The 455,047-nt window shown below is 58.5% G+C and carries 410 protein-coding genes, 2 tRNA genes, 2 other RNA genes and 2 riboswitches; of the genes, 208 read left to right on the top strand and 206 right to left on the bottom strand.

The window, feature by feature from the left end:
- Positions 1–141 precede the first annotated feature (141 nt).
- The 9 genes from HLUCCO03_RS00005 to HLUCCO03_RS00045 all read left to right on the top strand — a co-directional run bounded on the left by HLUCCO03_RS00005 (position 142) and on the right by HLUCCO03_RS00045 (position 11,784).
- A complete protein-coding gene (locus HLUCCO03_RS00005) occupies positions 142–1,413 on the top strand; it encodes an ABC transporter substrate-binding protein (RefSeq protein ID WP_036197048.1) in 1,272 nt (423 codons plus the stop codon).
- 5 nt (positions 1,414–1,418) lie between these two features.
- A complete protein-coding gene (locus HLUCCO03_RS00010; RefSeq protein ID WP_027829963.1) occupies positions 1,419–2,411 on the top strand; it encodes a carbohydrate ABC transporter permease in 993 nt (330 codons plus the stop codon).
- Complete coding sequence (locus tag HLUCCO03_RS00015; RefSeq protein WP_027829962.1) at positions 2,408–3,250, top strand: carbohydrate ABC transporter permease; 843 nt, start codon at positions 2,408–2,410, stop codon at positions 3,248–3,250. The genes HLUCCO03_RS00010 and HLUCCO03_RS00015 overlap by 4 nt, the downstream gene beginning before the upstream one ends.
- 16 nt (positions 3,251–3,266) lie before the next feature.
- Positions 3,267–4,883, top strand: coding sequence for an alpha-amylase family glycosyl hydrolase (locus HLUCCO03_RS00020; protein ID WP_027829961.1), 1,617 nt, complete (start codon positions 3,267–3,269; stop codon positions 4,881–4,883).
- Between the two features lie 51 nt (positions 4,884–4,934).
- Positions 4,935–6,071, top strand: a complete 1,137-nt coding sequence (locus HLUCCO03_RS00025) for an ABC transporter ATP-binding protein (RefSeq protein ID WP_027829960.1) — start codon at positions 4,935–4,937, stop codon at positions 6,069–6,071.
- Between the two features lie 17 nt (positions 6,072–6,088).
- A complete protein-coding gene (locus HLUCCO03_RS00030) occupies positions 6,089–7,156 on the top strand; it encodes a LacI family DNA-binding transcriptional regulator (protein WP_027829959.1) in 1,068 nt (355 codons plus the stop codon).
- Between the two features lie 37 nt (positions 7,157–7,193).
- The gene (locus HLUCCO03_RS00035) at positions 7,194–8,156 is read left to right on the top strand and encodes a carbohydrate kinase (RefSeq protein WP_027829958.1); all 963 of its coding nucleotides are present in this window, start codon (positions 7,194–7,196) and stop codon (positions 8,154–8,156) included.
- Positions 8,157–8,288: 132 nt separating this feature from the next.
- The gene (locus HLUCCO03_RS00040; RefSeq protein WP_027829957.1) at positions 8,289–8,900 is read left to right on the top strand and encodes a Yip1 family protein; all 612 of its coding nucleotides are present in this window, start codon (positions 8,289–8,291) and stop codon (positions 8,898–8,900) included.
- A 127-nt stretch (positions 8,901–9,027) separates the two neighbouring features.
- Entirely contained in the window at positions 9,028–11,784 is a 2,757-nt protein-coding gene (locus HLUCCO03_RS00045; RefSeq protein WP_036197046.1) for an HAD-IC family P-type ATPase, read from the top strand.
- Here HLUCCO03_RS00045 and HLUCCO03_RS00050 read toward each other — a convergent pair.
- Positions 11,765–14,173 (bottom strand): xylulose 5-phosphate 3-epimerase, encoded by a 2,409-nt coding sequence (locus tag HLUCCO03_RS00050; RefSeq protein ID WP_027829955.1) that lies wholly within the window; start codon positions 14,171–14,173, stop codon positions 11,765–11,767. The genes HLUCCO03_RS00045 and HLUCCO03_RS00050 overlap by 20 nt on opposite strands.
- A gap of 125 nt (positions 14,174–14,298) precedes the next feature.
- On the bottom strand, positions 14,299–14,697 hold the full coding sequence (locus HLUCCO03_RS00055) for a glutathione S-transferase N-terminal domain-containing protein (RefSeq protein WP_027829954.1): 399 nt from the start codon (positions 14,695–14,697) through the stop codon (positions 14,299–14,301).
- Positions 14,698–14,919: 222 nt separating this feature from the next.
- On the opposite strand from HLUCCO03_RS00055, the gene ilvD reads away from it, so the two are divergent.
- From ilvD to HLUCCO03_RS00070, 3 genes are all read left to right on the top strand, one after another.
- Positions 14,920–16,596 (top strand): dihydroxy-acid dehydratase, encoded by a 1,677-nt coding sequence (gene ilvD / locus HLUCCO03_RS00060; protein WP_027829953.1) that lies wholly within the window; start codon positions 14,920–14,922, stop codon positions 16,594–16,596.
- Between the two features lie 156 nt (positions 16,597–16,752).
- The gene (gene pbpG, locus HLUCCO03_RS00065) at positions 16,753–17,697 is read left to right on the top strand and encodes a D-alanyl-D-alanine endopeptidase (RefSeq protein WP_027829952.1); all 945 of its coding nucleotides are present in this window, start codon (positions 16,753–16,755) and stop codon (positions 17,695–17,697) included.
- 29 nt (positions 17,698–17,726) lie between these two features.
- Positions 17,727–18,206: an asparaginase domain-containing protein gene (locus tag HLUCCO03_RS00070; protein WP_027829951.1), complete on the top strand. Its 480-nt coding sequence runs from the start codon at positions 17,727–17,729 to the stop codon at positions 18,204–18,206.
- On the opposite strand, the gene HLUCCO03_RS00075 is transcribed toward HLUCCO03_RS00070, so the two are convergent.
- The 3 genes from HLUCCO03_RS00075 to HLUCCO03_RS00085 form a co-directional block, all read right to left on the bottom strand.
- Complete coding sequence (locus HLUCCO03_RS00075; protein ID WP_027829950.1) at positions 18,207–18,899, bottom strand: pseudouridine synthase; 693 nt, start codon at positions 18,897–18,899, stop codon at positions 18,207–18,209.
- Positions 18,900–18,901: 2 nt separating this feature from the next.
- Entirely contained in the window at positions 18,902–19,933 is a 1,032-nt protein-coding gene (locus HLUCCO03_RS00080; protein WP_027829949.1) for a metal-dependent hydrolase, read from the bottom strand.
- A gap of 77 nt (positions 19,934–20,010) precedes the next feature.
- A complete protein-coding gene (locus HLUCCO03_RS00085; protein WP_081813454.1) occupies positions 20,011–21,171 on the bottom strand; it encodes a lytic murein transglycosylase in 1,161 nt (386 codons plus the stop codon).
- A 295-nt stretch (positions 21,172–21,466) separates the two neighbouring features.
- On the opposite strand from HLUCCO03_RS00085, the gene HLUCCO03_RS00090 reads away from it, so the two are divergent.
- Positions 21,467–22,318, top strand: coding sequence for a response regulator (locus HLUCCO03_RS00090; RefSeq protein ID WP_027829947.1), 852 nt, complete (start codon positions 21,467–21,469; stop codon positions 22,316–22,318).
- Positions 22,319–22,335: 17 nt separating this feature from the next.
- Here HLUCCO03_RS00090 and phoR read toward each other — a convergent pair whose 3' ends face one another.
- The 5 genes from phoR to HLUCCO03_RS00115 all read right to left on the bottom strand — a co-directional run bounded on the left by phoR (position 22,336) and on the right by HLUCCO03_RS00115 (position 26,568).
- Positions 22,336–23,652, bottom strand: a complete 1,317-nt coding sequence (gene phoR, locus HLUCCO03_RS00095; RefSeq protein WP_027829946.1) for a phosphate regulon sensor histidine kinase PhoR — start codon at positions 23,650–23,652, stop codon at positions 22,336–22,338.
- Between the two features lie 58 nt (positions 23,653–23,710).
- Positions 23,711–24,403 (bottom strand): phosphate regulon transcriptional regulator PhoB, encoded by a 693-nt coding sequence (phoB, locus tag HLUCCO03_RS00100; protein WP_027829945.1) that lies wholly within the window; start codon positions 24,401–24,403, stop codon positions 23,711–23,713.
- Between the two features lie 101 nt (positions 24,404–24,504).
- Entirely contained in the window at positions 24,505–25,392 is an 888-nt protein-coding gene (gene ubiA / locus HLUCCO03_RS00105) for a 4-hydroxybenzoate octaprenyltransferase (protein ID WP_027829944.1), read from the bottom strand.
- Positions 25,393–25,487: 95 nt separating this feature from the next.
- A complete protein-coding gene (locus tag HLUCCO03_RS00110; RefSeq protein WP_027829943.1) occupies positions 25,488–26,030 on the bottom strand; it encodes a chorismate lyase in 543 nt (180 codons plus the stop codon).
- The gene (locus tag HLUCCO03_RS00115; RefSeq protein ID WP_027829942.1) at positions 26,011–26,568 is read right to left on the bottom strand and encodes a hypoxanthine-guanine phosphoribosyltransferase; all 558 of its coding nucleotides are present in this window, start codon (positions 26,566–26,568) and stop codon (positions 26,011–26,013) included. Before HLUCCO03_RS00115 ends, HLUCCO03_RS00110 begins: the two co-directional genes overlap by 20 nt.
- A 261-nt stretch (positions 26,569–26,829) precedes the next feature.
- Here HLUCCO03_RS00115 and HLUCCO03_RS00120 point away from each other — a divergent pair, with 261 nt between their 5' ends.
- The 3 genes from HLUCCO03_RS00120 (at position 26,830) to tesB (ending at position 29,128) form a co-directional block, all read left to right on the top strand.
- Entirely contained in the window at positions 26,830–26,997 is a 168-nt protein-coding gene (locus HLUCCO03_RS00120) for a rubredoxin (protein WP_027829941.1), read from the top strand.
- Between the two features lie 38 nt (positions 26,998–27,035).
- On the top strand, positions 27,036–28,190 hold the full coding sequence (locus HLUCCO03_RS00125) for an FAD-dependent oxidoreductase (protein ID WP_027829940.1): 1,155 nt from the start codon (positions 27,036–27,038) through the stop codon (positions 28,188–28,190).
- An 80-nt stretch (positions 28,191–28,270) separates the two neighbouring features.
- Positions 28,271–29,128: an acyl-CoA thioesterase II gene (gene tesB / locus HLUCCO03_RS00130; RefSeq protein WP_027829939.1), complete on the top strand. Its 858-nt coding sequence runs from the start codon at positions 28,271–28,273 to the stop codon at positions 29,126–29,128.
- Here tesB and HLUCCO03_RS00135 read toward each other — a convergent pair.
- From HLUCCO03_RS00135 to HLUCCO03_RS00145, 3 genes are all read right to left on the bottom strand, one after another.
- Positions 29,125–31,698: an EAL domain-containing protein gene (locus tag HLUCCO03_RS00135; protein WP_027829938.1), complete on the bottom strand. Its 2,574-nt coding sequence runs from the start codon at positions 31,696–31,698 to the stop codon at positions 29,125–29,127. The genes tesB and HLUCCO03_RS00135 overlap by 4 nt on opposite strands.
- Before the next feature lie 103 nt (positions 31,699–31,801).
- On the bottom strand, positions 31,802–32,248 hold the full coding sequence (locus HLUCCO03_RS00140; RefSeq protein WP_027829937.1) for a flavodoxin: 447 nt from the start codon (positions 32,246–32,248) through the stop codon (positions 31,802–31,804).
- Positions 32,249–32,333: 85 nt separating this feature from the next.
- Positions 32,334–33,440: a GGDEF domain-containing protein gene (locus tag HLUCCO03_RS00145; protein WP_027829936.1), complete on the bottom strand. Its 1,107-nt coding sequence runs from the start codon at positions 33,438–33,440 to the stop codon at positions 32,334–32,336.
- A gap of 203 nt (positions 33,441–33,643) precedes the next feature.
- On the opposite strand from HLUCCO03_RS00145, the gene HLUCCO03_RS00150 reads away from it, so the two are divergent.
- Together HLUCCO03_RS00150 and HLUCCO03_RS00155 are read left to right on the top strand one after the other, a co-directional pair.
- Positions 33,644–35,203 (top strand): inorganic phosphate transporter, encoded by a 1,560-nt coding sequence (locus tag HLUCCO03_RS00150; protein ID WP_027829935.1) that lies wholly within the window; start codon positions 33,644–33,646, stop codon positions 35,201–35,203.
- Between the two features lie 104 nt (positions 35,204–35,307).
- Positions 35,308–35,574 carry a hypothetical protein gene (locus HLUCCO03_RS00155; protein WP_027829934.1) on the top strand — a complete coding sequence of 89 codons (267 nt, stop codon included), beginning with the start codon at positions 35,308–35,310 and terminating at the stop codon, positions 35,572–35,574.
- A 217-nt stretch (positions 35,575–35,791) separates the two neighbouring features.
- On the opposite strand, the gene panP is transcribed toward HLUCCO03_RS00155, so the two are convergent.
- The 4 genes from panP to HLUCCO03_RS00175 all read right to left on the bottom strand — a co-directional run bounded on the left by panP (position 35,792) and on the right by HLUCCO03_RS00175 (position 40,470).
- On the bottom strand, positions 35,792–37,468 hold the full coding sequence (gene panP / locus HLUCCO03_RS00160) for a pyridoxal-dependent aspartate 1-decarboxylase PanP (protein WP_027829933.1): 1,677 nt from the start codon (positions 37,466–37,468) through the stop codon (positions 35,792–35,794).
- 126 nt (positions 37,469–37,594) lie between these two features.
- Entirely contained in the window at positions 37,595–37,936 is a 342-nt protein-coding gene (locus tag HLUCCO03_RS00165) for a DUF503 domain-containing protein (protein ID WP_027829932.1), read from the bottom strand.
- Between the two features lie 195 nt (positions 37,937–38,131).
- Entirely contained in the window at positions 38,132–39,835 is a 1,704-nt protein-coding gene (locus HLUCCO03_RS00170; RefSeq protein ID WP_027829931.1) for an isovaleryl-CoA dehydrogenase, read from the bottom strand.
- A gap of 2 nt (positions 39,836–39,837) precedes the next feature.
- Positions 39,838–40,470, bottom strand: coding sequence for a TetR/AcrR family transcriptional regulator (locus HLUCCO03_RS00175; RefSeq protein ID WP_027829930.1), 633 nt, complete (start codon positions 40,468–40,470; stop codon positions 39,838–39,840).
- A 269-nt stretch (positions 40,471–40,739) separates the two neighbouring features.
- Between HLUCCO03_RS00175 and HLUCCO03_RS00180 the strand changes: the two genes are divergently transcribed.
- From HLUCCO03_RS00180 to HLUCCO03_RS00200, 5 genes are all read left to right on the top strand, one after another.
- Positions 40,740–40,961, top strand: coding sequence for a hypothetical protein (locus HLUCCO03_RS00180; protein ID WP_027829929.1), 222 nt, complete (start codon positions 40,740–40,742; stop codon positions 40,959–40,961).
- A 180-nt stretch (positions 40,962–41,141) separates the two neighbouring features.
- On the top strand, positions 41,142–42,170 hold the full coding sequence (locus HLUCCO03_RS00185; protein WP_027829928.1) for a lipase secretion chaperone: 1,029 nt from the start codon (positions 41,142–41,144) through the stop codon (positions 42,168–42,170).
- Positions 42,171–42,320: 150 nt separating this feature from the next.
- Entirely contained in the window at positions 42,321–43,337 is a 1,017-nt protein-coding gene (hemB, locus tag HLUCCO03_RS00190) for a porphobilinogen synthase (protein ID WP_027829927.1), read from the top strand.
- 59 nt (positions 43,338–43,396) lie between these two features.
- On the top strand, positions 43,397–45,535 hold the full coding sequence (gene ppk1 / locus HLUCCO03_RS00195) for a polyphosphate kinase 1 (RefSeq protein WP_027829926.1): 2,139 nt from the start codon (positions 43,397–43,399) through the stop codon (positions 45,533–45,535).
- Between the two features lie 59 nt (positions 45,536–45,594).
- A complete protein-coding gene (locus tag HLUCCO03_RS00200; RefSeq protein ID WP_292016579.1) occupies positions 45,595–46,887 on the top strand; it encodes a DUF945 family protein in 1,293 nt (430 codons plus the stop codon).
- 49 nt (positions 46,888–46,936) lie between these two features.
- On the opposite strand, the gene coaD is transcribed toward HLUCCO03_RS00200, so the two are convergent.
- From coaD to HLUCCO03_RS00220, 4 genes are all read right to left on the bottom strand, one after another.
- The gene (gene coaD, locus HLUCCO03_RS00205) at positions 46,937–47,419 is read right to left on the bottom strand and encodes a pantetheine-phosphate adenylyltransferase (protein ID WP_027829924.1); all 483 of its coding nucleotides are present in this window, start codon (positions 47,417–47,419) and stop codon (positions 46,937–46,939) included.
- A gap of 274 nt (positions 47,420–47,693) precedes the next feature.
- The gene (locus tag HLUCCO03_RS00210; protein WP_027829923.1) at positions 47,694–49,286 is read right to left on the bottom strand and encodes a GMC family oxidoreductase; all 1,593 of its coding nucleotides are present in this window, start codon (positions 49,284–49,286) and stop codon (positions 47,694–47,696) included.
- 29 nt (positions 49,287–49,315) lie between these two features.
- Positions 49,316–49,960, bottom strand: a complete 645-nt coding sequence (locus HLUCCO03_RS00215) for a hypothetical protein (protein ID WP_027829922.1) — start codon at positions 49,958–49,960, stop codon at positions 49,316–49,318.
- Positions 49,961–50,186: 226 nt separating this feature from the next.
- Positions 50,187–51,632, bottom strand: coding sequence for a coniferyl aldehyde dehydrogenase (locus tag HLUCCO03_RS00220; protein ID WP_027829921.1), 1,446 nt, complete (start codon positions 51,630–51,632; stop codon positions 50,187–50,189).
- A 212-nt stretch (positions 51,633–51,844) separates the two neighbouring features.
- On the opposite strand from HLUCCO03_RS00220, the gene HLUCCO03_RS00225 reads away from it, so the two are divergent.
- The gene (locus HLUCCO03_RS00225) at positions 51,845–52,534 is read left to right on the top strand and encodes a TetR/AcrR family transcriptional regulator (protein WP_027829920.1); all 690 of its coding nucleotides are present in this window, start codon (positions 51,845–51,847) and stop codon (positions 52,532–52,534) included.
- Between the two features lie 163 nt (positions 52,535–52,697).
- On the opposite strand, the gene yihA is transcribed toward HLUCCO03_RS00225, so the two are convergent.
- On the bottom strand, positions 52,698–53,336 hold the full coding sequence (yihA, locus tag HLUCCO03_RS00230; RefSeq protein ID WP_027829919.1) for a ribosome biogenesis GTP-binding protein YihA/YsxC: 639 nt from the start codon (positions 53,334–53,336) through the stop codon (positions 52,698–52,700).
- A 174-nt stretch (positions 53,337–53,510) separates the two neighbouring features.
- Here yihA and HLUCCO03_RS00235 point away from each other — a divergent pair, with 174 nt between their 5' ends.
- The 3 genes from HLUCCO03_RS00235 (at position 53,511) to HLUCCO03_RS00245 (ending at position 55,817) form a co-directional block, all read left to right on the top strand.
- Positions 53,511–54,119 (top strand): c-type cytochrome, encoded by a 609-nt coding sequence (locus tag HLUCCO03_RS00235; protein WP_027829918.1) that lies wholly within the window; start codon positions 53,511–53,513, stop codon positions 54,117–54,119.
- A 141-nt stretch (positions 54,120–54,260) separates the two neighbouring features.
- On the top strand, positions 54,261–54,899 hold the full coding sequence (locus HLUCCO03_RS00240) for a thiol:disulfide interchange protein DsbA/DsbL (protein ID WP_027829917.1): 639 nt from the start codon (positions 54,261–54,263) through the stop codon (positions 54,897–54,899).
- A 57-nt stretch (positions 54,900–54,956) separates the two neighbouring features.
- Positions 54,957–55,817, top strand: a complete 861-nt coding sequence (locus HLUCCO03_RS00245) for an endonuclease/exonuclease/phosphatase family protein (RefSeq protein ID WP_027829916.1) — start codon at positions 54,957–54,959, stop codon at positions 55,815–55,817.
- Between the two features lie 72 nt (positions 55,818–55,889).
- Here HLUCCO03_RS00245 and rpmG read toward each other — a convergent pair whose 3' ends face one another.
- The 3 genes from rpmG to radC form a co-directional block, all read right to left on the bottom strand.
- Positions 55,890–56,045 carry a 50S ribosomal protein L33 gene (rpmG, locus tag HLUCCO03_RS00250; protein ID WP_007153739.1) on the bottom strand — a complete coding sequence of 52 codons (156 nt, stop codon included), beginning with the start codon at positions 56,043–56,045 and terminating at the stop codon, positions 55,890–55,892.
- Positions 56,046–56,056: 11 nt separating this feature from the next.
- Complete coding sequence (gene rpmB, locus HLUCCO03_RS00255; protein WP_027829915.1) at positions 56,057–56,293, bottom strand: 50S ribosomal protein L28; 237 nt, start codon at positions 56,291–56,293, stop codon at positions 56,057–56,059.
- A gap of 200 nt (positions 56,294–56,493) precedes the next feature.
- Positions 56,494–57,168, bottom strand: a complete 675-nt coding sequence (gene radC, locus HLUCCO03_RS00260) for a DNA repair protein RadC (protein ID WP_027829914.1) — start codon at positions 57,166–57,168, stop codon at positions 56,494–56,496.
- Positions 57,169–57,305: 137 nt separating this feature from the next.
- Here radC and coaBC point away from each other — a divergent pair, with 137 nt between their 5' ends.
- From coaBC to argA, 7 genes are all read left to right on the top strand, one after another.
- Positions 57,306–58,508 carry a bifunctional phosphopantothenoylcysteine decarboxylase/phosphopantothenate--cysteine ligase CoaBC gene (gene coaBC / locus HLUCCO03_RS00265; RefSeq protein ID WP_027829913.1) on the top strand — a complete coding sequence of 401 codons (1,203 nt, stop codon included), beginning with the start codon at positions 57,306–57,308 and terminating at the stop codon, positions 58,506–58,508.
- Positions 58,505–58,966, top strand: coding sequence for a dUTP diphosphatase (dut, locus tag HLUCCO03_RS00270; RefSeq protein ID WP_027829912.1), 462 nt, complete (start codon positions 58,505–58,507; stop codon positions 58,964–58,966). The genes coaBC and dut overlap by 4 nt, the downstream gene beginning before the upstream one ends.
- A gap of 85 nt (positions 58,967–59,051) precedes the next feature.
- Entirely contained in the window at positions 59,052–61,682 is a 2,631-nt protein-coding gene (locus tag HLUCCO03_RS00275) for a phosphomannomutase/phosphoglucomutase (RefSeq protein WP_027829911.1), read from the top strand.
- 59 nt (positions 61,683–61,741) lie between these two features.
- Positions 61,742–62,638, top strand: a complete 897-nt coding sequence (gene argB / locus HLUCCO03_RS00280; protein WP_027829910.1) for an acetylglutamate kinase — start codon at positions 61,742–61,744, stop codon at positions 62,636–62,638.
- Positions 62,639–62,709: 71 nt separating this feature from the next.
- The gene (locus HLUCCO03_RS00285) at positions 62,710–63,957 is read left to right on the top strand and encodes an acetylornithine deacetylase (RefSeq protein ID WP_027829909.1); all 1,248 of its coding nucleotides are present in this window, start codon (positions 62,710–62,712) and stop codon (positions 63,955–63,957) included.
- 26 nt (positions 63,958–63,983) lie between these two features.
- A complete protein-coding gene (gene argE / locus HLUCCO03_RS00290; protein ID WP_027829908.1) occupies positions 63,984–65,144 on the top strand; it encodes an acetylornithine deacetylase in 1,161 nt (386 codons plus the stop codon).
- Positions 65,145–65,324: 180 nt separating this feature from the next.
- On the top strand, positions 65,325–66,635 hold the full coding sequence (gene argA / locus HLUCCO03_RS00295) for an amino-acid N-acetyltransferase (protein ID WP_027829907.1): 1,311 nt from the start codon (positions 65,325–65,327) through the stop codon (positions 66,633–66,635).
- Here the strand turns inward: argA and HLUCCO03_RS00300 are convergent.
- On the bottom strand, positions 66,606–67,676 hold the full coding sequence (locus HLUCCO03_RS00300; protein WP_027829906.1) for an aminopeptidase: 1,071 nt from the start codon (positions 67,674–67,676) through the stop codon (positions 66,606–66,608). The genes argA and HLUCCO03_RS00300 overlap by 30 nt on opposite strands.
- 161 nt (positions 67,677–67,837) lie before the next feature.
- Here HLUCCO03_RS00300 and HLUCCO03_RS00305 point away from each other — a divergent pair, with 161 nt between their 5' ends.
- Complete coding sequence (locus HLUCCO03_RS00305; RefSeq protein ID WP_027829905.1) at positions 67,838–71,599, top strand: DUF1631 family protein; 3,762 nt, start codon at positions 67,838–67,840, stop codon at positions 71,597–71,599.
- Positions 71,600–71,617: 18 nt separating this feature from the next.
- Positions 71,618–72,484 carry a phosphoribulokinase gene (locus HLUCCO03_RS00310; protein ID WP_027829904.1) on the top strand — a complete coding sequence of 289 codons (867 nt, stop codon included), beginning with the start codon at positions 71,618–71,620 and terminating at the stop codon, positions 72,482–72,484.
- Here the strand turns inward: HLUCCO03_RS00310 and HLUCCO03_RS00315 are convergent, their stop codons facing one another.
- The 3 genes from HLUCCO03_RS00315 to HLUCCO03_RS00325 form a co-directional block, all read right to left on the bottom strand.
- A complete protein-coding gene (locus tag HLUCCO03_RS00315) occupies positions 72,485–73,342 on the bottom strand; it encodes a pirin family protein (protein WP_027829903.1) in 858 nt (285 codons plus the stop codon). It abuts the gene before it with no gap.
- A gap of 138 nt (positions 73,343–73,480) precedes the next feature.
- Positions 73,481–74,272, bottom strand: a complete 792-nt coding sequence (gene speD / locus HLUCCO03_RS00320) for an adenosylmethionine decarboxylase (protein ID WP_027829902.1) — start codon at positions 74,270–74,272, stop codon at positions 73,481–73,483.
- Between the two features lie 197 nt (positions 74,273–74,469).
- Entirely contained in the window at positions 74,470–74,892 is a 423-nt protein-coding gene (locus HLUCCO03_RS00325; RefSeq protein WP_027829901.1) for an OsmC family protein, read from the bottom strand.
- 236 nt (positions 74,893–75,128) lie between these two features.
- Here HLUCCO03_RS00325 and crp point away from each other — a divergent pair, with 236 nt between their 5' ends.
- The gene (crp, locus tag HLUCCO03_RS00330; RefSeq protein ID WP_007153756.1) at positions 75,129–75,770 is read left to right on the top strand and encodes a cAMP-activated global transcriptional regulator CRP; all 642 of its coding nucleotides are present in this window, start codon (positions 75,129–75,131) and stop codon (positions 75,768–75,770) included.
- A 30-nt stretch (positions 75,771–75,800) separates the two neighbouring features.
- Here the strand turns inward: crp and modC are convergent, their stop codons facing one another.
- From modC to HLUCCO03_RS00355, 5 genes are all read right to left on the bottom strand, one after another.
- The gene (gene modC, locus HLUCCO03_RS00335) at positions 75,801–76,880 is read right to left on the bottom strand and encodes a molybdenum ABC transporter ATP-binding protein (protein ID WP_197025624.1); all 1,080 of its coding nucleotides are present in this window, start codon (positions 76,878–76,880) and stop codon (positions 75,801–75,803) included.
- Positions 76,877–77,557, bottom strand: coding sequence for a molybdate ABC transporter permease subunit (gene modB, locus HLUCCO03_RS00340; protein ID WP_027829899.1), 681 nt, complete (start codon positions 77,555–77,557; stop codon positions 76,877–76,879). Before modB ends, modC begins: the two co-directional genes overlap by 4 nt.
- Positions 77,554–78,333, bottom strand: a complete 780-nt coding sequence (modA, locus tag HLUCCO03_RS00345) for a molybdate ABC transporter substrate-binding protein (protein ID WP_051603724.1) — start codon at positions 78,331–78,333, stop codon at positions 77,554–77,556. The genes modB and modA overlap by 4 nt, the downstream gene beginning before the upstream one ends.
- 72 nt (positions 78,334–78,405) lie before the next feature.
- Positions 78,406–79,323: an alpha/beta hydrolase gene (locus tag HLUCCO03_RS00350; protein WP_027829898.1), complete on the bottom strand. Its 918-nt coding sequence runs from the start codon at positions 79,321–79,323 to the stop codon at positions 78,406–78,408.
- A 98-nt stretch (positions 79,324–79,421) separates the two neighbouring features.
- Positions 79,422–80,345 (bottom strand): sterol desaturase family protein, encoded by a 924-nt coding sequence (locus tag HLUCCO03_RS00355; protein ID WP_027829897.1) that lies wholly within the window; start codon positions 80,343–80,345, stop codon positions 79,422–79,424.
- A 131-nt stretch (positions 80,346–80,476) separates the two neighbouring features.
- Here HLUCCO03_RS00355 and HLUCCO03_RS00360 point away from each other — a divergent pair, with 131 nt between their 5' ends.
- On the top strand, positions 80,477–81,490 hold the full coding sequence (locus HLUCCO03_RS00360; protein ID WP_027829896.1) for an AraC family transcriptional regulator: 1,014 nt from the start codon (positions 80,477–80,479) through the stop codon (positions 81,488–81,490).
- Here the strand turns inward: HLUCCO03_RS00360 and HLUCCO03_RS00365 are convergent.
- Entirely contained in the window at positions 81,480–82,217 is a 738-nt protein-coding gene (locus HLUCCO03_RS00365) for a glutathione S-transferase family protein (protein WP_027829895.1), read from the bottom strand. The two genes, HLUCCO03_RS00360 and HLUCCO03_RS00365, sit on opposite strands and share 11 nt — an antisense overlap.
- Positions 82,218–82,357: 140 nt before the next feature.
- Here HLUCCO03_RS00365 and HLUCCO03_RS00370 point away from each other — a divergent pair, with 140 nt between their 5' ends.
- Positions 82,358–83,107, top strand: a complete 750-nt coding sequence (locus tag HLUCCO03_RS00370; RefSeq protein WP_027829894.1) for an META domain-containing protein — start codon at positions 82,358–82,360, stop codon at positions 83,105–83,107.
- On the opposite strand, the gene HLUCCO03_RS00375 is transcribed toward HLUCCO03_RS00370, so the two are convergent.
- Positions 83,082–83,939: an ABC transporter substrate-binding protein gene (locus HLUCCO03_RS00375; RefSeq protein ID WP_027829893.1), complete on the bottom strand. Its 858-nt coding sequence runs from the start codon at positions 83,937–83,939 to the stop codon at positions 83,082–83,084. The two genes, HLUCCO03_RS00370 and HLUCCO03_RS00375, sit on opposite strands and share 26 nt — an antisense overlap.
- A gap of 182 nt (positions 83,940–84,121) precedes the next feature.
- On the opposite strand from HLUCCO03_RS00375, the gene HLUCCO03_RS00380 reads away from it, so the two are divergent.
- From HLUCCO03_RS00380 to HLUCCO03_RS00390, 3 genes are all read left to right on the top strand, one after another.
- Positions 84,122–85,222, top strand: a complete 1,101-nt coding sequence (locus HLUCCO03_RS00380) for a M14 family zinc carboxypeptidase (protein ID WP_027829892.1) — start codon at positions 84,122–84,124, stop codon at positions 85,220–85,222.
- Between the two features lie 2 nt (positions 85,223–85,224).
- On the top strand, positions 85,225–85,959 hold the full coding sequence (locus HLUCCO03_RS00385; protein WP_027829891.1) for an alpha/beta hydrolase: 735 nt from the start codon (positions 85,225–85,227) through the stop codon (positions 85,957–85,959).
- Positions 85,960–86,049: 90 nt separating this feature from the next.
- Positions 86,050–86,667 (top strand): glutathione S-transferase family protein, encoded by a 618-nt coding sequence (locus tag HLUCCO03_RS00390; protein ID WP_027829890.1) that lies wholly within the window; start codon positions 86,050–86,052, stop codon positions 86,665–86,667.
- Between the two features lie 24 nt (positions 86,668–86,691).
- Here HLUCCO03_RS00390 and HLUCCO03_RS00395 read toward each other — a convergent pair whose 3' ends face one another.
- On the bottom strand, positions 86,692–87,798 hold the full coding sequence (locus HLUCCO03_RS00395) for a GGDEF domain-containing protein (RefSeq protein ID WP_036197039.1): 1,107 nt from the start codon (positions 87,796–87,798) through the stop codon (positions 86,692–86,694).
- A 218-nt stretch (positions 87,799–88,016) separates the two neighbouring features.
- Here HLUCCO03_RS00395 and HLUCCO03_RS00400 point away from each other — a divergent pair, with 218 nt between their 5' ends.
- Entirely contained in the window at positions 88,017–88,631 is a 615-nt protein-coding gene (locus HLUCCO03_RS00400) for a DUF4202 domain-containing protein (RefSeq protein WP_027829889.1), read from the top strand.
- A gap of 154 nt (positions 88,632–88,785) precedes the next feature.
- Here the strand turns inward: HLUCCO03_RS00400 and trpC are convergent, their stop codons facing one another.
- From trpC to rpe, 6 genes are all read right to left on the bottom strand, one after another.
- Positions 88,786–89,607: an indole-3-glycerol phosphate synthase TrpC gene (gene trpC / locus HLUCCO03_RS00405; protein ID WP_027829888.1), complete on the bottom strand. Its 822-nt coding sequence runs from the start codon at positions 89,605–89,607 to the stop codon at positions 88,786–88,788.
- A gap of 167 nt (positions 89,608–89,774) precedes the next feature.
- The gene (gene trpD, locus HLUCCO03_RS00410) at positions 89,775–90,803 is read right to left on the bottom strand and encodes an anthranilate phosphoribosyltransferase (RefSeq protein WP_027829887.1); all 1,029 of its coding nucleotides are present in this window, start codon (positions 90,801–90,803) and stop codon (positions 89,775–89,777) included.
- A gap of 464 nt (positions 90,804–91,267) precedes the next feature.
- Entirely contained in the window at positions 91,268–91,846 is a 579-nt protein-coding gene (locus tag HLUCCO03_RS00415) for an aminodeoxychorismate/anthranilate synthase component II (RefSeq protein ID WP_027829886.1), read from the bottom strand.
- Positions 91,847–91,862: 16 nt separating this feature from the next.
- Positions 91,863–93,350: an anthranilate synthase component I gene (trpE, locus tag HLUCCO03_RS00420; RefSeq protein WP_027829885.1), complete on the bottom strand. Its 1,488-nt coding sequence runs from the start codon at positions 93,348–93,350 to the stop codon at positions 91,863–91,865.
- A 178-nt stretch (positions 93,351–93,528) separates the two neighbouring features.
- On the bottom strand, positions 93,529–94,218 hold the full coding sequence (locus HLUCCO03_RS00425) for a phosphoglycolate phosphatase (protein WP_027829884.1): 690 nt from the start codon (positions 94,216–94,218) through the stop codon (positions 93,529–93,531).
- Complete coding sequence (gene rpe / locus HLUCCO03_RS00430) at positions 94,215–94,901, bottom strand: ribulose-phosphate 3-epimerase (RefSeq protein WP_027829883.1); 687 nt, start codon at positions 94,899–94,901, stop codon at positions 94,215–94,217. Before rpe ends, HLUCCO03_RS00425 begins: the two co-directional genes overlap by 4 nt.
- Positions 94,902–95,030: 129 nt before the next feature.
- Between rpe and HLUCCO03_RS00435 the strand changes: the two genes are divergently transcribed.
- Positions 95,031–96,020 (top strand): DUF3530 family protein, encoded by a 990-nt coding sequence (locus HLUCCO03_RS00435; RefSeq protein ID WP_027829882.1) that lies wholly within the window; start codon positions 95,031–95,033, stop codon positions 96,018–96,020.
- Positions 96,021–96,025: 5 nt separating this feature from the next.
- On the opposite strand, the gene HLUCCO03_RS00440 is transcribed toward HLUCCO03_RS00435, so the two are convergent.
- From HLUCCO03_RS00440 to HLUCCO03_RS00455, 4 genes are all read right to left on the bottom strand, one after another.
- Positions 96,026–96,313 carry a type VI secretion system PAAR protein gene (locus HLUCCO03_RS00440; RefSeq protein ID WP_027829881.1) on the bottom strand — a complete coding sequence of 96 codons (288 nt, stop codon included), beginning with the start codon at positions 96,311–96,313 and terminating at the stop codon, positions 96,026–96,028.
- Positions 96,314–96,420: 107 nt separating this feature from the next.
- Positions 96,421–97,176, bottom strand: a complete 756-nt coding sequence (locus HLUCCO03_RS00445) for a DnaJ domain-containing protein (protein WP_036197037.1) — start codon at positions 97,174–97,176, stop codon at positions 96,421–96,423.
- 3 nt (positions 97,177–97,179) lie between these two features.
- Positions 97,180–97,860: an N-acetylmuramate alpha-1-phosphate uridylyltransferase MurU gene (gene murU / locus HLUCCO03_RS00450; protein WP_027829879.1), complete on the bottom strand. Its 681-nt coding sequence runs from the start codon at positions 97,858–97,860 to the stop codon at positions 97,180–97,182.
- Positions 97,857–98,894, bottom strand: a complete 1,038-nt coding sequence (locus tag HLUCCO03_RS00455; protein WP_027829878.1) for a phosphotransferase — start codon at positions 98,892–98,894, stop codon at positions 97,857–97,859. Before HLUCCO03_RS00455 ends, murU begins: the two co-directional genes overlap by 4 nt.
- Positions 98,895–99,205: 311 nt before the next feature.
- Between HLUCCO03_RS00455 and HLUCCO03_RS00460 the strand changes: the two genes are divergently transcribed.
- The 9 genes from HLUCCO03_RS00460 (at position 99,206) to slmA (ending at position 107,745) form a co-directional block, all read left to right on the top strand.
- Positions 99,206–101,494 carry an LPS assembly protein LptD gene (locus HLUCCO03_RS00460; protein WP_027829877.1) on the top strand — a complete coding sequence of 763 codons (2,289 nt, stop codon included), beginning with the start codon at positions 99,206–99,208 and terminating at the stop codon, positions 101,492–101,494.
- Between the two features lie 56 nt (positions 101,495–101,550).
- Entirely contained in the window at positions 101,551–102,876 is a 1,326-nt protein-coding gene (locus tag HLUCCO03_RS00465; RefSeq protein WP_027829876.1) for a peptidylprolyl isomerase, read from the top strand.
- Positions 102,873–103,874 (top strand): 4-hydroxythreonine-4-phosphate dehydrogenase PdxA, encoded by a 1,002-nt coding sequence (gene pdxA / locus HLUCCO03_RS00470; protein WP_027829875.1) that lies wholly within the window; start codon positions 102,873–102,875, stop codon positions 103,872–103,874. The genes HLUCCO03_RS00465 and pdxA overlap by 4 nt, the downstream gene beginning before the upstream one ends.
- Positions 103,871–104,701, top strand: a complete 831-nt coding sequence (rsmA, locus tag HLUCCO03_RS00475; protein WP_027829874.1) for a 16S rRNA (adenine(1518)-N(6)/adenine(1519)-N(6))-dimethyltransferase RsmA — start codon at positions 103,871–103,873, stop codon at positions 104,699–104,701. Before pdxA ends, rsmA begins: the two co-directional genes overlap by 4 nt.
- Positions 104,694–105,497: a symmetrical bis(5'-nucleosyl)-tetraphosphatase gene (locus HLUCCO03_RS00480; protein ID WP_027829873.1), complete on the top strand. Its 804-nt coding sequence runs from the start codon at positions 104,694–104,696 to the stop codon at positions 105,495–105,497. The genes rsmA and HLUCCO03_RS00480 overlap by 8 nt, the downstream gene beginning before the upstream one ends.
- 58 nt (positions 105,498–105,555) lie before the next feature.
- Positions 105,556–105,876 (top strand): DUF423 domain-containing protein, encoded by a 321-nt coding sequence (locus HLUCCO03_RS00485; RefSeq protein WP_197025697.1) that lies wholly within the window; start codon positions 105,556–105,558, stop codon positions 105,874–105,876.
- A 24-nt stretch (positions 105,877–105,900) separates the two neighbouring features.
- Positions 105,901–106,101 (top strand): sulfur carrier protein ThiS, encoded by a 201-nt coding sequence (gene thiS, locus HLUCCO03_RS00490; protein ID WP_027829871.1) that lies wholly within the window; start codon positions 105,901–105,903, stop codon positions 106,099–106,101.
- 63 nt (positions 106,102–106,164) lie between these two features.
- The gene (locus tag HLUCCO03_RS00495; protein WP_027829870.1) at positions 106,165–106,974 is read left to right on the top strand and encodes a thiazole synthase; all 810 of its coding nucleotides are present in this window, start codon (positions 106,165–106,167) and stop codon (positions 106,972–106,974) included.
- A gap of 174 nt (positions 106,975–107,148) precedes the next feature.
- Entirely contained in the window at positions 107,149–107,745 is a 597-nt protein-coding gene (gene slmA / locus HLUCCO03_RS00500) for a nucleoid occlusion factor SlmA (protein WP_027829869.1), read from the top strand.
- A 116-nt stretch (positions 107,746–107,861) separates the two neighbouring features.
- Here the strand turns inward: slmA and HLUCCO03_RS00505 are convergent, their stop codons facing one another.
- The 3 genes from HLUCCO03_RS00505 to HLUCCO03_RS00515 form a co-directional block, all read right to left on the bottom strand.
- Entirely contained in the window at positions 107,862–108,686 is an 825-nt protein-coding gene (locus HLUCCO03_RS00505; RefSeq protein ID WP_027829868.1) for an inositol monophosphatase family protein, read from the bottom strand.
- 50 nt (positions 108,687–108,736) lie between these two features.
- Positions 108,737–110,032 carry an aminotransferase class I/II-fold pyridoxal phosphate-dependent enzyme gene (locus HLUCCO03_RS00510; protein ID WP_027829867.1) on the bottom strand — a complete coding sequence of 432 codons (1,296 nt, stop codon included), beginning with the start codon at positions 110,030–110,032 and terminating at the stop codon, positions 108,737–108,739.
- Between the two features lie 97 nt (positions 110,033–110,129).
- Complete coding sequence (locus HLUCCO03_RS00515; RefSeq protein WP_027829866.1) at positions 110,130–110,870, bottom strand: ABC transporter substrate-binding protein; 741 nt, start codon at positions 110,868–110,870, stop codon at positions 110,130–110,132.
- Positions 110,871–111,080: 210 nt separating this feature from the next.
- Between HLUCCO03_RS00515 and HLUCCO03_RS00520 the strand changes: the two genes are divergently transcribed.
- Positions 111,081–111,743 (top strand): response regulator transcription factor, encoded by a 663-nt coding sequence (locus HLUCCO03_RS00520; RefSeq protein WP_051603942.1) that lies wholly within the window; start codon positions 111,081–111,083, stop codon positions 111,741–111,743.
- 14 nt (positions 111,744–111,757) lie between these two features.
- Here HLUCCO03_RS00520 and HLUCCO03_RS00525 read toward each other — a convergent pair whose 3' ends face one another.
- The 4 genes from HLUCCO03_RS00525 to HLUCCO03_RS00540 form a co-directional block, all read right to left on the bottom strand.
- The gene (locus HLUCCO03_RS00525; protein ID WP_051603723.1) at positions 111,758–113,500 is read right to left on the bottom strand and encodes a hybrid sensor histidine kinase/response regulator; all 1,743 of its coding nucleotides are present in this window, start codon (positions 113,498–113,500) and stop codon (positions 111,758–111,760) included.
- Positions 113,501–113,578: 78 nt separating this feature from the next.
- Entirely contained in the window at positions 113,579–114,676 is a 1,098-nt protein-coding gene (locus HLUCCO03_RS00530) for a lipase secretion chaperone (protein WP_197025623.1), read from the bottom strand.
- A gap of 90 nt (positions 114,677–114,766) precedes the next feature.
- Positions 114,767–115,693 (bottom strand): triacylglycerol lipase, encoded by a 927-nt coding sequence (locus tag HLUCCO03_RS00535; protein ID WP_027829863.1) that lies wholly within the window; start codon positions 115,691–115,693, stop codon positions 114,767–114,769.
- Between the two features lie 155 nt (positions 115,694–115,848).
- Positions 115,849–116,172 carry a DUF3301 domain-containing protein gene (locus tag HLUCCO03_RS00540; RefSeq protein ID WP_027829862.1) on the bottom strand — a complete coding sequence of 108 codons (324 nt, stop codon included), beginning with the start codon at positions 116,170–116,172 and terminating at the stop codon, positions 115,849–115,851.
- Between the two features lie 285 nt (positions 116,173–116,457).
- Here HLUCCO03_RS00540 and HLUCCO03_RS00545 point away from each other — a divergent pair, with 285 nt between their 5' ends.
- Both HLUCCO03_RS00545 and HLUCCO03_RS00550 read left to right on the top strand, forming a co-directional pair.
- Positions 116,458–118,125: an EAL domain-containing protein gene (locus tag HLUCCO03_RS00545; RefSeq protein ID WP_027829861.1), complete on the top strand. Its 1,668-nt coding sequence runs from the start codon at positions 116,458–116,460 to the stop codon at positions 118,123–118,125.
- A 340-nt stretch (positions 118,126–118,465) separates the two neighbouring features.
- On the top strand, positions 118,466–119,191 hold the full coding sequence (locus HLUCCO03_RS00550; RefSeq protein ID WP_292016581.1) for a helix-turn-helix domain-containing protein: 726 nt from the start codon (positions 118,466–118,468) through the stop codon (positions 119,189–119,191).
- Positions 119,192–119,197: 6 nt separating this feature from the next.
- Here the strand turns inward: HLUCCO03_RS00550 and HLUCCO03_RS00555 are convergent, their stop codons facing one another.
- Both HLUCCO03_RS00555 and HLUCCO03_RS00560 read right to left on the bottom strand, forming a co-directional pair.
- Positions 119,198–122,281, bottom strand: a complete 3,084-nt coding sequence (locus HLUCCO03_RS00555) for an efflux RND transporter permease subunit (protein ID WP_027829859.1) — start codon at positions 122,279–122,281, stop codon at positions 119,198–119,200.
- Positions 122,281–123,399 (bottom strand): efflux RND transporter periplasmic adaptor subunit, encoded by a 1,119-nt coding sequence (locus HLUCCO03_RS00560; protein WP_027829858.1) that lies wholly within the window; start codon positions 123,397–123,399, stop codon positions 122,281–122,283. Before HLUCCO03_RS00560 ends, HLUCCO03_RS00555 begins: the two co-directional genes overlap by 1 nt.
- A gap of 311 nt (positions 123,400–123,710) precedes the next feature.
- Between HLUCCO03_RS00560 and HLUCCO03_RS00565 the strand changes: the two genes are divergently transcribed.
- The gene (locus HLUCCO03_RS00565) at positions 123,711–124,193 is read left to right on the top strand and encodes a DnaJ domain-containing protein (protein ID WP_027829857.1); all 483 of its coding nucleotides are present in this window, start codon (positions 123,711–123,713) and stop codon (positions 124,191–124,193) included.
- Positions 124,194–124,199: 6 nt separating this feature from the next.
- Here the strand turns inward: HLUCCO03_RS00565 and HLUCCO03_RS00570 are convergent, their stop codons facing one another.
- The gene (locus HLUCCO03_RS00570; protein ID WP_027829856.1) at positions 124,200–124,982 is read right to left on the bottom strand and encodes a secretin N-terminal domain-containing protein; all 783 of its coding nucleotides are present in this window, start codon (positions 124,980–124,982) and stop codon (positions 124,200–124,202) included.
- 336 nt (positions 124,983–125,318) lie between these two features.
- Here HLUCCO03_RS00570 and HLUCCO03_RS00575 point away from each other — a divergent pair, with 336 nt between their 5' ends.
- A complete protein-coding gene (locus HLUCCO03_RS00575) occupies positions 125,319–126,377 on the top strand; it encodes a 3-deoxy-7-phosphoheptulonate synthase (protein ID WP_027829855.1) in 1,059 nt (352 codons plus the stop codon).
- 148 nt (positions 126,378–126,525) lie between these two features.
- Here HLUCCO03_RS00575 and HLUCCO03_RS00580 read toward each other — a convergent pair whose 3' ends face one another.
- Positions 126,526–127,191, bottom strand: a complete 666-nt coding sequence (locus HLUCCO03_RS00580) for a LysE family transporter (protein ID WP_027829854.1) — start codon at positions 127,189–127,191, stop codon at positions 126,526–126,528.
- 146 nt (positions 127,192–127,337) lie between these two features.
- On the opposite strand from HLUCCO03_RS00580, the gene HLUCCO03_RS00585 reads away from it, so the two are divergent.
- A complete protein-coding gene (locus HLUCCO03_RS00585) occupies positions 127,338–128,780 on the top strand; it encodes a dihydrolipoyl dehydrogenase (RefSeq protein WP_027829853.1) in 1,443 nt (480 codons plus the stop codon).
- Positions 128,781–128,794: 14 nt separating this feature from the next.
- Here HLUCCO03_RS00585 and HLUCCO03_RS00590 read toward each other — a convergent pair whose 3' ends face one another.
- Positions 128,795–129,064, bottom strand: a complete 270-nt coding sequence (locus HLUCCO03_RS00590; RefSeq protein ID WP_027829852.1) for a DUF2061 domain-containing protein — start codon at positions 129,062–129,064, stop codon at positions 128,795–128,797.
- A gap of 223 nt (positions 129,065–129,287) precedes the next feature.
- Here HLUCCO03_RS00590 and HLUCCO03_RS00595 point away from each other — a divergent pair, with 223 nt between their 5' ends.
- Positions 129,288–129,761 (top strand): Dps family protein, encoded by a 474-nt coding sequence (locus HLUCCO03_RS00595; RefSeq protein ID WP_027829851.1) that lies wholly within the window; start codon positions 129,288–129,290, stop codon positions 129,759–129,761.
- Between the two features lie 15 nt (positions 129,762–129,776).
- On the opposite strand, the gene HLUCCO03_RS00600 is transcribed toward HLUCCO03_RS00595, so the two are convergent.
- The 4 genes from HLUCCO03_RS00600 to mrtJ all read right to left on the bottom strand — a co-directional run bounded on the left by HLUCCO03_RS00600 (position 129,777) and on the right by mrtJ (position 134,185).
- A complete protein-coding gene (locus HLUCCO03_RS00600) occupies positions 129,777–131,414 on the bottom strand; it encodes an iron ABC transporter permease (protein ID WP_197025622.1) in 1,638 nt (545 codons plus the stop codon).
- A gap of 53 nt (positions 131,415–131,467) precedes the next feature.
- Positions 131,468–132,454, bottom strand: coding sequence for an ABC transporter substrate-binding protein (locus tag HLUCCO03_RS00605; RefSeq protein ID WP_051603721.1), 987 nt, complete (start codon positions 132,452–132,454; stop codon positions 131,468–131,470).
- Positions 132,455–132,495: 41 nt separating this feature from the next.
- Entirely contained in the window at positions 132,496–133,638 is a 1,143-nt protein-coding gene (locus HLUCCO03_RS00610; RefSeq protein WP_036197033.1) for an ABC transporter ATP-binding protein, read from the bottom strand.
- 103 nt (positions 133,639–133,741) lie between these two features.
- Positions 133,742–134,185, bottom strand: a complete 444-nt coding sequence (gene mrtJ / locus HLUCCO03_RS00615; RefSeq protein WP_155939834.1) for a JDVT-CTERM system glutamic-type intramembrane protease — start codon at positions 134,183–134,185, stop codon at positions 133,742–133,744.
- A gap of 225 nt (positions 134,186–134,410) precedes the next feature.
- Between mrtJ and HLUCCO03_RS00620 the strand changes: the two genes are divergently transcribed.
- From HLUCCO03_RS00620 to HLUCCO03_RS00630, 3 genes are read left to right on the top strand one after another with little or no spacing between them, the layout of a single operon-like run.
- Positions 134,411–134,647 carry a hypothetical protein gene (locus tag HLUCCO03_RS00620; RefSeq protein ID WP_292016582.1) on the top strand — a complete coding sequence of 79 codons (237 nt, stop codon included), beginning with the start codon at positions 134,411–134,413 and terminating at the stop codon, positions 134,645–134,647.
- A complete protein-coding gene (locus HLUCCO03_RS00625) occupies positions 134,644–135,861 on the top strand; it encodes a porin (RefSeq protein WP_292016583.1) in 1,218 nt (405 codons plus the stop codon). Before HLUCCO03_RS00620 ends, HLUCCO03_RS00625 begins: the two co-directional genes overlap by 4 nt.
- Positions 135,862–135,897: 36 nt before the next feature.
- Entirely contained in the window at positions 135,898–137,673 is a 1,776-nt protein-coding gene (locus tag HLUCCO03_RS00630) for a chitobiase/beta-hexosaminidase C-terminal domain-containing protein (protein ID WP_027829845.1), read from the top strand.
- A gap of 65 nt (positions 137,674–137,738) precedes the next feature.
- On the opposite strand, the gene HLUCCO03_RS00635 is transcribed toward HLUCCO03_RS00630, so the two are convergent.
- From HLUCCO03_RS00635 to HLUCCO03_RS00665, 7 genes are all read right to left on the bottom strand, one after another.
- On the bottom strand, positions 137,739–138,866 hold the full coding sequence (locus HLUCCO03_RS00635) for an NAD(P)/FAD-dependent oxidoreductase (protein WP_027829844.1): 1,128 nt from the start codon (positions 138,864–138,866) through the stop codon (positions 137,739–137,741).
- A complete protein-coding gene (locus HLUCCO03_RS00640) occupies positions 138,866–140,188 on the bottom strand; it encodes a cyclopropane-fatty-acyl-phospholipid synthase family protein (protein ID WP_027829843.1) in 1,323 nt (440 codons plus the stop codon). Before HLUCCO03_RS00640 ends, HLUCCO03_RS00635 begins: the two co-directional genes overlap by 1 nt.
- A gap of 242 nt (positions 140,189–140,430) precedes the next feature.
- Positions 140,431–141,726 carry a TRAP transporter large permease subunit gene (locus tag HLUCCO03_RS00645; RefSeq protein ID WP_027829842.1) on the bottom strand — a complete coding sequence of 432 codons (1,296 nt, stop codon included), beginning with the start codon at positions 141,724–141,726 and terminating at the stop codon, positions 140,431–140,433.
- Positions 141,723–142,268 (bottom strand): TRAP transporter small permease subunit, encoded by a 546-nt coding sequence (locus HLUCCO03_RS00650; RefSeq protein WP_027829841.1) that lies wholly within the window; start codon positions 142,266–142,268, stop codon positions 141,723–141,725. Before HLUCCO03_RS00650 ends, HLUCCO03_RS00645 begins: the two co-directional genes overlap by 4 nt.
- A 100-nt stretch (positions 142,269–142,368) precedes the next feature.
- A complete protein-coding gene (locus tag HLUCCO03_RS00655; protein ID WP_027829840.1) occupies positions 142,369–143,445 on the bottom strand; it encodes a TRAP transporter substrate-binding protein in 1,077 nt (358 codons plus the stop codon).
- Positions 143,446–143,620: 175 nt separating this feature from the next.
- Positions 143,621–144,688: a PA0069 family radical SAM protein gene (locus HLUCCO03_RS00660; protein WP_027829839.1), complete on the bottom strand. Its 1,068-nt coding sequence runs from the start codon at positions 144,686–144,688 to the stop codon at positions 143,621–143,623.
- 64 nt (positions 144,689–144,752) lie between these two features.
- Positions 144,753–145,217 (bottom strand): hypothetical protein, encoded by a 465-nt coding sequence (locus tag HLUCCO03_RS00665; protein WP_027829838.1) that lies wholly within the window; start codon positions 145,215–145,217, stop codon positions 144,753–144,755.
- A 158-nt stretch (positions 145,218–145,375) separates the two neighbouring features.
- Here HLUCCO03_RS00665 and HLUCCO03_RS00670 point away from each other — a divergent pair, with 158 nt between their 5' ends.
- Positions 145,376–146,449 carry a beta-N-acetylglucosaminidase domain-containing protein gene (locus HLUCCO03_RS00670; protein WP_027829837.1) on the top strand — a complete coding sequence of 358 codons (1,074 nt, stop codon included), beginning with the start codon at positions 145,376–145,378 and terminating at the stop codon, positions 146,447–146,449.
- Positions 146,450–146,466: 17 nt separating this feature from the next.
- On the opposite strand, the gene HLUCCO03_RS00675 is transcribed toward HLUCCO03_RS00670, so the two are convergent.
- The 4 genes from HLUCCO03_RS00675 to ptsP all read right to left on the bottom strand — a co-directional run bounded on the left by HLUCCO03_RS00675 (position 146,467) and on the right by ptsP (position 152,821).
- A complete protein-coding gene (locus HLUCCO03_RS00675) occupies positions 146,467–147,174 on the bottom strand; it encodes an SIMPL domain-containing protein (protein WP_027829836.1) in 708 nt (235 codons plus the stop codon).
- Between the two features lie 81 nt (positions 147,175–147,255).
- Positions 147,256–148,992 (bottom strand): PTS fructose-like transporter subunit IIB, encoded by a 1,737-nt coding sequence (locus HLUCCO03_RS00680; RefSeq protein ID WP_027829835.1) that lies wholly within the window; start codon positions 148,990–148,992, stop codon positions 147,256–147,258.
- Positions 148,989–149,987 (bottom strand): 1-phosphofructokinase, encoded by a 999-nt coding sequence (pfkB, locus tag HLUCCO03_RS00685; RefSeq protein ID WP_027829834.1) that lies wholly within the window; start codon positions 149,985–149,987, stop codon positions 148,989–148,991. The genes HLUCCO03_RS00680 and pfkB overlap by 4 nt, the downstream gene beginning before the upstream one ends.
- Positions 149,987–152,821, bottom strand: a complete 2,835-nt coding sequence (gene ptsP, locus HLUCCO03_RS00690) for a phosphoenolpyruvate--protein phosphotransferase (protein ID WP_027829833.1) — start codon at positions 152,819–152,821, stop codon at positions 149,987–149,989. The genes pfkB and ptsP overlap by 1 nt, the downstream gene beginning before the upstream one ends.
- Positions 152,822–153,004: 183 nt before the next feature.
- On the opposite strand from ptsP, the gene cra reads away from it, so the two are divergent.
- The 3 genes from cra (at position 153,005) to HLUCCO03_RS00705 (ending at position 155,463) form a co-directional block, all read left to right on the top strand.
- Entirely contained in the window at positions 153,005–153,988 is a 984-nt protein-coding gene (gene cra / locus HLUCCO03_RS00695) for a catabolite repressor/activator (protein ID WP_027829832.1), read from the top strand.
- 21 nt (positions 153,989–154,009) lie between these two features.
- Positions 154,010–154,546, top strand: a complete 537-nt coding sequence (locus HLUCCO03_RS00700) for a macro domain-containing protein (RefSeq protein WP_027829831.1) — start codon at positions 154,010–154,012, stop codon at positions 154,544–154,546.
- 65 nt (positions 154,547–154,611) lie between these two features.
- Positions 154,612–155,463: a DMT family transporter gene (locus tag HLUCCO03_RS00705; protein WP_027829830.1), complete on the top strand. Its 852-nt coding sequence runs from the start codon at positions 154,612–154,614 to the stop codon at positions 155,461–155,463.
- Between the two features lie 20 nt (positions 155,464–155,483).
- On the opposite strand, the gene HLUCCO03_RS00710 is transcribed toward HLUCCO03_RS00705, so the two are convergent.
- A complete protein-coding gene (locus HLUCCO03_RS00710; protein ID WP_027829829.1) occupies positions 155,484–156,491 on the bottom strand; it encodes a ChaN family lipoprotein in 1,008 nt (335 codons plus the stop codon).
- A gap of 74 nt (positions 156,492–156,565) precedes the next feature.
- Here HLUCCO03_RS00710 and dauA point away from each other — a divergent pair, with 74 nt between their 5' ends.
- Entirely contained in the window at positions 156,566–158,299 is a 1,734-nt protein-coding gene (gene dauA, locus HLUCCO03_RS00715) for a C4-dicarboxylic acid transporter DauA (RefSeq protein WP_027829828.1), read from the top strand.
- On the opposite strand, the gene HLUCCO03_RS00720 is transcribed toward dauA, so the two are convergent.
- A complete protein-coding gene (locus HLUCCO03_RS00720) occupies positions 158,292–159,506 on the bottom strand; it encodes a hypothetical protein (protein WP_027829827.1) in 1,215 nt (404 codons plus the stop codon). The genes dauA and HLUCCO03_RS00720 overlap by 8 nt on opposite strands.
- 103 nt (positions 159,507–159,609) lie before the next feature.
- Between HLUCCO03_RS00720 and HLUCCO03_RS00725 the strand changes: the two genes are divergently transcribed.
- Positions 159,610–161,556, top strand: a complete 1,947-nt coding sequence (locus HLUCCO03_RS00725) for a hypothetical protein (protein WP_027829826.1) — start codon at positions 159,610–159,612, stop codon at positions 161,554–161,556.
- Positions 161,557–161,569: 13 nt separating this feature from the next.
- Here the strand turns inward: HLUCCO03_RS00725 and HLUCCO03_RS00730 are convergent, their stop codons facing one another.
- Genes HLUCCO03_RS00730 through HLUCCO03_RS00740 form a run of 3 tightly spaced genes read right to left on the bottom strand, consistent with a single transcriptional unit; the run spans position 161,570 to position 163,810 of the window.
- Positions 161,570–161,959 (bottom strand): CBS domain-containing protein, encoded by a 390-nt coding sequence (locus HLUCCO03_RS00730; RefSeq protein WP_027829825.1) that lies wholly within the window; start codon positions 161,957–161,959, stop codon positions 161,570–161,572.
- Between the two features lie 13 nt (positions 161,960–161,972).
- A complete protein-coding gene (locus HLUCCO03_RS00735) occupies positions 161,973–162,323 on the bottom strand; it encodes a hypothetical protein (protein ID WP_027829824.1) in 351 nt (116 codons plus the stop codon).
- Entirely contained in the window at positions 162,320–163,810 is a 1,491-nt protein-coding gene (locus HLUCCO03_RS00740; protein ID WP_292016584.1) for a DUF1538 domain-containing protein, read from the bottom strand. Before HLUCCO03_RS00740 ends, HLUCCO03_RS00735 begins: the two co-directional genes overlap by 4 nt.
- Before the next feature lie 328 nt (positions 163,811–164,138).
- On the opposite strand from HLUCCO03_RS00740, the gene HLUCCO03_RS00745 reads away from it, so the two are divergent.
- The 5 genes from HLUCCO03_RS00745 (at position 164,139) to HLUCCO03_RS00765 (ending at position 168,743) form a co-directional block, all read left to right on the top strand.
- Positions 164,139–165,731: an isocitrate lyase gene (locus HLUCCO03_RS00745; RefSeq protein ID WP_292016596.1), complete on the top strand. Its 1,593-nt coding sequence runs from the start codon at positions 164,139–164,141 to the stop codon at positions 165,729–165,731.
- A 378-nt stretch (positions 165,732–166,109) separates the two neighbouring features.
- Positions 166,110–167,129 carry a hypothetical protein gene (locus tag HLUCCO03_RS00750; RefSeq protein WP_027829822.1) on the top strand — a complete coding sequence of 340 codons (1,020 nt, stop codon included), beginning with the start codon at positions 166,110–166,112 and terminating at the stop codon, positions 167,127–167,129.
- Positions 167,130–167,187: 58 nt separating this feature from the next.
- Positions 167,188–167,538, top strand: coding sequence for a hypothetical protein (locus tag HLUCCO03_RS00755; protein ID WP_027829821.1), 351 nt, complete (start codon positions 167,188–167,190; stop codon positions 167,536–167,538).
- A gap of 12 nt (positions 167,539–167,550) precedes the next feature.
- Positions 167,551–168,243 (top strand): C39 family peptidase, encoded by a 693-nt coding sequence (locus tag HLUCCO03_RS00760; RefSeq protein ID WP_027829820.1) that lies wholly within the window; start codon positions 167,551–167,553, stop codon positions 168,241–168,243.
- A 32-nt stretch (positions 168,244–168,275) separates the two neighbouring features.
- Complete coding sequence (locus HLUCCO03_RS00765) at positions 168,276–168,743, top strand: hypothetical protein (protein WP_197025621.1); 468 nt, start codon at positions 168,276–168,278, stop codon at positions 168,741–168,743.
- Positions 168,744–168,761: 18 nt separating this feature from the next.
- Here the strand turns inward: HLUCCO03_RS00765 and HLUCCO03_RS00770 are convergent, their stop codons facing one another.
- The 3 genes from HLUCCO03_RS00770 to HLUCCO03_RS00780 all read right to left on the bottom strand — a co-directional run bounded on the left by HLUCCO03_RS00770 (position 168,762) and on the right by HLUCCO03_RS00780 (position 172,008).
- Positions 168,762–169,838 (bottom strand): transporter, encoded by a 1,077-nt coding sequence (locus HLUCCO03_RS00770; protein WP_027829819.1) that lies wholly within the window; start codon positions 169,836–169,838, stop codon positions 168,762–168,764.
- A gap of 12 nt (positions 169,839–169,850) precedes the next feature.
- Positions 169,851–171,227 carry a sigma-54 dependent transcriptional regulator gene (locus tag HLUCCO03_RS00775; protein WP_051603719.1) on the bottom strand — a complete coding sequence of 459 codons (1,377 nt, stop codon included), beginning with the start codon at positions 171,225–171,227 and terminating at the stop codon, positions 169,851–169,853.
- A gap of 289 nt (positions 171,228–171,516) precedes the next feature.
- Positions 171,517–172,008, bottom strand: a complete 492-nt coding sequence (locus HLUCCO03_RS00780; protein ID WP_027829818.1) for an acyl-CoA thioesterase — start codon at positions 172,006–172,008, stop codon at positions 171,517–171,519.
- A 227-nt stretch (positions 172,009–172,235) separates the two neighbouring features.
- Between HLUCCO03_RS00780 and HLUCCO03_RS00785 the strand changes: the two genes are divergently transcribed.
- Positions 172,236–174,053 (top strand): SLC13 family permease, encoded by a 1,818-nt coding sequence (locus tag HLUCCO03_RS00785; protein ID WP_027829817.1) that lies wholly within the window; start codon positions 172,236–172,238, stop codon positions 174,051–174,053.
- Between the two features lie 16 nt (positions 174,054–174,069).
- Here the strand turns inward: HLUCCO03_RS00785 and HLUCCO03_RS00790 are convergent, their stop codons facing one another.
- Positions 174,070–174,696 (bottom strand): TetR family transcriptional regulator, encoded by a 627-nt coding sequence (locus HLUCCO03_RS00790; RefSeq protein WP_036197021.1) that lies wholly within the window; start codon positions 174,694–174,696, stop codon positions 174,070–174,072.
- A gap of 157 nt (positions 174,697–174,853) precedes the next feature.
- On the opposite strand from HLUCCO03_RS00790, the gene HLUCCO03_RS00795 reads away from it, so the two are divergent.
- The 4 genes from HLUCCO03_RS00795 to HLUCCO03_RS00810 all read left to right on the top strand — a co-directional run bounded on the left by HLUCCO03_RS00795 (position 174,854) and on the right by HLUCCO03_RS00810 (position 181,435).
- On the top strand, positions 174,854–176,056 hold the full coding sequence (locus HLUCCO03_RS00795; RefSeq protein WP_027829816.1) for an efflux RND transporter periplasmic adaptor subunit: 1,203 nt from the start codon (positions 174,854–174,856) through the stop codon (positions 176,054–176,056).
- A complete protein-coding gene (locus tag HLUCCO03_RS00800; protein WP_027829815.1) occupies positions 176,056–179,193 on the top strand; it encodes an efflux RND transporter permease subunit in 3,138 nt (1,045 codons plus the stop codon). Before HLUCCO03_RS00795 ends, HLUCCO03_RS00800 begins: the two co-directional genes overlap by 1 nt.
- An 80-nt stretch (positions 179,194–179,273) precedes the next feature.
- Positions 179,274–180,398, top strand: coding sequence for a heparan-alpha-glucosaminide N-acetyltransferase domain-containing protein (locus tag HLUCCO03_RS00805; protein ID WP_027829814.1), 1,125 nt, complete (start codon positions 179,274–179,276; stop codon positions 180,396–180,398).
- The gene (locus HLUCCO03_RS00810; RefSeq protein WP_081813452.1) at positions 180,359–181,435 is read left to right on the top strand and encodes a serine hydrolase; all 1,077 of its coding nucleotides are present in this window, start codon (positions 180,359–180,361) and stop codon (positions 181,433–181,435) included. The genes HLUCCO03_RS00805 and HLUCCO03_RS00810 overlap by 40 nt, the downstream gene beginning before the upstream one ends.
- 43 nt (positions 181,436–181,478) lie before the next feature.
- On the opposite strand, the gene HLUCCO03_RS00815 is transcribed toward HLUCCO03_RS00810, so the two are convergent.
- Entirely contained in the window at positions 181,479–183,452 is a 1,974-nt protein-coding gene (locus HLUCCO03_RS00815; protein WP_027829813.1) for a hypothetical protein, read from the bottom strand.
- A 184-nt stretch (positions 183,453–183,636) separates the two neighbouring features.
- Between HLUCCO03_RS00815 and senA the strand changes: the two genes are divergently transcribed.
- A complete protein-coding gene (gene senA, locus HLUCCO03_RS00820) occupies positions 183,637–184,974 on the top strand; it encodes a selenoneine synthase SenA (protein ID WP_027829812.1) in 1,338 nt (445 codons plus the stop codon).
- A 30-nt stretch (positions 184,975–185,004) separates the two neighbouring features.
- Positions 185,005–185,748 (top strand): putative 4-mercaptohistidine N1-methyltransferase, encoded by a 744-nt coding sequence (locus tag HLUCCO03_RS00825; RefSeq protein WP_027829811.1) that lies wholly within the window; start codon positions 185,005–185,007, stop codon positions 185,746–185,748.
- Positions 185,749–185,756: 8 nt separating this feature from the next.
- Here the strand turns inward: HLUCCO03_RS00825 and HLUCCO03_RS00830 are convergent, their stop codons facing one another.
- The 14 genes from HLUCCO03_RS00830 to HLUCCO03_RS00895 form a co-directional block, all read right to left on the bottom strand.
- On the bottom strand, positions 185,757–186,398 hold the full coding sequence (locus tag HLUCCO03_RS00830; protein WP_051603717.1) for a methyltransferase domain-containing protein: 642 nt from the start codon (positions 186,396–186,398) through the stop codon (positions 185,757–185,759).
- A complete protein-coding gene (locus HLUCCO03_RS00835) occupies positions 186,398–187,969 on the bottom strand; it encodes a cation:proton antiporter family protein (protein WP_027829809.1) in 1,572 nt (523 codons plus the stop codon). The genes HLUCCO03_RS00830 and HLUCCO03_RS00835 overlap by 1 nt, the downstream gene beginning before the upstream one ends.
- A 77-nt stretch (positions 187,970–188,046) precedes the next feature.
- A complete protein-coding gene (locus tag HLUCCO03_RS00840; RefSeq protein ID WP_027829808.1) occupies positions 188,047–188,982 on the bottom strand; it encodes an alpha/beta fold hydrolase in 936 nt (311 codons plus the stop codon).
- A gap of 142 nt (positions 188,983–189,124) precedes the next feature.
- Complete coding sequence (locus tag HLUCCO03_RS00845) at positions 189,125–191,317, bottom strand: TonB-dependent receptor (protein WP_027829807.1); 2,193 nt, start codon at positions 191,315–191,317, stop codon at positions 189,125–189,127.
- A gap of 187 nt (positions 191,318–191,504) precedes the next feature.
- A complete protein-coding gene (gene purD, locus HLUCCO03_RS00850; protein ID WP_027829806.1) occupies positions 191,505–192,791 on the bottom strand; it encodes a phosphoribosylamine--glycine ligase in 1,287 nt (428 codons plus the stop codon).
- Positions 192,792–192,907: 116 nt separating this feature from the next.
- Positions 192,908–194,488, bottom strand: a complete 1,581-nt coding sequence (gene purH / locus HLUCCO03_RS00855; RefSeq protein WP_027829805.1) for a bifunctional phosphoribosylaminoimidazolecarboxamide formyltransferase/IMP cyclohydrolase — start codon at positions 194,486–194,488, stop codon at positions 192,908–192,910.
- Between the two features lie 85 nt (positions 194,489–194,573).
- Positions 194,574–194,891 (bottom strand): DNA-binding transcriptional regulator Fis, encoded by a 318-nt coding sequence (gene fis, locus HLUCCO03_RS00860; RefSeq protein WP_027829804.1) that lies wholly within the window; start codon positions 194,889–194,891, stop codon positions 194,574–194,576.
- Positions 194,888–195,886 carry a tRNA dihydrouridine synthase DusB gene (gene dusB, locus HLUCCO03_RS00865; RefSeq protein ID WP_027829803.1) on the bottom strand — a complete coding sequence of 333 codons (999 nt, stop codon included), beginning with the start codon at positions 195,884–195,886 and terminating at the stop codon, positions 194,888–194,890. The genes fis and dusB overlap by 4 nt, the downstream gene beginning before the upstream one ends.
- Before the next feature lie 215 nt (positions 195,887–196,101).
- Positions 196,102–197,343 carry a DUF3426 domain-containing protein gene (locus HLUCCO03_RS00870; protein ID WP_027829802.1) on the bottom strand — a complete coding sequence of 414 codons (1,242 nt, stop codon included), beginning with the start codon at positions 197,341–197,343 and terminating at the stop codon, positions 196,102–196,104.
- Positions 197,344–197,405: 62 nt separating this feature from the next.
- Positions 197,406–198,302, bottom strand: a complete 897-nt coding sequence (gene prmA / locus HLUCCO03_RS00875) for a 50S ribosomal protein L11 methyltransferase (RefSeq protein ID WP_027829801.1) — start codon at positions 198,300–198,302, stop codon at positions 197,406–197,408.
- 37 nt (positions 198,303–198,339) lie between these two features.
- On the bottom strand, positions 198,340–199,686 hold the full coding sequence (gene accC, locus HLUCCO03_RS00880; protein ID WP_292016585.1) for an acetyl-CoA carboxylase biotin carboxylase subunit: 1,347 nt from the start codon (positions 199,684–199,686) through the stop codon (positions 198,340–198,342).
- 16 nt (positions 199,687–199,702) lie between these two features.
- Positions 199,703–200,164, bottom strand: coding sequence for an acetyl-CoA carboxylase biotin carboxyl carrier protein (accB, locus tag HLUCCO03_RS00885; protein ID WP_027829800.1), 462 nt, complete (start codon positions 200,162–200,164; stop codon positions 199,703–199,705).
- Between the two features lie 27 nt (positions 200,165–200,191).
- Entirely contained in the window at positions 200,192–200,632 is a 441-nt protein-coding gene (gene aroQ, locus HLUCCO03_RS00890) for a type II 3-dehydroquinate dehydratase (protein WP_027829799.1), read from the bottom strand.
- 242 nt (positions 200,633–200,874) lie between these two features.
- Positions 200,875–202,488, bottom strand: coding sequence for a diguanylate cyclase (locus tag HLUCCO03_RS00895; RefSeq protein ID WP_027829798.1), 1,614 nt, complete (start codon positions 202,486–202,488; stop codon positions 200,875–200,877).
- Between the two features lie 196 nt (positions 202,489–202,684).
- Between HLUCCO03_RS00895 and HLUCCO03_RS00900 the strand changes: the two genes are divergently transcribed.
- Positions 202,685–204,673 (top strand): EAL domain-containing protein, encoded by a 1,989-nt coding sequence (locus tag HLUCCO03_RS00900; RefSeq protein ID WP_027829797.1) that lies wholly within the window; start codon positions 202,685–202,687, stop codon positions 204,671–204,673.
- 100 nt (positions 204,674–204,773) lie between these two features.
- Entirely contained in the window at positions 204,774–205,826 is a 1,053-nt protein-coding gene (locus HLUCCO03_RS00905; protein WP_027829796.1) for a DUF2333 family protein, read from the top strand.
- Positions 205,827–205,903: 77 nt separating this feature from the next.
- On the opposite strand, the gene ppa is transcribed toward HLUCCO03_RS00905, so the two are convergent.
- From ppa to rpiA, 3 genes are all read right to left on the bottom strand, one after another.
- Positions 205,904–206,431, bottom strand: coding sequence for an inorganic diphosphatase (ppa, locus tag HLUCCO03_RS00910; protein WP_027829795.1), 528 nt, complete (start codon positions 206,429–206,431; stop codon positions 205,904–205,906).
- A 94-nt stretch (positions 206,432–206,525) separates the two neighbouring features.
- A complete protein-coding gene (locus HLUCCO03_RS00915) occupies positions 206,526–207,665 on the bottom strand; it encodes an acyl-CoA dehydrogenase family protein (RefSeq protein ID WP_027829794.1) in 1,140 nt (379 codons plus the stop codon).
- Between the two features lie 236 nt (positions 207,666–207,901).
- Entirely contained in the window at positions 207,902–208,582 is a 681-nt protein-coding gene (rpiA, locus tag HLUCCO03_RS00920; protein WP_027829793.1) for a ribose-5-phosphate isomerase RpiA, read from the bottom strand.
- 141 nt (positions 208,583–208,723) lie between these two features.
- Between rpiA and ilvA the strand changes: the two genes are divergently transcribed.
- Together ilvA and HLUCCO03_RS00930 are read left to right on the top strand one after the other, a co-directional pair.
- Positions 208,724–210,259: a threonine ammonia-lyase, biosynthetic gene (gene ilvA / locus HLUCCO03_RS00925; RefSeq protein ID WP_027829792.1), complete on the top strand. Its 1,536-nt coding sequence runs from the start codon at positions 208,724–208,726 to the stop codon at positions 210,257–210,259.
- A gap of 192 nt (positions 210,260–210,451) precedes the next feature.
- The gene (locus tag HLUCCO03_RS00930) at positions 210,452–210,613 is read left to right on the top strand and encodes a hypothetical protein (RefSeq protein WP_197025620.1); all 162 of its coding nucleotides are present in this window, start codon (positions 210,452–210,454) and stop codon (positions 210,611–210,613) included.
- Positions 210,614–210,619: 6 nt separating this feature from the next.
- On the opposite strand, the gene HLUCCO03_RS00935 is transcribed toward HLUCCO03_RS00930, so the two are convergent.
- From HLUCCO03_RS00935 to HLUCCO03_RS00960, 6 genes are all read right to left on the bottom strand, one after another.
- Positions 210,620–211,267, bottom strand: coding sequence for a 5-formyltetrahydrofolate cyclo-ligase (locus HLUCCO03_RS00935; protein WP_036197016.1), 648 nt, complete (start codon positions 211,265–211,267; stop codon positions 210,620–210,622).
- Positions 211,268–211,270: 3 nt separating this feature from the next.
- Positions 211,271–211,450, bottom strand: a non-coding RNA gene (gene ssrS, locus HLUCCO03_RS00940) — 6S RNA.
- 64 nt (positions 211,451–211,514) lie between these two features.
- Positions 211,515–211,811 (bottom strand): cell division protein ZapA, encoded by a 297-nt coding sequence (locus tag HLUCCO03_RS00945; protein ID WP_027829790.1) that lies wholly within the window; start codon positions 211,809–211,811, stop codon positions 211,515–211,517.
- Positions 211,811–212,017: a TIGR02449 family protein gene (locus HLUCCO03_RS00950; RefSeq protein WP_027829789.1), complete on the bottom strand. Its 207-nt coding sequence runs from the start codon at positions 212,015–212,017 to the stop codon at positions 211,811–211,813. Before HLUCCO03_RS00950 ends, HLUCCO03_RS00945 begins: the two co-directional genes overlap by 1 nt.
- 102 nt (positions 212,018–212,119) lie before the next feature.
- A complete protein-coding gene (locus tag HLUCCO03_RS00955) occupies positions 212,120–213,394 on the bottom strand; it encodes an ABC transporter permease (RefSeq protein ID WP_027829788.1) in 1,275 nt (424 codons plus the stop codon).
- Positions 213,391–214,104 carry an ABC transporter ATP-binding protein gene (locus tag HLUCCO03_RS00960; protein WP_027829787.1) on the bottom strand — a complete coding sequence of 238 codons (714 nt, stop codon included), beginning with the start codon at positions 214,102–214,104 and terminating at the stop codon, positions 213,391–213,393. The genes HLUCCO03_RS00955 and HLUCCO03_RS00960 overlap by 4 nt, the downstream gene beginning before the upstream one ends.
- Before the next feature lie 199 nt (positions 214,105–214,303).
- On the opposite strand from HLUCCO03_RS00960, the gene HLUCCO03_RS00965 reads away from it, so the two are divergent.
- Positions 214,304–214,717: a DUF3299 domain-containing protein gene (locus HLUCCO03_RS00965; RefSeq protein ID WP_292016597.1), complete on the top strand. Its 414-nt coding sequence runs from the start codon at positions 214,304–214,306 to the stop codon at positions 214,715–214,717.
- Here the strand turns inward: HLUCCO03_RS00965 and HLUCCO03_RS00970 are convergent, their stop codons facing one another.
- Positions 214,718–215,320, bottom strand: coding sequence for a DUF2796 domain-containing protein (locus HLUCCO03_RS00970; RefSeq protein WP_027829785.1), 603 nt, complete (start codon positions 215,318–215,320; stop codon positions 214,718–214,720).
- Between the two features lie 140 nt (positions 215,321–215,460).
- On the opposite strand from HLUCCO03_RS00970, the gene HLUCCO03_RS00975 reads away from it, so the two are divergent.
- The 4 genes from HLUCCO03_RS00975 to HLUCCO03_RS00990 are packed head-to-tail and all read left to right on the top strand — an operon-like array spanning position 215,461 to position 219,903.
- Positions 215,461–216,057, top strand: a complete 597-nt coding sequence (locus HLUCCO03_RS00975) for a UPF0149 family protein (RefSeq protein WP_027829784.1) — start codon at positions 215,461–215,463, stop codon at positions 216,055–216,057.
- Positions 216,058–216,084: 27 nt separating this feature from the next.
- Entirely contained in the window at positions 216,085–217,407 is a 1,323-nt protein-coding gene (gene pepP / locus HLUCCO03_RS00980) for a Xaa-Pro aminopeptidase (RefSeq protein ID WP_027829783.1), read from the top strand.
- Between the two features lie 2 nt (positions 217,408–217,409).
- The gene (gene ubiH, locus HLUCCO03_RS00985) at positions 217,410–218,690 is read left to right on the top strand and encodes a 2-octaprenyl-6-methoxyphenyl hydroxylase (RefSeq protein WP_027829782.1); all 1,281 of its coding nucleotides are present in this window, start codon (positions 217,410–217,412) and stop codon (positions 218,688–218,690) included.
- On the top strand, positions 218,683–219,903 hold the full coding sequence (locus HLUCCO03_RS00990) for a UbiH/UbiF/VisC/COQ6 family ubiquinone biosynthesis hydroxylase (protein ID WP_027829781.1): 1,221 nt from the start codon (positions 218,683–218,685) through the stop codon (positions 219,901–219,903). Before ubiH ends, HLUCCO03_RS00990 begins: the two co-directional genes overlap by 8 nt.
- Here the strand turns inward: HLUCCO03_RS00990 and HLUCCO03_RS00995 are convergent.
- From HLUCCO03_RS00995 to ubiE, 9 genes are all read right to left on the bottom strand, one after another.
- Positions 219,900–220,619 carry a 16S rRNA (uracil(1498)-N(3))-methyltransferase gene (locus HLUCCO03_RS00995; RefSeq protein WP_027829780.1) on the bottom strand — a complete coding sequence of 240 codons (720 nt, stop codon included), beginning with the start codon at positions 220,617–220,619 and terminating at the stop codon, positions 219,900–219,902. The two genes, HLUCCO03_RS00990 and HLUCCO03_RS00995, sit on opposite strands and share 4 nt — an antisense overlap.
- Positions 220,616–221,410: a twin-arginine translocase subunit TatC gene (gene tatC, locus HLUCCO03_RS01000; RefSeq protein ID WP_027829779.1), complete on the bottom strand. Its 795-nt coding sequence runs from the start codon at positions 221,408–221,410 to the stop codon at positions 220,616–220,618. The genes HLUCCO03_RS00995 and tatC overlap by 4 nt, the downstream gene beginning before the upstream one ends.
- Positions 221,407–221,862: a Sec-independent protein translocase protein TatB gene (tatB, locus tag HLUCCO03_RS01005; protein WP_027829778.1), complete on the bottom strand. Its 456-nt coding sequence runs from the start codon at positions 221,860–221,862 to the stop codon at positions 221,407–221,409. Before tatB ends, tatC begins: the two co-directional genes overlap by 4 nt.
- A 10-nt stretch (positions 221,863–221,872) precedes the next feature.
- Positions 221,873–222,109 carry a Sec-independent protein translocase subunit TatA gene (gene tatA, locus HLUCCO03_RS01010; RefSeq protein WP_027829777.1) on the bottom strand — a complete coding sequence of 79 codons (237 nt, stop codon included), beginning with the start codon at positions 222,107–222,109 and terminating at the stop codon, positions 221,873–221,875.
- 102 nt (positions 222,110–222,211) lie between these two features.
- On the bottom strand, positions 222,212–222,541 hold the full coding sequence (locus HLUCCO03_RS01015; protein ID WP_027829776.1) for a phosphoribosyl-ATP diphosphatase: 330 nt from the start codon (positions 222,539–222,541) through the stop codon (positions 222,212–222,214).
- A complete protein-coding gene (hisI, locus tag HLUCCO03_RS01020) occupies positions 222,534–222,971 on the bottom strand; it encodes a phosphoribosyl-AMP cyclohydrolase (RefSeq protein ID WP_027829775.1) in 438 nt (145 codons plus the stop codon). Before hisI ends, HLUCCO03_RS01015 begins: the two co-directional genes overlap by 8 nt.
- A gap of 14 nt (positions 222,972–222,985) precedes the next feature.
- Positions 222,986–224,635 carry a ubiquinone biosynthesis regulatory protein kinase UbiB gene (gene ubiB / locus HLUCCO03_RS01025; protein WP_027829774.1) on the bottom strand — a complete coding sequence of 550 codons (1,650 nt, stop codon included), beginning with the start codon at positions 224,633–224,635 and terminating at the stop codon, positions 222,986–222,988.
- On the bottom strand, positions 224,632–225,270 hold the full coding sequence (locus HLUCCO03_RS01030; RefSeq protein ID WP_027829773.1) for an SCP2 sterol-binding domain-containing protein: 639 nt from the start codon (positions 225,268–225,270) through the stop codon (positions 224,632–224,634). Before HLUCCO03_RS01030 ends, ubiB begins: the two co-directional genes overlap by 4 nt.
- Positions 225,270–226,061 carry a bifunctional demethylmenaquinone methyltransferase/2-methoxy-6-polyprenyl-1,4-benzoquinol methylase UbiE gene (gene ubiE, locus HLUCCO03_RS01035; RefSeq protein ID WP_027829772.1) on the bottom strand — a complete coding sequence of 264 codons (792 nt, stop codon included), beginning with the start codon at positions 226,059–226,061 and terminating at the stop codon, positions 225,270–225,272. Before ubiE ends, HLUCCO03_RS01030 begins: the two co-directional genes overlap by 1 nt.
- 138 nt (positions 226,062–226,199) lie before the next feature.
- Here ubiE and HLUCCO03_RS01040 point away from each other — a divergent pair, with 138 nt between their 5' ends.
- A complete protein-coding gene (locus HLUCCO03_RS01040) occupies positions 226,200–226,478 on the top strand; it encodes a polyhydroxyalkanoic acid system family protein (protein WP_027829771.1) in 279 nt (92 codons plus the stop codon).
- 15 nt (positions 226,479–226,493) lie between these two features.
- Here the strand turns inward: HLUCCO03_RS01040 and HLUCCO03_RS01045 are convergent, their stop codons facing one another.
- Both HLUCCO03_RS01045 and HLUCCO03_RS01050 read right to left on the bottom strand, forming a co-directional pair.
- A complete protein-coding gene (locus HLUCCO03_RS01045; RefSeq protein ID WP_027829770.1) occupies positions 226,494–227,243 on the bottom strand; it encodes a hypothetical protein in 750 nt (249 codons plus the stop codon).
- A 73-nt stretch (positions 227,244–227,316) separates the two neighbouring features.
- Positions 227,317–228,240 (bottom strand): hypothetical protein, encoded by a 924-nt coding sequence (locus tag HLUCCO03_RS01050; RefSeq protein ID WP_027829769.1) that lies wholly within the window; start codon positions 228,238–228,240, stop codon positions 227,317–227,319.
- A gap of 343 nt (positions 228,241–228,583) precedes the next feature.
- On the opposite strand from HLUCCO03_RS01050, the gene HLUCCO03_RS01055 reads away from it, so the two are divergent.
- The 4 genes from HLUCCO03_RS01055 to HLUCCO03_RS01070 all read left to right on the top strand — a co-directional run bounded on the left by HLUCCO03_RS01055 (position 228,584) and on the right by HLUCCO03_RS01070 (position 234,917).
- On the top strand, positions 228,584–229,948 hold the full coding sequence (locus HLUCCO03_RS01055) for a WS/DGAT domain-containing protein (RefSeq protein ID WP_027829768.1): 1,365 nt from the start codon (positions 228,584–228,586) through the stop codon (positions 229,946–229,948).
- A 181-nt stretch (positions 229,949–230,129) separates the two neighbouring features.
- A complete protein-coding gene (locus HLUCCO03_RS01060; RefSeq protein ID WP_027829767.1) occupies positions 230,130–231,257 on the top strand; it encodes a porin in 1,128 nt (375 codons plus the stop codon).
- A 140-nt stretch (positions 231,258–231,397) separates the two neighbouring features.
- Positions 231,398–232,678, top strand: a complete 1,281-nt coding sequence (gene nosP / locus HLUCCO03_RS01065) for a nitric oxide-sensing protein NosP (protein ID WP_081813451.1) — start codon at positions 231,398–231,400, stop codon at positions 232,676–232,678.
- A complete protein-coding gene (locus HLUCCO03_RS01070; protein WP_292016598.1) occupies positions 232,656–234,917 on the top strand; it encodes a NahK/ErcS family hybrid sensor histidine kinase/response regulator in 2,262 nt (753 codons plus the stop codon). Before nosP ends, HLUCCO03_RS01070 begins: the two co-directional genes overlap by 23 nt.
- 179 nt (positions 234,918–235,096) lie before the next feature.
- Here HLUCCO03_RS01070 and HLUCCO03_RS01075 read toward each other — a convergent pair whose 3' ends face one another.
- On the bottom strand, positions 235,097–235,774 hold the full coding sequence (locus HLUCCO03_RS01075) for a response regulator transcription factor (RefSeq protein WP_027833293.1): 678 nt from the start codon (positions 235,772–235,774) through the stop codon (positions 235,097–235,099).
- 265 nt (positions 235,775–236,039) lie between these two features.
- On the opposite strand from HLUCCO03_RS01075, the gene HLUCCO03_RS01080 reads away from it, so the two are divergent.
- The 3 genes from HLUCCO03_RS01080 to HLUCCO03_RS01090 are packed head-to-tail and all read left to right on the top strand — an operon-like array spanning position 236,040 to position 238,505.
- On the top strand, positions 236,040–237,065 hold the full coding sequence (locus HLUCCO03_RS01080) for an ABC transporter substrate-binding protein (RefSeq protein WP_081813596.1): 1,026 nt from the start codon (positions 236,040–236,042) through the stop codon (positions 237,063–237,065).
- A gap of 59 nt (positions 237,066–237,124) precedes the next feature.
- Positions 237,125–237,838, top strand: a complete 714-nt coding sequence (locus HLUCCO03_RS01085) for an ABC transporter permease (protein WP_197025733.1) — start codon at positions 237,125–237,127, stop codon at positions 237,836–237,838.
- Positions 237,831–238,505 carry an ATP-binding cassette domain-containing protein gene (locus HLUCCO03_RS01090; protein WP_027833290.1) on the top strand — a complete coding sequence of 225 codons (675 nt, stop codon included), beginning with the start codon at positions 237,831–237,833 and terminating at the stop codon, positions 238,503–238,505. Before HLUCCO03_RS01085 ends, HLUCCO03_RS01090 begins: the two co-directional genes overlap by 8 nt.
- A gap of 227 nt (positions 238,506–238,732) precedes the next feature.
- On the opposite strand, the gene HLUCCO03_RS01095 is transcribed toward HLUCCO03_RS01090, so the two are convergent.
- Genes HLUCCO03_RS01095 through HLUCCO03_RS01110 form a run of 4 tightly spaced genes read right to left on the bottom strand, consistent with a single transcriptional unit; the run spans position 238,733 to position 242,436 of the window.
- Positions 238,733–239,536, bottom strand: coding sequence for an ABC transporter permease (locus tag HLUCCO03_RS01095; RefSeq protein ID WP_027833289.1), 804 nt, complete (start codon positions 239,534–239,536; stop codon positions 238,733–238,735).
- A gap of 2 nt (positions 239,537–239,538) precedes the next feature.
- Positions 239,539–240,261, bottom strand: a complete 723-nt coding sequence (locus HLUCCO03_RS01100; RefSeq protein WP_027833288.1) for an ABC transporter ATP-binding protein — start codon at positions 240,259–240,261, stop codon at positions 239,539–239,541.
- Complete coding sequence (locus HLUCCO03_RS01105; protein ID WP_027833287.1) at positions 240,258–241,232, bottom strand: YVTN family beta-propeller repeat protein; 975 nt, start codon at positions 241,230–241,232, stop codon at positions 240,258–240,260. Before HLUCCO03_RS01105 ends, HLUCCO03_RS01100 begins: the two co-directional genes overlap by 4 nt.
- Positions 241,233–241,263: 31 nt before the next feature.
- Positions 241,264–242,436, bottom strand: coding sequence for an ABC transporter substrate-binding protein (locus tag HLUCCO03_RS01110; RefSeq protein ID WP_036197733.1), 1,173 nt, complete (start codon positions 242,434–242,436; stop codon positions 241,264–241,266).
- Between the two features lie 190 nt (positions 242,437–242,626).
- On the opposite strand from HLUCCO03_RS01110, the gene HLUCCO03_RS01115 reads away from it, so the two are divergent.
- Entirely contained in the window at positions 242,627–243,841 is a 1,215-nt protein-coding gene (locus tag HLUCCO03_RS01115; protein ID WP_027833285.1) for an ATP-binding protein, read from the top strand.
- A gap of 25 nt (positions 243,842–243,866) precedes the next feature.
- Positions 243,867–244,523 carry a response regulator transcription factor gene (locus HLUCCO03_RS01120; RefSeq protein WP_027833284.1) on the top strand — a complete coding sequence of 219 codons (657 nt, stop codon included), beginning with the start codon at positions 243,867–243,869 and terminating at the stop codon, positions 244,521–244,523.
- Positions 244,524–244,525: 2 nt separating this feature from the next.
- Here HLUCCO03_RS01120 and HLUCCO03_RS01125 read toward each other — a convergent pair whose 3' ends face one another.
- Complete coding sequence (locus tag HLUCCO03_RS01125; RefSeq protein WP_027833283.1) at positions 244,526–245,179, bottom strand: pentapeptide repeat-containing protein; 654 nt, start codon at positions 245,177–245,179, stop codon at positions 244,526–244,528.
- A gap of 55 nt (positions 245,180–245,234) precedes the next feature.
- Positions 245,235–247,088, bottom strand: coding sequence for a methanol/ethanol family PQQ-dependent dehydrogenase (locus HLUCCO03_RS01130; RefSeq protein ID WP_027833282.1), 1,854 nt, complete (start codon positions 247,086–247,088; stop codon positions 245,235–245,237).
- Positions 247,089–247,454: 366 nt separating this feature from the next.
- Between HLUCCO03_RS01130 and pedF the strand changes: the two genes are divergently transcribed.
- The 3 genes from pedF (at position 247,455) to HLUCCO03_RS01145 (ending at position 250,828) form a co-directional block, all read left to right on the top strand.
- Positions 247,455–247,886 (top strand): cytochrome c-550 PedF, encoded by a 432-nt coding sequence (gene pedF, locus HLUCCO03_RS01135; RefSeq protein WP_027833281.1) that lies wholly within the window; start codon positions 247,455–247,457, stop codon positions 247,884–247,886.
- A 43-nt stretch (positions 247,887–247,929) separates the two neighbouring features.
- Entirely contained in the window at positions 247,930–248,862 is a 933-nt protein-coding gene (locus HLUCCO03_RS01140; protein WP_036197730.1) for an ABC transporter substrate-binding protein, read from the top strand.
- 190 nt (positions 248,863–249,052) lie between these two features.
- On the top strand, positions 249,053–250,828 hold the full coding sequence (locus HLUCCO03_RS01145; protein ID WP_027833280.1) for a PQQ-dependent methanol/ethanol family dehydrogenase: 1,776 nt from the start codon (positions 249,053–249,055) through the stop codon (positions 250,826–250,828).
- A gap of 61 nt (positions 250,829–250,889) precedes the next feature.
- Here HLUCCO03_RS01145 and HLUCCO03_RS01150 read toward each other — a convergent pair whose 3' ends face one another.
- The 3 genes from HLUCCO03_RS01150 to HLUCCO03_RS01160 form a co-directional block, all read right to left on the bottom strand.
- A complete protein-coding gene (locus tag HLUCCO03_RS01150) occupies positions 250,890–251,675 on the bottom strand; it encodes an ABC transporter ATP-binding protein (RefSeq protein WP_027833279.1) in 786 nt (261 codons plus the stop codon).
- Positions 251,675–252,490 (bottom strand): ABC transporter permease, encoded by an 816-nt coding sequence (locus tag HLUCCO03_RS01155; protein ID WP_027833278.1) that lies wholly within the window; start codon positions 252,488–252,490, stop codon positions 251,675–251,677. Before HLUCCO03_RS01155 ends, HLUCCO03_RS01150 begins: the two co-directional genes overlap by 1 nt.
- Before the next feature lie 66 nt (positions 252,491–252,556).
- Positions 252,557–252,670: riboswitch (guanidine-I (ykkC/yxkD leader) on the bottom strand.
- 184 nt (positions 252,671–252,854) lie between these two features.
- Complete coding sequence (locus tag HLUCCO03_RS01160) at positions 252,855–253,886, bottom strand: alpha/beta fold hydrolase (RefSeq protein ID WP_027833277.1); 1,032 nt, start codon at positions 253,884–253,886, stop codon at positions 252,855–252,857.
- Between the two features lie 157 nt (positions 253,887–254,043).
- Between HLUCCO03_RS01160 and glnT the strand changes: the two genes are divergently transcribed.
- A complete protein-coding gene (gene glnT, locus HLUCCO03_RS01165; protein ID WP_027833276.1) occupies positions 254,044–255,402 on the top strand; it encodes a type III glutamate--ammonia ligase in 1,359 nt (452 codons plus the stop codon).
- Positions 255,403–255,556: 154 nt separating this feature from the next.
- Positions 255,557–256,777, top strand: a complete 1,221-nt coding sequence (locus tag HLUCCO03_RS01170; protein WP_051603940.1) for a methyl-accepting chemotaxis protein — start codon at positions 255,557–255,559, stop codon at positions 256,775–256,777.
- A gap of 84 nt (positions 256,778–256,861) precedes the next feature.
- On the opposite strand, the gene HLUCCO03_RS01175 is transcribed toward HLUCCO03_RS01170, so the two are convergent.
- Entirely contained in the window at positions 256,862–258,439 is a 1,578-nt protein-coding gene (locus tag HLUCCO03_RS01175; RefSeq protein ID WP_027833275.1) for a methyl-accepting chemotaxis protein, read from the bottom strand.
- Between the two features lie 540 nt (positions 258,440–258,979).
- On the opposite strand from HLUCCO03_RS01175, the gene HLUCCO03_RS01180 reads away from it, so the two are divergent.
- From HLUCCO03_RS01180 to HLUCCO03_RS01195, 4 genes are read left to right on the top strand one after another with little or no spacing between them, the layout of a single operon-like run.
- Positions 258,980–260,578: a PAS domain-containing methyl-accepting chemotaxis protein gene (locus HLUCCO03_RS01180; RefSeq protein WP_027833274.1), complete on the top strand. Its 1,599-nt coding sequence runs from the start codon at positions 258,980–258,982 to the stop codon at positions 260,576–260,578.
- 44 nt (positions 260,579–260,622) lie between these two features.
- Positions 260,623–264,309, top strand: a complete 3,687-nt coding sequence (locus HLUCCO03_RS01185; protein ID WP_051603939.1) for a PAS domain-containing protein — start codon at positions 260,623–260,625, stop codon at positions 264,307–264,309.
- A gap of 7 nt (positions 264,310–264,316) precedes the next feature.
- Positions 264,317–265,381, top strand: coding sequence for an HD domain-containing phosphohydrolase (locus HLUCCO03_RS01190; protein ID WP_036197728.1), 1,065 nt, complete (start codon positions 264,317–264,319; stop codon positions 265,379–265,381).
- A gap of 21 nt (positions 265,382–265,402) precedes the next feature.
- On the top strand, positions 265,403–266,656 hold the full coding sequence (locus HLUCCO03_RS01195; protein WP_027833272.1) for a diguanylate cyclase: 1,254 nt from the start codon (positions 265,403–265,405) through the stop codon (positions 266,654–266,656).
- Positions 266,657–266,665: 9 nt separating this feature from the next.
- On the opposite strand, the gene HLUCCO03_RS01200 is transcribed toward HLUCCO03_RS01195, so the two are convergent.
- From HLUCCO03_RS01200 to HLUCCO03_RS01225, 6 genes are all read right to left on the bottom strand, one after another.
- Positions 266,666–267,541, bottom strand: coding sequence for a helix-turn-helix transcriptional regulator (locus HLUCCO03_RS01200; protein WP_197025696.1), 876 nt, complete (start codon positions 267,539–267,541; stop codon positions 266,666–266,668).
- Between the two features lie 435 nt (positions 267,542–267,976).
- A complete protein-coding gene (locus tag HLUCCO03_RS01205; protein WP_027833270.1) occupies positions 267,977–268,591 on the bottom strand; it encodes a TetR family transcriptional regulator in 615 nt (204 codons plus the stop codon).
- A gap of 225 nt (positions 268,592–268,816) precedes the next feature.
- Complete coding sequence (locus tag HLUCCO03_RS01210) at positions 268,817–269,884, bottom strand: putative urea ABC transporter substrate-binding protein (RefSeq protein ID WP_027833269.1); 1,068 nt, start codon at positions 269,882–269,884, stop codon at positions 268,817–268,819.
- 61 nt (positions 269,885–269,945) lie between these two features.
- Positions 269,946–273,572 (bottom strand): urea carboxylase, encoded by a 3,627-nt coding sequence (uca, locus tag HLUCCO03_RS01215; protein WP_027833268.1) that lies wholly within the window; start codon positions 273,570–273,572, stop codon positions 269,946–269,948.
- A complete protein-coding gene (locus tag HLUCCO03_RS01220) occupies positions 273,563–274,201 on the bottom strand; it encodes an urea amidolyase associated protein UAAP2 (RefSeq protein ID WP_027833267.1) in 639 nt (212 codons plus the stop codon). Before HLUCCO03_RS01220 ends, uca begins: the two co-directional genes overlap by 10 nt.
- 12 nt (positions 274,202–274,213) lie before the next feature.
- Positions 274,214–274,954, bottom strand: coding sequence for an urea amidolyase associated protein UAAP1 (locus tag HLUCCO03_RS01225; protein WP_051603938.1), 741 nt, complete (start codon positions 274,952–274,954; stop codon positions 274,214–274,216).
- A 58-nt stretch (positions 274,955–275,012) separates the two neighbouring features.
- Positions 275,013–275,119, bottom strand: a riboswitch (guanidine-I (ykkC/yxkD leader).
- Between the two features lie 376 nt (positions 275,120–275,495).
- Between HLUCCO03_RS01225 and HLUCCO03_RS01230 the strand changes: the two genes are divergently transcribed.
- The 12 genes from HLUCCO03_RS01230 (at position 275,496) to HLUCCO03_RS01285 (ending at position 287,681) form a co-directional block, all read left to right on the top strand.
- Positions 275,496–277,016 (top strand): aldehyde dehydrogenase family protein, encoded by a 1,521-nt coding sequence (locus tag HLUCCO03_RS01230; protein WP_027833265.1) that lies wholly within the window; start codon positions 275,496–275,498, stop codon positions 277,014–277,016.
- Positions 277,017–277,349: 333 nt separating this feature from the next.
- Positions 277,350–277,421, top strand: a complete 72-nt coding sequence (gene pqqA, locus HLUCCO03_RS01235) for a pyrroloquinoline quinone precursor peptide PqqA (protein ID WP_007153157.1) — start codon at positions 277,350–277,352, stop codon at positions 277,419–277,421.
- 53 nt (positions 277,422–277,474) lie between these two features.
- Positions 277,475–278,404, top strand: a complete 930-nt coding sequence (gene pqqB / locus HLUCCO03_RS01240; protein WP_027833264.1) for a pyrroloquinoline quinone biosynthesis protein PqqB — start codon at positions 277,475–277,477, stop codon at positions 278,402–278,404.
- 5 nt (positions 278,405–278,409) lie between these two features.
- Positions 278,410–279,156 carry a pyrroloquinoline-quinone synthase PqqC gene (gene pqqC / locus HLUCCO03_RS01245; protein WP_292016599.1) on the top strand — a complete coding sequence of 249 codons (747 nt, stop codon included), beginning with the start codon at positions 278,410–278,412 and terminating at the stop codon, positions 279,154–279,156.
- A complete protein-coding gene (gene pqqD / locus HLUCCO03_RS01250) occupies positions 279,156–279,431 on the top strand; it encodes a pyrroloquinoline quinone biosynthesis peptide chaperone PqqD (RefSeq protein ID WP_027833262.1) in 276 nt (91 codons plus the stop codon). The genes pqqC and pqqD overlap by 1 nt, the downstream gene beginning before the upstream one ends.
- Positions 279,428–280,582, top strand: coding sequence for a pyrroloquinoline quinone biosynthesis protein PqqE (gene pqqE / locus HLUCCO03_RS01255; RefSeq protein ID WP_197025695.1), 1,155 nt, complete (start codon positions 279,428–279,430; stop codon positions 280,580–280,582). Before pqqD ends, pqqE begins: the two co-directional genes overlap by 4 nt.
- A gap of 25 nt (positions 280,583–280,607) precedes the next feature.
- The gene (locus HLUCCO03_RS01260; RefSeq protein ID WP_036197727.1) at positions 280,608–282,431 is read left to right on the top strand and encodes a prolyl oligopeptidase family serine peptidase; all 1,824 of its coding nucleotides are present in this window, start codon (positions 280,608–280,610) and stop codon (positions 282,429–282,431) included.
- A gap of 82 nt (positions 282,432–282,513) precedes the next feature.
- Complete coding sequence (gene ercA, locus HLUCCO03_RS01265) at positions 282,514–283,677, top strand: alcohol dehydrogenase-like regulatory protein ErcA (protein ID WP_027833259.1); 1,164 nt, start codon at positions 282,514–282,516, stop codon at positions 283,675–283,677.
- Positions 283,661–285,415, top strand: coding sequence for a NahK/ErcS family hybrid sensor histidine kinase/response regulator (locus HLUCCO03_RS01270; protein ID WP_027833258.1), 1,755 nt, complete (start codon positions 283,661–283,663; stop codon positions 285,413–285,415). The genes ercA and HLUCCO03_RS01270 overlap by 17 nt, the downstream gene beginning before the upstream one ends.
- Positions 285,416–285,465: 50 nt before the next feature.
- Positions 285,466–285,750: a hypothetical protein gene (locus tag HLUCCO03_RS01275; protein ID WP_292016586.1), complete on the top strand. Its 285-nt coding sequence runs from the start codon at positions 285,466–285,468 to the stop codon at positions 285,748–285,750.
- Positions 285,751–285,777: 27 nt separating this feature from the next.
- A complete protein-coding gene (locus HLUCCO03_RS01280) occupies positions 285,778–287,154 on the top strand; it encodes a lyase family protein (protein ID WP_027833256.1) in 1,377 nt (458 codons plus the stop codon).
- A gap of 44 nt (positions 287,155–287,198) precedes the next feature.
- Complete coding sequence (locus HLUCCO03_RS01285) at positions 287,199–287,681, top strand: CDP-archaeol synthase (RefSeq protein ID WP_027833255.1); 483 nt, start codon at positions 287,199–287,201, stop codon at positions 287,679–287,681.
- Between the two features lie 10 nt (positions 287,682–287,691).
- Here the strand turns inward: HLUCCO03_RS01285 and HLUCCO03_RS01290 are convergent, their stop codons facing one another.
- Positions 287,692–288,666, bottom strand: coding sequence for a metallophosphoesterase (locus tag HLUCCO03_RS01290; protein WP_027833254.1), 975 nt, complete (start codon positions 288,664–288,666; stop codon positions 287,692–287,694).
- 145 nt (positions 288,667–288,811) lie between these two features.
- Here HLUCCO03_RS01290 and chrA point away from each other — a divergent pair, with 145 nt between their 5' ends.
- The 3 genes from chrA (at position 288,812) to msrB (ending at position 291,173) form a co-directional block, all read left to right on the top strand.
- Complete coding sequence (gene chrA, locus HLUCCO03_RS01295) at positions 288,812–289,990, top strand: chromate efflux transporter (protein ID WP_027833253.1); 1,179 nt, start codon at positions 288,812–288,814, stop codon at positions 289,988–289,990.
- A gap of 96 nt (positions 289,991–290,086) precedes the next feature.
- Positions 290,087–290,734: a peptide-methionine (S)-S-oxide reductase MsrA gene (gene msrA / locus HLUCCO03_RS01300; protein ID WP_027833252.1), complete on the top strand. Its 648-nt coding sequence runs from the start codon at positions 290,087–290,089 to the stop codon at positions 290,732–290,734.
- A 10-nt stretch (positions 290,735–290,744) separates the two neighbouring features.
- The gene (gene msrB, locus HLUCCO03_RS01305) at positions 290,745–291,173 is read left to right on the top strand and encodes a peptide-methionine (R)-S-oxide reductase MsrB (RefSeq protein WP_027833251.1); all 429 of its coding nucleotides are present in this window, start codon (positions 290,745–290,747) and stop codon (positions 291,171–291,173) included.
- 19 nt (positions 291,174–291,192) lie between these two features.
- Here msrB and HLUCCO03_RS01310 read toward each other — a convergent pair whose 3' ends face one another.
- From HLUCCO03_RS01310 to HLUCCO03_RS01320, 3 genes are all read right to left on the bottom strand, one after another.
- A complete protein-coding gene (locus HLUCCO03_RS01310; RefSeq protein ID WP_027833250.1) occupies positions 291,193–291,513 on the bottom strand; it encodes a cytochrome c in 321 nt (106 codons plus the stop codon).
- A 59-nt stretch (positions 291,514–291,572) separates the two neighbouring features.
- A complete protein-coding gene (locus HLUCCO03_RS01315) occupies positions 291,573–292,799 on the bottom strand; it encodes a sulfite oxidase (RefSeq protein WP_027833249.1) in 1,227 nt (408 codons plus the stop codon).
- Between the two features lie 178 nt (positions 292,800–292,977).
- Positions 292,978–293,949: a calcium/sodium antiporter gene (locus HLUCCO03_RS01320; protein ID WP_027833248.1), complete on the bottom strand. Its 972-nt coding sequence runs from the start codon at positions 293,947–293,949 to the stop codon at positions 292,978–292,980.
- A gap of 235 nt (positions 293,950–294,184) precedes the next feature.
- Between HLUCCO03_RS01320 and mqo the strand changes: the two genes are divergently transcribed.
- From mqo to HLUCCO03_RS01345, 5 genes are all read left to right on the top strand, one after another.
- Positions 294,185–295,666: a malate dehydrogenase (quinone) gene (gene mqo, locus HLUCCO03_RS01325; protein ID WP_027833247.1), complete on the top strand. Its 1,482-nt coding sequence runs from the start codon at positions 294,185–294,187 to the stop codon at positions 295,664–295,666.
- A gap of 152 nt (positions 295,667–295,818) precedes the next feature.
- Complete coding sequence (locus HLUCCO03_RS01330) at positions 295,819–297,051, top strand: acetyl-CoA carboxylase biotin carboxylase subunit family protein (RefSeq protein ID WP_027833246.1); 1,233 nt, start codon at positions 295,819–295,821, stop codon at positions 297,049–297,051.
- A gap of 53 nt (positions 297,052–297,104) precedes the next feature.
- Complete coding sequence (locus HLUCCO03_RS01335) at positions 297,105–299,129, top strand: hypothetical protein (RefSeq protein WP_027833245.1); 2,025 nt, start codon at positions 297,105–297,107, stop codon at positions 299,127–299,129.
- 32 nt (positions 299,130–299,161) lie between these two features.
- Complete coding sequence (locus HLUCCO03_RS01340; protein WP_027833244.1) at positions 299,162–300,832, top strand: acetolactate synthase large subunit; 1,671 nt, start codon at positions 299,162–299,164, stop codon at positions 300,830–300,832.
- Between the two features lie 51 nt (positions 300,833–300,883).
- Positions 300,884–301,756: a hypothetical protein gene (locus tag HLUCCO03_RS01345; protein WP_292016587.1), complete on the top strand. Its 873-nt coding sequence runs from the start codon at positions 300,884–300,886 to the stop codon at positions 301,754–301,756.
- Between the two features lie 9 nt (positions 301,757–301,765).
- On the opposite strand, the gene HLUCCO03_RS01350 is transcribed toward HLUCCO03_RS01345, so the two are convergent.
- Entirely contained in the window at positions 301,766–302,365 is a 600-nt protein-coding gene (locus HLUCCO03_RS01350; protein ID WP_027833242.1) for an exopolysaccharide biosynthesis protein, read from the bottom strand.
- A gap of 122 nt (positions 302,366–302,487) precedes the next feature.
- Between HLUCCO03_RS01350 and HLUCCO03_RS01355 the strand changes: the two genes are divergently transcribed.
- The 4 genes from HLUCCO03_RS01355 (at position 302,488) to HLUCCO03_RS01370 (ending at position 306,141) form a co-directional block, all read left to right on the top strand.
- Positions 302,488–303,114, top strand: coding sequence for a peroxiredoxin (locus tag HLUCCO03_RS01355; protein WP_027833241.1), 627 nt, complete (start codon positions 302,488–302,490; stop codon positions 303,112–303,114).
- A 168-nt stretch (positions 303,115–303,282) separates the two neighbouring features.
- Entirely contained in the window at positions 303,283–303,828 is a 546-nt protein-coding gene (locus HLUCCO03_RS01360) for a rhodanese-like domain-containing protein (RefSeq protein WP_027833240.1), read from the top strand.
- A gap of 97 nt (positions 303,829–303,925) precedes the next feature.
- Positions 303,926–305,542 (top strand): tetrathionate reductase family octaheme c-type cytochrome, encoded by a 1,617-nt coding sequence (locus tag HLUCCO03_RS01365; RefSeq protein WP_292016588.1) that lies wholly within the window; start codon positions 303,926–303,928, stop codon positions 305,540–305,542.
- On the top strand, positions 305,539–306,141 hold the full coding sequence (locus HLUCCO03_RS01370; protein ID WP_027833238.1) for a cytochrome b/b6 domain-containing protein: 603 nt from the start codon (positions 305,539–305,541) through the stop codon (positions 306,139–306,141). Before HLUCCO03_RS01365 ends, HLUCCO03_RS01370 begins: the two co-directional genes overlap by 4 nt.
- On the opposite strand, the gene HLUCCO03_RS01375 is transcribed toward HLUCCO03_RS01370, so the two are convergent.
- From HLUCCO03_RS01375 to HLUCCO03_RS01385, 3 genes are all read right to left on the bottom strand, one after another.
- Complete coding sequence (locus HLUCCO03_RS01375; protein ID WP_027833237.1) at positions 306,138–307,100, bottom strand: SLAC1 anion channel family protein; 963 nt, start codon at positions 307,098–307,100, stop codon at positions 306,138–306,140. The two genes, HLUCCO03_RS01370 and HLUCCO03_RS01375, sit on opposite strands and share 4 nt — an antisense overlap.
- Positions 307,101–307,172: 72 nt before the next feature.
- A complete protein-coding gene (locus tag HLUCCO03_RS01380; protein ID WP_027833236.1) occupies positions 307,173–307,616 on the bottom strand; it encodes a hypothetical protein in 444 nt (147 codons plus the stop codon).
- A gap of 170 nt (positions 307,617–307,786) precedes the next feature.
- Positions 307,787–308,695, bottom strand: a complete 909-nt coding sequence (locus HLUCCO03_RS01385; protein ID WP_027833235.1) for an MBL fold metallo-hydrolase — start codon at positions 308,693–308,695, stop codon at positions 307,787–307,789.
- Between the two features lie 277 nt (positions 308,696–308,972).
- Here HLUCCO03_RS01385 and HLUCCO03_RS01390 point away from each other — a divergent pair, with 277 nt between their 5' ends.
- From HLUCCO03_RS01390 to HLUCCO03_RS01405, 4 genes are all read left to right on the top strand, one after another.
- Positions 308,973–310,244, top strand: coding sequence for an FAD/NAD(P)-binding oxidoreductase (locus tag HLUCCO03_RS01390; protein WP_027833234.1), 1,272 nt, complete (start codon positions 308,973–308,975; stop codon positions 310,242–310,244).
- Positions 310,245–310,291: 47 nt separating this feature from the next.
- Positions 310,292–310,972: an SOS response-associated peptidase gene (locus HLUCCO03_RS01395; protein WP_027833233.1), complete on the top strand. Its 681-nt coding sequence runs from the start codon at positions 310,292–310,294 to the stop codon at positions 310,970–310,972.
- A 131-nt stretch (positions 310,973–311,103) separates the two neighbouring features.
- Entirely contained in the window at positions 311,104–311,385 is a 282-nt protein-coding gene (locus tag HLUCCO03_RS01400; protein WP_027833232.1) for an ADP-ribosyl-[dinitrogen reductase] hydrolase, read from the top strand.
- A 59-nt stretch (positions 311,386–311,444) separates the two neighbouring features.
- Complete coding sequence (locus tag HLUCCO03_RS01405; RefSeq protein ID WP_027833231.1) at positions 311,445–311,786, top strand: hypothetical protein; 342 nt, start codon at positions 311,445–311,447, stop codon at positions 311,784–311,786.
- Positions 311,787–312,760: 974 nt separating this feature from the next.
- Here the strand turns inward: HLUCCO03_RS01405 and ssrA are convergent.
- From ssrA to smpB, 3 genes are all read right to left on the bottom strand, one after another.
- Positions 312,761–313,121, bottom strand: a transfer-messenger RNA (tmRNA) gene (ssrA, locus tag HLUCCO03_RS01410).
- An 81-nt stretch (positions 313,122–313,202) separates the two neighbouring features.
- Positions 313,203–314,630 (bottom strand): wax ester/triacylglycerol synthase family O-acyltransferase, encoded by a 1,428-nt coding sequence (locus tag HLUCCO03_RS01415; protein ID WP_027833230.1) that lies wholly within the window; start codon positions 314,628–314,630, stop codon positions 313,203–313,205.
- Positions 314,631–314,770: 140 nt separating this feature from the next.
- Positions 314,771–315,250: an SsrA-binding protein SmpB gene (smpB, locus tag HLUCCO03_RS01420; RefSeq protein ID WP_027833229.1), complete on the bottom strand. Its 480-nt coding sequence runs from the start codon at positions 315,248–315,250 to the stop codon at positions 314,771–314,773.
- 179 nt (positions 315,251–315,429) lie between these two features.
- Between smpB and HLUCCO03_RS01425 the strand changes: the two genes are divergently transcribed.
- The 3 genes from HLUCCO03_RS01425 (at position 315,430) to HLUCCO03_RS01435 (ending at position 317,845) form a co-directional block, all read left to right on the top strand.
- Positions 315,430–317,046 (top strand): sodium-dependent transporter, encoded by a 1,617-nt coding sequence (locus tag HLUCCO03_RS01425; protein ID WP_027833228.1) that lies wholly within the window; start codon positions 315,430–315,432, stop codon positions 317,044–317,046.
- A gap of 74 nt (positions 317,047–317,120) precedes the next feature.
- Positions 317,121–317,567 (top strand): type II toxin-antitoxin system RatA family toxin, encoded by a 447-nt coding sequence (locus HLUCCO03_RS01430; RefSeq protein ID WP_027833227.1) that lies wholly within the window; start codon positions 317,121–317,123, stop codon positions 317,565–317,567.
- Positions 317,564–317,845, top strand: a complete 282-nt coding sequence (locus HLUCCO03_RS01435; protein WP_027833226.1) for an RnfH family protein — start codon at positions 317,564–317,566, stop codon at positions 317,843–317,845. The genes HLUCCO03_RS01430 and HLUCCO03_RS01435 overlap by 4 nt, the downstream gene beginning before the upstream one ends.
- A 7-nt stretch (positions 317,846–317,852) precedes the next feature.
- On the opposite strand, the gene HLUCCO03_RS01440 is transcribed toward HLUCCO03_RS01435, so the two are convergent.
- Complete coding sequence (locus HLUCCO03_RS01440) at positions 317,853–318,179, bottom strand: outer membrane protein assembly factor BamE (RefSeq protein WP_027833225.1); 327 nt, start codon at positions 318,177–318,179, stop codon at positions 317,853–317,855.
- 122 nt (positions 318,180–318,301) lie between these two features.
- On the opposite strand from HLUCCO03_RS01440, the gene fur reads away from it, so the two are divergent.
- Positions 318,302–318,712 carry a ferric iron uptake transcriptional regulator gene (gene fur / locus HLUCCO03_RS01445; protein ID WP_027833224.1) on the top strand — a complete coding sequence of 137 codons (411 nt, stop codon included), beginning with the start codon at positions 318,302–318,304 and terminating at the stop codon, positions 318,710–318,712.
- A 113-nt stretch (positions 318,713–318,825) separates the two neighbouring features.
- Here fur and recN read toward each other — a convergent pair whose 3' ends face one another.
- Complete coding sequence (gene recN, locus HLUCCO03_RS01450) at positions 318,826–320,505, bottom strand: DNA repair protein RecN (RefSeq protein WP_027833223.1); 1,680 nt, start codon at positions 320,503–320,505, stop codon at positions 318,826–318,828.
- Between the two features lie 243 nt (positions 320,506–320,748).
- On the opposite strand from recN, the gene grpE reads away from it, so the two are divergent.
- The 7 genes from grpE (at position 320,749) to greA (ending at position 330,645) form a co-directional block, all read left to right on the top strand.
- Positions 320,749–321,354, top strand: a complete 606-nt coding sequence (gene grpE, locus HLUCCO03_RS01455) for a nucleotide exchange factor GrpE (protein WP_027833222.1) — start codon at positions 320,749–320,751, stop codon at positions 321,352–321,354.
- A gap of 111 nt (positions 321,355–321,465) precedes the next feature.
- Positions 321,466–323,391: a molecular chaperone DnaK gene (gene dnaK, locus HLUCCO03_RS01460; RefSeq protein ID WP_027833221.1), complete on the top strand. Its 1,926-nt coding sequence runs from the start codon at positions 321,466–321,468 to the stop codon at positions 323,389–323,391.
- A gap of 78 nt (positions 323,392–323,469) precedes the next feature.
- Positions 323,470–324,594 carry a molecular chaperone DnaJ gene (gene dnaJ, locus HLUCCO03_RS01465; RefSeq protein WP_027833220.1) on the top strand — a complete coding sequence of 375 codons (1,125 nt, stop codon included), beginning with the start codon at positions 323,470–323,472 and terminating at the stop codon, positions 324,592–324,594.
- Positions 324,595–324,605: 11 nt separating this feature from the next.
- The gene (gene dapB, locus HLUCCO03_RS01470) at positions 324,606–325,415 is read left to right on the top strand and encodes a 4-hydroxy-tetrahydrodipicolinate reductase (RefSeq protein ID WP_292016589.1); all 810 of its coding nucleotides are present in this window, start codon (positions 324,606–324,608) and stop codon (positions 325,413–325,415) included.
- A gap of 406 nt (positions 325,416–325,821) precedes the next feature.
- A complete protein-coding gene (carA, locus tag HLUCCO03_RS01475; protein ID WP_027833218.1) occupies positions 325,822–326,946 on the top strand; it encodes a glutamine-hydrolyzing carbamoyl-phosphate synthase small subunit in 1,125 nt (374 codons plus the stop codon).
- Complete coding sequence (carB, locus tag HLUCCO03_RS01480; protein WP_027833217.1) at positions 326,946–330,161, top strand: carbamoyl-phosphate synthase large subunit; 3,216 nt, start codon at positions 326,946–326,948, stop codon at positions 330,159–330,161. Before carA ends, carB begins: the two co-directional genes overlap by 1 nt.
- Before the next feature lie 4 nt (positions 330,162–330,165).
- Complete coding sequence (gene greA / locus HLUCCO03_RS01485; protein ID WP_081813594.1) at positions 330,166–330,645, top strand: transcription elongation factor GreA; 480 nt, start codon at positions 330,166–330,168, stop codon at positions 330,643–330,645.
- Between the two features lie 154 nt (positions 330,646–330,799).
- On the opposite strand, the gene yhbY is transcribed toward greA, so the two are convergent.
- Positions 330,800–331,108: a ribosome assembly RNA-binding protein YhbY gene (gene yhbY, locus HLUCCO03_RS01490; protein WP_027833215.1), complete on the bottom strand. Its 309-nt coding sequence runs from the start codon at positions 331,106–331,108 to the stop codon at positions 330,800–330,802.
- 156 nt (positions 331,109–331,264) lie between these two features.
- On the opposite strand from yhbY, the gene rlmE reads away from it, so the two are divergent.
- The 14 genes from rlmE (at position 331,265) to pnp (ending at position 346,636) form a co-directional block, all read left to right on the top strand.
- Positions 331,265–331,885: a 23S rRNA (uridine(2552)-2'-O)-methyltransferase RlmE gene (gene rlmE, locus HLUCCO03_RS01495; RefSeq protein ID WP_027833214.1), complete on the top strand. Its 621-nt coding sequence runs from the start codon at positions 331,265–331,267 to the stop codon at positions 331,883–331,885.
- A 154-nt stretch (positions 331,886–332,039) separates the two neighbouring features.
- On the top strand, positions 332,040–333,983 hold the full coding sequence (gene ftsH, locus HLUCCO03_RS01500) for an ATP-dependent zinc metalloprotease FtsH (RefSeq protein ID WP_292016590.1): 1,944 nt from the start codon (positions 332,040–332,042) through the stop codon (positions 333,981–333,983).
- Between the two features lie 93 nt (positions 333,984–334,076).
- The gene (folP, locus tag HLUCCO03_RS01505; protein ID WP_027833212.1) at positions 334,077–334,910 is read left to right on the top strand and encodes a dihydropteroate synthase; all 834 of its coding nucleotides are present in this window, start codon (positions 334,077–334,079) and stop codon (positions 334,908–334,910) included.
- The gene (glmM, locus tag HLUCCO03_RS01510; RefSeq protein ID WP_027833211.1) at positions 334,907–336,250 is read left to right on the top strand and encodes a phosphoglucosamine mutase; all 1,344 of its coding nucleotides are present in this window, start codon (positions 334,907–334,909) and stop codon (positions 336,248–336,250) included. The genes folP and glmM overlap by 4 nt, the downstream gene beginning before the upstream one ends.
- A gap of 75 nt (positions 336,251–336,325) precedes the next feature.
- The gene (gene tpiA / locus HLUCCO03_RS01515) at positions 336,326–337,084 is read left to right on the top strand and encodes a triose-phosphate isomerase (protein WP_027833210.1); all 759 of its coding nucleotides are present in this window, start codon (positions 336,326–336,328) and stop codon (positions 337,082–337,084) included.
- Between the two features lie 57 nt (positions 337,085–337,141).
- The gene (secG, locus tag HLUCCO03_RS01520; RefSeq protein WP_027833209.1) at positions 337,142–337,516 is read left to right on the top strand and encodes a preprotein translocase subunit SecG; all 375 of its coding nucleotides are present in this window, start codon (positions 337,142–337,144) and stop codon (positions 337,514–337,516) included.
- Between the two features lie 7 nt (positions 337,517–337,523).
- Positions 337,524–337,608: transfer RNA gene (locus HLUCCO03_RS01525), tRNA-Leu, on the top strand.
- Positions 337,609–337,939: 331 nt separating this feature from the next.
- A complete protein-coding gene (rimP, locus tag HLUCCO03_RS01530) occupies positions 337,940–338,401 on the top strand; it encodes a ribosome maturation factor RimP (RefSeq protein WP_027833208.1) in 462 nt (153 codons plus the stop codon).
- Positions 338,402–338,442: 41 nt separating this feature from the next.
- Entirely contained in the window at positions 338,443–339,936 is a 1,494-nt protein-coding gene (gene nusA, locus HLUCCO03_RS01535) for a transcription termination factor NusA (RefSeq protein WP_027833207.1), read from the top strand.
- A gap of 17 nt (positions 339,937–339,953) precedes the next feature.
- Positions 339,954–342,518: a translation initiation factor IF-2 gene (gene infB, locus HLUCCO03_RS01540; RefSeq protein ID WP_027833206.1), complete on the top strand. Its 2,565-nt coding sequence runs from the start codon at positions 339,954–339,956 to the stop codon at positions 342,516–342,518.
- Positions 342,518–342,928 (top strand): 30S ribosome-binding factor RbfA, encoded by a 411-nt coding sequence (gene rbfA / locus HLUCCO03_RS01545; protein WP_027833205.1) that lies wholly within the window; start codon positions 342,518–342,520, stop codon positions 342,926–342,928. The genes infB and rbfA overlap by 1 nt, the downstream gene beginning before the upstream one ends.
- Positions 342,925–343,845, top strand: coding sequence for a tRNA pseudouridine(55) synthase TruB (truB, locus tag HLUCCO03_RS01550; protein ID WP_027833204.1), 921 nt, complete (start codon positions 342,925–342,927; stop codon positions 343,843–343,845). The genes rbfA and truB overlap by 4 nt, the downstream gene beginning before the upstream one ends.
- Positions 343,846–343,937: 92 nt before the next feature.
- Complete coding sequence (rpsO, locus tag HLUCCO03_RS01555) at positions 343,938–344,207, top strand: 30S ribosomal protein S15 (RefSeq protein ID WP_027833203.1); 270 nt, start codon at positions 343,938–343,940, stop codon at positions 344,205–344,207.
- Positions 344,208–344,494: 287 nt separating this feature from the next.
- Complete coding sequence (gene pnp, locus HLUCCO03_RS01560) at positions 344,495–346,636, top strand: polyribonucleotide nucleotidyltransferase (RefSeq protein WP_292016600.1); 2,142 nt, start codon at positions 344,495–344,497, stop codon at positions 346,634–346,636.
- Positions 346,637–346,935: 299 nt separating this feature from the next.
- Here the strand turns inward: pnp and HLUCCO03_RS01565 are convergent, their stop codons facing one another.
- From HLUCCO03_RS01565 to HLUCCO03_RS01610, 10 genes are all read right to left on the bottom strand, one after another.
- Positions 346,936–347,811, bottom strand: coding sequence for an alpha/beta fold hydrolase (locus HLUCCO03_RS01565; RefSeq protein WP_027833201.1), 876 nt, complete (start codon positions 347,809–347,811; stop codon positions 346,936–346,938).
- Positions 347,781–349,646, bottom strand: a complete 1,866-nt coding sequence (locus HLUCCO03_RS01570) for a DUF4105 domain-containing protein (RefSeq protein WP_027833200.1) — start codon at positions 349,644–349,646, stop codon at positions 347,781–347,783. Before HLUCCO03_RS01570 ends, HLUCCO03_RS01565 begins: the two co-directional genes overlap by 31 nt.
- A gap of 91 nt (positions 349,647–349,737) precedes the next feature.
- Entirely contained in the window at positions 349,738–350,202 is a 465-nt protein-coding gene (locus tag HLUCCO03_RS01575) for a DUF3015 domain-containing protein (protein WP_027833199.1), read from the bottom strand.
- Between the two features lie 325 nt (positions 350,203–350,527).
- Entirely contained in the window at positions 350,528–350,968 is a 441-nt protein-coding gene (locus HLUCCO03_RS01580; RefSeq protein ID WP_197025693.1) for a hypothetical protein, read from the bottom strand.
- Positions 350,969–351,226: 258 nt separating this feature from the next.
- The gene (locus HLUCCO03_RS01585) at positions 351,227–351,928 is read right to left on the bottom strand and encodes an ABC transporter ATP-binding protein (RefSeq protein WP_027833197.1); all 702 of its coding nucleotides are present in this window, start codon (positions 351,926–351,928) and stop codon (positions 351,227–351,229) included.
- Between the two features lie 9 nt (positions 351,929–351,937).
- A complete protein-coding gene (gene livG, locus HLUCCO03_RS01590) occupies positions 351,938–352,693 on the bottom strand; it encodes a high-affinity branched-chain amino acid ABC transporter ATP-binding protein LivG (protein WP_027833196.1) in 756 nt (251 codons plus the stop codon).
- 6 nt (positions 352,694–352,699) lie between these two features.
- Complete coding sequence (locus tag HLUCCO03_RS01595; RefSeq protein WP_027833195.1) at positions 352,700–353,971, bottom strand: high-affinity branched-chain amino acid ABC transporter permease LivM; 1,272 nt, start codon at positions 353,969–353,971, stop codon at positions 352,700–352,702.
- Entirely contained in the window at positions 353,968–354,891 is a 924-nt protein-coding gene (gene livH, locus HLUCCO03_RS01600) for a high-affinity branched-chain amino acid ABC transporter permease LivH (RefSeq protein WP_292016591.1), read from the bottom strand. Before livH ends, HLUCCO03_RS01595 begins: the two co-directional genes overlap by 4 nt.
- A gap of 159 nt (positions 354,892–355,050) precedes the next feature.
- Positions 355,051–356,163 (bottom strand): branched-chain amino acid ABC transporter substrate-binding protein, encoded by a 1,113-nt coding sequence (locus HLUCCO03_RS01605; RefSeq protein ID WP_027833194.1) that lies wholly within the window; start codon positions 356,161–356,163, stop codon positions 355,051–355,053.
- A gap of 160 nt (positions 356,164–356,323) precedes the next feature.
- Positions 356,324–357,262: a tetratricopeptide repeat protein gene (locus HLUCCO03_RS01610; protein ID WP_081813593.1), complete on the bottom strand. Its 939-nt coding sequence runs from the start codon at positions 357,260–357,262 to the stop codon at positions 356,324–356,326.
- Between the two features lie 221 nt (positions 357,263–357,483).
- On the opposite strand from HLUCCO03_RS01610, the gene HLUCCO03_RS01615 reads away from it, so the two are divergent.
- Positions 357,484–357,978, top strand: a complete 495-nt coding sequence (locus HLUCCO03_RS01615; RefSeq protein WP_027833192.1) for a MarR family winged helix-turn-helix transcriptional regulator — start codon at positions 357,484–357,486, stop codon at positions 357,976–357,978.
- Positions 357,979–358,223: 245 nt separating this feature from the next.
- Here HLUCCO03_RS01615 and lon read toward each other — a convergent pair whose 3' ends face one another.
- A complete protein-coding gene (lon, locus tag HLUCCO03_RS01620) occupies positions 358,224–360,674 on the bottom strand; it encodes an endopeptidase La (RefSeq protein ID WP_027833191.1) in 2,451 nt (816 codons plus the stop codon).
- 228 nt (positions 360,675–360,902) lie between these two features.
- On the opposite strand from lon, the gene HLUCCO03_RS01625 reads away from it, so the two are divergent.
- Complete coding sequence (locus HLUCCO03_RS01625; RefSeq protein WP_027833190.1) at positions 360,903–361,772, top strand: tetratricopeptide repeat protein; 870 nt, start codon at positions 360,903–360,905, stop codon at positions 361,770–361,772.
- A 69-nt stretch (positions 361,773–361,841) separates the two neighbouring features.
- Positions 361,842–362,162 (top strand): hypothetical protein, encoded by a 321-nt coding sequence (locus HLUCCO03_RS01630; RefSeq protein ID WP_027833189.1) that lies wholly within the window; start codon positions 361,842–361,844, stop codon positions 362,160–362,162.
- Positions 362,163–362,409: 247 nt separating this feature from the next.
- Here HLUCCO03_RS01630 and HLUCCO03_RS01635 read toward each other — a convergent pair whose 3' ends face one another.
- Positions 362,410–363,774: a KamA family radical SAM protein gene (locus HLUCCO03_RS01635; protein WP_027833188.1), complete on the bottom strand. Its 1,365-nt coding sequence runs from the start codon at positions 363,772–363,774 to the stop codon at positions 362,410–362,412.
- Between the two features lie 514 nt (positions 363,775–364,288).
- Between HLUCCO03_RS01635 and aceE the strand changes: the two genes are divergently transcribed.
- Positions 364,289–366,958: a pyruvate dehydrogenase (acetyl-transferring), homodimeric type gene (aceE, locus tag HLUCCO03_RS01640; protein ID WP_027833187.1), complete on the top strand. Its 2,670-nt coding sequence runs from the start codon at positions 364,289–364,291 to the stop codon at positions 366,956–366,958.
- 10 nt (positions 366,959–366,968) lie between these two features.
- Positions 366,969–368,648, top strand: coding sequence for a dihydrolipoyllysine-residue acetyltransferase (gene aceF / locus HLUCCO03_RS01645; protein ID WP_027833186.1), 1,680 nt, complete (start codon positions 366,969–366,971; stop codon positions 368,646–368,648).
- A 315-nt stretch (positions 368,649–368,963) separates the two neighbouring features.
- Here the strand turns inward: aceF and HLUCCO03_RS01650 are convergent, their stop codons facing one another.
- Entirely contained in the window at positions 368,964–370,178 is a 1,215-nt protein-coding gene (locus HLUCCO03_RS01650) for a DcaP family trimeric outer membrane transporter (protein ID WP_367142331.1), read from the bottom strand.
- 143 nt (positions 370,179–370,321) lie between these two features.
- Here HLUCCO03_RS01650 and HLUCCO03_RS01655 point away from each other — a divergent pair, with 143 nt between their 5' ends.
- From HLUCCO03_RS01655 to astB, 6 genes are read left to right on the top strand one after another with little or no spacing between them, the layout of a single operon-like run.
- On the top strand, positions 370,322–371,773 hold the full coding sequence (locus HLUCCO03_RS01655) for an exonuclease domain-containing protein (protein ID WP_027833184.1): 1,452 nt from the start codon (positions 370,322–370,324) through the stop codon (positions 371,771–371,773).
- A gap of 50 nt (positions 371,774–371,823) precedes the next feature.
- Positions 371,824–373,041, top strand: coding sequence for an aspartate aminotransferase family protein (locus tag HLUCCO03_RS01660; RefSeq protein ID WP_027833183.1), 1,218 nt, complete (start codon positions 371,824–371,826; stop codon positions 373,039–373,041).
- Between the two features lie 31 nt (positions 373,042–373,072).
- Complete coding sequence (locus HLUCCO03_RS01665) at positions 373,073–374,089, top strand: arginine N-succinyltransferase (protein WP_292016592.1); 1,017 nt, start codon at positions 373,073–373,075, stop codon at positions 374,087–374,089.
- Between the two features lie 28 nt (positions 374,090–374,117).
- Positions 374,118–375,164, top strand: coding sequence for an arginine N-succinyltransferase (astA, locus tag HLUCCO03_RS01670; protein ID WP_027833182.1), 1,047 nt, complete (start codon positions 374,118–374,120; stop codon positions 375,162–375,164).
- Between the two features lie 5 nt (positions 375,165–375,169).
- On the top strand, positions 375,170–376,645 hold the full coding sequence (gene astD, locus HLUCCO03_RS01675) for a succinylglutamate-semialdehyde dehydrogenase (RefSeq protein WP_027833181.1): 1,476 nt from the start codon (positions 375,170–375,172) through the stop codon (positions 376,643–376,645).
- Positions 376,646–376,658: 13 nt separating this feature from the next.
- Positions 376,659–377,999, top strand: a complete 1,341-nt coding sequence (gene astB / locus HLUCCO03_RS01680) for an N-succinylarginine dihydrolase (RefSeq protein ID WP_027833180.1) — start codon at positions 376,659–376,661, stop codon at positions 377,997–377,999.
- Between the two features lie 104 nt (positions 378,000–378,103).
- Here astB and HLUCCO03_RS01685 read toward each other — a convergent pair whose 3' ends face one another.
- A complete protein-coding gene (locus tag HLUCCO03_RS01685; RefSeq protein ID WP_027833179.1) occupies positions 378,104–378,745 on the bottom strand; it encodes a TetR/AcrR family transcriptional regulator in 642 nt (213 codons plus the stop codon).
- 159 nt (positions 378,746–378,904) lie between these two features.
- Here HLUCCO03_RS01685 and HLUCCO03_RS01690 point away from each other — a divergent pair, with 159 nt between their 5' ends.
- Together HLUCCO03_RS01690 and HLUCCO03_RS01695 are read left to right on the top strand one after the other, a co-directional pair.
- Positions 378,905–379,990, top strand: coding sequence for an efflux RND transporter periplasmic adaptor subunit (locus HLUCCO03_RS01690; protein WP_027833178.1), 1,086 nt, complete (start codon positions 378,905–378,907; stop codon positions 379,988–379,990).
- Positions 379,990–383,019 (top strand): efflux RND transporter permease subunit, encoded by a 3,030-nt coding sequence (locus HLUCCO03_RS01695; protein ID WP_027833177.1) that lies wholly within the window; start codon positions 379,990–379,992, stop codon positions 383,017–383,019. Before HLUCCO03_RS01690 ends, HLUCCO03_RS01695 begins: the two co-directional genes overlap by 1 nt.
- A 12-nt stretch (positions 383,020–383,031) precedes the next feature.
- Here HLUCCO03_RS01695 and astE read toward each other — a convergent pair whose 3' ends face one another.
- From astE to HLUCCO03_RS01725, 6 genes are all read right to left on the bottom strand, one after another.
- Positions 383,032–384,066: a succinylglutamate desuccinylase gene (gene astE, locus HLUCCO03_RS01700; RefSeq protein WP_027833176.1), complete on the bottom strand. Its 1,035-nt coding sequence runs from the start codon at positions 384,064–384,066 to the stop codon at positions 383,032–383,034.
- A gap of 33 nt (positions 384,067–384,099) precedes the next feature.
- A complete protein-coding gene (locus HLUCCO03_RS01705) occupies positions 384,100–384,822 on the bottom strand; it encodes an ABC transporter permease (protein WP_027833175.1) in 723 nt (240 codons plus the stop codon).
- A 3-nt stretch (positions 384,823–384,825) separates the two neighbouring features.
- A complete protein-coding gene (locus tag HLUCCO03_RS01710) occupies positions 384,826–385,530 on the bottom strand; it encodes an ABC transporter permease (RefSeq protein ID WP_027833174.1) in 705 nt (234 codons plus the stop codon).
- A 51-nt stretch (positions 385,531–385,581) separates the two neighbouring features.
- Positions 385,582–386,334, bottom strand: coding sequence for a transporter substrate-binding domain-containing protein (locus HLUCCO03_RS01715; RefSeq protein WP_027833173.1), 753 nt, complete (start codon positions 386,332–386,334; stop codon positions 385,582–385,584).
- An 87-nt stretch (positions 386,335–386,421) separates the two neighbouring features.
- Positions 386,422–387,192, bottom strand: coding sequence for an ABC transporter ATP-binding protein (locus tag HLUCCO03_RS01720; RefSeq protein WP_027833172.1), 771 nt, complete (start codon positions 387,190–387,192; stop codon positions 386,422–386,424).
- Between the two features lie 155 nt (positions 387,193–387,347).
- Positions 387,348–388,103 carry an FCD domain-containing protein gene (locus HLUCCO03_RS01725; RefSeq protein WP_036197717.1) on the bottom strand — a complete coding sequence of 252 codons (756 nt, stop codon included), beginning with the start codon at positions 388,101–388,103 and terminating at the stop codon, positions 387,348–387,350.
- A gap of 256 nt (positions 388,104–388,359) precedes the next feature.
- Here HLUCCO03_RS01725 and HLUCCO03_RS01730 point away from each other — a divergent pair, with 256 nt between their 5' ends.
- The 5 genes from HLUCCO03_RS01730 (at position 388,360) to HLUCCO03_RS01750 (ending at position 393,405) form a co-directional block, all read left to right on the top strand.
- On the top strand, positions 388,360–388,785 hold the full coding sequence (locus HLUCCO03_RS01730) for a heme-binding protein (protein WP_027833171.1): 426 nt from the start codon (positions 388,360–388,362) through the stop codon (positions 388,783–388,785).
- 40 nt (positions 388,786–388,825) lie between these two features.
- Positions 388,826–390,298, top strand: coding sequence for an FAD-linked oxidase C-terminal domain-containing protein (locus HLUCCO03_RS01735; protein WP_027833170.1), 1,473 nt, complete (start codon positions 388,826–388,828; stop codon positions 390,296–390,298).
- Positions 390,291–391,355 (top strand): glycolate oxidase subunit GlcE, encoded by a 1,065-nt coding sequence (gene glcE / locus HLUCCO03_RS01740; RefSeq protein ID WP_027833169.1) that lies wholly within the window; start codon positions 390,291–390,293, stop codon positions 391,353–391,355. The genes HLUCCO03_RS01735 and glcE overlap by 8 nt, the downstream gene beginning before the upstream one ends.
- 311 nt (positions 391,356–391,666) lie before the next feature.
- Positions 391,667–392,875 carry a glycolate oxidase subunit GlcF gene (glcF, locus tag HLUCCO03_RS01745; protein ID WP_027833168.1) on the top strand — a complete coding sequence of 403 codons (1,209 nt, stop codon included), beginning with the start codon at positions 391,667–391,669 and terminating at the stop codon, positions 392,873–392,875.
- An 83-nt stretch (positions 392,876–392,958) separates the two neighbouring features.
- Positions 392,959–393,405: a DUF4124 domain-containing protein gene (locus HLUCCO03_RS01750; RefSeq protein ID WP_027833167.1), complete on the top strand. Its 447-nt coding sequence runs from the start codon at positions 392,959–392,961 to the stop codon at positions 393,403–393,405.
- 23 nt (positions 393,406–393,428) lie between these two features.
- Here the strand turns inward: HLUCCO03_RS01750 and HLUCCO03_RS01755 are convergent, their stop codons facing one another.
- Positions 393,429–394,400, bottom strand: a complete 972-nt coding sequence (locus tag HLUCCO03_RS01755; RefSeq protein WP_027833166.1) for a calcium/sodium antiporter — start codon at positions 394,398–394,400, stop codon at positions 393,429–393,431.
- 118 nt (positions 394,401–394,518) lie between these two features.
- On the opposite strand from HLUCCO03_RS01755, the gene HLUCCO03_RS01760 reads away from it, so the two are divergent.
- The 5 genes from HLUCCO03_RS01760 (at position 394,519) to HLUCCO03_RS01780 (ending at position 399,766) form a co-directional block, all read left to right on the top strand.
- The gene (locus HLUCCO03_RS01760; RefSeq protein ID WP_027833165.1) at positions 394,519–395,964 is read left to right on the top strand and encodes a YfcC family protein; all 1,446 of its coding nucleotides are present in this window, start codon (positions 394,519–394,521) and stop codon (positions 395,962–395,964) included.
- A 35-nt stretch (positions 395,965–395,999) separates the two neighbouring features.
- Positions 396,000–397,229, top strand: a complete 1,230-nt coding sequence (locus tag HLUCCO03_RS01765) for an arginine deiminase (RefSeq protein ID WP_027833164.1) — start codon at positions 396,000–396,002, stop codon at positions 397,227–397,229.
- Positions 397,230–397,247: 18 nt separating this feature from the next.
- Positions 397,248–398,249 carry an ornithine carbamoyltransferase gene (locus HLUCCO03_RS01770; protein WP_027833163.1) on the top strand — a complete coding sequence of 334 codons (1,002 nt, stop codon included), beginning with the start codon at positions 397,248–397,250 and terminating at the stop codon, positions 398,247–398,249.
- 15 nt (positions 398,250–398,264) lie between these two features.
- Positions 398,265–399,170, top strand: coding sequence for a carbamate kinase (gene arcC, locus HLUCCO03_RS01775; protein WP_027833162.1), 906 nt, complete (start codon positions 398,265–398,267; stop codon positions 399,168–399,170).
- A gap of 155 nt (positions 399,171–399,325) precedes the next feature.
- The gene (locus tag HLUCCO03_RS01780; protein ID WP_027833161.1) at positions 399,326–399,766 is read left to right on the top strand and encodes a universal stress protein; all 441 of its coding nucleotides are present in this window, start codon (positions 399,326–399,328) and stop codon (positions 399,764–399,766) included.
- 67 nt (positions 399,767–399,833) lie between these two features.
- Here HLUCCO03_RS01780 and HLUCCO03_RS01785 read toward each other — a convergent pair.
- The 4 genes from HLUCCO03_RS01785 to HLUCCO03_RS01800 all read right to left on the bottom strand — a co-directional run bounded on the left by HLUCCO03_RS01785 (position 399,834) and on the right by HLUCCO03_RS01800 (position 403,618).
- Positions 399,834–399,909 (bottom strand) — tRNA-Phe (locus HLUCCO03_RS01785).
- A gap of 108 nt (positions 399,910–400,017) precedes the next feature.
- On the bottom strand, positions 400,018–400,290 hold the full coding sequence (locus HLUCCO03_RS01790) for an oxidative damage protection protein (RefSeq protein ID WP_027833160.1): 273 nt from the start codon (positions 400,288–400,290) through the stop codon (positions 400,018–400,020).
- An 83-nt stretch (positions 400,291–400,373) separates the two neighbouring features.
- Positions 400,374–401,438, bottom strand: coding sequence for an A/G-specific adenine glycosylase (gene mutY / locus HLUCCO03_RS01795; protein WP_027833159.1), 1,065 nt, complete (start codon positions 401,436–401,438; stop codon positions 400,374–400,376).
- The gene (locus HLUCCO03_RS01800) at positions 401,435–403,618 is read right to left on the bottom strand and encodes an AsmA family protein (protein ID WP_027833158.1); all 2,184 of its coding nucleotides are present in this window, start codon (positions 403,616–403,618) and stop codon (positions 401,435–401,437) included. Before HLUCCO03_RS01800 ends, mutY begins: the two co-directional genes overlap by 4 nt.
- A gap of 185 nt (positions 403,619–403,803) precedes the next feature.
- On the opposite strand from HLUCCO03_RS01800, the gene HLUCCO03_RS01805 reads away from it, so the two are divergent.
- From HLUCCO03_RS01805 to hisF, 5 genes are all read left to right on the top strand, one after another.
- Entirely contained in the window at positions 403,804–404,265 is a 462-nt protein-coding gene (locus HLUCCO03_RS01805; protein ID WP_027833157.1) for an SRPBCC family protein, read from the top strand.
- Between the two features lie 113 nt (positions 404,266–404,378).
- The gene (hisB, locus tag HLUCCO03_RS01810; protein WP_007153401.1) at positions 404,379–404,972 is read left to right on the top strand and encodes an imidazoleglycerol-phosphate dehydratase HisB; all 594 of its coding nucleotides are present in this window, start codon (positions 404,379–404,381) and stop codon (positions 404,970–404,972) included.
- A gap of 39 nt (positions 404,973–405,011) precedes the next feature.
- Positions 405,012–405,653 carry an imidazole glycerol phosphate synthase subunit HisH gene (gene hisH, locus HLUCCO03_RS01815; protein ID WP_027833156.1) on the top strand — a complete coding sequence of 214 codons (642 nt, stop codon included), beginning with the start codon at positions 405,012–405,014 and terminating at the stop codon, positions 405,651–405,653.
- Positions 405,647–406,384, top strand: a complete 738-nt coding sequence (gene hisA / locus HLUCCO03_RS01820; RefSeq protein ID WP_027833155.1) for a 1-(5-phosphoribosyl)-5-[(5-phosphoribosylamino)methylideneamino]imidazole-4-carboxamide isomerase — start codon at positions 405,647–405,649, stop codon at positions 406,382–406,384. The genes hisH and hisA overlap by 7 nt, the downstream gene beginning before the upstream one ends.
- A gap of 6 nt (positions 406,385–406,390) precedes the next feature.
- Entirely contained in the window at positions 406,391–407,164 is a 774-nt protein-coding gene (hisF, locus tag HLUCCO03_RS01825) for an imidazole glycerol phosphate synthase subunit HisF (protein WP_027833154.1), read from the top strand.
- A gap of 33 nt (positions 407,165–407,197) precedes the next feature.
- Here the strand turns inward: hisF and HLUCCO03_RS01830 are convergent, their stop codons facing one another.
- From HLUCCO03_RS01830 to gpmM, 4 genes are all read right to left on the bottom strand, one after another.
- Complete coding sequence (locus HLUCCO03_RS01830) at positions 407,198–407,989, bottom strand: divergent polysaccharide deacetylase family protein (RefSeq protein ID WP_292016601.1); 792 nt, start codon at positions 407,987–407,989, stop codon at positions 407,198–407,200.
- A gap of 35 nt (positions 407,990–408,024) precedes the next feature.
- The gene (locus tag HLUCCO03_RS01835) at positions 408,025–409,416 is read right to left on the bottom strand and encodes a S41 family peptidase (RefSeq protein WP_027833152.1); all 1,392 of its coding nucleotides are present in this window, start codon (positions 409,414–409,416) and stop codon (positions 408,025–408,027) included.
- A 107-nt stretch (positions 409,417–409,523) separates the two neighbouring features.
- Positions 409,524–410,660, bottom strand: coding sequence for a peptidoglycan DD-metalloendopeptidase family protein (locus tag HLUCCO03_RS01840; RefSeq protein ID WP_051603937.1), 1,137 nt, complete (start codon positions 410,658–410,660; stop codon positions 409,524–409,526).
- Complete coding sequence (gene gpmM, locus HLUCCO03_RS01845) at positions 410,657–412,204, bottom strand: 2,3-bisphosphoglycerate-independent phosphoglycerate mutase (RefSeq protein WP_027833150.1); 1,548 nt, start codon at positions 412,202–412,204, stop codon at positions 410,657–410,659. The genes HLUCCO03_RS01840 and gpmM overlap by 4 nt, the downstream gene beginning before the upstream one ends.
- Before the next feature lie 146 nt (positions 412,205–412,350).
- On the opposite strand from gpmM, the gene HLUCCO03_RS01850 reads away from it, so the two are divergent.
- Both HLUCCO03_RS01850 and secB read left to right on the top strand, forming a co-directional pair.
- Entirely contained in the window at positions 412,351–412,767 is a 417-nt protein-coding gene (locus HLUCCO03_RS01850) for a rhodanese-like domain-containing protein (protein WP_027833149.1), read from the top strand.
- Between the two features lie 142 nt (positions 412,768–412,909).
- The gene (gene secB / locus HLUCCO03_RS01855) at positions 412,910–413,410 is read left to right on the top strand and encodes a protein-export chaperone SecB (RefSeq protein WP_027833148.1); all 501 of its coding nucleotides are present in this window, start codon (positions 412,910–412,912) and stop codon (positions 413,408–413,410) included.
- A 58-nt stretch (positions 413,411–413,468) separates the two neighbouring features.
- On the opposite strand, the gene HLUCCO03_RS01860 is transcribed toward secB, so the two are convergent.
- The 6 genes from HLUCCO03_RS01860 to traF form a co-directional block, all read right to left on the bottom strand.
- A complete protein-coding gene (locus HLUCCO03_RS01860; RefSeq protein WP_027833147.1) occupies positions 413,469–414,227 on the bottom strand; it encodes a hypothetical protein in 759 nt (252 codons plus the stop codon).
- Complete coding sequence (trmL, locus tag HLUCCO03_RS01865) at positions 414,214–414,675, bottom strand: tRNA (uridine(34)/cytosine(34)/5-carboxymethylaminomethyluridine(34)-2'-O)-methyltransferase TrmL (RefSeq protein ID WP_027833146.1); 462 nt, start codon at positions 414,673–414,675, stop codon at positions 414,214–414,216. The genes HLUCCO03_RS01860 and trmL overlap by 14 nt, the downstream gene beginning before the upstream one ends.
- Before the next feature lie 7 nt (positions 414,676–414,682).
- Complete coding sequence (locus HLUCCO03_RS01870) at positions 414,683–415,861, bottom strand: acetyl-CoA C-acetyltransferase (protein WP_027833145.1); 1,179 nt, start codon at positions 415,859–415,861, stop codon at positions 414,683–414,685.
- A 90-nt stretch (positions 415,862–415,951) separates the two neighbouring features.
- Positions 415,952–416,698 (bottom strand): pteridine reductase, encoded by a 747-nt coding sequence (locus HLUCCO03_RS01875; RefSeq protein WP_027833144.1) that lies wholly within the window; start codon positions 416,696–416,698, stop codon positions 415,952–415,954.
- A 14-nt stretch (positions 416,699–416,712) separates the two neighbouring features.
- Positions 416,713–417,816, bottom strand: coding sequence for a tRNA nucleotidyltransferase (locus HLUCCO03_RS01880; protein WP_027833143.1), 1,104 nt, complete (start codon positions 417,814–417,816; stop codon positions 416,713–416,715).
- Between the two features lie 132 nt (positions 417,817–417,948).
- A complete protein-coding gene (traF, locus tag HLUCCO03_RS01885) occupies positions 417,949–419,241 on the bottom strand; it encodes a conjugal transfer protein TraF (RefSeq protein WP_027833142.1) in 1,293 nt (430 codons plus the stop codon).
- A 254-nt stretch (positions 419,242–419,495) separates the two neighbouring features.
- On the opposite strand from traF, the gene HLUCCO03_RS01890 reads away from it, so the two are divergent.
- Positions 419,496–420,038 carry an LPP20 family lipoprotein gene (locus tag HLUCCO03_RS01890; RefSeq protein WP_027833141.1) on the top strand — a complete coding sequence of 181 codons (543 nt, stop codon included), beginning with the start codon at positions 419,496–419,498 and terminating at the stop codon, positions 420,036–420,038.
- Between the two features lie 14 nt (positions 420,039–420,052).
- Positions 420,053–421,243 (top strand): flagella assembly protein FlgT, encoded by a 1,191-nt coding sequence (locus tag HLUCCO03_RS01895; protein WP_027833140.1) that lies wholly within the window; start codon positions 420,053–420,055, stop codon positions 421,241–421,243.
- An 18-nt stretch (positions 421,244–421,261) separates the two neighbouring features.
- Here the strand turns inward: HLUCCO03_RS01895 and HLUCCO03_RS01900 are convergent, their stop codons facing one another.
- The 7 genes from HLUCCO03_RS01900 to sufB form a co-directional block, all read right to left on the bottom strand.
- The gene (locus HLUCCO03_RS01900; protein WP_027833139.1) at positions 421,262–421,723 is read right to left on the bottom strand and encodes a SufE family protein; all 462 of its coding nucleotides are present in this window, start codon (positions 421,721–421,723) and stop codon (positions 421,262–421,264) included.
- Positions 421,724–422,266: a putative Fe-S cluster assembly protein SufT gene (gene sufT / locus HLUCCO03_RS01905; protein ID WP_027833138.1), complete on the bottom strand. Its 543-nt coding sequence runs from the start codon at positions 422,264–422,266 to the stop codon at positions 421,724–421,726. It lies immediately after the preceding gene.
- 255 nt (positions 422,267–422,521) lie between these two features.
- Complete coding sequence (locus tag HLUCCO03_RS01910; protein WP_027833137.1) at positions 422,522–422,875, bottom strand: iron-sulfur cluster assembly accessory protein; 354 nt, start codon at positions 422,873–422,875, stop codon at positions 422,522–422,524.
- 13 nt (positions 422,876–422,888) lie between these two features.
- Complete coding sequence (locus HLUCCO03_RS01915; RefSeq protein ID WP_027833136.1) at positions 422,889–424,142, bottom strand: aminotransferase class V-fold PLP-dependent enzyme; 1,254 nt, start codon at positions 424,140–424,142, stop codon at positions 422,889–422,891.
- A gap of 6 nt (positions 424,143–424,148) precedes the next feature.
- Complete coding sequence (gene sufD, locus HLUCCO03_RS01920; protein ID WP_027833135.1) at positions 424,149–425,435, bottom strand: Fe-S cluster assembly protein SufD; 1,287 nt, start codon at positions 425,433–425,435, stop codon at positions 424,149–424,151.
- 12 nt (positions 425,436–425,447) lie between these two features.
- Positions 425,448–426,221, bottom strand: a complete 774-nt coding sequence (gene sufC, locus HLUCCO03_RS01925; protein WP_027833134.1) for a Fe-S cluster assembly ATPase SufC — start codon at positions 426,219–426,221, stop codon at positions 425,448–425,450.
- Between the two features lie 409 nt (positions 426,222–426,630).
- The gene (gene sufB, locus HLUCCO03_RS01930; protein ID WP_027833133.1) at positions 426,631–428,079 is read right to left on the bottom strand and encodes a Fe-S cluster assembly protein SufB; all 1,449 of its coding nucleotides are present in this window, start codon (positions 428,077–428,079) and stop codon (positions 426,631–426,633) included.
- 779 nt (positions 428,080–428,858) lie between these two features.
- On the opposite strand from sufB, the gene HLUCCO03_RS01935 reads away from it, so the two are divergent.
- Positions 428,859–429,461: a PEP-CTERM sorting domain-containing protein gene (locus HLUCCO03_RS01935; RefSeq protein WP_027833132.1), complete on the top strand. Its 603-nt coding sequence runs from the start codon at positions 428,859–428,861 to the stop codon at positions 429,459–429,461.
- 68 nt (positions 429,462–429,529) lie between these two features.
- Here the strand turns inward: HLUCCO03_RS01935 and yegQ are convergent, their stop codons facing one another.
- Positions 429,530–430,849 carry a tRNA 5-hydroxyuridine modification protein YegQ gene (yegQ, locus tag HLUCCO03_RS01940; protein WP_027833131.1) on the bottom strand — a complete coding sequence of 440 codons (1,320 nt, stop codon included), beginning with the start codon at positions 430,847–430,849 and terminating at the stop codon, positions 429,530–429,532.
- A gap of 178 nt (positions 430,850–431,027) precedes the next feature.
- Here yegQ and HLUCCO03_RS01945 point away from each other — a divergent pair, with 178 nt between their 5' ends.
- Complete coding sequence (locus HLUCCO03_RS01945) at positions 431,028–431,381, top strand: helix-turn-helix transcriptional regulator (protein WP_027833130.1); 354 nt, start codon at positions 431,028–431,030, stop codon at positions 431,379–431,381.
- A gap of 55 nt (positions 431,382–431,436) precedes the next feature.
- Here HLUCCO03_RS01945 and fabB read toward each other — a convergent pair whose 3' ends face one another.
- Together fabB and fabA are read right to left on the bottom strand one after the other, a co-directional pair.
- Positions 431,437–432,648, bottom strand: coding sequence for a beta-ketoacyl-ACP synthase I (gene fabB / locus HLUCCO03_RS01950; protein WP_027833129.1), 1,212 nt, complete (start codon positions 432,646–432,648; stop codon positions 431,437–431,439).
- 10 nt (positions 432,649–432,658) lie between these two features.
- Positions 432,659–433,168, bottom strand: a complete 510-nt coding sequence (fabA, locus tag HLUCCO03_RS01955) for a bifunctional 3-hydroxydecanoyl-ACP dehydratase/trans-2-decenoyl-ACP isomerase (protein WP_027833128.1) — start codon at positions 433,166–433,168, stop codon at positions 432,659–432,661.
- Between the two features lie 182 nt (positions 433,169–433,350).
- Between fabA and HLUCCO03_RS01960 the strand changes: the two genes are divergently transcribed.
- Complete coding sequence (locus HLUCCO03_RS01960) at positions 433,351–433,863, top strand: SRPBCC domain-containing protein (RefSeq protein WP_027833127.1); 513 nt, start codon at positions 433,351–433,353, stop codon at positions 433,861–433,863.
- A gap of 33 nt (positions 433,864–433,896) precedes the next feature.
- On the opposite strand, the gene HLUCCO03_RS01965 is transcribed toward HLUCCO03_RS01960, so the two are convergent.
- Positions 433,897–435,081, bottom strand: coding sequence for an NnrS family protein (locus tag HLUCCO03_RS01965; protein ID WP_027833126.1), 1,185 nt, complete (start codon positions 435,079–435,081; stop codon positions 433,897–433,899).
- A 129-nt stretch (positions 435,082–435,210) separates the two neighbouring features.
- On the opposite strand from HLUCCO03_RS01965, the gene HLUCCO03_RS01970 reads away from it, so the two are divergent.
- The gene (locus tag HLUCCO03_RS01970; protein WP_027833125.1) at positions 435,211–435,582 is read left to right on the top strand and encodes a SirB2 family protein; all 372 of its coding nucleotides are present in this window, start codon (positions 435,211–435,213) and stop codon (positions 435,580–435,582) included.
- 17 nt (positions 435,583–435,599) lie between these two features.
- Here HLUCCO03_RS01970 and HLUCCO03_RS01975 read toward each other — a convergent pair whose 3' ends face one another.
- Together HLUCCO03_RS01975 and HLUCCO03_RS01980 are read right to left on the bottom strand one after the other, a co-directional pair.
- Positions 435,600–436,430 carry an ion transporter gene (locus tag HLUCCO03_RS01975; protein ID WP_027833124.1) on the bottom strand — a complete coding sequence of 277 codons (831 nt, stop codon included), beginning with the start codon at positions 436,428–436,430 and terminating at the stop codon, positions 435,600–435,602.
- A gap of 149 nt (positions 436,431–436,579) precedes the next feature.
- Positions 436,580–437,941 (bottom strand): nitrate/nitrite transporter, encoded by a 1,362-nt coding sequence (locus tag HLUCCO03_RS01980; RefSeq protein ID WP_027833123.1) that lies wholly within the window; start codon positions 437,939–437,941, stop codon positions 436,580–436,582.
- A gap of 315 nt (positions 437,942–438,256) precedes the next feature.
- Between HLUCCO03_RS01980 and HLUCCO03_RS01985 the strand changes: the two genes are divergently transcribed.
- The 3 genes from HLUCCO03_RS01985 to HLUCCO03_RS01995 all read left to right on the top strand — a co-directional run bounded on the left by HLUCCO03_RS01985 (position 438,257) and on the right by HLUCCO03_RS01995 (position 441,002).
- Positions 438,257–438,718 carry a universal stress protein gene (locus HLUCCO03_RS01985; RefSeq protein WP_027833122.1) on the top strand — a complete coding sequence of 154 codons (462 nt, stop codon included), beginning with the start codon at positions 438,257–438,259 and terminating at the stop codon, positions 438,716–438,718.
- 31 nt (positions 438,719–438,749) lie between these two features.
- Positions 438,750–440,255, top strand: coding sequence for an MFS transporter (locus HLUCCO03_RS01990; RefSeq protein ID WP_027833121.1), 1,506 nt, complete (start codon positions 438,750–438,752; stop codon positions 440,253–440,255).
- 105 nt (positions 440,256–440,360) lie between these two features.
- The gene (locus HLUCCO03_RS01995; protein WP_027833120.1) at positions 440,361–441,002 is read left to right on the top strand and encodes an ankyrin repeat domain-containing protein; all 642 of its coding nucleotides are present in this window, start codon (positions 440,361–440,363) and stop codon (positions 441,000–441,002) included.
- Between the two features lie 53 nt (positions 441,003–441,055).
- Here HLUCCO03_RS01995 and HLUCCO03_RS02000 read toward each other — a convergent pair whose 3' ends face one another.
- Positions 441,056–442,648, bottom strand: a complete 1,593-nt coding sequence (locus tag HLUCCO03_RS02000; protein WP_027833119.1) for an antiporter — start codon at positions 442,646–442,648, stop codon at positions 441,056–441,058.
- Between the two features lie 257 nt (positions 442,649–442,905).
- On the bottom strand, positions 442,906–444,063 hold the full coding sequence (locus HLUCCO03_RS02005) for an NnrS family protein (protein WP_051603936.1): 1,158 nt from the start codon (positions 444,061–444,063) through the stop codon (positions 442,906–442,908).
- 72 nt (positions 444,064–444,135) lie between these two features.
- Between HLUCCO03_RS02005 and HLUCCO03_RS02010 the strand changes: the two genes are divergently transcribed.
- Positions 444,136–444,699: a Yip1 family protein gene (locus tag HLUCCO03_RS02010; protein ID WP_027833117.1), complete on the top strand. Its 564-nt coding sequence runs from the start codon at positions 444,136–444,138 to the stop codon at positions 444,697–444,699.
- Here the strand turns inward: HLUCCO03_RS02010 and HLUCCO03_RS02015 are convergent, their stop codons facing one another.
- Positions 444,700–445,365, bottom strand: coding sequence for a hemolysin III family protein (locus HLUCCO03_RS02015; RefSeq protein ID WP_051603935.1), 666 nt, complete (start codon positions 445,363–445,365; stop codon positions 444,700–444,702).
- Between the two features lie 196 nt (positions 445,366–445,561).
- On the opposite strand from HLUCCO03_RS02015, the gene wrbA reads away from it, so the two are divergent.
- Entirely contained in the window at positions 445,562–446,161 is a 600-nt protein-coding gene (wrbA, locus tag HLUCCO03_RS02020; protein ID WP_027833115.1) for an NAD(P)H:quinone oxidoreductase, read from the top strand.
- A 45-nt stretch (positions 446,162–446,206) separates the two neighbouring features.
- On the opposite strand, the gene HLUCCO03_RS02025 is transcribed toward wrbA, so the two are convergent.
- Entirely contained in the window at positions 446,207–446,917 is a 711-nt protein-coding gene (locus tag HLUCCO03_RS02025; protein WP_027833114.1) for a Crp/Fnr family transcriptional regulator, read from the bottom strand.
- A 172-nt stretch (positions 446,918–447,089) separates the two neighbouring features.
- On the opposite strand from HLUCCO03_RS02025, the gene HLUCCO03_RS02030 reads away from it, so the two are divergent.
- Positions 447,090–448,010, top strand: coding sequence for an AEC family transporter (locus HLUCCO03_RS02030; RefSeq protein ID WP_027833113.1), 921 nt, complete (start codon positions 447,090–447,092; stop codon positions 448,008–448,010).
- Here the strand turns inward: HLUCCO03_RS02030 and HLUCCO03_RS02035 are convergent.
- From HLUCCO03_RS02035 to HLUCCO03_RS02050, 4 genes are all read right to left on the bottom strand, one after another.
- Complete coding sequence (locus HLUCCO03_RS02035; protein ID WP_036197710.1) at positions 447,976–448,644, bottom strand: cation diffusion facilitator family transporter; 669 nt, start codon at positions 448,642–448,644, stop codon at positions 447,976–447,978. The two genes, HLUCCO03_RS02030 and HLUCCO03_RS02035, sit on opposite strands and share 35 nt — an antisense overlap.
- A gap of 77 nt (positions 448,645–448,721) precedes the next feature.
- The gene (gene cadR, locus HLUCCO03_RS02040) at positions 448,722–449,189 is read right to left on the bottom strand and encodes a Cd(II)/Pb(II)-responsive transcriptional regulator (RefSeq protein ID WP_036197708.1); all 468 of its coding nucleotides are present in this window, start codon (positions 449,187–449,189) and stop codon (positions 448,722–448,724) included.
- Positions 449,186–450,532 carry a sensor histidine kinase gene (locus HLUCCO03_RS02045; protein ID WP_036197707.1) on the bottom strand — a complete coding sequence of 449 codons (1,347 nt, stop codon included), beginning with the start codon at positions 450,530–450,532 and terminating at the stop codon, positions 449,186–449,188. The genes cadR and HLUCCO03_RS02045 overlap by 4 nt, the downstream gene beginning before the upstream one ends.
- Positions 450,519–451,184: a response regulator transcription factor gene (locus tag HLUCCO03_RS02050; RefSeq protein WP_027833110.1), complete on the bottom strand. Its 666-nt coding sequence runs from the start codon at positions 451,182–451,184 to the stop codon at positions 450,519–450,521. Before HLUCCO03_RS02050 ends, HLUCCO03_RS02045 begins: the two co-directional genes overlap by 14 nt.
- Before the next feature lie 154 nt (positions 451,185–451,338).
- On the opposite strand from HLUCCO03_RS02050, the gene HLUCCO03_RS02055 reads away from it, so the two are divergent.
- From HLUCCO03_RS02055 to HLUCCO03_RS02070, 4 genes are all read left to right on the top strand, one after another.
- On the top strand, positions 451,339–451,875 hold the full coding sequence (locus HLUCCO03_RS02055; protein WP_036197704.1) for a plastocyanin/azurin family copper-binding protein: 537 nt from the start codon (positions 451,339–451,341) through the stop codon (positions 451,873–451,875).
- A gap of 13 nt (positions 451,876–451,888) precedes the next feature.
- Positions 451,889–453,592: a copper resistance system multicopper oxidase gene (locus HLUCCO03_RS02060; RefSeq protein WP_027833108.1), complete on the top strand. Its 1,704-nt coding sequence runs from the start codon at positions 451,889–451,891 to the stop codon at positions 453,590–453,592.
- Positions 453,593–453,690: 98 nt separating this feature from the next.
- Complete coding sequence (locus HLUCCO03_RS02065) at positions 453,691–454,353, top strand: copper resistance protein B (protein WP_036198286.1); 663 nt, start codon at positions 453,691–453,693, stop codon at positions 454,351–454,353.
- A 127-nt stretch (positions 454,354–454,480) separates the two neighbouring features.
- On the top strand, positions 454,481–454,993 hold the full coding sequence (locus tag HLUCCO03_RS02070; protein WP_027833106.1) for a hypothetical protein: 513 nt from the start codon (positions 454,481–454,483) through the stop codon (positions 454,991–454,993).
- Positions 454,994–455,047: the final 54 nt, after the last annotated feature.

The raw sequence follows: 455,047 nt of genomic DNA on the forward strand, positions 1-455,047 counted from the left end.
TCCACCTGGGACGATGAGCTCAACCAGTATGACGGTGGCGACGCCCTGGGTCAGGAAGACTTTGCCGGCAGCCAGTGGACCTTTGGTACCCAGATGGAAATCTGGTTCTGATACTGACAACAACAAGACGAGGTAAGCATCATGTTCAGATCCAACGGATTTCAGTGGATTCTAGGCGGCCTCGCCGCCAGCCTTCTGGCCGGTGGCCTGCAGGCGAAAACCATCACCATTTCCTGCGGTGCCGTTGGCGCCGAAAAGCAACTTTGTGAAGAGGGTACCAAAGCGTGGTCGGATAAAACCGGCCACGAGGTGAAAGTCGTCTCCACGCCCAACTCCGCCACTGAACGGCTGTCGCTTTACCAGCAGCTGTTCGCGGCCGAGTCCGGTGACGTGGATGTGTTCCAGATTGATGTGGTCTGGCCCGGCATGCTCGCCAAGCACCTCGTTGACCTGTCGGAATACACCGATGGCGCTCAAGGCGAGCACTTCGAGGCGCTGGTGGAGAACAATACCGTGGACGGCAGCCTGGTGGCCATGCCCTGGTTCACCGATGCCGGAGTGTTGTATTACCGCAAGGATCTGCTGGAAAAATACGACATGGAAGTGCCTGAAACCTGGGAGCAGCTGACCGATACCGCCAAGGCCATTATGGCCGAAGAGCGCGATGCCGGTAACGACCGGTTCTGGGGTTATGTGTGGCAGGGCAGGGCCTACGAGGGGCTGACCTGTAACGCCCTGGAATGGGTGGCCAGCCATCATGGCGGCACCATCGTCGATGCCGAAGGTGAAGTGACCATCAACAATGAACAGGCGGCAGAGGCCCTGGCACTGGCCAGCTCCTGGATCGGCAACATTTCTCCGCGCAGTGTTCTCAACTACACCGAGGAAGAGGCCAGGGGTGTGTTCCAGTCCGGCAATGCCCTGTTCATGCGTAACTGGCCCTACGCCTGGAGTCTGGCGCAGAGTGATGACAGCCCGGTCAGGGACAAGGTTGGCGTTTCCGCGTTGCCGAAGGGTGGCGAGGACGGCCAGCACGCCGGCACATTGGGTGGCTGGCAGCTGGCCGTATCCAGGTATTCCGAGAACGTCGACGAGGCTGCTGATCTGGTGCGGTTCCTGACCAGCTATGAGGAGCAGAAGCGCCGCGCTATCGAGGGCAGCTATAACCCGACCATTCCAGACCTTTACCGGGACGAGGAAGTGCTCTCGGCGGTGCCGTTCTTCGGTGAGCTGTTCGAGACCTTCAAGAATGGCGTGCCACGCCCGTCCTCGGCCACCGGTGACCAGTACAACCGAGTCAGCAACGCGTTCTTCAATGCCACCCACGAGGTGCTCGCCGGCAAACAGGAGCCCGGGCAGGCGCTGAACGGGCTTGAAGGACAGCTGAAGCGGCTCGGGCGTCGCGGCTGGTAATTACCATGGCAAATCCGACCGTAAACTCAGCAAGCGCGGATGCGGGCGAGCAGTCACTCGCCCGGTCCGCTCCCCCTACACGGCGGCACAACCGAGTGCATCGGCAGCGCCTGCGTGCGGCCTGGTTGTTCCTGATTCCGATGCTGGTAGTGCTGGCCGCAGTAGCCGGCTGGCCTCTGATACGTACTATCTGGTTCAGCTTTACCGACGCCAGTTTCTCGGATATCAGCAACTACAGCCTGGTCGGGATTGAGAACTACCTGGTCTATGACGACGGAGCCTGGTACGGCGTGCTGGCGGATCCGAGCTGGTGGCGTGCGGTCTGGAATACGCTGTTCTTCACGGTGGTGTCCGTGGGAGCCGAGACGGTACTGGGGCTGATTATCGCCCTGACTCTGAATGCCCAGTTCCGGGGGCGCGGCCTGATCCGCGCCGCTACCCTGATTCCCTGGGCCATTCCCACCATTGTGTCGGCAAAGATGTGGGGCTGGATGCTCCATGACCAGTTCGGGATTCTCAATGACCTGCTGATGACCCTGGGTGTGATTGCCGAGCCCCTGAACTGGACCGCCAACTCGGATCTGTCCATGTGGGCAGTGATCATGGTGGATGTCTGGAAAACCACACCTTTCATGGCGTTGTTGACGCTGGCGGCACTGCAGATGCTGCCGTCGGACTGCTACGAGGCGGCAAAAGTGGACGGCATCCATCCGGTGCGGGTGTTCTTCCGTGTCACCCTGCCACTGATCTATCCGGCGCTGATGGTGGCGATCATTTTCCGGGTGCTGGATGCGCTGCGGGTATTCGATGTGATCTACGTGCTCACCTCCAACAGTGAGGACACCATGTCGATGTCGGTCTATGCCCGTCAGCAGCTGGTGGAATTCCAGGACGTCGGTTACGGCTCCGCCGCATCCACTGTCCTGTTCCTGATTATTGCCCTGCTGACCATTACCTACCTCTACCTGGGGCGCAAACAGTTCGGAGGTGACGCATGAACCGTAAAATGCTGAAAAAGATAATGGCGAAAACCGGGTTCGGGCTTTTGCTTGCCGCGATCCTGCTGTTCACGGTGTTCCCTTTTTATTACGCCATCCTGACGTCGTTCAAGAGCGGCTCCGAGCTGTTCAATATCGACTACTGGATGACCACGTTCAATCTGGAAAACTACCAGTCGGTGCTGGGGCAGAGCTCGTTCGTGTCCAGTATCTGGAACTCCATACTGGTTTCCACGTCCGCGGTCGCCATTGCCATGATATTTGGTCTGACCGCAGCCTACGCACTGGGGCGGGTGCAATTTCGTGGCCGGGGAACCGTGCTGATGATCGTGCTGGGGGTGTCCATGTTTCCCCAGGTAGCCGTATTGTCGGGCCTTTTCGAGGTGATTAGGGCACTCGATCTCTACAACGATCCGTTGTCCCTGGTGTTTTCCTACACCATTTTCACACTCCCGTTTACGGTCTGGGTGTTGACCACATTCATGCGGCAGTTACCCAAAGAGCTGGAAGAGGCCGCCATTGTGGACGGTGCTTCACCGGTGGTCACCCTGTTCAAGGTATTCATTCCGCTGATGGGGCCCGCCATGGCCACAACGGGCCTGCTGGCATTTATTGCTGCCTGGAACGAGTTCCTGTTCGCACTGACTTTCACGCTGACGGATGACCAGCGCACGGTGCCGGTAGCGATTGCCCTGATTACCGGTGGGTCCCAGCACGAATTGCCCTGGGGGCACCTGATGGCCGCGTCGGTGATTGTCACCGTGCCGCTGGTGGTCCTGGTACTTATCTTCCAACGTCGAATCGTTTCCGGCCTGACGGCTGGCGCGGTCAAAGGTTAACTGAGGAGTTGTTTGTATGACCCAGTCACAGCCCTGGTGGAAGGGTGGCATTATTTACCAGATCTATCCCCGCAGTTTCATGGACAGCAAAGGGGATGGCATTGGCGACCTCAGGGGGGCGACCGGGAAGCTGCCCTATGTGGCATCGCTGGGGGTAGACGCGATCTGGCTGTCACCTTTCTTTCCCTCTCCCATGAAGGACTTTGGCTACGATGTCTCTGACTACCGGGGCGTGGACCCGCTTTTCGGTACCATGGAAGACTTTCGGGCCCTGGTCAGCGAGGCGCACCGGTTGAACCTGAAAGTGATTATCGACCAGGTAATCAGCCATACCTCGGATGTTCATCCCTGGTTCGAGGAAAGTCGCCGCAGCCGGGATAACCCGAAAGCAGACTGGTTTGTCTGGGCCGACCCCAAGCCGGATGGCACGCCACCCAACAACTGGCTGTCCATTTTCGGTGGCAGTGCCTGGGCCTGGGATACCCGGCGGGGCCAGTATTACCTGCACAATTTCCTGGCCAGCCAGCCGGATCTCAATTTCCACAATCCGGAGGTGCGCCAGGCCCAGTTGGATAACATGCGCTTCTGGCTGGATCTTGGCGTTGATGGTTTCCGGCTGGATACCGTCAATTTCTATTTCCATAACCAGAACCTGGCGGATAACCCGGCGGTACCGGCCGGTGAAAACAAGACCTTTGTGGCCCAGGGCATGAACCCCTACACCTACCAGCGCCATGTCAATGACCTGAGCCAGCCGGAAAACATCGGCTTCCTCAATGACCTGAGAGCGCTGATGGATGAGTACCCGGAAACCACTCTGGTGGGGGAAATCGGTGATGACAGGCCACTGGAAAGAATGGCCGAATACACCTCCGGCGATGACCGCCTGCATATGGCCTACTCTTTCGACCTGCTGTCTGACCGGCACGAGCCAGAGTACGTGAGGGATGTGGTAAAGCGGTATCAGCAAGGTCTCGGGGATGGCTGGCCCTGCTGGGCCCTGAGCAATCATGACGTGGTGCGGGTGGTTTCCCGGTGGGCGGATGGTGGTGAAGACCTGCGCCTGTATCCACGGGTACTGATGGCGTTGTTGCTGTCTTTGCGGGGTAGTGTGTCCATGTACCAGGGTGAGGAGCTCGGTCTGCCGGAGGCCTCGGTGCCCTATGAGGAACTTCAGGACCCCTATGGCATCAGCTTCTGGCCAGAATTCCGCGGCCGCGACGGGTGTCGCACACCTATTGTCTGGGAACCGTCGCCCAAAGGTGGATTTACCTCCGGAAAACCCTGGCTGCCGGTGGACCGCGATCACCTGGAATTCGCCGTCAGCAAGCAGGAGGCGGACCCGGAATCCACGCTCAATTCGGTGCGCAGGCTGATTCATTGGCGTCAGCAGCAGCCGGCTCTGGTGCAGGGTGATATAACGGTTTTTGATGATACCGGTGAGGCCCTGTGCTGGTCCCGCAAAACCACCGAACAGTTCCTGCTTGTGGCTCTGAACCTGACCGGCGAGGAGCTGCGACTACCGTTACCCTGTGCCATATCGCGGCCGCTAGAGGGTCATGGTTTTCATGGATATGTGGAAGGCAGCCAACTGGTGCTGCCGCCATACCAGGCATTTTTTGCAGAAACGTAACAACATCCGCGCCCCGGCCGGTGCGCCGGGCGCAACAGAGGAGTCTCCACCATGGCTTGTGTGGAACTGAAAAAAATCAACAAAACCTTTGGCAACATTGAAATTATCCGGAGTGTGGACCTGCGGGTTGAAGATGGAGAATTCGTGGTTTTCGTCGGCCCCTCGGGCTGCGGCAAATCCACCCTTCTGCGTCTGATCGCGGGGCTGGAAGAACCCACGGCCGGGGATATCGAAATCGACGGGGAAGTGGTGACCGATCTTTCTCCGAAAGAACGTGGCGTGGGTATGGTGTTCCAGTCCTACGCGCTTTACCCCCATATGTCGGTTTACGAAAACATCGCCTTCGGGTTGAAGCTGGACAAAGCCAACAAGGGCAAGGTCCGGGAGTGGGTGGAAAAGACCGCAGAGGTCCTTCAGCTCACCAGCCTGCTGCAACGTAAGCCCCGGGAACTGTCCGGTGGTCAGCGCCAGCGGGTCGCCATCGGCCGCGCCATGGCCCGGGAGCCGCGAATCATGCTGTTCGACGAGCCCCTGTCCAACCTGGACGCCAGTCTGCGTGTGCAAATGCGCACGGAAATTGCGAAGCTGCATGACCGGCTTCGGTCCACCATGATTTATGTGACCCATGACCAGGTGGAAGCCATGACACTGGCCGACAAGATCGTCGTGCTCAATGGTGGCCACATCGAGCAGATCGGTACGCCTTACGAGCTGTATGAAACGCCTGCAAGCCTGTTCGTGGCCGGATTCATCGGTTCGCCGAAAATGAACCTGATTCCGGCTGCCATCAAGACCACCAGCCCGGGGCGGTCTGTCAATATTGAGGTCTGCGGCATGGGAACCGTGACAGTGGAGCGGGATGCCGCCCACATGTCAGCCGATGCCGCCATGACCGTTGGTCTCAGGCCGGAGCACATCCGGCTGTCGCATTCGGGGCCGGATTCCGGGCTGGAAGTGGTGAATGTGGAGTATCTCGGCAACGAGGCATACGTGTACCTGGAAATGCCCGGCATGAATGACCTGGTGGTGGTTCGCGAATCCGTGCCCTGTCAGATCAGGGCCGGAGAGAGAGTGACCCTGGATGCCGAGCCGGAGCATCTGCATGTATTCGATGCCGATGGCCACAGCCTGCCGAGGGTGGCACCGGGAACGGAAGGCGATTCGGTCCGGCAGGCGGCAAGCAACTGATACATGGGCAGTCACTGATGGAAACAACCAATCCTGAAAATCCACGGCAGAAGCGGCTGACCGTCAAGCTGATGGCAGAGAAACTGAACGTGTCCACCGCGACCATCTCCAACGCCTTCAACCGGCCGGATCAGCTTTCGGAGGCCCGCCGCCGCTGGATACTGGACGAGTGCAAGCGCCATGGCTATCTGGGGCCCAATGCGGCCGCACGCAGTTTGCGTACCGGGCGTACCGGTAATGTTGGTGTAATGCTGGCGGACAACCTGGCGTACAGCCTGACCGACCCTGTGGCCAGCGAATTCCTCCATGGCCTGGCGGAGGTTTTCGACCAGAGGCAGATGAACATGCTGCTGTTGTCCAGCCAGGAAGATGACGAGCACCGAAGCCGGGTGCAGGAAGCCATGGTGGATGGTTTCATTGTTTATGGCTGGCTGAAAAAGGGCCGGACATACGACCGCCTGTTACAGCACGGCAAGCAGATGGTTGCGGTGGATTTTGACCTCGAGGGATGCACATGGGTCAATATCGACAACTATGAAGGGGCACGGTGCAGCGCCGAACATGCCCTGAAAACGCCGCCTACCAACGTTGCCATCATGGGCTTGCGGCTGGTGGATACCGACAGGGTCTGCCGTATTCGTGACAGGGAGCTGTTCAACGAGACCCGCGCCATTTCCGTACGCCGGCTCCGTGGTTATCTGGATGCGCTGGAGGCGGCTGGCCATCACATATCCTCGGACAGAATCTGGTCCACACCCACCAACACCCACGAGGATGCCTATCAGGCTGCCCGTGAGGCATTGACCAGTACGCCACGCCCGGACCTGATGCTGTGCATGAGTGACCGGATTGCCCTGGCCGCCATCCAGGCCGCCCTGCAAATGGGGCTGCGGGTACCGGACGATGTGCGAATCGTGGGTTTTGACGGCATTCCCGAAGGCGCCAACCTGCACCCCTCGCTCACCACGGTATACCAGCAGAGTGCGAAGAAGGGGCGTACCGCCGCACAGATATTCCTTGGCGAGAAAGAGGACCGCAACGTGTTGCTGCCAACCTGTTTGCTGGTGCGGGAGAGTTGTCCGTGACGTTCTGCCCGGGAACCGCATCCGGAGGAGGGCCGGAATGACCGATGTACTCTGTTTTGGTGAAGCGCTGGTTGATATGCGTGGTGAGTCGGTTGCCGGCCGGCAGGTGTATATCCCGCAGCCGGGTGGTGCGCCCGCCAATGTGGCGGTTGGTGTCGCAAGGCTCGGGGGGCGTGCCGGCTTTGTCGGTCAGGTGGGCGCGGATCTATTCGGCAGCGACATCGTGAAAGCGCTGGTCCGGCATGGCGTTGATGTTTCGCTTACCCGCCAGACAGACGATGCAATGACAGCCCTGGCGTTTGTGAGTCTTGACTCGCAGGGAGAGCGCAGTTTTGCCTTCTACAGGAATGAAACGGCAGACCTGCGCTTTGAGTCCCGGCATTGTCCGGATGAGGCGCTGGAGAGCGCACGTATTGTCCACTTCTGCTCGAATACCCTGACCGAGCCGGCTATTCGTGAGACAACATTCTCCCTGGTTCGTCGAGCAAGAGCCCATGGCTGCCTGGTCAGTTTCGATGTGAACTACCGGCAACCGCTCTGGCCAGAACATGAAGAGCCGGCGCCTCATATCCTCAAAGCTGCCCGCCTGGCGGATATTGTCAAATTCAGCCGAGAGGAGCTGGAGGCCCAGTTTGGCGAAGGCGCTGACCTGTCTGCTGACTTGCTGGCGGAACAGGTGCAGCTGCTGCTGGTATCCGACGGGGCAGGGCCACTGCAGGTCACTACCCGGGAGCAGGTATTTGCGCTGTTTCCGCCGACGGTAGAGGCCAGGGATACCACCGCCGCCGGTGATTCGTTTGTTGCCGGTTTACTGTTCCACCTGGTTGATCAGGGGGTCGACGCCGGGGCACTGAGCGACTGGTTGCGGGGGCCCGGTAACCTTGAGTCAGCGGTGACGTTCGCCAGTCGCTGTGGCGCATTTGCCGCCATGCATTACGGTGCATTCGATGCGTTGCCAACACTCCGTCAGTTGCAGCATCTGTTGCCGGAAACCATCTGAATTTCATGCTCCTGCGGCTTTTCCTTCTGGCATTCTTGACTATAGTTAAGAACAGGCAGGGTCTGATCTTTTGCGACCCACTGAACGTAAATAGAACAGTAAACTACAATATCAACCCAAGAGGGTCGAGCTATGCTCCTGAATCACGCGTTTGGCCTGTTTACCCATCCCGACAGTGAGTGGGCACAAATCCGCAAGGAACATGCGCCTCCAAGACGACTGTATGTGGCCTATGTATTGGTGCTGGCGGCGATTGCGCCGGTCTGTGCCTATATTTCAACGGCGCACTTTGGCTGGACCGTTGGCAGTGACCGCCTGATCAAGCTGACAGAAATCAGTGCATTTCAGATGAGTGTGCTCACCTACCTGGCCATGCTTGTGGGGGTGTTTGCGCTCGGATATGCAATTAACTGGATGGCGAAAACATACGGCGCCAACGAGGAGTTGGTGCCATCTAATGGAATCGCACTGGCGGCGTATTCCTGCACGCCACTATTCCTGGCCGGTTTCGCTCTGCTTTACCCGGTTCCCTGGTTCAACGCCATCGTCTTCCTGCTAGCAGCGGGGTACGGAGCCTGGTTAATGTATGACGGTCTTCCGATTGTGATGGGTATTCACAAGGATAGGGCAGTGATGTACGCAGGTGCACTGCTGACCGTGGCGCTGGTGATTCTGGTCTCCACCCGCGTTGGCTCCGTTATCCTCTGGAATTATGGGTTCGGCCCGGTATTTGTGCAGGGCTAGTGCCTTTGGAACGCTGGCTCGTTGGCCGGTAACGCCGGCCAATCCGGGCTGATGTTGACGTGAAGCAATCCCTGCGGAACCGTATCCGGTTCCAATAGTGACAGTTATACAGCCAGGGAGCCCGGCGATGTCATCTTCTGAATCAGTCTCATCGCATTCTGCTAAACCAGACGAGAATCAAGATGTGCGTTGGCACACCAGGACCATTGATCAGGCCCGCTCGGACCTGTCCGCTACCGGGCCATTGCCCGCTGGGGAAGCAGCCGACAGGCTGAGCAAATATGGCCACAATCGGTTGCCGGAAGCCCGCCGTCGTGGTCCGCTCGCCCGCCTTGGCAATCAGCTCAGAAACTTCCTGATTTATGTCCTGATCACGGCAGCAGTCATCACCGCACTGCTGGGCCACTGGGTGGATACCACCGTTATTCTGGCCGTGGTGGTGATTCAGACCATGGTGGGGTTCATACAGGAAGGCAAGGCCGAACAGGCACTTTCGGCGATCCGGCACATGCTGGCTCCCAAAGCCGTGGTGATCCGTGAGGGCGGTCAGCAGAAAATCGATGCGGCAGAGCTGGTGCCCGGCGACACTGTTGTTCTGGAGCCTGGTGACCGGGTACCCGCCGATCTCCGCCTTGAGCGCTGCCATAATCTGAAGATAGAGGAAGCGGTACTGACCGGAGAATCCCAGCCCGTAGACAAGACCACCGAGGTTCAGCCAGCGGATGCGGTGCTTGGTGACCAGCTCAATATGGCTTTCTCGGGTACCATGGTCGCAACGGGTACTGGCCGTGGCGTGGTGGTCAAAACGGGGAAAGACACCGAGATCGGCCGGATTTCCGGTTTGCTGCAGGATACCGCCACCCTCAAAACACCCTTGCTCGAACAGATCGACCGTTTCGCCCGCTACCTTTCGATGATTATCATTATTGCCGGTCTGGCCATTTTCGGCGGCGGGCTGGCGCTGAGCGGGCTGCCGGTTCGTGAACTGTTCATGGCGGTTGTGGGCCTGACGGTGGCGGCCATTCCCGAGGGGCTGCCTGCGATTCTCACCATCACGCTGGCTATCGGTGTACGGCGGATGGCCAACCGTCACGCCGTTGTCCGCAGAATGCCGGTGATTGAAACCCTCGGGGCGGTGTCCGTGATCTGCTCCGACAAGACCGGAACCCTGACTCGTAATGAAATGATGGTGACCGCGGCGGTCGTGGCCGGGAGACGGCTGGATATCGGCGGTGAAGGGTATGAGCTGGACGGAGATATCCGTGACGGTAACGAGGTCGCCACCGGCAGCGCGCTGCTGGATGAGCTGGCCAGGGCCGCCGCACTGTGCAATGACGCTCACCTGGAACGCTATGAGGGGGCGATCCGGGTAGCTGGTGACCCCATGGAAGGGGCGTTGAAAGTGTTTGCCCAGAAGGCCGGGTTTGACCCGGAATCCGATGGCCGTCACTGGCCGCGGGCCGACGAAGTTCCCTTCGATGCCGAGTACCGCTTCATGGCGACACTCAATCACGATCATCACCGCCATGGCGTGGTGTACGTGAAGGGAGCCCCGGAGCGGATACTGGAAATGTGCGACAGCATGGTAACCGCCAGCGGTGAAACCACGGCACTGGACCAGAAGGTCTGGACCGATGCCATTTCCGAGCTGGCCTCCGATGGCCTTCGGGTTCTGGCTCTGGCCCGCGGGCCAGCCGAAGCCTCACAGAATACACTGGCTGTGGAGGATATCGACGACGGACTGGAGTTGCTTGGGCTTGTTGGCCTTCTTGACCCGCCTCGCCAGGAAGCGATCCGAGCGATTCAGGACTGCCATGATGCCGGTATCCGGGTAAAGATGATTACCGGCGACCATGCCATGACAGCCAGCGCCATTGGTGCGCGGCTGGGGTTGAAGAATACCGGCCGGGTGATCACTGGCAAGGAACTGGACCGGCTTGATGACGATGCACTGAAGCAGGTGGCCGGTGAGGTGGACATCTTTGCCCGCACCAGCCCTGAACACAAGTTGCGCCTGGTCGAGGCGTTGCAGGCGCTTCATGGCGTGGTGGCGATGACCGGTGATGGTGTGAACGATGCACCGGCCCTGAAGCGTGCGGATGTTGGTATCGCCATGGGGGTCAAGGGGTCTGAGGCGGCCCGGGAAGCGGCGTCGATGGTTCTGCTGGATGATAATTTTGCCAGCATAGCCGCTGCCGTGCGGGAAGGGCGTACGGTTTACACCAATCTCAAGAAGGCCATCGCCTTCATGCTGCCGATTAACGGTGGCGAATCCATCAGTCTGATTACGGCTTTGCTGCTGGGGCTGTCATTACCGATTTCCGCGTTACAGATTCTCTGGGTGAACCTGGTAGGATCGGTGATCCTCGCGATGACCCTGGCTTTCGAGCCTGCTGAACCGGGTGTCATGAAGCGTCCGCCCAGGCCCAGAGATGAGTCCCTCCTGGCGGGGTTTGTGGTCTGGCGGGTTGCTTTCGTGTCCCTGCTGTTCCTGATCGGTATCTTTGCCGCCTGGTACTGGGCCATGGATCAGTTTGCAGATGAATCGGTAGCTCGCACACTGGCGGTGAATACTCTGGTTGCCATGGAGGTTTTCTACCTGTTCGCCGTGCGTTATCTCGACACGGCGTCCATTACCCTGCGTGGTGTACTGGGCACTCCCATTGTTCTGCTGGCGGTGGGTGCGGTTATCCTGTTGCAGTTGCTGTTCACTTACTTGCCGTTGTTCCACAAGACGTTTGGCACCGCGCCACTCACTCTTGGTGCGCTGGTTTTCGCAGCCAGCGCAGGCGTCATTGTACTGGTGGTACTGGAGCTGGAAACGTGGCTCAGACGTCGGCTGGGCCGTGGGCCCGGAAACGTCGTCAGCTCTGGCTCCGGGTAATGATGGCGGCATCGCCACGGCCTTCAATGGCAGCCAGTTCGGCACTGGACAGCCACTCCCCGGGCGGACGTTCCAGAACGTCTGCACACGCAGCCAGGGCATGGGCCCAGGAGCTTCGGTTGGCAAACAACATGCCTGATTCGTTCAGGGTGCCGCCGCGGTTGATGTAGCCCAGTACCCGGGATTTCGACGGCTCCGGAAACAGCGGCGCCAGGTGGCCACGGAACACTTCCGGGCGCATATGGGTCAGGGCGACCCGCCGTTTCATTCGTCTGGGGAACAGGCGCTCCTGTTCCAGGTCGCGGGCACACTGCGCTGCCTCAAAGGTATCCCGGGGCTCACGGAAACGCCCCGGCTCCTGCACATACACCAGCCTGAACGGTGTTCCCGTTTCCCGTAGTCGCTCACTGGCACGGATCAGTTCAGAGAGCTGATAGGCCCCGTTGGCAATCAGCATGACCGGATCGCCCGGGGAGGTGTCTTCATCCACCACGAGAGCGCCATTCCTGGCCAGGGCCCGGGCTTCGTTGGTGTCAAACACCACCGGTCGTTCGCGTTTCGGTATGACCATGCAGGTCAGCTGGCCCCGAGCCAGGTAGACACCGGGCAGGGCTTCCAGGGTACTGTTATAGTCCGCCGGGAAGAGAACACGGCTGACGTCGCTCATCTCCCCCAGCAGGCTCTCGCAGAAGGTGGTGTCCTGGTGGGACTGCTGGTTCTTGCCGTTCTCCCAGGTGTGGGAGGTGGCAATCACCGGGAAACCCAGCCAGCGGGCCGGTCGCCCCACTTCTTTTTGCTGGCGGGCAAAGATCAGTTCCTGGCGGATTGCCCCCAGCATTTTCACGCAGAAGGCTTCATAACTGGCTACCAGGTTCAGCCCCGCCTTGTTGGCCAGACAGGCGGATACCACGGCTTCCTCATTGAGGGCGGTAATGATCCGGCCATGAACCGATTCCTGTTCGCTTTCCGGGTCGTTTACCCGATGCTTCAGCGCATCCAGCACGCCTTCCAGGCGATTACTGGCCAGTTCATCGGGGTTGCCGACTCGTGCACGTAATGCAGGATTTTCCCTGACCAGCGCCGTAAAGAAGTCATCCACGGCAAGCATCGGTGAGCCAAAATCGTGTGATGGCGGCAGTGCCGGCATGACCGGGTCTGGCGGGTTACGCATGGCCAGCGCATGGTCTCGCTCCAGTGGTCGCGCCTGCTTCTGGTGCTGGGTGAGGTCACGAACTGATTCGGCAAGCTGTTCCGGTGGAACCCACAGCAGCCCGCAATGGTGGTGGAAGAGTTCCCGGGCCCTGGTGTCGATTTTGGGATTGCCCGGCAGTGGCAGGTTGTGAGCGGGATTGCTGCCTGCGCCGTAAAAGCCATAGCCCTTTGTGGTTTCGGCAATACCAAAGGGTATCGGGGCCGGGTATCTGAGCTGCCCTGTCAGTGCCTGCTGGCGGTAAAGGTCCAGTTTCTGTTCCATGTTGTACAGCGTGCAGACGAACGCAGCCGGGTCACGGCCATCAAACTGCAGGGGCTCGAATCCCCTATGCGCCAGGTGCTCGCCGAACCGTTCGAGGCCGGCGCGGGTTCCCAGTTCCGTGCGCTGTTCAATCCGTCGGCCATTGGCGATCATGATCGGCAGTACCGCGCCACAATCCTCGGCCCGCCACCAGCGCGGAACCCAGTCGCTGCCGCGCTGTTCTTCCGCAGCGCCGTCCGACAGAAACGCCACCAGGGATTCGCCCGGCAGCGGCATGTGGGCATATTGCAGTTCGGCAAAACCGAGGTAGCCACCCTCCATGATGCCACCGGCCGTGTAGGGGGTGACATGGCTGCCCAGGGGCGCTTCCATGCCGCCATCCGGCCGCTGGCGGTAACTGTAGAAATCGGATACCAGTTGCGACAGGCCGTTCTCACCCTGGTAACGGTTGTGTTGTTCCGGGTGCAGGTTACCGGTGAGTACATTCAGCGCATCGACGGCCGCAACGCAATGGCCCTGTCCCATGAGCCAGCTTCGGGTCTGCCCGGTGAGGTTGTTCATTGCCATATAGGCGGCATAGGCGGGCACCATGTTCAGTGCTCCACCGGTGTGGCCCTCGGGACTGGCTTTGAAGTCACGTGGCAACAGCGGGGCACCACTGGGATCCACGCGCCTGGTGTAGGTCATGTGGGCGACCAGCCAGAGGCCGGCACTGGTCAACCTGTCCAGGCTTGCAAGCTTGCGGTAGACGGTTGCTGTGTCGGGCTGGATGCCGGCAGCCACCAGTTCGTCGGCCATCTGCCTGGCCTGATCGCAGGTGGTTTCGGAATGCTGTATGACGCCATAGCCCCGCCGCCAGATCTCGTAATCCGAGACAGGCGGCTCAACGGGTTCCTGGGTTGTAGGGGATGACATGACGGGCCTCCTGGCTTCACTGTATGAAGCGATTATAGAGGTCGCAATCGGTCAAGCCGTTGATGCAGGTCAGTCGGACCTGCATCTTGTTTTACGGTGTGTTCACCCGGGTGCTGGCGAAAGAATCAACCGCTGGCCGGCTCGAATTGCTGCTGCAGCCAGGATTTGATGTCGTCGGACTCGTACAGCCACCGTTCCTGATTGTTGTCCTCGCGGATCAACAGGCAGGGCACCTTGATCTGGCCCCCTCCGGCAGCCAGCGCCTGACGGTGAGTGCCATCGTGCTGGGCATCCCGGGTTTCGATATTCAGGCCCAGGCGGGCCATTTCCTTGCGGACCTTGATGCAGAACGGGCAGGCGCTGAACTGGTACAGTGCCAGGTTTTCACAGGCACGGTCCACGCGGGCCTGCTCTTCCGGGGATCGATGGATACTCTCCGGAGTGCTGATTTTTTCGCTGATCAACATGAACGGTGTCAGGATCAGGCGGAGAGTGCGGAAAAAATAGCGAATAATAAGTCTCATGGAAAGGGTACGGCTCCGGTAAAAGGGGTGGGCCATCGATAAAAGGAGCCCACCAGGTGCTGGAACGCGTACAGTATCATTCGGCCGGGTTTCGGGCCAGACCAGGCTTCCGCGCAGGTTGTATTGCCGTATGGGAGCGTTTCTGCCAGTCTCCTCTAGACAGTACGAACAAGGTCGGATTTGCCGGCAGATAACCGGGGCAGATAACAGGAGAGCAACGCGATGACAGATGACAAACGGCGCCGATATTCATCCCCCGTGGTGGATGGTCTTGGCAAGTCGGCAAGCCGCGCCATGTTGCGGGCCGTGGGCTTCACCGATGAGGATTTCCGCAAACCGCAGATCGGTATTGCCTCCACCTGGAGCAACCTGACACCCTGCAACATGCACATCAACCAGCTTGCTGAAGAATCCGCTGCGGGTGCCGATGAGGCCGGCGGCAAGAGTCTGACCTTCAATACCATCACCGTATCGGATGGAATCGCCAATGGTACCGAGGGAATGAAGTACTCCCTGGTATCCCGGGAGGTCATTGCCGACTCCATTGAAACCGTGGCCGGATGCGAAGGGTTTGATGGCCTGGTCGCCATCGGTGGCTGCGACAAGAACATGCCCGGATGCATGATGGGCCTGGCACGGCTCAACCGCCCTTCGGTCTTTGTCTACGGTGGCACCATCATGCCCGGGAAGAATCACACGGATATCATCTCGGTGTTCGAAGCGGTCGGGGCTCATGCCCGGGGCGACCTGGACCTGATCGAGGTCAAACAGATCGAGGAGACCGCGATTCCGGGCCCCGGCTCCTGCGGGGGCATGTATACCGCCAACACCATGGCTTCAGCCATTGAGGCAATGGGCATGAGTCTGCCCGGCAGCTCTGCCCAGAACGCGATTTCCGATACCAAGGCGGCGGACTGCCGGGCAGCGGGAGCGGCAGTTCTGAACCTGCTTGAACGGGACATCAAGCCGTCTGACATCATGACCAGGGAAGCCTTTGAAAATGCCATTACGGTGGTGATTGCCCTGGGCGGCTCCACCAATGCCGTACTGCATCTGCTGGCCATGGCCAGTACGGTCGGGGTTGAGTTGTCTCTTGATGACTTCGTGGAGATCGGCAAGCGTGTACCCGTGCTGGCGGACCTTCGCCCCAGCGGCCATTACATGATGTCCGAACTGGTGGCGATTGGCGGTATTCAGCCACTGATGAAAATGCTGCTGGACAAGGGCATGCTCCATGGTGACTGCATGACCGTCACGGGGCAGAGCCTGGCGGATAATCTCAGGGATGTGGCCCCCTATCCGGAAAGTCAGGACATCATCCATGCCTTTGATAATCCCATCAAGGCGGACAGCCATCTGCGGATTCTGTATGGCAATCTCGCGCCTACCGGAGCAGTGGCCAAGATTACCGGAAAGGAAGGCACCCACTTCACCGGGCGGGCCCGGGTTTTCCATTCCGAGGAAGAGGCACAGGAACGGATCATGGACGGCACGGTTGTAGCGGGCGACGTGCTGGTTATCCGGTATGAAGGGCCGAAGGGCGGCCCGGGCATGCGGGAGATGCTGACACCTACCTCAGCCATTATGGGCAAGGGCCTGGGTAGCGATGTGGCGCTGATTACCGATGGACGTTTCTCTGGCGGCAGCCATGGTTTCGTGGTGGGTCATATCACACCGGAAGCTGCGGAAGGCGGGCCGTTGGCGCTGGTCGAGGACGGTGACACCATTACTATCGATGCGGTTGCCAACCGCATTGAACTGGATGTGCCCGATGAGGAAATGGAACGTCGCCGCAAGGCCTGGTCAGCGCCTGCGCCAAGATTTACCCGTGGGGTGCTGGCAAAGTATGCGCGAACGGTCAGTTCGGCGTCAGAGGGTGCGGTGACGGACAAGCCCTGATTGAATCGGCGCCAGACTGTCTGGCGCCGGGTTGCTGACAAACCGGTAACGCTTTTCCCTCGCCGGGCCGGAGCCAGCGGGCATTTTGACTGGTATAGTTGTACCCTTGATTGATAAGGCAAGTGTGTGCAGACAATGACAGTCAGGGTTGAAAAGATGAGCCGATCGGCCGGTTTTGTGGTTGTGGCGTTGGCGGCGCTGCTGAGCGTGTCTCTGGCCAGCCATGTGCAAGCGGCAGAGTCTGCCGGTGCCGGGCCAGACCGCGCTCAGTTGCAGTTGGCGTCGGTCAATGCGGCTGTGGCTTTTGCTGATGCCGACGAGCTGGTGTATGGCAAGAATGCCGACCGCACCGTGCCTATTGCCTCCATCACCAAACTGATGACGGCGCTGGTGGTGATGGAGTCCGGAGAGCCGCTGACGGAATGGCTCGAGTTCAAGACGCGCCATATTCCTGCTCCGGCGAATGCCTATACCCGGATTCGCGAAGGATCCGAGCTGAAGCGGGCCGATGTTCTGCGGATCGCGCTGATGTCGTCGGAGAATTTTGCAGCCTATACCCTGGCCCGTCACCATCCGGGTGGTTACGACGCCTTTGTCGAGGCCATGAATGCCAAGGCCCGTGAACTGGGCATGGTCAATACCAGTTTCGTGGATCCGACCGGCCTTTCCCTCGAGAACCGTTCCACTGCGGCGGACCTTGTGCGACTGGTGAAGGCCGTCAGCAATCATCCCCAGATTCGGGAATATTCCACGACGCGTTATTTCACGGGGCACTTCCGGCAGCCCCGTTACCGCCTTGCATTCGGAAACACCAATATTCTTGTACACCGCGAGAGCTGGGGGGTCGGGGTCAGTAAAACCGGTTATCTGTCTGATGCAGGGCGCTGTCTCGTCATGCTTTCTGAAATGGATGGCCGGCCCGTGGTAACCGTCTTACTGGATTCCCTGGGCTCCCGCTCGCCGATGGGGGATGCCGGGCGGATCAAGCGCTGGCTGACCACCGGAGCCGGTGGCAGTGTGGCCGCAGCAGCACGGGCCTATGAGCAGAAAAAGAACGCAGCCTACGCTTCCTCTGACAATACCTCCGTCAGTGCAAACTGACATTGCCTTTTAACCAGGATCCGCGGCCAATGATCGAGATTTTCACCACCGGCGGTACCATCGATAAGGTGTACTTCGATGCCAACAGTGAGTTTGAAATCGGAGACAGCCTGGTGGGTGAGCTTCTGGCAGAATCCAACATCCGCGAAGGATTCTCAGTCACTGGCCTGATGCGAAAGGACAGTCTGGAGATGACGGATGACGACCGGGGCGCAGTGAGAGAAGCGGTCGGGCGTTGTCACGCGGAGCGTGTGGTTATTACCCACGGCACCGATACCATGGCGGAAACCGCCCGGGCGCTGCTATCCGTCAAGGGCAAAACCATTGTGCTTACCGGCGCCATGCAACCGGCACGGATGCGCCGCAGCGATGCGGTTTTCAATATCGGATTTGCCTGGGCCGCGGTGAAGCTGCTGCCCCACGGTGTCTATATTGCCATGAATGGCGAGGTGTTCGAGGCCGGTTCCGTGCGCAAGAACCTTGAGGCCCAGCGGTTCGAGCGAACCTGATCAGCCGGGGCAGGCTATTTCTTCCGGCGTTAGCGCCCGGTATTGACCCGGTGCCAGTGCCGGGTCCAGGACAATGTGCCCTATCTGCCATCGATGCAGGCTTTCCACATGATTTCCGACTGCCGCCAGCATCCGTTTGACCTGGTGGTAGCGCCCTTCGGAAATGGTCATATCAATCAGCCGGTCATCCAGTTTGCAGATGCTTGCGGGCCGGGTGGGCCTGGACTCGTCTCGCAGTAAAACACCCTGTTCCAGCCGCGCAATGGCCCCGGCATCGATCGTCTCACTGAGGGTGACGCGGTAGGTTTTCGGGCAGCTCACTCTCGGAGATGTTATCCGGTGAGACCACTGGCCATCGGTTGTCAGCAATAACAGGCCCGTGGTGTCAGCATCCAGCCGGCCCGCGATGTGCAGCCCCTTGCGAACGTCCGTTGGCAGCAGGTCCAGCGCGGTCGGTTGCTGGCTATCTGTGGTGGCACTGATGACTCCGTCAGGCTTGTGCAGCATAAGGTAGCGCTCAGCCGGCAATGACAGGCGGTGTCCTTCCAGGGTTATCAGTGAATCCGGAGATACCGGTGTGCCGGCTTTGCGGCAGGCCTGTCCATCCAGCTCCACCTTCCCTGCGCTGATGGCCTTCTTCGCATCCCGTCGCGAAAGTGCTGTGGCGTTGGCGATGAAATAATCCAGTCGCATCGTCAGGTGCAGCCTTCTCCAGGCGGCGGTAACGTCAGGTTGGCAAGACACAGCACCGGCGCGGAACCGGTCATCCGGTTCCACAACACACCCAGCAATTCACCTGCAACCGCCGGACGATCGAGGCGGGAGCTGGGCTCGGGCGTAAGACTGTCGCCATTGTCCCGGGCCAGAATAAAGGTGAAGGGGTGGGCGCCGGGAATGCCAAGACGGATATCGGTGGCGGTCAGCGTGCCATTGGCTTTCTCATAATGCAGGAACCCGTCAGTGAACCACTCCAGTCGCCGGCCTTCCTCCAGTGACGCCGCCGTTTCGGCAAGTTCCGGGTCCCGGGGAAAGCGTTCCAGGGTGACGGGCCCGTCTCCGTCCAGAAATCCGGTCACGATTTCCACGCGCTGGTCCTCACCCATGACGGTCACCCGCCACAATACCGTGTTAAAGGGCATTGGCTGCACCAGTCGCGGTGCATCCTCAAGACCTTCGGCAGCCAGGGCCGGTTCGACACGGTCCGAAATGATCTGCTGGGCGGTAAAGCTCCAGCCAAGGTAAAGCGTCGACACCACCAGGCCCGCCATAACCGCCCTGGTGTGTTGGCCGCGGAACAGGAAAGCCAGTATTCCGGCCAGCAAGGGCAGGGTGTAAAGCGGGTCGATGATAAAGATGCTGCTGATGGCAACCGGCGAGCCAAAAGGCCAGAACAGCTGGGTGCCGTAAGTGGTGAAAGCATCCAGAAGGGGATGGGTCAGCAGTATCAGGGCCGTGACCGTAAACCAGTGTCGGTAACTGAGGACCGGCCGCCAGCGATGCAGGCCCCAGGCAAGCAGAAACGACAGTGGCAACAGGATGAACAGGGAATGGCTGAATCCCCGGTGCTGGGTAAAGTTTGCTACCGCCGTGCCATAGTCGATAACCACATCCAGGTCCGGCAGGGTGCCCAGGGCCGCGCCGATCAGCAGTGCCGAACGGCCGAGAGTCTTGCCGGCGACCGCGCCTGCCAGCGAGGCGCCCAATGCAGCCTGGGTTATCGAGTCCATCGGGAATAATACCTTGTCAGAGAAATCCTACAGGTATTATGCGCGGAATCGATTTTCGGATCACGGACCTGGTTGCATCAGAGTGTGACATCAAGCGCTTCCAATACCGTATCGCCGGGATAGCCATCCGCTACCAGGCCATTTTCGGACTGGTAGCTCCGGATGGCCGAGCGGGTGTTGGGGCCCATAATACCGTCCGGCTCGCCGGTGTCGAAGCCTTCATCATTCAGTGCCTGCTGGATGGCGAGTATGTTGTCACGGGATAGCGCCGGCAGGTCTTCCGGGGGCGGGTTCTGCAGTTTTCCGGCGCCGGCGATCCGGTCTGCCAGGTGGCCAACGGCGATGGCGTAGAACTCGGAACGGTTCCATCCCATGATGACGCCAAAGTTCCCGTAGGCCAGGAATGCCGGCCCGCGGTGGCCGGCCGGGACCACAAGAGAGGCTTTGATGGGCTCGTCTGCCAGGTCGTTGCCGAACGCGTCAGTGACGCCCAGCTCCCGCCACTCCTCGAGTGTCATCCTGCGACCATCCGCCAGTTCGTAATCGAATTCATCCGGCAGCAGGACTTCGCGGCCCCATCGGTAGTCACCATCCCAACCCAGATCTTCGAGGAAATTGCCGGCCGACATCATGGCGTCGGGCAGACTGTTCCACAGGTCCCGCTTGCCGTCACCATCACCGTCCACTGCGTGGCGCAGAAAAACGGTAGGCATGAACTGGACGTGGCCCATGGCGCCGGCCCAGGAGCCCTCCATCTGCTCGGGCGCAATGGAGCCTTCGTCGATGATCTGCAGAGCCGCAATCAGTTGTTCGGTGAAGAACTCACTGCGGCGCTGGTCGCAGGCCAGTGTCGCCAGGGAACTGGGTACCGGCATTTTGCCAAAGTAGGCGCCAAAATTGGTTTCCAGCCCCCAGAAAGCCACAAGGTAGGGGGCGGGAACGCCGGTTTCACGGGTAACACGGTCGAGCAATTCCCGATGTTCCTCGAGCAATTCCCGGCCTTCGGTGACCCGCTGCTCATTGACCCTGCGATTGAGGTAGTCGGCGAACGTGGTGGTGAATTCCGGCTGGCGCCGGTCAAGCTCGATGACCTGCTGCAGGTACTCGGCACTGGCCAGGACCTCTGTGGCGGTCTCCGATGACACGCCGGCACTGATGGCACGGCTTTCCAGCCGTTCAATGCACTGGGGGAAGCTTTCCGGCTCATCGCCGAAGGCGGCGCCGGGCAGGCTTGCCATCGCCAGAAGTCCTGCAAGTGAAAGGTGACTGATCGTCCGTTTGCCTGCAAAAGTCCCTGTGAATATGGTGGGCACGCTGAACCTCGGTCTGGAATGGATGTTTCAGGCTCATGGTAGCCTGTTTTGACGGCTCTTAAATACCGTTGTCGGCCGCTTTCGGTGACAATTCTTTAACCTGGTGTTTCCGGCAACCCTGCCTGTGTCGTCTTTTTGTAGCCCGGCTATTCCCGATCAGCGCGTTGTTCTATAGTTTGGGCTCGTAAACGACAAATTTCCCCTTGAAAAGGTCTGACTCATGGCAACGCTGAAGGCGCTGGTAGTGGACGATGCCAGTTTTGTCAGGGATCTGGTCAAACGGACAGTGCGCCAGCGTTTTCCGGTGATCGAAACCACCGATGCCCAGAACGGACGGCGGGCCCAGTCCTTAATGTCCCGCACGGTATTCGACCTGATTCTCTGTGACTGGGAAATGCCGGAGATGTCCGGCCTGGAATTGCTGCAGTGGATGCGTCAGCAGCCCCAGTACGAGAAGGTACCCTTCATCATGATCACCAGCCGCGGTGACAAGGATCATGTCGTGGAAGCGGTCAAGGGCGGGGTGTCCGAGTATCTTGGCAAACCCTTCAGCCCGGAAGGGTTGAGTAACAAGATCATCAAGGTGATGGGGCGGCGGCTCAAGGACGCCATGGACCGCAGTGGCAAGTCCATGGGCGGTCCTGCGGAGGCTTTCCGGGAATCCGCTACGCTGTTGACGCAGAAACGGGAACCGGCGTCTCCGGAGCCGGCCCGTCCGGGCAGACCAGCGGCTGCGCCGTCAGCTTCGGGCAGGCCGGCTATGAGTGTGGCTTCGGTACGTTTCTCGGACAGCACGCTCAGGTCGGTGGTCAAGGACATAAACCTTACCGAAGTCCGGGTGATCGCCAAGCGGGACCAGCAGTTTCCCGGCATTCTTGATCAGGCAGTGGTGGATATCGAGGTGGCCGAGGGTCAGGTGGCACGCCTGAACGGTTACGTTCACCAGCTGCAGGCCGTTGAAAAGCGGCAGGATACGGATTTTGTCAGCGTAACCATCCGCTTTGTCGACGAAGACCCGCAAAAGCTGGAAGACCTGTCCCGATTCATAGCGCGCTTCCGGAGCGGTGGTTAAGCCGGGAACCGGTGGCGTCAGGTAGCGGTCTCCGGCAGCCTTTCGGCCAGCCGCTCCCGGGGGAAGTGGCAGATAAACTCACTGCCATCGCCGATGCGGCTGCGTATCTCCAGCCGGCCGTCATGGTTAAGCAGCACATGCTTGACGATGGCCAGCCCCAGGCCGGTGCCTCCGGTTTCCTTGTGCCGGCTCGGATCGGCGCGGTAAAAGCGCTCGGTGAGACGTGGAATGTGGACCGGATCAATACCGATACCGGTATCCTTCACTGACAGGTGTGCCCCCTCGCGATCCGTGTTCCAGGTAATGGTTATCTGCCCGCCTGCCGGGGTATATTTCACCGCGTTGAAAATCAGGTTGGAAAAGGCACTGCGCAGCTGGCTTTCGTCGCCCCGGAGCAGATGGCGTTCCGCGATACTGATCCTGAACTCGTGGCCCTGTTCTCCGCTGAGGGCCCGTGCATCGTGGCAGATCTGGTTGATCAGGGCGCCGACGTCCGTTACCGCATCGCTGATGGTCTGTTCACCGGTTTCAATCTTCGACAACAGAATCAGGTCCGTAATCAGGGCTTCCATGCGGGACGACTGCTGAGCCATGGTAGTGATGGCTCTTCGCCACTTGGGGGGCAGGTCATCGGCATTGTCCACCAGGGTTTCCAGATAGCCGCTGATGACCGTCAGCGGTGTTCTCATTTCATGGGATACATTACCCACGAAGTCCCGCCTCATCTGTTCCAGCTGGTAGAGGCGGGTCACGTCCTTGGCCACGATCAGACGGTCGTCGTCGCCAAACAGGCTGATCTGGATTTGCAGACGGATATGGGGCCGTGCCGGCGAGTTGAGCTCAAGGGGCTCGCGGTAGTCCCGGGAGTCAAAGTAGGCCTTGAAGGCCGGATTACGGATCAGGTTATGGATGAACTGGCCCTGGTCCGAACTGCGGCGGAAACCCAGCAGGTGTTCCGCCGAACCATTCCACCATTCCATGGCGCCCCGGGAATCAGTCATGATAACGCCATCCCGCATGGCATTGGTGGATTCCTGAACCCGGTTGATCTGGGCGCGAAGTTTGTCCTGGGTGCGAAGGTGCGTCTGGTGAAGCTTGTGGAGGCCATCAAAAATGTCCCCCCAGAGCCCTATGCTCTGGGGAGCTTCATCATTGCCCCCGGGGTTTCCGAGCCAGTGGTAGAGCCGCTTGGCCTGAGCCAGGGTCCACCAGAGATAGGCAAGTAGGCCGGCCGTCAATCCGTAGAGCGGCTCGTCGAAAACAAGTCCGATCACTGTGCAGGCGATCAGGAATACGATGATCCATCGCACGTACTTTGACCAGTTGTGTTGCATGACTGCTACCCCTGAATCAGTCCCGGGCCATTGCGGGGATTAAAGGCGCCGGCCGTGGCTATGCCGCTCTGGTAGAAAAGCGGTAGCCGGTGCCACGCACTGTCTGGATCAGGTGGTCATAGCGGTCGCCCAGGGCTTTGCGTAAGCGACGTATGTGAACATCGACGGTTCGCTCCTCAACGTAGACATTCCCGCCCCATACCTGGTCCAGTAGTTGTGAGCGAGTATAGACCCGTTCCTGGTGTGTCATGAAGAACTGAAGTAGCCGGTACTCGGTGGGGCCGATGTTCAGGGCGCCGGTTTCGGTGGTTACCCTGTGGCCCACCGGGTCAAGGGTCAGGCCATCCACTTCAATGGGTGTTTCCACGCCCGGGGGCGTTGCACGGCGTAACACGGCCTTGAGCCGGGCCACCAGTTCCCTGGGTGAAAAGGGCTTGGTGATGTAGTCATCGGCACCGACTTCCAGGCCCTGGATCTTGTTGTCCTCCTCGACTTTTGCGGTCAGCATGATAATGGGGATTTCGGCAGTCGCCTCCTCTTTCTTGAGGCGCCTGGCCAGTTCCACGCCGCTGGTGCCGGGCAGCATCCAGTCCAGGAGTATGAGGTCAGGCTGTTTGTCTACAATAAGGGCATGCGCTTCGCGGGCATCCGCTGCCTCGAGATAGTTGTAGTCGGCCATTTCGAGGGCAACGGCAATCATTTCGCGGATTGGCGCCTCGTCATCGACGATCAGGACGGTTTTTCCAGTCATGAGCATTAACCTGTGTCAGTCCTTGTATTGTTGCTGACTCATTACATCGGGGTAGTGTTACAAGTATATGACAGGATCAGCCCGGGGCCGGAATTGTTGGATTAATGTACGATCAGGTCGGCCAGCAGGCCGGTGAATACTGCAAAGCCCGCCCAGTTGTTGTTCAGGAACGCCTTGAAGCAACCATCCCGCTCCCGGTAGCGGGCCAGGTGTTGCTGGAAGACAAACAGGCAGGCCATGGCAACAAGCCCCAGATAATAGAATACGCCAAGTTCGGCCTGATGGCCCACCAGAACCAGGATCAGCACCACCAGTGCCTGGAGTATGGCGATAACGGCACGGTCGGCCTCGCCAAACAGGATCGCCGTGGATTTGATGCCTATCTTCAAGTCGTCATCGCGGTCAACCATGGCATACAGGGTGTCGTAGGCGACCGTCCAGAGCACGTTGGCAGTGAACAGCAGCCAGGCCATCCGGGTGACTTCACCGGCCTCGGCCGCCCAGGCCATGGGGATTGCCCAGGAAAAGGCGGCGCCAAGGAACAGTTGCGGAAGGTGGGTGTAGCGCTTCATGAACGGATAGATAAAAGCCAGAATCACGCCGCCAAACGAGAGATACAGGGTCAGTGTGTTGGTAAACAGCACCACCATCAGAAAAGCGACAAGGCAGATCCCGGCAAACAGTGCCACGGCTTCCCATGCTTCAATCCGGCCGGTTGTCAGGGGCCGGTTCCGGGTGCGTTTTACATGGCGGTCTACCTTGCGGTCGGCAAAGTCGTTGATGGCACAACCGGCGGCGCGCATCAGGAAAACGCCGAGGGTGAACACGATGAAATTGCCGATACCGGGAAAACCGTCCGCTGCCAGCCACAGCGCCCAGTAGGTCGGCCACAGCAGGAGCAGGCTGCCGATCGGGCGGTCGAGGCGTAACAGGCGGGCATAATCCGCAAGGCGGGCCTGGATGTGATCGGGCACGGCGTTTGAAAGCATGGGACAGATCCGTTCGAGAGATGTTCGTTCCACTGGGCCGGGATTATAGCCAGCCGCAGGGGTGGGGTGAAAGGGAGGAATCGGAAGGCGGGGTTTCAGTCAGCCAGGGTCGGCAGGAAATACTCGCCCACCAGCAGCAGATGCTGGCCACTGTAGAACCGGGATCGCCGTGCCGCCAGGGGCTGGGCGCTGTTGCTGCGCTGGCACAGGCCGGTCTCGAACGGACCCCGCTGCCACTCGGGATTGCTGAAAAGATAAGCCCCCAGGGGGCGGCGGCCAAGGTTGCGGAGGCGGCGGCCGCGCCCGGCCAGGGTGGCCAGCGGAATGATGGTGCGGGCAAGTACCCAGGGTGTGTCGTCGCCATTGAGGCAGACTTCGCGTACCCAGGCCTTCTGGCGAATCGGGATGCCCAGGGTGCGGGCTTCTTCCAGGGTGGGGCGGGCAAAGCCTTCCCGGAGAATATCCACGCGGAAGCTCTCGCGGCACTGAAGCTGAAGTGCACGGGTCAGTGACCCCTCAAGCTTGAGCCAGTAACCGAGCGGGCCATGGACGGCAGGATTTTTCAGGCCGGCTGCAGGAAAAGATCGGTACCAGTCCGTTGGCGGGATGCAGATGGCGTTACAGTCCCTTGACGGCATAAATTCCCGGGGCATTACGCCAGTAGCCTTTATAATCCATGCCGTAGCCAAACAGGAACCGGTCCTCCACTTCAAGCCCGGTAAAGTCGGCTTTCAGGTCTGGCCGTGCCTTGCGGTCGTGCTGCTTGTCCACGAGCACGGCCGTCAGCACTTCTTTGGCTCCATGGGCAAGGCAGTAATCCGCGATGGCACAGAGGGTCGTACCTTCATCGAGTATGTCGTCGACGATCAGAACGGTTCTGCCATTCATGTCGGCTTCCGGCCGCAGTTTCCATTCCAGTATGCCGCCGGTTGTCTCCTGGCGGTATCGGGTGGCATGGAGGTATTCCGCCTGCACCGGGAACGCCAGCCTTGGCAACAGCTGGCCGGTCAGAATCAGCCCACCGTTCATCACGCAGAACAGCAGGGGGTTGGTGTCCCTGAGGCGCCCGGAAATCTCGTCCGCGAGGCTCTGGATGGCGGCCTGTACCTGCTGCTCGTTCACCAGGCAATCGGCGTCGGCCATTACCTGGTTCAGTTCGGCGACGGTATCGGTCATAGCGGTCGGGTCCTGTTGTAAAACGGCCGATTATACCGGAGGAGGGGCGCTGAAGGGAGGGGGCGATCCCTGTGCGCTGTCGGTATTTGTGGCTATTGGCAGAAATCCCGCCTGAAGTCCGTCTGCGCCGGCATTGGTCAATGTCCCGGCGATGGGTATGATGGATGGCCGGTTAAAGCAGCGCCCCCGGGCGCAAAAAGACTTGCGTGCATGATTGTAGGACAATTATCATCGCGCCCTGATGAGTTTCGGAGGAGTGGCATGAAGAAGTGGCAATGCGTTGTTTGTGGTTTTATCTACGATGAGGCCGAGGGCTGGCCGGACGACGGTATCGAACCCGGTACCGCCTGGGAAGATGTACCCGATGACTGGGAATGCCCCGACTGCGGCGTGGGCAAGGAAGACTTTGAGATGATCGAGATCGGTTGACAAGACCGTTGCAGACGAACTGAGCCGGAGAGCAGGTAATGAGTACAGAAGCACCCATCGTGATTGTCGGGACGGGGTTGTCAGGCTACACCCTGGCGAAGGAAATCCGTAAACAGGACGAAAACGCCTCCATTGTGATGGTTACCGCGGACGATGGTTTCAGTTACTCCAAGCCCATGCTCTCCACCGGTTTCACCAAGGGCAAGGAAGCTGACGAACTGGCCCAGGGCTCCGCGGAAACCATGGCGGAGCAACTGAACCTGGAATTGCGAGCCTATACCACTGTCACCGGTATTGATCCCGATGCCCACGAACTGGTACTGGGCGATGAGCGTCTGGCCTACGGCAAACTCGTGCTGGCCTGGGGCGCCGATGTGATCCGTCTGTCGATCAAGGGCGATGGTCAGGAGCACGTGTTCTCCATCAATGACCTGATGGACTATCGCGCGTTCCGCAGGGCCCTGCAGGGCCGGAAGAAGGTCGCCATCATGGGCGCCGGCCTGATCGGCTGCGAGTTTGCCAATGACCTGCGCAACGGTGACTATGAAGTCGACGTCATTGCCCCTTCTGATGCCCTGATGCCCGGACTCCTGCCCCCGCCTGCGGCGGAAGCCGTGCGCAGTGGTCTCGAAGAGCTGGGCGTCCGCTTCCATCTTGAAACCGTTGTCGATCACATCGCCACCCGGGGAGACGGTGTGAGACTGACCCTGGCCAATGGCGAAAAGCTGGATGCCGACCTGGTGATTTCCGCCGTGGGGCTGCGGTCCCGTACGGAACTGGCCGCTGCTGCCGGCCTTGAAACCAACCGGGGAATCGTGGTGAATCGGGCGCTGGAAACGTCTGTGCCGGATGTTTACGCTCTTGGCGATTGTGCGGAAGTGGATGGCCACGTTCTGCTGTATGTTATGCCATTGATGGCCTGTGCCCGGGCCCTGGCAAAAACTCTTACCGGTGAACGAACCGAAGTCCGGTACGGCACCATGCCGGTGATGGTCAAGACACCCTGTTGTCCGACGGCGGTCTGCCCGCCGCCGCCCGGGGCCTCCGGAAGCTGGCATGTGGAGGCGGATGGCCAGGATGTCCGGGCCCTGTTCAAGGCCGACTCCGGAGAAGTGCTCGGGTTTGCAGTGACCGGGCGCTTTGCCGTGGAGAAACAGGCCCTGTCAAAAGAAGTGCCGCCGATACATCCTTGATCAGCGGCAACGGGATTGCGAAAACCCCCGGCTTGCGGTAGAAACTCATTCGTGAGCTAACGAAATTGACAGGAGCGGGCATGCTTGAAGTAACCAGAAGGCTGGTGGATCTGCTGGATCTTTCCCCGATTGGCGATGACCATTTCCAGGGGGACAGTGAAGATCTCGGCTTCCCCAATGTTTTCGGCGGCCAGGTTCTGGGCCAGGCTCTGATGGCTGCCAGCCGCACGGTGGAAGGGCGCCTGCCTCATTCCCTGCATGCCTATTTCCTGCGTCCGGGCAATCACAGCATGGCCATTGATTACGAAGTGCAGAGGGTTCGCGACGGTGGCAGTTTTTCCGTGCGCCGGGTGATCGCACGCCAGGATGGCAAGGAAATCCTCACCGGCTCCATGTCATTCCAGGTGGCCGAAGAAGGCTTCGAACATCAGCTGGATATGCCTGCAGCTCCTGACCCTGAAACCCTGAAGTCGGAGCAGGAATACGGTGAACTGCTGGCGCCTCACGTACCGGAACATCTGCGCGAGACACTGACCCGGGAGCGCCCCATTGAAATCCGCCCCGTGAACCCGGTCAACCCGTTGAAGCCGGAGCCCCGCCCGCCCTACAAGCAGAGCTGGTTCCGCACCCAGGGCCACCTTCCGGATGATCCGGTACTGCACCGGTGCCTGCTGACCTACGCGTCTGACTTCTCGTTCCTGGGCACGTCCCTGAATCCCCATGGCGTCACCTTCATGAGCAAAAAGATGCAGGTAGCCAGCCTGGACCACTCCATCTGGTTTCACCGGGAATTCCGCATGGACGAATGGCTGCTCTATGACAAGGACAGCCCCAGCGCATCGGGCGGCCGTGGTTTCAATCGCGGTAACTTTTTTGATCAGCGGGGAAGACTGGTGGCATCCACCACACAGGAAGCATTGATACGCCACCGCGGTTAACCCAGCTGGCGGCCTTTCTCGTGACGGGGCTGTTGGTCCAGCCATGCGGTCAGTTCATCGAATGGCAAGGGCGGGCTGAGGAAATAGCCCTGGATCATGTCGCAGCCCATCTGCTCCAGCAGGTCCAGGGTTTCCTGTTTCTCAACGCCTTCTGCAACCACGCTGTAGCCCAGGCTGTGGCACATTTCGATCGTGGTTCTGACGATCACCCGGTCGCCGGCCTCGGTGGCCAGATCGGTTACCAGTGAACGGTCAATCTTGATTTCACTGGCGGGCAACTGCTTGATGTAGGACAGTGATGAATAGCCGGAACCGAAGTCGTCGATGGACAGCGGAATGCCGGTGGCATGCAACGATTTGAGCGCCGCCAGGGAGTTGGCCGGGTCCTGCATCATCGAGGTTTCGGTAACCTCCAGGGTAATGGCGCCATGATGGGAGCGATGGCTGCTCATCAACCGTTGCACGAACATGGAAAAGTCACGCTCTCTCAGGTTGTTGGGTGAAATGTTCACCGAAAGGTCCAGCCTGTAACCCTGTTCCAGCAACCGGCTTCTCATGGCAAGTGACTGCTCCAGTACCCAGCGGGTCAGCGGTTTGATCAGGCCGGTTTGTTCGGCCAGGGCAATAATCTCGTCGGCAGGAATCCGGTTCTTGTGTTCCGGCCATCGTATCAGGGCCTCCAGCCCTACTACTTCCCGGGTTTTCAGCGACATTTTGGGTTGCAGGTAAAGGGCAAGCCCGTTGTTCTGCAGGGCATGCCTGAGTTCCGAGACCAGTGTCAGTCGGTCGGCACTGTAGGAATCCCGAGACGGCTGGTAGAAAGCCAGCCCCCGGTCCCTTGCGTCTTCAGAGCCCTGGGCAATATAGGCCCTGCGGATCAATGTATTGGCATCGGTGGCATGATCCGGGCAGATGGCGGTACCGGTACGAGGGTCCAGAGGCAATTGCATGCCCAGATAGTCGAGGGGTTCGCGGAGTTCCTCAATGGCTTTGACAACCGCGCGCGGGACCTGGGCCAGGGTGTCGGTTTCTACCACAAAACCAAAGGTGGATGACTCCAGGGAAGCCAGATAAAACGATTGTTGTTCCGTGCTCTCTACCGGACAGATTCCGGGCAGGTCGCCGACGATGCTGTTGAACCGTCGGCCGGCCAGTTCGATCAGCCTGTCAGTATTGCGATGTCCCAGGGTTTTGGTAATGGATGGAAGATTGGTGAGATGAATCACCGATATGGAGAATCGCTTGCCCGGTTCCCGGGCGATCAGCTCGTTGATCATCATTTCCAGGCAAGTGCGATTTGGCAGGCCGGTCAACGGGTTGTGCAGCGCCTGGTCAATCAGCCGCAGTTCGGCAGAACGTCTCGCCGCCATCGCGGCAAGTTCCGCTTCCCGTGCCCGGACTTTATCTTCCCGCTCCTGGTAAAGCCTGGCGGCGAGTGCAATCGTCAGCAATATGGCCTCGAGCGCCGAGCCGATCTCCATGCCATAAACGGTCACAAAATTGGTGGGAAGAAGCCCGTACTTGTTGGCGGCGGTTGCTGCGCTGCCCAGGGTCAGAAGGCCCCAGGCAATGGTGTAGTAGCTGGCCTGGGGGTTGCCCCTGATCCATTGCAGCGGGCCGATAACCGTCAGCAGAAGGCAGCTGGGAATGGCCAGGGCAACGGTAAGCCGGCTGGCAATGCTGTAATCGGTAATAAACGTGGTAGCAGCAACCGCAAGGTTGACGAGGACCGTGTACCGGACCAGCCTGTCCATTTTGGGGCTGGTGGATCTGAGGTTCAGAAAAGCGCGGGAGAACAGCAGGGTAAAGATCAGTGCGCCCGGAACCGTCAGCATCATCGCCTGGTTGTGCAGCCAGGGCAGGCCCGGCCAGATTAGCTGATAGGTACTGCCGTTCAGGCTTCCGATCAGAAGCAGGTACCCCAGGGTGGACAGCACATACAGCAGATACATGCGCTCCCGCAGGGCCATAAAGACGAACAGGTTGAAGAAAATCACCATGATCATGATGCCGTAGTAAATGGCATGCATCTGATCTTCCACCGAGGCAGCCTCGAAAAAAGCAGCCGGAGTCCAGAGCCGGACCGGTACCTGCATTGCGCCCTGGGTCTGCACCTTGAGCAGCACCTGATAGTCACTGTCCGGGCTCACGTCGAAGGCGAACAGGAAGTTGCGGTGTTTGATCGGGCGATTATCGAACGGGAAGTGGTCACCGGTCAGCACACGCTGACGGACAACGCCGTTTTCGAGCAGGTAGAAAGTAATCTGGTCCAGCTGGGGATAGCGGACTTCAAGCAGTTGGCGGTTACCAGGCAGTGTCGACAGGGCGGATAAAGGAATACGGAGCCACACGGTATCTCGGATGTAGCCGAAGTTCGGACTTTCGCCTTCCAGTGACTGCCAACTATCAGAAGCAAGTGCTTCTCTGAGATCCAACTCTTCCGAAGGAGCCACCCGGATGTAGTCCATATCCGGCTCTGCAAACCCCGTTTCTGCGGGGCGTGCCTGGGTTCCGAAAGCCAATATGATCAATACGCCGGTCAGGGCGAAAATCTGAGCAATATGGCGCACGTATAACCAATATTGTTGTGGTTGTCCGGCCCAGTATGGCGTTAACCCCCCAGGGGCTCAAGAGAGAACTGGCGGGATTTTTCCGCGTCCGGCTGCCAGGGTTTCACAGATGCTCCAGCCACTGTCGGACCCAGGGCTCTGCTTCCAGTTCCGGTTCGGTGGTTTCCAGGGCGTCAATCCGCAGCGTATCACCGACCTTCCGCGCCGAGGTTTCGTACAATGCCTCTTCCATCAGTTCGCCGGCCCCGCAAAACGTCTCACCGTAGGAGCTGTCGCCCAGGACAATGACCCCGAAGGGGCGTCCCGGTTGCTGGGGCAGTTCCTCGCGGAGCCTCAGGTAGAAGGGCAGCAGGTTTGGGGGGACTTCGCCCTGGCCGGTCGTGGATGTGCAGACCAGAATCGGGTCGGTGTTACCGGTTATGTCTTCCAGCTCGGGATTTTCAAGGACCGTGATCTGATGACCGTCCTGTTCAAGCTGCTTTTTCAGTGAACGTGCTGTCAGCAGGGCACCGCCATACACACTGCCAACCAGAATCCGGATTGATGCCATGATTCGTCCTGTCTGTTGGTAACGGCAGTGTACAGCGTGTCACTGCCTGAATCGCGACAGATCATAGCGACAGAGACGGCTGGCCTCAAGCGCGGGCACCCGGTAATCCTCCCTCCGTCGAGGTGGTGCGTACACGTGGTGCGATGCGGTTGCGACCGTCTTCCTTGGCGCTGTAGAGGTGGATATCAGCCTGTTTGAGCAGCTCGTTGACCGAGCCGGCCTTGGCAATGGAGCAGATGCCGGCGCTGATGGTAATGGGTAGCCGCTCTCCACCAAAGGTGAACTCGGTGTTGGCTACTTCGGCACGCAGGCGCTCGGCCAGGGTCAGGGCCTGCAGTAACGAGGTATCCGGCAGCAGGATCAGGAATTCTTCGCCGCCCCAGCGGGCAGCGACATCCGTCTGGCGGATAACCCCCTGCATAAGCGCCGCAAAACGGCGAAGGACATGGTCGCCGGCGTCGTGTCCGTACTCATCGTTGATGTGCTTGAACAGGTCCAGGTCGATCAGCGCGATTGAAAAATGGTGCCCCGAACGTTGATACCGGGAGAATTCCGCGCCGAGCCGATGCTGCATATCCCGGCGGTTGGAAAGCCCCGTCAGTTCGTCGGTACGGGCGGCGTGCTCGTGGGCCCTGGCCAGGTTCATCAACTCGTTACGGGCCTTGAGCCGGCTGGCTTCCAGCACGAAACAGAAAATGGATTCAAAGGTGAGGGTGGCAAAAAAGCGAATCTTGAAGTCGGTGGTGTATTCCGCGGTGACCAGTGGCAATTCCGGGAACTGGAAAACCACAACCGCCAGCAGATAGCAGAACAGCAGAACTGCGGTTCCGGTCTTGAGGTCGGTCAGATAGAACAGCAAGGGAGGGAACACATAAAGCCAGAGTGGCCCGGTGTTGCTCTCGCCACCGGTAACGATCAGGTACCCGAACAGCAACCCGACGATGGCAATCATGCCTACCTTCTGTTGCCGTCGATTGCCATTTCGCGCAAAGAGCAGCATGTTCAGTGCCATTAGCACCGCAAAGAACCAGAGCACTGCAGCATGGGTGACATGGGTAGCAAACCACGCTTTGGCTCCGATGCCGAACAGGAACAGGATAGCCATGGCCGACAGGCCGGTAAGCAGTCGGGAAACCCGCTCTTCCTCACTCTCGTCGGCAATTTTCTGGCTGGGGTCGGGAAGTCTGGTCATGGCACTCTTGTTATTGTCTGGTGCGCCTGCTGCACATTAATGGGTCAGATTAGCCAAACATGGCAGCCTGTACAGCGACCTCGGTCAAGCAATTTCAAATATGACAGTTTTATTTCATTTTCAGGGCAAAAAATTTATAGTTGCCGCCTTAGGAATGCTTTCTTTCAGCTCCCCGTGTTCCCAGATGCGAGACCAGATGTATTATGGCCAGCAAAAACGGATACCTTGATACCATCCTGACGAGCCCTTCCACCGAACGTTACCGGGTCGGCATCAGCTTTCTTTTCCTGCTTATCATCTTCCTGGCGGTGGGTCAGATCAGCAGTGGTATGCCTAACAGCATGCTGCTGATGGCCGCGGCAGTGATTGGCGGCTATATGGCGATCAATATCGGTGCCAACGATGTGGCCAACAACGTGGGGCCTGCCGTAGGTTCGGGGGCCCTGTCCCTGGGGAGCGCGGTTATCATTGCCGCCGTGTTCGAGGCCGCGGGTGCCATCATTGCCGGTGGTGATGTGGTGTCCACCATCAAGGGCGGCATTATCGCTGCTGACCGGCTGGAGGATGTCAGCACCTTTGTCTGGCTGATGACAGCGGCATTGCTGGCCGGTGCACTGTGGCTCAACCTGGCTACATGGATGGGCGCTCCGGTATCCACCACGCACTCCATTGTCGGTGGCGTTCTGGGTGCCGGTGTCGCCGCCGGCGGCTGGGGTATTGCCGACTGGGCAGTGATGAGCAAGATTGTGGCCAGCTGGGTGATTTCTCCGGTGATGGGTGGTGTGCTGGCGGCCCTGTTCCTGTATGCCATCAAGAAAACCGTTCTCTACCGGCAGGACGTAGTCCCGGCTGCCAGAACCTTTGTCCCCTGGCTTGTGGCCATTATGGCGTGGGCCTTTGGCACCTATCTGATGGTCAAGGGGGTCAAAAAGATTGTCGATGTTGGTTTCCTGGGCGCCTCCCTGGTGGGCCTGGCCGTTGCCATTGTTGTCTTCATCGCCATGAAGACGCTGGTAAGTCGCCGTGCCGCCACCATGGAAAACAGCTCAGCAGGCGTGAATGAGCTGTTTGTCTGGCCCATGATCTTCGCTGCGGCACTGCTGAGTTTTGCCCATGGCGCCAACGACGTAGCCAATGCCATTGGCCCGCTGGCAGCAATCAATGATGCACTTTCGGCGGAAACAGTGGTGACATCGGCCGCCATACCGCTCTGGGTGATGCTGGTGGGTGCGCTTGGCCTTGCGGTAGGGCTGATGCTGTTCGGGCCGCGGCTGATCAAGACCGTCGGCAGCGAAATCACGGAGCTGGATAAAACCCGTGCGTTCTGTATTGCCCTGTCGGCGGCCCTGACGGTCATCATTGCCTCACAGCTGGGGCTGCCCGTCAGTTCAACCCACATTGCCGTGGGTGGCGTATTCGGTGTGGGTTTCCTGCGGGAGTACCTGAAATCGAACTATGCGACTCAGCTTCACAACATCATGGACAACCATGAAGGCGAAGAGCTTGAGCGCCTGCGTCCATTCCTGGACGATTTCCGCAATGCCTCTGTTGAGGAAATGGAAAGTCTGCTCCAGCAGGCCAAGCAGAAGAAACAGGTGCCCCTGTCCAAGAAAGAGCGCAAGCGCCTCAAGAAAATCTACCGCGAGGAGATGGTCAAGCGCTCCCACCTGACCCGTATCGTTGCCGCCTGGATTATCACGGTGCCTGTGTCGGCGTGCATGGCCGCCATCCTGTTCTTCACCCTGCGCGGCTTTCTGATGTAAGCAATCACCGGTGCTGGTTGTCAGGTGCCTGTTTGGCCCATACTATTCCTGATACGGGAGGTGTTGCCTCCCCCCAAATTGCCACACAATCCGGGGATTGATTCATGAGTTCAGCAGAAGAAAGCCGTCAGGCAAAAGTGATTGACGAGCTCAGGGTGTTTATCAAGAAGGTCCTCAGTGACCCCACGATTGCCGTGAAGTCGGTGGAGATCGCCCGCAAGTACCGTAACCAGCCCAATGCCAACGAGCTTATTGCCCGGGAAATCAGCGCCAACACTACCATCCGGATTCCGGAAACCTGGAGCCGGGCGGATCATATGTTTCTTGAGATTCGGGACGAAGTGCTGGATGACGAAGAGGCGCTTTACTGATTCGTCGGGGTGACTTTAGCTTGGAGTAGGTGATCGGAGCGGGACAGGCTTCCAAAACACGCTGTGAATACATCCGTGTACGCTCGGCTCCGCCCTCCATGGCTCCGCACGGTTTTGGAAGCCTGTCCCGCTCCGATCACGGAAAGTCCGTGCTAGACGCCGCGCGTGTTTTGAGCAGTGCTCCCGCCCCTCGCGGTGTTTGACCAGTTGCCGCTCCTCAGGCCTGACGAACACCGGGCTGGTGCTGTTTCAGAATGGCATCAGCCATCTGATCCAGAATGGCAATTTCATCTTCGATACCCTCATCCGCCGACAGTTCCCGCTGTTCCTTGAGTATGTCCGCCAGGATTTCTTTGGTGGTCAGCGGGTTGGCCAGTACCACCCGGAAGACGATACAGGGGAAGTGGAAGTAGCTTGCAGGCTCCAGGCGGGTCCGGGAGACGAAGGCTTTACCGCGTTCACGCTGGGTTTTCTGGATGAACTTGGTGATGCGGTTCAGGCAGGTGTTGAGCCGTTCAGCCTGCAGTGAGTCGGCTACGGCCAGTGCCTGCTGGACCTTTGCGGGGCAGTAGCGATAGGTGAGAATGTTGAGCTCGGGTCTGGTGATGAGCTCGAAATCCGCCTCGGCGTCGATCATTTCCGCAAAGGTTCTGGCCTTGTCGATGCCCTGGTCGATGAGGATTTCGTACCCTTCCCGCGCCAGTATCTTCAGCCCCGACTGGATCAGCATGGACATGCCCGGCCGTGAACCTTCCAGGGTTGTGCTGCCCAGGTCCCGGGAACCCTTACGGATGATGTACTGGGCGTGGTGTTCAACTGCACTTGCCAGGCTGGGATCGCGGAACACCACCAGCCCCGCGCCCATTGGCACATAGAGCTGTTTATGGGCGTCGAAGGTTACCGAGTCTGCCTTTTCAATGCCCCTCATCAGGTGCCGATGGGTGCGGGAGAACAGGGTTGGCCCGCCCCAGGCGGCGTCTACATGGAAGTGGGCGCCGAATTCCCGGGCGATGTCGGCCATGGCGTCGAGGGGGTCGACATTGCCGGTTTCAGTCGTGCCGGCAATCCCGCAGATGGCCATCACCCGGATTTTCTGGCGGTGCAGCTCCAGGCATTTTTCCCGCAGGGCGTCGGTGTTGATGCGGTTGTCGTCGTCGGTATCGACAGGCACCAGGAAGTCACGGCCCAGGCCGAGTACATCGGCGGCTTTGCGCAGGGAGTAGTGGCCCCGGCGGGATACCAGGATGGCGGCCCCTTCGCAGCCATAATAGCGCAGTGCCCGGAACAGGCCTTCCTGGTGGATGCCGCGGAAGCTGCCCTCCGCCGGGAAGGCGTTGTTGCGGGCCACCCAGAGTGCCGTCAGGTTGGCAACGGTGCCACCGGAGCACATGGCGCCAAGGGCGTACCGGGGGTCATGCATCCACTTGCGGTAGAAGGCGCCGTCCTGTTCGTAGACCAGGCGGTGGATCATGCCCAGTACCTGGCGCTCCATGGGGGTAAACGCCTTGGAGGTTTCGGTTTTGACCAGGTTCTGGTTGAGGGCAATCATGATTTTGGACAGCGGCAGCATGAAGTAGGGCAATGCCGATGTCATGTGGCCGATAAAGCTGGGAGAAGCGGTGTGTACGGAGTTGGCCACCAGCTTGTCCAGCAGGAACTGGGCCTGTTCGGAGACGAATATGGGTTTCTCGGGAATGGCATAGTCCGAGAAGTCTTTCTCGACGTCGGAAAGGTCTTTTTCAACCGCAACGATGTGTTCCTGGAGGAATCCTGCCAGGTTGCGGGAGATGTTCTGGTCAATCCGGCTCAGTGTGGATTCAGGTGCCTCGGGCACGGTGAATACACGGTACATGGCTTCTACCGAAGCCTGGGCGGATTTTTTCTTTCCGGTCATAGGTGCCACACACTATCAGTGGTCATTCGCAAAGCCTGTCCCGGGCGTTCCGTTCTCCCTGAGGGGGCGTAGTATACGGTGTCGTGAAACCATACGCTACAGCATGGTCTCTGCCCGGCGGGAGGGTCAAAGTATCTCCCGGTGTACCTCCAGTATGGCAGCGTCGACGCGTTCCTGTATGGCTTTTTCTATCTGGTCCAGGCGCTGGGATATCTGTTGCGATGAGCCGCCAAGGGCCGCGATGGTCCAGGTGGCGCAGTCGACGGCGTCCTGGTCGGCGGTTTCGGCCACGGCCAGGTCGGGTTCCTTGCCCCAGATGGCTTTCATGGCGGTGAAGGCCTTGCGTTTGGCTTTGAGGTCTTCGCAGGCGTAGAGCTGGAAGTGCAGGGTGAGGATGCCTACGTGCGGGGTGATGACGGGGTGCTGGGTGTTGCCTTGGTTCAGGAGCTTTCTCAGGGCTTCGGACATTTCTTTGCTTCCGGCTATGGTGCAGGAACCAGCGGGGGATGGCTTTCCAAAACACGCTCAAGCACATCCCTGTGGCGCTTGGGCTCCGCCATCCATGGCTCCGCACAGTTTTGGAAAGCCATCCCCCACTGGTTCGCGAACTTTTCAGTTAGAGTCCGCTTCGTCAGGCAATCAGTGCGGCCTGGCGAATCTCTTCTAGCCTACTACAGGCGTTGCCCGTTTGATAATGGCCGCCGGGTTGGTGCCGGAGGGCAGATTGCCGTAGTTGAGGCCGCCGTTGTGTTCCAGGCGGGAGGCGCAGAAGGCGTCGGCGACGGCGGGGTCGGAGTTTCTGATCAGCAGGGATGACTGCATCAGCAGGGCCAGGCGGTCCACCAGGTTGCGGGCGCGGTATTCGAAGTCGCTGATGTCGGCGAAGTCGTTCTGCAACTGGGCCAGGAACCGGTCGAAGCGGGTGTCGATGCCACGGGCTTCGGCGGCTTCGCTGAAGAAGGCGTCCAGGGTGTCGGGTTCTTTCTGCAGGGCGCGCAGGGTGTCCAGGCACTGGACGTTGCCGCTGCCTTCCCAGATGGCGTTGACCGGTGACTCCCGCAGCAGGCGGGGCATGATGCAGTCTTCCATCACGCCGCTGCCGCCGATGCATTCCATGGCTTCGTAGGCGTGGTTCGGTGTGCGTTTGCAGATCCAGTATTTGCCGACGGGGGTGGCCAGGCGGGCCAGCAGGCGTTCGTGTTCCAGGTGCTGGTTGTCCAGTGAGCGGGCAATGCGCATGGTGTAGGCGAGAGCCGCTTCGCTTTCCAGCGCCAGGTCGGCCAGTACGTTCTGCATCAGGGGCTGTTCGCTCAGGCGGTTGCCAAAGGCGCTGCGGTGATGGCAATGGTGGCTGGCCTGGGCCAGGGCCTGGCGCATGCCGGCGGAGCTGCCGATCATGCAGTCGAAGCGGGTCATGGCGACCATTTCGATGATAGTGGGCACGCCGCGGCCTTCCTCACCGACCATCCACGCCAGAGCACCACGCAGTTCCGCTTCGCTGGAGGCGTTGGCGATGTTGCCCATCTTGTTTTTCAGGCGCTGGACCTGCCAGGGGTTTTTGCTGCCGTCCGGGCGCCAGCGGGGCATCAGGAAGCAGGACAGGCCGCTTTTGGTCTGGGCCAGTACCAGGAAGGCATCGCACATGGGGGCGGATACAAACCATTTGTGGCCGACCAGTTCATAGGCCTGGCCCGGGCCTTCGGCACCTGTGGCATAGGCGCGGGTGGTATTGGCCCTGACATCGCTGCCGCCCTGTTTTTCGGTCATCGCCATGCCGATGGTGACTGACTGTTTCTCGCTGTCTGGCAGGTTGCGCGGGTCGTAGCTGTTGGCGAGGATCTTGTCTTCCCAGATGGCTGCCAGTTCCGGTTGCTTGCGGATGGACGGGATGGCGGCAAAGGTCATGGTAATGGGGCAGCAGTGGGCCGCTTCCACCTGGGAGTGCATGTAGTATTTGGCAGCCCTTGCAACGTGGGCGCCTGTTCCCGGGTTGGTCCAGGGGCTGCTGTGCAGGCCGTTTTCCATGGCGGTGGCCATGAGCTGGTGGTAAGCCGGGTGGAAGTCCACCTGGTCAATCCGGTGCCCGAAGCGGTCATGGGTATTGAACACCGGTTTGTTCTCGTTGGCACGGAAGCCCAGCTCAATGGTTTCGGCAGCACCGGCAAGGGTTCCGAACCGCTTCAGATCAGCGGTAGCGCCCGCCGCGCCTTCCCGCACCACCGCTTCCTGCAGGGCCCTGTCCTGTTCAAACAGGCTGTAATTCTCCAGGGCCGGGGGTTGGTTGAAAACCTCATGGGTGACGGCCAGGTAGCGGTCGTTACCGGCAGGGCGGGTGTTGTCCTCTGGCAGTGGCTGGCGGGCGTTCATCTTTACCTCCTGGTGCCAGTCAACCCCTGCATGCAAAAGCAAATGATGGAGTCGACCAGCGGATTGTGATCGTTGTTATCTGCCTGGTGCGCGCCGCTGGCATGGGCCGGTGACAACGGGCCTACCAGGCTTTCAGCAATGGCACCTACCAGGCAGGTGCTGCTTTGCCTGGCGTCCTGGCCGGGAAGGCTGCCTTCGCCGATGCCCTCCCGGATTGCCCGTTCAAACAGCTCGGCGTAAGCCCTGCGGAACTTGAGTCGCTCTTCTTCCACTTTCGGGTCCACCGGTTCGGCGATCAGTGACCAGGCCATAACCGGCCCTCTCAGGGCGCGTTCCGCGAACTGCCGCAGGGCCGCTTCCAGGCGGATGACTGCGTTGCCGTCAGTGGCCAGTGCTTCAGCAACCTTGTCCACTTCCCGCTGTGTTGCAATCCTGAAGATCTCAGCAAACAGGTGTTCCTTGGACTCAAAGTGCCTGTAGATGGTTCCTGTGGCGACCCCTGCACACGACGCGATGCGGGTTATCTGTGCGCTGCGAAAGCCGCCGGTAGAGACACATTCATAGGTACATTCAATGATACGCTTGCGGGCCTCTGCCTTGCGATTGCGCATCTTTTCCGTTTCCCGGTATGCCATGCGGGTTCCTTATAAGCAGTGAATCACTATTCATTCTTTGTGTCAATCAATCACGCCCCACAGTCTGGTTCATATTGTTCTTTAAAAACAGCGCTGTGGAATCTGTTACAAAAAATTACAAAAAAAGCATTCTGGCGAAATGGCGTTGCAACCGAAAGCAGATTATAAAGACGCCAAGACGGGCAGTAAGGTAGGCCCGCCGAGACGGAGCCGCCCGCCGGAACAGGCTTGGTGCGCTCGTTGTGCTGTTTTCGTTGATGGAGGAAATCATGAGCGAATTCGACGAAAGCAATCTGGAGCAATCCGGTAGCTGGACACAAGACAGCGACGATACACATTCCATCGCCGGCCGGGCACGTATTCGCGCCCAGCTCCAGCAGGACATTGAATCGTTTCTGAGCCAGGGCGGCAAAATTCAGGAAGTTGATACGGCATTCCGTTCGGATTCCCCCCGAAAAGTGGATGTCGGTTTCAATAATCGCTCCCTCTGAGTTTTCCGGGCGGCAGCTTTCTGGCTGTCGCCCGTCAAGTTCCGATGTTTTGTAATTGTTTTTGAAACTGGTCTCACCCCAGCACTCTTCGTTCCTTTATGCTGCCCCTGGCAGGATAGCCGTTTTTTAGCTTCATAACTGCTATTCAGGCCGCATTTCATCGGTAAACAGGCAGCATCCATGAGTCGATTTCTCCGCTTTGCCACCCTGGTACTTCTTGCCGTGGCCGCCGTATCGGCGGGTACGGTTGTTTATTTCAGTGATCAACCCGAGGCATCCGGTAATCGTGCTGCTGCCGTTGATGCCAATGCCGCGCCCGCACTTGCGGATGGCATGGGGCAGCAGAATGAGTCGCCATCAGAACTGGTTGGCAACGCAGATAACCCGGTGCCGGATGAACTGCCGGCCTCACTGGAGGGAACGAGCCTGCCAGGCGGCTGGGCGAAAACGGACAGTCATGGCTCACTGATACCCACACCGCAATTGCGGCAGTTATTTGAATACTACCTGGCAGCGCTCGGTGAGGAGACTCTGCCCCAGCTGATTGCCCGTATAGAGCAGGCGCTTGCCCGCCTTGATGAACCCGCCCGTTCCGAGGCGATGGACATTCTGGGGAACTATCTGGACTACAAGCTGGCTCTGGGTGACCTGGAAGCCAGCTACGACAATTCGGCAGCCCTGAGTGCCGAGGAAATGCAGCAGCAAATGGCCGAGATCCGGGCTTTACGGCGAAGCTGGATGGATGCCCGAACCGCCGATGCCTTTTTTGCCAGTGACGAGGCGGTGGACCAGTTTCAGGTTGAACAGTTGCGGATAAGAACCGATGAGTCGCTCTCCGATGAGCAGCGGGAGCAGGCCCTCGCGAAGGCTGAGCAGTCACTGCCTGAACCCCTGCGCGAGGCGCGCCGGGAAACCCGCAAGTTTGCGGATTACCAGCAGGCCCGCACGGAGTTTGCTGATGACCCGGAGGCCCTGCGCGCCTGGCGTGAAGAACGTTTTGGTGAAGAGGCCTCCCGGCAACTGGAAGCGGCCGAAGCAGAACAGCAGGCGTGGGAACAGAAATGGCAGGCGTACAGTGAGGAGCTTGCCGGCCTGGAAGACCTGGGGGTTTCCGGTCCGGAGCGGGAGGCCGCCATTGACTCGCTCAGGGATGAGTACTTCGAGGGCGCCGAAAAGCTGCGTGCGGAAGCCCTGGATTCCATCCGGTAATATTCCGGTCATCCGGCCATGGTAGCCTGAACCTGTGGATCAGCGGCGGGCCCTGCCACCGCCGCTTGCGGGCGTGTATGATGGGGGCATAGAGGTGTCGGTGCCCATCCGGTTCTGACAGCCGCCCCATATGTCCACAGGAGGTATTCCGTGAGCGCTTTGGCAAACCGTGTTTTCCCTGCCACCCGTCTGCGTCGCAACCGGGCAGACAGTTTTTCCCGCCGGCTGGTGCGGGAGCATCAGCTCAGTGCCGATAACCTGATTTTTCCGGTATTCGTACTGGAGGGTGACGGCCAGCGGGAAGCGGTACCTTCCATGCCCGGCGTTGAGCGGCTGAGCATTGATTTGCTGGTCGAGCAGGCCACGGAGCTGGTTGACCTGGGTATTCCGGCAGTCGCCCTGTTTCCGGTGGTGCCGGCGGAATACAAGAACCTGTCCGGCTCGGGGGCCTGGGATTCCAATGGCCTGGCCCAGCGTGCCGTGCGAGCTCTGAAAGAAAAGCACCCCGACCTGGGAATCATAACCGACGTTGCCCTGGACCCGTTCACCACCCATGGTCAGGACGGCATCATCGATAACGACGGCTATGTGCTGAATGATGTCACCGTCGAGGCACTGGTGAACCAGGCACTGTCCCATGCGGATGCCGGTGCGGACATTGTGGCGCCGTCTGACATGATGGACGGACGAGTGGCGGCTATCCGGGACGCCCTGGAGTCCGCCGGCTATGTGAATACACGGATTCTGGCCTATTCTGCAAAATATGCATCGAGCTATTACGGGCCGTTCCGGGATGCGGTCGGTTCGGCCGGAAACCTGGGCAAGGGTAACAAGGCAACGTATCAGATGGACCCGGCCAACAGTGATGAAGCGCTGCAGGAAGTGGCCATGGATATTGCCGAAGGTGCCGACATGGTGATGATCAAACCCGGCATGCCCTATCTGGATATCGTCCACCGGGTAAAGCACGAACTGCAGGTGCCTACGTTCGTTTATCAGGTCAGCGGTGAATACGCCATGCACATGGCCGCCGCGGAAAATGGCTGGCTTGATGGCGACGCGGTAATGATGGAAAGCCTGATGGCCATGCGCCGGGCCGGCGCCGACGCCATACTTACCTATTTTGCCGTCAGGGCAGCGCGGCTGATGCGCAACCGCAGCGCCTGACAGGCTACAGTCACAATCAGGGGGCCGTACCGGAACCCTGGCAATGGAAGCAGTGAACAATGAGTACTGATTCTGCAAACGATCTGAAGGCGGTTGATACCCGGAATGTGCCCGCCCCGGTGGAAGTGCCGGCACCTGGCAACGATGTTGACGTGGCCGCCCAGGAAAATTACTTCAATCGCGAGTTGAGCCAGCTTCAGTTCAATTATCGCGTGCTCAAGCAGGCTCTGGATACCACCCACCCCCTGATCAACCGGCTGATGTTCTGCTGTATTTTCAGCAGCAACATGGACGAGTTCTTCGAGATCCGCGTCGCCGGTCTGCGCCAGCAGATCAAGTATGGGCGGGAAACCCTGGGTTCCGACGGCATGATGCCGGAGCAGGTGCTGGGCGAAATCAGCCGCGTGGCGCACGAATACATCCGGGAACAGTACGACATCATCAATAACGTGCTGATCCCCGAAATGGAACAGGAGAACATCCACTTTGTGCGGCGCCGGGAGTGGACGGAGGCCCAGGCTGACTGGGTTCGTCGGTATTTCGATGAGGAAATCCTGCCGGTAGTCAGCCCGATCGGTCTTGACCCGTCACATCCGTTCCCGCGCCTGGTGAACAAGAGCCTCAACTTTATTGTCGAGCTTGATGGCAAAGACGCCTTTGGCCGGGAAACCGGCATGGCCATTGTGCCGGCACCGCGTTCGTTACCCCGCCTGGTGCGGCTTCCGGACGATGTGTGCAACGGCGGCGATAACCTGGTGTTCCTGTCGTCGATGATTCACGCCCATGCCGATGAGCTGTTCCCGGGCATGGAAGTGAAGGGATGCTACCAGTTCCGGCTGACCCGTAACGCCGACCTCGAGCTGGAAGACGACCTTGAAGACCTGGCCTCCGCCCTGCGTGGTGAGCTGCTCAGCCGGCGTTTCGGCGATGGCGTGCGGCTGGAGGTGGCAGACAACTGCCCGGAAGAGCTGGTTCACTTCCTGCTTCGTGAATTCGGTCTCACCGAGCGGGATCTTTACCAGGTTCACGGCCCGGTAAACCTTACCCGCCTGATGGCGGTTGGCGGGCTGGTGGACCGCCAGGACCTGACCTATTCCGGCTTTTCACCGTCGATTCCGCGCCAGATCCGAACCAAAGAGACCATGTTCGACGCTATCCGAAAGCGTCCTTTGCTGTTATTGCATCCCTATGAGAACTTCAGCCCGGTGATTGATCTGTTGCGACAGGCCGCCAAGGATCCCCAGGTGCTGGCCATTCGCCAGACCCTGTACCGGACCGGTGCCGACTCGGAAATCGTCGAAGCCCTGATGGATGCGGCCCGGCGCGGCAAGGAAGTGACGGCCATCATCGAGCTCAGGGCCCGGTTCAGCGAAGCAGAGAACCTGGAACTGGCAAGCCGGCTGCAGGAAGCCGGTGTGATCGTGGTCTATGGCGTGGTGGGCTACAAGACCCACGCCAAGATGATCCTGATTGTGCGCCGGGAAGAAGGTAAGCTGCGCCGTTATGTCCACCTGGGCACGGGTAACTACCATGCCGGAAATGCCCGCCTGTACACCGACTACAGTTACATGACCTGTGATGAGTCCATTGGCGATGATGTCAACAAGCTGTTCCAGCAGCTCACCGGCATGGGCAAGGCACTGAAAATCAAGAAACTGTTTCATTCCCCCTTCACCCTGCACAGCCGGTTGCTCGGGCTGGTGGACCGGGAGGCAGAGCTGGGCGAGAAAGGGCGTATCATCCTCAAGTTCAATGCCCTGACCGAGCGCGAACTGATCAAGGCATTGTACAGGGCGTCCCAGGCCGGTGTGAAAATCGACCTGATAATCCGCGGCATCTGCTGTCTTCGCCCCGAGGTGCCGGGGCTGTCGGAGAATATCCGGGTAAGATCGATCATCGGTCGTTTCCTGGAGCATACGCGGGTGTATTACTTCGGCAATAACGGCCGGCCGGAAGTCTACGGCTCCAGTGCCGATGGTATGGAGCGCAACCTGCTGAGCCGCGTGGAAACTGCCTTCCCCATCGAAGACCCGGCTCTGATCGCGAGAATGCGTGAGGACCTGGACACCTACCTGGCCGACAATTGCCAGTCATGGGTGTTGCAGCCGGATGGCAGTTACATACAGAATCAGCCGGCAGAGGGCGAGGCACGCCTGGCCTCCCAACTGGTCCTGCTTGAGCGCCTGACTGGAAACTAACATCATCTCGTGCCACCGGGTGTAGCCGGGGCACGAGCGCTGTAACGGAGAACAAGTAGTTGAAAAAACAATGGATGGTTGCTGGTGTGGCCGTGCTGGCAGTTGGTGTGGTTGCCCCCTGGGCAGTAGGCTACGTAACCGAGCAGCAGTGGCAGAGCGTTACCACGGAAGTGAACGCGGCACAGCCACTGTTTCATCTTGAAACCCGGGATTACAACCGGGGTTATCTGGGCGCTGAGTTCACCGGCACCCTGTCGGTCCAGAATCCGGATACCGGCGAGGAGCACGAGTTCGAGTACCAGGCCAGGGTCAGCCATGGCGTTACCGGCAGCCTGCTGGACTTCTCGCCCCCGGATGAGCTGGGTTCGAAGGTTGAGGAAATTTTCCCCGATGAGCCGCCGCGGCTGACTCTGGAGACGCGGCTCTGGGGTACGGCAATTGTCGAACTCACCGTGCCCGCGGTGAGCGTGATCAACGAAGAGACCGGGGAGTCTTTCGATCTGTCGGAAAGCTACGGCCGTGCGGAAATCAGCGATAACGGTTCCAGCGCTGATGTATTCATGCTCTGGCCAGGGGCGGTCATCCGCGCTCCCGATCTACGCATCAGTATCGAAGATTTCCGCCTTGAGCAGACCATGGCGCACCTGACCGGGGATGTCTGGCTGGGCGAGGGCGATATGTCATTATCCGGTTTCGAGCTGGCCGCCCGGGACGAGCCCCGGCTCAGGCTCGACGACTTTGCACTGCAAAGCGAGACCTATACTGACGATGACGGCAAGAGTATCAACTCGGAAACCCTGGTGACGCTGGAAACGATGGCGGTGGATGACGAGAGCTTTGGCCCTCATCGCATGGAATTCGTCTTCAGTGGCCTGGATGTGCAAAGCTGGGGTGACCTCACGTCGGCACTGACCGATATGCAGACAGCGGCTGTTTCCGCCTCCGGTGGTGACTCCCGTGCGGTGATGCAGCAGCAGATGGCATCCATGAACCGTATCAACCAGGCGATGCTTGGCCTTGCCGGTGAAGGGTTTTCCTTCGGTTTTCCGGAACTGACTTTCGCCACGCCTTATGGCCCGATTGAGGGGGAGATCATGGTGCAGCATCCCTCGTTGTCGGACGACGAGAAAGATCAGATGATGATGGTCATGCAGCGGCTGACGGGTAACCTGGATGTGAGCATGCCACTGGCGCTGGTGGAACAGTATCCGGACCTGGGCATGCAGGTAGCACCGCTGATCAAGGAAGGTATGGTGGAGCAGGAGGGCGACCGTTTGCGGGTTGAGGGCACCCTGGAAGACCTGGCCCTGGATATCAATGGCAACCTGATTCCGCTACCACCTCTGTTCTGATCCTCGTCTGCGTTGCTGCCCGTCTGCGGGCAGCAACGACTTCCCGCTTTTACTTCTTCCCGAACTTTTCTTTCAGTGCTGCCTCGACGGCCGGGTCGACGAACTCCGATACGTCTCCACCGAGGGAGGCGATCTCCCTTATCAGGGTGGAGGAGATGTAGGACAGGTGGTTGGCTGGTGTCAGGAACACGCTTTCCACTTCCGGCGCCAGGCGGCGGTTCATGTCGGCCAGCTGGAACTCGTATTCGAAGTCGGAGACGGCTCTCAGGCCACGGAGGATGACGGTAGCACCCTGTTCCCGTACGAAGTCTGCCAGCAGGTTGCTGAAGCCGGTAACGCTGACGTTGGGCAGGTGGGACGTGGCCTGGGCGACCAGGTCGCAGCGTTCCTGCAGGGTCAGCAGTGGTGACTTCTTGGGGTTGTAGGCGATGGCGACGACGACTTCGTCGAAGAGTCGGCCGGCGCGTTCGATGAGGTCGGTGTGGCCGTTGGTGATTGGGTCAAATGTACCCGGGTAGATGACTTTTGGCATTCGGAGCTCCTTTTCACCGCAAGCAGACAGGATAGCAGTCTTCTTCCTGAACCAAAATGTTCGGCTTTGGTGCCGGGTCTCGTGTTGGATTGCTGGCTTGGGTGTCTGTGCCGCGCGAGGAGGGCTTCCCAGGATACGCTACGAGCACATCCATGTGCGCTTGAGTAAAGCCATCCATGGCTTTACACAATCCTGGGAAGCCCTCCTCACGCGGCACTTCCAACAATGTTCCCGCCTACGAAGACTATCACTTTGGTGTCAGATGTTTTGCTTTTCAGCTCCTGAGCTTTTGCGCCAACCTCGTACTGTTCCTCGCCGCCAGGGCGTAAACCGACAACTGCGGATTCGCGCCGATGCTGGTGGGGAAGACCGAGGCGTCGTGGATGCTGAGGTTGGTGACCTGGTGGTGCTCGCCGAAGCCGTTGACCACGGATTCTTCCGGTTTGGTGCCCATGCCGCAGCCGCCCATCTGGTGGGCGGTGAACAGGCGGACGCGGTGGGGTTCCATGGGAAGTTTGTCGATGCCGGCTCTGGCGTCGGCCCAGGTGGTGTACCAGGGGGAGTCCAGGTGCATGAGACGTACGCGTTGGGCGCCGGCGGCGAACTGGATTTCGGCCATTTTGTAGAAGGCGTCCTTGAGGCCGGCCCAGAGGTAGTCGGTGACGGGGTAGTCCAGTACCGGGCTGCCGTCGTCGCGGAGGCTGACGGTGCCGCCGGGGCTGTCGGGGTGGAAGCCGTCGCGGAGCAGGGCGATGACGGAGTTCATGCGTGGCAGTTTTGACAGGTCGCTGACCTGTTGTTGGCCATGGCCGGGAACCACGCCCGCGGCCATGGCCGGGTGCAGGGGCGGGACTTCCAGTTTGAAGCCGGCCGGGCCGTCGACGCCCCGGGAGAAGTTGAATTCGTCCGAGTAGATCGACTGTGGTGCGCCGTAGTAGGGGTCGACGGTGTCCGGCATTTCCGCAATGGTGGCGTTCACCGGGTGCAGGAAGGTGCGTTTGCCGATGCGGTCGTGGGGGTCGGGTATGTCGGAGCGCAATAGCAGGCCCGGTGAGCCGATGGCGCTGGCGGCCACCACGAAATGCCGGGCTTTCAGCTCAACGGTAATGCCGGAAGGCGTTATCCCGTCGGCGGCCATGGCGGATGCCTGCAAACGGTCGATCCGGTCCTGTTTCATCACCAGCTTGTCGGCGCGCAGGCCATGGAAGAGCCGGGCGTCGTTATCCAGTGCACCGGGAATGGTGGTGGTCAGTGCTCCCTGCTTGGCATTGGTGGGGCAGCCCACGCCGCAGTAGCCCAGGTTCCAGCAGCCTTTGACATTGCGGGGGATCACCTCCCAGGACCAGCCCAGTGCCTCGCATCCCTGTCGCAGAATATCGTTGTTGACGTTGGGATCGGTCGTCCAGGGCTCGATGTTGTGGCGCTGCTCCCGGCCGTCGAACCAGGGCCTCATGGCGTCCGGGCGGAGATCATCGAGCCCGAAACGGCTGGCCCAGTGGTTCAGAGTCGGCTCCGGAGTACGGAAACTGGAGGTCCAGTTCACTGTGGTGGATCCACCCACGCAGCGGCCCTGCAGCACGGCAATCGCCCCGTCCCTGGTCACCCGGCTCATGCCCTCCTGATACAGGGACGCATAGGCATCCAGCTCGTTCATCTTGAAATCTTTCTGGTGATACAGCCGGCCCTCTTCCACCAGAATCACCGACAACCCGGCCTTCGCCAGTATCTCGGCGGTCGTGCCACCGCCGGCACCGGTGCCGATGACCACCACATCCGCTTCGTGGGTCTGGTTCTGTGTCAGGGTGGCGCCGTCAGTGACCTTCCAGCCAGCCTCAAGCCCACGGGCGATACGATCCGTTAATGACATTGATTTACTCCGATTGGCGGGTGGGTCGCTCAGGCGTTGTCTTTGAACTGGGGCAGGGCATCCATTGCCCAACGGGGCGGCCCGGGATAACCGGACAGGTGCCAGTGGTCCTCATGGCCATAGAAGGCCACGTTGCTGACCTTGGTCAGCGCAATGTAGCCGTTGTTGAACAGCCCGATACCACTGGTACGCCAGCGCTCCAGAAATGCATGGGCGGATTCGGTGCTGACGTTCTCCCAGCTGGACCAGACCCGCGCCACCGTCACTCGCGTGAGACCAAAGTTCAGCAAATCAAACAACCTCCGAAGCTCCTTCTGATTCGCCGGCCCGAACTGGTGAATACCAGCGTCGATGCGCTCAATCGTCGCCTGAATCTGCTGCCGGCGAACCACCGGCTCCTCTGTCAGCCCCGGCCCCACCATCGCGGGCAGCAGGGCCTCAAACAGCACAATGTCATCACGGGTCAGAAACCGGAATTCATAACTCTGGTCCATACCCTCCGGCATGGGGTCCAGCCGCCCAGCGGGCGCCGTCGCGCACCCGGAGAGACCAGCGGTCACGCTCACCGTGCCCAGAAACAGCGCACCACCGAGCCCCGTCCGGAGGAAGCTCCGTCGGTCCATAGCGATAGCAGGGGATTCCGTTTTCACGGAATGAGGAATCACGTCAGACATAAATCACTCTCTTGTTCTTATTGTCTTCTTTCGTGTTTTCTTTCTGCTCGCAGGCCGCGACTGAGTTCGCAGGAGCCGTTGAGGAGGGCCATCCGGGACCCTAAAAAACAGGGATGTTTTTTAGGAGCCTACATGGACGTATTAACGGCGTGTCCCGGATGGCCCTGCTCAACGGCGCCCGGCACCCAAGTCATAGGCATTAAGCCTAGCTCTGGAGCCAGATCAATCACCGAATAAACAACTTATATACCATCCGGTGGGCAGCCGTTCCGTGCGGCGCGTACACAAACTTGCCACTGTTGAACTTCTGCTTGCTGAAAATCGCCCGGTGATGGGAGAAGGTCAGGAAACCTTCCTTGCCATGGTAGTGCCCCATACCCGAGTCACCCACACCACCAAACGGCAGATCATCCTGGGCAACATGCATCAGCGCATCATTGATACACATACCCCCGGAATGGGTATTGTCCACCACATGCTCCTGCATCGACCTGTCATAGCCAAAGAAATACAGAGCCAGCGGCCGCGGGCGGTCATTGATGTAATGGATGGCCTCATCCAGATTGCCATAGCTGACCACCGGCAGAATCGGCCCGAAAATCTCATCCTGCATGATCTTCATATCCGGCGTGGTATTCAGTGCCAGCGTAATCGGCATCTTGCGAGTGCCATCCTTCATGTTCTCCCGGGCCGGATTGATCTCAATCAGCTCCGCACCCTTCTCACGGGCATCCTCAAGATACCCCTGCAGCCGGTCATACTGGCGCTCATTGATGATGGCGGTGTAATCGTCATTGTCCCGCAGGCTCGGATACATGGTCGCAAACTGGTTGCGGTACTCATCCACGAACGCCTGCACCCGGTCTGCCGGGCAGAGCACATAGTCCGGCGCCACACAGGTCTGGCCCGCATTCAGGGCCTTGCCGAAGGCAATACGCTGGGCGGCATCTTCCATGGGAACGTCCGGAGAAACGATGGCTGGTGACTTGCCGCCCAGCTCCAGGGTGACCGGTGTCAGGTTCTCGGCCGCAGCGCGCATCACCAGCTTGCCCACCGACGTGGAGCCGGTGAACAGCAGATGGTCGAAGGGCCGGCTGGAAAAGTCCGCCGCCACATCTGCCTCGCCGTTGATCACACTGACCAGATCCTCAGGAAACACCGACTCGATGATCTCCTTGAACAAAGCCGAGGTATGAGGCGTGTATTCGGACATCTTGATCATGGTGCGGTTACCGGCAGCCAGTGACGCCACCAGGGGCCCGACCGCAAGGTAAAGCGGGTAGTTCCAGGGCACGATAACACCCACGACACCCTTGGGCTGGTAGTGGACCCGGTTGCTGGCGGGCTGGAACAACACCGACACATGCCGTTTGGACGGCTTCATCCAGTCCCCGAGGTTTTTCAGGGCGTAATTGATGCCCTGGATCGACGGCATCACCTCGGCAATCAGGGACTCATCTTTCGAACGACAGCTGAAATCCCGGTCGATGGCCTCCAGCAAACGGTCCTGATTGGTCATCAGCACTCGCTTCAGGCGTTTCAGGTTCTCCTTGCGTTCTGTCTGTGAAGGCATCGGATTATTGCGGAACGCCTTTTTCTGGTCATCGAATACCCGATGGGTATGCTGGATATGTTTTTTGCTCTCGGTGAGCTGGACAACGGTGGCAACCATATCGCTCTCTCCTCGGGACGCCGGGCTGCAAGCCGGGTCGTCCTGTTCAGTGTCTGCGACCCTTGTGCAACCATGGACGGGCCGGAAATTGTGCTGGCGAAAAAGTATTCAGTTTGCGCTTGGGGCTATTATTAGAGTATATACTCTAGTGAGTCAAGGCGACCGGGTGGCGGATCGGGCCATCCTACACACAACCATGCATTGCAGAGCCTATGAAAACCCGAGACAAGATTCTTCTTTCGAGCCTGGAGCTGTTTAACGAAAGGGGTGAACGGAATATCACGACCAATCACATCGCCGGGCACCTGGCGATCTCCCCGGGTAACCTCTATTACCACTTCCGTAACAAGTCCGACATTATCTACGAGATCTTTCTCGAGTATGAAAAGCTGGTGGACTTCTATCTGGATATTCCGGAAGACCGGGCCATAACCCTGGAGGACCTGACGTTCTACCTCGAGTCGGTGTTTGACGGCCTCTGGAGCTACCGCTTCTTCCACCGGGACCTGGAATACCTGCTCGACAGCGACCGACGCCTGCGCCAGGACTATCGCGAATTCACCAACCGCTGCCTGGCGGCGATCAGCAGGATTTTCGAGAAGCTTGCGGAGGCAGGGATTATCCAGCCCCAGCCCGATGAGCTGCGTTCTGCGATGTCTCTGAATGTCTGGCTGGTGATCACCAACTGGATGGCCTTCCTGAAAACCGCCCATGCCCTGGAGGAGTCCGCCAGCCTGACCCTGAATGAACTCAAGCAGGGCATCTATCAGGTGCTGACCCTGGAAATCCCCTACCTGACACCGGAATACCGGGAGCGGGTGATGGCGTTGCGGGAAAAGTATCGCCCCCGTTTGCCCGAGGCTGCAGAGATGGAAGGTGAAGCACTCCGAAAGAAAGGGTAATTGTGGAACTTTTGATCAGTTAATGTGTCTCAATAGGTGACATCGGGAATTCGGACATTCACGGTGTCTCCTGAGTGAGTTCTCAGGTTTTAGCACGTCGCAAACCCTGACGTTTCACCGGCCTGTACATGCAGGCCGGTTTTTTTTGGCTGCAATTTGCCGGTTACAGAGTTTCCGGCACTTCCTCCTCCAGCCACTGAGTAAGGGCATCCCGCACGTCCTCAACGCCCCGTTTGGAGGTGGCAGAGAACATCACCAGGTGGTGCAGGCAATCGACACCTTCCAGCTTCTTGGCGATGTTCAGCATCGCTGTCTTGGCCTGCCCGAACTTCAGTTTGTCCGCTTTCGTGGCAAGAATCATCAGCGGCAGCTTGTTATGTTCGCACCATTCCACCATCATTTGGTCGAAATCAGTCAGCGGGTGTCGGATATCCATAACCAGAACCAGCCCGCGCAGGCAGCGACGGTCATTCAGGTAATGCCCGAGGTGCTTCTGCCAGTCATCTTTCATGTCCCGGGAAACCTTGGCATAGCCATACCCGGGCAGGTCCACCAGCCGGCAGTTTTCCCGGTTGAGGGAGAAGAAATTGATCAGGCGGGTACGCCCGGGGGTTTTACTGGTTCGCGCCAGTTTGCCGTTGGTGGTAATGCAGTTGATGGCACTGGACTTGCCGGCATTGGAGCGACCGGCAAAAGCGACTTCCGCGCCGTGGTCCGGCGGGCATTCCTCCAGGCGAGAGGCGCTGATCAGAAACCGGGCACTGTTGAAAGAGATGCTTTTTTGAGTCAGGTCAGATGACACGGGTGTTGATATTCCTATTGGATTTCAGTTATCGGGGATTAATGTATAATGCTACACCAAATCCGGGCAGCACGCTGAGCGTTGCTGCTTAACAGCCCCGGTTTGTGCCTTTCAGGCCCGTGCCTGCCGGCTGCATAACGAAGAATACTTTTGGATGAGAGAAGCGGAGCGAGCATGAAAAAACTGATCGCAGGAGTTGTTCTCGGTGTTGGCCTCATAGCGATGGCTCACGGGGCAGGAGATCCTGAAGCGGGCGAAGAGAATGCAGAGACTTGTGCCAGCTGTCACGGTAAAGGTGGTGCAAAGCCGGTGATGGGGGTTTATCCGAAGCTTTCCGGCATTGGCGAGAAGTACCTGTATCAGCAACTGGTACTGATCAAGGACAAGGACCGTGAAATTTCCGAGATGTCCGGCCTGCTGGACGATATGTCCGATCAGGATCTGCAGGATCTTGCGGCGTACTTCAACGAGCAGAAAATCAGTGTCGCCCAGGCCGACCCTGATCTGGTGGACGAAGGGAAGGCCATTTACCGGGGTGGAAATCTGGCCTCTGGCGTGCCTTCATGCGCCGGGTGTCATAGCCCCCGTGGCGCCGGTAACGAGCCTGCGGGTTATCCCAGGCTCAGTGGCCAGAGCGCCGAGTATGTCGAGAAGCAACTCAAGGCGTACCGCGACGGCGATCGCTCAGGTGGTCCGAATTCAGCCATCATGATGGATGTGGCCGCCAAGCTGACGGATGCCGAAATTGAAGCAGTGTCCAGTTATGTATCGGGTCTCAACTGACCGGTTCCGGCTGTATCGAAACCCCGCTCTGGCGGGGTTTTTTGTTGGTTGCAGCTCTTTAATCCAGCCCCGGTGGAACTTTTCAGGTCTGCTGGGTCATAATCGTCTCACATCGTCCAACCCGATAACCGGAGATAATGAATGATCGGAATAATCCGGAATGCCGCATTGTCCATTCTGGCCATGTCCTTCATGGTTCAGGCCAACGCCGCCTCCTGGGAGGAGGGTCAACACTACGAGGAGCTGGATAGCCCGGTAAGAACCGCAAGTGACAGCGGTATCGAGGTGGCAGAAGTGTTCTGGTATGGCTGCCCCCACTGCTACACGTTCAAACCGATGATCGAAAGCTGGGCCGAGGACCGTGCGGACGATGTCGACTATGTGAAGATTCCCGCCGCACTGGGCAGCTCCTGGGAGCCTCACGCCAAGGCCTTCTATGCGCTGGAAGCCATGGGTGAGCTTGATAAGGTCCACGATGAGCTTTTTGAGGCACTGGCCGGCGAGCGTCGCCCGTTGAATTCCGGTGAAGCGCTGGCAGACTTCGTATCGGATCACGGTGTGGATGCAGAAGAGTTTCTCAAGAATTACAACAGCTTTGGCGTGAACGCCAAGATGCAGCAGGCGCAGTCGAAGATTCGCGGTGCGCGGGTGACCGGTACACCGACTATGCTTGTGAATGGGAAGTACAGAATCACCGCCTCTATGGCCGGTGGCCACGAAGAGGTTCTGGAGGTTGTGGACTATCTGATCGAGCAGGAGCGTGCCGGTCAGGACGAGTAATCGCATGTGCCCGGCTAATGGTTTTTAGCCGGGCCCTGGGTCAGAGCTGCCATCACAATGTATAATCGCATCCGCAAGCAGCTTAACGGAATTCTGAAGTCCCCGAACGGTCGTCGTGGGGCCTGTTCTGGTGATGATCATGTCCCGGAATTCGAGCCTCACCGCCATATCCGGCTGCTGACGTTCAACATTCAGGTTGGCATCAACACATCCTCGTATCACCATTACCTGACCCGCAGCTGGCAGCATTTCCTTCCTCACAGCAAGCGCATCCAGAACCTGGACCGCATTGCCACGCTTCTCAGCAACTACGATGTGGTTGCGCTGCAGGAGTGTGACGGAGGCAGTCTGCGCAGTGGATACATCAATCAGGTGCAGTATCTGGCCGAGGCTTCGGGCATCCCCTACTGGTATCAGCAGCTAAACCGTAATCTCGGGCAACTGGCCCAGCACAGCAATGGCCTGCTTAGCCGCTATAGACCGCTGGAGGTGACCGAACACAAGTTGCCGGGATTGATCCCCGGGAGGGGGGCCATTGTTGCCCGCTACGGCGTTGAGGAAGATCCGCTGGTGCTGGTGATGATGCATCTGTCCCTGAGCAAGGCGGCCCAGCAGCGCCAGCTGGCCTACATCCAGGAACTGATTTCCGAATACCAGCATGTGGTTCTGATGGGCGACCTCAACAACCATGCGGAAGAATTGCTCAGTAACACTCCGCTGAAGCATTCGAACCTGGTACCCCTGCCGGATACCGCCCACAGCTTCCCCAGTTGGCGACCGGAGCGGGCGCTGGATCATATCCTGGTGAGCCCGAGCCTGGAGATCAGGCGCTCGGAGGTGGTCAGTTACCCGGTCTCCGATCACCTGCCGATTGCGATGGACATCAAGCTGCCCCAGGGCTATCTCGAGACTTTCTAGCAAATCGGTAAAACTTTTCAGCAGACATTAAAAAACCCGGCCGTGGCCGGGTTTTTCGAGGTCACGAAGATCTTACTTGATCTTGGCTTCCTTGTACGCAACGTGCTTGCGGACAACCGGATCGTACTTTTTGATCTCGATTTTTTCCGGGGTGTTACGCTTGTTCTTGTTGGTCGTGTAGAAGTGACCAGTACCTGCTGATGAAACCAGCTTGATTTTCTCGCGCATGATGCGGCTCCTTAAAATTTCTCGCCGCGGGCACGAAGATCGGCCAGCACAGCGTCAATGCCTTTTTTATCGATAACACGCATACCCTTGGTGGATACGCGCAGCTTTACGAACCGCTTCTCTGATTCAACCCAGAAGCGATGGTTCTGCAGGTTGGGCAGAAAACGACGACGTGAGTGGTTCATCGCGTGAGAAACGTTGTTACCGGTGACCGGCCGCTTACCGGTAACCTGACAGACTCTGGACATACTTGCCTCCGACCTGAGCTTTGGTCCTGAAAATGCGTATTTAATTCGTTTAATTGCGTCTCTGGTTGCTACCTGCGCCTCAAAATTGCACGCTGCTCGCCAGACGCCGCCAGAAAGGGACGCTTTTATACCAGAACTGCCGCCCCAACGCAAAAAATTGTTGGGAATTTGGCCAGTTTTCCGGTGAAACCTGGTCCGATTTACATCAGCCCCCGTTCAGCAAGGGATATTACCTCACCATGGCCGACAACCATATGGTCAAGAACCCTGATATCCACCAGACCCAGGGCCTCTTTCAGTCTCCTGGTCAGGGAAATGTCGGCCTGGCTCGGCTCCGCCACACCCGAGGGATGGTTGTGAGCGAAGATGACCGCTGCTGCATTGAACTCCAGGGCCTGCCGGACGACCTCCCGGGGGTAAACGGCAGCGCCATCAATGGTGCCCCGAAACAACTCCTGGTATCGGATAACACGGTGGCGGTTATCCAGAAACAGGCCCGAGAATACCTCGTGGGGATAGGTGCCAAGCCGGCTGCGCAGGAAGCGGCGGGTATCTCCCGGCGAACGCAGCGGGTCGCCCTGGCGCAGCGGCTCGTCCATGACCCGGCGGGCCATTTCCATGGCCGCCTGCACCTGGGCGTATTTAGCCGTACCCAGCCCTTTCACATCACAGAACTGGCGCCTGGAGGCTGTCATCAGGCCGCGCAGCCCACCGAAGACCTCCGTCAGATGGCGGGCGAGCGCCATGACAGGCATTCCGGCAGTGCCGGTGCGAAGGAATATGGCCAGTAGCTCGGCATCGGAGAGGCTGGCGGCGCCATGGGCCAGAAGGCGTTCTCTCGGGCGTTCGTCGGTGGGCCAGTCGGTATTTGCCATGATTGCGTCCTTTCGGTTGTATTTTGCGCGTCCTGCGCTACTCAAGTTCAGGATTCTACCATGGCAGACAGGCTGCCGGCAGCGCTCTGGCGTGCTATCTTATAAGCCTTTCATTTTGTGATGAATACGGAGCCAATATGGCCGCTAAACGAATCCTGCTGGGTGTGACCGGTGGCATCGCTGCCTACAAGAGCGCAGAGCTGGTTCGCCTGCTGAAAAAGTCCGGCCATGAAGTACGGGTGGTGATGACCCGGGGCGCGGAAGCCTTTGTTACACCACTGACGTTCCAGGCGCTCAGTGGCGAGCCGGTCAGGACGTCGTTGCTGGATCCGGAAGCGGAATCCGGCATGGGGCACATCGAGCTGGCGAAATGGGCGGATCAGATAGTGATTGCACCTGCCTCTGCGGATTTTATCGCCCGTCTGGCCCAGGGTATGGCGGATGATCTGCTGACTACCCTGTGTTGCGCCACGGAAGCGCCGATTGCAGTGGCACCGGCGATGAACCAGGCAATGTGGAGTAACGGGCGCACCCGGCGCAATATCAGCCTGCTGGAGTCCGACCCGCAAATCAGCCTCTGGGGCCCGGATCAGGGGGCACAGGCCTGTGGAGATGTAGGGCCGGGCAGGATGCTGGAGCCTGCCGCGCTCCATGACCTGATCGCTGGTGTGGCTGCCGGCCCGCTTACCGGCAGGCGTGTGGTCATTACCGCCGGCCCCACCCGGGAGCCCATTGATCCGGTGCGTTACATCAGCAATCACAGCTCCGGTAAAATGGGTTATGCCCTCGCTGCCGCTGCCCGGGCGGCCGGCGCGGAGGTTGTGCTGGTCAGTGGTCCCGTCTCCATCACCGCACCCGCGGGTGTCGGAGTCCGGGGCGTGATGACCGCCCGGGATATGCTGGAAGAAGCGACCAGGGCGGTCGACGAGGGCTGCGACCTGTTCATTGCGACAGCGGCAGTGGCTGACTATCGTCCAGATGCCTGTGCCGGTGACAAGATCAAGAAATCCGACGAGGATATGAGCCTTTCACTGGTGCGCAACCCTGATACCCTCGCGACCATTGCGTCCCGGGCCGACGCTCCGTTCACTGTCGGATTTGCAGCAGAAACCCGTGATGTTGAGCACTACGCACTCGACAAACTGAAACGGAAGAAGCTCAATATGATTGTGGCCAATGATGTATCCGCACCGGGCCTGGGTTTCAACAGCGACAATAATGCCGTCACCGTTTTCTGGCCCGGGGGGCGGGAGTCCATAGGGCCTGACAGCAAGGCGGTGCTTTCACAGCGGTTGATTGCGCTGATTGCGGAACAACTGAACGACAAGGAATATCAATGACCCGCAAGACATTTCAGGTACGCATTCTGGATGACCGGATCGGAAATACAGTGCCTTTCCCACACTACGCAACTGAAGGCTCGGCCGGTCTGGACCTGCGGGCCTGCCTGGACGGACCTCTGACCCTGAAGCCCGGCCAGACCGAACTGATCCGAACCGGTCTTTCCATACACATTGCCGACCCCTCCCTGGCCGCGATGATTCTGCCCCGCAGTGGGCTGGGGCACAAACATGGCATCGTCCTTGGCAACCTGGTGGGCCTTATTGATTCCGATTACCAGGGTGAACTGATGGTGTCCTGCTGGAACCGCGGGCAAACGGAATTCACTGTAGAGGTGGGTGAGCGCATTGCCCAGCTGGTACTGGTACCGGTGGTGCAGGCCGACTTTGAGGTTGTGTCTTCCTTCGACGCGAGCCAGCGCGGAGACGGTGGGTTCGGCTCAACAGGCACCCGCTGAGGCTGAAGGCGCAGAACAGCGTTCAGGGTCTATACTTCCCTGATAAATGAAGAATCCGGGCGAAACAATACCAGCAGGATGGACTATGAAGCTTGGCAAAAAGAAGAACTCTGAAGAAGCTGCACCTGACGGCAAACCAGACAGGAAGCAGGCAAAGAAACAGAGCAAAGACAGGAAGGCGGCGGGAGGCCCGCGTCACAAGCGGCTTAGCTCGGTATCAATGGCCCAGGCTCTGGTTGTTGTTGCAGCCGGAGCGGTATCTGCCATCCTGCTCTATTTCCTGCTGACGGAACCGTCCGAGGCCCGTCGCTATGAAATGCAGGCGGCTCTGGAAGCGGATACCGCAGCTGTCAGAGTAAGCCAGCAGTTCTCCTTGCTGCAGTCCGCGGTAGAAGGGATTGCCAGTCAGGATCACGTGTTGGCCGCACTTCGTGGTGAGTCCTCCACAGATGAGGTTGCTGCAGACCTGGCCGGAACCCTGCCGGGGCTGGAGGCGGTTTATCTGTTTCCCTATGGCGATATTCCCCGCAGTGCCAACGAACCGACCCTGGGTTTTGCGGGCCTGGATCTGGCCCGGCGGGCCGAAACGGGCCGGAAACTTTATCCGGATGCCTTCCCCCGTGACGGACAATGGTACCTGCAAATGGCGTCGCCCGTCCGCAATCCCCAGAGCAGGGCGGTTGCCGGCAGTGTGCTGATGGTTTTCGACACAGAGCAACTGCAACCGTTATTGTCGGGCGTCAATCAGGAACTTGGGGGGCAGTTCTCCCTCGTGCAGTCTGTTGATGGCTCAAACCGCACCATCGTCAGCCAGGGCAGTGGCAATGGTCCGGTCCAGGCACGTGACCTGACGAATCCGGACTGGGAGCTTCAGTACAGGCCAGCAGCCTCCCCGGAGCCGCTTGTGAACAGCACGCTGGCCATTATTCTTGCGCTGGTTCCTGCCATTGTTGCGGCCATTGTTGTCTGGTTGCTGCTCGGCAACGCCCAGAAAGGGCTGCGGCAGGAAGTCACCGTGATGATCCAGTGGGCTCACAAGGTATTTGGTGGCGAGCGGATAAAACCGCCGGCCCTGAAATGGGATATGGTGGCGTCCACGGCGGAAGTGCTTCACCGGCTTTCCCAGATGGTGGAAAAGCGGGTTGCCAAGGCCGGTGAATCGGCCCGTCCCAAAGCGGGTGCTGGCGGGCAGGCGCAAAAGCCCGCAGCCGATGAGCCCCTGTTCCAGGACAAGGATATGCTTGACATCGACATGCTGGACGGTGACGACGATGTGCTTGGCTTTGGAGGTTCCGGCGGGCCTGAAGATACACCGGAGGTGGAAGAGGTTTCCCTGCCGGAAGCAGACGTGTCAGATACAATATTCAGGGCCTATGATATCCGTGGCATTGTTGGCGAGACCCTGACGCCCGATATTGTCACTGTCATTGGCCGGGCCATTGGCAGTGAGGCAATCGAGCGTGGCGTGGACAGCCTCTGTATCGGCTACGATGGCCGTCATTCCAGCCCCGAATTGTCGGACGCCCTTGCCAGGGGCGTGATGGCAACCGGTTGCAATGTCATTCATGTGGGAGCGGTGCCGACACCTGTACTCTATTTCGCCACCCACGAACTGGGCACCGGTTCAGGCGTCATGGTGACGGGTAGCCATAATCCCGCCAACTATAACGGGCTGAAGATCATGCTGGGGGGGGATACCCTGTCCGGTGACGCCATCCAGAAGCTGTTACAGCGCATCCGCACCGGCGATTTTGCCAGCGGGCAGGGCAACCAGTCCTCGGAAGACGTTCGTCGTGCCTACCTGGATCGCATTGTTGGCGACATAGCCGTTGCTGCGCCGCTCAAGGTGGTGGTCGATGCCGGCAATGGCATTGCCGGCGAACTGGCGCCGTTGCTGATTGAAGAACTGGGCTGCGAAGTGATTCCACTTTACTGTGAGGTGGATGGCGACTTCCCCAATCACCATCCCGATCCCGGCAAGCCCGAGAACCTGGCGGATCTGATCGACCGGGTCAAGACCGAGGGGGCTGACATCGGCCTGGCCTTCGACGGCGATGGCGACCGCCTGGGCGTGGTCACCAATACCGGAAAGATTATCTGGCCGGACCGCCTGCTGATGCTTTTTGCACGGGATGTGGTTTCCCGTAATCCCGGTGCCGATGTCCTTTATGACGTCAAATGCAGCCGCCGCCTGGCGGGTGTCATATCCGAAGCGGGCGGCCGGCCGATCATGTGGAAAACCGGCCACTCGCTGATGAAAGCAAAAATGAAGGAAACGGGCGCCCTGCTGGCCGGCGAGATGAGCGGCCATATATTCTTCGGCGAGCGATGGCTGGGTTTTGATGATGGCCTGTATTCCGCCGCCCGTTTGCTGGAAATCCTGGGTATCGAAGACCGCCATTGCGACGAGGTCTTTGAGGACTTCCCGGAGGATATCAGCACACCGGAACTGAACGTGGAAGTGTCGGAAGAAACCAAGTTCGATCTGGTGGAACGTCTTGGCCGGGACGGCAACTTTGGTGACGCCAATATCAGCACCATTGACGGTATACGTGTGGAATACACCGACGGCTGGGGTCTGTGCCGTGCCTCCAATACGACTCCGGTGCTGGTACTTCGCTTCGAGGCGGAAACAGAGGAGGCACTGGAGCGAATCAAGGCGGTGTTCCGGGAACAGCTGCAGAAAGTGGCACCGGATCTTGTCGCGGATTTCTGATGGCTCTGGAATAATCACAGAATCAATGAACGGGTTTTTTCACTGACAAGGCAATACGAATGGCTCTGGATCGTGAAACAGCAATGCAGGTGGCAGCAGTACTGAGTAAGGGGCTGCCCTATATTCAGCGGTTTACCGGCAAGACGGTTGTAATCAAGTACGGCGGTAACGCCATGGAGAATGAGGAACTCAAGAGCAGCTTCGCCCGGGATGTGGTGTTGATGAAACTCGTGGGCATCAACCCCATTGTGGTTCACGGGGGCGGGCCGCAGATCGGTGAGTTGCTGGAGCGTCTCAATATCAAGTCCAATTTTGTCAATGGTATGCGGGTTACCGACAGCCAGACAATGGACGTGGTAGAGATGGTGCTGGGTGGCCAGGTGAACAAACAGATCGTTTCCCTGATCAACGCCCACGGAGGCACCGCCGTTGGCCTGACCGGCAAGGACGCAAACCTGATCCGTGCCAGAAAGCTTGAGGTGATGAATCGTTCTCCCGAACTTGAGCGGCCGGAAATCATTGATATCGGCCATGTGGGGGAAGTGGCCAGCGTAAATGTGGAAGTCATCGAAATGCTGACCCGCAGCAACGTGATTCCGGTGATTGCCCCCATTGGTGTTGGCCCTGATGGTGCCTCCTATAACATCAATGCCGATCTGGTGGCGGGTAAGGTGGCTGAAGCCATGAAGGCTGAAAAGCTGATCCTGCTCACCAACGTTTCCGGTCTCAAGAGCAAGGAAGGAAAGGTGCTGACGGGACTGACCGCGAAACAGGTCAACGAACTGATCGAAGACGGCACCATCCACGGGGGCATGTTGCCGAAAATCCGCTGTGCCCTGAACGCGGTGGAAAACGGCGTTCGTACCTCTCATATCATCGACGGCCGGGTGGCCCACGCAACGTTGCTGGAAATCTTTACAGACGAAGGTGTCGGTACGCTGATCTCCCGCAACTGACCATTACCGCCTGTCACCCTGATGCCTCCGGGCCAGGATGATTCCGACGTTCTACCCGAGAGGACCGATTCATGAAGCGCCTGCTGACCTTTCTGGTTGTCCTGACCCTGCTTGGCTACCTGGCCTTCAAGGGAGCGGTCTGGTGGCTGGCGGACCAGAGGCTTACCGAGGCCCGCAAGGCGGTGGAAGACATCGGCGTGATTGACCGGGGCGATATTCGTTCCGGTGTGGAGGGTCGGCTGACACTGGGTGATGGCAGTTACCAGGACTTCCGCCTGACCCAGCCCATGGAATTCGGCCGTCTGGTATTCAATGCCGGCTCACCCGTGGCATTGCTGACCGCACTGGTCAATCCCGCCGACCTGCCCCCTGGCTGGTCCCTGCAGGCGGAAAATCTGCGCCTGATGCTGGATACCAACATGTTCCGGAACTGGGTGACCGCAGGCGCTGATATGACGCCAGCCCTGTTCTCCCCGGTTTGTGGCCCGGATCATCGGCAGCATCTGGGCAGCGGTGACCTGCTTCGGCTCGGGGTTTCCGGGATATCCGGCGAGGCCCTTGTTATCCAGCGCTCTGACGGACTGTACGCGGAACTGACCACCGTCAATGCCGGAAGCATTGAAGTGGACTGGCCGGGAGCGCGGCTGGACCCGCTTCAACTGCCCGGGCTGGCAGAGTCCACATCCTCGGCAATGACGGTAACACTTCGCGACGGTGGCCTGATGCGCCGGGTGGCGGCCTATTGTTCCCGGGAATCCGGAGTGGAAACCGAAGAATGGACCGGTATTGTAATGGAAGCCTTCAGCGATGGTCTCAGGGCCCGGGGTTTCAGCGCCAGCGATCAGTTGCTGGCACTCTACCGGCAGTGGCTGACCGAAGGTGGTGAGCTGACCCTTGAACTGGATCCGTCGGCCCCGGTGTGGGGTGTGCCCGTGAGGGATGGTGAAGAGAATGCCGATGCCAACCTGAATGTCCGCTATAACCACTCGCAGGTGCCTGGCGTCTATCTGGAAAGCGTAGAACCGGAGTTTCCGGAACAGCCGGAAGCCATGCTGGAGCCGGTTGTTCCCGATGCTGGTGGCAGCGGTGGTATTGTTGCCGGCTGGAATCCTGCTGAAACAGACGATGCCGAATCATGGATCGGACGAACGGTGAGAGTCACCCTGGAGAATGGTAATGTGGTAGAGGGGCGCCTGGTCAGCGTGGACGAAAACCGGATGGAAGTCGCGCGGCTGATGGACGGCGGTGAAGTGGCGTACCCCATTGCCATACGACTGGTTGCAACTTTTGAGGTCTGGCGTCGCGGCCAGGCCCGCTAGCCCTGAGACAGGGCGGAGAGTTTTCTATGTCCGGATCCACACAACATCTTCCCGGCATCCGCGAGATGCTCACCAGGCTGATTTCCCAGCCTTCGATCAGCAGTGCCTCAGCCGAATGGGACTACAGCAACGAGCCCGTGGTTCGTACCCTGGCAGAATGGCTGGAGCCCATGGGTTTCCAGGTCGAATTGCTGGAAGTGCCGGGAATGCCCGGCAAGTACAACATGATTGCCACCCTGGGCAGCGGCCCGGGTGGGCTGGTGCTCTCGGGCCACACGGATACCGTGCCCTTTGATGACAAACGCTGGCAAAGTGACCCCTTCACCCTGACCGAGCGGGACGACCGCTGGTATGGCCTGGGCACCTGCGACATGAAAGGCTTTTTCCCCCTGGCCATTGAAGCGGCCAGAGCCTTCGTGGGCAAAGACCTCAAGCAGCCGCTGATTATCCTGGCCACCGCCGACGAGGAAAGCTCCATGAACGGCGCCCGGGCCCTGGCCGAAGCCGGCCGCCCAAAGGCCCGCTATGCAGTGATTGGTGAACCCACCGGCCTGAAACCCGTGCGCATGCACAAGGGCATCATGATGGAGCGCCTGGTCTTCGAGGGCCAGTCTGGCCACTCCTCGGACCCTTCCCTGGGCCGCAACGCCATGGAAGGAATGCACGAAGCCCTGGGCGAACTGCTGGCCCTGCGTTCCGGCTGGCAGGCAAAGTACAGCAACCCCAACTTCAAGGTGCAGGTGCCCACCCTGAACCTGGGCTGCATCCACGGCGGTGACAACCCCAACCGCATCTGTGCCCGTTGCGAACTGCACTTCGACCTGCGGCCCTTGCCGGGAATGGACATGGACGGCCTGCGCCAGGAGATACTCCACAAGCTGCAGCCACTGGCAAAAAGCCGGGAACTCAGGATGGAGTTTGAGCCCTTGTTTGATGGCGTTCCACCGTTCGAAACTCCGGCTGATGCAGAATTGGTCCGTGCCTGCGAAAAACTGACGGGCCACACGGCAGAAGCGGTCGCTTTCGCGACTGAAGCACCCTGGTTGCAGAAACTGGGACTGGAGACGTTAGTGATGGGCCCCGGCCACATCGACCAGGCCCATCAACCCGACGAGTATCTTGAACTGTCCCAGTTGGACCCGGCGGTAAGAATCCTCAAGGGGTTAATCAAAGAGTTCTGCCTTTGATCTCCAGGAAGGCAATCCCAGGTTGGGACGAGGATATTGGCGGGAGACTCCCCCAAAACCGTGGAGCGCCAAGGATGGCGCGACCGAGCCCTACAGGGACGTATTCACGGGCGTGTTTTGGGGGAGTCTCCCGCCAATATCCGGACTACTCCAGAAGCTGAAGACTCGCAGGAGACGAACTTGAAATCGAACGAATGGTTGCATGGATTCCGCCACTCATCGCCCTATATCAACGCCCACCGCGGTCGTACGGTAGTGTTGACGATTGGAGGCGATGCCATTGCCCATGACAATCTGATAAACATCATCCATGACATAGCACTGCTCAGCAGCCTGGGCATCAGGCTGGTCGTGGCCTTTGGTGCCCGGCCCCAGATCCAGGCGCGGCTGGATCATGCCGGCGAGGAATCCAGTTTTCATCGGGGATTACGAGTAACGCCGGAACATCAGTTGCAGCCCGTGCTTGAAGCCATCGGTGGATTGCGGGCGTTCCTGGAAAGCCAGTTATCCATGGGCCTTGTCAATTCACCCATGCACAACGCCCGGATTCGTGTCAGCAGCGGCAATTATGTAACCGCGCGGCCGGTAGGCGTGCTGGATGGCATCGATTTCGGCCATACCGGCCGGGTGCGCCGGGTAGACGTGGCCGGCATCGAGAAGCTGCTGGAGCTGGGCCATATCGTGCTGTTGCCGCCGCTGGGTTATTCACCCACCGGGGATGCCTTCAACCTGTCCTACGAGGATGTGGGCAGCCAGGTGGCCGCTGCGTTGCAGGCCGAGAAACTGATCATGTTCACCGAGAACCGGGGGCTGCTGGATGAAGATGGCCAGCTGATGCGGGAACTGTCCGCGCGGCAGGCATCCGACCGGCTGTCCGCGGGCATGGTTCAGGGTCATGACGGGGATCTGCTGCGGGCGGCCTGTGATGCCTGTGTCAGGGGGGTACGCCGTGCCCATATTATCAGCTACGCCGATGATGGGGCGTTGCTGGAAGAGCTCTTTACCCGTGATGGTTCCGGCACCCTGGTAAGCAGTGACAACTACGAGCAGGTTCGTCAGGCCAGGGTGGAAGATATCGGTGGCATACTGGAGCTGATTCAGCCCCTGGAGGAACAGGGCATCCTGATAAGGCGCTCGCGGGAAATGCTGGAAACCGAGATCGGGAGTTTCGTGGTGGCCGAGCGGGACGGCACGATTGTCGGATGCGCGGCTCTTTATCACTATCCCGATGAAAGTGCCGGTGAGCTGTCGTGCTTCGCGGTGGACCAGGCCTATCGCCGTGCTGGCCGCGGCGATGAGATTCTGGCGATGATTGAAAAACTGGCCAGGGGCCAGGGCATTCAGCGTCTGTTCGTCCTCACCACGCAGACCGAACACTGGTTCCGGGAGCGGGGCTTCCAGCCTTCTACCGTGCGGGAGTTACCCGGGCTCAAACTGGCGTCCTACAACACCCAGAGAAACTCAAAGGTCTTCGTCAAAGCGCTGTCCTAATTCCGCCAGGGTCCGTCGGCGGGATTCCTCCGGCTGCTCTGAAAGCGCTTCCACCGCCTTGTAGAAGGCCGAGAAATCATTGTCGCTCTCCCGGATCAACTGGCGGAAGGCCGGCACATGTTGGTTGTACTGACTGAACAGGGCCAGGTTGGCGTTGTTGAGATTCCCGGGGTCTTCGCCGAAAGGCCCCGCCTGCTCCCAGTCTTCTGACAGGGTGCGATAGTCGTCCTCAAGCTGCCGGAATACCCTGCTCTTGCGCTGCCGGAGTTCAGAGGCTGGCAGGGTGTCCTGTTGCTCGTAGAGCGCTTCCAGTTGTTTCGACGCCGTTTCCACCAGGGCCAGCGTCTGGTTGCGTTGACGCAGCCGCGCCAGGGCCCTGTGGAATCCTTCCCGGTCACCCCGCTGTTTCAGCCACAAACGCAGCCCCTCCAGTTCCACAGCGGTTGCAAAGCTCTCGTTGAAGGCCGTATCGTCGTTGATATAAACCACCCGATGCGCCAGTTCATGGAACATCAGGGCAACCATGCGGTTGTCGGAGAGTGAAGTGAAACCGGTATGCAGTGGGTCGTCGAACCAGCCCAGGGTGGAGTAGGCAGTGACGCCGCCGATGAAGGTATCGTAGCCGTTGTCGATAAATGACTGCTCTTCCTTGCGGGCTTTTTCGAGCTGGTAGTAACCCCGGTAGGACTGGCAGCCAATCACCGGGTAGCACCATCGGTGCGCCTGGAGAGAAAATTCCGGTACCGCCACCAGATTGACCACAACCCAGGGGCGGCCGAGTTCGGCATAGCTGGAAAAGGCTTCACCTACCGGCAGCGCCAGGCGGTCAGCGGCAAACTCGCGGGCATCATTCGCAACGCTGAGCTTCTGCTGGAGCCGGGAGGGGGTTGACGGGGCATTCAGCAATTCAGTGACCGGTTGGGTGGACATCATCAGCGACAGATGACCACTGACTGCCTGGCTGTAATAGCCTAATGTCGTACACCCGGAAAGTGTCGTTATCAGTAGCATAACGAGATAGATCTGACTAAGCTGTGTCATGGTTCACGCTGTTATTCTGTTGCTGACTGGCATGTCGGTCAGGGTTTATATTACAGCTATGTTCCCCCAAGTAGCAGGCAGCGGTCGCTGCCTTTCAGGGATACCGGCCGGTGACCGGAAAAGAACCGGGCCACCAGGCTTTGCCAGATATCAGGTAGTTCATGGATCCGAAAGAACGTCGTTCGAGCCCCCGCCAACCTATCAAACTTGCCGCCCAGCTGGATGTTGGCACTGGTGAAAACCTGCCATGCCAGATTGCGGATTTCTGCGCGGAAGGCCTGTTTGTCCGGTATTCCGGGGAAACCTCGAAAAAACTGGACCAGGTGCTGGCGCGGGGTACCCCGGAACTGGTGATCCGTTTCCGCAGTCCCGATGGGCGAAAACGCCATGAACTGCATGTGGATGTGATGCGCCGGATTGACGGTGCCATGGGTGTTGCCTTCACCCGATCCAATCCGGAAGCCGTCAACGCCATGCTGGAGCAGTGTGGGGCCAACCGTAACCAGGACCGGGCCTCATTACGCGCACCCAGTGACAAGGTCCAATTTGTCCTGCACCAGTCGGCAAAAGCGGTGATCCAGTACATTGAACCGCTGATGGATGCGTGCTTCGTAAAGATGATTACCGCCCTGCGTGAATCAGCCCAGAGAGCGGGCAATGATCAGCAGGCAAATGAATTCATGGATGCCTCGGGCCAGCTTCAGGCTCGCCAGAGGATTGTCTGGCACCAGATGGCCAGAAGCCTGGAGTCACCCCTGAAACCGGCCCCCAAAGGCGCACCGGGGGCGGAACTGTCGGTGGTGGACAAGGGCGAGTTTGAAGACTGGCTGACAATCCGGGTAATGGTTACCAAGGCGGATACCCAGTATCGGGGAGATCTGCTTCAGCTCAAGCTCCGCCTCGACAAACTGGGCATTGCCAACTCCACCGGTCATCACAACCCACTGGGGCCTTCGCTGATCTGTGAATCCTTCCATTCCGGCCTGAGCCTGCTCAAGGCAGACCGGGAAGTGGAGAAGGTGTGCCTGAAGGTGTTTGAAAAGTCGGTACTGATGAACCTGGGCCCGCTGTACCGGGAGTTGAACAGTATCCTGATTCGCCATGGCGTCCTGCCGGATCTGGACCTGAGCAAGTATCTGAGCGAGCAGGTGCCCGCCGACAGCGGCAAAAGGAGTAAGGAATCGCCGGTGGCACCCATCAGGCCCGAGGTAACGGCCCGGGAGGCGGACGCGCCTGCCGGCGAGGCGCCGGCTTCGGAACCCAGGACCGCCCGCTACCCGGGCTGGAAATCCGCTTCTGAGTTCCGTGGCTATGCCGCGGCTGCACAAACTGCCTTCGCCACCGTCAAGAATCTGCTGGGCACCTTGACGGCAAGCCGTCTGGCTCGCGGTGATATGGAACCGGTGGAATTTTCACCCGGTGCCAGAGAACTGTCTGCCGGGGAATTGCAGAAACAACTCCATGAACTTCAGCTACAGGCCGCGACTGCCAGCCCGGATCAGCCATCCCTTCGGGAGCGCGTGGTGGAGCGGGTGAAGGAAAGCGGCGAACACGCCCTGGGTGCAGAGGAACAAAGTACGCTGGATGTGGTGGACCGATTTTTCAGCAGCGTGGTGGAAAGCCCGAAACTCAGCGAGTATGCCCAGGCCCGGATGCGCCAGCTGGAAGTGCCGGTGCTGAAAGTGGTCATGCGGGATCCGGCGTTTTTCGACGATCAGGACAGCCCCGTGCGCGGTGTCATGAACCGGCTGGCCCAGCTGGGCGTAAAGGGTGGGCGCGTCAATCCGGTCGTGCAGCGGCGGATCGACGAGCTGGTTCAGCGAATTGCCACCGATTTCGAGCAGGATACCGGTGTATTCGAGAGCGCCGTGCAGGAACTGGATGCGCTGATTGATCGCCAGAACCTGGTGTACCGGCGTAATGTGGAACGGGTGACAGCCGCCGCCGAGGGTGCCCAGAAGGTATCGGAATCCAAGAAGGCGGTGGCGGCCGTTCTGGAGCAGAAACTGGCCGGGCGGAAAGTGCCAAAGGCGGTTGTCAGCCTGCTGGACGGTGGCTGGCGTGATTTGCTCTCGCTCACCTGGATCCGCCAGGGCGAGGACAGTCCGCTGTGGCAGGATTACCTCTCCGTCATCGATTCGCTGATGACGTTTGCAGATGATCCCCAGAATACCATCAACCTGCCGGAGTTGTTGCGGGTGATCCAGGACGGCCTGGCCTCCATTTCCAGCAACCACATGCCATCTTCCCAGATTCGTGACGAGCTGAAGCAGTTTCTGGTGCGTCGGCCCGATAGTCCTCCGGATATGGTCGAAATTCCACCGGCGAAAAGTGAGGACGACAAGAAGCAGGCCCTGTCAGAGCGGGAGCAGCGCAGCCTGCAGCGCTGGATCAACCGTGCCCAGCAGTTACGCACCGGTGACTGGCTCCGGGATCAGGAAAAACCCGACGAGCCCCAGTATATACGCCTGGTCTGGGTGGCCCGGGGCTTCAGCCGGTTTGTGTTTGTCAATCACCAGGGTATGCGGGTTGTGGAACTGGATCTGGAAGCGCTGGCCCAGCAGATGCGCAAAGGCATTATCGTGCCGGATAGCCAGTATGAGCGGCCGCTGGTGGATGAGAGCATCGACCGGATGGTGCGTAAGGTCTACGATCAGCTTTCCTGGGCCTCTACCCATGATGAGCTGACGGGGCTGCTCGGGCGCCGGGAGTTCGAGCGCATGCTGGAGCAGCAGCTGGCCCGGCGTGAGGATGAGCGCGCGCTTGTCCGGCTGGACCTGCGGCAGTTCCGGTTGCTCAATGATACGGCCGGGTATCAGGCGGGGGACGAAGCGTTGCGGATGGTGGCCGATGTACTCCGCAGCCACGTGGGTGACGGCATGCCATTGGCGCGGCTCTCGGGTAACGAATTCGCCCTGATGCTGCCGGCGGAAAGTGCACTGGCAGCGGCCCGGGAAATCGTGTCGGCGATCGAAGCCATGGAATTCAACTTTAACTCTGGGAGTTATAAGCTTTCGGCCAGTGCCGGGCTGGCACAGGAAATGCCCGCGCTGGCCAACGCCGAGCGTTGGCTGAAAGCGGCGGAAGAAGCCATGAAAGCGGCGAAGAAACGCGGCCATGGCAAGGTCATTGAATATTCCCTCGACGCCCACGACCACGCCCGCCAGGAGCAGATTGCCGCCAAGGTGGCCAATCTCGGGGATCTCAATGAAGAGCGTATGCTGCTGCGGTGCCAGAAGATTATCCCGTTGCATCCCCACACCACCATGGCGCCCCAGTACGAGATCCTCATCAGCATGTATGACGACGCCGGTAACCTGATTACCGGCAAGGATTTTGTCCGTATGGCCGAGCGCTACGACCGCATGCAGGCGGTTGATCGCTGGGTCGTGGGGCAGATGCTTGACTGGTTGCGGGACAAGGCGCCCGACCCGGAGCATATGGGGGGTATCTGTATCAACCTGTCCGGGCACTCGCTGAACGATCAGCTGTTGATGGAATTCATCTACGACAAGCTGAGCCAGAAAGACGCTCCCATAGAGAGAATCTGGTTCGAGATTACCGAGGCCTCCGCCATCAACGACATCCAGGGAATTTCAGAGTTTATCGACGAGATGAAAGAGCTGGGTTGCCGGTTCTGTCTGGGTGATTTCGGCAGTGGCCCGACATCGTTCCAGTTCATGCGTAGCCTTCCGGTGGACCTGATCAAGCTGGACAGCGCTTTCACCAATCAGCTGGACACCAGTGAAACAGACCAGGCAATGGTGAAGTCAATGGTGGACATGGCCCATTACATGAAACGGGAAGTGATTGCCTCACAGGTTGAAACCCGCGGGGTTCTCGATATGCTGACCAGTCTGGGTGTGGATTACGCTCAGGGGTTCATCATCGAAAAGCCGCGGCTGCTTACCAGCCTGGACTGACTTTCCGGATCAACAGTTATGTCAAAACGCCACCCGATCATTGCGGTTACCGGTTCATCCGGTGCCGGTACCACCACCACCGGCCGGATATTCAGCCGTCTTTTCGCCGGTGAAGGGCTCAGGGCAGCCATGGTCAGTGGCGACAGCTTTCACCGCTACAATCGCGAGCAGATGGCTCGTCTGGCCGCCAAGGGCCAGTTTGGTGAGCGCAACCATTTTGCCCTGGCGGCAAACCACATCGACAAGCTGGAGGCATTGTTCTACGACTACGGCCACACGGGAAACGGACAATTCCGCCAGTATGTGCATGATGAAGACCGGCAGTTGATAGAGGCCGGCCATAAACCCGGCACCTTTACGCCCTGGGGGCCGCTGGCCCCGGATACCGACCTGCTGTTCTACGAGGGTCTGCACGGCGGGGTCGTCAGCGACGCTTACAACATCGCCCAGTACGTCGACCTGCTGGTTGGCGTGGTGCCCATCGTCAATCTTGAGTGGATCCAGAAAATCCACCGCGACACCAACAAGCGCGGGTATTCACAGGACGCAGTGGTGCAGACCATCATCAACCGGATGGACGATTACGTGCACGATATTGTCCCGCAATTTACCCATACCCACGTGAACTTCCAGCGAATTCCGCTGGTGGATACTTCCAATCCCTTTGTCGTCCGGGATGTGCCTACGGAAGACGAGAGCCTGATTGTCATCCATTTTCGCGACCCCTCGGATGTGGACCTTCCCTACCTGCTGCAGGTGATTGCCGGCAGCAGCCTGTCCCGGCATGACACTCTGGTCATTCCCGGGACCAAGCTGTCCCTGGCCATGGATCTGATCATGCGCCCGCTGGTGCTGGAGCTGATGGCCCGCAAACCTTTCGCCTGATCAGGCGGTCAGGCGCCCGTCGCGGTAATCCCGCAGGGTCTGCTCGATTTCCTGGCGGGTGTTCATGACAAAGGGACCATACTGCACCACCGGTTCGCGAATCGGCTTGCCGGCGATCAGCAACAGGCGGGCACCGTTTTCACCGGCTCCGATCCGTACGCTGTCTCCCGGCGAGAGGATGCTGGCGGCGGAGGCCTGAAGGGCCTGGGAGCCTGCGTCCGATACCAGTGATGCCTCGCCCTCGTACAGGTAGAGCATTGCGTCAAGCTCCGTGCTGACTGGCAGCAGAGTTTCCTTGCCGGGGCCCAGGTGAATATCCGCATACAGCGGGCGGGTACTGCCTCCAGTCACCGCACCCCGGTGTTCCTGCCCTTCAACCGTGATCTCGCCGGCAATCAGTTTTACCAGGCCGCCGTCCACGGTGATGGCCGGAATCTCCTCCGGCTGGATGTCCCGGTAACCGGCAGGCTTCATCTTCTCTGCCGCGGGCAGGTTGAGCCAGAGCTGGAAGCCGCGCATCTGCCCGGATTCCTGTTGCGGCATTTCCGAATGCACGATGCCGCGACCGGCGGTCATCCACTGAACGCCTCCGTTCCTGAGGTTGCCCCGGTTGCCCAGGTGGTCCTCGTGGAGCATGTGGCCTTCGATCATGTAGGTGACCGTCTCGAAGCCCCGGTGAGGGTGGGACGGAAACCCGGCGATGTAATCCTGGGGCTGGTCGGAACCGAATTCGTCCAGCATCAGGAACGGATCAAGGCGTATGTTCTGGTGCTGGCCGATGGAGCGCTTGATGCGCACGCCGGCGCCGTCGGAGGTTTCCAGGGCAGGGATGGTCTGTTTCAGTGATCGCAGGGGCATGGCGTAGTCCTCCTCAAAGGGTCTAACGCCTATTAAACGCCTTTGAAGGCCCGGGAATAAACCGGAGAATTCTGGAGAGGGACATCAAAAAAACTGAAGAATCGGTGATGGCGGGCCACCACCGATGCCGGGAGTCAGTTATTCCACATTGCGGGAGTAGAACATTTCCAGCATTTCGCGCTTCAGACGTTCTTCAATGGAGCGGGCCTCTTCCGGGTCCAGGTCGCTGGCATTGACCCCGAACACGTAGTTGTCCAGGTTGAAGTTCTTGAGCATCATCTTGGTGTGGAACAGGTTTTCCTGGTACACGTTGACATCGATCATCTGGTAGGCGTTGCGGGTATCCTCGGTCAGATAGTTCTGGATCGAGTTGATGTCGTGGTCAATATAATGCTTGGTGCCGTCCACATCGCGGGTAAAGCCACGCACCCGGTAGTCCACGGTGACCACGTCGGAGTCGAAGCTGTGGATCAGGTAGTTCAGCACCTTCAACGGTGAGATCAGGCCGCAGGTAGACACGTCGATATCCGCCCGGAACGTACTGATACCCTCGTAGGGGTGGCTCTCGGGGTAGGTATGAACGGTGACGTGGCTTTTGTCCAGGTGGGCAACAATGGCATCCGGAAGCGGGCCGGGGGACTCTTCGTTGTCCGGTTCTCCGTCGCTGAGTTCATGCTCGGCAATCAGCATGGTGACAGAGGCGCCGTGTGGCTCGTAGTCCTGGCGGGCAATGTTCAGAACGTTGGCACCGATGATCTTGACCACGTCGGTCAGGATCTGGGTCAGGCGCTCGGCGTTGTACATCTCGTCGATGTAATCAATGTAGGCTTCACGCTGTTCTTCGGTCTGCGCATAACAGATGTCGTAGATGTTGAAGCTCAGTGATTTGGTCAGGTTATTGAAACCATGCAGCTGTAGTTTGGTTTCCATGTTCAGCCCCCCCAAGTGACTGGAGATGAGTGTCAGTGGTCATGCCTGTTTTCTGCATGCCACCAAGGCCGCCACCGATAACTGACCGGGATGTTTACCATTTGCGCAGACCGGCGGAGAGGGTGCGTATTATGCACACCGACCCATGATTTGGGTAGAGTTCACCGCAATATTGTAGCATCCGTATTTGTCCCTGCTCAGGAGGCTTCGCGGATCTCGTGGCTGTGGGTGATTTCCACGCCCGCTTTCTCCAGCATGATGGAGGCGGAACAGTATTTTTCCGCAGACAGGCTGACTGCCCTTTTTACCAGGTTTTCCTTCAGGTTGTTCCCGGTGACCACAAAGTGCAGGTGAATGCGGGTAAAGACCGCAGGCACGGCATCGGCTCTTTCCGCTTCCAGTTCGGCATGGCAGGCGGTGACGTCCTGACGGCTTTTCTGCAGGATGCTCATGACATCAAACGAAGAGCAGCCGCCCAGCCCCATCAGCATCATTTCCATGGGGCGGGGGCCCAGGTCCCTGCCACCGTGATCCGGTGGGCCGTCCATCTGCACAGCGTGGCCACTGCCACTGGTTGCCCTGAAGGCGGCGTCGCCAGTCCAGTCAATGGTTGCTTTCATCTGTTTTCGTACTCCCGATGGGATATAACGTGCAATGGGCAGGGATGCTAGCATATCCCGCAGAGCCCGGCAGCCCCGCAAAAAACAGTTCCGGGTAACTGGTCTATACTGTTTCAGGTTGCCGAAACGGGGCCTTCTTGTTATAAGTTGCGTTTATAATGAATAAACCCGCACGGAAAGCAGGGTGAATAAAAACATCAGGATCCCGCCAGTATTAAGGAGGCATGACTCGCACTATGGCCACTATCGTCAAGCCGGTTGAGCAGAAAACCAAGCATCTGGACTATTTTCTTTCGCAATGCCATCGCCGGCGTTACCCTGCCAAGAGCACCATCATCTATGCGGGGGATAAAAGCGATTCCCTGTTCTACATCGTCAAAGGGTCCGTTACCGTCATCATCGAGGATGACGACGGGCGTGAGATGATCATGGCCTACCTGAACGCCGGGGATTTTTTCGGTGAGATGGGGCTGTTCGACAACATGGATTCGCGCAGCGCCTGGGTGAAAGCCAAGACGGAATGTGAAGTTGCCGAAATCAGCTACACCAAGTTCCGGGAAATTGCCCAGCAGGATCCCAGGGTGCTGTATTTTATCGGTGAGCAGATGGCCTCCCGCCTGCGCCAGACAACCCGCAAGGTGGGGGATCTGGCCTTTCTGGATGTAACCGGGCGTGTTGCCCGCACCCTGCTTGACCTGTGCAAGGAACCGGATGCCATGACCCATCCGGACGGCATGCAGATCAAGATCACCCGCCAGGAAATCGGCCGCATTGTCGGCTGCTCCCGCGAGATGGTTGGCCGGGTTCTCAAAACCCTCGAAGACCAGGGGCTGGTTCGGGTCAAGGGCAAGACCATGGTGGTCTACGGTACCCGCTAGTGGCTTTGCCCGGTACCAGTGGTGGTCGGGCTATTCGACGATCGCCACACTCTTGATCTGCAGGCAGACATCCATGCCGCGCTCGAGGCCGAGCTGGTTCACCGCGCGGCTGGTAATCCGGGACAGGAAGGAAGTCTCCCCCGCCTGCAGGCGGACAGTGGCCATACCGGGGCGCTGCTCGGCGGCGATATCCATGACCCTGGCCGGAAGCAGGTTCTGGATGCTCTGGTCACGGTTGGCAGCCAGGGCAATGCTCACATCTCTTGCCAGTATCTGCAGTCTCACCTGGCTCCCGGGGCCGGCTGTTCCGTCGTCCCGCAGCCAAAGGCTGCCGCCATCAAATTCCGCACGACACAGATGCCACCGGGAGTCCTGTTCCCGGATGGTGGCCGTGACGATCACGGCTGCATTTTCCTCCAGTGCGAACGGCTGGTCGGGGCGGGCCAGTGTTTCCTGTAAACCGCCCTCGGCCACCACCCGGCCCTGATCCATCATGACAATGTAATCCGCCAGCCTGGCCACCTCCGCGGCGGAATGGGACACATAGACAATGGGAATGTCGAGGCTGTCCCGCAGGGTTTCCAGATATGGCAGTATGTCCCGCTTGCTGGCCTGGTCCAGTGCCGACAGGGGTTCGTCCATCAGCAACAGCCGGGGGCTGGTCAGCAGCGCCCGGGCAATGGCCACGCGCTGGCGCTCGCCACCGGACAGGCGGTCCGGCCTGCGGTTCAACAGCTGCGAGAGTCCCAGCCAGTCGATCACCTGCTGCGGATGAATCCGGCGTTGTGCTGCCGGTGTACGGCGGTAACCGTAGTTCAGGTTGCCATTGACCGTCAGGTGCGGAAACAGGCTGGTTTCCTGAAACACATAGGCCAGTGGCCGTTTATGGACCGGCAGGCTGGTGTTGGTGTCCATCCAGGTGTCGCCGTTGACGGTCAGCTGGCCAGTGCATTGCTGCAGGCCGGCAATGCAGCGCAGCAGAGTGGTTTTGCCGCAACCGGAATGGCCGAACAGTGCTGTCACACCGTGACCTGGCAGGTGCAGGTCAACATCCAGCTGGAAGCGGTCGAATCCGGTCCGGAAATGGGCGAGGATTGCTGTCGCTTTCATGATTTCAGGTTCCCGTTGTTCAGGCGCCCGTTGATCAGGTAGAGGGTCAGCAGCACCAGGAAGGAAAACACCAGCATGCCTCCGGCCAGCAGGTGGGCCTTGCCGTATTCCAGGGTTTCCACATGGTCATAGATGGCCACCGACAGCACCCGTGTTTCGCCGGGAATATTGCCGCCGATCATGAGCACCACACCAAATTCACCCAGGGTATGGGCAAAGGTCAGCACCGCTGCGGTTAGGAAACCGGGACGGGCGAGGGGAATCACCACGGAGAAAAAACGGTCCAGCGGGGAGGCCCGCAGGGTGGCGGCAACCTCCAGCATGCGTTCGTTGACGGTGGAAAATACGTTCTGCAGAGGCTGCACCGTGAATGGCAGCGAATAGATCACCGACGCAACCACCAACCCGGCAAAGGTGAAGGGCAGGGTGCCAAGCCCCAGAGTATTCGTCAGCGTACCGACAATGCCGTCCGGGCCCATCAGTAGCAGCAGGTAAAACCCCAGTACAGTGGGCGGCAGAACCAGGGGCAGGGCCACAATTGCCGCCACCGGTTGCCTGAGCCAGTGGCTGCTGCGTGCGAGCCACCAGGCGATGGGGGTTCCTATGACCATCAGCAGGGCGGTGGTAATGCCGGCGAGTTTCAGGGTCAGCCAGACGGTTTGCCATTCCGGGCTCATTGACGCTCCATGGGTTGTTCGGTCGCTTGCGGGATATCGTAGCCGTATTGGCGGATAATGTCCCTGGCTTCGCTGCTGGCGAGGAAGTCCAGCCAGGCGCCGGCAGCGTCGTTGTCCAGGCCCCGTACCAGCAGGATGGCCTGCTGTGAGATAGGATCATGAAAGCGGTCGGGTACGTCCCAGCGGGCACCACTCTCATGGTCATCACGAAGCTGTGCCTGTGCCACGAATCCCGCGTGTGCATTACCTGTGGCCACAAACTGGAACGTCTGGGCAATGGATTCTCCCCTGACCAGTTGCTTTTCCAGGCTTGCCCAGAGGCCGAGATGTTCCAGGGTTTGCCGGGCAGCCAGGCCATAGGGTGCGGTGCGCGGGTTGGCGATGGCCAGGCGCCGGAAGTCACCGGCCTTGAGGAAGGTTTCAGGGTCTTCGAACGCCTGCGTGTCGGGGCTCCATAGCACCAGCTTGCCCTCGGCATAGGTGAAGCGCGTTCCGGGTACCCCGAGACTGTTTTTCTCCATCAGCCGCGGCCGCTCCTGGTCCGCGGCGAGAAATACATCGAACGGTGCCCCATGACGAATCTGGGCGTAGAGCTTGCCAGTAGAGCCGTAGCTGATACGGGTGTTATGTCCCGTCTTGTCTTCGAACCGCGCAGCGAGGCTTTCGGCGGCATCGTGAAAATTGGCAGCAATCGCCAGCCTGACCTCCCCTGCCAGTGCAGTTCCGTTGGACATTAGCAGGCTCACGGCCAGTAATGAGCGAATGGTGACCTTCATGGACAGGGCCCGGTTCCGTTGGATGATGAATGCTCCTGATCATAGCGCCACTGACCGCCGGGCGTCATGTGCTCAGGGCCCGGAAGTGGTTTTCCCGGGGAGACAGTGCAGAATATGGTTCCATACTTCGTCGGCATTGGTTTCGTTGACAAGTTCATGACGGGCGCCGGGAAACAGCCTATCCGAGGCAACGTTCAGGCCCGCGGCTCTCAGGTCGGTGACATGCCGGCTGAAGCCGCGCCCCATTTCCCCGACCGGATCGCGGTCCCCTGCAAGCAGGTGAATGGGAAGATCCCTGCGCCAGGTTGCCGGAGAGAGTTCCAGCATGCCACTGATGAAATCGGACCAGAGGCCAACCGTGCAGGGAAAACCGCATAACGGGTCTTTCAGGTAGCGATCCACCTGCTGCGGGTCGCGGCTCAGCCAGTCGTGACTGGTGCGATTGGGGGCGAACGCCTTGTTGAATGCACCAAAGGTCATGCCATCAATCAGCCGGCTGTGATGTCGTTTGCCGCGCAGCAGTCCGATTGCCTTTACCAGTGCCAGCGAGACCCGGAGCCTGGGCCGATTGATGCGATTGGTGGCGCAGAGGATCAGGTTGTCAATCTGGTCGCCGTATTGCTGGGTAAAGCCCTGGGCAATAAACGATCCCATACTATGCCCGAACAGTGTCAGCGGAAGATCGGGAAACTGCCTCCGGGCATGAACCACCAGTTGTTGCAGGTCGTCCACTACCATTTGCCAGCCCCGGCTGTCGCCGTAGTGGCCAAGGTCGCTATCGGGGCACTGCGGCCCATGGCCCCGGTGCTGGATGGCCAGTACCGCTATCCCCTGCTGGTTGAGCCATTGGGCCAGTGGCTGGTAGCGCGCCGCATGTTCGGCCATGCCGTGGGCGATCACCATCACTGAGGTGGGGTTATGTGGCACCCACGACAGGAATGGAATCCGATGATGGGTCGGGCTGTTGATGAAGCTTTCCTGCAGTTCCATGTTTGCTTGGGTCCGGGCTTTTTGTTGGCGTAACCGGAGTCTAGCGGGAAAACGCGTCCGGGTATGAGACAGACCCTGAAAAAACCGCGTTTGTGCCCTTATTCCGGATCTCTGTCCCATTCCGGAGGCTTCCACAGGTGTTTCAATCGTGACGTCAGCCCACCGGGCCTTGCCATGGCCCGGAACAGGTCCACGTATTCGTGGGTCCACAACACCAGCAGGTTGCGGGAGTGTACCGGGCGGGTGATGCCATATTCCGGCGGAGCCTGTTCGTCTTCGGCCACGAAGGTGCTGAACAGCCGATCCCAGATAATCAGGGTTCCGCCGTAGTTGCGGTCAATATAGCCGGGGTTGCGGCCGTGGTGGACCCGGTGGTGGCTGGGGGTGTTGAATACCCCCTCCACCCAGCGCGGCAGCTTGCCGATAAGGGTGGTATGGATGAAGAACTGGTATACCAGTGACAGGGCATAGGCAATGCCTATCCACACAGGATTGAAACCGATAAGCGCCAGCGGCAGGTAGAACACCCACATGCCATTGAAAATGTTGGTGGCATTCTGGCGCATGGCAGTCGAAAAATTCATTCGCTCCGAAGAATGGTGCACCACATGGGCGGCCCAGAACCAGCGTATGCGGTGACTGGAACGATGCATCCAGTAGAAACAGAAATCGACGCCCAGGAAGGCCAGAAAACCGGTAACCCAGTTCAGTTCCAGGTTCAGAATCCGGTGGTGATGCAGAAAGGCGTAAACGGGGAAGGCGATCAAGCCGGCAAACAGCAGTTCGGTGATCTGGTAACCGGCGCCCAGGGCAAAGTTACGGAAGGCCTCGGGCACATTCATGCGGGCGGGATCATGACGAATGCGCAGGTATTCCCAGAGGGTGACGACAATGAATACCGGCGTGGCAACCAAGAAAATCAGCTGCCTTTCATCCAGCGCCAGCCAGGGGGCCACGGTTTCCCAGAGCGGCAGCAGGCCGCTGCCTTCCAGTACCGCCACCATCATGTCCGTTAACGCCATGCCGAATCCTGTACTTATTGTTGATCCGGCTTCAGTCTGCTCCATTCATTCTGATAAAAATTGACAATTCATGCCACTGAATTGATCATCGACGCCAAAAGGGCAGGGGTTTTTATGATGGAGAACAGGCTGTGGCCAGTGTCATACGGGTAACCGGCGCCTGGACCGGTCTGTTATCAGACTGGCTGGATCGCGAGGAACTGGACGCCGGCCCGTTGCGGATGTCGCTGGCGCGGTGGGCGTCCCGGGACAGTGTGCCGGTGCCGGTATGGCGGGATTTGCTGTCCCGGGGGCTGGCGCTGGTGCCCCGGCGTATTGCTCCTGAGCTGGAGGTGGGCGCCTGTGTGCTGCCAGGACATCTGGGCGTACTGGGTTACCTTGTGCTTGCCTCGGATACCCTGGGTGAGGCCATGCTTGCATACCAGCGCTATGAAACCCTGTTTTATGGCACCACCCTCGCGGAGATCGAGGTAATCGGTGACGAGGCCGAAATGCGCTGGCCACCCTCGGAAAACGAACTGGGCCAACAGGCAGATGGTGCAGCGATTTCCGCCCTGGTGACGTTCATGCGCCGCCAGATAGAGGAGCCACCCCCGCCTTCGGGGGTGAGTTTTCTTCAGAGCGTTGATGGGGAAACGGCCACGGCGTACGAAGCGTTCTTTGGTTCTCCGGTGACCTGGAACGACACTCATGTGCGGGTGCGGTTTCCATTGCATTACCTGAGCCTGCCCATGCCCCGGCGGGATCCAACCCTGAGGGAACTGCTGGATCGACAGGCCAGGGCGTTGTTGCGGGCGTTGCCGGGGCATTCCGGCGACAGTTCCGGCACCGACCGCCAGTTACAACAGGTACTGCTTAAACTGCTTTCCGACGGTGAGCCGACCCTGGCGCGAGCGGCCAATGCCATGCATATGTCACCCCGCACCCTGCAGCGGCGACTGGCACGGCACCAGTTAACCTGGCAACAGTGGCTGGACCGTGGCCGCGAGCAACTGGCCGGGCAGTACCTGTCGGATCCGTCGCTGACACTTACGGACATTGCCCTGCTGTTGGGTTTCTCCGAGCAAAGCGCCTTCACCCGTGCCTACCGCCGATGGACGGGTGATTCTCCGGGCAGGGCACGCCGCCAGCAACTCAGCGATTAGCGGTATACACCTGCTCCAGTGTCTGAATCTGTGGTTGCCACTCATCCAGCCACACCTTGATGTCGCGGGGAATTCTGGCCGCCTTGGGCCAGGGTACCGGATACTGTTCCGGCTGGAACATGGGGGCGAGGAGAGCAGCGGCAGCGAGATCGGCGCGGGAGAATCGATCGCCCACCAGGTAAGGTTTCTTGCGGTAGATATCGGCCAGTTCGGTCAGGTAGGCCTCCATGGTTTCCCGTGAGCGTTCCGAAGTCTTCTCGTTGATTTTCATCCAGTTGCGCATGATCTCATCGACACGGCTGAACGCCAGTTTCAGCAGAATCCGGTTGTAGAAGGGCGTGCCCGCCGCCAGCATGGGCACCACTACCTTGGGGCGCTGCAGGAAATGATGATAGGAGTAGCAGCGCACGGCAGGCCCCAGCTCGTCGTCCAGTCGCTGCTCCCAGGCCAGTGCAGCCTCGCGGTTTTCCGGGTCAGCTGGTGTCAGCGGGTTTTCGGGAAAGGTTTCATCCAGGTAGTCGATGATCTCCTTCGACCCCTGAACCCGGTGACCGTCATGATCCAGGACCGGCACCGAGGATGCTCCGCCGGTGAGTGTGCGGATGGTTTTGACATGCTGACCGGGCAGCAAATTGATGGTTTCGTGGTTCAGCCCTTTGTAATCGAGTGCCCAGCGAACCTTTTCGCAGTAATGTGATATCGCAAACTGGTAGAGTTTGATGGCCATGGTGCAGTCGTCTCCGGCGTAATAATGGCCCAAGCGTAATGCTTTGAGGCAGGAAATGGTAACCACTGTGCATTAAAATCGGGGCTACCCGACATTAACTGCTGTAATGGCAACAAACCTAAAGGAACAGGAAACCGACAATGAATGGATTCGCCCGCACCATTGTGCCCGCTTTGGCTATTCTCGCGCTGATAGCCGGCTGCTCGTCAACCGCCGGCAGCAAGGATAATACCGACGCAGACAGTCCGGCCCCGGGGGCCATAGACTTGCCGTTCACCGCTGCGGGAAACGAACCATTCTGGCGAGCTACGGTTGAACAGGAACAGTTGGTGCTTGAGCGCATGGGGGAAAGCCCTGTCGAGCTGCGTTATAAAACCACCCACAGCGATGCAACAGGCCGTACTTTTAGGGCCGAGGCTGATGGTCTGCAGGTGACCCTGGCGGCAGCCCATCAGCTGTGTATTGATTCGATGACCGGTATGCCCCATCCCAATCAGGTTCGTCTGAACGTCAATGGAGAAGAATTCCGGGGCTGCGGTGGAGACCCGGAGCAGCTGCTGCGGGGTTCGGAATGGACCGTCGAGTACATTGACGGGGCCGGTGTTATGGACGACTCCCGCATTACCATCGATTTCCTGGCGCAGCAGCGGGCAGCGGGGCATGCCTCCTGCAATCAGTTCAGCGGCGGCTGGAAACTCACCGGCGAAGGCCTGGGCTTTTCCCGTTTGATTACCACCAAGAAAGCCTGTGCCCCGGCATTAATGGACCAGGAAAGCCGTTTCCTGGCATTGCTCTCAGACACCGCGCGGTTCGAGATCGGCAAGCAGGGTGAGCTACGGCTGATATCCCGGGATGGCCGGGTGATTACGGCATTTCAGTCCACTGAGTGAGCCCGTAGTTATCCAGAATCTTCTGGAGCCTGCCGTCGGCAAGCCGTTGGCGTGTTCCTTCTGAAAGCAGCTCCGCCAGCTTTCCCGCATCCTCCCGGGCGGGGGAGAAAGCGACAAAGGCATCGGATTCGCTGACCAGCCCCGCCTGCCGGGGCCGGGAGGTCAGCCCCCGTTTGCTCCCCGCCCACCAGGCCATGACATAGGTATCCTCAACAAAGATGTCCGTACGATCCTGCTCCAATAGTTCGATCGCCCGGTTCAACGGTGAAGGCCCTGAAATTACCCAGATTTTCTCCTGATCGGTCAGGTTCTGCTCGATATAACGATCCAGTTCGCGGGTATACGAGTAACCGTTGATCACCAGCAGTTGCTGGCCCTGGAGTGATTCAAGGCCATCGTAGGCCCAGCTGTTGTCCGGGTGGGTATACAGCGCAATGGTCGAGTGGCCCTGGGGCACCTCCGGGAAGACGAAATCCGGGGCATCGGTTCTGAAGGCGCCGACAACCGCATCCAACTGGCCTTCACGGGTCATCTGCAGGGCTCTTGCCCAGCTGACGTTGATGTACTTCACCGCGTAACCGGCCTCGGCGAGGATTTCCCGGGCAAGGTCCACCATGTATCCCTCGTGATCAGCGCCGGCTTCACAGTTGTGCGGGCACCAGGGATCCGCGGCTATAACGATGGTATCGGGTTCGCTGTGGCTATCGATAATGCTTGCGGAGGGCTGGGTGCCGCCGGTAGTTTCCGCAACCGCGGTGGCCGTGTCGCTGTCTGGTGGGGAGCAGCTGGAAAAGACCAGTACTACAAGCAAAATGCAGATGAGTCGGGACATGATGGTTGTCCGGGGCACCGCGGGCTGCGGCTACAGCTTAATCATAGCGCCAGGGCCATGAACTTGCCATCTGCTTGTATCAGTGCGCCATCCCGTGACATGGCGGCTGATTGAGGCCTGTTGTCAACGAACTGAAGCAATTGGGCGGTAGCTTGAAGGGTTGTCTGAGCCCGGAGATTGTCATGACCGAATTGCGAGATCTAACCCGACATTCCGCTATCCCGTCGGAGCAATCCCGGCGCAATAGCCGCCAGCGGAATCTGCTGCGAACGTTTTTGCCGGAGATGGTCCGGCTGGAGCGGCTGCTGGCGGAAGCGCCCGATAGGGTGTCCGTTGACACCCTTGCGCGGGTTACCCTGAAAGAGCTGGATCTTCCGCTCTACCGGGTTGATCTTGGCAGCGATGCCCCCGACGCTCCGGTGGTTTTGCTGGTTGGTGGTGTCCACGGGCTCGAGCGGATTGGCAGCGAGGTGATCATGGCCTGGCTGAGCAACCTCCTTGCCAGGATTTCCTGGGATGTGCATCTTCAGGACCTGCTTGCGAAAGTTCATATTACCCTTCTGCCCATCGTCAATCCCGGGGGCATGTACCTGAATCAGAGAAGCAATCCCAACGGAGTGGATCTGATGCGGAATGCGCCCATAACGGCCCAGGACCGCAGCACCTTTCTGCTGGGCGGGCAGCGGTTTTCACCGCGTCTGCCATGGTTCATCGGTGATCCGGAGCAGGGGATGGAGGCGGAGAACCGGGCACTCGAGGCAGTGATTTCAGAGCTTTTGCCCGGTCGGCCTTTCAGTGTGGCCCTGGATTGCCATTCCGGTTTCGGCTGGCAGGACCAGATCTGGTTTCCCTATGCCTATCGCCGCCGGCCCATGAGGCGGATTGCGTCGGTCATGGCCCTGAAACTGATCTGGGAGCAGGCCTGGCCACACCACCAGTACCGTTTTGAGCCCCAGTCCCGTCATTACCTGACCCACGGTGACCTGTGGGACTATTTCTACAAGAAGATAAACCGGAGCGGGGGTGGCACCTTCATACCTCTTACCCTGGAGCTGGGTTCCTGGCGCTGGGTCAGGAAGCGCCCCAGGCAGTTGCTGCGCCTGGACGGCTTTTTCAATCCCCTGGTGCCTCATCGTCATCGCAGGGTGCTGAGAAGTCATATGGCTTTTATCGATTTTCTGGTCAGTGCCGCTGCCAGCCATGAAAACTGGTTGCCGGGGGGCAGCGAGGAGTCCATGCTTAAGGAAGCCGCAATTGCCCACTGGTACAGGGATCATCATTGACGATGCACTGGATTCTGTTGCGTGGACTTACCCGGGAGCAGGCACACTGGGGTGAGTTTCCACAATTGCTGGCAGATGCGTTTCCGGGGCAGAAGTTCCATCCGGTGGACCTGCCGGGTACGGGGGTACATTTCAATGACCCCTGCCCGGACAGTATTGGCGCCATCCGCGAGAAAGTCCGCCACAGCGTCCGACACATCCCCGGCCCCTACAGTCTGCTGGCGCTTTCCATGGGTGGAATGGTGGCGCTGGACTGGGCCCAGCATGCGGCGGAGGGAGAAATCCAGAACCTGGTGCTGATCAACACAAGTTCCGGCTTCAGTGCGCCCTGGCGCAGGATGAAACCGGGAGCCTGGCCCCGTATCGCTCGATTGTTGTCCCGCCGCGAACTGTTCCATCGTGAGGCCGATATCCTGCGGCTGAGTTGCAACGGGCCAGTCAGCCTGGACACCATGAAGCACTGGTACCGTATTCAGCGTCAGCGCCCGGTCAGTTTCAGGAATGCTTACGCCCAGTTGAAAGCGGCCGCCGCTTTCAGGCCGCAACCGGATCGACCAGTACCGGATGCCCTGTTGCTGGCCAGCAGGGGTGATCGCATTGTGCACTGGAAATGCAGTGAGGTGCTGGAGCAACGCTGGCAATGGACATTGAAAGTGCATCCCACAGCCGGCCATGATCTTCCCCTGGATGACCCGGAATGGATCGTTCGCCAGATGGAAAGCTGGTTGCCCCGGTGATCGCAGTTGCTTGACGCAACTGTTCTTCCGCGTCAGTCTCCTATACGCTTTATCACTGTTTACCCAGGATGATGTATGGAGCCACTGACAATGAAAATATTCGAGACCAAGACCGCCCCGAATCCTCGCCGGGTGCGCATGTTTATGTCGGAAAAGGGGCTGCTGGACAAGGCAGAGTTTATCGAGATCGACCTTCTGAAAGGCGAGAACCTGACGCCGGAATACACCGCCAAAAACCCGATGAAGAAAGTCCCGGTGATGGAGCTTGACGACGGCACCTGCATCGCTGAAACCATGGCCATCTGTCGCTATTTCGAGGAAAGCTACCCGGATACGCCGACTCTGCTCGGGGACACGCCGCTCGAGAAGGCCCTGGTAGAACAGTGGCTGCGCTGGATCGAGTTCTCCTTTTTCATGCCCACCGGCATGTGTTTCCAGCATACCAGCGGCTACTTCAAGGACCGCATGAATCCGATCAAGGAATGGGGGGAAGAGTGCCGTACCACCGTGGAAAAGTTCATGCACTTCCTCGACAAGCAGCTCGAGGGCAAGGAATACATCTGCTGTGACCGCTTTACTGCCGCTGACATCAACGCGTTTACCACCGTGGCCTTTGCCCGGGTTGTGGACATCCGCATCAAGCCTGAGCAGACCAACCTCCAGGCCTGGTATGATCGCATCAAGCAGCGCCCCTCCGCCCAGGTTTAACTGGCGGAGCGGGATCGGTCGCAGTCACTGAGCGGCCACTTCCACCCGATTACGCCCTCTGTGCTTGGCCTGGTAGAGGGCTTCATCGGAACGCTTTGTGATTGCTTCAATGGTGTCGCCCTGCTGAAAACTGGCCACACCCAGGCTGATTGTCTGATGGATGTGGTGATTTCCGGCTGCAATGGCGGAGTCAGCCATTGCAGCCCGGAGCTTTTCTGCAACCTGCAGGGCGCCCCGGCTGTCGGTGTCTGGCAGCAAAACCAGCAGTTCCTCACCGCCCCACCGGCAGAGGATATCCTGGCGCCTCAGGGCATTTCCCAGCCTCCTGGCAGTCTCCTGGAGCACCATGTCCCCGATACCATGGCCATAGGTATCGTTTACCTTCTTGAACAGGTCCAGGTCTCCGAGGATCAGGCTGAACGGTGTGCCGGCCCGCTGGGCGTGGTCCAGTTCGTGATTCAGCAAGGGCCAGATGGCCCGGCGGTTGAGCAGCCCGGTCAGCTGGTCTGTCGATGCCATTTCCCCGAGCCGCTGGCGGGCTTCAAATTCGCTGGCGAGAATCCTCCGCAGGGCTTCCATCACGATCATGCCAATCAGCATCATCATCAGTGGGTCGAAGAACAGCGGCAGGATAGCGGTAAAGGAAATGCCCAGGAAAACCACCGCCGCGGCGAATACTGACAGGGGCAAGAGAAAAAGCAGCGCCCATTCCCGGATTCCCCGCACCGCCAGTACCGAAACCCCGAAGAAACTGATCACCAGGCCATTGCTGATCTGATAGAGTCCCGAAATCGTGTTCTGCTGGTATAGCAGCAGCATGGACAGGATCATGGCCATGACTGAGAGCCCCATTAACCGCAGAAAATACCGGCTGGGCCAGCGGCAGCGACCTGAATAGTGCGTCAGCAGTGTGAGGGATGACATCAGAATGACAGGGAGTCGTAAAAGGAACTCAGTTGCGAAGAATTCGGAACTGTGGATATTACGCAACGGATGGGAGAACTGGTAGATGACCACGGTAATCAGCAACAGCCAGGCCGCCACCAAAGCAACCTTGTCTTCCAGCGCCTGCAGGTGGGCCTCATAGGCCGGAAGCCACTTTTCCGGTATCGCTGGCCCTGACAGTCGCATACTCGAACTACTCATCAGATTGTTGAATAATCTCTCATGAATCTTTACGGAACCATATGCACAAAGCAATGAATTAAAGTGCGTACCTACATGGGGGGGCAGTTGAGCAACGGGACTGCCATTGGTGGTAGAGAGACGCTCTCTGGCGCGCTAGACTGGGCGCCATCTTCCCCGATTTCCGGCGGTTTTTCATTTCAGGAACAGGCGATTGGCCCACTATGACAGAGTCCCGGCAATTACAGTGTGCCCTCGAGGCAATCGACAAGGCTAATCAGGCAGACCCCAACGTTGAGCGGTTTGGTGAGGATCTTCTGCCCAAGGAATATGCCTATAGCCTGCATATGACCCGCTGGCTGCACGAACTTGAGCCCGAACCCTCTGAACGCATGCAGATCGCCTGCCGTGCCCAGCACATCGAACGCTGGACCATGCCCCGCAGCGATTTCCCCGAAGGGCGCAAGGCCTATTACGAGTGGCGCCAGGCCTGTGGCCGCATGCATGGCCGCCGGGCGGCGGAGATCATGGCCGGATGCGGTTATCCGCAATCGGAATGCGACCGGGTGGAAACCATTCTGACCAAGCGGGAATTGCGGAAGGATGAAGATACCCAGTTGCTGGAAGATGTGGCCTGCATGGTATTCCTGGAGCGTTACTTTGCGGATTTCTATGAACAGAAGGCCGATTATGACCGGGACAAATGGCTGCGTATCGTGCGCCGGACCTGGGGCAAGATGTCGCCGCGAGGGCATCAGGCGGCTCTGAAGCTGGCAGAAGGGATGCCAGCGCATTTGCTGGCGCTGCTGCAGGAGGCCCTGGCTGAGCCTGAGGGCTAATTTGGTGCGGGCACGTCGGCAGGATCAGGGTTTCAAAATACGCTGTAAATACGTCCCTGTACGCTTGGGCTCCGCCATCCATGGCTCCGCACAATTTTGAAACCCTGATCCCGCCGCCGTGCTCGGGCCGCGGGGGAATCCTCTCACGGGTCAGTCACTGCTCGGGAAAGAACAGCTCTTGAAGTTTCTTGCCAGGTTCTTCCGCCCGCATAAACGACTCGCCCACCAGAAACCCGTAAATGCCTCGGTCAGTCATAATCTCCACATCAGCCCGGGTCATAATGCCGCTTTCGGTGATGGTCAGGCGGTCAGCAGATATCCGTTCGTGCAGATCGAAAGTGGTGTCCAGTGACACCTCGAATGTGTGCAGGTTACGGTTGTTGATGCCCACCAGGGGGGTCTTCAGCGTCAGTGCATCGGTCAGTTCCTCGCCGTCGTGTACTTCCACCAGCACGTCCAGACCTATCTCGTGGGCAATGCCTTCCAGTTCCTGCATCTGGTCTTTGGTCAGGCAGGCGGCGATCAGCAGGATGCAGTCCGCACCGATGGCCCGGCTCTCATAGACCTGATAGGGCGCAACCATGAAGTCCTTGCGGATGACCGGCAGGCTGCAGGCAGCCCGGGCGGCTTTGAGATAGTCCTCGTGGCCCTGGAAGAAGTCTCTGTCGGTGAGCACCGACAAACAGGCGGCACCGCCTTTTTCGTAACTCTCGGCAATGGCTTCGGGCACAAAAGGGTCGCGAAGGATGCCCTTGCTGGGGGAGGCTTTTTTGATCTCGGCAATGACTGCCGGTACCCGCTGTTCGATTCGGGTACGCAGGGCGTTGGCAAAGCCTCTGGCTGCGGGCTGGTCGCCCGCCATGGCTTTCAGGTCTGCAATTGAAACCTTGCGTTTGCGCTCGTCGATTTCCTCCCACTTCCGGTCAACAATCTTTCGTAGAATGGTGGGTGTCTTGTCCAAATGTCTGTCAGTCATATCTTTTGACTCTGGTGCCAGAGTGGTCGGGGCATCACCTGCCAAAACACGCCCGTAAATACGTCCCTGTAGGGCTCGGTCGCGCCATCCCTGGCGCTCCACGGTTTTGTCAGGTGATACCCCGACCACTCACCAAATTATAGAGTTGCCTTCCGGGATATCGGCGGTTAAAAACACTGTGAAAAATCGGCCAGCTCGGACATTTTGCCCGCTGCGAGACCGGAGCCCATGGCATCGAGTGCCATCTCGACGCCTTCGGTTGGAGTCCTGGCGAGCCCGGCCACATAGATTGCCGCACCGGCATTCAGTGCGATCAGATCACGGGCTTTCTCGGCCATCTCGTCGTGACCCCGGCCGAAGGCGGCACGGATCAGCTTGAGGGAATCTTCAGCAGTGTCCACGGTCAGTCCCGTGAGAGCCTGGCTCTTGATGCCCAGATCTTCCGGGGTAATGTCGTATTCGGTAACTTTTCCGTCTTTAAGCTCCGCCACGTGGGTGGGGCTGGCAAGGCTGATTTCGTCCAGGCCGTCCTTCGAGTGCACAACCATGATGTGTTCGGCGCCCAGGCGGTGAAGAACCTCTGCCATGGGGCGGCAAAGTTCCTTGGTAAATACGCCCACCAACTGCCGCTTGACGCCGGCGGGGTTGGTCATGGGGCCGAGGATATTGAAAATGGTGCGGCAACCCAGTTCCTTGCGCGGGCCGATGGCGTGTTTCATGGCGCCATGGTGGGCCGGGGCAAACATGAAGCCGACGCCAATCTGCTCCACGCAACGGGCCACTTCTTCCGGGGTCATCTGCAGGTTGATGCCGAGGTTCTCCAGCAGGTCAGCGCTGCCGCTTTTGGACGACACGGCACGGTTGCCATGCTTGGCCACGAAGCCGCCGGCTGCGGCCACTACAAACGAGGCGGCGGTGGACACGTTGAACAGGTTGGCGCCATCACCCCCGGTACCGACGATGTCCACCAGCGGGTCGGCGTTGACGGTTACCCGGGTCGCCAGCTCCCGCATGACTTCGGTAGCACCGGTAATTTCGTCGATGGTCTCACTCTTCAGCCGCAGGCCCATCAGAAAAGCCCCGATCTGCGCATCGGTGGCTTCGCCTTTCATGACGATGCGCATGACGTCCTTCATTTCCTCGGTGGACAGGTCCAGGTTGGAGGCAATGCGGTTCAGTGCTTCTTTCATGTCCATTGTCGGGCCTCTTCGGTCGATCTGTTTTTTTGCTAGCTTAGCAAGTTTCTGTCTGGTGTAGGGCCTGTTGTTGGGCTGGCCCTCTGGCTGGGAGTTTGGTCGATGGCTGGGGTGCCCCCTTCCAAAACACGCTGTGAATACGTCCCTGTACGCTCGGCTCCGCCATCCATGGCTCCGCACGGTTTTGGAAGGGGGCACCCCAGCCATCTCCCTTTGAGCCTTGGTGAGGGCTTATTCAATAATCAGTTCCCCTCAATTTTTCTTTGCCGTTCAATACTTGAGCGGAGAAGACGTTGGAACAACCTGCTCAGAGGTCAGCGAGGGGGAGGGCTTTCCCCAAACCGTGCGGAGCCATGGATGGCGGAGCCCGAGCCGCACAGGGACGTCTCGAGGCGTGTTTGGGGAAAGCTCTCCCCCTCGCTGACCGGGCTCAGAACCAAACTCCAGAGGCCACCAAAACAAAACTAGCTTCTAAGGAAGTTCCGCAAAAGCTCATGCCCCTGCTCAGTCATAATAGACTCAGGGTGAAACTGAACCCCCTCGATGGGCAAGGTCTTGTGACGAACGCCCATGATTTCCTCGACAGAGCCATCCTCATTGCGGGTCCACGCAGTCACCTCCAGGCAATCCGGCAGAGTGTCCTTGTCGATCACCAGGCTGTGGTAGCGGGTCGCCTGCAAAGGGTTGTTCAGGCCACGGAACACACCAATGTCCTTGTGGTACACCGGTGACACCTTGCCATGCATCACCCGCCCGGCGCGGATCACATCGCCGCCGTAGACCTGCCCGATGGCCTGATGGCCCAGGCACACGCCCAGGATCGGCAGCTTGCCCGCAAAGTGGCGGATGGCGGCCATGGAAATGCCGGCTTCGTTGGGTGTACACGGGCCCGGGGAGATCACCAGGCGTTCCGGCTTCAGGGCCTCGATTTCCTCCACCGTAATCTCGTCATTGCGGTAGACATGAACATCCGCACCCAGCTCCGCCAGGTATTGCACCACGTTGTAGGTGAAGGAATCGTAGTTATCGATCATCAGCAACATAATCTGTTCCTCCGCCTCAGTGGTCGAAATCGTTGTAGGTTGTGGCGACCGCGCGGAAGATGGCGCGGCCCTTGTTCATGGTTTCCTTCCACTCGAGGCGGGGCACGGAATCGGCCACCACACCGGCGCCGGCCTGGATGTGCAGGACCTTGTCCTTGATCACCGCCGTGCGGATGGCAATGGCGGTGTCCATGTTGCCGTTGAATGACAGGTAGCCCACGGCACCGCCATAGACGCCGCGTTTGACCGGCTCCAGTTCGTCGATGATTTCCATGGCGCGGATTTTTGGGGCGCCGCTGAGTGTGCCGGCGGGCAGGGTGGCGCGCAGGACGTCCAGGCAGCTGGTGTTTTCTTTCAGGCGGCCGGTGACGTTGGAGACGATGTGCATGACGTGGGAGTAGCGCTCCACGATCATTTTGTCGGTTAACCGCACAGTGCCGGTTTCCGATACCCGGCCGGCGTCATTGCGGCCCAGGTCGATCAGCATCAGGTGCTCGGCGATCTCTTTCGGGTCCGCCAGCAGTTCCGCTTCCAGGGCCTTGTCCTCTGCATCAGTGGCACCGCGCTTGCGGGTGCCGGCGATGGGCCGGACCGTCACTTCCTCATCCTCCACCCGGGCCAGGATTTCCGGTGAGGAGCCCACGATGTGGAAGTCCTCCAGGTCCAGGAAGTACATATAGGGGGAGGGATTGAGCACCCGCAGGGAGCGGTACAGGTTCAGCGGCGGGGCCTCGAACGGGATCGACATGCGCTGGGAGATCACCGTCTGCATCACGTCGCCGTCCAGCACGTATTCCTTGATCTTGCCCACGGCCGCTTCGAATTTTTCCTGGTTGAAGCCGGAAATAAAATCGCTTTCGTCCACCGTCTTGCCGCGAAGGTGTTCCGGGGTGCGGGGTGCGTCGGCGGTCTGCCGGTGCAGCCGCGATTCCAGCTCATCGATACGCTGCATGGCCTCCTCGTAGGCGCCGTCCTGGCTCGGGTCGGCATGGACGATCAGGTGCAGTTTGCCCCGCAGATTGTCGAACACCACCACTTCGTCGGATACCATCAGCAGGATGTCGGGGGTGCCGATTTTGTCAGGGGGGCAGGTGTTCCGCAGGCGTTTTTCGATGTAGCGCACGGTGTCGTAACCGAAATAGCCCACCAGGCCGCCGTTGAAGCGGGGCAGTTCGTCCAGGTCCGGCGCGTTGAAGCGGGCCTGGTAGTCTTCCACGAAGGTCAGCGGGTCGTCCGCGGTGGTTTCCTCGACGACCTTGCCGTCACGGGTAATGGTAATGCGGTGGTCATAAACCTTGAGGATTTCCCGGCTGGGCAGGCCGATGATGGAGTAGCGGCCCCATTTCTCACCACCCTGCACGGATTCAAACAGGTAGGAGTAGGGGCCACTGGCCAGCTTGAGATAGGTGCTCAGGGGCGTGTCCAGGTCGGCCAGGACTTCGCGGTAAACAGGGATACGGTTAAAGCCGGCCTCGGCGAGCTCGGCGAATTGCTCGGGTGTCATGTCAACAGTTCCTGAAATCTGATCGGTATGGTGGTTTTTCGGGCGGCCTTCAGCCGGTGCGCCATCGCCACCATCGTGTTGCGCGGGTTGTCAGTATGCCTCGCGCTGTGATCAGACTCAGTCCCTGCACGGCAGGATTCTCCCGAATAGAAGGTTTCAAATTCAATGTCCTGTGAGATTACAAAAGCTGCGCCAGGGAATCAACAACGGCGTCGGCTCCCAGTGAATCCACCGGTGCACCGTAGTTGTAGCCATAACGTACTGCGACCGAGGGTATGCCCGCCGCCAGGGCCGCGCTGATGTCGGTGACCGAGTCCCCCACCATCACCGTGGTGCCGCGGGTGCCGCCCAGTTCTGTCATGGCATGAATCAGCGGCTGCGGGTCGGGTTTGCGTACCGGCAGGGTGTCGCCACCGACACTGAGCTCGAACCAGTGCTCGATGCCCATCTGTTCCAGCAATGGTGCCACGAACTGTTCCGGCTTGTTCGTGACGATGCCCATGCGGCAGCCATAATCCGCCAGTCTGGCCAGGCATTCCTCAACACCGTCGTAAAGCACCGAATGCTGGCCGTTGAGGTTCTCGTAGGCGTGGTAGAACATGGCCAGGGCATCGTTGAACAGCGCGTCGTCCTTTTCGCTGGCTGGTTCCCAGTCGGCCTTTCCGGCCAGAGAGCGGCGAACCAGCACGCCGGCGCCATTGCCCACCCACTGGCGCACGTTGTCGAGTCCGGCTTTTCTGCGCCCCAGCTGTTCGAGCATGGCGTCGATGGCGGCTGCCAGGTCGGGGGCGCTGTCCACCAGGGTGCCGTCCAGGTCGAACAGGGCTACCCCGGGCCAGCGCTGGCTGAACAGTCCCGCCAGGCTCATTGCTCCAGGCCCTTTCTGGCCAGCTCCAGTTCGGCCCGCATCCTGTCGATGGTGGCCTTGTAGTCATCCGTGTTGAAGATCGCAGAGCCGGCCACGAAGGTGTCGGCGCCGGCCTCGGCGATTTCACGGATGTTGTCGGTTTTTACGCCACCGTCGATTTCCAGGCGGATGTTGCGGCCGCTGGCATCAATGCGCTTGCGGGCTTCCCGCAGCTTGTCGAGGGTGCCGGGGATGAACTTCTGGCCACCGAAACCGGGGTTGACCGACATCAGCAGGATCATGTCCAGCTTGTCCATCACGTGGTCGATGTAGTGCAGGGGCGTGGCCGGGTTGAACACCAGGCCGGCCTTGCAGCCACCTTCGCGGATCAGTTGCAGGGAACGGTCAATGTGGTTCGACGCTTCCGGATGGAAAGTGATGTAACTGGCACCGGCATCGATGAACATGCGGATCAGGTCGTCCACCGGTGACACCATCAGGTGGACATCGATAGGTGCGGTGACACCGTGTTTGCGCAGGGCTTCGCAGACCATGGGGCCGATGGTCAGATTGGGGACGTAGTGGTTGTCCATGACATCGAAGTGGACAATATCGGCACCGGCGGCCAGTACGTTATCGACTTCCTCGCCCAGTCGGGCAAAATCGGCAGACAGGATGGACGGGGCAATCTGGTAAGGGTTCATGACGGCTCTCTTGAACGGATTGATAATGGTATCGGTGATGGCGTGTGTACGCCTTCAGCGGTCCCTGCCGGAAAAGCTGCTAGTCTACCAGTTTGATGGTGATTTTTCGCACGGAATGAGTGACAGCCTGTGAGCAATTGGTTTGGAAGAACGGGTATCCGGTTATTGTTGATTCTCGTCGGCGGGTTTGGGGTTGGTATACCGGCTGCACTGGCTCAGGGCAACGGGGAGGCCCCGGCGGAAGAGTCGGGGGAACCCGCTGAAGATCGCAAGCGGGCCATGATTTCATCGGCACTGGATTCAGAATTGATTGCCGCCAGATGGCCGGATGCCACCGTGTGGCTGGAGCCGCCGGAAGAGGACCGGGTGCTGGCACTGTTCGAGCCGGAAGCAGGCGCCTCGGCCAAGGGTGCCCTGGTTATTCTTGCCGACGAGGGCCAGTCGGCGGCCTCAGGGCTGGCTGGTGCGTTGCGCCGGCCCATGGCGAGAGCCGGCTGGGCTGTCATGACACTGGGGCTTGAACCGCCTCCTTATGCCGTTCAGCAGTATTACAGGCAGCAGGCGGCGGCCTCGCCAGAGATGCCGGAACGGAGCGGGGGCAATACCAGTAATGAAGACACCGATGCTGGTGATTCCGTGATGATCGATGTGATGGACAGCGTCGACGTGGAGGAGCTGGAAGACCAGTACCGAAACCGCATACAGAAAACCCTGGCGGTGGCCGTGGGCAATCTATCTGACCGGGGTTACGACCGGGTTGCCGTCGCCGGTGTCGGAACGGGGGCCGGCCATGTGGCACGCATGGCCACTGGCGGCGGTGATGATGTGTCTGCGTTGATCTGGATTGCGCCGGTTTTTGCCCGTGTCGATGAGGAAAATCTGCCGGAGTGGCTTTCTGAGGCCGGACAGCTCAGGGTGCTGGAGCTTCACAGTACCCGGGTGCCGGAAACGACGGAGGGTGCCGGGCCCGGTTCACCGAAGGAGCGTGAATCTGCCCTCCGGCGAGCCGACATTACTTCCTATTCCCGGCAACCGGTGGCCATGCCAGAGCGCCCCGAGCCCCGGGACGCGCCGGCACTGGCCAGCCGGCTATCCGCCTGGCTGACATCGGACCGATAACCTGATCAGCCGCCCACGGCGCTGGCGGACCCGATCACCACACCACCGCAACTGATGGCATCGCCGGTTAGCGCTGCCGGTTTGCCTTCAATCATGACTGTTGGGCTGCCAGCTGCAATGGTGCGGGGATGCGGTGGGTGCTTGGGTTTCGAGTGCATGGCCAGCTGGTCGCCGAGGCGTGCAACGGGTTTACCGTCAATGAGTACGGTGGCACTTCCGGTAATGACCGGTGTCGGGGGGAAACCGTTGTGGTCGGTCCCTGTGTCGCCGAGGAGGACGAGATTCTTACCCATGGAATACTCCTTTTCTGCGGGTTATTCAGGCCGCCGATCCGTGGGCCTGTCTGGGGTACCTGTATTGGCGCGGGAAAGTCTAGCAAGCTTTAGTCGGGATTCAAACTTCAGACCGAAAGGCGCTTGCTGATCAGCTCCCAGGCCTGCTGGTATCTGAGCAGGCGATCCTTGGCCCTGGCTATTTCCGCGGCGCTGAGATCCTGTTGCGCGAGTTTGTCGGGATGGCACTCCGATACTTTCTTGCGATAGGCCCGTTTGATGATTTCGCGGGAATCCCGGCGGGTCACTCCCAGAAGCTGGCATGCCTGCTCAAAGGTGGAAGGGCGTGGCTGGGCTTCCGGTTCCGTGATCCACACCTTGCAGGCGTAACTTTCGAGAATGTCATCACTGACCCGGATGGGCAGCCCGATCTGGTCGATGGCATCCTCGCAGCGATAGCGCCTGGGTTTGGCCGGGCGGCCCTGCAACTGCGCTGCGTGGCACAAACAGATGGCGACGCGAAGAGCGGGAGAAGGCCAGAGGCGATGGGTCAGCCTGAGCCCCAGAGCCTTCATCGCCGGAATGTGATCGGCCGCCTTGCCCTTGCGAAAATGGCCAATGGCCTTGCGACGCTGGCGCGGGGACAGTTTCAGGGCCTTGATCAGGGATTCGGCAAAGACAACGTCTTTCTCGGTTACCCGCCCTTCCGATTTGGCGATGTAGCCCAGGAAAAAGAACAGGCTGCGTCGACACCAGTGCGGCAGCCGGGTCCTGACCAGCAATTCGTTGGCCTGGTGGCCGCAGGCTGACAGTTCCCCGAGCAGCTCACTGAATTCGGCCTCAATGCGCGCCGGCAGGTTCTTGTCCCTGGAGTCAGAGGTCATGGTTCAGCCCTCGCCTCCCTTGAGTTTGCGATCCAGTTCCCGAAGCCGGTCCGGAGTGCCAATGTCCATCCACTGCCCGGTATGATGCAGACCCATGACGCGCCCCCGGTTCATGGCTTCCCGCAGAATCGGGGCAAGCTTCACGGGCCCCGGTAACTGTCCGTCAAAAAGGCGGCGATGGAGCAGGCTGATACCCGAGAATGTAAGCATTTCCGGTCCTTCAACCGAAACAGTGCCATCCGGATTCAGGCAGAAGTCCCCGGCCGGGTTGTGGTCGGGGTTGCTGGTCATGACCAGCAGGGCATCGGCGTTGTCCGGCGGGATCAGTTGCGCCGGGTCGAAATCGCACCAGATGTCGCCGTTAATCACCACGAACCACTCATCCCCATCACTGGTAAGCAGCGGCAGGGCATGTATGATGCCTCCGGCGGTTTCCAGCGGTTCGCTTTCACGGGAGTATTCGATGGACACACCGTAAGCGGCGCCGTTTCCCAGCTCCTCTTCGATCTGGTTGCCCAGCCAGGCGTGGTTGATGACCAGTTGCCGAAAACCGGCGGCCCGCAATCGTTCCAGGTGATGTACGATCAGCGGTTTATCGCCGGCGATGAGGAGCGGCTTGGGTGTTGTCAGGGTCAGCGGCCGCATGCGCTCGCCTTTGCCGGCCGCCAGAATCATGGCTTTCACTGGCCGGAGATCTCCACTGGGCCTATCTGGTCTTCCAGGGCAGGTACAACGGTGTCGGTCAGCCATTCATGAAAGTGACGAAGGGCGGCCTGCCTGCTGCTGGCTTCAACCAGATAGCCCACGGTGCGGGGAATATCTTTCAGAAATCCGGTCTTGCCGTCACGGATCGCCAGCCTCGCAAAGATGCCCGCCGCTTTCAGGTGGCGTTGCATACCCATGAGCTCCAGCCATTGGCGGAAAGTTTCCCGGTCTGCGTTGTGCAGGCCGGCGTCCCTGCTGAGCACGCGGAACTGTTCAATCCACTGGCTGACCCGGCTCTCGGGCCAGCGGATGTAGCAATCCTTTACCAGCGATACCAGGTCGTAGGTGACCGGACCACGCACGGCATCCTGGAAGTCGATGACACCGGGGCGATTGGTATCAGGGCGTACCAGCAGGTTGCGGGAATGATAGTCGCGGTGCACCGTAACCTCTGGCTGGGCAAGGGCGCTTTCCCGCAGGAAAGCAAAAGTGGTATCCAGCAGCGCACATTCGCCGTTGCCAAGTGTCAGCCCCAGTTTTCTGGTCAGCAGCCAATCCGGGAACAATGCCATTTCACGGTCCAGCAAGGCGGTGTCGTAGGCTGGCAACGGATAATCCGGCGTGTCACCGGCGTTCTGGATGCGGACCAGTTCCTCCATGGCAGCTCCGTAGAGCCGGTCGGCATTGTCCGCGTTGAGCGCACTGAGCATCAGTTCGTCGCCGAAATCCTCCAGCAGCAGGAATCCGCGGCTCAGGTCCTCGTGAATAACGTCCGGCACGGCAATGTCCAGGCTGCGCCAGTGATGGGCAATGGCGACAAAGGGCCTGCAGTCTTCATGCTCCGGAGGCGCGTCCATGACAATGTAAGGCCCGGCGCCGGTGCCGTGGGGGTCACCGCTGACCCGGAAGTAGCGTCGGAAGCTCGCGTCTCCGGATACCGGCCGGGGCGTTGCCTGGTCAAAACCGGGGATGTCTCTGACCCACTGGGTGAGCATTGTCAGGCGGGTATCCATGGATTGGCTGGTTTCCTGGCTCAGAAGTGACGGATGTTTGAACCTTCCGGCTCATGGCCGAAAGTTAGCAGATCAGTATAGAGACGGTAAATCGGTTTTGCAGCAATGGGCGGTTTCCGTTAACAAGGCAGAGAGCGGCGTGTAAACTAGGCCGCTGTTGAAAAGTCTCCGATATCGGCAAATCCATTCAGCACAGGAACCTTCTCATCGTGCCAGCCCCACCAAGGAAGCTGCAACGAACACCGACGCACCGGTTGCGGCACTGCACGGGGTATTCGGGTGCTCTTGTGGCGGGCCTTATTGCGGTGATGATGGCGCCGGCCGTGCTGGCGCAGGCATCGCCAAGCGCAGCGGAAATCGACTGGCGGCCCAGGTCGGAATTGCCCGATGAGGTACGCAGATCGCTGCCGGATTTTTGCGAGGGAGGTTATCAGCCCTCTGTTGTTCCCGTTGGTGAAGATGCAGAACCGGTAGACGGTGAGCAGGCACCCCTGCAGGCCAGCGGTCTTGATGCCAGGTACGAGATTGACAATGAACTCTATCTCCGTGGCGATGTTCGCCTGCAACAGGCGGGTTTCCGGGTGACAGGGTCCGAAGCGCGTTATAACCAGGCAGAAGGGACTGTGGCCATCGAAGGGCCGCTGACCAGTCGTGGCGAAGGGTTCCTGCTGACTGGTGAGCGGGCAGACTACGACGTGAATAGCGGCCTGGTGAACATCAATACCGCAACGTTTCTCCTCCATGGCCCGGAAATGCGGGGCTCCGCCGGGCAGCTGTCCCGTAGTGCGCAGAATCAGGTGGATATCCGGCAGGGGTCGTTGACCACCTGCGCTCCCGACAGTAACGACTGGTCCATTGTGGCCGCTGATATCCACCTGGATCAGGGGGAAGGCGTAGGCACGGCCAAACACGTGCGTCTCGAGATCAGCGATGTTCCCGTTTTTTACTGGCCCTATGCCAGTTTCCCCATTGATGACCGCCGGAAAACCGGCTTCCTTTATCCTTCGTTCGGTACGTCCAATACCGGCAGTGGTGCCTTTCTATCCGTACCCTATTACCTGAATCTGGCGCCCCATTACGACGCCACCCTGACGCCCCAGTATATCCATGGGCGAGGCCTGTTCACCGAGGCCGAAGGCCGGTACCTGAGCAGCCTGGGGGAGTCGGTGTTGCAGTTGGGCTATGCCGGCAATGACACCGAATTTGAACAGGAATTTCCCGGTGAGGACGGCGAACGCTGGGGCGTGGATTTCAGCACCCGGGCAGCCTTCGGGGGCGGCTGGAGCGGCTATGGTGATTATCCCGCAGTCAGCGATGACGACTATCTGAGTGATCTGAACCGCAATCTTGAGATCAACCAGGCAACCCATCTTCGACGCCGGGGTGGCGTACGTTACCGGGATTCGTCCCAGTATTTCGAGACCTACCTCAGCGGTTACCAGACCATCAGCGATTTCATTGCCGACGAGAACATTCCCTATTCGCAGCTGCCGGAAGTGATATACGGCGCCACTGCAGAGGCGGGCCCGGCGGAGATGTCCCTGGAAAGCCAGTATACCAACTTCTATCGTGACAATACTGACCTGAGCGGCCTTGACCGTGCCAACGGCCAGCGTATGCGTGCCGTACCCGAGGTGGCACTTCCGATGCGGGCTCTCTGGGGTTATGCGCGGCCATCGGTGAGTGTGGATTATACCCGCTATGAACTGGAAGATTACAACCTTCGGGATCCCGGGTTCGATCGTACCGTACCGGTGGCGGAATGGGACTCCGGGCTGTATTTCGACCGCCAGTCCAGCGTGTTCGACATTCCCTACAACCAGACTCTCGAGCCCCGTCTGTATTACGCCTGGGCCGATGCCGATGCAGACCAGGAGTTTATTCCCGACTTTGACACAACCATCCGCTCGTTCAGTTTTGACCGGCTGTTCCAACGTAACCGCTTCAGTGGTGGTGACCGGGTTGGCGATACCAACCAGCTCACGGTTGCCCTGACCAGCCGGTTCAACGACCTGCTGACAGGCGCCGAGCGGGCCCGTTTGAGTTTCGGACAGGTGCATTACTATGATGACCGGGAAGTGACTCTGGCCGGCACGGGCGGAGCGGATACCAGCGATTCCCCGTTGGCCGGTGAGATGATCCTGCGGCCGGTCCAGGGCCTGGAAATCCGTACCTCGGGGCTGTGGGAGCCGGACACCCATAAAACAGAGGAGGGCCGCAGTCAGTTGGTGTTTCACTCCAGTGACTATCGCTATCTGGCCAGTGTGGGCCATAGCTATCGTCGCAACGAATTCGAACAGTCGGATATCGGGGGCGTTTTTCCTGTCACAGACCGTGTTAGTCTGATCGGTCGCTGGGTCTATGATTCGCAGCTTGATCGCACGGTCGGCTCGCTGGCGGGGCTGGAATACAACAATTGCTGCTGGAGTGTCCAGCTGGTTCACCAGAACTACCTGACGGATGACCAGGAGCTTGAGAGCCGCATGCTGTTCCAGATTCAGTTCAAGGGGCTGGGCGGCAGTGGCGGCTCGTCCGATGAAATATCCGAAGCCATATACGGCTTCGATGAAAGGGAACGTCGCCGGTTTGGCGGTCGCTGAATACCGGGTAACCTGCGTCCGGCGACGGGCATTATTTTTTCTACATAGAGGTGACTATGAAGGCGAACCTTCGCCATTGCGCACGATTACTGATGGTAGTGATGGTTGTGGCCCTGTCTGCAACGGTCCAGGCCGAACGCAAACTGCTCGATGAGGTCGTGGCGGTTGTTAACGAGGACGTTATTCTCCAGTCGGAGCTGGAAGCACGGATCAGTACCATTATTGGCCGTCTGCAGGCTCAGGGAACCAACCTGCCACCCCGTAACGTTCTGGAAGATCGGGTGCTGGAACAGTTGATTACCGAATCCATCCAGTTGCAGATGGCAGACAGGGCTGGCATGCGTATCAGCGATAACGAACTCAATGAAACCATGGCCAATATTGCCCAGCGCAATAACATGACCCCGCAGCAGTTTGAGCAGCAGCTGGGGCAGGAAGGGGTTACCTACCAGGAGGCCAGGGAGCAGATCCGTAACGAAATGATTACCAGCCGGGTTCAGCAGCGCCAGGTTGGTAACCGGGTTCGGGTTACGGATCGTGAAGTGGAGAATTACCTCGAGGCCACAGCCGGCGATGACACCAGCAATGCGGAGTACGAGCTTGCCCACATCCTCATCGAGGTGGAAGACTTCAATGATGAAGAAGAAGTCAGTGCGGCCCGCGATAAAATAGAAAGTTTGCGTAATGAAATCGCCGATGGCCGTGATTTCCGTGAGGTTGCCGTGGCCGAATCCGATGCCAGCAATGCCCTGGATGGTGGCGATATGGGCTGGCGTGCGGAGAATCAGCTGCCGTCACTGGTTGCCGACGTGGTTCCGGATCTGGAAACCGGGACCGTATCACCGGTTCTGGAAAACAGCAGCGGTTTTCACATTGTGATGGTCATGGACCGCCGTGGTGGTGAAAAGGCCCAGGTAATCGAGCAGTCAATGGTCCGGCATATCCTGGTCCGCACCTCCGAAACGGTATCCGAGAACCAGGCGGAAGAATCCATCCGGGACATCTACCAGCAACTGCAAGATGGTGGTGACTTCGCAGCACTGGCCCGGGAGTATTCCGACGACCCGGTGTCCGGTTCTGACGGCGGCAATCTTGGCTGGGTGAGCCCGGGGCAGATGGTGCCGGAATTCGAACAGGCGATGATGGCCGCCGATGTCGGGGAACTCACCGGGCCGTTCCGGTCGCAGTTTGGCTGGCATATCCTGGAAGTACAGGATCGGCGACAGCAGGATATCAGTGCTGACGTCCGGGAATCCGAGGCCCGTCAGGCTATCTACCGGCGCAAGTTTGATGGCGAGCTGCAGAACTGGCTGCGGGAGATCCGTGATGAAGCCTTTATAGAGTTCAAGGGCGACGATTCCGGAGACTCCAGCGAATCATGAAGCAACCGGTCACTCTCGCACTGACAGCGGGCGAGCCGGCTGGCATTGGCCCGGAGCTCTGCCTGCAACTGGCCCTTGAGCAACGCCAGCCGGGGATTGTGGTGGTGGCCTGCAAATACCTGCTGCAGGCCCGGGCAAAGCTGCTCGGGCTGACGGTAGAGCTGGAAGACTGGTCGCCCGGCAAGCAGGCGGCCAGAGAACCGGGCCGGCTTTCCGTCCTGCATGTTGCTGGCCTGGCCAGCACCGATGCCGGACGACTTGATCCCGCCAACAGTGCTTACGTTCTGGAAACCCTGCGCATCGCGGCACAGGGCTGCCTGGACGGTACATTTGATGGCATGGTAACGGCGCCGGTTCACAAGGGTGTTATCAACAATGCCGGTATTGCCTTCAGCGGCCACACTGAATTCTTGCAGGAACTCTGTGGTGTCGAGCGCGTTGTCATGATGCTGGCCACGGAGGAGCTTCGGGTGGCGCTGGTCACCACTCATTTGCCCCTCAAAGACGTTTCCGCAGCTATCACCGCCGAGCGCCTGATCCAGGTGACCCGTATACTCGACGCGGACTTGCGCCGGTTTTTCGCCATCAAACACCCCAGAATCCTGGTTGCCGGCCTCAATCCCCATGCCGGTGAAGGTGGCCACCTGGGTCGGGAGGAGATCGAGGTTATCGAACCCACGCTGGACAAGTTGCGCCAGGAAGGGCTCACCCTGACCGGCCCTTTGCCGGCCGATACCCTGTTTACCCCGCACTGGCTGGAAAACGCCGATGCGGTGCTTGCCATGTACCATGATCAGGGCCTGCCAGTCCTCAAATACCAGGGCTTCGGCCGGGCCGTCAACATTACCCTCGGCCTGCCCATTGTCCGCACCTCCGTGGACCACGGTACAGCCCTTGATCTGGCCGGTACCGGAAAAGCGGATGCGGGCAGCCTCCATGCAGCAATCAGGGTAGGTGAACGGATGGCACAATCAGCAAAAAGAGAACACAACGAGTGAGTAACAGGCACGGCCATCAGGCCAGGAAACGCTTTGGCCAGAACTTCCTCCACGACCCGGGTGTCATCGAGCGCATCATCCGCGCCATAAACCCCGGGCCGGACGATGCCCTCGTGGAAATAGGCCCGGGCCTGGGAGCTCTTACCGAGGAAATGCTTGCGGTCAATCCCCGGCTTCAGGTGGTGGAGCTGGACCGGGACCTGATACCGGTACTCAGAACCAAGTTCTTCAATTACCCGGACTTCCGGATCCATGAAGCGGACGCCCTGACATTCGATTTTGGCAAGCTGGTGGACGACAGACCCCTGAGAATCATCGGTAATCTGCCGTACAATATCTCCACTCCACTGATATTCCACCTGCTGGCCCATTCCGGCGTGGTGCAGGACATGCACTTCATGTTGCAGAAAGAAGTTGTGCAGCGGATGGCAGCGGTACCTGGTGATAATAACTATGGCCGGCTGGGTATCATGACCCAGTATTTCTGCCGGGTGCAGCCGCTGTTTGAAGTGGGCCCGGGGGCCTTCCGCCCGGCGCCGAAGGTAGAGTCTGCCATTGTTCGCCTGGTGCCCCACAAGACGTTGCCGTACCCGGCAAAGGACTACAAACTGTTGCAGGCCGTTGTACGCACGGCTTTCAGCGCCCGCCGCAAGACCTTGCGCAAGGCGCTGGCCGGTATGGTGTCGGTGGAACAGCTTAACAGCCTTGGCATCAATGATGGCCTGCGCCCGGAAAACCTGGGCCTGGCAGAGTACGTGGCCATTGCCGACCTGTTGGCGGACAGCAAGCCCGAAAGCCACAGTGTTGACGAGGTTAGCCATGACTGATTACGCCATTGGCGATATCCAGGGCTGCTACGAACGCCTCCTGGATGTGCTTGCCAGGGTGGATTTCTCGCCATCGCGGGACCGGCTCTGGGTTGCCGGTGACCTGATCAACCGGGGGCCGTCCTCACTGGAAACCCTGCGCTACATTGAAAGCCTGGGCGATTCCGCCGTGGTGGTGCTCGGCAATCACGATCTGCATCTGCTGGCGGTGGCTCTGGGTGGTCATGCCCTCAGGAACAAGGATACCCTCTCGGATATTCTCGAGGCACCGGATCATGCGCACCTGTTTGACTGGTTAAGGCAGCAGCACCTGTGTGTTCACGATCCGGAAAGAAACCTGGTGATGGTTCATGCCGGGTTACCGCACATCTGGACGGTCGATGAGGCGGTCCGTTACGGCCAGGAAGTTGAGCAGGTCATTCGCGGGCCCGAAGCAGAAACCTATTTTGCCGGCATGTATGGCAACCGGCCTGAACGCTGGGATCCGAACCTGACCGGAATGGATCGCTGGCGAATGATTACCAATTATTTCACCCGCATGCGATTTATTGCCGAAGACGGCACCCTGGAGCTGGCGGCCAAGGAGTCTGCTGACTCGGCACCCGCGGGCTTCGCGCCGTGGTTTCGCTTTCCACGCCAGGACGATGTGCGCGTGGTTTTTGGGCACTGGGCGGCGCTGGAAGGCCAGACTGAAAGCAACCGGTATATCGGACTGGATACCGGTTGTGTGTGGGGAGGAGCTCTCACCTTGATGAACCTGGATACCGGGGAAAAGATCCACTGTGATTGCCAGTAACGTAAAGCCCCTGAGATCCGCCCTGATCTGCGGCGCCCTGTTTGCGCTGTTGGCGGTTATGGCGGGTGCCTTTGGCGCCCACGGGTTGCGGGGTGTTCTTGGTGAGCGTGGCCTTGAAGTTTTCCAGACTGCCGTCACATACCAGATGTATCACTCACTGGCACTGATTCTCGTCGCGCTGCTTCCGGTTGCAGGGCTGTCGCGGCACCTGCTCGGTATCGCCTCCGGTTTTTTTGTTGGTGGCATTGTGCTGTTCAGTGGCAGCCTGTATCTGCTCGTGCTCACGGACATTCGCTGGGTCGGGCCGGTGACACCGGTTGGCGGTATCGCTTTCATGGTGGGCTGGATACTGGTGGCCATCTCGGGATTCAGGCGTTAAAAACAGATGTAGGCAGGTAAGGTTATGCAGGTTCAGGTAAACGGTGCCCCCATGGAGCTTCCGGATGAAGCTACGGTGGCGGTTTTGATTGATCAGCTGGCACTGGCTGGCAAGCGGCTGGCTGTGGAAGTGAACGAAGATATTGTTCCGCGCAGCCAGCACACCGAGTTCAATCTCAGCGAAGGCGACAGGGTAGAGGTGGTTCACGCCATTGGCGGTGGTTGAGGCCCGTTTTGTCAGCGCTCTTTTTTATATAACCGATTCCAAAGACAGATTCAGGTGTCAAACATGAGTGATAGTTCCGAAAGACCACTTCCCGAAGACAAGCCACTGGAAATCGCCGGCCGTGTGTACCAGTCCCGTCTGCTGGTGGGTACCGGCAAGTACCATGACATGATGGAAACGGGCCATGCCATTGAGGCAAGCGGTGCCGAGATCGTAACCTTTGCGGTACGACGCACTAACCTCGGTCAGAACCCGGATGAGCCTAACCTGCTGGATGTGGTCTCTCCGGACCGGTATACCATGCTGCCCAATACGGCCGGCTGTTATACCGCGAAAGATGCGGTAAGAACCTGCAAACTGGCCCGGGAACTTCTGGATGGCCATGACCTGGTCAAGCTGGAAGTACTGGGCGAGGAAAAGACGCTCTACCCCAACATGACCGAAACCCTGGTGGCGGCGGAAGAGCTGATCCGGGACGGTTTCAAGGTCATGGTGTATTGCTCTGATGACCCCTTGCTGGCCAAACGCCTGGAAGAGATGGGCTGCATTGCCATCATGCCCCTGGGCGCGCCCATTGGCTCCGGCCTGGGCATCCAGAACCGTTACAATATCCGCCTGATTGCCGAGAATGCCAATGTGCCGGTGCTGGTTGATGCCGGTGTGGGCACCGCCTCAGATGCAACCCTGGCCATGGAGCTGGGCTGTGACGGTGTGCTGATGAATACCGCTATTGCGCTTGCCCAAGACCCGATCCGAATGGCCAGGGCCATGCGCCTGGCCATCGAATCCGGTCGCGATGCCTACCTGGCGGGGCGCATGCCGAAGAAGCTGTATGCCAGTGCGTCTTCTCCGATTGATGGTACTTTCTTCTGATCTGGTCCAGAATTTCAGCTAATGGTGCCAGTACAGGCGGGCGCGTCCATTCGGGACACGCCGTGAATACGTCCCTGTAGGCTCGTAAAAAACATCCCTGTTTTTTACGGTCCCGAATGGACGCGCCCGCCTGTACCCAAATTCCGCAGATAAACAGAGCGCTGCAGTCCTGTTATGACAGAACAAAAAACAAGTCGTCGCGAAGCGATTCTTCATGCCCTTGTGGAGCTTCTGGAGAAAGATCCGGGAGCCCGGATAACTACCGCTGGCCTGGCGAAATCTGTTGGAGTTACCGAGGCGGCTCTATACCGCCACTTTCCCAGTAAGCGGAAAATGTTCGAGGCACTGATCGAGTTCGCCGAAGAGGCCGTCTTTTCCCGTTGCCAGGTGATCCTGCAGGAACAGGAAGACGTGCGGGTCCGCCTGCAGCAACTGGTTCACCTGGTACTGGTGTTTGCCGAACGTAATCCGGGGTTGTGCACGGTTTTGACTGGCGATGCACTGATGGGCGAGAACGACGCCCTGCGCAAGCGTGCCTCGCAGTTCTTCGAGCGACTGGAAACCCAGGTGCGGCAGGCACTGAAGGAAGGTGAAATTCGCCAGGGCCTGCGGCCAAGGACCAGCTCGGCCCGGGGTGCGGATTTTGTGTTGGTGTTTGTTGAGGGCAGGGTGCAGCGATTTATCCGGTCTTCGTTTTCGCGTTTGCCTTCCAGTGACTTTGAGGAGGCGTGGGGACTGGTGTCAGAAGCGGTCTGGGGTGCTGAAGCCTGACCCGTAGGTCGGATTAGCGAAGCGTAATCCGACAATTTTGTGCCGTCGTACAGATTGGTTTGTCGGATTACGGCTTCGCCTAATCCGACCTACGGTGCTACGGTGCCGCTGTTCAATTACTCGTAACCGGACGCCTTGCGCAGAATCTCTCGCACCGACTCCCACACCGCCGGTGCCGATATCAGAATATCCCGCCCCCACAGGTCAGCCGGGTAACCATCCGGAACTTCACCGAAATGCCCTGCCGTCGCACCTGCTTCCAGGGCAATCAGGCGCGCAGCGGCGAAATCCCATGGGCTGACATTCTCGTAGTAGATGTCCAGCCGGCCACAGGCTACCCAGCAGATATCCAGCGCGGCTGATCCGATGCGGCGCAGGTCGCGGCATTGGTGAATCATGGCGTCCAGTCGACTCAGCAGTGGTTCCAGGCTGTCCTTGGTGTAGGGGAAGCCGGTGGCAAACAGCGAATCCCTCGGCACAGTGGCCCCGCTGTGCTGTATATTGTTGCCGTTCAGCGTGGCGCCAGTGCCACGAACGGCGCGGAACGTCTCACCGGCAAACGGAGCATGGACCACCCCCGCCTGAACCCGTCCCTGATCGGCGTAGGCAATGGAAACCGCCACCTGAGGGTGCCCGTAGGCGTAGTTCACAGTGCCGTCGATGGGGTCGACGATCCACAGAGGGGTGTCCAGCTTTTCGGCCTGACTCAGGTCCGGCATGGTTTCTTCGGAAAGGATGCGGTGGTCAGGAAAACGCTCGCGGATGGCTGCGGTGATCAGTTCGTCGGCCATTACATCGGCGTGAGTGACCAGTTCTGTCTGGTGTTTGTAGTCCGTGCGCAGGGTGTTGTCGTCACGTTCCCGTTTCACCAGTCTGCCAGCCTCAAGGGCCAGCTTCTCGGCAAAATCTGCAATGGTGGCAATGGATTGGGGGTGAGACAAGGTGGCGCCCTCCGATCATCAAGTGAGGGCGCCAGTCTACCATGATCCGGTTACAGGCCGGACAGCCACTTCTCCATCTTGTCCATGGCGCTCACCAGCCGCGGGCATGCCTGGTTGACGAAAGTGTCGTCCAGGTCCTGACTGGCATAGTCTTCGCCGGCCAGTTTGAGGGCTTCGGCGCCGTCAAAATCCACGAACGCAAGGCGCGCTGCCAGATGATCCGGAACGAAGCCGAAATCACTGGCTGGCAGAATAGCCACCCCGGTATCTTCCAGCAGCGACTGGCACAGTGCCTGACTGGTCTTGATATCCCGGCGCGCCAGGGCATCGCGGAAACCGGAGAAATCCGGGAACAGGTAGAAGGCCCCTTCGGGCTTCTGTACCACGGCCCCCATCGCGGTCAGGCGGCGGTGCAGGTATTCACCCACCACTTTCAATACCCGCCGTGACTGCTTCAGGTACTCGTCAAGGTCTTCGCCGCCGCTGAACGCGGCAATCGCCGCATGCTGGATGGGTGCACTGGTGGCTGTGTAGGTTTCGCTGGCGATGATCGCCATGGCGTCCTGGAGTGGTCGCAGTTCCGGCGGAAAGATGAAGGTGCCCAGGCGCCAGCCACCGGCACCCGCCCATTTGCTCAGGCCGGTACTGATGATGGTGCCCTCCGGGTAATATCGGGCAATCGATTTGTGCCTGCCCTCAAAGTGCACTTCCCCATAGATTTCGTCCGACAACAGGATCAGCTTGTACTTGCGGGCCACATTGGCGATGGCCAGCAGCTGATCATCGGTATAGGTGCAGCCGGTGGGGTTGGACGGGTAGTTCAGGATAAGTATACGCGGCCGGGACGGGTCATCGCGGCAGATGATGTCCAGTTCTTCCGCGGTCAGCTGCCAGTTGTTTTCAGCATGAGTGGGCAGCCAGTGCACCGAACGGCCGATGATGCGGGCCTGGGGCGCATACGACACCCAGCTTGGTCTTGGAATCAGCAGGTCGCCGTAGTAGGCCAGCTGCAACATGAACAGCAGTTCCTTGGAACCGGGGCCTATCAGCACATCTTCCCAGCTGCATCTCATACGCTCGCTGCGATTGATGTATCCGGCTATCGCTTCACGCAGGGCCTTCAGGCCCTTTACGGGCAGGTAGTCTTTCTCATGAGCATGTTCCCGCAGGGCCGCCACGACCCGCTCCGGCACCGGGAACGGCGACTGGCCCAGGCCCAGCTTGACGATATCCCGGCCCTCGGAACGGAGCTGGTTGCTGAGTTCGTTGATACGCAGGGTTGCTGAGGGCTGTATGCCCCGCACATTGAGATTGATGGCGTAGCGATGGTCTGTCTGAATGTCCATGATTCCGGTCTGTTGGTTGGGTGTGATAACCCGCAGTATAGAAAACCTTTTGGAATCTGTGCGCTTTGTCTGATAGGTGATTGCCGCAGACGGGATACTAGTCCGGGTTTGTGGGCCGGAGGTCTTCCAGCACCCGGTTGAACTCGTCCCGTAACGCTTCACCCTGGGGATGCTGGCGGGAGAATGCGGCGCGGAATCCCCGTACCGTCCCTACCGTCCGCGGTATGGCAGTAACGTTGGCCAGTTCAGGGTACTCGGGAATGTTTTTTTCGATATGGTGCCTGCAAACCGATTCCTCGCAGATAAAAAGATCGATGCGCCCCCGGGCAACCATTCTGAGCCCGGTCAATTCAGGAGATTCCTGGCTGATCTGCGTGACCCTCGCGTTGCCCTGCGCCAGCCATTCCATGAACTCGGGGGCATAACTGTAGGCGGCCGACAGTCCTATCCGCAGTCCGGCCAGGTCATCAAGCTCCTGCCAATGCAGGTCGCGCCCCTTGAGTTTGAAAAACACGTCGCGGGCCTGACCGATGGGGGCTGTAAAGTAGTAGTGGCGGCCCCGGTCCGCAGAGTGGGTCAGTGAGTAGATCATATCGGATGTACCTGCCCGGGTGGTTGCCTCGGCCCGGGCCCACGGCAGTACCCGGATATCCGCCGGGTAGCCCATGTCAGAGAGCACCTGACGCACGATCTCCGTATGAGAACCAACGACCTGCCCTTCTTCCAGGTACTCATAGGGCGGGTAGTCGGAGGTCACCACTCTCAGTCTTTGCGGGTCTGCAATGGTTAATGCCGGCAGGCTCAGTGATAACAGAAAGACAGATAAACGAAATAACATCAGCGTTGTAATCCGCAATGGTGCAAGGGGGCAGGCCACCAAGTATAGCTGCCAGTGTCCTGGCCTGCACGGGCGGAAAACCCGATCCGGTGCCCGGAAATCTTCGTAAGAGTGTCGGAAACTGTTAAGCAGCAAACGGTCAGCTGTCAGTTTTCTTCGTATAGTGCTTTCAGCCGCAGTAACAAAAACAGCAATGATGCGGAGAACTCAATGGATACCCGAATGGCTGAAAAGGCCACTTGCATAGCATCTTCCTCCGGGAGTGGTCCGCTGCTTTCCCGGGTTCTGATTGTCGACGATCACCCGTTCTTCCTGTTCGGGCTTACCGCCATTCTGGAGCAGGAAAAACTGGTTGATGAGGTTGCCAGTGTGGCCTCGGTGAGCGATGCGGTCGAGGATCTGCGCCGGCACCCGGAAACGTCGCTTGTGCTCCTGGATCTGACCCTGCAGGGCGAAGCCGGGCTGTCACTGTTTGCCGGGTTGGAAAGCATGGGTGTTCCGGTGCCGGTGGTGGTGATTTCCAGCCGTGAAGACGAAACGTCGGTACGTGCTGCAAAGTCGGCGGGTGCAATCGGATTCCTTCCCAAGTCCGCTGACCGCCAGTCGTTGCTGCGAATGCTGCGCCAGGTCAGTAGTGGCCAGCTTTTCTATCCGTCGTTGCAGATGCCTGCGCATACGCCGGAGGGCCTGACGCCGAGGCAGTTGGAGGTGCTGGTGTTGCTGGCCGAAGGTCTGCCCAACAAACGAATCTGTCAGGTGCTGAACCTGACAGAACACACGGTAAAAACTCATCTCAAAGCGATCTTTGCTCATCTTGACGCCCATAACCGAACAGAATGTGTCGCCCAGGCCAGAGCCCTTGGGCTGATCTGATGGCCGTATATTGATCAGCCCCCACCCCCGGGGTGGGTCAGGTGCATGATCGCCGCGCGCAGGCGCATCGGTATCAATGGTTTGTGCAGAACCCACAGCCGTAATTGCGGATCATACCCCTGTGGGTGGGCGGTATTGGCAGTCATCAGTATGCCTCCGGTGATGGAATGCCTTTGTTGCAAACGCTCGAAAAGGCCATGTCCGGACAGGCCGGGCAAATGCACGTCACTGAGAAGAAGTGTGTCTGGGTGGTCGGGCCACTGATCGACCGCCTGTTCGGCTGACGCGAAAGCCTTTACCCGATAGCCCCAGGCCGCCAGGGTCTGGCATACCCAGTACCGTGCCTCGTGGTGGTCTTCAACCACGACCAGGCAGTGTTGCCGGCTGCTGTGACCGGGATGGGCGGGCTGCGATATGGGCGGCGTCAAGGGAGCGGTGGCTGCGGGCAGGCTGACCCGGAAGCGGGCTCCGCATCCCGGCTGCGATACCACATCACATTCTCCGTCCATCAGGCCGGTCAGCTCGCGAACAATAGCCAGGCCGAGACCGAGCCCGGGGTCATCGTGTTCGCTGTCCCGGTAGAAGGGATCAAAGATCTGGCTTAGTTTGGCCTTGTCGATGCCTTTGCCGTTATCACTCACTTCAAAGACCATTTGTTCGCCAACCTGTGCCGAGCTCAGTGATATCTGCGAGGCATTGCTGTGATCCAGCGCATTGACGACCAGGTTCTGCAGGACCCGGTGCAGCAGTTGCGGGTCAGCTATTACAGCGGCAGGTTGTGTCGGCGTTGCTGTATTGAACTGGACGCCCTGGCGCCGGGCCTGTTCGGTGCATGTGTCTGCGATGTTCCGGATCACTTCCAGGGGTGAGAGCTCCCTGGGTTGGGGTGTAATCATGCCCTCCTGAAGACGTGAAATGTCGAGCACCGATGCCAGCAGGTTATTGAAGTGGGTGACCGAGTGCTTGAGACGCGACACCAGCCTGGACTGGGATTCCGGGAGGCCATCGGCTGTCAGGTTCTCCAGGATAAGACTGATGATATTGAGGGGCTGGCGAAGGTCGTGGCTGGCAATGGTGATCAACCTTGTTTTGCGTTTGCTCTCCTGTTCAGCCTGGTGCCGGGATGCCTCCAGCATCTGTCGGTCCAGGAAATGGGCGCGTTGCCGGTGTTCACTGAGCCAGGAACCTACCATGCCGATGATATTGGCAGTCACGATGAAAAAACCGTTGGTCACTAGCTGGCGGGTGTCCATGCCGGTAACCGATTCAACAGCCAGGTAGGCGGCAATCACCGCCGTTGAAAGGATGGAAACGGAGCCGAACGGCAGGCCCATCACGAAATAGCCGAACATCAGCATCAGCAGGATGCCTTCGTAAGGCAGCGGGTGGTCGGCGACCCGCGCAATACCAATAATGGCCACCACACTCAGGCCACCCGTCAGGTAGGCGAGGCAGTAAAGCCTGACAAAGGTATGGTGGCTTATATTTCGCCATGACAGCCACCAGACACCCGCAATCACCGGGCAGGTGATCAGCAATCTGACCGCAATGGTTTCCCGGGCGACAGAGGGAGGCAGCATTAACGCATCGAGAAACGCGTAAACCAGGAACAACAGCAGCGCGGCGGCAGAGACCGGGCGGGCCCGTTCGCGGATGCCCTGGTTGCGGATTTGCCGATAGCGCTGTTCCAGTTCGGGCTCGAACCGTAATGTCCGGAACCCGGATGATCCCTGGGCCCGCAACTGAGCAGATTTCATGGTTGACTGTCCGGCAGCGTTCTTTTGAATTTCCTCAGTTTAACGCTGCCGGGGACTGCTGAACGGCAATGGTGCACATTATGGTGATCGGGATTCAAGAGCCCGAAGCCTGGCCCAGGTTCTCGACTGCTCGTCCTCGAAATGCTGCTCCAGTAACTGACTTTCCATGGCAGCGCGATCTTCCTCGGCAACGCCCGACTGGTCCAGGCTGGCAACTTCCTGGCGATACTGATCGAAGCGTTGATCAAACTGCTCCCTCTCCTTCAGGTAGCCTACAACCTCGGCACTCTGTTCCGGTTCCACGCCGAGCGCCTGAAGCTGCCTGCCGGCCTCTTCCGGGGAACTGGTGTCGGCAAGGGCTTTCTGGCGCTGCTGGATGCGTTCCCCGTCGGCTATCATTCGTGTTTCGGTCCTGCGGATCACCTCCGGGAGTTGCTGGCGATGCCACTCCTGAAGGGTAGCCTTGGACTCCGCGGAGAGATCGGTTCTTTGCTGGATGTCCAGGCTGGCCAGGGTGTAATCACCGTAGGCTTCCTCCAGGCCAAAGAAGGCTTCATGGGTGGAGGCATCGAAAGAGTTCCGGCGAAGCTGCTTCATATCCGCCAGTGCCCCCTTCAGCATTTCCAACTGGTATTGCGGGTCACTCTGCCGGGTCGGATCAAGATTCTGGCTGCCAAGTGCAAGAGCGCTGTCCTTGTAGTCCAGATACTGGTCAAGCAGGGCAAGGGCCTGTTCGGCGGCTTGCTCAGGCAGGTTGTCCCGGGCCAGGGTTTCGATCTGATCAAGGGCCTTTTCGGGGGATACCTCGCCGATGGTATTCAGGAAATAGTCGAAAAAGTCCCTGGTTTCCAGGTCGATGATCAGGTTGCCATTGTCGTCGGCCCGCAGGCTACCGTCGATCTCGGTGCCGGCAAGAGAACTGGCAAATGGTTTTTCACCGAGGCTTTGCGGTGTTCGATGGGTGGAGGGCGCTTGGTCTGCCTCGCTTCCAGTGGCTCTTGCCGGCGCGACGGATTCCGCTGCTTCCTCGCCCCGTGTCCCGGCAGTAGCCGGGTTGTTGTCAGACGCTGTACCTGCCGGCTCATCCGCCAATATCCAGATGCTGAGCACAACGACGGGGATGACCGCGATAAGGGGAATAAAGGCACGTTTGTTCATTGATGCTTTGCGGGACATATCTTTCATCCGGCTGTGGCTAATACAAGTATCACCGGAGCCGGCATGGCCGATCCGGTGACGATTCAGCTCAGGGGAAAACGCTGAGGGCTACAACCCGCGGTTTTTCAGCCGATTGGCATGGCTGCGATAGAGAGAAACCGGGTCGGTCCGCCAGGAGCGGGCCCCAAACAGGTGGTTAATGGCATCCACGTGGTTCATGTCGTAATGGGTGCCTATGACATTACCCATCTTGGTGGAGCATTCGCCGACCAGACCGTCATTGGGCTCATCACCAAAGGCCAGTGTGGTGACGCCAAGGAACGGATCGGTGATGTCTGTCCAGTTTGTCCAGACCGAGGTACCGGTCCAGGAAAAGAACTTGATCCTGTTGCCGTTAATCCAGACATCCTCATCCGTTCCGGCGCATGCCGATCGGTTGACACCTTTCCAGCCCAGCGCATCATTCAGCTCCGTGGTTCCGCGAGTGGTCAGTGTTTCCAGAGCCGCCAGGCCATCCTGAGGATTATCGGAATCCGACAGGGCATTGATCAGATCACCCAATGCATTGGCAATGGCGTCGGCGCCACCTTCAACGTAGCTGCCCGGAGGGAGGATGCCCCGAACCACGTCGGCCACCCTGGAGCCCTTGTTGACACCGTTGATGGAGGTGACAGAAGCAATTTTGTGGGGAATCAGTGAGGCAGTTACCCGGGATGTGGGGGCGCCCTGACTATGAGCCATGATATTGACCTTGGACTCGCCCAGGCCATTGATATAGTTGGCCAGTTGCTGTCCACGCTGCTCACTGCTGTTCACAAACGATACGCTGGCCGAATACACCTTTGCACCACTGCGTTCGAGGTTCCAGGGGATGTTATGGAAATAATTGATCAGGCCACCAATGGTATTGAAACCGGTGACACCGTGAACCAGAACAATGGGATGCTTTGTCTGGGTGTAGCTGGCATGACTGAGTGTTGGTGCGGCAAGCACCACACAACCCATGATCACTGCAAAAGTGATGAGTTTACGCATGGTTGACTCCTGTTGTTTTTGTGAGTTGGCTGCCGGGTATGGCTGCCTTTTGTCGCCAATGCGTCGCGGATTATTTGGGATTTCAGGGCGAGTAAGAATCGCCCATTTGGGGGAGGCGGTGTGTCGCAGAATACGGGGGAGCGCTCAGAGCACCTTTAATGGCCCGGGCCGAAGCGATGGGGTTCCAGCTCCATGTGAACAATGCGCTGACCGAGCATGATAATGCGGCCGATATAACGTTCCTCCCCCGTCGAGGTGAAGTCAAACAGGAACCGGCGCCATACCCGGATACGGCCATTACTGTCCCGCTTGAACCAGAGGCCGCGAAGGTAGACGGCATCGTCCAGCAACATGACATCCATTTTCCTGCAGTAATGTTTGGCCGCCTGGAGTACAGAATCCTTGATGGCCTTGGCCCGCCACCAGTACCAGATGGCAAAGCCGGCCAGAAACAGCCAGAAGAGCGTTCCGAGAGTCACAATAGGTTCAGCTGTTGTTTTATGAGTGACCGCTGAGCCTACACGATTGTCGGTTTCGTGGGAATCAGGCGCTGTGTGCAGCCTGATGCTCCATGGGCCGTGCCCCCGCGCGCGGCATCGGCAGAAAATGACCGCTCAGCAAGTGAGACTGGTCCACGTCAATATTACTGCTTTGGTCTACTTTTCTCCTGTTTTGCAATATCCGGCTAGGTTGGCCCGGGGATATCGCTATGCTGGGCAGATAGTGCGCTGTTGCGTAACCGCTGGCATAGGAGTGGTAATCAGATGCGGGCAACAAAGGAACAGGATTTCAAGGCCCTGGTGGACAATCATCCACAAGCAATCATGCTGGCTACCCGTGAGCCAAGAATTACCTATGTGAATCGTATGTTTCACGCAGTTACAGGCTACAGGGAGCAGGAGGTTCTCGGCGCACCGCCTTCGATTCTCAGTTCCGGCTTGCATTCTCCGGATTTCTATCAGGAGATGTGGAAATGCCTCGAGGAGAGGCGGGAGTGGGAAGGAGTGATATGGAACCGTCGAAAGAACGGTGAAACCTACCCCCAGTGGTTGAGCATCTATCCGGTAAGGCATGATGAAACCGAACTGTACGCCGGTGTTTTCATGGATATAGGGGATGTCGCGGCCGGCGATGAGAGGTTGGCGTCGCTGGCCTATTATGACCCCCTCACAGAACTTCCCAACCGGACACTCTTCCAGGAGTTTCTCCAGGCCCGGGTCGCCCAGCGGGCAACCCGCGACACCTGTCTTGCGGTTATCTTCATCGACCTGGATTTTTTCAAGGGAGTGAATGACCTTCACGGCCACGAAACCGGGGATCGGCTGTTGCAGCAGGCCGCGTTGTGCATCCAGAGCGTCCTGGGGAAAGACGATGTGGTTGCGCGCCTTTCGGGTGATGAATTTGCCGCCATTGTCGAGCTGGAGCGCAGGGAAGCGCTTGAAGATGTCTGCGAACGACTGATTGCTGCTTTCCGGTCCCCGGTGATCGTTGGCCATCGGGAGTTTTTTCTGTCTGCTTCCCTGGGCGTTGCCGTATACCCGGGCCATGGCCGCACGAGCGTGGAGCTGTTGCAGAACGCGGACCGGGCCATGCATTCCGCCAAACGGGCGGGGCGTGCCTGTTACCGCACCTACAGTGCTGTCGATTCCGAGCTCGGCATTCATGAGCAAAGAATGTCTGAGGCGCTGATAACGTCCCTGAAGACCGCTCCGGAGGAATTCAGCGTGGTGTATCAGCCCCAATATGAGCTGGGTTCGGGACAGGTCACCGGCATGGAGGTACTGTTGCGATGGCAGCACCCGGATTACGGGCCCATCTCGCCGGGGGAGTTCGTACCGATGGCGGAGCAACGGGGCTATATTCATGAACTGACCGAGCAGCTGGTGCGGTGCATACTCCAGGATCTGGCTGTGATGCCCGACAGGCTGCGGGCTGGCCTGAGGCTCGCCCTTAATATATCCGCCAGACAGATAGCGGACTTTCGGCTGGATAAACTCCTTGAGCCCCTGTTCCAGCGGCTGGATGATCTGGACTGGATGCCGGAACTTGAAATCACGGAAACCCATCTGATGAACCTGTCAAAAGGGCTTTTACAGCGCCTGGAATATTTTGGAAACCGGGGCGTTCGTATTGCCATCGATGACTTTGGCACCGGCTATTCATCCCTGGCGTATCTCCATACCTTGCCGGTACATGTACTCAAGATTGACCGCCAGTTTATCAAGAGCCTGGAGAACCGGGGCCATGATTCCAGAATCGTATCGGCGGTTCTGGGTATCGCGGAGGCCTTGCAGCTGGAAGTGGTGGCCGAGGGTATTGAAACCGGCAACCAGTGCAGTGCACTCAGGCAAATGGGATGTCACCGGGGGCAGGGCTATTGGCTGGCCAGGCCGGAGCCCTGGAGCAAGGTGATTAATCAGTTTGTTGATTGAAATCAATTCTTTGTCAGTCCGGGTGCTCATTACTCCGGATTTTGCAGGATCTGGCTTTGCCCCCCGGGAGGGGTGGCCTAAAAGGAGAAGCCACCGAAGCCAGAGAACTGACTCCATGACAACATCCTGCACCCGTGACTTTGATGCCTACCTGCGAGTGAATCGGGCCTTGCCATGGGAGTGGATAGCTGCACTTCGCCGGTTGACGGGCAATAATGATTTTCAATGCCAGGCTGAATTTCCCCAGTCGGAACTCGGCAGTCTGTCCTCCCTCTGCGTCGATGAGGGGAGGTTCATCCATTTTTGTGCCCGTCAAAGCTTCCGGCTCCAAAATGATTCAATGTCGACATTTTCCCTGATTCTGGTGACAAACAGGAAGCCTGACTCCGCCATGCCGGGTGAGGGGCGATGGGACTTGGGCAGTGTGATGACGATTGCGCCTGGAAAGAGCCTCGACCTTTTGATCGACACTGGCAGCCGGGTGATTCTGGTGCAACCGGAACTGCGGGCCCCTGAGCTTACCGCGCCTGTGGAGTGCAGCGAGGATATTTCACGGATGGTGGGGGACTACCTGTCCAGGGCACGTTTTTTCCGGAACCATGAAGATGCCGTTATCGCCACGGGCACGTTGATACGGGATTTGTGCCGTGTGATGGAAGGCGGCCAGGCTCCGGAACCGGCACCTGAAATGGATCGCAGGCTGCTGCGAGTTATCGCCAGGATCGAGGAAGAGGGGCGCTGGGATTTCAATCTCGGAGAGTTGGCAACCTACTCCGGGGTAAGTGAGCGAAACCTCTACTATCTGATGAAGCGTGAAACCGGCCTGACACCCTATCGGATGTACCAGCGTCAGCGGCTGCTCCGTGTGCGCAGGCGCCTTGTGGACTGTCAGTGCGACCTGCCTCATATCTCATGGTATGCGGCGGATGAAGGTTTTTCCCATCTGGGCCGCTTTGCCGCGCTTTACCGGCAGCACTTCGGTGAACTGCCCAGTGAGACAGTACAGTGGCGCCGCCTTCCGGGAACAAAGCCGGGAGAGGCGGCGCAGACACTGTCTGTTTACTGAGCGCGGCTATTGCGCCGGCGCTTTACTTTCATTTTCACCATTACCGTATTCCTCCGCCGCAGTGCCGTGATGGTCACGGCCCAGCAGGATGTAGAACGCCGGCAGTACGAAAACGGTGAACAGGGTGCCGATGCCAAGCCCGGTGCTGATGGTCAGGCCGATGGCAAACCGGCTTTCGGCACCTGGGCCAACAGCAATCAGCAGAGGCACCATGGCGAAAATCAGTGCCAGGGACGTCATGATGATCGGCCGCAGGCGAATGGCCGCGGCTTCTATCACCGCATCCCTCTTGTTCAGCCCCCTGTCCACCTGAAGCTGATTGGCGAATTCCACAATCAGGATGCCGTTTTTCGACACGACCCCGATCAGGGTGATCAGGCCTACCTGGGTGTAGATGTTCATGCTGGCAAAGCCGAGCACAATGAACGCCATGGCACCGGCCACCGACATGGGAACGGAGACCAGGATGATAAACGGATCGCGCCAGCTCTCGAACTGGGCCGCCAGTACCAGATAAATCACCAGCAGCGACAGGAAGAAAGTGACCATCAGTGCGCTGCCCTGGTTCGCGAACTGCCTTGATTCACCGGTGTAGTCGAACGAGAAGCCTTGCGGGAAGCTCTCGTCGGCCGTGTTTTCCATAAAGGCCATGGCATCACCCACGGTCACACCCGGTGTGATCACGCCTTCCAGGGTCAGCGAGTTCAGCTGGTTGAACTGGGTCCGCTGGGACGGTTCAACCGATTTCTCGAAGCTGATCACACTGGATAGCGGCAACAGTTCGCCACTGTCCGCGCGGATGTAGTAGTCATTCAGTGCCTGCTCATCCATGCGGAACTGCTGGTCTACCTGGGGAATCACCTGGTAGGACCGGCCCTGCATATTGAATCGGTTAATGTACCCGCCACCGAGCATGCTGGACATGGCCTGGCCGACGTCCTGCATGGACAGGCCGAGGTCCGCTACCCGATCACGATCGACTTTGACCTGCGTGATGGGGCGATCGAAATCGATGGATTTCTGCAGGAACATGAAGTTGCCGCTCTCCATGGCCTTGCCCTGGATCTCGTTGGCAATATCGTTGAGGCGCTCGTAATCTTCACCGGTTGTGATCACGAACTGGAACGGCAGGCCGCCACCGGAACCCGGCAGTGAGGGGCGTGGGAACACTGCGGTTTCCAGGCCCGTGACGTTTTTCAACTCCTTGTCCAGCAGCGGCTGGGCCTCGAACTGGCTGATATCACGGTCGCCCCAGGGCTTCATCTTGAAGCCGCCGAAGACGGCATTCGGGGCCGTGATGCCAAGGATCATGAAGTCCTCGTTATACCCCGGTACAGTGGACATGCGCTGCTGTATTTCGTCACCATGCTCCTGCAGGTACTCCAGGGTAGATGTCTGCGCCGCGGTGCCCTGATAGAAAAGGATGCCCTGGTCTTCCGTGGGCGCCAGCTCGTTCTGGCTCATGGCGACCATGAAGTAAATGGAACCCAGGACCACGATGGCGAAGAAAATGACTACCGATTTGGTGTCCATCAGGGAGCTGAGGGCACGCTTGTAACCGTTGGCCAGCCCACCGAAACTGCGCTCAACCAGTTGCTCGAACCGGCCGGGATTGCCATGGGGTTTGAGGATCTTGCCGGACAGCATGGGAGACAGGGTCAGTGCCACGATACCGGAAATGACCACGGTGCCGGCCAGGGTAAAGGCGAATTCGGTAAACAGCGAGCCCACAAGGCCGCCCATGAACCCGATAGGTGCATAGACCGCCACCAGGGTGGTGGTCATGGCAATAATGGGCGTGGCCATTTCCCGTGCACCGTTGATGGCTGCATTGAACCGGGATTCGCCCTCTTCAATGTGGCGGTGAACGTTCTCCACCATGATGATGGCGTCGTCAACCACCAGACCAATGGCAAGTACCATGGAAAGCAGGGTCAGCAGGTTGAGGGAGAAACCCATCATCAGCATGACAAAGGCGCCACCAATCAGTGAAAGCGGAACCGCCACCGAAGGCACCACGGCGGCGCGCACCGACCCGAGGCACAGGAAAACCACCACAAGAACGATGCCCATGGCTTCGAGCAGCGTCTTGATCACTTCGTTAATGGAATTGTCGATAAAGTCGGAGGCATCATAAGCGAGGCGCACGTTCATGCCCGATGGCAGCTGTCTCTCGATGCCCGGTAACTCGTCCTTGACCTTCTCCGCAACCGTCAGCGGGTTGGCTCCCGGGGACAGTTCGATGGCCACGTAGGTCGCGGGCTGACCCTTGTAGAGCGCCAACTGGTCGTAGGTTTCCGAGCCCAGCTCGACCCGGGCAATGTCGCGCAGGCGGATCAGCGAGCCGTCGGATTCCTTCACGACCAGGTCCTTGAACTGCTCCGGGTCGCCCACGTCAGTGTCACTGGTCATGCTGATCTTGGTGTACTTGCCTTCGGTGTTGCCGACAGCGGCCTGGTAGTTGTTTCTCAGCAACACATCCACCACTTCCCGGGGCGTCATGTCCACCGCCGACAGCCGCTCGGGATCAAGCCAGACCCTCAAGGCAAACTTGCGGCCCAGAAGGTCGGCCTTGCCGACCCCTGACAGTGCCTGAAGCTTGGGCTGAACCACCCGGGTGAGGTAGTCGGTGATCTGGGGCACCTCCAGCTCATCGCTGTAGAAGGCGATGTACATCAGGGCGGTGGAATCGCCGGTAGTGGAGGTGATAACCGGGTCCTGGGCGTCGGCCGGCAGCACGTTGCGCTGGCTCGCAACCTTGGCCTGGATCTCCGCCAACGCAGCGTTGGCGTCGTAGTTCAGTTCCATCTTGGCTTCGATGGTGGACTGACCCTGGGAACTGGTGGAGGTCAGGTAATCAATGCCGCTGGCCTCCGCGATGGCCTGCTGCAGGGGGGTGGTAATGAATCCTTTTACCAGGTCGGAACTCGCACCCGGATAGGAGGTGGTGATGGTAACCGTGGTGCTTTCCAGTTCCGGATACTGGCGTATCTCCATTTCCATGGCCGCCCGCGCACCCAGCAACAGGATGAGCAGGCTGACGACCGACGCAAGGACAGGGCGATGAACGAATATATCGGTAAAACGCATCACTCGGACGCCTCCGCCGACTTGTCACTTCCGTCCCGGTCACTGTCGTCCTGAACCTCGACCCGCTGTTCCGCGCGCAGTCTCAGCAGGCCCTTGGAGACAACCTGCTCACCCTCTTCCAGCCCATCCGTTACCGCGACACGGCCGTCCCGGGTGTCGCCTGTCTGCACCGTGCGGCGGTTCACAATCAGCTCACCGTCATCGTTCTCTTCCACTACAAAGACAAAGTCGCCGTATGTGTTATAGGAAATGGCGGTGCGGGGTATGGTGATCACTTCGCGGTCTTCCGGCTGGCGGGTAGCCACAGTGGCAAACATGCCCGGGCGCAGCAGGTTGTCCTTGTTTTCCAGTGTGGCACGGATACGTACCGTGCGGGTCTGGGGGTTTACCGAGGTGTTGATGGCGCTAACCTTGCCCTCGAATGTGCGGTCGGGAACCGCAGCGACCGTGGCAACCACGTCGTAATCGCGCTCAACCCGCGGCAGGTCTTTCTCCGACAGGGTGTAATCCACGTAGATCGGATCCAGCATGTTGATTTCTACAATGGGGGTGCCGGTACCGATGTATTCACCCTGGTCAATCAGACGCAGGCCAAGCTCACCGTCGAACGGCGCGCGGATGACCTTCTTGCTCAGCTGGGCTTCGGCCTCGTTGACGCGGGCACGGGCGGCATCGAAGTTGGCCTTGGCTTCATCAAACTGGGACTGGGAAACGGCCCGCCTGGGCAGCAGATCGGAAACCCGCTTGAATTCCTGCTCTGCCAGCTGGGCTTCGGCGCGGCGAGTGCGTAGTGCCGCTTCATCGATCGCGGCGTCAAGCCGGATCAGTACATCGCCCTTGGTAACGGTATCGCCGGATTCGAAACTGATGGTTTCAACCACGCCGGGCACTTCGTTGGCAACCTCAATACCGTTAATGGCCTCGATACTGCCAACGGCCTTGAGTTCAGGCCTCCAGCTTTCCGCCTTTGCCGTGGTCGCGGAAATTTTTGCCGGGGGTTCCGGCTTGGAAAACTGCTCTTCCATCTGGCCGAACTGGTAGAATTTGTAACCAAAAATGCCGCCGAGCACGACACCGAGAAAGATGATTACAATCAGGAAGCGGGAAGCAGTGCGCATAATTCAGATCCTGGGTCGTATGTCTGTTGCAGGTAATCGTGTAAGTTTCAGAGTCCGGCCTGCCAGCCGGAGTGCCCGGTGAGCGGGAGGACGGCGGTCCAATGGACAACAGGTACAAAGCGTAAAGAATAGCATCCTATACAATGGTGATAGGGGTTGTCACCGATTTGTCAGTAGTTATGCGTACAATTACTGCGCGCGTTCAATGGTATCGGGACCATTCATGACCAGGCGTGAGGATTACCTGTTCAGGATATGTTGTTATATTCCGAAACCTGAATTACGCCCCGAGTGCCATTAAGGATTAGCGAATGCACTGGATTCTTGGTATTGCCCTTACCGCCGCGGTATTTATTGTACTTAAACAATGGGGCGCGTTAACCCCCCAGAAGAAAAAGGCGGCCACCTGGAAAATTTTCCTGGTCACCGGCGGTGCCCTGCTCCTGTTTATGGTGCTGACCGGCCGGGTTCATGTGCTGACCGCAGCGGTTGCTGCCCTGCTGCCTCTGTTGAGGAAGCTGCCCGCCTTGCTGAAATTCGCGCCCCTGATCAGTCGCGTTTTCGGTCAGGGACGGAGCCAGGAAACCAGCGGTCAGGCGCCCGCCAGCGCCGGTAATATGCCGCTCAAGGAAGCCTGCGAGATTCTGGGGCTCGCTCCGGAGTGCTCCCGCGAGGAGGTCATCCAGGCACATCGGCGGCTGATACAAAAGCTCCACCCGGACCGGGGCGGCAACGATTACCTGGCGGCAAAAATCAATGAAGCCAAGGCCGTGCTGCTCAGGCATCAGGGCTGACCGGCTTCACAGCACCTCAACTCTCACTTCGAAGGTCTGGTTCTGCCGGCTGTCGCCACCGGTCTGATAGGTGATGCCTGACTTTTCACCGGCGCGCCGCTCACGGGTACTGCCGAGCTCGACCCATTCACCCGGTTCCACCCTCCGGATGGTCATCAACGCTTCGGTTTCGTAGCCGGGTATGTCCCCCTCGTCGTCCTCTTCAAAAGACACGATATTGAGCTCGACGGCCTGGTCCGAAATAACCTGCGGGCTCACCAGGAAGCCGCTACGGGTTTCCACCTGATCGAGAAAAGCTGCCGGATTGCGGCCCCCGCGAATGGCAACCGGCACAGTGCGGACCTGCCCGGAAGTGATATGGGCAGATTGGCCATCCTGAACCACAAGGGTGCGCTCCTGGTTGCGGCGAGTTGTCGTAACCTTGCGTTCAGCCTTTATGTTGGCCTGGTTGTTGTCGGCAGAAACACCCGCGCCGCCACTTTTACTGTCGGCGTTGTTACTGGAACGAACAGTGATGCGCATCTGTGCCGGTGCCACATCCATGGTTTCCACCAGCATGCCGATCTCATCCAGTACCGGGGGTTCTCCGCGCACGACCATCTGCTGACCGCGGGCGGTAATAGACACCTGACCATCCGGGTAGAGTTCCCGAATCTGCCGGGCCACATCCTCCGCAGAGCGCTGGCCCATCTGGTAGGTGCGTGCTTCTGGTTCCGCGGCAATGTTTCCGGAAAGCAGCAGAAGCATGACGGCAAGCAGTGTTGTGAGCCACAATTTGTGAGTGTTCATCGAAAACTCCGCAAAAATCGGATATACGGGTTGCAAAGCCGGAAACCGGGGATATATATTGGAAGAATGAAGACGACACACACGACCTGTCAATTGAATGTTCTGAAAGCTTTCGGTGAGAAACCGGCGGCTACGGTCGCTGCTGTGTTTTTCTGGTGGTTTGGTTATGGCTTTTATTTTAGCCAGAACCCGGGCCGCCCATAAGATCTTCATCGACCGAACAACGAGGAAGGCAGCCCGGCAGAAACCCAGGCTGCCACCGGACTCAAAAAGCCCCGACTGGTAGCCCAGCCGGGGCTTTTTTGATTCTGACACAGGGAAACGGGAACACTGACCATGAACATGTCGCTGAACATCGAGACACCGACCGAAGCAAGCCGGCAATCCCGGGAGGAGCGCACAAGCGGCGAAGTTCTGCTGCCAACGCCGGCGGAACTCCGGGCGAGCCTGCCGGTACCTGCCGCCATGCAGGCGCAGATACACCGGCATCGGGAAGCCATACGCCGGGTGCTGCACGGCGAAGACACCAGAACGCTGGTGGTGATCGGGCCTTGCTCCATACACGATGAAGTCGCCGCCCTCGAGTATGGTGAAAAACTCAGAAAGCTGGCGGATGAGGTCAGCGACCGTTTCCTGATTGTTATGCGTGCCTACCTGGAAAAGCCACGGACCACCGTCGGCTGGAAAGGCCTGCTCTATGATCCCGAACGCACCGGCACCGGTGACCTGAACGAAGGCCTGCTGCGCTCCCGTCGCTTGCTGCTGAACCTCTCCGACATGGGCCTGCCCCTGGCCACTGAAGCCCTCAGCCCCTTCGCCATGGACTACCTCGGTGATCTCGTCAGCTGGACCGCTATCGGCGCCCGCACCACCGAGTCCCAGGTGCACCGGGAAATGGTCAGCGGCCTGCCCATGCCCACGGGTTTCAAGAACGGTACCGATGGCGGTATCGGCGTGGCTATCAATGCGATGAAATCCGCAGCTCATCCCCATCATCGTTTTGGTGTGGGCAGTAGTGGTGCCCCCGCCATGATCACAACGCAGGGCAATCCCGATACCCACCTTGTGTTGCGGGGCGGGCGTGGCCTCACTAACTACGATGCTGAGAGTGTCGGCGAAGCCATTGCAGCCTTGTCCAGTTCCGGTGTTTCGTCTGCCGTGATGGTCGATTGCAGCCACGACAACGCCCAGAAGCAGGCAGCACGGCAACTGGAGATTGCCAGGGAAGTGATGAATCAAAAACGTTCGGGCAATCAGCAGATTATCGGTTTGATGCTGGAAAGTTTTCTTGAAGAGGGCCGTCAAAATGACAGTGACGATTTGATCTACGGGTGTTCGTTGACTGATCCCTGTATCAGTTGGAAGCAAACCGAAGAGTTGCTCAGGTCGCTATAACCGGAGATTTCGCCTTGGTTCCGGTGAGTCGGGCGGGGAGCACTGTTCAGGACCGTGGAGCGCCAGGGATGGCGCGACCGAGCCCCACATGGACGTGCTTGTGGGCGTGTCCTGAACAGTGCTCCCCGCCCGACTCCGGCACAAGTTGTCAGTCCTGAGAAGGGACAGACGGCCCACTCCCATCCCCGGAAACAGTAGAAAACAGCAACTGCCCGGCAAGCAACAGCAGTACCCCGCCCATCAACCGATCCAGCCAGTAACCGAAACGGTTAAACCCCTTGCGGATCTGCGGCAGCGTGAAGAACACCGCCACCGCCATGAACCACAGGCCTGTAGCCACGGCCATATAGATTCCGTAAGCGGTCTGGATAACGACCGGTGTACCCGGGTTGATGATCACCGAGAACAGGGACACGAAGAACAGCGTTGCTTTCGGGTTCAGGGTGTTGGTGAGAAACCCCAGCCGATAGGCAGCAAACCCGGACTGTTTGTCTCCGTTAGTCGTGTCCACATGCACGCCGCCGGCCTTCGAGCGCAAACATTGTATGGCAATCCAGGTGAGGTACAGGGCGCCGATAACCTTGAGGACAGTGAACAGTACCAGAGACTGCTGGATGATCAGGCCAATGCCCAGCAGTGAATAACCCACGTGGATCAGAATGCCGGTGCCTATGCCAAAAGCCGTCAGCAGGGCATTACGGCGGCTCTGGCACAGGGCCTGGCGCAGCATCACGGCGAAGTCCGGGCCGGGGCTGGCGACAGCGAGGAAGTGAACAATGGCAACGGTCAGGAACTCCGGCCAGTAGTTGTGCATGCCTGTTGGTCTCCGAAATCAGCGGGTTTTAATCCTCATGGACGCGATGTCACTATAGTCGTTGACAGGGAAGTGAACCATTCCCCGATTTCACCTCTATACTCAGGCAAGTGCAAAAACCTTCAGGCAGGCCAGGAGTTTTTAACGTGGACAAGCGCAAGGTAGATGTTGCAATCATAGGAGCTGGCACCGCAGGTATGGGGGCCTATCGTGCTGCGAGCAAGCATACAAAAAGCCTGGTAATGATTGAGGGCGGCCCCTATGGCACGACCTGTGCCAGGGTCGGCTGCATGCCAAGCAAGCTGTTGATTGCGGCGGCGGACAGTGCTCACCAGGTGCGTAAAGCACCGATGTTTGGTGTCCATCCCGGCGATGCCCGCATCGACGGTAAAGCGGTGATGAAAAGAGTCCGTGAAGAACGGGACCGGTTTGTGAGCTTCGTGCTGGAAGCGGTTGAGAGTTTCCCGGAGGAGCATCGTCTTCGTGGTCATGCCCGCTTCCTGTCACCACACCGGATCGCCGTGGGCGATGGCGTCGAGGTGGAGGCGGAAAGAGTTGTCATCGCCACAGGATCCCGGCCGAATATTCCCGAATTCCTCAAGGAAGCCAAGGATCGCCTGATCGTCAATGACGATGTCTTCGAGTGGGACGACCTGCCTGAGTCCGTGGCAGTATTCGGCCCCGGCATCATTGGTCTGGAATTGGGCCAGGCACTCAGCCGGCTGGGCGTGCGGGTGCGGATGTTTGGGGTCAGTGGTGGTGTCGGGCCACTCCAGGAGGACGCCATTCGCCAGTACGCCCTGGCGACGTTCAACGAGGAGTTTGCCCTGGATGCAGACTCCAGAGTGCGTTCCGTGGAAAGAACCGGTGACGGTGTCCGTATCCGGTTTACCGATCCTGAGCGGGGAGAAATGACAGAAACATTCGACTATCTGCTGGCGGCAACGGGCCGGCGCCCGAATGTAGACAGCCTGGATATCCAGAACGCCGATATTGCCCAGGACGACCAGGGTGCGCCGTTGTTCGATCATTACACGCTCAGGTGTGGCGACAGCCATATCTTCCTTGCCGGCGATGCCAACAATGATGCGCCTTTACTGCACGAGGCGGCCGATGAGGGGCGCATTGCCGGCGATAACGCCGGCCGGTATCCAGATGTTCGGGCGGGCCTGCGCCGGGTGCCACTGGGGATAGTGTTTACCGATCCGCAAATCGCCACGGTGGGTATGACTCTCCGGGAAGTCGACGAAAGGTGCAAAGGATGTTACGCCGTTGGCGAAGTGTCATTTGAAGGCCAGGGGCGCAGCCGGGTGATTGGCGCCAACAAAGGGTTATTGCACGTCTATGGGGAACGGGGCACCGGGTTATTTCTGGGGGCAGAGATGTTCGGGCCGGCAGCCGAGCACATTGGCCACCTGCTGGCCTGGGCCGTGCAGCAGCGGATGACCGTCAGTGAAATGCTTGAGATGCCTTTCTATCACCCGGTCATCGAGGAGGGGTTGCGTTCCGCCTTGCGGGACCTCAACCGCAACCTGAATATCGGCCCACAACCGGTTGAACGGTGCCTTGATTGTGGGCCAGGTGGTTAATACGTCGTATATTCTCAGAAGCTCCTGGCGACAGGGTGTGACGTGGTGGCGTCCCTTGCATTGCGCTCCTTGCGTGCCCATATCTTCTCGTGGAAGAAGTAGGCGACCGTGTTGATGGCAGGCTCGACCATGGCAATGAGACTGCCGATCAGTATGTCACCGGTCAGTAGGTAGGCCACGGTAAACGCAACAGTAAAGTGAGTGATGGCAAAGGTGATCGTTTTCAGCAGTGAGTTGTCACCCTTGGATCCGTGATTGTGAACAAACATCTTCAGCGTACTCATGATCGGTTCTGCCTGTTTCGTGACTATGGTTCTATTGAACAGTAACTGATAATCATTGTTAAATTAATTGTATGAAAAATTACCATAGCGCATGACTATAGTTTGTAAGTGTTTATTATTGGTCTGAGCTATTAAGCGTATTGAATAAGTAAGCTTTATCTATCGTGGCTTTCTGGTTAAGCTTTTAACCAGTTCATTCAGATAACTGTCAAGGAGACACGTTATGAGTAAGAATTTTATCGGTCTGGATACTGAGAAAACCCGGAAACTGGCGGACTCGCTGAACGATCTGCTGTCCAACTACCAGATTTTCTACATGAACGTGCGCGGGTATCACTGGAACATCAAGGGCGACAACTTTTTTGAGTTGCACGCCAAGTTCGAGGAACTGTATAACGATCTGCTACTGAAAATTGATGAGATTGCAGAGCGGGTCCTGACCCTTGGTCACCGTCCTGCACATGCCTACAGTACTTACATTGAGAAGTCTGAAGTTCCCGAACGCAAGGATGTCGCTGACGGCAAAGATGCGGTAGAGAACATCGTGGACAGTTTCGCCAGGCTGATCGGCAAGCAACGGGAGTTGCTGCACCTGGCCGGGGATGCAGACGACGAGGGTACTGTGGCACTGATGAGTGACTACATCTCCCAGCAGGAGAAAACCGTCTGGATGTACCGCAGTTACCTGGGGCAGTAAAACTTCAGGGCCAGGTTAACCCGCAACCGGCAGACGTTTGCGGGTTAACCCGGTAAGTATGACCAACAGGGCCGTGGTGGTGAAAATCGCCACCACGCTCATTGCCATTCCAATTCCTGGTGAACCTTGCTCGAATTGGCCAAAGATGAAGGTGGAAACGGTCGCGGTTCCAGCCGGCGCCACCATCAGTGACGCCACAAGTTCTCGGGAAGCAATCGCGAACACCAGCAGCATGGCGACGAGCAAGCTTGGCAAAAGCGGTGGCAACAAAACCCGTCTAAACGTACTCCCCATTCCCGCTCCACACACCCGAGAGGCATCTTCCAGGCTCATTCCCATCTGCCGGAAGGCAGCGCTGGCATAACGCACCGGGTAAGGCAACAGCAAACACACGTAGGCGAGCAACAGCATGGCACTGGTGCCATAGATATCCACAGGCCAGAAATCCCGGTTCCACGCCAGAATCAGACCTACAGCCACCACGACTGCAGGCATGGTATTGGGCAGCACTGACAGCACATCGAGCAATCGTCGCCCCCGGGCCTGGCTACGTACTACCAGATAGCCGGTCAGAGCGCCAATAATGCCGGTAATCACAGCCGCTCCGCTGGCGAGGCCAAGGCTGGTTCCCAGGGCTTCCAGAGCCCCTCCGCTGTTTTCCAGCAATGCTTCGAAATGGCGCAGGGAGAAGTTATCCGGGGCCAGGCCACCGGACAGGGTTGCCGTGAAAGCGGCCGCCATTACCGCCAGTATCGGGAAACCCACCGCCAGCAGTGCCACCAGGGTGAAAAAGCCCAGCACCGGCCATCGCCAGGCCCCCAGGTCCACCAATTCGACATCAGCAGGCTTGCCTGAAAGCGATTCATAGGAACGCCGGGTGACCAGCCAATGTTGCAGATAAAAGGCAGCCATGGCCATGAGTACCAGTAACAGCGACAGGCTGGCGGCGCCAGGAATGTCCAGCGGCCAGTCGGCAAAGCGTTCGTGGATACCGGTGACCAGCACGTCAAATCCGGCCTGGGCCCCGAGTGTGGCCGGAGTTCCGAATTCCTCGATCGTCAGCGCAAACACCAGTAGCAGGCTGGCGGCAATACCAGGAATGGAGAGAGGCAACGTCAGCCTGAAGAACGCCGTCCAGCCACCTGCACCAAATACACGGCCCACGGCGGCAAACCGGCTGCCCACTACCATCAGGGTGCGGGACACAGCAAAGTACACCACTGGAAAAACATTCAGCACCATAACGAAAACGATGCCACCGAAGGAGAACAGAAAGCCATCCCCTTCCACGCCGAACAGTTGCTCTGCATAACCCCGGGACTGCAGGCTCATCATCCAGGACAATGCAGCAATATAGGGCGGAATCATGAAAGGAATAAGGAAAATGACATCCCAGGCAGCAGCTCCCGGCAACCGGGTCAGGCCCCGCAGCGCTCCCAGAGGAATGGCCACCAGCGCAGATCCGGCCACCACCGCAGCACCCAGCATAAGAGTGTTGCCCGCAAGGCCCATCAATTCAGGATCCGACAGCGTGCTCACCAGAGTCGCGAAAGGCTCAGCCAGGCTACCTTCGCTTATATCCGGGAAAACCGCCTGGAGTACCACCCACAACAGCGGAAGACCCACCACCAGCAACAGGATCGTAACGGTCAATGACGGCAACCATTTCGACAACGTCATTGCGGAACGGAAACGGGAGTGCGGGATCACCCTTCTGTCGCCTCCCGGAAGTTTTCGATAATCTCCTTCCGGCGGATGTTCATGGCGTCGCTGTCGACCTCAAGCTGTTTCAGCTCGTCAAGCCCCGGACGCTTGCCTTCGACATCACCGCGTGCCGGTATCAGATAACGGTCAGCGACGTGTGCCTGGCCGGCTTCCGACAGCATAAAGTCCATAAAGGCTTTGGCAGCCTCCGGGTTGTCCGTGCTTTTCAGGATCATCATTGGCCTTGGCGACAGCACGGTGCCGGATTCCGGGAATATCACCTCAATGCGCTCGCCATTGGCCCGTTGCCCCAGGGCAATGTAATCCACCGCACCGAAAACCACCGATTTTGCGCCCTGCAGTACCGGATTAAGAGCCCGGGCATTGGGGCCGGGAACAAGCATGCCGTTATCGCGGAGAGATTGCATCAATGCCCAGGTTTCTTCCTCGCCATATTCTCCGAGCAGGCCAGTCAGTAACTGAAAGGCCGCGCCGGACTGGGAGGGGTCCGGCATGGTCACCTGGTCACGGTATTCGGGGTCTGCGAGGTCCCGCCAATCGGCCGGTTCCGGTACATCGCTGTCACGATTCCACACCAGTCCCAGGGCGGCTATACCCTGGGCAATGTAATGGCTGTCTCTGAGGTCATCCGGCACCTGGTCTGCACCTTTCGGGGTGTACTCAAGCAGTTCACCACCCTCTTTGAGCGCGGCCGCAGAATCCCACGAGGCAGAAATCACCACATCCGCATTGGGCCGCGAACGCTCAGACTCCAGTCTTGCCATCACCTGGCCGGTACTGCTCTGGAACACGTTGACCCGGGTACCGGTCTGTTCCCGGAAGTCCCGCACCAGGGCGTCGATGAGTGCGCGGGGACCAGCCGTGTAGACCGTCAGTTCCTCGGCGAACGCTGTTGCCGGAGAAACCAGCGGAACGGTGACCAGCAACAGAAGGAATGAAAAAAGCTTTTTGGGGTGCTGAAGTCGCATGGGAATTATCCGGTTTCGGAGATGTGTGTCGATAAGATAAATCAGACCGTGACCGTATCCAGGGCTTCCTGAAAATGATCGAACCGCAGTGGCCGGCCGTCGTCCCCCCAGCCCCGAAGCGGTTCCGGATCCACCCGAAGTCCGCACTGGTCACCGGGGGCGGGTGTCTGGTCGGTGGTCAGTTCGAGCGTGACATCATCGCTCAGGGCGACCTTCACCAGGTTGCGCTCGCCCTGGAACAGGCAGGTACGCACCCAAGCAGGCACACACTCATGCTGCATCTGGGATTCCTGTGGCGCCAGGCTCAGCGCTCTGCGCGGCAGCAGCAGCCTGGCTCGGCCCCGGTAACCACCCCGAGCCTTCAGCGGCAGCCGGTTCTGTCCATTATCCGGGATAAAACCTTGCTCGTCGCAGTGCCCGCCGAGCATGGAGCCGATATCCAGGAATTCTGCAATCTCCGGTGTGGCAGGTGACTCGAACAGGGCGCGCGGATTATCCAGTTGTTGCAGATGGCCATCCTGCAATACCGCTACCCGATCCGCGAGGGCATAGGCTTCCTGCTGGTCGTGGGTGACGAAAACGGCGGTGAGACCCAGGGCGGAGATCAGCTCCCGGATTTCCAGAGCCAACTGTTCACGCAGGGAACGATCCAGGTTGGACAGGGGTTCATCCATCAGCAAAAGGCGGGGTTCACCCACAATGGCACGGGCAAGGGCCACTCTCTGCTGCTGACCACCGGATAGCGTGCCGGGTGCCCGGTCAGCCTGGGAAAGTAGCCCGACCAGATCCAGCGCCCAGTCAACCTGGCGTTTACGCTCAGCCGGCGCCACCCCACGCATCTCCAGCGGGAACGCGACATTCTTGCGGAGGCTCATATGGGGCCAGAGGGCGTAATCCTGAAACACCATTCCCAGGTAGCGCTCTTCCGGGGCAAGGTTTTTGCCAGGGCCGCTCACCATGTCTCCGGCAATGGCAATGGAGCCACTGTCAGGGTTGAGGAGGCCTGCAATGCAACGCAGCAACGTCGTCTTGCCACACCCTGAAGGGCCCAGCAGGGCCAGCACTTCTCCGGAGTGAACTTCCAGGCTGATGCTGTTCAGCGCTACATATTCACCAAAGGATTTATGCACCTGCTGAAGAACCAGTTGTGGCACGGAAGCGGGTGACTGCAGGCTCGCGTTCATGGCCGGGACCTTGCTTGGGGAATGGCTAATCTGATCGTTTACCGTACCGACGGAATATTTCAGATTGGCGACAGTTTGATGACAGGGCGGACACCGGAAACCCTCACAGACCAGCGCCCACACCAAACCCCAGGTTCCAGAGTATGTGCAGTAGCACGCAACCCCAGAGCGTATGGTGACGATCCCGGCTCCAGCCAAAGGCGAGTGACGGCAGAAAAACCAGAAGCGCCAGAGCATTGCCGAGCACTATCCAGTGGGTAAGCGCAAAGACCAGACTGGTAAGCAGGTTTGCCAGCGACAGTTGCCCCCATTGCCGGAGGGTATGCCGGGCCAGCCAGCCCTGAATGGCGCCACGGAAGGCGAACTCTTCCAGCAGCGGGTACACCAGCACCAGCCCGAGCCAGTGTGGCAGGCTCCAGTCGCCTGAAGCACCGTTGAGGTAACCGAACATCAGGGCAACCGCAGTACCAACCAGCAATAGTATCCAGAAACGGGAGTCTCCGCGCAGGGTTACCAGGCCCGATGTCACCCGCCATTGTTGTGTCACGACACGACCCTTTTGCTGAAACAGCAAACAGTCTGACCGGTTATTGAGTTGATACAAGGTCTTGCCCGGTCTGTCATCAAACTTTTATCAGACGGTCATAAACGGGAAGTCTCACTGTCATAAAGCCTCGTCAGGGTGAAATGGCTGTAACCAAATATCCATGTTGGCGACAGGTCTATCAAAGCCGTCCCTGGATTCACGAATTAGAAAACGAGGTAATGACGAATGAACAGGATTGCGCGGACTCCGGCGATCAGCCTTCTGGCACTGGCAATTGGGGCTATCAGCCTGCCAGCGGCAGCGGATGAATCGGCACTGATCGAAAAGCTGGAACAAAAAGGGGTGCTGTCGGCGCAGGAAGCAGCTGAGCTGAGAAACGAGATGGACACGGATGGCGCAGAACAAGAGGCGGGTATGTCAAAGCCGATGAAGTTGAGGGGGAAAAAACCAAAACTCGTGTGAGACGATTTACAGTATCCGATGAAGAGGGCGAGAACATTTTCCGGGTCCGCGGGCGGGTCATGCTGGACGGTGAGATCGCTGACTTCGACGAGGAGCTCGAAGAAATCGCCAACAACGGCGAAAAAATTCCGGAATACGGCACTACTGTTCGCCGTGCCCGCCTCGGCGTGCGGGGCCGGATGTACGAGAACTTTGAATGGCAGCTGGAAACGGACTTTCGGGAATCCAATGTCCGCTTTGCCAACGTTTACCTCGCTTACCTGATGGACGAAGGACGCCTGGCGGTTGGTAACTTCAAAGAGCCCTTCAGCCTGGAAAGTGAAACCTCATCCCGTTACACCACCTTCATGGAGCGTGCCGCACCGGTCGACGCCTATCGCGCGAGCCCGAGCCGGTCGCTGGGCCTCATGTATCAGACCGTCAAACCCAGATACTACGTGGCAGCGGGCCTGTTCGGCGGCAACCTCAACGAGGAAATTGACAACGAGCGGGACAAAATAGAAAAAGGCTATGGCTTCGCGGGTCGGACATCCTTTGCGCCCTACTTTGAAAATGGCAATTTCGCACACATCGGCGCTTCCTATGCCTGGCGCCAGAACGCCACCCTCGGAGATTCCTGGCTGACGACCGACCTCCGTACCCGGGAAGGTGCACGGGGTGTTGATATACAGCTGATCGGTGAACAGCAGATTCCGGGGGTCGAGGATTATTCCCGCTATGCTCTGGAAGCAGCCTTCGGTTATGGCCCGTTCTCGGTGCAGGCAGAGTATCTGGCCGTCAACCTGACCAACGATCCCGACAATCCCGTCAGCCCCAAACCCGACGGGGGCACCGAAACCGCCGATAACCCTGATACCGACATCACCCAGGACGGTTTCTACATTCAGGGTTCGTATTTCCTGACAGGTGAATCCCGTAATTATCGGCCTTCCGCCGGCGACTTCGGGCGCATCACTCCAAATCGCAACTTCAATCCCGCCAGTGGTGACTGGGGCGCCTTCGAGGTGGCCCTGCGCTACGCCGATGCCGACTCCAGCGAGGCGACCAAGATGGATGACGGCCAGACACTCGAACACTGGACCCTTGGCCTGAACTGGTACCTCAACCCCGAAATGCTCGTCAAGTTCAATGCCATGCGCTTTGACGCGACCCGCAATGGCTTGCCGGACGGCAGCGGAACCGTTTTCGCCAGCCGCCTGCAATACGAATTCTAACGCACCTTCATAAACCGAAAGAGAACGAGGTTTACCATGAATATTCGCATTCCTTACAGCAAGCACGCGCTGGTGGCGCTGATGATGGCGGCTGCCGCCACGTCTGCCCGGGCCGATCTGGATAACGGCACTTTCGCAGACTACGACGCGATCGAAGAAGGCACCGTGAATTACCCTTCCGAAACCGGAGCGCCGGGCTGGTATGTTCAGGCCGATAGCCCCGGCGGTACGGATATCGTCACCGACGAAAGCCTGGACTCGCCTGCAGACCCCAGTGTGATGCGCTCCAATAAGCTGGAAAGCGGTTTCGGGGGCAACAAGAACGAACAGTGCGTTGCATTCGACAGCTCCGAACGCCTGGCCATCGACTTCCTGGCCTTCTCGGAAAGGGAAAGCCTGGATGGCCTGAAAGTCCGGATTAACCCCACCTTCTACGCCAACATGGACGATTGCATTGAGGACATCCACACCGATGGCGATGCCGATCTGAGACTGTCCGGCGATGACGACAACAACGACCTGGATGTGGACCTTGGTGCCGTGGTATCCAGCGGCGAATGGACCCGTATCAACGAGGACGAAGCGGCCCAGACCATGAGCTACGGCCCTGGCGGCAGCGGGGCGCAATTCAGCTATCCCGATGGTGCCAACGTGATGCTGCTGAGCGTGCGCATGCGCGATCGCAGTGACGATGGCGACCCGGATCTGTCGGCAGAACCGCTCTATCTGGATGATATCCGTGTTATTCAGGAAGGGTCACCCGCCAACCTGGTACTGAACGGCGATTTCAGCCACCGCCCGCTGGCCAAGGATGATGAGTTTGTTGCAGACGAAGGCTGGATCGTCGACCGTTTCGACGACTTCCCCGCTGCCGTCGGCCCCGCCTGGTTTGCCCTGGAGGATGCCAACGTCTACTACTCGGAAGGTCAGGGGGGTGGCTATGGCGATGCCAAAATCGACCAGTGCTTCGACCTCAATGGCGTTGACCGCATTGCACCGGAGTTTTTCGCCATGGCCATGGCACCGGATGCCGAGCTCTCGGGCCGGATCGCCGTGGACATCCACGACGATGTCGATTGTGGTGGCGACAAACTTGTCGAACTGGAATCAGACTTTGATGGCCTGAACGTGATCGGCGAAGACTCCGAGGCGGGACAGTGGTATTCCTTGCTGGCGGCCGGTGAGAACGATGGCAACGATGAGATCAATGAAGATCTGGCGGCGGATTATCCAGATGCCGAATCTGCTTTCATCAGCATTCGCTTGCGCGACAAAAGCGACGATGGTGATCCGAATCCTGACGTGCCCCGCGCCATTTTCGTAGACGACGTCAACATTACGTCCCAGGTTTCCACACCCCTGGTATCACCCTTACCAGGCGATGTCCGCTTTGCGGATGAAAGCGACGAAGTCTCGGTAACGGTTACATCGGATACCGACAATGTGGAAATCTACTACACCACCGATGGCAGCGACCCGGACCCTGATACCTCGGAAACTGTCAACAGCGGCGACAGCATCAACGTGACTGCGGAGACCGTCGTCAAGGCACTGGCTGTTGATATGAACGATGACGCGGTGCGCTCAAGCATTCGCACCGCCAATTATGGCGGGGCTTCGAGCGGAGACGATAGCGACTCCGGTGATGACAGCAGTTCCGGTGATGACAGCAACTTTGGTGGTGGCGGTGGCTCCACGCCGTCTTCGGGCTGCTCCCTGTCTGCCAACCCCGGCGCTCCTGACCCCACACTGCCAGCTCTGGTGTTACTGGCCCTGGCCGGGATCTATGCCCGCAGGTACCTGAAAAACTGATACATCACCAGTCTTTGGCAACCTATAGCCGGGCAGACTCTTTCTGCCCGGTTTTTTGGTTTCAGTCAGCCGGTGGCTGTTTCCAGCGGGGGCACCTGTTGATGCAGGAACCACTTCTCGGTAACCACCTTGCGGGTAAACCAGTGTGACCGCATCAGGGTGCTGGCCAACGGCAACTTGAGCCAGTCGGGAACCTGCCAGCCGTTATCCCGGGAAGCGGCACGGTTTCCAAAACGGCGGGCAATGGCCTCGCCGTAGGATTGCAGTGACTGGGCAGAATAGTCCTCCGTGTTACGGATAATATCTGCCGCTATCAATGCGGACTCGATGGCCGGCCGAATGCCCTCGCCACTCTGGGTATAGGCCAGCCCAGCGGCATCACCGATCAGCAACAGGCCATCATCCGCCAGTGGTCGCTCTGCATGGTCATAAAGCAGGTAGGCATGGCCCTTGAACCGGCCGGGCAGGTCCGGCGGAATGCGCCCTTCCGATTTCATCTCCTCGACAAAGGCATTCAGGTGCTCTGTGAGCTTGTGGTTGTCTTCACGCCCAAGACCAATATTCAGGTAGTTACCCTTGCGGAACACCCAGGCATAACCTTTCAGGTCGCGGCAGAACCAGAGTTCCGGCGTGTCCCCCCGGGCTTCACAGGCTTCCGCCTGCTCCGGCGTCATTTCAAATTCCACTTCCTTGGCTGCGACCACCGTCTCGTGACTTCCAGGGCCATCACCAAGCAGTTTCGCAACCGGACAGAAGTGACCTCCGGCGCCCACGATCAGGGGCGCTTCCCAGGTATCATTGACTACCCAGTTACCATCCCGGCGAATGATGGACTTGACCGGCGTTTTCAGTTGTTTTGGCGCCTGTACCCGGTCCAGCAGATAGGCGTCGAACTCGCAACGCCGGATGCCATAGCTGACCACATCACCATGGTCGTTGACCACGGCGGGCTGGCCCATCATGCCGATACGGAATTGCCGGATGGGCTGAAGGGTGCGGCTCGCTCCATAGTCGGCCGGATCGATGTCCAGGCTTTTCATGACTGCTGGTGTGACCCAGCCGGCACAGGTTTTGTCCCGGGGGAAATCCTGTTTGTCGATGATGAGGATTCGCTTGCCGCTGTCCCTGAGGGCATGGGCCAGTGTTGATCCGGCTGGCCCTGCGCCAACGATGATCAGGTCGTAGTACTCCATTACCAGGCCTCCGGAGCAGCAGGGAAGGTGTAGATATCCTGTCGGCTCTGGGGCAGCTCGTTGTTCTCGCCGTGGGTGAATACCACCTGGAACAGCTGCAGGGAGCCGGCCCGGAACGCCGCAATGGAGCCGGCCAGATACATCTCCCAGGCACGGGCGAAGTGCTCGTCGTACATGTCTGTGACCTTGTCGATGTTGTCTTTGAAGCGCTCCATCCAGTGGCTCAGTGTCTGCGCATAATGCAATCTGAGATTTTCAACATCCAGCACTGAAAAGTCTCCATGTTCACAAATGCTCATAAACTCGGAGATGCTGGGTGGATAGGCCCCGGGAAAGATGCGTTTTTCGATCCAGGCGTTCATCAACATGGGGCGGTTACGGCCAATGCTGTGCAGCAGGGCCAGGCCACCGGGCTTGAGGGAGCGCCGGATCAGCTCTGAAAGCCCATTGAAGTTTTCTTTGCCAACATGCTCCAGCATGCCAATGGAAACGAAGGCATCGTATTGCCCGCTGATATTGCGGTAATCGTCCTCGACGTAGTCAATCAGGTGGTCCAGTTGCTGGCGTCTGGCTTCTTCCCGGGCATAGGCCAGCTGCTCCTTCGATATGTTATAGGCGTGAACCTTGGCCCCATAGTTACGGGCCATATAGCGGGCAAGGCCGCCCCAGCCACAGCCGGCCTCCACCACGGTCATGCCGGGTTTCAGCCGAAGTTTGCGGCAGACATGTTCGAGTTTGGCCAGTTGGGCCTGTTCCAGGGTCAGGTCGGGCGTTTCATAGTAGGCGCAGGTGTATTGCATTTCCGCCTGGTCCAGCCACAACTGGTAAAATTCGTTGCCCAGGTCATAGTGGTGATGAATATTCTCTTTCGCCTCGGAGACTCCGGTTGACCGGGGATTGTGGTTGCGCCAGAGCGCTTCCAGCCATTTGGGCCACTGCTGCCTTGCCTTGTGGACAGCCCGGTAAAGGGCTTCCATCAGCTCCGGCAAATCGCCATCCACCTGCAGCCTTCCGGCTGCGTACAGGTCGCCAAATGCGAGGTTCGGATTGGTGACCAGCGTGAACAGAGCCTTGGGGTCGGAGAGCCTGAGAGTAAATCGCGCCTGCCCCGTCGCGGGTTCGATCAGTTCGTCATTCCATAACTGAAACCGCACCGGCGGAGAGCCTGCCATGCGCATCAGTTTTGCAACAAGCCAGCGCTCATAGCTGTGAGGCGCCCTGTCCGCCTGCTCGTCTTCCAGGGGCAGCCTGAGAACATGTGGTTTGTGTTCCTGATTGTCGTCCCTGGCGTCGGTGGACTTCCGTGCGGTGCTCTGATTCATGAATCCTTTTCTCCCTAAATCGCTGGTTAATCACGGACTGATGTCGACTTTTTCAGGCCAACAGTGATTCAGCATCAGGGCGTGTCCCGATATCACAACTGAGAATCGCCTGTCTTGGTTCAGTATAGGAAACCACTGCAGTTTGTCATGTTTCGGGAAAATTGAAGGGAGCTATGGCGCCAATAGAGGAGGGTAAAGAGAATGGGTACCGGGGCCAGGAGGCCCCGGTACAGTCACTTCCGTCAGTAGGAGGAACTCATCCCGAAAAATTCGGGGAAGATGATTATTAACGCCAGAACCAGTATCTGCATCAGGATAAACGGCATAACCCCTTTGTAGATATCCGTCGTTCGTATCTCGGGCGGTGACACGCCTTTCAGATAGAACAGACTGAACCCGAACGGGGGTGTCAGGAAGCTGGTTTGCAGGTTCATGGCGATCAGGATGGCAAACCAGAGCATGTTGATGCCCAGTGCTTCAGCCACCGGCGCCAGAATGGGCACGATAATGAAGGAAATTTCCACGAAATCGATGAAGAAACCCAGTATCAGGATGACCAGCATCGCCAGGATAATGAAGCCCCATTTCTCACCGGGAAGCTGCAGCATCCACTCTTCCAGGAGGTAGTCACCCCCGGTGTAGCTGAAGACCATCGAGAAGGCGGTTGCACCGATGAGGATGGCGAACACCATGGCGGTCACCTTGACCGTGTCCTTTGACGCATCCCAGACCATCTGGAATGAGAACTGGCGGTAGATAAGGGCCAGTACGACCGCGCCAACACCACCCAGCGCCGACGATTCTGTGGGTGTGGCAATACCGGCGAAGATGGAGCCCAGTACAATGACAATCAGTGCCAATGGCGGGATGATGGCAAGCAACGCTGCCTTGATCTCGTTGCCACGGGACAGACCGCTGTCATCGGGCATGGCCGGGGCTGTTTCGGGCTTGAAACGGGTCAGAACGAGAATGTAGACGATGTAAAGCCCGATCAGAACCACGCCGGGCAGTACGGCGGCCTTGAAAAGATCGCCCACGGGCAGCCCGAGTACATCACCGAGAATGATCAGGATGATGGACGGAGGGACAATCTGGCCCAGGGTGCCGGCGCCGCAGATGGTGCCTGTGGCAAGCCGCTTGTCGTAATTGTGGGCAAGCATGACCGGAAGCGAGATCAGGCCCATGGCCACCACGCTGGCCCCCACGACGCCGGTAGAAGCCGCAAGCAGGGCACCCACCAGGATAGTGGAGATGGCCAGGCCTCCGGGCAAACCACCAAACAGCCTGCCCATGGACGTCAGTAACTGAGCCGCCAGCTTGGTGCGCTGGAGCACAACACCCATGAAGATAAACAGGGGAACCGCCATCAGTGTGGTGTTCTGCATCACGCTCAGGATGCGATAGGGCATGAAGGCAAACAGATCCATGCCTTCAGCAAAAATGCCGAAAAACAGCGCGACGCCGCCAAAGGTAAAGGCAACCGGGAAGCCAAGCATCAGCATCAGCAGGGCAACACCGAACATAATCATGCCAATCATGCCAGCCCCTCCGCACCGTGTTTAGTATCGTAGCTTTTCTCTCCTGACATCACCCGTATGGCATGAGTCGCCATATTGAGGCCGGCGATCGCGGTGAATACCGCTGAAATGGGAATCACGCTCTTGATAACCCAGCGATGAGGCAGTCCGCCCGGGTCGCCACTGCCTTCGCCCATATTGTAGGACTCAACGGTGAAATCGTAGCCGTAGTGCCAGATCAGGTAAGAGAAGGGGATAACGAAGATAAAGGCCCCGACGAGATTGATCCAGGCCTTGGTCTTGTCGCTCCAGCGGGCGTACAGGACATCCACCCGCACGTGCCCGTCAGTCCGCAGGGCGTAGGGTATGCCCAGCATGAAGACGACCGAGTAAAGGTGCCACTCCATCTCCTGCATGGCGATCGAAACATCATTGAAAACATAGCGGGCGACCACGTCAAAAAAGACGTTGGCCGCCATCAGTATCATTGCGGCACAGGCTACCCAGCCACAAAATGTGGACAGGCGTGCCAGGCCCTCGTCCAACTTGATAATCCAACGCATTGATTGCCCTCTGCCAGCCAAACCAGCGAATTTCATTTGCTTTAAACGAGAAAGCCGGGACCACTTCAAGAGCGATCCCGGCTCCGTAACTGCCGATAGTTTACTCTACTTCTGACATCGTGTTGAGATAAGCTCGCTCTGAAATGTCCGTATAGGCGCGGCTCTGCTCCAGGTACTCTTCCTGGGACTTCACGATTCTTGCGGCCTGCTCGCCTTCATCAGCGGCCTCTTTGAGGAGCTTTTTGTTGGCGTCATACATGGCCTGGAAAATTTCCTTGGGGAACTGCTTGATCTGGACGTTGGGATATTCTTCCTTGATGGTGGCCCAGGCTTCCGCGTTCGCGTGCTGGGAGTGTACCAGCATGTCGTAGGAACCTGTGCGCATGGCGACCTTCATGATTTCCTGCAGGTCAGCAGGCAATTTGTCCCATACCTTCTTGTTGATCAGGAACTGCAACTCAGTGGCAGGCTCATGCCAGCCGGTGTAGTAGTAATCAGCAATTTGCTGGAAACCAAGGCGCAGGTCCAGTGCCGGGCCTACCCACTCCACGGCGTCAATGGTGTTGCGCTCCAGCGCAGTGTAGAGCTCACCCGGTGCGATGTTGGTGGGCCTTACGCCCACTTCCGCGAAAACCTCGCCCTGGAAGCCAGGGATACGCATTTTGAGCCCGTCGAGATCGTCGAGGGACTTGATTTCCTCGCGGAACCAGCCACCCATCTGCACGCCAGTGTTACCACCGGGGAATGACAGCATGTTGTGGGGCTCGTAAACCTCTTCCATCAGTTCCATGCCACCGCCGTGGTAGAACCAGGCATACTGTTCAATGGCGTTCATGCCAAAGGGCATGCTGGTGAAGAACAGGGTATTGGGTACCTTGCCTTTCCAGTAGTAGGAAGCGGAATGCCCCATATCGTACTGGCCGGCCTTGACCATATCAAACACACCCAGCGGGGACTTGTGCTTGTTCGCGGAGTCGATGCGGATCTTGAGCCGGCCGTCGGACATTTTCTCGACGCGCTCGGCAAAATTCTTGGTGGTGTCACCGAAGATCGGGAAGTTGGGTCCCCAGGTTTCAGCAAGCTTGAGGGTGAAGGTTTCTTGTGCAAATGCCTGTGTTGAAGCGAGGGTGGTCGCTACTGCCAGCACAGCTGCAGATAGAACAGAACGGATCTTCATTGCTCTTCTAGCCTCTTTTGTCGTTGTTTTGGTCAGAGCCTCTTCCGTTATCGGAATGAGTAACTCTTGACTCTAGTTCAAGTTAACAATAATCGACAGTCAACGGAACGGAAAACCGCTGTCTCTAATACCTAGGTCTTAGTGGACGTTATGCCCGCCGAACCCTTGATACGGGCTACAGGCCGAAAAGGGTCATTTGCTGGCCCCCGGGTCGCTGGAAAAGATCCTTGCGCAAGGGTTCCGCCTCATGACGGCCAAGCCCCAGCGCGCGGGTTGCCCGGTTAAACCGCTGTCTCACCAGATCCGCATAGGGGCCGGTGCCTGTCATGCGCTTGCCCCACCGGGAATCATAGCTTTTGCCGCCCCGGAGATCCCGGATGCGATTCATGACGTGGTCAGCACGCTGGGGAAAATGGCGCTGCAGCCAGTCCCGGAAGAGCTCGTCCAGCTCCAGGGGCAGGCGCAGCATGATCCAGCTTGCCCGCCGGGCGCCTGCGTCAGCAGCAGCCTGCAGTATGGCCTCGATTTCGTGGTCGTTGATGAAGGGTATCACCGGGCCGAGAATGATTCCTGTTGGTACGCCGGCGGCAGACAGTTCACGGATTATTTTCAGCCTTGTGGCCGGCGCGGCGGTGCGGGGCTCCATTTGCCGTTTCAGTGAACTGTCCAGGGTCGTCAGGCTGACCCGGACGGAGCAGAGGCCCTGGCCGGCCAGTTCAGACAGAAGATCCAGGTCCCTCAGAATAAGTGCACCTTTGGTGATGATTGAAACCGGGTGGCGATAGTCCGCCAGTACCCTGAGAATGTCCCGGGTGATTTCCCGTTGTTTCTCAACGGGCTGGTAGGCATCGGTATTCACCCCGAGGGCGATAGGGGATACCTGGTATCCGGGTTTGTCCAGCTCCCGGCGGAGCTGGGCTGCGGCATTGGGCTTGGCAATCAGCCGGGTCTCGAAATCCAGCCCTGGCGACATGTCCCAGTAGGCGTGTGTCGGCCTGGCAAAGCAATAAATGCAGGCATGTTCGCAACCGCGATAAGGGTTGATGGACTGGTCAAAGGGCACATCCGGTGAGCGGTTGCGGCTGATGATGGTCCGCACCTGTTCGTTCACCACTTCGGTGGCAACAGAGTCGGGGCATAGCTGGTCATCCGGGTTCTGATACCAGCCATCGTCACATTGCCGGTCGGTGACGATGGTTCTGAAGCGGTTGTGGGGATTGAGGGATGTGCCTCGGGTTTTCATGATCGGCATCCGGGTACTGTTTATCTATACAGTACTCCGGGTGCGACGTGATTTCCAGTAGTCTCTAGAGGTCGTTCATCCGGCCGATCTGGCTCGCCAGTCTCATGGCTTCGTGTTCTTCCATGGCCCGGAGCGATTCCACCAACTCCTTTGCTTCCGGAATTTCCGCCTTTCCTGCCAGGCTGTCGTACAAGTCCATCAGCTGGTCATGGAAATGGAAGATTTCCTGGACGATGCCGTGAAAGTCGAGGTTGTCGTAATGGCCGTCGCAGGTATGGTGGGTCTTGATGGGCTTGTGCTCGTTGTTCAGGTAATCATACAGTCGGGTCTTGAGCGCCTTTGGATCTGCCTGCTTCTCGAACTCCGCGGTAATGCGCGCCAGTTCAGACTCGTGATCCGAGAGGTAGCCAAGCAGAGCCCGGGCGCGCTCTTCCTGGTTTTTCGTGGCGCTTTCCGCCAGGCATCGGGAAAGATGGGCATGGAGCTCCCGAGCCCAGATAATCAGATCGTCAAAGGTTCTTATCTCCATTCCTGTGCTCCCTGGTTGCAGTTGTTCTGATGATTTATCTGAAACACTGATTATGCAAGTCTAGCGGACATTCAGGTGCCTGTCCGATGACCGGGGTCAAGCAATGGGTTAACCTTGGCGCCAGATGATCCGTACCTGAAATCGGAAGATGAAATCGTATGGCAGACATTCCATCCCTGGGAATCATTGAAGGCTTCTATGGCCCTTTATGGAGCTGGAAGGAGCGACGACAGGTGGTTCAAGCCCTGGCTCCCCATGGCTACCGGCAGTACTGGTATGCCCCCAAGGCGGATCCCTATCTCCGCCGGCGCTGGAGCGAGCCCCATCCGGATCTGCAGGCCAGTGAGCTGTCTGACTTTGCCCGCTTCTGCCGTGGGCAGGGTGTGGCATTCAGCGTCGGTCTGAGCCCGTTTGAGGTTTTCAACAACTTCGATGACGCCGCAAAAAAGGCGCTGGCGGAAAAGCTGGCGGCCTTTGACCGGTTGGGAATCCAGGGACTGGCAATACTGTTTGATGACATGAAAAGCAACACACCGGACCTGGCGGCCCGCCAGGCGGATATCATTCACTGGGTCGCCGAACGAACCAGTGCCGGCCAACTGACTGTCTGCCCGAGTTATTATTCCGATGATCCGGTTCTCGACCGGGTGTTTGGTCAGCGCCCGGCGGGTTATCTGGAGGATCTGGGCAGGGCTCTGGATCCGGCGGTGCAGGTGTTCTGGACAGGTGAGGAAGTCTGCTCCCGGGAAATCTCCCCGGGCCACCTGCGTCGCGTTGCCGGACAGCTCGGGCGCAAACCGGTGCTGTGGGACAATTACCCGGTGAATGACGGTGACCGCATGTCCCGCCACTTGCATCTGCGTGCCTTTACCGGAAGACCCGCCGCCAACAGTCCGCACCTTAAGACCCATGCGATCAACCCGGCCTTGCAGCCAACCCTGACAACCATACCCGCCATAACCCTGGCACAAAGCTATGAGCAGGGGGCGGAATACCAATACGGCCAGGCCTTCCATCTGGCCGCTGAAGAGGTGCTGGGAAAGGAGCTGGCGCGGCAGGTAGTGACGGATCTTCTTGTCCTGGAGGATGCGGGGCTCGGCAGGATCAGCAGTGAGCGCCTGGGGACAATGATCGAAAGTTATGGTCGTTTTGATCACCCTGGCGCCACGGAAATTCTGAACTGGCTGGCCGGAAAGTATCAGGTTACCGATGAAATGGTACAGACCCAGTAATCCAGACCAGGCAGTGGTCAGTTCAGGTAGTATTCGACGGTGGTCACGACCCTGACGGTTTTCACCGGCTGCTGTCCTTCGCTGATCCCGGGTGCCTGATCCCTGGGGAGAATCTGGAATACACCCTGGTTCGCCTGGCGCAAATCTCCCAGTTTGGTATTTGCGTCCCGCGCAAATTGTGCCGCGGCTTCGCGGGCGGCGGCAGTGGCCTCGGCAATCATTTCAGGTTTGATATCATTCAATCTGTTAAACAGGTACGTGGGCCCGCCGGGACCATAGTCAGACGACAGGATTACGCCGGAATCCACCAGCTCGCTGACGGACTGGGCGGCCTGGCGAACGCGCTCGATGTTGTCGCTGCGCACCATCAGGGTCTGGTTGATGATGAATTTCTGGATGTTGTCACCCTGGTAAGGATTGGCACGGGTATCCGTCACATCCAGACGCTGCAATTCCACCGCTTCGGTATCAATGGCCTGAAGTTTGAGAAAAGCCATAATGCTTTCGCGGCTTTCGTTGGCTTTTTCCCTGGCTTCATCCAGGCTGTCGCCTGTGGCCACGAAGCGCAGGGGCCACAATGCCAGGTCTGCCTGTACCTCCCTTTCCGCCACACCTTTGACAGTGACGAAACGGTCGCCGGTTCGAAGCCCGGTCAGGCCATCTGCAATCAGTGAGGCGGATATAATGGCGGCAATGGCCAGTATCAGGGTGGGCAGAAGTTTCATCACGGCATCCTTGTGTATCGCTGTGGCAGATACGATCGCCGCAAATGCCGGGGGCGTCAAGCGCCCCCGGTGAGGGGGCCGTCAGGGTGCAGTGGCAGCCACTTCGGCCTTGCCGGTCTTGATCATGGCGTACCCGAATCCGATGACCAGCGAGCCGATTGCAATGGCGGCCACATAAGGCAGGATCGCGCTTACCGCGTTGGGGATGGCGAGCACAAACAGCCCGCCGTGGGGTGCCATCAGCTTCACCGCAAACAACATGGACAGGGCCCCGGTGATGGCACCACCCACCATGCATACCGGAATCACCCGTAACGGATCCTTCGCCATGAAGGGGATAGCGCCCTCGGAAATGAAGCACAGTCCCAGCACGAAAGACGCGCGCCCCGCCTGCCGTTCGGTTTCGGCGAACTTGGAGCGGGCGACAAAGCTGGCTACCCCCATGCCGATGGCCGGCACCATGCCGGCGGCCATGATCGCTGCCATGGGGGCCGAGCCACCGCTGCCTTCCGACAACAGGCCCACCCCGAAGGTGTAAGCGGCCTTGTTGACAGGTCCGCCCAGGTCAAAGCACATCATGGCGCCGAGGATGCCGCCCAGAAGAATGGCGTTGGTGGTGCCCATGCCTTCCAGGAAGCGGGTCAGGCCGTTCATCAGTGCAGCAGCGGGTTCACCGATCACGTAGATCATGCCCAGGCCTGTCACCAGGCTGGCCAGCAGCGGAATGATCAGGATGGGTTTGAGGGATTCGATGCTCTCCGGCATCGGTAGCTTCTGGCTGATAAAACGGGCTACATAGCCGGCCAGGAAACCGGCGATAATGCCACCCAGAAAACCCGCGCCCAGCGTCCCGGCCAGGTAACCGCCGATCATACCCGGGGCCAGCCCGGGCCGGTCGGCAATGGACCAGGCAATGTAGCCGGCCAGCAGCGGAATCATCAGCTGAAACGCGGTTTCGCCGCCGATCTGCATCAGCGCCGCGGCCAGGGTGCCTTCTTCTTCGAACGCATCAATGCCGAAGACGAACGACAGGGCAATCAGCAGGCCGCCCGCCACCACCATGGGCAGCATGAAGGACACACCGGTCAGCAGGTGTTTGTAGGGGCCGCGCTTTTCGCCACCTGATGATTCCTTTTTCTTCCGGCCTTCCTCGACAGTGGCGTTAGCCAGTGCCTCATCAATGGTCGGCCCCGGTTTTTTCAGGGCGTTGCCGGTAGAGGTGCGCCATAGGGGTTTACCGGCAAATCGGCTGGGGTCCACTTCAATGTCGCAGGCCAGGATGACGACATCCGCCGCATCAATTTCTTCTGCAGTCAGCGGATCCTGCGCGCCTACAGACCCCTGGGTTTCCACGCGTATCTGGTGGCCTGCCGCCGTGGCTGCTGTTGTCAGGGCCTCTGCCGCCATGAACGTGTGGGCAACGCCGGTGGGGCAGGCCGTCACTGCAACGATACGCTTGCCTTTGGTGTCGTCCGTCCTGCCAGAGACAACTGGCTCTTCAGCGGGCTGGTAGGGAGCAGCCCGCTGTTCTGCCTGCTCAAGCACCGCTACCGGGTCGGGCAGGGCGGCCGTTACCGGAACCTGGTAGAGGCGTTTTCCGGCATAGGCGCTCAGATCGGTTGCGGTACCGGTGGCGGCAATCACCAGGTCTGCCGAAGCAATCTCCTCCGCGGATATTGGACAGGCCGGCTGCTGTGGCCCCCGGATATCGGTGATGGCCGTCCAGCCTTTTTGCTGTGCTGCCCGCTCCAGGGCCCGGGCCGCCAGGAAGCTGGTGGCAACGCCCTGGGGGCAGGCGGTAACGATGATCAGTTTCATAATGGCATCTCCCCATTGTTGTTGTGCCCGGGCCAGGGGGTGAAGAGAGTGACGCGGGTTTGTTCGATCAGTTGCGTGAAGTCGTCGGCCATCGGGTCGCCCACGCCTACATGGCGTACACACTCCGCAGACAGGGCGGTGGCGGTCGACAGGATCTGTTGGCAGTTGCGCCTGCAGCTAACCGGGTCACCGTTGCGTTCGAGCAGCCCGTGAATCATTCCGGCCAGTAGGGTGTCGCCGGCACAGACGGTACTGAGCACGGTGACAGGGGGTGGTGAGGCCAGCCAGTCGCCGCTGGGCGACAGCCAGAGCACACCCTTCTCACCCATGGAGACCACTACATGGGCAATGCCGGTTTCCTGGAGGGCGCGGGCGGCTGCGGCAACGGCATCCAGGCTGTCCAGGGCGGAACCGGCCCATTCCGCCAGCTCATCAATGTTCGGTTTGATGCCATCGGGCAGGGCCCGAAGGCCTGCGTCCAGCGCGGGGCCACTGGTGTCCAGCCACACCGGGGTGCCGCTGGCCTTGAAATGGCAGACCAGTCTGGCCAGGGCATCGGCTTCGAATCCCGCCGGCAGGCTGCCGGCAATGGCTACGGCATCGTAGTGCCCTGTCAGGTCACCGAGGCGTGTTTCAAGCTGCTTCAATGACTCGGGAGAAGCATCAAACCCGGGGCCATTGAGATCCGTCACCCGGCCGCCGTCTTCGGCGATTTTCACGTTGATGCGGTTCTGGCCCGGGACGCGCACGAACTGGTCGTCCAGCATGTCTGAATGAAACAGGCGCTCGAACGGTGCAGCGTTGATATCCCCCAGCAAGCCGGAGACGGTTACGGTGTGGCCCAGGCGGGACAGAACCCGGGCAAGGTTGATGCCCTTGCCGGCAGCGTCCAGACGCGTGGTCCGCGATCGGTTGACTCCGCCAAGACGGACCGTGCCGGTTTCCACGTTCAGATCCAGCGCAGGGTTAAGGGTAATGGTGAGCACGCGGGGCATCAGAAGGCCTCCAGCGCATCGCGCACTTCGGCGGCGGTGGCCCGGGACAGGGCCAGTCTGGCCTGCTGCCGGGCCTGCTCACGGCTCAGCCGGCGGATGCAGGCTTTCACCAGTGGCACCCGCCGGCTGGTCACAGACAGCTCGTCCACATCCAGGCCCAGCAGTACCGGAATGGCCTGGGGGTCCGAGGCCAGTTCACCACAGACTCCCACCCAGCGCTGGTGGGCGTGGGCGGCTTCCACGGTCATGCGGATCAGTTGCAGTACCGCCGGGTGCAGGCCATCGGACTCGGCCGACAGCTGGCCGTGGCCACGATCAATCGCCAGGGTGTACTGGGTCAGGTCGTTGGTGCCGACGGAGAAGAAATCCACCTCCGGCGCCAGGGTGTGGGCCAGCAGCGCGCAGGAGGGCACCTCGATCATCACGCCTACCTGCAGGCCCTGGCAGGGAACCTCGGCGCGGACCCGTTCCACGATGGCCTTGGCAGCGCGGAATTCTTCCAGGTCCTTGACCATGGGGAACATGATGCGCAGCGGGCGGTTGTCCGCGGCGGTCAGCAGGGCGCGCACCTGGGTTTCCAGGATGTCCGGGCGGGTCAGGGACAGGCGAATGCCCCGCAATCCCAGGAAGGGGTTGTCCTCGTGGGGCAGGGGCCAGTAATCCAGGGGTTTGTCGCCACCCACATCCAGTGTGCGCGCCACCAGCGGCAGGCCGTCGAGGGCATCGAAGGCGTGGCGGTACTCTTTTACCTGGGTGTCAAGATCCGGCGCTTCCGGATGTTCCATGAAGATGAACTCGGTGCGCAGCAGGCCGATGCCATCCGCCCCCCGGCTTACGGCATCCGGAGTATGGGCGGTGTTGCCCAGGTTGGCACACACATCAATGGTGTGGCCATCGGTGGTGGTGGCCGGCTCATCGCGGCACTCGTGGGCCTCGGCCTGCAAACGGCCAAGCTGATCCAGGCGGCGGGTAATGCGCTCCCGGCGTTCAGGACCGGGATTGGGCACCAGGCAGCCGCGTTCGCCGTCAACCACAACGTCTGTGCCGTCGGCAATGGTCAGTATCCGGTTACCCGCGCCAACCACAGCGGGCAGGCCGAGTGCTCGGGCCAGTATGGCGCTGTGGGAGGTGGCGCCACCACGGGCCGTAACCAGACCACGAACCCGCTGGGTATCCAGCCTCGCGACATCAGAGGGGCCCAGGTCGTCGGCCACCAGTACATAGGGTTCATCCGGCGGTGTCGGCATGGCCACCCCGCAGAGATTGGCCAGCACGCGCCGGCCAACATCCCGCAGGTCCGCCGCCCTTTCGGCCAGCAGACGGTCCGCCAATGCCTCCTGGGCCCGGGCGGCGGTATCAATGGCCTTCCACCAGCCAGCCTCGGCGGAGGCGCCTTCGTTGATGCCTTCCAGTGCCGCCTGGTAGAGGTCGTCGTCCTGCAGCATTTCCACGTGCACTGACAGGATCGGGGCCGCCTCTCCGCCTTCGGCCTGGCGAATCAGGGTGCGCAGTTGCCCGTCGGCTTCGTCGATCGCGCGGCCAAGGCGGCTGGTCTGTTCACCCGGGTCACTGGCGCTGGCCGGGTACTCCAGCGTTGGCTGGCGCATCACAAACGCGGGCGCCAGCGCCAGCCCAGGTGAGGCGGCTACCGCTTTCAGTGGCTCATCGTCGGCCAGCGGTTCCGGCTCGGATTCCCGTTCTGATGGCTGCGACGGGTTCTCCTGCTGCCGCAGTGGTGACACGTTTTCTCCGAGCCCTTCGCTGACCGCTTTGCACAGGGCTTTGACGGCCTTTTCGGCATCCTCGCCGGTTGCCGAGATGATCAGCGTCTGCCCCCGACGGGCGCCCAGGCCGATGATGCGGGTGAGACTGGTGGCGGAAACGGAGTTGCCATCACCCTCCGCAAGGCGAATACGAATGCTGGCGTCATGCTGGCGGGCCTCCTGTACCAGCTGCTTGGCGGGCCGGGCATGAAGACCATGGGCATTCAGCAGCTTTACCTGCTCGCTGACGGCATTGGCCTGCTCACCAGACAGTCTCGAGAGGACGGCGTCTACGGAATGGCTTTCCAGGGGCGTATTCTGGGCCAGGAAGTTGTCGATCCGCTCCAGCAGGTCCCGGCAATCCTCTCCCGGGCCGGCCAGGCAGAAAACACCGGCCAGTTCGTGCGTGGTTTTGTCCGGGGTAGCCAGCGCCAGCGCCGGCCGGTTGCTGCCGACGCTGTGGTGAACCAGCCAGAAACCCTGGCCCAGGCTGACCGGGGGCTGGCTGACAATCTCCTTCATAAAGGCGGAATCCACGCAGCCCAGGCCCTGGAGCCGGGCTGCCGCAGCCATGGCCAGTTCGCTGGTGGAGCGGGTGTTCAGGCCCAGGCACAGGGTGTCGGCATCACACTTGGGAACCACCGGCTCCCGGGACAACAGGGTGACCAGAGCGGCGGGATCGTCGGCACCGGCCAGCTTCCGGGCCAGGCCGGGCTTGTCCAGCACACGGGTCAGGTGGCGCAGTATGTTTAGGTGTTCATCCGACTGGGCGGCAATGGCGACCAGGACATACACGGTGGCGTTGTCATGCCAGGTAACGCCTTCGGGAAACTGCAAAACGCGAATGCCGGTGCTGGTAACCGCGGAGCGGCTTTCCGGTGTGCCGTGGGGTATGGCAATGCCGTTGCCGAGTACGGTGGAGGACTGCTGCTCCCGGGCCAGCATACCGGCGTGATACTCGGGAATAATCCGGCCGGCGGCCTGCAGGTCCTGGCTGGCCTGGTTGAGGGCATCCTGCCAGTCGTTGGCGGTGCAGCCCAGGCGGATATCGTTGGCTGTAAGCGTCAGCATGGGGTAGAGCCTCGCTTTGTTATTGTGTGGTGCTGGCGTCGACCTGTGTGGAGAATCGATACCGTTGAACATTCGGGTTGCTGAATCGTGTCAGCAAACATAAAATGAATCATGAAACAGATATGATCAGAAATCAAGCAATCTGTGATCAGGAGCAATCCGTGACGAGGAGAGAATGGCCCCATGACCCTTGCTGAACTTGCCCGCCTGGCGGGCGTTTCCAGAACCACCGCCAGTTACGTGATCAATGGTCAGGGGCCGGCCCGGCGAATCAAGCAGGACACCATCGACAAGGTCCTGGCGGTGGCCCGGGACAACCACTTCCAGATTGATGCCCAGGCAGCGGCGCTTCGGGGCGGGGCCAGCCGAACCCTGGGCTTTATCCTTCCGGACCTTGAGAACGCCAGTTACGCACGGCTGGCCAAACTGTTGGAGCAGGGTGGGCGCGCCCATGGCTATCAGTTGCTGATCGCCGGTTCCGGGGATGATCCGGACACCGAGAGGGACCTGGCCAGGTCCCTCAAGGCACGTCGCTGCGATGCCCTGATTGTCGCCAGTGCCCTGCCACCGGAGGATCCGTTCTATCAGCAGTTGCAGCAGGAAGGCCTGCCGGTGATTGCGGTGGACCGGGCCCAGTCACCGGACAGGATCAGTTGTGTGGTCAGTGACAATCGCAAGGGCGCTGCCGTGCTGACCCGGTCCGTGCTGGAGCCTGGCACCGGGTCGGTGGTCTGGCTGGATGCGGTGCCGGCTCTGGCCATGACCCGGGAGCGCCGGCAGGGATTCGAGGATGTCGCACAAAGCCGCAGCGGCCAGTGGTCGGTCTACAGCGGTGAGCACTATGATCGCGAAACCGGTGCTGGTCTGATGCGGCAGGTGCTGTCGGAACAGGGCTTGCCGGATGCGCTGATTACTGCCTCCTACACACTGCTCCAGGGGGTTCTGGATGTGCTTCTGGAGCAGCCAGGCGGCTTGCCGGACACGCTCAGAATGGCTACCTTCGGAGATGACCGGTTGCTGGATTTCCTGCCCGTCAGGGTCAATTCGTTACCACAGAAACACGAGGCAATTGCCACGGCGACGCTGGACCGGGCATTGGCTGCCATCAACGGCCAGAAGCACCCGGAGACCATCATCATCAACCGGTCGCTGAAGCGTCGTCGTTAAGGCAATGCCCGGGAGCGGTCCATGGCACAGGTTGAACTGAACGGAAAAATCGTGGAATGCCTGCGCGGTGATATCACCCGCCAGGACGATATGGAAGCGGTGGTCAACGCCGCCAACGCACAGCTGATGCCCGGTGGCGGCGTCGCTGGTGCGATCCATTCTGCGGCAGGGCCGGGGCTGGTGGCGGAGTGCCGCCCCATGGCCCCGATCCGTCCCGGTGAGGCCGTGCTCACCGGCGCTCATGACCTGCCGAACCGGTTTGTCATTCATTGCCTGGGGCCAGTTTACGGAGTCGATGAACCTTCTGATCACTGGCTGGCAGAATGTTATCGCAATGCCCTGGAGCTGGCGGACAGCAAGGGAATCGCATCCGTGGCGTTCCCGGCCATTTCGACCGGAGCTTTCGGGTATCCGCTGGAGAGTGCAGCGGAGATCGCCCTAGCTACAGTCAGGCAGGTTCTGCCGGGGCTTGAGAATGTCACGCGGGTGCGTTTCGTGCTGTTCGGAGCTTCCGACGAACAGGTCTTCAGTAGCCGTCTGTTATCGACCATTGAGTAATAAGCAGTTTTCCGGACAGCGCCTACACTGGAAAGGGTCGAAACCAACTGCCCGGGAGTGCTGTCTTGTCCCCATTGCGTACCTTGCTGCTTACCACCGTTGCCATGACCGCTTTCGCCGGTAATTCCCTGCTATGCCGCGCTGCTCTGAGGGATACCGACATAGATGCCGCTACGTTTACCAGCGTCCGCCTGGTGTCAGGTGCATTGATGCTGTGGCTGATTCTGAGCCTTCGCGGTAACCGGGTGCCACTGAAACAGGGCTCCTGGGGGTCGGCGCTGGCCTTGTTCGCCTATGCCGCGGCCTTCTCATACGCCTATGGCGGACTGTCTGCGGCAATGGGTGCCCTGCTGTTGTTCGGTGCCGTACAGGCGACCATGATCAGTATTGGTATTGTCCGTGGAGATCGTCCACGTCTCTGGCAGTGGCTGGGGTTTGTGCTGGCGTTTGCGGGGCTGGTGGGGCTGCTGCTGCCGGGGCTCACGGCGCCACCGTTGTTCAGTTCCCTGCTGATGATCAGCGCCGGCATTGCCTGGGGTATCTATTCGCTGAGGGCAAAAGGCGCGGGTGAACCCACGGCAGTAACCACCGGCAATTTCATCCGCGCCGTACCCATGGCCCTGGCACTGAGCCTGGTCATGATGGCTGGTGCCAGGATTGACATGGCGGGCATGGGCTATGCGATTGCGTCCGGCGCCATTGCCTCAGGCATGGGCTACGCCGTCTGGTACATGGCGCTGCCGTTGTTGCAGGCGACCACGGCTGCGACGGTTCAGCTCAGTGTGCCGGTGATTGCGGCGGTTGGTGGTGTGCTGTTGCTCAGCGAACCTCTGACGCTGCGGCTGGTGGTTGCCGGCATCGCCATTCTTGGCGGTATCGCCATTGTGATCCGGGCAGGGCAGAAAAAGGCAGCGTGAGCGATGCAGAAACCGGGTGCTCATTCGCAGGAAAGCTCAGCCGCATTGCGGAACTGGTCCATGATCGCATCCCGGTGCCGGTCGCTGTCACGGTATTCTTCCGGCAGCGGCTGCAGGAAATAAAGAAAATCCCCCTTTCCCCGGTGAGTTTCCAGAAGGTTGTCCAGGTCATCGCCCGGTTTCCAGAACACCGGGCTGACCACTGCCACCTCAAGATCGGGCTGTTTTTCTTCCAGCACCGCGACCATGCCCAGGCGATCTTCAGCGTGGAAGGTACCCGTCAGATGAATAACCTGGTGCCCGGGATGGTCCTCCAGGGCCTTTATCACCCGGTCCGCCATGGTGTTGTCCCGTAACAGTTGGGCCTGGTAGCTGTTCTCGAGGCGCTCCTTTACATCCGCCTGGTTGTGGTTGCTGCCATGGCCGCCGCCAAGGGTGTCGAAAAATTTGCTGCGATACTCCGGCGTGTCGACAAACGGGTCCTCTGGCAACTGTCTGCGTTGCCCGGCCTCAAGCTCATCAAGGTGGGCGGCGCCGGTGCGGCCGACACATCGAACAATATCGGCGGGGGCATTGGCGGCAATCACAGGAACATTCCGGCTTTTGGACAATTCGATCAGCGGCCGGTAGGACGCCTTGTAGTTGGGCCAGGCTTCGGTGTCGGCAATCAGTTCTTCTTCGCCGGACTTGCCGTCGAGATACTCGTCCAGCCTTTGCTGATCGTCCACGTTGAACTGCTCCATGCTTAACACCTGTTGCGGGCGCTGCTGGTAGAGCGCTGACTGCACCAGGGCTTGCAGCAGGTGGGAGCCATGGTGGCCGTGGTACTCTCCGATCACTATCACATCCGCTGGCGCCAATGCTTTTGCCAGCTCGTTGATTGAGAGCAAGCTACCATTATCATCGGCAATGATAGAATCGTACTGGCTTTGAGGCGGCACCGTTTCAGAAGTGCCCGTCAGCACTGATGCGCAGCCTGCAAGCAACAGGCAGGCGAGTAGTGTGAGGGTGTTAGAATAGGTCGTCATAGCTGCTTATACGATCATGAAACCCGGTTGGCTGTCAGCCTTTTGTTTTACTGGTTATCTGTTCAGGATGTGAAATGCCCCATCGCGCCTATCTGTTTTCTCTCCGTCTCGCCCACGCATTCCGCGAGGCCTGTATTGATGAGCGATACACCACCAGGCGCCTTGGGCGCGATGTCATGGCAGGGATCACGGTCGGGATCATTGCCATTCCATTGGCCATGGCACTGGCCATTGCCAGTGGTGTGCCGCCCCAGTATGGGCTCTACACTGCCTTTATAGCCGGTTTCGTCATTGCACTGACCGGTGGCAGCCGTTTCAGTATTTCCGGCCCCACCGCCGCTTTTGTTGTCATTCTCTATCCAATCGCCCAGACCTATGGCCTCGGCGGGCTGCTGCTGGCGTCGTTGATGTCCGGTGTTTTGCTGCTGGTAATGGCATTTATGCGTCTGGGCCGGTTCATCGAATACATTCCTGAATCGGTCACTCTCGGTTTTACCGGTGGCATAGCGGTAGTGATTGCCACCCTGCAGGTAAAAGATTTCTTCGGGCTGGGTATCGAACAGATGCCGGAGCATTACTGGGATAAGCTGGCAGCCGTCGGCCAGGCCCTGCCGGGGCTGGATACCATGACGACTGCGGTAGCCCTGGCCACACTGGCGGTGATGTTGCTATGGCCGCGCCTGAGAACACCGGTACCACCCCACCTGCCGGCAGTACTCATTGGCAGCCTGCTGGCAGTGGCGCTCAATGCCAACGGGGCGGAGATAGAGACCATCGGCTCCCGGTTCAGTTACCTGCTGCCGGACGGTTCCACCGGCGCAGGCATTCCGCCTTTTCTGCCGGAGTTTGCCTGGCCCTGGAACCGTCCGGACGCCAGTGGAGATCCGCTGGGTATCAGCTGGTCGATGGTCCGGGATCTGTTGCCGGCGGCTTTTGCCATCGCCATGCTCGGCGCCATTGAATCACTGCTGTGTGCGGTTGTTCTGGACGGCATGACCGGCAAGCGCCACAGCGCCAACAGTGAATTGCTGGGGCAGGGCATCGGTAACGTGATCACGCCGTTCTTCGGTGGCATCACGGCCACTGCCGCCATTGCCCGCTCCGCCGCCAATTATCGGGCCGGGGCGGAATCACCGGTTTCCGCCATGGTCCATGCCCTGGTCGTCCTGCTGGCGCTGGTCTCACTGGCACCCCTGCTTGCCTATCTGCCCATGGCCGCCATGGCCGCATTGCTGATCGTGGTGGCGTGGAATATGAGCGAAGCCCCGAAGTCACTTCACCTGCTGAAAACCGCCCCGCGCAGCGACATACTGGTGTTCGTGACCTGTTTTTCGCTGACGGTATTGCTGGATATGGTCATTGCCATCACCACCGGCATTCTGCTGGCGGCGGTACTGTTCATGCGGGAAATGGCTCAGATGACCCGGGTAACCGATATTACCGGCAGCAAGCGACTGGCCGGGGCACGGCTTCCGGAGGGCTGGCAGGTGTTCAAGATCAATGGCCCCCTGTTCTTCGCCGCGGCCGACCGGATATTCGGAGAGCTGGCGCAGCTGTCGGCCAGCGCCCGCGGGTTTATTCTCTACATGGATGGGGTGACGATTCTGGATGCCGGTGGGCTGTCGGCACTGAACAAGCTGATCAGTACCTGCAGGGCCGATGGCACCCAGGTTGTCATTGCCGATCTGCAATTCCAGCCGTTACGTACGCTGGCAAGGGCGGGCCTGAAACCGGAGGAGGGCGTGGTCCGGTTCTATCCCACCCTGGATGAAGCCGTCAGAGCCGAAAGCCGGCCCGCAACTACATAGGCCAGTGCAGCTGCAGGTTGCCACCGCCGAAGGCGGCCTTGTGCAGGTAGAACGTTGGCGCAAGCGTGAGTACGGCGTTATCCCGCTGCGAGAGAGTGATCTCGAAAGGCAGTGCCAGCTTGCCGGTGAAGCCTCGATGGTCATCGTCATCGTTTTCCGAGTAGGACTGGTCAATGTCCGCTGCGCTCAGGTACACCGCCGGCTGCAATGTGACGGCCGGTGCCAGCGCCAGCCTGAAATGCCCTGAAATCGTGGGCTCGCGCCGGCGGATGTCGGCAATGTCGTCCAGGTTGCGCCCGGTATACCCCTGCTCCCTGAGATAGAAATAATGCAGGCCGATACCCGGCTGCAGACGGTGTTTCGTAAACACCGCTTCGGCTCCGGCCCTGACATGGTCCCGCCGGGTGGGAATAGTGCCGGCGGTCTCGTCCAGACTGTATTGCCGGCGGGTATACTCGCCGCTCAGGTCCATCCGCAATTGCCAGCTCTGGAACCGGTGTTGCCGGGTCAGGGCGCCCCGGACGGATTCGTTCTCCACGACCAGGTTTTCATCCCGGCTGTCAAAGGTGGACGGGGGGGAGTAGGTGACCGACGCCGTGGTGGCGCCGGACCGGTCCTCGTCTGATGGCTGATGCCATTGAACGAAGAAGCTCTGGGCCGGGTCGACAAAGGCGTCGTCCGTGCGGGTCTTGGTGTTGAAGTAAAAGTCGGGCAGTATCCAGCTGCCGTGGATCCAGGACTCGTTGCTGAACGTGTGTCGACCGCTGAGGTATATATCGGAGCGGGATTTGTCGGCAAACACATCACCCTGGAGCCACACTTCGGTGGCTTCGCTCAGTTGATGGCGAAATCCGATCAGTTGCCGGTCAAAACTGCCGTCAAAGTCCTCACTGCGCTGGATATCCAGCAGGAAGCCCTGGCGATCCTCGTTAAAACCGAAGTCCTGCCGGAAGCGGAAATCCAGGTACAGACGCCGGCTTCCAACGCTGCCACCGGTCCCGCGGATGCCGTTATCGGTGGCGGAGGGAACAGGCTGGCTGTGCCCGAAGGACAGTTCATGAAGGTAGCGCTCAACATCGGGTGCTTCCTCCACGCCCAGAACAACAGCGTCCTGGCGCCAGGGCTGTGCTATGTGGTTGAGTTCGGTGGCCACTGGAGCTGGCAGAAGGAAAACCGTGCCGATAATGATCTTCAGTCGGTCACCCATAACCGGTTCCGGCCAGGTTGCTGTTGCTGAACAAACCTTTCCCCTTGCATTTCGTGTAATGGGCTATGCTACGGACATTTCGGGCCTGTACAAAAGGATGATCATGCTCCCTTTTCGATTTGTTGACCGTGTCAAATTCATTGTAGAACGCCAGCTCGTCAAAGGTGCGGGTTTTCAGCTTCTTGTGGTAGGTGTCTTCATCGGGATAATTTCCCTAGTTGGCGGGCTGCTGGTGCTTCCGTTTGGCGGTCCTCATGAGGATGCGGGCGATGCTTTCTGGTGGGCTTTCCTGCGGCTCACAGATCCGGGCTATCTGGGGGACGATGCGGGTAACTGGCAGCGGCTGGTGTCCACCATCCTGACCATCAGTGGTTATGTGGTGTTCATGGGCACGCTGGTGGCTATCCTGACCCGCTGGCTCATTGCCAAGATGGCGGATCTGGAGCGGGGGCTGACACCAGTCACCCTGAGAAATCATATCGTGGTGCTGGGCTGGACCGGCCAGACCCTGCCGCTGCTGGCGGAGTTGCTGGGTTCCTCAGGCCGCATGCGGCGATTCCTGGAGAAGCACGATACCAACCGGTTGCGGTTGGTGGTGCTTTCCGAAACCGCCTCAGCCGCCCAGGTCCATGAATTGCGCAATGAACCGGGAATCGGTCGCAAGGCGCGTCAGATTATTCTCCGCTCCGGTGCGGCAATCCAGCCCGACGCTTTGCAGCGGGTGGCCTGCCTGGACGCTTCCGCTGTTATTGTACCCAGTGCCGCCCATGAGGCAGGGAGCCTGGTAACATCCGACATCGAGACGGTAAAGGCGCTGCTGTCCATTGCCGCACAGGCACGTCACCTGGGCGCCCCCCTCCCGTTCGTGGTTGCCGAAATCCAGGATATGCGCAAGCATCCGGTCATTGAGCGGGCCTATCCTGGTGAAATGGAAGTGGTGGCAGGCGACGCCACTATCAGCCGGTTGATGGTACAGAATATCCTGCATCCGGGGCTGTCAGAGATTTACAACGAGCTGTTTACGGCAGGAGAAGGCTGTGAAATCTACATACGCAGTGGTGACTCTCTGGCAGGGATGACGCTCGGTGAACTGGCTTCTCAGAGAGCACGGGTCATTGTGCTCGGCATCCTGAAACCGCAGGGCAGGGGATGGAACGTGCAGATGCCGGCCTCATCGGATATCCCGATCGCTGCAGAGGACCGGGTAGTGATGCTGGCCCGGGACTATGCGGAAACCGAGCCTGATTCCAAATCAGCACCGCTTCCGATGATTGCCCGTGGCGAGCCAGCCATCCGTTCTGCCACTGCCACTGAACGGGTTCACCGGGTTCTGGTGCTTGGCTGGAATCGGCGTGTACCCAGCCTGATCAGCGAGTTTTCAAGTTACAGCCAGCTGCGGTTTGAGGTGGATATCGTCTCTGTTGTGCCGGCGCGGGAACGCCAGCAGGAAATTGCCCGGTACCTGGGTGAGCAAAGTGCCGTTATCTGTCGTCACGTAGAGGCGGACTACATGGTGGAGGGAGAGCTCAGGCGGGTAGGGCCGCTCAGCTATGATTCCATCATGCTCCTGAGCAGTGATCGACTGGCTTCCGGAGAAGAGGCCGATGCCCGTGCCATGGTCGGGTACCTCCAGCTTGAAGACCTGTTAAGTGAAGGCGGGCCGCGGCCCCAACTGATCATGGAATTGAGCGACCCGGACAATCGTCATCTTCTGGCCGGTCATCAGAGTGAAATGATGATCAGTCCCATGATCGTCAGCCACGTTCTTGCCCAGGTAGCCTTGCGGCGGGAGTTGCGGGTAGTGCTGGATGAGTTGTTCACGGTGGGGGGCGCCGAAATCCAGTTCCGGAATCCCCACGATTACCCGTTACCCGCCAGTGCAGACTTCCAGGTACTGGAAAAAGTATTGGCCGCAAAGGGCGAGGTAGCGCTGGGCGTCTGGCGTGATCAACCTGACAGGCATGGCCATCATGTGAAACTCGGTCCTTCCCGGGATGAATACCTGGACCTGAACCCCGAAGACAGGCTGGTCGTGCTTTGCTATTCATGAACCCGGCAAGGCCTTATTCAATGGTATCGAGCAGTGCAGCCATTATGTCGTCCATGGTGACGAAGCCCACCAGGTCGTTATCCTGCAATACCAGCAGGCGCTTGACCCGGTGCTGGCTCATCAAGCTGGCGGCATAGCGGATGCCCAGGTGTTCCCCCACGCTGATCACCGGCTTGGCGCAGGCGTCGTAGACGTTGAGCAGGTCAATGTCGCCGTCTTCCGCAATCACTGTTTTGAGAATGTTGGTGTAGGTAATCAGCCCATAGGCGTCGTGCTCGTTCTGTTTCTCCACCACCAGGGATTTGACCTGGTGCTGTTTCATCAGCGACAGGGCCTCGCGGAGGCTGGCAAAGGGAGACACGTTGATGGTGTCCCGGATCATCACATCTTGCACAAGTTTCATTAGGTGGCTCCGGTTACAGTGAGTCCTTCAGGTGTTGCTCGAACTTCTCCACCTGGGAGTAATCAATCCCGCCCAGGTGTTCCAGTGGCAGGGTGAAAACCAGCCCCCTGGAATCATCGGGCCCGGGCATCAGGATGTGCTGTATGGCTTTCAGGATATCCAGGGAAAGGCCTTTCTCCAGTACCATCAGCAGCAGGCTCTGGCTGCCATCGTAGGTGAGCCCGAAAAACGTTTTCTTGGTGGTGTTGCTGATGCCGCGGCCAGACAGAACCGTCATGCCGCCGGCACCCAGGTCCCGGGCGGCGTCAATGCACTCCTGTTCCTGATCTTCAGGCACGATGGCCACCAGTACAGAAAATTTCATGAGCTTTCCTTCCTTCGTGCTGCCAGTTTTTCTACCACTATGGCGTAGGCCATAACGGTGATAATGGGGAAAATCGACGCAAACGCAATCAGCCCGAAGCCGTCGATCAATACGCTGCGTCCGTCAATGCTGCTGGCCAGCCCGATACCAAGAGCCGTAACCAGGGGAACTGTGACTTCGGAGGTGGTTACCCCACCCAGGTCATAGGCCAGCGCAACGATATACCGGGGCGCAATGGAGGTCAGGATAATGACGACCAGATAACCTCCCATAATGTAGTAGTGTATGGAGTCCCCTGCGATTATCCGGTGAACACCCACGGTGATTCCTAGCGCCACTCCTACTGCTACAAAAAGCCGGATTGCATTGCCGTTGAGGGTGCCGGCGGCCGCGTCTTCAGCCTGCTGGCCAATGGCAATCAGCGCTGGCTCCGCCATGGTGGTGGCAAAGCCGATCATGAAGGCAAACAGGTAAACAAACAGGAAGCCGTCCAGGGCCATCAGTTGTTCCGCCATGCTGGTGCCAATGGGGAACAGGCCGATTTTCAGCCCAACCACGAACGCATACAGGCCCAGTATGACCAGGGCAAAACCGAAGAGTATCTTGCGGGGGTTACTCAGCCTGCGACGAAGTACCAGGTACTGGAAGACCAGTATGGTCAGGATAATCGGCAACACATCACGGACCATTTCCGCCAGTTCCAGCAGTATTTTCAGGGGGCCCGGCACGCTGGTTTTGCTGGTATTCGTGTCCATCAGCAGTTCACCCCCCTCCGGCTGCTCGCCGGAATACACCAGAATGCCGTAGAACTGCACCGTAATCATCGGCACCATCACCGCCAGGGCTACCAGCCCGAAACCGTCTCTCAGCGGATTGCGGCCCCGAATGGACGCCGCCAGGCCTATGCCCAGGGCTGCAATGAGGGGCACTGTTACCACGTTGGTGGTGACGCCCCCGGAATCGTAAGCCAGGCCGACGATTTCCTCCGGCGCGAACCAGGTCACGATCATTACCGTGATATAGCCCACAACCATGAACCAGTGCAGGGGGTAGCCGATGATGGTGCGGAAAACGCCCAGCGCCACCACCAACCCTACTGATACCGCAATCAGCAGTCGCAATGTCAGGGCGTCAATACGGCCGCCGCTGATCTCCTGCGCCTGCATGGCAACCGCGATGAGTGCCGGCTCTGCCACCACGGCGGAAAAACCGATGGCAAAGCCGAAGGCCAGCAGAATGGGAATCGAACCACGCAGTGCGAACTGGTTGGAGAGGCTTTTGCCAACGGGAAAAATGCTCAATTCCAGACCCTGGAGGAACAGGGCCACACCCACGGCGACAATCAGCAGGCCAAAGGCCATGCTCAGGGTGTTGTCCGGTACCTGTTGCAGAACAGCGAGCTGGAAAAAAACCACCACCAACACGATTGGGAAGAGGTTCTTCAGTGCATGCAGTAAGGAATGGCCAAATGCCCTCAGATATAACACCGGAGTTTCCTTCCCGTCCCTTGCGCAAAGTGGATATGTAAAGACTGCTGAATAATAGCACCCGCGGCTGTTGATTGCGTGATTCAGCTCAGTTCCGGGGTCTCGTCCGGCGAACAGACCTCTTTAGGGCGGGTTATGGAGGGTGTTTTCTGGTATTCACCAGAAAAATGCCGAATATAGATAATATAAATTTCAATTATAAAATCAAACCCACTAAAGTAACCGTCAATGTCAGCGGACTGATTGTTTTTTGAACGGACGCTGGCTCTCTGAAGTCGCTTTTATGCTTCATAAAAGAGCACCTCAAACCTTAGAAGACAGGACTGAGATCATGCCATACGCAAACGACGTTGACGCCATTGCTTCCATTCTGAAGCAGAACCCCACCTGGAACGCCATCAAGCCCGAGCACGCGGCTCGCATGCGCGCCCAGAACAAATTCAAGACGGGTCTGGACATCGCCAAGTACACCGCCAAGATCATGCGCGAAGACATGGCGAACTACGATAAAGACACGTCCCAGTACACCCAGTCGCTGGGTTGCTGGCACGGCTTTATCGGCCAGCAGAAGATGATCTCCATCAAGAAGCACTTCGGTAGCACCAAGCGTCGTTACCTGTACCTGTCTGGCTGGATGGTTGCTGCCCTGCGTTCCGAGTTCGGTCCGCTGCCTGACCAGTCCATGCACGAGAAGACTGCCGTTTCCGGCCTGATCGAAGAGCTGTACACTTTCCTGCGCCAGGCCGATGCATGGGAACTGAACCACCTGTTCCGTGCCCTGGAAGAAGCCCAGAAAGCTGGCGACAACGCCAAGGCTGACGAGCTGATCAAGCAGATCGACAACCACGAAACTCACGTTGTGCCGATCATTGCCGACATCGATGCCGGTTTCGGTAACGCCGAAGCCACTTACCTGCTGGCCAAGCAGATGATCGAAGCCGGTGCCTGCTGCATCCAGATCGAGAACCAGGTATCTGACGAGAAGCAGTGTGGTCACCAGGATGGCAAGGTTACTGTTCCCCACGCCGACTTCCTGTCCAAGATCAATGCTGTTCGTCTGGCGTTCCTGGAGCTGGGTGTTGATGACGGTGTTATCGTTGCCCGTACTGACTCCCTGGGCGCTGGCCTGACCCAGAAGATCGCCGTGACCGAAGAGCCGGGTGACCTGGGCGACCAATACAACAGCTTCATCGACGGCGACGTTATCGAGAAAGCCGAAGACATCAACAACGGCGACGTTGTGATCAAGCAGAATGGCCAGCTGGTTCGTCCGAAGCGCCTTGCTTCCGGCCTGTTCCAGTTCAAGCCCGGCACTGGCGAAGACCGTGTTGTGCTGGACTGTATCACCAGCCTGCAGAACGGCGCCGACCTGCTGTGGATCGAAACCGAGAAGCCCCACGTCGGCCAGATCGCTGCCATGGTTAACCGCATCAAGGAAGTGGTACCCGACGCCAAGCTGGTTTACAACAACAGCCCGTCGTTCAACTGGACCCTGAACTTCCGTCAGCAGGTGTTCGATGCCTGGAAGGAAGAAGGCAAGGATGTATCCGCATACGACCGTGCGGCTCTGATGAGCGAAGAGTACGACAACACCGAGCTGGGTCAGCTGGCTGACGAGTGGTGCCGTAACTTCCAGCGTGACGGTTCACGCGAAGCCGGTATTTTCCACCACCTGATTACCCTGCCGACGTACCACACCGCGGCCCTGTCTACCGACAACCTGGCCAAGGGTTACTTCGGCGACGAAGGCATGCTGGCCTACGTTGCAGGTGTTCAGCGCAAGGAAATCCGCCAGGGTATTGCGACTGTGAAGCACCAGGACATGGCCGGTTCCAACATCGGTGATGACCATAAAGAGTTCTTCGCTGGCGATGCGGCCCTGAAGGCCGGCGGTAAAGACAACACCATGAACCAGTTCTGATCACCGGTTCGGTTGTCACTGGAGCGGGCAGTCGCAGTGCCCGCTTCTGAACACGAAACCCCGCTCCGCGCGGGGTTTTTGTTTTTTTACAGTGGCCTTTTATCACAGGTTGCTGAAATTCGGCGATAAACGTCTTCTTTGGTTCTCTTCCTTATCAAGCCTGTTTCATTACTGAAACAGATTCATCCCGCGGCGAACAATGTCCCGCTTCCCTGTAAAACGATAAAAATCAGTAAAAACAGATGCCTGCCTGTCATATATCAAACCTGGCACGAGAATCGCTCTTCTTGTCTGGCGGGTCTGAACCTTGGCTTACCGAAGGCTAGCGGTTTCAGTCGGATCCCTCCAGAAGCCAATAATCGAAAAGGAAGCGACATCATGAATACCAGGAAAAATTTGCTAGCAGCTGCCATTGCAATGAGTCTGGGTATTTCCGGTTTTGCCTATGCCGACCAGGGCGGAGACGGCGATCCGAATACCAACGCGGACAATACCTCCACTGCGAACAACGACCAATCCGGTAATACCAATTCCGGTAACGACAACTCGAACTATCCAAATAATTCCACTAACGATAGTGGAAATGATTTTTCGGATAGCTCGAATAATCCGGATAATTCTACCAACGATAGTGGAAATGATAACTCGGATAATTCCAACACTCTGGCGGACAGTCAGAACGATAACTCCGATGGGTCTACGAACGACAGTGGAAATGATAACTCGGATAATTCCACTACGCTGGCGGACAGCCAGAACGACAACTCCGATGGCTCCACTAACGACAGTGGAAATGATAACTCGGATAACTCCAATACGCTGGCGGACAGCCAGAACGATAGCTCCGATAACTCCACTAACGACAGTGGAAACGATAACTCCGATAATTCCACTAACGACAGTGGAAATGATAACTCGGATAACTCCACCGACCTGGCGGACAGCCAGAACGATAACTCGGATAACTCCACCGACCTGGCAGACAGCCAGAACGATAACTCCGATAACTCCACTAACGATAGTGGAAATGACAACTCGGATAATTCCACTAATGACAGCGGGAACGATGAATCTGATAACAGTGTGAATGATTCCTACAATACCGCTGACAGTAATAACGACAGCTCTGATAATAGTTCTATGGAGCTGGACATGGATATGTTCATGAATAACGCCGAGCTGAACGGCACCGTATCTGGTACTGCAACCACCTACGGAAATGCCAATGGTGAAGGTTCCTACACCGAAGTTCGCAACAGCAACGAAATCTCCGGTGGCTCAGCGAACTTCACTGGCGTTGGTGCGTTTGCCCAGAACGCAGGAAACGGGAGTGTTACACAGGCTAACGTCAGTGTAATGTCGAACCTGTCCACCGGTGGCGGTGGCGGCACTCAATAAGGAATCCAGGCCGCACCTGCTGTTACCGGTGCGGCCCGGTTATTCCGGGAGAACTGCCATGGGTCGCACAATCAGATGGAAACTGAAGGCTGCCTTGCTGGCGTTAATGTTCGGGGCAACGGGATTTGTATCGGCCGAGGAGTGGATGGATGCCGCACCGATGTCGGCGGATCAGCTGGCGGATGCAAGTGGTCGCCAGGGAATCCCGATGCAGTGGCAGATTAACGATAACCAGCAGAATGCGAATGTGTCCGATAACCTGCTGTCGGGGAATGTTGTCACAGGTGATAACAGCATTTCCGACAATGCGTTCGGCAACATGAGCGGGGTTGCTACGGTTATCCAGAACACCGGTAACCAGGTGGTCATTCAGGACAGTACCCAGATCAACATACTGATCAATCACTAAAGGAGGTGGGCCATGGCCATGAAGGTTCTTGTTGCAATCTTCGCGAGTGCCGGGCTGCTGTGGTCCACTGCCTTCGCCGGCTCGGTGATGGTGCCGGGTATAGGCGGTGATGTCCGGGTCAAGGTCAACAGTTTCGAGGACCAGCGGTTTGACAGCGTCATGCGCCAGCAATACGACTTCAGCTGTGGCTCCGCGGCGGTTGCTTCGCTCTTGTCTTTTCATTACGAAGACCAGGTGACAGAACACGATGTCTTCGTCGAGATGCTTGCATTGGCCGACGAACAGAAAGTGCGCCGGGAAGGTTTCTCCATGCTTGATATGAAACGCTATCTGGAGGCCAGAGGGTATCAGGCTGACGGGTTTCGCATGCCATTGAGCGGCCTGAAGGAGAAGGTGCGCCTGCCCATGATTGTGTTGTTGAACATTGACGGTTTCCGGCACTTCGTGCTGATCAAGGGGATCAGTGACGGGGAGGTCCTGGTAGGGGATCCGGCGCGGGGGCTGAAGGTTTATTCCTACGCAAAATTCAGCGAGTACTGGAACGGGACCGCCTTTATAATTCGCAGCCACATAGACAAGGGACGTGACGGATTTCTGGACGACGGGCATTGGCCACAGGTTGCCAGAGCGCCGATAAAGAGAGCCCCGGGTGGTCCTTCACTCGGGCACACATTGCCTTACTGGCCCTCCTCAAGGGAATGGTGATAATGATGGTCCGGATACCAGCAATTATTTTATTGATTGTTTCGTTCGCGACCGTGTCGCCAGCTGTCCGGGCTGAACTGTCCCTTGGTGTCGAGCCCCTGAGTGACCCGGAACTGTCCGAGTACCGTGGCGGCTTCCTGATGGATGACCTGGAAATCAGTATCGGTCTGGAACAGGTTGTCGGTATTAATGGTGATACCCTGGTGGTCAATCGCCTGACCATTCCCAATCTTAACCAGACAGTCAACGGCGGTCTGGTAGACCATCAAATGGAAACCGTGCTGGAGGTCATCAGCGCCAACCGCAGTGGCGGTGCGCGGGTATCCAGTAACATGGCCGGCACCAACGGGTGGATGACGGTGGTCCAGAACAACCTCGATAGCACCGTCATCCAGAATATGCATCAACTGAACATCGAGCTGAACAATCTGGGGGCCGGTGTCGGCAATCAGTTTCCGGCACGGTTCAGTGATCAGCTTGTCCAGTTGCTCGGCCGCTGATATCCCCCTCAATTCCTCCTAAAGGCTGATGGGAAGCTTGAGAGTAATTTCGCTGTTGGGCGCATTTTCCGTAACCCCCACGCTTACCGTCAGGCTCAGTGATGTGGACTGTGACAGCCGCTGGGACAGACCAAACGACAGGGACCCGATCTGGATGCGGTCGAAATTGGAGGCGAACAGGTCGTTATCGACCTCGAAGGTGGTTTTACGGATGATGGAGTGGTCATAGCCAAGGCTGAAAGACGTACGGTCGTTAAAGGAAAATCCCATTCCGAAGCCAAAACGTACAATATCCCCGGGGTCGACGGTACCGCCGTTCTCGAAGCCCTGCTCCTCTTTCAGAGTCCAGACGTAACTCAGGTTTCCGAACAGCACGGCCGGATCCGTCGGGTAGATGAATGAGAGGCCGGGTTCGAATGACCAGAAACCGGAACCGGTGGGGCGGTTTTCCAGCTCTACGCCTATCGGATTGCCGTCATTATCCCGGATGATTCTCTGGTCAACGTCGTATGGCCCATCGCCGGTTGGCGCTTTTACCCGCATTGCACCAATGACGAAGGGCCAGCCACCCAGGCCGTCGGTTAACTGGTAACGGGCGGAAAGTTCAACATCACCAAGGCCCTCACCGGAAGACTCCCGTAAAGTGTCCACCGGTGTGCCCTGGAAAACTTCGCGCTCTCTCAGGTCCTCATTGATGCTGAGGTAAGGCACACGAACGGATGCTTCGAACTTGCTGGTGAAGCCGTACTTGAGTGACATCGCGCCGACAAAAATATCACGCTGGATTTCCGAAATATTGATCAGTCCGATCAGCAGGGCAGGTATCACGGTGTAACCTTCCACCGCGACCGCCGTTGCGTTGCTGTGGGCATGGGAAAACGACGGCTCGATGGTGAAACGTCCCGGCCGGGTAACGATGCCCCGGTCTGCGGTAATGGATGCAACATTGGTCGCCGGGTCGCGCTCCTCCTCTGGTGCTGTGATCGACGTGCTGCCCGGAGCCGAAGTTGAGTCGCTGTCTGTCTGGGCGGCTGCCGGGAGTATTGGCGTAGCTACCGTTAACACAGGGATGAGCAAGAACATTCTTTTAACCATGGAAAACCTCCTTCAGTCACTCTTGGTCGGTGAGGCGGGCGTTCTGTGGGGCACCTGGTGCTTGTCCATCAGCCGGTAAAACGAGACTCTGGAAATGTTGAGCAGCCTTGCTGCTGCGGAAACATTGTTGTGGGCAAGAGCCAGGCTTACCGAGATTGCCCGGCGATCTGCCTGGGAGCGGAAGGCATTGAGGGAAAGCTCATCGCTTTGCCCCTGGTTATTGGCAGGCGTCGCTCCGAACCCCATATCGTCCGGTTCAACGGCCGGGCCCTGTCCAAGCAGCAGTGCCTGCCTCAGCCGGTTCTGCAGTTCTCTCAGATTGCCGGGCCAGGAATGCTCGGCGAGACAGATAGTGGTTGTGGCAGCCAGATGCTTTGGCCCAAGAGAGGGCGTGGCCGCAGAAAGAATCCGGTTTGCCAGCAGGGGGATGTCCTCCCTGCGCTCCCGCAGCGGTGGCAGGTGTACATGCAGGCTGCCCAGCCGATAGAAAACATCACTGCGGAAATCACCGGAAGCCACCAGCTTTTCCAGGGGCGATGTGCTGGTGGCAATCAGCCGGACATTCACCTGTACAGGGGCAGAACCACCGATGCGCTCAATCTGCCCCTCCTGGAGGAAGCGCAGAATGGCAGACTGTTGCTCCGGTTTGAGTTCATCCACACCGACGAACATCAGCGTGCCGCCGTCGGCTTTCTCGATTTTGCCTTTCTGCGCGGTCATGGCATGAGTGAACGAGCCTTTTTCATGTCCGAAAAGTTCGTTCTGGGTCAGGGATAGGGGCAGGGCAGCACAGTTGACGACCACCAGCGGTCTGCGCCTGCGGGAAGATTTGTGATGAATGAATTTCGCTGCTGCTTCCTTGCCGGTGCCGTTTTCACCATAGATGAGTACGGGTTCGTCGGTATTGGCATACCTGGCCAGCAGCTTCCTGGTCTGACTGATCGCAGGGGAAGTGCCTTCGAGAGCGAATTCCTCGTAGCTCATTGGTTTACCCGGAAAAGCCCGTTTCTGGAGCTCCGACATACCCCACAGGTGGCCAAGGGATACCCGCAGCCGCTCAGGCTGAATGGGCAGGGTATGATAATCGCCGCAATGGCTGTTGATAAGCCTGCAGACTTCTGGATTACTGGCCTGGTCCGGTGCCAGAATGGCAACCCAGTGTTCCACTTGCAGCGCATCCAGCCAGCTGCTCGCCAGCGTTATCTGGTCGCTTGAAAGGGGACTGAGATCAAAGACACCAACCCAGGCACTGTAGGTGGAAAGATCACCCGGGTTTATCTCGCTCCTGAGATCAACAGAAATCACCTGCCATTCCGGCAGCAGGGTGTGTTGAGTTGCAGAACCCGGGCACTCCGCCGACAGCCAAACGAGCGGTCGTTTCTCCTCCATGGCGACTCTCCTTGAGTTCGTCTCTGGAAAACGTACTGCTTGGCGTTCAGTCATTTCTGTCAAGGCTGGAACGGCTGGATCCAGTCACTGCCCTGTGACCACTAACGGCTGGGGAACAGGTGTTATGTCCGTGAATTGTTATTCATGTTGTGTGCCAGTTCAGGCACATTGCAGGGATTCAGGCGGTTAGGGTTAAGGTGGAGCCTGTCGCGGGGTGTTGCTTGTAAAGATTACCGACACAATTCTCAGGCTCCGGAGGCGCAGGGGGCTGGTTGAGCGCCCTTGTCAGTCATTGCCCGTCCAGTTTTCTGCGGGTTTCCAGGCGCCCTTCACGGCGGATTTCGGCGTTGTCGAATCGCCGTTTCTGGGCTTCTGTTTCCGGTTTGACCGCGGGCACATCAACGGGTTTGTCGTGCTCGTCGAGCGCCACAAAGGTGAAGAATGCCGAAAGAATGTGCCGGCACTCTCCCGTATAGCTGTTTTCCGCTTCAACCCGGGCACCGATTTCCATGGATGACCCCCAGCTGCGGTTCAGGGCGAGGCTGAAAAGCAGGGTGTCATTGCCCTTGGCGGGTGCACGGAAGTGCATGGAATCCACCGCTGCTGTCACACAGACATGGCCTGAATGCCGTTCCGCAACCACCAGCGCCAGGCGATCACACTTGGCCATGATCATGCCGCCGAACACCGTCTGGTGGGAGTTCATGTCATTCGGGAAAACCTTGTAGACATGTTTGTCGATGGCGGATGCGGAAACCGGCCTGCTGGGTGTGGCTGGCATGGAGTTCTCTCCCGGTGGTGGATATACAGTTACTATACCGGTCCGGGGTTCTGTTTAAAGCGGAACTATGGATGGCTTGACGATCCAGATGCCGAAGTCCGGTGAATGCACAGGCGCCCCAAAGGTGAAACCCATCGGAAATTCATGGAATATGCGTGATGACAGACGCAAATAATGCATGTTGAAGCGACTGATACCGTCAACAAGGCGAGCAGGAGAGACCCCAATTGACCACTGAACAGGGAATTGTATTCGCCGTGCTGGCGGCCACGCTGGGATTGTTCATCTGGAACCGGTTGCGTTTTGATATGGTGGCCATGCTGGCGCTGCTGGCCATTGCCATCGCCGGTCTGGTGCCCACTGAGGAACTGTTTTCAGGCTTCGGTCATCCGGCAGTAGTGACGGTAGCGGCGGTTCTTGTTATCAGCCAGGGGCTGGTAAACGGCGGCGTCGTGGACAGCATCGCCGGCTTGCTGGGGAAGGTGGGGCATCGGCCTACGCTGCAGATTCTCACGCTGACGGGTGTTGTCGCGCTTTGCTCCGGCTTTATCAACAATGTTGGTGCCCTGGCCCTGCTCATGCCAGTGGCGGTCTGGATGTCACGGGAGTCCGGGCGCTCGCCATCGCTGTTACTGATGCCGCTGGCCTTTGGCTCATTACTCGGTGGCACCATGACGCTCATCGGCACACCGCCCAATATCATCATTGCCAGTTACCGTGAAGGCGCCAGTTCGTTCGGGCTGTTTGACTTCGCACCGGTAGGCGCTGCAATCACGGTTGCGGGGATCGCTTTCATAACCCTGGTGGGCTGGCGCCTGACGCCCAGGCGGGGCGAGGATGATGAGGGTGACGGCAAGCTTTTCAGCGTCGGTGACTATCTGACTGAACTGAAGGTTCCCGAAGGCTCATCCTACGCAGGCGCAACGCTCCACAACCTGTTGGCAGACAGTGGCGAAGACAAGGACGTGGTGGTGCTGGCGCTGATCCGCGACGACAATCGGCAGCTTGCACCCTCGACCTACAAGGTTCTTAAAGAAAACGATCTGCTGCTGGTGGAGTCGGATACCGAGAGCTTGCAGGCGTTTCTGGATAAAACCGGCCTGGAGTTAGGCAGTCAGGAAGAGGACGACGACACCGAAACGGAAGACGATAAAAAGGCACGGAAAAAACGGAAGAAGGAACTGAATGAGGGCGAGGTGCAGCTGACTGAGGCGGTCATTACCCCGGAGTCGTCCCTGGTTGGGCAGACGGCCAACCGCCTTAACCTGAGGGAGCGTCATGGTATTAACATCGTCGCCGTGGCCAGGCAGGGGCATCGATTGAAGCGGCGCCTCGGAGACATTCGGTTCAATGCCGGCGACATCCTGCTGGTTCAGGGTGTTGAAGATACCCTCACCAGCACGCTTTCCAATCTTGGCTGCCTGCCCCTCGCAGAGCGCGGGCTGCGCCTGGGTTCACCCCGTAAAATCTTCCTGGCAGCGGGAATATTTATCGCCAGTATCATTGCCATTGTCAGTGGCTGGCTGTCGGCACCTCTTGCCCTCGTGGCTGGTGCCGTAGCGATGGTGCTGGCAGGGCTTATCGATGCCAACGGTGCCTACAAGGCCATCGACTGGTCGGTGATTGTATTGCTGGCAGCGATGATCCCGGTGGGGCAGGCAATGGAGTCCACCGGGGGGGCGGAACTGATTGCCGGGCAGATGCTTGCTGTTGGGAAGGGGCTTGCGCCGGCCGCCAGTCTGGCCATGGTGCTGGTGGGGACCATGCTGCTTTCGAATGTGGTCAACAACGCAGCCGCGGCGATACTGGTGGCGCCCATTGCCCTGAGCCTGTCCGCTGAACTGGGTATGGCCTCCGATGCCATGTTGATGGCAGTTGCAGTGGGCGCATCCTGTGCGTTCCTGACGCCGATTGGTCACCAGTCCAATGCCCTGGTGATGGAGCCTGGTGGCTACCAGTTCGGCGACTACTGGCGACTGGGCCTGCCACTGTCGATTCTGGTGACCATAGTGGCCGTGCCCATGATTCTGTTGGTGTGGGGATAAGGCCTGATCTGGAAGGTCATGAAGAGTTTTCTGTCGCTTTCACTGACAAGCTGCCTTCAGGGCAGATGCCCCGGAAAATGGTATCAACCAGGCTTGTCGCCTCTGCTGCCAAATCGAAGGCATCGGGATTTCTCAGCCAGTCGTAGTAGATGCCCAGCATCTGTGTGTGCAGGGAGCGTGCCGCCTGGGTAGCTGTCAGCGCGGGATGGGGCGGGTGGTTATGGAAGAACCGGGTCATCATCTCAATACTCTCCCGTGCTATTTCCTCCTGCATTCTCAAGCCCCGGTCAGACTCGGTATGGTGAAACAGGATCTTGTAGACGCGGAAATGACGCTTGTCCTCAACGAGCGTTTTCAGCGCGAAGATGCACAGATCCCTCAGGGCCGTCAGATCACCGGACTGGGCGCTGGCGGCGTCTTCAACCATCACCGCCATCGGCAGGTGAACCCGCTCGAGCATGGCGTTGAAAACGTCTGACTTGTTCTGGAAGTGCCAATAGACCGCGCCCCGGGTAACCTGGGCTGTGCGGGCAATCTCTTCCAGCGATGCATGGGCGACACCTTTATCCATGAAGACCTGTTCTGCCGCATCCAGTATGGTCTGGCGCGTGGCTTCGGCTTCCGCCTTGGTTTTTCTGGCCATGGTAAATATCCATCTTTGCGAGCGCTGCTCCGCCCTTTGGCGATTCGCGGCTTCCCTGTTTTTGGTGCCGTATCATGCCAAAGTTTTTTGCATACATCCATGAATGAATGTATCGTTCCGGCAACCCCAGCCCGTATTATCCAAGGAGAACCCTGCCATGCCGTCCCAGGCTGCCCCGCTCTATTATCCGAAATCCCTTCGTAATGCCTTGTTGTTTTCCTTAATCGTGGCCGGTCTGGTCGCCTGCAGCAGCGAGGACAACGAAGCGTCCGGCGAAGGCGGGGGAGGCAGTGAAGGTGGGCAGCCAACCCCGGGGGTAACGGTAGCAACCGTAGAGACGCAGAATGTGGAAGTGCGTCAGGACTATGCGGGCCGGGCTCAGGGAGCCAGGGAGGTTGAAGTCCGGGCCAGGGTTCAGGGCATTCTGGAAGAACGGCTGTATCAGGAGGGTCAGCTTGTCGAGGAGGGCGAGTCGCTGTTCCGGATTGATCAGAAGCCCTCTGAGGCGATGGTGGGAAGTGCCCGGGCAGAGCAGCGGGTTGCCGAGGCGGACTTGCGTCAGGCGGAGCGGGAATGGAACCGGATTTCGTCACTGTACGAACGTAATGCGGTGAGTGAGCGGGATCGTGATACGGCCCAGTCGGACCTTGAGCTGGCAGAGGCCAATCTCGCGGTTGCCCAGGCGGCGGTTATCCAGAGCGAACTGGACCTGGGCTATACCGATGTGCAAGCGCCGGTGTCTGGTGTCACCAGTCTCGAAGACCTGCCGGAAGGGAGCCTGGTCGAGGTGGGTACGCTGCTGACCACCATCGTTCAACAGGACCCGATACACGTCCGCTTTGCCCTCCCCGAAGACGATGCCAGCATTCAGCGCACCGCCCGCCGGGCGATGACCGGCGATGAGGAAGGTCAGTCCATCAGCGCAATCCTGATCCGGGCCGATGGCAGCACCTACGACCAGGAGGGTGAAGTTGACTTTACCGCCAGCACGCTCGATTCGCGCACAGGAAGTGTCTCTGCACGGGCGGTCTTTCCCAACGAGGAAAGCGACATTATCCCCGGTCAGTTTGTCCGGGTTCGGGTAACCCTGCAGGACCTGAAAGATGTGGTCACTATTCCGGAGGACGTGGTCAGTGAGGGTGCCGAGGGCGCCCAGGTCTTTATTGTCGAGGACAACAAAGCCATTGCCCGCCAGGTGGAACTGGGCCCTGTGGTGGATGGTCGCCAGGTGATACTGGAGGGCCTGAGCGAGGGCGACAAACTGGTCGTGAACGGCCATGTATCGCTTCAGAATGGCGTTGACGTCGATGTCACCGATGATGAAGGCGCATCGGATTCCGGTGATGGGGAGTCCAACTGATGCTGCGCTTTTTTATAGACAGGCCGATTTTCGCGTCGGTGATTTCCATCATCATCACGCTGGCCGGTGCCATCGCGATCTTTGGTTTGCCGGTGGAGCAGTATCCGGATGTGGTGCCTCCACAGGTGCAGATTGAGGGCAGTTATCCTGGCGCCAGTGCGGAGGTGATGGCTGACTCGGTACTGGCTCCGCTGGAGCAGGAAATCAATGGCGTAGAAAGCATGATTTACGTGGAGTCGAACAGTACCGACTCCGGCACCTTCCGCGTCACGGTCTCGTTTGATATTGGCACCGATCCTGACCAGGCCACCATCAATGTCAACAACCGGGTCCAGCAGGCCCAGGCCCAGCTACCCCAGCAGGTTCGAGATCAGGGCCTGACGGTGGAGGCAAGGTCGACCTCGATACTGCAGGTTCTGACGCTCTCCTCCTCCGATGGCTCCATGAACGAAGTGGAGATCAGCAACTATGCCCTGCTGAACGTGCTGGATGAACTGGTGCGGTTACCGGGCATTGGCGATGCGTCCCTGTTCGGTGCCCAGGACTATTCCATGCGGGTGTGGCTGCGGCCGGACAAGATGGCGCAGTACGAGCTCACGCCGTCGGACGTGCAGGCGGCCCTGGAAGGGCAGAACGCCCAGTTTGCGGCAGGCCGTATCGGCGCCCAGCCCGCTCCCGAAGGCCAGGCTTTCACTTACACCGTTACCACGCCGGGCCGTCTGACCACGCCGGAACAGTTCGAGGATGTCATCCTGCGCAGTGACGAGCAGGGCGCGAGCCTGCGCCTGGGTGATGTGGCCCGGGTGGAACTGGGCTCGCAAAGCTACGATTTCAGTGCCAATTACAACGGCCAGACCGCTGTGCCCATGGGCGTCTATCTGCAACCCGGCGCAAATGCTCTGGAAGCGGCCGAACAGGTCGAAAACGCGATGGAAGAAATAAGCGCGCGCTTCCCGGAAGGTCTGGAATACAAGATTCCCTACGATACCAGCCGTTTTATTGATATCTCCATTCAGGAAGTGATATCGACCTTCATTATCGCGGTGGTTCTGGTGGTGCTCATCACCTTCCTCTTCCTGCAGCACCTGAGGGCCACGCTGATACCGCTGGTGGCCATTCCGGTTTCGCTGATCGGTACCTTCGCCGGGATGCTGGCGTTCGGATTCTCCATCAATCTGCTGACACTGTTCGGGTTGATTCTGGCCATTGGCGTGGTGGTGGACAATGCCATAATCATCATGGAAAACGCCGAACGGCTGATGAAAGAAGAAGGTTTATCAGCCTACAACGCTGCCGTGACCACGGTGCAACAGGTGTCCGGGGCGGTGATTTCCTCAACCCTGGTGCTGGTGGCCGTATTCGCCCCTGTGGCCTTTCTCGGTGGCCTGTCGGGTGAGCTATACCGCCAGTTTGCGGTCACCATAGCGGTGTCCGTGGTGATTTCGGGTATTGTGGCGCTGACACTGACGCCAGCCATGTGCGCCTTGTTGCTGGGTAGTCAGAGTACAAAACAGCCGGCAGTCTTCCGCTGGTTTGATGCCGGTTTCGACAAGCTCACCAATGGCTTCGTACGTGTCGTGGACTGGTTGTTGCGTCACGCTCTGGTCGGGGTGCTGCTGTTCGCCGCGATGATAGGTGGCACACTCTTCATGCTGAACTCCATGGCCTCGGGCCTGGTGCCCCAGGAAGATCAGGGGTTTGCCCTGGTTGCGACCTCTTTGCCACCGGTGTCGTCGCTGGACCGCACCGAAACCGTGCGGGATAAGTTCACCGAGGATCTGCTGGAAATGGAAGAGGTCAGCGATGTGGTGTCGTTTGCCGGTTTTGATATCCTTTCCAGCGCATTGCGCTCCAACACCGGGGTGAGCTTTGTCACGCTGGAAGACTGGTCAGAGCGTACAGGCGAGGGGCAGGACGCAGCCAGTGTCGCAGGCAAGATCATGGAGCTGGGTGCTGGCGTCAAGGAGGCTGATATCGTCGCCTTTACACCGCCACCGATCCAGGGGCTGTCTACCACGGGCGGTGTCGAAGGGTATATCCAGGCCCGTGGCGGCAAGTCGCCGGACGAGATCAAGGCAATGGCGGACAAGCTGACCGCCGAGGCCAACGAGCGACCCGAACTGCAGAATGTCCGCGTTACCCTGAATACCGGGGTGCCGCGCTATGAGGCCGATGTGGACCGGCAGAAGGCGGAGGCCTCGGGTGTTCCCATTGACCAGATTTTCTCCACCATGCAGAGCACCTTCGGCGCCCTGTACGTAAACGATTTCACCCTTGAAGGTCGTAACTGGCAGGTCAATCTCCAGTCGGAAGGCGAGTTCCGCAGCCATCCGGACGATCTGCGGAAGGTCTTTGTGCGTTCTGAATACAACGAGATGATCCCGTTATCGTCGCTGGTCAAGCTGGAGCGCAGCAGTGGCCCGGATATTCTCAACCGCTTCAACGTTTATCCGGCGGCGAAGCTGCTGGCGGATCCTGCTCCAGGTTACACAACGGGCGATGCGCTGCGGGTGCTTGAAGAGGTTGGCGCTGAAACGCTGGATCGGGACAGTCTGCTGGGCTGGATCGGTGAGGCCTATCAGTTGAACACCGCAGGCGGAACCGGTGGCGTTGCGTTTGGCCTCGGCCTGCTGCTGGTTTTGTTGATCCTGGCAGCCCAGTACGAGCGGCTGGGGCTGCCCATTGCCGTTGCCACGGCGGTGCCGTTCGGGGTGTTCGGTGCGGCCGGCGCTTCGCTGTTGCGGGGTTTCCCGAACGACATCTACTTCCAGGTGGGTCTGCTGGTACTGATTGGGCTGGCGGCAAAGAACGCTATCCTGATTGTGGAGTTTGCCGCCCAGAACCGGCGTACCGGTATGTCCGCCATTGATGCGGCCAGCGCTGCAGCCCGCCAGCGCTTCCGTGCGATCATGATGACCGCGCTGACGTTTATTGTCGGCTCCCTGCCGCTGGCCTTCAGTTCCGGCGCCGGTGCGGCCAGCCGACAGGAGATTGGAACCGTGGTCGTCGGTGGCATGGTGGTAGCCAGTACGCTGGCGCTGGTTTTCGTGCCTCTGTTCTACCGGCTGATTGAAGACCTTGGCGATTGGAGCAGGAGAAAAAGGAAAGAGAACCACGCGAGAAAATCAACGGCCTGACATTCATCCGGTAGTTGCTTTGCTATCGTATAGCAGACAATGCGGGTGAATAATCACCCGCAAGCTATACAGGAGCCGGTGTGCCGGATACTTCTTCTCCAATCAGTTGGTGGCGTTCATCGCCATACGTCGTACCCGTTGAGGGGCGGGTAGACGCGATTGATCTGGCCCGGGGCTTCGCCGTAACGCTGATGATTCTCAGCCACGGCGTCAAAGGCTTGCTGGACTTCGAACAGATTCCGGACTGGGGCATGGTGCCCATTCATGCCCTCACCAAGTTTTCTTCGTCGCTGTTCATCATGGTCTTCGGAATCGCTCTTGCGGTGGCATTCCTGCCCCATGTCGGCACTGACAGTTGGCCGAAAAAACGACTGAAACTGCTATTGGCCGGGGTCAGTATCTTCTTCTGGTACAAGGTGCTGACAATTGTCGAGATGTTCCATCTTGCTGAACCGGAACAGATCATCGATGCGCTGTTGTATCAGACCTTCCCGTCGTTCGTGGAAATCCTCGGGTTCTACGCCATTGCACTGATCTGGGTGCCATTCTTCCTGTCCCTGTGGGTTCGCATGCCCCTGTGGCTGCGGCTGGCAAGCCCGGTATTGATGGTCCTGCTGGCAGAAGTGCTGGCGGCCCGTTTCGGGTTCTGGGGCAGCGCCTCGCTAAGGGCCATCCTGGTAGAGCATGATGAACTCTACACCTGGGGGCAGCTTGCTCGCGGGCCGCTGATCCTGCTGGGGTTGCTGCTTGGCGAGCTGATCCTGTACTGCCAACCGAATGTGAAACGCCGGATGTCGCTGTCGGGTGCTTTGCTGGCGGTGTCAGTGGTGTTGTTTGGCGGTTTTCTGTGGCTGGGATGGCCGGATATTCATCAAACACTCAATGCGATTGCCATGAACGACGGCAAACATCCACCTGAACTGACGTTCATGGTGTTCAGCATGGCCGGCGCGTTGGCGATACTGGCCATAGCACTGGCCGGCGGGCGCCGGCTGGCGCGGGTTCTGAAGCCTGTCACCATTATCGGAAGCGATGCCAGGGCAGCGTTCATCTTTCACATATCCGTCATCTTTGTGGTCTTCCGTTACCTGCTGGGTTACTGGCAGAGTGTCTCCTACGATTACGCCCTGACACTGACTATCGGACTTATCATTGGTACTGCTCTATGGATCAAGCTAACGGCGTGGATGCGTTCCGTTCAGTAACCGGCATCACGCGCTATCTTCTGGCATTCGCAGCACTGATGACGCTGGCCACCGGGCCTGTGTCGGCTGGCTGGGAAGAGGATCTGGAGAAGAAGCTGGCGGGTATTGACGACCGTTACCCGGGTGAGCTGGGAGTGTATGTCCACAACCTTGAGGATGGCAAGACCGCTGACCTGAGGGCCGGGGAAACCTGGTACCTTGCGTCTACCATCAAGGTACCGGTGGCGATGGCCGTCATGGAAGCGGTGGACAGTGGCGAGCTGACCCTGGATACCGACGTAGAGTTGAAAGCGGCGGATTTTGTTGATGGTGCCGGGGAAACCAACTGGAAGTCTCCGGGTGACCGGGTCTCGGTGCGTTACCTGTTTGAGCAGATGCTGACCCATAGTGACAACACGGCCACCGATGTGCTGATTCGGCTGGTCGGAATGGATGCGGTAAACCAGCTTGTGCGCAGGTACACCGACGGTGGCATTGGCGAGGTGACCACGCTGGCGGATGTGCGTCGCTATGCCTACAGTCGCTTTCATGAGCAGGCGATGACATTATCCAGCGATGACATGTTTACCATCAAGAAAGCGGGGACAGGTAATGACCGGGTGCAGGCCCTGGCAGAAGTGCTGGATCTGGATACCGGCGAATTCCTGGTGCCGGATCTGGACGCAGCGTTTGATGGCTATTATGAATCGGGGCTGAACTCCGGTCGTCTCGACGAGTTCAGTCTTTTGTTCGAGGCGCTGGCAGAGCAGGACGGCCTGAGCGACGACAGCAGTGCCTATCTGCTGTCTACCCTGGAGAACATCAAGACCGGGGATAACCGCATCAAGGCGGGGTTACCGGACCATGTCACTTTCATCCATAAAACCGGCACCCAGTATCGCAGGGCCTGTAATATAGGGTTGGTCCAGATGGACGACCACCCGGGCGTGATTATCGCTGCCTGCGGTCGTGGAACACAGGACCTGAATGCGTCGGAACTGGCGTTCCGCCGGGTCGGCGAGGCGGTATCCGAAACGGGTGTGTTTGAGGAGCGTTAAGCCCGGCAAGCCGTTGCGGTTGCCGGGCTCCAGGTGAGCCAGCTTACTGGTCGACTTCTACCAGAATAGCCATGCCGATACGGTCGGATTCGTTATCGCTGTTGGAAACGTACCGATTGGTGAAGATACCGATACTGGCGTCTTCGTTGAAGAATCCATCCAGTCTGGAGGCGCCCCCCTCGTAGTTGAAGCTGACGGTGGCGGCGCCAGTGGCGTCCACACTGACGGTGACATCGTCATAGGGGTCGGCATAGGAATTACGGCTCACCTGCTCGGTGAAACTGTTGCGCTGCACCCGTACCACGCCGCCCTCGAAGTTGGCCTCGGTTTCGGAGGTCATGTTCAGGAACGAGTTGAACCTCAGCGAGCCGAGGCGAATCGCTTCTGTGGTATCGCCGCCCAGGTCCAGGCGCGTATACCCGCTGAGCAGGCGGTAACGCTTGTCGGCGATGGAGAGTTGGCCATCCGGCAGCCGGACCATCAGGGTTCTGTCCAGCCTCGAGGTAACTGGATCGTTATCGACCTCCTCCGCTGCTATCACGGAGATGAAGTCGAGCGAGTCGTTGATAAAACCGTCGGCTGGGCCGCCAATTTCGACAATATCGCCGTCTCCACTGATGGTGTAGTCCAGGCCCGTCTCAGCAGTACCGGTGGTCTCGCTGTAGGTCGCGAGTCCGCCCGGATCAAGCCGAAGTTCTTGTCTTGCCCCAGCGCTGGCAGCCAGCGTGCCGTCGGTACTGAAGCTCACAACGTTTTGCTCGGCTTCCAGCAGGATATCACCGCCTTGGGTTTGTTGGCTGGCCAGGTAGACCCGGCCAAAGTCGCCATCCAGGTCAATGTCGCTGCTCCCCTCCGGGGTGGCGGCGAAAATTTCCAGGGACTGGAAGAGCTCATCACCGAGCTTGTTCTCCGGGTCCAGGTCACCCTCGGCCGTCAGGCCATAGCGAATCACGGTTTCGCTGGGCGACAGCACAAACAGTCTGTGGTTTAACGCTTTCTGGAGACGGTAGGTGAAAGCGGGCGAGCGGAAGCCTTCGGTATCGCCCAGTTCTTCACTGAAATCGCTTTCAACGCTGAGGATATCGTCACTTGAGAAAATGCCCGGGAACTGGTCTTGCTCGTTATCAACCTCGCTACGCGCCTCGAGAAAGGTATTGGCCAGATCTGGTCCGGTCAGCAGTACGTCCGTGCCCTCTTCGCGCGAGCGATTGAAGGTGACATTGCCGCCATCACCGGCGGTGAACTCAAAGTCGCCTCCGAACACGCCCGCCTCCCAGGTACCGCTGCTGTTATTGTCGGAATCATGCAGGCCGAACACCATGCCGGAGGTGCGGTAATTGCCCGCAATAGTGCTGGCATCCCCTGTTTCGGTGGTGGCCAGGGCAATCTGTGCCTCAAGGTCCTCCCCGACAACACTGTCGAGTTCTGCCAGCATCTCTGCAAGCTGGAAGTCCGCTGAAGCGGTCAGGTCGAACTCTTCGACGCGGTCGCGGATCCGTACCACATCGTTGACCTCAAGCGACTCCAGAGACGTGTCGCTGTCGACAAACTTCTGCAGAATGAACTCCGAGGCCGGGTCGATATCCACGGCCTGCTCCACAACTTGCGAGCGCATTTGTGTATCGGCCGAGCCGGTGATGCGTGCCACCAGGTTGCCCGCCAGGTTAACGCCTTCGGGCAGTGTGAGGGTGTAGCTTCCGTCCACCGCGGTCCGGCCTGTGGCCAGTATCTCGCCGATCTGATTGCCATCGTCATCCACCCGGATAAGCTCGACGTCTGCGCCTTCAACCGGTTGCAGGCCGCTGATTGCGGCAGCCACGGGAGACACCAGGAAGCTGGACGCAATTTCGAACAGGCTCGGCTCGCGGAAGCTTGCAACCTGGCCGCCGGGGGAACTGACGGTTCCGCCGACTTCCGTGCCGTCGTCGGAGCCGCTGGAAGATGAGTTGCCGCAGCCGGTCAGAACCACGCTGGCCGCAACTGCCGAGGCTAGTGATAGTTTTTTTATAGACATCATCGGGGAAACCCCTCCACTTATTATGTTGTTCTGCACTGGAACTATGGCAAGTAAAGGTAACGCCCGAATCCCCTGAATAGGGTATATAACCAAAAAACCGCAATAGCACACCCATCCAGCCTGTGGTTTGTTATCGTATCAGTAGAGTGTTCGAAAACACGTAGTACCCTTGGAGAGCCCTAGCGTGGACAAGACAACCCTGTTGGCCGAGCTGGAAACCGCCCGGCAGAGAACCCGGGCGCTGATAACGTCGTTGCCGGAGGAGAAACTGGACGTACCCTACCATCCCGGCGTTAACCCGCCGCTGTGGGAGATGGGGCACGCCGCATTTTTCTATGAGGTGTTCGTGTTTAACCTGCTGGACGGAACGCCCAGCTACAATCCGGCCATGGATGACCTCTGGGATTCTTTCCATGTCGATCACAGGGACCGCTGGTGTCGTGACCTGTTTCCCGGGCGCGAGGAAACCCTGGCCTATTTTGACACCATCTATGAACGCATGGCGGAGCGCATCCGTAACAAGCCACTCACCGACCAGGCCCTGTACCTGTATCGCTATGCCATTTTCCACCAGAACATGCACATTGAGTCCCTGATCTGGTGTCGCCAGACGGTGGGCTATCCGCCAGCGCCGGATTATACCGACGAACGCCTGGCCCCGGGTGACCAGGTCGACGGTGATGCGGTGATCCCGGCCGGTCGATGGCGAATCGGTATGCCCGGTGAGTCTGACGATTACGCGACGACTGATTTTGCCTTCGATAATGAAAAGCCGGGGTTTGAGGTGGACATGGAGTCATTTGCTATTTCCCGGGTGCCGGTCACCAATCTCGATTTCATGGCGTTCGTGGAAGATGGCGGCTACCAGCGCCCCAAGCTGTGGTCCTTCGGCGGCCGTAAATGGCTGCAGACAGAGACGGATGTCTCACTGGTGCATGGCTCCCGTGAGCCGGTCCTGCGCGTTCCGAAACATCCCCTTTACTGGCGCTGGCACGATGACCAGTGGCAGGAGCGGTTTTTCGACCAGTGGCTGCCTCTGAACCCGCAGGCCCCGGTCTGTCACATCACCTATTGGGAAGCGGAAGCCTGGTGCAACTGGGCCGGCCGACGACTGCCGACAGAGTACGAATGGGAAGTGGCGGCCCTGGGTAACCAGGCTGGTGATAACTTCCGGCGCTTTCCGTGGGGAAATGAGTCGGTTGGCCCCGAGCATGCAGATATGGGTGGCCGGACCATGGCCCGGCACCCGGTGAGTGATTTCCCTGGGGGAGACAGCCCCTTCGGATGTCGGCAGATGATCGGTGGTGTCTGGGAGTGGACCAGCAGCCAGTTTTTCCCCTATGACGGCTTCCGGATGGATATGTACCCGTTCATGTCGACGCTGCAGTTCGGGGATCACAAGGTTACCCGGGGCGGCAGCTGCGCCACCTCACCAAATCTGATCCGTGGAACCTACCGCCAGGCCTACCTGGCCCAGAGAAATGATGTCTACACCGGGTTCCGCACCTGTGCGCTCCCGTAAACGTGACCGGATAACCGCTGAGGATCAGCCATGAATGTCTACGAAACCGACGAACTGCTCAGCCAGTACCTGGGATTCCATTTCGGGGAGAGCTATTTCGGTGTCGGCAATTACCCGGCCCGTTGCGCCGGCATCTGCCAGGAGTTGATGGCTGGCCGGGAAAAACGTAAAGCCCTGGATCTGGGATGTGCGGTTGGCCGGACAGCCTTCGAGCTGGGCCGGGTGTTTGATCAGGTCGTGGGTGTGGACCTGTCAAAAAGCTTTGTCGATGCTGCGGAGAATCTCCGGCAGGATGGTGTGATCGATTACTTTCGCCGGGATGAAGGCGAACTGGGCACCAGGGTGACGGCAAGCCTCGAGGAGCTTGGCCTGACCAGGGCGGCGGCGCGGGTATCCTTCGCCACGGGGGATGCCTGCCAGTTGAGCGAGGAACACGGGGATTATGACCTGATTTTTGCCGGTAACCTGATTGACCGGCTCCAGGATCCCGGGGCGTTCCTCCGGGACATTCATCAACGGCTGGCGGATGGCGGCACCCTGGTGATCAGTTCACCCTATACCCTGATGGAAGAATTTACGCCCCGGGCCAACTGGGTTGGCGGTTTCGAGCGCAATGGTCAGCCGCGGACCGTGCTGGATGGTATTCGCGAGGTTCTGTCATCCCACTTTGAAGAGATCCAGCCGCCCCAGGATGTGCCTTTTGTGATCCGGGAGACCCGCCGCAAGTTCCAGCATACCATTGCGGAACTCAGTGCCTGGCGCAGGATTCGCTGACGCGCGGATCAGTCCCTGCGGGTAAAAAACGCTGTCTGGGTGGGGTGGCCGACATCAGCTACAAACTCCCCGATACCGCCGAAACGGACATCGTAGCCGGTCCGGTCGGCCACGCCCCGTGCCCAGCGCTGAAACTTGAGCCGGTCCCATTCGAACTTGTGGTCCTCCTCGCGGAATTCCCCCGGTGCCAGGTCGAACAGCGGGTTGTATTCCCGGTTCGGTGTGGTCATGAACAGACAGCCGGGACGGTATTCCCCGAACACGGCCCGTTCAACCCTGGAAAGCTGCTCAGGGTTCACATGCTCAATGGTTTCCACCATGGTGGCCGCCTCATAGCCCCCCAGAGCCGGGTTGCTCTCGGCATAGGAGCCCCGAATCAGCTGGATTCTGGCGGGTGTCTCGTCCAGGTAGCCTGCCAGGACGGATCGGGCCTGGCGCAGGGAAACGCCAGAGTCTTCCAGCCCGGTAACCCTGTCGAACTGACTGTCTGCCAGCAGCCGGTACAGCAACGACCCGGAACCACAGCCCAGATCCAGCACCCGCCTGGCCCCTGTCGACTTGATCGTTCTGAATACAAAATCCAGACGCTCCTCATGCAGAGAAGTCATCTGGGTCATTGTGTTTTCGGCAGACCCCCTGGGTTCGTACATCAGAGCACTCCCGCAGTTTGCGAAGGTACGGCGGGCTGCTGATCCCTGAGATGGCTTGCCAGTGCCACGCCTGTTTCGCTCATGGTGAGATAGGCTTCATCAGCACCCGCTTCCCGGATCTTGCGGGCTTCGTCAGCGTACATGGTGTGCGCGACGATATAGCCGGTAAACCCCTTGCGGCGCAGCATCCGGGCGGCGATAACTTTACCTTCTATATCGTTCATGGCGAGGATAACGGCTTGCAGGTCGGGCATGTGCAGTCCCTGCCAGAAAGTATTGTCTTCGGCGTCGGCAAAAACCACGTTGCGGCCTTCCTCCTGATGCTTCCGTGTTTTTGCCGGGTCTGAATCCAGCCCTATCAGTTCAGGTTCGGATTCCCGCAGCCAGTCATAGGCCGCCGTGCCGGTTCTTCCCATGCCCATGACCAGAACCCTGGTGCTTCCGAGAGATATCGGTTGTTCGTCCGGGTGATGGGTCTGGCTTTCAAATCGTACCAGGGAACCGGACCAACGTTCGTAAAGGGCGTGTGCATAGCGATTAAGCGGTGCGGAGATCACAAATGACAGGGACACCGTGATCGCCAGGGGAATCAGCCATTCCGGCAGGGCGATACTGGCGACAATCAGGCCGAACTCGCTGTAGTTGGTCAGCGACAGGGCACTGAGAAAACCACTTCGGGCACGGAGCCTGAACAGCAACAGCAGGAAGAAGAACAGCAGACCTTTCAACGGCAGAACGATCGCGGCGACCACCGCAAAAACCAGTGCCTGGTCGTCAGGCAGGCCACCAATACCAATCTGCAGGAAAAAACCCACGAGGAAGACTTCTTTCACGCTCCAGAGAGATTTTGCCAACTCCTGGGAGCGGGGATGACTGGCCAGCATGGCGCCAAACACCAGGGCGCCAAGCTCCGAACTGAGCCCGACTGCTTCGAAACCCAGCCCGCCAACAACCAGAGCCAATAACAATCCGAGCAGGACCAGCAATTCATCGTGGCCGCTGGCATCCAGCAGTTTGAATAACAAGGGCCTTAATAATGGCAGGCCAAACACGATTATCGCCCACTGGGATGGCGTCTGGCCGGCAGCCAGGCTCATCACCACCAGTGCAATCAGGTCCTGCATGATCAATATGCCGATGGCGACGCGGCCATGAAATGCCCGCAGTTCCCGCTTGGTTTCCAGCACCTTGGCGGCCAGTACCGTGCTGGAAAACGACAGCGCGATGGCCAGCAGGAATGCGGTCTGCCATTCCAGGTCCAGCAACAGATAGAGGCCGGGCGTGAAAACAACACAGGTAATACCAAAATGCAGCAGGCTTCCGCCAATCACCTCGGGGCTGATAATGGAGCGGAGTTTCAGCTTCAGGCCGACGGTAAAAAGCAGTAACAGCACGCCGAGATGGGCAATATGTTCCAGGACAGCGGTTGCCTCAACGGCGACGTTGGTTGCCGCCGCTAGCCCGCTCAGCAGGAATCCGGCGGCAAGGTAGCCTACCAGCGGAGGCAGGCCCACCAACTTGACCAGCAGGCCGAGGACAAAGGCAAAGGAAATCCAGATGGCTTCAGGCATGGGTTACTTCACGGTTGAAAACAGGGCTAGTGTCCCGTCTGGCTAACGAATTAGCCAGACGGGACACTAGTGCAAGGCTACCTCGTTTCAGCCAGAAACTCACGGAACAGTTGTGCGGATTCTTCCGGTACTTCCACCATTGGCGCATGGCCTACGTCATCCAGCAAGACCATGCGGGCGTCGGGAATGCGGTCAACAAAGATGTCGGCGTTGCGATAGTTGATCACCCGGTCTTCCTTGCCCCAGACAACCAGTACCGGAGCCCTGATACGGGTGATGGCATCGCGGAAATCCGGTTCGTATCCGGTGTCCCTTATGGCGGCGAAGATCACTTCATTCACCTCACGGTTGGCGATGGCCTTTTCTTCCATCACGTCGTAGATGGGCCAGGGCACAAAGGGCTTTTTCTCCAGGGCAAAGTCAATCAGGCGCTTGAAATCACCCTCTTTGGAGGGAATCAGGGGATTGTCCCCTTCCATGACCAGGTCCACCAGTTCACTGTCGTATTCAAAGATGCCGGCAGGGTCGAACAGCACAGCGGAACGGATCTGCTCCGGATGGGTGGCTGCGTAAAGAGCGGTAATGGCACCGCCCATGGAGTTACCCATCATATGGGCTTCATCAATATCCAGGTTGTCGAGGATTCTGGACAGATGCCTCACCTGATCCTCAAACCGGTACCCCAGGTCCAGTGACTTGCTGCTGTCGCCGTGGCCAGGCAGATCAATGGCGTAGATATTGAATTCGTCAGACAGTTCCCGCGCCAGCCGGGTCCAGTTGTCTTTATTGGCGCCAAAGCCGTGGATAAGCACGATGGTTTCGCCATCCACCGGGGTTTCGTTGCTCAGGTAGGCGATGGTCATGTCATCCACCTCCACCGTGGACGCTTCCAGACCGGCGCCGGAACGTTCCCAGCTGATGGCGTTGTCGTACAGGGTATAACGGGAGCAGGCCCCGAGAAGCAGCGTGCAGATCAGCAGTGCAATCAGGGGGGCGGTGGTGCTGGGTCTCATTCGGAGCGGCTCCTTGCGGCTGGGGTTCAAACGACCGTTTGCATGAGCGCTTACACTACCCCAAAAAAAGACCCGGTCAAGGACCGGGTCGAAGGATTACCGAGTTAACCCGTCGGATGACGGGATTTGGCTAATCAAGACATCAGAAGTCGACGCTGATGCCCACGGAGCCTGTGCGAGGCAGGTTGGGGCGGGCGCCGTCCGGGGAGCGAGCCACAATCTTCTGGTTATCAAACACGTTGGCCACTTTGGCAAACACACGGGCATTGGAGGTCAGCGCGTAGCTGCCGGACAGGTCAACCATGGTCAATGATTCGGTTTCACTGAAGGTGTTGTCGCCGCCACGCTCGCAGGTGTTATCGATGCACATTTTTTCAACAAAACCGACGTTGACGTAGGCATCCCACTGATCGCCACCGCGCAGGCCGGCGCGCAGGTTGACGATATTCTCTGGCAGGTAGGCCAGATTATCGCCTTTGAGGGTGTCGCCATTGTCGCTGTCCTCGGTGACTTCGGCATCGGTATAAGTCCAGTTGGCCTCTACCGGCGCAGTCAGACCGTTGGCGAGGGTGAACTCATGGCCGATCAGCGCCTCGATACCCTGGATGCGGGATTTGCCCTGGCTTTCGGTGCCGGTTTCTGCACCACTGTTACAGGGAGTGGCGATGCTGCAGTTCTGGATGGTGTTTTCATAATCGCTGTAGAAGCCGATCAGCTCAGCACGGGTTGCTCCCTGTGCAAATCGGGTACCGAACTCGTAATTGATAGAGGTTTCCGGGTCTTCGTTGCTGCTGCCGGCGCTGGCAGGAGCCATACCTTTGTGTACACCGCCGAGCAGAGTGAAGCCGTTGTTCAGGTCATAGGTGGCACCGACACCGGGCAGCAGTTCGCTGGTGCTGTTGCTTTCGGTTCCATCGACGCTGGTGCGGCTTTCCTGCTCGTAGCTGACGCTGGAGGTTTCAATGTCCTCGTAACGCAGCAGGCCGGTGACCGTCAGCCGGTCGGTAACTGTTATCTGATCGGCCACGAAGCCGCTCCAGGCTTCGGCGTCCTGCACCGAGTTGTTGCCGCCATTGATATCATCCCCTGAGGTGATGCCCTGGAAATCCAGGTTGGGGCGGCCATTGCGGATGACCTGATTGTAGGTCTCCACCGGCTGCAGTCGGTCCACCTCGTCCTCGTGGTAACGGATGCCGAATGTCAGGGCATGGTTCATGCCTGCCATATTCGTAGTCCAGTCGGCCTTGAAATCCAGGCCCTGGGAGACGTATTCCCGGTTGTTGTTCTTGATTTCAAGGCCGTCGTAGTCGCGCTCGCCTCTCAGTTGTTCCTGGGCTTCCACAGCGGCGGCGTCGTCACCATTGGCGGTATTTACCAGACCGCCCAGGCCGGCTACCTTGAACCAGTTACGCTCGAACTCATTGCGATAAGCGGTGGTGGTCAGCGTGACATCGCGGTTCAGGTCCACCAGATGACGGGCCATGTAACCGGTGCGCTTGGTGTCCATGTTGTCCCGCTCGGAGGCAAAATATCGCTGATTGGGGTCGGCGTCGAAGTCCTCGTCGGTGAGTCCGAGGTAGGTTTCATTGCTCAGTTCTTCGCTGTAATCCACTTTCAGGTCGAGCTGATGGTAGATATCAGCAGCAGATGGGGAGTTAAGCCGCAGTTTGGCGACATAATCCTGCTTGTCGAAGCCGGTTTCCCGGTCGGAATCACGGATATTCTTGTAGCCGTCGGTTTCGTGCTGATGGGTTTCCACCACAAAACCTATCTGTTCGCTACTGGCGCCGTACCAGGCGTGGGCACGTTTGCCGCCGTCTTCCGAAATCTCCGTAGTGACATTACCGGAAGCTTCCTGGGGAATAGGTGTAGAACGGAAGTTGATGGCGCCACCGACGGTTTGCGGTCCGTAACGCAACAGGTCCGGGCCCTTGAGCACTTCCACGCCATTCATGCGCCCGAAGGTGGGGAAGTAATAGGCCGCGGGTGCGGAGTAGGGTGCCGGTGCCATCAGCACGCCATCTTCCATCAGCGTCACCTTGCTACTGCGGCCGCTGCCAGAGCCGCGGATGCCGATGTTCGGGCGCAGGCCGTAGCCGTCTTCTTCCTGGAAGTATACGCCGGGCACCTGGCGGGCGACCTGGTGTACATCGGTGTACTTCATGGTTTCCAGGTCTTCATTGGACACCACGTGCGCAGAACCGGGCAGGGCGGATGCAGAGGCGTCGTCACCAATGATGACGAGCTCGTTCAGGCTCTGTTCCTGGGCCATGGCAGCAGCCGGGGCAGATATGACTGCAACGGCAAGCAGGTTTCGTGAAAATCGGGTTGGCATGTTGCGCTCCTGTTACAGCGAATTAACGTGAGGACGGCAACTATACAAATGATAACCATTAACAACAAGTAAAAATTATCAGTTAGATTAATATTATTAAATAGGATGGTTGGTTGGGCGTCATGTGGAAGCCATAAAAAAGCCCGGCGGATGGCCGGGCTTCTGGTCGGACTTGCAAGGGAGGGGCTTAAGAGGTTTCCCGGGCAATGGCCCGGTGGGCAATATCCTTGCGGTAAAAAACACCCTGCCAGTGGATGCCGCTGGCAACTTCATAAGCCCGTTGCTGGGCTTCGGTGACCGTTTGCCCCAGCGCTGTGGCGCAGAGAACCCTGCCACCACTGGTAACCACCTGGTCTCCATTAAGCCGGGTGCCGGCATGGAACACCTTCTCGCCTTCGGATTCCGCCTCGGGAAGCCCTGAAATAACGTCTCCCTTGTTGTAGCTGCCCGGGTATCCGCCTGCCGCCAGAACAATCCCCACTGACGCACGTTCGTCCCAGTCGGAGCTGCATTGGTCAAGTTTTCCGTCGATAGCCGCTTGGCAAAGCTCTACCAGGTCTGACTTCATGCGCAGCATGATGGGCTGGGTTTCCGGGTCGCCGAAGCGGCAGTTGAACTCGATTACCCTGGGCGCACCCTGGCCGTCGATCATCAGGCCGGCGTAGAGAAAGCCCTTGTAAGGGTGGCCTTCGGCAGCCATGCCGCGAACCGTCGGATAGATGACTTCGTTCATGATGCGCTCATGCACATCCGGGGTGACAACCGGTGCCGGGGAGTAAGCGCCCATGCCGCCGGTGTTGGGGCCGGTATCACCGTCGCCAACGCGCTTGTGATCCTGGGAAGTGGCCATGGGCAGCACGTGTTCGCCGTCCACCATGACAATAAAGCTGGCCTCCTCGCCCTCCAGAAATTCCTCGATAACCACGCGGCTGCCTGCATCGCCAAAGGCGTTGCCGGCCAGCATGTCGCGAATGGCGTCTTCCGCTTCCGCCAGGGTCATGGCAACAATGACGCCCTTGCCCGCGGCGAGACCATCGGCTTTTACCACGATGGGCGCTCCCTGTTTGCGCACATAGTCCAGTGCTTCGTCGACATCGGTGAAATTGCCATACGCGGCAGTCGGGATCTTCTGACGCTCAAGGAAGTCCTTGGTGAAAGCCTTGGAGCCTTCCAGCTGCGCTGCACCGGCACTGGGGCCGAATACCCGCAGGCCGCGTTCCTCGAACAGGTCCACAATGCCGGCCACCAGGGGTGCCTCGGGGCCGACAACGGTCAGGCCTACGTTGTTGGCGGCGGCAAAATCCGCCAGGCCCTTGAGGTCCATCGCATCAATGTTGATGTTCTCCAGGCCGGGTTCGCGGGCGGTGCCGGCATTGCCGGGAGCCACGAAGACCCGGTCCGCGTTCGGAGACTGGGCGGCTTTCCAGGCGAGGGCGTGTTCGCGGCCGCCGGAGCCTATCACTAGAATGTTCATAGTCATTTTCCTGGTTGTCGGATTACGCCTTCGGCTAATCCGACCTACGGTCAAGTCTGAAGCAACATGTAGGTCGGATTAGCCGCAGGCGTAATCCGACACGATACCCACTCCCATCAATGCCGGAAATGACGCATGCCGGTAAACACCATGGCGATGCCATGCTCGTTGGCGGCGTCGATCACTTCCTGGTCACGCATGGAGCCACCGGGCTGAATAACGGCGGTGATGCCGGCTTCGGCAGCGGCGTCGATGCCATCACGGAACGGGAAAAAGGCGTCCGATGCCATCACGGAGCCCTTCACTTCCAGGCCCTCGTCAGCGGCCTTGATACCGGCGATTTTTGCGCTGTATACCCGGCTCATCTGGCCAGCACCGACGCCGATGGTGCGTCCGGCCTTGGCGTAGACAATGGCGTTGGATTTGACGTACTTGGCCACTTCCCAGGCAAACAGCAGGTCGTTCAGTTCCTGTTCGGAGGGCTGGCGGTCGGTCACCACCTTGACGTCTTCCATGGCGACCATGCCCAGGTCACGGTCCTGCACCAGCAGGCCGCCCGTGACACGCTTGTAGTCCAGGGCTTTTGCACGCTCGCCGTCAAACTCACCGCAGGCCAGCAGGCGCACGTTCTTCTTGGCGGCCACCAGTTCCACGGCTTCGGCAGCAATGGTCGGTGCGATGATCACTTCCACGAACTGGCGGTCGATAATGGCTTTGGCGGTTACTGCGTCCAGCTCGCGGTTGAAGGCGATAATGCCCCCGAAAGCCGAGGTGGGGTCGGTGGCGAAGGCCAGGTCATAGGCCTGCCGTATATCCGTGCCAATGGCCACGCCGCAGGGGTTGGCGTGTTTGACGATAACACAGGCCGGATCGGCGAAGGGCTTCACACACTCCAGTGCGGCGTCGGTGTCGGCCACGTTGTTGTAGGACAGCTCCTTGCCCTGCAGCTGTTTGGCGGTGGCAATACAGGCTTCCCGGGGCTGGCGCTCGGTGTAAAAAGCTGCGCGCTGGTGCGGGTTTTCGCCATAGCGCATGTCCTGCACCTTCACAAACTGGGTATTGAAGGTGCGGGGGAAGTCGGCGTTGTCATTGTCGGCGGTGCGGCCACCCAGGTAGTTGGCGATAGCACCGTCATACCCAGCGGTGTGTTCGAACGCCTTCACAGCAAGGTCAAACCGGGTCTTGTGGGTGAGCTGGCCATCGGTGGCGTCCAGCTCTTTCAGCACCCGGCTGTAATCAGACGTGTTCACCACGATGGCAACGTCGTTGTGGTTCTTGGCTGCGGCGCGAACCATGGTGGGGCCGCCGATATCAATGTTCTCGATAGCCGTCGCCAGGTCACAATCCGGTCTGGCCACGGTTTCCTCGAAGGGGTAGAGGTTAACAATCACCATGTCGATGGGCGCAATGCCGTGTTCTGCCATCACGGCATCGTCGGTGCCCCGTCGTCCCAGAATGCCGCCATGAATTTTTGGATGCAGGGTTTTGACGCGGCCATCCATCATCTCGGGGAAGCCGGTGTGATCGCTCACCTCGGTGACGGGAACCTGGTTTTCCTTCAACAAACGGAAAGTGCCTCCGGTGGAAAGCAATTCTATGCCGCGATCTGCCAGTGCGCGGCCAAACTCAACGATACCGGTTTTATCTGACACGCTGATCAGCGCGCGACGGACGGGGGTGTTAGCCTGATTTGCCATGGGTCACTTATTTCTGCTGGGTATGAACGAATGAAGGCCTCGCGAATGTTGTCCGGGAGGCCCTCGTTTCAATCGGGTAGCTGGATTATAGCAGACCGTACTGTTTAAGTTTCTTGCGCAGGGTACCCCGGTTCAGTCCCAGCATGGTGGACGCCTTGGTCTGGTTGTTGCGGGTGTACTTCATTACCTGCTCCAGCAGCGGCGCCTCCACCTCTGAAAGCACCAGCTGGTACACCTCGGTTACCGGCGCACCATCAAGCTGGGCAAAATAATTTTTCAGGGCAACTTCCACGCTGTCGCGCAGGGTAACGGTGTTGCCGCTGCTGTTTACCGTCTGCAACTGATGGACATCATCGTTGGCGGGTTGGGTCAGATTGTCATTAGCCAAAGTCTCAGCGGTCATGCTGCGAATACCTCTCCATTTCGTAAGCCTGCAAAGTACTGTTGAATGCTGTCTTTCTGCTCCAGTGCGCAGTCAATGGCATTGAAGCGTTTACGGAATCGTTTGTCTTCGTCGTGGGACTGCAGGTACCAGCCCACGTGTTTTCTGGCGATGCGAACGCCCATGGTTTCACCATAGAATTGGTGGAGCGCGTCCAGGTGTTCACTGAGCACCTGCTCCACCTCGTCCACCGGTGGTTCCGGCAGATGCCTGCCGGTTTCCAGGAAATGCAGGATCTCCCGGAAGATCCAGGGCCGGCCCTGGGCACCGCGCCCGATCAGCAGGCCATCGGCACCGGTGTGATTGAGCACGTGCCTGGCCTGTTCCGGCGATGTGATGTCACCGTTGGCGAATACCGGTATACCGACCCGGGACTTCACCTCGGCGATGGTGTCGTACTCCGCTTCACCCTTGTAGGCATCGGCGCGGGTGCGGCCGTGGATCGCCAGAGCCTGAATGCCGGCGTCTTCCGCCATGCGGGCAATCAGTGGTGCGTTCCGGTGCTCACGATCCCACCCGGTACGCATCTTGAGGGTCACGGGGATATCCACAGCAGCCACAACGGCTTCCAGAATTTCCCGCACCAGCGTTTCATCTTTCATGAGGGCCGAGCCGGCGGCCTTGTTACACACCTTCTTGGCCGGGCAACCCATATTGATGTCGATGATCTGGGCCCCGAATTCGGCGTTCAGCCTTGCGGCGTTGGCCAGCATGTCAGGATCACCACCGGCGATCTGTACCGACCTGGGTTCCGGTTCACCCTGGTGGTTCATCCGGGTCTGTGACTTGCGGGTGTGCCAGAGTTTGCTGTCCGCAATGACCATTTCAGATACTGCCAGCCCTGCACCCATGCGCCGGCAGAGCAGGCGAAAGGGACGATCAGTTACACCGGCCATGGGCGCAACGATCAGCGGATTGGGCAGGGTGTACGGCCCGATGTTTGCCGTTGGCAGCATGATCTGAGTCCGTGTCACAGCGGGTTAAGCGAACGCCGGATATGAATGGTTGCTCAATAAGTAACCGATTCTGATCCGAAGGGCGGTAATGATACCGCCGGGAGGGATGCTATTGAAGGGGCGAAGTCATGAAAAAGTTGATTATTTTTCGTTCTTTCTGGTTGACTTTCAGGCAACTCGATGGGGTCCCCACTATTTCGCAAGTGAGGACTTGCTCACTCCTGATTGGCTCGGAAGGCGATATTATAGTTCACCGCATCTCTTCCCGGATCCCGGATATCAATAACAATCCGGACCGGTGTATCCGTAGGCATGGCGTCCATTTCTTTGCCTTCTCCGGCGAGATATTCGCCTGGTGTGAAGACGCTCTGGGCAACGACATCGCCATTCAGGTTGGAGAATGTCAGGGCAATGGCGGGAAACGGTTGCTCGAATGCCGCCCGGTTGATGATGACTGCATCCACTACCAGTTGGCTGCGGTCATCGGGATTGGTTCTTACCACCAGTTTGCGGCTCTGGATTGCATCCACATCGACCAGGGGTTTCAGTTCACATCCCGCAATTTCACAGCCCTGTTCGTAAAAAGGGCGTAGCTCCGGTATGGAGGACAGACGGTCGAACTGAAACCAGGTGACCTGTGCAATCAGAACGCCGATCAGGGCCAGAACCACCAGGGTCCACAGGATTTTTCTGAGACGACCGCCGCCCTGGCCGGCAACCGACACTGGCTCCCGCCGCAGGTCGGTATAGGGTGAGCTGGCCGTCATGGGCTCCCTGTCGGAAACCGGACCGGCGTCATAATCGAATGACGACGGCTGAGGCCGGTCGACGTAGAAACCCTCCGGTTCATCGACGGGTTCCAGTCTCAGGTCCTGCCGTTCCGGAGGTGGTGCTTTGACAGGTTGCTCCGGGGTATCGTCTTTCTCGGATTCAGCAGGTTGAGGTGACGAAGGTTCCGGCTCGCGAGTCTGGGGCGGCTCGTCGGTCGCTCCTGGGGACGGTTCCGGTTTGTGTGCTGGTTCGTCCTCGGACAACATGGCCTCGGCCCAGCTCTCGTCTATTCGTTCCCGGTTCTCGTCGTCTTCATCCTCAAAGTTTCCACTCGTGCGTTCGTCGACTGTGCGGAAGCTGTCGCTCAGTTCGTCATCCGAGAACGTCAGCCTGGTACCCGCGTATGGGCCTTCAGCAGCATCTTCCTCAGGGTTGTCTGCAAAAATCAGGTCATCGTCTGCCGTGAAATTCTGCTCTGCCGGCTGGTCCTGTTTGGGCGCCGGCCCGGAGGCGGGCTCTTTCGTTTCTCCGGAAGTGCTGCCCCTGACCTGATGCTCCACTGCATTGAACACTGCCATGCAATTGCCACAGCGCACCTTCCCGCCGGCTACGCTGAGTTGGGCGTCGGTCACCCGAAAGCGGGTTTCACATTTCGGGCATCGTGTCTGCAGGCTGCTCTGGGTCATGCTTCATTCCTGTAAGCGACATCGCTACGAGTCACGGAGTTTAGTCGGTTCAGCCGATTCCGTCACCTGTCGTTGCGCCGTCCTGTGAGCCGTATCCACTCTTCGCGCTGCTCTGGTTCGTCCATGACAAACCAGGGTTCGTAAGCTTCCATGACCTCCCGGGCCTGGTTGGAAAGTATTCCGGACAGTACAAGGTGGCCACCGGGTTTCACTTTCGCTGCGAGCCTGGGCGCCAGGCCGATCAGCGGCTGGGCCAGAATGTTGGCCAGCATGACGTCCGCCATGGTGTCCGGCTCGTCCGAGGGCAGGAACAGGTCCAGGCGGTCTTCCTCCACCTTGTTGCGGCGTGCGTTTTCCCGGCTCGCTTCCAGCGCCTGGGGGTCTGTATCGACACCAATGACATGATCGGCTCCAAGCAGCAGCGCTGCCAGCCCCAGGATGCCGGACCCACAGCCGTAGTCGATGACTTGCCGGGATTCCATGTCCTGGCCATCAAGCCATTCCAGGCACAGGGCTGTCGTGGGATGTGTTCCCGTGCCGAACGCCAGCCCGGGATCAAGCAGCAGGTTGGCTGCGTGCGGGTCGGGTGCATCGTGCCAGCTGGGTACAATCCAGAGCCGCTCCCCGAAGCGCAGCGGCTTGAAGTCGTCCATCCACTCCCGTTCCCAGTCCTTGTCCTCCACCAGCGTCACGCTGATGTCAGGCAGTGACTGCTGGGTCTGCTGGTGCCAGGCGTCCTTGACGGCCGCGCACAGCTCTTCAATATCACGGTCAGACCCGAACAGGCCGGTGACACTGGTCTGGTGCCAGAGCGGTGTGGTACCGGGATCGGGTTCGTACAGGGGCTGGTCGGCGGCATCTTCCATGGAGACGGCTTCAGCGCCCATCTCCATCAGCAGATCCTCAAGCTGATCCGCAGTGTCGGGATCAGCCGGGATCTGTAGTTGTATCCAGGGCATGTTGGTGTCCTGTTGGCAGACGAATCAACTTGACGGGTCAGTCCCGTATCAGTTTTTCCAGATAATGAATGGTGAAGTCTACCTGTTTGAAGCCACCATCGCGCACCAGCTTCCGGTGCAGAGCCTGGTTGGTCTTGATACCCTCGACGACCAGTTCGTCGAGCGCGTTCTTCATACGACGACGGGCGATTTCCCGGTCATCTCCCCAGGTGATCAGCTTGGCCACCATGGAATCGTAGAAGGGGGGTACCGTGTAGCCACTGTACAGGTGCGAATCCACCCGAATACCGTTGCCACCGGGCGCGTGAAAGTGCTTGACCTTGCCCGGGCTGGGCACGAAGGTTTGCGGGTCTTCGGCGTTGATGCGGCATTCCAGGGCGTGACCTGAGATCTTGATCTCGTCCTGGGTATACTGCAGCGGCAGACCGCTGGCAATTCGCAGCTGTTCCCGCACGATGTCCACGCCGGTGACCATTTCGGAAACCGGATGCTCGACCTGAACCCGGGTATTCATCTCGATGAAGTAGAAGGCGCCGTCCTGATACAGGAACTCGAAAGTGCCCGCTCCCACATAACCGATCTTCTTACAGGCATCCACGCAGGCTTTAAGGGTTAATTCCCTGGCTTCCGGGTCAATGTTCGGGGCGGGTGCCTCTTCCAGGACTTTCTGGTGCCGGCGCTGCATGGAGCAGTCCCGATCGCCAAGATGAATCACGTTGCCGTGGGTATCCGCGAGTACCTGAACTTCCACGTGGCGGGGGCGTTCCAGGTATTTCTCGAGATACACCGTGGCGTCACCAAAGGTGTTCTTGGCTTCGCTCTGGGTGATCTGCACACTCTTGAGCAGGGCGGCTTCAGAGTGGACAACCTGCATACCGCGACCACCGCCACCGGAGGCCGCCTTGATGATCACCGGGTAGCCAATGCGTCTGGCCACTTCCAGGGTGCGCTGGTCGTCGTCTGTCAGGGGGCCGTCGGAGCCGGGAACGGTGGGTACGCCAGCTTCGATCATGGAATTGATGGCCGAGACCTTGTTGCCCATCAGGCGGATGGTTTCAGCCCGGGGGCCGATAAAGCGGAAGCCGCTTTTCTCAACCTGTTCCGCAAAATCCGCGTTTTCAGCCAGGAAGCCGTAACCCGGATGAATGCCCACGGAGTCCGTGACTTCCGCCGCACTGATGATCGTCGGGATGTTCAGGTAACTCTCTGCGGCGCTGTTGGGGCCGATGCAGACGGACTCGTCCGCCAGGCGCACGTGCATCAGGTCACGGTCAACCTGGGAGTGGACGGCCACGGTCTTGATTCCCAGCTCCTTGCAGGCGCGCAGAATGCGCAGGGCGATCTCGCCGCGATTTGCGATCAGAACTTTTTCTAACATAGCCATGAGGGTATCACCGGGTTCAGGAAATGATGATCAGCGGCTGGTCAAACTCTACCGGCTGCCCGTTCTCCACCAGAATCTCGGCGATGGTGCCACTCTTGTCCGCCTCGATCTGGTTCATCATCTTCATGGCTTCCACGATGCACACCACGTCGCCGGCTTTTACCGACTGTCCGACTTCCACGAATGCCTTGGCCGTAGGTGAGGGTGAGCGATAGAAAGTACCCACCATCGGCGATTTCACGGCGTGGCCAGAGGGCTCTGCCGGCTTGGCAGGCTCATCGGAAGCGGGGGCCCCTGCCTGGGAAGACGGCGCGGGCTGGGGTGCCGCTGCGGGGTATTGGGCCATATACTGTGGCGCAGCCAGTTGTTCCCGACGGCGGGAAATACGAACCGAATCATCACCCTCGTGAATCTCCAGCTCCTCGACGTCGGATTCCTCCAGCAGCTCGATAAGTTTCTTGATCTTGCGAATGTCCATAGTCAGTCCGATCCCGTTTAATCAGTTCTATCGATGAATTCGTTGCAGGGCGGCTTCGAGTGCAAGGTCGTACCCCAGGCTGCCCAGCCCGCAGATAACGCCTTCGGCGATATCAGAAAAATAAGAGTGATGGCGGAAGGCTTCCCGCGCATGCACGTTGGAAAGATGTACTTCAATAAACGGAATGCCCGATGCCAGCATGGCATCCCGCAGTGCAACACTGGTATGGGTGAATGCCGCCGGGTTGATAATGATGAAATCCACCCCTTCTGATCTGGCTTCATGAATCCGCTCAATCAGTTCATATTCCGCATTTGACTGTAAATGTAGCAGGTGATGGCCATCTTCGGCGGCTTTCCGGTGTAATCGGTCATCTATATCGGCCAGCGTTTCATGACCATAGACCTCAGGCTCGCGGGTTCCGAGCATGTTCAGGTTGGGTCCATGCAGGACGAGGATGGTCGCCATGATTGTATCCGCCTTGCTCACTTGGCTACAGGATCGCCGACTTTAGCGGCATTTTCACCCAATGGTGCGTGCTTGAGGTCTTCAGATCAACACTTTTTGACATTCGGCCGTGTGTCAAAAAGTATCCTGGCACCTCTGTCGCGATCTTTGCTGTACAGGGTGCCATTGTCGTTAACGGAGGGAAGGAGTTCTATAAGACGTTGGTTTCATGTTCGGTTATTGCCGTATTCGAACACCGTCTGTTATTCGCTCGCTGCGGTGACACAGTTTCTGCCCTGCTCCTTTGAGCGATACAGAGCCCTGTCGGCCCGTTCACACAGCGCCTGTGAGCTGTCGCCATTCCAGGCAGCAACGCCACAGCTGAAGGTGACATTGAATTCCCGGTCGCCTGCAGGCTGTAACAGTTCCGAGAATCGTTCACGGATCTCATTGAGCACATTGCGGGCGTCGCTTTCCCGCGTGTCGGGCAGGATGATGGCAAACTCTTCGCCGCCATACCGGCCTATGTGGTCGGTCTTGCGCAGCCGCTGTTTCAGGAACATGGACAGGCTCCTGAGCACGCGATCGCCGATAGGGTGCCCGAAGGTGTCGTTCACTTTCTTGAAGTAATCGATGTCGATCATTGCAAAGCAAAGTGACTGGTTCTTCTGCCGGCACTTCACGATTTCCTGGTCCAGCAGGTGCAGGGTGTGGGTGTGATTGAACAGGCCGGTGAGGCTGTCGCGGATCATCAGCGCCAGCAGTGAGCGGGCACGCCGGCCGCGGTTATGGATGGTGGCAATCAGGTGCTTGGGGTCGATGGGTTTGGTGAGAAAGTCGTCGCCCCCGAGACTCATGGCGTGAAGCTGCTTGCTGACATCTTCCTCGGCAGAGAGGTAGATAATGGGCACACTGTGGAAGCGGTCCTGCTGCCGAATCACCCGTGCGATTTCCATGCCCGTGCAGCCGGGCATGTACATGTCCAGGATGATGATCTCGGGAGAGAAATCCTCCAGGGCATGGATGATCTGCATGGGGTCGGTAATGATATGGGCCGTCATCCCGGCCTTTTTGAGTACCGTTTCCATGAACTTGGCCTGGGCACGGGAATCATCCAGAACCAGTACCTTGTAGGGTTCTACCGTGTTGCCATGGGTATAGGTTTCGATCTTTTCGATCAGCTGGCCTGGGTCGACCGCCGGGAAGAAAAACTCCTCACCCCCGCAGCGGGAGGCCCGCAGCCGTGTTTCGATGGTGCCGTCCTCGTCACTCATGAAAATGATCGGGATCGGCGTATCGTGGCGTTCCTGCAGGCGCTCAATGGTGGCAATGCCGCTCAGTGGTTCACCGCCGTAGTTGACGTCCATAAGGATCGTTTCCGGCTTGTGCAGGGCGCAGGCCTCAATCAACTTGTCGGCGGTGTGAAATGCCGAGGCGCGGAAGCCGAAAAACTCGAGCTGGCGAATTAGCCGACTGGCCATTTCCTCGCTGGATAATGCGATGTAGACAGGAGTGCGGCGGTATTGCTGGGGGGCTTCGGTGGCTGTCTGATCAGTGCGCCGGAGAGTGCACCGGGAAAGCTGTTCAATGGCATCCTGCAGCTGGCGATCCAGCCCCTCTGGCAGAGAAATGCCTTCCGGCCACTGGCTGATCAGGTCGAACACTTTCTGCCCGGATTCCGCATGGCCCGCCATCTCGAACCGCCTGGCATAGCGAACCAGCTTGTCGGCAGCCCTGGCGAAATCGCTTCTGAACGCGGCAGACTGGCCTGTATCCTCGTGGATTTTCTGCCATGTATCCAGTACAACCCGTGCTTGGGTGGTGACGCGGCGAGCAAAGTGCTGCCTGAGTTTGTCTTTCTGGCTTTCGTCGTTCATTGTGCTCCGGCCTGTCTTTTATTTTCCGGGCCCCCCGTCTCCGTTACAGGCAGCTGAATTCAACATTAGTCTTTTTGCAGAGTCTATAGTGTTTATTGTTGTCGGCGTAGGTGACTCTATGTAAATGTTTGTCAACTATGCGGTGCAGGTCACATCAGCTTGCCGGTAACGGTTTTTCAGCGAGGGGTTGCCCGTTATGGCACGGATGCGGAAAACTCTGAAAATCTCCCGTCAGCAGGGTGTGATTACCCTGCGCAGACTGCTGTTGCTCTTTACTGGCGGATTGTTGTCACTGGTCCTGATTGCTGCTGTCAGCGTGAGTTTTGATCGTTTCCGGGATTACATGACCGATCAGCTTCGCGGGCACGCACAGGATGGTGCCACCGCTATCGGTCTTTCCCTGTCCAACGCCATTGACGGACGTGATCCGGTGGCCTCCTCGTCCCTGATTGATGCTGTGTTCGACAGTGGCCGATACCTTTCTGTGGTTTACCTTGATAACAACGGTGAGGAAATTGTCGGCAGGGAAGCATCACTTCGTGAAATTGCCGTACCTGGCTGGTTTGTTGCCCTGGCCGATCTGCCGCTGCCTGCAGCAGAAGCAGAAGTGGTTCGGGGCTGGAGCCGTCTGGGCAAGGTTCGGGTGGTGAGTCATCCGGGCCGGGCCTATGAAGATCTCTGGAAGGTCACCATTCGTACCGCCGCCGGTTCCGTGTTGGTTGGCGGCGTGGGACTGATCGGTCTGTTCTGGACAATCACCCGCCTTTTGCGACCACTAAGAGCTGTGGAGACGCAGGCCAGGGCCCTTGGCCGCCGTGATTTTCGACGCAGGGTGGATATCACCTCCACCCGGGAGCTGAACCAGGTTACCCGCGCCATGAACCAGATGGCGGATGACCTTGGCCAGCTGTTTGAGGGCCAGGCCAGGCTGATCCAGCACCTGCGGAAAGTCAACAATGAGGACAGCGTGACCGGGCTTGCCAGCCGGCGGGCCTTCGAGCAACGGCTCAAGGTAGAGGTGGAGTCGGAGGAGCGGGCAGCACCGGGGATCCTGTTCCTGATACAGTTGGCGGAGTTTTCCCTTTACAACCAGACCTTCGGGCGGGAAGAGGCGGATGGGCTGCTGGTTCGCATTGCCGGGGCGATCGATGCCTTTACCCGTCAGCACGGTGATGCCTTCGCCGGCCGGTTGACCGGTGCCGAGTTCGGGATATTCCTGCCCGGCATATCCCGGGCAGACGGCCTGATATGGTGTCGCGAGCTGGTTGCGGAACTCGATGGCATCTACTCGGATCTTGCCGCCCCGATGGAAGTTGCGGTGCATGCCGGGATTGCCCAGGCAGCGGAGAATCGTCATGTTGACGACCTGATGTCCGCAGCGGATGAGGCGCTTCGCCAGGCCCAGTCGGATGAATCCTCCGCCTGCCACGCCGCCGATACGGACAGGGTCGAACACCACAGCAGCGAAACATGGCGCGCGATCATCGAGCGGGCGATCCGGGTGGAGCAGTTGTCACTCTGGCTGCAGCCCATGGTGGGGAGCGAGGGCAACGACGTACTTTTTCACCAGGTGTTCTCCCGCATGAATACCCCTGACGGACTGATCAAGGCCGCCATCTTCGTACCCATGGCAGAGCGTTTCGGTATGACTCCTGATATTGATCGCTGGGTGCTGGGGCGCGCGCTTGCGTTGCTGCGGGAGCAGCCCGAAACGCGGTTGGCCATGACACTGGGGATGGTTTCCGTCGCCAGTGACGATTTTCGCCAGGAACTTCTGGAGCAACTGTCCGCAACGGGGCCGGAACGGCAGCGGCTGCAAATAGGTGTCTCCGAACAGGCCATTCACCACCACCGAATCCGGGTGGGTTTGCTGGTGCGTGCCCTGAACCGGTTGCAGGTGCCGGTGATTGTCGACCGGTTCGGGGTGGGTGGTGTGCCGTTCAGCTATCTCAGGAATCTGAGATTCCAGGCCCTGCGTATTGATAGCAGCTTCATCCACGACATTGATAGCCACGAAGACAACCGCTTCTACCTCGAATCCGTGACTACCATGGCACACAGCCGGGGCGTACGGGTGTATGTGACCGGTGTCGAGACCGCCAGTGAATCATCGGCCCTTGCAGGTCTCGGTATAGACGGAGCAATGGGGTACCATCTTGGGCGCCCGTTTGAGGCGGGGCGGTGAAATCGGCTGGCAAGGCTCAAATTGCATAAACCCCACCTTTGCTTCATGGTAAACGAGGGGAAAGTGCGGACATAACGACAGACAAGGGAAGAAACAACTGATGGCAGGAAAAATCAGACAGTATTTCAGTGATCGCAAAGAAGACGTCACGGATTTTGCCGGCGGCGGAGGGGTGGTCGGAAAGTTCATTCTGGCTGTGCTGGTTGTCTATTTCCTCGTCACGATTGTTCTAGGCATGATCTGGAGCAGTGAACCGGATGTGTTCTCGGTTCGAGAGCATACCAGAACCGTTGCGGAAGAAATGGACCGGGAGCCTGTCACCGGATTTGCAACCACTGCAACCATCATCCGCATCGCTGAAACCATGCTTGAAAAGCCGGGCGGCTATATTTCCAACGATTTATTCCCGCCGGGACTCTGGCTGGATAACATGCCGAACTGGGAATACGGGGTTCTTGTGCAACTTCGGGATTTCTCCCGTGCCATGCGCAAGGACATCAGCCGCTCCCAGAGCCAGTCGGCCGAAGACAGCGATCTGGTGATTACCGAACCCCAGTTCCATTTCGACAGCGAAAGTTGGGCCATCCCGTCCACCGAGGCTGAGTATCGTCGCGGTATTGATGCTCTCCACAGTTATCTGGACCGCTTGTCGCACCCCGAGCAACCTGATGCCCAGTTCTTTGCAAGGGCCGATAACCTGGCCAACTGGCTGGCGGATCTTGAAACCCGTCTCGGAAGCCTGTCGCGAACCCTTGGTGAGAGTGTCGGCAAGGCATCCGTGTCTGATTCAGTCGCCAATATTGATCTTGATGATCCCCTCTCGGAAGAGGCAACCGGCGACGATGTGAAAACCCCGTGGAACAAAGTGGACGATGTATTCTACGAGGCCAGGGGCACTGCATGGGCCCTGCTACATATCTTCCATGCGATCGAAGTGGATTTTCGCAAGGTGCTGAATGACAAGAATGCGGTGTCGAGTGCCAAGCAGATCATCATCGAACTGGAGGGTACCCAGGGGAACCTGTGGAGCCCGGTAATCCTCAACGGCAGTGGCTACGGCGTGCTTGCCAATCACTCGTTGACGATGGCAGCCTACCTGTCCCGTGCCAGTGCGGCCATTGGTGATATGCGTGATCTGCTGACCCGCGGCTGATAGCGGGAAAGAACGCAGATAAAAAACCGGGCCATTGTGAAGCCCGGTTTTTTTTGGTTCGCCTGAAAGTGCTGGTCTCAGCCCTTGTAGGCGTTTACAGCGTCTTCAATGGCCTTCTTTGCTTCTGCGGCATTGCCCCAGCCCTGAACCTTGACCCATTTGCCCGGTTCGAGAGTTTTGTAGTTCTCGAAGAAGTGATGGATCTGGCCGAGGAGAAGTTCCGGCAGATCGTCAATTTCGTGCACATTGTGGTAGGAGGTGGTGAGCTTGTCATGGGGAACGGCAACCAGTTTGGCGTCACCACCGGCTTCGTCTTCCATGTTCAGCACGCCAACCGGGCGACAGCGGATAACAGAACCGGCCTGAACCGGGTAAGGGGTCACAACCAGCACGTCGATCGGGTCGCCGTCGTCAGCCAGGGTGTGGGGAATGAAGCCGTAGTTGGCCGGGTAGAACATGGGAGTCGCCATGAAGCGGTCAACCATCAGGGCGCCCATGTCCTTGTCCAGCTCGTACTTGACGGGGGAGCTGTTGGCCGGGATTTCGATGGCAACGTAGATGTCTTCTGGCGGATTCTTGCCACTCGGGATGTTATCGAAGTTCATGAGCGATCCTTTCTGAAGTGCGTTTAACTGCGTTTAAAAAGTGGGCGCAATTATACGGCACAATAGTGCGGATCGAAACTAAACGTTGGTCTCGTTACAACCGCATCTGCTTGGCAATCAACTCTTTCATGATCTCGTCCGTACCACCACCAATCGAAAGGATCTTCGCATCCCGGTACAGCCGCTCCACCACCGACTCCCGCATATAACCCATACCACCATGAATCTGGACGGCCTCGCGGGTGACTTTCTCGCATACCTCAACAGCAAAGTTCTTGGCCATCGCGACTTGCTTGATCGGGTTCTTGCCCGCCTGCATCAGCGCCGCACAGCGGTAGGTGTATTCCCTCGCCACGTCCACCTGGGTAGCCATATCCACAAGTTTATGGCGTGTCACCTGGAATCCCTTTACAGGCCTGCCAAAGGCTTCCCGCTGCCCGGCCCAGGCCATGGAGGCTTCCAGTGCAATTTCAGCAGTCATGTAGGCCATGATCGACAGGCTCAGACGCTCGAACAGGAAGTTGCTCATGATGGCAATAAAGCCGGCGTTTTCAGCGCCGATCAGGCGGTTGGCGGGCACCCGGCAGTCTTCGAAGAACAGCTCCGCGGTATCACTCGCCCACCAGCCCATTTTCTTCAGCTTCTTGCCGGTGGAAAAGCCGGGCATGTCCCGGTCGATCAACAACAGGCTGACGCCACCATGCCCCTCGCCACCGGTGCGCACGGCAACCGTGTAGTGATCGGCGCGCATGCCACTGGTGATGAACGTCTTGCTGCCGTTGACAATGTAATGGTCGCCGTCCCTGACTGCCCGTGTCTTGATATTGGCCACATCAGAACCACCACCCGGTTCGGTGACCGCCAGTGCTGCAATCTTCTCGCCGCGCAGCACCGGCGGAACAATGGCTTCCTTCACCTCCGGCCGCGCCCATTTCGCCACCGGCGGCAGGCCGATATCCAGCGAACCAAGCCCCGCCACCAGCCCGCCGGAGGTGGAGCGCATCAGTTCTTCAGAGACAGCGACCTTCATAAAGATGTCACCCTCTCCAACACCGCCCAGACTCTCCGGGAACCCAACCCCGAGAATCCCCGCATCCCCGGCTTTTTTGTAGAGTTCCCGGGGAAATTCGCCGGCTTCCTCCCAGTCGTCTATGTAAGGCAGAACGTGCGTGGCAATGAATTTGCGGGCACTCTGACGAACCTGCTCATGGGTATCGTTGAAATAATCGGACACGGTAAGCTCCCTATGATCGGAAATCATTGGAAGCAGTCTCACTCATATTGAAAAACCAAGCAAGCGCTTGGTAATTGGAAGGCCCGAAAAGAGTTTGGGCTGCGGAGAGGCAGGGCTGTCAGGGGACGTCAAAAACATGGATGTTTTTGTCGAGCGTACATGGACGTATTTACAGCGTGCCCCTGACAGCCCTGCCTCTTCGCGGCTTTCTCGGAGCTCAAGATCCTCCCAGAAGGTCAGCTGTCCTTACGGGAAATGCTCTTGACCCCATCCGCGGTACCGAGCAACAACAAATCCGCAGGCCGACGGGCAAACAGCCCGTTCGTCACAATGCCCACAATGTTGTTCAGCTTCTCTTCCACCTGGATCGGCCGGGAAATATCCAGGTTATGGATATCAATGATGATATTGCCGTTATCCGTGATAAAACCCTCGCGATAAACCGGGTCGCCCCCCAGTTTCACAATTTCACGGCCTACATAACTGCGAGCCATGGGCACAACTTCCACCGGCAGTGGAAAATCCCCCAGAATGTCCACCTTCTTGGACTCGTCAGCAATACAGATAAACGTTTTGGAAACCGCCGCCACAATTTTCTCGCGGGTGAGAGCGCCACCGCCGCCCTTGATGAGCTCCAGGTGCTCGTTGGTTTCATCGGCACCATCCACATAAAACTCGAGCGGCGCAGCACTGTTCAGGTCGTACACCGGAATGTCGTGACTCTTCAGCCGCTCGGCTGTGGCATCGGAACTGGCAACAGCACCATCGAAATCATTGCGCACACTGGCCAGCAGGTCGATAAAGCAGTTGGCGGTGCTGCCGGTACCCACGCCAATAATGCTGTCCTGGTCCAGATGGGGCCTGATATAGTCCAGTGCGGCCTGGGCGACGGCTTTTTTCAGTTCGTCCTGATTCATCGAAGGAGCTCCGGTTTTGCGGAAAATGGTCACAGTGGCCGCCATTATAGCGCTTCCCGGGTACCTGCTTATAGACGGAACCCAGGCAAAGTTTCTACACTGTGCGTTTTTCCGACAAAACATCAACCTCCGGATGGAACCATGCCGCAACGCTACATAAAGAAAATCCTTGATGCCCGTGTCTACGATGTGGCCATCGAGACCCCGCTGACCGAGGCCCGCAGCCTGTCCAAGCGCTTTGGCAACAACATTATGCTCAAGCGTGAAGACCTTCAGCCGGTGTTTTCTTTCAAGATTCGTGGCGCCTACAACCGGATTGCACAACTGTCCGAAGAGCAGAAAGCCAGGGGCGTGATTTGCGCCTCCGCCGGCAACCATGCCCAGGGTGTCGCCCTGGCCGCCAAAAAACTCGGCATCAAGGCGGTCATCGTGATGCCCCAGACCACACCCGAGATCAAGGTGCGCTCGGTGCGGGACCACGGTGCCAAAGTGGTTCTCAAGGGGGATGCCTTTGACGAAGCGGCCGCCCATGCCCAGGAGCTGATCCAGAAACACGGTTACACCTATATCCCTCCCTACGACGACCCGGATGTGATTGCCGGGCAGGGCACAGTGGCCATGGAGATCATGTGGCAGTTCAGCAAGCCGATCCACGCGATTTTCATCTGTGTTGGCGGGGGCGGGCTGATTGCCGGCATGGCGGCCTACATCAAGTACCTGCGTCCGGAAATCAAGGTGATCGGCGTGGAGCCGGAAGACTCCAACTGCCTGCAGGCCGCCCTGAAGGCCGGCAAGCGCGTCGTACTGGATGAAGTGGGTATCTTCGCCGACGGCGTTGCCGTCAAGCAGATTGGCAAGTACCCCTGGGAGATCTGCAAGGATCACGTGGATGAGGTGATCACCGTTTCCACCGACGAAATCTGTGCCGCTATCAAGGATGTTTTCGAGGACACCCGTTCCATCGCCGAGCCGGCCGGTGCCCTGGGCGTGGCGGGTATCAAGAAGTACATTGAGCGGGAACAGATCGAGAACGAAAACCTGATTGCCACCCTCAGCGGTGCCAACATGAATTTCGATCGTCTGCGCTACATTTCCGAGCGCACGGAGATTGGCGAGAAGCGCGAGGCCATCCTGGCGGTTACCATCCCCGAGAAGCCGGGGGCCTTCAAGACCTTTATCAATGCCCTGCACAAGCGCAGCATCACCGAGTTCAATTACCGTTACGCCGACGCCACCAATGCCACTATCTTCGTTGGCATCCAGATCCAGGCCGGCGGCCATGGCCGTGAAGATCTGGTGCAGGAGTTGCGTGAAACCGGCTATGGTGTGGTCGACCTGACCGACAGCGATCTTGCCAAACAGCACATCCGCCACATGGTGGGTGGCCATGCTCCCTCTATCACCAACGAAAAGGTGTTCCAGTTCGAGTTCCCGGAGCGCCCCGGTGCGCTGTTGAAGTTCCTGATGTCACTGGGCACCCGCTGGAACATCTCCATGTTCCACTACCGCAACCACGGTGCGGCTTACAGTCGGGTTCTGCTCGGAGCCCAGGTGGAAGATGACGAAGTGGAGGACTTTGAAAAGATGCTCGACAAGGTGGGTTTCCGCTACGAAAACATGACTGATAACGAGGCCTATCAGTTGTTCCTTGGAGCTGGGAACAACCAGCCCTCGTAGTCTGGTGCAGGAATCAAGGAGGAAGGCCCCTTCCTCCTCGGTTCAGAAAATTCACAGGAGATTACAGAAAATTAATCTGTCAAAAATTGTAAAAAGGCAGATAGCTGTTAGTCTTTCGTCTGATTCTTGATAACAAGAATAGCTTCCTGATTTGGATCGACTTTACTCTTTCGGATACTGGAGAATCCCACCATGGGTCGCAAGCCTGACATTATCCGGGCGGTTGTGCTTATATTCGCCGTTGGTCTTGTTATTACAGGTATTACGTCGCTTCAGGCTTCCGAGGATGAGCCTGCTGCCAGGTCCAGTGCGCCGGGTAATGAAACCGTCATGGTTCCCTCGGTTCGGGACTGAACCGCTTCAAACCTGTCTTCCTGTTTTTACCCGGTAGTATCCCCGGTCCGTCACAACGCTGTGGAGGGGAATATCCCAGGGCTCCAGCGGCAATTCTGATACCTTCTGGCACTCATGGGCAAGGCCGATCAACTTGGGCGCCAGCCTCGGCCTGATCCGGGTAAAGGCAAACGTGCGATCGTAGAATCCGCCGCCCATTCCAAGCCTGCCACCGAATTCGTCAAAACCTACCAACGGAAACAGCACTGCGTCCAGAGCCCATGGCGGGCGCCTGAGCCCCTTATGGAAAGAGGGTTCGGGAATGCCGAAACGATTGGCTTTCAGCCTGGTGTCGTCAGTGAAGCGGCTGAATACCAGCCTGCCCTGATGTACCGGATGCAGCACCGGCAGATAAAAATGCATTCCGCGCCGGCGTGCGATATGGGCGTAGGTCCGGGGGTCGATTTCGCCGTCGTTGGGCAGGTAGATGGCCACATGGCGGGCCCGGTACAGGTCGGGATGTCGCAACAGGTTCAGTGCCAACTGGTCGGCGGCCAACTGTTGTTCTTCCACGGACAGGGCGTTGCGTTTATGCCGGAGGGCCTTGCGAAGTTTACTGCGGGATTGTGAAACAGGGTGGTCTTCAAAAGGCTGGGGGGAGATAACGTTGGTCAAAATAAGCTTCCCGGGCTGCCGTTATCGGATGTGGCCCTTGAACCCAAAGTTCAAGGTCGGTGGCCGCTGTGACATATTAGGCTTTCCCCGTGAGGGGACGTGCTCACAATGCCCTGGAGTAGCCACCTGGGTAGTGCGCATCGGCTCGAGGACGAATCCGACCAGCGAACAGCCCAGGAAGTTGTTCTCATTATACGGGCATTGGCGGGGCTGATTGCAACACCTGAATCGAATTCCTGTGTAAGCTTCAGTTACCGGAAGAGCCACCCAATGCGGTATCCAGTTTCTCATCCATGGCGTTAAGGATAGAGCTGGCTGCGCTGGACATGGTATCCCGTTCCAGCAGATCGTGGGTGATGTTGAGGGCGGCCATCACCGCAATGCGCTCGGTACCGAAGACCTTGCCGCTGGACCGGATCTCACGCATTTTGGTATCCAGGTGCCTGGCAGCCTGCAGCAGGGCGTCCTGCTCTTCTTCGGGGCAGGCGACCAGGTATTCCTTGTCGAGAATCTTTACTTCGACGGTTGTCGGCTGCTTTGGCATCAGTGGTGCTCCAGGGCCCGAAGGCGTCCTATCATGGCTTCGATCTTGTTTTTGGCAAGATCATTCTTGTGCATGAGCTGCGACCGCTCGCGGTTCCATTCGTCCTGCAGCTCGCGCAGCATCGCGTTGTCACGTTCCAGTTTGCGACAGTGGTCGATCAGCCTGTCGAGTTTGTCCGCCAATGCCTGTAGTTCGGACTGTTCCATGAGTCGTCCAACGCCTGTATCAAAGAAGTGAACTAACTATAAGTGTGGACCGCAAGCTGGTCAATTTACAGGGATGTCATGGCCGGTGTTGCGTGACGGCCGTCACTCCGGAAGTACATGCCCCAGCCCTTGCCTGCGGCTGCCTCGCCAGGCCAGAAGCGCCGGCAGCAGCCCCACCAGGAATGCCGCAATGGGTACGCTGGCAATAATCAGCCATTCCATCCCGTTCAGGGGCCGCAGGCCAATCTGTATGCCCCAGGTTTGCAGCAACCAGGGGCTGAGCCCGGAAATACCGGCAGCGCCGATGATAACCGCAAGCACGCAGGCTGCCACGGCCAGCGCCACACATTCAATCACCTGGAGGGCAGCGATCAGCAGTGGCGATGCGCCGGTGGCACGCAGTATCGCGATTTCCTGCCGGCGCTGCATCTGCAGGGTCAGCAGTACGGCAATCAGCCCGATCAGGCTGGTGACGACCACAAAGCCGGTGATGCCCAGCAGGGCGTTCTCGAACTGCCCCATGATGCGCCACAGCTCACTGAGCGCTACCCCCGGCAGGATGGCAGAGAGGGGTTCTTCCCGGGATTCGTTGATCTGACGCTGCACCTGGAAGGTCATGACCTTGCGTTCGATACCCACCAGTGCCGCGGTAATGGCGTCCGGTGTCAGGTCCCTTTCGCGGGCCTGCTCCGGGCTTACGGTGCGCCCGGGTATGGCGACGCCGGATTCCCAGCCGATGTGGATGGCCTCCAGACCCTCAAGGCTGACGTAAACAGCCTGGTCCACTGGTGTGCCGGTGGGAGCCAGTATGCCGCTGACGGTGAACGGCGTGTCCTTGTGGTTGGAGAAGCTGGTCTTGCCGCCACCGTGGGAGAGGATAATGTCATCACCCAACTGGTGGTTGTGACTGCGGGCCACCTCGGCCCCCAGAACCACCTCGAAAACATCGCCGAACCACTCCCCCTCGGCCAGTTCGGGTTTCTGGTCGCGGCCGTAGCGGAAATGTTCAGGAAACTGCTCATTGGTTCCCACCACCCGGTGGCCCCGGTAACTGTCCCCCAGGGAAATGGGTACCAGCCAGTCGATCCGTTCGTCATCCTGTAAATTTTGGTAGGTGCTCCAGCGAATGTTATTGGTGGCGTCACCGATATGGAAAATGGTGTAAAGCAGCAGGTTGAGCTGACCGCTGCGGGCTCCGACGATGAGGTCGGTGCCGGATATGGTGTTGGTGAAAGACTGTTTTACCTCGGTTCGAAGGTACTGGACCCCCAGTAACAGGGTAATGCTCAGTGTCAGTGTCAGTGTCACCAGTGCCAGCACCTTGCGGCGGTACCAGAGGCTTGATATTGCCAGCGAAACTGCCAGGCGGATATTCATGGCTTCACCTCCAGGGCCAGCTGGCGGTCGAAGCGTCCAGCCAGGCTCTGGTCGTGGCTGACGAAAACCACCGAAGTGTGTTTTTCAGCTGCCAGCCCCAGCAGCAGTTCAATGAAGCGGTCGCGGTTGTCGCTGTCCAGGGCGGAAGTGGGTTCGTCTGCCAGGATTAGTTCCGGGCCGCCGGTCAGTGCCCGCGCTGCGGCCACCCGTTGTTGCTGGCCGACGCTCAGCCCGGTCACCCGCCGGTGCCAGTGGTCAGGAGCAATGCCCAGGGCGGTGAGAAGTGACTCGGCCTCTTGCTCCGGTGTCGGCAGTGCCCGCGCCCGCCGTTTGCGGGACAACCGGCACGGAAGCATGACGTTTTCGAGGGTCGACAGGTATGGCACCAGATTGAACTGCTGGAAAATAACCCCCATGTGGTCTGCTCTGAACCGGTCCCGCTGGCCACTGGTCAGGCTGGCCAGATCGGTGCCCAGCAGGCTGAGGGTGCCGGTATCGGGCAGAATCAGGCCGCCCAGCAGGCTCAGCAGCGTGCTTTTGCCACTGCCACTGGGGCCCCTCAGGAACAGGTGCTCGCCGGTGTTGAGCATGATTTCCGGGTAGGCAATCGGGGCCCGGGTCTGGTCCCAGCGAAATTCCACGTTGCTGACCCGAAGAGCCTCCCGGGGGATGACGGAACTATCGACTGGCGAATCTGTCTGGCTGGTCATGTCAGGCATCTGTTTTCCGGTGTATGATTCCCGAATTGTCAAAGGAGTACTTCATTCTATGTTTCAACCCCTGGAATTCAGAACACTGCGTACGCGGTTCCCGATTCCTGTGTCGGCTCTGGTTCTTGCGGCGTTGCTGAGCGTTATTACCGCTGCCAACGCAAAAGACACCGCGCAAGAGATTGACTGGCTGGAACTGATGCCTGCCGAGGATCTCAATCTGCTTGAGAGTATGCCAGAAGTGACCCACGAAGGAGATGGGCCGGCCGCCCTGCCGGATGAAATCATGACCGGTAGGACCGTTGACGAGATGGATGGCCGTTCCGGGCGTATACCGGGGTTCGTGGTGCCTCTGAAAACGACGGACGATATGCGCATTGTCGAGTTTTTCCTGGTGCCCTACTATGGCGCCTGTATTCATGTGCCGCCACCACCGCCGAACCAGATCATTCACGTTAAGTATGAGGAAGGATTCGAGCTGGAGGCGTTGTACGAACCGGTCTGGATCGAAGGGGAGCTCAAAATCGAGCGAACCGAGAACGACGTAGCCTCATCCTCCTACTCCATCTCAGCTGAAAACGTGACGCCCTACGAGGGAGAGCAAGTCTACTGATCAGTTATTGATGGTGAACGCCCGGTTGGATGATGTCAGCCGGGCACTGCCCTGCCCGGAAGGCGACACCCATTCGATGGTGAGTTCTTCCAGGTCTTCGAACCTGTCCATCAGGGCCGATTCCAGTTCCTGGCTTGCCTCCATGCCCTCACATTCCAGTTGCTGGGATACGTCGTATTCCCGGTGAGTGGCTTCTTCGTGGTCATCCTCGTGCCCGTGATGGTCGTCATGGTGATCATGATGATCTTCCATCTCCTCACCCAACTGAACACTGGCCGCTGTCACGCGGCAGCCACGGGAATCTGTATCCACCAGGGCCGTGGTTTCCAGCCACTGCCGGACCTCCTCCAGCCGGGCTTTCTGTTCATCCGTGCGGGCTTCGTGTTCGAACCCGGCCAGATTGTAGGCGGGTGAGGTGAACATCAGGTCAATGCGATTCTCTTCCACTGCCATTTGCAGGACAGCGCTGCCGTGTTCGTGGGCGCCGGGATTTTCGGCCGCCATCAACGGTGTGGCCGTCAGGGCCAGCAGGGAACCCAGTGCCAGAAAGGACTGCTGGCGGCTGGTCCGGCGCGTGCTGCGGATAGGTTGATGCAGGGGCATGGTCGGGTGCTCTCGTCTGGTTTGATATGTTATAACATAATTTACTCTTTCCCCGCCGGGAATCAAGAGGGCAAGTGCCTTAACCGGAGCTGAATGCTAGGATAGAGCCTTAACTCATTCACACAGGATCGTCCCGTTTCATGTCCGAAACCGACACCTCCAACGCCCGCGCTGTTGCCTTTGAGCGCTGGGCAAATGTATTCACTGCCCACAAGGCCTTCAGCCACCCTTCGGAACTTCACGGTGCCCTTTGTGGCCGACTGGCAGCCGGCTCGCGTATACAGGAAGGGGATTGGCTGGCAATGGTCTGTGAGCACATGGGGCTTCCGCCAACGGCTACCGAGGAATCAGACGAACTCAGGGAATTCATGGCGTCGGCCTATGACCAGACACTGGAGCTTATGAAAGCCACTGATATGAGCTTTCAGCCCCTGTTGCCGGATGATGACTATGCCATCGAACAGCGCCTGGAAGCCCTGACTTCCTGGGTACGGGGATTCCTGGAGGGGATGGCGCTGTCTGCCGGCGAATCCCTGGGCGAAGCGCCGGATGAAATTCGCGAACTCATTGAAGACCTGGTGGCCATCAGCCAGGTGGCTGACGACGACGAACCCGATGAAGAGAGCGAACAGCAACTGATGGAAATTGTGGAGTATGTGCGGCTGGGTGCGCTTGCGGTGTTTACCGAGTTCAACCCGCCAGAAAAACCGTCACCTGAAGCACCGACGCTGCACTGAGCAACCCTACGAAACCTGGGAGATACCATGGCCTCTCTGATATCCGTTAAGGAATTCAATGATCGCCGCCGCCGGTTGATGGAACGGATGGCGCCTGACAGTATTGCGATTCTGCCCGCGGCCCCCGAGCGGGTGCGTAACCGGGACGTACTGCATCCGTTCCGTCAGGACAGTGATTTCCATTACCTGACCGGTTTCGATGAGCCGGATGCGGTCGTGGTACTGATTCCCGGCCGGGAGCATGGTGAGTCAGTATTGTTCTGCAAGGAGCGGAATCCTGAGAAAGAGCTGTGGGACGGATTCCTGGCAGGTCCGGAAGGGGCTATTGAACATTTTGGCCTGGACGATGCCTTCCCCATTTCCGATATCGACGACATCCTGCCGGGCATGATCGAGGGTCGCAGCCGGGTATATTACCCGCTGGGCAAGGACCACAATTTCGATGCCAAGGTCATGGACTGGGTCAAGGTCATCCGCAGCAAGGTGCGCTCCGGTGCCCATCCTCCCGGTGAATTTGTTGCCCTGGAACACCTGCTGCACGACTTGCGGCTCTACAAGAGCGCCGCGGAAATCAAGGTAATGGCCAAAGCCGGCGAAATCAGTTGCGAGGCCCACAAGCGGGCCATGAAGCGCGCCCGCAAGGGTGGCTACGAGTACAACCTTGAGGCTGAACTGATTCACACCTTCATGGAAAACGGAGCCCGTTCCACGGCCTACCCGTCCATCGTCGGCAGCGGCCAGAATGCCTGCATCCTGCACTACATCGAAAACAGCGCCCCGCTGAAGGACGGTGACCTGGTCCTGATCGACGCCGGCTGTGAGCTGGAGTGCTACGCCTCTGATATCACCCGCACCTTCCCGGTCAGTGGCAGATTCAGTGACCAGCAGCGGGCCCTGTACGAAGTGGTGCTGGCGGCACAGTACGCCGCTATCGAGGAAGTGCGCCCGGGCAACCACTGGGATCATCCCCACCAGGCGGCCCTGAAAGTGCTCACCCAGGGGCTGATTGATCTTGGCCTGCTCAAGAACACCACCGTGGAACAGGCCATTGAGGACCAGGCATTCAAACCTTTCTTCATGCACCGCACCGGCCACTGGCTGGGAATGGATGTACACGATGTGGGTGATTACAAGGTGGGCGACGCCTGGCGGCAGCTTGAGCCGGGCATGGCTCTGACGGTTGAGCCGGGGCTGTACGTGGCCCCTGACAACACCGATGTGGATGAAAAGTGGCGTGGTATCGGCATTCGTATTGAAGACGATGTGGTGGTCACAAAGGAAGGCTGCCGGGTACTGACCGATGCCGTTCCCAAGACCATTCCTGAAATTGAAGCCCTGATGGCAGACTGACCGTGAACCAGCACGATACCGATATCATCATTGCCGGCGGTGGTCTGGCCGGCGCTACTCTTGCGCTGGCGCTGGCCCGAACCCTGCCACAATTGCGGGTAACGGTAGTCGAGGCTTTCCCCTTGTCTCCGGATGCCCTGCCGGACAGCTATCAGCCCAGTTACGATGCCCGCTCCACGGCACTGGCCTGGGGGTCACGACTGATTTTCGAGGAACTGGGCCTGTGGCAGCGGCTGTCAGAACATGCCACACCGATCCGCCACATTCATGTGTCGGATCGTGGCCATTTTGGCGCCACCCGCCTGAACGCGTCTGACCATCGGCAGGAAGCCCTCGGGTACGTGGCGGACAACCGATGGATGGGTTTGTGCCTGATGCGGGAATTGTTGCAGACGAGGGTGAACTGGGAAGCCCCTGCGGAAGTGACGGACATGCAGCCTCTGCAGGGAGGCGTACAGGTGACCCTCGGTTCGAACGGTAATGAACGAAAGCTGAGCGCTCAGTGCCTGGTGGTCGCCGATGGGGGGCGCTCCGGGCTGAGGGAAAAGCTGGGTTTCCGGGTGGACGAACAGGCTTACGACCAGCATGCCCTGATCGCCAATGTGTCTACCGCCAACAGTCACAACTTTACCGCCTACGAACGCTTCACCGATGCAGGCCCGATGGCGCTTCTGCCCCATGGTTCGCCCAATCGTGCAGGGAATACCGCTGCCCTGGTATGGACGCTGGACAGCAGTGCCCTTGACGGGCTTCTGGCTCTCAGCGACGAGGACAAATGCCAGCGCCTGCAGCAACGGTTTGGCTGGCGGCTGGGGCGCTTCACCCGTATAGGCGAGTGCAGTCATTACCCGCTGACCCTCAAAACCGTGGACGAGTCTGTCCGCCCCGGGGTCGTGCTGGTGGGTAATGCCGCCCACACCCTGCATCCGGTGGCCGGCCAGGGCTTCAACCTGGCGCTGCGGGGGCTGATGGCCCTGGTGGAGCAGCTGCGGGTGGCAACCGAACAGGAACAACCGCTGGGTAGCCTGCAGGTGCTGAAACAGTACCAGGCGCGCCATCGCCAGGACTGGCAGCAAACCGTGCGCTTTTCCGATTCCCTGATACAGCTTTTCGGCACTCACCTGCCTCTGGTGACTACCGCCCGCGATGCCGGCCTGATGGGGCTGGATCTGCTGCCGGGCGCCAAGCGCTGGTTTGCCCGCCGGGCCATGGGCATGGGTGGTCGCCGGGCCGACATCCGGGCTCCCGGCGCGGCTTATACGGAACGCAGAAACCATGAATGAACGGGCATATTTTGACATTCTGGTGGTTGGTGGCGGCATGGTGGGGTCCGCCCTGGCCCTGGGGCTCTCACAGCAGGGCTGGCACGTCGGGCTGGTGGAAGGCAGTGACCGCAAGGCCCTGCTGCAGGCTCCGGGGGAGGTTTCCGGGGTGGACGATTTTGATCCCCGTGTGAGCGCCATTTCCGTCGCCAGTCAGCGCTTGCTTGAAGAGCTGGGCGTATGGCCGGATATCGCGGCCGGTCGCCACTGCCCCTATCAGACCATGACGGTATGGGACGGCGACGGCACCGGCCGCATCCAGTTTGAGGCAGCCGAGTTACGGGCGCCAGCGCTGGGCACCATCATCGAGAACCGCCGGACTGTACAGGCACTGTTCGCGGCGCTGGCACAGAGTAGCGTCGATCTGGTTGATGGTGTGAAGGTCACTGGCTGGTGGCAGGACGGGAGCCAGCGTGGTATCCGTCTTGAGGACGGCAGAACACTGGCGGCAAAGCTTGTGGTGGCCGCCGATGGCGCCCATTCCCGTCTGCGACAGTGGGTGGGGTTACCAACCCGCGAATGGGATTATGATCAGCAGGCGATTGTTTGCACGGTGCGAACCACCCAGAGTCATCGTTTCACCGCCTGGCAGCGATTTTCCCCCGCGGGCCCTCTGGCATTCCTGCCGCTGTTGACGGAGGCAGGTAACGAGCACTACTGCTCGATCGTATGGTCCCAGGATACTGAAGAGGCACGCCGGCTGATGGCCCTGAATGACGATGCCTTCAGGGCGGAGCTGGAAAGCGCGATTGAGCGTGAACTGGGCGCGGTGAAAGTCGTCTCGCGCCGATACGCCTTCCCGTTGCGCCAGCGCCATGCCAAGGATTACATAGCCGGCGGCTTTGCACTGGTGGGCGATGCGGCCCATACCATTCATCCCCTTGCGGGGCAGGGTGCCAATCTGGGTTACGGTGATGTCAGGGCATTACTGGACGAGCTTTCCCGGGCCAGAAAGTCGGGCACCGATCCCGATAATGAGCTGGTTCTGGCGCGTTACCAGCGCCGCCGCAAGGGGGAGAATCTCGCCATGATGGCTGCCATGGAAGGATTCAAGCAGCTGTTTGCCCGGGATGAGCTGACGGTGCGCTGGCTGCGCAATACCGGAATGCGCTGGCTGAACCAGCTTGGTCCTGTCAAGAACCGCATTGCTGCTGAAGCGATGGGGCTGGATTAACGGCAGGCATCAAACAGGCGGCTGACCAGTACCGGTACGGCTGTTTCCACCTTCAGGATACGGTTGCCGAGGTGCACGGCCTCACAGCCGGCCTCAACCAGCTTGTCCACCTCGTAGGGTATAAATCCGCCCTCGGGGCCGATGCAGAGGGTTGCCGGCTCGCTGATATGAACCGGGCAGGGTGACTCGGTACCGGGATGTGCAACCAGCGCACGGGTGTTCTCCAGCAGTGCCGGCAGTTCATCTTCCACAAACGGTTTGAACAGCTTGCGGATCTGTACCCGGGGCATGACGGTATCCCGGGCCTGCTCCAGGCCCAGTACCAGGTTTTCCCGCAGATGGTCGTCAGACAGCCAGGGCGTCTGCCAGAAGCTTTTCTCCACCTTGTAGCTGTTGATCAGCCAGATGTCCTTGACGCCGAGAGTGGCGCAGGTCTGCAGCACCCGGCGGAACATTTTCGGCCGTGGCATGGCCAGAACCAGCGTCAGTGGCAGTGGTGAGGGAGGGGGCTCGGCCAGCTCCACCTGAAGCGTCGCCCGGGTGTCGGTGAGTTGCAACACGCGGGCCGTGCCGATATCGCCGTTGACCAGTCCCACCGGCACCAGGTCCCCCTCGGAAACCTTCAGTACCGAGGTCATATGGGCGAGCCGGCGTCCGGTCAGGGTTGCGCGATCAGCAGAGACAAAGTCCTCCCCGAACAGTAACGCCAGGTTCATTCTCCGGAGGCTTCCGTGGCGTCCTGATCTTTTACTTCGCGTCGGGCCAGCCGGCCAAACAGGATGCCCAGTTCAAACAACAGCCACATGGGCACGGCCAGCAGGGTCTGGGAAATGATGTCCGGCGGAGTCAGCAGCATGCCGATTACGAAACATCCCACCACAATATAGGGTCGCTTTTCTGCAAGGTCTTCAGGGGTGGTGGCTCCGGTGAGAATCAGCAGGATTGTGGCAATGGGTATCTCGAAGGCAATGCCGAAGGCGAAGAACATTTTCAGGACGAAGTTGAGGTAACTGTTGATGTCCGGTAGCTCGACAATACCTTCCGGGCCGATCGCGGTGAAGAAACCGAACACCAGCGGGAATACGACGAAGTAGGCAAACGCCGCGCCCAGGTAGAACAGAATGATGGAAGTAAAGAGCAGCGGAAACGCCAGTTTTTTCTCGTGGGCATACAGCCCCGGTGCGATAAAGCTCCAGAGCTGGTAGAGAATCACCGGAATGGCCACAAAGACGGCCAGAACCAGTGCCAGCTTCAGCGGCGCGAAGAAGGGGGATGTGATGTCTGTCGCGATCATGGTCTGCCCGACCGGCAGCAGGTCTCGCAGGGGTTGTGAAATCAGCAGGTAGAGCTCGTTGGCAAACGGGTAGATGGCAGCAAAACAGATGATCACTGCCAGTACCATTTTCAGCAGCCGGTTACGAAGCTCCAGCAAATGCTCGATCAGCGGCATTTCCTGTTGCGTTTCATTGGTACCTTGCGTGTTCTTGCCGTCTGGCTGGGTGGTCATGAACGGTGTTCCGGCGTGCTGTCATGTTGTTTCGGGGTATCTTCGTCCCTGGAAGAATGATCAGAGCCACTGGCGGAAGTCGGGTCTTTCTCTGGCGCAGTCTTCGATTCTGCCTGCTCGGCGACGCGCCGGGTGGCGGGTGCAGGCCGGTGTTTAGGCTTTTCTTCGTCGGACAGGACCAGGTGTTCGTATTTTTTGGCTTCATCCAGGGCGCCGCGGACCGACTTCTGCACATCGTCAAGGCCGACATCGCCGGCCTTGCGCAGTTCTTTGCGCAGCTCCTCCGCCTTGAGCTGGCGATCCAGTTCCGAGGAGAACTGACTGACCGTGCGCCGGGCACCACCGATCCACCGCCCGGCAGCCCGGGCGGCCGTAGGCAACCGCTCGGGGCCGAGAACAAGTAACGCGATAATGCCGCAGATCAGCAGCTCGAGAAAGCCGATATCAAACATTCAGCCGGTCTCAGCTGTGGGACTTGTCCCGTGGCTTTTCTTCGGCGCCGGTCTCGTGGACCTTGGCGTCGGCATTCTCTTCAATAGCATCCGGGTCTGTGTCTTTTTTATCTTCTTCGTTCATGGACTTCTTGAATCCGCGAATGGCGCCGCCCAGATCGCTACCGATGTTGCGGAGTTTCTTGGTTCCGAACAAAAGTATAACAATGCCGAGTACGATTAGGAGTTGCCAGATACTGATGCCCATGCCGGGACCCTCGTTTCAATGTTTCTGTTACGGTTGATTGTACGCCACATCGGGGGAGTTCGGGAAACCCTCTTCAGAGGTACGCTGAAGAGGTAATACCGTTCACTTGTTCCGGGAGGCTTTTTCTTCAAGGCCTGACAGGTCAAAACGGCTGGCCAGTTCGTCAATCACGTCTTTTGGCCCGAGGCCCAGGCGCGACAGCATGACCATGCTGTGAAACCAGAGATCAGCGGTTTCGTAGACCACGTCCCGGGTTTCGCCGGAATGCTCCGCGTCCTTGGCGGCCAACAGGGTTTCGGTACATTCTTCCCCGACTTTTTCCAGGATCTTGTTCAGGCCCTTCTGATGCAGGCTGGCCACGTAGGAAGTCTCGGGATCAGCGTCCTTCCGTGCTTCCAGCACCTGGGCCAGTTGTTCCAGGATATCACTCATGGCTGTTACCTCCCTGTCTGTTGCCGTAGATTTCATCAGGATTTCGAAGCACCGGGTCCACACTGGCCCACTCGCCATTTTCCAGCCTGCGATAGAAACAGCTGCGACGGCCGGTATGACAGGCGATACCGCCTTTTTGCTCAACTTTGAGAAGAATGACGTCTTCATCGCAGTCCAGCCGGATTTCGGTGACCACCTGCTGGTGGCCGGAGGTTTCTCCCTTGCGCCACAGCTTGCCCCGCGAACGGGACCAGTACACCGCCTGACCCTCTTCGGCAGTCAGCCGCAGTGACTCCGCATTCATCCAAGCCATCATCAGGATGTCTCCGGTGGTGGCATCCTGGGCAATGGCGGGCACCAATCCCTCCGCGTTCCAGCGGATTTCTTTCAACCAGTCAGGTGTACTGACGGTAGTTTCTGAATCTTGCATCTGTGTGACGTCCATCAGTTTTTCCGCCCGCTACCGGCGATCAGCCAGGTGGCGGCTGCCAGTAGCACCCAACCGTGGGCGGGCATGTCCCGGGCAAGGGTGGCAAGGTCATGATCAATGCTCAGCCAGGCAACGCCAGCCAGCGCCGCCGCTGCCAGTCCCCGGCGCCGGCGCCGGTCGGCCCGGGCACGGTTTTCCTGGATCAGTGCCAGTGTAGCGCGACTGGGCTGATCATTGGACCCCGTGTTGCGCAGCTGAACCAGCGCATCGTGTACCAGTTGCGGCATTTCCGGCGACTGCTCCAGCCACGCTGGCAGGTGGGATTGCAGGGTCTTGATCAGGCCGGTGGGGCCGATACGCCTGCGCATCCAGGCTTCCAGGAAAGGCTGGGCTGTACTCCACAGATCCAGGTCAGGGTATAACTGTCGCCCCAGGCCTTCCACGTTCAGCAGGGTTTTCTGCAGCAGTACCAGTTGCGGCTGCACTTCCATGTTGAAGCGTCTTGCGGTCTGGAACAGCCGTAACAGGAAGTGGCCAAAGGAAATGTCTTTCAGGGGTTTCTCGAAAATAGGCTCGCACACGGTCCGGATGGCGGCCTCGAATTCGTTGACACGGGTGTCCGGTGGTACCCAGCCGGACTGGATGTGCAGCTCTGCTACCTGGCGGTAATCGCGGCGGAAAAACGCCAGCAGGTTGCGGGCCAGGTAGCTCTGGTCATCCGGGGCCAGGGTGCCGACAATGCCAAAATCAATGGCGATGTACTTGGGATCCGCCGGGTTGCTGACGTCGACAAAAATATTCCCCGGGTGCATGTCGGCGTGGAAGAAGCTGTCACGGAACACCTGGGTGAAAAAGATCTCGACGCCTTTCTCCGCCAGCACCTTCAGGTCCACACCCGCTTCTTTCAACGCAGGAATATCCGCGATGGGGATGCCGTGAATGCGCTCCATTACCAGCACCGACTTGCGGGTGTAATCCCAGTCGATGGAGGGAATGTAGATCAGCGAGGAATTCTCGAAGTTGCGGCGCAACTGGCTGGCATTGGCGGCTTCGCGCTGCTGGTCCAGTTCGTCGTGGATGGTGGAGTCGTAGTCCGCCACCACTTCCACCGGGTGCAGTCGCCGGCCTTCGGACCAGTAGCGCTCCAGCAGTCCCGCCATCATATACATCAGCGCCAGGTCCTGGCGGATAACCCGTTCAATGCCGGGGCGTATCACCTTCACCACCACTTTCCGGCCATCCCGCAGGGTGGCGGCATGAACCTGGGCCACGGAAGCAGAGGCCATGGGCTCCCGGGAAAACTCCGCAAACAGTTCGGCCACGGGGGCCCCCAGGGATTTTTCGATAATGCCCTGGGCCACCTCGCCGGGAAACGGCGGCACCTTGTCCTGCAGATTCTTGAGGGACAATGCCATGTCGTCCGGCAGCAGGTCCCGTCGGGTAGAGAGAATCTGGCCGAATTTCACGAACACCGGTCCCAGCTCTTCGAAGGCAAGCCGCAGCCGGTCGCCACGGTCCAGTTTCGGTTGCGGGAACAGGTGCCAGGGGGCGAGCAGGAAAAACAGCTTCAGCGGGAGCGGCAGTTCGGCCAGGGGCAGAAATACATCCAGCCGGTAACGGCAGAATACCCAGGCAATGCGAATCAGGCGTTGCAGGCGCGTCACGGCGTCTCCGGTCGGTCTTGGTTATCGGCGTTTTCCAGCCTCTCGATCCTGGCTTCCAGGCGTTCAGTCTGCAGATTGAGCCGGTCAATATCCGCGAAGGTGGCTTCCAGTTCCCGGCGCCCGGGAAGGCTCTGGCTTTCTTCGTGGATGTATTCCTCGATATTGGCATTCAGGGACCGGAATGCCTGCCGGCTCCAGCCCACGGCGCCGCGAATGCGCTGGCCGATGAAGTGGGCCGGCACATCACCGATATGGTTGGCCATGGCGGCTTCCCAGTCCGGCTCCAGCTGGTCAATGGCGCGCTGGAACTGATGGGCCAGTGCGGTATCGCCGGTCACCTGGATGCGGCCTTCGCTGAATACCCTGTCGTCGCCAATCGCCAGGGCGGCGAAGGCCATGGGCCGGCCGGACAGCACAAGTGCCGGCGATTCCACGGGCTGGCTGGCGACCTGGATCCGGTCCCGTACCGGTTGCAACACCAGTGTCAGCCCCACCGTATCCAGCGATAACTGCACCGGCCCGGTCAGGGCCGACATCAGGGCCCGCTTCCCGCCCGGGTCCAGCTCGAGGGCCCGGTTAAGAGCGCTCTCGATAACGGCGGTAATGGCGGACAGGAGGGTGGGGCCGGGAAACATCAGGGCTTGATTCCCACATGCAGTGCAACCACGCCGCCGGTCATGTTGTAGTACTTGCAGTTCACCAGGCCGGCTTCTTCCATCATCCCCTTGAGCGTATCCTGGTCCGGGTGCATGCGGATGGACTCGGCCAGATACTGGTAGCTGTTGGAATCGCCAGCAATCAACTGGCCCATCAGTGGCAGGGCGTTGAAGGAATATACGTCATAGGCTTTGCTGAGCAGCGCATTCCTGGGCTTGGAGAACTCCAGGATCATCACCTTGCCGCCAGGTTTCGTGACCCGTGCCATGTCCCGCAGGGCCTGATCCTTGTCGGTAACGTTGCGCAGGCCGAAGGCGATGCTGACGGCGTTGAAGCTGTTGTCCGGAAACGGCAGGTGTTCGGCGTCCGCCTGTACGTATTCGATATTGCCGGCGTAGCCGCGGTCCGTCAGCCGGCTGCGGCCCACTTGCAGCATGGAGGCGTTGATGTCTGCAAGCACCACCTTGCCGGTGGGGCCTACAAGGTCGGAAAACTTCATGGTCAGGTCGCCGGTGCCGCCGGCAATGTCGAGCACCTGGTGGCCCTTGCGCACACCGGAAAGCTCGATGGTAAAGCGCTTCCACAGGCGGTGGATTCCCATGGACATGAGGTCGTTCATGAGGTCGTATTTGCCCGCGACCGAGTGGAACACTTCCGCTACCTGGCTTGCTTTCTGGCTTTTCGGCACATTGCGGAAGCCGAAATGGGTGACGTCGTCTTGCTGGACCCCTGGCTGAGGCTGATCGGCAGACGCTTGTTGCTCGCTCATGACTTTTTCCTGATGTTCGCTCATGGCTGGGTCCTGTCGGAATCTGAACCCCGTATTCTAACGCCTGCAGGGGTGGCTACAAGTTTAATGCCGCCTTACACTGTAAAACGTCCCTTAATTTCCGGAGAAACCCGATCCATGTCCGTTATTGATGTCCATCGCGCCCATTCCCTTGATAAAGATCATGCCCGTCAGGCTGCCGAAACCCTGGCACAGGATCTGTCGAAGCAGTTCGATGTGAACTATCAATGGGAGGGTGATCACCTGAGCTTCAAGCGCAGTGGTGTGAAGGGGCACCTGAACCTGACTGAAAGCGACCTCCATATCCACCTGGAACTTGGGCTGATGCTGCGGCCGTTCAAATCCCGGATCGAACAGGAAATCCATTCCCAGCTGGACCAGATTCTGAAAGCCTGAGCCGGCCGGTTTCGCCTAAAGGTCACCCGGCAGGACAAACGGCTCCGGGTGGCCGCTCAGAATGTTGCCCATCACCCGTTTCTCCCGCGTCACCAGGCGCTCGATCAGCAGCTCCACATCATCCATTTTCCGGAATGCGGAGTAACCCCGGTGCAGGAAGCTGTGCAGGTCGGTCAGGTCCGCCATTTCCGCTGGCGCGCGGCTCATGGCCAGCAGCCAGCCAAGGGTGCGGTTGCGTACGTAGCGATCCAGCTGTTGCCCTACTTCCGCCACCAGTTCAATCTGTCGCTCACGCTGCTCCAGGCGCTGGCTTTCACGGAATACACGGCAATAGCCGGCTGTTGTCATCAAGGCCGGTGACAGTTCCTGTCGTTGACAGAGTTCGGCCAGTTCCAGGTCCAGTTGCTGGGTAATCAGGTTCAGCTCCACCAGCCCGGCAAAGGTATCCAGCAGATTGTCCGGCAGCCACTTCACCATTTTCGGGAACACCCGGTCGATGTTGTCGTCGCGGCGGGTCATGCCGGCCGGGGCATACAGATCGGTCAGCAGGAACTCCAGGCCGGTGTGGTAACCGGGGTGCTGGTACAGGTCGGCATGGGTTGCTTTAAGGCGTTCCGCCTGCCAATCCGCAATCAGGAAGGTGTGCTCAAGCAGGGGGTGTGCGGCCTTGTGCTGGCGGAAATCATGGTAGTCCAGCAGCAGTTGCTGCAAGCGACGGGCGCTGTCGGATTGGACGTTGGTGGCGACCAGGCGCTCACGGTACATGGGGGTGTGGCTCCACTAAACCTGCGATAGAAGCGCGCCAGTTTAGCGGAGCGGAAGCCTTTGTGCAGCAATATCAGCCGTGGGCGGCGGCCGGCAGGGTCTCGAATCCGGGCACCCATTCCTTGCTGTCGAGGGTGATAAAGTGGCTGGGAGCCTCGGTTTCAACAATGCGCATGGTGGTCGGGCTCTGGCGAGCACTGGCCAGCATGGCCTGGCGGTCGAGGATGCGATCAACGGCCGGGATCAGGAAAGTGCCGAAGCGTACCTTGCTGTAGACACTGGCGTCTGTTCGCTCCATCCAGGCCATCAGGTTCTCGATGTTACGGACGATGGTCAGGTGGTCCTTGGTGGCGGAGAACAGCTTGCCCAGCAACTGCTTCTTGCGCGGGTTCATCTTGCCGAAGAAGGTCTGGCCGTAGGCAGACGATGGCGCGCTGTTAATCAGCCGGATCAGCCAGGGCCACATGCCATGGCTGACTGGCTCCAGTATGGCCGTTACCAGGGCGGAAAGCCGGCCGTCGGGAAGCACGGGGGCTTCAAGCACCACTTCCACGTTCTCATACAGTTCCGGCCACTGATTGATGGCTTCCAGGATGACCGCTCCACCGCGGGAGTGACCATGGACACGGATGTTGCCGGTGGACGGGAGGTTCGCCAGGGCCTGGTTAAGAATGCAGGCGTCGTACTCGATGGTGCCGTCCAGGTGCTTGATGGGCACTTCCCAGTCCGGCGATTCGGGTGTGACACCATTTACCGGAATATGGTAGTTGCTGCAGGTAAGCAGGATCAGTTCGGTGGTTGGCGCTTCGTAGGCCTGGGTGAAGTAGCAGTGGTTTTCCAGGAAGCCATGAACACCAATGACGGTCTGCTCCGCCTTGCCGCTGTGGTTGCGCACGGATACAGCACCGGTTCCAACCCGATAGACACGCCCTGAAAACATCTCGGAATAGGCGCTTTCAATCGGTTTTATCAGTTTGCGTACATGGCTCGCTTTCATAACTGCTCTCCTCCGGCACCCCGTTGTTTGTCTTTTTTGGTCTTTATCGGTGCGGGTAAATCAGTTGTACCGCCTTATGCTGCTACATATATTGGCACTGGTTACCGTATTTACGCCCATTTGCGGCCAATAGACTTTTGGCCAGGGAGGGCGTACGGGCACTTCGAGTGCTTAATAACCATTTCATTAATCCTTATTCCCAGTATAGAGGTGATAGGTTACGCCCGTGTAACTTTTTGTAATCGCGTGACCCGGGACCGTATATGGAGCCTTCAGGGCTTGTCTGGCACAATGCACGGTCAACTTTCCATTTCTTGCAGCATTCATCCGGGGACAGACAGGTTTGAGTCAAAAGGAATCGCATCTGCTGTTGCCTGTGGATTCAGCCTGGCTGGCCCTGGAGCGCCCGGACAATCCCATGACCATCACCGTCATGATGCGGGTGGAAGGGCTGACAGAAGCCCGGCTGCTGGAATTCCTGCGCATCTACTGGATGGCCTGGGAGCGTTTCCGCAGGTTGCCGGTGCGCCGTGCCCCGGGCTGGTGGTGGGAAGATGACCCTGTTTTCTCACTGCGTCATCACCTTGAGGTGGTGCCCGGCAGGTTTGACCGGGAAGCGCTGCAGGACTGGGTGTCCGCCAGGCTGAATCAGTCCCTGCCCGGATACCGCCCGTTATGGAAGTTCTGGCTGGTGCCGGAAGCCGTGGGCGGTGCAGCTCTTCTGCTGCGCATGCATCACTGCTATGCAGACGGGCTGTCCCTGTTGGGTATATTCGACCGTCTCTGTCCCCCTTCTCCACAGCAGGCGCCGGTGCTTTATGGTGCCAGAGAAGAAGCCGATTCCGGCCGCTGGGTGCGTGCCGCCAGCGCATGGCTGAATGAACTGGCAGCCAGTGAGGCGGCGCCGACAGGTTCCGGCGCTTCTGGCTGCAGCGCCCTGGAACGGGCGGCCTGGAAAAGCCTGAAGCTGGCCAATGAACTCAGCCAGTTCCTGGTGGAACCGGAAGATTCGCAGTCATCCCTGAAACGATCGCTGCTGGGCCGTCGCCAGTGTCGCTGGTCCCAGCCGGTGGCCCTTGAACGCTTCCACAGTATTGCAGTGGCCACCGGCGTGACCATCAACGATGTCCTGCTCAGTTGTGTGGCCTCGGCGGTTCGCAAGCGGCTTGTGGCGGACGACACTGACATGGATGAGGCGGTGCTCCATGCCGCGGTGCCGGTGGATATCCGCAGCCGGCTACCGGAGGACATAAAACCGGAGTCGGGTTCTCTGGGTAACTACTTCGGGACGGTGTTTGTGCCTTTGCCGGTGGATGGCGAAAGTCCCCTGGAGCGACTCTTCCGCATCAAGCATGAAACCCGCAAACTCAAGAAAAGCTGGCAACCGGGACTGTCCTGGGCATTGACCGGCAGCGCCTCGCTGATTCCGGAAGCCTGGCGTCAGCCAGTGGCGGATTTGTTTTACCGCAAGGCCAGTGCCGTGGTGTCGAATGTGCCCGGCACCCGGGAGCAGCGATACCTGGCTGGCTGCCGTATTCTCGAGCAGATGTTCTGGGTACCCCAGGCTGGCGATATCGGGCTTGGTGTCAGTATTGTCAGCTATGCCGGCCAGGTCCAGTTTGGCGTTGTTGCTGACGAGGCCGTACTGGCCGCCCCTGAAAGCTTCCTGGACGACTGCCTGCACGAGCTCGATCTCTTCCCTTCCTGACGGGTAGTAATCCCAAAGTTCTGTTTCCGAAGCCTCCTAAAAGATCAGAAAACCTGCTCCCTTGGCGCATGTTCCCTGTCCTCCGCTTCGCCGACCATTGAATTCAGGCGAGAGAGTGCGCCTGAGCCGCGGGTAGTCACCCGTCGCTCAACACCCAGATTCAATAAAAACCGGGGGAGTTATGAACAACAACAATTTCAGAAAGTCAGGGCTGGCCATCGCGATGGCAACAGCCATGGTAGCCAGCGCCGGCGCCAACGCAGCCATAGAAGTCTATAACGAGGACGGCACCAGCTTTTCCGTGGATGGCTATTTCAACGCGTTCTACGTGAACCGTGATGACAAGCTGAACGACGTCCGCAATTCAGACGTCAAGATGGGTTTTCTGCCCAATACGATCGGTTTCAACTTCAGTAAAGAGATGGGCGACCTGACCCTGGGTGGCCGTTCCTCCTTCTGGTCCACCATTAACGACAGCCTGCAGTCGCCCACGGATACCGCCATCGACGTGCGCCAGCTTTATGCCACCGTTGACGGCTCTTTCGGCCAGGTCCTGATTGGCAAGGACTTCGGTCTGTACGCCCGCTCCAACATCTTCCTGGATGAAATCCTCATGGGCTTCGGCTCTCCGGGGGCGGCAACCGGCGTTTCCTTCGGCAACATCCGCACCGGCTATCCGTATCCGAATCCCTCGGCCCAGATTACCTACCGGACTCCGGATATGGGAGGCCTGAAGGTGGCTGCCGGTATTTTTGAGCCCGCAGATACAACGACTACCTTCAATGATGACGGTGACATTGTAGACCAGGGTGAGCAGTCAGCGCCCCGCTTCGAGGCAGAGGCCACCTACAGTGCTGACCTCAATGGCGTTGCCCTGACTGGCTGGGTAAATGGCCGTCACCAGAGTTCTGAAAACACCACCACCGAGATAGACAGCCAGGGCCTTGGTTATGGCCTGAAAGCCGCGGTGGCCGGGTTGTCTCTGACAGCCTCCGGCTTTACCTCCGAGGGTGATGTGCCCGTATTGATCTCGGACGCGCCCCTTGCCTCGGAGGAGGATGCCGATGGCTATCTGGTGCAGGGCTCCTACACCCTTGGCGCCAACCGTTTCGTGGTTTCCTATGGCGAAACCGACTCTGACCAGGGTGATTTCGAGACCGAGAACACCTCGTTTGCGGTATTCCACGACGTGAACAGCAACTTCAAGCTGGTTGGCGAATACAACATGTTCGAGCAGACCACCAAGTCCACCGGCGCCGATGCGGCAGAATTCGACACGCTGGCGCTGGGTGCGGTCATCACTTTCTAAGGGTTCGATGACGGGAAGGGCACCGGACTGTCGCCGAGGATCCGGGACATCCGGTGGGCCTTCCTAAGACTAAAGTGCCGGTTTGCTTCAAGGTAAACCGGCAGCGCTGGCAGGCATTGATTGAGGAGGTAGTTAAATCAATGGCTTATGATCATTTTGGCGCGCCCATTAAAAGCACTGAAGTCGCATTGGCTCCGTTTGCAGAAGCCGTAGAATCGGTACAAAGCCATCCGGTTGCGGAGCGCGCATTCATGAAGCCAGCCACCACGCTGCCTGCCGTCAGGGTAGCCAGTTCCAACGCACGTGACCCCATGCTGGCCGCCACCAACCTCGCCAGCCAGCTCAGCCACGACAATCTGGGCTGCGTGCTGTTCTTCTGCTCCGCGGAATACGACCTCGCCCGCCTGGGCGTGGCCCTGGAGCATGTGTTCGCCGGAGTCCGCGTTAGCGGCTGCACGTCCGCCGGCGAGATCACCCCCGACGGCTATGGCCGCGGCTGCATCACCGCCATCGGGTTTGACAGCCGTTACTTTTCCATTGATTGCGCGCTGATCAGCGAGCTGGACAGCTTCACCCTGCAGGATGCACAGGGCGTCATCGACGGGCTGTTGTCCACCTGTCGCGACGCCCACCTGGCACCCGTCAAGGGCAATACCTTCGCCATTACCCTGCTGGATGGCCTGTCGAGCCGGGAGGAACTGGTGCTGGCCACTCTGAATGCCGCGCTGGGGACCATTCCCCAGTTTGGCGGCTCGGCGGGTGACGATGAGCGCCTGGCCAATACCCACGTGTACTTTGATGGCCGTTTCCACACCGGAGCCGCCACCGTGATGCTGGTGAATACGCCGCTGGATTTCCGGGTTTTCTCCACCCACCACATGGAGGCCCGGAGTGAAAAACTGGTGGTCACCCATGCCGATGCCGCCAGCCGCACGGTCTATGAACTGAATGCGGAACCGGCGGCGGAGGCCTATGCCAGGGCGGTTGGTGTGACCGTGGCGGAACTGGACCGCAAGGTCTTCGCCCTGCGCCCCATGGGGGTGCGGATTGGAGGCCACTACTTTGTGCGCTCGGTTCAGCGGGTCAATGCGGACATGAGCCTGACCTTCTACTGCGCCGTTGAAACCGGCATCGTGATGACCGCCATGGAGCCGGCATCGTTGCTGGAGAGTGTTCGCGCCCAGATCGAGGCCTCCGAGCGTGTGGTCGGGCCACCCCTGGTTACCATCGGTTGTGACTGTTTCCTGCGCCGCCTGGAGGCGGAACTGACCGGCGTGGCAGACGAGGTTTCCGACTTTCTCCGCCACCACAAGGTTATCGGCTTCAACACCTATGGAGAGCAGTTCGATGGAATGCATATTAACCAGACCTTTACGGGGGTGGTGATTGGCCAGCCTGATGTCGGTTACGGACACAACTGAGGCCGCCCCTGGATACAGCAGGGACCAGCGAATTGCCGAGCTGGAAGCCGAGAACGAACGCCTACGGAAAATACGCGATGCCCTGATTGTGCGGGTGGAATCCGGCTCGGCCCACAAGCCGGAACCCTATGCCGTGTTTGAACACTCGGTGGTGCTGGCGGAGCAGGTGCGTGAGCGCACCGAAGCGCTCAACCAGACCATGGATGAGCTCAAGGGCAGCAACAAAGCCCTGAACCGCGCCCGTGAGGAAGCTGAAACCACCCGCCAGCGGCTGGTGGATGCCATTGAAAGCATTGCTGACGGTTTTGTCCTCTTCGACCACCGGCACCGGCTCATCCAGTGCAACAGCCGGTTCCGCAGTTACTGGAAACACTCCGGCGTTGAGGTGCCACCGGCGGGTACTTCCATTGCCGAAGTGAAGCAGCGTGCAGTCAGCTCCGGGCTGATCGTGGAAGAGCATGCCAACGCCTCCTCCGAGGGGGTGGTGTTCCTGCTGTCCAATGGCCGCTGGGTGCAGATGACGGAAAGGCACACCCGGGAAGGTGGGCTGGTGGTGCTGTACTCCGATATCACCGACGTCAAGAACAGTGAGATGGCCCGCCGCATCAAGGCGCTGGAGGAAAGCGAGCGCTGGATACGGGTGGTCACCGACCATGTGCCCGCGTTGATCGCCTATGTCGGCGCCGACATGACGGTGCAATTCTGCAACAAGGTTTATGAGGCCTGGTATGGCCGTAATGGTGAATCCCCCCTGGGCAAGCACCTGCAGGAGGTTCACCAGCCGGAGCTGTACCGGCGGCTTCTGCCCCATGTCCAGAAAGTGCTGAAAGGCAGCAGCGTCAATTTCGAGTTCGAGGAAACCAACGACACCGGAGAGACCCGCTACATGCTCCGGGCCTATGTGCCCAATGTAGATACAGAAGGGCGGGTGACGGGCTTCTTCGTGCTGATCCGGGACATTACCGACCGCCGAAAAACCGCACTGGCGCTGGAGCAGGCCTATGACGACCTGGAACAGCGGGTCAAGGAGCGCACCGCTGCCCTGACCGGGCTCAACCAACAGCTGCGACAGGAAATAGACGAACGCGCCCAGGTGGAGGCCAGGCTGCGGGACGCCAAGCTGGATGCCGAGCGGGCCAACCTGTCCAAGACCAAGTTCCTGGCTGCGGTCAGCCATGACCTGCTGCAGCCCCTGAACGCCGCCCGTCTGTTCACCAGTGCCCTGCAGGAGCACTCCTTCGGGCCCAAGGCGGAGGGACTGGTGCGCTCGGTCAGCACTTCGCTGGACGACGTGGAAAACCTGCTGGGTACCCTGGTGGATATCTCCAAGCTGGATGCCGGCGTTATCAAGCCGGATATCATGGCGTTTGACCTGCGGGATCTGCTCAACAACATTGCCCGGGAGTTCCGCCAGATGGCGCTGGCGGAAGGGCTGACCCTGGATTTCGTGCCGTCATCCGCGGTTGTGGAATCCGATTCTCAGTTGCTGGCGCGCATTCTCCGCAACTTCCTTACCAACGCCATTCGCTATACCGGCTCCGGGCGTATCCTGCTGGGCTGCCGCAGACGGTCTGACCATATACTTCTGCAGGTCTGGGATACCGGCCCGGGCATTCCCGGCGACAAGCTGACGGAAATTTTCCAGGAGTTCAAACGCATCCGTCCCGCCGGTTCGCAGCCTGACAAGGGATTGGGGCTGGGGTTGGCGATTGTGGACAAGATCTCGCGGATGCTGGGCCACGAGGTGACCGTATCGTCTATCGAAGGCAAAGGTTCAGTCTTCAGTGTGAAGGTACCCGTCGGGCGATTGCAGCCCAAGAGGCAGGCCCAGGAGGAAAACCGGATCGTTTCAAACGACAGTGGCCTCGGCGGTGCCAGGATCTGGGTGATTGATAACGACCACGCCATTTGCAGCGGGATGAAGACGCTGCTGGAAGGCTGGGACTGCGAGGTGCTTGCCGCGGTATCCCTGGAGGACCTGGAACGCCAGGTGGACCCGGCTGAGAGCCCGGTGGACCTGATCCTGGCGGACTATCACCTGGATAACGACGAGAACGGCGTGGATGTGGTGGCCAATATCAACGGACGCCGACATTGCCCGGCCCCGGTGGTGATGATTACCGCCAATTACACCAACGAGCTGAAGCAGCATATCCGTGAGCTGGGCTACGTGCTGATGAACAAACCGGTGAAGCCGCTGAAATTGCGCAGTGCGTTGAGTCATCTGCTGAGGGGGTGAGGGTGTTCGGGATCCTGTCGGATTACGGCTTCGCCTAATCCGACCTACAGGGAGTAAAACCGGAAAACGTAGGTCGGATTAGGCGCAGCCGTAATCCGACAAACAGCCTCCCGCCTAACAAACGTAGGTCGGATTAGCCGAAGGCGTAATCCGACAAACCAGCTCACGTGAAGGAAATGCTACCGCTTCAAGTACTGACTGAAATCCACATCACTGGCCGACAGAATCGCCTGCACCCGGTTATGCACCCCAAGCTTGCGCAGAATCGCCGATACATGGGCCTTCACCGTGGTTTCGGCAATGTTCAGGTTATAGGCAATCTGCTTGTTGGATTCCCCCTTGGACATGCGCTCCAGCACTAGCAGCTGGCGGCGGGTGAGGGAGTTCAGCAGTTCCGGTGAAATCGGGTTGTCTTCGTTGCGGCTGCGGCGGCTGGTGCTCTCCTTGCCGGTACGGATGATGTCCGAGGGCAGGTACACGTTGCCATTGAGAATCTGCTGGATGGCTTCGGTCATCTGGGCGCGGGGCGAGGATTTGGTAATAAACCCGCAGGCGCCGTAGGTAATGGCCTGCAGCACAACCTGCTTGTCCTCTTCCGCCGACACGATCACCACGGGAATGGTGGGCGCTTCGTTGCGCAGGGAAATCAGGCCGTTCAGGCCGTGCATTCCGGGCATGTTCAGGTCCAGCAGGATCAGGTCCAGGTCGTCGTTCTCTCGGGTAATCTCCAGGGCGCTGTCCAGATCGGCGGTTTCAATGATTTCACTGCCGGCAAAGCCCGACGAAATCACGCTGCTGATGGCCTCGCGGAAAAGCGGGTGGTCGTCGGCAATCAGGATCTTGTAGGCCGGCTCCATGGATGGTTCCACCTGTTTGTTGTCATTATGTGGGGTTGTTTCCGATGCATGATAGCGCTTTTCGGAAGAGAGTGCGGCATCGAGCTCATTAAGCATGGCGGCCTCCTGTGCAGAGGATCTCCGGCGTTGGAGCCGATCCTCTGGTTATTATTGTGATGGTTTCATTACACGCCATCTGCGCCTCGGGTTGAATGCGACCATCGCACCAAAAAACAGGCACCAAAGTACTATTCTTGCCCGGCGCCGGGCTTCGTATCGTGGAGGGATGAACCAACAACCGATAACAAAGCCCGATATAGCGCCATTTACCGGCCGGATCCGCCTGCTCCTGCAGGCCGTGTTCGCACTTCTGTTTTTTTGTGCGCTGGCCGGATTCGCCCGGGCAGGGGAAGACGATTCGGCGCCGTTGCCGGTTCTGTCCATCAGCGTGCTGCAATTCGGCACCGCCCACTGGGAGCTGGACCATATCCTGCACCGGGGGCTGGACCGGAAGAACGGCTACCGCCTGGAGCTGAAACTGGTGGCCAATCTACCGGCTTCCCGTCTTGCGGTCACAGGCGGGTCGGTCAACGGCGCTGTTGCCGACCTGCTATGGGCGCAGTCCCGTTTCCAGGCTGACAAGCCCTTCCTTTACGTGCCCTTCTCGTCCCAGATCGGCGATATTGTCGTGCCCGAGGGTTCGGATATCCGCTCCGTGGCCGACCTTGCCGGCAAGCGTATCGGCGTTGCCGGCGGGCCGGACAGCAAGGGCTGGATACTGGTGCAGAACGTGGCCGGCCAACAAGGGCTGGATCTGGAAGAGTCCGCGGATGTCCAGTTTGCAGCGCCACCGCTGCTGAGCCAGGCCCTGAAGCGGGGACAGGTGGATGTCATCATTACCTACTGGCACTTTGCGGCCCGCCTGAAGGGCGAGGGCGGCTGGCGCTCTGCGATCGGCATGGCAGACCTGCTGACCGCCCTGGATCTGGACAGGAACCTGCCGGTTCTGGGCTACGTCTTTCCCGCGGAATGGGCCAGAGACCACGGGCCGCTGATTGATCGCTTTGCCGCCTCCCTGCACCAGGCCAAAACGGAACTGGCGGACGATCAGTCCCACTGGCAGCGCCTGCGACCGCTCATGGGAGACCCGGAAGATGGTGTGTTCCAGGCGCTACAGGCCGGATTCATTGCCGGCATACCGGAGCCCCAGACCGATCAGCGGGTGGCCGATTTACAGCGCCTGCTGACCCTCACCGGTGCCGATCCCGATACCCTCATGCCGGCGGACCTGTTCCACCGGAGACAGCCGTGAGTACCAGCAACGGCCGCCCGCCCGCCTGGAGCTACTGGGTCGTCCTGCCGTCGTTCGTGCTGGTCTGGGGCCTGGTGGCCTGGTGGCTCAAATCCCCGTTGCTGCCCACGCCCATGAACGTCCTCGACACGCTGATCAGGGAATCTGCTTCCGGCGAACTCTGGCACCACCTTGGCGCGACGCTGGGGCGGGTCATCGTGGCCTTTGTCCTGGCGATGCTGCTGGGCACTGCGATCGGCATTGTCATGGGCCGGTCAAAAACCACCAACGCCCTCTTTGACCCCATGCTGGTGCTGCTGCTCAACCTGCCGGCGCTGGTGACCATCATCCTGATGTACGTGTGGTTCGGCCTGGTGGAAGTGGCGGCGGTGATGGCCGTGGTCATCAACAAGGTGCCCAATGTTGCCGTTACCGTACGCGAAGGCGCCCGCAGCCTGGACTACCGGCTGGAAGAAATGGCCACGGTGTATGACTTCACCCGCTGGCAGCGATTCCGTGACGTCTGGGTACCGCAACTCTTCCCCTACCTCATGGCCGCTACCCGGGGCGGCCTGGCGCTGATTTGGAAAATCGTCCTGGTGGTGGAATTGCTGGGCCGCTCCGACGGTATCGGCTTCCAGCTGCACCTGGCCTTCCAGGTGTTCGATGTGGCCAGCATCCTCGCCTACAGCGTGGCGTTTATTGCCGTGGTGCAGCTCATCGAACTGGTCATACTGCAGCCCCTTGATCGCCGCTCCAGCCGCTGGCGCCAGCCGGAGGCCGCCCATGCTTGAACTGCAGATTGCCGGCCGCAGCTTCGGCCAGCCGGTACTGGGAGAGGTCTTCGCCACGATCGAAAGGGGCGACCGCATCTGCCTGCTGGGGCCGTCCGGGATTGGTAAAACCACACTGTTGAACGCCATCGCCGGGCTGGATAAGACCATTCCCACGGAAGCTATCATTGGGCGAGAGAAACTCCGGGTGGGTTATCTGTTTCAGGAACATCGGCTGCTGCCTTGGCGGACTCTGAATGCCAATCTACGGCTCGTGGGAGCCAGTGAGCGAGAGGCGGAAAGCCTTCTGGGTGAGGTGGGGCTCGCGGGTTACGGTCACTACCTGCCGGACCAGCTGTCCCTCGGCATGGCCCGGCGGGCGGCGCTGGCCCGTTGTCTTGCCGTGAAGCCCGATCTGTTGTTGCTGGATGAACCGTTTGCGTCGTTGGATCCGGTGATGGCTGGGGAACTTAAAACGCTGATTGCCAGGATTCTGGATGCGAAACCCGAGATGGCGATGATTTGTGTGACTCATGATGGGGGTGATGCGGAGATTCTGGCGAATCGGTTGTGGTATCTGGACGGCAAGCCGGCGCGATTGCAGTGGGATGACAGGGTGGGGGGTGAGCCTGGACTTATCGACGGTTTGTTAGGGAAGTTGCGTCGGCTGGATTTGGCGGGTTCATGAGGGATTGTCGGATTACGGCTTCGCCTAATCCGACCTACGGAGAACAGTTTTTTGTAGGTCGTATAGAGCGGAGCGAAATGCGACGGGGGGTTGCGTGGACCTGTTGTCGGATTACGCCTGCGGCTAATCCGACCTACGCGGAGCCATGGATGGCGGAGCTCAAGCGCTACATGGATATGCTTGAGCGTGTTTTGGAAGCCTCTCCCCTACAACCCACTACCGCCCAGTCAAGCAGGCTTTCCGCCAAGAATCTTTGTTCGCTGCGGCCTGAACCCGGCTGTGGCGAGCAGGGCGAGAACAATTGCCACCCCGGTGGTAATACCGTAAGCCATTGGGTTCCATTCCAGGTACAAGGAAAATCGGATCGCCTCCACCGCGTGGGTGAACGGGTTGAACTGGCAGATCCAGTAGAGCCAGGGGCTGGCTTCGTTCATGCGCCAGAGCGGATAGAGCGCCGAGGACATAAAGAACATGGGGAAGATGACAAAGTTCATCACCCCGGCAAAGTTTTCCAGTTGTTTGATCCAGGTGGCGATCAGCAGGCCCAGAGCCCCGAGCATCAGGCTGGTTAATACCAAAGCCGGCAACACTGCCAGATAGCCCCACAAAGGCGGCTCCACATCCACCAACAAGGCCAGTAGCAGGAACACATACACCTGTCCCACAGACACCACGCCCATGGACAGAAGCTTGGTCACCAGTAGAAAAGGCCGCGGCAGCGGGCTCATCAATAGCACCCGCATACTGCCCAGTTCCCGGTCATACACCATGGACAGAGCCCCCTGCATGCTGTTGAACAGGATAATCATCCCGCACAGGCCGGGGGCGATGTAGGTTTCGTAGGTGATGTAGGTTTCATAGGGCGGAATGATGGAAATGCCCAGCACCGCCCGGAAGCCGGCGGCAAACACCACCAGCCACAGCAGCGGCCGCACCAGGGCGCTGGCGAAGCGGGTGCGTTGCTGCCAGAAGCGCAGCCACTCCCGGGTCTGGATGCCGATGAAACAGTGCCAGTAATGGGCGGCCTTCATGGTTATCCGGCTCCGGTCAGGGTGTGGAAGGTTTCCGCCAGGTCGCGGGTGCCTTCGGCTTCGCAGATGGCGTGGCCCGCACCGTCGGCCAGCAGCTTGCCCTCATGCAGGATCAGCACCCGGTCTTCCGGGCGAACCTCCTCGATCAGGTGCGTGGCCCAGAGCACCGTCAGGCCGTCCGATTCGCAGAGCCTGCGCACGTGATCGTTCAGCCCCCGGCGGCTGGCCACATCCAGCCCCACCGTGGGCTCGTCCAGCAACAGCAGGGAAGGCTCGTGGAGCAGGGCGCGGGCGATCTCCACCCGCCGGCGGTGGCCGCCGTTGAGTTTTCGTACCGGCTCGTTCGCCCGTTCAAGCAGTTGGAAACGCGCAAGCTCCCGGTCGCCCCGCACCCTGGCCTCTTTGCGGGACAGGCCATGGAGTGCGGCGTGATACAGCAGGTTCTGGCGCACGGTGAGGTCCAGGTCCAGGGCATTCTGCTGGAACACCACGCCAATCTGGCGCATGGCGTCGGCGGGTTGTTTCTTCAGGGACTGCCCGGCCATCAGGATATCCCCCTGCTGGAGCGCAAGCAGCCGGGTCAGAAGGCCGAACAGTGTGGACTTGCCGGCGCCGTTGGGACCCAGCAGGGCATGAAAACCGCCGGAGGTCAGCGCGAAGCTGACCTCCCTGAGTACCGGCTTGTCGCCGTAGCGAAAGCTGAGGTTGCGGGCTTCAATGGTCATGAAGTGGGATCAATGACCACACCCCAGGGGAAGCGGCCCACCTTGATGGATTTGATCACCTTCAGGTCTTCCACATCGATGACCGATACGTCACTGGACACACCGTTGGTGGTATAGAGGTACTTCTCGTCCTTGTCCAGATCCAGCTGCCAGACCCGGGCGCCCACCAGCAGGTAATCCAGCACTTCGTAGGTTTGCGCATCCACGACGGCTACGTGGTTCGAGGGGCCCAGGGCCACAAAAGCGTACTTGCCGTCTGAAGTGAGTTCGATACCGACCGGCTGTACCTGGTCCTGGGGAACCCCCTTGATCTTGAACTCGATCTGCTGGATCTCTTCAATGGTATCTACATCATAGATGTGTACGGTGCCGCCGATCTCTGCCGAGGCCCAGGCAATCTTGCTGTCTCTGGTGAACTCCACGTGGCGCGGGCGCTGGCCGACGACGGTGTTTTTCTCGATCTCGAAGGTCTCGGTGTTGATCCAGTGCAGCATGCTGGAGGTTTCGCTGGTGTTCACCGCCCACTTGCCGTCCGGGCTGACCGCCATACCCTCAGGCTCCACGCCCACGTCGATCTGGGCCAGCACGTCCTTGGTTTCTACATCCACCACGGTCACGATAGCATCGTCTTCATTGGCGATGTACAGATGTCTGTTGTTGGGGTGCAGGGCAAATTGCTCGGGGTCTTCACCGGAAGGCAGGGTGTCGATGATCTTCCGGGTGGCCAGGTCCAGCACCTGCACGGTGTCGTCGTCACTGGCGCAGATGAAGAGTCTGGTGTGGTCCTTGGAGAGCAGAATGCCCCTGGGCCGTGCGCCTACCTCAATGGTATCCACCACCTCATGGGTTTCGGTGTCGATAACAGAAATCGTATCGTCTTTCTCGTTGGACACGTAGGCCAGGCTGGCCAGCGCGGGGCCGGAAAGGCTGATGGCAGCGGCCAGTGTGGCGATTCTGAATGCATTTTTCATGGTTGGTGTTCCTTCTTGTTCTTCATTGGGGTTATTGGTTGATCCGGCAATCACTTTCCGGTCTGTCGTAGCCCAGGGTGTCCAGTTCGGTATCCGGGTGCAGGAAGCCCTCCAGGGGTGGTGTTGCCACCAGCCCCTGGGGATGAACCAGGGGAATGGGCTGGCGCAGCTGGCCGTTCCAGGGCCGATAGTTCAGCTTGCGACCCTTGAACGCCGCCAGCTGGAACTTGTCGGAAAACAGGTACTCACGAATGTTGGAATGGCCGGCCTCACTGAGCCCGGTAACGCTGGTGCCGATGGTGCGGATAGCCGCCCAGGCGGCGTAATCTTCACTGTTCATGTCCCTGCTGGCCAGTTCCCGGAAGCGGTTCTGCAGCTGCGCCGCACCCCAGGCTTCCACCACCCGGTGCCAGGCTTCCGGGCCCATGCCCTGGGTGCCCACCACCGGCCTTGCCAGCCAGGTATTGAAGGGGACGTATTCGCCGAAATCACCGCGCACATCCGCCACCACCACGGCATCGTAATCCCGGGCCTGGGTGAAGGCGGGAAGTTCTTTTGATGCGCTGCGGCGCAGGTCCGAATCGAACGTCCAGGGCTTGTCTTCAACGATGGTCAGGCCAAACCGTTTGCTGGAACGGCGGAAGGCGTCCGCCCAGGCTTTGTCCTGATCGGTGGGCCCGGTAATCAGGAACACCTCCTTCCAGCGGCGCATGTTCAGCCACTGGCCAAGGGCGTCGGTCAGCATGGCGTAGGACGGGATAGTGTGAAGCACGTTGGGCTGGCATTCGCGGGTGCGCAGGTCATCCTCAGAAGCACCGGCATTGAAAAGCAGGGCATTGTCGCCGGCCCGCTCTGCCATCGCCTGCAGGGTAGCTGCGGGCACGCGGGTGACAAACAGGTCAATGCCGTTCTCCAGCATGGTGTCCAGTGCAGCCAGCGCCTCTTCTTCGCCGTCGGCGATGACGGACTCAAGGGAATAATTCTGGTCGAGAAACTTGCCGGTAGCGTTGTTGTCGGCAATCCCCAGCTCGGCCCCGCGCAGGCCGGCATCTTCCGGGTCTGGCGTCACGTTGGAGAGCACCGGCCCCTGGTCCGGCACCCAGTGAATGTAGCCGACGGTAACATCAAGAGCCACCGCAGAAGTCGGCGTCAGCAGCCAGCCACAGAAGACTGTAGCAATCAATAGCCTGCTTTTAAGATCCATATTGCCGTCCCCTCTCTTAGTATTTGTTGTTCTTGGGTTCAGCTTAGAGAAGGTGGAAAGGCGCTGAAATATTCAGAAAGTAGGAAACTGCCGGTACTAAAGAACTATTCCCGGGAGTTTGCACGCCGTTAGCATGAGGTTAAGGCAATTTTCCTAAGGCAATTTTCCTAAGGCAAACGGGATATCGATCATGAGGGCTTACAGCCGGGTGGCGCTATTGATGCTGGCAGTATTTGCCCTGGTTTATGGTGCGGGGGCTGTTTTCTACCTGAAACAGGCGAGGCTGGATGTCGCGCGCGAACTGGACTCGATATCGACACTGGCAGGCATGATCGGATCGCCAGAGGAAATGGGCCCGGAGCTGATTGCAGGCCTCAGGCACTTGCGTCCGTCGTCGGAGGAGGGTGCTGTTGCTGGCAATGATGATGGCGTCCCGTTCTGGTTTGTCCGTGCCCTTGGGGCGGACCAGGCAAGTGGACTTTCGGTCATCGGAGACTGGCAGGTAGATCCATACGACGAAGTAGAGGAAATCTGGGAAAACTTTGTTCTGGTGTCGCTGGCGTTCGGCATCGGTATGCTGCTGTGTTTTTCCGCGCTGTTTCTGGCAATACGCTGGCTGACAGAGCCGCTGCGGCGAGTAGGCAAGGCGATGGATGATATTGGTGAGGGGGAACCTTCTCCACGCCTGCCACGGCAGCAGATAACAGAACTTGATCAACTGGTGTACCGATTCAACGCCATGGCGGATGCGCTGGACACCGAACAGAAAACGGTAGCCAGGTTAATGAACGAGCTTCTCGAGCTGCAAGATCGTGAGCGGGCACACATTGCACGGGTGCTTCATGATGATCTTGGCCAGTATATTACCGGCATTCGTGCCCAGGCCCGTGGCTGGCTCTATGACCCGGAATTGAATGAACGCCAGAGGAAGCAAGCGAGGGAGATGGCCGAACATTGTGAAACCGTGCAGCAGCATTTTCGCCACCTGTTGCGGGATCTGCATCCGTTGGTTATGGAACAACTTGGGTTGGGCTCAGCCATCCATCATCTTGTGGATCAATGGCAGCAGCTAAGTGGTCTGACCTGCAAACTGACGGTTGATGAGCGCCTGCCAGAACTCACTGGCGACAAGCAGACTCACCTCTACAGATTTATGCAGGAGGCCCTGAATAATGTTGCAAGGCACGCTGCCGCGACAAAGACCACTCTGGATGTGACTGCGAAACCCGGGGTTTTGCAGGTCGAGGTTCGTGATAATGGCCGTGGTGCCGACGACCTGTCTGCCAGGGCTGGCCTCGGCCTCCGGTCGATGTGCGAGAGAGCCCGCAGTCTGGGCGGGAAAGTTGAATTCTTCAGCCAGTCAGGTGAGGGCACCAGCGTGTGTCTCACCATACCACTGAAGTGAAATCCCAAAGCCAGGAGAAACTCCGATGAAGTTGATCATCGTTGACGATCACAGAGTGGTAAGGCAAGGGATCTCCAATCTGCTACGGAGTATGATGCCCGGCCTGGAGATAATCGAGATTGAAACCGGGCAGGCGGCGATTGCTGCGTGGGGCGAACACCGCCCTGACCTGATGTTGCTGGATATGGGGCTACCGGACATTTCGGGCCTGGAAGTGGCACGCCGGATTCGTCAGCGTTGGCGTGGTGCCGGTATTCTGTTTTTTACCATGCACGATGAACTACCGATGGTGAAGCAGGCGCTGGACGTTGGTGGCATGGGTTTTGTTTCCAAGAACTGCGCGCCGGAGGAGCTTGCCGAAGCGGTAAAGCGGGTGGCTGCCGGCGAACCCTATATTGAGCATTCAATCGCCACTCGCCTGGCGATGAATCAGGAACGTCCCGTGGACCATCGCCTCAGGGATATGACTCAGCGAGAAATGGAGGTGTTGCTGATGTATGCCCGTGGCGAGGGTATTCAGGGCATTGCCAGCCGCCTCTGCGTCAGCAATAAAACCGTCTCCAATCACCTGGCTATGCTGAAAGGCAAACTGCAGGTGAGCTCTTCCGTTGAGCTTATCCATCTGGCTGTTGATGCCGGGCTTGTCCGCTACGGCCAGTTACCGGAACGCCCGCGCACCTGAAATTACCAGTCAAAGGGACAGTCATTACAGCCCTCCATGAAGGTGTTTACAAAGGTTGCGTAGTGAATTCGGGTACCTTGCATATCTGCATTTGCCAGGCTGGCATTACCGAATTTGGCCTCCTGGAGATTCGCACCTACAAGACTTGCCCCCTCCAGATCGGCCTTGGGTAACCAGGCGATTTCGAATGATGAATAGTCGAGAACTGCTCCTCTCATTACAGCCCCGGAAAAACGGGAGAACTCGAAGTTACCGCCACTGAGGTCGGAACTCGAGAAATCCGCACCCTGCGCGAACAGATATTCTGCCTGGGCACCTCGAAGATCTGCGTTGCTAACATCAGCGCCACGGATCGAGGCGCGGTATAGATCTACTCTCAGGCCGGTTACCCCGGACAGGTTTGCACCATCAAGCCGGGCGCCCCGCAGGCTACTGTGATTGAGTGTAGCCCCTTCAAGATTGGCGTTTTTCAGGTTGGCGGAGTGTAAATCCACGTTCGACAGGTCTGCGCCGCTCAGGTCGGCGCCCTGGCAGGCTGTATCGGGCTCAAGCTTGCATCCGTTTATAACCGGTGCTTCATCGACATTTTCCAGATAGTCGGCTGCAGTCAGTGGAAAACTCACAACCATCAGGCTGATTAGCAATTGCTTTTTCATTATTGAGTCCTTCGAAACGCCCGGCGCAGGGCACCGGGCTATTGCCGGATCGGGTTTAACGGGAGGCCTGCGCCCAAGAGGGAAGTTTGAAAGCCCAGAAGGAACCTCCCTGGGAAACTGGCTTGGTCAGTTCCGCCATGTCGCCACCCCAGAGTGGGACTGCGCCGCCATAGCCAGAGACGACGCCAATGTACTGCTCACCATCCATTTCCCAGGTGATCGGCGATGAAATAATCCCCGACCCTGTCTGGAAGGACCAGAGTTCTTCGCCGGTCTTGGCGTCAAACGCCTTGAAATAACCATCACCGGTGCCGGTGAAGACCAGGCCACCCTTGGTGGTCAGCACGCCTGCCCAGAGAGGCAGCTTTTCCTTGTGTTCCCATTCCACTTCACCGGTAAGCGGATCCATGGCCCTGAGAATGCCAACGTGATCGTCGTACATGCGTTTGATCCGGAAGCCCTGTCCAAGGTAGGCCGCTCCTTTTTTATAGGTAACTTCTTCCGTCCAGTAGTCTTCTTTCCAGTGATTGCCCGGGATATAGAACAGGCCAGTGTCCTGGCTATAGGCCATGGGATTCCAGTTTTTGCCGCCGAGGAAGGGGGGAGAAACCTCAATTGCCTCGCCTTGGCTTTCGCCGGGCTCAAGGGGTGGTGGGCGCTGGCCTTCTGCCTCTACCGGTCGACCATCCTCGCCAATGCGTTCGGCCCAGGTGATGTTATCCACGAACGGAAATGCATTGATATATTCACCATTTTCCCGATTCACCAGATAGAAGAAGCCATTGCGGTCGGCATGGGCTGTGGCCTTGACGGTTTCTCCGTCATCTTCGTATTCGAAAAGAACCAGCTCGTTATTGCCGGAAAAATCCCAGGCGTCGTTGGGCGTGTGCTGGTAGAACCATTTCACTTCCCCGGTGGAAGGGTCAACGCCTACCTGGCCGGAGGTGTAGAGGTTGTCGTAATCTTGAGGGTCGCCACCCGGTGAGGTTCGTTCCCAGGTGTTCCAGGGCGCGGGATTGCCTGCCCCGATAATGATGGTATTGGTCTCAATATCGAAGCTGGCACTCTGCCAAGGCGCGCCGCCACCATGGCTCCAGGCTTCCACCTTGCCGGTTTCGGTATCGGGATCGTCTGGCCAGCTAGGTGCTGACGGGTCACCGGTTGAGGTACTTTTCTCGCCATTCAGGCGGCCATAGTGTCCCTCCACGAATGGGCGCATCCAGACTTCTTCACCAGTGTCCGGGTCCCGGGCGAAGAGCTTACCCACAACACCGAACTCGTCGCCAGAAGAGCCATGAATCAACAGCACCTTGCCGGTTTCCTGATCCTTGATCAGCGTTGGTGCGCCGGTCATGGTGTAGCCTGCCTCGTGATCCCCGAATTTCTCCCGCCAGACAACTTTGCCGGTGTCCTTGTCCAGGGCCACGATGCCAGCGTCCAGAGTGCCAAAGAAGACCTTGTCACCGAAAATGGCGGCCCCACGGTTTACCACATCGCAGCAGGGACGAATGCCTTCCGGAAGTCGGTGACTGTAGTCCCACACCTTCTTGCCCGTTTTGGCATCGAGAGCATAAAGGCGGGAGTAGGAGCCGGTGACGTAAATCATGCCGTCGTGAACCAGCGCCTGGGATTCCTGGCCCCGCTGTTTCTCATCGCCAAAGGAGAAAGAGTAGGCGGGTACCAGGCGCTCAACGTTGCTGGTATTGACCGCTGTCATCGGGCTGTACCTCTGAGCCTTGGGCCCGATACCATAGCCGAGAACATCTTCCGTGGTTTCGGCATCGTTCTTGATGTCCGCCCAGGTAACGTCTTTTGCATGGGCCTGCAAAGTAAGACCTCCGGCAATGCTCACTAGTGTTGCCAGTCCGGTTGCTCTGGCAATGGCGGACTTGATATGTCTTTTTTTCATGTTCAATTCCCCTTGGTTTTTGTTGTCATTTACGCGTCTGTGTTGCGTTGACGGTCAGAGTATTAGCCTGCAGCGAGGATGAAGGCGACGGAAAAAATCATGAAAATATCGGGAAAAAGAGAATAAAAACCGGGAAAAATTCCTGGCGGGCACGTGAACGATTGAAGCCGGGCCAGTTTTACGAGAGCTCCCCAGGGCCTCATGCTTTGGCGCCGCCTCTGCATGCCTACTACCAAGGAACTAGAACGAAGGCGCCAAAGTGGCATTCTGATTGGTATGGCGTGTTCCTAGACTTGAATCAGGTAGCTGGCAATGCATTCACAACAATCAGCCAGCTCACGGAATTCAAAACAGAGGTCAAATACCATGTCAGTTTCTTTTTCCTTAAAGGCGATTTTCGCCGCAGGTATGTTTGCTGCTGCCGGTCTTGCCATGTCTCATGGAGACGTTACCCCCCAGGAAGTGGATACCGGGGACCTTCCTGATCTTGGCAAGGAAGCACTGATGGAAAATCCGTTTCGCAAAGGGAACGAGCATGGTGACAAGCATGACGAGGCGGTGAAGGTTGGTAAGAGTGGTTATGCCGGCAACTGTGCTGTCTGCCACGGCATCGAAGCTATGTCCGGGGGTATGACCCCGGATCTTCGGGAACTGGAAGAATGGGATGACGAGTACTTTATCGGGCGCGTGATGAAGGGCACCGGCGGTGGTATGCCATCGTTCAAGAACAGCCTGGACCAGACCGCGATCTGGGCTATTAAAACTTATATCGAGTCTGTTTCGGCGCCGGAAGAATGAGTAAGTGGCCAGAGCGTCTAACCGCCTTCGGGGAGGTCAGCCCATGAAGACAGCTTTTCACACATTGATGTTGCTACTGCTGCTGGCGGGCAGTGGCCTGGTACAGGCGCAGCAGGCCCGCTCGCTGATTCCGGAAAGAACCCTCGATATCGTGCAGGATTCAGGGTATCTGAACGTGGGCATGTACAGGGATTTTCCGCCCTATTCCTATGAGGTGGACGGAGAGCCCAAGGGCGTGGATGCCGACCTGGGTCGTCTTATTGCCGAAGGGCTCGGGGTGGAGTTCCGTCCCTACTGGATTACCCCGGACGAGAGCCTGGGGGATGATCTGCGCAACCATATCTGGAAAGGACATTATCTGGCCAAGACCCGAATCGCGGACATCATGATGCGGGTACCCTACGACAGCACCTTCAAGTATATGCGGGACTCCACCGGGGAGATGATCAACGAACAGGTGGTTTTCTTCGGCCCGTATCAGCAGGAGCGATGGCAGATTGCCTTCGACCGGGATCGACTGGACGGCGTGGAAACCGTCGCGGTTTTTCAGTACCACCCCATTGGTGTGGAGGTTGACACCCTTCCGGCCACTTACCTCACATCTGCTTTTGGTGGGCGCCTGCGAAATCAGGTCCAGCATTACAGGAACGTTGGTGAGGCGTTCGGGGCGATGGAGCAGGGCGAGATTGCCGGTGTCATGGGCATGCGGGCAGAGATTGAGTACCAACTGGAGGCCCATGCAGACGATGGTTTCACCAAGGCCGGTAACGGCTTCCCGGGGATGTCAAAACAGGTGTGGGATGTGGGCCTGGCAGTTCGCCATACACACAGGGCACTGGGGTACGCGATCGCTGCAATCGTGGATCGCATGGTCAGATCGGGAGAAATGGCAGAGCTCTATGCCAGCCATGGGCTCTCCTACAGCAGGCCGGGATACTACGACGATATTCTCGGCCCGGAGGAGAGTGAGGAATAAATCATTCATCCGGTTTCAGCCCGCCATGCGCGGGCTTTTTTGTGGGGGTCTTACTACCAAGTGATGAGAAAACCTGTTCTGGCGGTTAATTGTTGCGATTGCGGGTGAGGCCAAGAATGTGTGTCAGAGGCGGGAAAAATTCCCGGTTCGCAGTACACACTGACAACAAGAGAACTTGGAGAGCGCAACCATGAGATCGAATTCGTTCGGTAAACAGTTTGCCGCCAGTGCGCTGGCGCTGGCTGTATCCCTGGGGGCCCATGCGGTCACCGATGAAGACATCCTGAACGACCAGGATACTGTTGATGACATCGTAAGCTACGGTATGGGCGTGCAGGGCCAGCGTTTCAGTCCGATGAAGGCCCTCAACACCGATAACGTCAAGTTTTTGCAGCCCGCGTGGGCGTTCTCCTTTGGTGGCGAAAAACAGCGGGGCCAGGAGTCCCAGCCGCTGATCAAGGATGGTGTCATGTACGTGACGGCTTCCTATTCCCGCGCTTATGCAGTTGATGCACGCACCGGTGAGGAAATCTGGCAGTACGATGCCCGCCTTCCGGATGGCATCATGCCCTGCTGTGACGTGGTCAACCGGGGCGGTGCTTTGTACGACGACCTGTTCATCTTCGGTACACTCGACGCCAAACTGGTGGCCCTGAACAAGGACACCGGCAAAGTGGTGTGGATCAAGAAAGTCGCTGATTACCAGGCCGGTTATTCCATGACAGCCGCCCCGTTGATCGTCAAGGGCAAGCTGATCACCGGTGTTTCCGGTGGTGAGTTCGGCATTGTCGGCAAGGTGGAAGCCCGTGACCCGAAAACCGGTGATCTGCTGTGGATGCGCCCGACCGTGGAAGGCCACATGGGGTATGTCTACAAGGACGGCAAGGAAATCGAGAATGGTATTTCCGGTGGCGAAGCCGGCAAGACCTGGCCGGGAGATATGTGGAAGACGGGTGGCGCAGCCACCTGGTTGGGTGGCACTTACGACCCGGATACCGATTCGCTGTTCTTCGGCACCGGTAACCCTGCGCCGTGGAACTCTCACCTACGTCCCGGCGACAACCTGTTCTCGTCCTCCCGTGTTGCCATTGATCCGGACGACGGCAGTATCAAGTGGCACTTCCAGACCACTCCCAATGACGGCTGGGACTATGATGGCGTTAACGAGCTGATCTCCTTTGATTACGAGGAAAATGGCAAGACCGTCAAGGCGGCGGCCACCGCGGACCGTAACGGCTTCTTCTACGTGCTCAACCGAGAGAACGGCGAGTTCATCCGCGGCTTCCCGTTTGTGGACAAGATCACCTGGGCCGAGGGCCTGAACGACGATGGCAGCCCCATCTACAACACCGAAAACGGTCGCCCGGGTAACCCCGCCGATGCCGATGGTGAGAAGGGCGAAACCGTGGTTGCCTTCCCGGCATTCCTCGGTGGCAAGAACTGGATGCCCATGGCCTACAGCCAGGATACCGGCCTGTTCTATGTACCGTCCAATGAATGGTCCATGGACATCTGGAACGAGCCTGTAAACTACAAGAAAGGCGCTGCATACCTGGGTGCCGGCTTTACCATCAAGCCCGCAAACGACGAGTTTATTGGTGTTCTGCGTGCCATGGACCCGAAAACCGGTGAAGAAGTCTGGCGCTACAACAACCCGGCCCCGCTTTGGGGTGGGGTGCTGGCCACAGCAGGCAACCTGGTCTTTACCGGTACGCCGGAAGGTTACCTGAAGGCGTTTGACGCCAAGACCGGCGAGGAGCTCTACAAGTTCAACACCGGTACCGGGGTAGTAGGTACGCCTGTGACCTGGGAAATGGACGGCGACCAGTATGTGTCCATCGCCACTGGCTGGGGCGGTGCCGTGCCCCTGTGGGGTGGCGAAGTGGCCAAGGTGGTGAAGGACTTCAACCAGGGTGGTACAGTCTGGACGTTCAGGCTGCCGAGCGATCGCGTAGCGAGCAACTGATCAGAGGGACCGACATCTGTCGTTAGAAAAGGGGTTGCCTTCGGGCAGCCCCTTTTTTCATTCAGGCGGCCTGGTGCCTTGCCGTTTCGGTGACCGAATCGTTGATATGCTGATACAGCGTCTGGTCGGTCTGGCCGATTGGCAGGTCGTAGGTGATGGTGGCACCAAATGCCTGGGGGTCGTGGGGGTCGTTGCGAACCTTGTCGAATACCAGCAGCCGGGTGCCGAGGTAGAAACCTTCTTTCAGGTCATGGGTAACCATGAAGATCGTGGTGCCGGTTTCCTTCCACAGCTTCAGCAGCAGATCGTGCATGTCGCCGCGAATGCCCGGGTCCAGTGCACCGAAAGGCTCATCCAGCAGCAACACCCGCGGGCGCATGATCAGTGACTGGGCGATGGCCAGCCGTTGCTGCATACCCCCGGAAAGCTCGTGAGGCCATTTGCTGGCGGATGGGGTGAGGCCTACTGAGGCCAGCATGGCATCCACTTTTTCCAGGGCCTGTCGCCGGGCGGCACCGAACAGCTTTCCAAGCCGCGGCTTCTGCTCCAGTTCCAGCCCCAGCAATACGTTCTGGCGAACGGTCAGGTGCGGGAACACCGAATAACGCTGGAAGACGATGCCCCGGTTCCTGTCCGGCTCCCCCGGGAAGGGCTCACCCTCCAGCAACAGCTCGCCGCGGCTCGGGGTCTCCTGGCCCAGCAGCATTTTCAGGAATGTGGACTTGCCACAGCCCGAGGCGCCAACGAGGGTGCAGAACTCACCCTGCCTGACGGAGAGGTTGAGGTTTTCCAGCACCACCTGGCCGCTGTAATCCTTCCAGAGATTGTTGACGGTAATAAAGCTCATCAGTGGCCTCCTGCGTTGTACCAGGGGAACAGCCTGCGATTGATCAGGCGCAGACACTGGTCGATAACAATGGCGAGAATGGTGATCCAGATGACATAGGGCAGGATCACATCCATGGCGAGATAGCGGCGCACCAGGAAGATGCGGTAGCCAAGGCCCTCGGTGGAGGCAATGGCTTCCGCCGCAATCAGGAACAGCCAGGCCGGGCCCAGGCTCAGGCGCACGGCGTCGATAAGGCGGGGCAGAACCTGGGGCAGCATCATGCGGGTAATCACCTGCCAGGAGTTGGCGCCCAGAGTCTGGATCTTGATCAGTTGCTCCCCGGGCAGCTCCCGCACCCGCTGGGCCACATCGCGCATCATGATCGGGGCGGTGCCAATCACGATCAGCATGACTTTGGAGAGCTCTCCCAGGCCGAACACGATAAACAGGATTGGCAGTATCGCCAGCGGCGGGATCATGGAAAGCGCCGACACCAGCGGTGCGAGGTTGGCCCTTATCAGGGGCAGGGTGCCATTGAGAATGCCGATAACCAGTGCCAGGGAAGCGGCAATACCAACCCCGATGCCCAGGCGTTTCAGGCTGGCGGTGGTGTCTTTCCACATCAGGTAGTCGCCGCTGCGCCGGTCTTCCTGGAACGCCATGCGCTCGACGCCGGCGGTCATCTGTTCCAGGCCGGGCAGCAATTTGTCGTTGGGGTTTTCAGCCAGGCGCTCCTGGGAAGCCAGGCTGTAGATCAACATGATCAACAGGAAGGGCAGCAAACCAAGCAGGGTGGCCGATACTCGCCCGGGATGGCGGTTGATCACTCTCATAGGTTGTCTCCTCTGGTCACACAACACGGCAAGGTCATCGCGGGCAACAGCGTCCCTTGCGATCCAGTCTCCCGGGCTTTTGTCCCGCCGTGTAACCTCCCAGAGGTCGGTAACTCTCGGACCAGCCATCCGGGCTGATCAATAAAGCCTGCCCGGACCGGAACCCTAGTCACCCATTGTGTCCGTTGTATCTGCCGCCTGTTCTGCGGTGTTGCTGTGAACGGATAGGGATTATCAGAAATACCTGTCCGGAATAGTGCAGATGGCGTGCCAGATTCGTGAAACCGATAAAACCGGGGTAAATCAAGGTGCAGGGGCTTCAGTGGGTGCGCCATGGTGGTGCGCAGCCATGAAGGGTGCACCATCATGAATCTCCGTTCTCCAGAAGGGACCCGGCCGCGGCCAGAATTTCCCGGTGACTCTGCCGTTCCCGACCAGCGCCACCGGCAATGTGACCCCATTCCGACGTCAATGCATCCAGGCTGGCGCCGGGCATGCCCCGTGCGTCTTCGGCGGCATCTTCCGCGGTGAAGTAAAGGTCTGTCGTGCTGGGCATCAGCCGCGTGGGCATGGCGATTGCCGACAGTGCCCTGGCGTAGTCGCCGCCGAAAACCGGGTTGTTGCTTATATCGCCCCGTTGCCAGGTTTCCAGGACGGCAAGCAGGTTGTTGGCGTCCTGGTCCAGGTGGTCGTCCTCCCAGAACTGCAGCAGCGCTTCGATGGAATCAAACCCGGCCTCGCGCCATCGCTCATGGCGGAAAAACGCCTGGGAATAGGCCCAGCCGGCATACACACGGCCAAATGCCCTGAGCCCCCGCTGCGGAGGTTTCCGGTAGTGGCCGGCTTGATAGTCCCCGTCGCAGGTCAGTGCGGCCTTGACGCCCTCCAGAAACACCCGGTTATGGGGATAACAGCGGGCCGTGCAGCAACTGGCCAGTACCGCCCGGACGCGGTCCGGAAACAGACAGCCCCACTGCAATGCCTGCATGCCTCCCATGGACCAGCCCATGACCAGCGCGATGCTGGCGCCGCCAAAAACTTCATCCACCAGCCGCTTCTGCAGCGTCACATTGTCGTAAAGGCTGACCGTGGGAAAGCCGGGGCCGGCCTGCTGGCCCGGGATATTCGAGGGTGATGAGGATTCCCCGGCACCGAGCATGGAGGGGATCACAATGCAGTATCTGTCCGGATTCAGGGGGCTGTCGGTGCCAACCCAGGGATGGTTGCCGGCCGCTGCACCACCGTAGTACGTGGGAAGCAGTACCAGGTTATCTTTTGGTGCGTTGAGTTCCCCGATCTGATGGTAATGCAGGCGTGCGGAGGACAGGGTTTCTCCACCGGAAAGGAGCAGGTCTCCAGCTTCAAAATCATCCTTAAGCCATTGCTTTGCTGACATTTCCGGCCTCTCTCGATGTATGGTTTCCGGGTGACAAAACCGGCTGTCCTGCATTTATATATACATGCTGGCATGTAAGTTGAATGAGAAAACCGTTGAAAGAAACGTGCCAGAACACACATCGACTACCGGTATCGCCGGGTTAGAGGGGAATACAATGACAGACCTGACCAACAACCAGGCCCTGAAAAAGAAGCTTGCGGATGCGGGCGTCAAATACGCCATTGCCAGTTATGTGGATATTCACGGCATTGCCAAGGGCAAGTTTGTGCCCGTGGCCCATCTTGGCCAGATGATGGAAGGCTCCGAGCTTTATACCGGTGCTGCCCTGGATGGTGTCCCGCAGGATATCTCGGATGATGAAGTAGCTTCCATGCCGGATGCGGACGGCGTGGCTATCTGCCCCTGGAACCGTCAGCTGGCCTGGTTTCCCGGTAACCTGTACCTGAATGGCAAGCCGTTCGAGGCCTGTTCCCGCAACATCCTCCGGCGCCAGCTAGCGACTGCGGCCGACATGGGATACCGCTTCAACCTGGGCATCGAAACCGAGTTTTTCCTGTTCCGGGAAACCGAAGACGGCGGCTTCGCCCCCCTGAGCGACCGGGATAACCTGGGCAAGCCCTGCTATGACCCACGCACCCTGATGGACAATCTACCGATCATGGACGAGCTGGTGGATGCGATGAACGAGCTGGGCTGGGATGTCTATTCCTTCGACCATGAAGACGCCAACGGCCAGTTCGAAACCGACTTCAAATATGCCGACGGCCTGACCATGGCGGACCGCCTGGTGTTCTTCCGCATGATGGCAAACGAGATTGCCCGCAAGCACGGCGCCTTTGCCAGCTTCATGCCCAAGCCTTTCGCCGACCGGACCGGTAGCGGTGCCCATTACAATATGTCCCTGGCGGACATCAAAACCGGCAAGAACCTGTTCGAGCCCAATGGTGATGACCTGCATGACTGTGGCATCAGCAAGATCGCCTATCACTTCACGGCCGGCGTGCTGAAACACGGCGCCGCCATCAGCGCTGTGATCGCCCCCACGGTGAACAGCTACAAGCGCCTGGTGCGCCAGGGCAGCATGTCCGGTTCCACCTGGGCGCCGGTGTTCATGTGCTACGGCTCCAACAACCGTACCAACATGATCCGCATTCCCGGCATGGGTGGCCGCATTGAATGCCGCGCGGCAGACATTGCCTGCAATCCCTATCTGGGCAGCGCCCTGATCCTGGCCGCCGGCCTGGAAGGCATCCGCGAAGGCCTGGACGCCGGCGCCCCGCACCATGAGAACATGTACAACTACAGCGATGCGGAAATCGCCGAGCAGGGCATTGAGTACCTGCCCCGAAATCTGGGTGAAGCGGTGGAAGCGTTCGAGGCGGATCCGCTGGCCAGAGAGGTGTTTGGTGAGGCCATGTTCAACAGCTTTGTCGAGTACAAGAAGGGAGAGTGGGAGAGCTACCAGAACCACGTGTCTGAGTGGGAGGTGGAGCGTTATCTGAAGATGTTCTGAGAATCTGGCTGCGTCGGCATTGTCCGATTAATGCAAATGTTATTTACAGAATATCCGGATCTGGCAAAGGATTGGAGCATGAGTAACTGACAGAAGGGGGCGAGGCGTACAACGAATTCATGGCTCGATCACTTACAGTAAAGGAATATTGACTATGGGTTTACGTGTCTCGCACCTGCTTCTTACAAATGCTGTTATTACAATTCTGTTGCTGTCCATCCAGTTGCTATTGAATGACAATTTTGCAATCCAGTCCTGGCTTGTTGTATTTATTGGCGTTGTAGTTGCCGTAGCAACAACCTTTACTGTTTATCGAAAAGTAACCATAAATCTCGCTAAAACGACTCACTTTGCAAAGCTCATCGCTAGTGGCGATCTTACGGCCACCATTAACAGCGATTCAAAAGACGAATTTCACGAGATCAACGCAAGTCTCAATAGTGCGGCAGAAAGATTACGCAGAATTATTCGCAGCATAGATAGGGCAGCCGATACGTTGGGGGATCTATGTGGAAAAAGTGAAGATACTGCTGAAAAGAGCGCATCAACCATCGAGAATCAGACTAGTCGTGCAGAAAGTCTCGCTGCTGCGATAGAAGAGATGTCATCGACAATCAGTAATATTTCAGATGAAGTCCAGGCTATTTCAGAGCGTGCGGATAATGCCAGCGAAAATTCAGGCAATGCGCGTGAAGCTCTTGCCGGTCAGGTTGATGGACTGGACTCGCTAACTGAGTTGGTTATCGCTTTTTCAGCGAAGTTTGATCAGGTCGAGGCAAGAACCAGTGACATCGGTAAAGTACTAACGGTTATCAATGAGGTTGCCGAACAGACGAATCTGCTTGCGCTCAACGCCGCGATTGAAGCAGCGAGAGCGGGTGCACACGGCCGAGGATTTTCAGTAGTAGCTGATGAAGTCCGGAATCTGGCAAAACGTACTCAGGAGTCCGCACAGGAAATTGCTGCGATGACCGAAGACCTGACGAAGCAGATCAAGGTCGCATCGAAGCTGTCCGACAGAGCAGAGGAAAACGCTAAAGACGCCAAAACCAAGGCAGGCATTACTGCAGACTCTATTAATACAGTTTTGCAAGCAATCGATAAAATTGCAGAAAAGCTTATCTCTGTCGCCAGTGGTGTCGAGGAACAGACGGCCGTATCTGAGACGATTGCGGAAGATATCGCCCAGCTCTCTTCCCTCAGCCAGACCTCACTTGAAATAGCTGAAACAAACAGAGAGATTGCAGGAAAAGTAAACAGTCTTTCTGATCAATTGAATGAAGACCTCGACGAGCTGAATCTTTCGAGAAAATTAAAACAGGCGAGAGAAGCAACAGAGATTCGCAGGTCCCCGGAACTGGAATTAGTGGGGTGATCAGCAGCTTTAGTGTATTGGCTAACGCCATTAGTCAGGTATTCGCCTGTTTAGAGCAAGTGATGGTGAACATTGCCATCTGTCTCAGATCTTGAACCGGGCGACCTGCATGCTGAGCCCTTCTGCCAGTCGTGCAAGTTCCTGGCTGGCAGCGGATACCTGTTCGGTGGAAGCAGCAGACTGATCGCCCACATCCCGAATCAGGGTGACATTTTGATTGATATCTTCTGCCACAGAGCTCTGTTCTTCGGCGGCGGTCGCGATCTGGCTGTTGTACTGGCGGATTTCCTCAACCCCTTGCGCCATTTCCTGAATGACCGTACCTGCCAGTTGCGCTCGCTCGAGTGTCTGTTCCGCAAGTTTGTTACCGGTCTCCATGCTGGCCACCGATGTATCAGCGCTGCTGACGAGATTGCTGATCAGGGTTTCAATCTCGGCAGCAGAGCTCTGGGTACGCTGAGCCAGGGAGCGCACTTCGTCTGCAACCACGGAGAAGCCGCGCCCGTGCTCGCCGGCACGGGCGGCTTCTATGGCGGCGTTCAGCGCCAGCAGGTTGGTCTGTTCGGCAACGGACTTGATCACATCCAGCACCGTAGCGATGTTGTTGGTTTCCGCCTGCAGGCCGCCAAGCTGTTTCGATACATTGGCGCTCTGTTCGTTCAGATCCGCGACCAGCTCCAGGGTTTCCCTGACGGCTTTTTCACCATTGCCGGACTTTTCGCTGGCCTGATTGGCAGCCTCAAAAGCAGCTTCAGCACTTTTTGCCACATCATTGACGGTCGCGACCATCTCATTCATGGCGGTGGCAACCTGATCGGTCTGGGACTGCTGTTCTGCCACTCCCTGGCTGGTCTGATTGGTGACTGTGGAAAGCTCCTCCGAAGACGATGCAATGCCGGACGCCCCGGTTTCGATTTCGCGAATCAGCGCTCTCAGATTGGTTATCATGGTGGCAAAGGCGGCAAGCAACTGGCCGAACTCATCCCCTCGCTGGCTCTGAACATCCACGGTAAGATCCCCTGAGGCAACCTTGTTGGCAACGCCAACCACTTCCTTTATCGGCTTGGTAATTGAGCGAGTCAGAGCCCATGCAAGTAATATGGCACTGAGAAGAGCTACCGCGGTCACGATAATGATTTCTGCAATCGCGAGGTCATACGCGTCCTGCAACTGTGCCTGCTCACGGTATTTCAGCTCCTCCATGAGATCGATGGTGCCGGTTGCCGCTGCGTACATCTGCTCTTCGAGGGATCTGACGATTTCTTCCGGCCCGGAGATTTCCGTTTCGTACCTCCTGAGAAGCTCCCCGTAGGATCTGACACCGTCAAGAATCCGCTCCGCCTGCTGCCGGTCCTCGCTGCCCGCTTCATTCATTTCAAGCAGTGATGCGAGTTCACTTTCAGCTTCATCGACGAACCCTATGGCACGCTCGATGTACTGTGAGTCCTGTGTGATCGTAAAGTTTCTTTCGTCTCTTTCTGCCTCCAGAAGGTCAATTTCAGCAGCGTTGGCATGCCTTACAACTGACGCACCATGGTTGTAGTCATTGAGTGAAAGGATGCCGACGGTAGATACGATGATTAGAAGAACAAGAAGGATTCCGAAGCTTGCCGCCAGTTTTCTAACGACGGCAACATTCCCGAAAAATTTTCTCAACAGCATTTTGATGGAGCCTCTGAGCAAGTGTGCGAGATTCTCATAGCGGTTAGAACAAATATATGCACCGGACTGATTCTAGATCGCGTTCGGGTAATCCGCTCAGTGGGAAAGAATCCCGGGTAATTCTCTAAGTCCTTGTTACAGAGCATTATTTACAAGACGGCTGTCCTGTTTTTTTGCCAAATATGGATGCCGAGCATGAAAGAATTGCAATAATTGGATAAATCAACAGATCTGGCTCAGCTGATGACAGCCCTGGTGCTATTGCAGGATTCCGGTGTTTGATCAGGGGCTGCGTCAGATAGGTGCATATGTTCGGAATGTCTGCGTTATCCAGTTAATGCAAAAGTTGTCCGCCTGATATCCGAATTTGGCACAGAATTTCATCCGGAATTGTTAAAAAAATGTAGCAAGAACATAGTCTTTAGTGAGCAGCCTGGCGGAAAGCGCACTGGGTGAGTATCTCGGGAACAGTCTACATTCAAGCAGATACGTGACCTAGTCGGACTGTGAATATTAAATCTTCCTTCAGGAAATCTGCCCATGCGAGTCAACCAACCAGTTTCCAATCGAAATGTGCCTGTGGGCCCTGACGCCAATATCCTGTCCACCACCAATCCCAAGGGCCAGATCACTCACATTAACGATGAATTTGTCGAGATCAGTGGGTTTTCCAGGGATGAATTGATTAATCAGCCCCATAACATCATTCGCCACCCGGACATGCCCAGGGCCGCTTATGAAGAAATGTGGTCAAGACTGCGAAATGGTGAAACCTGGCTGGGTGCCGTCAAGAACCGGTGCAAGAATGGGGACCATTACTGGGTCCGCGCCTACGCAATTCCGGTACTCGACAAGAACGGTCAGGTTCAGGAGCTGCAATCGATACGCTCCCAGCTTGAGCCGGAGGCCCAGGCCCGTGCGGAGAAACTGTATGCAAACCTGAGTAAGAGTCAGCCAGCCAAGGGGCCCGTCAAGCGGGGCAGCTTGCGACGCGGTCTCCCGCTTCATGCCAGGCTCATGCTAGTCATGGCTCTGGTCATAGCCATTTCTACGTCCGTGCAGCTGTTGATGCCGTCCACGATGGCTATTGCTCTTTCCGGCGGGATCGCTTTTGTGGTTTCGCTGGTAACCATCGGGTGGCTGACGGGGCCGTTCAGGAAATGTGTTCGCCGGGCAAGGTCCGTGATTGATGACACGGTGGCCGAGCATATTTTCTCGGGTCGTGTTGATGACATTGGCAGCCTTGATCTGGCGATCACCCAGCAATCGGCGGAACTGGATGCCGTCGTGAAGCGCCTGCACGATGTTATCGGGAAGCTTGATGGCGGGGCTGAGCACACAATCAGCCGCAGCACCGATGCTCATTCTGCAGTACAGCAGCAATCCACAGCGACAGACACCATTGCTTCTGCCAGTGAGGAGATGTCCGCGACCTCCCGGGAAGTGGCCAGTAACGCCATGAGTATGCTTGAACAGGTGCAGTTGGCATCGGAACGGGTAGCCAGAGGACGGGAGCTTACCCAGGAGACAAGGAACAGTATGGAAGCTCTTTCAAAAGAACTGGGCCAGGCGAGATCGGCTGTGAGTGAACTGACTGAAGCCAGTCGTGGCGTTACCCAGGCACTGGAGGTTATCGGAGAGATTACGGAGCAGACCAATCTGCTGGCGCTGAATGCCTCTATTGAGGCGGCCCGGGCCGGTGACGCAGGCCGTGGATTTGCTGTTGTGGCGGATGAGGTTCGCAATCTCGCCCGGAGCACCAAATCAACCACCGAACAGATTGACCAGACCCTCAAGCATTTCCGGCAGACCGTTGCTGATGCAACCAGCTCAATGGAGCGTTGTGATGTCCACGCAACGCGGACGGTGGAGAACGCCGTCAGCTCCGATCGCACTCTGGAAGAGCTGGTGCAGAATATTGACCATATCTCGGAAGCCTGCAACGGCACCTCGGCGGCGGCGGAGCAGCAGCACAATGCATCTTCCGAGATTTCGGGGAAGATTATCAGCATCAACGAACTCGGGGACTCGGCTATGCGACTGGTTCAGGAGGCGCAGCACGCTACCAACGACCTCAAACAACAGATTGGTGATGTTGCGCGGCTGGTGCTGCGGCTCAGGGAAAGGGCGCGTCTCTGAGGATGGTGGCAGTCTGAGGGAATCACCAGCCATGGGATCGGGAAATGATTGATATTGCCGTTGTTGGCGATGCTGCCACCGGAAAGTGGGTAGAGCGCCAGGAACAGAAACTGGGTTCAGAAGGTTTGCGGTGCGGTTTTTTTGACTGGAAGTCCGGGCCGGGCAATGTTTCCGGGGTAGATCTCTGGTTGGTCGATATTGGCTGTTTAGCACCGCACGAGGCGAAATCCCTGGATACGATTGACGCGTTGAACGGAGAGTCTGCTTGCAGGCCGTGGGTGGCGATGGCAAACACGTTTTCTCTTGAGCTGACGCAGGTTGCTCTGTCGCTGGGTGCGGCACGGTGCCTGAGCAAGCCGGTGACACCCCGAGCTCTGTTGGAGTGCTGTCGGGACCTTGGCGTTGGAGAGCCACCCCGCAGCGGAATGCTGGCTGTGATCGAGGCCAGGGACACGGCTTATCAGGGGCTCGATAACGCATTGACGGGTGCGGGGTTGGCGGTCGAGAGGCTCGTTGACGTCGAGGCCGGTGTGCTTGCTTTGCAAAAAGATCCCCCTGACGGTCTTGTCATAAGCCACTATCCCGAATCCCTGTCGATCCGGGCCGTTATTGATCTGCTCCGGTCCTTTCCCCAACTCAATGCGGTTCCGGTATTTATAATTAAAGGTAAAACCAGGCAGGGTGAGGTCTTGCTGGCCCTGAACGCCCTTGTTGACGTTGTCTATGTTGCAGGCATTGACGAGTTGACTTCAGCGGTCACCGCCCGTTTGAACCGGAATCTGCCGGCAACAGGGGCCCGCCACCGGCTTTATGAAAAATTCCATGACTATGAGCAGGAGCAGCGCGCCCTTCACCTGCATGCCATTGTCAGCAAGACGGATCGGGCTGGTCGGATTATTGAAGTGAATGATCGGTTTTGTGAAATCAGTGGCTATTCCTCAGAAGAATTGATCGGCCAGAACCACCGTATGCTCAAATCCGGACATCATTCAGTGGAATTTTACCATGAGCTCTGGTCCAGCATCAGCCAGGGCGAAGTCTGGCGAGGTGAAATTTGCAACCGTGCCAGGGATGGATCCTATTACTGGGTGTCCTCGACTATTGTCCCCTGCCTGGACCAGTCAGGCCGCCCCTACCAGTACATTGCCATCCGCAAGGATATTACTCACGTCAAGGGTGCAGAGGCCCTTATCAGTCAGCAGGGAGTGCTGGCCAGTTGCCTGGGAGAGCTTGGCGCGCGGCTGCTTGATGTGGGTTGGCAGGAAGCTGTCCATGGACTCCGCGTCGCCTTTGCGCCTCTGTGTTATCTCTTACAGGCGGTTGGTGTAGCACTGGATCTGCAGAGACATTATCCGTTCCTGCATTATCTGCCAAAGGCATCGCCAGTCACGGAAGAACTGCCCGCACTGTGGATCCGGAACGCCGAAACCGAGCATGGTGGTCCCGGCTCTGGCGGGGCTCCGGCGTTTAGAGCTCCGTTAATGTTTAATGATGTTCAGCTGGGTACGGTAAGCATTGTCGGCCCATACAGCCCTACGGGCGAGACCTTCTCGCAGCAGGGTTTAATTGAGCTGTTTGCCAATATCCTGGCGGGAGCGCTGACTCGATGGCAACGGGAATTCGAGCATGAGCATAATCGTGAGCGCCTGCGGATTGCCCAGAAGTACTCGGGCATTGGCACCTGGGAATGGAACATCGCGACGGGTGAGCTCTACTGGACAGAACAGATTCCGGTCCTGTTCGGCTACCACGAAGGAGAGCTGGAGACCTCCTATGAAAACTTTATGAGTGCAGTGCACCCGGAGGACAGGGGAAAGGTCGAAACGGCCATAAAGGAGACGATTGAAGAGGATCATCCTTATCGTATCGAACATCGGGTGGTCTGGCCCGATGGCCAGATCCGGTGGCTACTGGAGACCGGAGACATTACCCGCGACGAATCCGGCAAGGCTGTCCGCATGCTGGGGGTGGTGCAGGACATTACCGGGATCCGGGAAGCCGATCTCAAGCTGGAGGCACAGGCCAGCCTGCTGAACATGCTCCACGATTCGCTTAACGCGTTTGTACTGGAGGGGAGGTTCAAGGCAACCCTGGATACCATGCTTGATAATCTGATCGGGCTTACTGGCAGCGAGTTTGGTTATCTGGCGGAGGTTCTGTATGACCATTCTGAAAAGCCCTACCTTCGCGTGCAGGCCATTACCGATATCAGCTGGGATGCGATGTCCTCGGAGATGGTCAGTCGTGTAGGCACAGACCGTTTCGAATTCCGGGAACTGGACAACATGCTGGGCGCCTGTATCCGCGAGGGCGGGCCGGTCGTGGTTGATCAGGCATCGGCGGATGCCTCCCTCCGGTGCCTGCCTCCCGGGCATCCTGACATCCGCACCTTCCTGAGTGTTCCCATTTTTGTGGGAGCGGAGCTGGTGGGAACCTTTGCCCTGGCCAACCGGAAAGAGGGCTATGACGAGGAGCTCATCGAATTCCTGGGACCGTTTATGGCGACCTACGGGGTGATTATCAAATCCCAGCGCATGCTGGACATGGAGGCGATCAATCAAAAAAACCTGGTACGGGCCAAACAAAGGGCGGATCAGGCCAACCGGGCCAAGTCGGAGTTCCTGTCAAGCATGAGCCATGAATTGCGGACGCCTCTGAATGCGATCCTGGGTTTTGGTCAGTTGCTTGAGATCGATAATGACCTTGATGAAGAGCAACAGGACAACGTCCGGGAAATCCTGAACGCCAGCAGGCATCTGCTTACACTGATCAACGAAGTCCTGGACCTGGCCAAAATCGAGTCAGGCAAACTCGACCTGTCGCTGGAAAGCATTCCCGTTTCTGAGCTAATGGAAGAAACCCTGACCCTGGTGCGGCACATGGCCCAGTCCCGGGGAATCAATATTCGCGTGGAAGACACTGACGGCTTCCGGGTTACTGCAGACTGGACCCGCCTGAAGCAGGCCGTGACGAACCTTGTTTCCAATGCCATCAAGTACAACCGGCCACAGGGTGAGGTGTTGATTTCAGCCAGGCAGCATTGTGAAAACTGGGTGGATATCCGGGTATCGGATACCGGTCCCGGTATTGAACCGTCACGGACTTCCGAGTTGTTCCAGCCATTCAATCGGCTGGGAGCTGAACTGAGCCATATTGAGGGCACAGGCATCGGCCTGGCCCTGACCCAACGTCTGGTGGAGTTGATGGGGGGCACTATCGGAGTGGAAAGCCGTGTTGGCGAGGGCTCCACATTCTGGCTCCGGTTGCCATCCGAAGACGGCGGCAGTGCTATCAACACCACTGGCGCGCCGGTCATTCAATCGCAGAGCCAGCCAGCGCAAACCGGTGACAACCAGGTGCAAGAGACCCGGTCCGTTCTGTATATCGAGGACAATCCCGCAAACCTGAAGCTGGTTGCCCGCATTCTGCAACGCTTTCCCGGCGCCGATTTGCTGACTTCAGCCAGCGGTGCCGAAGGCGTGGCGCTGGCCAGGGCTGAACAACCGGATCTTGTGCTGCTGGATATCAACCTGCCTGACACGGACGGGTATCAGATCCTCCGGTCGCTGAAAACCAACCGCAAAACATCAGCCATCCCGGTGATCGCCCTGACGGCCAACGCCATGCACAACGAAGTACGTCGGGGTAAACAGGCCGGCTTTGATGACTATCTGACCAAACCTATAAGTGTGGACGACCTGCTTGCCACTCTGGAAACTTATCTGAGGTAAACCGATTATGTCTGCTTTTTCCGACACCCGCTTCCACGAGCACGCGATTTTCGTGGTTGATGATGAGCCGGTGAATCTCAAGCTACTGGAACGCATCCTGTCAGCTGAGGGGTACCGGAATGTCGTGTCCATTGGTGATCCGTTCATGGTGCTGCCGGCCTACAGGGAGCATCAACCCGCGCTGATTCTGCTGGATCTGAATATGCCAGGCATGAGCGGTTTCGAGGTGATGGAGCAATTGGCGGGTCTGCAGGATCCGCTGATGCCACCTATCGTGATCCTTACTGCACAGAATCAGCAGGACTCCCTGCTGCAGGCTCTGCAGCAGGGAGCTCGCGATTATGTAACCAAGCCGTTTGATCGCCGTGAGCTGCTGATGCGGGTGCGGAATTTTCTGGACGCCCACCTGGCCCATCGGATGGTGCGGGATCAGAAAGCGCATCTTGAGGTGCTGGTTTCAGAGAGAACCCGTGAACTTCAGGAGACCCGCCTGGAAATCATTCGAAGGCTGGGACATGCCGCAGAATATCGGGATGAAGAGACTGGCAACCATATCATCCGTATGAGTCAGATGTGCGCGCTTCTGGCCCGCAAACTGGGCTGGTCGGAATCCCGGTGTGATCTGATTCTTCACGCCAGCCCCATGCACGATATCGGCAAGATCGGTATTCCCGACGCCATTCTTCTCAAGCCGGGAAAGCTGGATCCGGACGAGTGGCAAATCATGAAAACCCATGCCGAGATTGGCGCCCGTTTGCTCGATGGCAACGATAGCGAACTGTTGAGCATGGCCCGGGAGATCGCGCTGAGTCACCATGAGAAATGGGATGGCAGCGGTTACCCCGCAGGTCTGTCCGGCAAAGACATTCCGCTGTCAGGCCGCATCGCCGCCCTTGCCGATGTGTTCGATGCCCTGACCTCGGAACGCCCCTACAAGCGCGCCTGGAAGCTGGAGGATGCGGTTGCGCTGATCCGTGATAACAGGGGTAAACACTTTGACCCGGAGCTGGCCGATCTTTTTCTGGCGGATGTGGACAGTTTTGTACAAATCAAGAACGCTTACCGGGATTGAAAATCGTAATGAGTCGTGAAAATGAACCGCAATGATCTGGACTGGTGGATTGATCTTGTGCCCGATGCGGCAATCGTGGTCGGGCGTGATCAGGTGGTGGTGGCCGCCAATGGTCGCGCAGATGCAATATTCGGGGCTCCGGAGGGAGGACTAAAGTGTAAGGCGTTGGAATTGCTGATTCCGGAGGCTTCACGCCAGGCCCATCGACAATACGTGGCGGATTTTTTTTGCGAGGAAGAATGCCGGGCAATGGGGGCGGGCCTGCGCTTCCAGGGCCGGCGGCTGGATGGTCAGCTCCAACCTATGGATATCATGCTCAATCGTATAAAGGTGGCAGATCAGGAGTTCACCTTGGCGTTGATCAGGGACGACTCAGAGCGGGTAGCCATACAACAGATACGTGAGGAACTGGAGACTACCACAGCGCGGCTGGCCCGAGCCCAGGAAGTGGGGGGACTAGGGTGGTGGGAGTTCGACGTTGAGTGTCAACGGCTTGTCTGGTCGCCCATGGTCGCCGCAATCTTGGGATTGCCGGAGAAAATTGAAGCGTCACTGGCCCTGGTGGCAGAGCATTCTCATCCTGACGATCGTCCTCGGGTGCTGGACCTCCATCGGAACCTGATGACAGCTGCGGGCACCAGTCTGACTTACAGGATTCGCCGGCCGGATGGCGAGGTGCGGTGGTTACAGGAAACAATTGATCACGGCACCGGAAATCGGGTTTTGGGCGTAATGCGCGACATCACCACCGAAAAGTCTCTGGAAGACAGGCTCAGAAAAGAGTCGGTCATTGATGATCTGACAGGGATGTATAACCGAAAGCAATTTAACCGGGATCTGAAAAGCCGTTACTCCGCATTCATTCGTCGTGGTCGCAACGCATCTGTGATCATGTACGATTTTGACCACTTCAAGAACATTAACGATTGCCATGGCCACCTGGTGGGCGACAAAGTGCTCAGGCAAGCTGCGCGGCTGGTCATGGATCAGCTGCGCCCCTCCGACAGCGCCTACCGCCTGGGGGGCGAGGAGTTTGCGATTATTACCGGTGATACAGTCCCAGAAGATGCGGTGCAACTGGCAGAGCGGGTTAGACACTTAATCGAAGGAGCTGAATTCAGAGCGGATGATTCGCTGGTGCGGGCGACGGTCAGTCTCGGGGTTTCCGGGTTTCGTTTGGCCGACAACCATTTTGAAGACATTCTCAGGCGCGCTGACCGGGCCCTGTACCAGAGCAAGAGGAAAACAAGGAACACCGTTAGCCTGATCGAATAGATCAGGCTGTCATGCTTCCTGCTCATCCATTCTGGAATGGGAGCGCAGTGAGTGCTGCATCGGACTGGCGGAACTTGTAAGCCAGTATTGCCTGATTTCCCTGAAGTTGTCTCCCGCAGACCTGACGTGATGGGTCAACTGCTTGAGATGATCCAGCTCGCGCAGGGTCTGCGTCGGGTATTCGCCGAAGTGTTGCCGATAATAGCTGGAAAATCGCCCAGCATGCTGAAACCTCCAGTTAAATGCCTGTTGGGAGACACTGATCCTGTCCGGGTAGTCCTGGATAATGGCTTCCCTTGCCTTGATCAGTCTGCGCCCCCGAACATATTGGTAAGGAGACTGGCCGGTGTACTGCTTCATGAGGTAATGGAAATTTCGTAAGCTGAGTCCGGAACGGCTGGCCACGGCTTTGATATCGATATCCTTGTCCAGTGCATGATTCAGCAATTGTATGGCCTTACAAAGACGGCCATCATCATTGACATTTTTCCGTTCGGGTGGCCCTGAGCAAGGGAGGCTGCCTGTTTCCAGGCAGTCATATAATCTTCGGGAGAAGCGTTCTACACGTCTTTGTGCATGTTTGTAGTCCCGAAAAAAAGGCGTCTCGTAGAGGAAATTGGTCAGTCCCTCTACCAACCGGCTTTGGTGGCTCAGAAAGGCGTGTCGGTAGCGTCCCTCCCTCAGGCAGGGTAACTGGACAATAAACAGATGTGTTTCGTCGGAGAGAGTTGCGTGAAATTCTTCGTGGGGGTCAAGGACGAATGGCGCCCAGGGACCACAAAGACGATGCTCATCGGTCACCTTGAAATCCACCGTTCCCTCTACCGGCATCACAATCGCAGCAGATCCGGCGTTGGCCCCGGAAATCATACTTGAGTGCCGCATATAGAAACCGCAGACATTCAGATTATCAGATGGAAGGAAAGACAGCCGGCCCCTGAAACTCCGGGAGTCTGTTGGTGTGAGAATCTTCTGGGATAACCTCGGGCTGTTGGTTAAAACCTGAAGTGCCGAAAGCCAACTTTCCGGCCGGAATGTGTCCATGCGAAGGAAGTGCTCAAGGACAAAAGACTGACTGTTGCAGGCGTACATATTAGTGGGTTTTACCGTATCTTGAGGGAGAAACATTAACGTGAGTCAATCTACGGGGAGGGCAATGTATCCGATGTCCAGTTATTGCAATGTTTTGGTAAAGTGCTGGCTCAGGCGAGGTTTAAGAATTGAGTTTTGATGCAGATCAATTTCTGCCTAGATAATTTAACTTTGTTTTCAGGGTTGCTGGAACTGGATCATTCGCTGCGCAGCCAATAATTCACATGATCAGCTATCAACACCCAACATCAACCAGAACCGCCTCCGGAAAAAAGGCGCTTCCTTTTTCAGCGAAAACAACTTCGGCGCAAACAGCCAGGTCTGGGTAATCCCCATCAGATAGGTATAACTCAGCAAGCCCAAGTCACTGGGATCTTCCTTTGTTGTGATCGAACCTTGCTCAACCGCCTGCCCGACCAGATCCCTGAACAAATCAATGATCGATTTCGTTAATGCCCGTTCCCGGTTCAACGTCCGGCTCATGGCATCCGTCAGTTCCGTCTTGTTGAGCAGAATCTCGAAGGACTGCCGGTATTTCCGGTTGTTCGCCAGCAACCCCAGCCATTGCTCGATGAAATGATCCATCGCCTCGACCGGTGTCTCCCGCATGCCCGCGCACTCGGCCACCAGCGCTTCAAGGGGTTCCTGTGAGTAGGCGAGCACCGCCTCGTACAGGTCATCCTTGTTCTGGAAATGCCAGTAAATCGGCCCACGGCTACACCCGGCTTCCCGAGCAATCCGGCTTAGTGTGGTCAACGAATAGCCGTCCCGGCTGAACAGGGTCAAGGCAGCCTCAAGGACGGTCTGGCGGGTTTTTTCGGCGTCTTCCTTGGTGCGGCGCATAAACGGTGTTTCTCAGCGGTTAACTGTGCGTTCGGAAGATCGGCGTTGGGGTGCCTTTCCAAAACTGTGCGGAGCCAGGGATGGCGTAGCCCAAGCGTCACATGGATGTGCCGCAAGGAGCGTGTTTTGGAAAGGCACCCCAACGCCGATCCACCTCCAAAGTCTAAACGAAAAAGGGCACGAATATTCGTGCCCGATCGTATCAGAGTTTTAGAGGACGATCGCTCAGATCTCGTCGTCAGCAGCCATCTGCATGTAGCTGTCATCAAAGCGGAACTTCACGTTGCTCTCATCACCCATAATGGAACCATCGGGAAACTCGATACCGACAAAATCCGGACTCTGGGCGCCCTGGCCCAGCAGGCCCTTGTCGAACGAGAACTGACGAACATCGTCCATGGCGGACCGCGCTTCGTCACTGCGGATGAACTCCACCGAATTCTCCGGCTCCCAGAACATTTTCATGCCCTCCAACTGCATTTCATAACCTTCCTGGTCCGTGCCGGAGATTTCACCCAGCATGGCGCGGGCTTCCTGGCCTTCTTCGCTGTCGGATTTGAGGATGCTCATGGTTTCATACCAGGCGCCCACCAGGGCCTTGCCCAGTTTCGGGTTGTCCGCCAGGGTTTCCGTGTTCACCATTGTCAGGTCCTTGATGTGGCCGGGAATCTGGCTGGAGTCGAACAGTGGCGTGACGCCCGGCATGGCGGCCACTTCCGTCAGCAGCGGGTTCCAGGTAGCGACATGGCGCACCTCGTCCGTCTGGAAGGCCGAGACCAGGTCGGCGTCGGAGATGTTCACCACATTGATGTCCCGCTCCTCTAGGCCAACGCTGTCCAGCGCCCGCACCAGCAGGTAATGGGAAACGGACAGCTCAACCAGGTGTACGGTTTCGCCTTCCAGGTCCTCGATAGACTCGGCGTCTTTCGATACCAGGCCATCGTTGGCGTTGGAGTAGTCCCCCACAATCAGCGCCGTAGTATCCAGGCCGGAGGCCGCCGGAATCGACAGGCCATCCATGCTTGTAGCCACCACGCCATCGAACTGACCGGCGGTGTACTGGTTGATGGATTCGATGTAGTCGTTCACCTGCACGATATCCACTTCAATATCGTACTTGTCCGCCCACTTTTTCATGATGCCGCTGTCTTCGGCGTACTGCCAGGGCACCCAGCCGGCGTAGATGGTCCAGGCAATGCTGAAGGAATCCTTTTCCTCGGCAATGGCGCCCATGGACAGAGAAGCGGTCAGCAGACCGGCCGCCAGACGTTTACTCATGTCAGATGTTTTCATGGTATCTCTCCTCGGGCTCTGCCCGTGTTGGTCGATTCACTCTTCTTTTGTGTTGCTGGCACTATTCATTAACGTCTTCCACGATCACCACCGGCGTACCCGGTGATACCGCCTGGCCCGCTTCCCGGCGCACGTCCACGACGCGGCCGCTCACCGGGCTCAGCAATTCAATTTCCATCTTCATGGATTCGATAACCGCCACCGGGCGCTGGGCCTCGATCAGGTCGCCGGGCTTGACCAGGCATTCCCAGAGGTTGCCGGCCACGTGGCTTTCCACCGCGTGCTGGCCTGCGGGCAGGTTGGCGATGTCATCCTCGCCTGTGTCTTCCATCGGGGCTTCGGAACTGAAATTGATCTGGCCGGATTCGATCCAGCGTTGAAGTTCCTCGTCGAAGGCCTGTTTGCGTTTGCCGGTGAAGGCTTCGATTTCGTCGTTGTTATCCGTCAGGAACTGCTCGTAATCCTTCAGGTTGAAGCGGGTTTCCTCGATGCGGATCGGGTAGTCGCCGTTGGGGAAATCCCGGCGGATCTGCTGCAGCTCCTCGGCGCTGACTTCGTAGAAACGCACCTGATCAAAGAACCTCAGCAGCCAGGGTTTGCCCGGCTCGAAATACTCGGTGTTGCGGTAGCGGTTCCACATCTGCAGGGTGCGCCCGACGAACTGGTAGCCCCCCGGGCCCTCCATGCCATAGATGCACAGGTAGGCGCCGCCGATGCCCACGGAGTTCTCTGCGGTCCAGGTACGGGCCGGGTTGTATTTGGTGGTCACCAGGCGGTGGCGCGGGTCCAGGGGCGTGGCCACCGGGGCGCCGAGATAGACGTCCCCCAGGCCCATCACCAGGTAGCTCGCATCGAAAAGGGTCTGTTTGACCTCGTCGATGCTGTCCAGCCCGTTAATGCGGCGGATGAATTCCAGGTTGCTGGGGCACCAGGGGGCATCCTTGCGCACCGACTGCATGTATTTGGCGATGGCGGTCTGGCAGGCTTCGTCGTCCCAGGACAGGGGCAGGTGCACGATGCGGGCCGGCACGTCCCACTCCGGCTGTTTTTCCAGTTCCTTTTCGGCACTGATCAGCAGGTCCAGCAGGGCCCGCTGGTTCAGGTTCTGGCTGTTGTAGTGCACCTGCAGGGAGCGGATGCCGGGGGTCAGTTCCAGAATCTCTTCCAGGTTCTTCTCCCGCAGCCACTGCATCAGGGCGTGGGCGCGGAAGCGCAGGCAGATGTCCAGCTCCATGGGGCCGTATTCCACCAGCACGTAATTGTCGCCGGCGGCGCGATAGACCACGCCGGTTTCGTGTTCCTCGGTGCCGAGGGAGGCCAGTATCGGCGACACCGGGGTAATGGGTTTGATGCGCGTGGTAGCGGCGGTCAGGGTGGCCACGGATTCGTCCAGGGCCTCCCGCAGGGCGACCGCCTGGTCCTGGCAAACGGGGACGAACCGCACCTTGTCACCGGCCTTGAGCTGGCCCAGTTTCCACAGGTCGGCACTGATGACGGTGACCGGGCACACGAAACCGCCCAGGCTGGGGCCATCGGGGCCGAGGATGACCGGCATGTCGCCGGTGAAATCCACCGTGCCCACGGCGTAGGCGTTGTCATGGATGTTGGAGGGATGCATGCCCGCCTCGCCCCCATCGCTGCGGGCCCACTCGGGCTTGGGGCCGATCAGGCGCACGCCGGTGCGGCTGGAGTTGTAGTGGATTTCCCAGTCGCTCTTGAAGAAGGTGTCGATGTCGCCGTCGGTGAAGTAATCGGGCGCGCCGTGGGGGCCATAGGTAACGTGCAGTTTCCATTCCCTGCCAATGGTTGGCTTGAGTTCGTTGATCAGCTTCGCCGCGGGCGCTGGCGTGGTGTCGGCCAGAGCCAGGACATCGCCGGCCCGCAGGGCGCGACCACAGTGGCCGCCGAACTGGCCAAGGGTGAAGGTGCTGCAGGAGGTCAGGTATTGCGGGCAGTCCAGTCCACCCCGGAAAAGCACATAGGCGCGGGCGCCCGAGTCCTTGCCGGCGCCGATTTTCAGGGTGGCGCCGGAGGGTACGTCGAGCACTTCCCAGAAGGCCACCGGCTGGTCGTCCAGGCTCGCCTCCAGTGCCGCACCGGTCAGCACAATCTGGGTGGCCCGGTTGAAGACGAGGGTCGGGCCGCGCAGGGTGATTTCCAGGCCGGGTGCGCCTTCCTCATTACCCAGCAGCCGGTTGCCCAGGCGGAAGGAGTAGCTGTCGAAGGGACCGGAGGGAGGCACGCCCACTTCCCAGTAGCCGATGCGGCCCGGGTAATCCTGGATCGTGGTCAGGGTGCCGCCGCTGATCACGTCCACCGTGGCCGGCCGGTAGTCGAATTCGTTGAGGGTGCGGGTAAACAGCCGGCCTTCAGCAAAACGCGGGTCTTCCAGCACCTGGCGTACATACTGGCGGTTGGTTTCGATACCGTAGAGTTCACTGGTATCCAGGGCCTGCATCAGCCGCTGGCGGGCGGATTCCCGGTCGTCTTCGTGGACAATCACCTTGGCCAGCATGGGGTCGAACAGGGGAGACACCTCGGTACCCGGCTGAATCCAGGTGTCGATCCGCAGGCCCGCCTCCTCCGGCCAGCTGACATTGGTCAGCAGGCCGGCGGAGGGCTGGAAGTCCTTGTTGGGGTCTTCGGCATAGATCCGCGCCTGTATGGCATGGCCTTTGGGTTGCAGGCCTCTGGCCAGAGCCTCCAGGTCGCCGAGGGTGCCTGCTCCCAGTTCCACCATCCAGCGCACGATATCCACGCCGTACACCTGCTCGGTCACGCCGTGCTCCACCTGCAGGCGGGTATTTACTTCCAGGAAGTAGAACTCGGCGGTGTCCGGGTCGTAGATGTACTCCACGGTGCCGGCACTGCGGTAGTCAATGCTCTCGCCAAGCTGGCGGGCGGTGGCGTGCATGCGCTGGCGGACGTCATCGGACAGTCCGGGCGCGGGCGCCTCCTCAATCACCTTTTGATTACGGCGCTGGGCGGAGCAGTCCCGCTCACCCAGGGCCACCACCGTGCCTTTGCCATCACCGAACATCTGCACTTCGACGTGGCGGGCGTGTTCCACGAATTTTTCCAGGAACACGCCACTGTTGCTGAAGTTGTTCTGGCTCAAGCGCTGCACGGACTCGAAAGTTTTGCTCAGGTCTTCGGCGCCGAAGCAGCGGGACATACCGATGCCGCCACCGCCGGCGGTGCTTTTCAGCATCACCGGGTAACCGATATGCTCGGCTTCCGCCAGGGCCTCGTCCAGACTGCCCAGCAGGCCGGTTCCGGGCAGCATGGGTACCCCGGCTTTTTCCGCCAGGGAGCGGGCCGTGTGTTTGAGGCCGAAATCTTCCATCTGTTCCGGCGTGGGGCCGAGGAACACGACGCCCTCGGCGTCGCAGCGGCGGGCGAAATCCGCGTTCTCGCTGAGAAAGCCGTAGCCCGGATGGATCGCCTGGGCACCACTTTTCGCAATCACCCCGAACAGTTTGTCCTGGTCCAGATAGGTGGCCGCCGCCGATCCTTCCCCCAGCGACCAGGATTCGTCTGCCTGACGTACGTGCAGCGAATCGGCATCGGCTTCCGCGTAGACCGCCACCGAGGTAATGCCCATGGCCTTCAGGGTGCGGATCACCCGGCAGGCAATTGCGCCCCGGTTGGCGATCAGGACCTTCTTCAGGGGCTGGTTCAGTTCCATACCAGCACCTCGATGGGTGTGGGGTTCCAGCCGTTGCAGGGGTTGTTCAGCTGCGGGCAGTTGGAAATCATCACCAGCACGTCCATCGCCGCTTTCAGTTCCACGTACTTGCCGGCGTCGGAAATGCCGTCTTCAAACGTCAGCCCGCCCTCGGCGGTCACCGGCACGTTCATGAAGAAGTTGATGTTGTGGGTGATGTCCCGCTTGCTCATACCCAGCTCTTCGTGTTCGGTCACCGCCACCAGCCAGCTGTCGCGGCAGGCGTGCATGCACTTTTTCTCCAGGGCATAGCGGGTGGTGTTGCTTTCCGCCGCACAGGCGCCGCCCAGGGTGTCGTGGCGGCCACAGGTGTCGGCGGTGATTTCCAGCATCACGTTGTTTTCCGAGGACACCAGTTTGGAGCCGGCGGTCAGGTAGACATTGCCCTGCTCGCGAATGGTGTCCACGGCGCTGTAGCGTTCGGTGGGGTTGTGGGCGTTGTAGAAGAGGGTGTCGGCCGCCTGGTTGCCTTCCAGGTCCAGGATACGGACGGTCTCGCCGGCCTTCACCACTTTCAGGAAATACTCGCCCGCCGGCACGGTTTCACGGAAGGCGGCGTTGTCGGGGTTCAATTCGCTGTGCTTGATCATCTCCGGCCTCCGTTACTGGAACAGGTGGTACAGGGCGTTATTGGCGAAGGCGCGGGTGGCCTCCGGTGACGAGGTCTTGCAGGGGTCGGCATCGGTAACCGGGGCCGCCTGGAAGAGCTGATAACGCACTGGATGGCTCGGATATTCCGGGGCCGGATTGAGCGGGTGGGGGCAGGTGTGCAGCACCACGATGGTGTCCATTTCGAAACGCAGGTCCACGGTGACACCGGCGTGGGAATGGTCGCTGACAAAGGCCATGTTGCCGTCGTCGTCGGTTTTTACCCGGCTGAACCAGTTCAGGTTGGCGGTCAGGTCCTTCTTGCCCAGGCCGTACTTGGCCAGTTCGTTGAGGAAGCTGGTGAAGCCGTTGCGGTGGTAGTGGTTATGGGCTTCCTGGTAGGTCTTCTTACCCCAGCGCTGCTCCACCAGCTCGGCATTGCAGGTACCGCTGACGGTATCGTGCCAGCCCAGGTCATCGCGGATGATGGAGGCAAACACACGACCCATGTCCGAGAGCAGAACGTGGCCCCTGGTGAGTTTGAAGGTGTGCTGGTTTTTCAGGGTGTCCGGCATGTTGTACCGCTCGAGGGGATTCTCGGGGTTGTACATCAGCATGCCTACATTGGCCCCGCCGGTTTCATCGATCAGGCGCAGCACGTGGCCACGGCGCATGACAAAGGACCAGTGGGATCCGCCGGGAATCAGATCGTCGTACAGGGGTGTTGCACAGAGAGGGGCTGCGGTCTGCAACATGGCCTTTTCCTCCTGGTTAGGGCATCCAAAAAAACGAGAGGCGTCAGTAACTGAACGATCCTCCCGGGCTTTTGTCCCGCCGTGTAACCTTGGAAAAGGTCGTCAACTCTCGGACCAGCCATCTGCCTGGATTGGTGGCAGACCGGAACCCTAGTTGACCATTGGTCAGATTGTGGCGCTTTGATTGTGGTTTCAGTAACCGACGTCTCGCTGCGTACTCCAGTCTTTGCAGGGTCCATGCCAATTCATAAACGTCTGATTTTGATGGATTAAGATTTAGTTGCTCGAAATTGATCGCCACCTGACAGGGCGCGCGCACCAGTCTGGTGCGCCGGCGGGTGCCTTTGCGGTGCAATGTTTATTTGAGGGTGTCTATTGGCGTGAGGGCAGTGGTGCCGTGGCTCTTATGCCATCTACTACCAAGGGAGGAGTTTTTCACCTCCATCGAATCATTCAACTATCCGGTATTGGGGTCTACATTGAGTGGGTAAACGCGAAAGGCCGCGTTGCCCTTCGACAAACACAACAAGAGGTCGAGACCATGATCTACGCACAACCCGGAAAGGAAGGCTCCGTCGTCTCCTTCAAACCCCGTTACGAAAACTTTATTGGTGGTGAGTGGGTCGCTCCCGCCAAGGGCCAGTATTTTGAAAACATCACACCGGTGACCGGTGATGTGATCTGTGAAATTCCGCGCTCCACTGCCGAAGATATTGAACTGGCACTGGATGCCGCCCACAAGGCTGCGCCGGCCTGGGGCAAAACCTCTACTACCGAGCGTTCCAACATTCTGCTGAAAATTGCCGACCGCATTGAGCAGAACATCGAGATGCTGGCGGTTGCCGAGACCTGGGACAACGGCAAGGCGGTGCGTGAAACCATCAACGCCGACCTGCCCCTGGCCGTGGACCACTTCCGTTATTTTGCCGGCTGTATCCGTGCCCAGGAAGATACTTCCAGCGCTATCGACAACAACACCGTGGCCTATCACTACCATGAGCCGCTGGGTGTCGTGGGCCAGATCATCCCCTGGAACTTCCCGCTGCTGATGGCAGTGTGGAAGCTGGCGCCCTGCCTGGCGGCGGGTAACTGCACCGTTATGAAGCCGGCCGAGCAGACACCGGCCAGCATCCTGATCCTGATGGATCTGATTGGTGACCTGCTGCCGGCGGGTGTGGTCAATATCGTCAATGGTTACGGCATCGAAGCCGGCCAGGCCCTGGCCACCAGCAAGCGCATCGCCAAGATCGCGTTCACCGGCTCTACACCGGTTGGTGCCCATATCCTCAAGTGCGCTGCTGAAAACATCATCCCGTCCACGGTGGAGCTGGGTGGCAAGTCCCCCAACATCTACTTCTCAGACGTGATGCAGGCCGAGCCGGAATTCATCGACAAGTGCGTGGAAGGCCTGGTGCTGGCGTTCTTCAACCAGGGTGAGGTGTGCACATGCCCTTCCCGCGCGCTGATCCAGGAAGACATGTACGACGAGTTCATGGCCAAGGTTGTCGAGCGCACCAAGTCCATCAAGCGTGGCAACCCGCTGGATACCGATGTGCAGGTGGGTGCCCAGGCGTCCAAGGAACAGTTCGACAAGATCATGTCCTATCTGGAAATCGGCAAGCAGGAAGGTGCGGAAGTGCTGACCGGCGGTGGCCGTGAAGAGATGGAAGGCGAGTACAACAACGGCTTCTATGTTCAGCCCACGCTGCTGAAAGGCAAGAACAACATGCGTGTGTTCCAGGAAGAAATCTTCGGCCCGGTGGTGGGTGTAACCACCTTCAAGGACGAGGAAGAAGCACTGGCCATCGCCAACGACACCGAGTTTGGTCTGGGCGCCGGCCTCTGGACCCGCGACATCAACCGTGCCTACCGCATGGGCCGCGCCATCCAGGCAGGCCGTGTATGGACCAACTGCTACCACCAGTATCCGGCTCACGCGGCCTTTGGTGGTTACAAGAAGTCCGGTGTTGGCCGCGAGAACCACAAGATGGCACTGGACCACTACCAGCAGACCAAGAACCTGCTGGTGAGCTACGACATCAACCCGCTGGGCTTCTTCTGATCCCGGCAACGCACTGACTGTTGTGCCCGGGCCCCATCCACACGGGCCCGGTGGCGAGTCAGCACACGGATGTGCACTTTTTTCCCGGTGACTGGCCGGGGTATGGGTTTTCCTGCCATTTTTCAGGCCCTTCCCAGGGCCTTTTTTTGTTTTCACGGCCTTATTCACGGCGATGGTCCGAAAGGATGACTTTCGCGCCCCGCATCAGCCGAAAATCAGTTCCAAAGTACCATATTTGACCCTCCGGAGACTGGGTAGGATTGAGTGTGAGTTACCGGAAAACCGGCTAACGGGTCGTGAACGCCACAACAATCATCACAAGAGGTAAGCACCATGTGGACCAAACCAGCCTATGAAGACCTGCGGATCGGCTTCGAAGTCACCATGTACTTCGCCAACCGCTGAGAACGGATGGCCAGCCGCTCCGTGCTGGCCGTTTTGCTTCCGGAGTTCCCGCCATGCAGATTCGTATTCTTGGTTCCGCAGCCGGAGGTGGCTTTCCCCAGTGGAACTGCAACTGCGCCAACTGTGACGGTTTCCGTAAAGGCAGCCTGAACGCGAAGGCACGCACCCAGTCGTCCATTGCCATCAGCGAAGACGGTGTCAGCTGGATTCTCTGCAACGCTTCCCCGGATATCCGTGCCCAGCTTGCAGCTTTTGAAGCCATGCAGCCTGGACGCGCCCTGCGGGATACCGGTATCGGTGCCGTTCTGCTTATCGACAGCCAGGTGGATCACACCACGGGTCTGCTGATGCTGCGCGAGGGCCTGCCACTGGATGTCTGGTGTACGGCACAGGTGCATGAGGACCTGAGCAGTGGCTTTCCCCTGTTCCGAATGCTGGAACACTGGAACGGTGGGCCCCGGTGGCGTGAGGTGCCCTGTACCGATCAGCAATTCTTCACCATACCCTGCGCGCCGTCGCTGAAACTGACAGCCATTCCGCTGCTCAGTAACGCGCCACCGTACTCTCCACGCCGTAACAACCCCCACCCGGGCGACAACATTGGCCTGTTTATCGAAGACACCGGCAGCGGCGAAACCGTGATGTACGCACCGGGGCTGGGCCAGCCGGATGAACAGATTCTGCAATGGATGCGCAAGGCAGACACCCTGCTGGTGGATGGCACCGTCTGGCATGATGATGAAATGCTGCGGTGCGAAGTAGGTACCCGCACCGGGCAGGAAATGGGGCATCTGGCCCAGAGCGGTCCCGGTGGCATGATCGAGGTGCTCGACACCATGCCGGCAAAGCGGAAGATTCTTATCCATATCAACAACACCAACCCCATTCTGAACGAGAACTCCCCAGAACGGGCTGTGCTGGAAAAGCACGGTATCGAAGTGTCCTTCGACGGAATGCACCTGGATAGGGCGGTGCCCTCATGAATGCTATCGCAACCCCGGCGATGAACCGGCAGGATTTCGAGCAGGCCCTGCGGACCAAAGGCCGGTATTACCACATACACCATCCGTACCATAAAGCCATGTACGGCGGTGACTGCACGCCGGAGCAGATCCGTGGCTGGGTGGCCAACCGTTACTATTACCAAATCAATATTCCCCGGAAGGACGCCGCCATTATGGCCAACTGCCCGGATGCGTCCGTGCGCAGGTTGTGGCTGCAGCGGGTGTTGGATCACGACGGCCACAGCGACGACCAGGGCGGTATCGAAGCCTGGCTCCGCCTGGCGGAAGCCGTGGGACTGACCCGGGAGGAAGTGATCGACCAGCGCCATGTGCTGCCCGGTGTCCGCTTTGCGGTGGACGCCTATCTGAACTTTGCCCGCCGGGCCACCTGGCAGGAAGCGGCCTGTTCGTCCCTGACGGAACTGTTCGCGCCGGAAATTCACCAGTCCCGGCTGGACAGCTGGCCGCAGCATTATCCCTGGATCAGAACCGACGGCTACGTCTATTTCCGCAAGCGGCTGTCGGAAGCCAGGCGGGATGTGGAGCATGGCCTGAGCATCACCCTGGAGCATTTCACCACCGCGGCACAACAGGCCCGTGCCCTGGAAATCCTGCAATTCAAACTGGACATCCTATGGTCGATGTTGGATTCCCTGACTATGGCTTATCAGCACCAGACGCCCCCGTATCATACCGTCACCGACCAGCCCGTGTGGCACCGGGGGCTGTGATGGCGATGTCCATGGAGCAGGTACCGAGACTGCGGCCAGGTTTCCGCTTCCAGTGGGAACCGGCCCAGAATGCCCATGTGCTGCTGTACCCGGAGGGCATGGTGCGACTCAATGACAGTGCCGGGGCGGTGCTCAAAGAAGTAAATGGCGAGCGCAGTGTGGCGGATATCGTTACCAGGCTGGAGCAGCAGTTTCCGGACGCAGGCTCCCTGGAAAACGATGTCAGCGATTTCCTGAAAGATGCCGAACAGCAGCACTGGATACTGTTCACATGAGCGGCCATCACGCCATGCCTGCCGGTGATCGCCCCGGTATCGGCCCGCCACTGTGGTTGCTGGCGGAGCTGACCTACCGCTGCCCGCTGCAGTGCCCCTACTGTTCCAACCCCCTGGATTTTGCCCAGAGCCAGCAGGAACTGACCACCGAGGAGTGGGTGCGGGTACTGCGCCAGGGCCGTGAGATGGGTGCGGCCCAGCTGGGATTTTCCGGGGGTGAGCCCCTGGTGCGCCAGGACCTGCCGGAGCTGATTTCCGAGGCGCGGCAACTGGGTTACTACACCAATCTGATCACTTCGGGGCTGGGACTCAGCGAGGCCAAGGTGACTGCTTTCCGCGATGCCGGGCTGGACCATATCCAGGTGAGTTTCCAGGCCTCGGACCCGGAACTGAACAACGCGGTGGCCGGTTCCCGCAAGGCCTTCGATCAGAAGCTGGCCATGGCACGGGCGGTAAAAGAAGCGGGCTACCCCATGGTGCTCAACTTCGTGATCCACCGCCACAACATCCACCAGATGGACGATATTATCAGCCTCTGCGAACGGCTGGGGGCGGACTATGTTGAACTGGCAACATGCCAGTATTACGGCTGGGCCTTTGAAAACCGGGAAGGGCTGATGCCCTCGAAAGCCCAGCTGGAGAAGGCCGAGGCGGAAGTGAACAGTTACCGCAAACGCCTCACGGCCAGCGGTTCGGCCATGAAACTGATCTTCGTGACCCCGGATTATTACGAGGAACGGCCAAAGGCCTGCATGAACGGCTGGGGTAGCCTGTTTCTCACCGTGGCGCCGGATGGCACCGCCTTGCCGTGCCACAGCGCCCGACTGCTGCCCATCGAGTTTCCCAATGTGCGGGAATCCTCGCTACACTCCATCTGGTATGACAGCCCGGGATTCAATCACTACCGGGGTGACAGCTGGATGCCGGAGCCCTGTCGTTCCTGCGATGAAAAGGGCAAGGACTTCGGCGGCTGCCGCTGCCAGGCCTATCTGCTCACCGGCAATGCCGACAACGCCGATCCGGTGTGCAGCAAGTCATCCCACCACGATCGCATTCTTGCCGCCCGCAAGGCGGCGGACCACGCCACTGCCGGGCTGGAGGAGCTGACCTATCGCAACACCGACAACTCCCGGCTGTTCTTCCGCGGCTGACGCCTCTGGCGAGGCGGAATCCTCCGTGTTTTCCACAATCTCCGCCGAACAGGCTTCCGCGGCGTTTGTTCAGCGGGGGGCGTTAACGGTATCTCCGGCCGGAATCTTCTGGCTGGAGTTTGATCCGGACAGCAGCAAAACCCTGCTTTACAGAGCGGCTGAAAATGGCCCGCAGCGTGTCACCCCGGAAGATTTCAGCATTCGCAGCCAGGTGAATGGCTATGGCGGCGGGGCAGTCTGTGCCGGTTGCGCCGCGGTTTATGCGGTTGAGGCTTCCGGGCAGCAGATTCATCGTATCGATACCCAGTCAGGTGCTGTCGGGGCCATCACCTGTGACAGCCAGGCCTGCTTCGGCGGGCTGGCATGGGATTCGCGCCATCAAAGGGTGCTTGCCGTCCGTGAATACAGCGGACGCCAGCAACTGGTGGCGGTGCAGGACGGCTCCGGAATCCGGTGTTTGCATGAAGGTGAGGATTTTTACAGCACCCCGGCGTTGTCGGCCAGTGGCACGCGAATCGCCTGGGTGTGCTGGTCCCTGCCGGACATGCCGTGGGTGAGATCCGTGCTCTGGACGGCGGATGTGAATGCCGAAGGCGCACTGGAGCATGCCCGCTGCAGGCCGGCCCCCGGTGAGGGCAGTGTCCAGCAGCCGGTATTCTATGGTGAGGAACTGCTGGTGTTGTCGGATCACGACGGTTGGTGGCAACCCTGGCGTGTGTCCACCGGGGCAGAATCGGCGGTCTGGACCTGTCTGGATGCGACAGCCGCGGACCACGCCAGCGCGCCCTGGCAACTGGGTGAGAGTCATCACCGGCCGCTTGAGAATGGCGGTTGGGCCCGGGTCCGTTACCGGTCAGGCACCGGCGAACTCTGGCTGCAGGCCAGTGCCGACGCACCTGCCCGCAGGATTGCTGCGGACTACACGGATTTTCGCCACCTTACAGTCCGGGATGGCCGGTTACATTGTATCGCCCACTCGGCAACGCGTCTGGATACGGTTCTGAGCATTGATCCCGCAACGGGCGAGTTCCACACACTGGCTGGTGGTGAGAGGCCTTTCAACGCCGATACAATCCCACCGGAAACCTTCAGGATTCCACCTTCCGGGGAGGTGAGGGAAGAAGTCAGTGGATTATGGTACCCGCCAGCCGGTGGTTCGTCGGAAACTTCCCCACCACCGCTGATACTGATTGCCCACGGCGGGCCCACGTCAACGGCCTGGCCGGTGTTCAATCCACAGGTCCAGTTCTGGTGCCATCATGGTTTTGCGGTAGCCGAGATCAATTATCGTGGCAGCGCCGGATTCGGCCGTGATTTTCGCCTGGCATTGGCCGGTAACTGGGGCCAGGCGGATGTCGAGGACATGGAGCGGGCGGCCGATCATCTGGCGGCCACCGGCCGCGGAGATGCCCGCCGGCTGTTTATCCAGGGCCGCAGCTCCGGTGGCTATACGGCACTGATGGCCATGACCCGAAGCGAACGATTCCGGGCCGGTGCCAGCCTGTTCGGGGTGAGTGATCCTGCCCGACTGCGGGAGGTGACTCACCGCTTCGAGTCGGGCTACCTGGACTGGCTGCTGGGATCACCGGAGGAGTTCCCCGGTCGCTGGCACGATCGTACACCGGTGCGGCAGTCTCATCGTATCCGCGGGCCCATGATATTTTTCCAGGGCGGGCAGGATCGGGTCGTCGTGCCGGAGCAGACCAGGGCCATGGTCCGGGAGCTTGAGAGAGCCGGGCAGGCCGTTGAGCTCTGGTGGTTCGAGGAGGAAGGGCATGGCTTCCGGCAGCGTGAAAACCAGGTTGCGCTGCTGGAAAATCTGCTCGCCTTCTATCGGAGGAATCGCTAAAAAAAGTGCAATGATCACCGGCGTCGGTTCAGGTAAACTTGAACCTGATATAACAACAACAGCAACACTGACGAGAACGCCCATGAGCTACGACATTTCTGCTCTGCGCAAGTTTGTATCCCCTGAAATCGTCTTTGGTGCCGGCTCTCGCAAGGCGGTGGCCAACTTTGCAAGTAACTTCGGTGCCCGGCATGTGTTCCTGGTGTCGGACCCGGGCGTGGAGAAAGCCGGCTGGGTAGCGGAAATCGTGGACATCCTGGTGAACGCAGGCATTCGCGTGACCGTGTTTACCGGCGTCTCGCCCAACCCGAAAGTGGATGAGGTCATGGCCGGGGCGGAACTGTACCGGTCGAACGAATGCGATGTGATTGTTGCCATTGGCGGGGGTAGCCCCATGGATTGCGCCAAGGGCATTGGCATTGTCAGCGCCCATGGCCGGAATATCCTTGAGTTCGAAGGTGTGGATACCATTACCTCACCCTCGCCACCGATGATCCTGATTCCCACCACCGCCGGAACATCCGCCGACGTGTCCCAGTTCGCGATCATTTCCGACCCCAACCGTCGCTTCAAGTTTTCCATTATCAGCAAGGCGGTGGTGCCGGATGTGTCACTGATCGATCCGGAAGTGACGGAAACCATGGACGCTTATCTCACCGCCTGTACCGGTGTGGATGCCATGGTGCACGCCATCGAGGCTTTTGTTTCCACGGGCAGTGGCCCGCTCACCGACACCAATGCGCTGGAAGCCATAAGGCTGATCAATCGCAATCTTGAGCCCCTGGTGCAGAATACCGCGAACGTGCACCTGCGGGAGCAGATCATGCTGGCCTCGATGCAGGCGGGCCTGGCATTTTCCAACGCCATCCTGGGGGCGGTGCATGCCATGTCCCACAGCCTGGGCGGGTTCCTGGATTTGCCCCACGGCCTCTGCAATGCGTTGCTGCTGGAACATGTGGTGGCCTATAACTACACCTCTGCCGAGGACCGCTTCAAGCGGGTGGCTGAAGCCATGGACATCGACACCCGGGGCATGTCGAAACCGGTGATAAAACAGCGCCTGATGCAGCGGATTGTTGCCCTTAAACAGGCGGTGGGCCTGGAAGCAAAGCTCGGTAAACTGGGGGTGACCACCTCCGATATCCCCTATCTGTCCGGATTTGCGCTGCAGGACCCCTGTATTCTCACCAACCCGCGCAAATCCTCCCGCCGCGATGTCGAAGTGGTTTATGAAGAAGCCCTCTGATTCCAGAGATGCCGATTACGATATCGGCGATCTCCTCGGTCTCGGCAGCCAGTCGGTGCGCAAGAACTACTACCCGGCTCTGCAGGAACGGATTGACCAGCTGGAAGCGGAGCGGAACCGCTACAAGTGGCTGTTTGAAAATGCGCTTCACGGCATCTTCCAGGCCAATCTGAGGGGTGGCTTTGTGGCCGCCAATCCCGCCATGGCCCGTATCTGCGGTTATGAAAGCCCCGAGGCGATGATGACGAAGGTCATCCGGCTGCGTGAACAGCTGTTCTGCAATTCCGGGGAGTTCGACGCCATTCGCCAGGAGTTGCTGGACGAGGGCAGCCTCAGTGCCCGGGAAGCCCGGCTCAGGCGCGCCGATAATACCCCGGTGTACGTTGCCATTACGCTGTTGCGTCGGCCAGACCTCGGGCCTGAAGTGGTGGAGGCATTCGTTGCGGACATCACCGAGCGCTACCAGGCACGGGAAAAGCTTCGGCAGCTCAATGCCGACCTTGAGCGCCGGGTGGAAGAGCGCACCGACGAACTGCAGAATGCCAACGTGGTGTTGCGCTACCAGATTGAACAGCGGGAAAAGGTAGAGCGGGAACTGGTGGTGGCGGTGGACGCCGCCCGGGAAGCCAATGAAAGCAAGGACAAGTACCTGGCAGCCGCCAGCCATGACCTGTTGCAACCACTCAATGCCGCGCGGCTGCTGGTTTCCGCCCTGATGGACAGCAATCTGCCGGCGGATGAAAACCGCCTGGTTGAGCGCGTAAAACGTTCCCTGGACAGTGCGGAAGACCTGCTGGCGGACCTGCTGGATATTTCCAAGCTGGAACAGAAAGCCATGCAACCGGATTTCGTGCACACCGACATCGGCGAATTGATGCGGGGCCTGGCCCAGGAATTCGAACCGCTGGCGGAAAATGCCGAACTTAATTTTCGCCTGCGGGCAGGCACCGGTACGGTTCGCACAGATCCGCGTATGCTCACCCGTATTCTCAGGAACCTGTTGAGCAATGCCTTCCGGTACACCCGGGATGGCGGAATACTGTTTGCCGCCCGCAAGCGCGGGCCCAACCTGGAAATCGGTGTGTGGGACACCGGTATCGGTATCGAACAAGACAAGCTGCAGGACATTTTCCGTGAGTTTCACCAGATACTGCCCAAAGGCGGAGGCGGGCGCCAGGGTGTGGGCCTGGGGCTGGCCATTGTTGACCGGATGGCCAGAGTCCTGGGGTATGACATACGGGTAGACTCCAACTTCGGCAGGGGGTCCTGTTTCAGCGTCCTCATGCCCCTTGATACCGTTACCGAAGCGCCTGCGGGACGCCCGATCAGGGACGTTCCGGCGCCGGCATCCTCGTCCTTTGACGGGCTCCGGGTGCTGGTGGTTGATAACGAAGAACCTGTGCAGGAGAGTATGAAAGCTCTGCTGGAACGATGGGGCTGCCGCGTGGTGACCGCTGGCAGTGCCTCCGAGGCCATTGAGCGTTGCCGGATAACGGATATTATCCTTGCGGACTTCCACCTGGACGGGAATCGTACCGGTTGCGAGGCGATCCACGCGCTCCGCCGCCACTTTGATCGTGATATTCCCGCTGCTGTCATAACCGCGGACCGAAGCGATACCACCCGCCGGTTTATCAGCGCCCAGTATCTGCCCATTCTCAATAAACCGGTCAAACCCAACCGCCTCAGGGCACTGGTCACCAGCCTCAGTGCATCGGTGAACCCTGTTACCGAATGACGGTCTACACTTAACCCTGTCAGTAACCGATTCCGTCAGGAGAGTGTGCCATGGCCGTTTCAGAAAATGCCCTTACCAATCATGAAGTGACTGTTTGCCTGTCTGGCGGTGCTGTGCTCGGGCCGTTTAATGCCACCTGGTCAAGGGACGAGGGAGGTGACGTAAGAGAGCTTGCCCGCGAGTACGATGCCTTTCTGCAGGGAGAGAAGCAGCGCCGGTTCAAGTTTCACCTGCACGACACCTACACCAATACGGTACATACCCTGATTCTGAATTTTGATCAGGTCACCGGCATTTGCGACCATGTCAGACTCAAGTCCCCCCTGAACGGATAATCAGGGCTGGTCAATAAGGAGGATGTCATGAGCACGTTCAGAACAGAAAAGGACAGCCTGGGTGAAGTACACGTTCCCGAAGATGCCCTCTGGGGCGCCCAGACCCAGCGGGCTGTCGAAAATTTCCCGGTCAGTGGCCTGCCCATGCCGCCCGCCTTTATCGCCGCCGTGGTTCGGGTAAAGCAGGCGGCCGCTGATGCCAACGCCAGTCTCGGTCTGCTGGATAACGACGTGCGCGATGCCATCGTTGCCGCCGGTGACCGGCTGCTCAACGGCGAGTACGCTGACCAGTTCCCCATTGACCGCTACCAGACCGGCTCCGGCACCAGTACCAACATGAACGTGAACGAGGTGATCGCCGCACTGGCCAGAAAGGAAGGTGTGGACATTCACCCCAATGACCACGTCAATATGAGCCAGAGCTCCAACGACGTGATCCCCACCGCCATTCATGTCAGCGCAGTGGCGGGTATTCACGAGCGCCTGCTGCCGGCGTTGACCCATCTTTGCGGCATTATCTACGAGCGGGAAGCGCTTTTTTGCGACCAGGTCAAAACCGGCCGAACCCATCTCATGGATGCCATGCCGGTCACCCTCGGGCAGGAGTTACGTACCTGGCGGGAGCAGTTGCTGGCGGCAGGTAAACGCCTTGAGGCGGCAGCCGAGGACCTGTTGCAGGTGCCCCAGGGCGGAACCGCGGTAGGCACCGGCGTGAACGCGTTGCACGAATTCCCGGAGCAGTTCGTCAAGTTCCTCAAGGCCAACACCGGCTACCACTTCCACTCGCTGGAACACAAGTTCGTGGGCCAGAGCGCCATTGATGCTCCGGTGGCCCTGTCGTCCCAGCTGCGGGGCCTGGCCATTGTGCTCACCAAGATTGCCAATGATCTGCGCTGGATGAACAGTGGCCCTATTCACGGGCTGGCGGAAATCAGCCTGCCGGCCTTGCAGCCGGGCAGCAGCATCATGCCGGGCAAGGTCAACCCGGTGATTCCCGAGTCGGTCGCCATGGTGGGCGCCCAGGTGATGGGGCTGGACAGCAGCATTGCCATTGCCGGGCAGTCCGGTAATTTCCAGCTGAACGTGATGCTGCCTCTGGTAGGCGCAAACCTGCTGGATATGATCGAGCTCCTCACCAACGCGTCCACCATTCTGGGTGACAAGGCGATTCGTGACTTCACCGTGAACGCTGATCATCTGGACGCTGCGGTAGGCAGGAACCCGGTACTGGTGACCGCACTGAATCCGGAAATTGGTTACAGCCTGGCGTCTGAAATTGCGAAAGAAGCCTACCAGAGCGGAAGGCCGGTTATCGATGTGGCCGAGGAGCGCAGCGGCCTTGACCGGGACAGGCTGGAAGAGTTGATGGACCCGCTGAAGCTCACAAAGGGCGGCGTGGCCTGACAAATCGGGCGCCCCGGTGTGTCACCTGACGGAGGCTGAGCAGTTTGCTGATTTCTCTCGAGCTCTTCGTGATGCTGGTATTGGCAAACGGGGCGCCAGTGGTTGCTGCCCTGGTATTGGGCCGGCACTGGTCCGCGGCGGTGGATGGCGGGCGCCTCTGGCGTGACGGCAGGCCTATATTTGGTAAAAGCAAGACCTGGCGAGGTGTTGTCTCCGGAACCCTGGCCTGTGGCCTGTTTGCATGGCTCACCGGAATCGGGCTGTTGTTCGGCCTGCTGTTCGGATTACTGGGGCTTGCCGGGGATATGCTCAGCAGCTTTATCAAGCGCCGCGCCGGCCTCGTTTCCAGCGCCAGGGCAACCGGGCTGGACCAGGTACCCGAGGCGTTGCTGCCGATGCTGCTGGCGTGGTATTGGCTGGATCTGAACTGGCTTTTGGTGACCGCTGTTGTGGTGCTTTTCACCCTTTCCAATATACTGCTGTCGCCGCTGCTTTACCGCCTGGGCATTCGTCACCAGCCCCACTGAGCCGGGTTCGCTAATCCGGCCCGGCGGTGAGGGTATGCAGTGTCACTTCCGGCGGGCAGTTCAGGCGCACATTGACCACCGAGGTGCCGGTTCCGGGGGAGGTATAACCCTGCATGCCATTGCGGCGCCAGTAGCCCCGGCCGAGTTCCCTCGGGCAATCGGAATCAAGAGTGACGGGAATGCCCCCGGGCAGGCATATCTGCCCGCCATGGGTATGGCCGCAGAGAAAGACGTCATAGCCGGCATGGGCCGCTTCCCGCCAGATTTCAGGGGTATGGCTCAGTAATATGCTGATTCCGCCCGGCGGAATCCTGTCCCCGGCCTTGTGCAAATTGTGAACCTTGTAGAAATGGGCATCGTCCACGCCGGCCAGGTAGAGCTTGTCATCGCCCCGCTGGATTTCCGCATGCTCGTTCATCAACAGGTGATACCCCATATCCTCCAGGCCCGGCACCATGCGCACGCTGTCATGGTTGCCCAGAACCGCGTACGCCTTACCCCGGATGGCATCGCGCAGCCTTGCCATGCCTTCCATGGCATCTTCAATCGGCCCCCAGGTCTGGCGGCGGTAGTCACCGGTCAGAACGCACAGGTCATACTCGAGGGGGGCGATCCGGTTGAGCACTGCCTGCAGGTTGGCCTCGTCCATATCCACGTGGAGGTCGGTCAGCTGCAGGATTCTGTAGCCTTCAAAGGCGGCCGGCAGGCCGGTAATGTGAAACTGGTTGTGGACGGTATCGAGCCGGCGGCTGTTGGCTTGTCCCCGGCGGAAAAGTCCGGCCATTTTAAGGCAGGTACTGATGAATCCTGGTGCGGAGGTGATATTCTCCAGATGGAATGAATGCCGGTCCGGCCCGAAAACCTTTGCTTCGGCTTCCCGTTCAATGCCCAGTCGCTGTCGCGCATGAACCGGGCCAAGCCGGAGGCTCAGGCGGTACTCCAGCAACTCATCCTGGTTTTCTGGTGTATGGGCCCGGGCTGTCATTGCTGATCCTGTTGGTTGTTGTAAACGTTTCCTGTCACGATCCGGTCAACACGCCCTTTCATTATGGTTGGGTCTGGGAGTGATGCAACAGGGAAGTCATAATGTTCATCCTTCTTAACTCACGCTATTAACGACAGAGAGTTCCATGTTCAAGGAAGCCCGCGCCGGCACTTTACCCGCCTGGCACATTTTCATGCTGTTTCTGCGCCTTGGCCTGACTTCGTTCGGGGGCCCTGCGGCCCACCTGGGTTTCTTTCATGAAGAATTTGTAAAGCGCCGCCGGTGGCTGTCGGATTCCGCCTATGGCGAGGTGGTTGCGCTTTGTCAGTTATTGCCGGGGCCCGCCTCCAGCCAGGTTGGATTGACGCTCGGATTTCTGCAAAACGGGTACCGGGGGGCTGCGGCGGCCTGGATTGGCTTCACGTTGCCATCAGCCTTGCTGATGACCCTGTTTGCCCTGGGCCTCGGGTTCTGGCCGGGAGCCGGCGAGGGCGGCTGGATTACCGGCCTGAAGCTGTTCGTGGTTGCGGTTGTTGCCCAGGCGGTCTGGCAGATGGGCAGAAGCCTTTGCCCGGACAGTCCGCGGTTATCCATAGCCCTGCTGGTGGCCATACTGCTGCTGACCGTCGGAGCAACCTGGATGCAGATCCTTGCCCTGCTAGCTGCCGGTGCTGCCGGAGCACTGCTGAAACTGCCACAGCAAGCCTCGGCGGAAACCCTGACCATCCCCGTTCAGACCCGTCGCCCCATGGCCTTTTTCGCGGCGTTTGTGATCCTTCTGATGCTGGCGTTCATACCCCTGGCATCAGGCTCCCTCGGCTGGATCTGGGCCGAGTTGTATCGTGCCGGTGCCCTGGTGTTTGGTGGCGGGCACGTGGTGCTGCCCTGGTTGCAGGAGGGCTTCGTGGCCTCCGGTGATATGCCGGCAGACACATTCCTGGCGGGCTATGGTGTTGCCCAGGCGATGCCGGGGCCGCTGTTCTCCTTTTCAGCGTTTCTTGGTGGCGTGGAAGGCGGCTGGTCCGGCGCCGTGGTGGCAGTCGTTGCCGTCTTCCTGCCTGGCACCCTGCTGGTGTTCGCCGGTCTCCCTCTGTGGTCCTACATTCGCAGTCATGAGGTTGCCCGGGCAGCGCTTGCCGGGGTCAATGCGGGTGTTGTCGGTCTATTGCTGGCGGCACTGTATGATCCGGTCTGGACTTCTGCCGTAGATAGTTCAGGCGCAATCGCATTCGTCCTGCTGGCATGGGTGAGCCTGGCTGTCTGGCGGGTACCGGTATGGGCGCTTGCACCTGTGAGTGCGCTGGCCGGCCTGGTGTTTTTCTGATCAGTATCATCGGGGGTGGCCAAACCGTTTCTGTCAGGCCACACTTGGCTCAAATGCACGCAAACTTGTGGTAATGACTCAGAGGCAGAAGCTGATATGTCAACATCCTGCAATATACCCGGTCTTAACGTGCCCAAAAGTCGCTTCCCGGACCCGGAAAGCGATCTGCCAGCCGGCAGTGATCAGGAGCAGAGAATCGTGCTGGCTGGTGGCTGCTTCTGGTGCGTGGAGGCGGTTTTCCTGGCGGTCAATGGCGTTTCCCGGGTCGAATCCGGCTACGCCGGCGGCAGCGCGGATACTGCGAATTACGAAGCGGTATGCAGCGGCCAGACCGGCCACGCCGAAGTGGTGGATGTCCGGTATGACCCGCAAACCGTGAGCTTCGGGGAGATCCTGAAAGTTTTCTTCTCGGTGGCACATGACCCTACCCAGCTTGATCGCCAGGGTAACGACCGGGGCACCCAGTACCGTTCTGCCATTTTCTATGAAACGCAAGACCAGAAACGGGTGGCCGAGGCCTACATCCGGCAGCTGGATGACGCAGGCGTCTACGACGATCCCATCGTCACCAGCCTGGAACCCCTGGACGCCTTTTACCCTGCGGAGTCCTACCACCAGAACTTTGCGGCGCGTAATCCCTACCAGCCATACATCATGGCTGTTGCCGCGCCAAAGATGGAAAAGCTTGTGGACACATTCGGTGACCGGCTCAAGCCCGGTTACACCGGCAATGATATTGCCTGAGGAGGCTGCTATGAGCGTTTCTGCTGCAGGTTACGACCTGACCCCGCTGACACCGGAACAGATTGAGGAGAAGGCCGCCGGCCTGACCGACGAGGAGCGCCGTGTGTTACTGGATCACGGTACCGAGCGGCCTTTTTGCGGCACCCTGCTGGATAACAAGAACCCCGGTGTCTACTACTGCCGGTTGTGCGAGCTGCCCCTGTTCAGCTCGGATTCGAAGTTTGACTCCGGTACCGGCTGGCCCAGCTTTTTTCAGCCCTTCGACACCGACCACATCCGCTACCTTGAGGACAGCAGCATGGGGATGACCCGGACCGAGATCCGGTGTCCTCGCTGTGACAGCCACCTGGGGCATGTATTCCCGGACGGCCCTCCGCCTACCGGACAACGATACTGTCTTAACTCCGTGGCCATGGTGTTCAGGGAAAGCGAGAGCTGATCTGCGAGGCGGGCTACCGTTATCGGGTAGCCCCGGCGACCTCCACGATATAGTCCGCAAGAGCCTCGATCTGCTCCGATGACAGGGATTCGTTAAAAGCGGGCATGATTCCGACACCGCCGGTGACGGCGTTGATGACCTGTTCTCGGGAGGGTTTCATTTCGTCCAGATCCGGGCCAATGGTTCCCGAAGAACCGGCGTCTGAGAGAGTATGGCATACCGTGCAGGAGGGCTGAGCCTCCTCGGTAAAGACCTGCTTGCCTTTTTTCGTGTCGCCGGCCAGTGCCGGGTAACTGCATGCCAGCAGGCTCAGTGACACCGCTAAGACGGTCTTTCTCATAATTTGAGTATCCGGAAGTGAACCATGCCGGAACATCCCGGATCCGGCATGGTTATGTGTTAACTGACAGTGACCGTAACCCCGTGGTCCTTCCAGCCGTTGTGGCCGTAACCCCGTTCGTTTTCGGTCCGGCCCTCTGGCTGGGTGTTGCCCCTGGTATCGGTCGCCCTGCTGACGATACTGTATTCTCCTGCTGACAGATCCGCGGCCGCTACAAAGGGGCGCCAGGCGTAGGGGCCGAGATCCGGGCCCAGGAAACGGGCCTGTTTCCAGTTTTTGCCGCCATCTGTAGAAACCTCGACCTTGTCGAGGGCAACAGTGCCACCAAACGCCACACCGTAAATCATGTTCCGGCCATTCTGTCCGGTTTCAAGCGGGGAGGTTACCCAGGATTTGACGTTCATTTCCCACATGGAAGGCTGATCCGGGGAACCTTTCTTGCCCACATCACGGACCCGGTAGCCTGAGGCCTGGATTTTCGCGTCAGTCTGGCTTTCGGTAAAAGCAATGGCTTTGACATACTTGACATTGTTCACACCGTAGTAGCCGGGAATGACCATGCGCAGTGGGCCGCCATGGGTGTGTGTCAGGGGTTCATCGTTCATTTCCCACGCCAGAATCGCACTTTCCAGGGCATCGGTTGGCACGGAACGCTCAACGATAACGGTTTTGGGATCCAGTCCGTCCGGCAGCGATTCGCCACCTGTGCTGGTGATATAGCGGGCGCCTGAATCCGGGCCTCCAAGGGCATCCACTACATCTTTCAGCGGCACGCCTGTCCACATAACACAGCCCGCTGCCCCGACTGTCCATTGGGTACCGCTTGCCCCGTGGGGAAAGAATGCCCGGCCGTTACCGGAACACTGAAGTACCGAAGCTACGGTGGTAACGCCCATTCCCTTGAGCTCGCCGACCGTGAGGGTGCGCGGGTTGCGGACGCCTTCAATCTTTACCTCCCAGGCATCGGGATTGTCGGCAATATTTTTCGGAGGCGCAGGCAGATTGTTACGAACGAACAGTCGGTCACTGGGTGTGATGACTCCATTGCCAATGGCATCGCGCCGGGTTTCCATGGTGTTCGCGCTGTGGACAATCAAGGCGTTGCGTTCTTTCCAGGCGGCGTAGTCCGGCAAGGACTTGGGCTCTTCGCCCCTGGCAACAGGGACGAAGCCAAGCAGGCTTACGGCAGCCATTGCACCTGCACTGCCTAACAGCAGTTTCCTGCGCGCCGGGTTATTGAGCCCCGGATCGTTCGCGCCCCGTTGCAGCATTGTTTCCTGTTTCATGGTCCGTCTCCTTTTGAGGTTATTGTGGAACGGTGGAGCCATGGCCTGTCCTTCGGGGCAGGTTATATCCTTATTACTTATAGGGGATGGTCAAATTTTGTGCAACGCGTTTCTGCTATTATTTGATGGCACCCTGAACCGGCACATCAGACCGGGGATTTGCGCCATTGAACAGGTTTCAGCGAATGACAGTGGTTGCCAGATAGCCGGCGTAGCAGACGTATACAAGCAGCAATATGACGCCATCGGGCCGCCCGATGGTGCGGGATTTGCCGGTAAAGCCGAAGCTCATGACCAGAAGGCCGATGGTGAGGGCCGTCATCAGGGTCCAGTCGCGGTAGAGAACCTCCTTATCCACGGCCAGTGGCTCGATCGTTGCTGCCAGGCCAACAACCGCCAGGGTATTGAAAATACCGGACCCCAGGATGTTGCCCAGTATCAGGTCATGCTCTTTTTTCTTGACTGCTGCCAGCGCGGACGCCAGTTCCGGCAGGGAAGTGCCGATGGCAACGATGGTCAGGCCGATGATCAGGTCGCTGACGCCAAGGCTCTGGGCTATGAAAACCGCACCCCACACCAGCATGCGGGAACTGACCAGCAGCAGTACCAGGCCGATAACGAGCCAGATCACCGCACGATTCAATGGCATTGGATGGGCGGCCAGTTCGGCATCAGCACCGCTGATCAGGGCATCATCCTTGCCCTGTATGCCCTGGTAGATGGACCAGCCCATCACAGCGGCGAATACAGCCAGCAGCACCCAGCCGTCGAGCCGGGTCAGTACCCCGTCAATCAGCTGGTAGCCGGCGATCGCGGTCAGTACCAGCAGCAGCGGCAGTTCCTTGCGTATCACCTGTGAATGCACGGCAATCGGGGCGATCACCGCAGTAAGGCCCACAATTACAGCAATATTGGTGATGTTCGAGCCGTAAGCGTTGCCCAGCGCAAGCCCCGGGTTGCCATCCAGTGCTGCCATGGCAGAAACCGCAAGCTCCGGTGCAGAGGTTCCGAACCCGATGATGACCATACCGATGAGTAATGAGGGCATGCCCAGGTGCTTGGCGGTTGCTGCGGCGCCTTCAATAAAGCGGTCGGCGCTCCAGACAAGAAGAACCAGCCCGGCGATGATTGCTGCAAATGCCAGTAACATAAAGTAGCCCTGATAATGAAAGCCGCCCGGTATGAGACTAAAGTGGCGGTGATATCGTCAACCTCAGGCGCAAGAATGGTCGCCGGGCGCGCGCATTTTATACGTTTGGCCCGCGATTGATAATCGCAATTTATTATCCGTTGAAAAAACGGGATAATCGCGCCACAACTTCAGAAGGCCCCTCTGCTGATCGTGGACGGGCTACAGGCTTTTAAACCAGCTAGGGTGAAAACCAATGGCCGTTAGACAGGCAGATGTAGTGCTGGTCGGCGGTGGCGTCATGAGCGCTACCCTCGGCATGATGCTCAGGCAACTGGATCCTTCCCTGGGCATCGTCATGGTGGAGCGTCTTGATCACGTGGCCCATGAAAGCACCGATGGATGGAATAACGCGGGAACCGGCCATGCCGGTTACTGTGAACTCAACTACACCCCGGAAACCGGGGATGGTGATGTCAGCATCGAGCGGGCGCTGAAAATAAACGCCTCGTTCGAAGTTTCGTTGCAGTTCTGGTCGCACCTGGTGGAGCAGGGCATGCTGCCGGAGCCGAAGAGCTTCATAAACCGCACGCCGCACCAGAGTTTTGTCTGGGGAGAAGACGGCGTGAAGTTTCTCAAGCGCCGTTACGAAAAACTGAGCGCCCACCACCTGTTCCGCGAGATGGAGTACACCGAATCCCCGCGTGACCTGGAAGAATGGATGCCACTGGTAGTACGAAACCGGGACCCGATGCAGCGGGTCGCGGCCACCCGGGTCCGGCATGGTTCCGATGTGGACTTTGGCTCGCTTACCCGCAGCATGGTGAAATTCCTGGAAACCACGCCGAATTTCGAGCTCATGCTCAGCAGCCCGGTGCATTATCTGGCCAAGCGCGACAACGGGCGCTGGAAGGTGCGGGTCAAGAACCAGAAAACCGGTGAGCTTACCAAGCTCGAGGCGGGCTTTGTCTTCCTGGGAGCCGGCGGCGGTGCGCTGCCGATGCTGCAGAAGTCCAACATCGACGAATCGAAAGGTTACGGTGGTTTCCCTGTCAGTGGTCAATGGCTGGTATGCCAGAAGCCGGAAATCGTCGAACAACACCATTCCAAGGTGTACGGGAAGGCCCCGATCGGCGCCCCGCCCATGTCCGTGCCTCACCTGGATACGCGCATCATCAACGGCGAGCCGGCGCTGCTGTTTGGTCCCTTCGCAGGCTTTACCACGCGTTTTCTGAAGCAGGGCTCCGTGTTCGACCTGATCGGTTCGGTCAGTCCCACCAACCTGCGGCCCATGCTGTCTGTGAGCCGGACCAATATGGACCTCACCCGCTACCTGATCGGTGAGGTATTCCAGTCCCACAGCGACCGGGTAGCGTCTCTGCGCAATTACTTCCCTGATGCCCGTGAGGAAGACTGGCGCCTGCAGGAGGCCGGTCAGCGGGTACAGATAATCAAGAAATCCAAAGACGGCGGCGGCAAGCTGGAATTCGGCACCGAAATTGTGGCGGCCAAGGATGGCAGCCTTGCTGCGCTTCTTGGTGCATCGCCAGGTGCATCCACGGCCGCCCATGCCATGATCGATGTGATCGAGCGCTGCTTCCCGGAGCGCATCAGGTCACCCGAATGGCAGGAGCGCATGAAAGTAATGGTGCCCTCCTACGGTCAGTCACTGGTGGATGATGAGCAACTGCTCAACAGTGTGCGTGAACGGACCCTCTCGACCCTGAAACTGGCGTGATATTCCCAATCGATATAAGACCGGCAAAAGTGCCGGCAATACTGGCTTGATAGCCCGTATTGCCGGCGCTCGTTGCGTTTCAGGGCCTTGGTTTGGTTGCGATTTGTAACCAGGGCGTTAGGTTATAAGTACACCCCCGAAGGAGAACGCTTATGAGCGAGCACAAGTTCGATCCGAATAAAGGCTATGTTGCACTCCTGGGCTGGAGTCTGAATGCGGTGGAAGCCGCCGACAAGTTTGACCGCCGATACGTGGTGGTGGCCCCTGACTGGGCCGAGGCCTACTGCAAGGAACACGATATTCCCTATGTTCCCTGGAACTTTGAGCGGCTGAATGACCGCTCTGTAGAGATTGCCCAGACGCTCAAGGATATGGGTGTTGATGTGGCAATTCCGTTATTCGAGGAAACCGTGGAGTGGGCCGGTGCCATCAACTCGGTGTTGATGGATCAGCCGAAACTGTTTGGCCAGTCCATGTTGTTGCGGGACAAGGCCCTGATGAAGCGTCGCGCCCAGCTCGGCGGTATCCGCGTGGGCATCTTCGAGGAAGCCCATGATCGGGAAGACGTTATCCGTTTCCTGAAACGCGTTAACCAGACACTGCTCAAGCTGGATGGTGACCCTAACGACCCCATCCACCTGAAAGCCTTTGATAAGGCCGGTTGCCTCGGGCACCGTGTTATCCGCACGCCGGACGAAGTGGATACCATTCCCGAGGAAGAGTTTCCGGTATTGATGGAATCCCACCTGGACGGTTGGGAATTCGCGGTTGAGGCCTGGATTCACAATGGCAAGATCGCCTTTCTGAACATCTCCGAATACGTCACCCTGGGTTATTCCGTGTTCGTGCCGGCAACCCCGGACCTGGAGAAATACCGGGAACAGATTACCCGCGAGATCGAGAAGCTGATCAAGACCTTCGATATCGAATTCGGGTTTATTCACCCGGAATACTTCGTGACCAGCGACAGCACCATGTACTTTGGCGAGGTGGCGTATCGGCCGCCGGGCTTCAAGGTCTTCGAGCTCCTCGAGCGCGCCTATGGATTCAACGCCTATCAGGCATTGATCATGACGTTCGACCCGAAAACCACCGACGAGGAGGTCAAGGCGTTCTTCCCGAAAGAGGTGGTGGACGCCAAGGGTTATGCCGGTTGTTTCGGTGTTTACCCGCGCCGCCGGGTGGTCAGCAAGCTGGAAATGCCGGAGGAGACCGAGAACCACGAGTATTTCGAGTCTCACGAGCTGACGCCGCCGCTGGAAGAAACGGTTACCAAGCGCACCGCCTTTGGCACGCACTGGGGCCTGATCTACTTCTTCGGTGAAGACCCTTATGTGATGAGAGATTTGCTGAAACATCAGGAAGAACTGGATTTCTATGTATAATTCCGCAAGGAATTAACAATAACGGGTCTGGCACAGATCCTGAGGAAGACAGTTTGAGCAATTCCGACGCTGGAAACCCGGCACCTGTCGTTAACTTCGATAAGCTGGTGCAGCGACTGGATGATGCCATAGCGGCTCTCGACGAGAGCCGCGCTTTTGCAAAACCCGGCAAGCTGCCCCGGCTGTTCGATACAGTCCGCCGGGTATTGCTTCAGCCGGGTGGGTGTCTTGCGGTCCAGGAGCGGGCCGAATGGCTTGAGAAAGCCGGCGTGTTCCTGGGCACCGACTGGGCAGAGCCCTCCATCCTTTTACCGTCGCTGACAACTTTCTCCCTGCAAAGCCCCAATGCCGACACGGTCATTATCGAGGCGCTCAGTGAACTGAGGTTGCTGGCGGTTGCCCGTGGCGAATACCTGCACGAGACCGTTTCTGCGGAACAGGCGCACCATTACCTGACTCAGGTACTGGCGATCAATCTCAACATGTTGTTCGGTGAAACCGGTGAAGCCGAGCGGGAACAGGGTAAGCTGGCCCTGGTCAGCCGTGCGGTGGTGCAGCACATTGCTGCCAAAATCGGCTATGAGCATGTCATCGACAAGCTCATCGAAGAAATCTGGCGGATATTGCAGCAGCGGCCAATCCAGGTTACCAGTGTGCGGCAGATGATTACCCAGATCGCTTTGTGCAGGGTGGACCCCAATGTCGATCTTGGTGGCGCCGGCCAGGGCGCCGAGCGCCTGATTTCAAGTCTTTACGGGCCCACCCAGGCCTGCCGTGAAGACCCGGGCATTCCGGTTTACGAGGAGCGCCTGCAGTCCATGGATTCGGGGGCGTTACAGAGTGAGGCCACCGGATTTGCCCGCTCCATGCATGATACCGGGCTGGTGTCACCTTACCATGCCGCGTTTGTGCGCTTTATCCTGGAAAAGCAGGATTCCATGCTGACCGAGGCGCTGGGGCTTTCCAGCACCGGTCGTGACTGCCTGCTGTGCTACAAGGACCTGGTTCACGAGCTGGTTGCCGAAGGTGTTTTTCCGGAAACGGCCCAGGGCCTCTACGGGCTGGCACTGATGCTGGAGAGGGGGATTCTCTACCAGCCGCCGGTGGCGCCCGCTCTCTGGCGTCAGGCGCGCCTGTCCATCTGTCCCGAGGCACGTGAGCGCATCCAGCTGGCTTACGGTTACCAGCCCCAGCCCAAGGCCTGGCTGATCCAGGGTGTGCTGAACATGCTGGGCCAGCCGCTTGGTGTAGGGCAGGGCAATAATCCCACCTGCCAGTCGGCGCGCGCGCTTTCCATGTGGGCCTATAACGACCCGGACTATCTGTTGCAGATGGTGGCCTGGGCCGCCCGTGACAACGAGATCATCATGCATTTCGAAGGCCAGCCGGTGTCGTCGGTGACGAGCCAGGGTGGTGTGGCCTCCGAAGTAACGCTGGACCTGGATCCGGTTTCGCTGGTGGTGGTGCCGCATCTGGACAGGATCTACGCTGAGATGGGCCGTTTGTGCGTGGGCCGTCAGGGCGACCCCCATCAATGGGTGAACCCGGAATTTCACGGCTGGTCAGCCGGACGGGGTTTCCGGATCAACGTTGATGTGGCAACGGGACAGCTGGATGATCTGGAAACCTTCCTGCGGCATTTCTATGCCAGTTATCACCCCTACTACAACGGCAATCAGCCGTTGATCCACCCGCAGCCCGCAGGCGTGGCGGTTACCGACAGCGCCGCGCGATTCATCGGCTGGCACGCGATCACCATACTTCGGGTGACACTGGACCCGGATGACGTAATGCGGGTGTATTTTTTCAATCCCAATAACGATAGCGGCCAGAACTGGGGTGACGAGGTGGTGGTCAGTACCGCCGGGAAAGGCGAGCGTTTCGGTGAAGCGTCTCTGCCCTTTGAACAGTTTGCTTCCCGGCTGTACATTTTCCATTTTGATCCCCTCGAACGGGGTGAGCCTGCAGAAGTCGGCGAGGAAGAACTGGAACGGGTGATCGGCCGTGTTCACCGCAGCTGGGGCCGGGACCGGCTTCCCGCGGAAGCGCTTCAGGCAGAACCACCACTGGAAGGATAGATTCAGCCGGGAAATCCGGTACAGGAGACATGATGACCGCAGAGGCCAATGACCGCCGCAATGGCGCCGAGCTGTTTGTTCGCGCCCTGGAAAATGAAGGGGTCCGTTATATTTTCGCGGTTCCGGGTGAGGAAAATCTGGATCTTCTGGAAGCTTTGAGAGAGTCCGGCATCGAGCTGATTCTCAACCGCCATGAACAGGCGGCCGGCTTCATGGCGGCCACCTACGGACGGCTGACCGGGCGGGTTGGCGTTTGCCTGTCGACCCTGGGCCCTGGTGCCACCAACCTGGTAACAGCGGCCGCCTACGCGCAGCTGGGTGGCATGCCCATGATGATGATTTCCGGCCAGAAGCCCATCAAGTCCTCCAAGCAGGGGCTTTTCCAGATACTGGATGTGGTGGACCTGATGCGTCCGCTGACCAAATACACCCGCCAGATCAGCAACGCCAATACCATTCCGGCCAAGGTGCGGGAAGCTTTCAGGCTGGCATCGGAAGAGCGCCCCGGCGCCGTGCACCTGGAACTGCCGGAGGACATCGCCTCGGAACTGGCAGACTCCGACACCCATATTTTCCAGCCCAGTGATGCCCGCCGGCCCACGGCCAGTGCCAAAAGCCTGGATATCGCCTGCGACATGATCCGCCAGGCAAGGCACCCGCTGATCATGATCGGCGCCGGCGCCAATCGCAAACGGGTGTCCCAGGCGCTGATTCACCTGGTGAATGTGACCGGTATCCCCTTTTTCACCACCCAGATGGGCAAGGGCGTGGTGGACGAGCGTCATCCCGGGTACCTGGGCAACGCCGCCCTGTCGTCAGGCGACTTCGTTCATTGTGCCATTGATCACGCCGACCTGGTCATCAATGTGGGGCATGACGTGGTCGAGAAGCCTCCGTTCTTCATGAAACCTGGCGGCAAGCAGGTCATTCATGTGAACTTCAGCGCCGCTGACGTGGACCCGGTCTACTTCCCCCAGCACGAAGTGGTGGGAGACATCGCCAACAGCGTGGAATACCTGGCGGAGCAATGCGGTCAGTGCTCATCCCATGACTTCAGCCGGTTTATGGAAGTGAAAGCCGCGGTTGACCATCATCTGGCTGAAAAAGTCGATGATAACCGTTTCCCGGTGATCCCCCAGCGTATCGTCCACGATGTGCGCCAGGTCATGCCGGAGGACGGTATCATCGCGCTCGATAACGGCATGTATAAACTCTGGTTCGCCCGTAATTACCCCGCCTACGACAACAATACCGTGCTGCTGGACAACGCGCTGGCGTCCATGGGTGCCGGCCTGCCCAGCGCCATGATGGCGGCGATGCTGTATCCACACCTCAAGGTGATGGCGGTGTGCGGTGACGGTGGTTTCATGATGAACAGCCAGGAGCTGGAAACCGCGGTACGCCTCAAGCTCAATCTGGTCATACTGATCATTAACGATAATGCCTATGGCATGATCAAGTGGAAGCAGTCCCAGGAGGGCTTCCAGAATTTCGGGCTGGATTACAACAACCCGGATTTCGTGAAATACGCCGAGTCCTATGGCGCCACCGGCCACCACATCAGTCGCACTGAGGATCTGCAGCCAACCCTGAAAAGCGCGCTGACGGCCGGGGGCGTGCACCTGATTGACGTGCCCGTGGACTACAGTGAAAACCGCCGCGTGTTTGATGAAGAATTGGTAAAACTGACCTGTAATCTCTAGCCCGTGTAGTATCATTCACCCGGTTCCGGACAGCGGTTTGAGGGTGGCGGTATGATGTATGCGTGGTTGAAGGTGGCAGTATTGACGCTGGTGGTGTCTTTTGCTGCGGGTTGCAGCAAGCCGGAGACTCCCCAGGAAGTGGCCGCCGAGTTCTGGCAGGCCCTGGCGGAAAACGATGCGGATGCAGTCGCTGACCTGTCGACGCTTGCCAACCCCTCCGACTTCGACGGCTATGACCAGGACTGGTTTGAAACCGTACCCGACTTCGGCCGGGTGATTATTGAAGACCGCGAAGCCTCGATTGTCACCCGCCTGCCATCCGAAAGCGGGACTTCCGGCGAGCGCCGGGAAGTGATTACCTGGCTGGTGGAACTCAATGGTGACTGGCTGGTGGACTATGATCGCACCGGAAAGTCCGTCATCAATCGCTCCCCCCTCGACAGCCTGATGGGCGAGATCAACAAGCTGGGCGAGCGTTTGTCGGCGACGTTCAGTCAATCCTCTGACGATATCGCCATCCAGATGGATGAAATGGCCCGGGAGTTTGAAGCATTCTCCGACGAAGCCAACCGCAGGGCCAGGCAAGCCATGGACGATTATGGCCGTGCACTGCAGGGGTTGATGGAAGAGCTCAGGGAATCTGTTGAAGAGGCCCTGGAAGAAAACCGGCAGGCCCCGGCTGGCGATAGAAGTGCCTTGCAGCAAACCGCTGCCGAACTGGGCAAAAGCAGCGACAAGCTGGATGAACCGGACTTTGAGGCCTTTGCTGACAGCTCCCGCACGCTGGCTGAGGCAGGCGAGCGGTTTTCACAATTGAGCGACGAGTCCTTCAGGAAGTACCAGCAGGAATGGGATGCCAGGCTGGAAAAAGTCAGTGAGCGCACAATCGCCTTTTTTGAAGAACTTCAGGGCGAGGCCCGGTAACAAGACGGGTCAACCCACAAGGCTGGTGAGCACAAACCAGCCTGTCACCAGCGTGAACGATGTTGCCAGTACGGCCAATAGCCCGTCCCGAGCCACTATGGCCAGCCCGAAAGCCATCAGTGCGGCACCGCCGCCATTGGCGCTGAAAGGCACCAGTTCCATCAGTGGCATCGCCATGGCAACCGCCATGCAGATAATCGCCATCACATAAAGCCCCGGGCCGTCCACCAGGAATACCAGCCGTGGGCCTGTCCAGCGGTCGAGAAACCGGGCCGGCTTCTGCAGCCAGTCCAGTCCCCTGAGCAGCTTGTCCCGCGGAACCGAACGCGCGGAAATCCACGCCGGCAGCCAGATGGAATGTCTGCGGCATAACAACTGCCCGAGCGTGAGCAGCACTATCAGCCCAAGAACCGTTGGAACCCCCGGAATATCGCCAATCAAAGGCGCGATAATTATCAGCCCCGCCAGCAAAACCAGCGGCCCGAAAGACCGCTCGCCCACGCCATTGAGAATGTGGTTCACCGACACAACCCCAGGCCCTGCCGCGGACTCGCGGATCTGGTCCAGAAGCTGTTGCATGCTGGTTGCGTCGTTATGGTTTCTTTCCATGCTTTAAATCTATTTGATCTATAGATATAACTTTATTGTATATCTGTGGGTGAACGGGTTATTGTGGTCGGGACATAACGAGGCATACAGCCTCCCATGCAAAACCCGACAGGAGATTCACCATGACTTTAAGACTTGGCGATACCGCACCGAACTTTACCATTGACAGCACCGCTGGCCAGATCAATTTCCACGACTGGGCAGGGGATTCCTGGGTATTCTTCTTCAGCCACCCTGCCGATTTTACCCCGGTGTGCACCACCGAAATGGGCCGCACCGCCCAACTGGCGAAGGAATTTGAGGCCCGCAACGTGAAGCCGCTGGGCTTGTCCACCGACACCGTTGAAGAGCACGTCAAGTGGATTGAAGACGTCAATGATACCCAAAACACTGACCTGCAGTTCCCGATCGTCGCTGATGCCGACCATAAAGTGGCCGAGCTGTACGAGATGATTCATGCCGGTGAGAGCGAAACGGCAGCCGTGCGCAGCGTGTTTATCATCGACCCGAACAAGAAGATCCGCCTGACCATGACCTATCCGATGGCTGTGGGCCGGAACTTCGACGAAATCCTCCGGGTGATCGATGCGCTTCAAACCAGCGACGAGCACAGTTGTGCCCTGCCGGCTGACTGGCAAAAAGGTGATGATGTCATCATTCCGCCCTCTATCTCCAATGAGGAAGCCAAGGGAATGTTCCCGAACGGCTGGAATGAGATCCGTCCCTACCTGCGCACAACCAAACTCTGATCGGTTTGGCGGATAAAAAGGGTGCCTGCCGGTTGGCAGGCACCCTTTGTTCGTTTGATCAGGGTCAAGCCGGTAGTTATAAGCTTATGACAATGCTTGAGCGGCCCGGCACTACAGGAGTATGTTGAATAAACCGTCGGGGAATTCCGATTCCAGGAGAAAATGATCATGACACGTTTAATGTTCGGCTTTTTATTAGCCCTTGCCCTCAGTTTCAATGCCCACGCCGAGGATGCCCTTTCTCTCACACCCCAGCAGACCTATGACATGGTTCAGGAAAAGGGTGACGAGATTCTGTTTGTGGATGTCCGGGACCCGGTGGAGATCATGTTTATCGGCTATACGGATGTGATCGACAAGAACATTCCCTTCAAGCTGGTGGACCGCTCTGAGTTTCTTGCCGACAAGGGCCGCTTTGCCATGAACACCAACCCGGATTTCGTGGCCGATGTGGAAAAGGCCCTGGAGGAAAAGGGCCTGGACAAGGATGCTCTGATCATCACCATGTGCCGTTCCGGGGCAACCCGCGGCAAGCCAAGTGCTGACTATCTGCTGGAGCGCGGCTTCACCAACGTGAAGTACATTGATAATGGTTTTCAGGGTGGTGGTGCCAAAGAAGGCAAGAAAAAAGGTATGAGGATCGTCAACGGCTGGCAGAACGATGGCCTGCCGTGGTCCATGACACTCAATCCGGAGAAAATCTATCGCCCGTAATGGCGGTCTTTTCGGGTTAATGACTCTGAAGTCGCAGTAGCAGGGAGTTTGTCGATACTTCTGGTGATCCCGGGGTCGGGATCATGGAGGAGAAAACGTGAAAAAAACGGGGTGGAAATATCTGGTTCGTTTTGGCAGGCCTGCTGCCCGTATAGTTCTGGCCGGAGCATTGATTTGCTCCGGCTTTGCTGTTTCTGGGGCCGAGCGCCCGCCCGCCACTGCTGATCACAGTAAATTCGAGGCACTTGAGGGCCCGTTCGAGAACGCCCGGGACGTCACGGAAGCCTGCCTTGGTTGTCATACCGAAGCCGGTAAACAGATCCGGGAGACCACGCACTGGACCTGGACCTACGAGCACCCTGAAACCGGGCAGACGCTTGGCAAAAGCGAGGTCATTAACAGCTTTTGCGGTATGGCAATCACTAACGAGCCACGTTGCACCTCGTGCCATGTAGGCTACGGGTGGGAAGACATGAGGCAGCCTCCACCTGCTGCAGACAACGCCGTTGATTGTCTCGTGTGCCATGACACCACCGGTGATTACTGGAAGTTTCCCACCCTGGCCGGTTATCCCACTGACAAGCCCCGGGAATGGCCCAAGGGCAGTGGGGACATGGTTCAACCGCCAGACCTGGAAAACATAGCGCAACATGTCGGGGCCAGTGGCCGCGCCAACTGCGGAAGCTGTCACTTCTATGGCGGCGGTGACGATGGCGTCAAACACGGAGACCTGGACTCTTCCCTGGTGGACCCACCGCGGACGCTGGATGTTCACATGTCACCGGACGGCCTCGACTTCGCTTGCGCTGACTGCCACACCAGTTGGGGGCACCAGGTGGCTGGCAGCCGTTACCAGGCCAATGCCGCCGACACCCTGGGCATTGATGTGCCCGGGCACACGGATTTCAGCCGTGCCAGTTGCCAGTCTTGCCACGGCGATTCGCCGCATCCGCAACAGAAACTCAACGACCATGTCGATACCCTGGCCTGCCAGACCTGCCATGTGCCGGAATTCGCCCGTGGCGGTGTTGCCACAAAGATGTGGTGGGACTGGTCCACCGCCGGCAGGCTGGATGAAAACGGGGAACCGATTACCGAGTACGATGAGCACGGTCATCCCAGTTACCTGAGTGAAAAAGGGGACTTCCGCCACGGGGAAAATGTGGTACCCACCTACGCCTGGTTCGACGGCACGGTGAAATATACCCTGGTGGACGAGCGGCTGGATGTGGATCACCCGCCTGTCGCCATCAACCGGGTAGAGGGCAGCCCGGACGATCCCGGATCGCGCATCTGGCCGTTCAAGGTGATGGAGGGCAAGCAGCCCTATGACACCGAGCGGGAAACCCTGCTGGCTACCCATGTGTTTGGCGCCGATGACACGTCACTGTGGAGCAACTTCAGCTGGCCAAAGGCCCTGAAGGCGGGAAGCGAGCTGTCCGGTATGCCGTTCAGCGGCAATTACGACTTCATCGAAACCACCATGCACTGGCCCATTACCCATATGGTGCCACCGGCTGAACAGGCACTGGATTGCGCCTCTTGCCATGCCAGTAACAGCCGCCTGGCGGGTCTTCCCGGAATCTATATGCCGGGGCATAACGGTAACCTCTGGCTGGATCGCATTGGCTGGTTACTGGTGGCCCTGACTCTTGCGGGCGTGGTGCTTCATGGTCTGGCAAGGATTGTGCTCAAGGGGAGGAAGTCGTCATGAGCCGGGTAATGATCTACAAGCGTTTCGAGCGGTTCTGGCACTGGTTCCAGGCACTGCTGATCTTCTCGCTGTTGTTTACCGGCTTCGAGATTCACGGCAGCTATTCGGTGCTTGGCTTTGGTGAGGCAGCCCGGCTGCATACTCTTGCCGCCTGGGCATTGATCATCCTGTGGCTGTTTGCCATTTTCTGGCACATCACCACGGGTGAATGGCGCCAGTATATCCCCACGAAAAACGGATTGTTCGCGGTCATGCGCTACTACCTGATCGGTACCTTTACCGGTGAAGCGCATCCCTACCGGAAAACCACCCGGGCCAAGCACAACCCGCTGCAGCGGCTGGCCTACCTGTTTTTCAAGCTGATGATTACCCCGGTCATCTGGCTCAGCGGTCTGCTTTACCTGTTCTACAACGACTGGCCGGCAACGCTTTCCGGGGTGCTAGCACTGGAGACAGTAGCGCTGATTCATACCGCTGCCGCCTTTGCGATGCTGATATTCATTATTGCCCATGTGTACATGGCAACCATGGGCCCGAAGCTGACAAGCCTGATCAAGCCCATGGTGACCGGTTACGAAGATCTGGAAGATTCCCGCTAGTCCTCTATGCAGATCGCCCGGTGCCGCACGGCCCGGGCTGTCTTGCTTATCAAAACCGCAATCAGAACCGTCAGAAACCCAAGCAGTGCCATTCCCAGCCATTTGAAAAAGGGCAGTTGCAGCTGTTCGTACATCAGGAAGGTCGCAATGGTGATGGCTGCCATCGGGAATGAGTAGGCCCACCAGGACAGGAAGAACTCCAGCCGCAGGAATCGGGTTACCTGGGTCAGCAGCATGAGTGTCAGGAAGATCGCAACGTAGTAAAGCACGCGGCCAAACGCGTTGACCTCACCCACAAGCTGGAACCAAGAAACAAAGCCAACGGCCGGCGGGGCAATCAGGATAAACAGCGTGGGCAACAGTTTTGCCGGCAGTGGCTGGTGAAAGAACATCCGGTAGAAAATGATGGTCAGCAGTACCAGCCAGAAAACCAGCCCGATGCTGAAGAAAAACCAGGAGATCTCGGGGGAGGCATGCCCGACACCCGCAATGGGCACCAGAATATTACCGACGATGGGAATAAACCAGGCCGGGTTGATGTGGGCAACCTCGAAGTGGGTCTGGTGCAGCCATGCCGACAGAACATAGAGGGTAAAGGAAAGATGCAGTGCAGCCCCGATGGCCCAGCAGATCAGCGAAAGGTCGTTGCTGTAGGGCAGAAGCGCGACACTTAACAGAATAAGGCCGATGGATATGGTCGGGAAGAAGTTGAGCTTTATGGGATGGGTAAACTCCGCTTTTACCTGATCCGGGTATTTCACGGCCTTGGCCAGATAGCACAACAGCAGCACCGCAAATGTGGTAATGGTGAGCCCAAGCAGTACCGGGCTCGGGCTCACAGAAAGCTCCAGTAAAGATTCCGCCCGGTGCCAGGCAATGCTGAATCCGCTCATCCCCATGATTACTGCAAACCAGGAGATCGGAAAATTCTGTAATCGGGAGGGCCGTACCTCTGTCATCTATCCACCTCTGGTAACTGAATAAACGAAAAATGCCCGGGCGAAGCGCCCGGGCATCCCGAACAAGCAGGATCAGAATGTGAATGTTCGCATCTTCGGGTTCAGCATCTGTTCACTCATCTCCGGGGGCATTGCAACACCGACGCCGTCAATCAGGTCTTCCTTGCTGTTGTCGCTGTTGGGCAGGTACAAGGCACAGACTTTTGCTTCACCGCCGTTCTTGAGCAATCCGCGAAGCATCTGGCCAGGCGTAACATCTTTCGGTTTCAGCGCTGGCGCTTCATAGGATTTCAGCGCCATATCCCCCGCCTCGTCACACAACAGCACATTTACCTTGGTTCCTTGCTCAGCCATGGTATTGGACAGCACCATGGCCATCCCCTGGGTCTGCAGGGAATCGCTGGAGAGGATGACCAGTACTTCTTCAATAGCCTCTTCATGGTTATCAGCATGAACGCTGAACGGTGCAAGCGCAATCAGAGCAGCGGCTGCCATAGCTTTGAAAGATTTGATCATGGGAAAGACTCCTTCTTTGGTTGATCGATAGATTTCATGCCCAGATTACGTGGCCTCAGGGTCCTCTTCAGTGACAAAGTCACTTTCGCGCCCGTTATCCGGATCCGGTCCAAAAAAAAGCCGGGCAATGAAGCCCGGCAAAGGGGTTGTCTGCGTTTGCTGCAAGGGTGTTACTCCCAGGCAGCGCCCTCCAGGGCATCCAGTGGAATCTTCAGATAACGCTTGCCGTTGGCCTCCGGCTCCGGCAGCCGTCCACCACGGGTATTTACCTGGAGCGCATGGAGAATCAGCTTCGGCATGGGCAATTCGCTGTCGCGCTCATTGCGCAGGTGCACATACTGTTCTTCCGTGGTGCCGGCCAGGTGCTTGTTGGCCTGTTTCTGTTCCCGCACGGTGCTCTCCCACTGGGGCTCGCGGCCACCGGGCATGTAATCGTGGCCGGTGAACAGGCGGGTATCGTCAGGCAGCGCCAGAATGCCCTGAATGGACTCCCAAAGCTGATGGGCATCACCACCCGGGAAATCGGCACGGGCGGTGCCGAAATCCGGCTGGAAAATAGTGTCGTGCACGAATGCCGCATCACCGATCACATAGGTGACGGAGGCCAGGGTGTGGCCCGGGGAAAACATCACCCGGCCCTTCAGTTCACCCACCCGGAACTCGTCGCCGGCACGGAACAGGTGATCCCACTGGGAGCCATCGGCGGGAAAGTCCGGCCAGTTATAGATACCTTTCCAGAGCTCCTGCACACCGGTCACATAGCCGCCTATGGCCGTTGGAGCCCCGGTCTGTTCCTTCAGATACTGTGCCGCCGAGAAGTGGTCGGCGTGGGGGTGTGTGTCCAGTACCCACTGCACTGAAAAGCCCTGCCTGCGAACGTACGCCAGCAGCTCGTCCGCGTGGTGGGTTGCTGTGGCACCGGATTTCTCGTCGTAGTCCAGAACCGGATCGATAATGACGCACTGCTTTGTATCGGGGTCGCTGACCACGTACTGAACGCTGAAGGTGCGGGGATCGAAAAAACCCGCCACATCAGGAGTGCCTGATCTGGTTGCGGGGGAATTCTGGAAAATGTTCATGAGCGCGTCCTCCTCGTCTGAAAGCGCTTGGGTTTTGCTCTATGGTTATTAGGATATAGCTATTGGTTTTATGCTTCCAATTGACCGGGAAAATGATGGTCATGAGCAAAAGCTATCAAAAATGATAATTTGATTGTGTAGCCCTAATTTTATGACTGCGAAGTAGTGACCCGAGCTAATATATAAATAAATAATCTAACGATAGAACCGTTTGTTTGGTACGCTTTGACTTATCTCAAGCGTCACAAGCACCACACAAAGACAAGAGGTTCGATGCATGATCAGCAACACAACAACACCCAGAGGCGAGCTCAAAACCCATACGGTATTGATCGTCGGCGGTGGCGCCGCCGGCATTTCGGTCGCAGCCAGCATTCACAAGCGGGACCGGAATCTTGATATTGCCATTATCGAACCGGCTACCAGGCACCATTACCAGCCAGGCTGGACGATGGTCGGCGGTGGCGTATTCCGGCCGGAAGTGACCTCCAAAGCCATGTCAGAAGTGATGCCAAGCTTTGTGTCCTGGTATCAGAAGGGAGTAACCGCCGTTAATCAGGATATCCATCAGGTGGAACTGGATGACGGCTCGTCCATTGGTTACGAGGCGCTGGTTCTGGCGCCGGGGCTGGAGCTTAACTGGGGCGGTATCGAGGGCCTTGAAACGGCGCTGGGCTCGAACGGTGTCACATCGAACTATCGCGAAGGCATGGCCAGTTACACCTGGGATATGGTGCAGAATCTCAAGCGGGGCCGTGCACTGTTCACCCAGCCCCCCATGCCGATCAAGTGTGCCGGTGCCCCCCAGAAAGCGATGTACCTGTCTTCCGACTACTGGCTCAGGCATGGTGTGCTGAATGATCTGGATGTCCAGTTCCACAATGCCGGGGCCGTTCTGTTCGGGGTGCCGGATTACGTGCCCGCGCTGGAAGCCTATATTGAAAAGTACGGTATTGATGTGAACTTCCAGAGCACCCTGGTGGCGGTTAACGGTCCCGCCAGAACCGCCGTGTTCCGCAGTAACGATGGGGATGGCAACAGCCAGGAGCGGGAGGTGGAATTTGATATGCTGCACGCGGTGCCACCTCAGCGCGCGCCCAGGTTCATCCGGGAATCAGCGTTGGCTAACGAAGGCGGCTGGCTCGATCTGGAAGATGACACCCTGCGCCACAAAACCTATCCCGACATTTTCGGCCTTGGTGATGTCAGCGGCACCGGCAATGCAAAAACCGCCGCCGCGGTTCGCAAGCAGGCGCCGGTTGTGGCTGAAAACCTGATTGCCAGCCTGCGTAATCAACCGCTGCGCGCAGCGTACCTGGGCTACGGCTCCTGCCCCCTGACGGTGGAGAATGGTAAGATTGTGCTGGCGGAATTCGGTTACGGCGGTGTTCTGCAGCCGAGTTTCCCCAGGTGGATCAACGACGGCACCAAGGCCACCCGGGCAGCCTGGTGGCTCAAGGCGAAGCAACTGCCAGCGCTGTACTGGCATGGTATGCTGAAAGGACACGAGTGGCTGGCCAGCCCGGCTGTTCGTTCACCCAAAGACTGACCAGGCTTGCGGAGAAATAGCGCCAGCCAGGAACAAGGGGTGGTTTCATGTGCGGCCGATTTAACGTAAGCGATGATCCCCTGGTACAGGGGCTGCTGGAAGAACTCGGCATCCCTCTGCGAATTGAACCCCGAGTCAATATCGCCCCGGGAGCAAAAGCCGATATCGTTTACGAAACCACCCGGGGGCGGACCCTGCAGGAGGCCATCTGGTCACTGCTCATAGAGCCCAGGCCGGACGGCGGTGGCTACCGCCCCTCACCAAAATACAGCACCTTCAACGCCCGGTCCGGAAGTCTGGAAACCAGCCCGCTCTGGAAAAAACGGTTCCACTCCCAGCGCGCCATCATCCCGGCCAGCGGTTTCCATGAATGGACCGGCGAGAAAGGGCACAAGCAGTGCTACAACATCCATCCGGTCAACAGCGCCATCGCCTTTGGCGGCCTCTATGAACTCTGGGACTTCCAGGGCGATGTTGTCCCGTCATTTACCATCATTACCCTGCCACCACATGCCAGGTTCAGCCATATCCATCCCAAAAGCATGCCGCTCATGCTCAGGCCGGAGGATTTTGACATGTGGTTGGACCCGTACCTGACCAATACCGACCCGCTGCAGCATCTTCTTAAATCCCGTATCCGGCAGCCATTGCTGGTAGAGCCCATCAAGTCACCAGAAAGTCTTGAGAAAACAGGGCAGGGTGAAGAAATTGCGGCGGATGGGGTGTGATAGCCAACCATGAAAAGCCGCGGGAACTGAACTGACCCCTATCAGTTGGACATCTTGTCGACGCCTGGCCTGGTTGGTTTTGGTGGATCTTATGTATATACTTTGTATATACAGAATCAGTGAGGGATACAATGGCGCTGAAATGCTCGTCTGCAGTGAAGCAGAAGCTGGCACAGAAACACGGTGTCAGTCTTGAGGAGGTCCAGCAATGTTTCGCGAACCGGGAAGGTAATCTGTTAGAGGACAGCAGGGAAGAGCACAAAACTGATCCACCAACCCAGTGGTTTATTTCTGAGACAGACTACGGGCGGCGCCTCAAGGTGGCGTTTATGCTTATGGGGAGTGACATCATAGTTAAGACAGCTTACGAGCCGAACGAGACCGAAGAGAGAATCTACCAGAAATTCGGGTAACCCATCGCAACAGTCGCAGTGACAGAAAACAGAAGAATGAACGCGACGGGAGGAAGAGCATGAGCAAGAAGAAGATTGAAAATACCCCGGAAGCCTGGGAAGACGGAAGCCTGGGCCGGGATGAAGAGTATGTCCGTGTATCTAAGAACGTGGACGAGTCAGCCTTGAACGAGGCGGCTGGACTCCAGCCTATCTCTATCCGGCTCCAGAAATCGCTGATTGAAGACTTCAAGATGATCGCGGAGATCAATGGCATTGGATACCAGCCCCTGATTCGCCAGGTGTTAAAGCGATTTGCTGATGCAGAGAAAAAGCGAATTCTGCGGGAGAGAGCTACAGAATTCCGTGAACTTGGTGATGATGATCCTGATGAGTCCAATGGCAATGTTGCTTGTGGATGAACTTGGGTTACTTTGAGCCAAGTGTGGCAGGGATGCCCATTATGGATTCTGTTGGCACAGTGACCCTACGCCAGAAAACATGCGATTTCACGAAGAGAACAGAAGCAATTGGAGCCGGATTTTTCCCACACTGGGTGGACCTAATACGGGGTCAGGTTCAGCTCCCAGTGGTATTGCCAAGCCCATGATTGCGATTGGCAGTTTGAAATCAGTGATAAATTGGTTGTAGCCATATGTTGAAGCATCGAGAACTTTGCCTTCTCGGATGGCTACAACTTTAGCTAAGGTCAGTCCAAGTACAGGGAATCGTGATTGAGAACTAAAACGATAAAGTTTTTATGAGGTGGGTTTGTTATTCCCATCTTTCTCCAAAGCATTTAGAGGATGCCGTAAAGTTTTCTCCGAAGATTCCAGCTGAACAATGAGAATGGCGACGTCCATGTCGCTCTTTGCTGACTAGAAGAATCCAGCTGCGAATGGAACCACGGATTGGTCGTCCATGATCAGCCATTCGACTAGCAGCAGTATTAGCCCGATGAATAGATCTCGGAGCATAATACTCTCCTGTTTATAAAGAGGGAGCGGTCAACAAAAAAACTTGACGCATGTGCTGAATGTGTCCATTATTCATCACTAATACACCTTGCGAGGTGTTTTTTGTCTCAGCTCCTAGCCTATGGAAACGAGATTTAGGGGTGTAGCCTCACCTACACTCCTTCCCCTTCCTCTATACCTGAAGCATTTCAGGTATGTATATCATGACAGCGCATAAGCCGTTTGTCTCTTTCCCCCCATTGCAATTAGCTTTATTTATGAATTAGCCTATAGCTTTACGCTATTAGGTTTTCTATGATTGTTGGCGGTTCGATGTGACTCTAATTCGGTCTCCGTTGACATTTGGTTGACACATAAGCGCAATGACTAACTTTGAAGCAAAAAAAGCCCCTGAAATCAGGGGCTTTCTTTTGGTTGTTTGGTGGAGACGGCGGGAATTGAACCCGCGTCCGCCAGTACTCAGCCTTGAGGTCTACATGTTTAGCGTCTCTCTATTGATTTAAGTTCAAGCGACCCGAGAGTCAGGGTGCAAGAACCGAGCTCTTTGAATCTTAGCCTCTAACCAGTGAGCTCTGGTTAAAGGAGCATCCCGTAAGCGATGACGTCCTGAGATGTTGCTTCCGGGCTACGGGCGACCCGGTCAGGACGACTAGCAGCTTACGCTGCTAGTGCGTAGTTTTCGTCGTTTGCGACTATTGCGTTGCAGCTTTGGATTAACTTGGCTGCCATCTCGACATGCACCCAAGGGTTCGCCACCAGCGTCGAAGCCATGTCGTCCCCTTATGATCAGTATATGTGTCCGGTTTGCCGGACTTCAACCTTTGTTTGTTGTTGTTTTGTGGTTTCGGCCTGTAGTTGTACCTATGCCACTTGCTCTGTTGTGTTTCCGGAAGCGCCTTTTCTGCCTGCCAGTGCGGCGTGGCTGAGGGCCTCGAAGCTTTGCCGGAAATAGTCCATCACCGCATCCGGGTCGGCGTGGATGGCCTTGTCGACAGTAATGCCGAACTGCACGGTACCGGCGTAACTGAGAATGCTCATGCCGATGCCGATGTTGCCGCTCTGGGGCACCCAGAACATGGGCTGGGTCAGTTTGCTGCCCGCCAGGTACAGGGCTTCTTTCGGCCCCGGCACGTTGGTCAGTACCGCCGAGGCTTTGTTGCTGAGCAGGCTCAGGGCACGCCGTTCAATAACATCGGGGCCGCGGCCGAACAAATCAAGAAGGCTGTAGGTGACCTGGGCCTGGTAGGACCGCTTCAGCCGGTTCATGTTTTCCTGTACCTGTCGGAAGCACATGAGCGGGTCCATAACTTCCAGCGGCAGGGTCACCAGTACCAGCCCGAACTTGTTGCCCAGGGTTTCTATGGGTTGATCCAGTGGCCGCAGGTTGAACGGAACGGCAACGCGGATTCCGCATTCAGGGACAGGTTCCTGATGCTCGGCAAAATGCCGTTGTAGAGCCCCGGTAACGGTGCACAGCAGTGCATCGTTGATTGTGCCGCCAAGGGCCCTGGCGCAGGCCTTTACCTCGGCCAGGTCCAGCGGGTCTGCCCAGGCCACCTGTTTACGCCCGGACAGCGGTTCCTTCAGACCGGTTTTCGGTTCAACGGGGGCCAGGCCGAGTTTGATTAGGTCCAGGGCCACAGCGCCGGCTGTGGATGCCAGTTTAAGAGGGTAGTCGGGCTCCTCCCGGACGGACTGTATGAACAGTTTGCCCTGGTTTGTGGCGGTCTGGATGTTGTCCACTGCGCGGTGGAATAATTGTCGGAATGAGGATTTCCGGTGCGGTTTTGATCGGCGTTTCGATGCCACTTTGCGTAGCCTGGGCTCCGGTGTTTTGTCCGTCAGTGACAGCATGACCCGCACCAGTGAGATGCCGTCGGCAATACAGTGGTGGATGCGAATCAACAGGGCGCCACCGCCTTCGTAGTTGTCGATGTAATGCATCTGCCAGAGCGGTTGCTGGAAATCCAGGGCGGTACTGTTCATGTCACTGACCAGTTTCTGGAGTTCGGCTTTGTCTGCCTTGCCGGGCAGGGCGATCTGGTGGAGGTGGTTGTCCAGGTCGAAAAGAGGATCATCCAGCCAGTAGGCCCGGTCGCCATTGTTCACAACCCGCTGGCGGAAGCGATTGAAGCACAGGAAGCGTTCTTCAATTATGCGCCTGAGGCGGGTCATGGAAATTGGGCTTTCCAGCATCCACACCCCGCAGATCATCATGTGGTTCTGGGGTGTGTCCATTCGCAGCCAGGCGTGGTCAACGGCGGACATGGGGGTCTGTTTGGGTGACATAAGCTCTCCCTTTGCCATGCACCGGGATTCCCGAGTATAGGCCCGTTGGGAATCTGAACAAAGAGAGTGAGTATGCGACACACCGGCCGGCTCTGCCCATGACCGGTGTCAGATATTCTGCAATTAATCCGTTGCCGTTGTCAGACGTTGTTTTCCCTCAGGATACGCTGTTTCTGGCGGTTCCAGTCCCGTTCTTTTTCCGTGGCACGTTTGTCGAAAAGCTTTTTGCCTTTCACCAGGGCGATTTCGCACTTTACCTTGTTTTTCTTCCAGTACAGCGCAAGGGGAATGCAGGTGTAGCCGGCCTGATTCACCTTGCCCACGATCTTGGCAATTTCCTTGGAGTGCAGAAGCAGCTTGCGGGTACGGGTCGGGTCCGCGATAACGTGGGTGGATGCCGTGATCAAGGGTGTGATATGAGAGCCGAGCAGCCAGGCTTCACCATCTTTCAGCAGAACATAGGCGTCGGTCAGCTGTGCCTTGCCGGCGCGCAAGGATTTTACTTCCCAGCCCAGCAGGGCGAGGCCAGCCTCGAAGCGTTCCTCGATGTGGTACTCGTGTTTTGCCTTTTTGTTCAGGGCAATGGTGGCGCTCGGTGCGCCGGGTTTCTTCTTGCTCATGAATCGATGATCCGGAGTCGGACAAGGAATTTACCGGGCGTAATCATGCCGGAAAAGCGCGCATTGTAGCTCAGTAGTGCCAGACCGGTCACGAAATCGGCGTGATTGGCTGTATCGATGGTCGTATGGGGTGTAATTCCTCCGCTACAATGTCACCTCAGATGTCGTCAGGGAATGGAATGCCTACTCCATACGAAACACAAATCGGGTCCTGGACCCGGCCAACGACCTTCTTCTGGGCCGCAACCGGAGCAACGTTCGGGCTGGCAAACGTGTGGCAGTTCCCCTACCTGGCGGGCAAGCATGGTGGTGGGCTGTTCATTCTGCTCTATCTGCTGTGCCTGCTGCTGGTAACCCTGCCCCTGATGATCACGGAGTCCGCCATGGGGCGGCATTCCCGCCACGGCCTGGTGCTGGCGCTGGATGGTTATGTGCGCCGGGCCCGGTGCTCACGCCTGTGGGTGTGGGCTGGCAGGCTGGGTGTTCTGGCAGCGCTTGTGGTTCTTTCCTTCACTGCTGTATTCGGTGCCATCGCTCTGGCCTACGTGTTCTATGGCGCCATAGGCCGCTTCATGGGGGCTGGTGAGGCCGAGACGGCGGCCACACTGTCTGCACTGGTCACGGATCCTGAGGACTATCGGGTATTCATGGCCTGGCACGGGTTTTTCCTGTTGTTGGTGGTCTGGGTTTCGATGCAGGGGGTGGTCGACGGGATTGAACGCGCCGTGCGGGTAGTGGCGCCATTCATGTTGCTTATGTTGTTGGTCCTGTTTGGCCTGGCCGTGTGGAGCGGCGAGTTTCGCAGCGCGTCTGATCTGATGCTCAGCTTCCATCCCGATGATGTAACCCCTGAAAGCCTTCAGGCCGCCCTTTTTCACGCCTTCTTTACTCTTGGGCTGGGCATGGGTGTATGGACCCTGTTTGGTGCCTACACGCCTGCAGGCACCCATCTCAAGCGGTCTGTGCTGGCGGTAGTGCTGATGGATACCCTGATCGCCATTGTAGCCGGCCTGGCGATCTACTCGCTGGTGCCCGGAGGCCATTCCATGGAGGGCGAGCGGGGATTCGGCCTGCTTTTCCTGTCCCTGCCGGTGGCATTGGCGGATCTGCCGGGCAGCCAGTTCCTGGTTACAACAGTCTTTCTGGTTGTTGTCATGATTGTATGGACAACGTCGCTGTCCCTGCTGGAGCCGGTTGTCGGGTGGTTCCGGGAATGGACAGGGGCGCCCCGGGGCTGGTCCGTTTTCCTGATGGGGATTCTGGCCTGGCTGGTGGGGCTGGGGTCTCTGCTGTCGTTCAATGCCCTGTCGGAAGAACGTTTTGCCGGTGGCACCATCTTCCGGTGGCTTGAGTTGGCAGCCGGTGGCCTGTTGATTCCTCTGGTGAGCATCCTGATTGCGTTGTTTGCCGGCTGGTGTCTGACCCGTAATCTGACTTTCACCATACTGGGCAGGGCTCCGGGGCTGTTCAGGGGCATCTGGTTCTGGGTTATGCGATTGGTGCTTCCTCTGGTGGTGGCGTATATCGGTGTTCAGTATACGGCGGTCTCTCTGGCGACCATGTGCAATACCGGCAGTGCTGCTCTCTGGTGCAGCCCTGCGGAAGCGGTTGCCACCGACTCGATGCACCCGCAGGACTCCGAAGAGGAAACCCCGGAAGCCGAAAGTAAAGGGAGTGAAGCCGGCCGGGAGGATGAGGAACAACCCTCCGATTCGGAGGGTGACAGGGGCCAGGATGAAGAGAATGGACAGGAAGAGGGTCCCAAGGAGGACGAGATCCTTTATCATAGCGTCTGAGAAAGACTGGCTTCGCTGGTACGGCGCCGAAGTGTCTTCTATTCAAGTGTGTATAAGCAGGATGTTCGCCTCTAATGCCCCATCAGATCGATAAAACCGCGCTGGTTATGCATCCGGCAGATCGTATGTTCCACCTGGTCAACGATGTGGCCCGCTACCCTGAATTTCTTCCCTGGTGTGCCGACACCGAAATACACGAAGAGACCGGCGACCAGATCGTGGCTTCCATGGATATCGCAAAGGGCGGTATTCGTCATCGCCTGACCACTCGTAACCAGCTGTTGCTTCCCGATACCATTGAAATGAACCTGGTGGACGGGCCGTTCAGGAATCTCAGTGGGCGCTGGCATTTCAGGTCCCTTGATGACAACGCCTGCAAGGTTATTCTCACCCTGGAGTTCGAGTTTTCCGGATCCCTGTCGCGAATGACGTTCGGGCCGGTGTTCAGTCAGGCGGCGAACACAATGGTAGATGCATTCTGTCGCCGTGCTGACGAACTCTACCGCGGAGGTGCGTCTTGATAGATGTGGAAGTGGCGTTCGCCCGACCAGACAGGCAGGAGATCATCCGTTTGCAGGTTGACGAAGGTACTACCGCTGTGGAGGCTGTGCGACGCTCCGGTATTACCGAGGTTTTTCCGGAAATTGATCCGGAAAAGGACGATATGGGTATCTTTGGCAAGGTGATCAAGAATCCGTCTGCCCACAAGCTGCGGCAGGGCGACCGGGTGGAAATCTACCGGCCGCTGAAAATTGATCCCAAACAGGCCCGGCTGAACCGGGCAAAGAAGAAGACCTGAGCCCGGCTCAGTAGGCCGGCGTCTCGTCCAGCAGCTGTGCTTCGTAATGGGAGTATTGCTCGTTTTCGTAGTAGACGATAACGCGCTGTTCCTCAATGTCGCCGCCACTGCGCTGGAAGGTATACACGTAGTATTCCCGGGAGGGGTCAACCGGATTGGTCATGAGGGGCGTTCCCAGCAGGGAATGGACCTGGCTGCGGGACATTCCCTCGGACAGTGAGGTCAGCTCTTCGTCAGTGAGTACGTTTCCCTGTTGTACGTTAATCTTGTACACACCAGGAAAGGCACAGCCAGTCATGATGAGAGTGAGAATGAGAGCTGTGATCTTTTGCATCGCCGGGGGAAATCCTCTATCTTGAAATCGCCTGCCAGGGGCAGGTGTGACACGGTCTGACCGTTAACATGCGGCTCCATCATACCGGAAGCCGTGAGGCACACCAAAGAGTGAATCGTAACATGTCATCCGAAAACACCGAACTGCGGAAAGTTGGTCTCAAAGTCACTCTTCCGAGAGTGAAGATCTTCAATATCCTGGAAAACTCGGAGGAACACCACCTCAGTGCCGAGGATGTCTACAAAAAGCTTCTTGAGCAGGGTGATGACGTGGGCCTGGCAACCGTTTACCGGGTGCTGACCCAGTTCGAAGCTGCGGGGCTGGTTCTGCGCCACAACTTCGAGGGCGGGCACGCGGTGTTCGAGATGGCCGGCGACGACCATCATGACCACATGGTCTGTACGCAGACCGGTGAGGTGATTGAGTTCGTTGACGATATTATCGAAGAGCGGCAGAAGAAAATTGCCGCGGAGCGGGGCTATGAGATTGTGGATCACAGCCTGATTCTCTACGTCAAACCCATCAAGTCCTGAATCCTCGACGCCGGCTCCGGCCGAAAACCGGAAAAGAAAAAAGGGGCGGGTGTTAAGCCCGCCCCAACAACTCTCAGGATCGAGAGGGGAATACGTTTACCACTAGCCATTCTTCAGTGGTGAGTTGCCTGGCCCTTGGTGAACATTTCATGGGCGTGGGCAATGGTGTGTTCCGTCATATCCACTCCGCCCAGCATACGGGCCACTTCAGTTACCCTGCCATCGTCGTCCAGCGGCTCGATTCTGGAATAGGTAGCGTCTGCTTCGGTGAACTTGCTGACGAACAGGTGTTGATGGCACTGGGCGGCCACCTGGGCCAGGTGTGTCACGCACAGGACCTGCCCGTTCTCTCCCAGGCTTCGCAGCAGGCGACCCACTACTTCAGCGGTTCCGCCGCCAATGCCAACATCCACCTCATCAAAGACCAGGGTTGGCGTGGTTGAGGTCTGGGCTACCACCACCTGAATAGCCAGGCTGATGCGCGACAGTTCGCCGCCGGAGGCTACCTTGGCCAGGGGGCGGGCTGGCTGACCGGGGTTGGCGCTGACCAGAAACTCGATATCTTCCAGGCCGTGGGGCGCCGGTTCGTCACCCTTGTTCCGATTGAGGTGGGTCACAAACTGGACCGCCGGCATACTCAGTTGAGCCAGCTCTTCCGCGATGCGCTGGTCAAGGTTGGCCGCAGCCTGCTGGCGCGCATCTGATAATTGTGTGGCCAGCTCGTTAAATCGTTTGCGGTGTTCTTCCAGTTCGGCTTCCAGTTTTTCAACGCTGCCTTCGCCGTCATCCAGGGAGGCCAGTTCGGCACTCAGCGCCCGATGGAATTCCGGCAGTTTTTCCGGAGTGATGCGGTGCTTGCGCGCCATCTGGTAAATGGCACTCAGGCGCTCTTCCACTTCAGCCAGCCTCGCCGGGTCTGCGTCGTAATCCTCCACAAAGTGCCGCAGGTTATCGCCGGCTTCAGTGATCTGGATTTGCGCCTCGTTCAGCATCTGGATGGTTTCCGCCAGTGCCGGTACTTCCACTGGCAGTTGTTCCAGTTGTTGCAGTGCCTGTCTCACAAGGTCTGCCGCGCTGTTGTCGTCTTCGGTGCACAGCAGGGTGGCCTGGTGGCTGCCATGCAGCACTGCGTCGGCGTGGCTGAGCTGTTCCTGTTCCTTCTCCAACTGATCCTGCTCGCCTTCTTCCAGGGCCAGGCGGTCCAGTTCTTCTACCTGGTATCTCAGCAGTTGCAGTCGGGCCTCTGCTTCATCGGCGTTCTGACGGCGTTCGGTCAACCGTTGGTGAGTCCTGTGCCAGGTTTTCCATGCTTCCCTGGTCTGTTCTGCCAGGGATTCCGCGCCGGCAAATTCATCCAGCAGTTTGCGGTGGGTTTCCTTGCGCAGCAGTGACTGGTGCTGGTGCTGGCTGTGGATGTCCATCAGGGTGCTGCCCAGATCCTTCAGGTGTGCGAGGGGGCAGGGCTGCCCGTTGATGAAGGCCCGTGAACGGCCGTCCTTGCTGATTACCCGGCGCAGGATGCACTCGCTGTCATCGTCCAGTTCGTGCGCTTCCAGCCACTGGGTAGCTTCCGGGATGGCGGAAACATCAAAGGTGGCGGTGATATCTGCACGCTTGGCCCCATGCCTCACGGCGCCGGCGTCAGCGCGGCCACCCATGGCAAGGCCGAGAGCGTCCAGTACGATGGATTTGCCGGCACCGGTTTCACCGGTCAGGGCCGTCATGCCCTTTCCAAACTGAAGTTCAACCCTTTCGGCAATGGCGTAATTGGAGACGGTGAGCTGTGTGAGCATGCAGATATCCTCCGCTCGATTCCTGAATACTGTGTTTACATACAGTGACTGTGAATATATACAGGGTTTTTGCTGTTTGCAAATATCGCCGAGGATTTTCTGAATGAATGATGCCCCTGACGGTTGAAACATTCGTTACGGGCCCCATATCCGTTCGCAAACACGTTTTTTCGGCCTGCTATGGCCGGGAGCAATTGTTAACCGGCCGTTGTTATGGCCGTCGACGACCAAGCAGGAGTTGCCATGAGCGCTGACGAGAAGCGTAACGAACAGGTTGAGGAAGAGCTGAAGGAGTCCGCCGGGGCGGCCGGGCAGGAGAAAGGTGCCGCAGACGATGCGTCCGACAGCTCTCCCGAAGGTGAGATCGAGGCATTAAAAGCGCAGGCGCAGGAATTCCAGGAGCAGATGCTGCGCTCCCAGGCGGAGATGCAGAATGTGCGTCGACGCGCTGAAATTGATGTGGAAAAGGCTCACAAGTTCGCACTGGAAAAGTTTGTAAAAGAGCTTCTGCCAGTGGCAGACAGCCTCGAGAAGGCTGTGGAAAGCACCGAAGGCCATGAAGACGCCGGTGAGCTGGTGGCTTCTATTCGTGAAGGGGTCGAAATGACCCTGAATCTGTTCATGAATAGCCTCAGGAAGTTCAATGTCGAGCAGCTTAACCCCGTCGGTGAGCCGTTCGACCCCCAGCGGCATGAGGCGATGTCCATGGTGCCGGCGCCCGACGCAGAACCCAACAGCGTAGTGGCCGTGGTCCAGAAGGGCTACATGCTGAATGAGCGGCTGGTCCGCCCCGCGATGGTGGTGGTTGCCAAGGCCGAGGATGCACCAAAAATCGACGAACAGGCTTGAAAAGCAGATTAACGCGCCAATATAGCCAGTAAACAGGCAGCGCACCGGGTATACCGGAACAGCTTTTGAACTAGCCGGAACTGAATTGAACAACCGAATTGGAGCAAATACATGAGTAAGATCATTGGTATCGACCTGGGAACCACAAACTCCTGTGTAGCCATCATGGATGGCGACAAGGTCAAGGTTATCGAGAACGCCGAGGGTGATCGCACCACCCCGTCCATCATCGCGTATACCGAAGACGGTGAAACGCTGGTAGGTCAGTCTGCCAAGCGCCAGGCGGTGACGAACCCGAACAACACCCTGTATGCCATCAAGCGTCTGATCGGTCGCCGTTTTGAAGACGACGTGGTCCAGAAAGACATCAAGATGGTGCCCTACAAAATCACCAAGGCAGACAATGGCGACGCCTGGGTGGAAGTGAAGGGTGAGAAGATGGCGCCGCCGCAGGTATCTGCGGAAGTCATCAAGAAGATGAAGAAGACTGCCGAGGACTACCTGGGCGAGAAAGTGACCGAAGCGGTTATCACTGTGCCGGCCTACTTCAACGACAGCCAGCGCCAGGCCACCAAGGACGCCGGCAAGATCGCCGGTCTGGACGTGAAGCGCATCATCAACGAGCCGACCGCGGCAGCCCTGGCCTATGGCCTGGACAAGAAGAGCGGTGACCGCACCGTAGCCGTCTACGACCTCGGTGGTGGTACCTTCGATATTTCCATCATCGAGATCGCCGACGTTGATGGCGAGCATCAGTTTGAAGTACTGGCCACCAATGGTGACACCTTCCTGGGTGGTGAAGACTTCGACATGAAACTGATCGAGTATCTTGCTGATCAGTTCAAGAAAGACAGCGGCATTGATCTGCGCGGTGACTCCCTGGCCATGCAGCGCCTGAAGGAAGCGGCCGAGAAAGCAAAGATCGAGCTGTCCAGCAGCCAGCAGACTGACGTTAACCTGCCGTATGTAACGGCGGACGCCAGCGGTCCCAAGCACATGAACGTGAAGGTTACCCGTGCCAAGCTTGAGTCTCTGGTGGAAGATCTGATCGAGCGCAGTCTGGCACCGTGCCGCACCGCGCTGGAAGATTCCGGCGCCAAGATCGGTGAAATCGACGAGGTTATCCTGGTCGGTGGCCAGACCCGCATGCCGCTGGTGCAGGAGAAGGTGAAGAACTTCTTCGGCAAGGAAGCGCGCAAGGACGTGAACCCGGACGAAGCCGTGGCCATGGGTGCTGCCATCCAGGCGGCCGTGCTCTCCGGTGACGTGAAGGATGTTCTGCTCCTCGACGTAACCCCGCTGACCCTGGGTATCGAAACCATGGGTGGTGTGGCTACGCCGCTGATCGACAAGAACACCACGATCCCGACCAAGAAGTCGCAGACCTTCTCTACTGCGGATGACAACCAGACGGCCGTGACCATTCATGTGGTTCAGGGTGAGCGCAAGCAGGCGGCACAGAACAAGTCACTGGGTCGCTTTGACCTGGCGGACATTCCGCCGGCGCCCCGTGGCACGCCGCAGATCGAGGTTACCTTCGATATCGATGCCAACGGTATCCTGAACGTGTCCGCCAAAGACAAGGCGACCGGCAAGGAGCAGTCCATTGTGATCAAGGCCTCTTCCGGCCTGAACGATGACGAAATCGAGAAGATGGTCCGCGATGCCGAGGCCAATGCCGAAGAAGACCGCAAGTTCGAGGAACTGGTCCAGGCCCGTAACCAGGGCGACGCGATGGTTCACACCGTTCGCAAGACCCTGGCCGATGCCGGTGACAAGGTAACCGAGAGCGAGAAGGAGTCTATCGAGGCTTCCATCAAAGAACTGGAAGAAGCACTGACCGGTTCTGACAAGGACGATATCGAGGCCAAGACTCAGAAACTGACAGAGGCATCTTCCGAACTGGCCCAGAAGATGTACGCGGACCAGGCGGAGCAGGCGCAGAAGGCCGGGGGCGAAGAGAGTGCCCGGTCCGGTTCCAGCGATGACGCCGTCGATGCCGAGTTTGAAGAAGTCAAAGACGACGACAAGCGATAAAACTGAAGTTCATCAGGCAGTTGGAAAACGCGGGAGCTCTCCCGCGTTTTCCTCGTTTTAAAAACAGGGTTTTAGAGCATGGCCAAGCGCGATTATTACGAGATTCTCGGGTTGTCCCGGGAAGCGGATGAAAAAGAGATCAAGCGAGCCTACCGAAAGCTTGCAATGAAGTATCATCCTGACCGGAACCCGGATGACGAGGACGCCGATCACAAGTTCAAGGAAGCCAGCGAAGCTTACGAGATACTGTCGGATTCCTCCAAGCGTGCGGCCTACGACCAGTTCGGCCACGCAGGCGTTGATGGTCAGGCCGGTGGTGGCTTTGGCGGTGGTGGCGCCAGCTTCTCCGACATCTTTGGAGATGTGTTCGGTGATATCTTTGGTGGCGGCGGCCGTGGCCGAAACACCCGCGGTGCGGACCTGCGCTACACTCTGGAGCTGGATCTTGAGGAAGCCGTAAAAGGGAAAACCGTACAGATCCGGATTCCCGGCCACACCGAGTGTGGGACCTGCGATGGCAGTGGCGCCGAAAAAGGCTCCCGGCCGGAAGCCTGTGGTACCTGTAACGGCATGGGGCAGGTTCGCATGCAGCAGGGTTTCTTCACAGTGCAGCAGGCATGTCCCACCTGCCGCGGTTCCGGCAAGGTTATCAAGAACCCCTGTAAAACCTGTCATGGCGCAGGCCGTGTCCAGGAAGAGAAAACCCTCTCGGTCAAGGTGCCCCCTGGTGTGGACACCGGCGACCGCATTCGCCTCTCTGGCGAGGGCGAAATGGGCGTTGATGGGGCCCCGCCAGGGGATCTGTATGTGCAGATCGCCGTGCGCGAACACTCCATATTCACCCGCGACGGCCGGAACCTCTATTGCGAAGTCCCCATCAGCATCGTTGACGCCGCCCTCGGAGGGGAGCTGGAAGTGCCAACACTTGATGGCCGCGTGAAACTCAAGATTCCGCCGGAAACCCAGACCGGCAAGCTGTTCCGCCTGCGTAACAAGGGTGTCAGCCCTGTTCGTGGAGGCCCGTCCGGTGACCTGCTGTGTCGTGTGGTGGTGGAGACACCAGTCAACCTCACCAAGCGTCAGAAAGAGCTGCTGGAAGAATTCCAGGACACCCTGAATCGCGGCGATGGTAACAAGCATGGTCCCAGGAAAACGTCCTGGTTTGAGGGCGTGAAAAACTTTTTCGACGAAATGAAATTCTGAGGACAGGTGATATGGGCGACATAAGGGTAGCGATCATCGGCGCGGCAGGGCGCATGGGCAAAGTGCTGATCGAAGCCGTCGACGGTACCGAAGGGCTGACGCTCGGCGCAGCAGTCGTCGAGCCGGGCAGCAGTCTCATTGGCGCCGACGCCGGCGAAATGACCGGCATCGGCAAAACCGGCGTCAAAATGGCAGGCAGCCTGGCCGAGGTGAAAGACCAGTTCGATGTGCTGGTGGACTTCACCTTCCCGGACCTGACCCTGGAGAACGCTGAATTCTGCAAGGCAAACGGCAAGATGATCGTTATCGGCACCACCGGCCTGACCGACGCTGAAAAAGAGCAGTTGGCCCTGGCAGCCGAAAAGACCCCGGTGGTCTTCGCTCCCAACATGAGTGTCGGCGTCAACGTCGCCCTCAACCTGTTGCGCACCGCCGCGGCAGCGTTGGGCGACGACTACGATGTGGAAATCATCGAAGCCCATCACCGCCACAAAAAAGACGCCCCCTCCGGCACCGCATTACGCATGGGCGAAGTCGTCGCCGATGCCCTCGGCCGCGACCTCAAAGAATGCGCCGTCTACGGCCGCGAAGGCTTCACCGGCGAGCGTACCCGCAAGGAAATCGGTTTTGAAACCATTCGTGCCGGGGACGTGGTGGGCGACCACACCGTGATGTTTGCCACCGAGGGTGAGCGCATCGAGATCACCCACAAGGCGAGCAGTCGGATGACGTTTGCCAAGGGGGCCATGCGGGCGGCGCTGTGGTTGGATGGCAAGCCGGCCGGGTTGTATGACATGCAGGATGTTTTGGGGTTGAAGTAAGGGGTTTTGACCTGGGTTGTCGGATTACGAGGCTGGGGCCTCTAATCCGACCTACGGTGGATGCGGCGGTTTCAGGCCAACTCTGAGGTTGGTGGCCGGGGATTGCCATCCGGGAGTGTCGTAAGCCAGGGATGGCTTACGTCAAGCGCACATGGATGTGCTTGTAGCGTCTCCCGGATGGCAATCCCCGGGCGCCGGCCGGAGCCTGCGTCATTGCCAAATGAGCGTGGACACAAAGCCCCATATTTCTTACAATGACGCGGTTTAACTGCACCAAGCGTATCATCGAAAAGTTTTCAAGAAGCGGGACCGGGTTTTCACTCAGTCTCGCTTTTTTGCAACCTGAATTTGCGCTTGCGTTCCCGTTCGTGACGAACCTGTACGCCACTCGATGAGGATACAAGCCTTGAGTACACCAGCCATCCTTGCACTCGCAGACGGAAGCCTGTTTTACGGCACCGCCATTGGCGCTGAAGGGGAAACCAGTGGGGAAGTGGTGTTCAACACCGCCATGACCGGTTACCAGGAAATCCTGACCGACCCGTCCTACTCCCGCCAGATTGTCACCCTGACATACCCCCACATCGGCAACACCGGTGTGAACGAAGAAGACATCGAATCCGATCGCGTCCAGGCCGCCGGCCTGATCATCCGTGACCTGCCCCTGCTGGTAAGCAACTGGCGCAGCACCGGGTCGCTGCAGGACTACCTGCAGGCCAACAACATCGTCGGCATTGCCGACATCGACACCCGCCGCCTGACCCGGATCCTGCGGGACAAGGGCTCCCAGAATGGCGCCGTGGTTGCCGGTGCGGATGCCACCGCCGAGCGCGCCCTGGAACTGGCCAACGCTTTCCCCGGGCTCAAGGGTATGGACCTGGCAAAAGAAGTCACCGCCGGGAAAACCTGGACCTGGAGCCAGAGCGAGTGGAACATCGAGAGCGGTTACGGTGAGCGCACGGAATCGAAATTCAAGGTGGTGGCCTGGGATTATGGCGTGAAACTCAACATCCTGCGTATGCTGGCTTCCCGTGGCTGCGACATTACCGTGGTACCGGCACAGACCCCTGCCTCCGAGGTTCTGGCAATGAATCCGGACGGCATCTTCCTGTCCAATGGCCCTGGTGATCCCGAGCCCTGCGACTACGCCATCAACGCGATTCGCGAAGTGCTGGAAACCGAGATCCCGGTATTCGGCATCTGCCTCGGCCACCAGCTGCTGGCCCTGGCCAGCGGTGCAAAATCCGTGAAAATGGGCCACGGCCACCACGGTGCCAACCACCCGGTCCAGAATCTCAAAGACGGTACCGTGATGATTACCAGCCAGAACCATGGCTTTGCGGTGGACGAGGCCAGCCTGCCGGACAACCTGGAGGCTACCCATAAATCCCTGTTCGATGACTCCCTGCAGGGCATTCGCCGTACCGACAAGCCCGCGTTCAGTTTTCAGGGTCACCCGGAAGCCAGTCCCGGTCCCCACGATGTGGCACCACTGTTTGATGAATTTATCCGCCTGATGGAGGCACGTTGATGCCGAAGCGTACCGACATTCAAAGCATTCTGATCCTGGGCGCCGGCCCCATCGTGATCGGGCAGGCGTGCGAGTTTGACTACTCCGGAGCCCAGGCCTGCAAGGCACTGCGGGAAGAGGGGTACCGGGTTATCCTGGTCAACTCCAACCCGGCCACCATCATGACGGACCCGGTGATGGCGGATGCCACCTACATCGAGCCCATCACCTGGAAAACCGTCGAAAAGATCATCGAGAAAGAGCAGCCGGATGCCCTGCTGCCCACCATGGGCGGGCAGACGGCGCTGAACTGTGCGCTGGACCTGGAAAAGCACGGCATCCTCGAAAAACACGGCGTGGAAATGATCGGTGCCAATGCTGACACCATCGACAAGGCCGAGGACCGCGACCGTTTCGACAAGGCCATGAAAAAGATTGGTCTGGAGTGCCCGCGTGCCACCATCGCCCACTCCATGGCTGAGGCCTGGGAAGTGGCTGATGACATCGGTTTTCCCTGTATCATCCGTCCATCCTTCACCATGGGTGGCTCCGGCGGCGGTATTGCCTACAACCGCGACGAATTCGAAGAAATCTGTACCCGTGGCCTGGACCTGTCACCAACCAATGAGTTGTTGATCGATGAATCCCTGATCGGCTGGAAAGAGTACGAGATGGAAGTTGTCCGCGACAAGAACGACAACTGCATCATCGTCTGTGCCATCGAGAACTTTGACGCCATGGGTGTTCACACCGGTGACTCCATTACCGTGGCCCCGGCCCAGACCCTCACCGACAAGGAATACCAGATCATGCGCAACGCCTCGCTGGCGGTGCTGCGTGAAATCGGTGTGGAAACCGGTGGCTCCAACGTGCAGTTCGGTGTCAATCCGGATACCGGCCGGGTGGTGGTCATCGAGATGAACCCTCGGGTTTCCCGTTCCTCGGCCCTGGCCTCCAAGGCGACCGGTTTTCCGATTGCCAAAGTGGCAGCCAAACTGGCGGTCGGCTATACCCTTGATGAGCTGCGTAACGAAATTACCGGTGGTGTCACACCGGCCTCGTTCGAGCCCAGCATCGATTACGTGGTGACCAAGATCCCGCGTTTCACCTTCGAGAAATTCCCCCAGGCCGATGCCCGTCTGACCACCCAGATGAAGTCCGTGGGCGAGGTCATGGCCATCGGGCGTACCTTCCAGGAATCCCTGCAGAAAGCCATGCGTGGTCTGGAAGTGGGTTCTGACGGCTTCGAAGAGAAGGTGGACCTGGATACCACCGACGGTCGGGAAACCCTCACCCAGGAACTGAACGTGCCCGGTGCCGAGCGCCTGTGGTACATCGGTGATGCCTTCCGTGCCGGCATGACGGTTGATGATGTGTTCCGCAATACCCACGTGGATCCCTGGTACCTGGTACAGATCGAGGACCTGATCAGGGAAGAGAATGCGCTGAAGTCTGCCGGCAAGGCGGATATTGACCGCGATACCCTGTTCCGTCTCAAGCGCAAGGGCTTTTCCGATGCGCGACTGGCGAAACTGTTGGGCATTTCCGAAGTCAGTATGCGCAAGCTCCGCCACGATATGGATATCCGTCCGGTTTACAAACGGGTAGACACCTGTGCGGCGGAATTTGCCTCCTCCACAGCTTACATGTACTCCTCCTATGAGGAAGAGTGCGAGGCGGATGCGTCTGACCGGGAGAAAATCGTCGTTATCGGCGGGGGTCCCAACCGCATCGGCCAGGGCATCGAGTTTGATTACTGCTGCGTTCACGCCGCCCTCGCCATGCGCGAGGATGGCTATGAAACCATCATGATCAACTGCAACCCGGAAACGGTTTCCACCGACTACGACACGTCCGATCGTCTTTACTTCGAGCCGATTACTCTGGAAGACGTGCTGGAAATCATCAACGTTGAAAAGCCCAAAGGCGTGATTGTCCAGTACGGAGGCCAGACCCCGCTCAAACTGGCCCGTGGCCTGGAGGCGGCGGGCGTGCCCATCATTGGCACAAGCCCGGACGCCATCGACCGTGCCGAAGACCGGGAGCGTTTCCAGCAGATGATCGGCCGCCTGGGCCTGATCCAGCCGGAGAACGCCACTGTGCGCAGTCACGAGGAAGGCATACTGGCAGCCCGGGAGATTGGTTATCCGCTGGTGGTTCGACCGTCCTATGTCCTCGGTGGCAGGGCCATGGAGATCGTCTACGATGAGGAAGAGCTGGTTCGCTACATGCGCAACGCGGTGCTGGTTTCCAATGACAGCCCGGTATTGCTGGACCACTTCCTGAATGCCGCCATCGAGGTGGATATCGACGCCATCAGCGACGGCAAGGATGTGGTGATCGGCGGTATCATGCAGCATATTGAACAGGCCGGCGTGCACTCCGGTGACTCAGCCTGCTCCCTGCCGCCCTACACATTGCCAAAAGATGTGCAGGATGAAATGCGCGAAGCCGTGCGCAAGATGGCCATCGAGCTGGATGTTATTGGCCTGATGAATGTTCAGCTGGCCTGGCAGGATGGCCGGATTTACGTTATTGAGGTGAATCCCCGTGCGTCCCGTACGGTTCCGTTTGTGTCCAAGGCGATCGGTGTATCCCTGGCCAAGGTTGCGGCCCGGGTGATGGCGGGCAAGTCCCTGGCGGAGCAGGGGTTCACGCAGGAAATTGTTCCGACCTATTATTCCGTCAAGGAGTCGGTGTTCCCGTTCAACAAATTCCCGGCCGTGGATCCGATTCTGGGGCCGGAAATGAAGTCCACCGGTGAAGTGATGGGCATCGGGGACAGTTTCGATGAGGCTTTTGCCAAGGCGGCCCTCGCTTCCGGTGAGCGTCTGCCTGTAAAGGGCACGGCTTTTATGTCCGTTCGCGATGTCGATAAGCCCGGTGCTGCCAAGGTGGCACAGGACCTGGTCGACGCCGGCTTCAAGGTGATTGCGACCACCGGTACTGCCAGGGCACTGAAAGAGGCGGGTATTACCGTTGATCGGGTGAACAAGGTCCGGGAAGGGCGTCCGCACATTGTGGATGCCATCAAGAATGGCCAGGTTCAGCTGATCATCAACACCACCGAAGGGCGCAAGGCGATTTCCGATTCGGCACAGATTCGCCAGTCGGCCTTGCAGTCCAAGGTAACCTATACAACGACACTGGCAGGCGGCGAGGCTTTTTGCCGGGCGATTAAGTTCGGCCCCGAGCGCACTGTGCGCCGCCTTCAGGATCTACACGCAGGAAAGTAAGACTATGGCTGACAGAGTACCCATGACCAAGGCGGGTGAAACCCGCCTCCGTGAGGAGCTTCAGAAACTGAAGTCCCAGGATCGTCCCCGGGTGATCGCGGCTATTTCCGACGCCCGTGAACACGGCGACCTGAAAGAGAACGCGGAATACCACGCCGCCCGTGAACAGCAGAGCTTTATCGAGGGCCGCATCCAGGAAATCGAAGGCAAGCTGTCCGCGGCCCAGGTCATCGACGTCAACACCATCGAGAACACCGGGAAGGTGATTTTCGGAACAACGGTGCGTCTGCTCAATGTAGACACTGACGAGCAGGTGACCTACCAGATCGTCGGGGAAGACGAGGCAGATATCAAGGCCGGGAAGCTGTCGATCTCATCGCCAATTGCCCGGGCGCTGGTTGGCAAGAGCGAGGGAGATGTGGTGGCCATCCGGGTGCCCTCGGGTACCGTCGAGTATGAAATCGAGCAGGTAGAGCACATCTGAGGGTGTGAAAGCGTTATTGCCACGAAATCCACTAAAGAACACGAAAAAAGAGTAATCGCTTTAAAAGCAGTGGGTATTACTTTCGTGTTTTTTAGTGGATTTCGTGGCGAATACTCACTGTCCTTTCTTTTCCCGAGTCTTTCGTGGCAAATCCTTACCTGGTCCGAAGAAGATTGGACAGTTTAGGGTTGGGTTTCTTCGCACGGCGCATGATCACAGCGATCTTGCCGATGGTCTGTACCAGTTCCGCGCCTGAGGCCTCGCAGAGGGCGGCGACCGCCTCCTGGCGGGTTTCGCGGTCCTGGCTGGCCACCTTGACCTTGATCAACTCATGGTCGTTCAGGGCCCGTTCAAGTTCTTCCTGCAGCCCTTCTGTCAGGCCCTTGTCGCCAACGATGATGACTGGCTTCAGGTTATGGGCAATGCCCCGGTATTCCCGGCGCTGTTCTGGCGAAAGGCTCATTATGTAATCTCTTTATGGATGCAATTAACAAAAGGTCAGCGGCGAAATGGCTGACGATTCCGTATAATCGGGGGATTGTAACAGATCGCCGGGCCGGAGAAATGGCAATTACCACGTATTCATGCCCTGCAGAAGCACGTTTTTCGGAGGTTGGACTTGGCCCGTTCGAAAACCAGTGATCGCTGGCTGAAGGAACATTTTGACGATGTCTGGGTCAAAAAGTCCCGGGAAGACGGCTATCGCTCCCGTGCCAGCTACAAACTGATTGAGCTTGACCAGAAAGACCGGTTATTCCGGCCGGGTCAGACGGTTGTGGATCTCGGTGCCGCCCCCGGCGGGTGGTCCCAGGTGGCTGCGGAGCGGGTGGGCGACAGTGGCGTGGTCATTGCCAGCGATATTCTGGACATGAGCCCGATCGCCGGCGTGGAATTTGTCCAGGGGGATTTCACCGAACAGTCGGTGCTGGACGAATTGCTGGAATTGCTGGGAGATCGACACGCTGATGTTGTAATTTCGGATATGGCACCCAACATGAGTGGTATGGCGGCAGTGGATATTCCCAACGCCATGGGCCTGGTAGAGCTGGCGCTGGATATGGCGCAGCAGGTGCTGAAGCCAGGTGGTGTGTTTGTCGCAAAGGTATTTCAGGGAGAGGGATTCGACGCCCTGCTGGCTGAGATGCGCAAGAGTTTTGGCACCGTAGTCAGCAGGAAGCCTGACTCCTCCCGGGCAAGATCCAGGGAAATATATCAGGTGTGCAAGGGATTTAAGGGCTGACCCGCCTCCGGTCCGGAAATGGCCATGGGAAATGACACCCTGCAGTGGTCGATACGGATGGGCCGATTCTGGTGGACGGGCGTACAATTGGTGTAAGGTGTCAGAAAAGGCTTTCTCCTGACGGGGCGATCCTTCAATTCACAGGTGATGATCCTTGAACGATATGGCAAAAAATCTGGTTCTCTGGCTTATTATAGCCGCCGTACTGCTGATGGTGTTTCAGAATTTCACTCCCACCACCAGCGGCCAACAGGTCAATTATTCGCAGTTCGTGGAGATGGTGCAGGACGGACAGGTCCGTCAGGTAACCATCGACGGCTTGCAGGTTCAGGGTGTCCGTGGTGACGGTTCCCAGTTCCAGACCATCAGGCCTCAGCTGTCTGATGAAAAGCTGATGGACGATCTGCTGGCCAATCAAGTGGAAGTCATCGGCAAGGAGCCGGAGCGCCAAAGCCTCTGGACCCAGTTGCTGGTGGCAGCCTTCCCGATTCTCATAATCATTGCACTGTTCGTGTTCTTCATGCGGCAGATGCAGGGGGGTGGCGGTGGCAAAGGGCCCATGTCCTTTGGCAAGAGCAAGGCCCGCCTGATGAGCGAGGATCAGATCAAGACCACCTTCGGCGATGTGGCCGGTGTGGATGAAGCCAAGGAAGACGTCAAGGAACTGGTGGATTTCCTCCGTGACCCCAGCAAATTCCAGCGCCTTGGTGGCAGCATTCCCAAGGGCGTACTGATGGTCGGCCAGCCGGGTACCGGTAAGACCCTGCTCGCCAAGGCCATCGCTGGCGAGGCCAAGGTGCCATTCTTCTCGATCTCCGGTTCCGACTTCGTGGAAATGTTCGTCGGTGTCGGTGCTTCCCGTGTCCGTGACATGTTCGAGCAGGCCAAGAAGCAGAGCCCCTGTATCATCTTTATCGACGAGATTGATGCCGTTGGTCGCCATCGTGGCGCTGGCATGGGCGGCGGTCACGATGAGCGTGAGCAGACCCTGAACCAGCTGCTGGTGGAAATGGACGGTTTTGAAGGCAATGAGGGCGTTATCGTCATTGCAGCTACCAACCGTCCCGATGTACTGGATCCGGCGTTGCTTCGCCCGGGCCGCTTTGACCGCCAGGTGGTGGTTGGCCTGCCGGACATCATTGGCCGTGAGCAGATCCTCAAGGTGCACATGAAGAAAGTGCCCCTGGCCGATGGCGTGGAGCCGAAGCTGATCGCCCGCGGTACCCCCGGATTTTCCGGTGCCGATCTGGCCAACCTGGTGAACGAGGCAGCCCTGTTTGCCGCCCGTCGTAACCAGCGTCTGGTGTCCATGGAGGAGTTCGAGCTCGCCAAGGACAAGATCATGATGGGCGCCGAGCGCAAGTCCATGGTAATGAGCGAGAAAGAGAAGCGTAATACCGCCTATCACGAGTCTGGCCATGCCATTGTCGGGCGCCTGATGCCCGAGCACGACCCGGTCTACAAGGTGAGCATTATTCCCCGCGGCCGGGCCCTGGGTGTCACCATGTTTCTCCCGGAGGAAGACAAGTACAGCCACAGCAAGCGCTTCCTGATCAGTTCCATCTGCAGCCTGTTTGGTGGCCGTATCGCGGAAGAGCTGACCCTTGGCTTCGATGGCGTGACCACTGGCGCGTCCAACGATATCGAGCGGGCCACCAGCCTGGCACGGAACATGGTTACCCGCTGGGGTCTGTCTGAGAAGCTCGGTCCTCTGCAGTACGACACTGACAGTGAAGAGCCGTTCCTGGGCCGCTCAGCCGGTCAGGCACAGACAGTCTACTCTCCGGAAACGGCGCAGCGGATTGATGAAGAAGTCCGTAACATTATCGACAGCTGCTACGAGAAAGCCCGTCAGCTGCTGATCGATAACCGTGAAAAGCTGGACCTGATGGCCGAAGCCCTGATGAAGTATGAAACCATTGATCGGCACCAGATCGATGACATCATGGAAGGCCGTGAGCCGCGCCCACCGAAAGGCTGGGGCGACAGCGGTCCTTCCGGTGGAGTGCCGGCCGATGAACCGGAGCAAGCGCCTGCTCCGAAGGATTCGGATGACGGTCGCCAGCCCGGCGTTGGTCGCCCGGCCGGTGAGCACTGACCTGGTGTAATGTCGCACCGGAGATCACTGACCCATTTACGCCGCCCCTTCCGGGGCGGCGTTTGTTTTTGCAGGTTGCACTGAAGGTTGCTTATGCAAATGAACTTCGCTGGCAAAGAGCTGGGTATGTCTGGCTGCCATGTCATGGGAATACTCAACGTAACGCCGGATTCTTTCTCCGACGGCGGCCGGTTTAACAAGGTGGATGCTGCCCTGGCCCGGGCTCGTGAAATGGCGGCGGACGGAGCCGTCTTTATCGATGTCGGTGGCGAATCCACCCGCCCGGGTGCAACTCCGGTGCCCCTGCAAGAAGAGCTGGAGCGGGTTTGTCCCGTGGTTGAGGCCATTGCCAGGGAACTGGATGTTGTTGTGTCGGTAGACACCAGTTCGCCGCAGGTGATGGAAGAAGTGGCCAGGCTGGGCGCAGGCATGATCAATGACGTCAGGGCGCTGCAACGTGAAGGTGCGCCTGAAGTCGCGGCGAAGGCTGATATTCCGGTATGTGTGATGCATATTCAGGGCGAGCCGGATACCATGCAGGACGATCCACGCTACCGTAACGTGCGGCGTGAGGTCAGTTCGTTCCTGACGGAAAGGATGCGGATCATCGAAATGGCGGGTGTGCGGCCTGAAAACATCATCCTGGACCCGGGTTTCGGATTCGGCAAGTCTCTCCGGCACAATCTGCAGTTGCTGGCGTCTCTGGAACAGCTGCAACTGCTGGGGCACCCTGTACTGGTGGGTTTGTCCCGCAAAAGCATGCTGGGCCACATCACCGGCCGGGAAGTCGGTGAGCGCTTGCCCGCGAGCCTCGCTGCCGCGACAATATCCGCCATGAAGGGTGCATCGATCATTCGCGTTCACGATGTCAGGGAAACGGTTGATGCCGTTAAGGTAGTAAAGGCGATGAAGGAAGCAGGGCAATGAGTGACAGAAAATATTTCGGCACGGACGGCATCCGGGGGCGGGTAGGGGAATACCCGATCACGCCGGATTTCATGCTTCACCTGGGCTGGGCCGCAGGGCAGGCATTCAAGCGAGATGGTCAGCGCAACAGTGTGCTGATCGGTAAAGACACTCGCCTGTCAGGTTATATGTTCGAGTCTGCCCTGGAATCCGGCCTGTCAGCGGCCGGAGTGGACGTGAAGCTGCTTGGCCCCATGCCCACACCGGCCATTGCCTATCTGACGCGAACCTTTCGTGCGTCCGCGGGCATCGTGATCAGTGCCTCCCACAACCCGCACCATGATAACGGCATCAAGTTCTTCTCTCCCGCCGGTACCAAACTGGATGACGCCCTCGAGGCCGAGATCGAGCGCTGGCTGGACCGGCCCATTGAGGTATGCGACTCGAAAGAGCTGGGTAAAGCGTTCCGGGTGGATGATGCGCCCGGGCGCTACGTGGAGTTCTGCAAAAGTACCGTGCCCAACGAGTTTTCCCTGGAAGGTCTGCATATCGTTCTGGATTGCGCCAACGGTGCTACCTATCACGTGGCCCCCAAGGTTTTTCGGGAGCTGGGTGCAAAGGTCTCGGTGGTTGGCGGTGACCCCGATGGCCTGAACATCAACCTCAATGTCGGATCCACCCATCTGGAGACCCTGAGCAGGGCGGTGCTGGACAAAAAGGCCGACCTCGGCATTGCGTTTGATGGCGATGGTGACAGGGTCCTGATGGTGGATTCCGACGGCTCTGAAGTGGATGGTGACGAGTTGCTGTTCGTCATTGCCGCCCAGCGCCACGCGGCGGGCACCCTCCAGGGTGGCGTTGTGGGCACGCTGATGACCAATCTCGGGGTTGAACTGGCTTTGAGAGAGCAGGGCATCGATTTTGAGCGCGCCAGGGTGGGCGACCGCTACGTGATGGAGCGGCTGATCGACAGGGGCTGGCTGCTGGGTGGTGAAGGCTCCGGGCACATGGTGATCCGTGACTGCACCAGTACCGGGGACGGTATTGTATCGGCACTGCAGGTGCTGCTGGCGATCAGTCGGGCAGGCAGCTCGCTGGCGGACCTGCGCCAGGGCATGAGCAAACTGCCGCAGAAGATGATCAACGTGCGTGTCGACAAGCGGTTTGATCCGCTCGGGCGCAAGGATATTGTCAGTGCAGTCGCAGCTGCCGAAGCCAGGCTTGGTGGCAGTGGCCGGGTATTGTTGCGGGCCTCTGGTACCGAGCCCCTGATCCGCGTTATGACGGAGGGTCAGGACGAGTCGGAAATTGTAAAGATTGCCGAGGAACTTGCTGTTGTGGTGGAGAATTCCCGGGCCTGATTTTGTGCCCGGGGGCAGTTGTCTGCTGTAAAAGACTGCTGTATAGTTCGCCCTCCCTTGAATCAGGGGTTATTTATGCGCCGTAGGATCGTTGCCGGAAACTGGAAAATGAACGGGTCGAAAGACCTTGTGAATAGCCTGGTTGGCCAAGTCCGGTCAGAGGTGGCATCGCTTGATAATGGTGTGGAGGCTGTTATTATTCCTCCCGCCCTGTTTGTCAGCGATGTAGTCAGGCTGGCCGGTGGTGAGATTGCCGTTGGCATACAGAATATTGCCTGCTGGGATTCCGGCGCCTACACCGGGGAAGTCTCCGCGGGAATGGCCAGAGACTCAGGGTGTGACTATGCCCTTGTCGGGCACTCCGAGCGCAGGCAGCTGTTTGGTGAGACCGACCAGCAGGTCGCGGTCAAGGTAGGCAGGGCATTGGCTTCAGGGTTGAACGCGGTGATATGCGTTGGAGAGACTCTGGAAGAGCGTGAGGCGGGCAGAGCCGAGGAAGTTGTTTCGGCCCAGGTTCGCCGTTCGGTTGCTGAAGTTGGCGGCGACCAGTGGCATCAGGTTGTGGTTGCCTATGAGCCGGTATGGGCCATTGGAACCGGGAAAACCGCCACGGCTGAAGACGCGCAGGCCATGCATGCTGCTATTCGCGCAGTGCTGAGCGCCCTCGGGGCCCCGGCAGATGAAATTTCACTGCTTTACGGCGGCAGTGTAAAAGCGGATAATGCGGCCGCACTTTTTGCTCAGCCGGACATTGATGGCGGCCTGATTGGCGGTGCATCGTTGAGTGCAGCAGATTTTGTAAGTATTTGCCGGGCCGTGCCGGGCAGATCCTGAAAGTTACCGGCTCGCGAAAGCCATTAGCGCGGGCCATCAGGTTATCAGAGAGACATTATGGATTGGATCGAAACACTGGTTGTTGTTCTCCACGTGGTCATCGCGGTGGCACTGGTGGGTCTGGTGCTGATCCAGCATGGTAAGGGTGCAAATGCCGGTGCCGCGTTTGGTGGAGGTGCCTCCCAGACGGTATTTGGCAGTGAGGGCAGTAGCAGTTTCCTCGTTCGTGCAACGACCTTGCTGGCCATTATCTTTTTTGTAACAAGTTTTTCGCTGGCTGTATTCGCCAAGCAGCGTGCCGAAGTGGCAGGGGAAGCCGGTATTCCTGTAGTTGAGGAATCCAGTTCCGACGCCGGGCAGGCTGAGAGTGAAGCAGCAGATGAAGGCGAAGACGGGCGCGGGGATGAGAATGAACTCCCCGAGCTCGAGTAAGAGTGTTGCCCGGGTGGTGAAACTGGTAGACACGCTATCTTGAGGGGGTAGTGGCGAAAGCCGTGCCGGTTCGAGTCCGGCCCCGGGCACCATACTGGAAGAAAAACGGCTTGGAATTACCAGGCCGTTTTTTTTGGTCAGTCCTTGACCAGTAAGGCCGGCGTCTCTATACTCCGGCGGATATTGGAGCGGGCTCCGGGCACAGGTTGTCCTGCCGCTTCAGGCAGGCCAGGTGTCTGTCAGCAGAGGAAGTTTTCAGTGTGTATTTATCCTCTGTGAGTTCTTGCAACAAAGGGCCCCACTTTTTCGGGGCTTTTTGATTAAGGGGCCTGGCGCATCAGGCCCTGGTGCATAAAAAGGGCTGATCAACAGCCCTTTTTTTGTTTTTGGGGTCGAAAAACGACTAACGGAGACGCAATAGCCTTGTCAGCCAAGTTGAAGCAGCTGGAAGAAATGCTCAGGCCCATCGTGGAAGGCCTGGGGTACGAGTTTTGGGGCATTGAATTCCGCTCCCAGGGTCACCATTCCCTGTTGAGAGTATTTATTGACGATGCCGAGAACGGTATCGGCATTGAAGACTGTGAGAAAGTGAGCCGCCAGGCAAGCGGTGTGATGGATGTGGAAGACCCCATCCAGACAGAATATACCCTGGAGGTTTCCTCTCCGGGAATGGATCGGCCGTTGTTCCGACTGGAGCAGTATGAGGCATTCGCCGGCCATCAGGTCCAGATCAAATTACGGATGGCATTCGAGGGGCGTCGCAAGTTTCAGGGCCTGATCAAGGGTGTTGAGGGCGATGACGTTGTCGTGGTTGTTGATGATCACGAGTATCTGTTGCCATTCGATAGCATCGAGAAAGCCAACATCGTTCCGGTATTTGAATAAGTCAGTGGACGCAAAGTTTATTTTAAGGGCAGGGCAATCCAATGAGTAAAGAGATCTTGCTGGTGGTTGAATCCGTCTCGAACGAGAAAGGTGTCGAGAAGGATGTGATCTTTGAAGCAATCGAGCTGGCACTCGCCACCGCTGCCAAAAAACGTTACGACGACGAGGAAGCAGACATCCGCGTTTCCATCGACCGCCGTACCGGCGAATACGAGACATTCCGCCGCTGGCTGGTGGTTGATAACGACGCTGTTCCTGCGCTTGGCACCGAGCTGACCATGCAGGAAGCGGAGGAGATCGACAAGAATCTCCGCCCTGGCGATATCTACGAAGAAAAGGTCGAGTCCGTGGCTTTCGGACGCATCGGGGCCCAGGCGGCCAAACAGATTATCTTCCAGAAAGTGCGGGAAGCCGAGCGCACCAAGATTGTCGACAGCTACCGTGACCGCGTCGGTGAGCTGGTTTCCGGTACCGTAAAGAAAGTGACACGGGACAACGTCATCGTGGATCTTGGCGCCAACGCCGAAGCCCTGCTGCCGCGCGAGCATCTGATTCCCCGCGAGACCTTCCGCATGGGTGACCGGGTCCGTTCCCTGCTACAGGAGATCCGCACGGACCATCGCGGCCCCCAGCTGATCCTGAGCCGCACCGATCCGCAGATGCTGATCGAGCTGTTCCGCATCGAGGTTCCGGAAATTGCCGAGGAACTGATCGAAATCCGTGGTGCAGCAAGGGACCCGGGTTCCCGGGCCAAGATTGCAGTAAAGACCAACGACCGCCGTATTGATCCGGTCGGTGCCTGTGTGGGTATGCGTGGTTCACGGGTTCAGGCGGTTTCCAACGAACTGGGTGGCGAGCGTGTTGATATCGTTCTTTGGGACGACAACCCCGCACAGCTGGTAATCAACGCCATGGCGCCTGCGGAAGTGGCTTCCATTGTGATGGACGAAGACCGTCACACCATGGAAGTGGCTGTTGCCGAAGACAATCTGGCCCAGGCCATTGGCCGTAACGGACAGAACGTACGCCTGGCGACCGAGCTGACAGGCTGGACACTGAACGTGATGACCGAGGAGGAAGCCGGTCAGCGCCAGGAGCAGGAATACAATACCTTGCTGGAGCATTTCACCAGCAACCTGGATGTGGACGAGGAGTTTGCCGGCGTTCTTATCGAGGAAGGATTTACTTCCATCGAGGAAGTGGCGTACATCCCCATGGAGGAGATGCTCGCTATTGAAGGTTTTGACGAAGAGACCGTCACGGAATTGCGTCGCCGTGCCAAGGATGCCCTGTTGAATCAGGCCCTGGCCAGTGAAGAGGCGCTCGAGGGCGCGGAGCCCGCAGAAGATCTTCTGGCAATGGACGGTATGGACCGCGGCCTGGCATTCAAGCTGGCCGGTAAAGGTATCCGTACCATGGAAGATCTTGCCGAGCAGTCTGTTGATGACCTGCTCGACATCGAAGGTATGGAAGAAGAGCGTGCCGGCCAGCTGATTATGGCTGCACGCGCCCCCTGGTTTGAAGACCAGGCTTAATCGGGAGGAGGACCAGTATGGCTGATGTAACGGTAAAACAACTGGCCGCAGATGTAGGCGCTCCCGTGGATCGTTTGCTGCGACAGATCGTGGAGGCTGGCCTGAAAGCCCGCTCCGAAGAAGACTCTGTCACCAGTGATGAGAAGCAACAGTTGCTGACCTATCTGAGAAAGAATCACGGAGAGAGTGAAGCGGAACCGAAGAAGATCACTCTCAAGCGCAAGACAACAACCACGCTGAAAGCGGGCCGTGCGAAGACGGTCAATGTTGAGGTCCGCAAGCGCCGTACGTATATCAAGCGTGCCGAACTGGAGCCGGAAGCTGCGAAGCAGGAAGAGGCGGCCGCAGAGCAGGCCGCACCAGCACCGGAAGAGGCACCGGCGGTAACGGCTGAGCAGGCACAACCGGCGGAAGCACCGAAGCCGGAAGCACCGGTTTCCGAGGCACCGGCGGAAACGCCAGTGGCCGAAGAAAAGCCGGCAGAGAAAGAGCAGCAGCCGGAAGTGGCTGCAGAGCCGGAACCATCCCCGGTTCCCGCGCCGGAAGATATGCCGATCCCGCCGCCTGAAGAAGGTGAGGGCAAGGATCGCAAGCCGAAGAAAAAGAAAGAAAAAGCCCGCGAGCGCGGCGACGAGCCGGAAGAAGGCAAGCCCAAGAAGAAGTCCGCTGGGCATCGCGGCCCGCGCAATCGTCCGGTGGAAGAGCCTCTTGTAATCAATGAAGAAGAGGAAGACACCACGCTGCGCAAGCCGCTTCGTGCGAAAAAGAAACCCAAAGAAAAGCGTCACGCTTTCGAGAGGCCGACCAAGCCAATGGTACGAGAAGTCGATATTCCCGAGACGATCACCGTGGGTGATCTTGCCCAGCGGATGGCCGTCAAGTCAGCCGACGTCATCAAGAAACTGATGGGTATGGGGGTAATGGCGACCATCAACCAGGCCCTCGATCAGGAAACCGCCGTGCTGGTGACGGAAGAACTGGGCCACAAGGCCAATACCGTCAGCGAGGATGCGTTCGAGGAAGAAGTACTGAGCGAATTCACCTTCGAAGGCAAGGAAAAGACCAAGCGTGCGCCGGTCGTGAGCGTGATGGGTCACGTTGACCACGGCAAGACATCGCTGCTGGACTACATCCGCCGCACCAAGGTGGCCTCCGGCGAGTCCGGTGGTATCACCCAGCACATCGGTGCCTATCACGTGGAAACCGATCACGGCATGGTGTCGTTCCTGGATACCCCGGGCCACGCAGCCTTTACCGCCATGCGTGCACGGGGTGCCCAGTGCACCGATATTGTTATCCTGGTGGTGGCCGCCGATGACGGTGTGATGCCGCAAACCAAGGAAGCGGTGGATCACGCCCGCTCTGCCGGCGTACCGATTGTGGTTGCCATCAACAAGATGGATAAGGAAGAAGCCGATCCTGACCGCATCAAGACCGAGCTGGCCGGTATGGAAGTGATCCCGGAAGACTGGGGCGGCGACGTCCAGTTTATCCCGGTATCCGCTCATACCGGTGAAGGTATTGATGATCTGCTTGAAGCCCTTCTGCTGCAGGCGGAAATCCTTGAGCTCGAGGCATCTCCGGATGCACCGGCCAAGGGTGTGGTTGTTGAATCGAGCCTTGAGCGTGGCCGAGGCTCCGTGGCTACCGTGCTGGTTCAGAACGGTACCCTGCGCCAGGGTGAAATGGTTGTGGCCGGCTCCTTCTTCGGCAAGGTCCGCGCCATGACCGACGAAGCCGGCAAGCAGGTCAAGGAAGCCGGGCCTTCCATTCCGGTGGAAATCCTGGGCCTGAACGGTACGCCGAATGCCGGTGACGAGTTCTTTGCCGTGGCCGACGAGAAGAAGGCCAAGGAACTGGCGGAATTCCGCCAGTCTCGGGAACGCGAGCAGCGTCTGCACAGGCAGCAGGCGGCCAAGCTCGAGAACCTGTTCGAGAACATGGGCAAGGACGAGGTCAAGACCCTCAACGTGGTCCTCAAGACCGACGTTCGTGGTTCCCTGGAAGCGATTACCAAGTCGCTGCAGGATCTGGGTAATGATGAAGTCCAGGTGAAGATTGTGTCCTCCGGTGTTGGTGGTATTGCCGAGACAGACGTCAGTCTGGCGATGGCGACCAATGCGGTTATCTTCGGTTTCAACGTTCGTGCCGATACGGCTGCCAAGCGGCTGGTTGAGCAGGAAGGTCTGGATCTGCGTTACTACAGCATCATCTACAACCTGATTGATGACGTGAAAGCGGCCCTGACCGGCATGCTGGCGCCGGAGTTCCGCGAGGATATCGTGGGTATTGCCGACGTGCGGGATGTGTTCCGTTCACCGAAATATGGCCAGGTGGCCGGCTGTATGGTGACCGAGGGTACTGTTTACCGTAACAAGCCCATTCGTGTGCTGCGGGACAATGTGGTTATCTTTGAAGGCGAGCTGGAATCCCTGCGCCGCTTCAAGGATGACGTACCGGAAGTCCGCAATGGCATGGAGTGTGGTATCGGCGTCAAGGGTTATGATGTAAAAGTCGGCGACCAGATCGAAGTATTCGATCGCGTCCGGGTCGAGCGTAAGCTTGAGTCTACGGGGGCCTGATGCCAAGAGAGTTCAGCCGGATTGATCGCATTGGCGATCAGATGCAGCGTGAGCTGGCCCAGCTCATCCAGCGGGAGATCAAGGACCCGCGGGTGGGCATGGTCACGGTCAATGCCGTCAAGGTAAGCCGTGACCTGGGCTACGCGGATATCTACGTATCCCTGCTCACCACCGAGGAACTGACCGAGGAATCACCGCAGGTGCGGGATTCCCTGGCGGTACTGAACAAGGCTTCCGGCTTTCTGCGCGGGCAGATCGGCCGGGCCATGAAGCTGAGGGTAACGCCCCAGTTGCGCTTCCATTTTGATACCCTGCTCGGGCACAGCCGCCACATGGACAACCTTATTCGCGAGGCCGTTGGTGACAAGCCTGCGGTTGATCGCGATGACGATCCGGAGCGAGACGCTTGAGTCGACGCCGTAAAGGCCGTGATGTAAACGGCATCCTGGTCATCGACAAGCCCATGGATATTACGTCCAATGGCATCCTGCAGCAGGTCAAGCGGCTGTTCGGAGCGGCCAAGGCCGGCCACACCGGCGCCCTTGATCCGCTGGCCACTGGTGTATTGCCGCTGTGTTTTGGCGAGGCCACCAAGTTCTCCCAGATGATGCTGGACAGCGACAAGGCCTATATCGCTACGGCGCGCCTCGGGGTCCGGACCGAAACCGGTGACAGCGAAGGCGACGTGGTAGCGGAGAAGCCGGTACCGGAAGGCTTGACGGCTGATTCCCTGGAGCCGGTTCTCGACCGGTTTCGGGGTGATATCCAGCAGGTTCCCTCCATGTATTCTGCGCTCAAGCACCAGGGCCGCCCGCTGTATGAATATGCGCGGGAAGGTATCGAGGTCGAGCGTCCGGCCCGCCCGGTAACCATTTACGAGCTGAAACTGCTGGAAGTGCGTGATGGGGAAATCGACATTGCCGTCAGTTGCACCAAAGGCACCTATATCCGTTCGCTGGTGGAGGACATTGGCGAGGCGCTGGGGTGCGGAGCTCATGTAACGGCACTTCGCCGTACCATGGCGTCCGGTTTCACGCTGGCGGATGCGGTTGACGTGGGTACCCTGGAAACCATGCGCGAGCAGGGTGAGAGTCTGGATGGCCTGCTGGTGGCTCCGGACGCGGCGCTGACCATGTTCCCGGAACAGCAACTGGAAGGCAGTTCGCTGGTATCGATATTGAACGGACAACCAGTTAGAATACCCGGTCAGCCCATCGAAGGGTTCGTTCGCCTCTATGGCAACGGCCGCTTCGTGGGGCTGGCAGAAGGATTGCCGGAGGGCGAGGCTACCAAACTGGTACCACGTCGTCTGGTGAAAAGCAGCTGACAACCGTTCCAGAACGATTGTGGCTGATTAGCCGGGCTGTAGAGATGCGCGGTTCGGCTGAATTCGATAGCATCGCGACAATGAGGTGAGTTATGGCACTTTCTGCCAATGAGAAAGCACAGATCGTCAAGGATTTTCAGCAGGGCGAAGGCGATACCGGTTCTCCTGAAGTTCAGATTGCATTGTTGAGCCACAACATCAACAAATTGCAGGATCACTTCAAGACCAACAAGCAGGATCACCATTCCCGCCGCGGTCTGATCCGGATGGTTAACCAGCGCCGTAAATTGCTGGATTACCTGAAGCGCAAGAACGCAGACCGTTACCTGGATCTGATCCAGCGTCTGAACCTGCGTCGCTAGTCCGGCTGGTCCCTGACAGCCGGCGGGGCATTCGCCTCGCCGGCTGTGCTTTTCTCCTGCATCGTGTCTGTCAGTGAACCCTGAAGGAACTCCCTGTCGTATTGGAAAGCCGAAATTGATAGCAGGTTGTTGAAAAGCCCGGCCTCGGAAGATGTGGTTCCTGCCCCGGGGTTTTACAACAGCCTGTTAGCTTTCAGACGGGTTGCTCTTCAGTTCATCAGTTCAGGCGTTGGTGCAGTTAAAACGGATAATCCGCAGGGGCGGATTGTCTGAGTCAAATTGAAATGATGAATTCAGGAGTTACCGTGGATCTCAATCCCGTCAAAAAATCGTTTGAACTCGGCGGCAAGACCGTCACTATTGAAACCGGCCGTATTGCCCGTCAGGCCACCGGCTCCGTGCTGGTCACCATTGATGACATCGCTGTGCTGGGTACCGTGGTTGCTGCCAAAGAGGCCAAGCCGGGCCAGCCGTTCTTCCCGCTGACCGTCAACTACTTCGAGAAGACCTACGCCGTGGGCAAAATCCCCGGTGGCTTCTTCAAGCGTGAAGGCCGTCCGTCCGAGAAAGAAACCCTGACATCCCGCCTGATTGACCGCCCGATCCGTCCACTGTTCCCCAAGGGGTTCATGAACGAAACCCAGGTCATCACTACCGTGATGTCATCCAGCAAGGACCAGGATCCGGATATCGCAGCCATGCTGGCCGCCTCCGCAGCCCTCGCCATCTCAGGTATCCCGTTTGACGGGCCTATCGGTGCCTCTCGGGTTGGCTACACCAATGAGCGTGGCTACTTCCTGAACCCCACCTTCGAAGAGCTGGAAACCTCCCTGCTGGACATGGTGGTTGCCGGTACTGAAGATGCGGTTCTGATGGTTGAGTCGGAAGCCAAGGGCCTGATCGAGGACCAGATGCTGGGTGCCGTACTGTATGGCCACCAGGAAATGCAGACAGCGATTACCGCCATCAAGGAACTTGCCGCTGAAGTAGGCAAGCCTCGCTGGGACTGGCAGCCCGAGCCTGAGAACACCGAGCTGCTCAACGCGGTTAACGCCGAAGCCGCTGCGGCCATCGAGGAAGCCTACAGCATCCGCGACAAGATGGAGCGTTATGCGCGCCTGGGCGAGATCAAGAACGCACTGGTCGAGAAACTGGCGGGTGAAGAAGAAGGCGAGCCTTCAGCGGATGACGTCAAGAAGTACTTTGGCAAGGTCGAGAAGACCATCGTTCGCAAGCAGGTTATCGACGGCAAGCCACGTATCGACGGCCGCGACAACAAGACCGTTCGTCCGATCGAGGTGGAAGTCGGTATTCTGCCCAGCACCCACGGTTCAGCCCTGTTCACCCGTGGTGAAACCCAGGCCATCGTGACCACCACGCTGGGCACCGCCCGTGACATGCAGATCATCGATGCCCTGGAAGGTGAGCGCAAGGACCCGTTCCTGTTCCACTACAACTTCCCTCCGTACTCCGTCGGCGAAGCTGGCCGTGTTGGTACACCGGGTCGTCGTGAAGTTGGCCACGGCCGTCTGGCCAAGCGTGGTGTGGCTGCGGTCATGCCTACCATTGAAGAGTTCCCGTACACCATCCGTGCGGTGTCTGAAATCACCGAATCCAACGGTTCCAGCTCCATGGCGTCTGTCTGTGGTTCCAGCCTGGCACTGATGGACGCTGGTGTGCCGATCAAGGCGCCGGTTGCCGGTATTGCCATGGGTCTGGTCAAGGAAGGCGACAAGTTCGCGGTTCTGACCGACATCCTGGGTGACGAGGATCACCTGGGCGATATGGACTTCAAGGTAGCGGGTACTTCTGAAGGCATCACTGCCCTGCAGATGGATATCAAGATCCAGGGAATCACCGACGAAATCATGGAAATTGCCCTGGACCAGGCCAACGCAGCACGTCTGCACATCCTGGGTGAGATGGCGAAGGTGATTTCTGCGCCTCGCAAGGAGCTTTCCAGCCGCGCGCCGAGCATCACTACCATCAAGATCAACCCTGAGAAAATCCGCGACGTTATCGGTAAGGGCGGTTCCACCATCCGTTCCATCTGTGACGAGACCGGTGCGTCCATTGATCTGGATGATGACGGCAACGTGAAGATCTACGCCGACAACCAGGAAGCTGCCAACGCAGCGATGAAGCGGGTGATGGAAATCACCGCGGAAATCGAGGTTGGTGCGATCTACAGTGGCCGCGTCGAGCGCATCGTGGATTTCGGTGCCTTCGTGAACATCCTGCCTGGCAAGGATGGTCTGGTGCACATTTCCCAGATTTCTGACCGTCGCATCGAGAACGTCACAGACGAGCTGAGCGAAGGCCAGGAAGTGCTGGTGAAGGTGCTGGATGTGGACAACCGTGGGCGTGTAAAACTGTCCATGAAAGAAGTAAAGGAAGGCGAGCAGCCCACGGACCTTTCTGCGCTGTAAGCAAACGGGCCCAACCCCGTAGGTCGGATTAGCCAAAGGCGTAATCCGACAAAAAACCCGCCACTCTCCCGAGTCTGGCGGGTTTTTTTATATCCAGGCCTACAAGTTCTGTAGCCTGAGCACGCCGGGCAGGGCTATTCAAAACACGCCAACAAGTACGTCCATGTAGGCTCGGGCTCCGCCATCCTTGGCTCCGCACGGTTTTGAATAGCCCTGCCCGGCGCACTCCCCAAACTACAGGAGCTGCCTGCAATCGTAGGTCGGATTAGGCGCAGCCGTAATCCGACAACACCGGGCCTCTACCCTCCATTCGCATCCATAAACCCAAGCACCGCCGCCTGATAGGCGGGAATCACAAACGTAGACCCATGCCCCGTATCCGTTCTTAAAAACCGCTTGGGCTCTTCCGCCGCTTCAAACAACTGCTCACCATGATGGAACGGAATTATCCCGTCACGTTCACTGTGAATCACCATTACCGGCACCGGGCTGATGTTGCTGATGCGTTCATAGGCCTCGTACTCGCTGGTGATGGTCCAGCTCAGGGGGATCTGGAAGGGCCAGGTGAGCCAGAAGTCGCCCAGTTTTTCCCGGGCAATGGCGCGGAATCCGTTGAAGGTGCCGTCAAGGATGACACCGTCCAGGGGTGGCTGTTCGTCCCGTGTTACCCATTCACTGGCGAGTGCGGTGCCCAGTGCGCCACCGAGGCTCTGGCCCAGCAGGAACAGGGGCTGGTTATCGACGTCGGGTTGCTCGATCAGCCAGCGCAGACCGGCCTCTGCGTCGTGCAGGGTGCCTTCTATGTCCGGTGCACCGGTTGAACGTCCATACCCCCGATAGTCGATCAGGAACACGTTGTAGCGTCTCTCGGGCAGCCAGGCGACGTTCATGATGTGGCTGCTGATGTTCTGGGCATTGCCGTGGAGGAAGTAGATGGTGCCCTTGGGGTCGGATTCTGCAGGCAGCCACCAGCCGTGGAGGGTTTCACCGTCCGGGGTGTCCAGGTAAACGTCTTCGTATTCAAGGTTCAGGCGATCAGGGGTGACATAGGTGACATCGTCCGGGTAGAAAAACACGCTGCTGCAGCCGGTCTGCAGCAGCAGGACGCCGGCGGCAGTGACACCCGCCAGTGTTTTAAGGGCGCTCAGAAGTACGCGTGGAGTCCGAGTTGCCATGTGCTGCGGTACCTGTCGTAGTGGTCTTCACGGCTGAACTTTCCAAACAGGCTGAACTCCCGCCCGAAGTGCCAGTTGCCTTCCAGGTAGGCCTGGTCCTGGCGATGCTGGCTGCTGATGATCCAGGCTTTGGTTTTCACACCACCCAGCAGGCTGAACCGGTTGTTCTGGTGAAGTATGCCCAGATCGGCACCGGGGGCTGCGTCGTAGCCCCGGCGCAGGTCGTCGTCGATTTCCAGGTCGGCGGTGGCGATGGCGAAGGCCTGGGTGGTTTTGCCCAGCTGCCAGCTACCGCCGGCGCCGCCTTCCAGGTAAGGGGTGAATACCCGGTTGGTTTCGGTATCGGTGCGTCGACCGCCAAAACCCACCTGCCAGGACAGCGGCGAGAAGAACTGGTTGCGGGGTGACAGGGAGCGGATCTCCACACCGGTGAGCTGTTCTATCTGCAGTTCGTCATTGTCGGTGTAAAAGCGGGCGTCCAGGCGCAGGAACTGGAGCTGGGCGCCACCGCGATAGCCCGCAGGCGGGTCCAGCACATCGTGGTAGGCGGGGCGAAGTGTCAGCTCCGTGAAGTTGCGATCCCCCAATTGCCCGCCGCTGAGGCTGGCCCGGAACGTGTCGTGTCCCTCGTCGTCCCGTATGGCGGGTTCCGGTGGGCCGCTACGGGCCGCTACGCCACGTATCCGGCTGCGTTCGCGGAGCAGGTCGTGGGAAAGGGGGGCCGCGTGCTCCCGTGGCCAGCCGTCGGCTTCGCTCTGGTAACGGACATAGTCATAGGTGGCATCCAGTACCCGGGCCCGTTCCCTGTCACTCAGATCTCTTACCTCCTGCGCATCCGCATCCACGTAGCCGTTAGCAATGGCGGCGGCCAGCGTTTGCTGGTCTGCGGGCAGTGAATCGATGCTGTGGCTCACACTGGTGGCCGCTGAGGGGCGGTAATACACTTCCTCCACCAGGCCCCTGTCCACCACCCAGCGAACGGTATCCGAGGGAATGGCATGGGTACTGACTTCATCCAGCAGGTCGGTGCCCGGGCGGGCCACGTCGATCAGTGCCAGCAGCCGATAGGCACAATTCTCATCGAAGAAGTAGTAATCGAAATTGCGGTCACGGATCTCCCAGGTGTGGGCCAGCATCATGTCCACTTCGGCCTGGTTCAGATTGAGCTGGTATTCCCAAAGGTCCCGATGCTCGATATCGGAATACAGGCGGATCTTCTCATAGTAGGGCTGGATGGACGTAATGCCCGGGTAGCCGCCGAATATGCCCTTGTACGCGAACAGGATCTCACTGTCGTGGGCTGCTGCGTCTGCCGCATAGGAAATGGTGTTGGCCAGCAGAAGGTTGGTTTCCTCGTCTTCCTGGGGCGGGTCGAGGCGCAGGAAGGTATGGCCGAACATTGACGACGGGCTGTTCAGGTAAGAAGCCGCAAATACCAGCGTCACGGTTTCGGTATTCAGTTCTTCCGCCCATTCTTCATAGGCCGGGCAGTCCGCGTTTTCCTGTGGCAGATCCAGTTGTTGCCTGAGCCAGCGATCTCTTGCCGGGAAGCGGCAACGGGCGTGATCGTCGCCACCTCCCGGCTCCATAATGGCCTTCAGTGTGGCTTCGAGTTCCGCCCTGGGCGAGGTTTTGCCGTTGTCGCTGAGGAAAAAACTGTCATCGTCCGCCTGGCTTGTGTGGCCGTCACCAAAACGGTCGGGTTGGTAATGTCCCAGTGTCAGCCATGCGGGGTGTTGGTGGAGTTCTCCGGTGTCCGGGAGTGAGGTAGCGTATGCGTAAGTACCTGGTGCCAGCCAGAGAAGGGCCAGCGCGAACTGAAGCGAAGTGCGCATGGTGGATCAGTCAGTTCCGGTTTGAATGGCGGATGGGTGTAAACGATTGCGCCGTCCCTGGCGCGGTCATTCCTGTTTCAGAATCGACGGATCAGGCTGCTACGTATTTGCTCAGAGCCTCGTTCTGCTCAAGCAGCGACACGATGGCATCCACCGCTTCACCGGACGTGGTGTCTGATGACGGGAAGATGGTTGCAAAGTTGTCCTGGAGGACCTTGCGGAAGGCGTCACGGTCCGCTTCATCCACACCCAGCAGTACAGCCACGGTATCCAGGTTTTCGCCGGAACCGCGGGACATGTCACGCGCTACCTTGTCAATATTGCTGTCCATGTACATGGCCATGGATTGAACAGACTCGTTGGTCTGACACCCCAGCGTGCCGGTGGTCATACCAAAAGTCTGGTTACCGAAGGTCCCGTTGGTGGTTGCGGCCAGAACGTGGGGGGCAATACCGGATTGTCCTTTCCAGATCATGGCGCCAACGCCACAGCCGGGCTGAGCGAAGGCCAGGGTAGAGGCACCCATGAGCAATGCACCTGCGATGAGTTTTTTCATTATTCACTCCTTGTATGTTTTTACTGTCGTCGCAAACGCGCCTTATCCGCCTGAGAGGGTCCCGGGAGCGGCGCGATAACGGCCCTGACTGATTTCCCGTGGAGACAGGTCGACCGTTGACTCTGAGTATAGTTCATATATCAAGAAGGCAAGTTACAGAGCGGCCGAGTGTTTGATTTGGCCCATAAAGGCACAATCAAGAGTGTTGAGTAGCGCTTGATGGGGTTATGGATCCAGAGCTGCCGTTCTGGTGGCTCTGGATCCATTTCACAGGGCCGGGCATTGGGGTCTTTGGCGTAACCCTTGGCCCTATGATTTCAATGAGTCAGTAGGCCGAATATTTATTGTCAATTTCACGCTTGGCGGAAACATATTCCTTATTATCAATTGTTTCCATCATCAACTGGTCTTCTAGCTGAGAGATTTCTTTGTCTTTCAATCCGTTGATCTTTTCTTTGGTCGCGTAGTAGTTGATTGACTGCGCGCCCTGGTAGCCACTCATCGGATCCCACAGGACTGAAGCCGGCCATAGCAGAAGATTGACAACGCCGGCACCGTATTCGCGTACGTAGAAAGAACCAAAACCGGGCAGAATGCCCAGAGCTGCTGCAGCGCCCGGGTTCTTCTCTTCAACTGCCAGACCTTTGGCCTGATATCCCCTGTATTCCTGCTTTTGCCCTGAAGAAAGGGGTGTTGCACAGCCCGATATCATCAGAATACTCAGAACAACACTCAGCACCATACCTTTCGAACGAGATAGAATCATTTGTTTTCCTTAATTAGTTTTTACTCCAGGATGCCGGAAGTGCCATCTTCCGGCCGGCGAAAGATTACAGATTTGTTAAGCTTATGTCGCCGCCGTAATCCCTGGATTTTTTTAAATAATGTAAAACTTATGAAGGCAAGGGCGAGTGGTTCAAGTCGAGGAATGAAATTGATGGCAGGAGTTTATTGGGCCTCTGGAGGTTTCCAATAAACTCCTGATCAGATTGAAGATGGTTAAAAAATAAACCTTATGGCTGTCTCAACCACCCAGATAAGCATTCTGAACATCCGGATTGGATAGCAGATTCTTGCCGGTGTCGTGCAGGCGGATCCGTCCGGTTTCCAGAACATAGCCCCGGTCTGCCAGGTTCAGGGCCTGGTGGGCATTCTGTTCCACCAGGAACACGGTAATGCCTTCTTCCCGCAGTTGCCCGATGATCTCGAAGATCTGTTTTATCACCAGTGGAGCGAGGCCCAGTGAAGGCTCATCCAGGATGATCATGTTGGGTTTGCTCATCAGCGCCCGCCCGATGGCCAGCATCTGTTGTTCACCACCGGACATGGTGCCGGCACGCTGGTGCTCCCGTTCCTTCAGGCGAGGAAACAGCTCGTACACATGGTTCTGGCTCTTGCGGATTTCCGCCTTGGTGTTGAAGAAACCACCCATGTGGAGGTTTTCTTCGACCGTCAGGCCGGAGAACACGCGTCTGCCTTCCGGCACGATGGCGATTCCCGAACGCATGATGTTCGAGGTCATGTCCCGGGTGATATCGTGCCCCTGGAATATAATTCGGCCGGACGTGGCCTGTGGGTTACCGCAGACGGTCATCAGCAAGGTCGTTTTGCCCGCCCCGTTGGCACCAATCAGCGAAACGATCTCGCCCTTGTTGACTTCAACGGACACGCCATGGAGCGCCTCGATCTTGCCGTAATGGGTATGCACATCTTCTAGTACTAGCATGGAAATTCCTCAGGCCTCACCCAGATAGGCTTTGATTACGTCGTCGTTCCGGCGGATTTCATCCGGCGTGCCGCTGGCCAGGGGCCGGCCCTGGTTGATCACGTTGATGCGGTCCGAAATGTCCATGACCAGGCTCATATCGTGCTCGATCAGTACCACGGAGACGTTGTAGTCCTCTTTCAGGCTGATGATCAGCTGGTTCAGATCCTTGGTTTCCGCCGGGTTCAGGCCCGCAGCAGGTTCATCCAGCATCAGCAGTTTGGGTTCGGTAACCATGCAGCGGGCAATCTCGAGCCGGCGTTGCTGGCCATAGGCCAGGTTACCGGCATCCCGGTTTGCCATCTCTGTCAGCCCGACCCGGTCAAGCCAGTAGGCTGCGCGGTCCAGGGACTTCTGTTCCCTTTCGCGGTAGTTGGGGGTCTTCAGGATGCCGGAGATCAGATTGGTGTTGAGATGGCGATGCTGGGCGACCAGCAGGTTTTCCACCACAGTCATACGATTGAACAGGCGCACGTGCTGAAAGGTTCGCACCAGGCCAAGGCGGGAAATCTTGTAATCCGGTTTGCCCTGGATCTCGTTCCCTTCAAACAGGATCTTGCCACCCGTAGGCTTGTAGAACCCGCTCATGCAGTTAAAGACAGTGGTTTTACCGGCCCCGTTGGGGCCGATAATTGCCACGATTTCGTGTTCCTGTACGTCCAGCGACACCTGGTCCACTGCCAGCAGGCCGCCGAAGCGCATTGACAGATTCTGTACTTCAAGCATTACCCGTCACTCCTGCCGTTTCAGTTCGATATGGATGCGTCGCATGGGCATCAGGCCCTGGGGCCGCCAGACCATCATCAGCACCATGGCGGCACCGAAGATCAGCATCCGGTATTCGGAGAATTCCCGTGCCAGTTCCGGCAGGATGGTGACGGCGATGGCCGCCAGGATCACGCCCATCTGGGAACCCATGCCACCGAGCACGACGATGGCAAGGATAATGGCTGACTCCAGGAACACGAACGACTCAGGGCTGATAAAGCCCTGCTTGGAGGCGAAGACAGTGCCGGCGAAACCGGCAAAGAAGGCGCCGATGGTGAATGCAGACAGCTTTACGGCAGTTCGGCTCAGCCCCAGGGACTTGGCAGCTATCTCGTCTTCACGCAGAGCTTCCCAGGCGCGGCCAACCGGCATGCGCATCAGGCGGCGAATGGCGACAGCGGTGATGACCGCCAGTACCAGGGCAATCAGGTACAGGAAGATCACTTTGTGCTCGCCGCTATAGGCAATACCGAAGGTTTCGTGGAAAGAGGTGTTGCCTTCTTCCTTGATCAGGCGACTGAACTCCATGCCGAACAGGGTCGGGTCCGGAATGCCACCGATGCCATTGGGGCCGCCTGTCAGGCTGGTCATGTTGTTCAGCAGAATACGGATAATCTCGCCGAAGCCCAGGGTGACAATGGCGAGATAGTCCCCCCTCAATCGCAGCACCGGAAAGCCTAGCACCAGCCCGAACAGGGCGGCGAGGCCGGCGCCAATGGGCAGGGCAAACCAGAACGAAATTCCGAAGTACTGGGATAACAGGGCAAAGGAATAGGCTCCCACCGCATAGAAGGCCACATAGCCAAGATCCAGCAGGCCCGCCAGGCCCACCACCACGTTGAGCCCGAGGGCCAGCATGATGTAGATCAGCACCAGCGTTGCCAGGTCTACAGCGCCCCGGGAAGCGATGAAAGGCCAGATCACTGCGCCGATGACCATCAGTGTGAGCAGGATGGATTCCAGTTTCAGCCGTTTGCTCTGCTCCATTGGCTCGCGGTTTGCCAGCGGGTTGATGGCAGGAAGCTGGCGCACGGAGCCCATAATGGTGTCCCGGTAGAGCTGGAATACAAAGACAATCACAACCGCCAGCAGGACGCCGATGGAGGTGGAAATATCCACACCCTCAAGGGCCACGGAGGTGCCTCGTCCCTTGAGATCAAAACCCAGAATCGGGTAGGAGATAATGAGCGTGATGAAGGCGCAAAACAGCGCGTGTTTCAGGTTAGCAGTCATCAGATCTTCTCCACCTCCGGTTTGCCGAGCAGGCCGGTGGGTTTGAACAGCAGGATCAGGATCAGCAATCCGAAGGAAACCACGTCTTTGTACTCACCGCTGAGATAACCGGAGGTCATGCTCTCGGCAACACCGAGAATGAGCCCGCCGAGCATGGCGCCCGGAATGCTGCCGATGCCCCCGAGCACGGCCGCGGTGAAGGCCTTGAGCCCCGCGATGAATCCGAACAGCGGGTCGATCGAGCCGTAGTACATCCCCAGCAGCAGGCCTGCAACCGCTGCCAGTGCGGCACCGATTACGAATGTGGCGGAAATGATGCGGTTGGTGTCGATGCCAAGCAGGTTCGCCATGCCCAGATCCTGTGACACGGCACGACAGGCGCGGCCAATGCGGGATCGGGAGATGAACAGGGAGAGAACCGTCATGCAGACCAGGGTGGTAATGAAAATGGTGATCTGCATGTAGGAAATGGATGTCTGGAACGAGTCAGCCGCACCGAAGCGAAAACCGCCTTCAATCAGATCCGGAAAGCCAACATTGCGTGACCCCTGCGCCAGGTGAACATAGTTCTGCAGAAAGATGGACATGCCGATTGCAGAAATCAGCGGGATCAGCCGGTGCTTGCCCCGGACTGGCCGGTAGGCCACCCGTTCCACCGCCCAGCCCATGGAACTGGAGACAATCATCGCGCAAATCAGTGCCACGATCAGTACCAGTGGCAACCATGCTATGCCCAGGGCCGCCAGGCCGGTAATGGCGATCAGCGCAGTGTAGGCACCGATCATGTAGATTTCACCATGGGCAAAGTTGATCATGCCGATGATGCCGTAGACCATCGTGTAACCGATGGCGATCAGGGCGTAGGTGCTCCCGATCGTCAGCCCGTTAATGAGCTGCTGGAGAAAATAGAGGAAATCCTGCATCTGTGTGAGACTCCGATAGCCTGCTCCCTCGACTGCCTGCAGGAACCCCGGGGGTGCCGGCGTACTGCGTGCAGGGTCAACAGAAGCCTAGAAAAACACCTTCTCCCGGATCGCGGTGAGAAGGTGTTCTCATGATTACCGTTTGTTAACGATTTTGGCTCAGTTTACCGGAGTTTTGCTGCCATCTGAATGCCATTCGTAGACAACAAACTCGAACGACTCCATGTCGCCCTTGCTGTCGTACTCAACGGTGCCGATTGGCGTCTGGAAGGTGCCTTCACGCAGGGCTTCGGCAACATCAAACGGATCGGTTGAACCGGCGGCTTCAATACCCTCGGCAATCAGCTGCACGGCAGAGTAGGAAGTGAGCACGAAGGGGCCGGAGGGGTCTTCGTCTTTCTCTTCAAAGGCTTTGACGAGATCCTGGTTTTCTTCCTTTTCGTCAAAGCTGGGGGGCAGTGTGACCAGCAGCCCTTCCGCCGCATCGCCGGCAATGGTGTTGATGTCCTTGTTGCCAACACCTTCCGGCCCCATGAAGACGGCGTCCAGATCAGCCGACCGCGCCTGGCGCAGGATCAGGCCCAGCTCGGGGTGGTAGCCGCCATAGTAGACGTAATCCACATCGGCCTGCTTCAGCTTGGTGATCAGGGACGAAAAGTCCTTGTCACCGGCGGTAATGCCCTCAAACATAGCGACTTCCACGCCCGCATCCTCAAGGGTGTCACGCACGGAGGTAGCGATACCTTCACCATACTGCTGCTTGTCGTGCACAACGGCGACGCGCTCAGGCTCCAGGCTGATCAGGTGCTTGCCTGCTACCGGGCCCTGCATGCTATCGAGGCCGATGGTTCGGAACACCAACTCGTAACCGCGCTCGGTGATGTCCGGGCTGGTGGAGGCAGGTGTGATCATCAGGATGCCTTCGTCCTCATAGATATCCGAGGCGGGCTGGGTGGAACTGGAGCAAAGGTGTCCCACGACATACCGGACACCTTCGTTGACCAATCGGTTGGCCACGGTTACGGCCTGTTTGGGGTCGCAGACATCATCCACTTCCACAGCTTCCAGCATTTCACCGTCCACACCGCCGTCGGCGTTGATACGCTCAATGGCCATGCGGGCACCGGAGAACTGCATGTCGCCATACTGGGCAACGGGGCCGGTCATCGGGCCGGCAATACCGATCTTGATTTCAGCGGCAGCGTGGCCTGCGCCCATTACCGCGATAGAAGTACCAATAGCAGTTACGAGTTTCTTGATTGGTGTACTCATTGGGTCTGTCCTGTTCCAGGGTTATTCTTATGTTCTCAGCGATGTAAACAAACACCACACATGCTGCCTTGTCAAGCTGCTACGTCGGGTATGTTAGCCGGAACACGTCTCGCCGGAAGTACAGCAAAGACTGTGCCGGTATGTAATATCAGGCGTCACACTACTCTTCGTCTTCCGGAAATATGAGTTTCCGGAAGCTTTCATGATCCCGCAGCTGTTCAAAGCTGGGGTCAACGGATGCGTCATCCCGGTATGCGTCGGAAATCTCAATGGCCTTCTTCAGTGTTGCCACCGCATCGTCCCACCGGCCAATCTCGGCATAGGCGCAGGCCAGCTGATAGTGGGCATGGCCGTTATCCGGAGCGAGTTTCAGGGCGCGCTGGCACAGGCTGATGGCCCAGAGGGGTTCCTGCATTTCCAGTACCGCATCGGCTTTGTAACTGAGGGCCTCCACGTCGTCCGGGCGGAGATCCAGGATGGCGTCATAGGCGGCAATCTTGTTCTGTTGGGAGGTTTCCTGGCTGGCCTTCAGCCACAGGGAGTGCACCTCGTTGGTGCGCTCGATATCCGCCTGGTTCTGGTGGATGATGTCGGATTTCTGCCTGAGCTGGTCCTCTATGAATTCCAGGCGCTTTTCGTACTCCACCACCAGTTCGTTGACCCGTTTCTCCGCGAGACTGGTGAGCTGGTTTCGCATGTCGCGAATGGAATTCCAGCCGACCATCACCAGTATGGAGGTAGCACCGGCAATCAGGTAAAAGAAATAGGTAACGGTGTCGGTGGCATAGGACATGGTTTTGTCGGCCACGGACAGTTCCTTGTCCACCACTTTTTCAATCAATTCGGCCCGGGTGTTCATCATTTCCTTGCGCAGGGCCTTGCTTTCCTCCAGCAGGTACAGCTCAACGAACGGGGTGTACATGGGCTCTTCCAGGGAATCGATGCGCTCCTGCACATCTTCCGCAGAGAGATCCTCACCCGGTTCCTGGGCCACGGCTCCCGTACTGATCAGAAGCAACAGAAAAGATGACGCAATCAAGGCGGTCAGTGGTTTCCCTTGGGAGTGATGCGGTGGCGTGTTCTGTATACCGGTATTCATCTGGCCGTGTCCGTTTTGCGGAAGTTCAACAAGGTAGTGACCTTAGCATAGTGGCTGGCGGAAAAAATGCTGGAATACGTAAAAGTGCCGGCCGGTCAGTGCAATAGCCGCTTCTTAGGTGCGCCCGGAGTTGCGGAGACTACGTCTTGCAATCTCCGGATCAAAGACCTCTAATAGTTAGTGTTATAAACAATCGGTTGGCTGTTAAGTGGAGCGATGAGTTGAACAATTATGAAGAGGTTCTGGTGGCGTTGCGCCGGGTTATCCGGGCGACGGATCTGCATTCCAAGCGCCTTAGCAAGCATGCCGGGCTGACTGGGCCCCAGCTGCTGATCATGCGGAGTATCCGCGACCTGGGCGAAGTGACGATCGGTACCATCGCGGACAAGGTCAGCCTTAGCCAGGCCACGGTCACCACGATTCTGGACCGGCTGGAACATCGCAAGCTGGTCTATCGCGTTCGCAGTACCCGGGACAAGCGCAAGGTTCACGCCCATCTGACGGAAGAGGGCGCGGGTATACTGGCCAGGGCGCCAGAGCCACTTCAGGAGGACTTCATCAAGAAGTTCCAGAGCCTCGCGGAGTGGGAGCAGACGATGATTCTGGCGTCGCTGCAGCGGGTGGCCAATATGATGGATGCGGATGACATTGATGCGTCGCCGGTGCTGGATGTGGGGCCGGTGTTGCGTGAGGATGGGTGGAAGGCCAAGGCCTGAGCTTGGGTGCCTGGTTCGGGGGTGGTGATAAATCTTCTTTGGAAAAAGAACTCGCTGCGCTCAGACACCTTTGTTCCGGCAGAAAAGGTACCCCCGCCCCGGGACCGATTCCGGCTTTGTTCCTCTGTTTGGCGTTTGTCGGATTACGGCTTCGCCTAATCCGACCTACGATGCTTTTGGATATCGCCGATTTTAGAACCGTAGGTCGGATTAGCCGAAGGCGTAATCCGACAACCGGGCCCAAATCAGTGCACCGAAGCCCCTTTCTTCGGCTTATCCCCAAAACACACCTGGAACACATCACTGTACTGCCTGGCAAAGTTCACCGTCAGGCCTTCCTTCAGGTAATCCGGCAGTTCCTCGTAATCCCCCCGGTTGGCTTCCGGCAGAATCAGGTTGCCGATTTTCTGACGTCTTGCCGCGATGACTTTCTCGCGGATGCCGCCAACGGGCAGTACCTGGCCGGTGAGGGTCAGTTCCCCGGTCATGGCGATGTTCTGCTGGGGTGCCTCGCGGCGGGCGATGGACAGCAGGGCAGTGGCCATGGTCACGCCGGCACTGGGGCCGTCCTTCGGAGTGGCGCCTTCTGGTACGTGCAGGTGCACGAAGGACTTGTCGAAGAAGGTCGGGTCGCCCTTGAATCGCTTCAGGTTTGACGACACATAGCTGTAGGCGATTTCCGCGGATTCTTTCATCACCTCGCCCAGTTGCCCGGTCAGCTTGAAGCCCCGCTGGGTGCTGTGGATGCGCGAGGCCTCGATGCTCAGGGTGGCGCCGCCCATGGCGGTCCAGGCCAGGCCGGTGACCACGCCGGTGCCCTTGAGGGATTTCTCCTTACGGAATGCCGGTTGCCCCAGGTAGGTCTGGAGGTCAGACACGCCCACCTTCACCGGTTTGTCCGGGTTTTCCAGCAACCGCACGATGCCCTTGCGGATAACCTTGTGCAGCAGTTTTTCCAGGCCGCGCACACCGGCTTCCCGGGCGTAGCCTTCGATGATCTGCTTGATGGCCGCGTCGGTGATGTTCATCTGTTTTTTCAGCAGGCCAGCCCGTTTGAGCAGCCGTGGCATCAGGTAATGCTTGGCGATGGCCAGTTTTTCCTCGGCGATGTAGCCGGACAGACGAATCACATCCATGCGGTCCAGCAGTGGCCGGGGAATGGTATCCAGCTGGTTGGCGGTGCAGATGAACAGAACCTTGGACAGGTCCATGCGCACGTCCAGGTAATGGTCCAGGAATTCCCGGTTCTGTTCCGGGTCCAGGGTTTCCAGCAGTGCGGACGCCGGATCGCCCTGGAAGGAAGCACCGATCTTGTCGATTTCATCCAGCATGATCACCGGGTTCGACACCTTTGAGTCTTTCAGCGCCTGCACGAATTTGCCGGGCATGGCGCCGATGTAGGTGCGGCGATGGCCCTTGATTTCGGCTTCGTCACGCATACCGCCCACGCTGAAACGATAGAACTTGCGGCCGAGGGCATCGGCCACTGAGTGGCCAATGGACGTCTTGCCCACGCCCGGCGGTCCGACGAGCAGCAGGATGGAGCCGCTGACTTCACCCTTGAAGGTGCCTTCGGCGAGGAACTCGACGATGCGATCCTTCACATCTTCCAGGCCGTCGTGGTCGCGGTCCAGAATGCGGCGGGCTTCGGCCAGGTCAAAGTGATCTTCAGAGGTCAATCCCCAGGGCACTTGGGTGAGCCAGTCCAGGTAATTTCGGGTTACACCGTATTCCGGCGAGCCCTGTTCCAGCACCTGGAGTTTCTGCAGCTCGTCATCAAACCGTTCCTGCACCTGTTCCGGCGGGTTGAGTTTCTCCATGCGCTCACGGAAGCGCTCGGCGTCGGCGGTCTTGTCGTCCTTGGCCATGCCCAGTTCGCGCTGGATGACTTTCAGCTGTTCCTTGAGGAAAAACTCCCGCTGGTGCTTCTGCACCTTTTCGTTCACTTCCTCGCTGATTTCGCTTTGCAGGCGGGCAACCTCCTGCTCTTTCGCCATCAGCAGCAGAACTTTTTCCATGCGCCGTAACAGGGGCACGGTATTCAGCACTTCCTGCAGTTCATGCCCGGGTGCGCTGGTCATGGAGGCGCCGAAGTCGGCCAGGGGGGAGCTGTCGTCCGGCCCGAAGCGGGACAGGTACTGTTTCACTTCCTCGCCATACAGCGGATTGGTGCGCAGCAGTTCCTTGATGGCACTGATAATGGCCAGGGTATAGGCTTTGAGCTCGTCAGCCGCTTCTTCCGGCTCTTCCGGATACTCGACCTCCACCAGGTACGGCGGCCGGCGCCGCAGCCACTGGGTAATTCGGAAGCGTTGCAGCCCCTGGGCAATGAACTGCACCTTGCCATTGTCGCCCTGGGCGTGGTGAACCCGCACTGCGCAACCAATGGTTTCCAGTTCCTCGCTGCCGGGGATGCCCTGCTCCGGGTCGCTGTCTTCCACGAAGCAGATGCCCAGCACCTTGTGGTCGGTTTCGCCCACGCGCTTGAGGGTTTCCTGCCAGGGGTTCTGGTTAACCACAATCGGCTGCACCTGGGCCGGGAAGAACGGCCGGTTGGGCACTGGCAGAACATACATGCGCCGTGGCATCTGCTGTTTCGGCAACACCAGGCTCTTGCTGTTCTCGTCCTTGCCGATGTATTCAGTCAGGTCTTCTTCGGGTGCGTCAAAAGAGTCGTTGCGGTTGTCGTCGTTCATACCGTGCGAGCATCCTCCGGGAATGTTGATCCGGGGAGCAGTGCTCCCGGGCCTATTGCCTATGTAGCGGCGCCGGGGATTATTTCAAGGCAGGACGCGGTATTTACCGCATGGCCCTGAAACCAGGCAGAAACCTTGAATTTCGGCACTCAGCCCCCAATACCAACAACATTCCGTTTATGACATTTCAGGAAACTGTTTCCAGAAAACCAATTTCAGGTGCCACCCATGAGCAACTCGCCGTACATATTTGAAGCCACCATGGACAACTTCCAGCAGGATGTAATGGAAGCGTCCTCCAGAACACCCATACTGATTGATGTCTGGGCAGAGTGGTGTGCCCCCTGCAAGCAATTGATGCCGCTGCTGGAAAAACTGGCGGATGAGTACAGGGGCGGTTTCATGCTGGCCAAGGTGAATGCCGATGAACAGCAACAGCTCACCGGTAGCCTGGGGGTGCGCAGCCTGCCCACCGTAATCCTCGTCAAGGACGGCCAGGCAGTGGACGGCTTCAATGGCGCCCTGCAGGAAAGCGAAATCCGCAAGATCCTCGACAAACACATCGAGATCCCGGAAGACGAGGAAGCCCCTTACGACAAGGCCCATCGGCTGTGGGAAGAGGGCGATGTGGAAGCAGCGCTGGCCGTTCTCACCGAAATGAACCGGAACAACCCGGAAGATCTGAAAGTACTGATCGATCTGGCCCAGCTGAAGGCAGAACTGGGCGATCTGGAAACCGCCGAACAGGTACTGGAAAGCCTGCCACCGGAAGAGAAGATGCAGCACCAGGCCAGGCAGCTGGCGGCCCGCCTGAAATTCCTCAAGGCATCTGCCGAACTACCTCCCGTTCACGAACTGGAAGATGCCCTGGACAAAGACCCGAAAGACCCGAGCGCCCTGCATCTGCTGGCCCTGCATCACATTCTCCAGGAGAACAACGCTGAAGCCATGGAACTGCTTATCCGCCTGATGCAGGTGGACAGCAAGTACAAGGATGAAGTGGCCAAAACCACGCTGATCGAGTTGTTCGATAAACTGGGCAACAATAACCCGGACGTGCGCACCTACCGGCGCAAACTCTACACTCTCATGCATTAACTGATCGAAAGGGTATCCCACATCGTAGGTCGGGTAGAGCCAAAGGCGAAACCCGACTGGTAACCTCCGATGTTAAAATTGCCTCCTCAGCCCACATGCTGCGAACTCTGTGAGCGTCCGGTCGCAAAACTTACCCGACATCACCTGATTCCCAGGCATTTGCACCGCAAGAAGCGATTCCAGAAGCTGTTCACCAGAGAGGATCTGATCACCCGCACGCTCTGGGTGTGCCGGCCCTGCCACAATGCGATCCATAACGCCCGCTCTGAATATGAGCTGGGACTGCATTTCAATACCCGGGAGAAGCTTCTTGAGGTGGAGGAGTTGAGGACATTCGTGGAATGGCTGAAAGCTAAGCCGGAGGGGTTTGTGCCGAAGAAGGGGAAGTAGGTGACGGGCTCACCTTTCTGTAAGCCCGTCGGTCTGACAGGCTTATTGACGCGTCATAAAGCCCGGTTCAATGTCGTTTTCATTATGTTGTTCAGAGGCTGGCCTTCAACGCCAGTTTCCGCTGAGTAGACCCGTGTTCCGGATTCAACAACGTTAAAACTTTCGGTAACGTTTCCATAAGTCTTGTCTTGATGAGGGTATAAAAAAACGGCCCCAATCAGGGGCCGCTTCGAAGAAACTGGAAGGCTTAACCGTTACCCTTCTTCATCTCTTCATACTCATCCTCAAAGAAGAACTTCTCCTCTCCAAGGGCCGGCTCCAGCTCATGCAGCCAGGTGGCCGTTTCGCTGTATTTGGCAAAGAACGGGCGCTGTACCCAGTCCGGGTTACGGGCCTGAATAAATCGCAGCACAAACACCTTCTCGCCGTTGATCTCGGTGATGCCCTGCACCTCGACCTTGCCGGGACCGGCGCTCATGGACGGACCACGGGCGGTGCGGGCCAGGCCGGAGACCTGCTTCATGGCCTCGCGGTAGATGTGGAATGCCTCCACCAGCGGCACTTCAAAGTAGTTCTTGGCACCCGTATCGCGCTCTACAAACATGTAGTAAGGGATGATGCCCAGCTGTACTTCCTTGTTCCACAATTTCGCCCAGTCGTCGGCGTTGTCGTTCACATGCTTGATCAGCGGGCCCTGGGCGCGGATTTCAGCACCCGTGGCGCGCAGGCGGCGGATGGCCTCTTCCGCGATATCAGTGGTGATTTCCTGCCAGTGGTTGTAATGGGCCATGATGGCCACGTGCTTGCCGGCATCCACAAGGCGGGCGAACAGGTCGATCAGCTCGTCTGCATCCTTGTCGGTCACGAAACGGTACGGCCAGAAAGTGAGGGCCTTGGTGCCGATTCGGATGGTCTGGATGTGGTCGAATTCCGGTTGCAGCAGTGGTTCCAGGTACTGCACCAGGTTCTTGGTCTTCATCACCATGGGGTCGCCACCGGTCACCAGCAGGTCGCTGACTTCGGTGTGCTGCTGCAGGTAGCCGTGCAGCTTTTCTGCTTCGGTGCTGGCCATCTTCAGGTCTTTGTCACCCACGAACTGCGCCCAGCGGAAGCAGAAGGTACAGTAGGAGTGGCAAGTCTGGCCCTGGGCCGGGAAGAACAGAACGGTTTCCCGGTATTTGTGCTGCACGCCGTCCAGCACTTCGCCGTTGAGCTCCGGCATGTTCATTTCCATCTGGCCGGCCGGGTGCGGGTTCAGTTCGTCGCGAATTTCCTTTGCGACAGCCTGAATCTCTTTCTTGTCGGCACCTTCGCGATGGAGCTTCGCCATGCGTTCGTAATGCTCGTCTTTCAGCATGCCTTTCTGGGGAAACACCAGCTGATAGATGGGGTCGTTGGGTACCTTGTCCCAGTTGATCAGCTCGTTGATCACGTACTCGTTAACACGGAAGGGCAGCACGCTGGCTACCACTTTCATTTCGAACAGCGTCTCTTCAGGGAGATTCTGGATAACGTCGATCTTGTCGAGCTGGCGGTCCGTATAGACCTTGAAGCGTCGTTCTTCGAACTCGACAGTCGGGATGCGGTTCGGGAACGTGACGATGGAGTTCATAGATCGCCCTCTTTTGGTTGTGCGCCAAATTCAGGAGGGTGGGGTTCGCCACCGCTCCGCTGGTTAAAAAACGGGCAGGCGAGTATACATAAATCCCGAAGCATTTTCAGGTCTAAATAAAATCCTTCCGTGCGGTAGGAATCCTACGACATTGGTCTGAATATGCTTGTTTGGAGATGGAAAAGGCGCCATTCTTGCGTAAGTAACCGAAATAGTCCGGTAGGGCTACAACAAAATGTCATCAAAATTGAATTTTGCCACCGAAATGTAGTAAAAATACTACGTAATATCGGGGTGGGTCAGGCACGCTGAATGCTTCAGGCCAAAAGCCAGGAAAGCAGGGTGCTTCCCGCAGTAAAACTGGCAATCATGTTCTATGCTTGTTCAAGGTAACGGACAGGCGAATACCCACAATAAAACGTTCTGCATTCCATCGCAGCTTATCGACACTGCAAGGCGCTCAGCTGCTGATCGTGGCACGCGCCGCACTTATTAATGCCAAGGGGAGGGTTTGATGTACCAGGACGATGATCCCATAGAGACCAGTGAATGGCTGGATGCGCTGGAGTCTCTGATCGAACAGGAGGGCGTTGATCGCGCCAAGTACATTCTGGAACGGCTCTCCGAACGAGCCAGCCGCGACGGCACAGAGCTGCCTTATTCCATCACCACGCCGTTCCGCAATTCCATTCCGGTAACCCAGGAAGCGCGAATGCCTGGTGATCTGTTCATGGAGCGCCGCATCCGCTCGCTGATACGCTGGAATGCCATGGCAATGGTCATGCGGGCCAACCAGCGCCCGGGTGAGCTGGGCGGGCACGTGTCCTCCTTCTCGTCGGCTGCCACCCTCTACGACGTAGGCTTCAACTACTTCTTCCACGGTGGTGATGAAAAGCGGGAATCAGACCTGGTGTATTTCCAGGGCCACTCCTCGCCGGGTATTTACGCCCGTTCCTATCTGGAAGGCCGCTTTGACGAAGAGCAGCTGGACAAGTACCGGGAAGAAGTGGACGGCAATGGCCTTTCCTCCTATCCCCACCCCTGGCTGATGCCGGATTACTGGCAGTTCCCCACGGTGTCCATGGGCCTTGGGCCGATCCAGGCCATCTATCAGGCTCACGTGATGAAGTACCTGCACAGCCGCGAGCTCATTGATATGGGCGACCGCAAGGTGTGGTGTTTCGTGGGTGACGGCGAGTGCGACGAGCCGGAAACCCTGGGTTCCATCTCCATGGCCGGCCGCGAGAACCTGAGCAACCTGATCTTCGTGGTGAACTGCAACCTGCAGCGCCTGGACGGCCCGGTTCGGGGCAACGGCAAGATCATCCAGGAACTGGAAGGTGTGTTCCGTGGTGCCGGCTGGAACGTGCTGAAAGTGGTCTGGGGCCGCATGTGGGATCCCCTGTTCGAGAAGGACAAGGACGGCCTGATGCAGCGCGTCATGGATGAGGCTGTGGACGGTGATCTGCAGAACTTCAAGAGTAACGGCCCGGCTTATACCCGCAAGAACTTCTTTGGCAAATATCCGGAGCTGTCCAAACTGGTGGAAAACCTCACCGACGAGGACATCAACAAACTGAACCGTGGTGGCCACGACCCCTACAAGGTCTACGCGGCCTATCACCATGCCATTCACAATAATGGCGGCCGGCCAACGGTTATCCTGGCCCATACCATCAAGGGTTATGGCTTTGGTACCGCCGGTGAGGCCCAGAACACGGCGCACTCCCTGAAGAAAATGGACATCGAGCAGCTGAAGGCGTTCCGCGACCGGTTTGCCGTTCCGCTCAAGGATGACGAGCTCAAGGATGTGCCTTACTACCGTCCGGCGCCTGACAGCCCGGAAATGGTGTACATGAAGAAGCGCCGCCAGGAGCTGGGTGGCTTCTACCCCAAACGCCGCAAGGATTGTCAGCCGCTGCAGACGCCGCCGCTGGATACCTTCAAGGCACTGCTGGAAGGTTCTAGTGGCCGTGAGATTTCCACCACCATGGCCTTCGTACGGCTGCTGACGGCGCTGACCAAAGACAAGCGCATCGGTAAGCGGGTCGTGCCCATCGTGCCGGATGAGGCCCGTACCTTCGGTATGGAAGGCATGTTCCGCCAGTTGGGTATCTACACATCGGAAGGCCAGAAGTACGTGCCGGAAGACCGTGACCAGATCATGTACTACAAGGAAGACAAGAAAGGTCAGATCCTTGAGGAAGGTATCAATGAGGACGGCTCCATGGCAGCCTGGATGGCGGCGGCCACGTCCTACAGCACCAACAACTTCCCGCTGATACCCTTCTATATCTTCTACTCCATGTTCGGTTTCCAGCGCGTGGGCGATCTGGCCTGGGCCTCTGGTGACATCCAGGCCCGCGGCTTCCTGATCGGTGGTACCGCGGGGCGCACCACTCTCAATGGTGAAGGGCTGCAGCACCAGGACGGTCACAGCCACATCCTGGCCCAGACCATTCCCAGCTGTAAGGCCTACGACCCGGCCTACGGCTACGAGATGGCGGTGGTGATCCAGCATGGCATCAAGGAAATGTTTGAAGACAACCAGAACGTCTTCTACTACCTGACCATCGAGAACGAAAACTACGAACAGCCCGCGATGCCGAAAGACAAGAAGGTGGAAGAGGGCATTATCAAGGGCATGTACCAGATCGAGTCTGTGGAAACCAAGGGCCGTAAGAAATCGCCCCGGGTTCAGCTGCTCGGCTCCGGTGCCATCCTTAACGAGGTGCGTTCCGCGGCCCAGTTGCTGAAGGACGATTTCGGGGTTGCCAGTGATGTCTGGAGTGTGACCAGCTTTAACGAGCTGGCCCGCGACGGTCTGCATATCGAGCGCTGGAATCGCCTGCATCCGGACGACACGCCCAAGAAGGCGTACATCACCCAGTGCCTGGAGAAGCAGCAGGGGCCGGTGGTGTCGTCCACGGACTACATCAAGCTGTTGTCCGAGCAGGTGCGTGCCTATATCCCCAAAACCTTCCTGACCCTGGGCACCGACGGCTTTGGCCGCAGTGACACCCGCGAAAAGCTGCGGAGCCATTTCGAGGTGGACCGCTACTATGTGGCGGTAACCGCGCTCTCGGCTCTGGCGCGAGACGGTGAGGTCAAGGAAGAAGTGGTTCTCGAAGCCATGCGCAAGTACGGAATCGATCGCAACAAACCGAACCCGGTGCTGAGCTAAGGAGACCGCCATGAGTGAACAGGAAATCAAGGTTCCGGATCTCGGCGGTGCAGACGAGGTCGAAGTTATTGAAATACTCGTCAGCAAGGGGGATTCGGTTGAGGAAGAAGATCCGATACTGACCGTGGAGTCCGACAAGGCCTCTGTAGAACTGCCATCACCCGGCGCCGGCAAGATCACCAAAATCACCGTCAAGGTAGGCGACAAGGTCAAGGAAGGCGACGTTGTCGGCATGATGGAGGCCAGCGGTGACGCGGGCGGCTCCGGTGATGACAAGGATTCCGGCGAAGAAGCGGCGGAATCCGGCAAGGAAGAAAAGGCCGAAACCAAATCTGAAGACACGGCTGAAAAGAAGCCTGCGCCTAAGAAATCCGGTGGTTCCCGCAAGGAAGTCGTGAAAGTGCCGGCATTGGACGGCTTCGAAAATGTGCCGATTATCGAAATCAACGTCAGTGAAGGTGACGAGATTGCCGCGGACGACCCGCTGGTAACCGTTGAATCTGACAAGGCCACCATGGAGATCCCGTCTCCCTATGCCGGCAAGATTGGCAAGATTCTGGTGTCCGAGGGCGACAAGATCTCTGAAGGCCACGACCTGGTTGAAATGACCGTAGTGGAAGAAGGCAGCGAGGACAGCGACGGGGAAGAGGCCTCTTCCGAGCCGGCACAGGCGCCCACGGGCGGCAAACAGGAAAGCAGGGCCGAGCCGAAAGGCAGCAGTGAAGAGCCAAAACCTGAGCAGCCGTCGGCCACTTACGAGCCGCCCGCGCCCGGCGCCAGGGTTCATGCCGGCCCGGCCGTGCGCAAACTCGCCCGTGAGTTCGGTGCCGACCTGGCCCGGATCAAGGGTTCAGGCCCCAAGGGCCGTATCCTGAAGGATGATGTGCAGGCCTACGTGAAGAGCCAGCTGCAGCAGACCCAGCAGGGTAGTACGGTTGCGGGTGGCGGCGGTGCCGGCATTCCCGGCGTGAAGCTGCCGGACTTCAGCCAGTTTGGCGATATCGAGCGCGAGTCCATGTCGCGGATGATGTTCGCCACCGCCAACAACATGCAGCGCAGCTGGCTGAACGTTCCCCACGTGACCCAGTTCGAGGACGCGGATATCACCGACATGGAGGATTTCCGCAAGTCCCAGAAGGCGGCGGGCGAGAAGAAGGGTGTGAAGATGACACCACTTCCGTTCCTGCTGAAGGCCTGTGCCACGGCCCTGGCGGAGCTGCCCCAGTTCAATGTGTCGCTGGATATGGACCGCAAGGAGGTGGTTCGTAAAAAGTATATTCACATTGGTATTGCGGTGGATACGCCCAACGGGTTGATGGTGCCGGTGATCCGGAATGTGGATCAGAAGGGCCTGTGGGAGCTGGCGGCCGAGAGTGCCGAGCTGGCCCAGAAGGCCCGGGACAAGCAGCTGAAACCGGCGGAGATGCAGGGTGCCTGCTTTACCATCACCAGTCTTGGTGGTATTGGCGGCACGGCGTTTACGCCGATTGTGAATACGCCGGAGGTGGCGATTCTTGGTGTCTCCAAGGCGGCGATGAAGCCGGTCTGGGACGGCAAGGATTTCCAGCCACGGCTGATGCTGCCGTTGTCGCTGTCCTACGATCACCGGGCGGTGAACGGGGCGGATGCTGCCCGGTTTACCTCTCTGTTAAGTCAGTTGCTGGGGGATATTCGTTCCCTTCTTCTCTGACTTTTGGTGATTGATCGTCCCGTAGCCTGCAGGCTAAGGGGCGGTCGCGAGGCCGGTCAGGCTATTCAGAACACGCCCGTGGATACGTCCCTGTAGGGCTCGGTCGCGCCATCCCTGGCGCTCCACGGTTCTGAATAGCCTGACCGGCCTCGCTTGTTTTAACGCTTCTGATATTCTCTTCCTGGTGTAACCCGGTTATTGGCTTGTTGGCCGCAGTTTGGCGTTAGCGATCTGCTGCCATGCTTTAACTTTTTTGATGACAAACAAAAACCCCGGCCGAAGCCGGGGTTTTTCCTGAGTTAACTTCTAAAAGGCTTAGAAGTTGTACTGGGCTGCGAACATAACACGGTTCGCGTCAGTTGAATCGCCGGCAATCGTTTCTTGGTCAAGATATGCGTATTCAACGCCCATCATGACGTTTTGGACAGGCGTCCACATGTAGTTAACCATCACGTTCTGGTTCATCTCGGCTGCTGCAGTAGTTGTCTGTCCTGCATCTACAGCGTCATCCAGATCAAGCTTGGTCATACCATAGCCCACGTTGACGGATCGACCGCCGCCCATGTCGAAGCCCATGCCAACAGAGCCGCCATAACCTTCAATTGACTCCACGCTGTCCCCGTCGAGGTAAGCGCTAGCGCCTGTATAGTTGCTGCCCGAGCGCCAGAGGTAACCGGTAGCACCATCGGAATAGTTGAGTGCGCCCTGAACGGAGATCATGTCGGTAAGAGCAAATTTCGCCGCACCGAACACGCCGTAGGAGATGACACTGTCGTCATCATCGCCATTGTCAGCTGTTACTTGCCCAACCAAAGCCGCCGCTGAGTAGGATAGACCGTCAGCAGAATCTTCTATCCGTGCAGTGAAGACCGGCATTGATGTTCTTGAATCGTCACTAACTCCGTCTGTTCCAGCAGTGTCGAGGATTGATTGCGAGAGGGGATCCTCAAGCGAGAACGACATTGCTCCGGTGGTGTAGCGAACCTGTTCAGTACGATCTTGGGCGCCTGCTGTACCCGCCAGACCGTCGAAATCCAGAACCGCAGTATTACCTACGAAACTGTTGTAGTTAGACCAGTTTCGACCCGCCATTAAGCCTTTGTATTCACCGTAGGCATGGCGTATACGTAAACTACCTGCCGCATTGCCAGTGCCGCGGAAATCACCCTCAACGGTGATCGAGGCTCCGGAAGAATGAGTTGTTTTGACACCGATCCGGCTTTGCTGGGCGTCAGCGCCGAAATGGCCTGTGACATCTTCGTCTGCTGGAGTGAATGAGCCTGCCCGCGTTGACACAGCACGATCACCGTCAAAGTCGTAGCTCATATTCAAGCGAGCAAAACCATAGAGGCTGGCCTCTACATCATCACCCACGTCCAATGTCAGGGCATGAGCATGACCTGCTACCCCCAAAATTGCTACTGCAGCCGTTGAACGAATTGCCATTCTCAGTTTGTTGCTTTGCATCTTTGTTGTCTCCACACTTATTTTTGTTGGACCCACTTCAAAGTAGTTACGAAACTGTGACATTTCAAATAAATTCTTGCATTAATTAGACGAATGTCTATACAACGAAATCGCCGGGTTAGGGGAACTTTTTGAGGATTGCGTTTATTTCACGGCGCCAGCAGGGCAGAACATCGGTTATTTCCGGTAATACGTAACGATCTCTCATGACGAAAAATACCCGTATTCTCGATTCTGCCACTTTTGCTTTCCTGGACATTGAAACCACCGGGGGCAACTCGACCCATGACCGGATAACGGAAATTGGTATCCGTTTCTGGCGTGCCGGGCAGGTGGTGGGTGAGTGGCAGACACTGATCAACCCGGAAACACGTATCTCTTCTTTTATTCAGAGCCTTACCGGCATTTCCAATGACATGGTGGCGGGTGCCCCGGTATTTGCAGACATTGCCAGTGAGCTCGAGGCGCAGCTGGAAGGTACGATCTTTGTCGCCCACAACGCCCGTTTTGACTACGGCTTTATCAAGGCCGAGTTCCGGCGTCTGGGTTTGCTGTTCTCGGCAAAAGTACTGTGCACTGTAAAACTCTCCCGCAGGCTGTACCCCGGTTTTCGTCGCCATAATATGGATGCCCTGATCGAGCGCCATGGGCTGGCCAGGGTCCAGAGGCACCGGGCCCTGGGGGATGTGTCGGCGATGATGGCTTTTTTTGACCATGCGCTGGCGGAACAGGGTGCGGGCGCCATGGAAGCTGCCATTGGTGAACTGCTGCAGCGGCCGAGTATTCCCTCCAACCTGCCTGTTGATGTTCTGCAAGACCTTCCCCGGGGGCCTGGGGTGTATCGTTTCTATGGCGAGAATGACGTACTTCTGTACGTAGGTAAAAGTACTGACATTGCCCAGCGTGTGGCCTCCCACTTCTCTGGTGACCACAATTCCAGCCGGGGCATTCGCATGTCTGAAAGCCTGAGGCGGGTGGACTGGACAGAAACCGCTGGCGAGCTGGGCGCGTTACTGCTTGAATTAAAGCAGATAAAACAGTTGAAGCCGCTGTTCAACCGGCGCTCACGGGCGGCGAAGAATCTGGTGAGCATTGAGCTGGCAGAAAATGCCCGCGGTTATCTGCAGGCGAGGCTGGTTCGGGAAATAGAGCCCCATCGCCTGGGCGATTACTTTGGGTTGTTCCGCAGCAAGAAAGACGCGGAGAAAGCGCTCAGTGGCATTGCTGCGAAGAATGACCTCTGCAACAAGCTGCTGGGGTTGGAGCCGGAACATGAAGGCCCCTGTTTTCAGCGCGCGCTTGGCCGCTGCAAGGGCGCCTGTGACGGCGGCGAGGATGTGGTGAAATACAACCTGCGGGTGCAGATTGCGTTCCACGGCCTGCGCCTGAAAACCTGGCCGTGGCGGGGGCCGGTGGCCGTGTTCGAGCACAATGCCGGAACCGGCAGAACCGACATACTGGTGGTATATAACTGGATGCACGTGGCCACACTGCATGATGAACAAGAATTACAGGATCTGTCGCTGCGAGGGCAGGCGGTCAAATTTGACCTGGATTCCTACAAGCTGGTGGTCAAGGCCCTGATGGGTCAGGATGGGCGTTCGCTGAAAGTGGTCGAGCTGGATGCGATTGGCCGGCCGGATGTGCACATGCCCTGAGTGGCGTATGATTAAACGTACCGTTTCATGTTTTTGTCTGAGAGAAACCGATGAACAGAGAACCCGTCAGCCGTGAATTATTCGATGAGGTAATGGTCCCCAACTACGCTCCGGGGGCGGTGATTCCCGTTAAAGGGGAAGGCTCCCACGTATGGGATCAGGAGGGAAAAGAATATATCGATCTGGCGGGCGGTATTGCGGTGACTTGCCTCGGGCACTCCCACCCGGGCCTGGTCAGTGCGCTGATGGAGCAGGCCGAGAAAATCTGGCACCTGTCCAATGTGATGACCAATGAACCGGCCCTGCGCCTGGCCAAGACCCTGTGTGACCTTACCTTTGCTGAGCGGGTGTTCTTCGCCAACTCCGGCGGTGAGGCCAACGAGGCGGCCTTCAAGCTGGCCCGTCGTTATGCCTGGGAGCATTTCGGCCCGGAAAAGAACGAAATCATTGCCTTCAAAAACTCTTTCCACGGTCGCACGCTGTTTACCGTCAGTGTGGGTGGCCAGCCCAAGTACCTGGAAGGTTTCGAGCCGGCCCCGGGTGGCATTCACCACGCTGACTTCAACGATCTGGAATCGGTCCGGAAGCTGATCTCGAAAGAGAAAACCTGCGCCGTGGTGGTGGAACCCATTCAGGGTGAAGGCGGCGTCATGCCCGGCGATGCCGATTTCCTGAAGGGCCTGCGCCAGCTCTGTGATGAAAATGATGCCCTGCTGGTGTTTGACGAAGTGCAGTCGGGCGTTGGCCGCACCGGCCATCTTTACGCCTACCAGATGTACGGCGTGACACCGGACATTCTTTCATCGGCCAAGGGCCTTGGCGGTGGCTTCCCGGTGGCGGCCATGCTGACCACGGAGAAAGTCGCGAAAAGCCTGGGGGTTGGCACTCACGGCAGCACCTACGGTGGTAACGCCCTGGCCTGTGCCGTTGCCCAGCGGGTGATCGATACCGTCAGCCAGCCGGATATTCTCAAGGGTGTGGCGGCCCGTTCCGACCGGTTGCGCAAGGGCATGATGGACATTGGCGAGCGCTATGGCATTTTCAGTGAGGTTCGCGGTGCGGGGCTGTTGCTGGGCTGCGTATTGACGGAAAAGTGGCAGGGCAAGGCCAAGGAGTTTCTCAACGCCGGGCTGGCGGAAGGCGTGATGGTGCTGATTGCCGGGCCCAACGTGGTGCGTCTGGCACCGTCGCTGATCATTCCGGAACCGGACATCGACGAAGCGCTCACGCGCTTTGAAGCCGGCGTCAGGAAGGTGTGCGGGCAGTAAACTTTGAATACAGCAACCAGGGGAGCCGCCTATGTGGCTGGTACGTCCGGCTCAGCCGGGTGACCTGAACGACATACTCGACATCGCCGGGGGCCAGGGCCCCCGGATGTCATCCACCCTGCCTAAAAAAGAAGAGGCGCTGTCTCACAAGATCGACCAGTCGGCACGCTCCTTTGCCGGCCGGAACAAGCCTGCCGAGCCCCGGCGTTTCCTGTTCGTGCTGGAAGATACCAGCACCGGCAAGGTTCACGGCGTATCGGGTATTGATGCCCGGGCGGGCAACGGGCAGCCTTTCTATAACTACCGTATGGACGCCCTGATCCATGCCTCCCATGAGCTGGGTATTTCCCGCCGGGTAGAGGTTCTGTATCCGTCCCACGCCCTCACTGACCATACCCTGTTGTGTTCGTTCACCATCAGGCGCGAACTTCGCGGCACTGATGCGTTCGAGTTGTTGTCCCGTGCGAGGATGCTGTTTATCGCAGGGCATCGTGACCTGTTCACGGATCACACCGTTGTGGAAATCCAGGGCGTGCAGACCGAAGACGGGGCGGTTCCCTTCTGGGACAGCCTTGGGCGGCACTTCTTCAATATGGATTTTGAAACCGCAGACCAGTATTCCGGCCTGCTGAGCAAAACGTTCATTGCCGAACTCATGCCACCCAACCCCATTTACGTCACCCTGCTGAGCAATGCGGCCCGGGAGGCCCTGGGCCAGCCCCATGAGCAGACCCGTGCAACCTTCGAACTGCTTCAGCACGAGGGATTCCGCGGTGGCTGTTACCTGGATATTTTTGATGCCGGCCCGGTACTCGAAGCCCGCACCGACACGCTCAAATCCGTGGTGACCAGCCATCCGAAAACACTGCACGCGGCGCACACCGACGACGGTGAGTTATGCCTGATTTCCGGCGGCAACGGCGAGCAGTTCCGATGCACGCTGACCCCCCTGCACGAGGCGCTGGGGGATGAGGTCAAGGTGCCGCTGAAAACCTGGCAGTGCCTGGGCAGAGGCTCTGGTGACGACGTAAGGATTACACCGCTATGAGCAGGGTTATTGCACCCGGGAGGCCGGCATGTTGCTGATCCGACCCTTACAGGAAAATGACCTGGATGCCCTGTATTCGATGGCGCAGGCGGCCGGCAAGGGCCTCACCACGCTGCCGGCAGACCGGGAGTTGTTACAGAAGAAGATCAACCATGCCCGGGAAACCTTCAACCAGCGCTGTGCCCCAGAAGCCGGGCTGTATCTTTTTGCCCTGGAGGACACCGAGCTGGGGCAATGCGTGGGTATCAGCGGTATTCAGGCCCGGGTTGGTCTGGACGAGGTGTTCTACAACTACCGGCTGAGTGTCACCGTGAATGCCTCCCGTGAGCTGGGGGTGCATGTGCGCACACCCACGTTGCACCTGTCCAATGACATGACCGACACCACCGAGATCTGTTCACTGCTGCTGTCGGGCTCCCATCGGGGCGGCGGCACCGGATTGCTGCTGTCCCGCTGCCGGTTCATGTACCTGGACGACTTCCGAAAACACTTCTCCGAAAAGGTATTCGCTGAAATGCGGGGGGTGTCTGACGGCAATGGCGAGAGCCCGCTGTGGGATGCCCTGGGGAGCAAGTTTTTTGATATGGAGTTCAGCGAAGCGGACATGCTCTCGGGCCTGGGCAACAAATCGTTTATCGCGGAGCTGATGCCGAAATACCCCATCTATCTGCCGATGCTGCCCGATGCAGCCCGCGCGGTGATCGGCCGGGTGCACGAGAACACCGTGCCTGCACTGAAAATGCTGCAGGCGGAAGGCTTCAATTTTAACGGCATGGTGGACATATTCGACGGTGGGCCGGTAGTGGAGGCTTTTATTCACAACATCCGCACCGTACGGGAAGGTATCAACCGCCATGTGATGATCCGCAAGACGCCGCTGGACATGAACGTGCCCGCTGAAGAGCAGGTGATGATATCCAACCGTTCGTTCCGGGACTTTCGGGTAACCACCATACCGGCCGAATGTATCGGGCTTGATACTGTCAGTATACCGGCTGAAGTGGCCGAGGCTCTGGAGATAGAATCCGGGGATCTTGTGCGGCTGGCCCCTTTGAAAGATACGGGAAGGAGGTAGTGACCATGGCAAACCTGACAGGCCAGTTATTTATAGACGGGCTCTGGCTCGAAGGCCACGGGGAGGTGTTTGAATCGCTCCAGCCTGTTACCGGCGAGACGGTCTGGGATGGCGTCAGCGCCAGCATTGAAGATGTGGACGCGGCGGTGCGCGAGGCCCGTTCTGCGTTTGTTGGCTGGCGCAAGCGCCCGTTTGCCGAGCGTCAGGAGATGGTGGAAAAATTCGGCAAGCTGCTGGAAGAACACAAGGAAGAGCTGGCACACCAGATCGGGCTGGAAACCGGGAAACCCCTGTGGGAATCCCGCACCGAAGTGGCAGCCATGATTGGCAAAATCGGGATCTCGGTCAGTGCCTACCATGATCGTACCGGCCACTCCGAAGCCGATGTGGCAGGTGGCCATGCGGTATTGCGCCACCGGCCCCATGGGGTGGTGGCGGTGTTCGGCCCCTACAATTTCCCCGGGCACCTGCCCAATGGCCATATAGTGCCTGCCTTGCTGGCGGGTAACACCGTGGTGTTCAAACCCAGCGAACTGACCCCCGGCGTTGCCGAGATGACGGTCAAGCTGTGGGAGAAAGCCGGTATTCCGGCCGGTGTCATCAACCTGGTGCAGGGCGGCGCGCCGGTGGGCAAGTCCCTGTCGTCGCATCCGGGTGTGGATGGCCTTTTCTTCACTGGCAGCTCTACGGTGGGGCACCTGCTGCACAAACAGTTCGGTGGCCAGCCTGAAAAGATCCTGGCACTGGAGATGGGGGGGAACAACCCGCTGATCGTGCAGAGCGTCCACGATGTGGACGGTGCCGTGCATCATGCGCTTCAGTCCGCGTTTTTGTCCGCCGGCCAGCGTTGTACCTGCGCCCGCCGGTTGCTGGTGCCCAAGGGCACCAAGGGCGATCAGTTCCTGGCGCGTTTTACCGAGGTGGTCAGCCGTATCAAGGTGGGTGAATTCGACGCCGATCCACAGCCGTTCATGGGCTCGGTGATCTCGCCGGAGGCGGCGGATAAGCTGCTGGCAGCCCAGGGTGAACTGCTGGCGCAGGGCGGCCAGTCGTTGCTGGAAATGAAACGGCTGAAAGAAGGTACCGGCCTGCTGTCGCCGGGGATTGTGGATGCCACGGGGCTGGACCTTGTGGACGAAGAATTTTTCGGCCCGTTGCTGACGGTCTACCGTTACAAGAGCTTCGACGAGGCGCTGGAACTGGCCAACAACACCCGTTACGGGCTGTCTGCCGGCATCCTGACCGATGACCACAAGCTCTATGAGCGGCTGGCAAATGAGGTGCGTGCCGGAATCGTGAACTGGAACAGGCCGCTGACCGGCGCCAGCAGCGCGGCGCCGTTCGGGGGCGTGGGTGCCAGCGGCAACCATCGCCCCAGTGCCTATTACGCAGCGGATTACTGTGCCTGGCCCATGGCTTCACTGGAAGCAAAAAAGAGTGAAGTACCGGAGAGCCTCGCACCCGGGCTGAATTTCGACTGACGGACAACTAGCAATGGCCAAGCACGCGGTAGAAGCCAACTTTGATGGCCTGGTAGGGCCGACCCACAACTACGCCGGGCTGTCCTGGGGTAACGTGGCCTCCAGGTCCAACGTTCGCTCGGTATCCAATCCGAAAGAAGCCGCCCTGCAGGGGTTGGCCAAGATGAAACGGCTGGCGGACCGGGGTTATGTGCAGGGGGTGCTTCCACCCCATGAACGTCCCCATATCCCCACCTTGCGGGCGCTGGGTTTTGGTGGTTCAGACAGCGCCGTGCTCCGGGCCGCGGCTGAACGGAGCCCGTCGATTCTGGCCGCCGCTTCGTCTGCGTCTGCCATGTGGACAGCCAACGCCGCCACCGTTTCGCCGAGTGCGGACACGGCGGACCACCGCGTACACTTCACCCCGGCCAACCTGAGCGCCAAGTTTCACCGCTCCATTGAGCATGTGGTTACCGGCAGGGCGCTGAAATCCATCTTTGCGGACGAATCCCGTTTTGCCCATCACCATGCACTGCCATCAGTCAGCCAGTTCGGCGACGAAGGCGCCGCCAACCACACCCGCCTGTGTGGCGGGTACGGCGAACCGGGTGTAGAGCTGTTCGTCTATGGCCAGATCGCCTTCAACGAACAGGCGCCGGCCCCCAGCCTTTATCCTGCCCGCCAGACCCTGGAAGCCTCACAGGCCGTTGCCCGCCTGCACGGCCTGAAAGACAACCATGTGGTCTTCGCCCAGCAGAACCCCGAGGCCATTGATGCCGGGGTCTTCCATAACGATGTGATCGCGGTGGGAAATGGCAACACCCTGTTCTACCACGAGCTGGCGTTTCTGGAGGAAGAAACGGTACTGGCCAGCATCCGCGCCCGGCTGACCGGCACGGAACTGCAAGCGGTGCGGGTCAGCAGCGATGAGGTTCCGCTGGAAGACGCGGTTGCTTCCTACCTGTTCAACAGCCAGCTACTGAACACACCGGATGGCATGATGCTGGCGGTGCCGGGCGAGTGCCGCGAGATTGAATCCGTCAGCCGTTACCTGGATGAACTGGTGGACGGCTCCGGGCCAATAACCTCGGTGGAGGTGTTTGACGTCAAACAGTCCATGCGCAACGGCGGCGGGCCGGCGTGCCTGCGGTTACGGGTGGTGCTGAACGACGATGAACTGAAAGCCATGCATCATGGGGTGTTGCTCACCGACGCGCTTTACGAGCGCCTGACCACCTGGGTGGAGGCCCATTATCGGGAGGAGCTGTCCCAGGAGGATCTGGGCGACCCGATGTTGCTCGAGGAGGTGCGGAAGGCGCTTGACGAGCTGACGGGGATACTTGCGCTCGGGTCTATCTACGATTTTCAGCTTTGAGTTGGTTTGTCGGATTACGCCTTCGGCTAATCCGACCTACCCCTTGCCGCTGATCATTGCCCGCCGTAGGTCGGATTAGCCGAAGGCGTAATCCGACAGATTTCCTAAGAAGCAATGGAAGAAGTCAGCATCTCCATGGTATGCCGAATCAGGGACTCGGCAGGAAAGCTGCCCTCAAGGCCGCTTTCGGCCATCTCGCTCTGGCACAGCATGATCACTCCGTGCAGGGCACCACGCAGGTAAAGCGCCGTTTCCACCGGATCATGGATACGGTCGCGGTTCATGGTGCCGTCTTCCAGGCCCAGATGGATGGCGCCGACCATCAGGTCCATGGTCCGGGACTTGCAGTCGAACATCTCCCCCGCAAGTTCATCATCTGCCTCCGCCATCGCCGTTGAGGCCGCCGTCAGCGCCGAAAAGTAGTCCGGTTCCTCACGGTAGAACTGGTAATACGCATCCCCCATGGCCCTGATCTGGGCCAGCCCCGTGTCAGCAGTCTGGCGAGCTTCCTCGAAGCGGCGGCACAGGCTGTGCCCGGCACGCAGCATGATGCCGCGCTGGATGGCGGCTTTATCCTTGAAGTACACATAAAGCAACGCGCGGCTGAGGGCAGCGGTGCGGGCAATGTCGTCCATGGACGTGCGTTCATAGCCCTTCTCCGAAAACGCCAGTTCCGCAGCATCCAGGATAGCGTCGTATCTGGCCTGCTTCTCTTTCTCTCTACGGGTTTTTAACGGCTCACTCATAGGGGGTTCCGGATTATTGAGACGGCCTTCTCATGATACATGGTTAGAGATAAAAGCCGATTATTGACAAATTGTCAAAGAATGACATTATGTCGGATAATAACATTTTGTCCATCGGATGGGCGATAAACACAACATCATGAACATGGAAGAGAGGACATCTCGATGAACACCATCCGGCACCCTGTCATCTTCGCCGTTGCGGCGTTTGCTGTTCTCCTTGTCAGTGGCTGTAAATCCAGTGAGCCGGCTCCGGACCGGGGCGTTGCCCCCGTTACCGTGCGCGTGGCTGAAGTAACCGGTGGCCAGACAGAAGGTGTGTCACTTCGTTTTTCCGGCATTGTGCGGCCTGCCCAGCGGGCTACGTTGACGTTCCAGGTCAGCGGTACCCTTCGCGAGCGGGCTGTTGAACTGGGGCAGACCGTTAAAACCGGTGATCTGCTGGCGCGGGTATACAACCCGGCCCTGGAACCCGCCCGGGACTCTGCGGCCGCGCGCCTGGCAGAACTCAAAACCCAGTACGATCAGGCGGAGAGGGAGTGGGAGCGTTCGCGCAAGCTCCATGAACGTGGGGTGGTTTCCGAGCAGGCACTGGAACAGTTGGCGTCGAAACGCGACAGCCTGAGGTCCAGCGTGGCGACGGCGGAAGCGTCCCTGGCGGAAGCCTCCCGGCTGTACCGGGAAAGTGAACTCAGGGCGCCCTTCGATGGCCGGGTTGAAGCCTTGCTGGTCGAGCGGGATGAGTTTGTGGCATCCGGGCAGCCGGTGATGCGGCTGTCCTCCCCGGAGGGCCGGGAGGTGGAAGTGCGGGTGCCCGCGTACATGCTCAACCATGTCACTCTGGGGCAACTGTTACCGGTATGGTCAGTACAGGATCGCAATCGCCCGCCGGAAACCGGTTCCATTGTGGAAATTGCCCAGCCCGGCGGGGTTCGCGGTGAGCTGCATCCGGTACTGGTCAGCCTGCCGGCAGACACCCTCGAACCCGGCGAGCCGGTAGAGGTGGGGATTACACCCAGCGAAACCGTTGCCACAACCGTGCCCTTGCTTTCAGTCATGAAATCCAACGGCGGGGCCAGTGTGTTCCGCGTTTCCGACGGTATTGCCCGCAGGGTGCCGGTGACGGTTCAGCGGATTATCGGTGAGCGGGTGGTGGTGGATGCGGCGGATCTTGCTGCCAGTGATCAGGTGGTATTTGCCGGCATGACGCGGATTTCCGACGGCGATGCGGTGGAGATTCGCTGATGTCACTGCGCCTGCTGAACTTTCAACGCTTGCTGGGCATGGTTGTCACCATGCTCTGTATTCTGGGCATTGCGGCCTACAGCACGATGCCGCGCCAGGAAGACCCCACCTTTCCCTACCGGGCCGGCCTGATCACCATCAATTATCCCGGTGCCAGTGCCGAAGCCGTTGAACGGCTGGTGCTTCAGCCGCTGTCGGATGAGCTGCGCCAGGTGGAGGAGGTGGACTTCTCCCAGGCCACCGCGCGCACCGGCGTTGCGGTCATCAACGTACGCCTGAACGACACTATCTACGATACCGATTCCGCGTGGGACCGTGTGCGCCAGGCCATGGAACGGGCAAGGCTGGATTTCCCGGACGATGTCGGGCAGATGGTGCTGGATGACCGCTTGATCGATATTCCCGCCATCATACTGGCGGTCAGCGGTTCCGGTTCGGTAACGGATCTGAGCGATGTGGCTGAACGGCTGAAGCAGAACCTGTCGGATATCCCCGGTGTGTCCCGCATTGAGCTGGAGGCCGATGCGGACGAGCAGATTACCCTGGCACTGGACGACGCCGCCATGTACCGGCTGGGTATATCCCCGGCACGGGTTCTGGACACCCTTGCCCGCCGCAACCAGACCACCCCGGGTGGTTTCATCGTGGCGGATGGCCGTCGCCTGTCGGTCTTGCCCAACAGCGAGTTCACCAGTGTGGAGGCTATCCGTGCCACACCGATCGAGTTGCCGGACGGCTCCCAGGTGCCCTTGGCGGCTGCTGCGGAAGTGTGGCGGGGCCCCGCCGAGCCCCGGCAGCCGGAAGCCTGGTACGACGGTGAACGGGTGGTGCTGGTGTCCATGATCATGGAAGAGGGCAGTACCGATGCTATCCGTTTTGGCGAACGTGTTCGTGAACGACTGGCGACAATACGGGATGAATTCGCCCCCTACGAGATTCGCGAGATGTTTTTCCAGCCGGACAAGGTGGAGGAACGTCTGGATAACCTGGCCTGGAGCCTGGTGATGTCGGTGATCATCATTGTGGCGGTGGTGTTTACCGGCATGGGTATCCGCATGGGTATCCTGGTGGCGTCGATCCTGCCCATGGTGGCGCTGATCAGTATCGGCCTGTATGACCTGGGCGGAGGGGTGCTGCACCAGATTGCCGTGATCGGCATGGTGATCTCGCTGGGTATACTGATTGATAACGCCATCGTGATTGTGGAGAGCATCCAGGGTTACCTGGATGACGGCATGCGCCGGCTGGACGCCCTGAAACGGTCGGTGCGGGAACTTGCAGGGCCCTTGGGAGCCTCCACGGGAACCACCATCGCCGCCTTCATGCCGTTGTTGCTCTCCAAGGGTGGCACGGCGGACTTCACCCGCGGCGTGCCGGTGATGATCATGCTCACCCTGTCGGTCAGTTATCTGCTGGCCATCTCTGCCGTGCCGCTGCTGGCGGCCCGTTTTCTCAAACCCCGCAAGGTCAGTGCCCGGGAAGACAGGCTGATCGGCCTGTCCCGTTTCCTGGGTGGCCTGGTTGCCAGGCGGCCCGGCACGCTGATCCTTGCCGGTACAGCCCTGGTGGTATTCAGCCTGGCGCTGACACCCTTCATGAAACAGCAGTTTTTCCCCAATGCCGATCGCCCGCAAGTGGTGGTTGAGTTGTATATGCCCGAAGGCACGGACCAGGAGCGTACCGCCAGTGTGGCCGCAGACCTGGAGCGGGCCATCCGCACCCGCCCGGAAGCACTCAAGGTGCACCGGTTTACCGGATTTACCGGCCCCAGTTTCTACTACAACCTGCAGCGGGAACCCCAGGCACCGAATCGTGGCCGTATCGTGATCTCAACGCCCACCCTGGAAGACACCACCGGGCTGGTCCAGTGGATACGGGAATACGCCGGGCAGGAAATGCCGGAGTTGCAGGTCACTGCGGGCATTCTCGGCCAGGGGCCGCCACGGGCCGCCCCGGTGGAAATCCGGGTTTACCATGCCAGTGATGAAACCCGGGCCCGGGCGGTGGAGCAGCTGTTTGCCGCCCTGCGCAGTGTGGAGGGTACGGTGGATGTGCGCCATGACCTGGATATGGGTGTGCCGAGCATTGGCATCAACGTGGATGACGCCAGTGCCGCCCGTTATGGCCTGAACCGTTCGGATGTGGCCCGCAGCCTCTATGGTCAGAGTTTTGGTGTGGTGGCGGAACAGTATCGTCAGGAAAAGGATCCCATTCCCCTGATACTGCGCTCCCGGGAAGGCACCAGCCTGTCGTTGCCCAGATTGTTGTCGGTGAATATCTACAACGATCAGGGTGACGCGGTACCCCTGTCGGCGATTGCCTCGGTGGAGACGTCCTGGGAATCGGCTGCCCGCTACCAGCGCAATGGTACCGGGGTGAACACGGTGTGGTCCAACCTGCTGACCGGCTACAGCTTCAGCCAGGCCCTGGAAGGCCTTGATGATGTGCTGGAAGACAATCCGCTGCCTTCGGGCACCCGCATGGAAATGGGTGGTGATGCCGAGGGCTCCGGTGATGCCAACAATGCCCTGCTGACTACGGCTCCCATCGGTATATTGCTGTTGCTGTTCTTCCTGCTGATACAGTTCAATTCTTTCCGTCGCGTCGGAATTATCCTGCTCACCGTGCCACTGGCGACGGTGGGTATTTTCCCGGGGCTGGTATTTTCCGGCTCGCCGTTCGGTTTTCAGTCGCTGCTGGGTGTGATTGCGCTGGTGGGCATCGTGGTGAACAACGCCATTGTGCTGCTGGATGTGATGGACCGGCAACTGGAGCAGGGAGATACCATCCGTGATGCGGTTCGCAAGGCAGTGGAAAAACGCACCCGGCCGATCCTGCTGACAACAGCCACCACCGTTGCCGGTCTGTTGCCGCTGGCGTTCTCCAGCTCAACCCTCTGGCCGCCCATGGCCTGGGCTATCATTTCCGGGTTGCTGGCTTCGACGGTGCTGACGCTGCTGGTGGTGCCTTCCGTGTGCACCCGGGTGATCCGGTGCAAGGAGGCAGAGCCGGAGAATGCGCCGGCATAGGATGCTGTCGGGCTATGTCCGTTGCCGGATCATCAGGCCGACCCGCTGGCCCACAGGCACGTGGCGATTCGGGAAGACGATGCCTTCGGGGCGGTCCCCCACCCTGTAGCAGGTGGTATCGTCTTCCCAGATGACGGTACCCGGGTCGAACAGGGTGAAATTGGCGACATCGTCCGGCACGTGGAAGCGGAAACTGTCGCCGGTGTTGAGAATCTCATGCACCACCTCGAAGATGGTTATACCATCCGATGGCTTGCTCCCTTGCGGTGGTTTTTCGCCCTTCATCCGCCGGCGCAGAGCGTTGGCAATTCCGCTGAACCGGCCAAGATCGTTCTCCCCGAATGGCCGCACCTTGCCAAGCTCCACCGTAAAACTCTCTGCCCCGAGCGTGGTTGAGGAAAACGAGGCAAACGTCGTTCCTTCCCGGTGCTGCAGCAGCAGGGTGTCCACGTCCGCTTCCAGTAAAAAATCGATCTGGCTTGCCGGAATATTCCGTCCTTCTACAAACGGGTAGAGCGCGAACTTCTCCCGCAGGGAAGGGCGAATAGCGGTATGCAGGTCATAGTGGCAGAGATTGGCAGGATGTCTCGAGGCAAACGCCTCACAGGCCCGTTCCAGCGACCACGCACGCTCTGCCTCGGGCAGACCCCGGTATTCGGGTTTGCGATGGGCACCACCGAACAGCCGGTTGAGATTCACATCAATGAAGCGGGCATTGGCGCCCATGGCCGGGGGGTTTCCGAGTATCAGCAGCACCGGGCAGGCCAGTTGCCATTTCCCGTCCATCAGCTCGTTCAGCAGGTTGTTCAGAACTTCAATGGGCGCAGTTTCGTTGCCATGAACGCCGGCGGAAACAATCAGTGATTCGCTGTTGGGGTTGGAACGGCCGGATGGCGGTTCCAGGTACAGCAACCCGGAATCCTGAAGCTGAAGCCCGGTACCATCGTCCAGCACCACTACCTGTTCGGACGAGGCGTGCTCCGCAGTGGACAGGGTGTGGGACAGCCAGTCGCGACCGGGGCCAAACAGCAACTCACGTATGCTCATGTGATTCCCGGCCTCCCTTGCGCTCGAATAGTATCAGCCGGTCACCGGCCGCTGATGCCGTAACAGATAGTTTTCCAGCTTGCGGAATGCAAATACCAGCAGGAAGGTCAGTGCCATGTAGAGCAGCGCCACAAAAATAAACGCCTCAAAGGGGGCGTAGAAGCGGGAATAGATATTCCGTGCCGCTCCGGTCAGGTCCACCAGGGTTACCACGCTGGCAATGGCACTGGCGTGAAGCATGAAAATGACTTCGTTGGAGTAGGCCTGAACTGCCCGCCGGGCGGCGCTGGGCATGATGATGCGCCGCATGCGCAATGCCCAGCTCATACCGTAAGCCTTGGCTGCCTCGATCTCACCGCTGGGTGTTGCCACAATTGCACCGCGAATGATTTCCGTGGTGTAGGCCGCCGTATTCAGGGTGAATGCCAGCAGGGCCGGGTAGAAGGCTTCCCGGAAGATGTCCCACCAGAAGGTCTGCTGTATACCCTCTATCTGTGCAAGGCCGTAGTAAATGATGTAGAGCTGGACCAGCAGCGGCGTGCCACGGAAAACGTAGGTGTACAGCCATACCGGGGTATTGATCAGCGGGTTCTTGGATGTCCGCATGATGGCCAGCGGCACCGCGAGTACCAGGCCGAGAATCAGCGACAGGAACACCAGTTGCACGGTGAGGACCATGCCTTCCCAGTATTCCATGATGGTCGACGCGGTAAAGATGTCGTTGCGGTTGAGCAATTCAGCGATAAATTCCGGCATGGTTCAGGTCCCCTGCACCACGCCGACATTGGCGCGCTTGGTGAGCCACTTGATGAACAGCTCGGAACCGGCAGTCAGGCTGAGATAGACAAAGGCAACCGGAATAAAGAAATGGAATGGCATACGCTCCGCCTTGGCGGCCTCCTCTGCCACGCGCACCATATCGGTCAGGCCGATAATGGATACCAGTGCGGTGGTTTTCAGCAGCACCTGCCAGTTATTGCCAATACCGGGCAGGGCATGACGCAGCATCTGCGGAAAGATGATTCGGTGGAATGTACGCCAGCGGCTGAAGCCATAGGCACGGGCAGCTTCTATCTGGCCGCTTTCCACCGCCAGAAAGGCGCCCCGGAAGGTCTCTGCCATATAGGCGCCGAAAATCAGGCCGATGGTGAGAACGCCGGCAATAAAGGGGTCGAACTGGAAAAAGAAATCCACCCCATGGGCGTCATACAGATAATCCGACAGGTTGTTAACAGCCACCTGACCGCCGTAGTAAAACAGGAGCATCATCACCAGGTCGGGCACGCCACGGATCAGGGTGGTGTAGGTGGTGGCGACCCCTATGGCGACACGGCTTTTGGACAATTTGGCAGAGGCGCCGATCAGCCCGAGAATCACCGCCAGGGTAAGGGAGAGGAAGGCCAGTTCAATGGTCACTACCGCCCCTTCCAACAGGGCCGGCCCGTAGCCTTTCAAGTCGATCATTGGAGCGTCCGGTAATCAGGGGCAGCCACAGCGGCTGCCCCTCGGTCTGTTTTACATCTTGATGTCGTAATCGAAGTACTTTTCCATGATGGTGTCGTACGTACCATCTTCCTTCAGGGTCGCCAGGGCCGCATTCACTTCGTCGGCCAGGTCCTTGTCACGCTTGCGCATGGCAACGCCTACACCTTCACCCAGCTTGACCGGTTCGCCGACTTCCTTGAAGCCGTCTTTGCTCAGCACGGTCTGCTCACCGACCGGGTAGTCCACAAAGACCACATCCAGGCGCTCGCCTTCAAGGTCCAGGACCATGTCGTCCGCGGTGGTGTAGCGTTTGATGGAAACCACGCCGCCCATTTCCTCGGTAACATAGGTGTCCATGGTGGTGCCACGCTGAACGCCAACGGTCATACCCTCCATGGCTTCCATGTCGGTCACGTCGGTGTCGAAGCTTTCAGGGCCGAACCAGCCGCCCGGGGTGTTGTAGTACGGATCCGAGAACAGTACCCGCTCAGCACGCTCCGGGGTGATGGACATGGAGGACATGATCAGGTCGAACTTCCGTGCCAGCAGGCCCGGAATCATACCGTCCCATGCCTGGATGACGAACTCGCAGTTGGCGCCCATCTCTTCACACATGGCTTCGGCCAGTTCCACTTCAAAACCGGTCAGTTCACCGTCTTCGTCTTTGTACTCGAACGGCTCGTAGGGCACATCGAACGCGATGCGAAGATCACGTTCCTGGGCGTGAGCAACGCCGGCCATCATGGCCAGGGCAACGCTTGCTGCAACAATCAGTTTTCTCATGAGTCACTTCTCCAGTCGTTATTTGCCTTGTGGGCTTTATTATCGGCAGTGGCCTGCCTTTCTGCTGATTTCAAGATAGCACGCACATCAGAACTTGGGAGCCAGAAACTGCCTCATTCGTTCCGAGTCCGGGTTGTCGAATACCTTGTCCGGTGTGCCTTGCTCCTCGATCACACCCTGATGCAAGAACAGGACCTGAGTCGACACATCCCGGGCAAAAGACATTTCGTGGGTGACCACGATCATGGTTCTGCCTTCTTCGGCCAGGTTCTGCATGACTCGCAACACTTCGCCGACCAGCTCCGGGTCAAGGGCGGAGGTTGGCTCGTCAAACAGCATGACTTCCGGTTCCATCGCCAGTGCCCTGGCAATGGCTGCCCGCTGCTGCTGGCCGCCGGACATCTGGGCCGGGTAGTAGTCCTTGCGTTCATAGATGCCCACCTTGTTCAGGTAGGCTTCAGCCCGTTCGATGGCTTCTTTTTTGGGAACCTTGAGGACGTGAACCGGGGCTTCAATGATGTTCTCCATAACGGTCATGTGCGACCAGAGATTGAAACTCTGGAACACCATGGACAGCCGGGCGCGGATCAGCTCAACCTGCCTGTTGTCGGCAGGTACACGCTCACCTTTGCGGTTGGTTGTGAACCGAATCGGGTCGCCGTGCACGATAATGTCGCCGGATGTGGGGGTTTCCAGCATGTTGATGCAGCGCAGAAAGGTACTTTTACCGGAGCCGGAGCTACCGATCAGGGATACGACATCGCCTTTTCTTGTTTCCAGTGAAATACCCTTGAGTACTTCCAGCTGGTCGAAGGTCTTGTGGATATCCCTGCAGATCAGAGGCGCTGTTTCCGCCATAGATGGCTCCTGAGGCTTTCTCGATAAAGGCGCAAGTTTTACGGACAGTGGTCTGGAAAATCAATCCCCGGGAGAGGGGTTTTGTCGTTTTTATCCCTGGTCCGCTGATTTAAGTGTGGATGAACGCAGCAACTATGCAAGCCGTTCGCCAATTATCAATTCTGTGTGGTCGAAGCCCCTGATTCTGGTGTATTGGCGGGCATTCTTAAAATGGATGTACCCTGCTGTTCAATATCGTGCATGGCGTCCCTGACAAAGCGCACGTGTTCCATTGCGATGCGTTTGGAGGCTTGCGGTTTTCTGGCCATTATCGCCCTATAAATGCGCTTGTGATGCCGGGAAATTGCTTTACGCAACTCTTCCTGTGGATTCAGATTCGCAACGGATGCCTGTACCGTCAATAGCATAAGGTTCTTGAGTCCGCTGAGAACATGCACCAGCACCGGGTTGTGGGAGGCTTCTACAATAGCCTGGTGAAAGCTGTGATCGGGATCGGCGTTGGTGAGGGGATTGGTCTGCTCCAGGGCTTCGTAGGCCCTGGTGATGCGGTGAAGATCCAGGTCGGTGGCGCGCTCTGCCGCCAGGTAAGCGGCCTGGCCCTCGAGTTGCTCCCGTACTTCCAGCAGGTCATAGAGGGTTCGCGGGTGGCCGTTGAACATCTGCTGTAGCGGGCTGTCGCCAGTGCTACCCTCGTCAACGGGCACGATGCGGGCGACAAACGAACCCTTTCCATGCCTGGTCTCAATGACGCCACGGCCCTGCAGCTCATGCAGAGACTCGCGAATAATGGCGCGTGATACACCAAGGCGGGTCGCCAGTTGTCGTTCCGATGGCATTTTCTGTCCCGGAGTCAGGCCACCATCAAGAATCAGCTGTTCAAGTCGAAAGGAAATATCCTGAGCGATTGCCATGGTTTTACCTGCCAGTGCTTACTGGACTGACCAGTTATTTCTATGGATTCGATAATTCTGAAAACATCTTCCGGGGGCCTAAATATGGCTCATTACGCCGCATTCGTCCATCGGGCGGTTGTAAAACTGGTCTGACCACTGGCCATTACTCTGGACTAAAGGCAGCCAGACGACGACTATCGTAATCATTACGTGTATCACGGCTTGTTGAGAAGCACTAACCACTGGTTCAAGCCTGAATGAGGAGGAAGCATTTATGTTGACAGTTACAAGGCTCGACCTGGCAGATGCCAGGCTATTGATCGAAGGCGCTGCCCAGAAGGCACGGGAAATCGGCGTGCCCATGTGCATCGCCATTACCGATGAGTCCGGGAACCTGATTGCCTTTGAGCGTATGGACGGTGGCAAGATTTCAAGCGTGACTATCGCCCAGGACAAGTCGTTCACTGCGTCGGCGGCCAAGAAAGCCACCCACGATTACAACGCAGGCAATGTGCCTGGCAAGCTGGGGTTCGGAATCCACACCGAGGTGGGTGGCCGTATAAGCTCGGTAGGTGGCGGATTGCCGGTTATCGTCGACGGTGAGGTCGTCGGCGGCATCGGTCTCAGCTCCGGCACACCCCAGCAGGATATGGATTGTGCCCAGGCCGGCATCGATTATTTTGAAACCAAACGTGGTTGATGGTTGTCACAATCACAGCGTTCCAGAACCAGAGGCTGATATGACCACCACGCCGAAAATCAGCAGAGCGGAGCTGGCAGAACAGTTCCGCGCCTTTATCGACCCGGATTTCGTCATTACCGACGACGAAACCATGAAGCCCTACGAATGCGACGGCATGTCCATGTACTGCGAGATGCCCATGCTCGTGGTGCTGCCGGAAACCGCAGAGCAGGTGCAGCGGGTGATGCGCATCTGTAACGAGCACCATGTGCCGGTAGTGGCCCGTGGTGCCGGGACGGGCCTCAGTGCCGGCGCCATGCCCCACAAGGAAGGTGTGGTATTGTCGCTGGCCAAGTTCAACCGCATCCTGGACATAGACCCACTGGCGCGGACCGCCAGGCTGCAGCCCGGCGTCCGGAACCTGGCCATCAGCGAGGAAGCCGCGGAATTCGGCCTTTACTATGGCCCGGATCCTTCCTCCCAGATTGCCTGCACCATCGGTGGCAATGTGGCCGAGAACTCCGGCGGTGTGCACTGCCTGAAGTACGGCCTGACGGTACATAACATCCTCAGTGTGGAAATGATCACCGCCGAGGGCGAGCGCGTGACCATAGGCAGCGATGCCCTGGACGTGTGCGGCATGGACCTGCTGGCACTGATGACCGGCTCCGAGGGGTTGCTGGGCATCGTCACCGAAGTAAAGGTCAAACTGCTGCCGAAACCGGAAGTGGCCCAGGTGGTCATGGCAGGCTTTGACAGCGTGCAGAAGGCCGGCGATGCGGTGGGTGGCATCATTTCCCATGGCATCATTCCCGGTGGCCTGGAAATGATGGATGGCCATGCCATTATTGCCGCCGACGATTTCGCCCAGGCAGGCTACCCGCGGGAAGCCAAGGCGCTGCTGCTGTGCGAAGTGGACGGCACGGAAGAGGAAGTGCATGAGCACATCGCACAGGCTGAAGCATTGTTCCGCGAACTGGGTGCCACCTCGGTGAAAACCTCCCAGAGCGAGGAGGAGCGCGCGCTGCTGTGGAAGGGCCGCAAGTCCGCCTTCCCGGCGGTGGGTCGAATTTCGCCGGATTATTACTGCATGGACGGTACCATCCCGCGGCGGTACCTGGCCCATGTGCTGCTGGAAATGGAAAAAATGTCGGAGGAATTCGGGCTGAGAGTGGCCAACGTATTCCACGCCGGCGACGGCAACCTGCACCCGCTGATCCTGTTTGATGCCAACGTCCCCGGCGAGTTCGAACGCACCGAGGCCTTTGGTGGCCGCATCCTCAATCTCTGCGTGGAGGTGGGTGGCTGCATCACCGGCGAGCACGGTGTGGGCGTGGAAAAAATCCGCCAGATGGCCGTGCAGTTCAACGATGAGGAGCTGCAGCAGTTCCATGATGTGAAGGCGGCTTTCGATCCATCCGGTATCCTCAACCCCGGCAAGGGCGTACCCGCCCTGCGTTTCTGCCAGGAGTACCGGTCCCTGGAACACAAACAACACGAGCATGAGACGGTGGAAGCTGCCCATGGCTGATATTGCTGACAAGCTGAAAGAGCAGATTCTTCAGGCCCGCCAGTCGGGCCGAAAACTGAACATTGAAGGTGGCGGCACCAAAACCTTTATGGGGCGTGCTGCCGATACCGATGCCGATACCCTGAAAATGGCGGAACACACCGGCATCGTTGAATACCACCCGGTGGAACTGGTATTGACCGCCCGCGCGGGCACACCCCTTGCGGAAATCGAAGCCACCCTGGCTGAAGAAGGCCAGTGCCTGCACTTCGAACCCCCGAGGTTCGGTGACGCTTCCACCCTGGGCGGCACCCTGGCCTGCAATCTCTCTGGCCCGGCACGCCCCTGGTCCGGTTCGGTGCGGGACCAGGTGCTGGGCATCCGACTGCTCAACGGTAAGGGTGAACACCTGCGTTTTGGCGGCCAGGTCATGAAAAACGTCGCCGGCTACGACACCTCACGGCTCCAGGCCGGCGCCATGGGAACCCTGGGTGCCATAACCGAAATCAGCCTCAAGGTCATGCCAAAACCGGCCATGTCTCTCACCCTGGTACAGGACATGGCACTGGAGGATGTTATCCAGTACATGAACAGCCGCGCCAAAGAATCCAAGCCCATCACCGGCGCGGCCTGGGTGGACGGCAAAGTATATCTCCGCCTCGCCGGCGCCAAATCCGCCGTGGAAGCCACCGCTGAAAAATGGTCTGGCGAGGTGATGGAGCAGGGGGACGATTTCTGGCGCCAGCTCCAGCATATGCAGCATGAGTTTTTCGCCGGGGAACAGCCCCTGTGGCGTTTCTCCGTAGGCTCCACCGCCACCAACCCGGACCTGGACGGCCCCTGGCTGATCGACTGGGCCGGCTCCCAGCGCTGGTATCGCAGCGAAGCCGACATCGCCCAACTGGAAACCCTGGCCCAGCGTGCCGGCGGCCAGGTAAGCCTGTTCCGCGGCGGTGACCGCACGGACGAAGTCATGCATCACCAGCCCCGGGCTTTAAAGGAAATCCAGCGCCGGCTGAAGGCCTCGTTCGATCCCGACGGTATTTTTAACCCGGGAAGGTTGTATAGCTGGCTATGACAGGGAGTTTGGAGTTGGCGGAGAGGCAGGGAGCCCCCTTCCGGAACACGCTCCTGCGGCACATCCATGTGACGCTTGAGCTCCGCCATCCATGGCTCCGCACAGTTCCGGAAGGGGGCTCCCTGCCTCTCCGCATCGGAATTCTGGTCTGGCGGCCAGTAAAGAAATTTGGGAGCTGGCGGGGTAGGGCTATCTGAAATTGTGCGGAGCCATGGATGGCGGAGCCCAAGCGCCCATGGATGGGCTCGCAGCGTATTTCAGATAGCCCTACCCCGACAGCTCAAGCACCAAAGTTGATAAGCAGGTAAACCATGCAAACCAATCTAGTCCAACAATTCGCCAACACAGCAGAAGGCCAGGAAGCCGAGTCCATCCTGCGGGCCTGCGTACACTGCGGCTTCTGCACCGCCACCTGCCCGACGTACCAGGAACTGAACGACGAACGCGACGGCCCCCGCGGCCGCATCTACCTGATGAAAATGTTCCTGGAAGGCGAAGAAGTCACCGAAAAATCCCGGGAACACCTGGACCGCTGCCTCACCTGCCGCAGCTGCGAAACCACCTGCCCCTCAGGCGTCAAATACGGCCGGCTGGTGGACATCAGCCGGGGCCTCATGGAAAAAGAGATGCCCCGCGCGCCCAAAGAACGCTGGATACGTTGGGGGCTCGGGCGAGTCATTCCCAACAGGAAACTGTTCGGATTGCTGCTGCGCATGGGCCAGATGTTCCGCCCCGTGTTGCCGCAAAAGCTGCGCACCAAAGTGCCGCCAAGAAAGCAGGCCAGACCCTGGCCGGCAGCGAGCCACGAACGCATCGTGCTAGCCCTGGCCGGCTGTGTTCAGCCCTCAGCCACGCCCAACACCAACGCCGCCGCGGCACGCGTGCTCGACAAGCTCGGTATCACCATGGTGGAGGCACCGGAAGCCGGTTGTTGTGGCGCCGTAAACCATCACCTCTCGGAACATGACAAGGCCCTCGACGCCATGCGCCGCAACATCGACGCCTGGTGGCCCGCCATTGATGCCGGCGCCGAGGCCATCATCATGACGGCCTCCGGTTGTGGTGCCATGGTGCAGGATTATGGCCACCTCTTGCGTGATGACCCGGTATACGCTGCCAAGGCGCAGAAGGTCAGCGACATGACTATCGACCTGGGTGCCTTTCTGCTCCAGCAGGACCTGGAAAAGCTCGAGGTTCCCAAGGGTGCCGGCAAGGTCGCGTTCCACTGCCCCTGCACCCTTCAGCACGCCATGCAACAGAGCGGAGTTGTGGACCAGGTGCTACGCAAGGCAGGGATCGAACTGGCGAATACCAAAGAGAAGCACCTGTGCTGCGGTTCCGCCGGCACATACTCTATCCTCCAGCCGGAGCTCAGCCAGCGCCTGCTGAACAACAAGCTCAAGGCCCTGACCGTGGACAACCCGGACCGCATAGTAACCGCCAATATCGGTTGCCAGATGCACCTGGAAACCAAAGCGCAGGTGCCGGTTCAGCACTGGATTGAGTTGCTGGATACCTGAACTGTGCCCTGGCACGCTCCACTCGCCTGTGGTTTTGTTTATAATGCCCGCGCTATCAAACAAACCACAGGGAGTGGACATCAATGCCATGGAGGCAGATTGCAGTTTTCGTATGTGTATTTATCCCCGCCGTTTCCGCCGCAGAGGTTTATACCTGGATTGATGACCAGGGAGTGGCTCATTTTACCGACATCAAACCGGAAGACCGGGCGCATGAGCCGGTGGAGCTCCGCCGCCCGTCATTGATTCCCATGCGGGAGAACATTCCCCGGGGCAAGCGGGTCAGTACCATCAACCGCCAGATCAATCGTAGCCTTGGTGCCAAAGGTGATACTGCACGGAAAACTGACGGACAACGGAAAGCAAGAGAGTTGGAGCGCAAAGAGGTGCGCTGTAACGGCTACAGGGAGCGGCTGAACAACATCCAGCAACAGTTGCGGGCCGGTTACTCCAACGACCAGGGCAATCGCCTGCGCCGCCAGCGACGGCAAGTCAGCCAGAAGCTGTCGCGGGAATGCATGCTTGGCTGAGTTGCCGGCGGTGCCTGGCTGCCTTATGGCGTAAAGGTCGTTGAGATCAGGTAGGCAGTATAGGCCAGGAAACAGGCCACTAGCAGGCCACCTTCCATTCGGTTAATCCGCCCCGGTTTGCGGAATCCATAGCCGAATACAAACAGCGAAAGGGTGAGAGCGGACATGACCGCAATGTCGCGGTAGAACACCTCCGGCGCCACCGCCATGGGGCTGATTGTCCCGGCAATGCCCACAACCGCGAGGGTATTGAACAGGTTTGAACCCAGGATGTTGCCCAGGGCAATATCATGCTCACCCTTGCGGGCGGCGATCACCGAGGATGCCAGTTCCGGCAGGGAAGTGCCCACCGCGACAATGGTCAGGCCAATAATAAGATCACTCACCCCAAAGCCCTGGGCAACATCAACCGCTCCCCACACCAGCATGCGCGAGCTGATGATCAGCAGTACCAGGCCGGCAACCAGCCACAGCACCGCGCTGCGAAGAGGCATGAATCGGTGGCTCATCTCCTCGGCGATCTCTGCGCCCAGAGCATCGGCTTTCTGGGTCATGCCCTGACGAATCGACCAGGCCATCAGAACGAAAAATACGCCCAGCAGCACAAGGGCGTCCGTTAATGTCAGCATACCATCCCATAACTGCCAGGCTGCCAGGGCGGTAACGCCCGTGAGTATCGGCAACTCCTTGCGCATTACCTGGGACTGGACAGCAATGGGGCTGATCAGTGCGGTAATGCCAAGGATCAGCGCAATGTTGGTAATGTTGGAGCCATAGGCATTGCCCAGCGCCAGCCCCGGGTTGCCCTGGCTGGCTGCCAGCGCCGAGACCACCATTTCCGGTGCCGAGGTGCCGAAACCGACCACCACCATGCCGATCAGCAGCGGCGGCATACCGAAATGCCCGGCTACCGCAGCGGAACCCTCGACAAAACGCCCTGCACTCCATACCAGCAATGCAAGACCCATCAGAATGGCCAGAAACGGGAGAAGCATAGTTGTTCCCTTGTAAGTGTCAGAATTGATCCTGGTCAGGATTTGTACAGGCCATGGAGCCCATACTCAGAAAGATGGACTGTGCCATCAGCAAGCCACTGTGCAAAGGAGACGCCACGTGACTGATGAAAAAACACCCTCCCAAAATCCCGAGGAAGACCTGGCAACGCGATTTCCCACAGCTTACACCATCCTGTTCCTGCTTATCATTCTGGTGGCAGCGCTGACCTGGATTATTCCGGCAGGGCAGTATGAACGGTCAATGAACGAAGAAGTCGGGCGTGAAGTAGCGGTACCCGGCACCTATGAAACCGTCGACCCCAACCCCCAGGGTTTTGTTGATGTGATGCTGGCCCCCACGGCGGGCTTCTATGACCCGGACAGTTACGCGGCCAACGCCATTGACGTGGCCCTTTTCATCCTTTTTCTCGGCGGGTTCCTGGGCGTGATGAACGCCACCGGCGCCATCGACACGGGCATTCGCAGCGCCATGCACCGGCTGGAAGGGCGTGAGATATGGATGATTCCAATCCTCATGACGTTATTTGCACTTGGGGGTACGACCTACGGCATGGCAGAGGAGACCCTGGCTTTCTATGCCATCCTGATTCCGGTGATCATTTCGGCCGGGTATGACGCGGTTACCGGTGTCGCCATCATTCTTGTGGGTGCCGGTATCGGTGTACTGGGGTCGACTATCAACCCCTTTGCAACCGTCATTGCCTCCAACGCCGCTGAAATCCCCTTTACTGACGGCATTGTGCTGCGGTTTGTGCTTCTTGTAGGTGGTCTCATTATCTGTGCAGCCTATGTTATGCGCTATGCCCACCGGGTCAAGGCGGATCCGTCCTGCTCAGTGGTTGCCAGGCAGAGGGATGCGCATCGCAAGCTTTTCCTCAAGGGTCATGATGAGCTGGAAGATTTCGCGCTGACAGGCACCCAGAAAATTGCCCTGATCATCTTCGCGCTTACCTTCATCGTGATGATCTGGGGTGTATCCTCCCAGGGCTGGTGGATGGCCAGGATGGGGGCGCTTTTCTTTGGCTCCGCCATCGTGATTGGCATCATTGCCCGCCTGGGTGAGAAAAAGCTGACCAGCAGTTTTGTGGATGGCGCCCGTGACCTGCTCGGCGTGGCCCTGGTAGTCGGCCTGGCCCGTGGCATTGTGGTGATCATGGAGCAGGGCATGATTGCCGATACCATCCTGCATAGTGCCGAGACCACTCTCGGTGGTTTGCCGGAACTGGCCTTTATCAACCTGATGTTCTGGATAGAAGTGGGCATGAGTTTCTTCGTGCCTTCGTCATCGGGCCTGGCAGTGCTGTCAATGCCAATCCTTGCTCCGCTGGCGGACTTTGCCAACGTGGGGCGTGATCTGGTGGTTACGGCGTTCCAGTCAGCGAACGGGCTGGTAAACCTGATTAACCCCACCTTCGCCGTGGTGGTTGGCGGCCTTGCCATCGGCCGTGTCTCTTACGACCGCTGGCTGGCCTTTATCTGGCCCCTGTTATTGATTCTTACCGTGTTTATTACTGTGGTGATCAGCATCGGTGCGTTCCTGTAACTCTTTCCGAAACTCAAGGCAAAGGAGCATGCGACATGGCCGAGCACACTCTTGGTGTTCATTCCGAGACCGGAACCCTGCGGCAGGTCATCGTCTGCCGCCCGGGGCTTGCCCATCGGCGGCTGACACCCTCCAACTGCGATGCACTGCTGTTTGATGATGTTTTCTGGGTCAAGCAGGCCCAGAAAGACCACGATGTATTCGCCGGGCTGATGCGCGACCGGGGCGTGGATGTACTGGATGTCAACGAACTGCTGGCGGACACCCTGGATATCCCGGAGGCGAGGGCCTGGATTCTGGACAACCGCATCACCTGGAACCACATCGGGGTGGGCATGGTCTCCGACCTTCGTGCCTGGATGGATGAGCTGCCGGGCCAGACTCTGGCGGAGTTCCTGATTGGTGGCCTGGAGGTAAGTGACCTGCCATTTGATCCTTCCGGGCTGTTTGGCAACCACCTGGGGCCCCACGGGTTCGTGCTGCCACCACTGCCGAACTTCCTGTTCACCAGGGATAACAGCGCCTGGATCTACGGCGGAGTCACCCTGAACCCCATGTACTGGGCGGCGCGCAAACCGGAAACCCTGCTGATGAGCGCGATCTACCGGTTCCACCCGATATTCGCCGGCAAGGTCAACGTGCATTGGGGCGATCCTCTCAGGGATCATGCCCTGGCCACCCTCGAAGGTGGAGACATCATGCCGGTCGGCAATGGCGCGTTGCTGGTGGGCATGGGCGAGCGCTCCTCCCCCCAGGCGATCGGACAACTGGCCAGGGCCCTTTTCGACAGCGGCACTGCTGACCGGGTAATCGCCTGCCAGATCCCGAAGACCCGTTCCGCCATGCACCTGGATACGGTCTTTACATTCTGCGGCGGCAATGTGGTGACCACCTTCAAGGAGGTGGCCGACGAAATGGTCTGTTACGACCTGCGACCGGGCAAGGGCAGCAAACACCTGGCGTTTCACCAGGACCCGCGGCCCCTGTTTGATGTGGTGGCGGATGTGCTGGGCTATGCCTCACTGGAAGTGGTTCCAACCGGCGGCGACACCCCCGCTGAACGGGAGCGTGAGCAGTGGAACGATGGCAACAACGTGCTGGCACTGAGCCCGGGCGTGGTAATTGGTTACGACCGCAATGATGACACCAACGCGGCTCTGGATGCAGCCGGCATTGAGGTGCTGGCCATACCCGGCGCAGAGCTTGGCCGGGGAAGGGGCGGTGGACGCTGCATGAGCTGCCCGACCATTCGCGACGCCATCTGACAAGGAAGGAGCAACATTATGGCTTTCAATCTCAGGAACCGGCATTTTCTGACCCTGCGGGACTTTTCGCCCCGGGAGATCGGCTTTCTGCTCAAGTTATCCGCCGACCTGAAAACTGCAAAGTATGCCGGCACGGAAGTGCCGCGGTTACAGGGCAAGGACATCGCGCTGATTTTCGAAAAGAACTCCACCCGCACCCGGGTGGGGTTTGAAGTGGCGGCCTTTGACCAGGGTGCCAGGGTCACCTACCTGGGGCCGACGGGCACCCATATCGGCCACAAGGAATCGGTGAAGGATACCGCCCGCGTGCTGGGCCGTGTGTATGACGCCATCGAGTATCGGGGCTTCGGCCAGGCCGTTGTGGAAGAGCTGGCGCAGTACGCCGGGGTGCCCGTCTACAATGGCTTGACCAATGAGTTTCACCCTACCCAGATCCTGGCTGACTTTCTGACCATGCAGGAAAATATCGAGAAGCCCCTGCGGGACGTGGCCTATGTCTTCATCGGCGATGCCGCCAATAACATGGGGGACAGCCTGCTGATAGGTGGCGCCAAGATGGGTATGGATGTGCGGCTGTGCGCCCCGGAGGCCTGCTGGCCCAGCGAGGCGATTCAGAAGGAAGCTCAGGCCATTGCCGATGAAACCGGCGCACGAATCATGATCACTGACGATATCGACGCTGCCGTTGCAGGTGTGGATTTTGTCTATACCGACGTGTGGGTGTCCATGGGCGAACCCAGGGAGAAGTGGGCGGAACGCATCAAGCTGTTGCAGCCCTACCAGGTTAACGCCGCCCTGATGGAGAAAACCGGCAACCCCCGGGTGAAATTCATGCACTGCCTGCCGGCGTTTCACAACACCGAAACGACAGTTGGCAAGGAGATGCAGGCAGAGTTCGGCATCGACGCCATGGAAGTGACCGACGACGTCTTCGAAAGCCCGGCCTCCATTGTGTTTGATCAGGCGGAAAACAGGATGCACACCATCAAGGCGGTGCTCGTCGCCACGCTGGGAGCCTGACAGGAGGAGTCTGACATGCTTGTGGTAGCAGCCCTTGGAGGTAATGCCCTGTTGCGGCGTGGAGAGCCCCTGACGGCCCAGGCCCAGCGCACCAATGTGAAAATTGCCGCTGAATCCCTGGCAGAGATTGTCCGGGCCGGTCACCAACTGGTTATCACCCACGGCAACGGCCCCCAGGTAGGTCTGCTGGCCCTGCAGGGCGCTGCCTACAAACCGGAAGAGGCCTACCCTCTGGATGTGCTCGGTGCCGAAACCGAGGGCATGATCGGCTACATCATCGAACAGGAACTGGAAAATGCCCTGGGCCATGACCGGCCCGTGGCAACCCTGCTCACCCAGGTACTGGTGGACCAGGACGATCCGGCCTTTCGCCATCCCACGAAATTTGTCGGGCCGGTGTACGACCGGGAAGAAGCCGAGACCAAAGCGGAAGCGGCCGGCTGGCAGATTGCACAGGACGGTGACAAGTGGCGGCGGGTAGTGCCCTCGCCGAAGCCCCTGGAGATTCCCGATATGCGGGTGCTGCAGTTGCTGCTGGAGCAGGGCGTTGTCGTGATCTGCGCCGGAGGTGGCGGTATCCCCGTTCTGCGGCGGGACGACGGCAGCATGATTGGCGTGGAGGCTGTCATCGACAAGGATGCCGCCAGTGCGCTCCTGGCCCGTCAACTGGGTGCGGATGCATTGCTGCTGCTGACCGATGTAGATGCCATCTACCGTGACTTTGGCAAAGACACCGCTTCACCAATCCCGGAGCTGACTGTGGCCGATGCCGGGAAACTGGATCTGCCCGCCGGCTCCATGGGGCCGAAATTGTCGGCGGCAAGCAGCTTCGCGGAAAGTGGAGGCCTCAGTGGTATTGGCAGGCTGGAAGACGCGCTGGCCATTCTTGAGCGCAGGGCGGGCACTTGTGTTGTCGGATAGTGGAGCTCCGTAGGTCATTGCATGCATGTGCTATGGTTTATGTCGGAGTCTTCAGTTTTTGTAGGCTCGTCCGGTGGTATTGACCTGAGTCAACGGGCCGGGGTCTGCGTCAGTGATACGTTGGTAATGCAACCAATTCAAACGGAGAAAGCATCATGGCGAAAGGTAATTCAAACATCGTGGTCGCTTGTGACGGTTCGGATCATTCATTACATGCCGCAAAAATGGCCGCCAACATGGCCAAAGTGACGGGCAAGCCACTCAAACTGTTAGCCGTCTTTCCGGGTACCAGGTTAGAGAAACTGGTTGTCAGCGGGGTGTGGCCGACTGAACTTGAAAAAGAGGCCGAAGAGTACGGCCGCAAAATATTCGATGCCGCAAAGGAAACTGTGAGTGGCATAGCCGAGCCTTCTGAAGAAATCCTTCTCAAAGGTGACCCTGCCAAGGAAATCATCGAATATCTTGAAGAGCACCCGGGCTCCCACTTGTATCTGGGAAGACGCGGCCATTCAATGGTGCGAAGCCTTACCCTTGGCAGTATCAGCGAAAAGGTTGTCAGGCACGCTACCGGGCCGGTTACCGTTGTGAGCGAATAACATCGCTTTTGATGAGTGGCAGAAACAACAAAGCCCGCTGATTAGCGGGCTTTGTTGTTGAATATGATGGTGCCCGGAGGCGGAATCGAACCACCGACACGGGGATTTTCAATCCCCTGCTCTACCAACTGAGCTATCCGGGCGCGTTGCGGTACTGCTGTGCAACGGGGCGCTATTAAACCGGTTTAGGTTGCCTGAGTCAAGGCTGTTCCGGGAAAATTTTAACAGGCGCTTCCGCAGGTTGGGTGGGCTTAATTCTCCGGTGGCACATACCCTTCGGCCTTGTCGAAAGGCTCGTTGTTAAAAAAGCGTTCCATCTGTGCCTGCAGGTACTTGCGGGTGTTCGGGTCCATCAGGCTCAGGTGCTTTTCGTTGATCAGCATGGTCTGCTGGGCCTGCCATTCTTCCCATGCTTTCTTGCTGATGTTCTCGTAGATGTCTTCACCTTTTTTGCCGGGCATGGGCGGGAAGTCCAGCCCTTCGAGTTCTTCCTGGTATTTGCGACAGAATACGGTGCGGCTCATGTCTGCTCCTGTTTGGAGATGGTCTTGCGGAATCTGCAGGGATGATAACAGATCATCGGGCAGGCGCATTGACGGATGCCAGTTCAGATCAGGATGGTCTGTTCCGGTGAGGTCAGCAGGGTTCGAATCGGAGCGGGCAGGCCCAGGGTGAGGGCTTCGTCCCGGTGGATCCAGCGCCGGTTTTCGTTATCACAGACCCCGGAGGGGCTGGTTACTGTCAGCCGCGCGGGCTGGATGTGCAGGTGGTAGTGGCTGAAGGTGTGGCGGAAGCTGCTGTTGAGCTGCGGTTCACTGCAGTTGAAGCCGAAGGCCTGTTCGCAGGCTTCTGGCAGTTCCTCCGGGCCGTAGGTCGGGTCCAGTTCCGGCAGGCTCCAGAGCCCGCCCCAGATGCCGGAGGGTGGCCTGCGCTCGAGCAGGATGCGCCCGTGATGGTCTTCCAGTATCACCATCCAGGTGGTTTTTTCCGGCTTTGCCTTCCTGGGCTTTGACCCGGGGTAGAGGCTGGTTTCACCCCTGGCGTAGGCTTCGCATCCTGTCTGCAGCGGACAATTTTCGCAGGCCGGCCGGCTGCGGCTGCAGACCATGGCTCCGAGGTCCATGATGGCCTGGGTGTAGTCGCGGATGCGCTCGTGGGGCGTGTGCTCTTCAGCGCGTTTCCAGAGTTGGTTCAGTACACTGGTTTGGCCGGGCCAGCCGGGGATGGCGTGGTAGCGGGCCAGTACCCGTTTTACATTGCCATCCAGTATGGCGGCCCGTTGCTGGTAGGCCTGGGCGAGAATGGCTGCGGCAGTGGAGCGGCCGATCCCCGGCAGGGCTTCCAGTTGTTCCTGGTCTGCGGGAAATTCCCCGCCATGGAGTTCAACAACCTGTCGGGCGGCTTTCTGCAGGTTACGGGCGCGGGCGTAATAGCCCAGGCCGGACCAGTGGCTGAGCACGTCGTCCACTGGCGCTTCAGCCAGGGCTTTCACATCCGGGAAACGTTCCATGAAGGCCTGGAAATAGGGGATAACAGTTGTGACCTGGGTCTGCTGCAGCATGATCTCCGAAACCCACACGCGGTAGGGGTTGCGGTCATGGTGCCACGGCAGGTCGTGCCTGCCGTAGCGGTCATACCAATTCAGTAGCTTGCGGGCGAAACCGTCGCTCATCTGCCAAACAGGCCTTTGACTGCGTCTTTGATTTTGTCACCGTCTTCACCCAGGCGTTTGTCGATCTCCTCGCGTGCCTTTTCTTCGGCCTTCTCTTTTGCCCGGTCGGTTTCTTCATCTACTTTCTTGCGGGCCGCATTTGCCGCGATGGTCTTGAGGGTGTCGCGGAAACGGGAGCCGTCGAAGGAACACAGGCCAGCCGGGTCCTCGGCAAAATCGCCACGGCACTCTACAGGGATGACCACATCTTCCACGTACTCGGTTACCCGGCAGGCTTCATCACGGTGAATCTCGCCAACGACACGTAAGCCGATTTCATAATCCAGGTCGGAGGCTGCCAGGTCCACGGTGCCGTCGCCTTCCAGTCTCATGCCCGCAAGGGCCGCCACCAGATCGGTGTTGTTCAGGGTGTTGCCATCGATCTTGAACGTGCCTTTCATGTCATTGAACGGTGTACTGGTGCCCCAGTCCGACGTGCTCAGGCTTTCCTGGTTGACCATGGCAATACCCTGGCAGGCCATGCGGGTCAGATTCATCCGGGTGAACTCACCCTCCGCCAGATTGAAACTGATCTCGCCATCGGCGTTACTGCGCAGGGCAGAGATGCGGTTGCCGGTGGTCTCGACGTTCACCGACATGTTGGCGCCACCGGAAAGCATGTCCACCTCGGCCAGATCTGTCAGCAGTGGCAGTGTCTGAACATTACTGATGTCCTTGGTGATGGTCCATTTCGGGTTGTCTGAGCGGGCATCCAGGGTGGCATTGGCCGCAAACGAGCCGTCGTAAAGCTTGCCGCTGAAGTCTTCAACTTTCAGTACACCGTCGCGGGCCGTAATCACGGACTTGATCTCATTGATAGTGAGATTGCTCACGATCAGCTCACCCAGCCCGAGGTTGATGTCCAGTGCCAGTGAACGGAGCGTTTCCAGCGGCAGCAGGTCGCCTTCTTCCGCGGAGCCGCCCCCCTGCGGAGCCTCCTCCTCTGCGGCTTCTTCATCTTCATCGCTGGCAGGTGGCAGATAGCGGTCTGCATTAATGGCATCGCCCTGCAGATCAAGGCCGATGGCACTGTTGGCGAGGCCATAGCTGGCGCCACCCTGGAAGGTGGTGTCGTCCAGGCTGAAGGTGAGGTCGCTCAGCTCTACGGTGCCGGCAGGGCCGCCGATATTGGTGGAGAAGGCGATGGCCTTCATCACATCCGGGTCTTCGGTTTCAATGGCAGGCTGACCAAGGGCATCAAGCAGGGATTTCAGGGAGAACTCGTCAATGCTCAGGCTGCCCTCAAGCTGTGGCTTGTCACCAAAGCCGTTAACAGACAGGTCGGTATTCATGGTCAGATCAGCCAGGCTGGCGGTAAAACCGCTCAGGGTTGCGGTCTCATTCTCAAGGTTGGCTTCCAGTGAGCCGGCAAGTTCGGCCCGAACGGATTCGCCGCCAAGTGGCTCACCGCTCATATCAAAGATGGCTTCGAGGCCCGATACGCCAAACTCGTTCAGGTCTTCGTTGGCGGCAAGGCGGGCACTGATGTCGCCAACCACCTCAAATTCAGGCTGGTTGGTGGCGAAGCGGAAGCCAATGTTCAGAGGGAAGCTGGAACCAAGGGTAATTTCGCTGGCCGTTACGGTGAAGTCTTCAAGTGTCACGGACTGGCCAGTGGTTTTGTCTTCGTAATGCACTTGCGCATTACTGATTTCAACGTTTTCAACATTGAAATTCAGTGGCTCCTGATCGCCTTCGCTGTCGGCAGCCGCCTCCTCAGAAGGTTGCGCTTCCTCTTCTTCAGCCGGTTCGCCCTCTGGCATGATTCGCGTCCAGTTACCAGAGCCGTTTTCATCGACCGAGAGGCGGGCATCAAGGCCACTGAGCAGGAAGGTTTCCACCTGTGGCGACATGGTCACCAGTGACCAGAAGCTGACCTGAGCGACGAGCTGATCAAGCTTTACCAGGCGCTCATCCTCAAGGGTTGCCTCAACATCGTTAAGTTCCAGCCCCAGCGGAATAAACGACCAGCCGATATCGCCGGAAAGAATCAGATCAAGATTGGTGCTGTCCTCTACCACCTTTTCTATCTGCGGCTTGTAGGTGTTGGGATCGATGACGGCGATGGCGATTGCCACTGCTGCAATGGCAAGGATAACAAGGCCGACAATGGCGTATGCCACATAGCGAACAGCTTTCATGATTCTGGCGTCCTTCCGTTAGTTCGTGTCCGGTTACTGGGCAGATGACTAGCCCAAGCATAACCCAGGGGTAACAAAATAAAAGCCTGGATGTATGACAATACGGTAGTGATCAGCCAAAATAGGCCCCTTATTTCTACACAACAATGTAAAGCGCGTCTTACAAAGATAAAAAGGAGCAAGCAGTGGCTATAACTGTCTCAATCGAGCTGAACCGTGAGCTGGATATGCCGGCCGGATATGACAAGGTTTTTGACCTGCTGGCGGATGTTCCTGCCTCGGCAAGCCATTTCCCCAAGGTGCAGAACCTGGTGGACCTGGGCGACAACACCTACCGCTGGGAAATGGAAAAGGTCGGCGTGGACAAGCATGCCATCCAGTCCATTTACGCCTGTAAGTATTACGCCGACAAAGACAACGGCAAGATCACATGGGAGCCGGTGAAAGGTGAGGGTAATGGCGTTGTGAAAGGCTCCTGGACCCTCAAGGCAAAAGACGACAACACCACCTCGGTGAAATTCCAGACCAGCGCCGAGCTGACCGTGCCACTGCCCAGCCTGCTGAAGCTGGCGATCAGCCCCGTGATCAAGCACGAGTTCAACAGCCTGGTGGATACCTACATGAACAACCTGAAGAAAGCCTTCTGATGGTTGCGGCTATCATCGCCATAAAGCCCATTGCGGGACGCAGGGAAGCATAAAAGGTATAATACGCGCAGACACTTTTCCGGCATCTGCCGATTGATGACTTGGGAGCCCCCATGGCCGAACGCAAGGCTCGGGTAGAAAGAAATACCCTGGAAACACAGATCACCGTCGAGATCGACCTCGATGGCACCGGCAAATCGAGCTTCGACACCGGTGTGCCTTTCCTGGAACACATGATGGACCAGATCGCCCGCCACGGGCTGGTGGACCTGAACATCGTGTCGAAAGGCGACCTGCACATCGACGACCACCACACCGTGGAAGACATCGGCATCACCCTGGGCCAGGCCTTCAAGCAGGCCGTGGGTGACAAAAAAGGCATCCGCCGTTACGGCCATGCCTACGTGCCGCTGGACGAAGCCCTTTCCCGCGTGGTCATCGACCTGTCCGGCCGCCCCGGCCTGATGATGGATGTGCCTTACACACGCGGTGCCGTGGGTGGTTTCGACGTGGACCTGTTCGAGGAATTCTTCCATGGCTTTGTGAACCACTCCATGGTCACCCTGCACATCGACAACCTGAAGGGCAAGAACACCCACCACCAGATCGAAACCGTGTTCAAGGCCTTCGGCCGCGCCCTGCGCATGGCTATTGAAATGGACGAACGCATGGCAGGCATAACTCCGTCCACCAAGGGGTCGCTGTAAGCGATCCCGAAAACCACGATCCAGGAAGTCTCTCTTCACATGAAAACCGTTGCCATCATCGACTACGGCATGGGTAACCTTCATTCCGTCAGCAAGGCTGTCGAACACGTAGCGCCGGACAACCGCGTGCTGGTCACCGACAACGCCGACCAGATCCGCAGCGCAGACCGGGTGATACTTCCCGGCGTCGGCGCCATCCGCGACTGCATGGCAGAAATCCGCCGCCTGGGCATCGACGACCTGGTGAAGGAAGTCTCCGCCGACCGGCCGCTGCTGGGCATCTGCGTTGGCATGCAGGCCCTGATGTCCCGCAGCGAAGAAAACGGCTGGGTGGACTGCATCGGCCTGTTCGAGTCGGAAGTCCGCTTCTTCGGCGACAACCTCACGGAAAACGGCGAACGCCTGAAAGTGCCCCACATGGGCTGGAACGAAGTCCACCAGACCATGGACCACCCTCTGTGGCACGACATCCCCGACGGCGACCGCTTCTATTTCGTGCACAGTTACTACGCCGAAGCAGCCGGCAACCCCGATATCGCCGGCCGCACCCACTACGGTGTCGACCTGGCGGCGGCGGTGGCCAGAGACAACATCTTTGCGGTGCAGTTCCACCCTGAAAAAAGTGCCAGGGCAGGGCTGCAGTTACTGAAAAACTTTACCAACTGGACCGGAAAATGCTGATCATCCCGGCAATAGACCTCAAAGACGGCAAGTGCGTAAGACTGCGCCAGGGCCGCATGGACGACTCCACCGTATTCGGTGACGACCCTGTTGATATGGCAACCCGCTGGGTAGACGCTGGCGCCCGTCGCCTCCACCTGGTGGACCTGAATGGCGCCTTCGCCGGCGAACCCGTCAACGGCGAAATTGTCCAGGCCATCGCCCGCAAGTACCCGAACCTGCCCATCCAGATCGGTGGCGGCATCCGCTCCGCCGAAACCATCGAGGCCTACCTCAAAGCCGGCGTACAGTGGGTGATTATCGGTACCAAAGCCGTCAAGGAGCCGGAATTCGTCACCGAAATGTGCAAACAGTTCCCTGGCCACATTATCGTCGGCCTCGACGCCAAAGACGGCCGCGTTGCCACCGACGGCTGGGCCGAAGTTTCCGAAGTCATGGCCACCGACCTGGCCAGGCGCTTTGCCAACGACGGCGTCGAAGCCATCGTCTACACCGATATCAGCCGCGACGGCATGATGCAGGGTGTGAACGTTGAAGCCACTGCTGCACTGGCGGAAGAAGGCGGCATACCCGTGATTGCCTCCGGCGGCGTGACCAACATGGACGACCTCAAGCGCCTGGCAACCGTTGCCGACAAGGGCATACTGGGCGCCATCACCGGCCGGGCCATCTACGAAGGCACGCTGGATGTGGCCGAAGCCCAGGCCTTCTGTGACAGCCTGAAGGGGTAAGACGATATGGCACTGGCAAAGCGCATTATTCCCTGCCTCGATGTGGACAAGGGCCGCGTGGTAAAAGGCGTCAACTTCGTCGACATCCGCGATGCCGGCGATCCGGTGGAAGTGGCCCGCAAGTATAACGAGCAGGGTGCCGACGAAATCACCTTCCTGGACATTACTGCCAGCCACGAAAGCCGTGATACCACCTACGAAACCGTCGAGCGCATGGCCGCCGAAGTATTTATCCCGCTCACCGTGGGCGGGGGTGTGCGCACCGTGGAAGACATCCGCAAGCTGCTGAACGCCGGTGCCGACAAGGTATCCATCAACACCGCTGCAGTCTTCAATCCGGAATTTGTCCGCGAGGCCGCCGACCGCTTTGGCAGCCAGTGCATTGTCGTGGCCATTGATGCCAAGCGGGTCAGTGCTGAAGGGGAAGAGCCGCGCTGGGAAATTTTCACCCACGGCGGCCGCAAGCCCACGGGGCTGGACGCCGTGGAATGGGCCTGCAAGATGACGGCCATGGGTGCCGGCGAGCTGCTGCTGACCAGTATGGACCGGGATGGCACCAAGGTGGGTTTTGATCTGGGGCTCACACGCGCCATCAGCGATGCGGTATCGGTGCCGGTCATTGCGTCAGGTGGGGTTGGCGAACTTCAGCATCTGGCGGATGGTGTCACGGAAGGCCGGGCGGATGCGGTGCTGGCGGCGTCGATCTTCCATTTCGGGCAGCATACGATTCCTGAGGCCAAGGCGTTTATGAAGGCGCAGGGGATTGAAGTTCGGGATTAGGCCGGGAGTGGGTTTGTCGGATTACGGCTTTGCCTAATCCGACCTACCTTGTTTTGCCAATGCTGGGCGAATTGCCCGTTTCTCTCCTTCCGCAAACATCGGCCGATTACCATTTCTCATGGCCCACACGCCACTGACGGTGGCGATGGCTATGCCTTCCTCGTCCAGCTCCGGCAAGCGCTTTTCCAGATAATCCACGGTTACGGTGTGAGGATGGCCGATGCCGACGGCGCTGCCATTTTCCTTTGCCCGCTTGATCAGCAGCCGGAACTGCTTGTCGACATATTCCTCGCTCTGCTCATGGTCAAGAAACACATCACGGGTGAGGGTGGGTATACGGTAGGCGGCGGCCACGTCGCCGGCAATGGACGAAGCAATGGTGCGGCTGTCAACGAAATAGACCGGGTAGTGGTCAAGCTCTGCCATTACCCAGTCCATGGCGTCCAGTTGCTGGGTGAGCAGGCTGCCCATGTGGTTATTTACACCACGAACATGGGGAATGGACTGAAGCGCACGGCGTAGCGTTGTTGCCATGCTGTCCTTGTCCATGCCCGGGCTAAGGCCGCCAGGCCCAAGGCCAATATTGCGGGTATTGGCCATGGGAGCATGAAGCATGATTTCCTTCTGCTGCCGGTGGGCCTGCTCCGCCAGTTCAGTGGTGTGCCGGCGGTATGGCAGGAACGCCAGGGTGATGGGCTGGTCCAGAGCTATCAGCCTTTTGCCCTCTGCCAGGTTATGCCCCATGTCATCAATGATGATGGCTATGGTAGGTGGCACCTGGTGCGAATCACCCCGCTCTTCCCCGGAGCCGGCGGGCGATACCACCGCGAGGATGGCTGCAATCAGCGTTGCTGGTGCTTTCAATCCGCGCTTTCCTGTTCCGGCTTGTCACGCTTGTTCAGAATCCCCAGCCCCTTGAGAAGGTTCAGCGCCGAGCGCAGCTGGTAATCCCTGCTTGCAGGGGTGCCTTCGGCTTTCTCTTCTGCGGCTTCCTGGTTTTCATCCTGACCTTCAAGGTGACCGCTGAGATCCGCTTCGGTAAAGAACGGCTGTCCATCCAGTTCAGTGAGTTCGGCCGGCTTCACTTCGATGTCCGGTTTGATGCCCTTGGCCTGGATGGAGCGACCATCAGGTGTGTAGTAACGGGCAGTGGTCATTTTGATGGCATGGGTCTCATCCAGCGGGATAACCGTTTGCACGCTGCCCTTGCCGAACGACTGGGTGCCCATGACCACCGCGCGTTCGTGATCCTGCAGTGCGCCCGCCAGAATTTCCGAAGCCGACGCGGAGCCGCCGTTGATCAGCACCACAATGGGCGTGTCCGGCATCATGTCACCGGGTTCGGCGTTGAAGCGCAAGCGCGAACTCTGGATGCGTCCCTCGGTATAGACGATCAAACCTTCATCAAGCAGGGCGTCAGCCGATTCAACGGCTGCCTGGAGTATGCCGCCGGGATTGTTGCGCAGATCAATGATCAGGCCGTCCAGATCGCTGCCATGCTCTGATTCGAGGTCCTCAAGGGCCTTGGTGAACTGGGAACCGGTATCCGCCTGGAACTGGGTGATCCGTACATAGCCATACCCGTTCTCGATGATGCGTGATTTGATGCTGGTGACCTTGATGACATCCCGCTCGACATCGATCTCGATGGGTGCGGATTCACCTTCGCGCATAATGGTGAGCGTGAGCACGGTACCGGGTTTGCCGCGCATGAGTTTGACGGCTTCTTCCAGTGACATACCCTTGACCGGCTGGTCCCCCAGTTTGATGATCAGGTCGCCTGCCTGCACGCCGGCTTTCTGGGCGGGGGTATCGTCAATAGGGGAAATAACCTTCACAAACCCGTCTTCCATACCCACTTCAATACCCAGGCCGCCGAACTCACCGGAGGTGCTTTCCTCCAGTTGCTCGTAATCTTTCGGTGCCAGGTAGGTGGAGTGCGGGTCAAGCTCCGAGAGCATGCCCTTGATGGCGCTCTCAAGAAGCTCGCGGTCATCCACTTCTTCCACGTAGGCGTCCTTGATGCGCCCGAAGACTTCGGCAAACTTGCGCAGGTCATCGAGGGGTAACTGCTCTTCCGGGTCCGGAAGTTCAATTTCAACCTGTTCGCCGTGCTGGATGCCTTCAAGCAGGCGCCGTGTTTCTTCATCGGTTTCCTGAGCGTGAATCAGGCCGGGCAGGGCGGTCAGGCAGGCGGCAAGGGCGAGTGCGCTGATGGTTGCGGCGTGGTTAAAACGTCTTACCCGTCTCATTCACATATCCTGTGTTGTTCCGATGGCTGGTTGATTCCCGAGTATTGCCGGACAGTATGGCGTTACCAGACTGATTTGTCAGCCTTTAGGGTATCACGAACAGTACACTACCGGTTGCCGAGCCAGCTCCGGGGGTTGTCCGGTTTTCCGTTGCGGCGGATTTCGAAATACACGGCCGGATCGTCTGTACCTCCGGTGCGCCCTGCCTGGGCAATGGCCTCACCGGCTTCCACCCAGTCGCCGGGACTGGTGTAGAGGCTGCTGCTGTGGCCGTAAAGGGTCATGTAACCGTCACCGTGGTCCAGAATGGTCATCAGGCCAAAACCCCGTAACCAGTTGGCAAATACCACCCGGCCATAATGCACCGCCTTGACGTCACTTTCTTCGTCGGTGGCGATCAGCAGGCCATTGTAGCGAAGCTTGCCACTGGCATAGCTGTCGCCAAAGTTACTGGCAACCTTTCCATCCGCAGGCCACGGCAGCTTGTTTTTGAGTGACTCGAACGGGTCCGACTCGTTGGGCGTGGGGATGTTGGCGATGGCCTCTTCCACTTCTTTCAGCAGTTTCTCCAGCCGTTTGCGATCTGACTCCAGCTCTTCGCGCTCGCTCCGGCGGTCACTGATATCCGATTTCAGTGCGGCGAGAGTCTCTTGGCGTTCGCTCTTGCTGGCAGTGAGTTCCTGCTGGCGGTTGGCAACATCCTGTTCAAGCCCGGCCAGACGCTCCCGGCCTGCTCGGACCTGTTCCTGGGTTTCTTTGAGCTGGCGGAGATTGGCGGCAAAGGTCTCCAGCCGGTCGAGGGTATCGCGGCTGAGATACTCGTAGTAGGTCATGGTGCGGGCAATCTTGTCCGGGTCAATCTCATTGAGCAGGACTTTGACCGCAGGCGCATCGCCCTCCATCCAGGCGGCGCGGATCTGTTTCTTCAGGCTGTCGCGCTGGCTTTCCAGGGTGCGGGCCAGTTCTGATTCTTCCTTGCCAAGCTCGGTCAGGCGCTGCTGCTGTTCCCGGGCCTGCTCCTGCAACTCCCTGCGTTCGCGGGTGAGGCGGCCGATTTCCTGTTCCAGCCGCGACAGCTGGCGCTCCAGTTCAGAGCGATCCTCTTCGGCGTCGGCAAGCCATTCGTCGATACCAGCGATCTCTTCCCTGAGTGCTTTTATCTGGCCAGGCGTGACCTGTTGCTCCGCCAGCGCCGGTGTGGCAGCCGCAAGCAGCGCCAGCACCAGCCACAGACGAGCAATCAATCGATCTCCACCAGGCTGTGACCTGTCATCTCTGCCGGTTTTTCAAGGCCCATCAGGGTCAGCAGGCTTGGTGCCACATCGCTGAGGCTGCCGTCGTCCTTGAGGGATACCTTGCGGGGGCCGATATACACCAGAGGCACCGGGCCAATGGTATGGGCGGTGTGAACCTGGCCGGAGTTGGGGTCTGTCATCTGTTCGCAGTTGCCGTGATCCGCGGTAATCAGCGCTTCCCCGCCCACTTCTTCAAGGGCTTCGGCAATGCGTGAAATACATTGATCAATGCACTCGGCGGCCTTGATGGCAGCATCCAGTTTGCCGGTGTGGCCTACCATGTCGCCATTGGCATAGTTGCATACCACCAGGTCGTACTTGCCGCTCTTGATCGCTTCTACCAGCTTGTCAGTTACTTCCGGCGCGCTCATCTCCGGTTGCAGGTCGTAGGTGGCAACTTTCGGCGATGGCACCAGGATGCGATCCTCACCCTCGAATGGCGTTTCCATCCCGCCGTTAAAGAAGAAGGTAACGTGGGCGTATTTCTCTGTTTCAGCAATCCGCAGTTGGGTCTTGCCCTGGTTGGCTACGTATTCGCCCAGGCCGTTGGTCAGTTGCTCCGGCGGATAGGCGCAGGCGGTTTTGATGTCGGCGGCGTATTCGGTGAGCATGACAAAGTCGGCAAGCTCAGGGTGTTTGCGGCGCTCGAAGCCGTCGAAGTCCTTTTCCACAAAGCAGCGTGTCATTTCCCGGGCGCGGTCAGCGCGGAAATTCATGAAGATCACGGTGTCGCCATCGTCGATGGTGCCTTCCGTGTCGCCGCTGGCCCGGATGCGGGTCGCCTTCACGAACTCGTCGTTTTCACCGCGCTCATAGGCCTGTTCCAGCGCAGTCACCGGATCTGCTGCGGTAAACTCGGCCTCTCCCAGGGTCATTACATTGTACGCTTCTTCAACGCGGTCCCATCGGTTGTCCCGGTCCATTGCGTAGTAGCGGCCAACAATAGAGGCCACCCGGCCAACGCCAAGATTCTTCAGCTTGGTGGCGGCTTTTTCCAGTGACGCCCTGGCGCTACGCGGCGGCATGTCGCGGCCATCGAGGAAGGCGTGTATGTAGACCTCCTTTGCACCACGCCCGGCTGCCATCTCGGCAGCCGCAAGGATGTGGTCTTCGTGGCTGTGAACGCCGCCGGGGGAGAGGAGCCCCATCAGATGGACCGCGTGGCCACTGCCAATTGCCTTGTCCATGGCTGCGCAGAGGGTGGGGTTTTGCGTAAAAGTACCTTCTTCCACGTCTTTGTCGATACGTGTCAGGCTCTGGTAAACCACCCGTCCGGCGCCAAGATTCATATGGCCGACTTCAGAGTTGCCCATCTGCCCCTGGGGCAGGCCAACGAACATTCCGGAGGTGTTGATCAGCGTTTTTGGCTGATTTTTCCATAGCTTATCCCAGAATGGCGTATTGGCGTTGCTGATGGCATTATCTTCGGCCGGGTCACGGTGACCCCAGCCGTCAAGAATAATCAGTGCAGTAGGCTTACGCGTGGCAGTCATCACTTAATCCGATGGTAGTTTGGTAAATTTACTAAAACGAACATTGATTCTAAACAGTTTCACACCCGCCGGCCACCCTGGTTATCTTCTGTCAGTGGGGAAGGGTGTGTATAATCCCGCCACAAACTATTCAGCAAGGTGTTTTCATGGAAAGGGTGTTCGAATTCGCGGTTAACCATTACATTCTGGTGTCTCTGTTTGTCGCTTTCCTGCTTGCCATACTGGTGCTGGAATCCCGCCGTGGTGGTGCGAAAATCTCGGCGCAGGGGGCAGTCAATCTGATCAACCGCGATGAAGCTGTTGTTGTCGATATCCGTGACCGTAAGGATTTTAACGAGGGCCGGATTACCGGTGCAATCAATATTCCCCTCAATAGTATCAAAAGCCGCGCCTCGGAGCTGAAGAAGTTCAAGGACAAGCAGATCATTGTTGCCGACAAGATGGGCCAGCATTCCGCCATGGCCGTCAAGCAGCTGAAGGCTGAAGGTTATAACAATGTGGTTCGCCTGAATGGTGGTATTGCCGACTGGAAAGGCAGCAACCTGCCACTGGTGAAAAAGTAACGGGTTACCCGGGCCTTGAACTGAAGGGTAAACTGTCGCACTGTTTCACATCAGCAGGCGGAGCCAGGCATTAAACTGTTCCGGCAGCATTCAATATAATAATGGGCCCTGGTTGCCCCCTTAATCGAAGAAAGGACTGAAAATGGCTGAAAATGAGCAGGCCGCAGCAGGCAACGAAAACCAGACGCAACCTCAGTTTGCACTTCAGCGTATTTACGTGAAGGACCTGTCGTTCGAGTCTCCGAACTCACCGACGGTGTTTCAGGATCAGTGGAAGCCCCAGGTGAACCTGGATCTGAATACGTCCCATAACAAGGTCAGCGACAATCAGTACGAAGTGGTTCTGTCCCTGACAGTGACGGCGAAAGTCGATGAAAAGGTCGCCTACATCGTCGAGATCCAGCAGGCAGGGGTTTTCCTGGTGAAGGGTATTGAAGGCCCGCAACTGGGCCAGATGCTGGGTGCCTATTGCCCGAATATCCTGTTCCCATACGCACGCGAAGCGATCGATGGCGTAGTGAACAAGGGCAGCTTCCCGGCGCTGATGCTGGCACCGGTCAATTTCGATGCCATCTACGCCCAGGCATTGAAGCGAAAGCAGGACGAAGCTGCCGGCGAATCCAAGGAAGAGCAGACACACTGATTCTGCTTTTCTCGTACGTTAAAGAAACCCCATTCGTGCGCACGCCGGTGGGGTTTTCCTATTCTGGCCATTCCGACTTGATGCCCTCCTGGATCATCCTCTGGAACTCTCCACCTGATCGCATTTCTTCAAGTGAATCTGACAGGCAGGGAATATCTCCTTTGCGGGATTCGTGTACCCAGTGATAGAGCGGAGACTCCAGTAGCGGTTCGCCGATCACCAGTTCCGGATTGTGGTGCTGCGCAGCCAGGGCGTCCCATTCCAGGGTGAGCGCTACATCAATTCGCTGGCGGTTGAGCAGGCTGACCAGTTGAAAGGTGTCGCTGGTAGCAACCTGTGTGCTGTCTTCCGGTAGAACAGCGGCAATCATTCGGTAGCCATTTAGGAAGCCAATACGTTGCCCGGTCAGCCCGGCGAACGCTTCGGCGGATTCTTTGTTGCGAAACAGGGGTACCAGCCTGGCGTCTGCAATAGCAACATCAAGTCGAAGCAGGGGGGCATTTTCCTTTACGGCCATGGGGATGCGTGCCAGTTCGCCGTCAGACTGGCTTTTCTCTGCCATCATCACGGCACGCGCCGCAGGAACGTCAAGATAACTGATGTTGAGGTCGCAGCTCTCATAGAGGCGTCTGACAAATTTTTTACCAATGCCGACAGACACTTCGGAGGTAGTAGAGGGTGTGGTTATAACCCTGGTGTGGGTATCCTTTCCGTCAGTGTCGCTATTTTCCGCATTGGCTTTCCCCAAAAACAGTAACAGCAGCGTGCCAAAGATAGCGGTCTTCGCCGCTTTGCCCCGACAATCAAGCCCCTTCAAAATCAAACTGCCTCCATGCTTCATAGACCACCAGAGCAACCGTATTTGACAGGTTAAGGCTGCGGCTTTCCGGGCGCATTGGCACTCTCAGGCAATGCGCTTCCGGAAGTGCCTGGCGAATGGCCGATGGCAGGCCCCGGGTTTCCGGGCCAAACATCAGGTAATCGCCGTGCTGGTATGTCACTTCATGATAGCCACGGGAGCCCTTGGTGGTCAGCCCGAACAGGCGCGATGGCCGTTCGCTGTCCAGAAAGCTCTGGTAGTCCGGGTGAACCGTGACCGTTGCATACTCACTGTAGTCCAGGCCGGCCCGCCGCATCTGTTTGTCTTCCAGGGTGAACCCCAGGGGTTCAATCAGGTGCAGGCGGCAGCCGGTGTTGGCGCAGAGCCTGATAATGTTGCCAGTATTTGGTGGTATTTCAGGTTCGTACAGCACCACATTCAGCATTGGATGATCATCGCTCCACAGCGAGGGCCACACCCATGCCGCCGCCAATACAGAGCGTCGCCAGCCCCTTCTTGACATCCCGGCGGGCCATCTCATGCAGCAGGCTGACCAGAATCCGGCATCCGGATGCCCCGATCGGATGGCCCAGTGCAATGGCACCACCATTGACGTTGACCTTTGCCGTATCCCAGCCGAGATCCCGGTTAACGGAAATGGCCTGGGCCGCAAAGGCCTCGTTGGCTTCCACCAGGTCCAGATCGTCAATCGACCAGCCGGCCAGCTTCAGGCAGCGCTGACTGGCGGGGATCGGGCCGGTACCCATAATGGTGGGGTCTACACCGGCACTGGCATGGGCCCGGATGGTGGCCAAAGGCGTCAGGCCCAGTTCCCTGGCTTTATCGGCGCTGCATACGATCACTGCCGCGGCGCCATCGTTCAGGGAAGACGCATTTCCTGCGGTGACAGTTCCATCCTTTTTGAACGCCGGGCGAAGTTTTGCCAGGCCCTCAGCGGTGACACCGGCCCGGGGGTTCTCGTCCTTGTCCACCACCAGTGGGTCACCCTTGCGCTGGGGAATGGTCACAGGAACAATCTGGCTGTCGAAATACCCGGCGTCCATGGCGGCTACGGCCTTTTGCTGGGAAGCAGCCGCAAACTGGTCCTGCTCTTCCCGGGAGATGCCGTACTTTTCCACGATGTTTTCCGCAGTCACGCCCATGTGGTAGTCGTTGAAGGCGTCCCACAGGCCGTCGGAAATCATGGTGTCCACCATGTTCCAGTTACCCATGCGCTGGCCATTACGGCTGTTCGGGAGCACGTGGGGTGCCTGGCTCATGCTTTCCTGGCCGCCGGCGATCATCAGTTCGGCGTCGCCGCAACGGATGGCCTGAACCGCCATATGTACCGCCTTGAGCCCGGAGCCGCAGACCTTGTTGATGGTCATGGCCGGTACGGATGCCGGAATGCCGGCGTTAATGGACGCCTGGCGTGCAGGGTTCTGGCCGCAGCCGGCTGTCAGCACCTGGCCAAGAACCACTTCATTGACCTGGTCAGCGGCAACACCGGATTCCTCGAGCAGGGCTTTGATAACAGCGCTGCCAAGCTGGTCGGCGCGAAGGCTGGATAGCCCGCCGCCGAAGCTGCCGACGGCGGTACGTTTGGCGGCTACGATAACAACATCACGCATGGGTTTTCTCCGGTTCTCGGGCAGGATTTGAAAGCTGTATACATTGTATCGGAAAGCCGGAATGGGCCAAAGCAGGCAATTGTAATCTGCCTACATATCAAGGCTGCGGCCACCGTCCACCGCCAGGATCTGGCCGGTGACAAAAGGCGCATCACAGAGCAGAAAGGCAATGGCGCCGGCAATGTCTTCCGGTGCACCGGTGCGGGCCAGCGGGGTCCGGGCCAGTATGCTTTGCTGATATCGCTCATCAACCGCTGCATCGCCTTCGGGCCAGAGGATGGCGCCCGGAGACACGCCGTTAACCCTGACTTCCGGAGCCAGGTCTTTTGCCCAGGACAGGGTCAGTGACGCCAGGCCGGACTTGCTGGCGCAATACAGGGGATGGTCTGCCAGTGGGCGCTGGCTGTAGATATCAATCAGGTTAACGATGGCGCCCCGGGACTGTTGCAGCGCCGGCAGGCAGGCCTTGCCCAGAAAGAAAGGGGCCCGCAGGTTGGTGTTCATGATGGCATCCCAGTCATCCGGGCTGGCCCGGGTTGTGGGGTTGGGATAGAAAACAGAGGCATTGTTGACCAGTCCGTCCAGCCGGCCCCAGGCATCTATGGCTTCGGCAGCCAGCGTCTCTGCCTGCCCTGGCTCGGCAAGATCAGCCCCGAAGGTAACGGCGGAATCTTCCCTGATGGTGTTCAGCTCTTCGCGGAGCGCATGGGCCTGATCTGCACGGGAACGGTAGTGAATGACGATGTTCCAGCCGCGCTGGTGGAGGTGCCGCGCTGTGTGGGCTCCGAGGCGGTGGGCAGCTCCTGTAATCAGTACAACGGGGGTTGGTGACGCCATAGTGTGTCTCACTTTTACTGGTGGGCCGCTGAAATACGCCGCAAACGCTCATTCTGGATTGCCCGGCCCAGGTCTTTTCCCTGGTACCCCTGTGCCATCAGTTCCCGCGGCTGAACACCCGTCGCAGCCTGCTGTGCCGATTCCAGCCAGCCCAGCTTGTGCTGTTCGGTATCGGGCAGGGCGCAGCTCAGGACCTGTAGCAATTCAGTGAATCGGTCCTCACGGCGCCACACGTCGGCTTCGTCCAGTACCGCGAGCAGTGCGTCAGCCTGATGGCAGGGCATGGATCGGATCGTCGGGATAAGGCTGGTGGTGAGCCGGGCCAGGTTCTGGCAGTCGTTCGGGGCCTTGAGCTCCGCTGCCCGTTGACGGGCAGCGGCTGGCGTCAGCGGGCACATCAGTGCTGCAAACCGGATACTGGTCGTGCCCTTGTTGATATGGGTACACCGCAACGCTGACATCGCGGCTGCAAAGGCGTCATCCTGTTCCAGTTCCGGAATGATGGTCGCCAGTGCCCCGCAGTCCCGAAGAATCTGGAAGAAGATACCGGGTTCGTTTTCATGCAGCGCCCGCTGGATTTCCTGCCAGACCCGTTCCGGTACCAGGTGCTCCACTTCCCCCTCATTGACCATTTTCCGCATCAGGGACATGGTTGTTTCCGCCACCGTAAAACCGAGGGGGTGCAGGCGGGCCGCGAATCGGGCGGTGCGAAGAATCCGCAGCGGGTCCTCGGCAAAGGCTTCAGACACATGGCGCAGGCTGCGGGCCTGGATATCTTTGCTGCCGCCAAAGGGATCCACCAGTTCACCGTCGGTGGTTTTCGCCATGGCATTGATGGTCAGATCCCGCCGTCTGAGGTCGTCTTCCAGGGTAACGTCCGGGGCGCTGTAGACAGCAAAACCATGATAGCCCCGGCCCTGTTTCCGCTCCGTGCGTGCCAGGGCATATTCTTCCCCGGTTTTCGGGTGCAGGAATACCGGGAAGTCCGCACCTACCTGTTTGAATCCCTGTCGGAGCATGTCATCCGGTGTCGCGCCGGTGACCACCCAGTCCCGGTCTTTCACCGGCAGGCCAAGAAGTTCATCGCGTACTGCGCCGCCAACCAGGTAGATGTTCATGGGCCAGGTATTACTCCTTCAGGGACGTTGCAGAGGGGATTATCAGGGTAAGCCCCGGAACTGGCAAACCGCACAGCCATAAAAAAGCCCGGCGTATTGCCGGGCTCATTCAGAACGACTTCAGGTTCCGGGTCAGAAGGCAGCGCCAAGCTCGATGGCAGCGCCAACGTCCGCGTCGCTTACCAGTGCGCCGATGTCGAGCCGGGCACCGAACGGCGACAGGCCAATACCGGCGGTAAACTGGGTGTCTTCCTCGATACCGTCGTTATCATCGTTGCTGGCCAGGTTCTGGCGCACACCCACGCGAAGCTGGGCGTAACGGAAGGCATCGAATTCCGCACCAAGGGCAAGCCACTGGGTATCATCCTCGTAGCCAAAGGCTTCTTTCTTGGTCAGGTCCATTTCCGCGGTCACCACATGGAAGTCGCCTTTGTGGGCGATGCCGGCGGTGACCATCGGGTCCAGTTCCAGCGTTCGCTCTTCTTCATCTATGCGGTTTGCGGCAGAGTCCAATTCCATGGGGATAAGATGTTTGACCGCAACCCCTGCATTCCATTGATGTTGCTCTCCAAAAGCGTAAGCCGCACCTATGTCCAGGTTGAAGCCGCTTTTATCAGTTTCATAGTTATCATCGTCAGACTCATCGTCTTCGAAGTCGGCAATGCTTTCCGTATATTGGAAAGTTCGGAGTTGCATGTATTTTGGGGAGATGCCCAGCAAGAGGCTACTGCCATTTTCCAACTCGAATGCACGGGCGAAACTGATGCCTGCTTCGGCTACTGCTGATGCCAGAACACGACCTCTGGATTCCAGGTTGTCTAGGTCAGTGTCTTCCGGGTCTATTGATCCATCGACGATACTCTGAAGAGTGCTTTCATCATCATTGTCAAATTCGCCACGCACTGTGGCTGTTAGGTTACCGTTGGTAAAGAATCCGACAGATAGAGAAGGGCTTGGAACAGCAATCGCAAGCCCTAGCCCTGCATTAACACGAATAGTGTCTTCGTCGAATCCCCTTAATTGGCCGAGCAGATCGTTGGCAATATCACGGGCTTCGTTTTGCAGCTGGGAAGCCTCTGCAGGGTCACTCCCTTCTATTGCATTGATTTGCAAAGATAAGTCATCAAACCGGTCAATTGTGTCCTGAATATCATCAATCTGGTCAATGGTTTCCTCTTCGTCAGCAAAGCGTGCATTGACGGAAGGCAGAATAAGGCCAAAGTCGTCGGACCATTCGTGGTGTTCTGCTGCCATCATGGCCGGGTTGGAGGCGCCTGCCGCTGCCGGATGAGCAATGGCGACACCGGTGCCACCCATGGCAAAGGAACGCGACGACATAAACGTTTGCGGGCTGGCCAGGGCAGAAGTGGTTGCGATGGAGAGGCCGATGGCCAGAGAAAGCTTGGTCAGACGGTTTTCGGTCATGATGGATCCTGATAATGCATTTGTATTGTCGGTTATGAGATTACGCAGAGTTAAGACTAATCCAGTTGCTGCGCTGACACACAGGTGATGCGGTAACGGTTTGTTTTCCTAATGTAAATGGCGGAGGTTTTTTGCCGCTCTGGCGGGATGAAACCGGTGGTATCGGGTGCGGTGTTATGAATTTCAGCCAGTTACAAAGGTTGGCGCGAATTTTTCATAGAGGCTTTGAACTGACGTATTTTCGGAGAATCGACATGACCCTGCGGTGGATACTGATACCTGCGCTGGTGGTGGCAACAATTGGCTGTGCCCCGATCGGGCAAAACCGGAACACCGGTGACTCACGGGAACAGGCCGAGCTGGATCCGATCACGGTGAGGGTCAGCGGGTTCGGGACCTATGAAGAGGTGTCGAAGGATCGCCTCAATACCCGCAAGCGCCTCCTGGCCCGCCGGGCATCCCAGCTGGACGCCTACCGCAACCTTGCAGAGCGGGTGTATGGCACGGTGATCTATGGCAGCTCCACGGTGAACGATTTCGTACTGCAGAACGATATGTTCCGCACCTATGTGGACAGCTACATTCGCGGTGCCAAGATGGTTGCTGTAAATGAACATAGCGATGGCGTGGTGGAAACCGTCATGGAACTGAAGCTGGAGCCCAGATTCCGCGCCTGTGTATCCCGGGTATCCGACCGTGAAGTCCAGGATCTGTGCCCGATTCCCATGCCAAGGGGGAACGACAGCGCCGGTGATGTGCAGAGCCGCGGTGTGGACTCCCTTTACTACCTTGATTGAGAGACACATTCTTCATGAAGCTGGCGATTCTGGTTATTACAGCGCTGTTGTTCGCGGCCAATGTTCAGGCTGTTGTGCTGGAAGGTGTCGGGCACGCCACCATCCATAACGATGATCTGGACAGTGCCCGTCAGGAAGCCAGAAAAGCTGCATTGCGGGATGTATCGCTGCAGTATGAAGCGAAAATCAGCAGCCGTGACACCATGGAAGACGGTGTGGTTACCGAGTCCCGCCTTCAGGTGGCATCGTCTTCCAGGGCCCGGTCGGTAAAAGTGGTGGACGAATATCGCCGTGGCAATCTGCTGCGGATTACCGTGCGGGCGGATATGTCCGAAAGCGGCAGCTGTCAGGCCGGAGATGCCGCCGGCCTGAAAAAACGTGTGGCCGTGACAGGATTTCCGATGGTGTACCCGGACCAGGCCCGGATTGGCCGCATTGATGACGCCGGCGAAATCTTGCCGCAATTGTTGCAGGCGGATCTCAGGGAAAGTGGTGACCTCCAGGTGTTCGGCGCCACGACCCAGCGCCTGTTCAGTGATCTTCTGAACGCGCCAACACAGCAGAAATTCAACAATCGCCTCACCAACGTGATTGAGGTGGCGCGGGAGCTGGGCGTGCAGTTTGTAGTCGCCGGTGTGATCCGTGATGTGGGGGTATCGGACCCGGATGCCTGGGGCAGTTCAGTTATCAAGCGCATGCAGCGAGGCATAGGGGCGGTGAACCAGAACCGCCGGTTTGTGGCGGATCTTATGGTCTATGATGGGTTCAGTGGTGCCCCGGTATACCAGGAGCGTTTTGCCACGGAAGCGCAATGGGATGCCGGCCCTGGCTCCTCTGACGGCTTTGGTTCCGCCGGCTTCCAGGAAACCCGTTATGGCCGAGCCGTCAAAGGTCTGATGGGGGATATGGCGTCTGCGGTAAACAATGCCCTGGCATGCCAGCCATTCATTACCCGGGTCACCCGTGTGGACGGTCGCAAGGTAATACTCGACTCCGGAGCCACGGCGGGATTAAGGCCAGGTGATGAACTGAAACTCTATCGCAGTGCCAGCTTCTTCGATTCGCCGGGGGCGACCCCGGAGCTGCAGGACAGCCGCACGACCATGACCGTGAACAACGTCCATCCGGAATTCAGCAATGGCGAAATTCCGGTTTCTGGCGGGCAGATCAATATTCAGCGGGATGATGTGGCCATCGTCTGGTAGAGATTCCGGCCACTGCTTTCAGGCTGCCGCGGTTTCAGCGGCGATATCGCGGATCTTGCCAACCATGGCCCGAAGCCCATTGCCACGGGTGGGGGAGATGTGGCGGAACAGGTCCAGCTGCTCGAACAGCTCGTCAATATCCGTGGCCAGCAGGTCCCTCGGGGTTTTGCCATTCAGTGCCACGAGAATAATGGCGGCAAGGCCGCGAACGATAATCGCGTCGGAATCAATCAGCAGGTACAGTTTGCCGCTGTCTTCATCGTAGTGATGAATCAGCCACACCTGGCTCTGGCAGCCGTGTACGTAGTTCTCTTCCGTGCGCTCATCATCGGGAAAGGCGGGTAGTTGCTTGCCCAGGTCAATGATAAAGGCGTAACGCTCTTCCCAGTCGTCCAGGAATTCGAAGCCATCCAGCACGTCTTCCAGAGTGGTGGTTTGTCCCAATGGGTTGTTCAGAAAGTCCTGTGCGGAGGCGGTCATTTACAGCATCCCCAGTTCAAGCTTGGCTTCGTCGGTGAGCATGTCGTTGTTCCAGGGGGGATCGAACGTGAGTTCAACCGTTACCTTGTCCACATTGGGGACATGCTCGAGCTTGGTCTTGACGTCCTCGGTGATCACCGGGCCCATGCCGCAACCGGCAGCGGTGAGGGTCATCAGGACGTAGACATGGTTGCCGTCTTCGGTGCCATTCTCAATCTTGCAGTCGTAGATCAGGCCAAGGTCCACCACGTTCACCGGAATTTCCGGGTCATAGCAGTTGCGCATGGCTTCCCAGACCTGATTCTCGTTCACGGTGCCGTCTTCGGGTGTTTCGAAGCTGCTTTCCAGGGGCTTCTTGCCGAGGGCATCGGCATTGTGGCCCTCAATGCGAGCGAGATTGCCATTCACGGCAACGGTGAAACTGCCGCCCAGTGACTGTGTGATGGTCACGAAGGTATCCGCCGGAATCATGATTTCCGTGCCGGTGGGCACCAGGCGTGCCTCTACTTCGCGTTTGGTCAGGACCACTTCCCGTTCTTGCATGCCGTTTGGGGCCTCGTTTGCTCTGTCTTTTGTCGGATTACGGCTTCGCCTAATCCGACCTACGTTTGGTCTCGGGGAAGTGCCGGTCACCTTCCAGGACACGCTGTGAATACGTCCCTGTACGCTCGACAAAAACATCCATGTTTTTGACGGCCCTGGAAGGTGACCGGCACTTCCCCTCTTACTCCCCGAATTTCAACAATCGCCTCCAAATGTAGGTCGGATTAGGCGAAGCCGTAATCCGACATCAGGGCTTCAGGCAACCGTAAAACTCTCCCCGCATCCACATTCAGCGGTGGCATTCGGATTCCGGAACTGGAACAGAGAATTAACCCCCTCAGTCACGAAATCAATCTCGATGCCGTTTACCAGCGGCAAGTGCTCTTCCTTGACGAAGAGATCCACGCCGTCGATATGGAACACCTTGTCGTCCGCACCGGCCTCTTCCACCCACTGGGTTTCATACTTGAAGCCGGAGCAGCCGCTTTTCTTGATGGCCAGGCGGATACCTTTCGCCTCAGGCCGCTTGTCCAGTTGTTTGCGTACGTGTTTCACCGCGGTCGGCGTCATGGTGACGGCAACGGTTGGTGTGTAGACTTCGGCTGTCATGTTTCCACCTCCATCAGGCAAACAGGCGCTGGATTTTCTGCAGGGCAGTGAACAATTGTTCCACTTCCTCCAGCGTATTGTAGAACGCAAAGGACGCCCGTGCTGTACCGGGAACCCCGTAAAAGTCCATCAGTGGCATGGCACAATGGTGGCCAGTGCGAATGGCGATGCCCTGCTGATCCAGCAGCGTGCCTATATCACTGGGGTGCAGGCCGGCGATTTTAAAGGACATCACAGGCACTTTGTTGCTGGCGGTGCCGATGATCTCCATACCCGGAACAGTTTCCACCAGTTCGTTGGCGCGTTTGAGCAGTGCGACTTCTGCCGCTTCCATTCCGGCGCGGTCCAGGCTGCCCAGGTAATTGATTGCAGCGCCCAGGCCCACCGCTTCCGCAATGGCCGGGGTTCCCGCCTCGAACTTGTAGGGCAGGGTGTTCCAGGTGGTGCGTTCGAAGGAGACTCGCTCGATCATCTCGCCGCCGCCCTGGTAAGGAGGCATTTCCTCGAGCAGCCTGGCCTTGCCGTAGAGTACCCCGATGCCGGTAGGGCCGAACAGTTTGTGGGATGAAAACACGTAAAAGTCGCAATCCAGTGCCTGCACATCCGGCTGGAAGTGCGGCACGGCCTGGGCGCCGTCAATCAGCGTAATCACGCCAAGGGCTTTGGCCTGTTCAATCAGTGATGCAATTGGATTGACGGTGCCCAGCACGTTGGAAACCTGGGTCAGTGCCAGTATCCGGGTACGGTCGCCCAGAAGACTCCTGAACGAGTCCAGGTCCAGCTCCCCTTGCGGGGTGACCTGAATGGGAACCACCCTGGCGCCAGTTCGCTCGGCAATCATCTGCCAGGGCACGATATTGGCGTGGTGCTCCATGTGGCTGACAAGGATTTCATCGCCCGGTTTCAGGCGCCCTGCCAGCCCGTTGGCCACGAGGTTGATGGCCTCGGTGGTGCCACGGGTCCAGATGATCTCTTTCGTGCTGTCGGCGTTCAGGAAGCCACGAACGGTCTCCCGTGCTCCTTCAAATGCACTGGTGGCCCGGTCACCCAGGGTGTGGGCACCCCGGTGTACATTGGAGTGCATTTCCCGGTAATACCGATCCATGGCGTCCAGCACGGCAATGGGCTTCTGGGCCGAAGCGCCGTTGTCCAGATACACGAGGGGCTTGCCGTTGATCTGCTGATCAAGAATCGGGAAGTCCCGGCGGACAGCATCGACGTCAAACGCCGCTTTGTCAGCCTGTTTTGCCACGGAAAGGTCTGTCATAACCGGTCAGGCCTCCTGGAATGTCTGGTCAAAAAACTCATTCAGCCGTAGCTGGGCAGCATCTTTGACTGCCTGAACCGGGATCTGTTCAACCAGTTCGTTAATGAATGCCATAGTCAAAAGGGTATTGGCCTCACGGCGACCAATGCCGCGGGACACCAGGTAAAACAGTGATATCTTGTCCAGTTGGCCAATGGTGGCGCCGTGGGCGCACTTGACGTCGTCCGCGTAGATTTCCAGCTCCGGCTTGGTGTCTATCTCGGCGCCGGTAGAGAGCAACAGGTTCTTGTTGTTCATGTTCGCGTTCGACTTCTGGGCATCCTCGTGGATATGGATGCGGCCATTGAAAACCGCATGGGACTCACCTGCGGCAATATTGCGATACGTCTCTTCGCTGTCGCAGTGGGCGGCCACATGTTCGATGGAGGTGTGGTTGTCATAGTGCTGCTTGCCCTGGGTTACCACCACGCCATTGAGCTTGCACTCGCCGCCTTCGCCTTCCAGGCGAACCATCAGGTCATGACGGCGCAGGGGGCCGCCGAAGCCGACACAGTGGCTCTCAAAGCGTGAATTGGCGGCCTGGCGAACACCGGTGGCGCCGATGTGCTGAACGTTTTCCCCTTCCATGACCAGGCGAACGCTGGTGACATTGGCACCATCTGCCAGCATGAATTCGGTGACCGAATTGACCATGACCGGTTCGTCACCGCTGGAGAGATATTCCTCCACCAGGGTAATCTGGCTGTGACGTGCCGCATCCACATAGATTCGCGGATAGGCAGAACCCGAGGCCGTGCCGGTCACTTCATGCACGATGAACAGGGGCTGGTCGAGCACGGCTTCCTTGTCGAGGCGGATATACAGGCCATCTTCGAAGCGAGCAGAGTTCAGCCGCGCCATCTGCACAGCCCGGGTGTCGAGGGTGTTGTCCAGGCGCTCTGCAAGGGCGGCGGCATCGTTGTCGTCAAGATCGCCGAAACGCTGAATAAGAATGCCGTCCAGGTCCGGAAAATCCGACGCTTCCGGAACCATGACACCATTACGGAAAACCACCCGGTAACCGGGCAGCGACAGGCTCAGGCCATCCTTGCCGGTTGCGGGCAGGGAAGCGGCCAGACCGTCTGTCAGCTTCAGGTGCCGGCTGGAGTACTTCCAGTTTTCGGTCTTGCGGGTCGGCAATGGCATGTCCACCAGAGCAGTGCCCCGCTGTTTGCGCAGCTCAAGCAATGGCGCAGGCAGTGAGTGCCCGCCCGGCTCAAGAAAGGCGCTGGAAAGCGTTGGTGCTGGTTTCATTCAACGGCCTCCTTAGCTGGCTGCACTGGGTGTGGCTTCTTCGTCTTTCACGCCGAGCCAGCCGTAACCGCGCTCTTCCAGCTCCAGGGCCAGTTCACGGCCGCCGGACTTGACGATCCTGCCACCGGCCAGAACGTGCACATAGTCCGGCACGATGTAATTCAGCAGGCGCTGGTAGTGAGTCACCATCAGAATGGCCCGGTCTTCCGCACGCAGGGCGTTCACGCCCTTGGAAACCACCTGCAGGGCGTCGATGTCCAGGCCGGAATCGGTCTCGTCCAGAATCGCCAGCTTGGGCTGCAGCAACAGTGCCTGGAGAATCTCGTTACGCTTCTTCTCGCCACCGGAGAAGCCTTCGTTGACGCCGCGCTTGAGGAACGCCGGGTCCAGATCCACCTGTTTGGAAACCTCGCGGGCCAGCTTCATGAACTCCGCCGCATTCATCTCCGGCTCGCCACGGTGCGTTCGCATGGCGTTGACGGCGGTACGCAGGAACTGGAGGTTGCTGACACCAGGAATCTCCACCGGGTACTGGAACGCGAGGAAGATGCCTTCACGGGCACGCTCTTCGGTTTCCAGGTCCAGCAGGTTCTCACCGTTCAGGGTGATCTCGCCCTCGGTTACCTCAAAGGTCTCATTGCCTGCAAGCACCTGGGACAGCGTACTCTTGCCCGAGCCGTTCGGGCCCATAATGGCATGAACTTCCCCGGCTTTGATTTCCAGGTTGATGCCCTTGAGGATTTCTTCGCCCTCAACGGATGCGTGCAGGTTCTTGATGCTCAGCATTTGTGGCTTCTCTCTTTTAACCGTCTGAATTCTTGCGCCTTGGGCTGACTTCCAACTGTGGAGGAGTCAGCCCTCGGGCAGGCCCTTCCGGGATACGCTGTGAATACGTCCCTGTACGCTCGAAAAAATCATCCCTGATTTTTACGATCCCGGAAGGGCCTGCCCGATGGCTTCCGCATACTTTTGTGTTTGCCGTCCGAAGTAAGACAACTCCGTCTCGGTGGACTGTTTTCTGTTGGTGCCCGCCCAAAGTCTGGGTCAGAGAGCAGGTTGGGTCTTCCGGGACCCTAAAAAACAAGGATGTTTTTTAGGAGCCTACATGGACGTATTAACGGCGTGTCCCGGAAGACCCAACCTGCTCGCTGACCTCCACCCAAACCAACGGGGCAAAGGCCGGCGAACCAAAAAGTTAACCCACAGACCCCTCAAGACTAACCTCAAGCAACTTGCCAGCCTCTACTGCGAACTCCATAGGCAGCTCCTTGAAGACCTCTTTACAGAAGCCGTTCACAATCATGGAGACTGCCTGCTCCGGGTCGATACCGCGCTGGCGGCAGAGGAACATCTGCTCGTCGCTGACCTTGGAGGTGGTCGCCTCGTGCTCAACGATGGCCGACTTGTTCTTGCTCTCGATGTACGGGAAGGTGTGGGCACCGCAGCGGTCGCCGATCAGCAGCGAGTCGCACTGGGTGTAGTTGCGCGCACCTTCCGCACCGGGGCCGAATTTCACCAGGCCGCGGTAGGCGTTGGAGCTCTTACCGGCTGAAATACCCTTGGAGATGATCGTGCTGGACGTGTTCTTGCCCAAGTGAATCATCTTGGTGCCGGTATCGGCCTGCTGGTAGTTGTTGGTCAGTGCCACCGAGTAGAACTCGCCAACACTGTTGTCACCGCGCAGTACACAGCTCGGGTACTTCCAGGTCACGGCGGAGCCGGTCTCTACCTGGGTCCAGGAGATCTTGGAGTTCTTGCCGATGGCGGCGCCACGCTTGGTAACGAAGTTGAAGATGCCGCCCTTGCCGTTCTCATCGCCCGGATACCAGTTCTGGACGGTTGAATACTTGATCTGGGCGTCGTCCAGGGCAACCAGTTCCACCACTGCCGCGTGCAGCTGGTTCTCGTCACGCATGGGGGCGGTACAGCCTTCCAGGTAGCTTACGTAGCTGCTGTCTTCGGCAATGATAAGGGTTCGCTCGAACTGGCCGGTATTCGCCGCGTTGATGCGGAAGTAGGTGGACAGTTCCATGGGGCAGCGCACACCCTTCGGCACATACACAAAGGTGCCATCGGAGAACACGGCGGAGTTCAGCCCGGCGAAGAAGTTGTCGCCAGCGGGAACGACTGAGCCCAGGTATTTTTTCACCAGCTCCGGGTAATCCTGGATGGCTTCAGAAATGGAGCAGAAGATCACCCCGGCCTTGGCCAGCGGCTCCTTGAAGGTGGTCGCTACAGAAACCGAGTCGAAGACCGCATCGACGGCCACACCCGCGAGCTTCTCGCGCTCGTGCAGGGGAATACCCAGCTTTTCATAGGTTCTGAGCAGCTCCGGATCCACTTCGTCCAGGCTCTGGGGCATGTCTTCCGGGCGCTTGGGCGCGGAGTAGTAGGAAATCGAGTTGTAGTCGATTTTCGGGTAACCCACATGGGCCCAGTCGGGCTCGTCCATTTCCAGCCAGCGACGGTAGGCTTTCAGGCGCCACTCCAGCATCCACTCCGGCTCTTTCTTGATGCCGGAAAGGCGGGCAATCACGTCTTCGTTCAGGCCGGGTTCGAACGTGTCGGATTCGATGTTTGTCACGAATCCGTGTTCGTATTCCCGTTTGATCAGCTCGTTCACCTCTTTATCGGTGGTCGCCATGATCGTCGCTCCGTATTCTCTCATCTTGGGCCTTGCGGGCCCCTGGTGTCGCCTGCAGCCTTGCGTGGGCGGCTGCCGGGCGGATGTCGTAAGTTCTGGTGTTGCAGTGGTCGTCTACCTGGTAGATACGCCCTGCAATCGGTTATTGGATGACGGATTTCAGGCTGCCCTGTTGATAATCAAGGGCAATATCCGTTTCTTCTGGTGAGTGAGTATACAATACCAGAGTAAAATAGTCAGGTATTAAATTGCATGTCCGCTGATTATACCTTAATCGGCCCTTGGGGCACTAAGGAGGTAGTAATCGGACTGATAGCCTAGCCCTCTGCAAGACTGTTGCATTTGTGCATGGCATCCGGTGGGCCTTCCTCCAGAAACACGCCGTAAACCCGTCCATGGGGGCTCGGCATTGCCATCCCTGGCAATGCACGGTTCCTGGAGGAAGACCCACCGGATGCCCGATAGCAGTTGCTTGCCTCTGCCGCTTTTGTCGGAACTGCTCCGGCTGATGGTTGCGCCGTCGAAAAACTTTACACCTTGCAGAAAAGTTGGCAGATCGGTCGGCGTAGGTGCGGTAAGGCTCTGAAGTGAATGGATTTATCTTTGAGAACTGCGTCACGCGAAAAAGTGTCAGAATTTTCTACATATTGGCCTCCGCTAAAAGTGAACTCCTGATAAAGATGATTAAAAACATGTACTTGGAGCTACTGGTTTAATATTTGCTGAACTCGCTCCCGCATTTAAGGTGCAAAACAAAAACCTCTTATGGAGTGCGAGATATGAAGTGTCTGAAATCGGCGGTGCTGGCTCTTTTGACCGCTTGTGTTGCTTTGCCCGCAAACGCTGCCATCTGGCAGATTGGTTGGGATTCGCTGGATGACGGCGGGCTTGAGCTGTTTGCGCTGTCAACGGATTCCAATGATCAGGGCAGTTATGATGACTTTGAAGCTTACCCTTCCTGGTTCCAACTGGATGATCAGAAAGTTGATTTTATTCCCGATGCTGTTGTGTATCTGGATGGCTGTTTCGATTTAGGAGGGGCAGCCGGCACCTGTAACAGTGACTGGAATGGTCTTGGCCTTGATGGCGTTGTAACGGCGCCAACCAATGGAAACTTCACGGGTTCGTACGGGAAATACACCTCCGTGAGTGTGAGCGCGGATGCCCTGGCAGCAATGGGCTACTCGGCCGGTTTGAACGAGGTGGTTCTGGACGTGTTCAGTGGCGCATACACGTGGGCCCCCCGGGATTATACGGGCCTGCCAGCTGCGAACATCACGTTGGCTTCCAGTGTGGCTTCGGTTCCTGAGCCTCAGACCCTGGCACTGTTTGCCTTGGGCCTGGCAGGCATGGGTGTCCGATACCGGAGGGCGCGAAGATAAGCGGGGCCTGATACGGGCGCCGCTGGTGCGCCCGTACCTTTTGGTTAATTCCTTCCGTAATAAATAAGCTACCCGACCGTTGGCAGAATTCTGGTCAGGTAACTGTGTTCCAGCTTTTTCGGTATGCCGGCAGGGCGAGGGATCCGCACGATGTGACCGCTTCCGGGCGCGACGTCCATGGTCTTGCCCTCTCTGTTTTCCATCGCTTGTGCCGAGAATTGCTGGTTTCCTGACGGTGTTACAAGTTCCAGCAGGTCCCCGGGGGCAAACCGGTTCTTCACATTGATGGTCAGCCAGCGGTCATCCACGTCAGTAATGGTGCCGACCACCTGCTGGCTGCCGTTCAGGGAGGAGCCCTGTTCGTAGTTCTGGTATTCCTGGGGCACGTGCCGGCGCAGGAAGCCTTCGGTGTAGCCGCGGTTGGAGAGGGCTTCGAGCTGGTCCATCAGGTTCATGTCGAAGGCTTTGCCCTGGGCAGCGTCGTCGATGGCGCGGCGGTAGGCCTGGGTGGTGCGGGCGACGTAGTAGGTGCTTTTGGTGCGGCCTTCGATTTTCAGGGAGTGGATGCCCATTTTGGTCAGCTCTGCCACGTGCTGGACGGCGCGGAGGTCTTTGGAGTTCATGATGTAGGTGCCGTGTTCGTCCTCGTAGGCGGGTATGTAGCTGCCGGCGCGGTTGGGTTCTTCCAGCAGGATTTCTTTTGGCTCTGCGGTTTGCACCCCGCTGCTGGCTGAAGTGGCGATGAGGTCGCCGGTCTGGTCGTGGCTGTGGGCTACCTCTTTGTAATTCCAGCGGCAGGCATTGGTGCAGGCGCCCTGGTTGGCGTCGCGGTGGTTCATGTAGCCGGACAGCAGGCAGCGGCCGGAGTAGGCCATGCAGAGGGCGCCATGGACGAAGACTTCCAGTTCCATGCCCGGCACTTTCTCGCGGATGTCGCGGATTTCGTCCAGGGCCAGTTCCCGGGAGAGGATGACGCGGCTGATGCCCTGTCTTCTCCAGAATTCCACCGTTGCCCAGTTCACGGCGTTGGCCTGAACGGAAAGGTGTATGGGTTGGTCTGGCCACTTTTCACGCACCAGCATGATCAGGCCGGGGTCGGACATGATAAGGGCGTCGGGCTTGTATTCCAGTACTGGTTCCAGGTCCCGGAGGTAGCTGCGAACCTTGTCGTTGTGGGGAGCGATGTTGGAAACCAGATAAAACTGCTTGCCCAGTTCGTGGGCACGGGTGATGCCTGCACCCAGGGCAGCAATATTCTTGAAACTGTTGTTCCTTACCCTCAGTGAATAGCGCGGCTGGCCGGCATAGACGGCATCAGCGCCGTAGGCAAAGGCGGTTTCAAGATGTTCGGCAGTGCCTGCTGGGGCAAGCAGTTCTGGAGTGTGCATCGGGGCTCCGGGTAAGGCGATCGGTTTGTCGGAATCTGAAAACGGGTCATCTTGCCTTACCGAATGGTTTTTTCCCTTGATGCGGCTCAAGACTGGATATGGTTATTTTCGGCTAACATGTGTACGCTGACGTCCACAGGTTCTGAATGCCTGTAGTGAAATATCAGGAGCAGGAAACATGCAATCAGATCAGATGGAGTCCATCGCGACGAAGGCACCGTTCAGTGCGCGAGTGACTTCGTTGATTGCCGGACATCTGGAACGTGGTCGGGTGGGGGTGGAAGCCGTTGCCGCCCAGCTGCACATGAGCCGGCATACGCTTCACAAAAGGCTGAAACAGGAAAACCTGACGTTTGCGGCCTTGCTGGAGGAGATCCGCCGCGAGCGCGCTCTGGCCTACCTGAACGACCGCAGCAAGTCCCTGGTGGAGATCGCGGAGCAACTGGGATTTTCGGAACTCAGCGCGTTCAGTCGCGCTTTCAAGCGCTGGATGGGAAAGTCGCCGGGGGCCTATCGCTCCATGGCGGCGTGAGGGAATCAGACACCGGGGCTGCGAATGCGCAGGCCCCGGGGCCTTTTTCCGTCGATCAGGCCTTCTTGAAGATCAGCGTGCCGTTGGTGCCGCCGAAGCCGAAGCTGTTGCTCATTACCAGGGGCAGGTCCACGTTGTCCTGCCGTTCCCGCACGATGGGATAGCCCTCGGCGCCTTCATCGAGGTTTTCGATGTTGGCGGACGGGGCGATAAAGTTCCCCCGCTGCATGATCAGGCTGTAGATGGCCTCGTGTACACCGGCGGCACCCAGGGCGTGGCCACACAGCGGCTTGGTGGAACTCAGAGGCGGTATCTTGTCGCCAAAGGTTTCCTTCAGTGCCTTCAGTTCGGTGACATCCCCGGCCGGCGTACTGGTGCCGTGGGTGTTGATGTAGCTGATGTCGCCGTCCACGTTCTTCATGGCCTGCTGCATGCAGCGAACAGCACCTTCACCGCTCGGGGCGACCATGTCAGCACCGTCCGAGGTTGCACCGAAACCGACCAGTTCAGCCAGGATATTGGCGCCGCGGGCCTCCGCGTGCTCCAGCGCTTCCAGCACCAGTATGCCGCCGCCACCGGAAATCACGAAGCCGTCCCTGTCCCTGTCGTAGGTGCGGGAGGCGGATCCGGGGGTGTCGTTGTACTTGGTGGACAGCGCACCCATGGCGTCAAACATCAGGCTAAGCGTCCAGTGGATGTCTTCGCCGCCACCGGCAAACATCACATCCTGGCGACCAAGGGCAATCAGGTCCCCGGCGTGGCCGATGGAGTGGGCGCTGGTTGCACAGGCTGAGGTGATGCCATAGTTGACGCCGGTAATACCGAAGGCCGTGGCCAGGGAAGCATTAATGGCGCTGCCCATGGTGCGCGGCACGCGGTATGGGCCAACACGGCGGATGCCCTTGGCGCGATGGGTATCAATAGCGTCCATCAGCTCCACGGTTGAGGCGCCACCAGCCCCGGTGATCACGCCGGTGGAGTTGGCGCGGATCTGCTCGTCTGTCAGCCCCGCCTGCGCAATGGCTTCTTTCATCGCCAGATAGGTATAGGCGGAAGCCGGGCACATGAACCTCATGAGCTTGCGGTCAATCAGCTCCGGCAGGTTCAGGTCGATCTGTCCGCAGACATGGCTGCGCAGGCCGTTGTCCTTGGCTTCCTGACTGAAACCAATGCCTGGAATGGATTCCCGCAGAGACCGGGTTACTTCGTCTTGATTGGTTCCTAGGCTGGAGACAATCCCCATGCCGGTAATAACAACGCGACGCATTTAATGGCTCCTAGAAGTCATCCGTAGAATTGAACATGCCAACTTTCAGGTCTTTGGCGGTGTAGATCTCGCGGCCATCCACCTCCATGCGGGCATCGGCGATTGCCATGGTCAGCTTGCGGCGAACCACTCTCTTGATGTCCAGATGGTAGCGAACCAGCTTGTTCGTTGGCAGCACCTGGCCGGTAAATTTCACCTCGCCAGCACCCAGGGCACGACCTTTTCCTTCACCGCCAGTGGCTGCCAGGAAAAAGCCCACCAGTTGCCACATGGCATCCAGGCCAAGGCAGCCGGGCATGACGGGGTCGTCGACAAAATGAACCTTGAAGAACCACAGGTCCGGGTTGATATCCAACTCGGCAACGATGCTGCCCTTGCCATAGGGCCCGTCGGTTTCGCTGAAATGGGTTATGCGATCCATCATCAGCATTTCGTCGATGGGCAGCCGCATCTTGCCTGGAAAAAGCGTGCCGTGCCCGCAGGCAATCAAATCGGCCTTGTCAAAGTGATCGGGGGTCATAGTGCCATTGTCCCTGTTACAAAATGGTTTCTTATACTTTAGCTGTTATTCCCCATATGGCTATTGACCATTGGTTGCAGTTTTCAGGAAAAGGGCCTGAAGCGGTTGATGGTCATCAAGGTGTTTTTCCGGGTTTCTGGTTATTTTTCAGGCTGATCCTGAAAGATACAAGGAGCTGCCATATGCCAGCCACGAATGAAGCCTGGGGCGAGCTGAGTCGCCAGGGCGGGCGCGTAAGTGCCAAGCTGAAGCGCAGAACAGATCACAGTCCGGCGAAGGTCTGGGCAATGCTTACCAATCCGGTAAACCTGGCCAACTGGCTGGCCCCGGGTACTGTCGAGCAGTGGCAGGGGGGAGCGGTGAAAATCGATTTCGGGCAAAGTGGTTCAGCGATTGACAGTTATGTTCGCGCGATCAGGCCGGAGCGGCTGCTGGAATACTCCTGGAGCGCGGGCAACGAGCCGCAAAGGCCGATACGCTGGAACCTGGTTCCGGACGATGAGGGAACAACGGTAGAACTGACCCTGCTGTTGCCGGACGACGATCGGGTCGCCATTTCCTGTGCCGGCTGGGACGCGCACCTGGAAATGCTGATGGCGTCGCTGGAGGGCATTCACATTCACTTCCCGGCCGATCGATTCCGTGAGGCGCGGGCCGCTTTCGATTTGATGGTGGAAGAAGAGCCGGTCACCTGACCCGCTCTTCCCGACCCTTTTCGCCCCAGGGGCTCAACCCTCCTTTCCGTCTGGCCGGGGTGACGCCAGTATCCGGGTGTAGCGTCCCAGGAACAGCCCAAAGGCAATGACCCACAGCAGCGAACTTACACCCACACCCGCGTGCCAGGGCATGGCGTCAAACGCCGTGATAACCCGGATCAGCGCGGCCAGTTGAATCATCACAAAAGCGGTCACCATGCCCCGTGGAAGGACCAGGGGGCGACCGGTATGGCCAAGCGCAACCCGGGCTATGACCCCCAGAATCAGGCAACCTACGGCGCCGGTGCCGGCCGCATGTGTCCAGGCGCTGGCAGGCCAGCCTGCCAGGATGGAGCCGGCAAGCAGTAACAGTGCGACGGGTACCCAGAGTATTGACAGGTGCAGTACCCAGAGCAATGGCTCCTTGCGGAACAGCCAGCCCTTCCAGCCGGCCAGTCGCACCAGCATCAGTGCGGCAGCGGTTATGGCCAGGATGGCCGTTATGCTCTGCCAGCCAGACACCAGTGACGCCATCAGCAATACCATGTTGAACAGGACTGCCATATCCAGGGCGGGAACCATTTTAACCTGTGTGGCGTCCAGGCCCCGCTGGCGCAGCCAGCCGGCTGAAAACGCAGGGGTGATGCGGCCGCCAATAATGCTGATCAGTGCCATGGCCATGATCAGGGCGCCGTAGCTGAAGGCTGGATCAAGCCGGGTCACAAAGCCGATCTGCATCAGCCAGAGTAGCCCGAGAACCACCAGGATCATCAGTTGCCGCTTCTGTCTGGCATGCCATACACGCCAGCCGGCATCCAGCATGACCAGGGGCAGAAAGGCAAGATTCACACCGTGGACCAGCCAGTCAGGAAGGCCAGCGCCAAATGCCAGTAACAGCCGGCCAGCGAGCCAGACGCCCCATAGCAGAACCAGGCGCAAGCCGTGAGTTCGCTCGGTTTGAGTCCATACACAGACCGCGGTCAGCAGAAAGCCGGCAATAGCAGCGGACAGGAAGCCGAAAAGCATTTCATGCTGGTGCCAGAAAAGGCCCGGCATGGCCAGTGGCAGTTGAATGGCGCCACTGACCTGGAGAACCCAGACCGGTATGGTCAGCATGGCCAGTATGGTCATGGAGAGGAAGAAAATACGAAACGGGTAGCCGAACAACTGACGGATACTTGCGCCTCCGGCAGTTTCGGCGAGGGGGACAGCCTGCATGACAGTAACTCCACTGGCGTTCAGAATATAACGTGTATATTAGATAAATGTTTGTTGGAATAACATACCCACCAGGCGGTAGTTTTGCGTACAATGCGGCTATCGATCTGATTCCCAATGGATTAATTTATGAGCACTTACCTGATTCTGAAAAGCGTCCACATGCTTGCAGCCTACCTGACCGTAGTGCTGTTCTCCCTGCGGCTGTTGCTGGATGCGGTGGGCAAACCCGACTGGCGCAAGACACCGTTACGCTGGATTCCCCATGCCAATGATACGATTCTGCTGGTGGCGGCCATCAGCCTGCTTTTCGTTACGCCCTGGATGCCCTTTGTTCACGGCTGGCTGACGGCGAAGATATTCCTGCTGGTCGGCTACATTGTGGCTGGCGTATTCGCATTGAAACAGACCCGCAGCCTGCAGGTGAGGCTGATCGCCTCTGTGCTGGCGCTGGTCCAGATCATGGCCATCTTCCACCTGGCTATCGCCAAACCCTTCTGAAGTGCCGATCCGGGGGGCTAACGCTCCCCGGACTTCCCTGATACCTGCTTCGTCAATTCCTGCAACTGTTCCTGTACCGCTTGCAACTGGCGGGCAATCTCGTCCCGCTCGTCATGGGCCTTCTGTGCCTGCTTGGCGTTCTGTTCTTCGCTCATGACCTCCAGAATTGCACCAATCATCATGTTCAGGAACACAAAGGCGGTGAGGAAGATAAACGTGAGGTAGTAGATCCAGCTCAGCGGATACTGCTCCATGGTGTCGTACATCACGTCTGTCCAGTCCTCGAAGGTGGCAATGCGGAACAGGGTCAGCATGGCAATGGATACATCACCCCAAAGGAACTCGTCCACCTTCGCAAAGAACATGGAGCCCATGGCCGCGTAGATATAGAAGATGATGAACATCAGCAGGGCGATGTAGCCCATGCGGGGAATGGCTTTGAGCAGGGAATTGATCAGGAACCGCAGTTCCGGCACCACGGAAATCAGCCGCAGCACCCGGAATACCCGCAACAGCCGGCCCAACAGGACCGCATCAGAGTTGTCCAGCGGGATAAGACTGCCAACCACAACAATGGTATCGAACAGGTTCCAGCCATCCCTCAGAAAGCGCTTTTTATCGGGGCAGGCGGCGAACCGGAACAGGATTTCCAGCAAAAAGAAAATGGTGATGGCATTGTCCATCACGGCCAGTGAACCCTCCACCAGTGGTGGCAGCTCATAGGTCTTGGCGCCAATGGTCAGCGCGGACAGGATGATGATGCCAATCACAACGCTCTGGAATATCCGGCTGGACTCAATCCGGCGCAGTTGCTCGAATCCGGTTGCAGGGCTTGTTTGGGGTGACATGAAAAACAATAGCTCCAGGCAGTTTGTGGAGCCTGAATTCTAAAGCGAGTGAGGCGGGTTGGATACACTGCACACAAAAAAGCCCCCGGATGTGCCGGGGGCAGTGATAGCGCAAGTGATCAGGACTGGGATGTGGGTTTGTTGGCGCGTCACTTCAGCGGCGGATGGCCATCTTTGAGCGGTGCGTTGCCCTTCACTGGCCGGTTCAGCGGATAGAACAACTGGGGCGAGGCCAGTTCCGGCAGGTCGGTCTTGGATTCGTGGGCCGCCCATTCAACCCTTTCCGCCGAACGGATGGCGTAGTGCATCCAGGCCAGTGCCGCAGCCACAATCACGAACATCAGCATGAAGCTGCTTTGCCAGATTCCGGTCAGGTCATTGAGGGCGCCGAACATCAGCGGCAGCAGGAAGCCCCCCAGGCCGCCTATCATGCCGACAACGCCACCGACAGCACCCACATGGGTGGGGTAGTACACCGGAATATGCTTGTACACTGCCGCCTTGCCCAGTGACATGAAGAAGCCAAGGATAAAGGTGAGAATCACGAACGGTATCAGGCCCACCTCGAGGAAAAATCGGATATCCCCGTCTATGCCGTGCACCACGTATTCGGTCGGGGGATAGCTCAGCAGGAAGGTGCAGATCACCGACGCAATGAATGTCCAGTACATGACCCGGCGGGCGCCGAAGCGGTCCGACATCCAGCCTCCGAGGATTCGGAATAACGAGGCAGGGATGGTATAGAGGGCGGCAATCATGCCAGCGGTTTTGACATTCAGCCCGTAAACGCCGATCAGGTAGTGAGGCAGCCACAAAGCCAGGGCGACAAAAGCACCGAAAACGAAGAAATAATACAGCGCAAAACGCCATACCCGCAGTTCTTTCAGCGGGGCCATCTGCTCAAGAAACGATTGCGACTGTTTACGGGCGCGTTCCTTCGCCAGGGGGTCTTCCTTGGCGAGCAGGATGAACAGGATCCCCATGACGGCAAGTACCGTTGCATAAACCTGGGCAGTGCCCTGCCAGCCGAGGGCTACCAACAGAAAAGGCGCGCCGAAATTGGTTACTGCCGCGCCCACATTCCCTGCACCGAATATCCCCAGTGCCGTACCCTGGCGCTCCCGTTCGAACCACGCGGCGGTGTAGGTCACACCCACGATGAACGAACCGCCGGCCAGACCCACGCCGAGTGCCCCCACCAGCAACATCAGGTAGCTGTTGGCAAACGTGAGCAGATACACACACGCAGAGGTGGTCAGCATCAGTACCCCGAATACCCATCGGCCGCCGTAACGATCGGTCCAGATGCCCAGGAAAAGCCGGCTGATGGAGCCGGTCAGAATCGGCGTCGCCATCAGCAGGCCCAGCTGGGTATCCGAAAGCCCGAAATCCTGGCGAATCTTGATGCCAATAATGGAAAAGATGGTCCAGACCGCAAAGCAAAGGGTGAAGGCAAACGTGGATATGCCCAGCGCCCGGTACTGTTCGTGCTTCGATACGCTGTTTTCCATGATGAATCCCCTCCCGCAGCAAGCTGCAAATACAGTTTTTTGACTGTATCCCGCCGGCCCCCCGGAGCTACTTGAACAATATCAAGAACGGCCGCTGCGCCGCGGTGGCATTGGAGGTACCCCTTCAAGGCAGGTGGAGGTACGCGTTTGCGGGCTGAAACCGGGGGAGGTGATATCGCCGCCATGTCTCTGGTGGGGTACCCGGCACTGGGTTTGATGCATATCAAGTTCCGGCAGTGGGCAATTGTGGGCTAATGCTGACAAATATTAAGCCTGCGATGGGTTCGCAGTGGCAAAACGGGTCTGGAGCTTACGATGAAAATCATGATTGCCTACGACGGTTCGAGAAATGCCAGGCTGGCCCTGGCGCAAACCATCACCATGTTTCGGGATCTGAAACCGCAGATCACCCTGGTCGCGGTGGCGGAAAACCCCCGTGACATTACCTCGGGAAATGAAGATTTCTTCCAGCAGGAAGTGGATGAGCTCAAACAGCATCTGGCAGAGGCCCTGGAGGTCTGCGCGAAAGAAGAGATTGGTGCTGAAACCCTGATGCTGGAGGGCGATGCCCGCAAGATGCTGCTGTTTGCGGCAGAGAAGAAAATCCGCCCTGACATGCTGGTGATCGCCCGCCACAGCCACGAGCCTGATGGCGGCTTCATTGCCCGATCCCTGACCTATTTCGTGGATGAGCTGGATTACATGACCTTTGGCAGTGTGAGTTCGTTTCTCGCGCGCCGGGTACAGTGCCCGTTGCTCATCCTCCCCAGCCTTTAATAACCCTTGAATAATAGCCCCGGAGGCTGAAATGAAAGTCGCAGACGTATTCCGCGTCCGCAATCCGGAAATCAGGGCACTGCACCTGACCTGGATTGCCTTCTTTATTACCTTCTATGTCTGGTTCAACATGGCGCCGCTGGCGTCCAGCATGTTGAAAAGTGTGGACTGGCTGACCAAGGATGATATCCGCCTGTTTGCCATCTGTAACGTGGCCCTGACCATTCCCGCCCGCATCATTGTGGGCATGGCCCTGGACCGGTTCGGCCCGCGCCGGGTGTTCTCGGTACTGATGGTATTGATGGCCATCCCCGCGCTGGTGTTTGCTTTCGGTACCACCATGATGCAGCTGCTGGTCAGCCGTCTGGTTCTGAGCTCCATCGGCGCCAGCTTCGTTGTTGGTATTCACATGACAGCGATGTGGTTCAAACCCCGGGATATTGGCTTCGCCGAGGGTTTCTATGCTGGCTGGGGTAACTTTGGTTCCGCTGCTGCGGCCATCTCGCTGCCCACCATTGCCCTGCATATGTATGGCGGCGAAGACGGCTGGCGTTGGGCCATTGCCCAGAGCGCCATCTTCATGGCGGCATACGGCGTTTACTACTGGTTTGCCATCACCGACGGCCCTGTGGGCACCGTTCACCGCAAGCCCCGCAAGGCCATTGCGCTGGAAGTCAGCACCTGGGGCGACATGATCAAGCTTATCCTGTGGACCATTCCTCTGGTGGGTGTACTGGCTATCCTGGTGTGGCGTATCCAGAGCATGGGATACATCGGTACCACCGGAGCGCTGATCTGCTACGGTATCATCGTTACGATCGTGATCTACCAGATCATCCAGATCCTGCGGGTGAACATTCCCATTCTCAAAAAAGGTGTGCCTGAGGACGACAAGTACCCGTTCAATAGCGTGGCGGCCCTGAACAGTACCTATTTCGCCAACTTTGGTGCCGAGCTGGCGGTGGTGTCCATGCTGCCCATGTTCTTCGAGGAAACCTGGAGCCTGAGTGCAGCTGCCGCCGGCATGATCGCAGCGTCGTTTGCGTTCGTGAATCTGCTGGCGCGTCCCATGGGTGGCATGGTCTCGGATCGCATGGGTAACCGCCGTTTCGTCATGCTGGCCTACATGTTCGGTATCTCAATCGGATTCGCGCTGATGGGCTTCATGAACTCCAGCTGGCCGCTGATCATCGCTGTTGCGATTACCGTATTCACTTCCTTCTTCGTGCAGGGGGCTGAGGGCGCCACCTTCGGCATTATTCCCTCCATCAAGCGCCGTCTGACCGGACAGATTTCCGGAATGGCCGGTGCCTACGGTAATGTCGGTGCAGTGGTGTACCTCACCATCTTCACCTTCGTTACGCCCACGCAGTTCTTCTACATCATCGCCGCAGGCGCCTTCATCAGCTGGGTTCTGTGCCTGATGTGGCTGAAAGAGCCCGAGTCTGGATTTGCGGAAGAGTACCAGGTGTCTTCTGTTGACCTTCAGATCGAAGAGGAGGAACGCCGGAAGCAGGCTTCAGCAGCGGCTGGCTAATTACCGCTGGCAAGTTGACCTGCATCAGAACCCGCCCGGAGCAATCCCGGCGGGTTTTTTGTATTCTGGTGCAGGGCATCCGTCCCGAAACTCAAGGGGAAAGCTATGGGAGTACTGGAGCGCTGGTCCGGCTGGCTCGGCGCATTGCTGGCCATTGTGGTATTGGTGGCCCTGTGGCAGATCTTCTGGCAGGACGACAGTCTGGAGGCTCGTGATATACGTGGCCGTACGCCGCTGATTGTGGCTGCGGAGGAGGGCGATGCAGAAGAGGTGCGCAGGCTGGTTGGCAAAGGCGCGCGAATCGATGCCGGTGACGACTGCAACTGGACAGCAATGATGCGGGCCGCGGCTGGCGGACACATGGATATACTGACGTATCTGCTGGATAACGGGGCGGACATCAACCATCTGGAGAAAACCGGCTATACGGCACTGATGGCGGCTGTCGTGAACAACCGCCCTGAGGCCGCCAGCGTGCTTGTCGAGCGTGGGGCCGAGCTGGATGTTCAGGAAAAAGAGAACGGCCAGACAGCGCTTATGTGGGCGGTCAGAAATCGCAATCCGGAGCTGGTGAGACTTCTGTTGTCAGCAGGGGCCGATACCGACATCGAAAACACAAAGGGGCAGACGGCAAAGGATCTGGCCCTGATGGCCAGTGCAGAAGAAGAGGGAGAAGTGATAGAGCGTGTCCGCGAAGCTCTCGGATGTGGCGGCGAACCGGAGGAGAGAGGAGAGAATCAGGACTGAAAAAACCGGCCCCTGGGGGCCGGCAAGTAGTATCTGATCGTCTTACGGTTTCATCAGGGATTCTTGATGTACGCATTCTTGCGCAGATAGAACCACCAGTTCACCACCAGGCAGACTGCGTAGAACACTGCAAATCCATACATGGCCACTTCCGGTGTGCCGGCCTGGATTTCCTGGCCCATCACCCGGGGCGCGATGAACGCACCGTAGGCGGCTACAGCAGAGGTCCAGCCAAGTACCGGGCCCTTCTGCTGCTGGTCGAAGATCACCCCGATGCTGCGGAAGGTGGAGCCGTTGCCGATACCGCTGGCAGCGAAAAGTACGATGAACAGGATCAGGAACAACGCGAAGTAGCTGTTGGGATCGGTTGAATTGTAGGCCAGCATCATCACGTAGCCGGTTGCCACAGAGGCCACCACCATGATGACCGAGATGATCTGGGTGACGATGGAGCCGCCCATCTTGTCGGAAATCCAGCCGCCCACCGGGCGGATCAGGGCGCCCACGAATGGGCCCATCCAGGCCCAGGTGAGGGCGCTCGGGGCATCGGGATTGCTGACACGGGTCATGGTTCCGTCCGCTGTCGCTTCCATCATGTTGCCGAAGATAACGCTGATGGACAGCGGCAGTGCTGCCGAGAAGCCGATGAACGAGCCGAAGGTAAGAATGTACAGCACCGTCATGGACCAGGTGTGCTTGTTGCGGAAGATGGCAAACTGTTTTTCGATGTTGGGTTTGATATCCCCGGGGATGAGACGCAGCAGCACCAGTGTGAGGACAATGGTCAGCGGCAAAGCGACCCACATATTCAGGATATCCAGGGCCCAGACACCGGCCACGGAGGTCAGGATACCGACCCCGTAAAGGCCGAGAATCTTGCCGAAGGCGGAGGCCGGGCTACCTGGGTTGGGCGTCACCACCTTGAGGTTGTTCATGCCAAACCAGCCCGCGAAGGCCAGTGGAACGAGGAACACCAGCCAGATAAAGCCGGCGTTCTGGATCCAGGTCTCGGTGCCCGCTTCAATTCGTCCGATCAGGGTTCCGCTGGAGCTTTCCAGCTCCATGGGCCCACCGGCGACTGCGCCAAAAATACCGACTGTCATCACCAATGGAATCAGGATCTGCATGGTGGTAACGCCGAAGTTACCCAGCCCGGCGTTCATGCCCAGACCAAAACCCTGTTTGCTTTTCGGGTAGAAGGCACTGATGTTGCTCATGGAGCACGCAAAGTTGCCGCCGCCTATCCCGGACAGCAGCGCCAGCGCCTGGAAGACAATGAACGGAGTGTCCGGGTTCATCAGTGCAATGCCGGTGCCCAGGGCTGGAATCATCAGCAGGGCAGTGGTCAGGAATACCGTATTGCGGCCGCCGGCAATCTTGATCATGAAGGACGCGGGGATTCGCAGGGTGGCGCCCGAAAGCCCGGCAATGGCGCTCAGGGTGAATAGTTGATCAACCGAGAAAGGAAAGCCCAGGTTTTTCATCTGGGTGGTGATCATCCCCCACATCAACCAGACCGCAAAGCCCATCAGCAGGCTGGGGATGGAAATCCACAGGTTGCGGGAGGCGATGCGCTTGCCTTCCTTTTCCCAGAACTCCTCGTTTTCGACATCCCAGTGTTCGATGTCGGCGTTGGTTTTGGCCATAGTGACTGCTCCTTGAGTTGCTGACCCCGAGCCACGCAAACGGTGGCGCTTGGGCTATGGGAGCTATTCTGCAAAGGGGAGGTGCCTGGTAATCATGACAAATATCAAGGACAAAGTCGCAGGATCCTTTGCCGGATTTCCGGTGCTTCAGTAGCCTGTGATCGGCTCTATAAAGTCTTTTAAAAACAGTTGCTTGAGGTGGTGATACAACTGAGGGAGTAGTTGGTCGGACCCTGTGGCGCAGTGGAGGTAGCTCCTCATTTCCGGCGCTTCTGGTCGTGACGAAACAGCATGACAAGCTGTATTGCGACCAGGCCATAAGCCGTTGACCAGCACACTGCCGATATCCAGAGCAGTTCAGGATGCGCGAACGCGGTGTCGCCCGCCTGAAATCTCGCCAGCACCGCAATTGCCATGGCGACCGCCGTGCCCAGGACTTGCCAGGCGGGAGGAAAGGTGCGCCTGGCCCTTTGCCAGGCCAGCCTCAGCATAACGCTGACGGAAAGGGTGCCAAGAGCGCCAATGGTAATGACATGCAACGCTGGCAGCAGCGCGGTGCCCTGCAGAAGACCGGCAGCTGTGGCAGCAGCCCCCACCGCCAGCCAGAGGTAGCCGAGGGCCAGAACCAGCAGATCCGGCCGATCCCCGCAGTGCCAGAGCTTCCAGCGTATGGCACGGATTATGATCAGAATGGCAGCGCATCCAAGGGCAAGGCCGGTGGCCGGATCCGCAGGCGGAATAAGCGACAGCAGCAATGCCACTGGCAGAATCAGCAGGAGTCCTCCCTCGATCCGTGGTTGCACTCTTGCTTCCAGGGGAATACCGCGCTTTTCCAGGGTACCTGCCACGGCCGGGGCTATGATTCTGCCACCCATGAAGGCCATCAGCAGTAACAGACCAATAATTGCAGCAATCAATACGCGACGGGTGTCGGCCACTGCAAGTGTGATATCGAGGGGGGCGTCAGCAACCAACCAGTAGGCCAGCGACAGCAGGCACAGAACCAGTATCAACGGGCCGGCAATCCGGTTACGCCATTTCTTGGCGGCCTGGAATCGCGGCACGACATGGCGGGCGAGTAACAGGGCGAAGGCCGGGCTCAGTAACTGGGATATCAGGTTCTCGGGTGCCACGGCCCAGCAAAAGCGGGCGACAAGCCAGAGCAGGAATAGCGGGCCCAGCACACGCCAGGGCTGGGGGCCGAGGGTATAACCGGCAATCAGTGCCAGGCTGAAGCCGAAGATCAGCTCGTGGCCATGGCCGGCTCCTGCGAGTCCCGCTGGCCAGCCGCTGCCCGAAAGAGTGCTGTATATGGATAAGGGCACGGCAAGGGCTGCCAGCATCGAAGCGGCGGGAAAGAAAAGCCAGAACGAATGAATGTTTTTACGGGGCCTGGCCGGGTTGTCTGAAGTCATCTCGTGTCCTTGACCCTCGCCTGCCCCGGTACTATCAATGAAAATACATGGGCCACATTTTGAAGGTGGATTATGAATATTTCAAATATTGTCCGTCTGCCGTTTTCCGGCAATGGTGCCTGGGCCGAGTTACGTAGCTATAACCTGTCTATCCCGTTTCTTGCCTGGGTGATCGTAGTCCCGATGTCCTTTTTGCCACCGGTGCTGCTCTACTACGCGGGGACGCATTATGGAGACAGCTTTATACAGGGGTTTGGTGGCAAGGAATGGCGCTTCATTACCACGATCCTGTTTCTGGCCGAACTGCTGACGTTCTTTGTCATGGGATGGCTGATTCAGGCAGTGCTGGATGGCCATAAACTGAAAATCAGTTATCAGGATGCCTATCTTCTGGCGGCCATAGCCCCGCTGCCGCTCTGGCTGTCATCGCTGGCCCTGCTGGTTCCGGTGCTGGCGGTAAGCGTCGTTGCGGTGTTTGCCGGACTGTTCCTGTCCTGTGCACTGGTATACCAGGGGGTGCGATCCCTGTGTCATCTCAGTGACAATGATGTCGTGGCCATGTCGGCCACCTACACGATCATGGCTGCATCCGTGCTGGCATGGGGTGTACTGATGGGGTTGGTCTGGGCATTCTGATCAGGCGGCGTGTGGAAGCACGCCATAATAGATGGCACTGAAGTGCAGGGCACTGCCACCGATCACGAACAGGTGCCAGATGGCATGCATGTAGGGAATGCGATCGGCCAGGTAGAAAACCACTCCGGCGGTATAGACCACGCCGCCGGCAATGGTGAGGTACAACGCTGTTTCACTCAGGTTTGCCACCAGGTCTGATGAGGCAAATGTGATCAGCCAGCCCATTGCAATGTAAATCCCCACCCTCGCAAGTTTGAACCGGTTTCGGAAGATAACCTTGAGCACCACGCCGGTAATGGCCAGGGACCAGATAATGGCAAACAGGGTCCAGCCGGTGGTACCCCGCATATTGACCAGCAGAAACGGTGTATAGGTGCCAGCGATCAGCAGGAAGATGGCGCAGTGGTCGAGGGTTTTGAATATCGCTCGCAGCCTCGGATGCCGGGCACCGTGATAAAGCGCTGAAGACAGGTAGAGCAGTATCAGCGATGCGCCGAAAATGCTGAAGCTTACAATTTTCCACATGTCGCCCGACTGGCTGGCTGCCATGATCAGGGCGGCAGTTCCGATAACGCTGAGAATGGCGCCCAGCCCGTGGCTGGCGCTGTTCAGCCATTCCTCTATGCGGTGGTGAGCAGATTCCGTGGCGGAGCCGGTCGCTTTCATCAACGTGTTTCCCCTGTCAGTCATGACGCTACGGTACTTCAGCGTACACGTGTACGCAATGGCAGAAATGTGACAGGCCCGTGAGATTGATCAGAAATTCTGAACAAGCCGGATGAAATCTTCCGGTTTTTCGATATCCGGCCAGAGAGTAGGCTTTAACCATCAATCAACTGCAACAGGCAGGAGGCTCTGGGCTATGGCAAAAGTTCTTGTTCTTTATTACTCCATGTACGGCCACATCGAAACCATGGCCAACACCGTCGCCGAGGGCGCGAAGGGTGTTGCCGGCGCTGAGGTCACCGTCAAACGTGTTCCGGAGACCATGCCGGAAGACGCATTCAAGGGCGCGGGCGGAAAAACCGACCAGGGCGCGCCGGTAGCCGATCCGAAAGAGCTGGCTGACTACGATGCTGTGATCTTCGGCACCCCGACGCGGTTTGGCAACATGGCCGGCCAGATGCGTACATTCCTGGATCAGACGGGAGGACTCTGGGCCGGTGGTAAACTCCACGGCAAGGTCGCCAGTGTGTTCACCTCAACCGGAACCGGAGGCGGGCAGGAGCACACCATCAGCTCGTTCTGGACCACGCTGGCCCATCACGGCATGGTGATTGTGCCGCTGGGTTATGGCATCCCGGAGTTTTTCGATATTTCAGAAATGAACGGTGGCACACCTTATGGTGCCTCCACCATCGCAGGCGGCGATGGCTCCCGCCAGCCAAGCAAGAAAGAACTGACCATCGCCCGCTACCAGGGCAAACATGTGGCTGAACTGGCCGTCAAACTGCACGGCTGAAAGCTAAGCATTTCGAGAGCGTTGAGCGTTTTGTTGGGTAACCCGCTATAGCTGGTTGCCCTTTTTTGTGCCTGTTTTCAGTCGTGAGAAGGTTGCCGGTACAACACCCAGCCACGACGCCAGCTGGTTGTCTGGCACTCTCTTCACCAGTTCGGGATATTCCTCCAACAGTAACAGGTATCGCTCCCGGGCAGACATGGTGTGTTTGCGGAATTCCCGCATGCTGGTCAGTTCTGCTATTTCTTCTGTCAGCACCAGGGCGAAACGCGGCCAGAGTCCTTCTCCGTGAGACTGGATCGCGGACCGGAAGGCTGCGAAGTCGGCGACCCACAGTGTAGCCGGAGTGCTGGCTGTCAGGCACAGTGTGTTACGCACTGTACGGCTGCGCCCGAAAACCGGCCAGACCATGTCGCCCTCGGCAAAGAAATGATGCACGGAGACCCTGCCATTAGGTGCTTCCCGGAACAGTCGCATAATGCCGTACTGAATCAGATAAACGTTTGCCCAGGGGGTGTCATGTTTCTCCAGAGTGGTTTCGGCGTCCACCCTGCGTTGGTGGAACAGTCGGGCCAGGTCTGCCAGAAACCGTGCATCCGGATCCTTTTCGTGGCCTGCGAGACGAATACCGAATATTCGGCTCAGTCCGTTAAGCAGGGCCGTCGATTCAGGTGCGGAGTCTTGCTGGATGATGTCATGATTGTTTTCTCCCAGCATGCAAGGTGCAGAGGATACGTTTGGCCTGAGGACGCTACTCATGGTGTTGACCCTGTTATAAGTGTCAGGCCAATTATTGTATCAAAAAAACATCTTTTTAAATGACTTAAATCATTAAGACTTACAGGGGGGGATCAATAAAAGCGTAGAGCGTCCGATAATGCTAGACTCTGCAGCTTTATCCTGGCCTGCCTACTGTTTCAACGGAGCTTTCATGGCTGCCGCATTCGCCCTGTTTCTCAAGCTGATTCCGCTCTACGTGACGGTAGCGCTGGGGTGGCTCGCCCGCCGCTATCTGGAGGCCAGCGGCAAGCATATTGCGGGGATCATGCTCTATATCATGACGCCGTCGGTGGTGTTCTCGGGTGTGATGGCAGCGCCGCTGTCCACGGAGGTTATCCTGCTTCCGGTGCTGACATTCGGCTTGTGCACGGTTATTGGCGTGGCGCACCTCTGGCTGGCACGGCGCTTTATCACTGATGGCAGTGCCAGCCTGATGCCGTTGTCCGTCGGCACCGGCAATACTGGCTACTTCGGCATCCCGGTGGCGCTGTTGCTGTTCGGGCAGGATGGACTGGCGCTCTACATTGTCTGCATGCTCGGTACCACCCTGTTCGAGAATTCCGTGGGCTTTTACCTGGCGGCGCGGGGCCGGTACAGCCTGAAGGATTCGCTGGTGCGGGTGGCAAGGTTGCCGTCGGTTTATGCTTTCGGGCTGGCGGTCATGCTGAACCTTTCCGGTTTCAGCATTCCCGATGTCTTTACCCCGCTGTTTGATAACCTGCGTGGTGCCTACAGCGTCCTGGGTATGATGATTATCGGCATGGGCATTGTCAGTTTGCGCGGGCTGGCGGGTAACCCGCGCTTCACCGGGCTGGCCTTCTTCGGCAAGTTCGTGTCCTGGCCGTTGGTGGCCCTGGCCTTCTGGTGGCTGGATGCCAGCGTTTTCGGTATCTACCACCTGGCGGTCTATCAGGCCATTTTCCTGATTTCCATCACCCCCATTGCCGCCAATACCGTGGTAATTGCCACCCTGCTGGATACCGCACCGAAACAGGCGGCGGGAACGGCGTTGCTCAGTACCTTGTTTGCCCTGGCTTTCATTCCTGTGATGGTGGCACTGGTTCTGCCATAAACGCCTGACTGTCGAGCTCCGCACGCGCCCCCCGGATATCCCGGTGGGCATGTCGCACCACGCTGATGCCCGCAGTAATTGCCAGGCCGCCCATAACCCCGGCTACGGCCAGGTCCGGCCAGGCGCTACCGGTGCCGAATACTCCCAGGGCAGCCACCATGACGGCAATGTTACTGATGGCATCGTTGCGACTACACAGCCATACCGAGCGCATATCCGAGTCACCCTCCCGGAACCTGAACAACATGAGCGCCACGCCGACGTTGGCCACCAGCGCCAGGAAGCCGACGGCCCCCATGGTCATCGCTTCCGGGGTAATACCGCTTTGCATCACCCAGATTGCGCGGCCCAACACGGCAATGCCGAACACGGTCATGGTAATGCCTTTCACCATGGCGGCCCGGCCACGCCAGAGCATGCCCATGGAAAGTACCGACAGTGACAGGAGGTAGTTGGCGCTGTCGCCGAAGAAGTCGATGGCATCCGCCATCAGTGACACGGACCCGGACTGAAGGCTGGCAAAGCCCTCCACCAGGAACATTGAAAGATTGACCCAAAGTGCAATCCAAAGGGCTTTGCGAAAGCCCGGTGCGGGTGATTTGGGTTCGGGGGCAGAACAGCTGCTACACGCCATGAATACCTCCTGTTATCAGAACGCATTCATTAAAAACCCTGTAGCAACTACAGAGTCAACGTGGTCCAGGCAAGAAATTATTGACCCGTGCCCGGGGTGTGGTGATGTGTCCCGGGAACATGGTTGTGGCCACTATCAGGCAGCTCATCCACGGTTTCGGATGTGAGCCCCCCGAGGATGCCGCATTCGCTGACGGTGCGGCCTTCCGAGCAGGCCTGCTGAAGTTGTTCCAGGGTATCTTCCAGGCTTGCCAGTTCCCGCAGGCGCTCGCGGACATGGGTGAGATGGCGCGCCAGCAGGGCATCCACTTCGCTGCAGTCGGCGTCCGGCTGGTCAGCCAGGCGAATCAGTTCGCGGATTTCGTCCTGGGCCATGTCCAGGTTTCGGCAACGCCTGATGAACAACAGGCGATCCAGATGGCTTTGCCGGTAGTGCCGGTAGCCACTGGCTTCACGCTCCGGCTCGGGGACCAGCCCGATCTTCTCGTAGTAACGAATGGTTTCCACCGGAATGCCGGTGGCTTTCGAGATTTCACCGATTTTCACTGTCTGTTGCCTCTGTCGACTCCCGGAAGGCAAACCATGGCTTTGAGCCCTCCCTGCGAACCGATACTGAATGAAAGGTTACCATCATAGCGCTCGGCGATCTCCCGTGCGATGGCCAGCCCGAGGCCGTGCCCCGGTATCTGTTCATCCAGCCGCATGCCGCGGGTTCCCAGTGTGGGAAGTGCCTCGGTATTGACCCCGGGGCCGTCATCTTCAACGGTAATGACCAACTGGTTCCCCGTTTCCACAAGGGACACCACAGCGCTATGAGCAGCCCACTTGCCGGCGTTATCCAGCAGGTTGCCGAGGATCTCGTTCAGGTCATGCTCTTCGACAGGCCAGCGGGTTTCAGGCCTTAGTTCGGTCTCCAGTTCAAAGTTTTTATCGGGATACAGACGCCCCAGCATCCACAACAGATCCCGGGCCTGGCTGACCGGAGTTGCGGCTTTACCTGCCTGAGGGCCGGCGAGCCGGCTGCGGCGCATTTCGCTCTCCAGCTGGAGGTCGATATCGGACAGCCGCCGGGCGAGCTGCCGGCGCATGTCCGGATCCAGGCTCCGGGTGTCGTCTTCGAGTACCTGGCGAACGGCAGACACTGGTGTTTTTATGCTATGGGACAGATTGGCCAGTGCTTCCCGGGATCGGGTCAGGCGTTGATCGAGGGTATCAAGAAGCTGGTTCAGCTGGCTGACCAGGGGGCGGAATTCCGCCGGGGCTTCTACATCCAGGCGGTTATTGGCACCGGTTTGCAGGGACCTGAGTCCGTGCTCAAGCTGGCTAACAGAACGAAGTGACAGCCGGATGGCAAGCCATATGGCGAGTAACAGTAAAACCAGCAAAATACCGGATACCACCGCGGTCCATAAGTGGAGTTCCTGCTGGCTCTGCTGCAGTGTGCTCAGATCTTCGGCTACCACAATCACCACAGTTTCACCGTCCAGTGTCAGTGCCTTGCGGTAGGCCAGGAACTCCGCGACGGCGGAGCCGGTTTCGCGGACAAAGCCGCTTCGAGCATCCGCCAGCAGGGGCTCCAATGCCGGTGTCCAGAGTTCCGGTGAACTGTGCACCCGTTCACCAACACGCAGGGCAAAGGCGTGATGGAACACCTCTTCAAAATAATCCCCCTCGGCAATATTGCGAATCTCTTCAGGGCCGGACTGACGCAACTGGTGCTCCAGAAAAGCTACTTCGTCCTGCAAACGGTCTTCCACGAACTCCCGGGCCATACGCTCCAGCAACAGACCGTGGACGAGCCAGGCTGCTGTCATCAGTACGATTGCTGCAGGCAGCAACAAGGTAAGCAGGCTCTTGCGAATGGAACGCCCGGGGTCAGTCCACAGCATTGAAAAGGTACCCCTGACCGCGACGGGTGGTAATCGCTTCCGCCCCGGTGATTTTACGCAAACGGCGCACGTAGGCTTCGATGGTGTTATCGCTGGGGCTGTCGTTCAGGTTATACAGCTGTTCCAGCAACTGCTCCTTGGAGAACACCTGGCCGGGGCGGCTCATCAGGCATCGCAAAAGCCGAAATTCCGTGCCGGTGAGGGAATGTTCCTTTCCATCGGGTGTCTGCAGGCACTGGCGGTATTCATCCAGCATGAAACCACCAGCGGTCAGTTTCGCCTCCACGCGACCTTCGCTGCGGCGAATCAGGGCGTTTAGCCGGGCCAGAAGCTCCTCGGTCTTGAAGGGTTTGGCGAGATAGTCGTCTGCACCGGCTTTGAGACCATTCACTTTGTCCTGCCAGTCGCCGCGGGCTGTCAGAATCAGTACCGGCATCGTCAGTTTATAGAAGCGCCAGCTTTTCAGGACATCCAGACCGTTGCCGTCGGGTAATCCCAGGTCCAGTACAACAGCCCGATAGTTCTCCTGTTTGCCGAGCTGAAGCGCCTGTTTGAAGGTGCCGGCTTCATCCACCGTGAAACCGGCTGCGGTTAGCTGCCGATTCAGGCTTTCGGCAATGAGGGTGTCGTCTTCCACCAGTAACAGTCGCATCAGGATTCCTGCGTTTGGGGTCTGTTGAAATTCAGGCGCATCTGCTGAATGTAACCTGAAAAAGCATTCATCGGAAAATTCAGCAAGAATTCAGGTTGCCGGGGCAGACTTGGGCTCAATATCCATGGGTCTATCCACTATTGGGAGAACAAGCATGAAGTCGATCCTCAGGAATGCAATGCTGCCGGCTATCGCGCTGGCGCTTTCACCTGGTGTCCATGCTGCCGGAGAGCACGGCGGCCACCATGGCGGTGACAGCATCGGCGAGCCGGGCAAGGCTGAGGATGTCAGTCGCACCATTGATGTCACCATGCTGGACAACTATTACGAGCCCGAGTCCATCTCCGTCAAGCCCGGCGAGACCATCCGTTTCCGGGTGAAGAACGACGGTGCCATGGTGCATGAATTCAACATCGGTACAGCCGACATGCACGAAGCCCATCAGGAAGAAATGGAAATGATGGTTGAGCACGGCGTCATCAAGGGAGACAAGATTGACGAAGATATGATGAAAATGGACATGGGCGACGGCAAAACCATGGAACACGACGACCCCAACAGCGTGCTGATGGAGCCGGGTGAGACCAGAGAAATTATCTGGACCTTCACCGAAGCCACTGACCTTGAGTTTGCCTGCAATGTGCCGGGCCACTACCAGTCCGGCATGTACGGCGATATTGATTTTGAATAAGCGGGTTTACTCCATGAATAAGCGAATCCTGGCCGCCATTCTCGGTGGTTTTGTCTCTGTGGCGGTCCACGCCGGCGAGTACGACATTTCTGTTGACCGGGTCCAGATCGACACCGGCGATTTCGTCAAGGAAGGTATTGGTTACAATGGCGCTTCTCCCGGGCCCACCTTGCGGTTCAAGGAAGGGGAAGAGGTCACCATCAATGTGACCAACAACCTGGACGAAATGACCTCGATCCACTGGCATGGCCTGATTCTGCCCTTCGAGCAGGACGGTGTGCCGGGTATCAGTTTTCCCGGTATCAAACCCGGGGAAACCTTTACCTACAGGTTTCCGATAACCCAGGCCGGCACCTACTGGTTTCACAGCCACTCCGGCTTCCAGGAACCCAATGGGGCCTATGGCGCCATCGTAATCGAGCCCGAAGGACGGGAACCCTTCCGGTATGACCGGGAATATGTGGTGCAGCTCACCGACAAGCATCCACACTCCGGCGACCGCATCATGCGTAACCTGAAAATGTCCGCCGATTACTACAACCGCCAGCAGCAGACGGTGGGGGATTTCATTGACGAAGCCGGTGAGAAAGGCTTCATGGCCACATTGAAGGACCGGATGATGTGGGGCGATATGCGCATGATGAAGGCGGATATCGAGGATGTTCAGGGCTTCACCGGACTGATCAACGGAAAGGGGCCGGAGCAGAACTGGACAGGAACGTTTGAGGAGGGTGACCGGATTCGCCTGCGCTTCATCAACTCCTCTGCGATGACCTATTTTGATATTCGTATCCCGGGGCTGGAAATGACCGTCGTTCAGGCCGACGGTAACAACGTGCAGCCGGTGAACGTGGATGAATTCCGCATTGGTGTGGCGGAAACCTACGATGTGATCGTTCACATCAAGGACAAGGAGGCCTATACCATCTTCGCCGAATCCATGGGCCGCTCTGGCTTTGCCCGGGGCACCCTGGCACCGGAAGAAGGCATGACGGCGGACGTGCCGGAAGTGCGCGACGCACCGCTGCTGACCATGGCGGATATGGCCGGGCACATGGATCACGGTGATATGAACCATGATGACATGGACGACATGGATCACAGTGACATGAACGAGGATGAGATGAAGGGCATGGACCACAGTGCCATGGGCCATGGGGATATGGACCATGGAGAGAAATCGGGCCTGCCGGAAGATCCGTTCTATGCCAAGGGTAGCGGGCTGATACCCACCGCCAGTAATGGTGGCAAATTCCTGTCCTATCAGGACCTGAAAGCTCAAAAGCCTCTGTATGAAGACCGCGAGCCAACCCGGGAAATCGAGCTGCGCCTGACCGGCAACATGGAGCGCTATGAATGGAGCATCAACGGCGTCAAATACGAGGATGCCGACCCCATCGTGCTGCAATACGGTGAGCGGGTTCGCTTCAAGTTCGTCAACGAAACCATGATGACCCACCCCATGCACCTGCACGGCATGTGGTCAATTCTCGACGTGGGAGAAGGCAAGTGGAATCCCCTGAAGCACGTGATCAGCGTTGCGCCTGCCACCACCGTGTACATGGAAACCGAGGTGGATGCGCCGGGTGAGTGGGCCTTCCACTGCCATCTGTCCTACCATGCCGCGGCCGGTATGTTCCGCAAGATCGTGGTTGAAGGTGGGCCGGACGATGAAGTGGCAACCGATGAAAAGGCTGACAAGGGAGGTGATGCATGAATCGGACGCACAGCCCGAAGACCTGCCGATGGAACCGTGGGCTGGCGGCACTGCCCCTGATCGCGGCGGCTGCGTTCCAGGCCCATGCCAGTGACGATATGGCAGTGGCCGCCCATAGTGCCGGGGCCCTGTGGGGCGTCAGCGCCGAGAAACTGGAGTACCGGTATAGCGATTCCGATGAGGAACTGGCGGTGCTGGAAGGCGACGCTTTCTACGGCAGCGACGAGCTCAAGTTCCGCTGGCTGTTCGAGGGCGAGTGGGAGGAAGCCCATAACGCCTGGGAAACCCTGGAAAACCAGTTTGTGGCTCAGGTGCCGGTGGATGAGTTCTGGGATGCCAAGGCAGGTATCCGTGTAGATACCCCAGAAGGAGAGGATCGAGTGTATGGTGTGCTCGGGCTCACCGGCCTGGCGCCCTACTGGTTCGAGGTGGACACCAACCTTTATGTCAGCGATGAAGGCGATGCCTCGGCGGATTTCGAGGCTGAATACGAACTGCTGATTACCAACTACTGGATTGTGTCCGCCAGCTTTGAAACCCTGGTGGCCTTTTCCGAAGACCGGGAAATTGGCGTCGGCAAGGGCCTGAACTCCACCGAACTGGGGCTGCGCCTGAGCTATGATCTGATTGATCGCGCATTCTCGCCCTATATTGGCGTGGTGCACGAGCGCAAGTTCGGTGACACTGCAGACCTTGCCAGGGATTCCGGTGGCAGCACCGAGGACTGGTTCGCTGTTGTCGGTGCCCGGGTGATGTTCTGACCGTTGTTCGATGATCCAAGTCAAGGAGGATTCGAACGCTTCCGTTATTCTCGATTTATTCAGCCTGGATTCAGTTTCATGGTCTTTACTGAAGGTGAGGCAGTATACGCAATATAAGGAAGATCTCATGAACAGATTAAGCCGATTGGTTGTTTGCTCCATTCTAGTGGTAGCACCCGCACTGGCCTTTGCCCAGGGCAATTCCGGGCAGATGCATCGTGGTGGCATGATGGACCAGGAACAGATGGAGCAAATGAATGAAAACATGTCACGAATGCAGAACATGATGCAGGAAATGCGTAACGCAAAGTCAGATGCGGAGCGGGAGCAAATCCGGCAGAAGCACATGGAGTCCATGCAGGAGCATATGGGCATGATGCGTGGCGGAATGATGGGTAATGGCCAGGGAATGATGGGTGGCGGCCAGGGCATGAAGGATAACCAGGGCATGAAGGATAACCAGGGCGGTAAGGACAACAAGGGGAAAAACCAGTCCGACAACGGCAAGGGTAACCGTGCTGGTGGAGCTGGCATGGATGCCGAGCAGCGCCTGGAGATGATGGAAAACCGAATGAACCACATGCAGATGATGATGGAGCAGATGCTGGAAAATCAGGCCCGCGGTCAGAATACACGCTAGATCAATGAATGCTGGGAGGGGGGAAGTGGGGTCAGCGCAGCAGTCTGACCAACC

The sequence above is a fragment of the Marinobacter sp. HL-58 genome (genome assembly GCF_001314605.1).
GTDB lineage: Bacteria > Pseudomonadota > Gammaproteobacteria > Pseudomonadales > Oleiphilaceae > Marinobacter.

Bases quoted from the DNA above. Each gene is read 5' to 3' on its own strand.
- HLUCCO03_RS00005 (WP_036197048.1), top strand. From the start codon at position 142: ATGTTCAGATCCAACGGATTTCAGTGGATTCTAGGCGGCCTCGCCGCC.
- HLUCCO03_RS00010 (WP_027829963.1), top strand. From the start codon at position 1,419: ATGGCAAATCCGACCGTAAACTCAGCAAGCGCGGATGCGGGCGAGCAG.
- HLUCCO03_RS00015 (WP_027829962.1), top strand. From the start codon at position 2,408: ATGAACCGTAAAATGCTGAAAAAGATAATGGCGAAAACCGGGTTCGGG.
- HLUCCO03_RS00020 (WP_027829961.1), top strand. From the start codon at position 3,267: ATGACCCAGTCACAGCCCTGGTGGAAGGGTGGCATTATTTACCAGATC.
- HLUCCO03_RS00025 (WP_027829960.1), top strand. From the start codon at position 4,935: ATGGCTTGTGTGGAACTGAAAAAAATCAACAAAACCTTTGGCAACATT.
- HLUCCO03_RS00030 (WP_027829959.1), top strand. From the start codon at position 6,089: ATGGAAACAACCAATCCTGAAAATCCACGGCAGAAGCGGCTGACCGTC.
- HLUCCO03_RS00035 (WP_027829958.1), top strand. From the start codon at position 7,194: ATGACCGATGTACTCTGTTTTGGTGAAGCGCTGGTTGATATGCGTGGT.
- HLUCCO03_RS00040 (WP_027829957.1), top strand. From the start codon at position 8,289: ATGCTCCTGAATCACGCGTTTGGCCTGTTTACCCATCCCGACAGTGAG.
- HLUCCO03_RS00045 (WP_036197046.1), top strand. From the start codon at position 9,028: ATGTCATCTTCTGAATCAGTCTCATCGCATTCTGCTAAACCAGACGAG.
- HLUCCO03_RS00050 (WP_027829955.1), bottom strand. From the start codon at position 14,173: ATGTCATCCCCTACAACCCAGGAACCCGTTGAGCCGCCTGTCTCGGAT.
- HLUCCO03_RS00055 (WP_027829954.1), bottom strand. From the start codon at position 14,697: ATGAGACTTATTATTCGCTATTTTTTCCGCACTCTCCGCCTGATCCTG.
- ilvD (WP_027829953.1), top strand. From the start codon at position 14,920: ATGACAGATGACAAACGGCGCCGATATTCATCCCCCGTGGTGGATGGT.
- pbpG (WP_027829952.1), top strand. From the start codon at position 16,753: ATGAGCCGATCGGCCGGTTTTGTGGTTGTGGCGTTGGCGGCGCTGCTG.
- HLUCCO03_RS00070 (WP_027829951.1), top strand. From the start codon at position 17,727: ATGATCGAGATTTTCACCACCGGCGGTACCATCGATAAGGTGTACTTC.
- HLUCCO03_RS00075 (WP_027829950.1), bottom strand. From the start codon at position 18,899: ATGCGACTGGATTATTTCATCGCCAACGCCACAGCACTTTCGCGACGG.
- HLUCCO03_RS00080 (WP_027829949.1), bottom strand. From the start codon at position 19,933: ATGGACTCGATAACCCAGGCTGCATTGGGCGCCTCGCTGGCAGGCGCG.
- HLUCCO03_RS00085 (WP_081813454.1), bottom strand. From the start codon at position 21,171: ATGGCAAGCCTGCCCGGCGCCGCCTTCGGCGATGAGCCGGAAAGCTTC.
- HLUCCO03_RS00090 (WP_027829947.1), top strand. From the start codon at position 21,467: ATGGCAACGCTGAAGGCGCTGGTAGTGGACGATGCCAGTTTTGTCAGG.
- phoR (WP_027829946.1), bottom strand. From the start codon at position 23,652: ATGCAACACAACTGGTCAAAGTACGTGCGATGGATCATCGTATTCCTG.
- phoB (WP_027829945.1), bottom strand. From the start codon at position 24,403: ATGACTGGAAAAACCGTCCTGATCGTCGATGACGAGGCGCCAATCCGC.
- ubiA (WP_027829944.1), bottom strand. From the start codon at position 25,392: ATGCTTTCAAACGCCGTGCCCGATCACATCCAGGCCCGCCTTGCGGAT.
- HLUCCO03_RS00110 (WP_027829943.1), bottom strand. From the start codon at position 26,030: ATGCCGTCAAGGGACTGTAACGCCATCTGCATCCCGCCAACGGACTGG.
- HLUCCO03_RS00115 (WP_027829942.1), bottom strand. From the start codon at position 26,568: ATGACCGATACCGTCGCCGAACTGAACCAGGTAATGGCCGACGCCGAT.
- HLUCCO03_RS00120 (WP_027829941.1), top strand. From the start codon at position 26,830: ATGAAGAAGTGGCAATGCGTTGTTTGTGGTTTTATCTACGATGAGGCC.
- HLUCCO03_RS00125 (WP_027829940.1), top strand. From the start codon at position 27,036: ATGAGTACAGAAGCACCCATCGTGATTGTCGGGACGGGGTTGTCAGGC.
- tesB (WP_027829939.1), top strand. From the start codon at position 28,271: ATGCTTGAAGTAACCAGAAGGCTGGTGGATCTGCTGGATCTTTCCCCG.
- HLUCCO03_RS00140 (WP_027829937.1), bottom strand. From the start codon at position 32,248: ATGGCATCAATCCGGATTCTGGTTGGCAGTGTGTATGGCGGTGCCCTG.
- HLUCCO03_RS00145 (WP_027829936.1), bottom strand. From the start codon at position 33,440: ATGACCAGACTTCCCGACCCCAGCCAGAAAATTGCCGACGAGAGTGAG.
- HLUCCO03_RS00150 (WP_027829935.1), top strand. From the start codon at position 33,644: ATGGCCAGCAAAAACGGATACCTTGATACCATCCTGACGAGCCCTTCC.
- HLUCCO03_RS00155 (WP_027829934.1), top strand. From the start codon at position 35,308: ATGAGTTCAGCAGAAGAAAGCCGTCAGGCAAAAGTGATTGACGAGCTC.
- panP (WP_027829933.1), bottom strand. From the start codon at position 37,468: ATGACCGGAAAGAAAAAATCCGCCCAGGCTTCGGTAGAAGCCATGTAC.
- HLUCCO03_RS00165 (WP_027829932.1), bottom strand. From the start codon at position 37,936: ATGTCCGAAGCCCTGAGAAAGCTCCTGAACCAAGGCAACACCCAGCAC.
- HLUCCO03_RS00170 (WP_027829931.1), bottom strand. From the start codon at position 39,835: ATGAACGCCCGCCAGCCACTGCCAGAGGACAACACCCGCCCTGCCGGT.
- HLUCCO03_RS00175 (WP_027829930.1), bottom strand. From the start codon at position 40,470: ATGGCATACCGGGAAACGGAAAAGATGCGCAATCGCAAGGCAGAGGCC.
- HLUCCO03_RS00180 (WP_027829929.1), top strand. From the start codon at position 40,740: ATGAGCGAATTCGACGAAAGCAATCTGGAGCAATCCGGTAGCTGGACA.
- HLUCCO03_RS00185 (WP_027829928.1), top strand. From the start codon at position 41,142: ATGAGTCGATTTCTCCGCTTTGCCACCCTGGTACTTCTTGCCGTGGCC.
- ppk1 (WP_027829926.1), top strand. From the start codon at position 43,397: ATGAGTACTGATTCTGCAAACGATCTGAAGGCGGTTGATACCCGGAAT.
- coaD (WP_027829924.1), bottom strand. From the start codon at position 47,419: ATGCCAAAAGTCATCTACCCGGGTACATTTGACCCAATCACCAACGGC.
- HLUCCO03_RS00210 (WP_027829923.1), bottom strand. From the start codon at position 49,286: ATGTCATTAACGGATCGTATCGCCCGTGGGCTTGAGGCTGGCTGGAAG.
- HLUCCO03_RS00215 (WP_027829922.1), bottom strand. From the start codon at position 49,960: ATGTCTGACGTGATTCCTCATTCCGTGAAAACGGAATCCCCTGCTATC.
- HLUCCO03_RS00220 (WP_027829921.1), bottom strand. From the start codon at position 51,632: ATGGTTGCCACCGTTGTCCAGCTCACCGAGAGCAAAAAACATATCCAG.
- HLUCCO03_RS00225 (WP_027829920.1), top strand. From the start codon at position 51,845: ATGAAAACCCGAGACAAGATTCTTCTTTCGAGCCTGGAGCTGTTTAAC.
- HLUCCO03_RS00235 (WP_027829918.1), top strand. From the start codon at position 53,511: ATGAAAAAACTGATCGCAGGAGTTGTTCTCGGTGTTGGCCTCATAGCG.
- HLUCCO03_RS00240 (WP_027829917.1), top strand. From the start codon at position 54,261: ATGATCGGAATAATCCGGAATGCCGCATTGTCCATTCTGGCCATGTCC.
- HLUCCO03_RS00245 (WP_027829916.1), top strand. From the start codon at position 54,957: ATGTATAATCGCATCCGCAAGCAGCTTAACGGAATTCTGAAGTCCCCG.
- rpmG (WP_007153739.1), bottom strand. From the start codon at position 56,045: ATGCGCGAGAAAATCAAGCTGGTTTCATCAGCAGGTACTGGTCACTTC.
- rpmB (WP_027829915.1), bottom strand. From the start codon at position 56,293: ATGTCCAGAGTCTGTCAGGTTACCGGTAAGCGGCCGGTCACCGGTAAC.
- radC (WP_027829914.1), bottom strand. From the start codon at position 57,168: ATGGCAAATACCGACTGGCCCACCGACGAACGCCCGAGAGAACGCCTT.
- coaBC (WP_027829913.1), top strand. From the start codon at position 57,306: ATGGCCGCTAAACGAATCCTGCTGGGTGTGACCGGTGGCATCGCTGCC.
- dut (WP_027829912.1), top strand. From the start codon at position 58,505: ATGACCCGCAAGACATTTCAGGTACGCATTCTGGATGACCGGATCGGA.
- HLUCCO03_RS00275 (WP_027829911.1), top strand. From the start codon at position 59,052: ATGAAGCTTGGCAAAAAGAAGAACTCTGAAGAAGCTGCACCTGACGGC.
- argB (WP_027829910.1), top strand. From the start codon at position 61,742: ATGGCTCTGGATCGTGAAACAGCAATGCAGGTGGCAGCAGTACTGAGT.
- HLUCCO03_RS00285 (WP_027829909.1), top strand. From the start codon at position 62,710: ATGAAGCGCCTGCTGACCTTTCTGGTTGTCCTGACCCTGCTTGGCTAC.
- argE (WP_027829908.1), top strand. From the start codon at position 63,984: ATGTCCGGATCCACACAACATCTTCCCGGCATCCGCGAGATGCTCACC.
- HLUCCO03_RS00300 (WP_027829906.1), bottom strand. From the start codon at position 67,676: ATGACACAGCTTAGTCAGATCTATCTCGTTATGCTACTGATAACGACA.
- HLUCCO03_RS00305 (WP_027829905.1), top strand. From the start codon at position 67,838: ATGGATCCGAAAGAACGTCGTTCGAGCCCCCGCCAACCTATCAAACTT.
- HLUCCO03_RS00310 (WP_027829904.1), top strand. From the start codon at position 71,618: ATGTCAAAACGCCACCCGATCATTGCGGTTACCGGTTCATCCGGTGCC.
- HLUCCO03_RS00315 (WP_027829903.1), bottom strand. From the start codon at position 73,342: ATGCCCCTGCGATCACTGAAACAGACCATCCCTGCCCTGGAAACCTCC.
- speD (WP_027829902.1), bottom strand. From the start codon at position 74,272: ATGGAAACCAAACTACAGCTGCATGGTTTCAATAACCTGACCAAATCA.
- HLUCCO03_RS00325 (WP_027829901.1), bottom strand. From the start codon at position 74,892: ATGAAAGCAACCATTGACTGGACTGGCGACGCCGCCTTCAGGGCAACC.
- crp (WP_007153756.1), top strand. From the start codon at position 75,129: ATGGCCACTATCGTCAAGCCGGTTGAGCAGAAAACCAAGCATCTGGAC.
- modC (WP_197025624.1), bottom strand. From the start codon at position 76,880: ATGAAAGCGACAGCAATCCTCGCCCATTTCCGGACCGGATTCGACCGC.
- modB (WP_027829899.1), bottom strand. From the start codon at position 77,557: ATGAGCCCGGAATGGCAAACCGTCTGGCTGACCCTGAAACTCGCCGGC.
- modA (WP_051603724.1), bottom strand. From the start codon at position 78,333: ATGAAGGTCACCATTCGCTCATTACTGGCCGTGAGCCTGCTAATGTCC.
- HLUCCO03_RS00350 (WP_027829898.1), bottom strand. From the start codon at position 79,323: ATGGAACTGCAGGAAAGCTTCATCAACAGCCCGACCCATCATCGGATT.
- HLUCCO03_RS00355 (WP_027829897.1), bottom strand. From the start codon at position 80,345: ATGGCGTTAACGGACATGATGGTGGCGGTACTGGAAGGCAGCGGCCTG.
- HLUCCO03_RS00365 (WP_027829895.1), bottom strand. From the start codon at position 82,217: ATGGCCATCAAACTCTACCAGTTTGCGATATCACATTACTGCGAAAAG.
- HLUCCO03_RS00370 (WP_027829894.1), top strand. From the start codon at position 82,358: ATGAATGGATTCGCCCGCACCATTGTGCCCGCTTTGGCTATTCTCGCG.
- HLUCCO03_RS00375 (WP_027829893.1), bottom strand. From the start codon at position 83,939: ATGTCCCGACTCATCTGCATTTTGCTTGTAGTACTGGTCTTTTCCAGC.
- HLUCCO03_RS00380 (WP_027829892.1), top strand. From the start codon at position 84,122: ATGACCGAATTGCGAGATCTAACCCGACATTCCGCTATCCCGTCGGAG.
- HLUCCO03_RS00385 (WP_027829891.1), top strand. From the start codon at position 85,225: ATGCACTGGATTCTGTTGCGTGGACTTACCCGGGAGCAGGCACACTGG.
- HLUCCO03_RS00390 (WP_027829890.1), top strand. From the start codon at position 86,050: ATGAAAATATTCGAGACCAAGACCGCCCCGAATCCTCGCCGGGTGCGC.
- HLUCCO03_RS00395 (WP_036197039.1), bottom strand. From the start codon at position 87,798: ATGCGACTGTCAGGGCCAGCGATACCGGAAAAGTGGCTTCCGGCCTAT.
- HLUCCO03_RS00400 (WP_027829889.1), top strand. From the start codon at position 88,017: ATGACAGAGTCCCGGCAATTACAGTGTGCCCTCGAGGCAATCGACAAG.
- trpC (WP_027829888.1), bottom strand. From the start codon at position 89,607: ATGACTGACAGACATTTGGACAAGACACCCACCATTCTACGAAAGATT.
- trpD (WP_027829887.1), bottom strand. From the start codon at position 90,803: ATGGACATGAAAGAAGCACTGAACCGCATTGCCTCCAACCTGGACCTG.
- HLUCCO03_RS00415 (WP_027829886.1), bottom strand. From the start codon at position 91,846: ATGTTGCTGATGATCGATAACTACGATTCCTTCACCTACAACGTGGTG.
- trpE (WP_027829885.1), bottom strand. From the start codon at position 93,350: ATGACACCCGAGCAATTCGCCGAGCTCGCCGAGGCCGGCTTTAACCGT.
- HLUCCO03_RS00425 (WP_027829884.1), bottom strand. From the start codon at position 94,218: ATGAGCCTGGCGGGACTGTTCAGCCAGCGCTGGCCCGGGGTAGCCCTG.
- rpe (WP_027829883.1), bottom strand. From the start codon at position 94,901: ATGAACCCTTACCAGATTGCCCCGTCCATCCTGTCTGCCGATTTTGCC.
- HLUCCO03_RS00440 (WP_027829881.1), bottom strand. From the start codon at position 96,313: ATGGGTAAGAATCTCGTCCTCCTCGGCGACACAGGGACCGACCACAAC.
- HLUCCO03_RS00445 (WP_036197037.1), bottom strand. From the start codon at position 97,176: ATGACCTCTGACTCCAGGGACAAGAACCTGCCGGCGCGCATTGAGGCC.
- HLUCCO03_RS00455 (WP_027829878.1), bottom strand. From the start codon at position 98,894: ATGGATACCCGCCTGACAATGCTCACCCAGTGGGTCAGAGACATCCCC.
- HLUCCO03_RS00460 (WP_027829877.1), top strand. From the start codon at position 99,206: ATGGCGCCGGCCGTGCTGGCGCAGGCATCGCCAAGCGCAGCGGAAATC.
- HLUCCO03_RS00465 (WP_027829876.1), top strand. From the start codon at position 101,551: ATGAAGGCGAACCTTCGCCATTGCGCACGATTACTGATGGTAGTGATG.
- pdxA (WP_027829875.1), top strand. From the start codon at position 102,873: ATGAAGCAACCGGTCACTCTCGCACTGACAGCGGGCGAGCCGGCTGGC.
- HLUCCO03_RS00480 (WP_027829873.1), top strand. From the start codon at position 104,694: ATGACTGATTACGCCATTGGCGATATCCAGGGCTGCTACGAACGCCTC.
- HLUCCO03_RS00485 (WP_197025697.1), top strand. From the start codon at position 105,556: ATGGCGGGTGCCTTTGGCGCCCACGGGTTGCGGGGTGTTCTTGGTGAG.
- thiS (WP_027829871.1), top strand. From the start codon at position 105,901: ATGCAGGTTCAGGTAAACGGTGCCCCCATGGAGCTTCCGGATGAAGCT.
- HLUCCO03_RS00495 (WP_027829870.1), top strand. From the start codon at position 106,165: ATGAGTGATAGTTCCGAAAGACCACTTCCCGAAGACAAGCCACTGGAA.
- slmA (WP_027829869.1), top strand. From the start codon at position 107,149: ATGACAGAACAAAAAACAAGTCGTCGCGAAGCGATTCTTCATGCCCTT.
- HLUCCO03_RS00510 (WP_027829867.1), bottom strand. From the start codon at position 110,032: ATGGACATTCAGACAGACCATCGCTACGCCATCAATCTCAATGTGCGG.
- HLUCCO03_RS00515 (WP_027829866.1), bottom strand. From the start codon at position 110,870: ATGTTATTTCGTTTATCTGTCTTTCTGTTATCACTGAGCCTGCCGGCA.
- HLUCCO03_RS00520 (WP_051603942.1), top strand. From the start codon at position 111,081: ATGGATACCCGAATGGCTGAAAAGGCCACTTGCATAGCATCTTCCTCC.
- HLUCCO03_RS00525 (WP_051603723.1), bottom strand. From the start codon at position 113,500: ATGAAATCTGCTCAGTTGCGGGCCCAGGGATCATCCGGGTTCCGGACA.
- HLUCCO03_RS00530 (WP_197025623.1), bottom strand. From the start codon at position 114,676: ATGTCCCGCAAAGCATCAATGAACAAACGTGCCTTTATTCCCCTTATC.
- HLUCCO03_RS00535 (WP_027829863.1), bottom strand. From the start codon at position 115,693: ATGCGTAAACTCATCACTTTTGCAGTGATCATGGGTTGTGTGGTGCTT.
- HLUCCO03_RS00545 (WP_027829861.1), top strand. From the start codon at position 116,458: ATGCGGGCAACAAAGGAACAGGATTTCAAGGCCCTGGTGGACAATCAT.
- HLUCCO03_RS00550 (WP_292016581.1), top strand. From the start codon at position 118,466: ATGTCGACATTTTCCCTGATTCTGGTGACAAACAGGAAGCCTGACTCC.
- HLUCCO03_RS00555 (WP_027829859.1), bottom strand. From the start codon at position 122,281: ATGCGTTTTACCGATATATTCGTTCATCGCCCTGTCCTTGCGTCGGTC.
- HLUCCO03_RS00560 (WP_027829858.1), bottom strand. From the start codon at position 123,399: ATGCGCACTGCTTCCCGCTTCCTGATTGTAATCATCTTTCTCGGTGTC.
- HLUCCO03_RS00565 (WP_027829857.1), top strand. From the start codon at position 123,711: ATGCACTGGATTCTTGGTATTGCCCTTACCGCCGCGGTATTTATTGTA.
- HLUCCO03_RS00570 (WP_027829856.1), bottom strand. From the start codon at position 124,982: ATGAACACTCACAAATTGTGGCTCACAACACTGCTTGCCGTCATGCTT.
- HLUCCO03_RS00575 (WP_027829855.1), top strand. From the start codon at position 125,319: ATGAACATGTCGCTGAACATCGAGACACCGACCGAAGCAAGCCGGCAA.
- HLUCCO03_RS00580 (WP_027829854.1), bottom strand. From the start codon at position 127,191: ATGCACAACTACTGGCCGGAGTTCCTGACCGTTGCCATTGTTCACTTC.
- HLUCCO03_RS00590 (WP_027829852.1), bottom strand. From the start codon at position 129,064: ATGAGTACGCTGAAGATGTTTGTTCACAATCACGGATCCAAGGGTGAC.
- HLUCCO03_RS00595 (WP_027829851.1), top strand. From the start codon at position 129,288: ATGAGTAAGAATTTTATCGGTCTGGATACTGAGAAAACCCGGAAACTG.
- HLUCCO03_RS00605 (WP_051603721.1), bottom strand. From the start codon at position 132,454: ATGCGACTTCAGCACCCCAAAAAGCTTTTTTCATTCCTTCTGTTGCTG.
- HLUCCO03_RS00610 (WP_036197033.1), bottom strand. From the start codon at position 133,638: ATGAACGCGAGCCTGCAGTCACCCGCTTCCGTGCCACAACTGGTTCTT.
- HLUCCO03_RS00620 (WP_292016582.1), top strand. From the start codon at position 134,411: ATGAACAGGATTGCGCGGACTCCGGCGATCAGCCTTCTGGCACTGGCA.
- HLUCCO03_RS00630 (WP_027829845.1), top strand. From the start codon at position 135,898: ATGAATATTCGCATTCCTTACAGCAAGCACGCGCTGGTGGCGCTGATG.
- HLUCCO03_RS00635 (WP_027829844.1), bottom strand. From the start codon at position 138,866: ATGGAGTACTACGACCTGATCATCGTTGGCGCAGGGCCAGCCGGATCA.
- HLUCCO03_RS00640 (WP_027829843.1), bottom strand. From the start codon at position 140,188: ATGAATCAGAGCACCGCACGGAAGTCCACCGACGCCAGGGACGACAAT.
- HLUCCO03_RS00645 (WP_027829842.1), bottom strand. From the start codon at position 141,726: ATGATTGGCATGATTATGTTCGGTGTTGCCCTGCTGATGCTGATGCTT.
- HLUCCO03_RS00650 (WP_027829841.1), bottom strand. From the start codon at position 142,268: ATGCGTTGGATTATCAAGTTGGACGAGGGCCTGGCACGCCTGTCCACA.
- HLUCCO03_RS00655 (WP_027829840.1), bottom strand. From the start codon at position 143,445: ATGAAGATCCGTTCTGTTCTATCTGCAGCTGTGCTGGCAGTAGCGACC.
- HLUCCO03_RS00660 (WP_027829839.1), bottom strand. From the start codon at position 144,688: ATGAAAACCCGAGGCACATCCCTCAATCCCCACAACCGCTTCAGAACC.
- HLUCCO03_RS00665 (WP_027829838.1), bottom strand. From the start codon at position 145,217: ATGGAGATAAGAACCTTTGACGATCTGATTATCTGGGCTCGGGAGCTC.
- HLUCCO03_RS00670 (WP_027829837.1), top strand. From the start codon at position 145,376: ATGGCAGACATTCCATCCCTGGGAATCATTGAAGGCTTCTATGGCCCT.
- HLUCCO03_RS00675 (WP_027829836.1), bottom strand. From the start codon at position 147,174: ATGAAACTTCTGCCCACCCTGATACTGGCCATTGCCGCCATTATATCC.
- HLUCCO03_RS00680 (WP_027829835.1), bottom strand. From the start codon at position 148,992: ATGAAACTGATCATCGTTACCGCCTGCCCCCAGGGCGTTGCCACCAGC.
- pfkB (WP_027829834.1), bottom strand. From the start codon at position 149,987: ATGCCCCGCGTGCTCACCATTACCCTTAACCCTGCGCTGGATCTGAAC.
- ptsP (WP_027829833.1), bottom strand. From the start codon at position 152,821: ATGCTGACGCTTACAGCCAACGATATCCGCCTGGGCTGCACCGCCAAC.
- cra (WP_027829832.1), top strand. From the start codon at position 153,005: ATGACCCTTGCTGAACTTGCCCGCCTGGCGGGCGTTTCCAGAACCACC.
- HLUCCO03_RS00700 (WP_027829831.1), top strand. From the start codon at position 154,010: ATGGCACAGGTTGAACTGAACGGAAAAATCGTGGAATGCCTGCGCGGT.
- HLUCCO03_RS00710 (WP_027829829.1), bottom strand. From the start codon at position 156,491: ATGACGACCTATTCTAACACCCTCACACTACTCGCCTGCCTGTTGCTT.
- dauA (WP_027829828.1), top strand. From the start codon at position 156,566: ATGCCCCATCGCGCCTATCTGTTTTCTCTCCGTCTCGCCCACGCATTC.
- HLUCCO03_RS00720 (WP_027829827.1), bottom strand. From the start codon at position 159,506: ATGGGTGACCGACTGAAGATCATTATCGGCACGGTTTTCCTTCTGCCA.
- HLUCCO03_RS00725 (WP_027829826.1), top strand. From the start codon at position 159,610: ATGCTCCCTTTTCGATTTGTTGACCGTGTCAAATTCATTGTAGAACGC.
- HLUCCO03_RS00730 (WP_027829825.1), bottom strand. From the start codon at position 161,959: ATGAAACTTGTGCAAGATGTGATGATCCGGGACACCATCAACGTGTCT.
- HLUCCO03_RS00735 (WP_027829824.1), bottom strand. From the start codon at position 162,323: ATGAAATTTTCTGTACTGGTGGCCATCGTGCCTGAAGATCAGGAACAG.
- HLUCCO03_RS00750 (WP_027829822.1), top strand. From the start codon at position 166,110: ATGAATACCAGGAAAAATTTGCTAGCAGCTGCCATTGCAATGAGTCTG.
- HLUCCO03_RS00755 (WP_027829821.1), top strand. From the start codon at position 167,188: ATGGGTCGCACAATCAGATGGAAACTGAAGGCTGCCTTGCTGGCGTTA.
- HLUCCO03_RS00760 (WP_027829820.1), top strand. From the start codon at position 167,551: ATGGCCATGAAGGTTCTTGTTGCAATCTTCGCGAGTGCCGGGCTGCTG.
- HLUCCO03_RS00770 (WP_027829819.1), bottom strand. From the start codon at position 169,838: ATGGTTAAAAGAATGTTCTTGCTCATCCCTGTGTTAACGGTAGCTACG.
- HLUCCO03_RS00775 (WP_051603719.1), bottom strand. From the start codon at position 171,227: ATGGAGGAGAAACGACCGCTCGTTTGGCTGTCGGCGGAGTGCCCGGGT.
- HLUCCO03_RS00780 (WP_027829818.1), bottom strand. From the start codon at position 172,008: ATGCCAGCCACACCCAGCAGGCCGGTTTCCGCATCCGCCATCGACAAA.
- HLUCCO03_RS00790 (WP_036197021.1), bottom strand. From the start codon at position 174,696: ATGGCCAGAAAAACCAAGGCGGAAGCCGAAGCCACGCGCCAGACCATA.
- HLUCCO03_RS00795 (WP_027829816.1), top strand. From the start codon at position 174,854: ATGCCGTCCCAGGCTGCCCCGCTCTATTATCCGAAATCCCTTCGTAAT.
- HLUCCO03_RS00800 (WP_027829815.1), top strand. From the start codon at position 176,056: ATGCTGCGCTTTTTTATAGACAGGCCGATTTTCGCGTCGGTGATTTCC.
- HLUCCO03_RS00810 (WP_081813452.1), top strand. From the start codon at position 180,359: ATGGATCAAGCTAACGGCGTGGATGCGTTCCGTTCAGTAACCGGCATC.
- HLUCCO03_RS00815 (WP_027829813.1), bottom strand. From the start codon at position 183,452: ATGATGTCTATAAAAAAACTATCACTAGCCTCGGCAGTTGCGGCCAGC.
- HLUCCO03_RS00825 (WP_027829811.1), top strand. From the start codon at position 185,005: ATGAATGTCTACGAAACCGACGAACTGCTCAGCCAGTACCTGGGATTC.
- HLUCCO03_RS00830 (WP_051603717.1), bottom strand. From the start codon at position 186,398: ATGTACGAACCCAGGGGGTCTGCCGAAAACACAATGACCCAGATGACT.
- HLUCCO03_RS00835 (WP_027829809.1), bottom strand. From the start codon at position 187,969: ATGCCTGAAGCCATCTGGATTTCCTTTGCCTTTGTCCTCGGCCTGCTG.
- HLUCCO03_RS00840 (WP_027829808.1), bottom strand. From the start codon at position 188,982: ATGAGACCCAGCACCACCGCCCCCCTGATTGCACTGCTGATCTGCACG.
- HLUCCO03_RS00845 (WP_027829807.1), bottom strand. From the start codon at position 191,317: ATGCCAACCCGATTTTCACGAAACCTGCTTGCCGTTGCAGTCATATCT.
- purD (WP_027829806.1), bottom strand. From the start codon at position 192,791: ATGAACATTCTAGTGATAGGCTCCGGCGGCCGCGAACACGCCCTCGCC.
- purH (WP_027829805.1), bottom strand. From the start codon at position 194,488: ATGGCAAATCAGGCTAACACCCCCGTCCGTCGCGCGCTGATCAGCGTG.
- fis (WP_027829804.1), bottom strand. From the start codon at position 194,891: ATGACCGCTGAGACTTTGGCTAATGACAATCTGACCCAACCCGCCAAC.
- dusB (WP_027829803.1), bottom strand. From the start codon at position 195,886: ATGCTGCCAACGGCAAACATCGGGCCGTACACCCTGCCCAATCCGCTG.
- HLUCCO03_RS00870 (WP_027829802.1), bottom strand. From the start codon at position 197,343: ATGACCCAGAGCAGCCTGCAGACACGATGCCCGAAATGTGAAACCCGC.
- prmA (WP_027829801.1), bottom strand. From the start codon at position 198,302: ATGCCCTGGATACAACTACAGATCCCGGCTGATCCCGACACTGCGGAT.
- accC (WP_292016585.1), bottom strand. From the start codon at position 199,686: ATGGCTATGTTAGAAAAAGTTCTGATCGCAAATCGCGGCGAGATCGCC.
- accB (WP_027829800.1), bottom strand. From the start codon at position 200,164: ATGGACATTCGCAAGATCAAGAAACTTATCGAGCTGCTGGAGGAATCC.
- aroQ (WP_027829799.1), bottom strand. From the start codon at position 200,632: ATGGCGACCATCCTCGTCCTGCATGGACCCAACCTGAACATGCTCGGA.
- HLUCCO03_RS00895 (WP_027829798.1), bottom strand. From the start codon at position 202,488: ATGAACGACGAAAGCCAGAAAGACAAACTCAGGCAGCACTTTGCTCGC.
- HLUCCO03_RS00900 (WP_027829797.1), top strand. From the start codon at position 202,685: ATGGCACGGATGCGGAAAACTCTGAAAATCTCCCGTCAGCAGGGTGTG.
- HLUCCO03_RS00905 (WP_027829796.1), top strand. From the start codon at position 204,774: ATGGCAGGAAAAATCAGACAGTATTTCAGTGATCGCAAAGAAGACGTC.
- ppa (WP_027829795.1), bottom strand. From the start codon at position 206,431: ATGAACTTCGATAACATCCCGAGTGGCAAGAATCCGCCAGAAGACATC.
- rpiA (WP_027829793.1), bottom strand. From the start codon at position 208,582: ATGAATCAGGACGAACTGAAAAAAGCCGTCGCCCAGGCCGCACTGGAC.
- ilvA (WP_027829792.1), top strand. From the start codon at position 208,724: ATGCCGCAACGCTACATAAAGAAAATCCTTGATGCCCGTGTCTACGAT.
- HLUCCO03_RS00930 (WP_197025620.1), top strand. From the start codon at position 210,452: ATGGGTCGCAAGCCTGACATTATCCGGGCGGTTGTGCTTATATTCGCC.
- HLUCCO03_RS00945 (WP_027829790.1), bottom strand. From the start codon at position 211,811: ATGCCAAAGCAGCCGACAACCGTCGAAGTAAAGATTCTCGACAAGGAA.
- HLUCCO03_RS00950 (WP_027829789.1), bottom strand. From the start codon at position 212,017: ATGGAACAGTCCGAACTACAGGCATTGGCGGACAAACTCGACAGGCTG.
- HLUCCO03_RS00955 (WP_027829788.1), bottom strand. From the start codon at position 213,394: ATGAATATCCGCCTGGCAGTTTCGCTGGCAATATCAAGCCTCTGGTAC.
- HLUCCO03_RS00960 (WP_027829787.1), bottom strand. From the start codon at position 214,104: ATGACCAGCCAGACAGATTCGCCAGTCGATAGTTCCGTCATCCCCCGG.
- HLUCCO03_RS00965 (WP_292016597.1), top strand. From the start codon at position 214,304: ATGCCTGCCGAGGATCTCAATCTGCTTGAGAGTATGCCAGAAGTGACC.
- HLUCCO03_RS00970 (WP_027829785.1), bottom strand. From the start codon at position 215,320: ATGCCCCTGCATCAACCTATCCGCAGCACGCGCCGGACCAGCCGCCAG.
- HLUCCO03_RS00975 (WP_027829784.1), top strand. From the start codon at position 215,461: ATGTCCGAAACCGACACCTCCAACGCCCGCGCTGTTGCCTTTGAGCGC.
- pepP (WP_027829783.1), top strand. From the start codon at position 216,085: ATGGCCTCTCTGATATCCGTTAAGGAATTCAATGATCGCCGCCGCCGG.
- HLUCCO03_RS00990 (WP_027829781.1), top strand. From the start codon at position 218,683: ATGAATGAACGGGCATATTTTGACATTCTGGTGGTTGGTGGCGGCATG.
- HLUCCO03_RS00995 (WP_027829780.1), bottom strand. From the start codon at position 220,619: ATGAACCTGGCGTTACTGTTCGGGGAGGACTTTGTCTCTGCTGATCGC.
- tatC (WP_027829779.1), bottom strand. From the start codon at position 221,410: ATGACCACCCAGCCAGACGGCAAGAACACGCAAGGTACCAATGAAACG.
- tatB (WP_027829778.1), bottom strand. From the start codon at position 221,862: ATGTTTGATATCGGCTTTCTCGAGCTGCTGATCTGCGGCATTATCGCG.
- tatA (WP_027829777.1), bottom strand. From the start codon at position 222,109: ATGGGCATCAGTATCTGGCAACTCCTAATCGTACTCGGCATTGTTATA.
- HLUCCO03_RS01015 (WP_027829776.1), bottom strand. From the start codon at position 222,541: ATGAGTGATATCCTGGAACAACTGGCCCAGGTGCTGGAAGCACGGAAG.
- hisI (WP_027829775.1), bottom strand. From the start codon at position 222,971: ATGCAAGATTCAGAAACTACCGTCAGTACACCTGACTGGTTGAAAGAA.
- HLUCCO03_RS01030 (WP_027829773.1), bottom strand. From the start codon at position 225,270: ATGTTTCCCGGCCCCACCCTCCTGTCCGCCATTACCGCCGTTATCGAG.
- ubiE (WP_027829772.1), bottom strand. From the start codon at position 226,061: ATGAGCGAGCAACAAGCGTCTGCCGATCAGCCTCAGCCAGGGGTCCAG.
- HLUCCO03_RS01040 (WP_027829771.1), top strand. From the start codon at position 226,200: ATGTCCGTTATTGATGTCCATCGCGCCCATTCCCTTGATAAAGATCAT.
- HLUCCO03_RS01045 (WP_027829770.1), bottom strand. From the start codon at position 227,243: ATGTACCGTGAGCGCCTGGTCGCCACCAACGTCCAATCCGACAGCGCC.
- HLUCCO03_RS01050 (WP_027829769.1), bottom strand. From the start codon at position 228,240: ATGAAAGCGAGCCATGTACGCAAACTGATAAAACCGATTGAAAGCGCC.
- HLUCCO03_RS01060 (WP_027829767.1), top strand. From the start codon at position 230,130: ATGAACAACAACAATTTCAGAAAGTCAGGGCTGGCCATCGCGATGGCA.
- nosP (WP_081813451.1), top strand. From the start codon at position 231,398: ATGGCTTATGATCATTTTGGCGCGCCCATTAAAAGCACTGAAGTCGCA.
- HLUCCO03_RS01070 (WP_292016598.1), top strand. From the start codon at position 232,656: ATGTCGGTTACGGACACAACTGAGGCCGCCCCTGGATACAGCAGGGAC.
- HLUCCO03_RS01075 (WP_027833293.1), bottom strand. From the start codon at position 235,774: ATGGAGCCGGCCTACAAGATCCTGATTGCCGACGACCACCCGCTTTTC.
- HLUCCO03_RS01080 (WP_081813596.1), top strand. From the start codon at position 236,040: ATGAACCAACAACCGATAACAAAGCCCGATATAGCGCCATTTACCGGC.
- HLUCCO03_RS01090 (WP_027833290.1), top strand. From the start codon at position 237,831: ATGCTTGAACTGCAGATTGCCGGCCGCAGCTTCGGCCAGCCGGTACTG.
- HLUCCO03_RS01095 (WP_027833289.1), bottom strand. From the start codon at position 239,536: ATGAAGGCCGCCCATTACTGGCACTGTTTCATCGGCATCCAGACCCGG.
- HLUCCO03_RS01100 (WP_027833288.1), bottom strand. From the start codon at position 240,261: ATGACCATTGAAGCCCGCAACCTCAGCTTTCGCTACGGCGACAAGCCG.
- HLUCCO03_RS01105 (WP_027833287.1), bottom strand. From the start codon at position 241,232: ATGAAAAATGCATTCAGAATCGCCACACTGGCCGCTGCCATCAGCCTT.
- HLUCCO03_RS01110 (WP_036197733.1), bottom strand. From the start codon at position 242,436: ATGGATCTTAAAAGCAGGCTATTGATTGCTACAGTCTTCTGTGGCTGG.
- HLUCCO03_RS01115 (WP_027833285.1), top strand. From the start codon at position 242,627: ATGAGGGCTTACAGCCGGGTGGCGCTATTGATGCTGGCAGTATTTGCC.
- HLUCCO03_RS01120 (WP_027833284.1), top strand. From the start codon at position 243,867: ATGAAGTTGATCATCGTTGACGATCACAGAGTGGTAAGGCAAGGGATC.
- HLUCCO03_RS01125 (WP_027833283.1), bottom strand. From the start codon at position 245,179: ATGAAAAAGCAATTGCTAATCAGCCTGATGGTTGTGAGTTTTCCACTG.
- HLUCCO03_RS01130 (WP_027833282.1), bottom strand. From the start codon at position 247,088: ATGAAAAAAAGACATATCAAGTCCGCCATTGCCAGAGCAACCGGACTG.
- pedF (WP_027833281.1), top strand. From the start codon at position 247,455: ATGTCAGTTTCTTTTTCCTTAAAGGCGATTTTCGCCGCAGGTATGTTT.
- HLUCCO03_RS01140 (WP_036197730.1), top strand. From the start codon at position 247,930: ATGAAGACAGCTTTTCACACATTGATGTTGCTACTGCTGCTGGCGGGC.
- HLUCCO03_RS01145 (WP_027833280.1), top strand. From the start codon at position 249,053: ATGAGATCGAATTCGTTCGGTAAACAGTTTGCCGCCAGTGCGCTGGCG.
- HLUCCO03_RS01150 (WP_027833279.1), bottom strand. From the start codon at position 251,675: ATGAGCTTTATTACCGTCAACAATCTCTGGAAGGATTACAGCGGCCAG.
- HLUCCO03_RS01155 (WP_027833278.1), bottom strand. From the start codon at position 252,490: ATGAGAGTGATCAACCGCCATCCCGGGCGAGTATCGGCCACCCTGCTT.
- HLUCCO03_RS01160 (WP_027833277.1), bottom strand. From the start codon at position 253,886: ATGTCAGCAAAGCAATGGCTTAAGGATGATTTTGAAGCTGGAGACCTG.
- glnT (WP_027833276.1), top strand. From the start codon at position 254,044: ATGACAGACCTGACCAACAACCAGGCCCTGAAAAAGAAGCTTGCGGAT.
- HLUCCO03_RS01170 (WP_051603940.1), top strand. From the start codon at position 255,557: ATGGGTTTACGTGTCTCGCACCTGCTTCTTACAAATGCTGTTATTACA.
- HLUCCO03_RS01175 (WP_027833275.1), bottom strand. From the start codon at position 258,439: ATGCTGTTGAGAAAATTTTTCGGGAATGTTGCCGTCGTTAGAAAACTG.
- HLUCCO03_RS01180 (WP_027833274.1), top strand. From the start codon at position 258,980: ATGCGAGTCAACCAACCAGTTTCCAATCGAAATGTGCCTGTGGGCCCT.
- HLUCCO03_RS01185 (WP_051603939.1), top strand. From the start codon at position 260,623: ATGATTGATATTGCCGTTGTTGGCGATGCTGCCACCGGAAAGTGGGTA.
- HLUCCO03_RS01190 (WP_036197728.1), top strand. From the start codon at position 264,317: ATGTCTGCTTTTTCCGACACCCGCTTCCACGAGCACGCGATTTTCGTG.
- HLUCCO03_RS01195 (WP_027833272.1), top strand. From the start codon at position 265,403: ATGAACCGCAATGATCTGGACTGGTGGATTGATCTTGTGCCCGATGCG.
- HLUCCO03_RS01200 (WP_197025696.1), bottom strand. From the start codon at position 267,541: ATGCGGCACTCAAGTATGATTTCCGGGGCCAACGCCGGATCTGCTGCG.
- HLUCCO03_RS01205 (WP_027833270.1), bottom strand. From the start codon at position 268,591: ATGCGCCGCACCAAGGAAGACGCCGAAAAAACCCGCCAGACCGTCCTT.
- HLUCCO03_RS01210 (WP_027833269.1), bottom strand. From the start codon at position 269,884: ATGAAAACATCTGACATGAGTAAACGTCTGGCGGCCGGTCTGCTGACC.
- uca (WP_027833268.1), bottom strand. From the start codon at position 273,572: ATGGAACTGAACCAGCCCCTGAAGAAGGTCCTGATCGCCAACCGGGGC.
- HLUCCO03_RS01220 (WP_027833267.1), bottom strand. From the start codon at position 274,201: ATGATCAAGCACAGCGAATTGAACCCCGACAACGCCGCCTTCCGTGAA.
- HLUCCO03_RS01225 (WP_051603938.1), bottom strand. From the start codon at position 274,954: ATGTTGCAGACCGCAGCCCCTCTCTGTGCAACACCCCTGTACGACGAT.
- HLUCCO03_RS01230 (WP_027833265.1), top strand. From the start codon at position 275,496: ATGATCTACGCACAACCCGGAAAGGAAGGCTCCGTCGTCTCCTTCAAA.
- pqqB (WP_027833264.1), top strand. From the start codon at position 277,475: ATGCAGATTCGTATTCTTGGTTCCGCAGCCGGAGGTGGCTTTCCCCAG.
- pqqD (WP_027833262.1), top strand. From the start codon at position 279,156: ATGGCGATGTCCATGGAGCAGGTACCGAGACTGCGGCCAGGTTTCCGC.
- pqqE (WP_197025695.1), top strand. From the start codon at position 279,428: ATGAGCGGCCATCACGCCATGCCTGCCGGTGATCGCCCCGGTATCGGC.
- ercA (WP_027833259.1), top strand. From the start codon at position 282,514: ATGAGCTACGACATTTCTGCTCTGCGCAAGTTTGTATCCCCTGAAATC.
- HLUCCO03_RS01270 (WP_027833258.1), top strand. From the start codon at position 283,661: ATGAAGAAGCCCTCTGATTCCAGAGATGCCGATTACGATATCGGCGAT.
- HLUCCO03_RS01275 (WP_292016586.1), top strand. From the start codon at position 285,466: ATGGCCGTTTCAGAAAATGCCCTTACCAATCATGAAGTGACTGTTTGC.
- HLUCCO03_RS01280 (WP_027833256.1), top strand. From the start codon at position 285,778: ATGAGCACGTTCAGAACAGAAAAGGACAGCCTGGGTGAAGTACACGTT.
- HLUCCO03_RS01290 (WP_027833254.1), bottom strand. From the start codon at position 288,666: ATGACAGCCCGGGCCCATACACCAGAAAACCAGGATGAGTTGCTGGAG.
- chrA (WP_027833253.1), top strand. From the start codon at position 288,812: ATGTTCAAGGAAGCCCGCGCCGGCACTTTACCCGCCTGGCACATTTTC.
- msrA (WP_027833252.1), top strand. From the start codon at position 290,087: ATGTCAACATCCTGCAATATACCCGGTCTTAACGTGCCCAAAAGTCGC.
- msrB (WP_027833251.1), top strand. From the start codon at position 290,745: ATGAGCGTTTCTGCTGCAGGTTACGACCTGACCCCGCTGACACCGGAA.
- HLUCCO03_RS01310 (WP_027833250.1), bottom strand. From the start codon at position 291,513: ATGAGAAAGACCGTCTTAGCGGTGTCACTGAGCCTGCTGGCATGCAGT.
- HLUCCO03_RS01315 (WP_027833249.1), bottom strand. From the start codon at position 292,799: ATGAAACAGGAAACAATGCTGCAACGGGGCGCGAACGATCCGGGGCTC.
- HLUCCO03_RS01320 (WP_027833248.1), bottom strand. From the start codon at position 293,949: ATGTTACTGGCATTTGCAGCAATCATCGCCGGGCTGGTTCTTCTTGTC.
- mqo (WP_027833247.1), top strand. From the start codon at position 294,185: ATGGCCGTTAGACAGGCAGATGTAGTGCTGGTCGGCGGTGGCGTCATG.
- HLUCCO03_RS01330 (WP_027833246.1), top strand. From the start codon at position 295,819: ATGAGCGAGCACAAGTTCGATCCGAATAAAGGCTATGTTGCACTCCTG.
- HLUCCO03_RS01340 (WP_027833244.1), top strand. From the start codon at position 299,162: ATGACCGCAGAGGCCAATGACCGCCGCAATGGCGCCGAGCTGTTTGTT.
- HLUCCO03_RS01345 (WP_292016587.1), top strand. From the start codon at position 300,884: ATGATGTATGCGTGGTTGAAGGTGGCAGTATTGACGCTGGTGGTGTCT.
- HLUCCO03_RS01350 (WP_027833242.1), bottom strand. From the start codon at position 302,365: ATGGAAAGAAACCATAACGACGCAACCAGCATGCAACAGCTTCTGGAC.
- HLUCCO03_RS01355 (WP_027833241.1), top strand. From the start codon at position 302,488: ATGACTTTAAGACTTGGCGATACCGCACCGAACTTTACCATTGACAGC.
- HLUCCO03_RS01360 (WP_027833240.1), top strand. From the start codon at position 303,283: ATGACACGTTTAATGTTCGGCTTTTTATTAGCCCTTGCCCTCAGTTTC.
- HLUCCO03_RS01370 (WP_027833238.1), top strand. From the start codon at position 305,539: ATGAGCCGGGTAATGATCTACAAGCGTTTCGAGCGGTTCTGGCACTGG.
- HLUCCO03_RS01375 (WP_027833237.1), bottom strand. From the start codon at position 307,100: ATGACAGAGGTACGGCCCTCCCGATTACAGAATTTTCCGATCTCCTGG.
- HLUCCO03_RS01380 (WP_027833236.1), bottom strand. From the start codon at position 307,616: ATGATCAAATCTTTCAAAGCTATGGCAGCCGCTGCTCTGATTGCGCTT.
- HLUCCO03_RS01385 (WP_027833235.1), bottom strand. From the start codon at position 308,695: ATGAACATTTTCCAGAATTCCCCCGCAACCAGATCAGGCACTCCTGAT.
- HLUCCO03_RS01390 (WP_027833234.1), top strand. From the start codon at position 308,973: ATGATCAGCAACACAACAACACCCAGAGGCGAGCTCAAAACCCATACG.
- HLUCCO03_RS01395 (WP_027833233.1), top strand. From the start codon at position 310,292: ATGTGCGGCCGATTTAACGTAAGCGATGATCCCCTGGTACAGGGGCTG.
- HLUCCO03_RS01400 (WP_027833232.1), top strand. From the start codon at position 311,104: ATGGCGCTGAAATGCTCGTCTGCAGTGAAGCAGAAGCTGGCACAGAAA.
- HLUCCO03_RS01405 (WP_027833231.1), top strand. From the start codon at position 311,445: ATGAGCAAGAAGAAGATTGAAAATACCCCGGAAGCCTGGGAAGACGGA.
- HLUCCO03_RS01415 (WP_027833230.1), bottom strand. From the start codon at position 314,630: ATGTCACCCAAACAGACCCCCATGTCCGCCGTTGACCACGCCTGGCTG.
- smpB (WP_027833229.1), bottom strand. From the start codon at position 315,250: ATGAGCAAGAAGAAACCCGGCGCACCGAGCGCCACCATTGCCCTGAAC.
- HLUCCO03_RS01425 (WP_027833228.1), top strand. From the start codon at position 315,430: ATGCCTACTCCATACGAAACACAAATCGGGTCCTGGACCCGGCCAACG.
- HLUCCO03_RS01430 (WP_027833227.1), top strand. From the start codon at position 317,121: ATGCCCCATCAGATCGATAAAACCGCGCTGGTTATGCATCCGGCAGAT.
- HLUCCO03_RS01440 (WP_027833225.1), bottom strand. From the start codon at position 318,179: ATGCAAAAGATCACAGCTCTCATTCTCACTCTCATCATGACTGGCTGT.
- fur (WP_027833224.1), top strand. From the start codon at position 318,302: ATGTCATCCGAAAACACCGAACTGCGGAAAGTTGGTCTCAAAGTCACT.
- recN (WP_027833223.1), bottom strand. From the start codon at position 320,505: ATGCTCACACAGCTCACCGTCTCCAATTACGCCATTGCCGAAAGGGTT.
- grpE (WP_027833222.1), top strand. From the start codon at position 320,749: ATGAGCGCTGACGAGAAGCGTAACGAACAGGTTGAGGAAGAGCTGAAG.
- dnaK (WP_027833221.1), top strand. From the start codon at position 321,466: ATGAGTAAGATCATTGGTATCGACCTGGGAACCACAAACTCCTGTGTA.
- dnaJ (WP_027833220.1), top strand. From the start codon at position 323,470: ATGGCCAAGCGCGATTATTACGAGATTCTCGGGTTGTCCCGGGAAGCG.
- dapB (WP_292016589.1), top strand. From the start codon at position 324,606: ATGGGCGACATAAGGGTAGCGATCATCGGCGCGGCAGGGCGCATGGGC.
- carB (WP_027833217.1), top strand. From the start codon at position 326,946: ATGCCGAAGCGTACCGACATTCAAAGCATTCTGATCCTGGGCGCCGGC.
- greA (WP_081813594.1), top strand. From the start codon at position 330,166: ATGGCTGACAGAGTACCCATGACCAAGGCGGGTGAAACCCGCCTCCGT.
- yhbY (WP_027833215.1), bottom strand. From the start codon at position 331,108: ATGAGCCTTTCGCCAGAACAGCGCCGGGAATACCGGGGCATTGCCCAT.
- folP (WP_027833212.1), top strand. From the start codon at position 334,077: ATGCAAATGAACTTCGCTGGCAAAGAGCTGGGTATGTCTGGCTGCCAT.
- glmM (WP_027833211.1), top strand. From the start codon at position 334,907: ATGAGTGACAGAAAATATTTCGGCACGGACGGCATCCGGGGGCGGGTA.
- tpiA (WP_027833210.1), top strand. From the start codon at position 336,326: ATGCGCCGTAGGATCGTTGCCGGAAACTGGAAAATGAACGGGTCGAAA.
- secG (WP_027833209.1), top strand. From the start codon at position 337,142: ATGGATTGGATCGAAACACTGGTTGTTGTTCTCCACGTGGTCATCGCG.
- nusA (WP_027833207.1), top strand. From the start codon at position 338,443: ATGAGTAAAGAGATCTTGCTGGTGGTTGAATCCGTCTCGAACGAGAAA.
- infB (WP_027833206.1), top strand. From the start codon at position 339,954: ATGGCTGATGTAACGGTAAAACAACTGGCCGCAGATGTAGGCGCTCCC.
- rbfA (WP_027833205.1), top strand. From the start codon at position 342,518: ATGCCAAGAGAGTTCAGCCGGATTGATCGCATTGGCGATCAGATGCAG.
- rpsO (WP_027833203.1), top strand. From the start codon at position 343,938: ATGGCACTTTCTGCCAATGAGAAAGCACAGATCGTCAAGGATTTTCAG.
- pnp (WP_292016600.1), top strand. From the start codon at position 344,495: ATGAATTCAGGAGTTACCGTGGATCTCAATCCCGTCAAAAAATCGTTT.
- HLUCCO03_RS01565 (WP_027833201.1), bottom strand. From the start codon at position 347,811: ATGGCAACTCGGACTCCACGCGTACTTCTGAGCGCCCTTAAAACACTG.
- HLUCCO03_RS01570 (WP_027833200.1), bottom strand. From the start codon at position 349,646: ATGCGCACTTCGCTTCAGTTCGCGCTGGCCCTTCTCTGGCTGGCACCA.
- HLUCCO03_RS01575 (WP_027833199.1), bottom strand. From the start codon at position 350,202: ATGAAAAAACTCATCGCAGGTGCATTGCTCATGGGTGCCTCTACCCTG.
- HLUCCO03_RS01580 (WP_197025693.1), bottom strand. From the start codon at position 350,968: ATGATTCTATCTCGTTCGAAAGGTATGGTGCTGAGTGTTGTTCTGAGT.
- HLUCCO03_RS01585 (WP_027833197.1), bottom strand. From the start codon at position 351,928: ATGCTAGTACTAGAAGATGTGCATACCCATTACGGCAAGATCGAGGCG.
- livG (WP_027833196.1), bottom strand. From the start codon at position 352,693: ATGCTTGAAGTACAGAATCTGTCAATGCGCTTCGGCGGCCTGCTGGCA.
- livH (WP_292016591.1), bottom strand. From the start codon at position 354,891: ATGCAGGATTTCCTCTATTTTCTCCAGCAGCTCATTAACGGGCTGACG.
- HLUCCO03_RS01605 (WP_027833194.1), bottom strand. From the start codon at position 356,163: ATGAGTACACCAATCAAGAAACTCGTAACTGCTATTGGTACTTCTATC.
- HLUCCO03_RS01610 (WP_081813593.1), bottom strand. From the start codon at position 357,262: ATGAATACCGGTATACAGAACACGCCACCGCATCACTCCCAAGGGAAA.
- lon (WP_027833191.1), bottom strand. From the start codon at position 360,674: ATGAACGACGACAACCGCAACGACTCTTTTGACGCACCCGAAGAAGAC.
- HLUCCO03_RS01625 (WP_027833190.1), top strand. From the start codon at position 360,903: ATGAGCAACTCGCCGTACATATTTGAAGCCACCATGGACAACTTCCAG.
- HLUCCO03_RS01630 (WP_027833189.1), top strand. From the start codon at position 361,842: ATGTTAAAATTGCCTCCTCAGCCCACATGCTGCGAACTCTGTGAGCGT.
- HLUCCO03_RS01635 (WP_027833188.1), bottom strand. From the start codon at position 363,774: ATGAACTCCATCGTCACGTTCCCGAACCGCATCCCGACTGTCGAGTTC.
- aceE (WP_027833187.1), top strand. From the start codon at position 364,289: ATGTACCAGGACGATGATCCCATAGAGACCAGTGAATGGCTGGATGCG.
- aceF (WP_027833186.1), top strand. From the start codon at position 366,969: ATGAGTGAACAGGAAATCAAGGTTCCGGATCTCGGCGGTGCAGACGAG.
- HLUCCO03_RS01650 (WP_367142331.1), bottom strand. From the start codon at position 370,178: ATGTCACAGTTTCGTAACTACTTTGAAGTGGGTCCAACAAAAATAAGT.
- HLUCCO03_RS01655 (WP_027833184.1), top strand. From the start codon at position 370,322: ATGACGAAAAATACCCGTATTCTCGATTCTGCCACTTTTGCTTTCCTG.
- HLUCCO03_RS01660 (WP_027833183.1), top strand. From the start codon at position 371,824: ATGAACAGAGAACCCGTCAGCCGTGAATTATTCGATGAGGTAATGGTC.
- HLUCCO03_RS01665 (WP_292016592.1), top strand. From the start codon at position 373,073: ATGTGGCTGGTACGTCCGGCTCAGCCGGGTGACCTGAACGACATACTC.
- astA (WP_027833182.1), top strand. From the start codon at position 374,118: ATGTTGCTGATCCGACCCTTACAGGAAAATGACCTGGATGCCCTGTAT.
- astD (WP_027833181.1), top strand. From the start codon at position 375,170: ATGGCAAACCTGACAGGCCAGTTATTTATAGACGGGCTCTGGCTCGAA.
- astB (WP_027833180.1), top strand. From the start codon at position 376,659: ATGGCCAAGCACGCGGTAGAAGCCAACTTTGATGGCCTGGTAGGGCCG.
- HLUCCO03_RS01685 (WP_027833179.1), bottom strand. From the start codon at position 378,745: ATGAGTGAGCCGTTAAAAACCCGTAGAGAGAAAGAGAAGCAGGCCAGA.
- HLUCCO03_RS01695 (WP_027833177.1), top strand. From the start codon at position 379,990: ATGTCACTGCGCCTGCTGAACTTTCAACGCTTGCTGGGCATGGTTGTC.
- astE (WP_027833176.1), bottom strand. From the start codon at position 384,066: ATGAGCATACGTGAGTTGCTGTTTGGCCCCGGTCGCGACTGGCTGTCC.
- HLUCCO03_RS01705 (WP_027833175.1), bottom strand. From the start codon at position 384,822: ATGCCGGAATTTATCGCTGAATTGCTCAACCGCAACGACATCTTTACC.
- HLUCCO03_RS01710 (WP_027833174.1), bottom strand. From the start codon at position 385,530: ATGATCGACTTGAAAGGCTACGGGCCGGCCCTGTTGGAAGGGGCGGTA.
- HLUCCO03_RS01715 (WP_027833173.1), bottom strand. From the start codon at position 386,334: ATGAGAAAACTGATTGTTGCAGCAAGCGTTGCCCTGGCCATGATGGCC.
- HLUCCO03_RS01720 (WP_027833172.1), bottom strand. From the start codon at position 387,192: ATGGCGGAAACAGCGCCTCTGATCTGCAGGGATATCCACAAGACCTTC.
- HLUCCO03_RS01725 (WP_036197717.1), bottom strand. From the start codon at position 388,103: ATGGCAATCGCTCAGGATATTTCCTTTCGACTTGAACAGCTGATTCTT.
- HLUCCO03_RS01730 (WP_027833171.1), top strand. From the start codon at position 388,360: ATGTTGACAGTTACAAGGCTCGACCTGGCAGATGCCAGGCTATTGATC.
- HLUCCO03_RS01735 (WP_027833170.1), top strand. From the start codon at position 388,826: ATGACCACCACGCCGAAAATCAGCAGAGCGGAGCTGGCAGAACAGTTC.
- glcE (WP_027833169.1), top strand. From the start codon at position 390,291: ATGGCTGATATTGCTGACAAGCTGAAAGAGCAGATTCTTCAGGCCCGC.
- glcF (WP_027833168.1), top strand. From the start codon at position 391,667: ATGCAAACCAATCTAGTCCAACAATTCGCCAACACAGCAGAAGGCCAG.
- HLUCCO03_RS01750 (WP_027833167.1), top strand. From the start codon at position 392,959: ATGCCATGGAGGCAGATTGCAGTTTTCGTATGTGTATTTATCCCCGCC.
- HLUCCO03_RS01755 (WP_027833166.1), bottom strand. From the start codon at position 394,400: ATGCTTCTCCCGTTTCTGGCCATTCTGATGGGTCTTGCATTGCTGGTA.
- HLUCCO03_RS01765 (WP_027833164.1), top strand. From the start codon at position 396,000: ATGGCCGAGCACACTCTTGGTGTTCATTCCGAGACCGGAACCCTGCGG.
- HLUCCO03_RS01770 (WP_027833163.1), top strand. From the start codon at position 397,248: ATGGCTTTCAATCTCAGGAACCGGCATTTTCTGACCCTGCGGGACTTT.
- arcC (WP_027833162.1), top strand. From the start codon at position 398,265: ATGCTTGTGGTAGCAGCCCTTGGAGGTAATGCCCTGTTGCGGCGTGGA.
- HLUCCO03_RS01780 (WP_027833161.1), top strand. From the start codon at position 399,326: ATGGCGAAAGGTAATTCAAACATCGTGGTCGCTTGTGACGGTTCGGAT.
- HLUCCO03_RS01790 (WP_027833160.1), bottom strand. From the start codon at position 400,290: ATGAGCCGCACCGTATTCTGTCGCAAATACCAGGAAGAACTCGAAGGG.
- mutY (WP_027833159.1), bottom strand. From the start codon at position 401,438: ATGAGCGACGGTTTCGCCCGCAAGCTACTGAATTGGTATGACCGCTAC.
- HLUCCO03_RS01800 (WP_027833158.1), bottom strand. From the start codon at position 403,618: ATGAAAGCTGTTCGCTATGTGGCATACGCCATTGTCGGCCTTGTTATC.
- hisB (WP_007153401.1), top strand. From the start codon at position 404,379: ATGGCCGAACGCAAGGCTCGGGTAGAAAGAAATACCCTGGAAACACAG.
- hisH (WP_027833156.1), top strand. From the start codon at position 405,012: ATGAAAACCGTTGCCATCATCGACTACGGCATGGGTAACCTTCATTCC.
- hisA (WP_027833155.1), top strand. From the start codon at position 405,647: ATGCTGATCATCCCGGCAATAGACCTCAAAGACGGCAAGTGCGTAAGA.
- hisF (WP_027833154.1), top strand. From the start codon at position 406,391: ATGGCACTGGCAAAGCGCATTATTCCCTGCCTCGATGTGGACAAGGGC.
- HLUCCO03_RS01835 (WP_027833152.1), bottom strand. From the start codon at position 409,416: ATGAGACGGGTAAGACGTTTTAACCACGCCGCAACCATCAGCGCACTC.
- gpmM (WP_027833150.1), bottom strand. From the start codon at position 412,204: ATGACTGCCACGCGTAAGCCTACTGCACTGATTATTCTTGACGGCTGG.
- HLUCCO03_RS01850 (WP_027833149.1), top strand. From the start codon at position 412,351: ATGGAAAGGGTGTTCGAATTCGCGGTTAACCATTACATTCTGGTGTCT.
- secB (WP_027833148.1), top strand. From the start codon at position 412,910: ATGGCTGAAAATGAGCAGGCCGCAGCAGGCAACGAAAACCAGACGCAA.
- trmL (WP_027833146.1), bottom strand. From the start codon at position 414,675: ATGCTGAATGTGGTGCTGTACGAACCTGAAATACCACCAAATACTGGC.
- HLUCCO03_RS01870 (WP_027833145.1), bottom strand. From the start codon at position 415,861: ATGCGTGATGTTGTTATCGTAGCCGCCAAACGTACCGCCGTCGGCAGC.
- HLUCCO03_RS01875 (WP_027833144.1), bottom strand. From the start codon at position 416,698: ATGGCGTCACCAACCCCCGTTGTACTGATTACAGGAGCTGCCCACCGC.
- HLUCCO03_RS01880 (WP_027833143.1), bottom strand. From the start codon at position 417,816: ATGAACATCTACCTGGTTGGCGGCGCAGTACGCGATGAACTTCTTGGC.
- traF (WP_027833142.1), bottom strand. From the start codon at position 419,241: ATGACCGAAAACCGTCTGACCAAGCTTTCTCTGGCCATCGGCCTCTCC.
- HLUCCO03_RS01890 (WP_027833141.1), top strand. From the start codon at position 419,496: ATGACCCTGCGGTGGATACTGATACCTGCGCTGGTGGTGGCAACAATT.
- HLUCCO03_RS01895 (WP_027833140.1), top strand. From the start codon at position 420,053: ATGAAGCTGGCGATTCTGGTTATTACAGCGCTGTTGTTCGCGGCCAAT.
- HLUCCO03_RS01900 (WP_027833139.1), bottom strand. From the start codon at position 421,723: ATGACCGCCTCCGCACAGGACTTTCTGAACAACCCATTGGGACAAACC.
- sufT (WP_027833138.1), bottom strand. From the start codon at position 422,266: ATGCAAGAACGGGAAGTGGTCCTGACCAAACGCGAAGTAGAGGCACGC.
- HLUCCO03_RS01910 (WP_027833137.1), bottom strand. From the start codon at position 422,875: ATGACAGCCGAAGTCTACACACCAACCGTTGCCGTCACCATGACGCCG.
- HLUCCO03_RS01915 (WP_027833136.1), bottom strand. From the start codon at position 424,142: ATGACAGACCTTTCCGTGGCAAAACAGGCTGACAAAGCGGCGTTTGAC.
- sufD (WP_027833135.1), bottom strand. From the start codon at position 425,435: ATGAAACCAGCACCAACGCTTTCCAGCGCCTTTCTTGAGCCGGGCGGG.
- sufC (WP_027833134.1), bottom strand. From the start codon at position 426,221: ATGCTGAGCATCAAGAACCTGCACGCATCCGTTGAGGGCGAAGAAATC.
- sufB (WP_027833133.1), bottom strand. From the start codon at position 428,079: ATGGCGACCACCGATAAAGAGGTGAACGAGCTGATCAAACGGGAATAC.
- HLUCCO03_RS01935 (WP_027833132.1), top strand. From the start codon at position 428,859: ATGAAGTGTCTGAAATCGGCGGTGCTGGCTCTTTTGACCGCTTGTGTT.
- yegQ (WP_027833131.1), bottom strand. From the start codon at position 430,849: ATGCACACTCCAGAACTGCTTGCCCCAGCAGGCACTGCCGAACATCTT.
- HLUCCO03_RS01945 (WP_027833130.1), top strand. From the start codon at position 431,028: ATGCAATCAGATCAGATGGAGTCCATCGCGACGAAGGCACCGTTCAGT.
- fabB (WP_027833129.1), bottom strand. From the start codon at position 432,648: ATGCGTCGCGTTGTTATTACCGGCATGGGGATTGTCTCCAGCCTAGGA.
- fabA (WP_027833128.1), bottom strand. From the start codon at position 433,168: ATGACCCCCGATCACTTTGACAAGGCCGATTTGATTGCCTGCGGGCAC.
- HLUCCO03_RS01960 (WP_027833127.1), top strand. From the start codon at position 433,351: ATGCCAGCCACGAATGAAGCCTGGGGCGAGCTGAGTCGCCAGGGCGGG.
- HLUCCO03_RS01965 (WP_027833126.1), bottom strand. From the start codon at position 435,081: ATGCAGGCTGTCCCCCTCGCCGAAACTGCCGGAGGCGCAAGTATCCGT.
- HLUCCO03_RS01970 (WP_027833125.1), top strand. From the start codon at position 435,211: ATGAGCACTTACCTGATTCTGAAAAGCGTCCACATGCTTGCAGCCTAC.
- HLUCCO03_RS01975 (WP_027833124.1), bottom strand. From the start codon at position 436,430: ATGTCACCCCAAACAAGCCCTGCAACCGGATTCGAGCAACTGCGCCGG.
- HLUCCO03_RS01980 (WP_027833123.1), bottom strand. From the start codon at position 437,941: ATGGAAAACAGCGTATCGAAGCACGAACAGTACCGGGCGCTGGGCATA.
- HLUCCO03_RS01985 (WP_027833122.1), top strand. From the start codon at position 438,257: ATGAAAATCATGATTGCCTACGACGGTTCGAGAAATGCCAGGCTGGCC.
- HLUCCO03_RS01990 (WP_027833121.1), top strand. From the start codon at position 438,750: ATGAAAGTCGCAGACGTATTCCGCGTCCGCAATCCGGAAATCAGGGCA.
- HLUCCO03_RS01995 (WP_027833120.1), top strand. From the start codon at position 440,361: ATGGGAGTACTGGAGCGCTGGTCCGGCTGGCTCGGCGCATTGCTGGCC.
- HLUCCO03_RS02000 (WP_027833119.1), bottom strand. From the start codon at position 442,648: ATGGCCAAAACCAACGCCGACATCGAACACTGGGATGTCGAAAACGAG.
- HLUCCO03_RS02005 (WP_051603936.1), bottom strand. From the start codon at position 444,063: ATGACTTCAGACAACCCGGCCAGGCCCCGTAAAAACATTCATTCGTTC.
- HLUCCO03_RS02010 (WP_027833117.1), top strand. From the start codon at position 444,136: ATGAATATTTCAAATATTGTCCGTCTGCCGTTTTCCGGCAATGGTGCC.
- HLUCCO03_RS02015 (WP_051603935.1), bottom strand. From the start codon at position 445,365: ATGAAAGCGACCGGCTCCGCCACGGAATCTGCTCACCACCGCATAGAG.
- wrbA (WP_027833115.1), top strand. From the start codon at position 445,562: ATGGCAAAAGTTCTTGTTCTTTATTACTCCATGTACGGCCACATCGAA.
- HLUCCO03_RS02025 (WP_027833114.1), bottom strand. From the start codon at position 446,917: ATGAGTAGCGTCCTCAGGCCAAACGTATCCTCTGCACCTTGCATGCTG.
- HLUCCO03_RS02030 (WP_027833113.1), top strand. From the start codon at position 447,090: ATGGCTGCCGCATTCGCCCTGTTTCTCAAGCTGATTCCGCTCTACGTG.
- HLUCCO03_RS02035 (WP_036197710.1), bottom strand. From the start codon at position 448,644: ATGGCGTGTAGCAGCTGTTCTGCCCCCGAACCCAAATCACCCGCACCG.
- HLUCCO03_RS02045 (WP_036197707.1), bottom strand. From the start codon at position 450,532: ATGCTGTGGACTGACCCCGGGCGTTCCATTCGCAAGAGCCTGCTTACC.
- HLUCCO03_RS02050 (WP_027833110.1), bottom strand. From the start codon at position 451,184: ATGCGACTGTTACTGGTGGAAGACGACACCCTCATTGCCGAAAGCCTG.
- HLUCCO03_RS02055 (WP_036197704.1), top strand. From the start codon at position 451,339: ATGAAGTCGATCCTCAGGAATGCAATGCTGCCGGCTATCGCGCTGGCG.
- HLUCCO03_RS02060 (WP_027833108.1), top strand. From the start codon at position 451,889: ATGAATAAGCGAATCCTGGCCGCCATTCTCGGTGGTTTTGTCTCTGTG.
- HLUCCO03_RS02065 (WP_036198286.1), top strand. From the start codon at position 453,691: ATGGCAGTGGCCGCCCATAGTGCCGGGGCCCTGTGGGGCGTCAGCGCC.
- HLUCCO03_RS02070 (WP_027833106.1), top strand. From the start codon at position 454,481: ATGAACAGATTAAGCCGATTGGTTGTTTGCTCCATTCTAGTGGTAGCA.